Annotated in this window: 421 protein-coding genes, 4 tRNA genes, 3 rRNA genes, 1 other RNA gene, 6 pseudogenes and 1 riboswitch (2 of these 436 cut by a window edge); of the genes and pseudogenes, 258 read left to right on the top strand and 177 right to left on the bottom strand. The window is 68.4% G+C overall.

From position 1 onward, the window contains the following. The 3 genes in view from ABI214_RS12350 to ABI214_RS12340 are tightly spaced (each overlapping or abutting the next) and all read left to right on the top strand, a layout consistent with a single transcriptional unit that may run on beyond the window. Positions 1 to 667: the 3' portion of a CPBP family intramembrane glutamic endopeptidase gene (locus ABI214_RS12350; RefSeq protein ID WP_348610817.1), read on the top strand. The gene continues 206 nt to the left of window position 1, outside the view; only the last 667 of its 873 coding nucleotides appear in the window; its start codon lies beyond the left edge, outside the window; its stop codon occupies positions 665 to 667. Beyond that, positions 664 to 1,875, top strand: a complete 1,212-nt coding sequence (locus ABI214_RS12345) for a sensor histidine kinase (protein ID WP_348610814.1) — start codon at positions 664 to 666, stop codon at positions 1,873 to 1,875. Before ABI214_RS12350 ends, ABI214_RS12345 begins: the two co-directional genes overlap by 4 nt. Further along, entirely contained in the window at positions 1,872 to 2,537 is a 666-nt protein-coding gene (locus ABI214_RS12340; RefSeq protein ID WP_348610811.1) for a response regulator transcription factor, read from the top strand. Before ABI214_RS12345 ends, ABI214_RS12340 begins: the two co-directional genes overlap by 4 nt. Before the next feature lie 27 nt (positions 2,538 to 2,564). On the opposite strand, the gene ABI214_RS12335 is transcribed toward ABI214_RS12340, so the two are convergent. Beyond that, positions 2,565 to 3,395 carry an NAD-dependent epimerase/dehydratase family protein gene (locus ABI214_RS12335; RefSeq protein WP_348610808.1) on the bottom strand — a complete coding sequence of 277 codons (831 nt, stop codon included), beginning with the start codon at positions 3,393 to 3,395 and terminating at the stop codon, positions 2,565 to 2,567. 139 nt (positions 3,396 to 3,534) lie between these two features. On the opposite strand from ABI214_RS12335, the gene ABI214_RS12330 reads away from it, so the two are divergent. Then, positions 3,535 to 4,791 carry a COG4705 family protein gene (locus tag ABI214_RS12330; protein WP_348610805.1) on the top strand — a complete coding sequence of 419 codons (1,257 nt, stop codon included), beginning with the start codon at positions 3,535 to 3,537 and terminating at the stop codon, positions 4,789 to 4,791. Here the strand turns inward: ABI214_RS12330 and ABI214_RS12325 are convergent. The 4 genes from ABI214_RS12325 to ABI214_RS12310 form a co-directional block, all read right to left on the bottom strand. Next, positions 4,785 to 5,192 (bottom strand): very short patch repair endonuclease, encoded by a 408-nt coding sequence (locus ABI214_RS12325; RefSeq protein WP_348610802.1) that lies wholly within the window; start codon positions 5,190 to 5,192, stop codon positions 4,785 to 4,787. The genes ABI214_RS12330 and ABI214_RS12325 overlap by 7 nt on opposite strands. Before the next feature lie 22 nt (positions 5,193 to 5,214). Next, positions 5,215 to 6,378, bottom strand: coding sequence for a DNA cytosine methyltransferase (locus ABI214_RS12320; RefSeq protein ID WP_348610799.1), 1,164 nt, complete (start codon positions 6,376 to 6,378; stop codon positions 5,215 to 5,217). An 89-nt stretch (positions 6,379 to 6,467) separates the two neighbouring features. Beyond that, the gene (locus ABI214_RS12315) at positions 6,468 to 6,986 is read right to left on the bottom strand and encodes a hypothetical protein (RefSeq protein ID WP_348610796.1); all 519 of its coding nucleotides are present in this window, start codon (positions 6,984 to 6,986) and stop codon (positions 6,468 to 6,470) included. Positions 6,987 to 7,077: 91 nt separating this feature from the next. Next, positions 7,078 to 9,558 (bottom strand): ATP-dependent Clp protease ATP-binding subunit, encoded by a 2,481-nt coding sequence (locus ABI214_RS12310; RefSeq protein ID WP_348610793.1) that lies wholly within the window; start codon positions 9,556 to 9,558, stop codon positions 7,078 to 7,080. A gap of 165 nt (positions 9,559 to 9,723) precedes the next feature. Between ABI214_RS12310 and ABI214_RS12305 the strand changes: the two genes are divergently transcribed. Then, entirely contained in the window at positions 9,724 to 10,824 is a 1,101-nt protein-coding gene (locus tag ABI214_RS12305; RefSeq protein ID WP_348610790.1) for a hypothetical protein, read from the top strand. Between the two features lie 28 nt (positions 10,825 to 10,852). After that, entirely contained in the window at positions 10,853 to 11,437 is a 585-nt protein-coding gene (locus ABI214_RS12300) for a putative glycolipid-binding domain-containing protein (protein ID WP_348610787.1), read from the top strand. Between the two features lie 6 nt (positions 11,438 to 11,443). On the opposite strand, the gene ABI214_RS12295 is transcribed toward ABI214_RS12300, so the two are convergent. Together ABI214_RS12295 and ABI214_RS12290 are read right to left on the bottom strand one after the other, a co-directional pair. Next, a complete protein-coding gene (locus ABI214_RS12295; protein WP_348610784.1) occupies positions 11,444 to 12,781 on the bottom strand; it encodes an amidase in 1,338 nt (445 codons plus the stop codon). Further along, on the bottom strand, positions 12,778 to 13,743 hold the full coding sequence (locus ABI214_RS12290; protein WP_348610781.1) for a prephenate dehydrogenase: 966 nt from the start codon (positions 13,741 to 13,743) through the stop codon (positions 12,778 to 12,780). Before ABI214_RS12290 ends, ABI214_RS12295 begins: the two co-directional genes overlap by 4 nt. A 49-nt stretch (positions 13,744 to 13,792) precedes the next feature. Between ABI214_RS12290 and ABI214_RS12285 the strand changes: the two genes are divergently transcribed. The 12 genes from ABI214_RS12285 (at position 13,793) to ABI214_RS12230 (ending at position 21,101) form a co-directional block, all read left to right on the top strand. Then, entirely contained in the window at positions 13,793 to 14,332 is a 540-nt protein-coding gene (locus ABI214_RS12285; protein WP_348610778.1) for a tRNA adenosine deaminase-associated protein, read from the top strand. Between the two features lie 16 nt (positions 14,333 to 14,348). Beyond that, positions 14,349 to 14,807 carry a nucleoside deaminase gene (locus ABI214_RS12280; RefSeq protein ID WP_348610775.1) on the top strand — a complete coding sequence of 153 codons (459 nt, stop codon included), beginning with the start codon at positions 14,349 to 14,351 and terminating at the stop codon, positions 14,805 to 14,807. 149 nt (positions 14,808 to 14,956) lie between these two features. Continuing rightward, on the top strand, positions 14,957 to 15,154 hold the full coding sequence (locus ABI214_RS12275) for a CsbD family protein (RefSeq protein ID WP_348610772.1): 198 nt from the start codon (positions 14,957 to 14,959) through the stop codon (positions 15,152 to 15,154). Between the two features lie 51 nt (positions 15,155 to 15,205). Continuing rightward, positions 15,206 to 15,296 (top strand) — tRNA-Ser (locus ABI214_RS12270). Between the two features lie 468 nt (positions 15,297 to 15,764). Further along, the gene (locus ABI214_RS12265) at positions 15,765 to 15,902 is read left to right on the top strand and encodes a hypothetical protein (RefSeq protein WP_348610769.1); all 138 of its coding nucleotides are present in this window, start codon (positions 15,765 to 15,767) and stop codon (positions 15,900 to 15,902) included. Between the two features lie 324 nt (positions 15,903 to 16,226). Continuing rightward, entirely contained in the window at positions 16,227 to 16,634 is a 408-nt protein-coding gene (locus tag ABI214_RS12260; protein ID WP_348610767.1) for a YciI family protein, read from the top strand. Between the two features lie 170 nt (positions 16,635 to 16,804). Next, positions 16,805 to 17,350, top strand: coding sequence for a hypothetical protein (locus ABI214_RS12255; RefSeq protein WP_348610764.1), 546 nt, complete (start codon positions 16,805 to 16,807; stop codon positions 17,348 to 17,350). 80 nt (positions 17,351 to 17,430) lie between these two features. Then, positions 17,431 to 17,847 carry a GlcG/HbpS family heme-binding protein gene (locus ABI214_RS12250; RefSeq protein ID WP_348610761.1) on the top strand — a complete coding sequence of 139 codons (417 nt, stop codon included), beginning with the start codon at positions 17,431 to 17,433 and terminating at the stop codon, positions 17,845 to 17,847. Positions 17,848 to 17,991: 144 nt separating this feature from the next. Then, positions 17,992 to 18,324: a histone-like nucleoid-structuring protein Lsr2 gene (locus tag ABI214_RS12245; RefSeq protein WP_348610758.1), complete on the top strand. Its 333-nt coding sequence runs from the start codon at positions 17,992 to 17,994 to the stop codon at positions 18,322 to 18,324. 2 nt (positions 18,325 to 18,326) lie between these two features. Next, complete coding sequence (locus tag ABI214_RS12240) at positions 18,327 to 19,184, top strand: hypothetical protein (RefSeq protein ID WP_348610755.1); 858 nt, start codon at positions 18,327 to 18,329, stop codon at positions 19,182 to 19,184. A gap of 130 nt (positions 19,185 to 19,314) precedes the next feature. After that, the gene (locus ABI214_RS12235; RefSeq protein ID WP_348610753.1) at positions 19,315 to 19,773 is read left to right on the top strand and encodes a MarR family winged helix-turn-helix transcriptional regulator; all 459 of its coding nucleotides are present in this window, start codon (positions 19,315 to 19,317) and stop codon (positions 19,771 to 19,773) included. Then, the gene (locus ABI214_RS12230; RefSeq protein ID WP_348610751.1) at positions 19,770 to 21,101 is read left to right on the top strand and encodes an MFS transporter; all 1,332 of its coding nucleotides are present in this window, start codon (positions 19,770 to 19,772) and stop codon (positions 21,099 to 21,101) included. The genes ABI214_RS12235 and ABI214_RS12230 overlap by 4 nt, the downstream gene beginning before the upstream one ends. A gap of 236 nt (positions 21,102 to 21,337) precedes the next feature. Here the strand turns inward: ABI214_RS12230 and fumC are convergent, their stop codons facing one another. From fumC to mdlC, 3 genes are all read right to left on the bottom strand, one after another. Next, positions 21,338 to 22,789, bottom strand: coding sequence for a class II fumarate hydratase (gene fumC / locus ABI214_RS12225; RefSeq protein WP_348610748.1), 1,452 nt, complete (start codon positions 22,787 to 22,789; stop codon positions 21,338 to 21,340). Next, positions 22,789 to 24,441 carry an NAD-dependent malic enzyme gene (locus tag ABI214_RS12220; protein WP_348610745.1) on the bottom strand — a complete coding sequence of 551 codons (1,653 nt, stop codon included), beginning with the start codon at positions 24,439 to 24,441 and terminating at the stop codon, positions 22,789 to 22,791. The genes fumC and ABI214_RS12220 overlap by 1 nt, the downstream gene beginning before the upstream one ends. 214 nt (positions 24,442 to 24,655) lie before the next feature. Then, entirely contained in the window at positions 24,656 to 26,275 is a 1,620-nt protein-coding gene (mdlC, locus tag ABI214_RS12215; RefSeq protein ID WP_348610742.1) for a benzoylformate decarboxylase, read from the bottom strand. A 315-nt stretch (positions 26,276 to 26,590) separates the two neighbouring features. Here mdlC and ABI214_RS12210 point away from each other — a divergent pair, with 315 nt between their 5' ends. Then, positions 26,591 to 27,277, top strand: a complete 687-nt coding sequence (locus ABI214_RS12210; protein ID WP_348610739.1) for a YceI family protein — start codon at positions 26,591 to 26,593, stop codon at positions 27,275 to 27,277. A 64-nt stretch (positions 27,278 to 27,341) separates the two neighbouring features. On the opposite strand, the gene ABI214_RS12205 is transcribed toward ABI214_RS12210, so the two are convergent. Continuing rightward, positions 27,342 to 28,007 (bottom strand): TetR/AcrR family transcriptional regulator, encoded by a 666-nt coding sequence (locus ABI214_RS12205; RefSeq protein WP_348610736.1) that lies wholly within the window; start codon positions 28,005 to 28,007, stop codon positions 27,342 to 27,344. A gap of 205 nt (positions 28,008 to 28,212) precedes the next feature. On the opposite strand from ABI214_RS12205, the gene ABI214_RS12200 reads away from it, so the two are divergent. Beyond that, positions 28,213 to 29,490: a Ca2+-dependent phosphoinositide-specific phospholipase C gene (locus tag ABI214_RS12200; protein ID WP_348610733.1), complete on the top strand. Its 1,278-nt coding sequence runs from the start codon at positions 28,213 to 28,215 to the stop codon at positions 29,488 to 29,490. Between the two features lie 138 nt (positions 29,491 to 29,628). Here ABI214_RS12200 and ABI214_RS12195 read toward each other — a convergent pair whose 3' ends face one another. Next, a complete protein-coding gene (locus tag ABI214_RS12195) occupies positions 29,629 to 30,549 on the bottom strand; it encodes a sterol desaturase family protein (RefSeq protein WP_348610730.1) in 921 nt (306 codons plus the stop codon). 125 nt (positions 30,550 to 30,674) lie between these two features. Between ABI214_RS12195 and ABI214_RS12190 the strand changes: the two genes are divergently transcribed. Further along, complete coding sequence (locus ABI214_RS12190) at positions 30,675 to 31,130, top strand: RrF2 family transcriptional regulator (RefSeq protein WP_348610727.1); 456 nt, start codon at positions 30,675 to 30,677, stop codon at positions 31,128 to 31,130. Here the strand turns inward: ABI214_RS12190 and ABI214_RS12185 are convergent. Continuing rightward, positions 31,127 to 31,942: a class I SAM-dependent methyltransferase gene (locus ABI214_RS12185; RefSeq protein ID WP_348611572.1), complete on the bottom strand. Its 816-nt coding sequence runs from the start codon at positions 31,940 to 31,942 to the stop codon at positions 31,127 to 31,129. The genes ABI214_RS12190 and ABI214_RS12185 overlap by 4 nt on opposite strands. 89 nt (positions 31,943 to 32,031) lie before the next feature. Between ABI214_RS12185 and ABI214_RS12180 the strand changes: the two genes are divergently transcribed. From ABI214_RS12180 to ABI214_RS12155, 6 genes are all read left to right on the top strand, one after another. Next, positions 32,032 to 32,631, top strand: a complete 600-nt coding sequence (locus tag ABI214_RS12180) for a TetR/AcrR family transcriptional regulator (protein WP_348610724.1) — start codon at positions 32,032 to 32,034, stop codon at positions 32,629 to 32,631. A gap of 29 nt (positions 32,632 to 32,660) precedes the next feature. Further along, a complete protein-coding gene (locus ABI214_RS12175) occupies positions 32,661 to 34,988 on the top strand; it encodes an MMPL family transporter (protein ID WP_348610721.1) in 2,328 nt (775 codons plus the stop codon). A gap of 100 nt (positions 34,989 to 35,088) precedes the next feature. Then, positions 35,089 to 36,822, top strand: a complete 1,734-nt coding sequence (locus tag ABI214_RS12170) for an ABC transporter ATP-binding protein (protein WP_348610718.1) — start codon at positions 35,089 to 35,091, stop codon at positions 36,820 to 36,822. Positions 36,823 to 36,848: 26 nt separating this feature from the next. Then, the gene (locus tag ABI214_RS12165; protein ID WP_348611569.1) at positions 36,849 to 38,747 is read left to right on the top strand and encodes an ABC transporter ATP-binding protein; all 1,899 of its coding nucleotides are present in this window, start codon (positions 36,849 to 36,851) and stop codon (positions 38,745 to 38,747) included. A gap of 1 nt (position 38,748) precedes the next feature. After that, positions 38,749 to 39,924 (top strand): acyl-CoA dehydrogenase family protein, encoded by a 1,176-nt coding sequence (locus tag ABI214_RS12160; RefSeq protein WP_348610715.1) that lies wholly within the window; start codon positions 38,749 to 38,751, stop codon positions 39,922 to 39,924. A 115-nt stretch (positions 39,925 to 40,039) separates the two neighbouring features. Further along, a complete protein-coding gene (locus ABI214_RS12155) occupies positions 40,040 to 40,501 on the top strand; it encodes a PPOX class F420-dependent oxidoreductase (RefSeq protein ID WP_348610712.1) in 462 nt (153 codons plus the stop codon). Positions 40,502 to 40,540: 39 nt separating this feature from the next. Here ABI214_RS12155 and ABI214_RS12150 read toward each other — a convergent pair whose 3' ends face one another. Continuing rightward, complete coding sequence (locus tag ABI214_RS12150) at positions 40,541 to 41,719, bottom strand: hydroxylase (protein ID WP_348610709.1); 1,179 nt, start codon at positions 41,717 to 41,719, stop codon at positions 40,541 to 40,543. Positions 41,720 to 42,080: 361 nt separating this feature from the next. Between ABI214_RS12150 and ABI214_RS12145 the strand changes: the two genes are divergently transcribed. Both ABI214_RS12145 and tgt read left to right on the top strand, forming a co-directional pair. After that, complete coding sequence (locus ABI214_RS12145; RefSeq protein ID WP_348610706.1) at positions 42,081 to 42,929, top strand: class I SAM-dependent methyltransferase; 849 nt, start codon at positions 42,081 to 42,083, stop codon at positions 42,927 to 42,929. Between the two features lie 43 nt (positions 42,930 to 42,972). Then, the gene (gene tgt / locus ABI214_RS12140; protein WP_348610703.1) at positions 42,973 to 44,238 is read left to right on the top strand and encodes a tRNA guanosine(34) transglycosylase Tgt; all 1,266 of its coding nucleotides are present in this window, start codon (positions 42,973 to 42,975) and stop codon (positions 44,236 to 44,238) included. Here the strand turns inward: tgt and ABI214_RS12135 are convergent. The 3 genes from ABI214_RS12135 to gluQRS all read right to left on the bottom strand — a co-directional run bounded on the left by ABI214_RS12135 (position 44,205) and on the right by gluQRS (position 47,031). Beyond that, the gene (locus ABI214_RS12135) at positions 44,205 to 44,957 is read right to left on the bottom strand and encodes a queuosine precursor transporter (RefSeq protein ID WP_348610700.1); all 753 of its coding nucleotides are present in this window, start codon (positions 44,955 to 44,957) and stop codon (positions 44,205 to 44,207) included. The two genes, tgt and ABI214_RS12135, sit on opposite strands and share 34 nt — an antisense overlap. Before the next feature lie 137 nt (positions 44,958 to 45,094). Beyond that, complete coding sequence (locus tag ABI214_RS12130) at positions 45,095 to 46,015, bottom strand: hypothetical protein (protein ID WP_348610698.1); 921 nt, start codon at positions 46,013 to 46,015, stop codon at positions 45,095 to 45,097. Positions 46,016 to 46,116: 101 nt separating this feature from the next. Beyond that, a complete protein-coding gene (gene gluQRS / locus ABI214_RS12125; RefSeq protein ID WP_348610695.1) occupies positions 46,117 to 47,031 on the bottom strand; it encodes a tRNA glutamyl-Q(34) synthetase GluQRS in 915 nt (304 codons plus the stop codon). Positions 47,032 to 47,241: 210 nt separating this feature from the next. Here gluQRS and ctaD point away from each other — a divergent pair, with 210 nt between their 5' ends. Beyond that, complete coding sequence (gene ctaD, locus ABI214_RS12120; RefSeq protein ID WP_348610692.1) at positions 47,242 to 49,032, top strand: aa3-type cytochrome oxidase subunit I; 1,791 nt, start codon at positions 47,242 to 47,244, stop codon at positions 49,030 to 49,032. A gap of 23 nt (positions 49,033 to 49,055) precedes the next feature. On the opposite strand, the gene ABI214_RS12115 is transcribed toward ctaD, so the two are convergent. Next, entirely contained in the window at positions 49,056 to 49,613 is a 558-nt protein-coding gene (locus ABI214_RS12115; RefSeq protein ID WP_348610689.1) for a TIGR03086 family metal-binding protein, read from the bottom strand. Continuing rightward, positions 49,610 to 50,419: a helix-turn-helix domain-containing protein gene (locus ABI214_RS12110; RefSeq protein WP_348610686.1), complete on the bottom strand. Its 810-nt coding sequence runs from the start codon at positions 50,417 to 50,419 to the stop codon at positions 49,610 to 49,612. Before ABI214_RS12110 ends, ABI214_RS12115 begins: the two co-directional genes overlap by 4 nt. A gap of 78 nt (positions 50,420 to 50,497) precedes the next feature. Here ABI214_RS12110 and ABI214_RS12105 point away from each other — a divergent pair, with 78 nt between their 5' ends. Further along, positions 50,498 to 50,992 carry a COG4315 family predicted lipoprotein gene (locus ABI214_RS12105; protein ID WP_348610683.1) on the top strand — a complete coding sequence of 165 codons (495 nt, stop codon included), beginning with the start codon at positions 50,498 to 50,500 and terminating at the stop codon, positions 50,990 to 50,992. Positions 50,993 to 50,995: 3 nt separating this feature from the next. Here the strand turns inward: ABI214_RS12105 and ABI214_RS12100 are convergent, their stop codons facing one another. From ABI214_RS12100 to ABI214_RS12080, 5 genes are all read right to left on the bottom strand, one after another. Continuing rightward, complete coding sequence (locus ABI214_RS12100) at positions 50,996 to 51,391, bottom strand: DUF2510 domain-containing protein (RefSeq protein WP_348610680.1); 396 nt, start codon at positions 51,389 to 51,391, stop codon at positions 50,996 to 50,998. A 594-nt stretch (positions 51,392 to 51,985) separates the two neighbouring features. After that, complete coding sequence (locus tag ABI214_RS12095; protein WP_348610677.1) at positions 51,986 to 53,032, bottom strand: ABC transporter ATP-binding protein; 1,047 nt, start codon at positions 53,030 to 53,032, stop codon at positions 51,986 to 51,988. Beyond that, the gene (locus ABI214_RS12090; RefSeq protein ID WP_348610674.1) at positions 53,029 to 54,585 is read right to left on the bottom strand and encodes an ABC transporter permease; all 1,557 of its coding nucleotides are present in this window, start codon (positions 54,583 to 54,585) and stop codon (positions 53,029 to 53,031) included. The genes ABI214_RS12095 and ABI214_RS12090 overlap by 4 nt, the downstream gene beginning before the upstream one ends. After that, complete coding sequence (locus tag ABI214_RS12085) at positions 54,569 to 55,609, bottom strand: iron ABC transporter substrate-binding protein (RefSeq protein WP_348610671.1); 1,041 nt, start codon at positions 55,607 to 55,609, stop codon at positions 54,569 to 54,571. The genes ABI214_RS12090 and ABI214_RS12085 overlap by 17 nt, the downstream gene beginning before the upstream one ends. A 202-nt stretch (positions 55,610 to 55,811) precedes the next feature. Next, positions 55,812 to 55,899: transfer RNA gene (locus ABI214_RS12080), tRNA-Ser, on the bottom strand. Positions 55,900 to 55,994: 95 nt separating this feature from the next. On the opposite strand from ABI214_RS12080, the gene ffs reads away from it, so the two are divergent. Further along, an RNA gene (gene ffs, locus ABI214_RS12075) (signal recognition particle sRNA small type) lies at positions 55,995 to 56,089 on the top strand. 41 nt (positions 56,090 to 56,130) lie between these two features. Continuing rightward, a complete protein-coding gene (locus ABI214_RS12070; RefSeq protein WP_348610668.1) occupies positions 56,131 to 57,423 on the top strand; it encodes an aminotransferase in 1,293 nt (430 codons plus the stop codon). Between the two features lie 126 nt (positions 57,424 to 57,549). Here ABI214_RS12070 and ABI214_RS12065 read toward each other — a convergent pair whose 3' ends face one another. Beyond that, entirely contained in the window at positions 57,550 to 58,176 is a 627-nt protein-coding gene (locus ABI214_RS12065; RefSeq protein ID WP_348610665.1) for a DUF5701 family protein, read from the bottom strand. Positions 58,177 to 58,310: 134 nt separating this feature from the next. Between ABI214_RS12065 and ABI214_RS12060 the strand changes: the two genes are divergently transcribed. The 4 genes from ABI214_RS12060 (at position 58,311) to ABI214_RS12045 (ending at position 61,642) form a co-directional block, all read left to right on the top strand. Further along, positions 58,311 to 59,720: a hypothetical protein gene (locus ABI214_RS12060; protein WP_348610662.1), complete on the top strand. Its 1,410-nt coding sequence runs from the start codon at positions 58,311 to 58,313 to the stop codon at positions 59,718 to 59,720. After that, positions 59,692 to 60,276: an HhH-GPD-type base excision DNA repair protein gene (locus ABI214_RS12055; RefSeq protein ID WP_348610660.1), complete on the top strand. Its 585-nt coding sequence runs from the start codon at positions 59,692 to 59,694 to the stop codon at positions 60,274 to 60,276. The genes ABI214_RS12060 and ABI214_RS12055 overlap by 29 nt, the downstream gene beginning before the upstream one ends. 10 nt (positions 60,277 to 60,286) lie before the next feature. Next, positions 60,287 to 61,126 carry an ankyrin repeat domain-containing protein gene (locus ABI214_RS12050; RefSeq protein ID WP_348610657.1) on the top strand — a complete coding sequence of 280 codons (840 nt, stop codon included), beginning with the start codon at positions 60,287 to 60,289 and terminating at the stop codon, positions 61,124 to 61,126. Positions 61,127 to 61,201: 75 nt separating this feature from the next. Further along, the gene (locus ABI214_RS12045) at positions 61,202 to 61,642 is read left to right on the top strand and encodes a VOC family protein (protein ID WP_348610654.1); all 441 of its coding nucleotides are present in this window, start codon (positions 61,202 to 61,204) and stop codon (positions 61,640 to 61,642) included. Positions 61,643 to 61,696: 54 nt separating this feature from the next. On the opposite strand, the gene ABI214_RS12040 is transcribed toward ABI214_RS12045, so the two are convergent. Beyond that, the gene (locus ABI214_RS12040) at positions 61,697 to 62,122 is read right to left on the bottom strand and encodes a VOC family protein (protein WP_348610651.1); all 426 of its coding nucleotides are present in this window, start codon (positions 62,120 to 62,122) and stop codon (positions 61,697 to 61,699) included. Between the two features lie 409 nt (positions 62,123 to 62,531). After that, a complete protein-coding gene (locus tag ABI214_RS12035; protein WP_348610647.1) occupies positions 62,532 to 63,848 on the bottom strand; it encodes an ammonium transporter in 1,317 nt (438 codons plus the stop codon). Between the two features lie 186 nt (positions 63,849 to 64,034). Here ABI214_RS12035 and ABI214_RS12030 point away from each other — a divergent pair, with 186 nt between their 5' ends. Together ABI214_RS12030 and ABI214_RS12025 are read left to right on the top strand one after the other, a co-directional pair. Further along, a complete protein-coding gene (locus ABI214_RS12030; RefSeq protein WP_348610644.1) occupies positions 64,035 to 66,242 on the top strand; it encodes a DNA polymerase III subunit gamma and tau in 2,208 nt (735 codons plus the stop codon). After that, positions 66,243 to 67,280 (top strand): DUF6670 family protein, encoded by a 1,038-nt coding sequence (locus ABI214_RS12025; protein WP_348610641.1) that lies wholly within the window; start codon positions 66,243 to 66,245, stop codon positions 67,278 to 67,280. Here the strand turns inward: ABI214_RS12025 and ABI214_RS12020 are convergent. Then, positions 67,211 to 67,771: a catechol 1,2-dioxygenase gene (locus ABI214_RS12020; RefSeq protein WP_348610638.1), complete on the bottom strand. Its 561-nt coding sequence runs from the start codon at positions 67,769 to 67,771 to the stop codon at positions 67,211 to 67,213. The two genes, ABI214_RS12025 and ABI214_RS12020, sit on opposite strands and share 70 nt — an antisense overlap. 40 nt (positions 67,772 to 67,811) lie before the next feature. Next, a pseudogene (locus ABI214_RS12015) lies at positions 67,812 to 68,772 on the bottom strand (AraC family transcriptional regulator). Between the two features lie 229 nt (positions 68,773 to 69,001). Here ABI214_RS12015 and ABI214_RS12010 point away from each other — a divergent pair. After that, entirely contained in the window at positions 69,002 to 69,367 is a 366-nt protein-coding gene (locus tag ABI214_RS12010; RefSeq protein ID WP_348610635.1) for a YbjQ family protein, read from the top strand. Positions 69,368 to 69,834: 467 nt separating this feature from the next. Here the strand turns inward: ABI214_RS12010 and ABI214_RS12005 are convergent, their stop codons facing one another. From ABI214_RS12005 to ABI214_RS11995, 3 genes are all read right to left on the bottom strand, one after another. Then, positions 69,835 to 70,986 carry a site-2 protease family protein gene (locus tag ABI214_RS12005; protein ID WP_348610632.1) on the bottom strand — a complete coding sequence of 384 codons (1,152 nt, stop codon included), beginning with the start codon at positions 70,984 to 70,986 and terminating at the stop codon, positions 69,835 to 69,837. A 108-nt stretch (positions 70,987 to 71,094) separates the two neighbouring features. Continuing rightward, complete coding sequence (locus ABI214_RS12000; protein WP_348610629.1) at positions 71,095 to 72,798, bottom strand: amidase; 1,704 nt, start codon at positions 72,796 to 72,798, stop codon at positions 71,095 to 71,097. Between the two features lie 184 nt (positions 72,799 to 72,982). Next, positions 72,983 to 74,131: a trypsin-like serine peptidase gene (locus ABI214_RS11995; RefSeq protein WP_348610627.1), complete on the bottom strand. Its 1,149-nt coding sequence runs from the start codon at positions 74,129 to 74,131 to the stop codon at positions 72,983 to 72,985. A 429-nt stretch (positions 74,132 to 74,560) separates the two neighbouring features. On the opposite strand from ABI214_RS11995, the gene ABI214_RS11990 reads away from it, so the two are divergent. The 4 genes from ABI214_RS11990 to ABI214_RS11975 all read left to right on the top strand — a co-directional run bounded on the left by ABI214_RS11990 (position 74,561) and on the right by ABI214_RS11975 (position 79,712). Continuing rightward, a complete protein-coding gene (locus tag ABI214_RS11990) occupies positions 74,561 to 75,775 on the top strand; it encodes an acetyl-CoA C-acetyltransferase (protein WP_348610624.1) in 1,215 nt (404 codons plus the stop codon). A gap of 32 nt (positions 75,776 to 75,807) precedes the next feature. Beyond that, positions 75,808 to 77,949, top strand: a complete 2,142-nt coding sequence (locus ABI214_RS11985; protein ID WP_348610621.1) for a 3-hydroxyacyl-CoA dehydrogenase NAD-binding domain-containing protein — start codon at positions 75,808 to 75,810, stop codon at positions 77,947 to 77,949. A 196-nt stretch (positions 77,950 to 78,145) separates the two neighbouring features. Next, complete coding sequence (locus ABI214_RS11980; protein WP_348610618.1) at positions 78,146 to 78,919, top strand: SDR family NAD(P)-dependent oxidoreductase; 774 nt, start codon at positions 78,146 to 78,148, stop codon at positions 78,917 to 78,919. Between the two features lie 25 nt (positions 78,920 to 78,944). Continuing rightward, on the top strand, positions 78,945 to 79,712 hold the full coding sequence (locus ABI214_RS11975) for an IclR family transcriptional regulator (RefSeq protein ID WP_348610615.1): 768 nt from the start codon (positions 78,945 to 78,947) through the stop codon (positions 79,710 to 79,712). Positions 79,713 to 79,768: 56 nt separating this feature from the next. On the opposite strand, the gene ABI214_RS11970 is transcribed toward ABI214_RS11975, so the two are convergent. Continuing rightward, entirely contained in the window at positions 79,769 to 81,052 is a 1,284-nt protein-coding gene (locus ABI214_RS11970; protein WP_348611567.1) for a class I SAM-dependent methyltransferase, read from the bottom strand. Positions 81,053 to 81,066: 14 nt separating this feature from the next. After that, positions 81,067 to 82,497 (bottom strand): FAD-binding oxidoreductase, encoded by a 1,431-nt coding sequence (locus tag ABI214_RS11965; protein ID WP_348610612.1) that lies wholly within the window; start codon positions 82,495 to 82,497, stop codon positions 81,067 to 81,069. A 176-nt stretch (positions 82,498 to 82,673) separates the two neighbouring features. Here ABI214_RS11965 and ABI214_RS11960 point away from each other — a divergent pair, with 176 nt between their 5' ends. The 3 genes from ABI214_RS11960 to recR all read left to right on the top strand — a co-directional run bounded on the left by ABI214_RS11960 (position 82,674) and on the right by recR (position 84,101). Further along, on the top strand, positions 82,674 to 83,108 hold the full coding sequence (locus ABI214_RS11960) for an SRPBCC family protein (RefSeq protein ID WP_348610609.1): 435 nt from the start codon (positions 82,674 to 82,676) through the stop codon (positions 83,106 to 83,108). Between the two features lie 74 nt (positions 83,109 to 83,182). Next, positions 83,183 to 83,482, top strand: a complete 300-nt coding sequence (locus tag ABI214_RS11955) for a YbaB/EbfC family nucleoid-associated protein (RefSeq protein WP_342394585.1) — start codon at positions 83,183 to 83,185, stop codon at positions 83,480 to 83,482. 10 nt (positions 83,483 to 83,492) lie between these two features. Further along, the gene (gene recR, locus ABI214_RS11950) at positions 83,493 to 84,101 is read left to right on the top strand and encodes a recombination mediator RecR (protein WP_348610605.1); all 609 of its coding nucleotides are present in this window, start codon (positions 83,493 to 83,495) and stop codon (positions 84,099 to 84,101) included. A 41-nt stretch (positions 84,102 to 84,142) separates the two neighbouring features. Here the strand turns inward: recR and ABI214_RS11945 are convergent, their stop codons facing one another. Beyond that, positions 84,143 to 85,048, bottom strand: a complete 906-nt coding sequence (locus ABI214_RS11945) for a LysR family transcriptional regulator (protein WP_348610602.1) — start codon at positions 85,046 to 85,048, stop codon at positions 84,143 to 84,145. Between the two features lie 155 nt (positions 85,049 to 85,203). Here ABI214_RS11945 and ABI214_RS11940 point away from each other — a divergent pair, with 155 nt between their 5' ends. Then, a complete protein-coding gene (locus tag ABI214_RS11940) occupies positions 85,204 to 86,523 on the top strand; it encodes an NAD(P)/FAD-dependent oxidoreductase (RefSeq protein ID WP_348611564.1) in 1,320 nt (439 codons plus the stop codon). 71 nt (positions 86,524 to 86,594) lie between these two features. On the opposite strand, the gene ABI214_RS11935 is transcribed toward ABI214_RS11940, so the two are convergent. Continuing rightward, a complete protein-coding gene (locus tag ABI214_RS11935) occupies positions 86,595 to 87,419 on the bottom strand; it encodes an SDR family NAD(P)-dependent oxidoreductase (RefSeq protein WP_348610599.1) in 825 nt (274 codons plus the stop codon). Positions 87,420 to 87,643: 224 nt separating this feature from the next. Between ABI214_RS11935 and ABI214_RS11930 the strand changes: the two are divergent. Then, positions 87,644 to 88,579 (top strand): annotated as a pseudogene (locus ABI214_RS11930) (AraC family transcriptional regulator ligand-binding domain-containing protein); the annotation flags it as partial. Here ABI214_RS11930 and ABI214_RS11925 read toward each other — a convergent pair. After that, the gene (locus ABI214_RS11925; RefSeq protein ID WP_408587385.1) at positions 88,507 to 89,577 is read right to left on the bottom strand and encodes a DMT family transporter; all 1,071 of its coding nucleotides are present in this window, start codon (positions 89,575 to 89,577) and stop codon (positions 88,507 to 88,509) included. The pseudogene ABI214_RS11930 and the gene ABI214_RS11925 sit on opposite strands and share 73 nt — an antisense overlap. 83 nt (positions 89,578 to 89,660) lie before the next feature. On the opposite strand from ABI214_RS11925, the gene ABI214_RS11920 reads away from it, so the two are divergent. Then, positions 89,661 to 90,602 (top strand): LysR family transcriptional regulator, encoded by a 942-nt coding sequence (locus tag ABI214_RS11920; protein ID WP_348610593.1) that lies wholly within the window; start codon positions 89,661 to 89,663, stop codon positions 90,600 to 90,602. On the opposite strand, the gene ABI214_RS11915 is transcribed toward ABI214_RS11920, so the two are convergent. Both ABI214_RS11915 and ABI214_RS11910 read right to left on the bottom strand, forming a co-directional pair. Then, entirely contained in the window at positions 90,575 to 91,408 is an 834-nt protein-coding gene (locus ABI214_RS11915; RefSeq protein ID WP_348611561.1) for an oxygenase MpaB family protein, read from the bottom strand. The genes ABI214_RS11920 and ABI214_RS11915 overlap by 28 nt on opposite strands. A 79-nt stretch (positions 91,409 to 91,487) precedes the next feature. Then, complete coding sequence (locus tag ABI214_RS11910; RefSeq protein ID WP_348610590.1) at positions 91,488 to 93,005, bottom strand: aldehyde dehydrogenase family protein; 1,518 nt, start codon at positions 93,003 to 93,005, stop codon at positions 91,488 to 91,490. Positions 93,006 to 93,184: 179 nt separating this feature from the next. On the opposite strand from ABI214_RS11910, the gene ABI214_RS11905 reads away from it, so the two are divergent. Genes ABI214_RS11905 through ABI214_RS11895 form a run of 3 tightly spaced genes read left to right on the top strand, consistent with a single transcriptional unit; the run spans position 93,185 to position 95,825 of the window. Further along, positions 93,185 to 94,327 (top strand): acyl-CoA dehydrogenase family protein, encoded by a 1,143-nt coding sequence (locus ABI214_RS11905; RefSeq protein ID WP_348610588.1) that lies wholly within the window; start codon positions 93,185 to 93,187, stop codon positions 94,325 to 94,327. Between the two features lie 8 nt (positions 94,328 to 94,335). Next, the gene (locus ABI214_RS11900; RefSeq protein WP_348610586.1) at positions 94,336 to 95,016 is read left to right on the top strand and encodes a GntR family transcriptional regulator; all 681 of its coding nucleotides are present in this window, start codon (positions 94,336 to 94,338) and stop codon (positions 95,014 to 95,016) included. Further along, positions 95,013 to 95,825, top strand: a complete 813-nt coding sequence (locus tag ABI214_RS11895) for an oxygenase MpaB family protein (protein WP_348610583.1) — start codon at positions 95,013 to 95,015, stop codon at positions 95,823 to 95,825. Before ABI214_RS11900 ends, ABI214_RS11895 begins: the two co-directional genes overlap by 4 nt. 13 nt (positions 95,826 to 95,838) lie before the next feature. Here ABI214_RS11895 and ABI214_RS11890 read toward each other — a convergent pair whose 3' ends face one another. Together ABI214_RS11890 and ABI214_RS11885 are read right to left on the bottom strand one after the other, a co-directional pair. Beyond that, complete coding sequence (locus tag ABI214_RS11890; RefSeq protein WP_348610580.1) at positions 95,839 to 96,315, bottom strand: DUF4334 domain-containing protein; 477 nt, start codon at positions 96,313 to 96,315, stop codon at positions 95,839 to 95,841. Next, positions 96,312 to 97,577 carry a TetR/AcrR family transcriptional regulator gene (locus tag ABI214_RS11885; protein ID WP_408587330.1) on the bottom strand — a complete coding sequence of 422 codons (1,266 nt, stop codon included), beginning with the start codon at positions 97,575 to 97,577 and terminating at the stop codon, positions 96,312 to 96,314. Before ABI214_RS11885 ends, ABI214_RS11890 begins: the two co-directional genes overlap by 4 nt. 200 nt (positions 97,578 to 97,777) lie before the next feature. Between ABI214_RS11885 and ABI214_RS11880 the strand changes: the two genes are divergently transcribed. The 12 genes from ABI214_RS11880 (at position 97,778) to ABI214_RS11825 (ending at position 110,383) form a co-directional block, all read left to right on the top strand. Then, positions 97,778 to 98,557, top strand: coding sequence for an enoyl-CoA hydratase-related protein (locus ABI214_RS11880; RefSeq protein ID WP_348610574.1), 780 nt, complete (start codon positions 97,778 to 97,780; stop codon positions 98,555 to 98,557). A gap of 279 nt (positions 98,558 to 98,836) precedes the next feature. Next, positions 98,837 to 100,432 (top strand): fatty-acid--CoA ligase FadD5, encoded by a 1,596-nt coding sequence (gene fadD5, locus ABI214_RS11875; RefSeq protein WP_348610571.1) that lies wholly within the window; start codon positions 98,837 to 98,839, stop codon positions 100,430 to 100,432. A 76-nt stretch (positions 100,433 to 100,508) separates the two neighbouring features. Then, a complete protein-coding gene (locus ABI214_RS11870; RefSeq protein ID WP_348610568.1) occupies positions 100,509 to 101,318 on the top strand; it encodes an MlaE family ABC transporter permease in 810 nt (269 codons plus the stop codon). Further along, entirely contained in the window at positions 101,318 to 102,175 is an 858-nt protein-coding gene (locus tag ABI214_RS11865; RefSeq protein ID WP_348610564.1) for an MlaE family ABC transporter permease, read from the top strand. Before ABI214_RS11870 ends, ABI214_RS11865 begins: the two co-directional genes overlap by 1 nt. Position 102,176: 1 nt before the next feature. Beyond that, a complete protein-coding gene (locus tag ABI214_RS11860; protein ID WP_348610561.1) occupies positions 102,177 to 103,376 on the top strand; it encodes an MCE family protein in 1,200 nt (399 codons plus the stop codon). Continuing rightward, positions 103,373 to 104,422, top strand: a complete 1,050-nt coding sequence (locus ABI214_RS11855) for an MCE family protein (protein ID WP_348610556.1) — start codon at positions 103,373 to 103,375, stop codon at positions 104,420 to 104,422. The genes ABI214_RS11860 and ABI214_RS11855 overlap by 4 nt, the downstream gene beginning before the upstream one ends. Continuing rightward, positions 104,422 to 105,489: an MlaD family protein gene (locus ABI214_RS11850; protein ID WP_348610553.1), complete on the top strand. Its 1,068-nt coding sequence runs from the start codon at positions 104,422 to 104,424 to the stop codon at positions 105,487 to 105,489. Before ABI214_RS11855 ends, ABI214_RS11850 begins: the two co-directional genes overlap by 1 nt. Continuing rightward, entirely contained in the window at positions 105,486 to 106,607 is a 1,122-nt protein-coding gene (locus tag ABI214_RS11845; protein ID WP_348610548.1) for an MCE family protein, read from the top strand. Before ABI214_RS11850 ends, ABI214_RS11845 begins: the two co-directional genes overlap by 4 nt. Further along, positions 106,607 to 107,641, top strand: coding sequence for an MCE family protein (locus ABI214_RS11840; protein ID WP_348610543.1), 1,035 nt, complete (start codon positions 106,607 to 106,609; stop codon positions 107,639 to 107,641). The genes ABI214_RS11845 and ABI214_RS11840 overlap by 1 nt, the downstream gene beginning before the upstream one ends. Further along, positions 107,638 to 108,882, top strand: a complete 1,245-nt coding sequence (locus tag ABI214_RS11835; RefSeq protein WP_348610540.1) for an MlaD family protein — start codon at positions 107,638 to 107,640, stop codon at positions 108,880 to 108,882. Before ABI214_RS11840 ends, ABI214_RS11835 begins: the two co-directional genes overlap by 4 nt. Next, entirely contained in the window at positions 108,869 to 109,441 is a 573-nt protein-coding gene (locus ABI214_RS11830; RefSeq protein WP_348610535.1) for a mce associated protein mas1a, read from the top strand. The genes ABI214_RS11835 and ABI214_RS11830 overlap by 14 nt, the downstream gene beginning before the upstream one ends. Before the next feature lie 39 nt (positions 109,442 to 109,480). Next, complete coding sequence (locus ABI214_RS11825) at positions 109,481 to 110,383, top strand: oxygenase MpaB family protein (protein WP_348610530.1); 903 nt, start codon at positions 109,481 to 109,483, stop codon at positions 110,381 to 110,383. A 200-nt stretch (positions 110,384 to 110,583) separates the two neighbouring features. On the opposite strand, the gene ABI214_RS11820 is transcribed toward ABI214_RS11825, so the two are convergent. The 4 genes from ABI214_RS11820 to ABI214_RS11805 all read right to left on the bottom strand — a co-directional run bounded on the left by ABI214_RS11820 (position 110,584) and on the right by ABI214_RS11805 (position 114,129). After that, positions 110,584 to 111,528, bottom strand: a complete 945-nt coding sequence (locus ABI214_RS11820) for an alpha/beta hydrolase (protein WP_348610525.1) — start codon at positions 111,526 to 111,528, stop codon at positions 110,584 to 110,586. 139 nt (positions 111,529 to 111,667) lie between these two features. Further along, positions 111,668 to 112,381, bottom strand: coding sequence for a type 1 glutamine amidotransferase (locus tag ABI214_RS11815; protein WP_348610522.1), 714 nt, complete (start codon positions 112,379 to 112,381; stop codon positions 111,668 to 111,670). After that, complete coding sequence (locus tag ABI214_RS11810; protein WP_408587383.1) at positions 112,374 to 113,612, bottom strand: Mur ligase family protein; 1,239 nt, start codon at positions 113,610 to 113,612, stop codon at positions 112,374 to 112,376. Before ABI214_RS11810 ends, ABI214_RS11815 begins: the two co-directional genes overlap by 8 nt. Positions 113,613 to 113,748: 136 nt before the next feature. Beyond that, a complete protein-coding gene (locus ABI214_RS11805) occupies positions 113,749 to 114,129 on the bottom strand; it encodes an SHOCT domain-containing protein (protein ID WP_348610511.1) in 381 nt (126 codons plus the stop codon). A 173-nt stretch (positions 114,130 to 114,302) separates the two neighbouring features. On the opposite strand from ABI214_RS11805, the gene ABI214_RS11800 reads away from it, so the two are divergent. From ABI214_RS11800 to ABI214_RS11780, 5 genes are all read left to right on the top strand, one after another. Then, positions 114,303 to 116,141: an alkyl/aryl-sulfatase gene (locus tag ABI214_RS11800; RefSeq protein ID WP_348610505.1), complete on the top strand. Its 1,839-nt coding sequence runs from the start codon at positions 114,303 to 114,305 to the stop codon at positions 116,139 to 116,141. A 120-nt stretch (positions 116,142 to 116,261) separates the two neighbouring features. Continuing rightward, positions 116,262 to 116,651, top strand: coding sequence for a hypothetical protein (locus ABI214_RS11795; protein ID WP_348611558.1), 390 nt, complete (start codon positions 116,262 to 116,264; stop codon positions 116,649 to 116,651). A 183-nt stretch (positions 116,652 to 116,834) separates the two neighbouring features. Then, positions 116,835 to 118,244 carry an aldehyde dehydrogenase family protein gene (locus ABI214_RS11790; RefSeq protein WP_348610502.1) on the top strand — a complete coding sequence of 470 codons (1,410 nt, stop codon included), beginning with the start codon at positions 116,835 to 116,837 and terminating at the stop codon, positions 118,242 to 118,244. Positions 118,245 to 118,354: 110 nt separating this feature from the next. After that, positions 118,355 to 118,843 (top strand): DUF1269 domain-containing protein, encoded by a 489-nt coding sequence (locus tag ABI214_RS11785; RefSeq protein WP_348610499.1) that lies wholly within the window; start codon positions 118,355 to 118,357, stop codon positions 118,841 to 118,843. Positions 118,844 to 118,880: 37 nt separating this feature from the next. Next, positions 118,881 to 120,068: an AI-2E family transporter gene (locus ABI214_RS11780; protein WP_408587326.1), complete on the top strand. Its 1,188-nt coding sequence runs from the start codon at positions 118,881 to 118,883 to the stop codon at positions 120,066 to 120,068. A gap of 140 nt (positions 120,069 to 120,208) precedes the next feature. On the opposite strand, the gene leuA is transcribed toward ABI214_RS11780, so the two are convergent. Then, on the bottom strand, positions 120,209 to 122,017 hold the full coding sequence (gene leuA / locus ABI214_RS11775) for a 2-isopropylmalate synthase (protein WP_348610496.1): 1,809 nt from the start codon (positions 122,015 to 122,017) through the stop codon (positions 120,209 to 120,211). A gap of 226 nt (positions 122,018 to 122,243) precedes the next feature. Between leuA and ABI214_RS11770 the strand changes: the two genes are divergently transcribed. Both ABI214_RS11770 and ABI214_RS11765 read left to right on the top strand, forming a co-directional pair. Then, on the top strand, positions 122,244 to 122,621 hold the full coding sequence (locus ABI214_RS11770; protein WP_348610493.1) for a hypothetical protein: 378 nt from the start codon (positions 122,244 to 122,246) through the stop codon (positions 122,619 to 122,621). A gap of 34 nt (positions 122,622 to 122,655) precedes the next feature. Then, positions 122,656 to 124,359, top strand: coding sequence for a SulP family inorganic anion transporter (locus tag ABI214_RS11765; protein ID WP_348610490.1), 1,704 nt, complete (start codon positions 122,656 to 122,658; stop codon positions 124,357 to 124,359). A 6-nt stretch (positions 124,360 to 124,365) separates the two neighbouring features. Here the strand turns inward: ABI214_RS11765 and ABI214_RS11760 are convergent, their stop codons facing one another. The 4 genes and pseudogenes from ABI214_RS11760 to ABI214_RS11745 all read right to left on the bottom strand — a co-directional run bounded on the left by ABI214_RS11760 (position 124,366) and on the right by ABI214_RS11745 (position 129,781). Continuing rightward, complete coding sequence (locus tag ABI214_RS11760; RefSeq protein ID WP_348610487.1) at positions 124,366 to 124,599, bottom strand: hypothetical protein; 234 nt, start codon at positions 124,597 to 124,599, stop codon at positions 124,366 to 124,368. A 90-nt stretch (positions 124,600 to 124,689) separates the two neighbouring features. Next, positions 124,690 to 126,750, bottom strand: a complete 2,061-nt coding sequence (locus ABI214_RS11755; RefSeq protein ID WP_348611552.1) for a LuxR C-terminal-related transcriptional regulator — start codon at positions 126,748 to 126,750, stop codon at positions 124,690 to 124,692. 111 nt (positions 126,751 to 126,861) lie between these two features. Beyond that, positions 126,862 to 127,251, bottom strand: a pseudogene (locus tag ABI214_RS11750) (LuxR C-terminal-related transcriptional regulator); the annotation flags it as partial. Positions 127,252 to 127,429: 178 nt separating this feature from the next. After that, entirely contained in the window at positions 127,430 to 129,781 is a 2,352-nt protein-coding gene (locus ABI214_RS11745; protein ID WP_348610484.1) for an arylsulfatase, read from the bottom strand. 233 nt (positions 129,782 to 130,014) lie between these two features. Here ABI214_RS11745 and ABI214_RS11740 point away from each other — a divergent pair, with 233 nt between their 5' ends. Next, on the top strand, positions 130,015 to 131,685 hold the full coding sequence (locus tag ABI214_RS11740; protein ID WP_348611549.1) for a SulP family inorganic anion transporter: 1,671 nt from the start codon (positions 130,015 to 130,017) through the stop codon (positions 131,683 to 131,685). A 60-nt stretch (positions 131,686 to 131,745) separates the two neighbouring features. Here the strand turns inward: ABI214_RS11740 and ABI214_RS11735 are convergent, their stop codons facing one another. Both ABI214_RS11735 and ABI214_RS11730 read right to left on the bottom strand, forming a co-directional pair. Then, complete coding sequence (locus ABI214_RS11735) at positions 131,746 to 132,393, bottom strand: transglutaminase domain-containing protein (protein ID WP_348610481.1); 648 nt, start codon at positions 132,391 to 132,393, stop codon at positions 131,746 to 131,748. 171 nt (positions 132,394 to 132,564) lie between these two features. After that, positions 132,565 to 133,179 (bottom strand): DUF1877 family protein, encoded by a 615-nt coding sequence (locus ABI214_RS11730; RefSeq protein ID WP_348610478.1) that lies wholly within the window; start codon positions 133,177 to 133,179, stop codon positions 132,565 to 132,567. Positions 133,180 to 133,250: 71 nt separating this feature from the next. On the opposite strand from ABI214_RS11730, the gene ABI214_RS11725 reads away from it, so the two are divergent. Beyond that, a complete protein-coding gene (locus tag ABI214_RS11725; protein WP_348610475.1) occupies positions 133,251 to 134,933 on the top strand; it encodes a SulP family inorganic anion transporter in 1,683 nt (560 codons plus the stop codon). 114 nt (positions 134,934 to 135,047) lie between these two features. Here the strand turns inward: ABI214_RS11725 and ABI214_RS11720 are convergent, their stop codons facing one another. Next, positions 135,048 to 136,046: a LysR family transcriptional regulator gene (locus tag ABI214_RS11720; protein ID WP_348610472.1), complete on the bottom strand. Its 999-nt coding sequence runs from the start codon at positions 136,044 to 136,046 to the stop codon at positions 135,048 to 135,050. 131 nt (positions 136,047 to 136,177) lie between these two features. Here ABI214_RS11720 and ABI214_RS11715 point away from each other — a divergent pair, with 131 nt between their 5' ends. The 3 genes from ABI214_RS11715 (at position 136,178) to ABI214_RS11705 (ending at position 138,411) form a co-directional block, all read left to right on the top strand. Next, the gene (locus ABI214_RS11715) at positions 136,178 to 136,786 is read left to right on the top strand and encodes a hypothetical protein (RefSeq protein ID WP_348611546.1); all 609 of its coding nucleotides are present in this window, start codon (positions 136,178 to 136,180) and stop codon (positions 136,784 to 136,786) included. Further along, positions 136,783 to 137,559 carry an SDR family NAD(P)-dependent oxidoreductase gene (locus ABI214_RS11710; RefSeq protein ID WP_348610469.1) on the top strand — a complete coding sequence of 259 codons (777 nt, stop codon included), beginning with the start codon at positions 136,783 to 136,785 and terminating at the stop codon, positions 137,557 to 137,559. Before ABI214_RS11715 ends, ABI214_RS11710 begins: the two co-directional genes overlap by 4 nt. A gap of 156 nt (positions 137,560 to 137,715) precedes the next feature. Further along, positions 137,716 to 138,411 (top strand): GAP family protein, encoded by a 696-nt coding sequence (locus tag ABI214_RS11705; RefSeq protein WP_348610467.1) that lies wholly within the window; start codon positions 137,716 to 137,718, stop codon positions 138,409 to 138,411. 3 nt (positions 138,412 to 138,414) lie between these two features. Here the strand turns inward: ABI214_RS11705 and ABI214_RS11700 are convergent, their stop codons facing one another. After that, positions 138,415 to 139,611, bottom strand: coding sequence for a low temperature requirement protein A (locus ABI214_RS11700; RefSeq protein WP_348610464.1), 1,197 nt, complete (start codon positions 139,609 to 139,611; stop codon positions 138,415 to 138,417). Between the two features lie 136 nt (positions 139,612 to 139,747). Between ABI214_RS11700 and ABI214_RS11695 the strand changes: the two genes are divergently transcribed. From ABI214_RS11695 to ABI214_RS11675, 5 genes are all read left to right on the top strand, one after another. Beyond that, on the top strand, positions 139,748 to 141,013 hold the full coding sequence (locus tag ABI214_RS11695) for an aspartate kinase (RefSeq protein WP_348610461.1): 1,266 nt from the start codon (positions 139,748 to 139,750) through the stop codon (positions 141,011 to 141,013). Between the two features lie 6 nt (positions 141,014 to 141,019). Continuing rightward, positions 141,020 to 142,051, top strand: coding sequence for an aspartate-semialdehyde dehydrogenase (locus tag ABI214_RS11690; RefSeq protein ID WP_348610458.1), 1,032 nt, complete (start codon positions 141,020 to 141,022; stop codon positions 142,049 to 142,051). Between the two features lie 163 nt (positions 142,052 to 142,214). Then, the gene (locus ABI214_RS11685; RefSeq protein ID WP_348610455.1) at positions 142,215 to 143,141 is read left to right on the top strand and encodes an ABC transporter ATP-binding protein; all 927 of its coding nucleotides are present in this window, start codon (positions 142,215 to 142,217) and stop codon (positions 143,139 to 143,141) included. After that, complete coding sequence (locus tag ABI214_RS11680; RefSeq protein WP_348610452.1) at positions 143,131 to 143,919, top strand: ABC transporter permease subunit; 789 nt, start codon at positions 143,131 to 143,133, stop codon at positions 143,917 to 143,919. The genes ABI214_RS11685 and ABI214_RS11680 overlap by 11 nt, the downstream gene beginning before the upstream one ends. A gap of 113 nt (positions 143,920 to 144,032) precedes the next feature. Beyond that, complete coding sequence (locus ABI214_RS11675) at positions 144,033 to 145,553, top strand: acyl-CoA carboxylase subunit beta (protein WP_408587378.1); 1,521 nt, start codon at positions 144,033 to 144,035, stop codon at positions 145,551 to 145,553. A 10-nt stretch (positions 145,554 to 145,563) separates the two neighbouring features. On the opposite strand, the gene ABI214_RS11670 is transcribed toward ABI214_RS11675, so the two are convergent. The 3 genes from ABI214_RS11670 to ABI214_RS11660 all read right to left on the bottom strand — a co-directional run bounded on the left by ABI214_RS11670 (position 145,564) and on the right by ABI214_RS11660 (position 147,606). After that, on the bottom strand, positions 145,564 to 146,019 hold the full coding sequence (locus ABI214_RS11670; RefSeq protein ID WP_348610446.1) for a DUF6069 family protein: 456 nt from the start codon (positions 146,017 to 146,019) through the stop codon (positions 145,564 to 145,566). A gap of 72 nt (positions 146,020 to 146,091) precedes the next feature. Beyond that, entirely contained in the window at positions 146,092 to 146,673 is a 582-nt protein-coding gene (locus ABI214_RS11665) for a sigma-70 family RNA polymerase sigma factor (RefSeq protein ID WP_348610443.1), read from the bottom strand. Between the two features lie 36 nt (positions 146,674 to 146,709). Continuing rightward, positions 146,710 to 147,606 (bottom strand): hypothetical protein, encoded by an 897-nt coding sequence (locus tag ABI214_RS11660; protein WP_348610440.1) that lies wholly within the window; start codon positions 147,604 to 147,606, stop codon positions 146,710 to 146,712. Positions 147,607 to 147,747: 141 nt separating this feature from the next. Between ABI214_RS11660 and ABI214_RS11655 the strand changes: the two genes are divergently transcribed. The 8 genes and pseudogenes from ABI214_RS11655 (at position 147,748) to ABI214_RS11620 (ending at position 157,916) form a co-directional block, all read left to right on the top strand. Then, entirely contained in the window at positions 147,748 to 148,560 is an 813-nt protein-coding gene (locus ABI214_RS11655; RefSeq protein WP_348610437.1) for a chloride channel protein, read from the top strand. Continuing rightward, a complete protein-coding gene (locus tag ABI214_RS11650) occupies positions 148,491 to 149,042 on the top strand; it encodes a hypothetical protein (RefSeq protein ID WP_348610434.1) in 552 nt (183 codons plus the stop codon). The genes ABI214_RS11655 and ABI214_RS11650 overlap by 70 nt, the downstream gene beginning before the upstream one ends. Positions 149,043 to 149,133: 91 nt before the next feature. Next, positions 149,134 to 150,960, top strand: coding sequence for a multicopper oxidase family protein (locus ABI214_RS11645; RefSeq protein WP_348610431.1), 1,827 nt, complete (start codon positions 149,134 to 149,136; stop codon positions 150,958 to 150,960). Between the two features lie 169 nt (positions 150,961 to 151,129). Next, a pseudogene (locus ABI214_RS11640) lies at positions 151,130 to 152,233 on the top strand (carboxylate-amine ligase); the annotation flags it as partial. Between the two features lie 155 nt (positions 152,234 to 152,388). Beyond that, positions 152,389 to 154,173, top strand: coding sequence for an N-acetylglutaminylglutamine amidotransferase (locus ABI214_RS11635; RefSeq protein WP_348610428.1), 1,785 nt, complete (start codon positions 152,389 to 152,391; stop codon positions 154,171 to 154,173). Between the two features lie 14 nt (positions 154,174 to 154,187). Next, complete coding sequence (locus ABI214_RS11630) at positions 154,188 to 156,047, top strand: alpha/beta hydrolase family protein (RefSeq protein WP_348611543.1); 1,860 nt, start codon at positions 154,188 to 154,190, stop codon at positions 156,045 to 156,047. Positions 156,048 to 156,064: 17 nt separating this feature from the next. Next, positions 156,065 to 157,195, top strand: a complete 1,131-nt coding sequence (locus ABI214_RS11625) for an amidohydrolase (RefSeq protein ID WP_348610425.1) — start codon at positions 156,065 to 156,067, stop codon at positions 157,193 to 157,195. A 97-nt stretch (positions 157,196 to 157,292) separates the two neighbouring features. Next, positions 157,293 to 157,916 (top strand): class I SAM-dependent methyltransferase, encoded by a 624-nt coding sequence (locus tag ABI214_RS11620; protein ID WP_348610422.1) that lies wholly within the window; start codon positions 157,293 to 157,295, stop codon positions 157,914 to 157,916. Positions 157,917 to 157,975: 59 nt separating this feature from the next. Here the strand turns inward: ABI214_RS11620 and ABI214_RS11615 are convergent, their stop codons facing one another. Further along, positions 157,976 to 158,398, bottom strand: coding sequence for a ubiquinol-cytochrome c reductase iron-sulfur subunit (locus tag ABI214_RS11615; protein ID WP_348610419.1), 423 nt, complete (start codon positions 158,396 to 158,398; stop codon positions 157,976 to 157,978). A 260-nt stretch (positions 158,399 to 158,658) separates the two neighbouring features. Between ABI214_RS11615 and ABI214_RS11610 the strand changes: the two genes are divergently transcribed. The 3 genes from ABI214_RS11610 to ABI214_RS11600 all read left to right on the top strand — a co-directional run bounded on the left by ABI214_RS11610 (position 158,659) and on the right by ABI214_RS11600 (position 162,089). Further along, positions 158,659 to 160,197, top strand: a complete 1,539-nt coding sequence (locus tag ABI214_RS11610) for an arylsulfatase (RefSeq protein ID WP_348610416.1) — start codon at positions 158,659 to 158,661, stop codon at positions 160,195 to 160,197. Positions 160,198 to 160,202: 5 nt separating this feature from the next. Next, positions 160,203 to 161,144: an HAD family hydrolase gene (locus ABI214_RS11605; RefSeq protein WP_348610413.1), complete on the top strand. Its 942-nt coding sequence runs from the start codon at positions 160,203 to 160,205 to the stop codon at positions 161,142 to 161,144. Between the two features lie 69 nt (positions 161,145 to 161,213). After that, on the top strand, positions 161,214 to 162,089 hold the full coding sequence (locus ABI214_RS11600) for a formylglycine-generating enzyme family protein (RefSeq protein WP_348611540.1): 876 nt from the start codon (positions 161,214 to 161,216) through the stop codon (positions 162,087 to 162,089). Between the two features lie 43 nt (positions 162,090 to 162,132). Here ABI214_RS11600 and ABI214_RS11595 read toward each other — a convergent pair whose 3' ends face one another. Further along, entirely contained in the window at positions 162,133 to 162,909 is a 777-nt protein-coding gene (locus ABI214_RS11595) for an SDR family oxidoreductase (RefSeq protein WP_348610410.1), read from the bottom strand. A gap of 129 nt (positions 162,910 to 163,038) precedes the next feature. Here ABI214_RS11595 and ABI214_RS11590 point away from each other — a divergent pair, with 129 nt between their 5' ends. Both ABI214_RS11590 and ABI214_RS11585 read left to right on the top strand, forming a co-directional pair. Then, positions 163,039 to 163,668, top strand: a complete 630-nt coding sequence (locus ABI214_RS11590) for a TetR family transcriptional regulator (RefSeq protein WP_348610407.1) — start codon at positions 163,039 to 163,041, stop codon at positions 163,666 to 163,668. A gap of 47 nt (positions 163,669 to 163,715) precedes the next feature. Continuing rightward, the gene (locus ABI214_RS11585; RefSeq protein ID WP_348610404.1) at positions 163,716 to 164,141 is read left to right on the top strand and encodes an SRPBCC family protein; all 426 of its coding nucleotides are present in this window, start codon (positions 163,716 to 163,718) and stop codon (positions 164,139 to 164,141) included. A 67-nt stretch (positions 164,142 to 164,208) separates the two neighbouring features. Here ABI214_RS11585 and ABI214_RS11580 read toward each other — a convergent pair whose 3' ends face one another. Further along, on the bottom strand, positions 164,209 to 165,465 hold the full coding sequence (locus ABI214_RS11580; protein ID WP_348610401.1) for a hypothetical protein: 1,257 nt from the start codon (positions 165,463 to 165,465) through the stop codon (positions 164,209 to 164,211). 150 nt (positions 165,466 to 165,615) lie between these two features. Between ABI214_RS11580 and ABI214_RS11575 the strand changes: the two genes are divergently transcribed. Both ABI214_RS11575 and ABI214_RS11570 read left to right on the top strand, forming a co-directional pair. Then, positions 165,616 to 166,170, top strand: a complete 555-nt coding sequence (locus tag ABI214_RS11575) for a Fur family transcriptional regulator (protein WP_348610399.1) — start codon at positions 165,616 to 165,618, stop codon at positions 166,168 to 166,170. Further along, positions 166,167 to 167,633 carry a catalase gene (locus ABI214_RS11570; RefSeq protein WP_348610397.1) on the top strand — a complete coding sequence of 489 codons (1,467 nt, stop codon included), beginning with the start codon at positions 166,167 to 166,169 and terminating at the stop codon, positions 167,631 to 167,633. The genes ABI214_RS11575 and ABI214_RS11570 overlap by 4 nt, the downstream gene beginning before the upstream one ends. Positions 167,634 to 167,636: 3 nt before the next feature. On the opposite strand, the gene ABI214_RS11565 is transcribed toward ABI214_RS11570, so the two are convergent. From ABI214_RS11565 to ABI214_RS11545, 5 genes are all read right to left on the bottom strand, one after another. Further along, positions 167,637 to 168,821, bottom strand: coding sequence for an MFS transporter (locus tag ABI214_RS11565; RefSeq protein ID WP_348610394.1), 1,185 nt, complete (start codon positions 168,819 to 168,821; stop codon positions 167,637 to 167,639). Positions 168,822 to 168,914: 93 nt separating this feature from the next. After that, positions 168,915 to 169,226 (bottom strand): ArsR/SmtB family transcription factor, encoded by a 312-nt coding sequence (locus tag ABI214_RS11560; protein ID WP_348610391.1) that lies wholly within the window; start codon positions 169,224 to 169,226, stop codon positions 168,915 to 168,917. Positions 169,227 to 169,426: 200 nt separating this feature from the next. Further along, complete coding sequence (locus ABI214_RS11555; protein WP_348610389.1) at positions 169,427 to 170,431, bottom strand: ABC transporter permease; 1,005 nt, start codon at positions 170,429 to 170,431, stop codon at positions 169,427 to 169,429. 49 nt (positions 170,432 to 170,480) lie between these two features. Then, positions 170,481 to 171,947, bottom strand: coding sequence for a pyridoxal phosphate-dependent decarboxylase family protein (locus ABI214_RS11550; RefSeq protein WP_348610387.1), 1,467 nt, complete (start codon positions 171,945 to 171,947; stop codon positions 170,481 to 170,483). Further along, positions 171,947 to 173,311, bottom strand: a complete 1,365-nt coding sequence (locus ABI214_RS11545; protein ID WP_348610384.1) for an MFS transporter — start codon at positions 173,309 to 173,311, stop codon at positions 171,947 to 171,949. Before ABI214_RS11545 ends, ABI214_RS11550 begins: the two co-directional genes overlap by 1 nt. A gap of 162 nt (positions 173,312 to 173,473) precedes the next feature. Here ABI214_RS11545 and ABI214_RS11540 point away from each other — a divergent pair, with 162 nt between their 5' ends. From ABI214_RS11540 to ABI214_RS11530, 3 genes are all read left to right on the top strand, one after another. Next, entirely contained in the window at positions 173,474 to 174,286 is an 813-nt protein-coding gene (locus ABI214_RS11540; RefSeq protein ID WP_348610381.1) for a metal-dependent hydrolase, read from the top strand. Between the two features lie 178 nt (positions 174,287 to 174,464). Further along, entirely contained in the window at positions 174,465 to 176,225 is a 1,761-nt protein-coding gene (locus ABI214_RS11535; protein WP_348610378.1) for a cholesterol oxidase substrate-binding domain-containing protein, read from the top strand. A gap of 50 nt (positions 176,226 to 176,275) precedes the next feature. Further along, positions 176,276 to 176,788, top strand: coding sequence for a MepB family protein (locus ABI214_RS11530; protein ID WP_348610375.1), 513 nt, complete (start codon positions 176,276 to 176,278; stop codon positions 176,786 to 176,788). 169 nt (positions 176,789 to 176,957) lie between these two features. Here ABI214_RS11530 and ABI214_RS11525 read toward each other — a convergent pair whose 3' ends face one another. The 4 genes from ABI214_RS11525 to ABI214_RS11510 all read right to left on the bottom strand — a co-directional run bounded on the left by ABI214_RS11525 (position 176,958) and on the right by ABI214_RS11510 (position 179,794). Further along, positions 176,958 to 177,233 carry a tetratricopeptide repeat protein gene (locus ABI214_RS11525; RefSeq protein WP_348610372.1) on the bottom strand — a complete coding sequence of 92 codons (276 nt, stop codon included), beginning with the start codon at positions 177,231 to 177,233 and terminating at the stop codon, positions 176,958 to 176,960. 65 nt (positions 177,234 to 177,298) lie between these two features. Next, positions 177,299 to 178,339 carry an ABC transporter substrate-binding protein gene (locus tag ABI214_RS11520; protein ID WP_348610369.1) on the bottom strand — a complete coding sequence of 347 codons (1,041 nt, stop codon included), beginning with the start codon at positions 178,337 to 178,339 and terminating at the stop codon, positions 177,299 to 177,301. A gap of 342 nt (positions 178,340 to 178,681) precedes the next feature. Next, positions 178,682 to 178,758 (bottom strand) — tRNA-Pro (locus ABI214_RS11515). 55 nt (positions 178,759 to 178,813) lie between these two features. Beyond that, the gene (locus ABI214_RS11510) at positions 178,814 to 179,794 is read right to left on the bottom strand and encodes a metallophosphoesterase (protein WP_408587310.1); all 981 of its coding nucleotides are present in this window, start codon (positions 179,792 to 179,794) and stop codon (positions 178,814 to 178,816) included. A 64-nt stretch (positions 179,795 to 179,858) separates the two neighbouring features. Here ABI214_RS11510 and ABI214_RS11505 point away from each other — a divergent pair, with 64 nt between their 5' ends. Beyond that, on the top strand, positions 179,859 to 180,335 hold the full coding sequence (locus ABI214_RS11505; protein ID WP_348610366.1) for a GatB/YqeY domain-containing protein: 477 nt from the start codon (positions 179,859 to 179,861) through the stop codon (positions 180,333 to 180,335). A gap of 122 nt (positions 180,336 to 180,457) precedes the next feature. After that, positions 180,458 to 181,246: a hypothetical protein gene (locus ABI214_RS11500; protein WP_348610363.1), complete on the top strand. Its 789-nt coding sequence runs from the start codon at positions 180,458 to 180,460 to the stop codon at positions 181,244 to 181,246. Between the two features lie 3 nt (positions 181,247 to 181,249). Here the strand turns inward: ABI214_RS11500 and ABI214_RS11495 are convergent, their stop codons facing one another. The 3 genes from ABI214_RS11495 to ABI214_RS11485 are packed head-to-tail and all read right to left on the bottom strand — an operon-like array spanning position 181,250 to position 184,803. Further along, entirely contained in the window at positions 181,250 to 181,813 is a 564-nt protein-coding gene (locus ABI214_RS11495; RefSeq protein WP_348610360.1) for a type 1 glutamine amidotransferase domain-containing protein, read from the bottom strand. Beyond that, a complete protein-coding gene (locus tag ABI214_RS11490) occupies positions 181,810 to 182,451 on the bottom strand; it encodes a DUF2231 domain-containing protein (RefSeq protein WP_348610357.1) in 642 nt (213 codons plus the stop codon). The genes ABI214_RS11495 and ABI214_RS11490 overlap by 4 nt, the downstream gene beginning before the upstream one ends. Positions 182,452 to 182,496: 45 nt before the next feature. Next, on the bottom strand, positions 182,497 to 184,803 hold the full coding sequence (locus ABI214_RS11485; RefSeq protein ID WP_348611534.1) for a penicillin-binding protein: 2,307 nt from the start codon (positions 184,801 to 184,803) through the stop codon (positions 182,497 to 182,499). 315 nt (positions 184,804 to 185,118) lie between these two features. Between ABI214_RS11485 and ABI214_RS11480 the strand changes: the two genes are divergently transcribed. Continuing rightward, on the top strand, positions 185,119 to 185,442 hold the full coding sequence (locus tag ABI214_RS11480) for a WhiB family transcriptional regulator (protein ID WP_348610353.1): 324 nt from the start codon (positions 185,119 to 185,121) through the stop codon (positions 185,440 to 185,442). Positions 185,443 to 185,560: 118 nt separating this feature from the next. Here the strand turns inward: ABI214_RS11480 and ABI214_RS11475 are convergent, their stop codons facing one another. Further along, positions 185,561 to 186,700, bottom strand: coding sequence for an ArsA family ATPase (locus ABI214_RS11475; RefSeq protein WP_348610350.1), 1,140 nt, complete (start codon positions 186,698 to 186,700; stop codon positions 185,561 to 185,563). Continuing rightward, positions 186,697 to 187,794, bottom strand: coding sequence for an ArsA-related P-loop ATPase (locus ABI214_RS11470; protein ID WP_408587306.1), 1,098 nt, complete (start codon positions 187,792 to 187,794; stop codon positions 186,697 to 186,699). Before ABI214_RS11470 ends, ABI214_RS11475 begins: the two co-directional genes overlap by 4 nt. On the opposite strand from ABI214_RS11470, the gene ABI214_RS11465 reads away from it, so the two are divergent. Beyond that, entirely contained in the window at positions 187,793 to 187,957 is a 165-nt protein-coding gene (locus tag ABI214_RS11465; RefSeq protein WP_005515911.1) for a DUF4177 domain-containing protein, read from the top strand. The genes ABI214_RS11470 and ABI214_RS11465 overlap by 2 nt on opposite strands. A gap of 4 nt (positions 187,958 to 187,961) precedes the next feature. Continuing rightward, positions 187,962 to 188,432, top strand: coding sequence for a RidA family protein (locus tag ABI214_RS11460; RefSeq protein ID WP_348610343.1), 471 nt, complete (start codon positions 187,962 to 187,964; stop codon positions 188,430 to 188,432). A 50-nt stretch (positions 188,433 to 188,482) separates the two neighbouring features. Here the strand turns inward: ABI214_RS11460 and ABI214_RS11455 are convergent, their stop codons facing one another. Next, entirely contained in the window at positions 188,483 to 189,136 is a 654-nt protein-coding gene (locus ABI214_RS11455) for a TetR family transcriptional regulator (protein WP_348610340.1), read from the bottom strand. A 133-nt stretch (positions 189,137 to 189,269) separates the two neighbouring features. Here ABI214_RS11455 and ABI214_RS11450 point away from each other — a divergent pair, with 133 nt between their 5' ends. From ABI214_RS11450 to ABI214_RS11400, 11 genes are all read left to right on the top strand, one after another. Next, entirely contained in the window at positions 189,270 to 190,034 is a 765-nt protein-coding gene (locus ABI214_RS11450; RefSeq protein ID WP_348610337.1) for an SDR family NAD(P)-dependent oxidoreductase, read from the top strand. Between the two features lie 126 nt (positions 190,035 to 190,160). Then, entirely contained in the window at positions 190,161 to 190,946 is a 786-nt protein-coding gene (locus ABI214_RS11445; protein ID WP_348610334.1) for an MBL fold metallo-hydrolase, read from the top strand. An 83-nt stretch (positions 190,947 to 191,029) separates the two neighbouring features. Beyond that, positions 191,030 to 191,224, top strand: a complete 195-nt coding sequence (locus ABI214_RS11440; RefSeq protein ID WP_348610331.1) for a hypothetical protein — start codon at positions 191,030 to 191,032, stop codon at positions 191,222 to 191,224. A gap of 89 nt (positions 191,225 to 191,313) precedes the next feature. Further along, positions 191,314 to 191,925, top strand: a complete 612-nt coding sequence (locus ABI214_RS11435; RefSeq protein ID WP_348610328.1) for an alpha/beta fold hydrolase — start codon at positions 191,314 to 191,316, stop codon at positions 191,923 to 191,925. A 171-nt stretch (positions 191,926 to 192,096) separates the two neighbouring features. Next, a complete protein-coding gene (locus tag ABI214_RS11430) occupies positions 192,097 to 193,077 on the top strand; it encodes an SGNH/GDSL hydrolase family protein (RefSeq protein WP_348610325.1) in 981 nt (326 codons plus the stop codon). A 134-nt stretch (positions 193,078 to 193,211) separates the two neighbouring features. Then, the gene (locus ABI214_RS11425; protein ID WP_348610322.1) at positions 193,212 to 194,687 is read left to right on the top strand and encodes a 2-hydroxymuconic semialdehyde dehydrogenase; all 1,476 of its coding nucleotides are present in this window, start codon (positions 193,212 to 193,214) and stop codon (positions 194,685 to 194,687) included. Positions 194,688 to 194,721: 34 nt separating this feature from the next. Further along, positions 194,722 to 195,492, top strand: a complete 771-nt coding sequence (locus ABI214_RS11420) for a 2-keto-4-pentenoate hydratase (protein ID WP_348610320.1) — start codon at positions 194,722 to 194,724, stop codon at positions 195,490 to 195,492. Then, positions 195,489 to 195,947: a RidA family protein gene (locus ABI214_RS11415; RefSeq protein WP_348610318.1), complete on the top strand. Its 459-nt coding sequence runs from the start codon at positions 195,489 to 195,491 to the stop codon at positions 195,945 to 195,947. The genes ABI214_RS11420 and ABI214_RS11415 overlap by 4 nt, the downstream gene beginning before the upstream one ends. Further along, positions 195,944 to 196,465, top strand: a complete 522-nt coding sequence (locus tag ABI214_RS11410) for a 3-hydroxyanthranilate 3,4-dioxygenase (protein ID WP_348610315.1) — start codon at positions 195,944 to 195,946, stop codon at positions 196,463 to 196,465. The genes ABI214_RS11415 and ABI214_RS11410 overlap by 4 nt, the downstream gene beginning before the upstream one ends. Position 196,466: 1 nt before the next feature. Further along, complete coding sequence (locus ABI214_RS11405; protein WP_348610311.1) at positions 196,467 to 197,471, top strand: amidohydrolase family protein; 1,005 nt, start codon at positions 196,467 to 196,469, stop codon at positions 197,469 to 197,471. A gap of 165 nt (positions 197,472 to 197,636) precedes the next feature. Further along, positions 197,637 to 198,983 (top strand): MFS transporter, encoded by a 1,347-nt coding sequence (locus ABI214_RS11400; protein ID WP_348610308.1) that lies wholly within the window; start codon positions 197,637 to 197,639, stop codon positions 198,981 to 198,983. 63 nt (positions 198,984 to 199,046) lie between these two features. On the opposite strand, the gene ABI214_RS11395 is transcribed toward ABI214_RS11400, so the two are convergent. From ABI214_RS11395 to ABI214_RS11380, 4 genes are all read right to left on the bottom strand, one after another. Beyond that, positions 199,047 to 199,979, bottom strand: a complete 933-nt coding sequence (locus tag ABI214_RS11395; protein ID WP_348610305.1) for a LysR substrate-binding domain-containing protein — start codon at positions 199,977 to 199,979, stop codon at positions 199,047 to 199,049. A 38-nt stretch (positions 199,980 to 200,017) separates the two neighbouring features. Beyond that, positions 200,018 to 200,920 carry an alpha/beta hydrolase gene (locus tag ABI214_RS11390; RefSeq protein ID WP_348610302.1) on the bottom strand — a complete coding sequence of 301 codons (903 nt, stop codon included), beginning with the start codon at positions 200,918 to 200,920 and terminating at the stop codon, positions 200,018 to 200,020. A gap of 161 nt (positions 200,921 to 201,081) precedes the next feature. Beyond that, a complete protein-coding gene (locus ABI214_RS11385; protein ID WP_005515884.1) occupies positions 201,082 to 201,756 on the bottom strand; it encodes a Crp/Fnr family transcriptional regulator in 675 nt (224 codons plus the stop codon). Positions 201,757 to 201,982: 226 nt separating this feature from the next. Continuing rightward, positions 201,983 to 202,273 carry a hypothetical protein gene (locus tag ABI214_RS11380; RefSeq protein ID WP_348610297.1) on the bottom strand — a complete coding sequence of 97 codons (291 nt, stop codon included), beginning with the start codon at positions 202,271 to 202,273 and terminating at the stop codon, positions 201,983 to 201,985. A gap of 175 nt (positions 202,274 to 202,448) precedes the next feature. On the opposite strand from ABI214_RS11380, the gene nth reads away from it, so the two are divergent. From nth to marP, 4 genes are read left to right on the top strand one after another with little or no spacing between them, the layout of a single operon-like run. Continuing rightward, positions 202,449 to 203,129 (top strand): endonuclease III, encoded by a 681-nt coding sequence (gene nth, locus ABI214_RS11375; protein WP_348611531.1) that lies wholly within the window; start codon positions 202,449 to 202,451, stop codon positions 203,127 to 203,129. 5 nt (positions 203,130 to 203,134) lie between these two features. Then, complete coding sequence (locus tag ABI214_RS11370; protein ID WP_348610294.1) at positions 203,135 to 203,800, top strand: TlpA family protein disulfide reductase; 666 nt, start codon at positions 203,135 to 203,137, stop codon at positions 203,798 to 203,800. Continuing rightward, positions 203,797 to 204,582: an NUDIX hydrolase gene (locus ABI214_RS11365; RefSeq protein WP_348610291.1), complete on the top strand. Its 786-nt coding sequence runs from the start codon at positions 203,797 to 203,799 to the stop codon at positions 204,580 to 204,582. The genes ABI214_RS11370 and ABI214_RS11365 overlap by 4 nt, the downstream gene beginning before the upstream one ends. Next, positions 204,579 to 205,769, top strand: coding sequence for an acid resistance serine protease MarP (gene marP / locus ABI214_RS11360; protein ID WP_348610288.1), 1,191 nt, complete (start codon positions 204,579 to 204,581; stop codon positions 205,767 to 205,769). Before ABI214_RS11365 ends, marP begins: the two co-directional genes overlap by 4 nt. 24 nt (positions 205,770 to 205,793) lie before the next feature. Here the strand turns inward: marP and ABI214_RS11355 are convergent, their stop codons facing one another. The 3 genes from ABI214_RS11355 to nhaA are packed head-to-tail and all read right to left on the bottom strand — an operon-like array spanning position 205,794 to position 208,543. Continuing rightward, a complete protein-coding gene (locus ABI214_RS11355) occupies positions 205,794 to 206,729 on the bottom strand; it encodes an alpha/beta fold hydrolase (protein ID WP_348611528.1) in 936 nt (311 codons plus the stop codon). Positions 206,730 to 206,752: 23 nt separating this feature from the next. After that, complete coding sequence (locus tag ABI214_RS11350; RefSeq protein WP_348610285.1) at positions 206,753 to 207,277, bottom strand: phage holin family protein; 525 nt, start codon at positions 207,275 to 207,277, stop codon at positions 206,753 to 206,755. Positions 207,278 to 207,334: 57 nt separating this feature from the next. Continuing rightward, entirely contained in the window at positions 207,335 to 208,543 is a 1,209-nt protein-coding gene (gene nhaA / locus ABI214_RS11345; RefSeq protein ID WP_348610282.1) for a Na+/H+ antiporter NhaA, read from the bottom strand. Between the two features lie 334 nt (positions 208,544 to 208,877). On the opposite strand from nhaA, the gene ABI214_RS11340 reads away from it, so the two are divergent. Both ABI214_RS11340 and ABI214_RS11335 read left to right on the top strand, forming a co-directional pair. Continuing rightward, positions 208,878 to 210,200, top strand: coding sequence for an MFS transporter (locus tag ABI214_RS11340; protein ID WP_348611525.1), 1,323 nt, complete (start codon positions 208,878 to 208,880; stop codon positions 210,198 to 210,200). 212 nt (positions 210,201 to 210,412) lie between these two features. Then, the gene (locus ABI214_RS11335; protein ID WP_348610280.1) at positions 210,413 to 211,159 is read left to right on the top strand and encodes a DUF7507 domain-containing protein; all 747 of its coding nucleotides are present in this window, start codon (positions 210,413 to 210,415) and stop codon (positions 211,157 to 211,159) included. 153 nt (positions 211,160 to 211,312) lie between these two features. Here ABI214_RS11335 and ABI214_RS11330 read toward each other — a convergent pair whose 3' ends face one another. The 3 genes from ABI214_RS11330 to ABI214_RS11320 form a co-directional block, all read right to left on the bottom strand. Next, a complete protein-coding gene (locus ABI214_RS11330) occupies positions 211,313 to 211,642 on the bottom strand; it encodes a Zn-ribbon domain-containing OB-fold protein (protein ID WP_348610277.1) in 330 nt (109 codons plus the stop codon). Between the two features lie 169 nt (positions 211,643 to 211,811). Beyond that, a complete protein-coding gene (locus ABI214_RS11325; RefSeq protein ID WP_348610274.1) occupies positions 211,812 to 214,250 on the bottom strand; it encodes an ATP-binding protein in 2,439 nt (812 codons plus the stop codon). Further along, entirely contained in the window at positions 214,189 to 215,040 is an 852-nt protein-coding gene (locus ABI214_RS11320) for a phosphatase PAP2 family protein (protein WP_348610271.1), read from the bottom strand. Before ABI214_RS11320 ends, ABI214_RS11325 begins: the two co-directional genes overlap by 62 nt. Before the next feature lie 108 nt (positions 215,041 to 215,148). On the opposite strand from ABI214_RS11320, the gene ABI214_RS11315 reads away from it, so the two are divergent. Continuing rightward, positions 215,149 to 215,823, top strand: a complete 675-nt coding sequence (locus tag ABI214_RS11315) for a response regulator transcription factor (protein ID WP_348610269.1) — start codon at positions 215,149 to 215,151, stop codon at positions 215,821 to 215,823. Here ABI214_RS11315 and ABI214_RS11310 read toward each other — a convergent pair. The 3 genes from ABI214_RS11310 to acs all read right to left on the bottom strand — a co-directional run bounded on the left by ABI214_RS11310 (position 215,799) and on the right by acs (position 221,138). Next, positions 215,799 to 217,196: a sensor histidine kinase gene (locus ABI214_RS11310; protein WP_348610266.1), complete on the bottom strand. Its 1,398-nt coding sequence runs from the start codon at positions 217,194 to 217,196 to the stop codon at positions 215,799 to 215,801. The genes ABI214_RS11315 and ABI214_RS11310 overlap by 25 nt on opposite strands. A 169-nt stretch (positions 217,197 to 217,365) precedes the next feature. Beyond that, on the bottom strand, positions 217,366 to 219,081 hold the full coding sequence (locus ABI214_RS11305) for a 3-ketosteroid-delta-1-dehydrogenase (protein WP_348610263.1): 1,716 nt from the start codon (positions 219,079 to 219,081) through the stop codon (positions 217,366 to 217,368). Between the two features lie 128 nt (positions 219,082 to 219,209). Beyond that, the gene (acs, locus tag ABI214_RS11300; RefSeq protein WP_348610260.1) at positions 219,210 to 221,138 is read right to left on the bottom strand and encodes an acetate--CoA ligase; all 1,929 of its coding nucleotides are present in this window, start codon (positions 221,136 to 221,138) and stop codon (positions 219,210 to 219,212) included. A 316-nt stretch (positions 221,139 to 221,454) separates the two neighbouring features. Here acs and ABI214_RS11295 point away from each other — a divergent pair, with 316 nt between their 5' ends. The 5 genes from ABI214_RS11295 to ABI214_RS11275 all read left to right on the top strand — a co-directional run bounded on the left by ABI214_RS11295 (position 221,455) and on the right by ABI214_RS11275 (position 227,275). Then, the gene (locus ABI214_RS11295) at positions 221,455 to 223,062 is read left to right on the top strand and encodes a peptide ABC transporter substrate-binding protein (protein WP_348610257.1); all 1,608 of its coding nucleotides are present in this window, start codon (positions 221,455 to 221,457) and stop codon (positions 223,060 to 223,062) included. 3 nt (positions 223,063 to 223,065) lie between these two features. After that, complete coding sequence (locus tag ABI214_RS11290) at positions 223,066 to 223,992, top strand: ABC transporter permease (protein WP_348610254.1); 927 nt, start codon at positions 223,066 to 223,068, stop codon at positions 223,990 to 223,992. Between the two features lie 19 nt (positions 223,993 to 224,011). After that, the gene (locus ABI214_RS11285; protein ID WP_348611523.1) at positions 224,012 to 224,857 is read left to right on the top strand and encodes an ABC transporter permease; all 846 of its coding nucleotides are present in this window, start codon (positions 224,012 to 224,014) and stop codon (positions 224,855 to 224,857) included. Then, on the top strand, positions 224,854 to 226,464 hold the full coding sequence (locus ABI214_RS11280; RefSeq protein WP_348610251.1) for an ABC transporter ATP-binding protein: 1,611 nt from the start codon (positions 224,854 to 224,856) through the stop codon (positions 226,462 to 226,464). The genes ABI214_RS11285 and ABI214_RS11280 overlap by 4 nt, the downstream gene beginning before the upstream one ends. A 61-nt stretch (positions 226,465 to 226,525) precedes the next feature. Continuing rightward, entirely contained in the window at positions 226,526 to 227,275 is a 750-nt protein-coding gene (locus ABI214_RS11275) for an oxidoreductase (RefSeq protein WP_348611520.1), read from the top strand. A 384-nt stretch (positions 227,276 to 227,659) separates the two neighbouring features. Here the strand turns inward: ABI214_RS11275 and ABI214_RS11270 are convergent, their stop codons facing one another. Continuing rightward, positions 227,660 to 228,478 carry an HAD family hydrolase gene (locus tag ABI214_RS11270; RefSeq protein WP_348610248.1) on the bottom strand — a complete coding sequence of 273 codons (819 nt, stop codon included), beginning with the start codon at positions 228,476 to 228,478 and terminating at the stop codon, positions 227,660 to 227,662. Positions 228,479 to 228,965: 487 nt separating this feature from the next. On the opposite strand from ABI214_RS11270, the gene ssd reads away from it, so the two are divergent. From ssd to ABI214_RS11235, 7 genes are read left to right on the top strand one after another with little or no spacing between them, the layout of a single operon-like run. Next, positions 228,966 to 230,093 (top strand): septum site-determining protein Ssd, encoded by a 1,128-nt coding sequence (gene ssd, locus ABI214_RS11265; protein WP_348610245.1) that lies wholly within the window; start codon positions 228,966 to 228,968, stop codon positions 230,091 to 230,093. Further along, positions 230,090 to 231,268: a TadA family conjugal transfer-associated ATPase gene (locus tag ABI214_RS11260; protein ID WP_348610242.1), complete on the top strand. Its 1,179-nt coding sequence runs from the start codon at positions 230,090 to 230,092 to the stop codon at positions 231,266 to 231,268. The genes ssd and ABI214_RS11260 overlap by 4 nt, the downstream gene beginning before the upstream one ends. Continuing rightward, a complete protein-coding gene (locus tag ABI214_RS11255; RefSeq protein ID WP_348610239.1) occupies positions 231,265 to 232,086 on the top strand; it encodes a type II secretion system F family protein in 822 nt (273 codons plus the stop codon). Before ABI214_RS11260 ends, ABI214_RS11255 begins: the two co-directional genes overlap by 4 nt. Continuing rightward, on the top strand, positions 232,086 to 232,667 hold the full coding sequence (locus ABI214_RS11250; RefSeq protein ID WP_348610236.1) for a type II secretion system F family protein: 582 nt from the start codon (positions 232,086 to 232,088) through the stop codon (positions 232,665 to 232,667). The genes ABI214_RS11255 and ABI214_RS11250 overlap by 1 nt, the downstream gene beginning before the upstream one ends. A gap of 60 nt (positions 232,668 to 232,727) precedes the next feature. Next, positions 232,728 to 232,931 (top strand): DUF4244 domain-containing protein, encoded by a 204-nt coding sequence (locus ABI214_RS11245; RefSeq protein WP_348610233.1) that lies wholly within the window; start codon positions 232,728 to 232,730, stop codon positions 232,929 to 232,931. Beyond that, positions 232,928 to 233,281 (top strand): TadE family type IV pilus minor pilin, encoded by a 354-nt coding sequence (locus tag ABI214_RS11240; protein ID WP_348610230.1) that lies wholly within the window; start codon positions 232,928 to 232,930, stop codon positions 233,279 to 233,281. Before ABI214_RS11245 ends, ABI214_RS11240 begins: the two co-directional genes overlap by 4 nt. Next, positions 233,278 to 233,628: an Rv3654c family TadE-like protein gene (locus tag ABI214_RS11235; protein WP_348610227.1), complete on the top strand. Its 351-nt coding sequence runs from the start codon at positions 233,278 to 233,280 to the stop codon at positions 233,626 to 233,628. Before ABI214_RS11240 ends, ABI214_RS11235 begins: the two co-directional genes overlap by 4 nt. A gap of 5 nt (positions 233,629 to 233,633) precedes the next feature. Here ABI214_RS11235 and ABI214_RS11230 read toward each other — a convergent pair whose 3' ends face one another. Further along, entirely contained in the window at positions 233,634 to 235,970 is a 2,337-nt protein-coding gene (locus ABI214_RS11230; RefSeq protein WP_348610225.1) for a DEAD/DEAH box helicase, read from the bottom strand. Positions 235,971 to 236,384: 414 nt separating this feature from the next. Here ABI214_RS11230 and ABI214_RS11225 point away from each other — a divergent pair, with 414 nt between their 5' ends. From ABI214_RS11225 to rrf, 9 genes are all read left to right on the top strand, one after another. Continuing rightward, complete coding sequence (locus ABI214_RS11225) at positions 236,385 to 236,588, top strand: cold-shock protein (protein ID WP_005515803.1); 204 nt, start codon at positions 236,385 to 236,387, stop codon at positions 236,586 to 236,588. A 195-nt stretch (positions 236,589 to 236,783) separates the two neighbouring features. Then, complete coding sequence (locus tag ABI214_RS11220; protein ID WP_348610219.1) at positions 236,784 to 237,368, top strand: hypothetical protein; 585 nt, start codon at positions 236,784 to 236,786, stop codon at positions 237,366 to 237,368. A 145-nt stretch (positions 237,369 to 237,513) separates the two neighbouring features. After that, the gene (gene topA, locus ABI214_RS11215) at positions 237,514 to 240,414 is read left to right on the top strand and encodes a type I DNA topoisomerase (RefSeq protein ID WP_348610216.1); all 2,901 of its coding nucleotides are present in this window, start codon (positions 237,514 to 237,516) and stop codon (positions 240,412 to 240,414) included. A 53-nt stretch (positions 240,415 to 240,467) separates the two neighbouring features. Next, positions 240,468 to 241,655, top strand: coding sequence for a DNA polymerase III subunit delta' (locus ABI214_RS11210; RefSeq protein WP_348610212.1), 1,188 nt, complete (start codon positions 240,468 to 240,470; stop codon positions 241,653 to 241,655). Positions 241,656 to 241,718: 63 nt separating this feature from the next. Further along, a tRNA-Thr gene (locus tag ABI214_RS11205) sits at positions 241,719 to 241,791 on the top strand. 279 nt (positions 241,792 to 242,070) lie between these two features. Next, complete coding sequence (locus ABI214_RS11200; RefSeq protein WP_348610210.1) at positions 242,071 to 242,268, top strand: hypothetical protein; 198 nt, start codon at positions 242,071 to 242,073, stop codon at positions 242,266 to 242,268. 554 nt (positions 242,269 to 242,822) lie between these two features. Then, a 16S ribosomal RNA gene (locus ABI214_RS11195) occupies positions 242,823 to 244,341 on the top strand. A gap of 334 nt (positions 244,342 to 244,675) precedes the next feature. Then, a 23S ribosomal RNA gene (locus ABI214_RS11190) occupies positions 244,676 to 247,805 on the top strand. A gap of 131 nt (positions 247,806 to 247,936) precedes the next feature. Further along, positions 247,937 to 248,053 (top strand): 5S ribosomal RNA (gene rrf / locus ABI214_RS11185). Together the 16S, 23S and 5S rRNA genes form the textbook arrangement of a ribosomal RNA operon. A 59-nt stretch (positions 248,054 to 248,112) precedes the next feature. On the opposite strand, the gene ABI214_RS11180 is transcribed toward rrf, so the two are convergent. Then, the gene (locus ABI214_RS11180) at positions 248,113 to 248,241 is read right to left on the bottom strand and encodes a hypothetical protein (RefSeq protein WP_348610207.1); all 129 of its coding nucleotides are present in this window, start codon (positions 248,239 to 248,241) and stop codon (positions 248,113 to 248,115) included. 17 nt (positions 248,242 to 248,258) lie between these two features. Continuing rightward, on the bottom strand, positions 248,259 to 248,561 hold the full coding sequence (locus tag ABI214_RS11175) for a hypothetical protein (protein WP_348610204.1): 303 nt from the start codon (positions 248,559 to 248,561) through the stop codon (positions 248,259 to 248,261). Between the two features lie 77 nt (positions 248,562 to 248,638). Here ABI214_RS11175 and ABI214_RS11170 point away from each other — a divergent pair, with 77 nt between their 5' ends. Genes ABI214_RS11170 through ABI214_RS11155 form a run of 4 tightly spaced genes read left to right on the top strand, consistent with a single transcriptional unit; the run spans position 248,639 to position 252,130 of the window. Further along, entirely contained in the window at positions 248,639 to 249,337 is a 699-nt protein-coding gene (locus tag ABI214_RS11170; protein WP_348610201.1) for a FadR/GntR family transcriptional regulator, read from the top strand. Beyond that, positions 249,334 to 250,155, top strand: a complete 822-nt coding sequence (locus ABI214_RS11165) for an ABC transporter ATP-binding protein (RefSeq protein ID WP_348610198.1) — start codon at positions 249,334 to 249,336, stop codon at positions 250,153 to 250,155. Before ABI214_RS11170 ends, ABI214_RS11165 begins: the two co-directional genes overlap by 4 nt. Before the next feature lie 50 nt (positions 250,156 to 250,205). Beyond that, positions 250,206 to 250,859, top strand: a complete 654-nt coding sequence (locus ABI214_RS11160; RefSeq protein WP_348610195.1) for a GntR family transcriptional regulator — start codon at positions 250,206 to 250,208, stop codon at positions 250,857 to 250,859. Between the two features lie 56 nt (positions 250,860 to 250,915). Then, positions 250,916 to 252,130 (top strand): MFS transporter, encoded by a 1,215-nt coding sequence (locus tag ABI214_RS11155; RefSeq protein ID WP_348611517.1) that lies wholly within the window; start codon positions 250,916 to 250,918, stop codon positions 252,128 to 252,130. On the opposite strand, the gene ABI214_RS11150 is transcribed toward ABI214_RS11155, so the two are convergent. Both ABI214_RS11150 and ABI214_RS11145 read right to left on the bottom strand, forming a co-directional pair. Further along, positions 252,116 to 253,432 carry a M1 family metallopeptidase gene (locus ABI214_RS11150; RefSeq protein WP_348610192.1) on the bottom strand — a complete coding sequence of 439 codons (1,317 nt, stop codon included), beginning with the start codon at positions 253,430 to 253,432 and terminating at the stop codon, positions 252,116 to 252,118. The genes ABI214_RS11155 and ABI214_RS11150 overlap by 15 nt on opposite strands. Beyond that, entirely contained in the window at positions 253,429 to 257,412 is a 3,984-nt protein-coding gene (locus tag ABI214_RS11145) for a Pls/PosA family non-ribosomal peptide synthetase (protein WP_408585855.1), read from the bottom strand. Before ABI214_RS11145 ends, ABI214_RS11150 begins: the two co-directional genes overlap by 4 nt. 376 nt (positions 257,413 to 257,788) lie before the next feature. Between ABI214_RS11145 and ABI214_RS11140 the strand changes: the two genes are divergently transcribed. The 4 genes from ABI214_RS11140 to ABI214_RS11130 all read left to right on the top strand — a co-directional run bounded on the left by ABI214_RS11140 (position 257,789) and on the right by ABI214_RS11130 (position 260,918). Beyond that, positions 257,789 to 258,391, top strand: a complete 603-nt coding sequence (locus ABI214_RS11140; RefSeq protein ID WP_348610186.1) for a hypothetical protein — start codon at positions 257,789 to 257,791, stop codon at positions 258,389 to 258,391. A 213-nt stretch (positions 258,392 to 258,604) separates the two neighbouring features. Beyond that, a riboswitch (SAM riboswitch) is annotated at positions 258,605 to 258,719 on the top strand. 54 nt (positions 258,720 to 258,773) lie between these two features. Continuing rightward, positions 258,774 to 260,090, top strand: coding sequence for an aminotransferase class V-fold PLP-dependent enzyme (locus tag ABI214_RS11135; protein ID WP_348610183.1), 1,317 nt, complete (start codon positions 258,774 to 258,776; stop codon positions 260,088 to 260,090). Between the two features lie 65 nt (positions 260,091 to 260,155). Continuing rightward, positions 260,156 to 260,239, top strand: coding sequence for a putative leader peptide (locus ABI214_RS25495; RefSeq protein WP_408586108.1), 84 nt, complete (start codon positions 260,156 to 260,158; stop codon positions 260,237 to 260,239). A gap of 43 nt (positions 260,240 to 260,282) precedes the next feature. Next, positions 260,283 to 260,918: a hypothetical protein gene (locus ABI214_RS11130; RefSeq protein ID WP_348610180.1), complete on the top strand. Its 636-nt coding sequence runs from the start codon at positions 260,283 to 260,285 to the stop codon at positions 260,916 to 260,918. 75 nt (positions 260,919 to 260,993) lie between these two features. Here ABI214_RS11130 and ABI214_RS11125 read toward each other — a convergent pair whose 3' ends face one another. Both ABI214_RS11125 and ABI214_RS11120 read right to left on the bottom strand, forming a co-directional pair. Continuing rightward, on the bottom strand, positions 260,994 to 261,779 hold the full coding sequence (locus ABI214_RS11125) for an SDR family NAD(P)-dependent oxidoreductase (protein WP_348610177.1): 786 nt from the start codon (positions 261,777 to 261,779) through the stop codon (positions 260,994 to 260,996). Positions 261,780 to 261,869: 90 nt separating this feature from the next. Next, positions 261,870 to 263,135: an alpha/beta hydrolase family protein gene (locus ABI214_RS11120; RefSeq protein ID WP_348610174.1), complete on the bottom strand. Its 1,266-nt coding sequence runs from the start codon at positions 263,133 to 263,135 to the stop codon at positions 261,870 to 261,872. 194 nt (positions 263,136 to 263,329) lie between these two features. Between ABI214_RS11120 and ABI214_RS11115 the strand changes: the two genes are divergently transcribed. After that, complete coding sequence (locus ABI214_RS11115; protein ID WP_348610171.1) at positions 263,330 to 263,836, top strand: hypothetical protein; 507 nt, start codon at positions 263,330 to 263,332, stop codon at positions 263,834 to 263,836. A 16-nt stretch (positions 263,837 to 263,852) separates the two neighbouring features. On the opposite strand, the gene ABI214_RS11110 is transcribed toward ABI214_RS11115, so the two are convergent. From ABI214_RS11110 to ABI214_RS11100, 3 genes are all read right to left on the bottom strand, one after another. After that, positions 263,853 to 264,404: a flavin reductase family protein gene (locus ABI214_RS11110; protein ID WP_348610168.1), complete on the bottom strand. Its 552-nt coding sequence runs from the start codon at positions 264,402 to 264,404 to the stop codon at positions 263,853 to 263,855. Positions 264,405 to 264,530: 126 nt separating this feature from the next. Continuing rightward, complete coding sequence (locus ABI214_RS11105) at positions 264,531 to 265,004, bottom strand: YbaK/EbsC family protein (RefSeq protein WP_348610165.1); 474 nt, start codon at positions 265,002 to 265,004, stop codon at positions 264,531 to 264,533. 15 nt (positions 265,005 to 265,019) lie between these two features. Beyond that, positions 265,020 to 266,021: a hypothetical protein gene (locus ABI214_RS11100; protein WP_348611514.1), complete on the bottom strand. Its 1,002-nt coding sequence runs from the start codon at positions 266,019 to 266,021 to the stop codon at positions 265,020 to 265,022. 204 nt (positions 266,022 to 266,225) lie between these two features. Between ABI214_RS11100 and ABI214_RS11095 the strand changes: the two genes are divergently transcribed. Continuing rightward, on the top strand, positions 266,226 to 266,846 hold the full coding sequence (locus tag ABI214_RS11095) for a TetR/AcrR family transcriptional regulator (RefSeq protein ID WP_348611511.1): 621 nt from the start codon (positions 266,226 to 266,228) through the stop codon (positions 266,844 to 266,846). On the opposite strand, the gene ABI214_RS11090 is transcribed toward ABI214_RS11095, so the two are convergent. Continuing rightward, the gene (locus ABI214_RS11090; RefSeq protein WP_348610162.1) at positions 266,840 to 267,361 is read right to left on the bottom strand and encodes a 2-oxo-4-hydroxy-4-carboxy-5-ureidoimidazoline decarboxylase; all 522 of its coding nucleotides are present in this window, start codon (positions 267,359 to 267,361) and stop codon (positions 266,840 to 266,842) included. The two genes, ABI214_RS11095 and ABI214_RS11090, sit on opposite strands and share 7 nt — an antisense overlap. A 230-nt stretch (positions 267,362 to 267,591) precedes the next feature. Here ABI214_RS11090 and ABI214_RS11085 point away from each other — a divergent pair, with 230 nt between their 5' ends. The 5 genes from ABI214_RS11085 (at position 267,592) to ABI214_RS11065 (ending at position 271,268) form a co-directional block, all read left to right on the top strand. Then, positions 267,592 to 267,945: a VOC family protein gene (locus tag ABI214_RS11085; RefSeq protein ID WP_348611507.1), complete on the top strand. Its 354-nt coding sequence runs from the start codon at positions 267,592 to 267,594 to the stop codon at positions 267,943 to 267,945. Positions 267,946 to 267,989: 44 nt separating this feature from the next. After that, complete coding sequence (locus tag ABI214_RS11080; protein ID WP_348610159.1) at positions 267,990 to 268,427, top strand: carboxymuconolactone decarboxylase family protein; 438 nt, start codon at positions 267,990 to 267,992, stop codon at positions 268,425 to 268,427. 42 nt (positions 268,428 to 268,469) lie between these two features. Beyond that, positions 268,470 to 269,300, top strand: coding sequence for a crotonase/enoyl-CoA hydratase family protein (locus ABI214_RS11075; RefSeq protein ID WP_348610156.1), 831 nt, complete (start codon positions 268,470 to 268,472; stop codon positions 269,298 to 269,300). Positions 269,301 to 269,333: 33 nt separating this feature from the next. Further along, a complete protein-coding gene (locus ABI214_RS11070) occupies positions 269,334 to 271,022 on the top strand; it encodes an MDR family MFS transporter (RefSeq protein WP_348610153.1) in 1,689 nt (562 codons plus the stop codon). A gap of 81 nt (positions 271,023 to 271,103) precedes the next feature. Next, complete coding sequence (locus tag ABI214_RS11065) at positions 271,104 to 271,268, top strand: hypothetical protein (RefSeq protein ID WP_348610150.1); 165 nt, start codon at positions 271,104 to 271,106, stop codon at positions 271,266 to 271,268. 47 nt (positions 271,269 to 271,315) lie between these two features. Here ABI214_RS11065 and lexA read toward each other — a convergent pair whose 3' ends face one another. Next, a complete protein-coding gene (lexA, locus tag ABI214_RS11060; protein ID WP_348610147.1) occupies positions 271,316 to 271,978 on the bottom strand; it encodes a transcriptional repressor LexA in 663 nt (220 codons plus the stop codon). Between the two features lie 86 nt (positions 271,979 to 272,064). Next, positions 272,065 to 272,556, bottom strand: a complete 492-nt coding sequence (locus ABI214_RS11055) for an inorganic diphosphatase (protein WP_031939457.1) — start codon at positions 272,554 to 272,556, stop codon at positions 272,065 to 272,067. 206 nt (positions 272,557 to 272,762) lie between these two features. Here ABI214_RS11055 and dacB point away from each other — a divergent pair, with 206 nt between their 5' ends. Genes dacB through hpt form a run of 4 tightly spaced genes read left to right on the top strand, consistent with a single transcriptional unit; the run spans position 272,763 to position 276,783 of the window. Continuing rightward, positions 272,763 to 274,172 (top strand): D-alanyl-D-alanine carboxypeptidase/D-alanyl-D-alanine endopeptidase, encoded by a 1,410-nt coding sequence (gene dacB, locus ABI214_RS11050; RefSeq protein WP_348610145.1) that lies wholly within the window; start codon positions 272,763 to 272,765, stop codon positions 274,170 to 274,172. A 23-nt stretch (positions 274,173 to 274,195) separates the two neighbouring features. Further along, positions 274,196 to 275,248 carry a zinc-dependent metalloprotease gene (locus ABI214_RS11045; RefSeq protein WP_348610142.1) on the top strand — a complete coding sequence of 351 codons (1,053 nt, stop codon included), beginning with the start codon at positions 274,196 to 274,198 and terminating at the stop codon, positions 275,246 to 275,248. Next, positions 275,245 to 276,216: a tRNA lysidine(34) synthetase TilS gene (tilS, locus tag ABI214_RS11040; RefSeq protein ID WP_348610139.1), complete on the top strand. Its 972-nt coding sequence runs from the start codon at positions 275,245 to 275,247 to the stop codon at positions 276,214 to 276,216. The genes ABI214_RS11045 and tilS overlap by 4 nt, the downstream gene beginning before the upstream one ends. Positions 276,217 to 276,228: 12 nt before the next feature. After that, entirely contained in the window at positions 276,229 to 276,783 is a 555-nt protein-coding gene (gene hpt / locus ABI214_RS11035) for a hypoxanthine phosphoribosyltransferase (protein ID WP_348610136.1), read from the top strand. Here the strand turns inward: hpt and ABI214_RS11030 are convergent. Beyond that, the gene (locus ABI214_RS11030) at positions 276,744 to 279,083 is read right to left on the bottom strand and encodes a serine/threonine-protein kinase (protein WP_348610133.1); all 2,340 of its coding nucleotides are present in this window, start codon (positions 279,081 to 279,083) and stop codon (positions 276,744 to 276,746) included. The genes hpt and ABI214_RS11030 overlap by 40 nt on opposite strands. A gap of 103 nt (positions 279,084 to 279,186) precedes the next feature. Here ABI214_RS11030 and ABI214_RS11025 point away from each other — a divergent pair, with 103 nt between their 5' ends. The 21 genes from ABI214_RS11025 (at position 279,187) to ABI214_RS10925 (ending at position 299,596) form a co-directional block, all read left to right on the top strand. Next, on the top strand, positions 279,187 to 280,539 hold the full coding sequence (locus tag ABI214_RS11025; RefSeq protein WP_348610130.1) for an amidase: 1,353 nt from the start codon (positions 279,187 to 279,189) through the stop codon (positions 280,537 to 280,539). A 272-nt stretch (positions 280,540 to 280,811) separates the two neighbouring features. Continuing rightward, positions 280,812 to 283,181 carry an ATP-dependent zinc metalloprotease FtsH gene (gene ftsH / locus ABI214_RS11020; RefSeq protein ID WP_348610127.1) on the top strand — a complete coding sequence of 790 codons (2,370 nt, stop codon included), beginning with the start codon at positions 280,812 to 280,814 and terminating at the stop codon, positions 283,179 to 283,181. A gap of 84 nt (positions 283,182 to 283,265) precedes the next feature. Continuing rightward, a complete protein-coding gene (folE, locus tag ABI214_RS11015; RefSeq protein WP_348610124.1) occupies positions 283,266 to 283,883 on the top strand; it encodes a GTP cyclohydrolase I FolE in 618 nt (205 codons plus the stop codon). A gap of 32 nt (positions 283,884 to 283,915) precedes the next feature. Continuing rightward, positions 283,916 to 284,746 carry a dihydropteroate synthase gene (folP, locus tag ABI214_RS11010; protein WP_348611504.1) on the top strand — a complete coding sequence of 277 codons (831 nt, stop codon included), beginning with the start codon at positions 283,916 to 283,918 and terminating at the stop codon, positions 284,744 to 284,746. Then, positions 284,739 to 285,140 carry a dihydroneopterin aldolase gene (gene folB, locus ABI214_RS11005; protein WP_348610121.1) on the top strand — a complete coding sequence of 134 codons (402 nt, stop codon included), beginning with the start codon at positions 284,739 to 284,741 and terminating at the stop codon, positions 285,138 to 285,140. The genes folP and folB overlap by 8 nt, the downstream gene beginning before the upstream one ends. Further along, positions 285,137 to 285,643: a 2-amino-4-hydroxy-6-hydroxymethyldihydropteridine diphosphokinase gene (gene folK / locus ABI214_RS11000; RefSeq protein WP_348610118.1), complete on the top strand. Its 507-nt coding sequence runs from the start codon at positions 285,137 to 285,139 to the stop codon at positions 285,641 to 285,643. Before folB ends, folK begins: the two co-directional genes overlap by 4 nt. A 5-nt stretch (positions 285,644 to 285,648) precedes the next feature. Further along, a complete protein-coding gene (locus tag ABI214_RS10995) occupies positions 285,649 to 286,116 on the top strand; it encodes a DUF3180 domain-containing protein (RefSeq protein WP_348610114.1) in 468 nt (155 codons plus the stop codon). An 80-nt stretch (positions 286,117 to 286,196) separates the two neighbouring features. Continuing rightward, positions 286,197 to 287,294 carry a DUF6779 domain-containing protein gene (locus tag ABI214_RS10990; RefSeq protein ID WP_348610111.1) on the top strand — a complete coding sequence of 366 codons (1,098 nt, stop codon included), beginning with the start codon at positions 286,197 to 286,199 and terminating at the stop codon, positions 287,292 to 287,294. A 147-nt stretch (positions 287,295 to 287,441) separates the two neighbouring features. Next, positions 287,442 to 288,368: a Rossmann-like and DUF2520 domain-containing protein gene (locus ABI214_RS10985; protein ID WP_348610108.1), complete on the top strand. Its 927-nt coding sequence runs from the start codon at positions 287,442 to 287,444 to the stop codon at positions 288,366 to 288,368. Further along, a complete protein-coding gene (gene panC, locus ABI214_RS10980; protein ID WP_408585856.1) occupies positions 288,365 to 289,309 on the top strand; it encodes a pantoate--beta-alanine ligase in 945 nt (314 codons plus the stop codon). The genes ABI214_RS10985 and panC overlap by 4 nt, the downstream gene beginning before the upstream one ends. A 33-nt stretch (positions 289,310 to 289,342) precedes the next feature. Continuing rightward, positions 289,343 to 289,765 (top strand): aspartate 1-decarboxylase, encoded by a 423-nt coding sequence (gene panD, locus ABI214_RS10975; protein WP_280762944.1) that lies wholly within the window; start codon positions 289,343 to 289,345, stop codon positions 289,763 to 289,765. 4 nt (positions 289,766 to 289,769) lie between these two features. Continuing rightward, the gene (locus ABI214_RS10970; protein WP_348610104.1) at positions 289,770 to 290,582 is read left to right on the top strand and encodes a type III pantothenate kinase; all 813 of its coding nucleotides are present in this window, start codon (positions 289,770 to 289,772) and stop codon (positions 290,580 to 290,582) included. 189 nt (positions 290,583 to 290,771) lie between these two features. Beyond that, entirely contained in the window at positions 290,772 to 291,293 is a 522-nt protein-coding gene (locus ABI214_RS10965; protein ID WP_348610101.1) for a cysteine dioxygenase, read from the top strand. After that, entirely contained in the window at positions 291,290 to 291,712 is a 423-nt protein-coding gene (locus tag ABI214_RS10960; protein WP_348610098.1) for a rhodanese-like domain-containing protein, read from the top strand. The genes ABI214_RS10965 and ABI214_RS10960 overlap by 4 nt, the downstream gene beginning before the upstream one ends. Positions 291,713 to 291,938: 226 nt before the next feature. After that, entirely contained in the window at positions 291,939 to 293,447 is a 1,509-nt protein-coding gene (gene lysS, locus ABI214_RS10955; RefSeq protein WP_348610095.1) for a lysine--tRNA ligase, read from the top strand. Positions 293,448 to 293,576: 129 nt separating this feature from the next. Next, entirely contained in the window at positions 293,577 to 293,930 is a 354-nt protein-coding gene (locus tag ABI214_RS10950; RefSeq protein ID WP_348610092.1) for a histone-like nucleoid-structuring protein Lsr2, read from the top strand. Between the two features lie 71 nt (positions 293,931 to 294,001). Further along, positions 294,002 to 294,943: an esterase/lipase family protein gene (locus ABI214_RS10945; RefSeq protein WP_408586111.1), complete on the top strand. Its 942-nt coding sequence runs from the start codon at positions 294,002 to 294,004 to the stop codon at positions 294,941 to 294,943. 95 nt (positions 294,944 to 295,038) lie between these two features. Further along, entirely contained in the window at positions 295,039 to 296,892 is a 1,854-nt protein-coding gene (locus ABI214_RS10940; RefSeq protein ID WP_408585858.1) for a hypothetical protein, read from the top strand. Next, positions 296,889 to 298,067 carry an acyltransferase family protein gene (locus ABI214_RS10935; protein WP_348610089.1) on the top strand — a complete coding sequence of 393 codons (1,179 nt, stop codon included), beginning with the start codon at positions 296,889 to 296,891 and terminating at the stop codon, positions 298,065 to 298,067. Before ABI214_RS10940 ends, ABI214_RS10935 begins: the two co-directional genes overlap by 4 nt. A gap of 90 nt (positions 298,068 to 298,157) precedes the next feature. Beyond that, positions 298,158 to 298,736, top strand: coding sequence for a carboxymuconolactone decarboxylase family protein (locus ABI214_RS10930; RefSeq protein WP_348610086.1), 579 nt, complete (start codon positions 298,158 to 298,160; stop codon positions 298,734 to 298,736). Next, the gene (locus ABI214_RS10925) at positions 298,733 to 299,596 is read left to right on the top strand and encodes an RNA polymerase sigma-70 factor (protein ID WP_348610083.1); all 864 of its coding nucleotides are present in this window, start codon (positions 298,733 to 298,735) and stop codon (positions 299,594 to 299,596) included. The genes ABI214_RS10930 and ABI214_RS10925 overlap by 4 nt, the downstream gene beginning before the upstream one ends. 17 nt (positions 299,597 to 299,613) lie before the next feature. On the opposite strand, the gene ABI214_RS10920 is transcribed toward ABI214_RS10925, so the two are convergent. After that, positions 299,614 to 300,240 carry a DUF3558 family protein gene (locus ABI214_RS10920; protein WP_348610080.1) on the bottom strand — a complete coding sequence of 209 codons (627 nt, stop codon included), beginning with the start codon at positions 300,238 to 300,240 and terminating at the stop codon, positions 299,614 to 299,616. Positions 300,241 to 300,716: 476 nt separating this feature from the next. Beyond that, a complete protein-coding gene (locus tag ABI214_RS10915; RefSeq protein ID WP_348610076.1) occupies positions 300,717 to 301,214 on the bottom strand; it encodes a hypothetical protein in 498 nt (165 codons plus the stop codon). A gap of 594 nt (positions 301,215 to 301,808) precedes the next feature. Here ABI214_RS10915 and ABI214_RS10910 point away from each other — a divergent pair. Further along, positions 301,809 to 304,370: an ATP-dependent Clp protease ATP-binding subunit gene (locus tag ABI214_RS10910; protein WP_348610073.1), complete on the top strand. Its 2,562-nt coding sequence runs from the start codon at positions 301,809 to 301,811 to the stop codon at positions 304,368 to 304,370. A gap of 56 nt (positions 304,371 to 304,426) precedes the next feature. On the opposite strand, the gene ABI214_RS10905 is transcribed toward ABI214_RS10910, so the two are convergent. Then, positions 304,427 to 305,029, bottom strand: coding sequence for a TIGR03086 family metal-binding protein (locus ABI214_RS10905; protein ID WP_348610070.1), 603 nt, complete (start codon positions 305,027 to 305,029; stop codon positions 304,427 to 304,429). A 97-nt stretch (positions 305,030 to 305,126) separates the two neighbouring features. On the opposite strand from ABI214_RS10905, the gene ABI214_RS10900 reads away from it, so the two are divergent. Then, positions 305,127 to 306,098, top strand: a complete 972-nt coding sequence (locus ABI214_RS10900; RefSeq protein ID WP_348610067.1) for a helix-turn-helix transcriptional regulator — start codon at positions 305,127 to 305,129, stop codon at positions 306,096 to 306,098. A gap of 5 nt (positions 306,099 to 306,103) precedes the next feature. On the opposite strand, the gene ABI214_RS10895 is transcribed toward ABI214_RS10900, so the two are convergent. Both ABI214_RS10895 and ABI214_RS10890 read right to left on the bottom strand, forming a co-directional pair. Next, positions 306,104 to 306,709 (bottom strand): hypothetical protein, encoded by a 606-nt coding sequence (locus tag ABI214_RS10895; RefSeq protein WP_348610064.1) that lies wholly within the window; start codon positions 306,707 to 306,709, stop codon positions 306,104 to 306,106. 50 nt (positions 306,710 to 306,759) lie between these two features. Further along, a complete protein-coding gene (locus ABI214_RS10890; RefSeq protein ID WP_348610061.1) occupies positions 306,760 to 307,413 on the bottom strand; it encodes a hypothetical protein in 654 nt (217 codons plus the stop codon). A gap of 58 nt (positions 307,414 to 307,471) precedes the next feature. Between ABI214_RS10890 and ABI214_RS10885 the strand changes: the two genes are divergently transcribed. The 3 genes and pseudogenes from ABI214_RS10885 to ABI214_RS10875 all read left to right on the top strand — a co-directional run. Continuing rightward, entirely contained in the window at positions 307,472 to 307,906 is a 435-nt protein-coding gene (locus ABI214_RS10885; protein WP_348610058.1) for an OsmC family peroxiredoxin, read from the top strand. 92 nt (positions 307,907 to 307,998) lie between these two features. After that, entirely contained in the window at positions 307,999 to 309,591 is a 1,593-nt protein-coding gene (locus tag ABI214_RS10880) for an MFS transporter (protein ID WP_348610055.1), read from the top strand. 10 nt (positions 309,592 to 309,601) lie between these two features. After that, a pseudogene (locus ABI214_RS10875) lies at positions 309,602 to 309,746 on the top strand (peroxiredoxin); the annotation flags it as partial. 48 nt (positions 309,747 to 309,794) lie between these two features. Here ABI214_RS10875 and ABI214_RS10870 read toward each other — a convergent pair. The 7 genes from ABI214_RS10870 to ABI214_RS10840 form a co-directional block, all read right to left on the bottom strand. After that, on the bottom strand, positions 309,795 to 310,127 hold the full coding sequence (locus ABI214_RS10870) for a ScnB (protein ID WP_348610052.1): 333 nt from the start codon (positions 310,125 to 310,127) through the stop codon (positions 309,795 to 309,797). Then, complete coding sequence (scnC, locus tag ABI214_RS10865) at positions 310,124 to 310,798, bottom strand: thiocyanate hydrolase subunit gamma (protein ID WP_348610049.1); 675 nt, start codon at positions 310,796 to 310,798, stop codon at positions 310,124 to 310,126. Before scnC ends, ABI214_RS10870 begins: the two co-directional genes overlap by 4 nt. A gap of 10 nt (positions 310,799 to 310,808) precedes the next feature. Then, a complete protein-coding gene (locus tag ABI214_RS10860; RefSeq protein WP_348610046.1) occupies positions 310,809 to 311,105 on the bottom strand; it encodes an SH3-like domain-containing protein in 297 nt (98 codons plus the stop codon). Beyond that, on the bottom strand, positions 311,105 to 311,539 hold the full coding sequence (locus ABI214_RS10855) for a hypothetical protein (protein ID WP_348610043.1): 435 nt from the start codon (positions 311,537 to 311,539) through the stop codon (positions 311,105 to 311,107). The genes ABI214_RS10860 and ABI214_RS10855 overlap by 1 nt, the downstream gene beginning before the upstream one ends. A 64-nt stretch (positions 311,540 to 311,603) precedes the next feature. Then, positions 311,604 to 312,440 (bottom strand): CbtA family protein, encoded by an 837-nt coding sequence (locus ABI214_RS10850; RefSeq protein ID WP_348610040.1) that lies wholly within the window; start codon positions 312,438 to 312,440, stop codon positions 311,604 to 311,606. Next, positions 312,431 to 312,625, bottom strand: a complete 195-nt coding sequence (locus ABI214_RS10845) for a CbtB domain-containing protein (RefSeq protein ID WP_280762921.1) — start codon at positions 312,623 to 312,625, stop codon at positions 312,431 to 312,433. Before ABI214_RS10845 ends, ABI214_RS10850 begins: the two co-directional genes overlap by 10 nt. A 298-nt stretch (positions 312,626 to 312,923) precedes the next feature. Further along, positions 312,924 to 313,538, bottom strand: coding sequence for a DUF4352 domain-containing protein (locus tag ABI214_RS10840; protein ID WP_348610035.1), 615 nt, complete (start codon positions 313,536 to 313,538; stop codon positions 312,924 to 312,926). A gap of 146 nt (positions 313,539 to 313,684) precedes the next feature. Here ABI214_RS10840 and ABI214_RS10835 point away from each other — a divergent pair, with 146 nt between their 5' ends. From ABI214_RS10835 to ABI214_RS10815, 5 genes are all read left to right on the top strand, one after another. Then, a complete protein-coding gene (locus tag ABI214_RS10835; RefSeq protein ID WP_408585859.1) occupies positions 313,685 to 314,968 on the top strand; it encodes a sensor histidine kinase in 1,284 nt (427 codons plus the stop codon). 42 nt (positions 314,969 to 315,010) lie between these two features. Then, positions 315,011 to 315,661 carry a response regulator transcription factor gene (locus tag ABI214_RS10830; protein ID WP_348610029.1) on the top strand — a complete coding sequence of 217 codons (651 nt, stop codon included), beginning with the start codon at positions 315,011 to 315,013 and terminating at the stop codon, positions 315,659 to 315,661. A gap of 65 nt (positions 315,662 to 315,726) precedes the next feature. Then, a complete protein-coding gene (locus ABI214_RS10825) occupies positions 315,727 to 316,755 on the top strand; it encodes a winged helix-turn-helix transcriptional regulator (protein WP_348610026.1) in 1,029 nt (342 codons plus the stop codon). Between the two features lie 43 nt (positions 316,756 to 316,798). Beyond that, positions 316,799 to 318,472, top strand: a complete 1,674-nt coding sequence (locus tag ABI214_RS10820) for a class I adenylate-forming enzyme family protein (protein ID WP_348610023.1) — start codon at positions 316,799 to 316,801, stop codon at positions 318,470 to 318,472. A gap of 46 nt (positions 318,473 to 318,518) precedes the next feature. Further along, a complete protein-coding gene (locus ABI214_RS10815; RefSeq protein WP_348610021.1) occupies positions 318,519 to 319,274 on the top strand; it encodes a DsbA family oxidoreductase in 756 nt (251 codons plus the stop codon). A 1-nt stretch (position 319,275) separates the two neighbouring features. On the opposite strand, the gene ABI214_RS10810 is transcribed toward ABI214_RS10815, so the two are convergent. From ABI214_RS10810 to mhuD, 3 genes are all read right to left on the bottom strand, one after another. After that, the gene (locus ABI214_RS10810; protein WP_348610019.1) at positions 319,276 to 320,076 is read right to left on the bottom strand and encodes a CbtA family protein; all 801 of its coding nucleotides are present in this window, start codon (positions 320,074 to 320,076) and stop codon (positions 319,276 to 319,278) included. Beyond that, on the bottom strand, positions 320,067 to 320,261 hold the full coding sequence (locus ABI214_RS10805) for a CbtB domain-containing protein (RefSeq protein WP_348610017.1): 195 nt from the start codon (positions 320,259 to 320,261) through the stop codon (positions 320,067 to 320,069). Before ABI214_RS10805 ends, ABI214_RS10810 begins: the two co-directional genes overlap by 10 nt. A 244-nt stretch (positions 320,262 to 320,505) precedes the next feature. Then, positions 320,506 to 320,817, bottom strand: coding sequence for a mycobilin-forming heme oxygenase MhuD (gene mhuD, locus ABI214_RS10800; RefSeq protein WP_348610014.1), 312 nt, complete (start codon positions 320,815 to 320,817; stop codon positions 320,506 to 320,508). Between the two features lie 67 nt (positions 320,818 to 320,884). Between mhuD and ABI214_RS10795 the strand changes: the two genes are divergently transcribed. Then, positions 320,885 to 321,625: an alpha/beta fold hydrolase gene (locus ABI214_RS10795; RefSeq protein ID WP_348610011.1), complete on the top strand. Its 741-nt coding sequence runs from the start codon at positions 320,885 to 320,887 to the stop codon at positions 321,623 to 321,625. 6 nt (positions 321,626 to 321,631) lie between these two features. Here the strand turns inward: ABI214_RS10795 and ABI214_RS10790 are convergent, their stop codons facing one another. Continuing rightward, positions 321,632 to 322,510, bottom strand: a complete 879-nt coding sequence (locus ABI214_RS10790) for an A/G-specific adenine glycosylase (RefSeq protein WP_348610008.1) — start codon at positions 322,508 to 322,510, stop codon at positions 321,632 to 321,634. Between the two features lie 100 nt (positions 322,511 to 322,610). Between ABI214_RS10790 and ABI214_RS10785 the strand changes: the two genes are divergently transcribed. From ABI214_RS10785 to ABI214_RS10775, 4 genes are all read left to right on the top strand, one after another. After that, a complete protein-coding gene (locus ABI214_RS10785) occupies positions 322,611 to 323,237 on the top strand; it encodes a carbonic anhydrase (RefSeq protein ID WP_348610005.1) in 627 nt (208 codons plus the stop codon). 80 nt (positions 323,238 to 323,317) lie between these two features. Then, positions 323,318 to 324,019, top strand: coding sequence for a hypothetical protein (locus tag ABI214_RS10780; protein WP_348610002.1), 702 nt, complete (start codon positions 323,318 to 323,320; stop codon positions 324,017 to 324,019). Between the two features lie 50 nt (positions 324,020 to 324,069). Further along, positions 324,070 to 325,116 (top strand): FAD:protein FMN transferase, encoded by a 1,047-nt coding sequence (locus ABI214_RS25490; RefSeq protein WP_431357158.1) that lies wholly within the window; start codon positions 324,070 to 324,072, stop codon positions 325,114 to 325,116. Between the two features lie 278 nt (positions 325,117 to 325,394). Further along, positions 325,395 to 325,652, top strand: coding sequence for a hypothetical protein (locus ABI214_RS10775; protein WP_348609999.1), 258 nt, complete (start codon positions 325,395 to 325,397; stop codon positions 325,650 to 325,652). Between the two features lie 1,241 nt (positions 325,653 to 326,893). Here ABI214_RS10775 and disA read toward each other — a convergent pair. After that, on the bottom strand, positions 326,894 to 327,979 hold the full coding sequence (gene disA / locus ABI214_RS10770; RefSeq protein ID WP_348609996.1) for a DNA integrity scanning diadenylate cyclase DisA: 1,086 nt from the start codon (positions 327,977 to 327,979) through the stop codon (positions 326,894 to 326,896). Between the two features lie 116 nt (positions 327,980 to 328,095). On the opposite strand from disA, the gene ABI214_RS10765 reads away from it, so the two are divergent. Further along, on the top strand, positions 328,096 to 328,656 hold the full coding sequence (locus ABI214_RS10765) for a PaaI family thioesterase (protein WP_348609993.1): 561 nt from the start codon (positions 328,096 to 328,098) through the stop codon (positions 328,654 to 328,656). 3 nt (positions 328,657 to 328,659) lie between these two features. Here ABI214_RS10765 and radA read toward each other — a convergent pair whose 3' ends face one another. Both radA and ABI214_RS10755 read right to left on the bottom strand, forming a co-directional pair. Further along, positions 328,660 to 330,048 carry a DNA repair protein RadA gene (radA, locus tag ABI214_RS10760; RefSeq protein ID WP_348609990.1) on the bottom strand — a complete coding sequence of 463 codons (1,389 nt, stop codon included), beginning with the start codon at positions 330,046 to 330,048 and terminating at the stop codon, positions 328,660 to 328,662. 96 nt (positions 330,049 to 330,144) lie between these two features. Then, positions 330,145 to 330,744, bottom strand: coding sequence for a hypothetical protein (locus ABI214_RS10755; protein ID WP_348609987.1), 600 nt, complete (start codon positions 330,742 to 330,744; stop codon positions 330,145 to 330,147). 297 nt (positions 330,745 to 331,041) lie between these two features. Here ABI214_RS10755 and carD point away from each other — a divergent pair, with 297 nt between their 5' ends. Genes carD through rlmB form a run of 5 tightly spaced genes read left to right on the top strand, consistent with a single transcriptional unit; the run spans position 331,042 to position 335,123 of the window. Then, positions 331,042 to 331,530, top strand: a complete 489-nt coding sequence (gene carD, locus ABI214_RS10750; RefSeq protein ID WP_127917589.1) for an RNA polymerase-binding transcription factor CarD — start codon at positions 331,042 to 331,044, stop codon at positions 331,528 to 331,530. A gap of 2 nt (positions 331,531 to 331,532) precedes the next feature. Further along, positions 331,533 to 332,216 (top strand): 2-C-methyl-D-erythritol 4-phosphate cytidylyltransferase, encoded by a 684-nt coding sequence (ispD, locus tag ABI214_RS10745; protein ID WP_348609983.1) that lies wholly within the window; start codon positions 331,533 to 331,535, stop codon positions 332,214 to 332,216. A gap of 44 nt (positions 332,217 to 332,260) precedes the next feature. Continuing rightward, entirely contained in the window at positions 332,261 to 332,737 is a 477-nt protein-coding gene (gene ispF / locus ABI214_RS10740; RefSeq protein ID WP_348609980.1) for a 2-C-methyl-D-erythritol 2,4-cyclodiphosphate synthase, read from the top strand. Between the two features lie 11 nt (positions 332,738 to 332,748). Further along, a complete protein-coding gene (cysS, locus tag ABI214_RS10735; protein WP_348609977.1) occupies positions 332,749 to 334,158 on the top strand; it encodes a cysteine--tRNA ligase in 1,410 nt (469 codons plus the stop codon). Then, a complete protein-coding gene (gene rlmB / locus ABI214_RS10730) occupies positions 334,158 to 335,123 on the top strand; it encodes a 23S rRNA (guanosine(2251)-2'-O)-methyltransferase RlmB (protein WP_348609974.1) in 966 nt (321 codons plus the stop codon). Before cysS ends, rlmB begins: the two co-directional genes overlap by 1 nt. A 13-nt stretch (positions 335,124 to 335,136) precedes the next feature. On the opposite strand, the gene ABI214_RS10725 is transcribed toward rlmB, so the two are convergent. Continuing rightward, the gene (locus ABI214_RS10725; RefSeq protein ID WP_348609971.1) at positions 335,137 to 336,000 is read right to left on the bottom strand and encodes a biotin-dependent carboxyltransferase family protein; all 864 of its coding nucleotides are present in this window, start codon (positions 335,998 to 336,000) and stop codon (positions 335,137 to 335,139) included. Between the two features lie 45 nt (positions 336,001 to 336,045). Here ABI214_RS10725 and ABI214_RS10720 point away from each other — a divergent pair, with 45 nt between their 5' ends. Next, on the top strand, positions 336,046 to 336,735 hold the full coding sequence (locus ABI214_RS10720; protein ID WP_348609968.1) for a ZIP family metal transporter: 690 nt from the start codon (positions 336,046 to 336,048) through the stop codon (positions 336,733 to 336,735). A 22-nt stretch (positions 336,736 to 336,757) separates the two neighbouring features. Here the strand turns inward: ABI214_RS10720 and ABI214_RS10715 are convergent, their stop codons facing one another. The 7 genes from ABI214_RS10715 to ABI214_RS10685 form a co-directional block, all read right to left on the bottom strand. Further along, positions 336,758 to 338,242 carry a gamma-aminobutyraldehyde dehydrogenase gene (locus ABI214_RS10715; protein WP_408585860.1) on the bottom strand — a complete coding sequence of 495 codons (1,485 nt, stop codon included), beginning with the start codon at positions 338,240 to 338,242 and terminating at the stop codon, positions 336,758 to 336,760. Positions 338,243 to 338,274: 32 nt separating this feature from the next. Further along, positions 338,275 to 338,634, bottom strand: coding sequence for a cupin domain-containing protein (locus ABI214_RS10710; protein ID WP_348609965.1), 360 nt, complete (start codon positions 338,632 to 338,634; stop codon positions 338,275 to 338,277). Between the two features lie 92 nt (positions 338,635 to 338,726). Continuing rightward, positions 338,727 to 339,245, bottom strand: a complete 519-nt coding sequence (locus tag ABI214_RS10705; RefSeq protein ID WP_348609962.1) for an Lrp/AsnC family transcriptional regulator — start codon at positions 339,243 to 339,245, stop codon at positions 338,727 to 338,729. A gap of 27 nt (positions 339,246 to 339,272) precedes the next feature. Then, a complete protein-coding gene (locus ABI214_RS10700; RefSeq protein ID WP_348609959.1) occupies positions 339,273 to 340,670 on the bottom strand; it encodes an NAD(P)/FAD-dependent oxidoreductase in 1,398 nt (465 codons plus the stop codon). A gap of 38 nt (positions 340,671 to 340,708) precedes the next feature. Further along, entirely contained in the window at positions 340,709 to 342,169 is a 1,461-nt protein-coding gene (locus ABI214_RS10695; RefSeq protein WP_348609956.1) for an aldehyde dehydrogenase family protein, read from the bottom strand. A 144-nt stretch (positions 342,170 to 342,313) separates the two neighbouring features. Then, positions 342,314 to 342,457, bottom strand: a complete 144-nt coding sequence (locus tag ABI214_RS10690; protein WP_348609953.1) for a hypothetical protein — start codon at positions 342,455 to 342,457, stop codon at positions 342,314 to 342,316. 23 nt (positions 342,458 to 342,480) lie between these two features. Next, positions 342,481 to 343,884 (bottom strand): flavin monoamine oxidase family protein, encoded by a 1,404-nt coding sequence (locus tag ABI214_RS10685; RefSeq protein WP_348609950.1) that lies wholly within the window; start codon positions 343,882 to 343,884, stop codon positions 342,481 to 342,483. Positions 343,885 to 344,324: 440 nt separating this feature from the next. Here ABI214_RS10685 and ABI214_RS10680 point away from each other — a divergent pair, with 440 nt between their 5' ends. Beyond that, positions 344,325 to 345,740 carry an APC family permease gene (locus tag ABI214_RS10680; protein ID WP_348609948.1) on the top strand — a complete coding sequence of 472 codons (1,416 nt, stop codon included), beginning with the start codon at positions 344,325 to 344,327 and terminating at the stop codon, positions 345,738 to 345,740. Next, a complete protein-coding gene (locus ABI214_RS10675) occupies positions 345,740 to 346,120 on the top strand; it encodes a DMT family transporter (RefSeq protein WP_348609946.1) in 381 nt (126 codons plus the stop codon). The genes ABI214_RS10680 and ABI214_RS10675 overlap by 1 nt, the downstream gene beginning before the upstream one ends. 74 nt (positions 346,121 to 346,194) lie before the next feature. On the opposite strand, the gene ABI214_RS10670 is transcribed toward ABI214_RS10675, so the two are convergent. Then, positions 346,195 to 347,835, bottom strand: coding sequence for a PucR family transcriptional regulator (locus tag ABI214_RS10670; protein ID WP_348609943.1), 1,641 nt, complete (start codon positions 347,833 to 347,835; stop codon positions 346,195 to 346,197). 126 nt (positions 347,836 to 347,961) lie between these two features. On the opposite strand from ABI214_RS10670, the gene ABI214_RS10665 reads away from it, so the two are divergent. Next, positions 347,962 to 349,473, top strand: coding sequence for a CoA-acylating methylmalonate-semialdehyde dehydrogenase (locus ABI214_RS10665; protein WP_348609940.1), 1,512 nt, complete (start codon positions 347,962 to 347,964; stop codon positions 349,471 to 349,473). Between the two features lie 21 nt (positions 349,474 to 349,494). Beyond that, a complete protein-coding gene (locus tag ABI214_RS10660) occupies positions 349,495 to 350,886 on the top strand; it encodes an aspartate aminotransferase family protein (protein ID WP_348609937.1) in 1,392 nt (463 codons plus the stop codon). A gap of 438 nt (positions 350,887 to 351,324) precedes the next feature. Here ABI214_RS10660 and ABI214_RS10655 read toward each other — a convergent pair whose 3' ends face one another. Continuing rightward, entirely contained in the window at positions 351,325 to 352,782 is a 1,458-nt protein-coding gene (locus ABI214_RS10655) for an NAD-dependent succinate-semialdehyde dehydrogenase (RefSeq protein ID WP_348609935.1), read from the bottom strand. Between the two features lie 53 nt (positions 352,783 to 352,835). Then, positions 352,836 to 354,185, bottom strand: a complete 1,350-nt coding sequence (gene gabT / locus ABI214_RS10650; protein ID WP_348609932.1) for a 4-aminobutyrate--2-oxoglutarate transaminase — start codon at positions 354,183 to 354,185, stop codon at positions 352,836 to 352,838. A gap of 141 nt (positions 354,186 to 354,326) precedes the next feature. On the opposite strand from gabT, the gene ABI214_RS10645 reads away from it, so the two are divergent. Further along, positions 354,327 to 355,853 (top strand): PucR family transcriptional regulator, encoded by a 1,527-nt coding sequence (locus tag ABI214_RS10645; RefSeq protein ID WP_348609929.1) that lies wholly within the window; start codon positions 354,327 to 354,329, stop codon positions 355,851 to 355,853. A 57-nt stretch (positions 355,854 to 355,910) separates the two neighbouring features. Here ABI214_RS10645 and ABI214_RS10640 read toward each other — a convergent pair whose 3' ends face one another. Together ABI214_RS10640 and ABI214_RS10635 are read right to left on the bottom strand one after the other, a co-directional pair. Further along, positions 355,911 to 358,841 (bottom strand): NAD-glutamate dehydrogenase domain-containing protein, encoded by a 2,931-nt coding sequence (locus ABI214_RS10640; RefSeq protein ID WP_348609926.1) that lies wholly within the window; start codon positions 358,839 to 358,841, stop codon positions 355,911 to 355,913. A 1,108-nt stretch (positions 358,842 to 359,949) separates the two neighbouring features. After that, positions 359,950 to 360,408 (bottom strand): MarR family winged helix-turn-helix transcriptional regulator, encoded by a 459-nt coding sequence (locus tag ABI214_RS10635; protein ID WP_348609923.1) that lies wholly within the window; start codon positions 360,406 to 360,408, stop codon positions 359,950 to 359,952. A 283-nt stretch (positions 360,409 to 360,691) separates the two neighbouring features. Between ABI214_RS10635 and ABI214_RS10630 the strand changes: the two genes are divergently transcribed. Further along, entirely contained in the window at positions 360,692 to 361,606 is a 915-nt protein-coding gene (locus ABI214_RS10630; RefSeq protein ID WP_348609920.1) for a VOC family protein, read from the top strand. 313 nt (positions 361,607 to 361,919) lie between these two features. On the opposite strand, the gene ABI214_RS10625 is transcribed toward ABI214_RS10630, so the two are convergent. Together ABI214_RS10625 and ABI214_RS10620 are read right to left on the bottom strand one after the other, a co-directional pair. Then, positions 361,920 to 363,545 carry an ABC-F family ATP-binding cassette domain-containing protein gene (locus ABI214_RS10625; protein ID WP_348609917.1) on the bottom strand — a complete coding sequence of 542 codons (1,626 nt, stop codon included), beginning with the start codon at positions 363,543 to 363,545 and terminating at the stop codon, positions 361,920 to 361,922. Positions 363,546 to 364,166: 621 nt separating this feature from the next. Continuing rightward, entirely contained in the window at positions 364,167 to 364,430 is a 264-nt protein-coding gene (locus tag ABI214_RS10620) for a hypothetical protein (RefSeq protein ID WP_348609914.1), read from the bottom strand. 420 nt (positions 364,431 to 364,850) lie between these two features. Between ABI214_RS10620 and ABI214_RS10615 the strand changes: the two genes are divergently transcribed. Together ABI214_RS10615 and ABI214_RS10610 are read left to right on the top strand one after the other, a co-directional pair. Continuing rightward, positions 364,851 to 368,468 carry a hydantoinase B/oxoprolinase family protein gene (locus ABI214_RS10615; RefSeq protein WP_348609911.1) on the top strand — a complete coding sequence of 1,206 codons (3,618 nt, stop codon included), beginning with the start codon at positions 364,851 to 364,853 and terminating at the stop codon, positions 368,466 to 368,468. Between the two features lie 154 nt (positions 368,469 to 368,622). Further along, positions 368,623 to 370,227: a class I adenylate-forming enzyme family protein gene (locus tag ABI214_RS10610; protein ID WP_348609908.1), complete on the top strand. Its 1,605-nt coding sequence runs from the start codon at positions 368,623 to 368,625 to the stop codon at positions 370,225 to 370,227. Positions 370,228 to 370,229: 2 nt separating this feature from the next. On the opposite strand, the gene ABI214_RS10605 is transcribed toward ABI214_RS10610, so the two are convergent. The 3 genes from ABI214_RS10605 to ABI214_RS10595 all read right to left on the bottom strand — a co-directional run bounded on the left by ABI214_RS10605 (position 370,230) and on the right by ABI214_RS10595 (position 372,303). Next, entirely contained in the window at positions 370,230 to 370,835 is a 606-nt protein-coding gene (locus ABI214_RS10605) for a 5-oxoprolinase subunit B family protein (protein WP_348609905.1), read from the bottom strand. Further along, the gene (locus ABI214_RS10600; RefSeq protein WP_348609902.1) at positions 370,835 to 371,593 is read right to left on the bottom strand and encodes a LamB/YcsF family protein; all 759 of its coding nucleotides are present in this window, start codon (positions 371,591 to 371,593) and stop codon (positions 370,835 to 370,837) included. The genes ABI214_RS10605 and ABI214_RS10600 overlap by 1 nt, the downstream gene beginning before the upstream one ends. A gap of 161 nt (positions 371,594 to 371,754) precedes the next feature. Further along, positions 371,755 to 372,303, bottom strand: a complete 549-nt coding sequence (locus ABI214_RS10595) for a helix-turn-helix domain-containing protein (RefSeq protein ID WP_348609899.1) — start codon at positions 372,301 to 372,303, stop codon at positions 371,755 to 371,757. A gap of 160 nt (positions 372,304 to 372,463) precedes the next feature. Between ABI214_RS10595 and ABI214_RS10590 the strand changes: the two genes are divergently transcribed. From ABI214_RS10590 to ABI214_RS10580, 3 genes are read left to right on the top strand one after another with little or no spacing between them, the layout of a single operon-like run. Next, a complete protein-coding gene (locus ABI214_RS10590; RefSeq protein ID WP_348609896.1) occupies positions 372,464 to 373,252 on the top strand; it encodes an aldolase in 789 nt (262 codons plus the stop codon). Positions 373,253 to 373,291: 39 nt separating this feature from the next. Next, positions 373,292 to 374,179 (top strand): dihydrodipicolinate synthase family protein, encoded by an 888-nt coding sequence (locus ABI214_RS10585; RefSeq protein ID WP_348609893.1) that lies wholly within the window; start codon positions 373,292 to 373,294, stop codon positions 374,177 to 374,179. A gap of 53 nt (positions 374,180 to 374,232) precedes the next feature. Continuing rightward, on the top strand, positions 374,233 to 374,697 hold the full coding sequence (locus tag ABI214_RS10580) for a GNAT family N-acetyltransferase (protein WP_348609890.1): 465 nt from the start codon (positions 374,233 to 374,235) through the stop codon (positions 374,695 to 374,697). Between the two features lie 83 nt (positions 374,698 to 374,780). On the opposite strand, the gene ABI214_RS10575 is transcribed toward ABI214_RS10580, so the two are convergent. Genes ABI214_RS10575 through ABI214_RS10565 form a run of 3 tightly spaced genes read right to left on the bottom strand, consistent with a single transcriptional unit; the run spans position 374,781 to position 377,502 of the window. After that, entirely contained in the window at positions 374,781 to 375,680 is a 900-nt protein-coding gene (locus ABI214_RS10575) for a metal ABC transporter permease (RefSeq protein ID WP_280762863.1), read from the bottom strand. Next, the gene (locus ABI214_RS10570) at positions 375,677 to 376,549 is read right to left on the bottom strand and encodes a metal ABC transporter ATP-binding protein (RefSeq protein ID WP_348609886.1); all 873 of its coding nucleotides are present in this window, start codon (positions 376,547 to 376,549) and stop codon (positions 375,677 to 375,679) included. The genes ABI214_RS10575 and ABI214_RS10570 overlap by 4 nt, the downstream gene beginning before the upstream one ends. After that, on the bottom strand, positions 376,546 to 377,502 hold the full coding sequence (locus ABI214_RS10565) for a metal ABC transporter solute-binding protein, Zn/Mn family (protein ID WP_348609884.1): 957 nt from the start codon (positions 377,500 to 377,502) through the stop codon (positions 376,546 to 376,548). Before ABI214_RS10565 ends, ABI214_RS10570 begins: the two co-directional genes overlap by 4 nt. A gap of 200 nt (positions 377,503 to 377,702) precedes the next feature. On the opposite strand from ABI214_RS10565, the gene ABI214_RS10560 reads away from it, so the two are divergent. After that, a complete protein-coding gene (locus ABI214_RS10560; protein WP_348609881.1) occupies positions 377,703 to 378,794 on the top strand; it encodes a LacI family DNA-binding transcriptional regulator in 1,092 nt (363 codons plus the stop codon). A 25-nt stretch (positions 378,795 to 378,819) separates the two neighbouring features. On the opposite strand, the gene ABI214_RS10555 is transcribed toward ABI214_RS10560, so the two are convergent. From ABI214_RS10555 to kstR, 3 genes are all read right to left on the bottom strand, one after another. Further along, entirely contained in the window at positions 378,820 to 379,563 is a 744-nt protein-coding gene (locus ABI214_RS10555; RefSeq protein ID WP_348609878.1) for a class I SAM-dependent DNA methyltransferase, read from the bottom strand. Between the two features lie 271 nt (positions 379,564 to 379,834). Next, a complete protein-coding gene (gene otsB / locus ABI214_RS10550) occupies positions 379,835 to 382,396 on the bottom strand; it encodes a trehalose-phosphatase (protein ID WP_348609875.1) in 2,562 nt (853 codons plus the stop codon). 68 nt (positions 382,397 to 382,464) lie between these two features. Then, a complete protein-coding gene (kstR, locus tag ABI214_RS10545; RefSeq protein WP_348609872.1) occupies positions 382,465 to 383,103 on the bottom strand; it encodes a cholesterol catabolism transcriptional regulator KstR in 639 nt (212 codons plus the stop codon). Positions 383,104 to 383,196: 93 nt separating this feature from the next. On the opposite strand from kstR, the gene ABI214_RS10540 reads away from it, so the two are divergent. From ABI214_RS10540 to ABI214_RS10510, 7 genes are all read left to right on the top strand, one after another. Then, a complete protein-coding gene (locus tag ABI214_RS10540; protein WP_348609869.1) occupies positions 383,197 to 385,386 on the top strand; it encodes an acyl-CoA dehydrogenase in 2,190 nt (729 codons plus the stop codon). Between the two features lie 127 nt (positions 385,387 to 385,513). Further along, positions 385,514 to 386,587 (top strand): acyl-CoA dehydrogenase family protein, encoded by a 1,074-nt coding sequence (locus ABI214_RS10535; RefSeq protein ID WP_348609866.1) that lies wholly within the window; start codon positions 385,514 to 385,516, stop codon positions 386,585 to 386,587. After that, a complete protein-coding gene (locus tag ABI214_RS10530; protein ID WP_348609863.1) occupies positions 386,572 to 387,720 on the top strand; it encodes an acyl-CoA dehydrogenase family protein in 1,149 nt (382 codons plus the stop codon). The genes ABI214_RS10535 and ABI214_RS10530 overlap by 16 nt, the downstream gene beginning before the upstream one ends. Next, the gene (locus tag ABI214_RS10525; RefSeq protein ID WP_348609860.1) at positions 387,717 to 388,733 is read left to right on the top strand and encodes a bifunctional MaoC family dehydratase N-terminal/OB-fold nucleic acid binding domain-containing protein; all 1,017 of its coding nucleotides are present in this window, start codon (positions 387,717 to 387,719) and stop codon (positions 388,731 to 388,733) included. Before ABI214_RS10530 ends, ABI214_RS10525 begins: the two co-directional genes overlap by 4 nt. After that, entirely contained in the window at positions 388,734 to 389,153 is a 420-nt protein-coding gene (locus tag ABI214_RS10520; RefSeq protein ID WP_348609857.1) for a MaoC family dehydratase, read from the top strand. It abuts the gene before it with no gap. Next, the gene (locus ABI214_RS10515; RefSeq protein ID WP_348609854.1) at positions 389,150 to 390,319 is read left to right on the top strand and encodes a lipid-transfer protein; all 1,170 of its coding nucleotides are present in this window, start codon (positions 389,150 to 389,152) and stop codon (positions 390,317 to 390,319) included. The genes ABI214_RS10520 and ABI214_RS10515 overlap by 4 nt, the downstream gene beginning before the upstream one ends. Positions 390,320 to 390,535: 216 nt before the next feature. Continuing rightward, entirely contained in the window at positions 390,536 to 392,437 is a 1,902-nt protein-coding gene (locus ABI214_RS10510) for a vWA domain-containing protein (protein ID WP_348609851.1), read from the top strand. An 88-nt stretch (positions 392,438 to 392,525) separates the two neighbouring features. Here the strand turns inward: ABI214_RS10510 and ABI214_RS10505 are convergent, their stop codons facing one another. Next, positions 392,526 to 394,868 (bottom strand): arylsulfatase, encoded by a 2,343-nt coding sequence (locus ABI214_RS10505; RefSeq protein WP_348609848.1) that lies wholly within the window; start codon positions 394,866 to 394,868, stop codon positions 392,526 to 392,528. Positions 394,869 to 394,897: 29 nt separating this feature from the next. On the opposite strand from ABI214_RS10505, the gene ABI214_RS10500 reads away from it, so the two are divergent. After that, positions 394,898 to 395,584 (top strand): TetR/AcrR family transcriptional regulator, encoded by a 687-nt coding sequence (locus ABI214_RS10500; RefSeq protein WP_348609845.1) that lies wholly within the window; start codon positions 394,898 to 394,900, stop codon positions 395,582 to 395,584. Here the strand turns inward: ABI214_RS10500 and ABI214_RS10495 are convergent. Beyond that, entirely contained in the window at positions 395,527 to 397,047 is a 1,521-nt protein-coding gene (locus ABI214_RS10495; RefSeq protein ID WP_348609842.1) for an MFS transporter, read from the bottom strand. The genes ABI214_RS10500 and ABI214_RS10495 overlap by 58 nt on opposite strands. 388 nt (positions 397,048 to 397,435) lie before the next feature. On the opposite strand from ABI214_RS10495, the gene ABI214_RS10490 reads away from it, so the two are divergent. From ABI214_RS10490 to ABI214_RS10465, 6 genes are all read left to right on the top strand, one after another. Continuing rightward, positions 397,436 to 398,353 carry a TauD/TfdA dioxygenase family protein gene (locus tag ABI214_RS10490; RefSeq protein ID WP_348609839.1) on the top strand — a complete coding sequence of 306 codons (918 nt, stop codon included), beginning with the start codon at positions 397,436 to 397,438 and terminating at the stop codon, positions 398,351 to 398,353. Between the two features lie 59 nt (positions 398,354 to 398,412). After that, positions 398,413 to 398,817, top strand: coding sequence for a hypothetical protein (locus ABI214_RS10485; RefSeq protein ID WP_348609836.1), 405 nt, complete (start codon positions 398,413 to 398,415; stop codon positions 398,815 to 398,817). Between the two features lie 153 nt (positions 398,818 to 398,970). Continuing rightward, positions 398,971 to 399,327: a YidH family protein gene (locus ABI214_RS10480; protein ID WP_348611487.1), complete on the top strand. Its 357-nt coding sequence runs from the start codon at positions 398,971 to 398,973 to the stop codon at positions 399,325 to 399,327. Positions 399,328 to 399,329: 2 nt separating this feature from the next. Beyond that, positions 399,330 to 399,659, top strand: coding sequence for a DUF202 domain-containing protein (locus tag ABI214_RS10475; RefSeq protein WP_348609833.1), 330 nt, complete (start codon positions 399,330 to 399,332; stop codon positions 399,657 to 399,659). A gap of 164 nt (positions 399,660 to 399,823) precedes the next feature. Beyond that, complete coding sequence (locus ABI214_RS10470) at positions 399,824 to 400,660, top strand: mycofactocin-coupled SDR family oxidoreductase (protein WP_348609831.1); 837 nt, start codon at positions 399,824 to 399,826, stop codon at positions 400,658 to 400,660. Continuing rightward, complete coding sequence (locus tag ABI214_RS10465) at positions 400,657 to 402,123, top strand: MFS transporter (protein ID WP_348609828.1); 1,467 nt, start codon at positions 400,657 to 400,659, stop codon at positions 402,121 to 402,123. The genes ABI214_RS10470 and ABI214_RS10465 overlap by 4 nt, the downstream gene beginning before the upstream one ends. A 4-nt stretch (positions 402,124 to 402,127) precedes the next feature. Here the strand turns inward: ABI214_RS10465 and ABI214_RS10460 are convergent, their stop codons facing one another. The 4 genes from ABI214_RS10460 to kstD form a co-directional block, all read right to left on the bottom strand. Further along, positions 402,128 to 402,523 carry a CD225/dispanin family protein gene (locus tag ABI214_RS10460; RefSeq protein WP_348609826.1) on the bottom strand — a complete coding sequence of 132 codons (396 nt, stop codon included), beginning with the start codon at positions 402,521 to 402,523 and terminating at the stop codon, positions 402,128 to 402,130. 142 nt (positions 402,524 to 402,665) lie between these two features. Further along, positions 402,666 to 404,507, bottom strand: coding sequence for a cholesterol oxidase substrate-binding domain-containing protein (locus ABI214_RS10455; protein ID WP_348609824.1), 1,842 nt, complete (start codon positions 404,505 to 404,507; stop codon positions 402,666 to 402,668). A gap of 108 nt (positions 404,508 to 404,615) precedes the next feature. Further along, entirely contained in the window at positions 404,616 to 405,476 is an 861-nt protein-coding gene (locus ABI214_RS10450) for a MaoC/PaaZ C-terminal domain-containing protein (protein WP_348609821.1), read from the bottom strand. Positions 405,477 to 405,490: 14 nt separating this feature from the next. After that, complete coding sequence (kstD, locus tag ABI214_RS10445) at positions 405,491 to 407,191, bottom strand: 3-oxosteroid 1-dehydrogenase (RefSeq protein WP_408585864.1); 1,701 nt, start codon at positions 407,189 to 407,191, stop codon at positions 405,491 to 405,493. A 164-nt stretch (positions 407,192 to 407,355) separates the two neighbouring features. On the opposite strand from kstD, the gene ABI214_RS10440 reads away from it, so the two are divergent. Both ABI214_RS10440 and dmpG read left to right on the top strand, forming a co-directional pair. Further along, positions 407,356 to 408,258 carry an acetaldehyde dehydrogenase (acetylating) gene (locus ABI214_RS10440; protein ID WP_348609815.1) on the top strand — a complete coding sequence of 301 codons (903 nt, stop codon included), beginning with the start codon at positions 407,356 to 407,358 and terminating at the stop codon, positions 408,256 to 408,258. Positions 408,259 to 408,263: 5 nt separating this feature from the next. Beyond that, complete coding sequence (dmpG, locus tag ABI214_RS10435) at positions 408,264 to 409,334, top strand: 4-hydroxy-2-oxovalerate aldolase (RefSeq protein ID WP_348611483.1); 1,071 nt, start codon at positions 408,264 to 408,266, stop codon at positions 409,332 to 409,334. 78 nt (positions 409,335 to 409,412) lie between these two features. On the opposite strand, the gene ABI214_RS10430 is transcribed toward dmpG, so the two are convergent. Both ABI214_RS10430 and ABI214_RS10425 read right to left on the bottom strand, forming a co-directional pair. Beyond that, entirely contained in the window at positions 409,413 to 409,745 is a 333-nt protein-coding gene (locus ABI214_RS10430; protein ID WP_348609812.1) for a hypothetical protein, read from the bottom strand. Position 409,746: 1 nt separating this feature from the next. Beyond that, positions 409,747 to 410,904, bottom strand: coding sequence for a Rieske 2Fe-2S domain-containing protein (locus ABI214_RS10425; RefSeq protein ID WP_348609809.1), 1,158 nt, complete (start codon positions 410,902 to 410,904; stop codon positions 409,747 to 409,749). Between the two features lie 217 nt (positions 410,905 to 411,121). Between ABI214_RS10425 and hsaA the strand changes: the two genes are divergently transcribed. Genes hsaA through hsaB form a run of 4 tightly spaced genes read left to right on the top strand, consistent with a single transcriptional unit; the run spans position 411,122 to position 414,646 of the window. Then, positions 411,122 to 412,270 (top strand): 3-hydroxy-9,10-secoandrosta-1,3,5(10)-triene-9,17-dione monooxygenase oxygenase subunit, encoded by a 1,149-nt coding sequence (gene hsaA, locus ABI214_RS10420; protein ID WP_348611480.1) that lies wholly within the window; start codon positions 411,122 to 411,124, stop codon positions 412,268 to 412,270. A gap of 8 nt (positions 412,271 to 412,278) precedes the next feature. Next, entirely contained in the window at positions 412,279 to 413,163 is an 885-nt protein-coding gene (gene hsaD, locus ABI214_RS10415) for a 4,5:9,10-diseco-3-hydroxy-5,9,17-trioxoandrosta-1(10),2-diene-4-oate hydrolase (RefSeq protein ID WP_348609806.1), read from the top strand. Then, positions 413,160 to 414,059 (top strand): iron-dependent extradiol dioxygenase HsaC, encoded by a 900-nt coding sequence (gene hsaC / locus ABI214_RS10410; protein WP_348609803.1) that lies wholly within the window; start codon positions 413,160 to 413,162, stop codon positions 414,057 to 414,059. Before hsaD ends, hsaC begins: the two co-directional genes overlap by 4 nt. After that, a complete protein-coding gene (hsaB, locus tag ABI214_RS10405) occupies positions 414,059 to 414,646 on the top strand; it encodes a 3-hydroxy-9,10-secoandrosta-1,3,5(10)-triene-9,17-dione monooxygenase reductase subunit (protein WP_348609800.1) in 588 nt (195 codons plus the stop codon). Before hsaC ends, hsaB begins: the two co-directional genes overlap by 1 nt. 90 nt (positions 414,647 to 414,736) lie before the next feature. On the opposite strand, the gene ABI214_RS10400 is transcribed toward hsaB, so the two are convergent. The 9 genes from ABI214_RS10400 to ABI214_RS10360 form a co-directional block, all read right to left on the bottom strand. Then, positions 414,737 to 415,735, bottom strand: a complete 999-nt coding sequence (locus ABI214_RS10400) for a MaoC family dehydratase (protein WP_348609797.1) — start codon at positions 415,733 to 415,735, stop codon at positions 414,737 to 414,739. 4 nt (positions 415,736 to 415,739) lie between these two features. Continuing rightward, complete coding sequence (locus ABI214_RS10395) at positions 415,740 to 416,594, bottom strand: HpcH/HpaI aldolase/citrate lyase family protein (protein WP_348609792.1); 855 nt, start codon at positions 416,592 to 416,594, stop codon at positions 415,740 to 415,742. Then, positions 416,591 to 417,796 (bottom strand): CoA transferase, encoded by a 1,206-nt coding sequence (locus ABI214_RS10390; protein WP_348609787.1) that lies wholly within the window; start codon positions 417,794 to 417,796, stop codon positions 416,591 to 416,593. Before ABI214_RS10390 ends, ABI214_RS10395 begins: the two co-directional genes overlap by 4 nt. Continuing rightward, on the bottom strand, positions 417,793 to 419,025 hold the full coding sequence (locus ABI214_RS10385) for an acetyl-CoA C-acetyltransferase (RefSeq protein WP_408585865.1): 1,233 nt from the start codon (positions 419,023 to 419,025) through the stop codon (positions 417,793 to 417,795). The genes ABI214_RS10390 and ABI214_RS10385 overlap by 4 nt, the downstream gene beginning before the upstream one ends. Further along, the gene (locus tag ABI214_RS10380; protein ID WP_348609783.1) at positions 419,018 to 420,715 is read right to left on the bottom strand and encodes an AMP-binding protein; all 1,698 of its coding nucleotides are present in this window, start codon (positions 420,713 to 420,715) and stop codon (positions 419,018 to 419,020) included. The genes ABI214_RS10385 and ABI214_RS10380 overlap by 8 nt, the downstream gene beginning before the upstream one ends. Continuing rightward, complete coding sequence (locus ABI214_RS10375) at positions 420,712 to 421,563, bottom strand: alpha/beta fold hydrolase (RefSeq protein ID WP_348609779.1); 852 nt, start codon at positions 421,561 to 421,563, stop codon at positions 420,712 to 420,714. The genes ABI214_RS10380 and ABI214_RS10375 overlap by 4 nt, the downstream gene beginning before the upstream one ends. Beyond that, positions 421,560 to 422,327, bottom strand: coding sequence for a hypothetical protein (locus tag ABI214_RS10370; RefSeq protein WP_348609774.1), 768 nt, complete (start codon positions 422,325 to 422,327; stop codon positions 421,560 to 421,562). The genes ABI214_RS10375 and ABI214_RS10370 overlap by 4 nt, the downstream gene beginning before the upstream one ends. Further along, the gene (locus ABI214_RS10365) at positions 422,324 to 423,517 is read right to left on the bottom strand and encodes an acyl-CoA dehydrogenase family protein (RefSeq protein WP_348609771.1); all 1,194 of its coding nucleotides are present in this window, start codon (positions 423,515 to 423,517) and stop codon (positions 422,324 to 422,326) included. Before ABI214_RS10365 ends, ABI214_RS10370 begins: the two co-directional genes overlap by 4 nt. Before the next feature lie 107 nt (positions 423,518 to 423,624). Further along, positions 423,625 to 424,254, bottom strand: a complete 630-nt coding sequence (locus ABI214_RS10360; RefSeq protein WP_348609768.1) for a TetR/AcrR family transcriptional regulator — start codon at positions 424,252 to 424,254, stop codon at positions 423,625 to 423,627. A gap of 171 nt (positions 424,255 to 424,425) precedes the next feature. Between ABI214_RS10360 and ABI214_RS10355 the strand changes: the two genes are divergently transcribed. The 4 genes from ABI214_RS10355 (at position 424,426) to ABI214_RS10340 (ending at position 427,639) form a co-directional block, all read left to right on the top strand. Continuing rightward, positions 424,426 to 424,917 carry a nuclear transport factor 2 family protein gene (locus ABI214_RS10355; RefSeq protein WP_348609765.1) on the top strand — a complete coding sequence of 164 codons (492 nt, stop codon included), beginning with the start codon at positions 424,426 to 424,428 and terminating at the stop codon, positions 424,915 to 424,917. Positions 424,918 to 424,973: 56 nt separating this feature from the next. Next, complete coding sequence (locus ABI214_RS10350; protein WP_348611471.1) at positions 424,974 to 425,276, top strand: DUF485 domain-containing protein; 303 nt, start codon at positions 424,974 to 424,976, stop codon at positions 425,274 to 425,276. Beyond that, positions 425,273 to 426,892, top strand: a complete 1,620-nt coding sequence (locus ABI214_RS10345) for a solute symporter family protein (RefSeq protein WP_348609762.1) — start codon at positions 425,273 to 425,275, stop codon at positions 426,890 to 426,892. Before ABI214_RS10350 ends, ABI214_RS10345 begins: the two co-directional genes overlap by 4 nt. Before the next feature lie 291 nt (positions 426,893 to 427,183). After that, the gene (locus ABI214_RS10340; RefSeq protein ID WP_348609759.1) at positions 427,184 to 427,639 is read left to right on the top strand and encodes an SRPBCC family protein; all 456 of its coding nucleotides are present in this window, start codon (positions 427,184 to 427,186) and stop codon (positions 427,637 to 427,639) included. Between the two features lie 52 nt (positions 427,640 to 427,691). On the opposite strand, the gene ABI214_RS10335 is transcribed toward ABI214_RS10340, so the two are convergent. From ABI214_RS10335 to ABI214_RS10325, 3 genes are all read right to left on the bottom strand, one after another. Continuing rightward, a complete protein-coding gene (locus ABI214_RS10335) occupies positions 427,692 to 429,761 on the bottom strand; it encodes a neutral/alkaline ceramidase (protein WP_348609756.1) in 2,070 nt (689 codons plus the stop codon). A 116-nt stretch (positions 429,762 to 429,877) separates the two neighbouring features. After that, positions 429,878 to 430,609: an acetoacetate decarboxylase family protein gene (locus ABI214_RS10330; protein WP_348609753.1), complete on the bottom strand. Its 732-nt coding sequence runs from the start codon at positions 430,607 to 430,609 to the stop codon at positions 429,878 to 429,880. Further along, entirely contained in the window at positions 430,606 to 430,764 is a 159-nt protein-coding gene (locus ABI214_RS10325) for a hypothetical protein (protein WP_348609748.1), read from the bottom strand. The genes ABI214_RS10330 and ABI214_RS10325 overlap by 4 nt, the downstream gene beginning before the upstream one ends. 305 nt (positions 430,765 to 431,069) lie before the next feature. Between ABI214_RS10325 and ABI214_RS10320 the strand changes: the two genes are divergently transcribed. The 5 genes and pseudogenes from ABI214_RS10320 to ABI214_RS10295 all read left to right on the top strand — a co-directional run bounded on the left by ABI214_RS10320 (position 431,070) and on the right by ABI214_RS10295 (position 435,465). After that, complete coding sequence (locus tag ABI214_RS10320) at positions 431,070 to 431,987, top strand: alpha/beta hydrolase (protein WP_348609745.1); 918 nt, start codon at positions 431,070 to 431,072, stop codon at positions 431,985 to 431,987. 437 nt (positions 431,988 to 432,424) lie between these two features. After that, positions 432,425 to 432,904: a VOC family protein gene (locus ABI214_RS10315; RefSeq protein ID WP_348609741.1), complete on the top strand. Its 480-nt coding sequence runs from the start codon at positions 432,425 to 432,427 to the stop codon at positions 432,902 to 432,904. Between the two features lie 20 nt (positions 432,905 to 432,924). Continuing rightward, positions 432,925 to 433,802 (top strand): annotated as a pseudogene (locus ABI214_RS25485) (mycofactocin-coupled SDR family oxidoreductase). Between the two features lie 56 nt (positions 433,803 to 433,858). Continuing rightward, positions 433,859 to 434,581 (top strand): SDR family NAD(P)-dependent oxidoreductase, encoded by a 723-nt coding sequence (locus ABI214_RS10300; RefSeq protein ID WP_348609728.1) that lies wholly within the window; start codon positions 433,859 to 433,861, stop codon positions 434,579 to 434,581. Then, complete coding sequence (locus ABI214_RS10295) at positions 434,560 to 435,465, top strand: aldo/keto reductase (RefSeq protein WP_348609724.1); 906 nt, start codon at positions 434,560 to 434,562, stop codon at positions 435,463 to 435,465. Before ABI214_RS10300 ends, ABI214_RS10295 begins: the two co-directional genes overlap by 22 nt. Positions 435,466 to 435,502: 37 nt before the next feature. On the opposite strand, the gene ABI214_RS10290 is transcribed toward ABI214_RS10295, so the two are convergent. From ABI214_RS10290 to ABI214_RS10270, 5 genes are all read right to left on the bottom strand, one after another. Then, positions 435,503 to 436,102 (bottom strand): hypothetical protein, encoded by a 600-nt coding sequence (locus tag ABI214_RS10290; RefSeq protein ID WP_348609721.1) that lies wholly within the window; start codon positions 436,100 to 436,102, stop codon positions 435,503 to 435,505. Between the two features lie 97 nt (positions 436,103 to 436,199). Further along, positions 436,200 to 436,346 carry a hypothetical protein gene (locus tag ABI214_RS10285; RefSeq protein WP_348609716.1) on the bottom strand — a complete coding sequence of 49 codons (147 nt, stop codon included), beginning with the start codon at positions 436,344 to 436,346 and terminating at the stop codon, positions 436,200 to 436,202. 83 nt (positions 436,347 to 436,429) lie between these two features. Further along, entirely contained in the window at positions 436,430 to 437,305 is an 876-nt protein-coding gene (locus ABI214_RS10280) for an aldo/keto reductase (RefSeq protein ID WP_348609713.1), read from the bottom strand. Positions 437,306 to 437,314: 9 nt separating this feature from the next. Then, complete coding sequence (locus ABI214_RS10275) at positions 437,315 to 437,821, bottom strand: nuclear transport factor 2 family protein (RefSeq protein ID WP_348609710.1); 507 nt, start codon at positions 437,819 to 437,821, stop codon at positions 437,315 to 437,317. 58 nt (positions 437,822 to 437,879) lie between these two features. Next, the gene (locus tag ABI214_RS10270) at positions 437,880 to 438,746 is read right to left on the bottom strand and encodes a DeoR/GlpR family DNA-binding transcription regulator (protein WP_348609705.1); all 867 of its coding nucleotides are present in this window, start codon (positions 438,744 to 438,746) and stop codon (positions 437,880 to 437,882) included. 86 nt (positions 438,747 to 438,832) lie between these two features. Between ABI214_RS10270 and gnd the strand changes: the two genes are divergently transcribed. From gnd to ABI214_RS10250, 4 genes are read left to right on the top strand one after another with little or no spacing between them, the layout of a single operon-like run. Then, positions 438,833 to 439,726, top strand: coding sequence for a phosphogluconate dehydrogenase (NAD(+)-dependent, decarboxylating) (gene gnd, locus ABI214_RS10265; protein WP_348609701.1), 894 nt, complete (start codon positions 438,833 to 438,835; stop codon positions 439,724 to 439,726). Further along, positions 439,723 to 440,730: a glucose-6-phosphate dehydrogenase (coenzyme-F420) gene (fgd, locus tag ABI214_RS10260; RefSeq protein WP_348609698.1), complete on the top strand. Its 1,008-nt coding sequence runs from the start codon at positions 439,723 to 439,725 to the stop codon at positions 440,728 to 440,730. Before gnd ends, fgd begins: the two co-directional genes overlap by 4 nt. After that, on the top strand, positions 440,727 to 442,382 hold the full coding sequence (gene pgi, locus ABI214_RS10255; RefSeq protein ID WP_348609695.1) for a glucose-6-phosphate isomerase: 1,656 nt from the start codon (positions 440,727 to 440,729) through the stop codon (positions 442,380 to 442,382). The genes fgd and pgi overlap by 4 nt, the downstream gene beginning before the upstream one ends. After that, positions 442,370 to 442,648, top strand: coding sequence for a WhiB family transcriptional regulator (locus ABI214_RS10250; protein ID WP_348609692.1), 279 nt, complete (start codon positions 442,370 to 442,372; stop codon positions 442,646 to 442,648). Before pgi ends, ABI214_RS10250 begins: the two co-directional genes overlap by 13 nt. Before the next feature lie 96 nt (positions 442,649 to 442,744). Here ABI214_RS10250 and ABI214_RS10245 read toward each other — a convergent pair whose 3' ends face one another. From ABI214_RS10245 to ABI214_RS10220, 6 genes are read right to left on the bottom strand one after another with little or no spacing between them, the layout of a single operon-like run. Then, entirely contained in the window at positions 442,745 to 443,212 is a 468-nt protein-coding gene (locus ABI214_RS10245; protein ID WP_348609690.1) for a nuclear transport factor 2 family protein, read from the bottom strand. After that, on the bottom strand, positions 443,209 to 444,363 hold the full coding sequence (locus ABI214_RS10240) for a CaiB/BaiF CoA transferase family protein (protein ID WP_348609688.1): 1,155 nt from the start codon (positions 444,361 to 444,363) through the stop codon (positions 443,209 to 443,211). Before ABI214_RS10240 ends, ABI214_RS10245 begins: the two co-directional genes overlap by 4 nt. Next, the gene (locus ABI214_RS10235) at positions 444,360 to 444,977 is read right to left on the bottom strand and encodes an NADPH-dependent FMN reductase (protein ID WP_348609686.1); all 618 of its coding nucleotides are present in this window, start codon (positions 444,975 to 444,977) and stop codon (positions 444,360 to 444,362) included. The genes ABI214_RS10240 and ABI214_RS10235 overlap by 4 nt, the downstream gene beginning before the upstream one ends. 12 nt (positions 444,978 to 444,989) lie before the next feature. Continuing rightward, the gene (locus ABI214_RS10230) at positions 444,990 to 446,162 is read right to left on the bottom strand and encodes an acyl-CoA dehydrogenase family protein (RefSeq protein WP_348609684.1); all 1,173 of its coding nucleotides are present in this window, start codon (positions 446,160 to 446,162) and stop codon (positions 444,990 to 444,992) included. Between the two features lie 8 nt (positions 446,163 to 446,170). Beyond that, entirely contained in the window at positions 446,171 to 447,280 is a 1,110-nt protein-coding gene (locus ABI214_RS10225; RefSeq protein WP_348609682.1) for an acyl-CoA dehydrogenase family protein, read from the bottom strand. Positions 447,281 to 447,291: 11 nt separating this feature from the next. Further along, complete coding sequence (locus ABI214_RS10220) at positions 447,292 to 448,296, bottom strand: LLM class F420-dependent oxidoreductase (protein WP_348609679.1); 1,005 nt, start codon at positions 448,294 to 448,296, stop codon at positions 447,292 to 447,294. Positions 448,297 to 448,628: 332 nt separating this feature from the next. Between ABI214_RS10220 and ABI214_RS10215 the strand changes: the two genes are divergently transcribed. The 7 genes from ABI214_RS10215 to ABI214_RS10185 form a co-directional block, all read left to right on the top strand. Next, positions 448,629 to 449,441, top strand: a complete 813-nt coding sequence (locus ABI214_RS10215) for an enoyl-CoA hydratase/isomerase family protein (RefSeq protein WP_348609676.1) — start codon at positions 448,629 to 448,631, stop codon at positions 449,439 to 449,441. Positions 449,442 to 449,764: 323 nt separating this feature from the next. Then, a complete protein-coding gene (locus tag ABI214_RS10210) occupies positions 449,765 to 451,069 on the top strand; it encodes an SMP-30/gluconolactonase/LRE family protein (protein WP_348609672.1) in 1,305 nt (434 codons plus the stop codon). A gap of 20 nt (positions 451,070 to 451,089) precedes the next feature. Next, entirely contained in the window at positions 451,090 to 452,649 is a 1,560-nt protein-coding gene (locus ABI214_RS10205; RefSeq protein WP_348609669.1) for a class I adenylate-forming enzyme family protein, read from the top strand. After that, positions 452,646 to 453,560, top strand: coding sequence for a VOC family protein (locus ABI214_RS10200; protein WP_348609666.1), 915 nt, complete (start codon positions 452,646 to 452,648; stop codon positions 453,558 to 453,560). Before ABI214_RS10205 ends, ABI214_RS10200 begins: the two co-directional genes overlap by 4 nt. An 18-nt stretch (positions 453,561 to 453,578) precedes the next feature. Further along, entirely contained in the window at positions 453,579 to 454,709 is a 1,131-nt protein-coding gene (locus ABI214_RS10195; protein WP_348609663.1) for an alpha/beta hydrolase family protein, read from the top strand. Positions 454,710 to 454,803: 94 nt separating this feature from the next. Continuing rightward, the gene (locus tag ABI214_RS10190; RefSeq protein ID WP_348609660.1) at positions 454,804 to 456,384 is read left to right on the top strand and encodes an ABC transporter substrate-binding protein; all 1,581 of its coding nucleotides are present in this window, start codon (positions 454,804 to 454,806) and stop codon (positions 456,382 to 456,384) included. Positions 456,385 to 456,705: 321 nt separating this feature from the next. Continuing rightward, positions 456,706 to 457,029 carry the start of an ABC transporter ATP-binding protein gene (locus ABI214_RS10185; RefSeq protein WP_348609657.1) on the top strand. The gene runs 795 nt beyond the window's last position, so only the first 324 of its 1,119 coding nucleotides appear in the window; the start codon lies at positions 456,706 to 456,708; its stop codon lies beyond the right edge, outside the window.

Raw genomic sequence — 457,029 nt, 5'->3', positions numbered from 1 at the left:
GCGCCGCTGGATCACCCGCGAAGGGTTCGCCGACGCCGGGGCGAGGCCCCGACTGTCCGAGGCGTGGTCGTCCTACCTGATCGCCGCGCTGTTGCCCGTCGGGGTCCTCGTCATCGCGTTGGCGGTGGCCGCGATGTCGGGGATGTGGGACATCGCCGCATGGCATTTCGGCCGCGACGACCTCGTGTTCGTGGCGGTCGCGCTGGTGGTTCCGGTTGTGGCCGCGCCCCTGTTCTGGGGTGAGGAGTTCGGCTGGACGGCGTACCTACGGGATCGCCTCGTGCCGGGCAGGCCGGTCGCAACCACGGTCGCGACCGGCCTGGTCTGGGGTGTGTGGCACTGGCCGCTGCCCTGGGTGGGGTACTTCGGTTCCGGCGGTACCGCCACCGACGCGGTCGTGGCGATGTTGATGTGGCTGCCGCTGTCGGTGCTGCTCGAATGCGTGATCGGTTGGCTGTGGAGTCGCAGTGGATCCGTGTGGCCGCCCGCGATCCTGCACAGCGGCAGCAACCTCGTGGTGGCCGTCGGGATCGGGCGTTTCGTGGATCCGGGCGCCCACACGAATACCGTTACGCTCCTCATGTGCGCTGCCTACGTTCCCGTCGTCGCCTGCATCGCAGGGGCATCGATCGTGAGCCGGCGCAGGAAGATCGGGGCGGGGCAGTGACGGGCAGCGTGTCGTCGGCCCTGCGGTCCGGCCCGCGGTACCTCGGCACCCTGTGGCCGTGGCGGGCGCTCGTGTGCCTCGTCGTCGCGGGCGTCCTCTCGTGCGCCACCGTGATCGGCGTCGTCCCGGTCCTGCTGCTGGGACTGACGCGTCGACTGCGGACGGCGTTGTGGGAGCCGATGCTGCGCGCGCACTGCGCACGACTGAGGCTGATCGATCCGACGGTCGCGGAACGCGCGGACGCAGAAGTGCGGGCGTCCGCGAACGAGGAGCGACTGCCCACCGTGCGGCACGGCGCCTACGTCCTGGGCGCGGCGATCTCCGGCGGCGTCGCCGGCCTCCTCGCGGTCTTTGGCGTCACCATCGTCGGGATGCTGCTCGCCGCGCCCCTGGTCATCCGGGACGACTACTTCGACCTCGGCGGATGGACCGTCGAAACCAGTTCGGGTGCTTGGATTCTGGCACTGACCGGACTGGTGGTCGCGGTGCTGCTCCTGGTGGTCGTCGGCGGTTGGGCCGCGTTCGAGACGCAGATGGCGCAACTGCTCCTCGGGTTCGACGCCGACCCCTGGCGTCTCGAGGCAGCCCGGCTCGAGACGACCCGTTCCGGGCTGCTCGACGCCGAGGGCTCCGAGCGGGAACTGCTCGAATCGGAACTGCACGACCGGGTTCAGCATCGGTTGGTCGCCCTCTCGATGAGCCTCGGCCTCGCCGAGGCCGCCGACCCGGACGGGCGGACAGGCCGACTCGCCGCCGACGCACACCGCCAGGTGGACGAGACGCTCGCCGAGTTGCGGGCGGTGCTGCGCGGATACTCGCCGCGGGCGCTGATCGAACGAGGACTCGCGCCGGCCCTCACGGATCTGGTGGCGGACGTCCCGCTCGACGTCGACGTCATGCTCGACGGGGTGGCCGGTCCCGGGGAGCGGCTGCCGGCGCCCGTCGAGCACATGTCGTACGTACTCGTCTCGGAGACACTGACGAACGCCGTGCGGCACGCCGAAGCTGGGCACGTCACCGTGCGCGGCGACCGCGTCGGGGACGTGTGGCTGTTGAGTGTCACCGACGACGGGCGGGGCGGTGCGCACATCACTGCCGGCGGCGGACTCGACCGGCTGCGTGGTCGCGTCGGCGCCCTCGACGGAACCCTCACCGTGACAAGTCCTGTCGGGGGTCCCACGACGATCCGAATGGAGTGTCCGGTGTGACGTCGACCGAACGACCGCTGCGGATCGTGCTCGCGGAGGACAGCCCGCTGCTGCGGGCCGGGGTGGAGAGCGTGCTCGCCTCCGTCGGGCACGACGTGTGCGCCGCGGTGGGTTATGCGCCGACCCTTCTCGATGCGTGGGACGCGTACCGGCCGGACCTCGTGGTGACCGATGTCCGGATGCCGCCGACCAACACGGACGACGGGCTGCGGGCGGCGGCCGCGCTCCGGCAACGGGAGCCGAAGCTGCCCATTGTCGTGCTGTCGCAATATGTCTCGGTGGCGTATCTCGACGAGCTGCTCGGCGACGCCGCCGCGAGCGGGGTGGGATACCTGCTCAAGGAACGGGTCGGGCACGTCAAGCAGTTCCTCGAGGCCGTGGACCGGGTCGCGCGGGGCGAGACGATCATCGACCCGGACGTCGTGCGGGCGCTCGTCACCGCGACGAGGAGTCGCGGGCCGCTCGCCGCGCTCACGCCGCGCGAACGGGAGGTTCTCGCACTGGTCGCCGAGGGGTGCACCAACTCCGGCATCGCGCAGCGGTTGACGGTGTCCGAGGCCGCGGTGCGCAAGCACATCGGGTCCATCTTCTCCAAGCTGCCGCTGGAGGACGGCGATCGGCGGGTGCAGGCGACGCTCGTCTACCTGCGATCGCTCGGGTGACCGCCGCCCGCGACGATCCGACGCCTCTCAGCCGGACATCCCCGTCCGCCACGACGGGTGCTTCGGCACCCAACCGAGCTTGCGCGCCTTGGTGTTCGACGCCCCACGCCCGTGGCCGGGGCCGAGTCCGCTCGGCTCCTGCGCGCCCACCCAGCGGCAGAAGGTCGGCAGCCAGTCGGCCGGTCCGGCGGGTTCGTCGTCGACGATGTTGACGATGCCGGTGGGCCAGTCGAGTGCCGCGACGGTGGGCGGGGCGGTGTCCTCGATGTGCAGGAAGCTCTCGATTCCGTTGCCCTCGAACACCCCGTCGCGCGCGGCGCGGCCGAAGTCGCCGTCCGGCGAGTACCACGTGCCGGGGCCGTACAGCCTGCCGTAGCGCAGGATCACGTGGTTCGCGATCTCGCAGGACGTCCGTTCCATCGCGACCACGCCCTCGACGGTCCGTGCGCCCCGCCCGACGGCGTCGCGCAGGGGCACCGTCTCGTCGGCGAGACCGTCCCCGTCGGCGTACAGCCACGCGATGCTCTGGGTGACGATCCGTTCCACGCCGTACCGGTGCATCGCGTCGACGAGATTGCGGGTGCCGACGATGCGCAGTTCCGCGTTGGCCTCGAGATCGACGCCCGCCAGGTCGGTGAGCTGGTGGATCACCGCCTCGGGTCGGGCCTCCGCGATCGCGTGCTCCACCGACGCCAGGTCGAACGCGTCCATCCGGACCACCGTGGCGCCGGCGTCGCGCAGCTCGGGACGCGAGTCCGGGTTGCGCGAAGTGCCCACCACCTCGTGGCCGTGGGCGATCAGTTCCCGGGTGAGCGGTAGCCCGACGACACCCCCGGCGCCGGCGACGAGGATCCTCATGCGCACGAGCCTAGGAAACTCGAGTCGCCGCCGCGCGCATCTCAGCTGATTCGAGACCGTTCTGACGACGGCCGAGCCCCACCGGCCGACATTTCGTCCTCAGCGTCGGTTCAGCTGCGTGTCTCTATGGTCGGGCGTCGTGAGCGAGACGACGAGATCCGAGACGGTCGAGACCCGCGGCGTGCTGCTGAGCAAGGTGCCCGAGATCACGGTGTGGTTCTGGGTCATCAAGATCCTGTGCACGACGGTCGGCGAGAGCTTTGCCGACTGGATCAACATGACTTTGGGCGTCGGCCTCAACGCGACCGCCCTCATCTTCACGGCTGTACTTGCCGCGGTTCTGGGCTGCCAACTGCGCCTCGACCGCTACGTGCCGTTCGTCTACTGGCTGACGGTCATCGTGCTCAGCGTGACGGGCACGCTCTACACCGACATCCTCACGGACAGTTGGGGCGTTCCGCTCGCCGTGAGTACGACCGCCTTCGCGGCGGTCCTGGCTGTGGTCTTCGGCGTGTGGTTCGCGCGCGAGGGGACGCTCTCGATTCACAGCATCGTCACGCGGCCGCGAGAGTTGTTCTATTGGCTCGCAGTGCTGGTCACCTTCGCCCTGGGGACAGCCGCCGGCGACTGGACGCTCGAACTCACCGGCTGGGGACCCGGCACCTCGGTGCTCCTGCCGGCCGGTTTGATCGTCTCGGTCGTGATCGGCTGGCGGCTGGGCGCCAACGTGGTGCTGTCCTTCTGGCTCGCTTACATTCTGACCCGGCCGCTGGGTGCCAACCTCGGCGACTGGTTCGCGTCCCCGTCGACCGAGCACGGTCTCGGCTTGGGAACCGCCCTCACGAGCGCGATCTTCCTCATCGCGATCCTCGCTACGGTCGCGTACCTCACGCGCACCCGCGGCGACGTGATCGAACAGCACGAACGGACCCACGTGCCGACCGTGACCACGCGTCCGCATCGTGAGCGGGTCATGCTCGGGTACTACGCCGTCGTCGCTGTCGCCACCGGCGCCCTGCTCGTGTGGGCCGCCGCACAGCCCCACGCGACCGCTGCGAGCGAGGAAGAAGACAGCGCGGCGACGGTGACCACGACACTCACCCCCGGTCAGGCGGACGCGCACTTCGCGCCGGCCGAGATCGCGAAGTTCCGCACCATCGCCCAGGACACGCTCACGAGCGTGCAGGCCGGCGACCAGGCTGGAGCGCGGGCCCGAGTCAAGGACCTCGAAACCGCGTGGGACGACGACGAGGCGACCCTGCGTCCCCTGGACGAAACCACCTGGCACGTCGTCGACGGTCGGATCGACAGCGTCCTCGGGGCGGTGCGTGCCGGCAAACCTGACACCGCGACCGAGACGCAGACACTCACGGCACTGCTCACTGCGCTTCAGTGAGGAACGGACAGCGCCGCCTGCACCCGATCCGCCGCGGCGGCCGGGTCCTCGTGCTCCCACACCCGCACCACGCGCCAGCCCGCCGCCTCGAGCCGGGTGTCGGTGTCGCGGTCGCGAACGACGTTGGCGGCCAACTTGTCCGCCCACCACTGCGCGTTGTTCTTGGGGGAGGTCGCGTGCTGCGGGCAGCTGTGCCAGAAGCAGCCGTCGACGTACACCGCGACACGCTTGCGCGGGAACACCAGATCGGCCCGACGGCGCAGCCCGGGCACCGGCGCGCGGTCGACGAAGAACCGGGCCCCGCGACGGTGTAGTTCGCGGCGCAGTGCCACCTCCGGCGCGGTGTCGCGCCGGCGCTGCGCCCGCATCCGGGCGCTGGTCAGGGGATCGGTGGAGGGCATCGCCACCATCCTCGCACCGGTCTCAGGCCACCGCTTCGGGGTAGCCGCCCATCCGGTCGAGGTGGCTCTCGACGTCGTCGAGGAAGCCGGGCACGAAGCGCAGGCTTCCGGTGCGGGCCCGCTTGAGGAACCCGGCGGTGGCGCGGGCGGACAGCAGCTGCGAGTGCTCGAGGAACCCGCTGAGGTCCTCGTACGGGTGGTGGACCGGCCAGTGCGACTCGTGCACCCGGAACGCCTGCCGGTCGCGTCCCCACGCGGCGCTGGGCCAGGCGTCGCCCGGCTTCAGCGGCGTCTCGTGATCGGGGCTGTAGGCGATGCGGTCGTCGAGGCGTCCGCCCACCCATTCCGCCATCCGCACGCTCACGGCGTTCCCGACCAGGCGCCACCGGTGGCCGTTGCGGATGCCCTTGACCTCGGTGGCCGGGGCCGTCCAGTCGGGGTCGAAGCCCTGGAGACGTTCGGCGTCGATCAGGCCCGGAGTGACGATCTCGCCCGACGGCAGGCGCACCGCCGGCGGCGACGCGATGCCGACCGTGGAGCCACCCTTGAGCGTGGGCACCGCGTTGACAGCCCAGCCGAGCCCGCGGACGCCCTCGGTCCAGTAGAAGCCGCACGGGTACTGCGCCGGGTCGCCCTCCCCGGGAACACCGGCGTCCTGCCCGAACAGCACCTCGCGGGGATCGTCGGTGCGCGACGCCAGCATCAGCACGCGCTGGCGCCGCTGCGGCAGCCCGAACGCGCGCGCGTCCACCACCCGGTACGCCCACGTGTAGCCGAGGTCCTCGAGCGCGTCGGTGATGTGCCGCATCGCCGCGCCGCGGCCGAGATTGAGCATGAACGGGACGTTCTCGATCAGCAGCCAGCGCGGCCCCTTCTTGCGCTTGACGAGACGGAACACCTCGTCGACCAGGCCCGAGCGGGCGCCGGTGATACCGGCCGTCTTCCCGGCCTGCGACAGGTCCTGGCACGGGAAACCCGCGGCCACCAGTTCGGTGCGCTGCGGCAGCGACCGCAGCCGGGTCACGTCACCGTGCAGCTCGACGCCCGCGAACCGGGTGCGCAGCACCTGCTGGGCGCCGGGGTCGATCTCGCACAGCAGCTCGGTCTCCCAGCCGTGGCTGCGCAGGCCCAACTCCACCCCGCCGATGCCGGCGAACAGCCCCACCATGTTCCCGGTCGACGTCACGGCACCCTTCCTCACGCACAAATACCAGGAGCACGTTACTCGAGTCCTCCGACGTGGCCGCGTCACACCGCCGCCCGTGCGCCGGCATCTCAGTTCCGCGATCCGGTGGCCCGCGCCGGGAACAGTAGCGTCTCGACGACGGGGAGCAGCTCGGATCGGTGGGCGATGGCTTCCAACAGGTCGACGAGGCTGTCGGCGACCGTGGTCGTCGCCTCGAATTCGGGCTCCACACCGTGGACGATCTCGCCGTCGACGCCGACCGCCAGGTAGGCGTAGTCGTCGCGGACGGAGCACAGGATCGGGCAGTGCCGCCGCCAGAACTCGGCGACTGCGGCCTCATCGTCGTCGCTCACGGCTGCGTCGCGGCTGAGGGTCTCGAACTCGTTCCACGCGAACGCGGCGTCCCCCGAATCCGTGTAGTCGTCGAGAGCCAGGAACCACACCGCGTCGTCCGGGCTCGACAACCGCGCGAACGACGACGCCCAGGACCGCTGGACGTCCGGGAGCGAGGCCAGGACGTCGGGCACCGAGCGCGAATGTCGGGGAGCGGGCTCGTGAACCCAGCCCGCGGACCGCAACGCGGCGACCGCCCGAGTGAACACGTCCATCGGCGACGACGATACTCGAGTCCGAGGCGGACCCGGGGCACGCGAACGCCCCGGCCGAGCCGACCGGGGCGCTCGCGGCGACAAGCCGGGATCAGGTGTCGGACGACGCCGTCTCCGGTTCGGTCGGCAACGAACCCTCACCCTTCCCGGGATGCACCACGCCGAGTTCGAGGCCGCCGTTCGCCGACACCCGGACGATGTCGTCGGGCTCGAGCTCGCCCGACAGCAGCAGCCCGGCCAGCCGGTTGTCGAGCTCCTTCTGGACGGTCCGGCGCAGCGGCCGCGCCCCGAACTCCGGCTGGTAGCCCTTCTCGGCGAGCCAGTCGACGGCGTCGTCGGTGATGTCGAGCTCGACGTGCTGGGCGTGGAGCTGGCGGCGGGTGCCGTCGAGGATGAGCTCGATGATCTGCCGCAGCTCCGTCTGGTCGAGCCGGTGGAACACGATCGTCTCGTCGATGCGGTTGAGGAACTCGGGCCGGAAGTGTGCCCGCAGCCGCTCCATCAGCGTCGGCACCAGCTCGTCGATGTCCTCGGCCCCCGTGCCGAGGATCAGGTCGGAACCGATGTTGCTGGTGAGGATCACGATGGTGTTCTTGAAGTCGACGGTGCGGCCCTGCGCGTCGGTGACGCGGCCGTCGTCGAGGAGCTGCAGCAGGACGTTGAACACGTCCGGGTGCGCCTTCTCGACCTCGTCGAACAGCACCACCGAATAGGGCTGGCGCCGCACCTTGTCGGTGAGCTGTCCGGCCTCCTCGTAGCCGACGTAGCCGGGAGGGGCGCCGACGAGCCGCGAGACCGTGTGCTTCTCCTGGAACTCGCTCATGTCGAAGCGGATCATCCGGTCCTCGTCACCGAACACGGCCTCCGCCAACGCCTTCGCGGTTTCCGTCTTGCCGACACCGGTCGGTCCCAGGAACATGAAAGAGCCGATGGGGCGGTTCGGATCCGACAGCCCGGCCCGCGACCGGCGCACCGCCTCCGCCACCGCGGTGACGGCCTCGTTCTGGCCGATCACGCGGGCGTGCAGGACGTCCTCGAGCTTCATGAGCCGCTCGCGTTCCTCGGATGTCAACTCCGCCACCGGGATTCCGGTCTGCCGCGACACGACGTGGGCGATGTCGAGGACCGTCACCTCGGGCGTGGCTTCGTCGGGAGTCGCGCCCAACCTCTCCTGGGCCTCGGTGATCTGCCGCTTGAGATCGTTCGCGCGCTCGTAGTCCTCCTGCCCGACGGCGGAATCCTTCTCCCGCTTGAGCCGGGCGAGCTCCTCCTCCGCGGTGCGGGTGTCGAAGTCGGGGGTGCGGGTGCGCAACCGAACCCGGGCGCCGGCCTGGTCCACGAGGTCGATCGCCTTGTCGGGCATGAACCGGTCGGTGATGTACCGGTCGGAGAGTTCGGCCGCGGCGACCAGCGCCTCGTCGGTGTAGTGCACCTGGTGGTGCGCCTCGTAGCTGTCGACCAGACCGCGCAGGATCTCGATGGTGTCGTCGACCGACGGCTCGGCCACCAGCACCGGCTGGAAGCGGCGCTCGAGGGCGGCGTCCTTCTCGATGTGCTTGCGGTACTCGTCGATCGTGGTTGCCCCGATCGCGTGCAGTTCGCCGCGGGCGAGTGCCGGCTTGAGTAGGTTGCCCGCGTCCATCGCGCCCTCGCCGCCGGCCCCGGCACCCACGATGGTGTGCAGTTCGTCGATGAACAGCACGAGCTGGTCGGAGTGCGCCTTGACCTCGTCGAGGATCTTCGTCAGCCGCTCCTCGAACTCGCCGCGGTACTTGGTGCCGGCGACCAGCGAACCGACGTCCAACGCGACGACGCGGCGATCGGTGAGCGTCGACGGGACGTCGCCGTTGACGATGCGCTGCGCGAGACCCTCGACGATCGCGGTCTTGCCGACACCCGGATCACCGATGAGGACCGGGTTGTTCTTGCGGCGGCGCGAGAGGATCTCGATGGTCTGTTCGACCTCGTTGGCGCGGCCGACGACCGGATCGATGTTGCCCGCCCGGGCCTCGGAGGTGAGGTCGCGGCCGTACTCGTCGAGTGTCGGCGTGGAACTGGGCGGGGCCGCGGCCTTCTCACCCTCGATGGTGGCGCCCAACAGGGCCTTGCCCGCGGGGCTCTCGGAGTTGGCGGCGATGCCGATCAGGATGTGTTCCGGTCCGATGTAACTGCTGCCGGACTCGCTGGCCTGCTGCTGCGCGGTCCGCAGCGCGAGCTTCGCGGCCGGGCTCAGGCTCGGGGACCCGGGGGCGGTTTTCGGGGTGCCGTGCTTGTCCAGGTGGTCGGCCATCTTCGAGGCCAGTTCGTCCGGATCCAGATTGATGCTGCTGAGCACACCGCGCGTGGGATCGTTCTGCGCCGCGGCGTAGAGCAGGTGTTCGGGGGTGATCTCGGAGTTGCCCCACTCGGTGGCCGCGTCGCGTGCGGTGGCGATCAGGCGGCGGGCGCCGTCGTTGAGGAGCCGTCCGAGGTCGACGCGCTGGACCGGGGGCTGGGACGACAACCCCGATCCGAAGAACCTTGCGAAAATGTCATCGAAGGGACTGTCCATGCGACCCCAACCTTCGGTCATGTCCTAATCCTCCAAATCTCTGGTTTCAGCAATCTGGTTCGGACTCGTCCGCACTGCTCAGGCGGACCACACTCAACCTTGCGACCGCAGCGTGGGAAAGTAAAGAGTCTTCCGACCCACGTCGCCGCGCATGTCGTCGACCACCATCGAAAGGGTTTGTGCCGCATGATGACTGCGTCTGCGACCGTCGAACGTTCGGTCAGGTCCAGGAAACAGAGGCTACTGCGCGACGCGCAGGCCGGCGTCCTCGTCGAGGCGTTCGTCGTCATCGGCGTTCTCACGATCCTTGTCACCCGCGCCTACCTGCACGCCACGGGGTATCCGCAGATCGGCGGGGCGACGCTGCACATCGCACACGCGCTGTGGGGTGGGCTGGGGATGGTCGCCGCGCTGGTGGTCGTCTTCTCGTTCCTCGGTGACATGCCGCGGATCGTCGCCGTGGTCGCCGGCGGCATCGGGTTCGGCCTCTTCCTGGACGAGGTCGGTAAGTTCGTGACCCAGACGAACGACTACTTCTTCCAGCCGGCCGTGGCGATCATGTACGTCGTCGTCGTGGCGCTGCTGCTGCTCAACCGCTGGTTGAACGACACCCGGCAGCAGACGACTGCCGAGGCGCTCGTCAACGCGGCCGGCACCGCGGCCGAGGGACTGATCCACGGCCTCACCGCGCCACGACGGGCGGAGGCCCACCGGCAGTTGCGCCGGGCCGCTGACTCAGGCGTCGACCCCGCCGCGATCGGGTGCGTCGAGGAACTGCTGAACCGATGCGAGCCCCGATCCGCCGGACGGTCCGACGCCCTGCTGGCCCGGCTGCGCGGACCGCTGCCGCGGGCGCTGGACAGCACCCGCGCCGTGTGGACCGCCGCGATCGCACTGGCGCTGTTCTCCACCGCCGGGGTGGTGAACGCGGTGGCCACGCTGTCGGAGGACCTCGAGGGCGGCACCGGCAGCGACATCACCACCATCGGCCAGATGTGCGGATCGGTCGTCGCGTTCACGCTGTGCTGGGTGGCGATCGCCCGACTGCGGACCGGGAGCATCTGGCCGGTGCGCATGCTCCGGGCCGCGGCGCTGGTGACGATCCTGCTCACCGAGGTGTTCAACTTCGTCGCCGAGGAGTTCGGGGCGCTGATCAACGTCGCCGTCGGCCTGACCGCACTGGTCGTGTTCTCGCGGCGCATCACGCTGCTCGAGCGCGGCGAGGACTCGGCGAATCACCCGAACGGCGACCCGCGCGAACCGGTCCCGTCCGCACAGCCCACCTGACGGCCGTTCGTCGCATAACGTAGACACCGTGAGCATTTCGAGCACCGCGCGGTCCTGGCCTGCCGTTCTGACGTGGCGCGCCCACTCGGCGCCGCGCATGGAGTCCGTGCGCGTTCAGGTGAGCGGAAACCGGATCAAGGCGACCGGACGCATCATCGGCGGCGAGTGCCCGGACCACCCCGCGTTCAGTGCGTCCTACGACCTCGTCACCGACGAGAACGGCGTCACCCGGCGGCTGTCGCTGCGCACCGCGCTCGCGTCCGGCGAGCGGCAGATGTCGATCAGCCGCGACGAGGAGGGCGTGTGGATGGTCGAGACCGGCACCACCCACCTGCGGTCCGGGTTCGCCGGCGCGAAGGACGTCGACGTCGTGCTCAGCCCGTTCTTCAACGCGCTGCCGATCCGGCGGTTCGGCATGCAGCACGAGTCCGAGGACATCCAGGTGCCCGTCGTGTACGTCAACTTGCCTGACCTAGCCGTGCAGGAGGCGTCGCTGACCTACAGCAGCGGCGCCGACGGCATCCACGTGCTCTCGCCGGTGTCGTCGTCGTCCGTCACCGTCGACGAGGACGGCTTCGTCCTCGACTACCCCGGCCTGGCCGAGCGGATCTGAGTCGACTCAGCTCACCGCCAGGGCACAGGCGAGTGCGACCGATTCGGCCGGATGCGACCCGTGCCCGCCCGCGGTGGTCGGCAGCCCGATCACCTGGACCCCGACGGGACTGCCGTCGTCGACCGTGACGGGCACCGAGATCGCCGGGATGCCGAGCGTGTTGAACGGAATGCACATCCGCAGCAACGGGGTTCGGGCCGCCGACGGATCCGGCGAGAGCGCAGCGTCCCGGGTGACCGACCGCAGGGGAGTGGTCGCGGTGACGAGCGCGTCCAGGCCCAGATCGCCGCGCAGCCGCGAGAGTGCCTGGTGGCGAAGGCGTTCGACGGTGCGGACGGCGTGCACGTAGTCGACCGCCGGCCGGTCCCGCTGCGCCGCCAGCAACGCGGCGGTGGGTGGCTGGTAGCGCTCGGGGGTGGACTCGAACCAGTGCCGGTGCGTCTCGTAGGCCTCCGACCCCGTGATGACCGGATAGGCGGCGAGCAGTTGCTCGGTCTCGGGGAGTTCGACGTCGATCACCTCGGCGCCCGCGTCGGCGAGGGCGCGGACGGCCGCATCGACGGCGGCCGCGATCGCGGCGTCGGCGACGTCCCAGTTGTCGCCGCGCAGCCGTCCCACCCGCAGGCCCGCGACCGGGGTGCGCACGTGTGCGATGCCGGGGATCGCGCCCCACACCAACGACACGTCGACGACGTCGGCGGCCAGCAGGCCCACGTGGTCGAACGTCGTCGACAGCGGGAACACCCCCGACGTCGGCAGTGCGTCGAAGCTCGGCTTCATCCCGACGATGCCGCACAGAGACGCGGGAGTGCGCGTGCTGCAGCCGGTGTCGGTGCCCAGCGCGAGCGGCACGACGCCCTTCGCGACCAGGGCCGCGGACCCCGACGACGAGCCGCCGGTGACGAGCGTCGGATCGTGCGGGTGCGCGGCCGGGCCGGCCGCGTTGACCGCGCCCGTGGGGCCGTAGGCGAACTCGTGCAGGTGTGCCTTGGCGACGACGATCGCCCCGGCCTCCCGCAGTCGCGTGATGATGCGGGCGTCGGTGGCGGCGGGCGGGGCGTCCGCGAGGATCGCGCTGCCGCAGCGCGTCGGCATGCCGGCGACGTCGATGTTGTCCTTCACCGCCACCGCGACCCCGTGCAGCGGGCCGATCCAGTCGCCGGCGGCGAGCGCGGCGTCGGCGCGGGCCGCGGCCTCGAGTGCGCCGTCGTCGTCGCGGGCAGCCACCAGGTTCTCCCACGGCGTGCCCCGCAGGCCGTCGAGGGCGTCGAGCGTCGCGCGGACGTGCTCGGTCGCGGTCGTCTCGCGCTTGGCCAGTTGCTGGGCGATGTCGCGCAGGCTCACGGGCGCAGCACCCCGCCGCGGCGTCCGGCGTCGCGCATCCGCTCGAGCCAGTTCTCGGAGCCGGGCTCGATGCCGGTGATGGTCCAGCGTTCGCGGTTCTCGTAGCGGAGGCGGGCGTCGTAGCCGGGCCCGACGAGTCCGGCGACCGTGCCCTTCCTCGTCAGCTCGTCGCGGGCGGCGGTCAGCACAGCCAGGGTTTCGTCGAGGGCCGTCAGCAGGGCATCGCGGTTGCCCTCGCACATCGCGCGCACCAGGCCGGGCGCGCTGCCCGCGACGCGGGTGCCGTCACGGAACGACCCGGCCGCCAGGCCCAGCGCCAGGTCGCCACCCGCCGCGCCGGACAGCGCCAGCGCCTCGGCCAGCACGTGCGGCAGGTGCGAGATGCGGGCGACGGCGGCGTCGTGCTCGACCGACTCGGCCGGCACCACCACCGCGCCGCAGTCCAGCGCCAGCCGCGCCACCTGCGACCAGATCTGCGGGTCGACGCCGTCGTCGGCGCTCACCACCCACACCGCGTCGCGGAACAGGTCGGCGTCACCGGCCTCCCACCCGGACTCGGACGTCCCGGCCATCGGATGGCCACCGACGAACCGGTGCTGCAGCCCGTGCCGGGCGACGGCCGCCGCGACCTCGGCCTTGACGCTGACCACGTCGGTGATCGGACAGTCGGGGGCGTGCTCGGCGATGGCCGCGAGCGTCGCGTCGACGGCCGGCATCGGCACCGCGACCACGAGCAGGGCGCGGGCGTCGGCGGCGCGGCGCAGCACCGCGACCAGGTCGGTGTCGGCGTCGAATCCGTCCGCGCGGGCGGCGTCCGCGGTCGGTGCCGAACGGTTCCAGCCCCACCCGTCGCGGCCCGCGGCAACCGCTGCGCGGAGCAGGGATCCGCCGATCAGGCCCAGGCCGAGAACACAGACGGGAGGTGCGGAAACGGAGACAGCCACCCGAACAGGTTGGCACATTTGTCACTGGACTTCTTATGGAGGCGCTGCGCGGGCTACCGTTGCGCGCATGGGTGCACAGCGCGCGAACGACAACAGCGCCTCCGCTGGGTCGATGGAGGACCTGGACGGCTTCGGTATCGCCGTCGTCCGTGAGGAAGGCCGTTGGAAATGTACGCCGCTCACCGGTGGGTCGCTGACGAGCCTGCGGACCGCCGAGAAGGAACTGCTCGAGCTGCGTAGCTCCGGCGCCGTGTTCGGTCTGCTCGACGTCGACGAGGAGTTCTTCGTCATCGTGCGGCCCGCGCCGACGGGCACCCGCCTGCTGATCTCCGACGCGACCACGGCCATCGACTACGACATCGCAGCCGACGTCCTCGAGTCGCTCAACATCGAGATCCCCGACATCGACCCCGACGACCTCGACGACGTCGAGCCGTGGGAGGAGGGCGACCTGGGTGTCCTGTCGGATCTGGGCCTGCCCGAGGCGGTGATGGGCGTGATCCTCGCCGAGACCGACCTGTACCCGGACGAGCAGCTGACGATGATCGCGGAGCGCTGCGGCTTCGAGTCCGAGCTGTCGTCGGAGCTCGACAAGCTTCCGCGCTGATCTCGGACTGCCGAGCGTGACCCTGCAGGACGACGAGCGGATGATCCGCGCCGCTCTCCACGCCGCGGCCGCGGCGTCGGAAGCCGACGTGCCCGTCGGGGCGGTCGTGTTCGCCGCGGACGGGGTGGAGTTGGCGCGCGCCGCGAACGCCCGCGAGGCCGCGGGCGACCCCACCGCGCACGCCGAGATCCTGGCGCTGCGGGAGGCGGCCCGCGTCCACGGCGACGGCTGGCGGCTCGAGGGCGCCACGCTCGCGGTGACGCTGGAGCCGTGCACGATGTGCGCGGGCGCGCTGGTGCTCGCCCGCGTCGAACGCGTCGTGTTCGGCGCGTGGGAACCCAAGACCGGCGCGGTCGGTTCGCTGTGGGACGTCGTCCGCGACCGCCGGCTCACCCACCGGCCCGAGGTGCGCGCCGGCGTCCTCGAGCACGAGTGCGCAGCGCTGCTCGAGAAGTTTTTCGAGCAGCAGCGCTGACGCGCTGACCAGCGCGGATGTGCCGACGATCGCCCGCGTGGCCGAATGTTGCCCGGCGAAGTCCCGCGAGTCGTGCTCTGGTGGAGAGAGGTGCTCGTGTGGCACCGGAACCGCCACGGCGGTTCGAGGCAGATTCACGGAGGTGACTCGTGGGAATCGGAGACAAGGCCAAGAACAAGGCGCAGGACGTCGGCGGCAAGGCCAAGGAGGCTGCCGGCAAGGCGACCGGCGACGAGGATCTGAAGAACGAGGGCAAGGGCGATCAGGTCAAATCGGCCGCCAAGGACGTGGGCGAGAAGGTCAAGGACGCCGCCTCGACGACGAAGGACAAGCTCACCGGAAAGTAGCTCTGACCAGCCGATTTCTGGCTGAGCGCCGACTCCGGTACAGTTCTCGGCGGTGGCGTGTCCGAGCGGCCGAAGGTGCAGCACTCGAAATGCTGTGTACGGTAACCCCGTACCGAGGGTTCAAATCCCTCCGCCACCGCCAAGAGCCCCTCACCTGCGTGCAGGTGGGGGGCTTCTTTGTGTCTCGGTTCCGGTCGATCCTCGGCCGGTGGATTCCGGGCACGCTCCGCGGTGACGCCGTCGCTATGACTTCAGGGTCGCGGCCAACCCCTGAACGGGAGTTCACGGCACGTGTAGGGGCTCGGGCCGTGTCATGAGTTCCCGTTCCGGCGCTTCCGGGTGCGACGTGTGGCCGAGCATCCGCTCACGGTTTCGATTCGGTCCCCAGAAATTCGACCGATCAGAATATTGCAAGATGCGCATTTGTGCGTGAAATTCTCGAAAAACGTGGTGCGATTCTTTCATTGCAGATTCCGCATGTGTCGCAGATCACTGGACGCTGTATTGATATTCACGTTCCGTGACTTCTAAGGTGCATTCGGAAGAAATGCGACAGCGCGTTTCTTCGTAAACCGTGGCGTTGGGCCACGCTCGACCAGAAGGACATTCCATGGATTTCGATCAGATCATCTCCCTGCTCACGGCCCTGGGCGACTTCGGCAACCTGCTCACCGGTGTCGGCGACGCGCTCAATGGCATCGTTGCCTTCGGCGGCTCCGTCTCGAAGGCTGCAGGGGCCCTGTCGTAGTGGCCTGATCTTTCTGTCGCGTGTGGCGGGCACCTTGACGGTGCCCGCCACACGCGTTTATGCAGGAGTGCGCACCTAGGTTCTCGGGTATTTCGTTTCAGTGCGCGCGGAACGACATTTCGTGGCCGCATTCTTCGGCAGCATTCAGCGTCCTGCGGAGTTCGGCGACTGTCGGCATCGGGCAGGTGTGGAGTGTCCCGAGGCCCCGCTCCGTCTCGCCCCACTCGAAAAACACTTGGTCGGCGATATCGAGAACTCGTGACCGGCTCCGTCCCCGCAGTGAACGCGACCAGAATGGGTTCCATCACACCGAGGAGAAGAACGATGGCCAAGTACTTGCTGCTCAAGCACTACCGAGGCGCTCCGACTCCCGTCAACGACGTGCCCATGGACCGGTGGACGCCGGAGGAGATCACGGCGCACGTCCAGTACATGCAGGACTTCGCGGCCCGGCTCGAGGTGACCGGCGAGTTCGTCGACGCCCAGGCGCTCGCCGCCGAGGGGATGTGGGTCCGGTACGACGGCGAGGGTCGCCCGCCGGTCACCGACGGCCCGTTCGCCGAAACGAAGGACCTCATCGCCGGCTGGATCGTGATCGACGTCGACAGCCACGACCGCGCCCTCGAACTGGCCGGGGAGCTCTCGGCCGCCCCCGGGGCCGGGGGGAAGCCCATCCACGAGTGGCTCGAGGTGCGCCCGTTCCTGGCGCCGCCGCCCACCGTCGCGGAGTGACCGGATGAACGAGGTCCTCCTCCCGAGCCTCATGCCCGGTATGCTTTGGATCCTCGACGCGACCCGAGCGGACGCCGCCCGGCGCCGGCGTACCTGCACGAGCGTGACCACCTGACACGCCAGGCCGCGCGGCTCAACGCTCGGCGGTGGCGCGGATAGGCTGCGGAACCGTGCCATCTCTCTACATCGATGATCCGGAGCAGGGAATCGCTTGCGCGACGAGCCATCCCGCATTCGTCGCTCTCGCACCCGAGTCGTTCTACGACCAGGGCGAGCACTTCTCGCCGTTCGGCAACGACTCCGGAAACGACGCGCTGCGCGAGCTCGAGGACTGGTATGTCGAGGGCGGCCAGGACGACGCACTGCCCGCGTTCGCGGCGGGCCTCATCGCCTCCTGGGACTTCGGTGTGCCCGACGACGTGTGGACGGCCGGACGCGAGGACGTCCACTCCCGTCTGGGCGACGGCTCGCTCGACGAGGTCGCGCTCAGTGCCGAGGCCCAGGCCCAGCTGGCGATCGTGCTCGGCCAGTTGAAGATTCGCGGCGGCCTGACGCCCGCGGCGCGGATCCTCGGGGGAGCGGTCGTCGACGTCCTGTGGGCACTCGCCGACCACAGCCGCGTCGCATACCCGGACTGGCCCCACGCCGCCGCGAACCTCGCGGCCATCGCGTCGGCCGTCGACGTCATCGACAAGGCACCCGCCCTGCGGGCCTGACATCCCCTGTCCGACCCCCGTCGAGTAGTCATATGGGGGCTGTCCGAGACGAGGACGGCAGCAGAGGGAGGAATTTCGGGATGGCAGCGAATCAGGCACGGTTCGATCTGGCGTCGGCCAGGCGGGCGGCGGACGCGGCGCTCGAGGCCGCGCGGCGCGACGGCAACCGGGTGAGCGTGACCGTGGTGGATGCGCGGGGACACGATCTGCTCGTGGTCCGCGACGACGGCGCCACGTGGTTCACGCCCGGGGTGGCCCGGGCCAAGGCCGCGACGGCCGCCCTGATCGGGATTCCCACGACCGCCTACTCGGGGCTGGCCGACGCGCACCCCGCGCTCGTCGACCTGATCGACGGCCAGGTCCGCCAGTCCCTGACGACCCTGCCCGGTGGCCTGCCGGTGATCGTCGACGGCGAGGTCGTCGGCGGCATCGGGGTCAGCGGCGCGCAGCCGGAGCAGGATGTCGAGTACGCACAGGCGGGGATTGCCGCCCGCTGATCGGTGTCCGCGGATCGGCCCCGATCGGTGTCGTGGGGCGGTCCGTTACTCCCCGAACGGAAAAACCTCGATCCGCGTCGAATTGTGCATGGTGTTGTCCCGTAGGCTTCCGATGCAGCTGGTTGGCAAACCTGGGAGTGATACGTGGCACAGAAGGTAATTGTCGAGCTCATCGATGATCTTGATGGTGAGCCCATCGACTTCGGCGGCGAAACGATCAGCTTCGCGGTCAACGGCGTCGAGTACACGATCGACCTCAATGACAAGAACGCCACCGAGTTTCATCGCAAGCTGGACTACTACATCCGGCACGCGACCAAGGTGGGGGGCCGTCAGGTCGCCCGTGTCGCGAAGCCCGCGGCTGACGGTCCGAGCACCCCGGAGATCCGCGAGTGGGCCACCCAGAACGGCTACACCGTCTCGACGCGGGGCCGCATCGCGGCTGACATCGTCAAGGCGTACGCGGCCGCGCACTAGCCATGGCGAAGGTCAGCAAGCGCGCGGAGAGCGAGGCCGTGCCCGAACCCGTCGTCGAGGGGGCTGCCGAGGACGTCGCGTCGGACGTCGTCGACACCGAGGATCCGCCCGCTGACACGGACACGGACGCCGACGACGAGCAGGGTTCGGAGGTCTCCTTCTCGCACGGCGACCCGATCCGGGTGTTCCTCTACGACATCCCCAACGACGGCGGCGAGTGGACGGCGCGCTACGAGTACGGGATCAAGCGGATCCGCGCCAAGAAGGTGAGCCCGTCCGTCTACCTCGACCTGCTGCATCGCGTGTTCCCCAAGCACGAGGTCCTGGTCAAGGGTGAACTGCTCAGCGTCAAGAGCCGGCCGCACCCCGAAGATCCGAAGGTCCTCACCGAGGTGGCGCTGCTGGTCTACCTGGCCACCGAGGTCGCGCTGTTCAAGGCGTTCCTCGACTGGGCGGGCCGGGACATCAGCTCGATCCGGATCACGCACGAGAAGCTCGACGACGTGGCCCGCCGGATCCACAACGACCTGTACCGCATTCACCTGTTCAAGCAGCGCCTGGTGACGGCGGGCATCGACGATCCGGCCGAACTCGACGACGACGTCGTGCGGCCGATCGAGGTCATCAAGAGCGAGATCGACGCCATCCAGGACCTGCGGATCTCGGTCAAGCGCTACCGGGACCGGGTGGCGCAGGCCAAGCGGGAACGTGTCGTCAAGGAGAGCCAGAACCTCGTCGGCAACATCGAGATGGCCACGTGGGACTCGGTCCAGCGCCGCGAGGAGATGGTCGTGATGCGCGAATGGGTGGACAACCAGCAGCGTGTCCTGCCGATCGTCAAGACCGCCAAGCAGGGCTGACACCGCCGCCGCCCGAACCGAACACTGGGCCCCTCCCCGATCCGATCGGGGAGGGGCCCAGTCGTTTGTTCGGGAAACCCCGCACCGGAAGGTGTATGCTTGCCGATAAGCAAATAAATTGGAGGTGGATGTGACGAACCTCTTCGACGACGACGAGGTGTCCCGGCTGCGGGTCGCCCTCGGTCGCATTTCCCGGCAGGTCGACCGGCAGACGTCGGGCGGCGAGCTGACCAAGACGCAGTTCTCGATCCTCACCACGGCCGTCCGGCGGGGCCCGATCCGGGCCAGTGAGATGGCCGAGATCGAGACCCTCAACCCGACGATGCTCTCGCGGATGATCGGCAAGATGGAGGCCGCAGGCCTGCTCCAGCGCTCCGCGCACCCCGACGACGGCCGCGCCGTCGTCGTGGCCGCCACCCCCGAGGGGATCGCGCTACACGCCCGGTTGCGTGACAAGCGGACCCAGTTGTTCGCCGAGTACCTCACCCAGCTCCCCGAGACGAAGACCCAGGACCTGCTCGCCGCCCTGCCCGCCCTCGAGGCCCTGGGTGAACGGATGTGTCAGGCCCGGGTCGCGGCCCGCTCATGACGGCCGCGACGAAGCTCGGACGCCAGACCTTCGCTGCGCTCGCGAACCGCAACTTCCGCCGCTACATCAGCGGCCAGGCCGTCTCGCTCGTCGGCACCTGGATGCAGACCGTGGCCCAGTCGTGGCTGGTCCTCGAGCTCACCGGTTCCGGCACCGCGATCGGCGTCGTCGTCGCCCTCCAGACGTTGCCGATCCTGCTGCTCGGCCCCTACGGTGGCGTGATCGCCGACCGGTCGGACAAGCGCCGCTTGATGATCGGCCTGCAGTCGATGATGGGTGTGCAGGCGCTGATCCTCGGCGTGCTCACCATCACCGGCACCGTCGAGTTGTGGCACGTCTACGTGCTGGCGCTGCTGCTCGGGCTCAACCAGTGCTTCGAAAACCCTGCGCGCCAATCGTTCATGCTCGAGATGGTCGGCCCGGACGATCTCCGCAACGCCGTCAGCCTGCAATCGACGCTGGTGAGCGCGTCGCGCATCGTCGGCCCCGCCGTCGCCGGCGTCACGATCGCGGCGGGCGGCCTGGGCGTGTGCTTCCTGCTCAACGCCGCCAGCTTCGTCGCGGTCGTGACGTCGTTGCTGCGGCTGAATATCGATGCCCTGCATCGTTCCCCGCCGGCGGAACGTGCCCGAGGCCAGCTCCGCGAGGGGCTGCGTTACGTGCGCGGCAACCGCAACCTCGCGGTGCCGCTGCTGATGATGGCGTTCATCGGGTGCCTCGCGTTCGAGTTCCAGGTGGTACTCCCGATCGTCGCCGACCAGACGTTCGGTGCCGGCTCCGAGGCCTACGGCTTCATGACAGCCGCAATGGGTGTCGGCTCGGTGTGCGGTGGCCTGTTCGTCGCCACATGGGGACGCACCGGGACACGGGTCCTGATCGCTGCCGCAGCCGCTTTCGGTTTCGCGCTCGTCGCCGCCGCCGTGGCGCCGACACTGGCACTCGAAGTGCTCGCGCTGATGCTCGTCGGCGCGGTGAGCATCGCGTTCAACTCGACGAGCAACAGCACCCTCCAGCTGGAGGCCGATCCGCAGATGCGCGGGCGTGTCATGGCGCTGTGGTCCACCGCGTTCATGGGCTCGACCGCGATCGGGGGTCCGATCGCGGGCTGGGTCAGCCAGGAGTGGGGTGGGCGTGCCGGACTGATGATGGGCGCGGTCACGTGCATCGTCGTGGCGCTGGTGGCATGGATCGTGATCGGTCGCGGCAAGGAGGTGACCGCGCAGACCGAGCCGATCACCGAGGACCCGGAAGAGCACACCGTCGAGAATCCGGCGGTGTCGGAGGATCCCGCGGTCACCGACGCGGACGCGCGCAGCAAGGCCGCTTGACTTTCGACGTAGGTAGCAGGTGACGAGCACGAGTTGAACCGGGATGCGTTGCGGGTCAGGCATCTTCACCCGCCGTACCGGATCCACCGTTTTTCAGACAGTCCCACTCGGCAGCCAACACCGTCGGCGCGGGCGGGGCGGTGCCGATTCCGGCTCGATGCCGGTGGCGCCCCGCCCGCGCGGTATTGGCCGGATCCGGGAGGTTGATCCCTTCGTTTGGAAGAGCCGACAATGTCCTACCCGGGCATGCCGACCATCTGCCGCGGGTCCACAACCTTGTCGAACTCGGCGGCGTCGATGTAGCCGGTCGCCAGGGCCGCCTCGCGCAGCGTGGTGCCCTCGTCGTTGGCCTTGTGGGCGATCGCCGACGCCTTGTCGTAGCCGATGACCGGCGACAACGCGGTGACCAGCATCAGCGAGTTGCCGACGAACCTGTCGATCTGCTCGCGGTTCAGCTCGGCGCCCTCGATGCAGAACTCGCGGAACTTCACCGCGGCGTCGCCCAGGATCCGTGCCGAGTGCAGCACATTGTTGATGATGATCGGGCGCATGGCGTTGAGCTCGAAGTTGCCCTGCGTCCCGGCAAGGGCCACCGCCGAGTCCTCCGCCAGGACCTGGATGCAGACCATCACCAGCGCCTCGCACTGCGTCGGGTTGACCTTGCCGGGCATGATCGAGCTGCCGGGCTCGTTCGCCGGCAGCACCAGCTCGCCGATCCCGCACCGCGGTCCCGACGATAGCCAGCGGATGTCGTTGGCGATCTTCATCAGTGGCACCGCCAGTGCCCGCAGCCCGGAGCTGGCTCCGACCATCGCGTCCAACCCGCCCTGGGCCGAGAACTTGTTCTCTGCCGTCCGGAAGGCGTAGCCCGTGAGCTCGGCGATCTTCGCGGCCACCTCGGAGTCGAATCCGGGTGGAGCGTTGAGGCCGGTGCCGACGGCGGTCCCGCCCATGGCAAGCTCGTAGAGCCCATCCATGTCGTCCTTCAGGCGCTCTAGTCCCTGCCGGATCTGCATCGCGTAGCCGGACCACTCCTGTCCGACGGTCAGCGGGGTCGCGTCCTCGAGATGGGTGCGACCGATCTTCACGACCTCGCGCCACTGGTCGGCCTTCGACTCGAAAGCCTCGAGCAGTGACTCGAGCGCGGGGATGAGCCGCTCGTTGAGCTCCTTGACGACGGCGATGTGCATTGCCGTCGGGAAGGTGTCGTTGGAGGACTGTCCCATGTTGACATGGTCGTTCGGATGCACCGGCGTCTTCGCCCCCAGCTCCCCGCCCACTAATTGGATGGAGCGGTTGCTGATCACCTCGTTGACGTTCATGTTCGACTGCGTGCCGGAGCCGGTCTGCCACACGTACAGGGGGAAGCTGTCGTCAAGGCCGCCCGAGATCACCTCGTCGGCGACCTGCGCGATCAGGGTGGACTTCCACTCCGGCAGCCTTCCGGCGGCGCCGTTGACCAGTGCAGCCGCCTTCTTCACATAGCCGTAGGCGTGGTAGACCTCGTGCGGCATCCGATCGTTGCCGATGGAGAAGTGGACCAGGGAGCGCTGCGTTTGCGCGCCCCAGTACCGGTCGGCGGGGACGTCGATGCCGCCCATCGAGTCGGTCTCGTGCCGGGTGCCGCTGGCCTGCAGGCCGATCGACAGGTCGAGGATCTCGGGCGAGTTGGTCGCGGGCGCGCTCATCAGGCATCACCGTCCCGATAGACCGGCTGCCACATCGCGTCCTCGACGGCCTGGACCAAGTTGGCAACGGGTTTGGTGGCGACGCCCTCGGCGATGGCCTGCTTGGCCACCGCCACCGCGACGGTCGCCGACGAGGCGCGCAGGTTGTCGACCGGAGGCAGCAGCGAGGCGCCGCGGGCGCTGGGGTCGACCTGGCCGGCGACGGCCTCGGCGGCGGCGAGCAGCATGCCGTCGGTGACCTGGGTGGCCCCGGAGACGATGGTGCCCAGGCCCAGGCCGGGGTAGAGCAGCGCGTTGTTGGCCTCGCCGATCACGTAGTCCACGCCCTCGAAGGGGACCGGATCTACCGGGATGCCGGTCGCGACCAGGGCGTTGCCCTTCGACCACGCGATGGCGTCGACGGGCATGATCTCGATGCGCTCGGTCGGGTTCGACAGCGGAAGCAGGATCGGGCGCTCGACGCCGGCGCACAGCGCCTCCACCACGTCGCGGGTAAACGCGTTGTGCGCGGTCGAGGTCCCGATCAAAATCGTGGGCTTGGCCTTCTTCACGACGGTGAGCAGGTCGATCTTGCCGTCGATGGTGCGTGCCCAACCGGCCACCTCGGCGACCGGCCGCGCGTATGGCGCCTGGTAGTTCGGGAGGTCGGCCATGTCGTCGGTGACCAGGCCGTTGATGTCGACGAGCCACACCCGAGACCGGGCGTCTGCGAGGCTGAGGCCCTCGCGAACCATCGCCGCGGCGATCTGGTCGGCCATGCCCGTGCCGGCCGTGCCCGCCCCGAAAACCACGAGACGCTGCTCGGCGAAGCTCTGCTTGGTCACCTTCAGGCCGGAGAACACCGAGGCCATCACAATCGCACCGGTGCCCTGATTGTCGTCGTTGAAGATGCGGTACTTGCCGCGGTTCTTCTCCAGGATCCGCCGCGCGTTGGCTGGGCCGAAGTCCTCGAAGTGCAGCAGCGCGTGTGGGAACAGATCGGCGACCGTCTCCAGATAGAGGTCGACTAAGTCGTCGTAGCGATCGCCGCTCACCCGGGCGTGCCTGTTTCCCAGGTACGCCGGGCTGTTCAGCAATGTCTCGTTGTCGGTGCCGACGTCCAGGTGCACCGCCAACACGCGCGCCGGATCGATTCCGGCCGCCGCGGTGTACACCGCCAGCTTGCCGACGGAGATCTCACTGCCGTTCACCCCCCAGTCGCCGATACCGAGGATCTCCTGCGCGTCCGTGACCACTATCAAGTCGATGTCGTCCGGTCCGAAGCCCAGGGTCTCGAAGGACGGTCGGACGTCCTGGGGCCGGTCAACAGAAAGGTAGACGGCCCTCGACTGACGGTAGTCGTGGCTCCAGTTCTCGATCGCGTCGCCGACTACGGGATCGTAGATTATCGGGAGCATCTCGGCGAGGTGGTCGAGAATGACCCGGTAGTAGAGAACCTCGTTACGGTTGTGCAGCGCGTTCAGGTAGTCGTACTTCTCGAGATCGGTCTCGAAAGAATTGATCTGGGTGTAGGCGCGCGCAGCTTGCTCATCAAGAGTCTCCACCGCTGCGGGGAGTCGTCCGATCAGCGCGAGCTTCTCGCGCTGCTGATATGTGAAGGCGGTACCCCTGTTTCGCAACGGATCGGTGAGCACGTCAGGCTTCTTCGACACGATTCCTCCTCGAGGGTTCGGATGAGATGATTCGGTGGACGATCGGCACCGGCTCGGCGTGTACGAGAGTGGCCGGAACGGCCACTTGTCTGGCGAAGTCGGGTCTATCGGATCAGGCCACCTCGAATGTTGAAGTGGCTGTGGGTCGCTGCTCACGGCAGCGCGTCAGGTAGTCGATCGGCGTCTGGCAGTCGATCGAGGAGTCCAGGCCGGGCTACAGCAGCGGCGGGACGGTCGGCACGATCGGAACCTCCAGAACCGTGGGGCCGGAGCGTGCGAGCGCGGCCTTCACCGCGACCTGTACCTCGGCCACCGTCTGCGCCCGGTCGCCCGCGCATCCGTATCCCTCACCGAGGGAGACGAAGTCGAGGGACGGGATGTCGAGTCCGGGCACTCCCGGCGTCTTCTCCAGCTTGGCGAATGCCTTGAGGATGGCGTACTCCTGGTTCCGCGGAACCACGTAGAGGATCGGCAGTTCGTGGGCGGCGGCGGTCCACAACGCCTGGATGGCGTACTGGAACGATCCGTCGCCGATCATCACCACGACCGGACGGTTGCGGCCTGAATCCCGTTCCGCGAGAGCGATTCCCACGCTGGCCGGTAGGGTCCAGCCGAGGCTGCCGCTTGCTGCGGTGTAGAACGAGTCGGGCTTCTCGATCGGCCAGGCGGTGTGCAACTCCGCGATGTTCGACGGCGACTCCTCCGTCAAGACCGTCTCGTCGGGCACGACGGACCGGATGGCCTCGAACAACTCGAGCGCGGTGAGCACCTCGCCCGACTCGGTGACCAGCGGCGCCGGATGCGGGGCCATGCGGTGCGGATTCACGTCGAAGGGACCGCTCGGTGCCCTCTCCTCGACCCGCTCGATCAAACCCTCGAGGGCCAGGACCGCGTCGCACAGCAGGCTGTCGCCGACCGGAGCCTTCCCCGCCTCGGTCGGGTCGTCGGTGACATGGAGCAGCGACATCCCCTCCGGCAGATACTCACCCGGGACGTACGGGTAGTAGCGGAACACCGGTGCCCCGATGACGATTCCGACGTCGTGGCCCGCCAGTCGCTCCGACAGGGGACCGATGGCGAACGGCAGCCCGCCCCGGTACTGCGGGTGGTTCTCGGGGAACGGCGGGCGCTCCGAGGACGGCGCCGCCCACACGGGCGCGCCGAGCTTCTCCGCCAGCGCCACCGCCTGCGACCAGCCCTCCCCGCGTGCGATCGAGGAACCGTAGATGAGCACCGGGTTCTTCGCGCCGGACAAGCGACGGGCAAACTCCGCGAGGCGATCGGGGTCCGGTCCGATCCGCGTCGCAACGGTGCGAACCACCGGGGTGCTCGTCGCGGGTCGGTCCCAGTCGTCCAGCGGGATCGACAGGAAGACCGGACCGGCCGGCGGCTGCATCGCCATCGCATATGCGCGCATGAACGCCGCGGGCACGTCGTCGGCCCGCACCGGCTGGTAGCTCCACTTGGACCAGGGCTTGGTCAGCATTTCGGGCTCGACGTTGGTCAGCCACGGTTCCATCAGGAGCATTTCCCGCGTCTGGTTTCCGGCGGTCACGATGAGGGGCGTGTGATTCAGCGCCGCAGTCATGATGTTGCTCATCGCATTCGAAATGCCCGCCGATGTGTGCACATTGACCAGCGCCGGCGAACGGGTGGCCTGGGCGTAGCCGTCGGCGATGGCGATGGCCGAGGCCTCCTGCAACGCCAGGACGTACCTGAAGTCGCTCGGGAGGTTCTTCAGGAATGTCTCCTCGGTCGATCCGGGATTTCCGAACACCGTGGTAATTCCGAGTTTTCGCAGAAGGTCGAACGTGACGTCGCGAATCGTTTCCATTGAGATCCATCCTCCCCGTGACCGCCCCGTAGCGGGGTTCGGTGATGTCCGGCTTGGTCTTGATGGGTTTCGATCTGCAGTGCTTGTCAGCCTTGTCGAGTGAAGCATGTCCGGAGTGTTCCGATTCGGAAGTCGACGGATGAACTGACGGATGAATTCGATGCGGCGAAGATGCGGGATTCTGGTCACGAATTCGACCGGGCGGGTCGGTTTCGAGGCGGATGTGCGGAGCAAAGCGGCGCGACGGTTGTCGAGACCTCGCCGGACGGCAACGAGGGTGTGGCGCATCCACCGGCGCGCTCATAGTCTGTGCACGTGAAGAAGTGGTGGCTCATCGGTGGTGCGGTCGTCGTGGTGCTGCTCGCGGGCGTGCTCGCGGGGCCGTGGATCTACGGCAAGTTCATCGCCGAGGACTCCGCCCCGGCCGCGTCGGTGTCGACGCAAGGCGCGCAGGCGGCGTCCGGGTCCGTGGACGGACAGTGGGTCGTGTCCGCGGGGGAGGGCGCCAACAAGACCGCCGCCGGATACACCGTCTCCGAAGTCCTCAACGGCGCGCGGGTGACCGTCGTCGGGACCACCGGCCAGGTCAGCGGTGCCGTCAGCATCTCGGAACGGAAGATGACCGCCGCCGAGGTGGTGGTGCAGGTCGCGGGGATCGCCACCGACAACTCGCGCCGCGACGGCCAGTTCCGCGGCAACGTCATGGACGCCGCCGCGTATCCCACCGCGACGTTCACGCTCGCCGCCCCGGTCGACCTCGCCTCGCTGCCCACCGACGGCACCGCCGCGACCGTGCCGGTGACGGGAACGCTCACGCTGAAGGACCAGGCGCGTCCGGTGAGTGTGGACGTGGAGGTGCTGCACTCTGGTGACACGCTGGTCGCGTCGGGCCATGTTCCCGTCACGTGGTCCGACTACGGAATCACTCCGCCGTCACTGGGATTCGTGACCGTCGACGACCACGGCACCGTCGACTTCCTGGTGAGCCTCGCGCGCGCGTAACGGTGACGGCGTGCGCGGCGGGTTGTTGCGGCTGTGATTACTTGCTGCGCTGACGTTTCCTGCGTTACCGCAGGCCTGACCCGTCGGCGGTGATCCGCGCCAGCAGACCGTCGGCCGCCGTCTCGAAGACTCGGGGGAGGTCGATCTCGTCGGGCATGGTCGCCCACTGCGATCGCACCCCGTCGTTGAGCGCCAGGAGTTCGAGAATCACCTGCCGCGCATCGACATCCGGTTTGAGCTCTCCGGTCGCGACGCCTCGTTCGACGACGGGAACGAGGGCTTCCAGGATGGCGACCAGGTTCTCCCGCAGGCGCATGCTCGCCGGGTTCGACTCGAGCAGGGCCTCACCGCTCAGCATGGCTCGGAATCGCACGAGTTCCGGGCGCCGCACGCTCTCTCGGACCGACGACACGAACTGCCCGAACAGTTCGCGCACCGACTCGACCTGAGTCACGACGGGGACGTATGGCTGTTCGCGCAGGTCGACCGCGGTCAGGAACAGTTCCTGCTTGCTCCCGAAGTGGTGGATGATCGCGGCATCGCTGATGCCGACGTCCGCGGCGATTCGAGCGATGGACGTACTGGCGTAGCCGTAGCGGGAGAAGTGATCGACCGCCGCGGCCAGGATTCGCTCGTGGGTGTCCTCGCCCGGTGCGTAGCGCCGACGCGGCCGAGGCCTGCGCCGTGGCGAGGATGTGTCGTCCGCGGAGTTCGTCCGTTCGGGCGCCATCGCAGACGCTCCCTTCCATACGCGTGTGACCACCGGCCGTCGAGCATATTGGCTCACTGCGCGGACCGGTCGACGCCACCACTTCACAGACTATTCACAAATGCTTAGTGATCACTTAGCATTTGCGCTCACGAGGCGGCGGACACTCACACCGGCCCGCCTTGACCTGCGGTTCCTCGTCCCGATTCGAAACGGAGAGTTGTCCATGAGAACGCGTGAACACCGATCACGGCTGCGTTGCGTCGCGCGCGCCGCGGTCCTCGCAACCCTGTCCACGGTCGTCGCATCCGTTGCGGTCCCCTCGTCGAGCGCCAGCGTCCCGTACCCGCTCGACGACACGCTGCGCCTGAACCAGATCCAGACGATGGGTACGCACAACAGCTATCACCCAGGGCTGATCCCGGAGGGGCTTCCTCCGTCGCTCGGCACCAAGTACCCGCTCGAGCAGATCAAGATGGGTCTCGACTACCAGCACAAGCCGCTGACCGAGCAGCTGAACAGGCTCGGGGTGCGGCACGTCGAACTCGACGTCAACGCCGACCCGGAGGGCGGCCGTTTCGCGGAGGTGCCGATGCTGGCCGAGGTGGGTGCCCCGACGCACATGGCCGACCCAGCGTGGGCCGAACCCGGTCTCAAGGTCTTCCACGTCCCGCAGGCCGACCAGCAGACCACTTGCGTGAAGTTCACCGCCTGCCTAGGCGAGCTGAAGCAGTGGTCGGCCCAGAACCCTGGGCACGTGCCGATCATGGTGTTCGTCGAGTTCAAGGACATCGACATTCTGGGGACCTATCCGAATCCTCCGATGCCGCAGTGGGGGCCCGCCGACTATGACCGCGTGGACGCGGAGGTTCGATCCGTCCTCTCCGACGACCAGCTCATCACTCCGGACGACGTCAAGGGCGCCTACCCCACGCTCGAGGCGGCGGTCCTGGGCAATCACTGGCCGACCCTCGCCGAGTCGCGCGGGAAGTTCATGTTCGTGAACTGCAATTGCCTTGCCGGCGACCGGCATCGCCGCGACTACCTCCGCCAGGACGGCAGCCTGACCGGCCGCGTCATGTTCGCCACCTCGCAGCCGGGCAACCCGGACGCCGCGGTGATTCTGGCCGATGAGTCGGTGCAGAACGCTGACCGGATCCGCGATCTGGTGAAGGCGGGCTACATTGTCCGCACCCGCTCCGACATCAACACCGTCGAGGCCCGCACCAACAACACCACGGCCCGTGACGCGGCCTTCGCGTCCGGCGCGCAGTTCGTCAGCACCGACTACCCCGAGCCGGATCCGAGGCTGCACAACGACTACTCGGTCCAGGTTCCGGGCGGCACGCCGGCGCGGTGCAATCCGGTGAACGCGCCCGCGAACTGCAAGCCCGAGGACATCGAAAATCCTGCCTTCCTGCAGATCCCACCGGTCGGGGGATCGAGCAGCGCGAGCTCGAGCGGCTGGGGTTCGCTCGCCGGCGGTTCACTGTTCGGCAGCTGACCGGCCAATACCGCTTTCGTTCGGACGGTGGGATGGCTCGGGCGTGCCGGGCCATCCCACCCTGGAGCGGTATCGGACTACGGAATCACACCGCCGTCAAGGGGATTCGTGACCGTCGACGACCACGGCACCGTCGACTTACTGGTGAGCCCGGCCCACGCCTGACGGCGCCCAGCCCGGTGGGCCGAACACGTAGCCGAGCCGTTCCCGCCACGTCGACGCGGCGCGGACGTCGCGTCCGATCGCGGCATACTCGTGGGTCTGCAGTGCCCAGATGTCGTAGGTGCCCACCGGTTTGGTCAAACCGTAGGTGGGGCGCTGATTCTCGGGCTGGAACGTGCCGAACAGCCGGTCCCACACGATGAGGATGCCGCCGTAGTTGCGGTCCAGGTACTCGGGATCGCACCCGTGGTGCACGCGGTGGTGCGACGGGGTGTTGAACACGAACTCGACCGGGCGCGGGAGCTTCCCGACCCGTTCGGTGTGCACGAAGAACTGGTACACCAGGCTCACCGAGAATCCGACGAACACCATCCACGGTGGAATGCCGATCAGCGGCAACGGAATCCACATCAGGATCTCGCCGCTGTTGTTCCACTTCTGGCGCAGGGCGGTCGCGAAGTTGAAGTACTCGCTCGAATGGTGCGCCTGATGCGTGGCCCAGATCAGTCGGATCCGGTGCGCCATGCGGTGATACGTGTAGTACAGCAGGTCGATGCCGACCAGCAGGATCACCCACGTGTACCAGGCGTCCGGAGGCAGGTGCCACGGCGCCAGGTACACCCAGATCGCGGAGTAGCCGATCAGCGCGAGGAACTTCCAGAACGCGGTGGTCGCGATCGACACCAGGCCCATCGAGATCGACGCGCGCGCGTCCCGGAACTCGTAACCGGCGGTGGGCGGGTGCGCGCGCCCGCCGCGGATGTCGGCCTCCTCGAGCTTGCGGGCGGCGAACCACTCGAGCCCGAGGAACACGACGAACGCCGGTATCGCCAGGGTGACCGGATCACCGAGCGGCGCGAGCAGCGATCCCCACGCTGCGGTGAGGGTCTCCCACATGTCTCCTCCAGGCCTTCGAGGCACCTGACCGAGAATCTACTCGGTGGAGTGACCCGGGTCACCATCGATCGCCTGATGGGTAACGTCGTCGACGAGACTCGGACGGATTCGGTGAGGAGGTCGGCGTGCACATCACGGCGCGGGTCGATTGTGCGGTGCGTGCGCTGGTGGAACTGGCGGCCGCGGGCCCCGACCTCGTGAAGGCGGACGCGCTGTCCACCGCGCAGGCGATTCCGTCCAAGTTCCTCGAGGCCGTCCTCGCCGACCTGCGCCGTGGCGGTCTCGTGAGCAGCCGACGCGGACCCGACGGCGGCTACTGGCTCACCCGGCCCGCCTCCGAGATCACCGTCGCCGACGTCATCCGCACCCTGGAGGGTCCGCTGGCGTCGGTGCGCGGGGAGCGGCCCGAGGACGTCACCTACGACGGGCCCGCCGAATCCCTGCAGCGGGTGTGGATCGCCGTCCGCGTCAACCTGCGCTCCGTCCTCGAAGGTGTCACCATCGCCGACATCGCGAACGGTGCGCTGCCGGAGTTCGTCGCAGGCCTGACCGCCGACCCGGGGGCGTGGAGCCGGCGCTAGCCACCGGTCGGGGTGAGCGACGCCCGCATCTGCATGTACCGGAAGAGTCCCGCCCGTCCCGAGACGTCCTCGTACGCGCGCACCCAGTCGTCGACGAACCGCGGCCGGTCGGCGGGGGAGAGGTGTCCGGTCCAGGCGCCGGATCCGGCGGTGCACCAGGCCGCGAAGGCGTCGCGGCTCCCGAAGTCCCAGTTCTCGTCCTGGACGGACAGGTCGGTGACCGTCAGTCCCGCCGACGCCGCGAGGGCGCGGTAGCCGCCCGGGTCGACGTGGACGAAGGGTGCGTCGAATCCGGCGAACCGATCGGCCCAGCGCGGCGAGCGGGCGACGTCCATCGCGACGGACTCGAGGCTCGGGCGTTCGCCCGCGCACACCACCTGGACGAGCACCCGTCCACCGGGCCGGGTCACGTCGGCGATCGAGGCAAGCGTCTGCCGCTGCTCGGGCACCCAGTGCAGGGCGTTGAAGGAGACGACGACGTCGAACCGGCTCCGTAGCGGCAGGTGGCGGGCGTCGGCGATCAGGAACCAGGCCCGCCCGCCGGCTCCGGAGGTCGCGGCCTTCGTGATCATCCGCGGTGACGCGTCGACGCCGACGGCGTACCCGGCGGTCAGTCGCGCGGCGAGCAGGCGCGTCACGTAACCGTCGCCGCAGCCGACGTCGAGCAGGTGGTCGTCCGGGTGCAGGTCCAGTCCCTCGATCGCGCGGGTGGCCATCGCTCGCTGCAGATCGCTCACCTGCGCGTAGCGCTCGCCGTCCCAGTCGGCCATCGCATCAGCGTAGGCCCGCGACCGGGCTCGGGTGACGCTTATCACGCAGCTGTCTTTTGTGTGCTCGATTCCACAACATTGCGCTCACCTGCAACATTGCAGAGCTCTGCAAATTCGGTACCTTCGATGAAGTGAGTGAAGAACTCGGTCTGCGGGACCGGAAGAAGGTGGCGACGCGCATCGCGCTCAGTGAGGCCGCCGCCCGCCTCGCCAAGGAGCGGGGCATCGAGCTCGTCACTGCCGACATGATCGCCGCCGAGGCCGGTGTGTCCACCCGCACGTTCCACAACTACTTCTCCTGCAAGGAGGAGGCCGTCCTGCACCACCTCGAGGCGCAGGTGCTCGAGTGGGCCGACTGGTTGCGTGAGCGTCCGGCCGACGAGCCGATACTCGATTCGCTCGAGTGCATCGTCGTGCGGGCAACCACCGAGTCGGAGGACCAACTCGACAAGATGAAGGCGCTCGCCGACCTGATCAACTCGAGTCCCACGCTGCTGGCCAAGAAAATGGAGATGCACGTGCGGCTCACGCCGATGCTCGACGAGGTCATCGCCGAGCGGACCGGCGCGTCCGGCCTCTACCCGAGCCTGCTGCAGATGGTGGTCGGCGCGGCCTGCCAGGCATCCCTCGATCTGTGGATGAGCGGTCGATCGACGGCCGCGAATCCCGAGCAAGTCGTCCACGAGGCGTTCGACCACTTGCGGTCCGGCCTCGCCGTACCCCCGCGCTAGACCCCCACCCGATCACGAAGGAGCCGCGAATGGCCACCTATCTCTACCGGATCGGTCGATTCGCCTACCGGCGAAAAGGCACGGTCCTGTCCATCTGGCTGGCCATCCTGGTCCTGATGGGCGTCGGCGCGGCCACGCTGTCGGGTCCCACCAAGGATTCGTTCTCCATTCCGGGCACCCCCGCCCAGCAGGCGCAGGACCTGATGGCCGAGCGGTTCGCCGACCAGAAGAGCCCGATGGATTCGCTGTCGGCGCGCTTCGTCTTCGCGGCACCCGAGGGGCAGACGCTCGACACCCCGGAGAACCAGGCCGCGATGGATGCCGTCATCGCCGAGTTGCGCGGTATCGACAAGGTCAGCGCGAGCGCCAAAGCGGAGCCGGGCACACCGGGCGCGCTCACCGATCCGGTCGTCGCTGACGCCGGGCTGCAGCAGATGGCCGTCGCGTCGGCCGCGCAGCAGGGCATCCCCGAGGACGTCGCCGCGGCGAACGCGAAGGCGCTGTCGCCGCTGAGCGCCGACCGCACCGTCGGCTACATCGAGGTCCCGTTCGACGGCCAGTTCGGCGACATCGACCAGTCGGTGCGCGATCAGATCAAGGCCGCCGCCGACACCGGCCGGGACGCGGGCCTCAACGTCCAGATCAGCGGCTCGGCCGCGACCGAGGCCGAGATGCCGGGCGGTATCACCGAACTCATCGGCATCGCCGTCGCCGCGATCGTCCTCGTGATCACCTTCGGCTCGCTCGTCGCCGCGGGCCTGCCGCTCATCACGGCGATCATCGGCATCATGATCGGCAGCCTCGGCATCACCGTCGCGACCGGCTTCATGGATCTGAGCTCCATGACCCCGACGCTCGCGGTCATGATCGGCCTGGCCGTCGCGATCGACTACTCGCTGTTCATCGTCTCGCGCTTCAAGCACGAACTGTCCCTCACGGACGACCGGTCCGAGGCTGCGGGCCGCGCGGTCGGCACCGCGGGTTCGGCGGTCGTGTTCGCCGGCCTGACGGTCATCATCGCGCTCGTCGCGCTGCGCGTCGTCGGCATCCCATTCCTCTCGGACATGGGCGCGGCGGCGGCATCGACGGTGTTCATCGCCGTCCTCATCGCGCTCACGCTGCTGCCGGCCATCCTCGGCCTGTTCGGCCGCAAGGCGTTCGCCGGTCGCATCCCGGGCCTGAGCCAGCGCGACGCCGAGGGCGACGACGGCAAGGTGACCTTCGCCCGCCGCTACGCCGGTGCGGTGGTCCGCCGTCCTGCGGTCGGCCTGATCGCCGGTGTGCTGCTGCTCGGTCTGCTCGCGATCCCCGCCACCAAGCTGGAACTGGCGCTGCCCAACGAGGGCAGCGGCGACCCGACGACCAGCGCCCGTCAGGCGTACGACCTGGTGAACGAGGGCTTCGGGCCCGGCAAGAACGGTCCGTTGCTGGTCGTGGTGGACGCACAGGACGCCACCGTGCCGAAGGACGAGGCGTTCGGCGCCGTCGTCGCGAAGATCTCCGAGCAGCCCGACGTCCTGAACGCGCAGGTCGTCGGCGCGAACGACGCGGGCGACACCGCGCAGATCCTGGTGACCCCGCGCAGCGGCCCGAGCGATCCGTCGACGATGGATCTGGTCGCCGACATCCGCGGCGCCGAATCGGGCCTGCACGACAGCATCGGCGTCAACTACGGCGTGACCGGCCAGACCGCGCTCGAGGGCGACGTCTCCGAGCGGCTGCAGGACGCGCTGGTGCCCTACCTGGCGGTGGTCGTCGGACTCGCGTTCGTGCTGCTGATGCTGGTGTTCCGCTCGCTGCTGGTGCCGCTGACCGCGACCCTGGGCTTCCTGCTCAGCGTCCTCGCCACCTTCGGCGCCACCGTCGCGGTGTTCCAGGAGGGCTGGGGGGGACTGGCCGCCAATCCGCAGCCGATCGTCAGCTTCATGCCGATCTTCCTGATCGGTGTGGTGTTCGGCCTCGCGATGGACTACCAGGTGTTCCTGGTGACCCGCATGCGCGAGGAGTACGTCCACGGGGCGTCCGCGAAGGATGCGGTGACGCTCGGGTTCAACCACGGTGCCCGCGTCGTGACGGCGGCAGCGATCATCATGATCTCCGTGTTCGCGGCGTTCATCGCGGAACCGAACTCGTTCATCAAGTCGATGGGCTTCGCGCTCGCGGCCGCCGTGTTCTTCGACGCATTCGTCGTCCGCATGCTCGTCATCCCGTCGGTGATGGCGCTCATGGGCGACAAGGCGTGGTGGCTGCCGAAGTGGCTCGACAAGATCCTGCCGAACGTCGACATCGAGGGAGAGAAGCTGGCCCGCGCGCTGCCGCGGGAGAAGCGCGAACTCGAGGACGCCACGGTCTCCTGAAAGACACTGTGAACATTCGATGAAGAGGGAGGGATCGGCCCCCAAGACGCGGGGCCGATCCCTCCTTTTTCGCCCTCTGGATTGGTAACCTTCGCAAACCATGCTGATCAGACTCCTCGGCACCTATCTGGGGCCATACAAGCGCGAACTAGCCGGCGTCGTCCTCCTCCAACTCGTCGCCACTGGCGCCGCGCTGTATCTCCCCAGCGTCAACGCCGACCTGATCGACAACGGCGTGGCCGCCGGCGACACCGGCTACATCATGTCGGCGGGCGCGAAGATGCTCCTCGTGACGGTGGTGCAGATCATCTGCTCCATCGGCTCGGTCTACTTCGGTGCGCGGGCCGCGATGGGCTTCGGCCGGGACGTGCGCCGCGCCGTCGTGAGCCGGGCGCGGAACTTCTCGTCCCGCGAGTTCGGCCGCTTCGGGGCGCCGTCGCTCATCACCCGCAGCACCAACGACGTCCAGCAGGTGCAGATGATGGTGGTGCTCAGCGCCACCATCCTGGTGATGGCCCCGATCATGTGCATCGGCGGCGTCATCATGTCGATCCGCCAGGACGCCGGGCTGTCGTGGATCCTCGCGGTCAGCGTCCCGCTCCTCGCGCTGACGATGATCGTGATGATCACCAAGCTGGTGCCGGCGTTCCGGACGATGCAGACCCGCATCGACGCCGTGAACCGGGTCCTGCGCGAGCAGATCACCGGTATCCGGGTGGTGCGCGCGTTCGTGCGGGAGCGCTCCGAGGCCGAGCGGTTCGACGAGGCCAACGGCGCCCTGACCGACACCGCGCTGCGCGTCGGCCGCATGACCGCGCTGATGATCCCGGTCGTGATGATGATCGCGAACCTCACCAGCGTCGCGGTCATCTGGTTCGGCGGCCACGAGATCGACAACGGCGGCATGGGTATCGGTTCGCTGACCGCGCTGCTCAGCTACATCATGCAGATCCTCATGTCGGTGATGATGGCGTCGATGATCGCCATGCTCGCCCCGCGCGCCGCGGTGTGTGCCGAGCGCATCACCGAGGTCCTCGACACCGAGCCGTCCGTCCTGCCGCCGGCCGCGCCGGTGACCACGATGGACCGCCCCGCGCTCGTCGAACTGCGCGACGCGGAGTTCCAGTACCCGGGTGCCGACGAGCCCGTGCTGCGCGGCATCAGCTTCACCGCCGAACCCGGCAAGACCACCGCGATCATCGGTGCCACCGGATCCGGCAAGACCACGCTGCTCGGTCTGATCCCGCGGCTGATCGACGTCACGTCCGGCGCGGTGACCGTGTCCGGAACCGACGTCCGCGACCTCGATCCGGAACTGCTGCGCTCGCGCATCGGGCTGGTTCCGCAGAAGCCGTTCCTGTTCTCCGGCACCGTCGCCAGCAACCTGCGCTACGGCAAGCCCGACGCCACCGACGACGAACTGTGGCGCGCGCTCGAGATCGCGCAGGCCGCGGACTTCGTCCGCGCGATGCCCGAGGGGATCGAGACCGCGGTCGCGCAGGGCGGCACGACGGTGTCCGGCGGCCAGCGGCAGCGTCTCGCGATCGCGCGGGCGCTCGTGCGCCGCCCGTCCGTCTACCTGTTCGACGACTCGTTCTCGGCGCTCGACCTGACCACCGACGCCCGGCTGCGTGCGGCGCTGCGGCCCGAGACCAAGGATGCCTGCGTGATCATCGTGGCCCAGCGCGTGTCGACGATCGTCGACGCCGACCAGATCATCGTCCTCGAGGAGGGCACGACGGTCGGTATCGGCACGCACGAGCAGCTGCTCGAGACGTGCTCGACGTACGTCGAGATCGTCGAGTCCCAGCGTTCGGTCCAGGAGGCGCTGTGAGCACCGCGACCCAGTCCTCGCCCCCGATGCCGGGTGCCCCCGGGGCGCCGGCCGCCAAGGCGGAGAACTTCGGCGCGTCCATGAAGCGCCTGCTCGGACGGCTGCGCCCGCACCGGGTGGCCGTCTCGTTCGTCCTCGTGCTCGCGGTGATCAGCGTCGTGCTGTCGGTCATCGGCCCGAAGCTGCTCGGCCACGCCACCAACCTCATCTTCGACGGTGTCGTCGGCCGGCAGCTGCCCGAGGGACTCACCAAGGACCAGGCCGTCGAGGGCCTGCGCGCGGCCGGTCAGGATCAGTTCGCCGACATGGTCTCGGGCATGGACCTCGTGCCCGGCCTCGGTATCGACTTCTCCGCCGTCGGCCGGGTGCTGGCGCTGGTGCTGGCGCTGTACATCGCGTCGTCGCTGGTCTCGTGGGCGGCGGCGTACCTGCTCAACAACATCGTGCAGGGTGTGGTGCGGGCACTGCGCAACGACGTGGAGCGCAAGCTCAACCGGCTCCCGCTCCGCTACTTCGACGCGACCTCGCGCGGCGACCTGCTCAGCCGCGTCACCAACGACATCGACAACGTCTCGCAGAGCCTGCAGCAGACGCTGAGTCAGCTGCTGATCTCGACGCTCACGGTGTTCGGCATCCTCGCGATGATGATCTCCATCTCGCCGCTGCTGGCGCTCATCGCGGTGCTCACGGTGCCGCTGTCCGCGATCGTCGCGGCCAAGATCGCCAAGCGGTCCAAGCCGCACTTCGCGGCGGTGTGGAAGACCACCGGTGAGCTCAACGGCCAGATCGAGGAGTCGCTCACCGGCCACGAACTGGTCACCGCCTACGGGCGTCACCGCGAGGTCGACGCCGAGTTCCAGGAGAAGAACGAGCAGCTGTACCAGTCGGGGTTCAAGGCGCAGTTCATCTCCGGCATGGTGATGCCGGCGATCATGTTCCTCGGCAACCTGAACTACGTCGCCATCGCCGTCATCGGCGGCATGCGGGTCGCGTCGGGCACCATGAGCCTGGGCGACGTGCAGGCGTTCATCCAGTACTCGCGCCAGTTCACGCAGCCGCTCACCCAGATCGGCTCGATGGTGAACCTGCTGCAGTCGGGCATCGCGTCGGCCGAGCGTGTGTTCGCGGTCCTCGATGAGGAGGAGGAGTCCGCGGATCCGGATCCCGCCGCCAGCCCGGTGGTTTCGCGCGGGCGCGTCGAGTTCGAGGACGTCCGGTTCAGCTACGACAAGGAGACCCCGCTCATCGAGGACCTGTCGCTGACGGCCGAGCCGGGGCAGATGGTCGCGATCGTGGGCCCCACGGGCGCAGGCAAGACGACGCTGGTGAACCTGATCATGCGGTTCTACGAGGTCGACGGCGGGCGCATCGTGCTCGACGGCACCGACACCTCGCTGATGACGCGCGACGACCTGCGCTCGCGGATCGGCATGGTGCTGCAGGACACGTGGCTGTTCGGCGGCAGCATCCGCGACAACATCGCGTACGGCCACCCGAACGCCACCGAGGAGCAGATCCTCGAGGCCGCCCGGATGAGCTACGTCGACCGGTTCGTGCACATGCTGCCCGACGGCTACGACACGGTCATCGACGAAGAGGGCAGCAACATCAGCGCCGGTGAGAAGCAGCTGATCACGATTGCCCGCGCGTTCATCTCGCAGCCGTCGATCCTGATCCTCGACGAGGCCACCAGCTCCGTCGACACCCGCACCGAGCTGCTGGTGCAGCAGGCAACGGCGGTGCTGCGCAGCGACCGCACGAGCTTCGTGATCGCACACCGGCTGTCCACGATCCGCGACGCCGACCTGATCGTCGTCATGGCCGACGGCCGGATCGTCGAGCAGGGCAGCCACGACGAGCTGCTCGAGCGGCGTGGCGCGTACTTCGACCTGTACAACAGCCAATTCGCGGGGGCGGTGGACTGACATGACCATGGAGCCGTTGGACCTGTTCGGGATCGACGCCCTGCTCGACGAGCAGGAACGCGACATCCAGGGCACGGTCCGACGGCTCGTGGACGAGCGGTTGCGGCCGCGCCTGCCGGAGTGGTTCGAGTCGGGCACGCTGCAGCCGGAGGCACTACAGGAGATCGCCCGCGACCTCGGCGCACTCGGCCTGTTCGGGATGCACCTGAAGGGCTACGGCTGCGCGGGAACCAACGCCGTCAGCTACGGCCTCGCGTGCCTCGAGCTCGAGGCCGGCGACAGCGGCCTGCGCAGCTTCGTGTCGGTGCAGGGCTCGCTGTCGATGTTCTCGATCCACCGGTACGGCTCGGAGGAGCAGAAGCAGGAGTGGCTTCCCCGCCTGGCGACCGGTGAGGCGCTGGGCTGCTTCGGGCTCACCGAACCGGACTTCGGCTCCAACCCGGCCGGTATGCGCACCCGTGCCCGCCGCGACGGCGGCGACTGGATCCTCGACGGCACCAAGATGTGGATCACCAACGGCAGCCTCGCCGACGTCGCGACCGTGTGGGCGCAGACCGACGACGGGGTTCGCGGCTTCCTCGTCCCCACGGACACACCGGGATTCACGGCCAACACCGTGCACAAGAAGCTGTCGATGCGGGCGTCGGTGACGTCGGAACTGGTGCTCGACGGCGTCCGGGTGCCGGCGTCGGCACAGCTGCCGGAGGCCCGCGGGCTGGGTGCGCCGCTGTCGTGCCTGAACGAGGCCCGGTTCGGGATCGTGTTCGGTGCCCTCGGCGCGGCCCGCGACAGCCTCGAGACGGCGATCGAATACGCCGGTACCCGTGAGGTTTTCGACCGACCGCTGGCCGGATACCAGCTCACGCAGGAGAAGCTCGCCGACATGACGCTGGAGCTGGGCAAGGGCATGCTGCTGGCGATCCAGCTGGGCCGCATCAAGGACCGCGGCGAGATCACGCCCGACCAGATCAGCGTCGGCAAACTCAACAACGTCCGCGAGGCCATCAAGATCGCGCGGGAGTGCCGTACCATCCTGGGCGCCAACGGGATCACGCTCGAGTACTCGCCGCTGCGGCACGCCAACAACCTCGAGTCGGTGCTCACCTACGAGGGCACCAGCGAGATGCACCTGCTGTCGATCGGTCGGGCGCTGACCGGACACGCGGCGTTCCGCTGACGGTCACAGCGCACGGCAGGGCGCAGCTGGGCGCGGTGTGCGGCCGCGTAGTCCTCGAGTGTCGCGCCGATAGGCTGGAAAAGTACACGGACCGAGCCGATCAGGAGAGTGTGCCATGGCCGTCGCCACCGCCGAATACGTCAGTCGCGAGCAGTTGCTCGACTTCATCCGTCCCCGCCATCGCAGTGTCCTCATAACTCGCAAAAGGTCGGGCGGACTTCAGATTTCGCCGGTCACATCGGGCCTCGACGCGGAGGGACGGATCGTCGTCTCGACATATCCGCAGAGGGCCAAGGCCGTCAACCTCCGTCACGACCCGCACGTGAGCGTGTGCGTGCTCTCCGACGAGTTCAACGGGGCGTACGTGCAGGTCGACGGCACCGCGGAGGTCCTCGACATGCCCGACGCACTCGAACCGCTCGTCGAGTACTTCCGTTGCATCTCGGGCGAACACCCCGACTGGGACGAGTACCGCGAGGCGATGCGCAAGCAGGACAAGAGCCTCATCCGGATCACGATCGACGAGTGGGGCCCGGTCGCGACCGGGGGCTTCCCGCCGAACCTCGCGCGCGACTAGACGGTCGCCCGGCCCGCGGGGCGGGCCGGGCGAGATCCGTCAGATCATCGCGCGGTGGATGCCCTGCGGCTCCCCGCCGAGTTCGGTCAGCGCGGAGGCGTAGAAGATCGACCCGGGAACGTGGATCGCATGCGTCAGGCCGGCGTGGGCGTCCCGCCAGAACCGCTGCATCGGTGTCTTCATCTGCAGCGCGCCGCCACCGGAGCGCGCGAAGACCTCGTCCACGGCGCGCACGGCGCGCCATGCGGCCGCGGTCTGGGTTCGCCGCCCGACGGCCCGCTGTTCGAAGGTCACCTCCTCGCCCCGTTCGGTCATGTCCCAGAACCGGTCCACGGTCGACAGGAGTGCCGCCCGTGACGCGGCGATCTCCGCGGCCGCGTCGCCGATCGCGAACAGCACGTGCGGATCCTCCCTGGTGGCCGTGCCCGCGACCGTGATTCGGGTCCGCTGCGCCGCCATGTGGCACGCCAGCGCGCCCTCGGCCATACCGAGCAGGGACGAGGTGATGCCGAGCGGGAAGATGCACGAGAACGGGAAGTTGTACAGCGTCTCGCTCCGGCCGGCCTCCTTCGGCGCGGTGCCGTCGAACACCTTCGCCGCGTCCAGCGTGCGGTGCGTCGGGACGAAGGCGTCCTTGACGATGAGGTCCTTGCTGCCGGTGCCGCGCAGGCCGACGACGTCCCAGCTGTCGTGGTCGATCTCGTAGTCGCTGCGGGGCAGCAGCACGTGCAGGATCTGTGGCGGCATCAACCGATTGCCGTCCCGATCGCCGACGGCCGCCCCGATCATGACCCACTGGCAGTGGTCGGTGCCCGACGAGAACGACCAGCGCCCGTTGAGGATGTAGCCGCCGTCGGTCGGCACCGCGACACCCATCGGCGCGTACGGCGAGGCCATCCAGGTGTCGGGGTCCTTGCCCCAGACCTCGTCCTGGGCCTTCGGGTCGAAGAACGCGAGCTCCCAGGAATGGACGCCCACGACGCCGCCGACCCAGCCGGTAGCGCCGTCCATCGCGCCGATCGCCATGGCGGTCTCCGCGAACTCTCGGGGGTGCACCTCGAATCCGCCGTGGCCCTTCGGCTGCAGCATGCGGACGACACCGGCTTCCCGAAGCCTCTTGGCGTTGGCGTCGGGCAGGCGCATCAGCTTGTCGCCCTCGACGCCGTCGGCGCGAATCTCGTCGGCGTACTGCTCGATCCGATCCAGGACGTGTCCCATGGCTTCCCTCGTCTCCGTATGTGGTTGATTCTCGCAACTACATGCCGATACTAGAACGCGTTCACTCAGTGTGCGCGGAAAACCGGCTGATTGGAATCCGGTGCCGAAAGCCGTGTGGTGGGCGCGCGGTATTTGGTCGATACATGTCTGTTACCAGTTTGTTTGCTGAAGTATCGGGCCTCGGCGATTCCCGGTGCGGGGCGAGTGGGCGCCCTCCCTCTTTGGGGTGGATGGACGGCGCAATTGTAACGTGTTCTAGTTTAGGACTGGCGGGTGTGAGGCGGCGCGGGCTGCGGTGGGTGGTCGCCGGCAACCCCTCGGGGGTCTTTCGATCGTTATGGCCTCGGCGCACGCTCGAACCATGAGCGAATCACTTGTTGCGAAGGAAGCCGACCGCGCGCTCAAGGCCAAGCACCGTGCGGTGTGGGCGTCCGGCGACTACGCGGCCGTCGCGGCGGACGTCATTCCGGACCTGGGTGCGGTCCTCGTCCGAGCATCGGGAGTGCACAGCGGACAACGGGTGCTCGACGTGGGCGCTGGAACCGGCAACGCGGCGATCCCGGCCGCGCTGACCGGTGCCGATGTCGTCGCGTCGGATCTCACGCCCGAACTGTTCGACGCAGGACGGCGGCTCGCCGCCAAGCGCGGCGCCGAACTCGCATGGCAGGCCGCCGACGCGGAGGCACTGCCGTTCGGTGACGCCGAGTTCGACGCCGTGCTGTCCTGCTTGGGTGTGATGTTCGCGCCGCATCACCAGGCCGGCGCCGACGAACTGGTCCGCGTGTGTAAGCCGGGCGGCACCATCGGGCTGCTCAGCTGGACGCCGGACAGCTTCATCGGTCGGATGTTCGCGGCCATGAAGCCGTACGCGCCGGCGCCCCCGCCCGGTGCGCAGCCGCCGCCGCTGTGGGGCGACGAAGCTCACGTCCGCGAACTGCTCGGGGGCCGGGTCACCGACGTCGTCGCGCAGCGCGACACCGTCCGGGTGGATCATTTCGACAGTCCCGAGGCGTTCCGCGACTACTTCAAGGCCAACTACGGGCCGACGATCGCGGTGTACAAGGCGATATCCGGCGACGAGGACGGTGCCGCCAAGGGCGCGGCGCTCGACGCGGCACTCGCCGACCTGGCCCGACAGTTCGGCGTCGGCGGGGATCGGTTCGCGATGGACTGGGAGTACCTGCTGCTCACCGCCCACAGGCGGGCGTAGCCGGAGTCGAGGTCGCCGACCCTCGCTGTGACACTATGGCCAGGTGAGTGATGTAGTGCCGACCCCGCCCGACCCGTTCTTCACGGTGGGCACCCGCCTGCCCGACCGCCTGGGCCGCACCGGCACCATCCACACCCCGCACGGCGACATCCAGACCCCGGCGTTTATCGCGGTCGGCACCAAGGCCACCGTCAAGGCGGTGCTGCCCGAGGCGATGAAGGATCTCGGCGCGCAGGCGGTGCTCGCCAACGCGTACCACCTGTACCTGCAGCCGGGACCGGACATCGTCGACGAGGCCGGCGGGCTCGGCACGTTCATGAACTGGGACGGCCCCGCCTTCACCGACAGCGGGGGCTTCCAGGTGATGTCGCTCGGTGTCGGGTTCAAGAAGGTTCTCGCGATGGAGGCCGTCGGCGTCCAGTCCGACGACGTCATCGCCGAGGGCAAGCAGCGACTCGCGCACGTCGACGACGACGGCGTCACGTTCAAGTCGCACCTCGACGGTTCGCCGCACCGGTTCACCCCCGAGGTGTCGATGCAGATCCAGCACCAGCTGGGCGCCGACATCATGTTCGCGTTCGACGAGCTGACGACGCTGCTCAACACCCGCGGCTACCAGGAGCAGTCGGTCGAGCGGACGCAGGCGTGGGCGGTGCGCTGCATCGCCGAGCACGAGAAGCTCACCGCCGAGCGCGCGCACCGGCCGTACCAGGCGCTGTTCGGTGTCGTGCAGGGCGCGCAGTACGAGGACCTGCGCCGGCAGGCCGCCCGCGGGCTCGAGTCAATCCAGGGCGTGAGCGGCCGCGGCTTCGACGGCTACGGCATCGGCGGTGCGCTCGAGAAGCAGAACCTCGGCACCATCGTGCGTTGGGTCAATGAGGAGTTGCCCGAGCACAAGCCGCGGCACATGCTCGGCATCAGCGAGCCCGACGACATGTTCGTCGCGATCGAGAACGGCGCCGACACCTTCGACTGCGTCAACCCGTCCCGGGTCGCCCGCAACGCCGCGATCTACCACCCGGACGGCCGCTTCAACATCAACACCGCGCGGTTCCGTCGGGACTTCACCCCGATCGACGACGAGTGCGACTGCTACACGTGCGCCAACTACACGCGCGCGTACATCCACCACCTGTTCAAGGCGAAGGAGATGCTCGCCTCGACGCTCTGCACCATCCACAACGAGCGGTTCACCGTGCGTCTGGTGGACCGGATCCGGGAGAGCATCGAGGGCGGGTACTTCGACGAGTACAAGGCCGAGATGCTCGGCCGCTTCTACGGCAGCAAGCCGTCCTCGACGGGCGCGTAGCTGGGCTCGCGCTTCTTCACGTACGCGATCACCCGGTACGTCACCGGCATCACGAGGATCTCGACGAGGGTCTTCCACACGAAGCCCACGATCACGTAGTTGACGAAGTCCGACCACGTGGAGATGCCGATCGCACCGGCGGCGATGGAGCAGAAGATCACGGTGTCGGCGAGCTCGCCGACGACGGTCGAGCCGATGAGCCGCGCCCACAGGTGCTTCTCCCGGGTGCGCTCCTTGATGAGCACGAGGACGGCCGAGTTGAGCAGCTGGCCGACGAGGTAGCCGGCGAGCCCGGCGATCAGCAGCCGCGGTACGACGCCGACGACGGCGTCGAATGCGACCTCGTTGTCGTAGAAGTCGGCCGAGGGGAGCTGCTGGGTGATCCAGAAGCTGATCGCCGCCAGCAGCAGCGAGCCGAAGCCGATATAGATCGCGCGGCGGGTGGCCTTGAAGCCGTACACCTCGCTGAGGACGTCACCGACGACGTACGCGAGCGGGAACAGGAAGAATCCGCCGTCGGTGATGATCGGAAGGACCTGGAACGGGCCGACCGAGACGTCCTGGTCGACGAAGAACGCCACCCCCTTGGTGGCGCAGATATTGGAGATCAGCAGTGTCGCCGTGAACAGCGCCACCATGGTGGCGTAGTAGCCGCGGGTGACGGGCGCAAAGGACGCCGGATCGGACGCGTGGGGCGGGGACTGTACTGACTCTGTCACCGCGCCATCCAAGCATTCGACGAAGTGTGACGCCGATCCGCACCCCACCCACGCCCGTTTTGCGCACTTGCCGCAGGTCCGGAGCCCGGCCCGGGCGGCAAGCGCGCAAAACGTGGGTCAGTGGTGGATGAACACCGCTAGCGGTGGACGGGCCCGCCGACGGTGACCCGGTACGCATATGTCGACGCGATGATCGTCATCGGCACGGTGATGAACAGGCCCAATCCGAACGGGATGAGGCCCAGGATGTTCAGGCCGATCAGAGCGAGTGCGAGCAGCAGCAGGGTGCCCCAGTTCGAGGCGATCGCGCCGAAGCTGGACTTGATCGCAGTGAGCGGGTCCTGGTTCTGGTCGATGACGAACTGCAGGGTCCACCAGGTCAGGAACATCACGATCAGACCGGGGATGATCAACAGGATGAGACCGACCGTCGTGAACACCGCTACGAGGAAGCAGGCCACGATGACGGCGCCGATGTTCCGGAGTTGGAAGAACGAGCCGATCGACGGCTTGGTGCCATCCGTCTCCTGTAACGCGCCCATCACGAACGCGGCCTGGAGCAGGTAACCGACGATCGTGATGACCAGGGTTCCGATCACGCTGGTGACGAACGATGCGCGATCGTTGAACGCCCAGTTGAGCAGACCCTCGATGATCCCGGCGATCAGCATCAGCACCACCCAGGACAGGGCGTTGCCCGCGAACTTGCTCCACGCGTACGAGATGGCGTCACCGACTCGGAGCGCGCCTCCGGGGCCGGCCTGACCGTAACCGGCATCGAACGCCGGAGGAGGGGGGTAGCTCCCCGGCGGGGGCGGGTAGCCGCCGGGTGGCGGGAAGCCGCCGGGCGGAGGCGGCGGGTAGTTCCCCGGAGGCGGCGGGGGATACCCGCCCTGCGACGGAGGAGGGGGAGGGTAGCTGCCGGGCGGCGGCGGGTATCCCCCCTGCGGGGGCGGGTAGCTGCCGGGCGGAGGGGGTGGGGTGCCACCACCGGGCTGCGACGGAGTGTCGTTTCCGCCTTCCGGGCTCTGGTTCGGGTCGTGTCCACCAGTTGTCATGTGTGCACCTGGGTCTCGTCGGGGTATTCGGTGAAGTTCGAAACTTCTGGTACGAAACCCTACGTGGCGAGTGGTCGGTTTGCGCGCTCTCTATGGTCGCGTCAGCCGTGGAATATCCACGGGTCCGCGGGAACACTCTCAGGATCCCACCGATCGAGAAGCTGAGTGAGAGTAACGATCTCGCCGTCAGCGGCCATGCCGAGCGACCGGGCGAGCGCCGCCAGGACGTCGGCGGGGGTCTGTCCCAACTCGGCCTGGTCGGCGAGGGTGACCGCGCCGTCGCGTTTGGCCAGACGTTTCCCTTCGGCGTTGAGGGCGAGGGGCACGTGCGCGTACGTCGGCGCGGGCAGGCCCAGCAGCCCGGCGAGGTAGGCCTGGCGGGGTGCCGACGACAGCAGGTCGTCGCCGCGGACCACCTGGTCGATGCCCTGCGCGGCGTCGTCGACCACCACCGCGAGGTTGTAGGCGGGTGTCCCGTCGCCGCGTCGGAGCACCAGGTCGTCGACGGTGCCGGTGTAGCGGCCGTGCAACTCGTCCTCGACCGTGAACTTGTCCGTGCCCGCCCGCAGTCGCAGCGCCGGCGGCCGGCCGCTCGCCCGGCGCTCGTCGCGCTCGGCGTCGGTCAGATTGCGGCATGTGCCCGGATACGCACCGGCCGGTGCGTGCGGAGCGGAGGCCGCCTGCAGGATTTCCTTACGCGTGCAGAAACATTCGTACGTGAGTCCGGCGCGCTGCAGTCGCGCGATCGCGGCGTCGTACAGCGGCAGCCGCGCCGACTGATGCACCACGTCGCCGTCCCAGTCCAGTCCGATCGTGGCGAGGTCGGCGAGTTGCCGCTCCTCGGCACCGGGCCGGACGCGGTCCAGATCCTCGACGCGCACGAGGAACCGGCGCCCGGTGGAGCGGGCGAACAGCCAGGCGAGCAGAGCCGTGCGCAGGTTGCCCAGATGCAGGTCGCCGGACGGGCTGGGAGCGAATCGTCCCGCATGGGTGGTTCCGTCGACCTGTTTCGGCATTGGTGCAGCTTATCGAGGTCGCAGCCGGCGTCCGGGGCCTGGTCGGCTCTGTGGAATCCGTAGCCAAACGGCCCTCGGGAGGCGTAGCGTCCTCAGTGCTGAGTCTGCGCCGGCCGCCGCTCTCCCGCTGGACACTTCGGGAGACCGCGACCGGCGACGCCTTCAAGGGAGCGCGCGCCCGCCGCCGGCACGTGCGGTCAGGAGGTTCCGGTGGCGACCGTAGCATCCAAACCTGTTGCTGTTCGGCCATTTCCGAGCCGATGGGCCCGCAAAGGCGAGTTCATCTATCGCGTGATCACGACGACCGATCCCAAGATGCTCGGGATCATGTACCTGATCACGTCGTTCGCGTTCTTCATGATCGGCGGTCTGCTGGCGCTGCTGATGCGCGCGGAGCTTGCGCGGCCGGGGCTGCAGTTCCTGTCGAACGAGCAGTACAACCAGCTGTTCACGATGCACGGCACGATCATGCTGCTGCTGTATGCGACGCCGATTGTGTTCGGGTTCGCCAACTACATCCTGCCGCTGCAGATCGGTGCCCCGGACGTGGCGTTCCCGCGACTCAATGCCTTCAGCTACTGGGCATTCCTGTTCGGCGGCATCATCGCGACCGCCGGCTTCGTCACCCCGGGTGGTGCGGCCGACTTCGGGTGGACGGCATACTCGCCGTTGACGAGTGACCTGCATGCGCCCGGGATGGGGGCCAACCTGTGGATCATGGGGCTCGCGCTCAGCGGCCTCGGCACGATCCTGGGCGCGGTCAACATGATCACCACCGTGATCTGCCTGCGTGCGCCCGGCATGACCATGTTCCGGATGCCGATCTTCACGTGGAACGTCTTCATCACCAGCATCCTGATCCTGGTGGCGTTCCCGATCCTCACGTCGGCGCTGATGGGCCTGTTCGCCGAACGGGTGGCCGGCGCCAACGTCTACGCACCCGCGACGGGCGGCGTGTTGCTGTGGCAGCACCTGTTCTGGTTCTTCGGCCATCCCGAGGTGTACATCGTCGCGCTGCCGTTCTTCGGTATCGTCTCGGAGATCTTCCCGGTCTTCTCGCGTAAGCCGATCTTCGGTTACACGGGGCTCGTGTACGCCACGATCGCGATCTCCGCGCTGTCCATCGCGGTGTGGGCGCACCACATGTATGCGACGGGTGCGGTTCTGCTGCCGTTCTTCTCGTTCATGACGTTCCTCATCGCGGTCCCGACGGGCGTGAAGTTCTTCAACTGGATCGGCACCATGTGGCGTGGGCAGCTCACATTCGAGACCGCGATGCTGTTCGCGGTCGGGTTCCTGGTGACGTTCCTCTTCGGTGGCCTGTCCGGTGTGCTGCTGGCGAGCCCGCCGATCGACTTCCACGTCACCGACTCGTATTTCGTGGTCGCACACTTCCACTACGTGCTGTTCGGCACCATCGTGTTCGCGACCTACGCGGGCATCTACTTCTGGTTCCCGAAGATGACCGGCCGCATGCTCGACGAGCGCCTCGGCAAGTGGCACTTCTGGATGACGTTCATCGGTTTCCACACGACGTTCCTCGTGCAGCACTGGCTGGGCGCCGAGGGCATGCCGCGCCGCTACGCGGACTACCTGCCGTCCGACGGCTTCACCGGGCTCAACGAGATCTCCACGATCGGCTCGTTCATCCTGGGCGCCTCGACGCTGCCGTTCCTGTGGAACGTCTTCAAGAGCTACCGCTTCGGGCAGGTCGTGACCGTCGACGACCCGTGGGGGTACGGCAACTCGCTCGAGTGGGCGACGACGTGCCCGCCGCCGCGGCATAACTTCACCGAGCTACCCCGGATCCGTTCGGAGCGACCGGCATTCGAGCTGCACTACCCGCACATGGTGGACCGGCTGCGGGCGGAGGCCCACGTGGGCCCGGGCAGCGCGGGCCGTAAGGTGACGGCGGTCATCGAGAGCAGCGACCGCGAGGCGGACACCGACCGCACGCCGTTGCCGGAGGAGGAGCATTACAAACCCGGCGACGAGAAATGACGTCGCCGCCGGGCGCGGTGCGATCAGGCGCGGCGACCGAGCGTCGCGAGGACCCGGGTGTGGCGGTCGGCGTGCGGGGACACGTCGACCGCCGGCCCGCACACGCCGTCCATGCGGATGGAGTCGCCGAGTTGCGCGATGACCGCGTCGAGCATGTCCATGTCGCGGTCCGGGATCGTCGTCTCGAGACCGGCGGCGCGCGCGATGTCCCAGCCGTGGACGATCAGGTCGAAGCAGTAGAAGGTGCGCATCGTCGACGCCAGGTCGGTGCGCCCGAAATGCCCGTCGTACTCGATGCCGGCTTTCGCGGGGTCGTCGAGGATCGCCTGGACCGCGTCCCGCGTGTGCCGCCAGGCGCCGGTGGGATCGTCCGCCGCCGACGGGCCTTCCGGAATCGACAGACCGACGACGCCCACGATCTGCGCCTGCGTGTCGACGATGTGCGCGACCACGTCGCGGGTGGTCCACCCCTCGCACGGGGAGGGGCTCTCCCAGCGCTCGGCGGGGACGGCGTCGACGATCTCGGTGAGGCTCGCGGCGAGGCGTCGGTACAGGTCTGGGGTGGTCTCGGTGGTCATCATGCCGCTGATTCTCCGTGGCCGGGCACGACGCGGGCTTGCATCGATCGGACATCGAGAACCGACGCGGCGCCGTGCCAGTCCGGCGCCTCCCCGGCGAGCAACTCGGTGGGGGTGAGCGTCGCGATGCGCCGACACTCGCGGGACAGGTGCGCCTGGTCGCTGTACCCGGCGTCGGCGGCGAGCGCGGCGAGTCCCCGGTCCCGGTCCGCCCGGGCCAGGTGCATGAACCGCTGCAGCCGCAGGATCGAGCGCAGCGTCGACGGCCCGTACCCGAACGCGTCGTTGCAGCGGCGCTGCAGCTGGCGTCCGGTCATCGACGACGCGTCCGCCAGCGCGTCGACGCTCCACGAGTGGGCGGACAACGCCGAGGTGATCCGGGCCGCGAGCGGATCGGGGTCGGGGCGAGCGTCCAGCCAGCGGCGTCCCGCGGCCTGGAGCACCGCCAGTCGGGCGGCGTCGCCGTCGGTGTGCTCGAGCCGGTCGACGAGGGTGCGTTCGGCCGCCGCCCCCAGGACGTCGGCGAGGTCGACTCGGGTGTCGCGGATCTGGGCCGCCGCCGTGCGCAGTACGTGCGGGGCGGTGCCCGGACGGAAGCGGATTCCGAACGACTCGGTGCCGGGTGGCAGCGCGAACGACCACGCGGTGGTCTCCGGTCCGCAGACCCGCACGCCCACACCGGGAATCCACAGCACGTCGATGCAGCCGTCGGGCACCAGCAGGTGCCGTCCCTGCGCGCGGGCCGACCACGCGCACACGAGCGTTCCGGCCAGATCCGGCGTCACCGATGTCGGCGTGTACCACCCCATGCGGCCCAGAGTAGGTGTGGGCGCCGACAATCCGGGGCCGGAGCGGGACGGTCCGAAGGTCAGGAGAGGAGCCCACGCATGAGAAGAACTCTGGCGGTCCCGCTCACCGTGCTCGCCGCGGGCGCGGTGTTGGTCGGCTGTTCCGACAACGGCGATTCCGGGCCGGCCCCGTCCACGACGTCGATGCCGTCCACTGTGCCGGCGGCCGGTCCGGCACTGTCCACGGCCCGGACGAGCATCGGCGAGGTGGTCGTCGACGTGAACGGGATGACCGTCTACGCGTACGACCGGGACCAGCCCGGCACCAACGCCAGCGCGTGCGACTCCGCCTGCCTCCAGATGTGGCCGCCCGTCACGAGCGGCACCACACACCCCGACGTCACCGGTGTCGGCGGCGTCATCGGCACGATTCCCGGACCGCTCGGCGGCCACCAGGTCACCGTCAACGGCATGCCGCTGTACCTGTTCGCGGGCGACACGCGCCCCGGTTCGCTGGCCGGTCAGGGCATGGACAACCTGTGGTGGGCGGTGAACCCGGCGGGGGAGAAGATCACGAACGCGCCGGGTGGGTGAGCGCTATCGCCGGGCGATGGCGACGATGATCCACACGATGAGCCACAGCCCGCCCGTGAGGATCGTCAGGATGAAGTGCAGCAGATGGTTGACGGGCTTCCGGCCGGCGACCACCACGGTTGCCGCTGCCGCTGCCGACGAGGAGTTGTTGATGATGATCGGAGCGGGCGGCGCGGCGACGGCCGGAGCATGTGCCTGAGGTGCGGTGTGTTCCGTCCACCGAATACCGTCCCAGTACCGCTGAACCGGCTTTCCGTCCGGATCCGCGTACCAACCGGCAGGCGTCGTGGGAGGCGGCGGAGTCGGGGCCGGTGCCGAAGGAACAACCTTCGGAAGGACAAGAGTGTCGGGGTTCGACGAAACCGGCGCGGGAACGAGCGGATTTTCGGGCGTGGTCATGGGTTCCTCCGTTGGGATTGGATTCGGTGGGTCGAAGCTCCGTGCCAGTTGCGCGGAGTCGAGTCGTTCGAGGCGTGCGGGATCCGTGTGTCCGAGGCTTGGACGGCACGGGGACAGTCGGAGGTTGCGACGCAGGGGCATGTGAACCGCCGCGACTTCCATCGCATCGGATGATTACGGACGGCGGTGGTGCGGGCGGCTACCGTCCGGCTGACCTCATTTGCCCGTTCGGTGCGCGCATCGAGGCGTCGGCCGGCCGCAGTCGGCGTCTCGAGAAGAGCGACGCCGGTCGATCGATCCAGTGAGATGTGGTCGTTCGCCGCGGACACGCGAACGTACTCGTCGCTGGACGCAATGATCCCCCCGGATTCGTCGTGCACTGTGCTTCACCTACCAGCACTCCCCCCCCAGCGAGCGCCGACGTGAGTACCCGTCGATTGCGGGAACTCGGCGAGGCAACGATACAAGTTACATTCGCGTCCCGACACGAAACGATCGCTGTCCGGTCAGGGCATGGACAACCTGTGGTGGGCGGTGAACCCGGCGGGGGAGAAGATCACGAACGCGCCGGGTGGGTGAGCGCTCGGCCGCGGGTCAGTGCGCGGGCGGGAACACCTCGGCCTCGGAGATGACGTCGACGGTCACCCGGGTGCCGACGTCGGGGGTGCGGGTGCTGGCCTGGCGCACCAGGATCTCGGTGCCGGAGTCGAGGGTGATGTCGAGCAGGGCGGGGGCGCCCAGGAACTCGGTGCGGGTCACGGTGCCGGTGCCGCCCTCGGTCACCGCGGTCGCGACGATCTGCTCGGGCCGCAGCATCAGCCGACCCGGGCCGCGGAAGTCGCTGTTGCGGACCGGGATCCGGCCCAGTGCGCACGACGCGACACCGTCGGCGACGTCGGCGGGCAGCAGCACGCACTCGCCGAGGAAGCGGGCGGTGAAGTCGTCCACGGGGGAGTGGTACAGCTGCTCCGGGGTGCCCACCTGGGTGAACTGTCCGGCGCGCATCACCGCGACCTGGCCGGCGAAGGTCAGCGCCTCCTCCTGGTCGTGCGTGACCAGCAGCGTCGTCACCCCCGCCGCGCCCAGGGTCTGTGCCACCGATTTGCGGGTCGTCACGCGGAGTCCCGCGTCGAGGGCGCTGAACGGCTCGTCGAGCAGCATCACCTCGGGATCGCGGGCGAGCGCGCGGGCGAGGGCGACGCGCTGCTGCTGACCGCCGGACAGCTCGTGGGGTCGTCGACGTGCGTAGGAGCTGTCGAGCGAGACCATCTCCAGCAGTTCGGCGACGCGCGCCTCGGACGCCTTGCGGCCGCGCCACCGGGAGCCGGGCAGCCCGTACGCGATGTTCGCGCCGACGGTCAGGTGCGGGAACAGGGCGCCGTCCTGCGCGACGTACCCGACGCGCCGCCGGTGCGCAGGCACCATCTGCCCGTCGCCGGCGACGACGGTGCCGCCGATCGACACCGTGCCGCCGTCGGGCCGCTCGAAGCCGGCGATGATCCGCAGCAGCGTGGTCTTGCCGCAGCCCGACGACCCGACCACCGCGGTGATGGAGCCGCGCTCGACCTCGATGCCGACGCCGCGCAGCACGTCCGTCGGACCGAACGACTTCGACACCTTGTCGATCACGATCTCGCTCATGCGCCGGCCGCCTTCCGGGATTGGCTGAACAACAGGTAGGTCATCGGCAGCGACAGCACGATCATCAGCAGCGCGTACGGCGCCGCCGCCGCGTAGTCGAGGTCGCCGGTGAGGGCCCAGAAACGCGTGGACAGCGTGCTGGTGCCGGTGGGTGCGAGCAGCAGGGTCGCGGTCAGTTCGGTCGCGACGGCCATGAACACCAGCGCCGCGCCGACCGCGGCGGACGGCGCCGTCAGCCGCAGCGTCACTCGCCAGAACGTCGCCGCGGGGGGTTTACCGAGCGCGGCCGAGGCCTCCTCGAGGCCGACCGGCACCTGGGCGAGGCCCGAGCGGAGCGACACCAGCGACCGCGGCAGGAACATCAGCACGTACGCGACGATCACCATCGTCGTCGTCTGGTAGAGCGGGTTGGCGTAGCGGATCGTGACGGTGATCAGCGCCAGCGCGGTGACGATGCCGGGCAGCGAACTGGTGACGTAGTTGGTGCCTTCGACGATCTTGCTGATCACGCCGGGCCAGCGGACCGCCAGCCAGGCGACGGGGAACGCGAGCGCGGTCGCGACCAGTGCGCCGGCGATCCCGAAGGTCAGGGTCTGCGACAGTGCGGACCATATCCGCGGTGACTGCCACACCTCGGATCCGCCGATCCGCAGCCACCGCACGATGGTCCACACCGGCACGCCGAGCGCGAGTGCCGTGAGCGCGGTCAGCGACAGGGCCGCCGGGAGCGCGCTCCACCGCAGCCGCACGCGCGTGGCCTGACGCGGGGCACCGGAACCGATGCGGGCGTAGCGGGCGGAGCCGCGGGCGCCGGACTCGGCGATGAGGAGGACCAGGCAGCACGCGACCAGCACACTCGCCAGCATGCTGCCGGCGGCGCCGTTGAACGTGGACTGGAACTGTTCGAGGATCGCGGTGGTGAAGGTGTCGAACCGGAGCATCGCGAAGGCGCCGTACTCGGCGAGCAGGTGCAGGCTGATCAGCAGGCTGCCGCCGAGGATGGGCAGGCGCAGCTGCGGGATGATCACGCGGAAGAACACCGCCCACGGTCCGGATCCGAGGGCGCGGGCGGATTCCTCGACGGCGGGATCGAGCCGCCGCAGCGCGGCCGCGACGGGCAGCGCGACCAACGGGAAGTAGGAGAGGGTGGCGACGAGGACGCCGGACCACAGTCCGTGCAGGGACGGGATGACGGTCACCCAGGCGTAGCTGTTCACGAACGCCGGGACGGCCAGCGGTGCCGCGAGAACCGGACCCCACCAACGGAATCCCGCGACGGTGGTGCGTTCGACGAGCCAGGCCGCGCCGACGCCGAGCACCGCGCAGATCGGGAGGGTGACGACCACCAGCGAGACGGTGTTGACCATCAGCTCGCCGACGCGGGGGCGGAAGATCAGGGCCGACGCCGTCTCCCACCCGGTCGAGATGGTGGTGGTGACGACGTAGCCGAGTGGAATCAGTGTGACGGCGACCAGCGCCGCCACGATCACGACCAGAGCAAGCGGGGGGCGGGGCTTGGTCCGCCCCCCGATTCGCTCAGAGAAGACCGGCATCCGTCATCAGTTGGGTGACCTTGGCGCTGTTGAGCTTCGACGGGTCGACGTTGGGGGCCTGCAGGTCCGCGAGCGGCACGAGCGCGGGGTTGGCGGCGACACCGCTGCCGACCGGGTACTCGTACGAGGTGCCGGTCTGCAGGATCTCCTGACCGGCCTTGCCGGTGATGTACTTCAGGAACTGCTGTGCGGCCGCCTGGTTCTTGCTCGACTTCAGGACGCCACCACCGGAGACGCTCACGAACGCGCCCGGATCCTCGTTCTTGAAGTACTGCAGGTCGGTGTTCTTGCTGTTCTCGCCGGTCTTCGCCTGATCGCCGAACCAGTAGTAGTGGTAGATGACGCCGCCGTCGATCTCACCGGCGTTGACGGCCTTCATCACCGTGCTGTTGCCCTTGTAGGGGACCGCGTTCGTCTTCATGCCGGCCAGCCACTGCTTGGTGGCGTCCTCGCCCTTCAGCTCGAGCAGCGCGCTGACGATCGCCTGGAAGTCGGCGCCCGACGGCGATGCACCCCAGCGGCCCTTCCATTCGGGGTTCTGCAGGTCCAGCAGCGACTTGGGCAGCTGGTCGGCGGTGAGCTTGTCCTTGTTGTAGACGAACACCGTCGAGCGGGCCGCGATGCCGGTCCACTTGCCGGTCGACGGGCGGAACTGGGTGGGAACCTGGTCGAGGGTGGCGGCGTCGACGTCGGCGAACTGTCCGGCGTTCTCCACGAGCGCCATCGCCGGCGAGTTCTCGGTGAGGAAGACGTCCGCGGGCGACGCGGACCCCTCGGCGACGATCTGGTTCGCGAGCTCGGTGTCCGATCCGTTGCGCAGAGTGACCTCGATGCCGGTCTCCTCGGTGAAACCGTCGACCCACTCCTGGGTCAGCGACTCGTGCTGCGCGTTGTAGACGGTGATCTTGCCGGCGGGAGCGCCGGAGCCGCCGGAATCGGTGTTGTCGTTCGAGCATGCCGCGACGCCGATCAGCGTCGTGGCTGCGAACGCTGCGCCGAGGATCTTCTTCCACCGTGCTGCCATCTCGGACCTCTCATCGCCCTCACCGGCGCCTCCGGTGAGGTATGGCTAAGCAACTTACACCGCATGTGGTGTCCTCGAATCACGCCCACCTCAGGTCGGGACCTTCGACCCTGCGGGCGTCGGGGCAGCTCCGCGGTGCCGGGCGAGGCCTGGGAACAGGAAAGCCCCCGATCTGCGATGTCGCAGATCGGGGGCTTCCCGTTGGCGGAGGATAGGGGATTTGAACCCCTGAGGGCGTTAACCCAACCCGCGTTCCAGGCGAGCGCCATAGGCCACTAGGCGAATCCTCCGTTGGGCAGCATACCGGGTCGGGGGCGCAGAATGCCAAACGGGCCCGATGGAGGGGTGCGTCACGGCGATCCCCGATAGTCCGGTTACACTCGTAGACGGATCCCGCGCGGCGCGCATCCTGTGAACTCCCCCAGGGCCGGAAGGCAGCAAGGGTCAACGGGCTCTGCCGGGTGCGCGGGGTCCCCTATCTCTTCCCGTCCCCGACCGGTCGCGTCGGTGAAAGGCCGCCCATGCCTGTGCAGACCCAAATCGGGTTGATGAGCCACGAGGAACTTCGCTCCGAACTCGAGCGCCAGACAGCGAAGTACGAGCAGCTCAAGGCGGAGAAGCTGAAGCTCGACCTCACGCGCGGCAAGCCTGCACCGGAACAGCTGGACCTGTCGGCGGGACTGCTCTCCCTGCCCGGCGACGGTGACTTCCGGGACAGCGACGGCACCGACTGCCGCAACTATGGCGGCCTTACGGGCCTGCCGGAACTGCGCGCGATCTTCGGTGAGCTCCTGGGCATCCCGACGGCGAACCTGCTGGCCGGCAACAACGCGAGCCTCGAGATCATGCACGACACGATCGTGTTCTCGCTGCTGCACGGCGCCCCGGACTCCCCGCGGCCGTGGTCGCAGGAGTCGGTGGTGAAGTTCCTGTGCCCGGCTCCCGGCTACGACCGCCACTTCGCGATCACCGAGTCGTTCGGCATCGAGATGATCGCGATCCCGATGCGCGACGACGGCCCGGACCTGACCCGGGTCGCCGAACTGGTCGCGTCCGATCCGCAGATCAAGGGCATGTGGTGCGTTCCTACGTACTCCAACCCGACCGGCGCGGTGTACTCCGAGGACATTGCGCGCGCCCTCGCGTCGATGCCTGCCGCGGCCCCGGACTTCCGTCTGTACTGGGACAACGCATACGCCGTGCACCCGCTGGTCGAGGAGTGCGCCCCGGCGCTCGACATCCTCGGCATGGCCGCGGAGGCCGGTAACCCGAACCGTCCGCTGGTGTTCGCGTCGACCTCGAAGATCACGTTCGCCGGCTCGGGTGTGAGCTTCTTCGGCGGCTCCGAGCAGAACCTGGCCTGGTACCAGCAGCATCTGGGCAAGAAGACGATCGGCCCGGACAAGATCAACCAGCTCCGTCACCTGCGCTTCTTCGAGAACGCCGACGGCGTCCGTGCGCACATGGACAAGCACCGCGAGATCCTGGCCCCGAAGTTCGCCAAGGTGCTCGAGATCCTCGAGGATCGTCTCGGTGCGTCGAAGGTTGCGTCGTGGACCGAGCCGAAGGGCGGCTACTTCATCAGCCTCGACGTCGTCGACGGCACCGCCAAGCGGGTCATCGAGCTCGCGAAGGAGGCCGGCATCGCGCTCACCGCGGCCGGTTCCGCCTTCCCGTACAAGCAGGATCCCGAGGACAAGAACATCCGCCTCGCCCCCAGCTTCCCGTCGATGGACGAGCTGACGAAGGCGATGGACGGCGTCGCCACCTGCGTCCTGCTGGCGGCCGCGGAGCACGCGCTCACCAAGGGCTGATCCCTCCGAACATCACAGTGGCCGGGCACCGAAAAGGTGCCCGGCCGCTCGTGTTCCTATGGCCTGAACGGGAATTCATGGCACTGTTCGGCGGCGCGAGCGTGTCGTGAGTTCCCGTTCGACGGGTCAGAGGGTGACGCGCTCCCCGGCGTGCGCCGAACCCAGCCACGTGTGCGGGTTGCCGTTCCAGCACCAGCCCAGCTTCGGCTTGCGGTCGCTGATCCACAGCGCCGGAACCCGCTTGTCGCCGCAACGCGACGCGAGCAGTGAGAAGCACTTGTTCTTCCGCAGCATGTCGGGGCGCGCGGTGACGAGCGCGATGCCCTCGTCGATGGTCAGCGGGCTGCGGCCGTCGGCGGTGATCTTCACCAGCGCGTTCTGCGGGGTGACGTTGAGGAACTCGGTACCGGTGTCGATGTCGAACAGCAGGTAGCCGGCACCGGCGGGGACGTCGACGCCCTCGATCGGACGGAATGTGGTGAGCTCACCGGCCTCGAGGACGGTGAATCCCTGTCGGCTGCCGAGTGCGGTGCGGGCGATCGTCTCCTCGCGGGGAAGCCCGGTCGGCACGACGATGAACGGGATGTGGTCCTCACCGCGTTCCACATCGGCGTCGGGGCGGGCGGCGACGACGTCGCGGAGTGGGGCGAGTCGTTCTCGGAAGCCGGCCTCGGTCGACCCGGCGAGGGCGGGATAGCCGAGGGCGACGAGGTGGTCGAGCTGACGGTCGAATTCTGCGGGCGCATCGGTCACGGGGGTCCTTTCGACGGCGGTGCAAGGTCCAACGCGCACGGGACGTCGTTGGTTCCCCGCTCGACCGGAAAAGCTGCCATACTCCGGCCAGGGTCGCCGCGCCGGACGCGGCGGGTTCGAAAGTGGTGAGTGCCATGGCCACCCCGGCCGCTGTCGACGGACACGGATCGCCGACGGTCTCGACGCGTCGACCAGCGATCCTCGACGTCTTCCTCCTGGCCCTGAACATCCCAGGCGCCCTGGGTGACTCGGCGGACGGATCGGAGCAGCGCACCGGCCCGCGACCCGATCTAGCCCCGTTCCTGCCGGCGTCGAGCGCCGATCCGGTGAGCACACCGCTGCCGCTGCGATTGTGCGCCGTGCGGGGAACGGTCGATCGCGCCGGGAACGAACTTGTGCTCGGAAGGGATTCTGCGGCAATCCATGTCGGGAGTGCGGCCGGATGCCTGTCGCTGTGGATCGTGCCGGGACAGGGGGCGGTGCTCGCGTGCGAGGCGCTGGTCGCCTCTCCGAGTGAGGGATTCGTCGACTGGCGCGCCGGCGAAATCGGCGCCACGGTCGACCGGTTTCTCGCCCCGTTCGGCCTCACCGCCGACGCCCGGTTGCGCGACGTGTTCCCGGAAGTCGACGCCGCGGTCCCGAACCTCCAGCTGTCCGAACTCGTTGCCGGTTCCGGGCACGAACGTGCGTCGGCGGCCCTGGCGATCGAGGTGCGCGGCGATGGCGGTGACCGTGTTCGGCAGCGGGTCGACGGCGGTGGAACGGACGCCGCCGGATGGAGTTGGGGGCGCATCGCACTCGTCGAACGGCCCCTGCGGGCGGGTGCGGCCATCGCCGTCCGCGAGGACGCCGGAGCGATCCTGTTCGATCTCGACGCGACCGCCGCCGACCACGACCACGGCGTTTTCGGGGTGGGCGAGATGATCCGTGCCCTCGTGCCGTGGGTCGCGGTCCGGGCGCGGCACGCGGCGGACTACCGGTTGGTGCTCGACCATCTGCACGACCACGACGCACTCGAGGACGGTCGCCTGCTCGCCGCGCTCGACGACGTCGCCGCGGTGCAGGCGCGGCGCATGGAGCGTGTCCTGCTGGTCACCGAGGCGCGGCACGACGGTGTGTCACTGCCGCGGATGGCACCCGCGCAACTGCGGACGGTGCTGGTGCGCCGGCTGTCGGCGGAGATGACGGTGCTCGACGCCGAACTGGGGGAGGCGACCCGGGTGATCGAGCGCGCGATGCTGCGCAGCGCCGAGCGTCGCGGACGCCGGCATTCGCGGATCGCCCAGGCGTGGTCGGTGGCGGCCGGCGTCATCGGGGTGGTCGCGGTGTTCGCCGCGCTGGCGGCGGTGCCCGCGGTGGACCAACCGACCCTGTTCGGTCACTGGCTCGAAGCCCTGGCGGCGACGATCGCGATCACCGCCGGCGTCGTCGTGATCGTGGTCCTCTGGCGCCGCCCCTCGCGACCCCGACCTGCGGATGCGCCTGCGGCGTCCGGCCGGATGGCAGGATCGGGGCATGGCCCTCACGCTGAACCTCGTCGGTGACCCGGAAGCGGACGCCCTGCTGGCGTCGGACCCGCTCGCGCTGCTGATCGGCATGCTCCTCGACCAGCAGGTGCCGATGGAGACGGCCTTCGCCGGCCCGAAGAAGCTCGACGACCGCCTTGGCGGCCTCGACGTCCACAAGATCGCGGAGATGAACCCGGACGACTTCATCGCGGTGTGCGCGCAGCCGCCGGCGGTGCACCGGTTCCCGAAGTCGATGGGCGAGCGCATCCAGTCGCTGTGCGTGTACATCGTGGAGCACTACGACGGCGACACCGCCGCGATCTGGACGTCGGGCGACCCGGACGGCAAGGAGGTCCTGAAGCGGCTGAAGGCGCTGCCCGGCTACGGCGACCAGAAGGCGCGGATCTTCCTGGCGCTCTTGGGAAAGCAGATCGGCGTCCAGCCGGCCGGGTGGCGCGCGGCGGCCGGGTCGTACGGCGACGAGGGCTCGCGCCGGTCGATCGCCGACGTGGTCGACCGGCAGACGCTGCTCGAGGTGCGAGAGTTCAAGCAGGCCGCCAAGGCTGCGGCGAAGGCGGCGAAGGGAAAGTAGGGACGCCTGCATGCACGATGACGGGTCGCTGCTGTACGCGTGCGTTGCGGACGACACTGATCTGGTGCGGGAACGCCTCGTGGGTGCGACTCCCGCCCAGCTGAAGAAGTCCACGCAGGAGCACGGAACACCGCTGCACGCGGCCGCGCTGTGCGGCACCACTGACGTGGTTGATCTGCTGATCGCTGCCGGCGCGGATCTGGAGGCGGGCAACTTCGTCCGCAACAACCCGATGCTGGCCTGCATCGAGGCGGGCAAGCTCGATATGGCGCGCTACCTGCTCCAGCGGGGTTCGTCGCCGACCCGGAAGGGGCTGCAGAATCGCGGCGCGCTGAGCCTGCTGATCCTGCATTCCTGGGATCGCGACTTCGCGGAACACCTGCTGTCGCTCGGCGTCGACGTGAACGCGACCGCTCTGGACAAGCAGAACCTGCTCGGCGATGCGGCCGGCATCAACAACGGCTACGCCATCGACTGGCTCCTCGGACGCGGGATCGACGAGGCGTTCCTCAACGAGGCCCTGCGCGGGGCCGTCTGGTACAACGCGATTGATGCCGTCACTGTGCTGCTCGACAAAGGCGCGGATCTCGACGAGATGTTCATGACGGCCAAGGGTCTCGGCAAGAGCGTGTACCACTGGACGGCTACCGGCGATGGGCGGAAGCCCCTCCTGCGCCTCCTGCTGGCGCGCGGCGTCGACTTCACCCAGGCCCCGGCGCGGCAGATCTCGGTCACCACGGGGAAGACGAAGCTCAGCCCCTTGGACTACGCGCGAGAGCGCCTCGAAATGTTCCCCGACGCCACGGAGATCGCCGAGAACATCGCCCTCATCGAGGGCAACGGCCGGTAGCGTCGACCATTCCCGGGATCTGTTGGTGGGGAACTCTGCATCGAATCGGCAAGACGGCATTGCAGGATGGATTCCATGGCACACGTGCAACGTTTCGACCACGTCGGCATCACCGTCGCGGACCTCGACGCGGCAACGGCGTTCTTCGTCGGGCTGGGGTTCGACGTGGAGGGCACAGGGTCCGTGGAGGGTGAGTTCGTGGAGACCGTGTGCGGCATCCCCGGCGCGCACTGCAACATCGTGATGCTGCGGCCGCCCGGCGGCGGGTCCCGGCTGGAACTCTCGGCCTTCGTCACGCCCGACCACGTGCCCGGGTCGCCGACAGCGATGGCCAACGAACTCGGGCTGCGCAACGTGTCCTTCGAGGTCGGCGATCTCCAGGCGGCCGTCGACGCGGTGGCCGCGGACGGGTACGGGCTCGTCGGCGGCATCGGCGAGTACGAGAACAGCGTGCGCATGGCCTACGTGCGTGGGCCCGAAGGGATCATCGTGTCCCTGTTCGAGCAGCTCGGCTGACGCGCCGGCGGCCGCAGCCCCATCGGCGTGATTCGAGTTGTGTTGCCCTGCAGGTCATTGCGATTCGGGAGCGGCCAGGGTTCGGCCGGGTGGTGCGAAGAACTCGAGCGCGATGTTGTCGGGGTCGCGGAAGGACAGCCCGGAACCGTAGGCGGCCGTCTTGATGCCGCCGTGCGCGATGCCGAGCTCGTCGAGACGGCCGCGCCAGAATTCGAGTTCCCCGGTGGTGCAGGCGAATGCGACGTGGTCGAGGCCGATGCGTCGTTCGTCGAACTCGGCGTCCGGGCGCTCGCCGGTGTGGGTGTGCAGGCCGAACATCGTCCCGCCGCCGAGCACGAAGACTGCGTGGTGGAACGCCCCGGATTCTTCGTCCTCGTCGAGGACCGGGGGACTGCCGAACAGGCGGGTGTACCACTCGGTGCTGGCGACCATGTCGGACACCGTCACGGCGATATGGGTGAGAGCAGGGAACGGTGCCACAGCGGACCTCTTCCTCCGGGACGGCAATACAGACCACGGTAGCGCCGTTCGCTGGTCCGGAGGGAGAGTTGTGAGACTTCGTCGGCGGCACGCGCTCTGCCCACGGCGTCGACGTTCTGAGACGGAGTCGCGGCCGACCACACTGGCACAGCGTCGTCGGGCGTGGCCTTCCGGATGGTCGTCCGGCTAGGGGCAGTGGCCACCCCAGTCGCACCCCAATGTGTTGTACAGGATCCGCTGCCACAACTCGGGTATGGGCAGCGTCCACATCCAGCCCTGCCCAAGCCAGTCGCGTGGATACACGAGGGAACACCTCCGCGTCTGCGTCCCGACCGTCAGGCCAGATTGACCCTTTCTCTTCCCGGCTCGGCCCGAGTCCGGGGGATGGGCGCGCCTGGACGAGTGACCGTCAGACCCCGTCGGCCTCCGACTCCGGACGCTGCCGTGGCCGCTCGTGCTCCCGGCCGAACAGCCCGGTCGGCGCGCCGTGCGCGAGGACGGCGTGCTCGTAGGCGGACTCGGCGTGCAGCGCGAGGTCGATGCCCGACGTCTCCTGTTCGGCGGTGACGCGGAATCCGATCCAGCGGTCGATGAGCTTGCCGAGACCGTAGGTGATGCCGAACGCGTAGAGGCCGACGACGACGACCGCCAACGCCTGCTTGCCGAGCTGGACGAACCCGCCGCCGTAGAGCAGACCCTCGACGCCGCCGGTCATGACCTGCGCGGCGAGCAGGCCGATCAGCAGGGTGCCGACGATGCCGCCGACGAGATGGACGCCCACGACGTCGAGGGCGTCGTCGTAGCCGAAGCGGAACTTCCAGCCCACCGCGAACGAGCACACGGCGCCCGCGACGATACCGATGACGGCGGCACCGACCATGCTGACCCACCCGCACGACGGGGTGATCGCGACCAGCCCTGCGACGACGCCCGACGCGGCACCGAACGTGGTGGGGTGGCCGTCGCGCTTCTGCTCCACGAACAGCCAGCCGAGCAGGCCGGTGCAGCCGGCGACGAGGGTATTGAGGAACACAGCGGCGGCCTTGCCGTCGGCGGCCATGGCGGAGCCGGCGTTGAAACCGAACCAACCGAACCACAGCAAGCCGACACCCAGCAGGACCATGGGTAGGTTGTGCGGCCGCATTGGCTCGTTGCGGAACCCGATCCGCGGGCCGAGGACGAGAGCCAGGGCCAGGGCAGACGCGCCGGAGACGATCTCGACGACCAGACCGCCCGCGAAATCGAGCGCGCCGAGCTTCGCGATCCAGCCGTCCGGACCCCACACCCAGTGCGCGACGGGCACGTAGACCAGCAGCGCCCACACCGGGACGAAGACCATCCACGACGAGAACTTGGCGCGGTCGGCGATCGCCCCGCTGATCAGCGCGGCGGTGAGGATCGCGAACGTCAACTGGAACGTCGCGAACAGGAACTCGGGCACCCCGGACCGTGCGGTGTCCGGCGTGATGCCGGCCATGCCGAAGTGCTCGAGCCCGCCGATCAGGCCGCCGCCGACGTCGTCGCCGAAGGCGAGGCTGTAGCCGACGAACAGCCACACCACCGTGACCAGCGCGATCGAGACGAAACTCATCATGATCATGTTGAGTACGCCCTTGGAGCGGACCATGCCGCCGTAGAACAGGGCGAGGCCGGGCGTCATCAGCAGGACCAGCGCGGTACTGATCAGCAGCCACGCGGTCGTCGCGGGATCGATCGTCTCGAGCATGTGAACTTCTCCTCACCGGCGGGGTGTCACCGCACGCGAGAAACGACGATCGCCTCCCGCAGTTTCGGGGGCGGGGCAAGCGTGTTGCGTCTGTGTTTCGGAAATCTCTCCCCGGCCGCTGGGTGGAATTCGAGGGGGGAGTCACTCCTGCGACGAACTGTCGCCGGTCGCCGGTAGTCTTTCGCCGTGGCCCTGTACCGGAAATATCGACCAGCTTCGTTCGCGGAGGTGGTGGGTCAGGAGCACGTCACCGAGCCCCTGAGCACCGCACTCGACGCCGGACGCATCAACCACGCCTACCTGTTCTCGGGTCCGCGCGGCTGCGGCAAGACGTCGTCGGCCCGCATCCTGGCGCGCTCGCTCAACTGCGTGCAGGGGCCCACGTCCACGCCGTGTGGGGAGTGCTCGTCGTGCATCGCGCTCGGCCCCGGCGGCCCGGGCAACCTCGACGTCATCGAACTCGACGCCGCTAGCCACGGCGGTGTCGAGGACACCCGCGAGCTGCGCGACCGCGCGTTCTACGCGCCCGCCGAGTCGCGGTACCGGGTGTTCATCGTCGACGAGGCCCACATGGTCACCACCGCGGGCTTCAACGCGCTGCTCAAGATCGTCGAGGAGCCGCCGGAGCATCTGATCTTCATCTTCGCGACCACCGAGCCGGAGAAGGTGCTGCCGACCATCCGGTCCCGCACGCACCACTACCCGTTCCGGCTGCTCGCGCCGTCGACCATGCGCGGGCTGCTCGAGAAGATCTGCGCGCAGGAGAGCGTGCCCGTCGAGGACGCGGTGTACCCGCTGGTCATCCGCGCCGGTGGCGGCTCGCCCCGCGACTCGCTCAGCGTGCTCGACCAGCTCCTCGCCGGCGCCGGCGACGAGGGCGTCCGGTATTCGCGGGCGCTTGCGCTGCTCGGCGTCACCGACGTAGCGCTCATCGACGAGGCCGTCGACGCGCTGGCCGCCAACGACGGCGCCGGGCTGTTCGGCACCGTCGACAAGGTGATGGACGCCGGGCACGACCCGCGCCGCTTCGCCGTCGACCTGCTCGAGCGCCTGCGCGACCTCATCCTCATGCGCGCCGTCCCCGACGCCGCCGAACGCGGGCTCGTCGACGCCCCCGGCGACGTCCTCGACCGGATGCGGGAGGAGGCCGAGCGGATCGGCCCCGCCACCCTGGCCCGCTACGCCGACCTGGTGCACGCAGGTCTCGGCGAGATGCGCGGTGCGACGGCGCCGCGCCTGCTGCTCGAGGTGATGTGCGCGCGGATGCTGCTGCCGTCCGCGTCGGACGCGGAATCCGCTGTCCTGCAACGGCTCGAGCGGATCGAGCAGGGCGTGGTCGTTCCCGCCTCGTCCGGCGCCGCGCCGGCTGCCCCCGCGCAGGCGGCCCCGAGGCCCGCCGCCGAGTCGCCCGCGTCGGGCCCGGTCTATCAGCGTCCGTCGCAGCGTCGTGCGGTCGAGGAGACCGTGGCGGCCCCGGAAGCGGCGCGACCCGAGCCTGTGCCCGAGCCCGTACCGACGCCCGCCCCGGAGCCGACACCCGCTCCGGTGCCGGAACCGGCCCCCGCACCACAGGCGGAGGCGCCGCGACCGCCCGAGCCGGTGGCCGCCACGCGCCCCGTCGAGACGCCGCCGCCCGCTCCCGAGCCTGTGCCGCAACCGGTCGAGCGCGCGCCGGAGCCTGCGCCGGTCCCGCAGCCCGAGCCGGTCCGTGAGCCCGAGCCTGTCCGGCAGATGGAGCCGGAACCGGCTCCGGTGCAGCAGAATTCGTCGGAACGACCCGACGCCGCCGCGATCCGTGCGGTGTGGTCGGAGGTGCGCACGAAGGTGCGCGAGCGCAGCCGCACGGTCGAGGTGATGCTGTCGGGCGCGACAGTACGGTCCGTCGACGGCGCGCGCGTGGTGCTCGGCCACGACTCCGCGCCGCTCGCGAAGCGGCTGGTGGAGCCCCGCAACAGCGACGTCATCCGGGCGGCGCTGCACGACGTGTTCGGTGGCGACTGGGAGGTCACGTGCGAGCACGGTGCCGCGGCGCCATCCGCCGCGCCCGCGCGCGCTCCGCAGCCGCAGGCGAAAGCGCCTGCCGCGCCGCGCTTCTCCCGCCCGAGTCAGGGTCGCGCCGCTGCCGCGCCGCCCCCGCAGGCCGCGCCGCGCCCGTCCTCGTCGGACCTCGACGACATCCCGCCGCCGGAGGCCCCCGACTACCCGGACGACCCGGGGCCGCCGCCCGCCGACTACTACGACGACGCTCCGCCGCCGCCCACCACCCGGGAGGACGAGGAGGAGATGATGGCGGAGGCCGCGGTACCCGTCGATCAGGCGAGCCGACGCGATCCCGAGGACATCGCGAACGAGCTGCTCGCCGAGGTGCTCGGCGCGCGCAAGATCGACGGCTAGATGACGGGGCGGTCGCTCGCCGAGCGGCTCGTCGGTGTCGTCAACCGTGTCGGCTCCGGTCCGGAACGGCCGCTGTCGGTGCCGCCGTCGATGCGGCCTCCCGCGGGTCGGTGGTTCAACTGGGCGCACTACGGCGTGATGGTGCCGAATCTTCCTGAACCGCATCGGTATTTCGGGATCATGGCGATCGTCGGCACGCCCGAGGTCACCGTGTTCGCGAATGATCACGTCGTCGCGACGACGCCCCGGGACACCACGACGGTGGTGTCGTCGACGGCCGCGATGACGCACGGCCAGTTCCTGCACTACAGCACCGCCCGCGACTGCGACTTCGCCGCCGACGGTTCCCGGCTGTGGTTCGGCGACGACATCGCGATCGACGGCCGGTACCCGACGTTCACCGTCGCGCGGCACCACCCCGAGGTGGGTGTGGAGTTGAGCCTGCGAGCGACCGGCACCATCACCCGCTTCTTCGACATTCCGGGGCTCTACCGGCACTGGAGTCTGCTGTGCGAGTACGACGGCGTGGTCGGAGAAGCCCCGGTGTCGGGGCTGTGCGCGCTCGAATACGCCTGTGGCGCAGGACCGCACAGTCTGCTGCCGCCCGCCATCGCAACGCGGGCAAAGCTGCCCGCCCAGGTCTTCACCTACCAGATCGTCGACATCGACGACCGGACCCAGGTGCTGCTCACCCATGTGAGCGGTCCGTTCGGGACCCCGCTGATCCGCACCGCGTACGTCCGGACGGTCGACGGCGGCAGCCACGGCTACACGACGGGCTGCACGTTCACGGTCGATCGCTCTGCAGATCGGCGACTGCGGACCCCGGACGGTCGGACGATGGCCGTGCCGGATCGGTACCGCTGGCGGCTCGTCGACCAGGCGGGGAGCGAGGTGCTGTTCCTCGAATGCGAGGCGGCGGGCGACTGGACCTACGGCCTCGGGGCCGGTTTCGTCGGCAGCTTCCGCTACACCGGCCAGTTCGGTGGCGCCGCGATCGAGGGTGTGGGGTACGCGGAGTACGTCGACGCCGGCTGAGTCGCGGACTCGAGCGTGAAGTCGTACACGGCCCGTTCGATGCCGCCGGCCCCGGGGCGCGGGTCGAGGATCGACGAGGTCGGCGCGCCGTGCCGGATCCAGTCGTCGCGTCGGAAGTACAGCCGTGCACTGACCGAACGCATGCCCGGTGCCCGGACGATCACGTGCAGGTGTGCGGGTCGCCACGGATGCCAACCCTCGTTCTCGATGAACCAACCGGTCGCACCGTCCCGCGGGATCCGGTAGGCCGCCGGCTGAACGGTCGTGACGACGAATCGTCCGCGCTCGTCCGCGACGCCAGTGGCGGCCAGGCGGGTGCCGGACCGGACGGTCCCAGCTCCGTCACTGTGCCGGACGAGTACGGTCGCGCCGGGCACGGCCCGACCGGCTCCGTCCTCGACGCGGCCCTCAAGGACGAGCGGGCTGCTCGTCGGTGTCTCATCGATCGGCGCTGGGGCGGCGGTCCAGCTCAAGCGGACTGGGAAGAACACGGCAGTTCCTTTCGACGGAGAGCGTTGGGGGACAGCAGGATCAGGCGCTTCGGAGCGCAGCGGAGGGGGCGGTGCCGAATCGGTCGCGGTAGGTGGCCGCGAATCGGCCGGTGTGCGCGAACCCCCATCGCAGCGCGATCGAGCGGACCGTGTCGCCCGGTCCGGCCGCGGCGAGGTCTTGGCGGACTCTTCCGAGTCGAACGTCGGCGAGGTATTCGGTCGGGCTCCGGCCCACGTACCGGCGGAAGCCGTCCTGGATTCGTCGGACGCCGACTCCGGCTCGTTCCGCCATTTCCAGCACGGTCCAGTCGTGTGCCGGGTCGTCGTGGATCGCGTCGATGACCCGCTTGACGATTCGTGGGCGCCTCAGCCGTGGCGGGTACGTCTTCGGGAACGGCGGCGAGAACGAAACCGGTTGTGGCGGCGCTGAGTAGCTGTGCGGAGACGAGGTCGTTCCGAACCACGGAGGTCGGGTCGCGCATCTGTTCTGACAGTGAGCGGACGAACCGGAGCCAGCTGGCGCCGACCGGGGTGCAGAGGTCGACCTGCATCGGTAGTCGGGCGCCGGGGCGGCCGAGTGCCCGGCTCATCTCGTGCTCGAGGTGGGCTCGGTCGAAGCGCACTCCCAGGATCGCGCACGAGGCACCCCAGTGGGGAAAGTCCGTGAGAACGTCCGGTGGGCAGATCGTCGCGGTGCCCGGAGCCGACGAGATTTCGTGCCGGCCGGTCCGCGACTCGAGCCGACCGGACAGAGGAATGTTCACCGCGTACGCGCCGGGATGCTCGGAATGGACGGATACGTCTGCACCCCAATCGATCCGGGCGATTCGCACCGGGCCGATTCCGATGTTCTCCAGCGTGACGGACTCGGCACCCGCCGAGGTGAGTGGGGTGAGTCGATGCGGGAAGTAGGCCGCGGCGGTGTGTGAGACCTCTTCCCAGTCGTCGGGGTAGGGGTGATCGCCGGTCTGCTCCCGACCTGTGTCCGTTGGGCTGGACATGCGTTCGCTACCTTCTTTCCACCGCGCGTCTGCCTCGCGGGGTGTACGAAGTCATTGAACCCTTGCCTTGGTGCCTGCACCAGAGTCCTACCGGTACGTATTCGTCGGGGGTGCGGAATCCGGATGACGACTGCGTTCTCCGGATAGCGAGGGCCGGATCGCGGTGCCTGCTCGGCGCGGGGGACGATCGATGAGGCAAACGCGTCGAACCTCAAATAGGCTCGCCCTCATGCTTGTTGTGACAACGAACGACATTCCCGGGTGGGAGATCCAGCGCGTGATCGGCGAGGTCTTCGGACTGACCGTCCGGTCCCGGAACATCGGATCGCAGATCGGCGCAGGCCTCAAGTCCCTGGTCGGAGGCGAACTGCAGGGAATGACCAAGAATCTCACCGAGAGCCGCAACGAGGCGATGGGGCGGCTGATCAACGAGGCCGCACAGCGTGGCGGAAACGTCATCGTCGCAATGCGATTCGAGACATCGGACCTCGGCGGCAACTGGTCGGAGATCTGCGCGTACGGCACGGCGGCCTACGCGGTGCCGGTCACGGACGCCGCGAGGCAGACGGCTGCTGAGTTGGGCTATCGGAGCTGACGCGGGCCGTCGGCCGAACCGGCTGCCCGTCCAGTCCTGGGGCGGCCGGTTACCTCCGCTTCGTTCCTTCCGGCGCTGACGGCGGACGGACCCTTTCCGTTCGCCCCGGAAAGCTGGAGCATGTATGTATGGCGCAGTTCGATGTCTGTGTGAACATCGACCCCATGTGCACGGTCCTCACGATTCGTGACGCGACAGGGCGGGTCGTCCACCGCGAGCGGAGACCCCCGAGATGGGGCCTCACCCGTGCGGGCGACGACTTCGACTTCAACGCAATGGATTCTGCTCTCGCCAGTGCCGGATTCCGGCGACCAACCTCGGCAGAATGGGTGATCGGGCACTGGTCGGCGCACACCGTGGTCGACGAGACTGCGAGGTCTGGCGCGGACGCTGGAGCTCGGTGATCAATCGTTCCGCCGCAACGTCGCCACCGAACGAATGGCCGACAACGGTGATCGAAGTCTGGCTCACTCGGTCTCGTCCGGTGGCGGTGCCAGCGGGAGCCCCAGGGACGTGCGCTCGCACACCCGCCGGAGATCGGTTGCCGTGACGATACCGACCAGGCGACCGCCGGCATCGACCACCGCCAGCAGGTCGAGTCCCGGCCGGAGCACGGCGGTCGATAGCACCGTCTCGACGCGGGCGTCGGGATGAACCCGGGCGGTGTCGGGAAGCGGGCGGGCGAGGTCGGCGACCGGCCCGGTCCTGTCGCCCGCCCGGGTGAGGTCGCGCAGGGAAAGCACTCCGACGGGTCGGTAGGAGCCGTCGACCACCGGGAACGTGTGGTGCCGCAGTCGGGGCAGCACGTCGCTGACGAACGTGCCGACGTCCTCGTCGGCGCGGGCGGCGACCGGCGACCGGGTCATGATCCGATGAATCTGCAGGTCTCCCAACTGGTGTCGCATCGAGGCGGTCATCAGTTCGACGTTGGCGGCGTTGCGCAGGAACCAGCCGAGCAGCATCAACCACAATCCGCCGAGGCTCTGCGCGAACAGCGCCTGGACCGCGCCGAGCGCGATCAGTATCAGGCCCAGGACCCGGCCGCTGCGGGCGGCGCCGGCAGCCGCGGACAGGCGGTCGCCGCGACGTCGCCACAGCACGGCGTGCAGCACACGGCCGCCGTCGAGCGGTGCGCCGGGCAGCAGATTGAACACGGCCAGAACGATGTTCGCGATCCCGAGCCAGCTCAGCGACGCGGCCACCACCGGGTCGGTGGTATCGGGCAGGGCGACGACGAGTAGCAGCGAGCCGACACCGATCGCGAGGCTGGTGAGTGGGCCGGCCAGGGTGATCCTGAGTTCGGTGCGCGGATCCGCGGGCTCGCCCTGCAGTTCCGACATGCCGCCGAGCAGCCACAGCGTGATCCGCCGGACCGGCACGCCGTCGTGGACGGCGACGACGGAGTGCGCCACCTCGTGCGCAGCCAACGACAGCACGAACACCACCGCGGCCAGCGCTCCGACGGACCAGTACTCCACCGGCGACCGCCCCGCGTACTCGGCGGGGAGGACCGAGTCGGCCAGCAGGGTGGTGATCAATCCGAGCGTCACCAGCAGCGACCAGTGCACATACAGCCGGATCCCGAACACCCGGCCGATCGGTATCGACCATCTCAGCATCGGCCACCTCGACCCGCGCTCCCAGTGCTGCTACCTCATTTTGCACCGCTGTCGAGGGCCGCGTGCAAAGGTCGGTGCCGCCGGGACGGCAGGCTCGGCTCCTGACGGTCAGATGTCCGCCGTCGAGATCGTCGGCAGGAACGTGAAGCCGAAGCCGACGTTCGTCGTGTTGGTCGGGTCCGGCCCCGCGCCGGGCGTGGTGACCTGGACCCGCGGGATGTCCCGCGGGGCGGGCGGCAGCGTCGGGGCCTCCTGCCAGTCCGGCTGGGCGGCTTGCAGTTCCAGTGCGATCTCGATGAGCCCGACCTCGTCCCACGGCCGTCCGCCGATCTGGACGCCGAACGGCAGACCCGTGGCCGCCGACCGGCCTGCGGGCGTGCAGATCACCGGGGCCCCGGTGAGGTTGGCCCAATCGACGTTTCCGGTCACCCCCTCGAACACGGAGACGCCCGCGATCGCGACTCGCTCGCAGCCGTCGACCTTGGACCCGGGCACCAGGATCGCGTCGAGGTCGTCGTCGGCGAACATGCGGTTGTACTCGTGCTGGTAGATCAACCGGTTGCGGGCGGCGGTCATGTAGTCGATCGACGGCACCGCCAGCGCGGCCAGGGAACCGGTGACGATTGCGCCGTACTTGAGGCGGTAGGCGCCCAGTCGGGCCTGGAACTGGCTGTGATAGCTGCCCATCTCCGCCATGTCCCCGGTCGGCAGGCCCGGCCGGGGGACCGGCAGCGCGACGTCGACGGTGGTGCCGCCGAGGCGGCGGACGAGGTCGAGGTGACTGTCGAACAGCACGCGGAGCGGGTGGGGCAGCGCGTCGACGCTGGACCGCACCACGCCGAAACGCTTGCCGGACAGCGGTGCCGGTCCGCCCTTCGCGGCCAGGGGATAGCCGCCGTCCGGCACCGCGGGGCCGGTCGAGGTGGTCGGGTCCTCCGGGTCGGCGCCCGCCATGTAGCCGAGCAGCAGGGCCGCGTCGGCGACGCCGCGTCCCATCGGCCCGACGTGATCGCGGGTCCACGTCAACGGAATGACGCCGCGTGTGCTGCAGCGTCCGAACGTCGGCTTGATCGACGTGATTCCGCACGCGCTGGCCGGCAGACGCAGCGAGCCGCCGGTGTCGGTTCCGGTTGCGAGGGGGGCGAATCGCGCCGCGAGGACGGCTGCGCTGCCGCCCGACGAGCCTCCGGGTGAGAACCTGGTGTTCCACGGGTTGCCGACCTGCTCGGTGGCGACGCCGATTGCGAACTCGTCGGTGTGGGCGTGGCCGAGCAGCACCATGCCCGCGTCGCGCAACCGCCGCCACACGGTGGAGTCGCCGGCTGCGATGTTGCCCTCGAGGACGCGACTCGACGCCGTCAGCGGCAGGCCGGACACCGCGAACAGGTCCTTGAGCGCGAGCGGGATCCCGCACACCAGCGGGGCGGGTCCGGCGGCGCGGCCCTTCCCGGACAGGCGTTGCGCCGCGGCGTCGGCGGCCTCGTAGGCCATCTCCGGGTAGATCCGGATCCAGCCTCCGATCTCGCCGTCGAACCCGGCGCTGCGCTCGATGCAGGCGTCGAGCAGCTCGCGCGGGTGCAGGGCGCCGGACTGCAGCAGGCTCGCGGCCTCCACCGCGCTCAGCAGCGCGGGATCGGTCACGGTGATCGAGTCGGGCGCGGGCAGGGCGCGGGAAGCGCCCGTGCGGCGGGTGCGGGCTCCGGCGGGGCTGTTGGTCGCGAGGGTCGCGGCCCCCGCGGCGCCCAAGGCGGCGGCGCCCAGAAATCCTCGTCGTGTCACTCCGAGCCTGCGCTCGCTCACCGCGTCCCCCATCGAGTTCGATCCTCCCAGTCGATTCCCCACCCAGGGGTATCGGTTCGACGGGCCCGGACGTTTCGGACAGGGGTGGTCGCGGTAGTCGGTGATGGTCTCGGCCATACACAGGGATCGATGCGACAGGGCCGCTCCCCTCGCAGGAAGCGGCCCTGTCGGGTGTGGATCGGTGACCCGATCACAGTCAGTTGGTGGCGGCTGCCTGGGCCTTTGTGTACATCTCCTGGGTGGCCGGACCGAAGCCCTGGCTGACCGAGGCGGGACCCTGCATCCAGACCGTGGGTACCAAGGTGCCGGATGCGTTCGTGAAACGGGAGGTGACGCCGATCTGGACGCCGGTGCCGGTGGCCGGGTCGAAGTCCCTGAGCCAGGGGCCACCGCTAGAGCCTGGGGACATCGCGGACATGAGGTCGTTCCCGTAGTAGTAGTCGTCACTGAAGCTGGTGCCGTGGGCGTACATCATGGTGCGGCCGTCGTAATCACGCCAGTCCGAGGGGTTGGCACCGTTCGAGGCATTGGTGCCGTCATTGTTCTTGGATCCGTACCAGTTACGGGAGTTGTCGGTGGGATAGCCGAACTGGTAGACGGTCTGGGGATTGCTGACCTGGTTGAAGCCGATGCGCTGCCCGCCGGTCACGTCGGCGATCGGGCGACTGTCATGGGGATTGTCGACCACCGCCATGGCGACGTCCGAGCCGAGAACCCAGCTGGCGTTGTAGTACCAGATATTGGGCACCCAGGCCCGTGTCACGGTCCAGACACCGTACGGGGCGATGTCGGTTCCGGCCGGCTGGACGCTGTTGTAGTCGCGCGTCAGATTCGCGCCGTTGAAGCCGGGGATGAAGGCGACGTTCGTGGCTACCCAGTCGCCGTTGTTGGACGGGCTCGTTCCGATGCCGGTGAACTTGAAGCAGTGGCCGGCCGACGTGATGACACTCTTGTTCGAGCTGGTCACGACATTGGCGGAACAAGCGCTGAGCATCTTCGCGCCGGTGACCGAGTGGGTGTATTCAGTCAGGAGCTTTCCGACGGTCTTGGCGACCAGGCCCTGATCCGTCCAGGGGGCGCTGAGGTCGTCCCAGCCTCCAGTGGGAGCGACCTGGTCAGTGTCGCTGAGCGCCGCGGCGGCTATGCGCCCGAGGGTCCAGAAGTCGGCCTCGGCGGCGAGGTTCGCCTCGTAGTTGCTGCCCGAGGAGACCAGCCGGGGAAGCTCGACCGGCCCGTTGATTCCGGCGTTCGCCTGGGTTGCGGTGGCGACGGTGACCCCGGTCAGTCCGAGTGCGCAGATCGCAAAGGACGCGGCTGGCTTGACCAGCCATTTCCTGATTTCCATTGAGTTCGTTTCTCCGGTCGTTTGTGGATGTGACTGATACGGCGGCAATGCATTTCATGGCTGTGCGGTCGTTCGGTATCCATGGGTGACGCGGCTGAGCAGGGTTGCAAGGTAGCAATGATCATCTTCGCGCTCGGCGGTAGTGATAGTGATATGAGTCACAGGTAGCCGAGGGGTTGCGGGCAGCGTTCTGATTCCGCGTCGGTCTCCGCATCCGCGGGCGGCCGTGGCGGGTATCCGGCCACCGGGCAGCGTGACCGGACGTTTCGGGCGGGGTAGACGTGGGAAGCCGGTGATCGTCTCGGTCACACAGCGGGATCGCTTCGGTCCTTCCCGCCAACTGAAACACGTTCTAAGGTGAGTCGGGCCGAGGTCTGTGCCGGTACGGGTAGCTGTAGCGGTACGGAGACGAGAACAGGAAGGAACACCGTGACCACAGAGGCGTTCATTTATGAAGCCATTCGAACCCCGCGCGGACGTGGGAAGAGCAGCGGCTCGCTGCACTCGGTGAAGCCGATCGACCTGGTCACCGGGCTGATCGGTGAGCTGCGCACCCGGTTCCCGAACCTCGACGAGGACCGCATCTCCGACATGATCCTCGGCGTCGTCTCCCCGCTCGGCGACCAGGGCGCCGACATCGCGCGCACCGCGGTCACCGTCGCCGGCCTGCCCGAGACCGTCGGCGGTGTGCAGATCAACCGCTTCTGTGCCTCCGGCCTCGAGGCCGTGAACATGGCTGCGCAGAAGGTCCGTTCCGGCTGGGACGAGCTGGTCATCGCGGGCGGTGTCGAGTCGATGTCCCGCGTGAAGATGGGCTCCGACGGCGGCGCCTGGATGCAGGACCCGGCCACCAACTTCGACACCTACCTCGTGCCGCAGGGCATCGGTGCCGACCTGATCGCCACCATGGAGGGCTTCTCCCGCGAGGACGTCGACGCCTACGCGGTCCGCTCGCAGGACCTGGCCGCGAAGGCGTGGGCCGGCGGGTACTTCGCCAAGTCCGTCGTCCCGGTCAAGGACATCAACGGCGTCACCGTCCTCGACACCGACGAGCACATGCGTCCCGGCACCACCGTCGAGTCGCTGGCCGGGCTGGCGCCCGCGTTCGCCGGCATCGGCGAGATGGGCGGCTTCGACGCCGTCGCGCTGCAGAAGTACCACTGGGTCGAGAAGATCAACCACGTCCACCACGGCGGCAACAGCTCCGGCATCGTCGACGGCGCCGCGCTGGTGCTCATCGGTAGCGAAGGCGCAGGGCAGGCGATGGGCCTGACGCCGCGTGCGCGCGTCGTCGCGACCGCCACCTCCGGTGCCGATTCGACGATCATGCTCACCGGCCCCACCCCGGCCGCGCACAAGGTGCTCGCCCAGGCCGGTCTGACCGTCGACGACATCGATCTTTTCGAGATCAACGAGGCGTTCGCGTCCGTCGCGATGAAGTTCCAGAAGGACCTGAAGATCCCCGACGAGAAGCTCAACGTCAACGGTGGCGCCATCGCGATGGGCCACCCGCTCGGCGCCACCGGCGCCATGATCACCGGAACCATGGTCGACGAGCTCGAGCGCCGCGGCGCCCGACGGGCCCTGGTGACGCTGTGCATCGGCGGCGGCATGGGCGTGGCCACCATCATCGAGCGCGTCTGACGCTCACGGACCCGATCAGGAGAGACGAAACAGTGAGCGAACAGAACATCATCGGCTGGGAGCAGGACGCCGACGGCATCGTCGTGCTGACCATCGACGACCCCAACCAGGGCGCGAACACCATGAACGACCGGTACATCTCCTCGATGAAGGAGACCGTCGACCGGCTGCACGCGGAGAAGGACGCCATCACCGGTGTCGTGCTCACCTCCGGCAAGAAGACCTTCTTCGCCGGTGGCGATCTGAAGAACATGATCAAGGCGGGCCCCGAGGACGCCGAGCACATCTACAACCACAGCCTCACCCTCAAGGCCGACCTGCGTCGCCTCGAGACCCTCGGCAAGCCGGTCGTCACCTGCATCAACGGTGCCGCGCTCGGCGGCGGCCTGGAGATCGCCCTGGCCACCCACCACCGCATCGCCGCGGACGTCAAGGGCGTCAAGATCGGCCTGCCGGAGGTCACCCTCGGCCTGCTCCCCGGTGGCGGCGGCATCGTCCGCACCGTCCGCAAGTTCGGCCTGATGACGGCACTGACCCAGATGCTGCTGCAAGGTCAGCAGCGCGGGCCGCAGCAGGCCCTCGAGGTCGGTCTGATCGACGAGGTCGTGTCCTCGGTCGAGGAGCTCGTCCCCGCCGCCAAGGCGTGGATCAAGGCCAACCCCGAGTCCGGCGTGCAGCCCTGGGATGTCAAGGGCTACAAGATCCCCGGTGGGACCCCGTCCACCCCGGCGTTCGCGGCGAATCTGCCGGCCATCCCCGCGAACCTGCGCAAGCAGCTCAAGGGCGCGCCGATGCCGGCGCCGCGTGCGATTCTCGCCGCCGCCGTCGAGGGCAGCCAGGTCGACATCGACAACGCGCTGAAGATCGAGTCGCGTTACTTCACGTCGCTCGTGACCGGCCACGTCGCGAAGAACATGATCCAGGCGTTCTTCTTCGACATGCAGGCCATCGGCTCCGGTGCCTCGCGTCCGAAGGACATCCCCAAGCGCGAGATCAAGAAGGTCGGCGTCCTCGGTGCCGGCATGATGGGCGCCGGCATCGCGTACGTGTGCGCCAAGGCCGGAATCCCGGTGGTGCTCAAGGACGTCACGATCGAGGCGGCGGAGAAGGGCAAGGGCTACGCCGAGAAGCTCGAGGCGAAGGCACTCTCGCGGGGCAAGACCACCGAGGAGAAGTCGCAGGCGCTGCTGTCCCTGATCACCCCGTCCGCCGACCCCGCCGACTTCGCGGGCGTCGACTTCGTCGTCGAGGCCGTCTTCGAGTCGCCCGACCTGAAGAAGAAGGTGTTCCAGGAGATCGAGGACATCGTCGAGCCGGACGCGCTGCTCGGTTCGAACACCTCGACGCTGCCGATCACCGACCTCGCGACCGGCGTCAAGCGGTCCGAGGACTTCATCGGCATCCACTTCTTCTCGCCGGTCGACAAGATGCCGCTGGTCGAGATCATCCGCGGCGAGAAGACCTCGGACGAGACGCTGGCTCGCGTGTTCGACTTCGTGCAGGCGATCCGCAAGACCCCGATCGTCGTCAACGACTCCCGCGGATTCTTCACCTCGCGCGTCATCGGCACGTTCGTCAACGAGGCCATCGGCATGGTCGCCGAGGGCATCGAGCCCGCCACCATCGAGCAGGCGGGCATGCAGGCCGGCTACCCGGCGGCGCCGCTGCAGCTGTCGGACGAGCTGAACCTCACGCTGATGCAGAAGATCCGCGCCGAGTCGAAGGCCGCCGCGCTGGCCGAGGGCAAGGAACTCCCGGCCGACCCGGCCGGCGACGTCATCAACTACCTCGTCGAGGGCAACGACCGCAAGGGCCGCCTCGGCGGTGCGGGCTTCTACAACTACGAGGACGGCAAGCGCGCCGGCCTGTGGCAGGGCCTGCGCGATCACTTCAAGTCCGGCTCGGCCACCCCGCCGCTCCAGGACCTGATCGACCGCATGCTGTTCATCGAGGCCATCGAGACGCAGAAGTGCTTCGACGAGGGCGTCATCACGTCCACCGCCGACGCCAACATCGGCTCGATCATGGGCATCGGTTACCCGGCCTGGACCGGCGGCGTCAGCCAGTTCGTCGCCGGCTACCCGGGTGGTAAGGCCGGATTCGTCGCTCGCGCCGAGGAACTCGCCGCGAAGTACGGCGAGCGCTTCACTCCGCCGGCGTCGCTGAAGGGCTAGCGGAAACCGCGTAGTCGAAGGCGGATCCCGATCGGAACCTACCGGTCGGGATCCGCCTTTCGCGTTCGCGGGGGACGACCTGCGTTTTTCCGCGAGGCGGGAAGGACCCTGGGCGCGAAGCCCGGGCATCGTTACGTTCTCCCCAGCGTGGTCCGGGACACAGGGTCGCGGACTTCCGAGCGAACGGAGAATCACCATGCTGGCGTTGAGTTTTCCCGAGGGAGCGGCCCTGGTCTTCGGTGGCAGCGGCGGAATCGGCCGCGGCGTCGCTCGCGAGTTCGCACACGCCGGAACGGCCGTCGCGGTCTGCTACAACTCCAAGCGCGACGTCGCCGAGGAGACCGTCGCCGAGCTGCGCGCGCTGGGGGTGAAGGCGAGCGCGCACCAGGTCGACGTGCGCGACGAGGCGGCAGTCACCGGCGTGCTCGGGGACGTCGTCGCCGAGCACGGCCGGATCCACACGCTGGTGTGGGGTGCCGGACCGGTCGTCGAGCAGCTCACCGTCGCCGAGACCACGCCGGCGCAGTACCGCCGATCGGTGGAGATCGAGACGCTCGGGATGTACACCGCCGTCCACGCCGTCCTGCCGCACTTCCGCGAGCACGGCGGGGGCTCGATCGTCCACCTCGGTTCGGCCGGCGACCACTGGTTCCCGGAACTCGACGGGCTGTCGGTGATCCCCAAGGCCGCCAACGAGGCGCTCGTGCGCGGAATCGCGAAGGAGGAGGGTGTTCACAACGTCCGCGCCAACTCGGTGCTGGTCGGCGTGATCGAGGCCGGTATGTTCCTCGAACTACAGGCGCAGGGAGTGTTCGACGAGGAGTGGACACGGGAGGTGCAGAAGCTCGTTCCGCTCAAGCGTTGGGGCCAGCCGGCCGACATCGGTGCGGCGGCCGTCTTCCTCGCCTCGGAGCAGGCGACCTATATTACGGGGCAGCAGATTTCGGTGTCAGGCGGTTTCGGTGTCTAGCCTGGCGTAGTGAGAGGACGTGGCCGTGCCGCGAATTAGCGAAGATGCCCCGGCCACGTCGATGCTCGACCGGATCGAGTTGGTGCTCGAGGCGCTGGACGACAACGGGTACCTGACCCTGAGCCAGACCACCCGGCTCACGGGAATCCCCAGTTCGTCGGCGCACCGACTGCTCGAGAAGATGGTCTCGATGCGCTGGCTCAATCGGGTCGGTTCCCGCTACGAGCTGGGAGTTCGCCTGTTCGAGTTGGGTTCGCGGGCGATCCGGAACCACTGGTTCCACCGGGTCTCGCTGCCGATCATGCAGGAACTGCACCGCTCGACCGGCGCGGTCGTCCACCTCGCGTTCCTCGACGGCGCCGACGGGATCTACTGGGAGAAGCTGTCGGGGTCGTTCGGGGCCAACGTGCCGTCCCGGATCGGTGGACGCTACCCGGCGCACCGGTCCGCGGTCGGCAAGGCGCTGTTGACGCAGATCCCGTCCGAGGCGCTGGACGATCCGATGTTCGATCACGTCGAGACCGGAGTCGTCGGCGGACGCAAGGCGCTGCGCGCGGAACTCGAGCGGGCCGTGTCCGAGGGCGTGACGTACGACCGGGGCACGTTGTCGTCGTCGCTGGGCTGCGTCGGTGCGCCGGTTTCCAAGGGGATTCCCAAGCCGGCCGCGATCTCGATCTGCGGCCCGGTCGACCGGGTCACGAAGGACCGTCGCATGATCGAGGCCGTGCAGCGCGCCGCCGCCGCGATCGAGCGAGCGGCCCGCCAGGTCGACGCCGGCTCCCGCACCACGTGAAAAAGGTGCCCGTCGTCCGCACGGACGACGGGCACCTTGTCGAGTCGATGCTGCGATCAGCCCTTCCACCACGGGCGCAGCGGGACGTTCGCCGCCCCGTTGGGGTCGAGCTTGACGGCCAGCACCTGGTGCAGCTGAACGACGTTGCGCTCGAAGCCCAGTCGGGAGCCGGCCATGTACAGGCCCCACACCTTCGCGGTGCCCTCGCCGACCTCGGCGACACACTTGTCCCAGTTGTCCACCAGGTTGCGGCACCAGCCCGCGAGGGTCAGCGCGTAGTGTTCGCGCAGGTTCTCCTCGTGGCGCACCTCGAGGCCCACGTTCTGGATCTCGCTGATGATGCGGCCCGAGCCGGTGAGCTCGCCGTCCGGGAAGATGTAGCGGTCGATGAAGTAGCCCGCCTTGGCGCCGCTGCGGTTGCCCGGGCGGGTGATGCAGTGGTTGAGCATTCGGCCGCCGTCGCGCAGCTTGTCCTTCATGAACCCGAAGTACGACGGGTAGTTGTGGACACCGATATGTTCGGTGAGACCGATCGAGGAGATGGCGTCGAACCCGGTTTCGGGGACATCGCGGTAGTCGGAGAACCGCACCTCGGCCAGATCGCTCAGCCCCTCCTCGGCGATCGCGTTCTGTGCCCATTCGGCCTGCTCGCGGGACAGCGTGGCGCCGATGACCTTGACGCCGCGCCGGGCCGCGTAGCGGACCATGCCGCCCCAGCCGCAGCCGATGTCGAGGAGGCGGTCGCCCTCCTTCAAGCCGAGCTTGTCGAAGACCAGCCGGTACTTGTTCTCCTGGGCGTCCTCGAGGCTCTGGTCCTCGGACTCGTACGCGGCACACGTGTAGGTCATGGACGGGCCGAGTACGTACTCGTAGAAGGTGTTCGAGACGTCGTAGTGGTGGTGGATCACCTCGGCGTCGCGGGTCTTGGAGTGCCGCAGGCCTTCTGCGAACCGGCGCCAGCGGGGCAGATGCTCCTGTGGCGGGGGTGCGATGGGGCGCAGCTTGTCCCAGCCGATCGACCGCGTGATGGCCGCGATCTCCTTCGCCGACGGGCGATGGAAGTGCAGGTCGGTCATCGCCTTCAGGATCTCGTACGGATCGCCGGGGTGCACGCCGACGGCCTCGAGGTCGCCCGAGACGTAGGCACGCGCCATGCCGAGGTCGCCGGGCGCGGTGGCCAGGTAGGTGGTGCCCCGTGTCGAGTTCAGGTGAAGACCGTAGGGCGAGTTCTCAGGTCCGGTCGCACTGCCGTCGTACGCGGTGAACCGCAGCGGAATCCCACCGTCGGAGACGGTTTCGAGGATCTGCGCGAGGCTGAGCTTCTGCGCCGGGTCGGACATCGTTCTGAGAGTCGTCACTTTCGTTGCACCGCCTTCGAATAGAGGTCCAGGAGTCGTGAACCGGGGTCGTAACGCTTCTTGATCTGTGGGTAGTGAATGCCGCCGTAGAGCAGCGCGAATTCGTCCTCGTCGTAGAACGACTCGGAGTAGAGAGACTTGTGGCCGTCGAGTTCGCTGACCTTCTTCTCGATCAGCCGATTCGCCGCGCCGACGGGTGCGCCCCGCTCGATCGGCGCCGACGACCAGAAGCCGACGTTGACGTAGGTGCGGTGCGGGTCGAGCGGGTACAGCGGCCACGGTCGGGTTGTGTCGGCGGCCGGATGTGCGGGGTCTCGAAGGCGCAACGGGCACAACCAGAGTGGTTCGATCGGGATCTCGTCGAGGAACCAGTGGAGGAAGTTCGCCGTGTTCTCGATCGGGACCTCGATGTCCTGCACGACGCGCTCGCGCGGCGGCAGTCCCTTGCGGGCCTCGAGACGGTCGGCGATGTCGTACTTCTGGTCGAGGCCGATGAGCTTCCAGTAGAAGCTGCTGCGGCGGTAGCGCTTCGGCCAGAAACGCCGGATCCGGGGGTTCTGCGTCCCGAATGCGCGCGAGCACCAGAACCAGTCGGTGTCCCAGCGCCACAGGTAGTCGTTGATCGTCAGCCGGTCGGTCTTGGGATGGTTGATCGACTCGTGCTGGATGGACCGGTAGTAGATGTCCATGTCGGTGTAGTCGCTGACCGGTCCGGGCTCGTCGGTCTGCACACCCAGGGTCAGGTACGCCTCGGTCGGGGTGAAGACCGTGCCGTCGAGGTAGTCCACCGCGACGCCGTCCCACGATCGTTCCAGGACGATCCGGTCCATCGTCTCCTCGAGCTGCTTCAGGTCGGTGAAGCGCACGTGCCGCAGGGCGACGTACTTCTTCACCGGTTCGAGCTCGATCCGGATGCGCGTCGAATACCCGAGGGTGCCATACGAATTGGGGAAGGCCCAGAAGAGGTCTGCGTGTTCGCCGCCGGGGCTCGCGGTGATGATGTCCCCGCTGCCGGTGAGGATGTCGATCTCGAGCACGGACTCGTGTGGGAGCCCGTTGCGGAACGACGTGGACTCGATGCCGAGCCCGGTGACCGCGCCGCCGAGGGTGATGGTCTTCAGCTGCGGCACCACCAATGGGGCGAGCCCGTAGGGAAGTGTCGCGGCAACCAGGTTCTCGTACGTGCACATCCCCTGCACGTCGGCGGTGCGGGCCTCGGGATCGACGGAGATGACGCCGTCGAGGCCGGAGACGTCGAGCCCCGGCGCGGTGCTCTTGGCGCGCGCCCGGAACAGGTTGGACGTCTTCTTCGCCAGGCGCACGTTCGCGTCGGGCGGGATCGCCCAGTAGCTGGACAGCAGGCGCTGGACCCCCGCACGATGCGCGGCAAGCCCGATTTCGCGGATACCACTCTTGGAGTTCCCCACACCCTGACGCTATCGCTAGTCCGAACGGTCGGCTATCGATATCCCGGTGAGTCGCATCTCTGTAGCTATGCTAACGACTTGGTTGGTTGGGTGGCCGGGTCGGCGGCTTGATCGCGATCATCGCAGATCGGCGGGCAGGATGGGGGAGTACACCCACGAGCAAGGAGGCTCACCCAGTGGCACAGGTCAGCGCCAGCAGTTCCATCACCACCACGGCCGCTCCCGAGCAGGCGGTCGCCGCCCTGTCGGACTACGAGACCGTTCGCCCACGGATCCTTCCGCAGCAGTACCGGGACTACCGGGTACTCGAGGGCGGCCAGGGCGACGGGACGGTCGCGCAGTGGACGCTGCAGGCCACCGAGAAGCGGTCGCGCGACGTCAAGGCGACGGTGAGCGTCTCCGGCAACACCGTCACCGAGCGCGACGCGAACTCGTCCCTCGTCACGACGTGGGAGGTCGCGCCGTCGGGGGCCGGGTCGACGATCACCACGACGACGGAGTGGAAGGGCGCCGGCGGCATCGGCGGCTTCTTCGAGCGCACCTTCGCCCCGATCGGGCTGCGCAAGATCCAGGAGCAGACGCTCACGAACCTGGTTCGCGAACTGGGCTGACGCCCGCGACGGACTACGCTGACGAAGCGACTTCAGAAAGGACAAGTCCAGTGCAACCAGGTGGACAGCCCGATATGCAGCAGCTCCTCGCGCAGGCGCAGCAGATGCAGCAACAGTTGATGGCGGCGCAGGCGGAGATGGCCCAGGCCGAGGTGACCGGTCAGGCCGGCGGCGGTCTGGTGACCGCGACGGTCAAGGGCACCGGCGAGGTCGTCGGCCTCGCGATCGACCCCAAGGTGGTCGATCCGGACGACATCGAAACGCTGCAGGACCTCGTGATCGGCGCGATCGCCGACGCGTCGAACAAGGCCCAGGAGCTCGCGGCGGCCAAGCTCGGCCCGCTGGCCGGCGGCCTGCCCGGACTCCCCTTCTAGAGGCCCCGCCTTGTACGAAGGTCCCGTCCAGGACTTGATCGACGAGCTGGGCAAGCTGCCCGGTATCGGACCCAAGAGCGCCCAGCGCATCGCGTTCCACCTGTTGTCGGTCGAACCCCCGGAGATCGACCGCCTCCAGGCGGTCCTGCAGAAGGTGCGCGACGGCGTCCAGTTCTGCGTCGTGTGCGGCACGGTTTCCGAGGAGGAGAAGTGCCGCATCTGTTCCGACCCGCGCCGGGACCGGACCATGGTGTGCGTCGTCGAGGAACCCAAGGACGTCCAGGCGATCGAGCGGACCCGTGAGTTCAAGGGGCGCTATCACGTGCTCGGCGGGGCGCTCGATCCGCTGAGCGGCGTCGGCCCCGATCAGCTGCGGATCCGGGAGTTGTTGACGCGCATCGGAAATCAGGAGGACGGTGTCGACGTCACCGAGGTGATCATCGCGACCGACCCCAACACCGAGGGCGAGGCGACCGCGACCTATCTGGTGCGGATGCTGCGCGACTTCCCGGGGCTGACGGTGTCGCGGCTGGCGTCGGGGCTGCCGATGGGTGGCGACCTCGAGTTCGCCGACGAGCTCACCCTCGGGCGGGCCCTCTCGGGGCGGCGCACGCTGTAGGGCAGACCGGCGACCGTCCGCTCGGCGCGCCCCCGACCCCGCTACTGCGGGGTCGGGGGCGCGCCGTTCTCTGCGGTCACCGTCTGCTGCAGCGAACGGACGAGGCTCGCCATGCCGGGTGCCTCGGCCGCGCCGGTCCGGACGATCCCGCTGACCGGTACCCGCAGTCGGTTGTTCCGCTCGCGCATGAGGGACAGCCCGGTCCGGGGCACCTCGGCGACGCTGCTCGCGTAGAGCACCGTCCAGGCGCGAGGGTTGGTGATGACGTCGAGGATCGCGGTGTGATCGCGGGCGATCGGCGGGCCGAGCCGCAGACGCCGGCCGACGTCGACGAAGGCGTTCTCCACGACGGTGTGGATCAGGACCTGGCTCTGTCGCGGCGGGAGCAGCAGGGGGTAGGGCGCGAGTTCGCTCAGCTCGACGCTCGAGAAGGCCGACACCGGGTGCTGGTTGGATGTCGCGATCATGAGGTCCTCGACGCCGAGCTCCACGGTCTCGAGCCCGGGTCGGTCCACCTCGCCGCGGATCAGCGCGATGTCGGCGTCGCCCGACGACACCGCGTCGATGCGGTCGGTGAAGTTCTTGATCACGAACTCGATGTCGAGATCCGGGTGCTTCTCGCGGACGTGGGCGATCGCGGCCAGGCTCTGCGGCGCGAAACTCATGCTTGCGGTGATCCGGATACGGTCGCGTGGCTCCTTCACGACGGAGAACGCCTTGGCCTCGAGGCTCAGCACCTCCTGCGCGATCGGGACCAGACGCGATCCGGCCGACGTGAGCCGGACGACCCGGGTGGAGCGTTCGAACAGGGAAGCTCCCAGTTCCTGCTCGAGCTTGGTGACCTGGTGGCTGATCGCGGACTGCGAGATGAAGCACCGTTTGGCGGCATTGCTGAAGCTCAGCTCCTCGCTCACGGCGAGGAAGTACCGCAGCTGCCGGAAGTCCATGCCGACATACTACTTATGAGCGATCGAGATAACTGTTCGCCGAATATCCCTGACTACTGGCGCTAGGGTCCTTAGCGCTCCTACGGTGTCTCTCATACATCTCGACCAGGTCTCTCGAATATCTCGAGAAGGAGGCAACCGTGAGCGAAACTGCAATCGACCGGACCGAAGTTGTGATCGTCGGGTCCGGATTCGGTGCCCTCGCCACGGCGAAGAAGCTGGCCAAGGCCGGCAAGCCGTTCGTCCTCATCTCGGAGACCACCGAGCACCTGTTCCAGCCGCTGCTGTACCAGGTCGCGACCGGTGTCCTCGCGGCCGGCGAGATCGCCCCGTCGGTGCGCGCGATCCTCGCCAAGTACCCCAACGCGGACGTCCGCCTCGGCCGGGTCGTCGACGTGCACCCCGATGCGAAGGAACTCGTCTACGAGGCCGCCGGGGAGCGCCACACGCTCGGCTACGACTCGCTCGTCGCCGCCACCGGCGCGCGGCAGAGTTACTTCGGGCGCGACGAGTTCGCCAAGGTCACCTTCGCGCTCAAGACCGTCGACGACGCCGAGCGCCTGCGCGCGCAGATCGTGCGCTGCTTCGAGGAGGCGCACACCACCACCGACCTCGAGCGTCGCAAGAACCTGCTGAGCTTCATCGTCATCGGTGCCGGTGCCACCGGCGTCGAACTGGCCGGCCAGATCAAGGAACTCGCGGGCCGCTACTTCGAGCAGTCGATCCGCGGCGTCACCGCCGACGACGTCACCGTCACCCTCGTCGAGGGCGCGGGTGTCGCGATGCCGGCGTACGGCGGCAAGCTCAGCGAGTACACCAAGGAGTCGCTCGAGAAGTCGGGCGTCGAGGTGGTTCTCAACACGCTGGTGACCGACATCGACGAGCACGGCGCCACCCTCAAGGCGCACGGCAGCGAGACCGGGGAGCGCCGCACCGCCGAGACCATCATCTGGTCGGCGGGCGTGCAGGCCAACGACTTCGCGGCGGCGCTCGCCGAGCGCACCGGCTGCGAGACGGACCGCGCCGGACGCCTGCTCGTCAACCCCGACCTCACCGTCGGTGGCCGCGCCGACATCTTCGCGGTCGGCGACATGACGTCGCTGAACAACCTGCCCGGCCAGTCGCCCGTCGCGATGCAGGGCGGACGCCACGTCGCGGCCACCATCCTCGGAAAGACCAAGCGCGGCACGCCGTTCAAGTTCCGTGACAAGGGCTCGATGGCGATCATCAACCGCTTCCGCGCCGTCACCAAGGTCAAGAGCATCGAGCTCACCGGCTTCGTCGCCTGGGTGCTGTGGCTCGCGGTGCACATGGTGTACCTGGTGGGTTTCCGCAACCGCTACGTCGCGGTGATGTCGTGGTTCGGCTCGTTCCTCGGCCACCGTCGCCCGCACTTCCACTACGCGCAGGAGATCGGCCCGATCGAGGCGCCGGAGGCGCGGATCCCCGACGACGAGACCGCCAAGGCGGCATAGCTCGGATCGAACGACAGAGGGCGGAACGGCAAGTACTTCTTGCTGTTCCGCCCTCTGTCGTCATGCGGGGCTCAGATGATGACGCCCCCGTTGGGGCTGATGACCTGGCCGACGAGATAGTGGTTTTCGCCGGCGAGGTAGACGGCGAGCGAGGCATACTCCTCGGGTTTGCCCAGGCGGCCGACAGGGACGATCTGGTACAGGTTGGCCTTCTCCTCCTCGGTGGCCTTGTCGAGGTACGCCTGGAAGGGAGGGGTGAGTACCCCGCCGCACGCGATCGCATTGACGTACACGCCGGCGCCGGCGACGTCGAGGGCGACGGTCTTGGTCAGGTTCGCGACAGCGGCTTTCGCGGCCGAGTACCCGGGGCTGTGCGCGCTCGCGGCCGAGGTGCCGGCGATCGATGCGATGTTGATGATCCGCCCGTAGCCCTGCGGCTCCATGAACTTCAATGCCTCACGGGTGCAGTAGAAGACGCCGTGGACGTTGACGTCCCACCACTTGAGCCAGTCCTCGTCGGTGAGGCTGCTGGTGATGCCCATGGACTGCCGCTCCACGGGGGTGGTGATGTGCGCATAGTGGCGACTGCGGCGGACCTCGTCCTCCGGTGAATTCGGCACCCGCGCAGCGTTGTTGACCAGGATGTGAACGGTGCCGAACTGGTCGGCGGCCCGGGCGAACAGTTCGACGACCTGCTCCTTGGAAGAGACGTCGCAACGCAGGGCCAGGCTCTTGCGTCCCAGGGCCTCGATCTCGGTGGAGACCTCCGCGAGCTTGTCCTCCTGCAGGTCACACAGGACGAGGTCCGCGCCCTCCTGCGCCATCGCGAGGGCGATCGACCGGCCCAGGCCCTGTGCGGCTCCGGTCACGACGGCGACTTTGTCGAGTAGCTGCATTGCACTGCTCCTAGTCTGGATATGCGAGATCTGCACCGGCACCGAAGTAGCGGTGCATGTTCCTGCCCTTGGAGTTGCCTTGGGGGGCAACGCGACTCCGAATCGGCTCGGTCGTCGGAGGGTGTGACAAGTGAGGTGACGCATGTCACGCTATACCGAATGGGTCGTTCGCTCTTGGCCCGTTGGGACAGATTCCTTGGCATTCTGAGACGATTGGGGAGACGGTGAGAGCTTTGAGGGTCCGGATTTCGGTTCTCAACGAGTACGTCGAGTTGGCGCAGTCGCTCGGGCTGGATCCACATCCGGTGATGCGGGAGGCCGGTATCGATCCGGCGACCTTCGCGACGCCCGACGCGTGGATCGCGGCGCAGGCAGTGAACGACCTCCTCGAGCACACGGCCGGGGCGACGTCGTGCGACGACTTCGGGGTGCGGATGGCGGCGGGCCGGCGGATCTCCAACCTCGGCCCGGTGGGCATGGTCGCGCGGGAGGAACCGGACGTGCGGAGCGCGCTCGAGATCGTCCTTCGGTACATGCGGCTGTACAACGAGGCCATCCTGACTCGACTGGTCGAGATGAACGGTCTCGCGACGCTCCACGTCGAGCCCGCGCAGGGGTTGCAGCTGGGGCGTCAGTCGATCGAGCTGACCGTCGCATCGATCGCGCGGATCCTCGGTAGCTTCCTTCAGGACGACTGGCGCCCGCTGTCCACCTGCTTCGCCCACGACGTGCCGGCCGACCTCGACGTCTATCACCGCGTGCTGGGCCCGCACGTCGCGTTCGGCCGCGACTTCAACGGTCTGGTGCTCTACTCGAGTGATCTCGACTCGGTGAATCCGCTGTCGGATCCGCTCCTGCGGCCGTATGCGCGGCAGTACCTCGACCTGCTCACCCCGCCGGAGGACACCTCGACCGTCGACCGCGTCCGGGACATGATCGAGGCGTTGCTGCCCGGCGGGAACTGCTCCGCGACGCGGATCGCGCGCAGCCTCGGCATGGACAGGCGCACGCTGCACCGGCACCTGGCGCAGTCGGAGGAGACCTACACGTCGGTGGTCGACGCGGTCCGCGCCGATCTCGCGGTGCGCTACATAGCCCGCGACGGCCGCACCTTGACCGACATCGCCGGCGAGCTGGGCTTCTCGGACCTGAGCGCCTTCTCACGCTGGTTCCGGCGCCGGTTCGGCCAGAGCCCCACCGCGTGGGCGGCGACCGAACGTGAACTCGGATCGCTGTGACGGGGCGGGACCGTTGCCGGCCGGGACGCCACGAACCACGCGGTCGCGACGACGGTCGCGCAGCCGACCAGTTGCAGCGCCGTGGGGCGCTCGCCGAGCCAGGCCGTCGCGGCCCCGATGGCGATGACCGGTTGCAGCAGCAGGAGCGTGGCGCCGACCTCGGGTGCGAGCCGGGGCAGGGAGCGGCCGAGGACTACCCAGCCCACCACCTGCGCCGAGAGGGCCAGCGCTGCAAGCCAACCGAACGCCTCCCAGCCGGGCGTCAGGTCCACCGGGCCCCAGAGTGACCCGAGGGCGGATCCGACGATTCCGGCCGCCGTCGTCGAGATCAGGACCTGGGACGACGCGGTGGTCGCCGATCCACGCCCGCCGACGACGAAGATGTACGCCGCGTACGCGACGCCCGACAGCAGCGCCAGGAAGCTACCCCAGTACAGCTCCGGTCCGGCCGACATCCCGCCCGCCGCCCCGCTCGTGAGTGCGACCCCGGCGAACAGGACCGGGACCGCCAGGACGAATCGCGTCGGGACCTTGGTCCCCAGGACGAGAAACGAGAGCAGCGGGACGACGACTACTTGCACGTTCACGAGAACCGTCGAGATGCCGGCCCCGATCAGCCCGATCGCCTGCGACCACAGAGCGAAGTCGACGCCGAGCATGGCGCCCGCGACGGTGTACCGCACCACGTCTTGCCGGGCGAGACGACATCCACGGCGCCGCTCCCGCCACGCGAGCACGGCCAGCGGCGGCAGTGCCGGCAGGCACCGGTAGAACACCGCGGTCGCGGCGGAGACGTCGGCCAGCCGGATGAACACTGCGGTCAGGGAGATCGCGAAGGCGCCTGCAACCGCGAGCGCGCGGGGGTCGACGAACCGGTCGGGTGCGTACGCGGCGGCCGCTCGGGCGCGGCCTGATTCCATGGTCGACACGGGCACAATTCTTGTATCTACCAGCAGAAACAACAAGTAAGAAATGTTTCTGAACATTCGGTAGTGTTGCGTGCGTGTTGAGCCTCGAACGCATCCGCGCGCTCTGCGCGGTGGCCGAGACCGGATCGGTTGCCGCAGCGGCGAAGCTCCTGCACGTGACGCCGTCCGGGGTCTCCCAGCAGTTGGCGAAGCTCGAACGCGAGGTGGGGGCGAGGCTGCTCGAGCCGTCCGGCCGCGGCGTGAGTCTCACGCCCGCGGGACGGCTGCTCGCCGAACGTGGTTCGGACCTGTTGGCTCGAGCGGCCGCCGTCGAGGCCGAGATCGGCTCCATGCGGGACGAAGTCGTCGGCCCGATTCGTTTCGGTGCGTTCGTCGCCGCGTCGCGCGTGGTCCTGCCGTCCGTGGTCGCCGCGCTGTCGGCACGGTATCCGGTCCAGGTGTCGGTGGTGGAGGCGGAGACCGAGGTGACGCTGGAGTCGCTCGCCCGCAAGCGCGTCGACGTCGGGGTGGTCGACAGCTGGGAATCGGCGCCCGTGCGCATCCCGATCGGAATGGAATCGAAGCTGATACATCGGGATTCGGCAGCCGTGGCCTTGCCCGCGGACCATCCGCTCGCGGGACTGGGAACCGTTCCGCTCCGCAAACTCGCCGACACGGCGTGGGTGGCGTGGGGTGCCGGCACGGGCTTTCGGGAATGGCTCGTGAAGACGCTGCGCGGGGAGGGCTTCGAGCCCCGCGTCGACTTCGAGGCGTCGGATGTCTCGACGCATCTCGCGTTCGTCGCCGCGGGACTCGCGGCTGCCCTAGTTCCGCGCCTGGCGGTCGACGACCTCCCTGCAGGCGTCGCGCTGCTGCCGACCGATCCGCCGCTGCTGCGGGACATCCACGTGGTCTGGCGGTCGGACAACGCCGGTCCCGCCGTCCGCGCCGGCATCGCCGCGGTGGAAGAGGCGTTCGGCGGCAGTCGATCTCGAGAATCGAGGACCCCCTACACCCCGAGATCTCGCGGGCAGTAGCCGACCGGGTAGCCGGGGTAGGTGCGGTTCCGGGGGTCGCCGGATCCCGCGGACACCCGCCGCTTCGGTAGCAGGCGCACGACACCCGACCGGGCCCGCAGTCCGGCCTCCACGGCGGCCCGCACCCGCGCCGAGCCCTTCGGGAACCCGAACGCGGTGGACATGCGATCGTCGATCAGTGCGTACACGGCTGCGGCGACGGGACGTTCGAGAACCGTCGGGTACCACGACTGGAACAGGCGCAGGGTGTAGGTGCCTATGCGGTGGTTGTCGTCGCTGTAGACGAAGTGCTCCCGTTCGTAGTCCGTCTTGAACCGGTGGAACTCCTGGTACGAGTCGGGAATGTCCTTGATGCCCATGCGGATCCCGACCTGGCGGTAGAAGTGGTACGACGCGAGACGTTCGTGCGGATGCAGGCGGCGCCACCCGTAGCGGTCGATCCAGTCGATCGGGTCGTACACGAACGTAGACAGCACGTAGCGCATGTCGTCGTTCGAGATGGTGTACCGCCCGTGCATCCGGTTGATGTTGCGCAGCGACTCTCGCCCGCGTTCGGAGTCGTAGCCGTGCTCCACCAGCTCGCCCATCAGCAGGGCGGTGTCGTCGTAGCGCTTCTGCGGGCGGTGCTCGAACTCCCCTGTGCGGGCCAGCAGTTCGGATATCGACGGCACACAGTAGGTCCGGAACAGGGCGAACTCGAGCGAACGTTGGTAGTCCCACGGGAACTCGTAGCCGGCCGTGATACGGAGGATGTCCTGGTGGTGTGTCTCCGGATCGAGTCCCTCGAGTACCTTCACCCACCCCATCCGCCCCCGGTCCGGGTGCGGATCCCGGTCGGGGGCGGGGAAGCTGTGGACGCGTCGCGAACTGGTCAGCGTCACGGCGTCACCGACCGTGCCGGGCCTTGAGCATCCACGCCGAGATCTTCATGTCCCGGGCGGACCGCTCGAGGGTGAGCAGATTCAATGGGGCCGAGAACCTCTGGACGGTGACGGCCTTGGGGTGACTGAATTCGCGGAGGCCGTCGGCGCCGTGGATACGACCGAAACCGGACTCGCCGATACCGCCGAACGGCAGCGACGGGATCCCGGCGAAGCCGAGCACGGAGTTCACCGACACCATCCCGGCGCGCAGTCGGCCGGCTATGTCCCGGCCGCGGGACCGGTTGCGGGTGAACACCGATGCGCCAAGGCCGTACGACGTCGCATTGGCCCGCTCCACGCCCTCTTCGACGTCGCGGACCTTGTTGACGACAACGGTCGGCCCGAACGTCTCCTCGCACACCGCCGACGAGCCCTCCGGGACATCGGTGAGGATCACCGGATCGACGAATCGATCATGGACGGAGTCGATTCCGCCGATCACCGCACGGGCGCCCTTCCCGAGCGCGTCGGCGATGTGGCTGCGGACGACGTCGACCTGCCGCGGCAACGTCATCGGTCCGTAGGTGTCCTCGTCCGACCCGCCGGGGGTGACCCGTTCGACCGCGTCGGTGAGCTTGTCGAGGAACTGTCGGTACACCGGTTCGGCCACGTAGATGCGCTCCACGCCGGCGCACGTCTGGCCGGCATTGCCGAAGGCCCCGAACGCGGCGAACTCGACGGCCTTGTCCAGGTCGGCGTCCTCGGCGACCAGCATCGCGTCCTTGCCGCCGCACTCGGCGACGATCGGGGTGAGGGTCTCGGCGCAGGCCGCCATGACCTTCCGCGCGGTGGGTCCGGAACCGGTGAACGCGATCTTGTCGACACCGGCCCGGCACAGGGCCGCTCCCGTCGGTCCGAGGCCCGTGATCACCTGCAGCACAGGCTGGGTCGGCGCGAGCGAGTTCCACTTGGCCTCGAGCCACTTTCCGACGCCCGGGGTGAGTTCGCTGGGCTTGAAGACGATCGCGTTCCCGGCGGCGAGTGCGTACGAGATCGATCCCATCGGCGTGTACACCGGGTAGTTCCACGGGCCGATGACGCCGACGACACCGAACGGCTGATAGCCGAGCGTGGCGGCCTGGTTGGCGCTGACGAGGCCCGACGGCACCCGTCGGGGCCGGAGCACCTTCTTCGCATTGCGGGCGGCCCAGTCGAGGTGCTCGATCGCGAGCATCACCTCGAGCAGCGCGTCGTCGTGGGGCTTGCCGGTCTCGGCGGAGACGACCCGGGCGAGGTCGTCGGCGTCCGTCGCGATCGCCTTCTTGAACTCGAGCAACCAGTCGCGGCGACCGCGGAATCCCTGTGCGGCCCACCAGTTCGCCGCGCCGCGGGCTCGATCGACCGCGACCGCGACGTCGGACTCGGTCATGACGGGGTACTCGGCGAGAAGGGTTCCGGTCCGCGGGTCCAGGCTCGCGAACGTCGAGGGGGCGTGATCGTGGGACGAGTCGGGGGCCGTGCCGCGCAGTTCTCGGGTCATGTCGAACTACCTCCGGATCTCCAGTGGGATCGCATCACATATATTTGATGTGATTTACTGTGGTGACGCTCACACTATTCGGCCCGGCGGGCACGGACAACCCCTTCGCGCGGCGCCCCGCCGCGCACCGGGCCACAGGGAACTCGGTCACTCGATTCTTTGCAGGCAGGAGCACGCCAATGACGATCGACTTCACCCCCGAGCAGCACGATTTCGCGCAGGCGGTGGCCGCGTTGTGCCGCCGCGAGTGCGGCACCCGCGAACAGCGGGACGCACTCACCGGCCGCGGCGAGCACAGCCACAACCAGGAGCTGTACCTGAAGATGGCCGACCTCGGCTGGCTCGGAATCACGGTGCCCGAGGAGTACGGCGGATCGGGCGGCACCGCGGTCGACATGTGCGTCCTCCTCGAGCAGTGCGCGCGGGGGATGGCGCCGATCGGAGGTATCGGCCCGACGCTCATCACCGGTGCTGCATACGGGAAGTTCGGCACCGAGGAACAGAAGCGGACCGTGCTCGGCGGCATCGTCCGCGGCGCGTCCGAGTCGATTTCGATGTCCGAGCCCGAAGCCGGCTCCGACGTCGGCAACCTCAGCTGCCGTGCCGAGAAGGTGTCCGACGGCTGGCTGATCAACGGTCAGAAGACGTGGTGTTCCAACGCGCACTTCGCCGAGAACATCCTGCTCGTGGCGCGCACCGACCGCACCGGATCCAAGCATGAGGGTCTGACGATGTTCCACCTGCCGGCGGACACTCCGGGACTCAAGATCAGCGGCATCGACACAATGGGCGGCAAGGAGGTCAACGACCTTTACCTCACCGACGTCCACCTGCCGGACGACGCCGTCGTCGGCGCGGTCGGCAACGGTTGGGCGCAGCTGATGACCGGGCTCAACATCGAACGGCTCATCCTCGGCGCGATGATGCTCGGCACCGCGCAGCGGGCGTTCGACGACACACTCGAATTCGTCACGCAGCGAAAGCAGTTCGGCCGACCGGTCGGAACATTCCAGGTGCTGCGGCACCGCATCGCGGACCTGGCCACCGAGATCGAGTGCACCCGGCTGCTCGTGTACAACACCGCACGGCTGGTCGATGCGAACCCGGCGAAGCTGTTCCCGCGGGAGGCGTCGATGGTCAAGCTCAAGGCGACCGAGACCGCGAAGAAGGTGGCGCTCGAGGGCATGCAGATGATGGGCGGATACGGGTACGCCACCGAGTTCGACATGGAAGGCCACGTCCGCAGGACGCTCGTGTCGTCGATCTACGGCGGTACCAACGAGATCCAGCGCGACATCATCGGCAAGACGTTCGGACTGTAGGGGTCGACATGGTTGCTCCGGCGCGTCCGACACGTCCACTGCGCAAGACGCAGTTGTCCGACTCGGTGGCGACACACCTGCGCGGTGCGGTCATGTCGGGTCGCCTGCGGCCCGGTGAGTTCGTGCGACTCGACGAGACCGCGGCCGAACTCGGTGTCAGTGTCACCCCGGTGCGGGAGGCGCTGCTGACCCTGCGGGGCGAGGGCATGATCGAGTCGGTGCCCAACCGGGGGTACGTCGTCTCGCCGCTCGAGCGCGACGACGTGCACGACATCTTCTGGTTGCAGGGGCAGATCACGGTGGAGCTCGCGGTGCGCGCCTCGCAGGCCGCGTCCGCCGAGGACCTCGCGCGACTGACCGCGCTCAACGACGTTCTGGGCGAGGCCGTCGAGGTGGCGGATCCCGAGCGGATCGCGGACGCGGAGTACGAGTTCCACCGCGAACTGTGTCGGATCGGCGGCGGGCCGAAGCTCGCGTGGTTCCTGCTCAACGCCGCCCGCTACACGCCCTACCAGCTGTACGCGACCGATCCGGCGTGGGGAGCGCTGGCGGTGGCGTCGCACACGAGCCTGATCGACGCACTCCGCGCCGGCGACCGGGCCGCCGTCGTGCGGCACACGCGCATCCAGTTCGACGACGCCGCACAGCGGCTCGTCGCGCACCTCGAACGAGTCGGGATCTGGGCATGACGAATCAAGTTGTCGCAGTGGGCACCGAGGGCCGGCTCGACCTCGCGGACTTCGTGGGGGAGTCGATGCTGCTGATCGGCGCCGGCGCCACCGTCCTGCTGCAGCTCGCGGTGCCCGGGGTCGGGCGCGGCGTCGCCGAGCACAGCACCACGCTCGAGCGACCGCTGGACCGCCTGCGGACCACCATGACGTTCGTGTACGCCGTCACCCTCGGCACCGCCGAGGAGAAGCAGGCGGTGGTGCGCCTGGTGAACCGTGCGCACGTCCCGGTGCGGTCGGAGCGGTACAACGCGTTCGATCCCGAACTGCAGCTGTGGGTCGCAGCCACCCTGTACCGCAACGGTTTCGACATGTACCAGCGGTTCTTCGGGCCGATGTCGGACGCCGACGCCGAGCGGCTGTACCGGCAGTCGGCGGTGTACGGGACGGCGTTGCAGGTCAGGGAGGACATATGGCCGGCGACCCGCACCGAGTTCGACGCGTACTGGGATCGGATGATCGAGACCGCCGCGGTGGACGCCCAGGTGCGCGCGTACGTGCGCGGACTACTCGCCGGCGGCAGGGCGCCGCTGCCGGTGCGGATGACGATGCCGTTGCAGCGCTTCCTCACGATCGGCCTGCTGCCGCCGCGGATCCGGGACCAGTTCGCGCTGCCGTGGAGCCCGCGCGACCAGCGCCGCTTCGACCGACTGATGACGGTGTTGCCGGTCGTCTACCGCCGCGTCCCGCGTCCGCTGCGCCAGGTGACAGCCACCTACTACCTGCGGGACATGCGCCGACGCCTGGCGAAGCATGCGCACCTGATCTGACGACCCGTGGCGGTCAGAGCGCCACGTCGCGTTCGAGGCCGAACCAGAAGTGCTCGCCGCCGTCGAACACCAGCTTGCCCTTGCCGTTCATGACGCCGATGACGGTGTCGTCGTCGACCTTCTTGAAGTGATCGAACACCGGCATGCCGTCGTAGACCATGGTCGCGGTCACTTCACCGCGGAAGACCACCTCCCACAGCGTGGCCTCGCCGTGCCCGGTTCCGATGTCGGAGAACAGCTTTCCCGAGTCGTCGCGGCACAGCAGTGGCTGGACGTCGGATTCGCCGGTAAACGCCTTGCCGTACCAGTGGATACGCTCGAGTAGCGCGCCCGTGCGATGTCCCGTATCGAAAGCGAAGCCGCGCCAGCGGTATCCGATGAGGTTGTTCGGTCGGCACGGCTCGAGTCGGTCCCACAGGGCGTCGAGCTCACGTGGATCGATCCGGTCGGTTCGGGCGCGAAGATCTGCGACGTCGTCCTGGATGCTCATGCCGTACCTCCGGTGTCGTCGGTCGAATCGCCGAACAGTGTCGTGAGCATCATCGCCTGGACGCGCGCCTCGTTGACCCGGGTGGGGTCGAAGCGCATCACCCGGCCCACGTCGAGGACGAGGCTCAGCGCTGCGTGCACCAGGAAACGGCACTCGGCCGCGGACAGGTCGGACCGCGTCTCGCCGAGGAGGTGTGCCCACTCCTCGACGTTGAGCCGCTGCACGTTTCGCAGTTCGGTGCGTTGCGCGTCGGGCAGGCTGCCGATCTCGGCGAAGTACACGCTCATCAGCTCGCTCTGGGCGAATGACAGCCGGACGTACACGTCCACCAGGGACCGCAGCGCCTCGCGTGGGGTCGTGGAGCCGCCCAGCGCGGTCCAGACCGCTGCCGCGAGGCGATCCGCGGCACGGTGGAAGGCTGCCGCCAGCAGATCCGACTTGCTCGCGAAATGCCGGTACACCCCCGACGCGTTGATCCCGGCCGCGGTCCCGATGTCCTCGATGCTCACCTCGTGGTAGCCGCGGGCATGGAAGAGCACGATCGACTCGTTCAGGAGCACTTCCCGCTTGTTGGACAGCGGGATTCCCGCTGTTACCGCCGGGGTGACGTCCGGCTCGGTGGGAATGGGCAGGTCGATCCGGGCGAGGGCTCGACAGGTGTCGAGCAAGAGCTTCTCGAGGCGTCGCCGCGGCAGGTTCGCGCGATGGACGGTGATGCTGCCGACGACGCTGAGCATGGCGACGCAGATCAGGAAGTTGTCGCGCTCCGGCAGTTCGGGCCGCAGCTGGGCCAGCGTCGCCCCCATGCGCCGATTGACCGCGCCGATCGCGCCGCGGATGCAGGCTCGGTCGGTGGCCTCGAGATATCGGCTCTCCCAGCGGTACAGGCCGGCGGACTTGCGGTTGGCGACGGTGGTGCGGATCGCGGTCAGGATCTGTCCGTCGAGACGCTGGGCGGCGTCCGGCGCCTCCCGCTCGGCGTCCGCTGCGATCGCGCTCTCGAGTGATGTCACGAGACCCGTTGCGGCGTCGAGGAACAGTGCGTACTTGTTGGGGTAGTGGCGGTAGAGGGCCGGCCCGGAGATGCCCACGGTCGCGGCGATGTCGTCGACGCTGACGCTGTGGTACCCGCGCTCGCTGAACGCCTCGGCGGCCACCGCGGCGATCTGCGCCTTCCGGTTCTTGGGGCGGCGCCGTGGCTCGGTCTCCGTTCGCTGCGCCACCGAACCTCCTGACGTGTGGGCTATTGGTGGCGGAAGCATAACGCACAGGTGAGTGCCGGTAATTCGGGTATGTCTGCGCAATTCCCCAGACACTCGGGCGAATTCGCCTGAACACGGATGCTTGACAAAAGGTTCGGGTGCCACGAAAGTTAGCGACGATTCTCGGGAACCCGGTTCGTGCGCACCGACTCGATCGTCCGTGAAGGTCTCGTGTGCTCGATGGACGAGGGGACGCGCGCATGACGACCGCGACAGGGGAGGGGCTGCGCCGCGAACTGCGCGACGCCGTACTCGAGCTGACGATCTCGCGTACCGAGCGGATGAACGCGGTCGACATGGCGACGATGCGGGCGCTCGGCGACGCGATCCGCGGGGCGGGTCGCGACCCGGCGGTGCGCGCGATCCTCGTCACCGGTGCCGGGTCGGCCTTCTGTACCGGCGCGGATCTGGCTGCCACGGCTGCGAACCCGGTCGACCCTGCGGTCGTCATGGACGTCGCGAACGACGTGATCCGCGCGATCGTCGAGGTGCCGGTTCCGGTGGTGGCGGCCGTGAACGGGCCCGCCGCGGGGGTCGGGGTGTCCCTCGCGCTCGCGGCCGATCTCACGTACGCCGCCGAGAGCGCGTACTTCCTGCTCGCGTTCGTCCGGATCGGCCTCATGCCCGACGGTGGTTCGAGCCTGCTGGTGCCGGCGGCGATCGGACGGGCCAAGGCGGCCGAGATGGCGCTGCTCGGCGAGCGGGTGTCGGCGGTCGATGCCGACCGGATCGGGCTGGTGGCGAGGACGGTCCCCGACGCCGATCTCGCGGCGCACGCCCGGGCCGCCGCGGTCCGGCTCGCGTCCGGGCCACGTCGTGCACTGGAACTGACGAAACGGTCGCTCAACGCGGCCACGCTGGCCGCGCTGGACGGTGCACTGGCGATGGAGAAGGCGGGGCAGGCGGAACTGCTCGCCTCCGCGGACTTCGCGGAGGGTGCCGCGGCGATGTTGCAGAAGCGGCCGCCCCGGTTCCCCTGAGACGGTCGAATCTCCGTCAACTTGTGCGGTCGGTCCGCCGAACCCGGTGGGTCCGGGCAGTCGCGTACCGCGTCCGATTCGTGACGTAAGAGCGTTGTGTCCAAACATGTTTCGTCCGCACTTCGGCGCGCATCGACGGGTCCGATTGATCGGCCGAGGCTGGAGAATCGCGATTAACAAAATGCATGCCGAAACCGCGCATAACATGTAATCTGCCTCACATCGAACCACGGGTCCGGTCAGGTCGGGAGGACCCGCACCGCACGAGAGGAACCCTCGATGGTCACTTCCGCTGCAGTCCCCGCGGCCTCGTTCGAAGCCCAGCGGTCCCGTCGCAACAACTGGAACAACCAGGTCGCTCGGCACGCGCGGATGATCCCGGACCGCGTCGCGCTGCGGTTCCAGGGGGTGTCGCTGACGTGGTCCACGCTCCACGCCCGGGTCGAGAAGCTCGCGGACGCGCTGTCGCGGCGCGGCGTCGGCTTCGGTGACCGGGTCCTGATCCTGATGCTCAACCGCCCCGAGTACCTCGAAGCGGTCCTCGCCACCAACGCGCTCGGCGCGATCGCCGTCCCCGTGAACTTCCGGATGACCGTGCCCGAAGTGTCATTCCTGTTGCGTGACAGCGGTGCTCGAGCCGCTATCGCGGACACGACGCTGGCGCCGCTCGCCGGCGCGGTTCGCGCCGAGGTGGGGGGACTGGATCTCGCGATCGTCGTCGGCGGCCCGACCGAAGGAGATGTGCTGGGGTACGAGGACCTGATCGCCGAGGAGGGTGCAGCCCACCCCGCGATCGACATCCCGGACGACACCCCGGCGCTCATCATGTACACGTCCGGCACCACCGGCCGCCCCAAGGGTGCGGTGTTGACGCACAGCAACATGGACGCGCAGGCGCTCACGTGCATCCGGGCGTTCCAGCTGGACCGATCCGACGACATCGGGTTCTGCGCGTCGCCGATGTTCCACATCGCCGCGCTGGGATCGATGGCGCCGAGCCTGATGCTCGGGCTCACCACGGTGATCTACCCGGTCGGGGCGTTCGATCCGAACGTGCTGCTCGACGTCCTCGAGGAGGAGCAGGTCACCACGCTGTTCCTGGTCCCGGTCCAGTGGCAGGCGGTGTGCGCGGCGCAACAGGCGAGACCTCGGAAGTTGAAGCTGCGCGGCATTTCCTGGGGCGCGGCACCCGCGTCGGACACGGTGCTCCGGGCGATGGCCGAGACCTTCCCGGACGCGTCGAACGTGGCCGTGTTCGGCCAGACCGAGATGTCGCCGATCACGTGCGTCCTCGACGGCGCGGACGCGCTCCGCAAGCTCGGATCGGTGGGACGGGTGATCCCGACCGTGCAGGCCCGGGTCGTCGACGACGACATGAACGACGTCGCGCCCGGCGAGGTGGGCGAGATCGTCTACCGGGGTCCGACGATGATGCTCGAGTACTGGCAGAACCCGACCGCAACCGCGGAGGCGTTCCACGGCGGGTGGTTCCACTCGGGTGACCTGGTCCGCACGGACGACGAGGGGTTCGTCTACGTCGTCGATCGCAAGAAGGACATGATCATCTCGGGCGGCGAGAACATCTACTGCGCCGAGGTCGAGAACGCGCTCTTCGCGCACCCGAAGATCCTCGAGGCCGCGGTGATCGGCCGCCCCGAACCGCGGTGGGGCGAGGTCCCGGTCGCGGTCGTGGCCCTGCGGCCCGAGGCCGGCGGGGAACTCAGCCTGGCCGAGCTGCAACCGTTCCTCGACGCGCAACTCGCGCGGTACAAGCACCCCAAGGTGCTGGTGTGTGTGGATGCGTTGCCGCGCAACGCCAGTGGCAAGGTCGTCAAGGGCGAGCTACGGGGAAACACCGCCGTCGTTCAGGGTTGACGCCGCGCGGGTGGGCCCCGGCAGCGTGAGGGCCGGGCGACAGCAGGTTCGGGACGGAACTGGGGAGGGCCGGCGAATGACCTACGAGTTGCCCACCGCCAAGGGGCCGGTGCAGGCCGTCGCGCTCCAGGGTGGGTACCTCATCGGCTTCTCCGTGCAGGTCCTCGTCACGCTGGCGCGGGCGACACTGCGCGGGCGGCTGTCGCTGCAGGAGACGGTGACCCAGACCCTGTTCATCGGTCGGGTGAGCACCGGACCGTCGTTGCTGTTGATGCTCCCGATCGGCGTGTTCGTCGCCGTGTCGGTGGGTGAGCTGGCCGGGCGCATCGGGGCGGGCGGGTACTCCGGAGCGGTCGTGGCGTTCATCGTCGTCGGACAGGCGTCGGCGCTCGTCTGCGCGCTGATGATGGCCGGCGTCGCCGGATCGGCGATCTGTACGGATCTGGGCTCGAGGAAGATTCGTGAAGAGATCGACGCCATGGAGGTCATGGGCATCGACGTGCTCGAGCGACTGGTCGCGCCCCGACTGGTCGCCGCCGTCATCGTGTCGCTCGCCCTGTGCGCGATGGTGACCTTCGGTGGCGTGATGGCGTGCTACCTGTACCACATCTACGTCCAGCACCTGCCCGCCGGAACCTTCCTGGCGACGTTCAGCCAGTACGGACGCCTCTCGGACTTCGTGATGGCACTGGTGAAGGCCGCGACCTTCGCGCTCATCTCGACACTGATCGCGGCGTTCGAGGGCCTGCACGCCAGGGGCGGACCGCGCGGTGTCGCGGACGCCGTCAACGAGGCCGTCGTGATCGCGTTCGCGCTGGTGTTCATCGTCAACACCGCGCTGTCCGCCCTGTACACGGTGATCGTGCCGGCGGTCGGAGCCTACTGATGATGGGCTTCGACACCCGAGTGCGTCTGCGCCGCGCGGCCCGGCCCGTGGCGGCGGTGTACCGGGGCCTCGCCGACGTGGGCCGTCACGTCACGCTCTTCGGGCGCACCGTCGTCTCGCTGCCGTACGCGGCCACGCGGTACCGCAGGCACGTCCTCGCGCAGATCAGCGAGGTCAGCTTCGGCACCAACTCGTTGCTGTCGGGTGGGGGCACCATCGGGATCGTCTTCGCGATGTCGCTCGCCGCGGCGATGATGCTCGGCGTCGAAACCCAGCGGGGTCTCGAACTGATCGGTATGACAACACTTTCCGGGATGCTGTCCGCGATCGCGAACACCCGGGAGCTGGCCCCCGTCGTGGTCGCGATCGCGCTGGCCGCGAAGGTGGGCACAGGATTCACCGCGCAGTTGGGCGCCATGCGGATCTCCGACGAGATCGACGCGCTCGATGCGATGGCGGTGCGCTCGATCCCGTTCCTCGCCGGGACGCGGGTGCTGGCGGCGATGGTGTGCGTGCTGCCGATCTTCATGATCGGTTTGCTGGCCAGCTACCTGTCGACCCGGCTGGTGATCGTGTTCTGGGGCGGGGCCTCCGCCGGCACCTACGACTACTTCTTCCATCTCGCGCTCTCGCCCGAGGACCTCGTCTACGCCGCGATCAAGGCGATCGTGTTCGCGGGCGTCGTCGCGCTGGTGCACTGCTCGTACGGGTACCTCGCCTCGGGCGGACCGGCCGGTGTGGGGCAGGCGGCGGGGCGGGCGCTGCGGACCGCGATCCTCGCGATCGGCGTGCTGGACGTCCTCATGACGTTCGCGTTGTGGGGCCTCGTGCCCACGATCCCCGGAATGGGGGTGTGACGTGGCCGGCCGCACCGGCACCGGGCAGGCGGCGTTCGCCGTGCGCGGGGCGATCGCGGTGCTGGTGGCCGTCGTCGCCGGTGCCGCGATGGTGATGCGGGGCACCGGGCAGCTGCAGCGTGACCCCGAGGTGGTCGTCGGTATCCCCGCCGCGGCGGGCCTGGTCAACGGCGAGGCGCCCGTTCGGTACCACGGCGTCGACGTGGGCCGCATCTCCGGAATCGACTCGGGCATCGAGTCGTCCCGGGTGCGGCTGCAGATCGACTCCTATGCCATCAGCGCGATCCCGGCGTCGGTCGTGGTCCGGGTGGTGCCGCGAACGTTCTTCGGCGACATCTACATCCAGCTCGTCGACGCCGACCCCGACCCCGACCCCGGCGGGACCCTGTCGGGCGGCGATGTACTGCGCATGGACGAGAGCCCCGACGCCGTGGCGCTGTATGCGGTCTACACCCGGCTCGTGGCGGTACTCGACCGGATGCAGCCGCAGAAGATGCAGGTGGCGCTCTCGGCGTTGGCGCAGGCGCTGGGCGGACGCGGTGCGACGGTCGGGCGGATCATCGACCGGATGGACGCAGCGGCGCCGACGCTGACTCCGGCCGTGCGCTCGCTGCTCGGGGCCACCCCCGACTTCCGGACCGTTCTGCAGACCCTGGACACGGCCACCCCGGACGTGGTCGCCACGCTGGCCTCCACCGCCGACGTGTCACGGACCGTGGTCGAGAACCGCGATCAGGTCGCCGACACGATCGACGCCGCAGCCGGTTTCGTCTCGGTGCTCACCGGATTCGTGGGTGAGCAGCGGGATCGGATCATCACCGTGCTCGACGCGTCCGGCACCGTCCTCGCCACCACCGCCGCCGATCCCGAGGGTCTGACCGGCACCCTCGACCGGGCGCGGACGTTCGGTGCCGCCGGGGCCCGCGTGTTCGCGACCGGACACTTCGACATCGTCGCGGTGCCCACCTTCGCCGAGCTGCTGCCGTACACCGCCGCGGACTGCCCCGGCTACGGCAATCTCCCCGGAGCGTGCGGCCCGAGCACCGTCGACGGGGGTCCGCGCGAGCAACCGGCGCTGGACGTGATCCGGGACCGACTACGCTGGGACACAACGGGTTCGGATGAGCGTGCCGCGGCAAATCCGTTGGCGCCGGTGCTGCTCGGACCGTTGGTGCGCGGGACGGAGGTGCGGGTGCGATGACGATCGGATGGGTGCCGTTCGCGAAGGCCGCCGGGTTCTGCGTCGCCGGCGTGGTGTGCGGGTTGCTGGTCGCCAACACGTTGTCCGTCCCGGTGCGCGGCGCCACGGACACCTACACCGTCGAGTTCACCGATGTCGAGGGGCTCGACCCCGGGAACCCGGTGACGATGTCGGGGGTGCGGATCGGGCGCGTCGACGCGATCGACTTCGCCGACGCGGGCGGTGGGACCAGCAAGGCCGTCGTGCAGATCGAGGTGTCGTCCGATCACACCCTCGACCGCGACGTCACCGCCGCCATCCGCTACGGCGACATGCTCGGTGCGCGGTATCTCGCGCTCGAGCCACCCGCGGGAGCGGCCGCCGCACCGGCTGCGGTGGGGGAGAACGGGAACGCCCTACCGCCCGGGAGCGTGATCCCGCTCGACCGCACCACCCCGCCGGTCGATCTCACCGCCCTCATGAACGGCTTCGCGCCGCTGTTCGACGCTCTCGAGCCCGGCCGGGTCAACACGCTCACCCGCGCCTTCGTGGAGACGTTCGACGGACGCGGCGCGGCCGTGTCCACGCTCGTCGACCGGATCGGCACGCTCACCGCCGATCTGGCCGACCGTCGCGGGGTGTTCGAGCAACTGGTGGCGAACATGACCACGCTGCTCGGCTCGGTGAACCAGCGCCGGCCTCAGCTCGAGGAGCTGATCGGCGGACTCCGGGACCTGACGTCGTCCGTGGTCGACAGCAACGACGCGTTGGCGACCGTGGTGGACAGCGGTGACCGTGCCATCGCGTCGCTCGCAGCCTCGTTCACACGGTCCCAGGGCGCCTTCGGCAACTCGGTGACCGACCTGAAGGCGGTGACCGACCAGTGGATCGCGGACACCGGCGCGTTCGACCGGTTCGTCGCCGGGATGCCGCAGTTCGCGGACGGGATCAACCGCATCAGCAGCTACGGCGGTTTCGTGAATCTGTACCTGTGCAACTTCGTGCTGAAGGTCGGTGACGTCGAGGCGAACATCTTCGGGACCACCCACTCGGAGGTGTGCCGCTGATGCTCCTCGTCAAGTTCGTCGACAGCATGGTCGGCATGTGGCTGTTCGTGTTTCGCGGTGAGCGTCGGCCCGGATCGGCCACACCGCTGGCGCTGGGGACGCTGGGGATCGTGGCCCTCGTGCTCGGCCTCGCCGCGGCGATCGGCATCCCTAAGGTGTGGTACCTGGCGCGGACCGACCCGTACACCGCCGAACTCGCCAACGCGAGCGGGCTGTCCGGCGGCGATCCCGTATACGTCGCCGGTGTCCCGGCCGGGCGGGTCGAGGGCATCGAGCTCGCGGGTGACCATGTGCGCGTGGCATTCCGGTTGGACGACGGTCAACCACTCGGCAACCGGACCACCGCGACCGTGCGACTGAAGACCGTGCTGGGCAAGCGATACCTCGAGGTGGTGCCCGCCGGGGTGGTCGAGGAGGACCCGTCGGACGGATCACCGCCCGACGTCATCCCGCTGTCGCGCACCACCGTTCCCTACAGCCTCGACGACGTGAGCCGGGACGCGACAGACGCCGCGCAACAGATCGACGCAACATCGCTGGAAGCGATGATGACGACGCTGTCGGAGATGATGCCCGACGACCCCGAGCAGCTCGCGAAGGCCCTCGCCGGCATCAGCGGTGCGTCGGCCGCCGTCGCACGGAACGGCGAACAGATCGACCAGCTGCTGACGCTGTCGCGTTCACTGTCCGATCTGGCTGTCCGGCAGCAGGAATCGCTGACCGCGACACTGTCGAACGCGCAGACGATCGTCCACACCCTCGCGGTCCGCAAGCGGGTGCTCACCCGACTGGTCGAGAACCTGCGGACGCTGCTGGCGACGACGGCGACGTCGTTCACCGACCACGAACAGGAGTTTTCACAGCTCACGAGCAACCTCGTGGCCGTCACGGACACGCTGCAGCAGAACGCGGACAACGTCGATCGCATCCTGACGCGCCTGCCACCGGCACTGCGTTCCGCGACCGACGCGACCGGCAACGGGAACTGGACCGACGTGACCGCACCTGCGGCGGTCGTGCCCGACAACATGCTGTGCGTGCTCGGCGTGATGCAGGGGTGCCGATGAGCGCGCGGCCGGCGGCCCGGCGCCGGCGTCTCGGCCGGGTCGCGGTCGCGACCGTCCTGGTCGTCGTGCTCGCGACCGGCGCCTGGTACGTGTTCGGGCGCACCGACCGCACGACCACCGTCCACGTCGACTTCGCCTACGTCAACGGTCTGTACCCGGGCAGCAAGGTCACGGTGCTCGGGGTGCCGGTCGGTACGGTCACCGCGGTGGAACCGCTCGGTACCCGCGTGCGGGTCACGGCATCCGTTCCCGACGATGTCGAGTTGCCTGCGGACGTCAGTGCGTACGTACTCAATCCGTCGGTCATCAGCGACCGCCACCTCGAGTTCGGTCCCGCGTACCGGGGCGGGCCGAAACTCGAGGACGGGGACGAGATTCCACTCGAGCGCAGCCACGCACCGATCGACTTCGACGGGCTGATGGGCAGCCTCGACACACTCACCGAGGCACTGGGACCGGACGGCGGGGACGCAGGTGGGTTGCTCACGCAGGCCGCATCGGGGCTCGCCGGACAGGGGGCGGAACTGAACCGGGCCGTCCGGAACCTCAGCGCCGCAACGGGTGTGGTCGGTGCACGCACCGAGGACATCGGTGCGATCGTCGACAACCTGAGCTCGCTGATGGCCGCACTCGACGCGCGCCAGGTGAGTATCGACCAGCTGGTCTCGGATCTCGGTGAACTCGGCGACGAATGGTCGACGCAGGACCTCGACATCGCGCAACCGCTGCAGGACCTGAAGACGGTGTTCGATCAGATCGACCGGTTCGCGACCGCCCACGGCGACGACGTCGGCGCGATCACCGGCAACCTGCGCACCGTCGGTGACACCCTGGCCGCGAACCAGCCCGGCCTCGCCGAGTTCATGGATCTCGTACCGCTGCTGATGCAGAACCTGTCCCGGACCGTCGGCCCCGACGACCGGGGACGGATCCGGCTGAACGTCTCCACCGCCCTCACCCAATTCGCGGTGGCGAAGCCGCTGTGCGCGCGGTACCCGATGCCGTTGTGTACGGGAGCCGGATTCACCAACCCGATCTCCTTCCCGATCAGCGCCTCCGACCCGATGGGCCTCGCGACGCTTCTCTCGGGTGGCGCCGCGGCGGCGGGAGGCAACTGATGCGGAGAAGGGTGCTCGCGGCCGCGACCGCCGCCGGCGGTGCGCTGCTGCTCACCGGTTGCGGCGTCGGCATCCAGGATCTCCCCCTCGGCCGTTCCGTGCCCGGCGAGAGCTACACGGTGACGGTGCAATTGGCGCACGCCGACGGGATCCTGACGGGGGCCGAAGTGCGCACCGGGCAGCGAGTGATCGGCAGGGTGTCCGGGCTGTCGACCGACACGGTCGGTGCGGCCGTGGATCTGAGCCTGTCGTCGACGGTGGAACTGCCCGACAACGTCGAGGCCGCGATCGAGTTGCCGTCGGCGCTCGGCAACCCGTTCGTGCGGCTGAAGATCCCGCAGGAGCCGTCGGGCACGGCGCTGGTCGACGGAGACGTGATCGTCCAGTCCCGCACCGAGATCGGCCCGCAGATCGAGAGCGCACTGGCCACGCTCGGGACGATCCTCACCGGAAGCGGATTCGACCAGCTGCGGACCGTGATCGACGAACTGAACACCGCATTCGCGGGCCGATCGCAGAAGGTGCGCGGCCTCCTCGACGCGATGACCGAGCTGACCGGCACGGCGATGGAGCACCGAGACGACTTCGGCGCGGCGATCGACCTGGCGCGCAGTATCTCGGCGCAACTCGTCGAACAGCAGGGCGTGCTCGACGGATTCCTCGACACCGTCCCGGAAGCCACGACCGTCCTCGCGCAGCAGCGGGATCGGCTCGCGTCGCTGCTGGAATCGAGCGCACGGCTCGCGGAGCACGCCGACGTCGTGCTGTCGTCGACCAGCCCCGACGGCATGGTCGCGGACGGCGCGACCGTGGTGGAGACGTTGCGCTCGTACAACTCCCGCATCGGGGAGACGCTCACCAACATGAACATCTTCCTCGGGAACTTCGATCGCGCGGTGAAGGGCGACTACCTGGTGTTCGACGGGACCCTCGACATCCCGGCGGGCATCGAGAACCTCCTGACCGGTGGCCTGACCGCCCGACCGGCCGAGGTCGGTTCGCTCCGGACGCTGCTGTCGGGAGGGGCCCGATGAGACGAGTCGTGCTGGTCCAGCTGATCCTGTTCGCGCTCACCGCCGCGGTCGTCGTCCCGTTCGGCATCGCCTACGTGCTGGGCTCACGGGCGTTCGGCGATCCGATCCGATTGCATGCGAGCATGTCCGACGCGCTCGGCCTGACCGCGGGCACGAGCGTCACCTACCGCGGCGTCAACGTGGGACGGGTCGCGTCGGTCGCGCTCGACGGTGAACGGGGCGGGGCACGGATCGAATTCGACCTCGACCCCGGCACCCGCATCCCGCGAGACAGCATCGCGAAGGTGGCGATGAGCACCGCCGCCGGCATCCAGAGCGTCGACATCTATCCGGCCACCGACTCCGGTCCCTACCTCGAGGACGGCGACACCCTCGCGGCGCCGCAGGATCGGCAGCCGGTCCAGATGGAGCAGCTCATGGGGGACGCCGCGAAGCTGCTCGGCGGCATCGATCCCGAGCGTGTCACCGCTCTCGGCACCGAACTCGGGGCCTCGCTCGACGGCCTCGGCCCCAGCCTGGCGAGCATGGTCGACGACGGCGACATGCTGTCGGCTCTGCTCGAGCGACAGGCGCCGCAGCTGCGGTCGCTGCTCACCCACACGGCGAGCCTGGTCGGGACGATGGCGGACGGGGCCGACTCGTTCGGCCGGGGGATGGCGGCGGCGCGCACCTTCACCGGTCAGCTCGACGACAACTCGCCCGTCCTGGTGTACCTGGTGGACCGGTCGCCGGCCGCCCTCGCCCGCACACAGGAGCTGTTCGACCGGTACCACGACACGTTCGGGGCCCTACTCGCGAATCTGGCCACCGTCACCCCGATCATCTCCGACCGGCGTAACGCTCTGGCGGCGGGACTCGACGAGATCCCCGAGGGACTCGGCAAGCTCGAGTCGATCGTCAGGGGGGACCGGGCCGAGTTCGCACTCGTCGGCACGCAGGGGCCGGTGTGCAACTACGCCACGCCGCGCCGCGCCGTCGGTGACACTGGACGGCTCGCCGTCGGTGACCTGAATCCCACCCAGCCGAACCTCACCCTGTACTGCCCACCGGGCCCGAACATCGAGCAGCGTGGATCACGAACGGCACCGCGCCCCAACGATCTCGGGCTGCAGAACGCGAACACCCCGGGCACGGTCATCGGTCCGCCGATGGTCCCGGATCCGGTTCTCGTCCCCACCGGGGCCGAGATGCTCGACCAATGGAACCAACTGCTGGAGGAGCTCGGAGATGGCGAACGATGAGACCGGGATCGACACGACGGACGCGGCGGTCGCTACGGCGACCGCGGAGCCCGATCCCGGCCAGGACGACTCGTCGTCGGCGCCGCGGGGGACACGCGGGCGTGTCACCGTCACGATCCTCGGTGCCTTGATCGTCGTGTTGGCCGCGGCACTCGGGTGGCAGATGTGGCAGCAGCACCGAGCGGACATGTTGCGCACCGAGGCAGTCGACACCACCCGCGACTACGCGCAGACGATCGCCACGTTCGATTACCAGAACCTCGACGCCAATCGCGGCAAGATCGCGGCGATGTCGACCCCGGAGTTCGCCGGCAAGTACAACGAGATGGTCGACGCACTGAGCAAACTCGTCACCGACGGCCAGGGGCGGGCGACCGCGACCGTCACGAACATCGGTGTCGAGAGCATCGACGGCTCGAATGCCGTGGTACTGGCGTTCGTGGACCAGGAGGCGAAGAATGTGATTGCCCCCGAGGGTAAGTCGCAGAACTACCGCATGGTCGTCACGCTCACCCGTGACGGCGACCGTTGGATCGTCGACAACGTCGAGACGAAGTAGCCTTTCGAAACGACATCCGCCCGACCGGGAGGAGCCCCCGTGCCGACCCGATACCTCGATCTCGCCGGATCCGAACCGCGATTGACCAACGAGCTCACACGCATTCGGATCGACCGCTCCCCACGGCGCGCCGGTCGCCCGACGCGAATCACCGACGCCCTCGACTTCTGGGCGTTCGCCGGCGGCGCCGCGAACGTCGTCATGCAACTGTCGTGGCCCGAGGTGGGCCGCGGCGTCGTCGAGAGCAAGGTCGAGTCCGGCAGTCTCTTCCGGCACCCCTGGAAGCGCGCCCGCACCACGTTCACGTACCTGTCGGTGGCGATCCTGGGAACCGACGACGAGCGTCGCGCCTACCGGGCGGCGGTGAACGGCGCACACCGGCACGTGCGGTCGGACGAGAACAGCCCGGTGGCGTACAACGCGTTCGACCGGGAACTGCAGCTGTGGGTGGCCGCATGCCTGTTCGTCGGCTTCGAGGACACGCACCAGTTGCTGCATGGCAAGCTCACACCCGAACAGGCCGAGGAGTTCTACCGGTCGTCGTCGACGCTCGGCACCACGCTGCAGGTCACCGAGGAGATGTGGCCGGCCACCCGCGCCGACTTCGACCGGTACTGGAACATCGCGTGTGAGCGGGTCGCAATGGACGACACCGTGCGGGACTACCTGACCGAGCTGATCGGGCTACGCATGGTGGCGTGGCCGCTGCGGTTCGCGTTCGGGGACCTGCTGAAGTTCCTCACGGCCGGGTTCCTGCCGCCGCTGTTCCGGCAACAGCTGGGCATCGAATGGGGCGACGACGACCGTCGCCGTTTCGAGCATCTGTTCGTCTTCGTCGCATTCGTGAACCGCTTCATACCCGGCTTCGTCCGGCATCTCCCCAGTCGCTTGTTCATGCGCGATCTGCGGTGGCGGATCCGCTCGGGACGAAGCCTCGTGTAACGCATCGGCCACATCCGCCCGACTACGGTCACAACTCGGAAAACTGCTGCTCGAGGCATTGCGGGGCCCACTTCTGCGCGTACTATCAGTAGTGCGGATCGAGTGAGTAGTCGGTAACGGTGAAAGGCTCGTGAAACAGAGATGCGGCCGAGGGTGTGAAAGCATTCCCGGCCACACCCCTGTTTGGGGGAGTTTCGAGCTCAGGCCGTCTTCGTCAGCGCCCGCTGCAGGCCGAGGTGCATGTCCTCACGCGTTCGGTCCGAGACCGATACCCCGGGAAACGCGTTGGATCCGTGGAAGGTTCCAGGCCGGTGGTGCAGTTCGACGGGGACATCCGCCCGCATCAAACGGAGCGCGTATTCGATGGCTTCGTCGCGCAACGGATCCAGCTCGTTGGCGGCGATCCACGCCGGCGGGAGCTCGGAGACGTCGTCCGCGCGAGCCGCTGCGGCATGGGGCGGCGTGTCCATGGATCGGTCACCGAGATAGAAGTTCCAGCCCAGCACCGCCTGGCCGTGGGACCACAACGGCGTGTCGGTGAATTCGTTGACCGATGCCGTCTCCAGACGGTCGTCGAGCATCGGGTTGTCCAACAGCTGGTAGACGAGCCGCGGTCCCTGTTCGTCGCGTACCCGCAGCGCCAGTGCCGCGGCGAGTCCTGCACCCGCGCTGACACCACCGATGGCCAGGCGCTCCGAATCCACGCCGAGTTCGTCGGCATGCGCCGCGACCCAGGTGAGAGCCGCGAAGCAGTCGTCCAACCCGGCCGGATAGGGGTGTTCGGGTGCGAGGCGGTACTCGACGCTGACGACGACGCACCCCACGGTGCTCGCGATCTCGACGCACGTGCGCTCCGACGCCGCGATATCGCCGAAGACGTAGCCGCCGCCGTGGAACCAGACCAGGGCGCCGAGGGCAGAGAAGCTGCCGGCGGGGGTGTAGATGCGGACGGGCACCTCCGGTGCGCCCGCCGGCCCCGGGACGAGGCGGTCGACGACGGTCAGGTCGTGAGGGCGGACGACGTTCGCCGCGAGTTCGGCTGCACGGATCCGCTGCCGCTCGCGGAACGCCACGGGGTCGGTGATGTCCACCTGGGGGAGCGTCGGCAGCAGGGGCCGCAGCTCGGGATGGATGCGATCGATCAAGGCGCCTCCTGGGTCTCGGCGACAGCACAATCGGGGAAGTTGTGTGCTGCAACGAGATCCAGGCTAGGAAGGGCACGGACCGGACGGACCGTACCCTCCCGCCTGGCGGGACGATGCGCAGTCTGCCGGGACCGGCGTCTCAGCGCACCCGCAGCCGCTCGCGGCGCAGCAGGTCCACCTCGGGCAGATCCAGCGGCGGCAGCTCGTCGACGCCGAGGGCGCGCTTCAGCAGCAGGTCGGCGAACTCCGGGTTCCGGGCCAGGACGGGACCGTGCATGTAGGTGCCGATCACCGAACCCTGTGTGACGCCCTCGAGCCCGTCGCCGACACCGTTGCCCACGCCGTGCGTCACGCGGCCGACTGGTTTGGCGTCGGCGCCGAGAGTCGTTCCACCGCGGTGGTTCTCGAAGCCCGACAGGGGAGCGGTGAGACCGTCGATCAGGGGCGTCGTGATGACCTCGCCGATCGAGCGCGTCTCCTGCGGGGACGTGGTGGCGTCGAGCATCGACACGCCCTCCACGCGTTCGCCGGCCGAGGTCTCGTACCAGTGGCCGAGGACCTGGATCGCCGCGCAGATCGCCAGCACCGGGGCGCCCCGCTCGGCCGCCTTCTGCAGCCCCGGGTAGGTCTTGAGGTGCCGCGTCGCGAGCCGCTGCGCCGAGTCCTCGGCGCCGCCCAGGGTGTACAGATCGAGCGACTCGGGCACCGGATCGCTGAGGGTGATGTCGACGATCTCGGCGTCGTAGCCGCGCATGCGCAGGCGCTGCCGCAGGATCAGGGCGTTGCCGCCGTCGCCGTAGGTGCCCATGACGTCGGGCAGGACGAGGCCGATACGGACCGTGGACTCAGACATCGCGGCTGTTCTCCTTGGCGATTGCGGTGTTCAGGTCACGGAAGGCCGTGTAGTTCGCGAGCACCTCGACCCGTCCGGGCGGACACGAAGCGATCGCCCGCATGGGATCGTGCTCGAGGGTGTGCTCGACGCCCGCGTACGTCAATCGGACCGCGAGATCGGTGCCACGTTCGCCGGCCGCCACCACCTTGACGCCCTCGAAGTGCTCGAAGCGCACGTCCCACAGCCAAGACAGGTCCTCGCCGTCGGGCACCTGCCCGTTGACGGCAATGACGAGGCCGTCGACGCTGTGGTCGATCATCGACAGCGCCTCCTGCCAGCCGGCCGGATTCTTCGCCAGCAGCATATGCACCGAGTGCGAACCCACCTGCACGGTGCTGTACCGGCCGGCGACCTCCTCGACGATCGACGCGGCGGCGACGGCGTCCTCCGCCTTCGCGCCCATCGCGACCGCCGCGGCCACGGCCTGCGCCGCGTTGCCGCGGTTCGCCTTGCCCGGAAGGGTCAGCTTCATCGGGATCACGAGACCGTCCGGCCCGTACAGATTGTCGTCGTCGAGCCACCAGTCGGGCGTCGGGCGCGCGAAATCCGAGCCGGTGCTGCGCCAGTGCGGCCCGTCCCACACGATCGGCTCGCCGGTGCGCGGGCAGCTGACGGAGTCGCTGGCCCAGCCGCCGCCGGCGGCCACCCAGATCACGTTCTTGCAGTCGTAGGCGACGGATGTGACCAGGACGTCGTCGCAGTTCGCGACGACGATCGCGTCCGGATGGCGCTCGAGTCCCGCGCGCAGCTTGCGCTCGATCATGTTGATCTCGCCGACCCGGTCGAGCTGGTCGCGGCTCAGGTTCAGCAGCACCACGACCTCGGGGTTCACGGCGTCACACACGTGCGGGACGTGCAGTTCGTCCACCTCGAGCGCGGCCAGCGGCGCGTCGACGCGGGCAGAGAGCGCGGCCACGATACCGGCGTCCATGTTCGCGCCGTCGGCCTGCGTCGCGACCTCGTCGACGGTCGCCAGCGCCGCCGCGGTCATGCGGGTGGTGGTGGACTTGCCGTTGGTGCCGGTCACGACGACGGTGCGGCGTCCGCGGCCGAGCTGCTGCATCAGCGTCGGATCGATCTTGAGGGCGATCAGGCCGCCGATCATCGAGCCCTTGCCGCGGCCGGCCTTCTGCGACGCCCACGCCGCAGCAGCCGCCGCGCGTAGTGCCAGACGGCCCCGCAGTGTCATCCGAGTGCTAGTTCCCACGTGCCGAGTTTTCCACAGGCGGGAAAGGGACGCGTTGCGGTGTCGCGGCCGCCACGTCCGGAAACGGCGATGCCGCGCCCCACAGTGGGACGCGGCATCGCGACGTGGAATCGCAGCGTCAGCTCGCCAGTGCCTTGGCCTTGAGCGACTGGAACTCCTCCGGCGTGATGGTTCCGGCGTCGAGCAGGGCCTTCGCGTCGGCAATCTGGTCGGCGCTGGACTTGCCCGCGACCTGACGGATGTAGGAGTCCTGCGCGTCCTGCATCTGCTGGGCGGCCCGGACGGAGCGCTTCGTCATGTCGTCGCCCTTGACGATCAGGTAGATCAGCGCCGTGATGAACGGGAGAATGATCAGGAAGACCACCCAGATCGCCTTGACCCAGCCGGAGCTCTTGTGATCCCGGAACAGGTCCGTGATGATCGAGAACAGCAGCATCAGGTACGCGATGAACGCGAAGCTGACGAGAATCACCCAGAGAAAATCCCAGAAAGAGTCCATGAGGACAGCTCCATTCACATGATCGGTCGAGAGTGCATCTGACTGTGACACAGACGACGGCTCAATCGCGTCATTCGGGGCGGGTGAAATCCAAGTCGCGGCGAATAATCGACGAACGGGTGATGATTGACGGGAACCGATCCACGAATGTGACTTCCGATTGGGGCTTCGCGATGACGGTTCCGGCAGATGCGACACCCGAGATCGCCGCGGCCGACGCGCCGTCCGTGGCATCCCTGCCCGACGCGGACACTGCAGACGTCGAGCGGGGCTTCGTCGCGGCCATGGCTCCCAGCGCGATCCGGGACGACGACGGGACCGTCGTGTGGGACAACGACTCCTACTCGTACCTCCACGCCGAGCGGGGACTCTTCGAGGTGTGCGGCGGTATCTACCAGATTCGCGGTCTGGGCATTTCGAACATGACGATCGTCGAGGGCGACACCGGTGTCGTCGTCATCGATCCCCTCGGCTGCACCGAGACCGCCGCGGCGGCGGTGGCGCTGTACCGGGAGCATCGCGGAGACCGCCCCGTTGTCGGGGTGATCTACACCCATTCGCACGTCGATCATTTCGGAGGCGTCAAGGGCGTCACCGACATCGAATCGGTCGAGGGCGGTCACTGCCCGGTGATCGCGCCGGCCGGCCTGGTCGAACACGCGGTCTCCCAGAACGTGTACGTCGGCACGGCGACGTCCCGCCGCGCCGTGTACGCGAACGGGGCGGCGCTGCCGCGGAACCCACGCGGGTCGGTCCGGTCCGGCCTCGGCCGGCCCCAGTCGACCGGAACCGTCACGCTGATCGCGCCCACGGTCCTCGTCGAACACACAGGCCACACCGAGACGCTCGACGGCGTGCGGTTCGAGTTCCAGCCGACGCCGGGCACCGAGGCTCCGGCGGAGATGAACGTCCACCTGCCGGACCGACGGGCGCTGTGCATGGCGGAGAACGCAACTCACACCCCGCACAACCCCCTCACTCTGGGTGGCGCACAGGTGCGGGATCCGCATGTGCGGGCCAAGCATCTCACCGACACGATCCATCGGTACGCGGCCGACTCGGACGTGCTGTTCGCGTCCCACCACTGGCCCACATGGGGGACCGAGCGGCTCACCGAGATCCTCGCCCGGCAGCGGGACCGGTACGCCTACCTGCACGATCAGACCGTTCGACGAATGAACCAGGGCGCCACCGGTATCGAGATCGCCGAGGAGATCGAGCTGCCGCCCGCGCTCGGGAAGTCGTGGCACGCACGGGGCCACTACGGTTCGGACAGCCACACCGTCAAGGCGATCTACCAGCGTTACGCGGGATGGTTCGACGGCAATCCCGCACACCTGTGGGAGTATCCGCCCGTCGAGTCGGCGAAGCGGCACGTTGAGTTCATGGGCGGTTCCGCAGAGGTGCTGCGCAAGGCGCGGAAGTCGTTCGCGGACGGTGATTTCCGATGGGTCGCGCAGGTCGTCGACTACGTCGTGTTCGCCGATCCCGACAACGACGACGCCCGCGAGCTGCAGGCCGCCACACTCGAACAACTCGGGTACCGTGCCGAGAACGCCACCTGGCGCAACTTCTACCTCACGGGAGCGATGGAACTGCGCGGTGGCCCGATCAGTTCCACGACCCAGGTCGCGGCGCCCGACCTGGCTCGGACCCTGTCGGTGGAGCAACTGTTCGACGCGATCTCGCTGCGCGTCGACGGACCCAAGGCGTGGCACGCCCGCATCGTGATCGACTGGGACATCAGCGACGACGAACGCGTGCACCGGATGGAACTGCGCAACGGCGTGCTCGTGCACTGGGACCTCGATGACGCCCGGCCCGCCCCCGATCCGGACGCCCGGTTCATCATCACGCGTTCCCTGCTGTTCGGGGTCCTGCTCGGCCTGGTCGACCTGCCCGAAGCCATCGCCGACGGGCGTGTCGACGCGGTGGGCGATGTCCGCAGACTGAGCGAGTTCGCGAACTATCTGGACGACCCGGATCCGGGCTTCGCCATCGTGACGCCGTGAGGAGGTGTGCCCGCCGAGGTGTCGTAGCCGACCGATAGGTTCGTCGGGGACGGGTCGCTGACCGAGGGAGGGAGAACGGTGGCCGACTATGCGCGATCGTCGGGGGTTTCGTGGGCAGGAATGGTCGACTGGCTGGTCGACTCGCTGACCGACCAACCCGTGGCGTTCATGCTCGAGATGGGGCCGAGTGGGTATCGCAGTTACGACGAGGGCGACGAAGTCGTGTGCGCGCAGATCCAGGTGCTCGACGACGGTGTGCTGCTGCTCCGGAGGTCGCGCAACGTGCTCGACCCGCTCACGCTCGCCGACTACTCGGTCGACGGACTGCCGCTGGACCACTGGTTCTTCGACGACCACTTCGCCGACTGCACCGACGGCTACCTGTTCACCCGCGACGTCCGACTCGTCGCCGACGCGTGCGTCGCGTGGTTCCGCGACGAGTGGGGGACGCGGTCCACCGACGAACTCGGCTGCGACTACCGGTTTCCGGACGAATTGCCGCGTCATTGATCGGACTGTAACCGGGCGCGGGGTCTTGACGGGCACGCGATCGACGACGACAGTCGAAGACATGTACGCGGGGCGCTCGGCCCCGATCGAACGGTTGTGAGGACGGACGCGAAGACGCACGCGCCCCTGTCCAATATCGTTGTGCGCCAGGCGCTCCTCACTCGACATCGAGGCGGGTCCGCCATGACGAACGAGTTGACCACGAATCCCGACACCACCGCTGCGGGTGCCCACGTCGCAGAGGTCGTCGACAGCCTTCGCCGGGTGTACGCCACCGGCCGGACACGGAGCGCGCGTTGGCGAATCGAACAGTTGCGCGGCATCGAGCGCATGATGGTCGAGCGTGAGAACGAGATCGTCCGGGCGCTCGCCGCGGATCTCGACCGTGCCCCCGTCGAAGCCTTTCTCACCGACATCTCCACCGTCAGAAACGAAGCGGCATACGCGCGTAGACGGGTTCGCTGGTGGATGCGTCGACGGCCGCAACCCGTGCCGCTCAATCGGATGCCCGCTGTGGGCTGGGTGCAGTACGAGCCACTCGGGGTGGTGCTCGTCATCGGGGCGTGGAACTACCCGGTCGCGGTCACTCTCAATCCGCTCGTCGCCGCGGTGGCGGCCGGGAACTGCGCGGTGGTCAAACCATCCGAGATCGCCCCGGAGTCGTCGCGTCTGCTGGCCCGACTGCTTCCCGAATACGTCGACTCCGACGCCATTGCCGTGACCGAGGGTGATGCGAGCGTCACGCAGGAACTCCTGGCGCAGGGGTTCGACCACGTGTTCTTCACCGGCGGCACCGAGATCGGCAGGAAGGTCATGGCCGGCGCGGCCCAACGGCTCTCGCCCGTGACCCTCGAACTCGGTGGCAAGTGTCCGGCGATCGTCACCCGGGACGCGGACCTCGAGGTTACGGCGCGCCGCATCGCGTGGACGAAGCTCGTCAACTCGGGTCAGACCTGTCTCGCACCCGACTATGTGCTGGTCGATCGAGCCGTTCGAGACGCTCTGGTGGATCGCCTCGTTCGAATCATCACCGAATTCCGTTCCAGCGCTATGTCTCTCGGACTGCGGATCGTCGACGAGAGGCACTTCGCCCGCCTCACCGGATATTTGACGCGCACCAGCGGCCAGGTAGTGTTCGGCGGCGGAGCGGATCGGACCACGCTGACGATGGAGCCGACCGTGCTGGTGGACCCCGATCCCGACGATTCGGTCCTGCGCGAAGAGATCTTCGGGCCGATTCTGCCTGTGCTGACGGTCGATTCGCTGGACGAGGCCATCGACTTCGTGCACGCCCGACCGAAGCCCCTCGCGGCCTACTTCTTCACCAGGTCACCCGCCGTCCGACGTCGACTGCTGTCCGAGATCAGTTCGGGCGGCGCCGTCGTCAACCATGCCGCGGTGCACTATGCGGTGCCGGGACTGCCGTTCGGCGGGGTCGGCGGTAGCGGTATCGGCGTCTACAACGGCAAGTGGGGCTTCGAGACGTTCAGCCATCGAAAGGGCGTACTGGTGCAGCCCTTCAAGCCGGACCCCAGCCTGGTCTACCCGCCCTATACGGACCGGAAGATCAAGATCCTGCGCAGGATCGTCTAGCTGCTCTCCTGTCGAGCGTTCACCCGAAATGTGTGAGGTGTCTAGGTGACGCTGCTCGTACGGTGCTGGTGAGGCCGACCGGCCAGACCCCACTGTGCGAGGAGAGCCCCATGGCTGGAACATTGACTGTCTGGAAGTTCGCATCCCCGACCGGAGCGGACACCGCGATCACGACGCTGGACGACCTCCAGAAGCAGGCGCTGATCTCCGTTCACGATGCTGCAGTGGTGAGTTGGCCGGAGGGGCGGAAGAAGCCGAAGACCCGCCAACTCACGAACCTCGCGGGTGTCGGCGCATTGGGGGGCACGTTCTGGGGCTTGTTGTTCGGCATCCTGTTCTTCATCCCGCTGATCGGGGCCGTAGTGGGCGCCGCGGTCGGCGCGGTGAGCGGGGCGTTGAGCGACGTCGGGATCGACGACGACTTCATCAAGCGCCTCAAGGACCAGATCACCCCGGGGACGTCGGCCTTGTTCGTCCTGACCTCGGACGAGACGCTCGACCGCGTGCACGAGGAATTCCATGGCCAGCACGCCGAATTGATCTCCACGAACCTGTCGCATGAGCAGGAAGCGCACCTGCGCGAGGTCTTCGCCGACTGACCCTGTCGATCGCTTCTCCGTTCGGGAGGGAATGCTGATGCTCTCACGCAGATCGACGTCCATGCGGACAGGGTCCACCGTGCCGGCGCCGTCTCTGGCGCCGGCACCGTGGGCGATCCCACGGGGCCTGATCGTGCTGCTGGCGGGCGCGGGCGTGGTCGTCTCGATCGCCGGGATCAAGATGTTCGCCGGGATCCTCGGCCCCGTGTTCCTGGCGTTGATGCTCACCATCGCTGTGCAACCGATCCAGTCGTGGGCGCAACGTAGAGGGCTCCCCAGGTGGGTCGGCATGGTGGGCGCGCTGATCGTGGTGAACCTGATTCTCCTGGGACTCATCGGCGCGTTGGTGGTGTCGACCGCGCAGCTTGCCACCGAGTTGCCGCAGTACACGGACACCGTCGACGACCTCCTCGATGGTCTGCGTTCGACGCTGGCGAACGCCGGTGTGAATGCCGACCAGATCCACAACGTCCTGAGCGGCATCGACGTCGGCAAGGTCGTCGGCCTCCTGGAATCGGTCCTGCAGAGTCTGCTCGGAGTGTTCTCGAACCTCTTCTTCGTTCTCGCGTTGCTGCTCTTCATGGCCGTCGACGGCATGGTGATGGACGACAAGATGCGGATCGTCGCACGCACTCGGCCCGAAATCGCCTACGCCCTGTCGACTTTCGTTCGCGGAACGCGCAAGTATCTCGTCGTCTCCACCGTGTTCGGTCTCATCGTCGCCGTGCTCGACGGTGGGGCCCTCTGGCTGATGGGCGTCCCGTTGCCGATCCTGTGGGGCCTGCTGTCGTTCATCACGAACTACATCCCCAATATCGGATTCGTCATCGGGCTCGTCCCGCCGGCACTGCTGGCGCTGCTCGAGGGCGGACCGCGCCTGATGGTGTGGGTGATCGTCGTCTACTGCGTGATCAACTTCGTCATCCAGTCGATCATCCAGCCGAAGTTCGTCGGCGACGCCGTCGGCATCAGCGTGACGATGACGTTCCTGTCGCTGGTGTTCTGGACCTGGGTGCTCGGCGCGCTCGGCGCCCTGCTCGCGATTCCGCTGACGCTCCTGGTCAAGGCGATGCTGCTCGACATCGACCCGTCCACTCGCTGGGTCAACGTCCTGATCGGGGAGAAGGCCCCGGACGAGCCGATACCGCCGGGCGACGAATCGCCGCCCGCCGAAGACCGGGCACACTCCGAACCGCCGGTGCCCGTCGCTGCAGCCGACACCTGAGCGCGTCGGCCTGAGCACCCACTCCTCGAGAGTTCGCGCGGGATTCCGCGTCGGGGGTGAAGGAATGGGCGCTCAGGCCGAACCCCGGAACGGCGAAGGGGCCGCACCCTGACGGGTGCGGCCCCTTCTCGCTACGAAACTCAGTGCGCCCGGTTGACCGCCGAGACGACGGCGCGCAGCGACGCAGTGGTGATGGAGGTGGCGATGCCGACACCCCACACGACCTTGCTGGTGCCGTCGGGCAGCGTCACCGCGCACTCGACGTACGCCGCAGCCTGTGCGTCGTCACCGGCGGACATCGCGTGCTCGGAGTAGTCCAGGACGCGGACGTCGAAGCCGATGGTGCCCAGCGCGTCGACGAACGCGGCCAGCGGGCCGTTGCCGGAACCGGAGATCTCCTGCTCGGCGCCGCCCACCTTGACCACTGCCGTGATCGAGTCGACGCCGCCGTCCTCCTCGGCCGCCGTCACCTTCTGGCGCATGCGCTCCAGCGGGTTGACCGGGGCCAGGTACTCCTCGGAGAAGACGTCCCACATCTCCTTCGGCGAGACCTCGCCGCCCTCGCCGTCGGTGATCTTCTGGACGGCCTGCGAGAACTCGATCTGCAGGCGGCGCGGCAGCTGCAGGCCGTGGTCGGCCTTCATGATGTACGCGACGCCGCCCTTGCCGGACTGCGAGTTGACGCGGATGACGGCCTCGTACGTGCGGCCCACGTCCTTGGGATCGATCGGCAGGTAGGGGACCTCCCACACGATGTCGTCGACGTCGGCGTCCCCGCCGTCCGCCGCGACCTTCATCGCGTCCAGGCCCTTGTTGATCGCGTCCTGGTGGCTGCCCGAGAACGCGGTGTAGACCAGGTCGCCGCCGTACGGGTGGCGCTCGTGGACCGGCAGCTGGTTGCAGTACTCGACCGTGCGACGGATCTCGTCGATGTTCGAGAAGTCGATCTGCGGGTCGACGCCGCGCGTGAACATGTTCAGACCCAGCGTCACCAGGCACACGTTGCCGGTGCGCTCACCGTTGCCGAACAGGCAGCCCTCGATGCGGTCGGCACCGGCCTGGTAGCCCAGCTCCGCGGCCGCGACACCGGTGCCGCGGTCGTTGTGCGGGTGCAGCGACAGGATGATGCTGTCGCGCTTGGCCAGGTTGCGGTGCATCCACTCGATCGAGTCGGCGTACACGTTGGGGGTTGCCATCTCGACGGTGGCCGGCAGGTTGACGATCACCGGGTTCTCGGGGGTGGCACCCAGGGTCTCGACGACCGCGTCGCACACCTCCTTGGCGTACGACAGCTCGGTGCCGGTGTACGACTCCGGCGAGTACTCCCAGCGCCAGTTGGTGTCGGGGTGCTTCTTCGCCTCCTCCAGCACCAGTGCGGCGGCGTCGGTGGCGATCTTCTTGACCGTCTCCTTGTCGGCGCGGAACACGACCCGACGCTGCAGGATCGACGTCGAGTTGTAGAAGTGCACGATCACGTTCTTCGCGCCGGCGCAGGCGTCGAAGGTGCGCTTGATCAGCTCGGGGCGCGACTGCGTCAGCACCTGGATGGTGACGTCGTCCGGGATCGCGTTGTCCTCGATGATCTCGCGGACGAAGTCGAAGTCGGTCTGGCTCGCGGACGGGAAGCCGACCTCGATCTCCTTGTAACCCATCCGCACCAGCAGCTCGAACATGCGGCGCTTGCGGGCCGGGCTCATCGGGTCGATCAGGGCCTGGTTGCCGTCACGCAGGTCCACGGCGCACCACTGCGGGGCGCGGTCGATGACCTTGTCGGGCCAGGTGCGGTCGGGCAGCGAGACGGGCTCGACCTCCTCACCGAACGAGCGGTAGCGGAACGTCGGCATCGACGAGTTCTTCTGGGTGTTCCACACCGGCTGATCAGCGGGTGCAGGCTTGGACGGCGGCGTGATGGTTCGCGATCCGGAAGTAAAGGCGTCAGCGGGGGACATGGGATTGATCTCCAGGTTCGAGTGAGGACGTACGAGTCCTACAGCTGAGGCGACCGGCGCACGAGAGGACCCGCGACGGGTGGCCAGTCTGGTCAGAACCCGCCGCGGCACCCAAGAAGGAGCGCGCGCTGCATAGAAGGCACTGTACCCCTGTGCCCCGATAGCACGTGAGCGGTGGGGATCAAATTCACACTCGAAGTGGGGTCGACGTGGTCGACTGTGACCCATGACTGCACAGCTCGAAGCGGCCCGGACGTACGTCGCCGCCCTGCTCAGCCACGACGGAGATTCAGTGCCCTACGCGCCGAACGCGGTGCGCTACGAGGTCGGTCTGAAAACCGGCTTTTCGGGGAACCATTTGCGCCGCAGCCTTTCCCGAGGCCCGCAGTTCCGCGTGATTCGAGCGATTCGCCAGGAGCGCTACCGGGTCGAGGGCGACGACGTGATCGCCGACTACCTGATCGACGCCGGCCTGTTCGGTCGCACACTGGTCACCGCGCACGTCCACGAGACGTTCCGCATCCCGGCAGACGACCCGCGCATCCACCGCATCGACGCCAAGATCCGTCTCGTCGGCAGGGAGAACCTCATCCCCCGGGAGTGAGGACGCGGCCGCCGCGGTTCCGCACACTGCACGCATGGCTGGTGTGGTCGGTGCCGTGCGGCGATGGGTGCGCTCACGTCTTCCGGAGCGGGGTTCGTTCAAGAACGACCTGATCGCGGGCATTCCCGGGGCGATCAGCAGCGTGCCGGACGGGATGGCGTCCGGCGTGCTCGCCGGTGTCAACCCGGTCCACGGGCTGTACGCGAGCTTCGCGGGTCCGCTCTTCGGCGGGTTGCAGACCAGCACGAAACTGATGGTGATCACCACGACCAGCGCCGCCGCCCTGGCGGCCGGATCGGCGGTCGCGGACCTCCCGGAGGAGGACCGATCGGGCGCGGTGGTGCTGCTCACGCTGATCGCGGGCCTGATCATGGCCGCGGCAGCGTTGCTGCGCCTGGGTCGTTACACCCGCTTCGTGTCGCACTCGGTGATGACCGGCTTCCTGACCGGCATCGCGGTGAACATCGTCCTCGGGCAGGTTCCTGACCTGCTCGGGGCCGACGCGAGTGGATCGGTCGCGGCGGCGAAGTTCTTCGACGTGATCTCCAACCCGTCGGGCATCGACTGGCGCGCGCTGGTCACCGGAGCGACGGCACTGCTCCTCATGGTGGTCCTCGCCCGCACACGACTGGCGTTGTTCAGTTCGCTGTTGGCGCTCGTGGTCCCCAGCGTCGTCGTGATCGCGCTCGGGTGGGACACCGTCGACCGGGTCTCGGACGTCGGGACGATCCCGACCGGGCTGCCGCTGCCGGTGCTGCCCGACTTCGGCGCGTTCTCGTTCGAACTGCTGGGCGGAGCGCTCGCGGTCGCGGTGATCGTGTTGGTTCAGGGCGCCGGCGTGGCCGAGTCCGCGCCCAATCGGGACGGCAGCCGATCCGACGCGAACACCGACTTCTCGGCGCAGGGCGTCGGCAACATCGGCGCGGCGCTGTTCGGGGGCATGCCCGTGGGCGGGTCCGTGGGCCAGACGGCGCTGAACGCGACCGCGGGGGCGCGCGGCCGGTGGGGCGCCGTGTGGTCGGGCGTATGGATGCTCGTGATCCTGGTCGTCTTCTCGGGGCTCGTCGGCAAGGTGCCGATGCCGACGTTGGCCGCGGTGCTGATCTTCGCCGCCGTCGGCTCCATTCGGCCCGGCGTGATCCGGGTGATCCTGCAGACCGGGCCCAGCTCCCAAATCGCGCTCGTGACGACTTTCGTTGCGACGCTGCTGCTTCCCGTTGCCGCCGCGGTGGGGATCGGTGTCGCGCTGTCGCTTCTGCTGCAGCTCAACCAGGAGGCGATGGACCTGTCGGTGGTGGAACTGGTTCCGGCCGATGACGGCACGCTGCGGGAGCAGCCCGCGCCGCGGACCCTCGCCGACGGGCAGATAGTCGTCCTCGACGTCTACGGCAGTCTCTTCTACGCGGGCGCCCGCACCCTTCAGGCTCGCCTGCCCGATCCGTCCGGTGCGGCGAACCCGGAAGTGATTCTGCGACTTCGGGGCCGCACCACGTTCGGGGCGACGTTCCTGTCCGTCCTCCGTGACTACGCGCAACGTCTCGACGCGGCAGGCGGGCGCCTGTACCTGAGCGGCATCGCTGAGCCGGTCTCCCGCGACTGGGACGACGACCGCCTCGCCGGCCAAGGCCTTGCGCTGGAAGTCTATTCGGCCACCGGCACGATCGGGGAGTCGACGCGACGGGCGTTCGACGCCGCCGAGCACCGACTGGTGCGGGTGACCGAGCGAACCGACGACTGATCCGCCTCAGTCGGGCAGACGGCGCATCTCGATGATCGTGAGGCCCAGGGCGTCGAAGCGGGCGAGCATGCCGCGCAGTTCGGTGGGATTGCGGACGGGGCCGTACAGGGTGGTGTGCGCGTGCGCAGTCTCCGACACCTGGAGTTCCGGGAAGGCCGCGAGTACTCGCTCGGACAGTTCACCGCCGACGAGGAAGGCGTAGCGCACGGTGGCCGGCCATCCCGAGTCGGAAGTGCCCATGACGCCTCCTCTGTTCATTGCTTTCCGGTCCACCGAGGATGCCTCGACCGCCGGGCTCGCACCTCACCCGCCGATGGTGAATCCGAGCCCTCAGAGCAGCCCGTGGTCGTGGGCGGCGGCGACGGCGTCGCGTCGCGTGGTGACGCCGAGCTTGCGGTAGATGCCCCGCAGATGCGTCTTGACGGTATTGACCGATACGCACAGGTCGGACGCGATCTCCTCGGCGGTGCGCCACGTGGGAAGCTCCGCGAGCAGTTCCAGCTCGCGTCGGGTGAGCTGTTCGGCCGTCGTGACGGTCGTCCGGGGGAACGACGCCCACACCAGATCGGCGAAGGAGTCTCGCGCGCCGAATCGACCACGGCTGGCGGACAACAACTCCCGGGCTGCGGTTGCCATGTCGTGGAAGGGACGCAGAACACCCTCGGGTTCGGCGAGGCGTAGGGCCTCGACGAGTGCATCGTGGGCGCGCGACTCGTGGGCGCGGCGTCGGGCGATCTCGGCCTCGAGGAGCCACGCCGTCACCATGTTGGTGGCGGCCCTGCACGACAGTTCACCGTCGAGAACGGGGTGCAGCAGGGTTCGTGCCCGCTCGAGTTGATTGGCGCACAGGTGCAGGACCGCCTCGAGCAGTGCGATGTCTCCGGTTCGGCCGAGCATCTCCGATGCGACCCCGAAAAGCTCACGAGCCCAAGTTGATTCACCGATGTGCAGGTAAGCGAACTGGATCGACGGAAGGACTGCCGCGAGTAGTCCGGGGGGTTGTGGTGCCGCACGGCCGGTGACGCTGGCCGTGTGCAAGGCCGAGACCGCGGCACGCCGGTCCTCGGCGAGATCGACACCGAACAGCGCCGTGGCGATGGCACTCTCGCGGGCCATCGGTGCGGTGGTGTCGTCCGTGCCCGGTGCTACCGCGCTCGCGAGTTCGACGGCCCGCGTGGTGTCGTTCCGCAGGTAGTGGCACATCGCTTCGAGGAGGATCGCCCGGCGCGTGTCCGCCGACGTGTGCGGGTCGGCATCCACTGTCGCGGCACGACTGTGGGCCGCCAAGCTCTGAGCCTCGCCGAGCGAGCCGCGACTCAGGGCCGCGGCGCCGAGCGCCGCCGACGCCTGTGCGTCGATGAGCGCGGCATCGACCTCACGCGCGTGGGCGCGCGCTCGACGAAGGTCGTCCTCGGCGAGGCTGAGATGGCCCAGATGCAGCTGCCCGCGACCGCGCTGGAGGGCCACGAAGGAGTCCAGGCGCGGATCGACCGGCGTCATCGCGTCCGCGCTCGCCGAACGCTCCAGAGCGCCGGCGATGTCGCCGGTGTGGATGGATGCCTGGATTCGCAGAGCCTGCTCGAAGAGTGTTGCGTAGATGTCTGTTCCGTTGTGGTTGCCCGGCTGGACCGCGCCGAGTATCGACGCCGCGGGCGCCGGGTTGTCGGAGTGCAGCTGGGACGCTGCGCGCACGAGGCCGACGATCGTCCGGTCGCGGATCGGGCGGGGAGCGTCGGCGACGAGACGCTCGACCGCCTCGCCGTGACCGTCGAGGACCAGGGCGAGGCCCGATTCGGTGAGGACGGACTCGACATCGGATACGTCTCCGGCGGTGATGCCGTGCTCGAGTGAGAGCAGTGCGTCGCCGAACTCCGCGTACCACCGGGCCGTGACGTGTTCGAGGTCCATCACCGCTCGGTGGCCGAGCCTACTGATCTCGGCACGCAGGTAGCTGCGCAGCAGTGGGTGGTAGCGGAACTGAGTGGGGGAACTCTCGATTCGGCTGATGAGGAAGTTTCGACGCTCGAGTTGGTCGATGATCGAATGGGCATCGGTGCACCCCGTGAGTTCCTCGGCCAGTGCAGCCGTGAACGTCGACGGCACCGACGTTTTGATCAGGAACTGGCGGATCTCTTCGCTCTGGCCCGCAAGGACCTGCTCGATGAGGTAGTCGGCGACGGCGCGGCGGCATCCGGTGAAGTTCTCGATCAGCGACGTCGGATCCGGATGTCCGGCAAGGGACATGCCGGCGAGTCGGATACCTGCTGCCCAGCCCTCCGTTCGGGCCATCAGTGCCGACAGATCGTCCGGCTCGAGTGCGACGTCGTGTTCGCCGAGCATGGCCGATGCTTCCTCGGGGGTGAAGGCGAGATCGTCGAACGTCACGTCCATGACGCGACTCTCGAGTCGCAGCTTCTGGAAGGCGAGCGGTGGTTCGAAACGCCCGCACACGATGACGCGTAGGTGCTGCGATGGAATTCGGAGGAGTTCCTCCAAATCGGCGAGTGCATCCGGGTCGTGAAGGAGATGGGCGTCGTCGAGAACGAGCCAGACCGGTTCGCCGAGATCGAGTAGCGGTCGCACGATGGGAAGGCGCTGTGCAGCGGTAGGTTTCGGAAGACCCCGGCAAATTCGACGGATCTCCGGATGGTCCGTGTTCTCGAACGCTCGAACGAGCTCCGTATGTAGAGAGTGCGAAACGCCGTCGCTGTCGTTGATGGTCGTCCACGCGACCATCGGTCTCTCGGGCTTCGCGCGTGTTCGGTGTGCCCAGTCCGAGAGGAATGTGGTCTTTCCGGATCCCGCTGGCGCACAGACGAGTACGACGGATGTCGAGTCTTCGGGCCTGGTGAGGGCCGTATCGAGCGCGTCGAGCAGACGCGACCGAGGCACGACCCGATCACTGCGGAACACCGGAATATCGGCACTCGCAGCGTAACTCCCGTCTTGCGTGATCGACACCCGACATGCCTCCCCACATAACGAGTACCCGGACCGGATGGAACGGACGAACCGCCTGCAGCGGAGGAATTCTAACCCGCGCAGGCGGTTCGCGCCGTGTAAATACCGATCAGTCTCTTGACATTGCTGCCGCGAGGTGACTTTCGACGTCGATGTAAGCGTCGTCGGCGACGTCGAACACGACCTTCTGGATCTCACCGCCCCGGAACTCGAAGCGCGGCTCGGGATACGCACTCGATACGGGATCGGCGCTGTCGTAGCCGATGCACAATCCCTCGCCGCAGAGCGAAAAATGGCCCAGAACGGTTCGGATCTTCTGCTCGCCGACCTGCTTGTCGTCGATGTACAACCTGAGCGGGCCGAGACCCTCGCGGTTCGGTCCCATGCCTTCCTTGACGAACTCGACGCCGATGATGTGCTTGCCCGACGTCGGCACGGGCGCGGAGATGCGGTCTTCCGGCGGAATACCGAGGAAGTTGTACGCGTAGGTGACGACACCGTCCTTGATGAAGAGCGAGTGGCCGCCGAACCGGGAACCGTGCGCGAAGATCACGCCCTGCGAATCGGGTGTGAGGTCGACCTCGGCGAGGATCTTGTACGACACGCCGTGCACGTTCGCCGCCGACCGCTCGGGCACCTCGGACGTGCCGGGGTAGTAGACATACTGTCCGCTCGGCGGCACCGGCTGGTGGAACTCCATCGATACGAAGGTCTCGAAGTCCTTGGGGTTGCCGATGATCTGCAGGTCGTTCAGCGGCAGCACGTTGTTCACCTTCGCCTCCGCCATCCAGAGCGCTTTGAGCTCCTCGAGCTTGTCCGGGTGCTCGGCCGCCAGGTTGTGGGCCTCGGCACGGTCGACATCCGCGTGGAACAGTTCCCACTCGTCCTTGTCGAAGTTGCTGATGCCCGAGACCGGGCCGTGCACGGATACGGCCTTCCAACCCTTGTGCCACAGACCGCGCTGGCCGAACATCTCGTAGTACTGCGTTTCCTTGGCGGTGGGCCCGTCGGCCGGTCCGTCGAACGAGTACTTCATCGACACGCCCGACAGCGGGGCCTGCTCGACACCGTTGTAGGTGTCCGGGAATTCGACACCGCAGGCCTGGAGGATCGTGGGCACGATGTCGGTGCTGTGGTGGTACTGGTGGCGGATCTCGCCGCGCGCCTTCATGCCGGCCGGCCAGTGGATGACCAGCGGGTCGCAGACCCCGCCCTGGTAGGTGTAGCGCTTGAACATCTTGTACGGCGTGGAGAACGCGGCCGCCCAGCCCGTGGGGTAGTGGTTGTAGGTGTCCGGGCTGCCGAGCTTGTCGACCATCGTCAGATTCTGCTCGAGATCGTCGGGGTAGCCGCCGAAGATCTTGCCCTCGTTCACCGATCCGTTCGGGCTGCCCTCGCCGGAGGCGCCGTTGTCGGCGCAGTAGATGATCAGCGTGTTGTCTAGCTGGCCCGACTCCTCGAGGTAGTCGACGATCCGGCCCACCTGCGCGTCGGTGTACTCGGAGAAGCCGGCGAACACCTCGGCCATGCGGCTGAACATGGCCTTCTCCTCGTCGTCCAGCTCGGCCCACGGACGGACCTCGTCGGTGGGGGAGAACGTGCCGTCGGGCATCGGGTTCAGCGGTGTGAGGTCGGTGTCCTCCGGCAGGATGCCGCGTTCGATCATCCGACCGAGCACCCACTCGCGGTAGGCCTCGTAGCCGTCGTCGAACATGCCCTTGTACTTGGCGATGTACTCCTCGGGAGCGTGGTGTGGGGCGTGGTTCGCGCCGGGGCAGAACCACAGGTACCAGGGCTTCTCCGGCTCGGTCTGCTTGACGTCGCGGATCATCTTCAACGCCTGGTCTGCGAGGTCCTTGGAGAGGTGGTACCCCTCCTCCGGGGAGTACGGCTGCTCGATGTAGTGGTTGTCCTCGGCGAGCGAGGGGTACCAGTTGTTGGTCTCGCCGCCGATGAACCCGTAGAACCGGTCGTAGCCCTGCGCGAGCGGCCAGTTCTTCTTCGACGCGCCGGCCGTCCATTCGTCGATCGGCACGTTGTGGTTCTTGCCGACCCAGAACGTCGACCATCCGGCGTCCCGCAGCACGTTCGCCATCGTGGCGTTGGACGGCGGGATGTGCGAGTTGTAACCGGGGAAGCCGGTGGACGACTCCGAGATGGAGGCGAAGCCGTTGAGGTGGTGGTTGCGTCCCGTCAGGAACGTCGAGCGGGTCGGCGAACACAGCGCCGTGGTGTGCCACTGCGTGTACGTCAGCCCGTTCTCGGCGAGACGGTCCATCGTCGGCATGTTGATCCGGCCACCGTAGGGGGACCACGCGGCCATTCCGGTGTCGTCGTAGAGGACTACCAGCACATTGGGCGCGCCCTCGGGTGCCCTGTCCGGCAGGAATGCATCCCAATCCGACGTCGAGTCCCGGACGTCCAGGTTGATGACACCCTTGAATTTCTTGCTCCCGGTCATGAATTATCCCCTCCGACATCGAGATCCAGTCCGGGCAGCGCGTCCGCGGACGTATGGGCGGTCTCATCGTGGCCCGCGCGCTCGACTTCCGGCTTCACCCGCAGCGTGTGAGTCCGGATGATCCCGTGAGTGACAGACTCGACGGCGTCATCGGGTGCGAGGCCGACGCGTGACGTCGATGCGATGAGGGGAGAGACGAATTGGCAGACGTGCGTGCTCGATTCGTCAGCTGGATGCCGTTCGCGTCCCTCGGTGGGTACCAGTGGTCGTGGCTGCGGCCCGACGTGATCGCGGGCCTGACGGTATGGGCGGTATTGGTTCCGGAGGCCCTCGCATATGCGACCATCGCGGGGGTCACGCCGGTGGTGGGCCTCTATGCCGCGGTGCCCGCTCTCGTCTTGTATGCGGCGGCCGGGAGTTCACGGCACCTGATCGTGGGTCCGATGTCGGCGACCGCGGCGCTGTCCGCCGCCATCATCGCGCCGATCGCGGGTGCCGACGGCGGCCGGTACCTCGCGCTGTCGGCGGTTCTCGCCATCATGACCGGCGTCGTCGGGCTGATCGCCGGACTCTGCCGTCTCGGATTCGTGGCGACGTTCATCTCCGAACCGGTGCTCAAGGGGTTCATCGTCGGACTGGCGCTGACCATCATCGTGGGCCAGGTGCCCAAACTGTTCGGGATCGAGAAGTCGGACGGGGACTTCTTCGAACAGGTATGGGGTGTGATCCGGCATCTGGGCGACACACAGTGGCGCCCGTTCGTCATCGGTGGGATCAGCCTCGTCGTGGTGCTCGGGCTCAAACGGTGGCTGCCGCTGGTCCCGGGTTCGCTCGTGGCGGTCCTGTTCGGAATCGCGGCGGTGAGCGTGTTCTCGCTCGACGAACACGGGGTCGACATCGTGGGCCACATCGATTCCGGACTGCCGTCGCTCGGCTTTCCGGACGGCCCGACCTGGCGTGATTACTACGACCTGGCCGGACCCGCGGTGGGTGTGCTGCTGATCGGATTCGCGGAGGGCCTCGGCGCCGCGAAGACATACGCAGCCAAGGCGGGATACGAGGTGGATGCCAACCGCGAACTCGCCGGGCTCGGGGCCGCGAACCTGGGCTCCGGGCTGTGCTCCGGGATGGTGGTGAACGGCAGCCTCTCCAAGACCGCGGTGAACGGTGGAGCGGGAGCCAAGTCGCAGGTCAGCGGGCTGGTGGTCGCGGTCTTGACCGTCCTGACGTTGCTGTTCCTCACTGGCCTGTTCGAGAAGCTGCCGGAAGCGACCCTCGCGGCCGTGGTGATAGCCGCGGTGATCGAGCTCGTCGACATCTCAGCGCTACGCAGGCTGTACCGGGTGTGGACCGCCCGGCTCGGGAGCATCTACGGGCCCGCCGCGCGCGCCGATTTCGCGGCGGCGATCGCGGCGATGATGGGCGTACTGCTCTTCGACACCCTGCCCGGCCTCGTGATCGGCATCGGGGTGTCGATGCTGCTACTGCTCTACCGTTCCTCGCGCCCACACGTCGCCGAGCTTGCGCGGCAGGGGAACCTGTGGGTGGACATCGAACGGCATCCGGACCTCGAGACCCGCCCGGACGCGATCGTGGTGCGGGTCGAGGCGGGCTTGTACTTCGCGAACGCAGATTTCGTCAAGGACCGAATCGAAGCTCTCTGCACCGACGAGACGCGGGTCGTCGTCCTCGATGCCGAGACGTCCCCGTTCGTCGACGTCAGCGCGGCCGAGATGCTGGTTCAGCTACGGGACACTCTGGCTCGGAAGAACATCGAGCTGCGGATCGCACGCGACATCGGGCAGTTCCGGGACACCTTCCGGCAGGCGTCCGAAGGGGGCCGTCCCGTCTCCGTGTACGCATCGGTGACGCAGGCGATCTCGGATACCGACAAGGCTCGGTGACGTCGGCTTCGACGATCGAATAGGGACGGACTGCACAGGCAGGTTTTGTCGAGCGGATGCTCAGCGTGCTCCCCAGCGGCTGAATACCGGTTCCAAGGCCATGCGCACGGCCCACGGGAGAGTTTGCCCATACGAGCGGAACAGGTCGTCCCGCGAGTCGAAGGTTCCCAGGGACCGGATCACAAACCGGGATAGATCGAGGCAACCTGCCGAGGCTTCGTTGCCCCACGTGATGGTGCTGCGTGCGGCGACGTCGAAGAGCGTTTCCTCACCACGATTCGAGAAGTCCTTCGGCGATACGTCGCATCCGGACGTGAACGCGTGGGAAGCGTCGATCCACTCGCCGTCGATGCGAAAGCTGGGCCATGCCAACAGGACACGATCTGGAATGGCGTGACGCAGATACCGAAAGCGTGGGTACCAGAACTCGCCACGGAGGACGAGTCCCTCGACCTTGGTCGGGATTCCGTTCTGTCGCGCAAGTGCTACGACAACAGCGAGTCGCTGGCTGCACGATCCGCGGGACTTCGCAAGGGTTACCGATGTTGGTTGTGTGTCGTCGAGTGCGTAAACGGGACGAATGTTGTGTTGGACCCATCGGTGAGTCTGTTGCAGATACTCGACGCCTGGGCTACCGGTCTCGGTGCGGAGTACTTCGAACCGGTGGAACCCTGGATCATCCCAGTTGAGGATCGTGGTTTGCTCCACACTGCCACGAGCGACGGCCCGCCGAGTGGTTGCAGGACCTGCTTCCGCCAAGTTGTGATCAGGGAGCAGCTCATTCAGCCATGTTAGCCCTCGACCGCAGCGATCTCCTTCGTCCTCCGATGGAAGAGTGGCCAGCGCAAGCGAATCGCGGCGACGGTGAGCAGCGGACAGTCAGAACCGCACGGTGAACACGACATGCCGATCGTCGTGGGCCGCGCGCTGGAAGAACTCCGTCACTTCCTCCAGCCAACCCCAGGCGTACGCGCGCTCGTCCGCGCCGTACTCGGGGTTGCGATCATCGAGCGGCATCGCGTCGTAGCCTGCGCTGAACTCGGATTCGGTGATGCCGGCCAGATACGCGGCGACTTCGGCGACCCGGTCGGGCGTCAGGTAGGTGATCAGTTGGTCGTCGGTGTCCGTGTTGAGGTCCTCGTCCCCCAGGATCACGCCGTATGCCGGCCAGTTCTCGGGCGCGCGCTCGTACCCGGCGCTGGAGAGGGAGCACAGGATCGGGTCCCACGCCTTGGCCGTGTCGCACGAGAACTCGGAGCGCCCCGTCTCCTCGATGTCCTCGACCACCGCGCCGAGCCTGCCGTTGTCGCCCCGCGCATCGAGAAGCTCCGCCGTCACGTGGTCGGAAAGCGCGAAATGCACCCCAAGTTCCATTGTGTCACGGTAACGGTTGATCCTGGGATCCGGATACGCCGCGCGGCCGGCCCGACGGCCCGGTGCTTGCACGTAAGTGATCATCGCAACGCGTGCGAAATCGCGCTCGACCAGCTTCACCCGACGAGGGTGATCCAGTCGCCGGGAGACGACTGGTTTGCTCGTCGGTACCCGTATCCGATGGAGGAGTGATGGCGCGCAACGAGGGGGAGTCGACGGCCGTTCTCGCGCCTACGCTCGTCGGCTATCGGAAGCCCTGGCTGCGAGCGGATCTCGTCGCCGGACTGAGTGCCGGTGCGGTGGTGATACCGCAGGCCATGGCGTACGCGACGATCGCGGACATGCCGGTTCAGATCGGTCTGTACACGTGCATGGTGCCGATGATCGTGTATGCGCTGCTGGGTGGTTCGCGCACCGCGAGCGTCAGCACGACGTCGACGATCGCGACGCTCACCGCCTCGACTCTGATCGGTGCGGGCATCGCGGCCGGGTCCGAGGACGCGCAGACGTCGCTCATGACACTGACCCTCATGGTCGGCGTGATCCTGGTCGCCGCGCGGGTCCTCAAGCTCGGCGCGGTCATCGAGAACATCAGCGAGGCAACACTGTCCGGGATCAAGGCCGGTGTCGGTCTGACTGTTGCGGCCAGTCAGCTGCCCAAGCTGCTCGGCGTGCCCGGTGATCCGGACGCGACCGGGTTCCTGCGCGTGATCGGCGGTGTACTGGGTCAACTGGGCGATGCGAACGGGGCGACCGTCGCGTTGTCGGTGGCGTCGATCGCGGGCCTCGTCGCGATGAGCAGGTTCGTGCCCCGGGTGCCCGGACCGCTCATCGTTGTCGCGATCGGCATTGCGCTCATCGCGTTCACCGGACTGCATGACCGTGGGGTCGAGCTCATCGCGGAAGTGCCGCGCGGGATTCCGCTGCCCGGGATCCCGTCCCTGCACGACGTCGGTGCGTTGCTGCCCGGTGCGCTCGCGATCTCGGTGATGGCGTTCCTCGAGACCGTCGCGGTGGCGCGCGGGGTGCGGCGGCCGGAGGAGCCGCAGATCGACAGCGACCGCGAGCTTCTCGCCAACGGGGTCGCGTCGCTGGCGGGCTCGTTCTTCCACACGCTGCCGCCCGCGGGCGGCTTCTCCCAGACGGCGGTCGCGTTGCGGTCCGGCGCGCGCACCCAGCTGAGCGGGATCGTCACCGCGGTGCTCGCGGTGCTGGTCGCACTGTTCCTGGCCCCGGTGCTCAGCGACCTGCCGCAGGCGACGCTCGGCGCGATGGTGGTGGTCGCGACGCTCGGGCTCGTCGACCTCGGATCGTTCGCCCGGTACTGGCGGGTGAACCGGATCGAGTTCTGGATCGCGACCGTGACAGCGGTGATCGGGCTGACGGCCGGGCTGCTGCCGGCCGTTTTGGTCGGGGTGCTGCTGACGCTGTATCTCGTTCTGCGTGAGCTCAATCGGCCGCACGTGTCGCAGATGACACGAAGCGTCGACGGTGGATGGCGTGCGCTCGACCCGGACGCGCCACTCGTCGCGTCGGATCCCATGGTGCTGCGCATCGATTCAGGCCTGTACACGGCCAACGTTCGGGCGAACACCCGCGAGATCAGCCGTCGAGTGCGGGAGTTGCAGCCGGCGACGCTGGTGATCGACTGCTCACTGATTTCACAGGTGACGACGACGGTGATGCGTAGCTTCCTGGACCTGAACAAGGAACTGTCCGACGCCGGTACCGAGGTGTACTACGCGTCGGTGCCCCGAAAGAACCTGGCGACGGTTCGACGTACCACCTTCGGCCGCGAATTCGAGTCCGAGGGAGGGGTGTTCGCGACTGTCGAGGAAGCAGCGCGGGCGTTGAGTCGATCTTCGGGTCGGTAGCACGGTCGCAACGGTATCTACGATGTCACTGTCACCGACATGTCATGATCACAGTTGCGGAGTTCCACGGCGACAGCAGAGTGCTGCCCGATCATCGGTGAGCTGTTCCGATGGTCAGGGGCTCAACTGCGTACGTACAGTGCGCCGTAGATCGCTCACGCCGGGGTGCGGGTCGTCGATCCGCGTGCACAACTCGATTGCACACGGCTCGATGTCGCTGATCGGCACGAAAGCGATGTCGTTCCGCATGTAGTACTCGGAAATCGTTGCGGCCGTGATGGCGACGGCCGCGCCGTTGGCGACGACTTCGAGGAGTTCGTCCATCGTCCGGATCGCCGGTCCGTATCGGACCGGTTTTCCACTCGGACGCGGGTCGACCGACCACCAGTGCAGCCACTCGTCGCTCACGGCTTCACTTCGCACATGTACCTCGGTGTCGAGGTCGGCTATCGCGATGGCAGTGCTTTCTGCGAGACGGTGCCCACGTGGCAGTACCGCCACCCGCGGCTCCTCGCCGATCAGTTCCAGTGCCAGCCCCTCCTCCGGCGGCAGCGGCGGGCGTACGAATGCTGCATCCACCTTGCCGGAGGCGACCGCTGATTGCTGTTCCGACCAGTCGAGATGCACCAGTTCGAACGGTGAGTGGAGGGCATCGAGCACGGCGCGTCCCACGCGGCCCGCAGCGCCGTTGATGAACCCGATGCGTAGGTGACGAGATTCCCGGCGCTGCAGAGCGACCAGCAGGCTCACCGTCTCATCGGCAGTGTCGAGGATCTCGCGGGCACGCGGGAGGAGGATTCTCCCGGCCTCGGTCAGCTCGATGGGGTGCGCGTTGCGCTCGAGGAGTCGTACGCCGAGTTGGGTCTCGAGTCGGCGAATCTGTTGGCTCAGCGCGGGTGTCGTGATGTACAGCTTCTCGGCTGCACGGCCGAAATGTCCCTCGTCCGCCACCACGGACAATGCCTGCAGCGCCCGGAGGCTGAGGTCGCTTCCGCGCACTGTGTGGGGGCTGATCATCGCGGCCGGGGGCGTGTCCGAACGAGGCACCGCACCATCGAACCATAAGAAGTGACGCCTGTCACGCGGCCTGAACTGGAGCGTTAACTCCAACATTATCGTCCGGCACGGAATTGCACATGTACACGACGCGTACGTTCCCGCAGGGTTGGAGACACCACGGCGCATTCGTGGATTCCGACTTTCAGGAGCACCCAGTGAGCAAGTACGAGCATGAATTCGTCCACATGATGGACGGGGTCGAGAAGCAGATCGACAGCCTCGAGAACCCGCATCATCGCAAGATTCTGAAGAATTACCGGCGCCACGCCTTGCTCGAGGTCTCCGGGCGGTACCGGGAAATTCTGTCCCCGGACATGACCGTCGAAGAGCCCGTCTACCGCCTGTTCGAGAACGGGCAGTCGATCGTTCTCGACGGCATGCAGCAGGTGGAAGCCTTCTACCAGGCTCTGGCCGAGACCGACACCCTCGTCATGTGGACCGGCGATTCGAAGTTCGCGGTCTCCGATCACGGTTTCTCGGGCGAGACCCTCTTCAGCCAGTTCGTTCCTGGACGCATTCTCGGTGACGGTGTCTTCGGGGCGGTGCACGCGGGCGAGTCGAGCACGAACGCCGACTCGGATTCCGCGGCCGCGATCGATCCCGACGGCTGGTATCTCGTCCGTCGGACCCTCGCCTTCGTGTGGCCGTACGACGAGACGGGGCGTCTCGTAGGGGAGCACGTTTACGAGGACTCTGCCTCGAAGGTCGTCACTCGGGTCGATCCGAGCGAGGTCATCAGCGCCGAACGTGCCGCCGAACTCCTGGCGCCGCTGCTCGAGGACTACCTCCCGTGACCGCGCGGGTAGCGGTCGTCACCGGAGCGGCACGGGGTCTCGGAGAGGCAATTGCCCTGCGACTCGCCGCCGACTACGACGCGCTGGTCCTCGCCGACCTCACCGACCGCGCGTCGGGTGAGTGTGCGCAACAGTGGGAGGACGTCACTTCGGAGGTCTCGCGGGTCCGATGTGATGTCAGGGACGCGGGCTCGGTCCGTGAATTGTTCGACCGCGCCGAAGAATTCGGAGACCCAGTTGCCCTTGTCAATGCGGCCGGCGTCGGCATCTTCACCCCACTGCTGGAGATCGACGAGGCCATGTGGGACAACACGTTCGCGGTCAACACCCGCGGCACCTTCCTGACCTGCCAGGAGTTTCTGCGCCGGACCGAGAGTGCATCCGCCATCGTCAACATTGCCTCGATCGGGGCGCGTCTCGGTGGGGACATGCTGGCGCACTACGGTGCATCCAAGGCGGCCGTCATCGAGCTGAGTCACAGCGTCGCCCGGGTGGGAGCCTCCCGCGGAATTCGCTGCAACACAGTAATGCCCGGACTCATCCTGACGGATATGTGGCGGCAGACGATCGCCTTCCTGCGGGAGCGTGATCCGGGCCTCGCGTCGCTTTCCGACGATCAGGTGTTCCAGGGGTTCGTCGAGCAGATGGTGCCCATGGGGCGTCCCCAGGAGGCCAGGGACATCGCGGAGATGGTCGCCTTCCTGCTCGGCGATGGCGCTCGCAACGTCACGGGCCAGACGGTGTCGGTCGACGGTGGGGCAGTGATGACGTGATTCGCCGGTCCGGGGCTTGCCCGATCATGTCGAGAGACGGGCTCGATCGCGGATAGTCGGAGCCGTCGGTGAGGTCGAGACCCTCCAGTGAAGCGGGGGTCTCGACCGGGGCGCCGGTACGGCGAACCGAATGTCTCGTCACCTACTTCATGCTCCGTGGGTGAGGATTTCGCCGTGCGGTGCGGGTTGGCTCCGGACATGGGCGATCTGATCCTGCAACTACTTCCCGAACTGGCGGGCATGGCCGTCACGCCTGCGGCGATCGCCGGCTGTGTGCTGCTGCTGCAGACCAAACGGGCACTCGCCAACGCCTTCGCGTTCTTCGCCGCGTTCATGATCGCGTACACCGCGATCGGTGTCGCGGCACTGCTCGGTGGCGCCACCCACGACACCCGATCTGGCACCGCCAGTCACTGGGCGGGTCTGGCCGTCGGTCTGATCTTCGTCGCCTTCGGCGTGGCGCAACTGATCCGTCGACGAGTGCCGTCGGACACCGGGCCGGAGTGGATGCAGCAATTGGCGAACGCGAAGCCGCGAGGCGCGTTCGTCATGGGGGCCGCGCTGTCGATCGTGAACCCCAACCTCGCGATCATGATCTCCGGTATGACGATCATCGCGGCCTCCGACACCTCGGTCGGGGCCTCGGTGTTCGGGACCGTGCTGTTGCTTCTCGCGGCGGCGCTCGACTTCCTGGTGCCGATCGGGGTGTACCTGGCCTTCGGGGATCGGGCGAAGGCCATCCTCGCGAAGGTCAAGGAGTGGATGCTCGCGCACGAGCGGCCGCTCACGCTGACCGTCTTCTTCGGGTTCGGTGCGCTGTTCGTGATCCGGAACGTGATCGCGCTCGCCTGACCGTCACGCCCGGATGTGGCGCCGACGCTCCGCGAACACGATCGTCTCGTACGTGATCAGTGTCAGCAGGACCGCGGTGAGGAGCCCCAGAGTCGCGAGGGCCGGCAGGTGCCACGCGAGCGGAATCAGGGCCAGCAACGCCACCGCGGTCACCGTGCGGGGGACGCTGAACCCGCCGACGCCGAACCACTTGAAGTAGACCAGCGCCGCGAGATAGAGAGCGGCCCCGCTGTACAGCGCCACCAGTGGCCACCCCTGGAGCGGATCGGTCAGCCGGTGGTGGTTGCCGTCGGCCACGTAGTACAGGATCTTCTTGAGCCCCAGGGAGAGCAGCACGATGCCGATCACCATCGGCAGGTGGGCGTAGCTGTAGCACCGCTGCGCGATCTGGATCCGGCGTCGCCCGTGGGATTCCTCGAACGCGTGCTCCACCATCAGCGATGTCATGTCGAAGTACGCCCACCACAGCAGCGATGACACCGCCAGCCCGAGCAGCGACGCGACGATGATCGGCCACGAGATCGGCACGGCGGCGACGCCGATACCGATCGACGCGATGGACTCGCCGAGCGCGATGATCACGAACGAGCTGTGTCGCTCGGCGAAGTGGCTCACCGACCGCAGCCGCCAGCCGGTGCCGCCGACCAAGGTGCCCAGGTAGTCGCCGGCGAGGGCGAGGAACCACATGGCCGTCTGCCACGGCCCGGTCAGCTGCGATGCGATCAGCAGGAGCGTCGTGCCCGTGAGCATCGACGGCACGAACCGCTTCACCTGCCCGCGCAGCTGCGGATCCTCCCTGCTGATCATCAGGAACATCAGGATGTGCAGCAGGCGGACCACGAAGTACCCGAGCGCGAAGATGACCGGGCCGTCGAGCCCGCCGGGCAGGTTGTCGAATGCCTCCGGGATGGTGAGCGCCACGACGAACACCGCGGACATCGCCGTGAGCATCACGACCCGCACGACGCCCTCGTCGGCGCGCACCAGGTTCGCCAGCCACGCGTAGCAGACCCAACACCACCACAGCACGGCCATCACGAGCAGGCCGTGCAGCAGGTTGATGGTGCTCGGGTCGTTTCCCCACAGCTCGGTGACCCGCGTGATCGCGAAGACGAACACCAGGTCGAAGAACAGCTCGAGCGCCGAAACCGACGCCCGCTCCTCCGTGGGTCGTGTGGTCAACCGTCGGGACAGGTCCATTTCGCCGATGCTGCCATCGACGGACCTCGAGTGCCCCCGTATCCATTGGTCAGGACGGAGTGCACTCCTGGTGACGCACCTCGGTAAGCTCGACAGCTGGACTTGCATCAATCCATCTATCCGGAGGTACACACGCGTGGCTCTCGTCGTCCAGAAGTACGGGGGATCCTCGGTCTCGAGCGCCGAGCGCATCCGGCGCGTCGCTGAACGGATCGTCGAGACCAAGAAGGCGGGCAACGACGTCGTCGTGGTCGTCTCGGCGATGGGCGACACCACTGACGAGCTGCTCGATCTCGCGCAGCAGGTGTGCCCGGTGCCGCCGGCCCGCGAGATGGACATGCTGCTCACCTCGGGTGAGCGCATCTCCAACGCGCTCGTCGCGATGGCGATCCATTCGCTCGGCGCGCAGGCGCGGTCCTTCACCGGATCGCAGGCCGGCGTCATCACGACCGGAAGCCACGGCAACGCCAAGATCATCGACGTCACCCCGGGCCGCGTCCGCACCGCGCTCGACGAGGGCTCGATCGTGCTGGTCGCCGGCTTCCAGGGCGTGAGCCAGGACAGCAAGGACGTCACCACGCTCGGCCGCGGTGGCTCTGACACGACGGCCGTCGCGCTTGCCGCGGCGCTGAAGGCCGACGTCTGCGAGATCTACACCGACGTCGACGGTGTCTTCACCGCCGACCCGCGCATCGTGCCCGACGCGCAGCGCCTCGACACCGTCTCCTTCGAGGAGATGCTCGAGATGGCCGCGTGCGGCGCCAAGGTTCTGATGCTGCGCTGCGTCGAGTACGCCCGCCGCTACAACGTGCCCGTGCACGTCCGCTCGTCATACACGACCAAGCCCGGAACGATCGTGTCCGGATCGATGGAGGACATTCCCGTGGAAGAAGCCCTGATCACCGGTGTTGCCCACGACCGTGGCGAGGCCAAGGTCACCGTCGTCGGCCTGCCCGATACGCCGGGCCACGCCGCCAAGGTCTTCCGTGCCGTCGCCGAGGCCGAGATCAACATCGACATGGTGCTGCAGAACATCTCCAAGGTCGAGACCGGCAAGACCGACATCACCTTCACGCTGCCCAAGGCCGACGGCCCGCGCGCGGTGGAGAAGCTGACGGCCCTGCAGTCGGAGATCGGCTTCACACAGCTCCTGTTCGACGACCTCATCGGCAAGGTGTCGCTCGTCGGCGCCGGCATGAAGAGCCACCCGGGCGTCACCGCCAAGTTCTGCGAGGCCCTCGCCGAGGCGGACGTCAACATCGACCTGATCTCGACGTCGGAGATCCGCATCTCGGTGCTGGTCAAGGACACCGATCTGGACGACGCCGTGCGCGCGATCCACGCAGCTTTCGAACTCGGCGGCGAGGAAGCGGCCGTCGTACACGCAGGAACGGGACGGTAATTCGAGATGACCACCATCGCTGTCGTCGGTGCCACCGGCCAGGTCGGCATCGTCATGCGCACCCTGCTCGAGGAGCGCAACTTTCCGGCCGACAAGGTCCGGTTCTTCGCGTCCGCGCGCTCGGCCGGCAAGACGCTGCCGTTCCGCGGTGAGGACATCGTGGTCGAGGACGCATCCGCGACCTCCGACGAGGACCTGAAGGGCATCGACATCGCGCTGTTCTCGGCCGGTGCGACGCTGTCGCGCGCGCAGGCCCCGCGCTTCGCCGCCGCCGGTGCGATCGTCGTCGACAACTCGTCGGCGTGGCGCAAGGATCCCGAGGTTCCCCTCGTCGTCAGCGAGGTCAACCCGGAGGAGACCAAGAACCCGCCGAAGGGCATCATCGCCAACCCGAACTGCACCACGATGGCCGCGATGCCGGTCCTCAAGGTGCTGCACGACGAGGCGGGCCTGCAGCGCCTGATCGTCAGCAGCTACCAGGCGGTCTCGGGCAGCGGCATCGCCGGTGTCGAGGAGCTCGTCGGCCAGGTGCGCGCCGTCGCCGACGACGCCGAGAAGCTGGTGCACTCCGGTGCGGCCGCCGACTTCCCGGCCCCGAACAAGTACGTCGCGCCCATCGCGTTCAACGTCGTGCCGCTCGCCGGTGCGCTCGTCGACGACGGCAGCGGCGAGACCGACGAGGACCAGAAGCTTCGCAACGAGAGCCGCAAGATCCTCGGCCTGCCGGACCTGCTGGTGTCGGGCACGTGCGTGCGCGTCCCGGTCGTCACCGGCCACTCGCTCGCGATCAACGCCGAGTTCGAGCGTCCGCTGTCGGTGGAGCGCGCCAAGGAACTGCTCGCCGACGCTCCGGGCGTCGAGCTGGTGGACGTGCCGAACCCGCTCGCGGCCGCCGGCGGCGACGTGTCCCTCGTCGGCCGGATCCGTCAGGACCCGGGTGCCCCCGAGGGGCGTGGCCTGGCGCTGTTCGTGTCGGGCGACAACCTGCGCAAGGGTGCGGCGCTCAACACCATCCAGATCGCAGAGCTGCTCGTCTAGCTCCCGCTCTCACCGCGTGCGCGGTCACCGGGCCTTCGGGCCCAGGTGGCCGCGCGCGCGTCTTTTCCGGGCCATTCCGGCGGCCGGGACGGACCTTCCCACCGACGTTTTCCGCGGTCCCGATCGCCCGCAGGTGGCGGCGCGCGGGAACTATCATCCGAGGGTGCCCCCACCGACGACGTCGCTGGTCCGGGTCGAGCACCTCACCCGACGGTTCGGAGCTCGGCGAGGGATCACCGATGTCGATTTCCGGATCGACGAGGGGGAAGTATTCGGGTTCCTCGGGCCGAACGGTGCAGGCAAGACCACGACGATCCGGATTCTCCTCGGCCTGTATCGGCCGACGTCGGGATCGGTGCGGGTGTTCGGCCTCGATCCGGGACGCGAGGCCGAACGGATCCTGCAGCGGGTCGGATACCTGCCCGGCGAGTTGGCACTGCACCCCGGACTCACCGGCGCCCAACACCTCGACCGGTTCGCGCGCATCCGGGGACTGACGGACCGGCGATATCGCGACCAGCTCGTGGAGCGGTTCGGGGCGGAGCTCGACACGCCGGCCCGCGCTCTCTCGAAGGGGAATCGCCAGAAGATCGGTCTCGTCATGGCGTTCATGCACCGGCCCGATCTGCTGGTCCTGGACGAGCCGACGATCGGGCTCGACCCGCTCGTGCAGGACGAGTTCGCAGACCTGGTACGCGAAACGGTGGCGGACGGGCGGACCATCCTGTTCTCGTCGCACGACCTGGACGAGGTGCAGCGGCTCGTCGAGCGCGTCTGCATCCTGCGCGACGGTCGGGTGGTGGTGACCGCGGGCGTCGAGAGTCTGCGCCGGACGTCACCGCGCACGATCGAGCTTCGATTCGAGCAGCCCCCGCAACCGGACGTGTTCGAACGACTCGACGGGGTCCAGGTTCGATCGAGTGACGGCGGGCGGATCGAACTGTCGGTGACCGGGGAGGTCGCACCGATGCTGCGCGCGGCGGCCGACCAGGGCGCCGTCGACATCACCGCGCGGCGGGCCGACCTCGACGAATTGTTCCGCGGCTACTACCGCGGCGAGCAGGGCGCGGAGGCATCCGATGGCGACTGATCTCGTCCGACTCGACCTCCTGCTGCGCCGTCGCTCCCTGATCGGCTTCTCGCTGGGAATGGCCGCCTACACCTTCGTGATCGTCGCGCTGTACCCGGCGTTTCGGCACGAGACGGGGCTCGACAAGCTGATGTCCGAGAACTCCACCTTCGCGGCGCTGCTCGGCATCAGGGGATCGCTGACGTCGGCGTCCGGATGGCTGAACGCGAACCTGTACACCAACTTCCTGCCGCTGGTCGTCCTGCTCCTCACCGTTGGATACGGGGCGTCGTGCATCGCCGGCCAGAACGAGGACGGCACGCTCGGGCTGGTCGCGTCGTTGCCGCTGACCCGAACGCGGATCGCGCTCCAGAAGGTCGGCGCCATGTGCTTGGTCGCGGTGCCGGTGTCGGCGGTGACGGCGATCAGCGTGTTCCTCGGGCGCGGGTTCGGGCTGCGAGTCGACGCGGCCGCCCTCGTCGGCGTCACGATTGCGGTTCTCTTGCTGGGCATCGACTTCGGAGCACTGGCGATGTTGATCGGATCGCTCACCGGAAGCCGGAGCGTCGCGCTGGGGGTGGCCTCGTCAGTGACCGCGGCCGCATACCTCGTCAATTCGCTCGCACCGGTTGTCAGTTGGATCCGGCCCGCGCGGCTCGCCTCCCCGTTCTTCTACGCGGTCGGCGACGGCCAACTCGTCGAGGGCGTGTCCGTCACCGCCTTCGTCGTCCTGTCCGCCGTCGCGGTGGCCCTGTCCGCCGCCACCGTGGTGGCGTTCCGTCGGCTCGACGTCGACTGATCGGTCGCCGGACGGGAGCTCCTGTTGCTGCCGAGTCGATCAGCCTCGTACTGTCACGGACAGTCGTCGGGCGTCGGCCCGCCGCGTCCTTTGCAGGTGAGGAGACGGTGACGGTGGATGCCGGGAACAGCGCCGAGTGGGGGCCGCTTCTCGAACGACTCGCCGAGCGGAAGGAATCCGCCCGCGCGATGGGCGGCGCCGCGAAGGTCGCCCGCTACCGGGTGCCCGGGCGGCTGGACGCCCGCGGCCGCGTCGCCGGCTTGCTGGACCCCGGGACGTTCGTCGAATTGGGCCCGCTCGCAGGCGATCCGGCGATACCGGCCGACGCGTTCGTCGCCGGATCCGGGGCGGTCGACGGCCGCCCGGTGATGGTCGGGGCCGAGGACTTCACCGTCGCGGGCGGCTCGATCGGCACCGCGGCCGCGTCCAAGCGGACCCGGGTGGCCCAGCTCGCGCTGCGGAACCGGACGCCGCTCGTGGTGTTGCTCGAGGGCGCCGGGCATCGCGCGACCAACGCGCTGGAACGGAACCGACCGGCGCCCAACGATCTTCAGGCGATGGCCGACCTGTCGGGACTGGTGCCCACCGTCACGATCGTCACGGGGCCGTCGGCCGGACACGGGGCGCTGGCCGCGCCGCTATCGGATTTCGTGATCATGGTGGACGGACACGGGGCGCTGTTCACCGCCGGCCCGCCGCTCGTCGCGGCGTCCACGGGTGAGCAGGTCGACAAACAAGCACTCGGAGGACCGCAGGTCGCGATCGACACGTCCGGCGTCGCGCACAATCTCGCCGAGTCGGACGAGGCCGCGCTGGCGCTGGCCCGTCGCTATCTGTCGTACTTCCCGAGCAGCGCGTGGCAGCCCCCGCCGTGGGTGGGGCCGGACGGCGGCAACCACGACGTGGGGGAACGGCACCTACCCGAGTTGCTCGATCTGATTCCGGTGAACCAGAAGCGCCCGTACGACATGCGGGTGATGCTCGGCGCGTTGGCCGATGCCGGCACCGTCACCGAGATCCAGCCGAGCTACGGGACGTCGATCATCACCGCACTGACTCGGATAGGTGGGCATTCGGTCGCCGTCGTCGCGAACCAGCCGACGGTGATGGCGGGCGCCGTGACGGTGGCGGCCGCCGACAAGGCCGCGGCCTTCCTCCAGTTGGCGGGCGCCTTCCATCTGCCGGTGCTGTTCCTCGCGGACAACCCGGGTGTGATGGCGGGCAGTGGATCCGAGAAGGCGGGCATCCTCAAGGCCAGCGCGCGGATGTTCGCGGCGCAGCACCGGCTGCGGACCCCCAAGTTCCATGTGACGGTGCGCAAGGCGTTCGGGTTCGGCAGTTCGGTGATGGGCATGAACCCCTACGACAACCAGACGATGACGCTCGCGTTCCCCGCCGTCACCCTCGGTGGCATCCCCGCGGACGTCGGAGGGCGCACCGCGAAGGAGGACGACGAGACCCGGCGCGCGCTGGTCGAGAACGAGGCGTCCGGCCCGTGGGCGCTGGCGCAGACGCTGTTCTACGACGACATCATCGACCCGCGGGAGCTGCGGAACATCCTGATCCACGGGCTGAACACGAGTGTGCGGGACGATGCCGTCGAGCCCGTTGCGCACCACGGTTATCTGCGTTGAGGTGGGCAGCTCAGGATCCGACCGGGCGCGTGATGCGCGCAGTGCCCGCCACCCCGGACAGCAGCGTCACGATCGCGATCCCGACGACGAGGTAGATGAGCGAACTGCCGATCTTCGAGTCGGTCGACGCGTAGACGGTGTACGGCCACAACGCCACGGCGACGGTCGCGAGTATGCCGATCCAACCGAAGAACGACGTCGCGCGGGGCGTCGAGACCATGAGTAGGTGCAGCAGTGCCGTGGCGAGCAGTGCGGCGACGATCGCGTATCCGGCGATCGTCGTCACCTGGGATTCCCCGAAGGTCGTGTCGGGAGTGATGACCGCGATGTCGAGCAAGCCTCGGACGACCAGCAGACCCACCACCGCGGCGAGGGCCGCGACGAGAGCGGTGGCCACGCCGCCGGACCACAGTCGTTTCGCGTCGACCGCGGCTGCGGCCTGCGGGCCGGGGGGATACGCGCTCATCGAGTGCTCCTTCCGGGTGCCGAACGGGAACCTGTCCTGTCGACACGGTAGGGCGTCGTCGAGCGCGGGCCGTCACCCTCCGCGGGTGAACGCGAACTCCTCGCGCAGTCGCGTCAGCGCGCGGTGCTGGGCGACGCGGACCGCGCCCGGGGTCGTGCGCAGCTCGTCCGCGGTCTCGGCCGCCGTCTTCTCTTCGATGATGCGCAGGCGGAGGATGTGACGCTGCTGCGGTGTCAGGATGGCGAGCATCGACTCGACGCGGCGCAGGTCGTCCGACCGGACCGCGTGGTCTTCCGGGGTGTCGGTGTCCGCGCCGATCTCGGGGAGGTCACCGACCGGACAGCACCGGTCGCGTTGCGCCGCACGCAGCGCGTCGGTGACCTTGTGGCTGGCGATGCCGAACACGAACGCCGTGAAACGGCCCCGGTGCTCGTACCGCGGAAGTGCGTTGACCACGGCGATACACACCTCCTGGGTCACGTCTTCGACGGAGACCCGCCGTGCCCCGTGCAGTCGTGACCGGCAGAAGCCCAGCACCATCGGGCGGACGCGGGCCATGAGGTCGGCCAGCGCGCCGTCGGTCCCGACGGCCGCCGCGACCGCCATGCTGTCGACGTCGGTGCCCGTGGGCGACAGGGCGTAGCAGGTACTCACGATGCCCAGGTAACTCGCGTTTCCTGGACCTTTCCTTCAGCGAACCATGGAGGTTTCTGTGAGTGGCTCCACCGGTCCGCGCAGGTACCGGCCGACGGGCCCCTCGTCCAGCGCGAGCGCCTTGGTGATCACGGTGGCGCTGACGATGATGACGCACGCGACGAACATCCACCCGATCGCGGTGAACACCAGGCCGAGCTCGCCGAACTTGGTCTCGGCGGCGGCCGCCGTCCGCGGCAGGACGATGTCGCCGGCAACGCCGAGCGCGGACAGGCCGACGGCGGTGATCACGCCGGTGGTCCACAGCACGCGGGGCGACAGGCGTCGTTCGGTGAGTAGGTACGGCACCAGGGACCACAGGCCCGTCCACACCGCGAACTGCGCGACGAGGGCGAGGCACCCGCCCAGGTACGGAACGTCGCGCAGGATCTCGGTGAACCCGACCAGTGCGGCGGACGATGCCACCGACAGCAGGACCGCGACCCACCGCCACCAACTGGACATCTTCAGCGTCGGCACGTGCCACACCCGGCCGTACATCCGGCCCAGCGCCCGGGCGAAGGACGTGCCACTGAGCACCACCATGAGCAGGCCGATGATGCCGAACGCGGCGAACGTCGGTTCGGTGGGTTCGAAACTTCCCGGTGGCACGTCGACGGAATCGAGGTTGATGCCGAACTGGGAGAAGAATCCCGCCGTGAATGTGTCGCGGCTGCCGACGGTCGACGCCACGATCACGACGGGCAGCACCGACGTGAACGACTGCGCCGCCAACGTCATCGACCGGTCCGCCCAGTCGATATCGACGATCCCCGACAGCATGCGCTGCACGGTCCGGCCGGGCGCGGTGCCGCGCAGCCAGCCTTGCGCGGTCTCCGACCGAGCGGCGAGCGCCTCGCGTGCCAACGCGACGTTGAACTTGGACGACCGCACGGCACCCCTCCGGTTCGGCGGGGCCCGACGCGTCGGGCCCCGATGGACTGCAGACAGCGTAGGCGAACCGGACGATCGTGCCGGACAGGAGAATCGGGTGATCCCGCCGAGTCCGGCACAAGCACAGTACGGTGACGTTGCGTGCTGTCGAGACCGCCGGAGGCGCCCTTGAAGGACGTGGAGCACCCCGACGCCCGTGCGATGGCGCGCGAGGCGGTCCTGGCGGTGCTCGTGGGCGTGGCTGCCGCCGCGATCCCGATCGCGGTGTTCGAGGCCGTCCGCTTCGTCGCCGAGGTTCTGTACGTGCGTGTCCCGCACGCCTTCGGGTTCGGCGGCGATGACCGGTGGTGGATCCTGGCCGTCCTGACGACGGCCGGCGTCGTCGTCGGATCGATCGTGTGGCTGGCGCCCGGGCACGGTGGCCGCGACTCGGCGACGGCCGGCCTGATCGGGCCCCCGATCCCGTTGTCGGCGTTGCCGAGTCTGCTGGCGGCGATGGTGCTCGCGCTGGGTGCGGGAGTGAGCCTCAGCCCCGAGAACGTGCTGATCTCCGTCAATGCCGCGCTCGCGGTGTGGATCGTCGCCCGGCTGCGGCCCGCGTTCGCCTCGGAGCGCGTAATCGTGCTCGCGACGGCGGCGACGATCGGTGTCCAGTTCGGGACCCCGATCGCCGCGCCGCTCGCGTACCTCGAACTGACGGGGCGGCGGGTGCGGGGCAACCTGTGGGACGTCGTCTTCACGCCGCTGGTGGCGGCCGGCGCCGGCGCCGTCACGATGGCGGTCCTCCGCCGGCCGGTGCTGACGATCGACGTGCCCGGATCATGGTCGACGACGCTGCCCGACGTGCTCGGCGGCGCCGCATCGCCGCGGCCACCGCGGTGGTCGTGCTCGGCGCGGTGTACGGGTACCGGGCCCTGCACGGGCTGTTCCACCGCGTCCGCAACCCGGTGCTGATGACCGGTCTGGGTGGCGTCGTGCTGGGCGTCCTCGGCGCGCTCGGTGGTCCGCAGGCCATGTTCAAGGACGTCGTGACGATGCGGTCGCTGGTGTCGACGGCGCCGGAGACGTCGGTTCCGCATCTCGCGGTGGTGGGGTTGTGCAGCCTCGCCGCCTTCGCCGTCGCGGCCGCGAGCGGCTTCCGGGGCGGGCGTGTCATCGCGTCGGCCGTGCTCGGCGTGAACGCCGGCCTGATCGCGCACGCCCTCGTCCCGTCGGTGCCGGTGACACTCGCGGTCGCGTGCGCCGTCCTCGGCGCGGTGGTGGCGGCGGTGCGCAGCTGCTGGCTCGGGATCTTCATCCCGGCCGCGATGGTCGGCTCGGTGACGGTGCTGCCGGTGCTGTGCGTCGCGGTGCTGCCGGTATGGCTTCTGGTCGTGCGCCGCCCGGGCATGACAATTCGTCCGGCTCGCCCGGAACCGCCCGGAGTGTCCGGGTAGATCCGGCGAAAGCGTCAGGGCGGCAGCCTGTTCCGGCGTAGCGTCGGGCGGACGTGCTCCGGTAGGGCGACCACGGGGAGTGTGACGTGTCATGAGCGGACGGATGTCGAGGCGCGCGTTCAACTGCGGGCTCGCGTGGACCGCGGGGGCGCTCGGTGTCGGGGCGGCCGGGATCGCCTCGGTGCGGGCGCAGGATCTCGGCGGCTTCGGCAACATCGATCCGGCGCGCCCGCTGCTGTTCGAGTCGCCGAAGCTCGAGCCGTTCGTCGACGAACTGCCACGGCTGCCGGTGCTCACCGGCCCACAACTCGAACTGCGGGCCGCGAGCACCACCCACCGCTTCCACCGCGACCTGGATCCGTCGCCGGCCCTCGCGTACGGCGGCATGGACTACCTCGGACCCACGGTCGAAGCGCACAGCGGCGATCCGCTGATCGTCGCCTACCGCAACGAGATCGGTGTCCACCCGCTGGCCGCGGACTTCGACACCACACTGCACGGTGTCACCGAGCAGGACCGGACGTCGGTGCCGACGTCGATGCACCTGCACGGCGCGGAGACGCCGCCCGAGCACGACGGACACCCTGCGTTCCTGCAGCGACCGGGTCAGGGGCACGTCCATCGGTATCCGAACAGCCACGAGGGCACCCAGCTGTGGTACCACGACCACGCGATGGGTATCACCCGTCTCAACGTCTACGCCGGGCTCGCAGGCATGTTCCTGCTGCGCGACCAGTTCGACACGGGCACAGGTGGCAATGCGTGGGGCCTGCCCTCGGGGGAGTTCGAGATACCGCTTCTCCTGCAGGAGAAGATCTTCACCCCCGACGGGCGGCAGAGCATCCGCGCAACCCCGATGGTGCCGCAAGGCCGGTGGGACGGCGGCACCCCCGGTGACGTCGGAGTGGTGAACGGCAAGATCTGGCCCGAACTCGAGGTGGCGCGGGGGATGTACCGGCTGCGGCTCGTCAACGCCGCGTCGTTCAGTGTGTGGAATCTGTTCTTCGGCAACCGGATGCGGTTCTGGATCCTCGGCATGGAGGGCGGCATGCTGCCGGCGCCGGTGCCGTCGGCCCGGGTGCGGCTTTCACCAGGGGAGCGGGTCGACCTGCTGGTCGACTTCGCCGCGCTGGAGCCCGGTTCGACGGTGGAACTGTGCAACGACGAGCCGCCGCCACTCACCGCGTCCCAGCGCGGGGCTCGGGCGATGCCGCTGTTCTGCCGCTTCAAGGTTGCGGACGGCCGGGGCTTCACGGGTGCAGTGCCGGAGACACTGCGCGGTGGCCCGCGACAGCCCGCGGGCCTCGAGCCCATCCCGCCGCCGCAGGTGCAGCGGACCGTCACCGTTATGCAGCTGATCGATCCGTCGACCGGCGGAACGGTGATGTCGCTCAACAATCTTCTCTTCGGCGACCCCGACATCGAGATGCCGCGGCAGGGCGCGGTCGAACTGTGGAACATCGTCAACGTCGCGCCCGAGCCGCATCCGATTCACCTGCACCTGGTCAACTTTCGGGTCCTCGGCCGCCAGAGCATCGACGTGTCGCGCTACACGCAGCGGTACCCGCAGCCGTCGATCGGAACCAAGTGGGCGCCACCCGCCGACGAGTTCGCTACCTCGCCGCTGGTGCCGCCCGAGCCGTGGGAGACCGGACTCAAGGACACCGTGGTGGCCGATCCGGAGTCGATCACCCGCATCGTCGTCGCCTTCCCGACGGCGGAACGGCTCGGGTTCGACCCCGACGCGACATTCGGCGGCCAGAGTGCGGCACCGGCCCCGCCGCCGGCAGACCACGCCGGGCACGCGATGAGCGCGCCGGACCCGTCCGGTCCGCTGCAGGGCTACGTGTGGCACTGCCACATGCTCGACCACGAGGACCACGACATGATGCTCGGTTTCCGCACCGTCGCGCAGTGACCGAACGACCACGGACGTCGTCGGGGCGATGGCCACCGATCGGGCGGCGCGGTTGAAATCCTGACCGCCGGGGTAACCGAAGAGGCCAGATCACGAACCGACCGGACAGAAGGGACCCTGGATGAGCCCGACGCATGCCACACCTTCGCGGCGCGCGAGGTAGACCGCCGTGCCGACCGATGAAGGACGCAAGCTGGGCGTCGAAGAGGAGTTCCATCTCATCGACGCGACGACCCGGCGACTTGTCACACGCGCACCGGAACTGCTCGAGCGACTGCCCGGGGACGTTTACGTCGAGGAATTGCAGCGCTGCGTCGTGGAGGTCAACAGCGGGGTGTTCTCGGACCTCGCCGATCTCCGCGCCGACCTGACCCACCTGCGGCGAGTCCTCGTCGACACCGCCGCCGAACTCGGCGTAGGAGTAGTGGCCGCGGGGGCGGTGCCCCTCTCGGTGCCCGCCGAGATGGCGGTGACCGAGACCCCACGGTATCGGCGCATGCTCGCTGACTATCAGCTCCTCGCCCGCGAGCAGCTGATCTGCGGTACGCAGGTCCACGTGGACGTGGCGGACCGCGACGAGGCCGTGCAGATTGCCAACCGAGCCGCCCCGTACCTGCCGATCTTCCTCGCCCTCAGCGCGAGTTCACCGTTCTGGGCCGACGGCACCGACACCGGATACGCGAGTATGCGATCCCTGGTGTGGACCCGCTGGCCCACCACCGGCCCCGCGGCGCCCGTGAATTCTGCCGCGGAATACGACCAGCTGATCGACGACCTGGTCGGGACCGGTGTGATCAACGGCCCCGGGATGGTCTACTTCGACCTGCGGCCGTCCGATCGGTATCCGACGCTCGAGCTGCGGGTGTGCGACAGTTGCCCGTCGGTGGACACGATCGCGCTCGTCGCAGGGTTGTTCCGCGCCCTCGTCGACCGCGAGGCCGTCGCTCTTCACGAGGGAAGTCCGGCGCTGCAGGTCTCGCCCACGCTCGTTCGCGCGGCTATGTGGCGGGCAGCGCGTTCGGGTCTCGAGGGCGACCTGGTCGACGTGGAGACCGCGGCGCCGCGCCCTGCACCGCAGGTGGTCGACGGTCTTATCCGGTCGCTGCGACCCCACCTCGAGTCCGCCGGCGACTGGGACGTGGTCTCCGAGCTGGCAGACGTCACCCTGCGGGTTGGTAGCTCGTCGGCACGGCAGCGCCGGGTCCTGAGTCGGCGCGGGCGCCTGACCGACGTCGTGGACCTGCTGGCGGCGGAGACCGCCGGCCGCCTGGATCCCGAGGACTGTATCGACGACGCGGCGCCGGCCGGAAGCGCGATCACGAACTCGTTGCGGGGCGGCGGCGGTAAGGACACCTGGACCGTGACCGGGCCGCACGACGCGGCCACCACGGGCGACCGGCGCTGACAGCCCAGGAGGAGTTATCGAACATGTGTGGCATATGCGGTGAAGTTCGTTTCGACGGCGCGACGCCCGACGTGGCCGCGGTGGCCCGGATGACCGACGCGATGGTGACACGCGGGCCGGATTCGGCCGGCGCGTACGCCCAGCAGTCGGTGGCGTTCGGTCATCGCCGGTTGTGCATCATCGACCTGTCGGCGCGGGGCGGCCAGCCGATGGTCGACAGCGAACTGCGGTTGTCGCTGGTGTTCAACGGCTGCATCTACAACTACAAGGAGTTGCGCGCGGAGCTGCAGCGGGCGGGATACCGGTTCTTCTCGACGGCGGACAGCGAGGTCGTGCTCAAGAGCTTCCATCGCTGGGGCGCGGACTGTGTCCACCGGTTCAAGGGCATGTTCGCGTTCGCGATACACGAGATCGATTCGGGTGTAGTGACTTTCGCTCGCGATCGGCTGGGGATCAAACCCCTGTACTTCGCCGAGCAGCCGGGGCGGCTGCGGTTCGCCTCGACGGTGCAGGCGCTGCTGCGCGGCGGTGGCATCGACACCACGATCGATCGCGTGGCCCTGCACCACTATCTGAGCTTCGCCGCGGCCGTACCGGCGCCGCACACCATGTTCGAGGGCGTCCGCAAGCTGCCACCGGCGACGATCCGGGTGGTGCAGCCGGACGGAACGGCCACCGAAAGACAATACTGGGAACCGCGATTCGAGCCGTCGCCCGAACGGGCGTCGTGGACGCCGGCGCAATGGCAGCGCGCGCTGATGGACTCGCTGCGCACGGCGGTGTCACGACGGATGGTTGCCGACGTTCCCGTGGGGGTGCTGCTCTCGGGTGGCATCGATTCCAGCCTGCTCGTGGCCCTGCTGGCCGAACAGGGGCAGCGGGACCTGGCCACGTTCAGTATCGGATTCGACTCGGCCGGAGGCGAATCCGGAAACGAGTACTTCTACTCCGACCTGGTGGCGCGGACGTTCGGCACCGATCACCGGCAGATCCACATCGATCCGTCGCGACTGCCGGCGGCGGTGCCGAGGACGGTCGAGGCGATGAGCGAGCCGATGCTCAGTCACGACTGCGTGGCGTTCTTTCTGCTGTCGGAAGAGGTCAGCAGGTCCGTCAAGGTGGTGCAGTCCGGCCAGGGCGCCGACGAGATCCTCGGCGGCTACCACTGGTATCCCCCTCTGGTCGGGGTGGCGCGGGAACAGTCCGCCGAGGCCTACGCCAAGGTGTACCTAGACCGCACGCACGACGACATCGCCGCCCTGCTCGACCCCGACTACTGCCTCGATCACGACGTCAGCTGGGAATTCATCGTGCGGAACCACAGCGCGCCGGGTGCCGACACCTCCGTCGACGCCGCGCTGAGGCTCGACACGACGGTGATGCTCGTGGAGGATCCGGTCAAGCGGGTGGACACGATGACCATGGCGTGGGGGCTCGAGGCCCGGGTGCCGTTCCTCGACCACGAGTTCGTGGAGCTGGCGGCCAGCTGCCCGTCGGAGCTCAAACTGGCGGGCGACGGCAAGGGCGTGCTGAAGGAGGCCAGTCGTGGCCTGCTCCCGAACGCGGTGATCGACCGGACCAAGGGGTACTTCCCGGTGCCCGGCATACGGCACCTCGAGGGCGACGTCCTCGACCTCGTCAGGGACTCGCTGCGCAGCCGCAGCGCCCGCGAGCGACGGATGTACCGGCCGGAGGCACTCGACGCGCTGTTCTCCGCGCCCAACGACATCCGCACCGCCCGCGGCGTGAACACCCTGTGGCAGGTGGGCCTGCTGGAGATGTGGCTGCAGGCGATGGAGCGGTTGTGACTGCCGAGGGGCCGATGGAACAGGAAGGCCGACAACACATCCGCTTCACATCCGGTGCGTCGGTGTCGCCGGACGCGACCGGATTCGCGCACATCGTAGACGACGGGGGTTACCCCTGGGCGGTACAGCGGTTCCTGTCGGGCCGGCACGGCAGCACGGACCGTCGTGTGGAGCTACCCGTGCCCGGTCCGGTCACGCGGATCGTGCATTCGGCGGACAGTCGGTGGCTCGCGTGCCAGGTCGCTCCCCACGGCGGTAACCGCACCCAGGTGTGGGTCGTGCGAACCGACCCACTGGACCGTTCGGCCCGCCTCGTCGGGTCGCGGCACGCGGTCTCGACCGAGCTGATCGGATGGGACGGGAACCGGGTGGCGCTCACCGCAACCGACGAGGACGGAGTGGCGGAGGCGCGGTTGGTCGATCCACGCACGCAGGACACCGTCGTGCTGGACCGTCGTGTCGGCAGCTTCCTCGTCGACGCGTGGGCCGGATCGGCGCTGCTGCGGGTGGGCCCCCGCGGGCACCGCGAACTGCTGCTGCACCGCGACGACGGCAGCCGGATTCCGCTGCTGCCGTCCGACTTCGGGTCGACCACCGACGCGGGAGTCATCCTCGACGACCATCGCATCCTCGGCGTGCTCGGCCAGCACCGGTCGCCGTGGGCGTCGAGCGAGGGCGAGCCGGACAAGTACGTCCGCGCGCTCGTGCGTAGCGACAACGGTGCGGAGTTCCCGCGGCTGCTGGGAGTTGCCGCCTCCGAGCGAGGCGTCTCCTACCGGGTTCTGGCCGAGCGGGACAACTGCGGACTCGACGAGTTCATCGTCAGCGACGATCACAGCACCGTTGCCCTGCTGTGGAATTACAAGGGGCTCAGCGAATTGCAGATCCTGCATCTCGCAGACGGCACGCTCGATTCGCCGATCCGGCTGCCGGGACTGGTCGCGTCGGAGCTGAGTATCAGTGCCGACGGTTCGTTGCTGGCGGTCACCGTGCAGGGCCCCGGGATGCCGCCGTCGGTGGAGATCGTCGACCCGCGGACGGGGGAGTGGGGTCCGGTGGAACCGGCGCGGACCCGGATCGCCCGCGCCGACGCCCCGATGCTCGCCGAGCTCACCGCGCGCGACGGGTTACCTCTGACCGGGTGGCTGTACCGTGCGGCCGGGGACGGTCCCGGTCCGGTGATGCTCTGGTTCCACGGCGGACCGGAGCTTCAGGAACGCCCGGGGTACAGCGACTACTTTCCCGCCCTCGTCGAGGCCGGCATCACGGTCTTCGCGCCGAATGTGCGCGGCTCGGGCGGATTCGGCCGCACCTTTCTGCACGCCGACGAGCGGTACGGCCGATTCGCCGGCATCGACGACGTGGCGGACTGCGTGCGCTACGTCGTCGACAACGGACTCGCCGACTCCGGACGGATCGCGTGCGCCGGGCACTCGTACGGCGGGTACCTCACGTTGGCTGCACTCACGTTCCATCCCGACCTGTTCGCCACCGGCATCGCCATCTGCGGTATGAGCAACCTCGAGACCTTCTACGCCAACACCGAGCCGTGGATCGCGGCCGCCGCCTATCCCAAGTACGGGCATCCGGAGCACGACCGGGAACTGCTGTCCGAACTGTCTCCGATCCATCGCGTCGACGCCCTCGAAGCATCCGTCCTCGTGGTGCACGGCGCCAACGACACCAACGTGCCGGTCAGCGAGTCCGAACAGGTGGTGGCGTCCGTACAGGCCCGAGGCGGCGTCGCCGAACTCCTGTTGTTCGACGACGAGGGTCACGACATCGTCAAGCGGGAGAACCGGCACACCCTCGCGAAGACCATGGTGAACTGGCTGACCAGCCGGCTGGCCCCGGCCCCGGTGTCGGCGATCTGACGGGGGTGTCCGGAAGGATGATTGTCGACCACGACAGGCTCGTCGCTTGGCGACGGGATCTGCACGCCCACCCCGAACTGTCCTTCGCGGAGTTCCGGACGACCGCGCTCGTGCGCGATCACCTGCACGCGCTGGGACTCGACCCGGTGGTCCTGCCCGAGGGGACCGGACTGTGGTGCGACGTCGGCCCGGACACCCCGGCGTGCGTCGCGTTGCGGGCCGACCTCGACGCGCTCCCGCTGACGGAGACCACCGGGCTGCCGTACGCCTCGCGGGTCGAGGGGGTGTGCCATGCGTGCGGACACGACGCGCACACCGCGATGCTTCTCGAGGCCGCGACCGTGCTCGCGGCCGATCCGCCCGCACGGCGGGTGCGGTTGATCTTCCAGCCGGGTGAGGAGACCACCCCGGGAGGCTCCCTCGGGGTCGTCGCCGCCGGCGCGCTCGAGGGCGTCTCGCGGATCTTCGCCCTGCACTGCGCGCCGCAACTCGAGGTCGGCAAACTTGCCACGCGGGCCGGCCCGATCACCTCGTCCGGTGCCATGCTCACGGTGCGGCTGTCGTCCCCGGGCGGCCATTCGGCGCGTCCGCACCTGACGGGCGATCTGATCCACGCCGCGGCCGTGCTGATCACCGGGCTGGCGTCGGTGCTCGATCGCCGGCTCGATGCACGCACCGCCACCGTGCTGACCTGGGGCCGGATCCAGGCCGGCCGGGTCGGCAACGCCATACCGGAATCGGGGGAACTGGTGGGCACCCTGCGCAGCGCGTCGCACCGGACATGGGCCACGGTGGAGCCGCTGGTGCGGCGCGCCGTCGCAGACCTGCTCGCGCCCTACGGCGTCGAACACCAACTGGACTATGTGCAGGGCGTGCCGCCGGTGGTCAACGACCCCGAGGCAACCGGCGAGATGATCTCCGCGATCCAGTCCGTGGTGGGTCTCGAGAACCTGGCCGAGGCGGGACAGTCGAGCGGCGGTGAGGACTTCGCCTGGTACCTCGAGCACGTCCCGGGTGCCATGGCGCGCCTGGGAGTCTGGGACGGGCGCAGTCCGCGACACGACCTGCACACCCCGGACTTCAACCTGGACGAGCGAGCCCTCGTCCACGGGGTGCGCACCCTGCTCGCCCTCGCCTACGGTGGGTAGTCCGACACTTGATCCGTTCGGTCCGGAAACCACCGATTCCAGCGATTCGGCATGCCATGCTGGGTCGCGTCAACGCAGCGCGAGCAGGGGGTCGACTTTGGGGTTCTACACGGATCGGATCGTTCCGCACCTGGTGGACGTCTCGTGTGGGAACTCGCTGACCGAAGCGTCGAGGAAGCGGGTATGCGCGGGCCTTCACGGTCGCGTGATCGAGATCGGGTTCGGTTCGGGCCTCAACGTCCCCTTCTACCCGGAGGCCGTCGATTCCGTCAGCGCCGTCGAACCGGCCGACGAAGCGTGGAAGTTGGCGCGTGAACGTCTCGCTCACGCCGGAGTCCCCGTCGAGCGATCGGGGCTCGACGGTCAGTCACTTCCGTTCTCCGACAACATCTTCGACACCGCCCTGTCCACGTGGACGATGTGCACCATCCCCGACGTCCATGCCGCGTTGAACGAGGTGCGGCGAGTCCTGAAACCCGGCGGAACCCTCCACTTCGTCGAGCACGGACTCGCGCCACACGAGAAGGTTCAGCGCTGGCAGCGCCGGTTCGAGCCGATCCAGAAAGTCGTCGCCGGCGGTTGCCACATCACGCGCGAGATTCCCGACCTCATCCGAGCCGCAGGCTTCGAGATCCGTGACCTGGACACGTTCTACGAGAAGGGTGCGCCGAAGATCATGGGCGCCCTCTCACTCGGGGTCGCAGAGCCCATTGCTGGTTGAGCGTCGATACCGTCCGGGACCGATGATGGTCGCGCCGCACCGGGAGGTGCGCCGGCCGATCACGTGATGGTCAGAGTGTCGGCGGATGCTGTGACCGTTCGAGGCTGAAGTGGCTGCCGCGCCGGACCTCGGACGACGGAGCCGTCCGCTGCGGAGAAACGGCTGTTGTGGCACGGGCACTCGACAGCACCGTTCCGAACTCCCACCACCAGGCAACCCTGGTGCGTGCAGACCGCGGAGAAGGCCTTGAAAACGCCGCTCTCGGGTTGCGTGACGACGACTTTGCTCGCAGTCAGGACAATCCCGCCCCCGAGGGGGACGTCGGAGGCGGGTACCTCGATCGGATCACTGATGGTCGTGCTCGCGTCGCCCCCACTCGTTCCTGAACTGCAGGCAGTAGCGGCGAGGCCGCAGGCCGCGCAAGCGGTGATCAGGAAGGCGCGCCTCGGAACCTCTGTCCGGGTATCACTCACGGACTTCATCCTCACTTCGACACTCGGCCGCCGACGAGCTGTGTAACGATCATCCAGCGCCCCCCAACGTCGCCGGACACTACCAGCGCGGCGGATCATTCCGAATCCCTGGATGCGAGAAAGAGTCAGAGCGCACAGCTGCGCCGTTCATCCGATACGGGTGATGTGACGCCGGGTATTGCCGGGAATCCTGACCCGAGGACGATTTTCACGCCACATGCGGGCCTCGGGAACGGTCACGCAGTGCCGAACGGACGAGGAGACTGGTGATGCCGGATTCGAAGCCGAACATCGTGGTGATCTGGGGAGACGACATCGGGATCACCAACCTCAGCTGCTACAGCGACGGGATCATGGGATACCGGACGCCGAACATCGACCGCCTCGCCGACGAGGGCATGAAGTTCACCGACTCCTACGGGGAACAGAGCTGCACCGCGGGCCGCGCGTCGTTCATCACGGGTCAGAGCGTGTACCGGACGGGGATGAGCAAGGTCGGGATGCCCGGTGCCGACATCGGCCTGTCCGCGGAGGACCCGACCATCGCGGAGCTGATCAAGCCGCTCGGGTACGCGACCGGACAGTTCGGCAAGAACCATCTCGGTGACCTGAACAAGTACCTGCCGACCGTGCACGGGTTCGACGAGTTCTTCGGCAACCTCTACCACCTCAACGCCGAGGAAGAGCCGGAACTCCCGGACTATCCCGACGCGAAGCTGTACCCCCGCCTGTACAACCTCCAGAGGCCCCGCGGGGTCATTCGCTCCTGGGCCACCGAAGAGGACGATCCCACCGAGGACCCGAAGTTCGGCCGCGTGGGACGGCAGAAGATCGAGGACACCGGTCCGCTGACCAAGAAGCGGATGGAGACCATCGACGACGAGATCGCCGATGCGGCTGTCGACTTCGTCCGCCGCCAGCACGCAGCGGACACACCGTTCTTCATGTGGGTGAATTTCACCCACATGCACCTGCGCACGCACACCAAGCCGGAAAGCCTGGGGCAGTCGGGCATCTGGCAGTCGCCGTACCACGACACGATGATCGACCACGACAAGAACGTCGGCCAGGTCCTCGACGTCCTCGACGAACTGGGCCTCGCCGAGGACACGATCGTCATCTACAGCACCGACAACGGCCCGCACGCCAACACGTGGCCGGACGGCGCGACCACACCCTTCCGCAGTGAGAAGGACACCAACTGGGAAGGCGCATTCCGGGTTCCGCAGGTGATCCGGTGGCCCGGCAGGATCCCCGCGGGGGCAATCTCCAACGACATCGTCCAACATCACGACTGGCTGCCCACGTTCCTCGCGGCGGCCGGTGACACGGACGTCGTCGACAAGCTGAAGCAAGGACATGCCGTCGGGGACAAGACGTTCAAGGTCCACATCGACGGCTACAACCTGCTGCCGTACCTCACCGGGGAGGTGGACAGGAGTCCGCGCCGCGGCATGGTCTATTTCTCCGACGACTGCGATGTGCTGGGCGTGCGGTTCGAGAACTGGAAGATCGTCTTCATGGAGCAGCGGGCGACGGGCACGCTGGGGATCTGGGCGGAGCCGTTCACGGAACTGCGGGTCCCGAAGCTGTTCAACCTTCGCACCGACCCGTACGAGCGGGCCGATTCGACGTCGAACACGTACTGGGACTGGTTCCTCGACCACGACTACATCGTCTTCTACGGCACGGCGATCGGTACCGCCTTCCTCGACACGTTCAAGGAGTTCCCGCCGCGGCAGGAGCCGGCCACCTTCACGATCGACCATGCAGTGAAGAAGCTGCACGCCTTCCTCGCTCGGGACTGATCGCCGTGTCCGACACACTGGAGTCGTGGGTGGACGGGGAAACCAGATCCGCCATAGTCGATTTCGTCGACAGAGTGACCGGGGAGGGTGGACCCGACTACGTCGAACCCGCGGCGCGAGTCGCGGTGTTCGACAACGACGGCACGCTGTGGTGCGAGCAGCCGATGCCCATCCAGCTGGATTTCACGATCCGACGGCTGGGCGACATGGCGAGGCGCGATCCGTCGCTGAGGTCGCAGCAGCCGTGGAAGGCGGCGTACGAGAACGACACGCACTGGCTCGGCGCCGCCATGGTGAAGCACTATCACGGCGACGACGGGGATCTGAAGCTGTTGATGGGGGCGATCACTCGGGCCTTCGGCGAGGTGACCGTCGAGGAGTACGACGCCCGTGTGACCGGCTTCTTCGGCGCTGCGGATCATCCGACACTGGCCCGACCGTACCGGGGCTGCGGGTACACGCCGATGGTCGAGTTGCTGCGCTATCTGGAGGCGAACGGGTTCACCACCTACATCGCCTCGGGCGGCGATCGGGACTTCATGCGCCCGATCGCCGGGGAACTGTACGGGGTGCCGCCGGAACGCATCATCGGCAGCGCCCTCGGTCTCTCCTACCGGGAGGGTGAGGGCACGACCGACCTGCTCTACAAGGCCGCGATGGACTTCTTCGACGACGGCCCGGAGAAGCCGGTGCGGATCTGGAGCCGGATCGGTCGGCGCCCGATCCTGTCGGTCGGCAACTCCAACGGCGACCTTCCGATGCTCGCGTTCTCCGAACTGGCCGGCGCGCCGGCACTGCGGTTGTTGATCCACCACGACGACGGCGACCGGGAGTTCGACTACGTCGCCGGGGCGGAGGACGCGCTCGATCACGCGCGTCGCAACGACTGGACGGTGGTGAGCATGAAGAATGACTGGCACGAGGTGTTCGGTCCCGACACCGCCTGAGTAGGAAGGGGTCCTGTGGACACCGTCGTCGCCACCGAGATCAGCCAGGTCCCCGCCCAGACCTTCACGATGGGCTCGGACCGTCACTACGCGGAGGAGGGTCCGGCGCACCGCGTGGCGGTCGACGCGTTCGCCATCGAGACTCGACAGGTGACCAACGCGCAGTACGCGCGCTTCGTCGCCGACACCGGATACGTGACCGTGGCCGAGCGCCCGCTCGATCCCGCGGAGTATCCGGGGGCGCCCGCCGAGAACCTCGTTCCCGGATCGATGGTGTTCGTCAGAACCAGTGGGCCGGTGGATCTTCGACATCTCAGCCAATGGTGGCGGTGGACGCCCGGGGCGTCGTGGCGGCGTCCGGACGGACCCGCGTCCACGCTCGACGGCCGCGAAGACCATCCCGTGGTCCATGTCGCGCACGAGGACGCCCAGGCGTACGCCGTGTGGGCCGGCCGGGCGCTGCCCACCGAGGCGCAGTGGGAAGCGGCGGCGCGAGGCGGCCTCGACCAGGCCGAGTTCACCTGGGGTGACCGTGCGGAATCGGCCGGTCAGCGACTCGCGAACTTCTGGCACGGGGACTTCCCCTGGCGCGCCGACCGCGGATACGGCACCACCGCTGCGGTGGCGTCCTACCCGCCGAACCCGTACGGCCTGTACGACATGGCGGGCAACGTGTGGGAATGGACCGACGACTGGTACGCCGAAGGCCACAGCGGTGGGCAGTCGTCGTGCTGCGTACCGCGGAACCCGCGCGGTCCGGGGATCGCGGACAGCTTCGACCCCCGGCAACCGCAGTTCCGGGTGCCCCGCAAGGTCATCAAGGGCGGCTCGTTCCTCTGTGCCGACAGCTACTGCCGCCGCTACCGCCCGGCCGCGCGGAGGCCGCAGATGATCGACACCGGCATGAGCCACATCGGTTTTCGCTGCGTCACCGACTCTGTGTAACCCGGGCGCGGATCGTCGGGCCGGTCGGTGCGGTGTCGCCGCGCTACCAGGTCCGGTCGCCGCGCAGGACGGCGTCGGCGCCGCCGTCGACGAACACCACCTGTCCGGTGACGTGTGTGTTCTCGGGCGAGGTGAGCCAGGCCAGTAGCGGGGCGACCTGGTCGGGGCGGGCGTGGCCGTGCAGCGGCATCGGGACGGCGCCGTCGATGGCCTGACGTCCGGCGTCGGTGTCCAGCATCGCCTGGATCATCGGCGTGACGATGGTGCCGGGGGCGATGGCGTTGAGCGGGATTCCGGCACCGGCCCACTCGGGCGTGATCGCGGCGCGGCGAACCCATCGCGCGATCGCGACCTTCGACGAGGCATAGACCTGCGCGCCGTCTCCCTGCGCCACCGCCGCGGCCGCCGCGTCCACGGCGGCCGCCTCGTCGCCGGCCAGTGCGGCGTCGACGATCGCCGGATCGGACGGGTGCAGTGACGCGACGGACGAGATGACCACGGCCCGCGGATCGGTCCCGGCCGCGAGGAGCGGACGCAGACCCTCGAGGGTGGCGACCGCGCCGAAGTAGTTGACCTTGATCGTCAGCGGATCGAACAGGGCGACACCGGCGCACGCGACGACGCCGTCGAGTCGTCCGTCGGTGAGGTCGCGGGCCTGGTCGACGAGCGCCGTGCGGCCCGCCTCGGTGGCGAGGTCCGCGGTGATGTCGGCGTCGCGCAGATCGGCGCCGACGACGCGGACGCCCTGGTTGCGCAGGTACGTGGCGGTCGCGGCGCCGATTCCCGAGGCGCTGCCGGTGACGAGGAATGTACGGGTCATGTCCTGCCCTTTCGTCTCGGGGAAGGCCGGGCGTGAGCGGCCTCCTCGGCGCTTGGGTGCCAATCTGTGCCAGGTTGCCAGTTTGTGACACGCTGCTAGTGTGCGTCAAGACACATTCGGAGGTGATTCGTGGAGCGCGACCAGCGTGGATTGGCCGAGCGTCGGCGCGACGCGGTGCGCATGGACATCGCGGCGGCCGCCGCGAAACTGTTCATCGCCGACGGCTTCGACGCGACGTCGGTCGAGGACATCGCGGCGGGCGCCGGGATCTCGGTGCGCACGTTCTACCGGCACTGCGAGGCCAAGGAGGACACCCTCACGCCGGTGCTCACCTCCGGCATCCGGGACTTCGCGGAGTACCTCGCCGGCCGACCCGTCGACGAGTCCGTGGCCACCTCGGTGCACGAGGCGTTCGTCGAGTGCCTACGCCAGGACCGATACGCCGAATTCGTCTCCACCCGCGATCTCTTCGTCATCATGACGTCGGTGCCCGGCATCCGGGCCCGGTGGATGGTGGCGGCGCACGACCTCGCCGACGATGTGCGGCCTCACCTCGCCGAGCGGGCGGGCCTGGATCCGGCGGATATCGAGGCTCGGCTGTTGTCGCACATGTTGCTCGGCGCGCTCACCGTCGCGCTCGAGTACTGGGTGACCTGTGACCCGGATGACCCCGCCGGTCCGGTCGATGTCGGCGAACTGGCGGCGTCCGCGCTGTCCGTCCTGCGCCTGGACATCGACCGGTCGCCCCGAAACGTTTGACCCCCAACCCCATCGGAAGAAGCTCGACAGCAGAAACGGAGATTCACATGGCTCGGTCACTCGTACGCAGCATCGTCGTCGCGGCCGACGCGGACAGCGTCTGGTCCCACATCGGCGACTTCGATGGCCTCGGTGCGTGGCATCCCAGCGTCCCGCCGGCCGAACTCGAGGGCGATCCGACGCAGGTCGGCTCGATCCGCACGTTCTCGGTGGACGGGCGCGTCGTCGCCCGTGAACTCCTCGTCGCCCGCGATCCCGAGGCGCGCAGCTACAGCTACGAGGTGCTCGATCCGATGCTGCCCATCAGCGACTACGTCGCCACACTCGCCGTGATCCCGCAGGGCGGCAAGTCCGAGATCCGTTGGAGCGCAGAGTACAAGTCCGAGGATGACGCGGTCGCCACCGTGGAGCAGATCTTCGGTGACGGCGTCTACGTCGCGGGACTGCAGGCGGTGCAGGCGCACTTCGCCTGATCTACCCCGGCAAAGAGTTGAAGGGTCCCCTCGCGCGTTGACAGCGCACGAAGGGACCCTTCAGCTGTCACTCGGGGGTTGTGTCGGAAGCGGGCGTCGGCATCCGCAGATACGGGACGAGCCCCGCGTTGGCAGGGTCTGCGAACGGATCGGGCCGGATCCACCGGACCCGGCCCCGGGTGCGGGCGTCGAGATTTACCGATTCGACTGTGCCACTCGGGGATCGGGCTGTGAGCCTACCGTGAGCGATCCACTCCGTACCGTCGGTGCCGCGGGCGACGTCGGCCCGACGGGCGGCGGCCCGCACCCGCGCGACGGTGGCCGGATCGTCGACCGCGCTCAGCCGGCGCGCGTCGTCGAGCACCCGGACGGGATGGGGCGGTGGGTCGACGCGCACCGTCCCGTACCGACGATCGTCGAGCATGATCGGTTCGGTGGGGCCGAAGAGGTAGAGGCGTCCCTCGGCGACGACGCTTCGCCCGCCTTCGGTGCACACGCGCTCGACGGTCAACGACCCGTCTTCGTCGCGATCGCAGCGGAACACGTCGTGGCGGGACGTGATCCAGCACCCGTCCGCGTCGGCGTGGACGGTCCTGGTCCAGTGCTCGTGCGTCGGTTCGACGGTGAGGGGCAGCAGGTATTCGACGACACTGGGCGGCGTTACCGCCGTATCGACGTGCAGCAGAACAGGATCGGACCGGTCCATCACCCACACGTCGCTTCCGGAAATCGACACCGCACCCGCCACGAACTCGGAGTCGGTTGCGGGGACGTCGTCGAGGTCCAGGTCGACAAGAACGCCCGTCAAGACGTACGGGTCATCCTCCGATCTGGGCTCCTGACTCGACCAGAAGATGTGCGGCGTCGACTCGACCTCGGTCAGGCGCTCGGTACCGCCGACGAGTCGGGTGCCGGTCGACGACCGTTCGAGTAGCTGACTCACCAATCGCACCCGCCGTACGCGCCCGCGCACCGGCACGGGATTGTCCGATCCCACTGCGAGGTCGGCGACGAGGGTTCCGTGGACCTCGACCCGGCCGGTCGTCGGCCGGTTCGCCCACCACTTGGCGGCCCAGCCGTCGCCGGACACCTCGTGTAGCCAGCAGAGGTCGGTCTCTGGATCGTTTCCGGGCATGCGTCCGTACGCCGGACGGGCGGTGGCCCGGAAGGTCTGCGCATACGACGCGGGTGGAGATTGTGCCGGGTCGAACGCGAGGACCGTTTCGACGAGGTCACCCACCGTGGGCGGGGCGAGGGAACGGTCGTCGAGGATCCATCCGGGCACGAACACGGCGAGCGTGCGATCGGCCGATGTGGTTGTCATCGTCGAACCCCACGCACTCGGGAAAACCGACGGGCGACGCCGTCGGGCGCGGGGCTACCTCGAGCGAGCGTACCGCGGGCCCCCGATGCCGGGTTTATCTGGATCTAGTCGTTCTTTTGACTTATTCCAGAAAAGCGGCATACTGGGGTCATGCAACAAGGAGAGCACGACTTCGACCCCCGCGCCCGGCTCCGGGACGCGGGTCTGCGGGTCACGGCTCCCCGCGTTGCGGTTCTGAACACGGTTGCCGCCAACCCGCATTCGGACGCGGACACGATCGCCACCGAGGTACGTCGCCGGCTCGGGTCGGTCTCGACCCAGGCGATCTACGACGTGCTCGGGGCCTGCATCCGGGTGGGGTTGTTGCGCCGGATCGAGCCCGCGGGCTCACCGGCGCGGTACGAGACCCGCACCGCGGACAACCATCACCACCTGGTGTGCCGCTCGTGCGGCACGGTCGTCGACGTCGACTGCGTCGTCGGCCACGCTCCCTGCCTGGAGCCCTCGGACAACCACGGTTTCGAGATCGACGAAGCCGAGGTCGTGTTCTGGGGTCTGTGTGCCGATTGCCGAAATGATTCGGCGAAAACCGGGGCACAGGCCGATACCAGCTCACAGAATCAAGACGATGTGCCCGGATCGGGTGGGTCGATCACTTCGAAGACAGCCACAGCCCATCAGCGCCAAGGAGGCTTCGCAAAATGACGTCCGCACAATCACGTCCGACGACGAACAACTTCGGTATCCCCGTCAGCAGCGACGACGAGTCGCTGACCGCGGGGACGCAGGGCCCGATTCTTCTGCACGACCACTACCTGATCGAGAAGCTCGCGCAGTTCAACCGCGAGCGCGTTCCCGAGCGCATCGTGCACGCCAAGGGTGGCGGCGCTTTCGGTGAGTTGGTCATCACCGGCGACGTCAGCAAGTACACCAAGGCGAAGTTCCTGCAGCCCGGCAAGAAGACGGAGTCGCTGGTGCGGTTCTCCACCGTCGCCGGCGAGCAGGGCAGCCCCGACACGTGGCGCGACCCGCGCGGTTTCGCGATGAAGTTCTACACCGAGGAAGGCAACTACGACCTCGTCGGCAACAACACGCCGATCTTCTTCATCAAGGATCCGATCAAGTTCCCCGACTTCATCCGCTCGCAGAAGCGCATGCCGGGATCGGGTCTGCGCGACCACAACATGCAGTGGGACTTCTGGACCCTGCGTCCGGAGACCGCGCACCAGGTGACGTGGCTGATGGGTGACCGCGGCATCCCGAAGTCGTGGCGGCACATGGACGGGTTCGGATCGCACACCTACCAGTGGGTGAACGCGGCCGGTGAGCGCTTCTGGGTCAAGTACCACTTCAAGACCGACCAGGGCATCGAGTTCCTCACCCAGGCCGAAGCCGACACACTCGCCGGCTCGGATCCCGACTACCACCGGGCCGATCTGTACAACGCGATCGAGCGCGGCGAGTTCCCCAGCTGGACGATGAACGTGCAGATCATGCCGGTCGCCGACGCGGAGGGCTACCGCTTCAACCCGTTCGACCTGACGAAGGTGTGGTCGCAGAAGGACTACCCGCTGATCGAGGTCGGCAAGTGGACGCTCAATCGCAACCCGGAGAACTTCTTCGCGCAGATCGAGCAGGCGTCGTTCGAGCCGTCGAACGTGGTGCCCGGCATCGGATTCAGCCCCGACAAGATGCTGCTGGGCCGCGTCTTCTCGTACGCGGACGCGCACCGCTACCGGATCGGCACCAACTACGCGGACCTGCCGGTGAACGCGCCCAAGGCGCCCGTGAACTCCTACTCCAAGGAGGGCGCGATGCGGTACACGTTCAACACCGCCGACACCCCGGTGTACGCGCCCAACTCGTTCGGCGGGCCGCACGCCGACCCGTCGGCCGCCGGTGACGAGGGCCTGTGGGCGTTCGACGGTCAGGCGGTGCGCGCCGGGTACATCCAGCACCCGGAGGACGGCGACTTCACACAGGCCGGAACCCTGGTCCGCGAGGTGCTCGACGACGCCGCCCGCGAGCGTCTGGTGAGCAACATCGTCGGCCACGTCCTCGGCGGCGTGCGCGAGCCGGTGCTCGGCCGCGTCTTCGAGTACTGGAAGAACGTGGACGCCGAACTCGGCAAGAAGATCGAGGAAGGCGTGCGCGCGGCATCGAAGTGAGATTCACGCCGACGCCCGGCTGGGTTCGCCCGGTCGGGCGTCGCGCGTTCCCGCTGCCAGACGCGCCCCGACGAGCACGAGCGCGACCACTGCGAACACCACACCCGTCCACGGCAGCGCGTGGGTGCCGGCCGTCGCAAGTGTCCAGCCACCGACGGTGGTGCCCAAGGTGATTCCCAGGTTCGAGAACGAGACGAACAGGGCGTTGCCGAATTCGGGAGCGTCGTGGGCGTCGCGACCCAGCCACGTCTGGCCCACGATGAGGCCGCCGGAGTGGACCGCCGCCCAGATCGCGACGACCACGACCATCGGTGCGAACTGCCCGCCGACCGCGAAGGCCGCGGCGAACACCACCGCCAGCAGGACGGGGAACGCTACCACCGTGCGGACGACACTGGCACGCAGCAGCGCCGCGAACCCGAAATTGCCGAAGATCATCACGACACCGAAAACGAGAAGCATTGCACTGAGCCATGTTTCGTTCATGCCGGTGACATCGCTCAGGTACTCGGCGAAGAAGCCGTAGACGGAGAACATCGCGGCGAACAGAAACACGACGGACGCGATCGACAGCCACAGGTCGCGGCTGCGCAACACGCTCAGCTGGTCCCGGTAGGAGAGCCGTTCGTCGGCGGGCATCCGGGGCACGACGGACACGATGCCGACGAGCGCGACCACGTCGATGGCGGCGGCGATCCAGAACGCGGCGGCGAGATCGAGATGCCCGCCGACGTACGACGTCAGCGGCACGCCGAATGCGAAACCAGCTGTGACACCGGCGAACACGCGTGCCGCGGCCCGGGCCGGATCGGTGCCCGGGTTCAACCGGACGGCCGCTGTCAGGGCGACCGAGAAGAAGACCGGATGGAAGAGCGCCGGAAGGATGCGGAACACCAGCATCACCGGGAAGCTCGTGGTCACCGCGTACACCGCGTTCGAGATCGCGAAGACGCCCATGGTCGCTGCGAGGACGGTCCGGCGGTCGATCCGGGACGCGGCGAGCGTCATGAACGGCCCGCAGGCCGCCACGACGAGCGCGAACACGCCGACGAGCAGACCCGCCGTCGACGTGCTCACGCCCAGCCGGTCCGCGACCTGCGGCAGCACGCCGACTACACCCATCTCCGTCGTGATGATGCTGAACACGCCCAAGGCGAGCAGCGACAGGGACACTGAACTTCTTGTCATGACCAGCTTTCGTGCGTAGGACCGGTATACCGATCCACATATCGCGTTTTGTAGATGTAATAGGACGTGGCGAACCCGGGCGGGGACGCGCGCTCAGAGCGTGTCGCGCACGTATGCCGCGTACTCGGCGATGGCCCGCTCGTTGCGGCGGTAGTACGTCCACTTGCCGATTCGCTCGGACTCGAGCAGTCCCGCGTCCCGCAACGTCTGCAGGTAGCTGGAGACGACGGACTGGGACAATCCGCACCGGGACTGGATGTCGCCGACGCAGACGCCGATGTGAAACCCCAGGCCCTGTTCGAGGTAGGTGCTCTCGTCGAAGAATCGTGCCGGATCCTTCAGCCAGCGCAGAAACTCGAGGCGTGCGGGGTTCGCGAGTGCCTTGTGCACGGTGAGCGGGTCCACGGTTTCCTTGCTTCGGCGGGTTCTCGATGACGACAAATCTATATTTTTAGATTTGTCGTAATATGTCAAACCGATGTGTCGGGCGCTCGCACGCAGCGGCGGTGCGATCAGGGAATCAAGCCCCACCAGTAGATGAGGGTCGCAGCCAGCCACAGAAGCAGAGTGTCCATAACCGCCTCCCGTGTCGGGTCCTGCCTCTATCATGCTCCCCGCCGTCGGCGTTGAACAACGGAGGCGATCCCGTACACGATCACAGCGCCGAAGATCCAGGCTTCGAGGATGGCGATGCCGGCCGCGACGCCGTCGTTGTCGAAGTACGCGGCGCCGCGCAGGGCGCGAACAGTGACGCCGACAGGCAGGATGCCGGTGAGAGGCTCCAACCATCCCGGAAGGAACTGCGCAGGCAGGATGCCGGTGCTGGTCGCGTTTCCGAACACGAGCAGGACCACGGCGGCGACGAAAATCCCGGCAGGCCCTAACAATTTGAGCAAGGCCGCCGTCGTGACACCGACGGCCAGAGCGAGCAGGCCGACGAGCGTGCCGGTCATGAGGAACGACGCGGGCAAGGCCCCGAAGACCGGCCCGACCAGCCAGGCGACGACGATGCTCACCAGGAACGCGAAGACCACCGCGCTGAGGGCACGCCAGCCCGCGGGCAGGCGCGGGCCGGCCAGCATGCTCGTCAGGCCGAAGAGGAACCCGGCGAGCACCACGCCGAACGCGGCGTAGAACACCGACAATCCGCGCGAGTCACCCGCCGCCAACGGGGCGACGTCGGTCACCGTCAGCGTCGCGCCGGTCGCCCCGGCTGTCGCGCCGAACGCACGCGTGAGCAGTTCGGTGACCGGTGGCCCGTTCGCGCCGGCGAGGATCAGCTCCGCCGTCGGGGTCCCGGCCACGAAGGCCCCGAACACCTCGTGCGTCCTGACCGCGTCGCGCGCCACCTCGGCGGAGTCGTACGGGCGTACGTCGAAGGCGTCGCCGCCCGCCGCCGACTGCGCCGCGACCGCGGCCACGACCGGTGGCGGGCCCACGACCGCCACCGGTAGTTCGTGTGGTTTCGGATCGTGGAACGCCGCGAGGAACACCGCGGCGAAGATCGCGCCGATCAGCAGCCCGACCACCGCGGGGACGACGGTGCCGCGTGCGATCGAACCATTGTCCGGTTCCGAGGCATTCGTTGACTGCGTCGACGTCGCTGCCATAGTTCGAGTGTGACCACGTCGAGCCGTCCGTGGTGGCGGTTCCGCAGCTTCAGGGCTCGAGGAACCGCGCGAGGAACTCGATCAGCAGGCGTTCGGCGACGGGCGCCGGCAGCTCCTCGACGAGGGCGAGGATGTCGGCCTTCGGCCCGGCGAGCCCCGCCTTCGGGTCCAGCCCGGCCAGCGCCAGGACACCCGCGCTGATCTCGCTCGTCAGGTCCGCCGGGTCGATGTGGGCGGCGGCCGCGACGAACTCGGCCGGTGCGCTCGCCCCGGGGACACCCCGGGTGCGGTCGGCGGCCTTCGTGAGCGCGGCCACCAGGTCGTCGACCACGCTCTCGGTGACCGGCGTGATCGTCAGGTGCGTGGTCCGCGGCAGCACGGTGCCGTCGGACTGCACGTGCCGCGGCTGCGGCTGCAGTGCCCACCCGTCGGCGTCGGCGGCGTCGGACCAGCGGTGCGGATCGACCTGGCGGTCGGCCGGCACCGTGTCGTCCGCCGCGACCGCGAGCAGCGGACCCACCGGGTCGCCGACCACACGCAGGCCCTCGATGCGCTCGATCGCCTCTCGGATCCGGGCCGTCGCACGCGCCATCGGCTCTACCAACTCCCCGAACCCCTTCGGGCCCAGTGCCTGCGTCACCGCCCACCCAGCCGCGATCGGCATCGCGCTCCGCGACCCGAGCAGGGTCGGGTTCACCACGGCGTAGCCGGGCCAGCGGGTGGTCGCGAACCAGTGCGCGCGGTGCCGGTCACGGTCGCGGAACAGCAGCAGCGAGACACCCTTGGGGGCGTACCCGTACTTGTGCAGATCCACAGACAGGCTGGTCACCCCGGGGACGGTCAGATCCCAGCGGCGCTCCTCCGCGCCGGGCCACCACGGCAGCACCCAGCCACCGATGCACCCGTCGACGTGCAGCGCGACGTCCTGTGCCGCACAGACTTCCGCGATGGCGGCGATCGGATCGAGCGCCCCGTGCGGGTACGACGGCGCGCTCGCGACCACCAGCGCGACGTCGGGGGACAGCGCGTCGGCGACGTCCTGCGGGCGCAGCCGTCCGGTCACCGGGTCGACGGGCAGCACCTCGAGTCGCAGGTCCAGGTGCTGGGCGGCCTTGTGGAACGCGGCGTGCGCGGTCGCGCCGATCAGCAGCGTCGCACGATGCTCGGCGCCGGTGCGGGACCGCCACCTGTCGCGCGCCGACTTCACCGCGAGCATGCAACTCTCGGTGCCACCGCTGGTGACGCTGCCGACGACGTCCGGATCGCCGCCCGCGAGGACCTCGCGCCCGAGCGCGACCAGGTCGCGTTCCATCGCCCCGATCGACGGAAACGCCGTGGGATCCAACCCGTTCAGCGGCTGCGCCCGCAGCGCGGCCGCGCCCGCGAGGTCGGACAGTTCGGCGACGCCCGGGTCGTACACGTACGACAGCAGGCGTCCGCCGGACGTCGGGGCGTCCGTGGCGCGCAGCGCCTCCAGGCGCGCGAGGATGTCGGCGGGGTCGTGGCGGAACTGCATCAGTGGCTTCCGTTCTGTGCGTGGGCGTCCTCGGCGGCGAGTCGGTATCGCGACAGCGCGACGATGCTGAGGGCGGTGAGGATGGCGGGGGCCGCGGAGATGGCGAGGACGATGCCGTCGATCGCGGTCTGGGACTGGACGGCGTGCTGGTCGTCGGTGGACGAGACGAACCCGGTGATCGCGAGGATTGCGAGGACCAGCGCCGGACCGAGCGCCAGGCCGATGGTCTCCATCGCCGTCCACACGCCGCTGAACGCCCCGGCCCGCACCGTGCCGCCCTCGCTGCGCTCGTGGTCGGAGATGACGTCGGGCAGCATCGACATGCCCAGCATCTGCATGCCCGCGTAGCCGACGCCGGCGACCGCGACCACCGCGTACACCCACCATCCGACGCCCACCAGCAGTCCCAGCAGCGCGATGTTCGCGGCGAGGAACAGGCTCGACGCCAGCAGGTAGGCGCGACGCTTGCCCCACGAGCGGACCAGCCGCGACCACAGCGGCATCACCGCGACCGCGGGGCCCACGAGCGCGGCGAACAGGAACGACACCGACCGCTCGTTGCCGAGCACGTACGTGGCGGCGTACTGCGCGGCGGCGAGCATCGTGCCGGTCGCGAACGCCTGCAGCGCGGACGCCGTCAACAGCGTTCGGAACGGCCGGCTGGACCGGACGACACGCAGCGATGCCGCGAACGACGCGCCCTCGCCGAGCACCTCTTCCGTCGGGGGACGACGCGGTGCCACGCGCGACGCCGCAAACATGCCGAGCCCCAGCACCGCTCCGGCCACGATGCCCATGACGAGGTAGCCCCAGCGCCCGCCCCCGCCGAGTTCGCGCAGTTCCGGACCGCCGGCACCGAACAGCAGGATCGCGACGCCGAGGACGGCGACGCGCCACGCCATCAGCCGGGCCCGCTCGTGGTAGTCGTCGGTGAGTTCGGCCGGCATCGCGATGTAGGGGACCTGGAAGAGGCTGAACGCCACCGCCGACGCGATGAACGCGACCGCGACCCACACCGCGCCAGCCGTCGCGTCCACGCCGTCCGGCACCGCGAAGGTGAGGGCGAAGAACACCGGCAGCAGCGCGGCGCCGATCGTGAGGAACAGCCGTCGGCTGCCGGTCCGGCGCGCCCACGAGTCGCTGAGCGAGCCGATCGCGGGATTGAGCACCACGTCGAGCGCCTTGGGCGCGAACACCACGAAGGTGGCGACGGCGGCCGCCACCCCCAGCGTGTCGGTGAGGTAGTACGCCAGTACCAGTCCCGGAAGCGTCGAGAAGCCGCCGGTGCCGACCGATCCCAGGGCGTAGCCGCGGATCGTCGCCGGGCTCAGCCGTGTCGCCGCGGGTGCGGAGGTGCTCGTCATGGCGACAATCTAGGCCGCAACACCGCGACAGCCCGGCGTGGCCGTCGAACGGGCGTGTCGGTGGTCGTTGCTAGCGTCTGCGCGGAGGGGTCCGGGGCTGCCGCGCCGGATCCCTCCGCCGTTGGTGTCCTGTCGTTGGTGCTCGAAAGGTGCTGTCCCCCTATGGTGATGGGTGCTACCCATGCAATGTCCGGTGCTGTCGTCGGCCTCGCCGTCGCAGACCTGCTCCCGACGGACTGGGGCGGGCCCACCTCGACCGCCGAGACGTTCGCGTTCGCGGGTGTCTGTGCGGGCGCCGCGCTCCTGCCGGATCTCGACACCACCCAGTCCACGGTCGCGCGCTCGTTCGGGCCGATCTCCAGGACGTTGGCGGCGGGCGTCGACTCGGTGTCGCTGGGCGTGTACCGGGTGACGAAGGGCCGCAAGGACCCCAATCGGCGCGGTGGGCACCGCACCCTCACGCACACGGCGTTGTTCGCGGTCGGGCTCGGCGCCGGGATCTCGGCGCTGGTCGGTCAGTTCGGCCGCGCCGCTATCATCGTCACGCTCTTCTTCACGCTCGGCCTGGCCTTGCGCGGCCTCGCCGGGGACTGGGCGCGGGACAAGGGGTGGCTCGTCGTCACCGTGGCCTCGGCATTCCTGTCGATCCTCACGTGGCAGTGGTTCCCCGACCAGGTGGGGTCGACGGGACTCGGCGTCGCGGTCGCGTTGGGGTGTGCGACGCACTGCGTCGGCGACATGATCACCAAGGAGGGAGTGCCGTTCCTGGCGCCGTTCGTCCCGCTCGGCGGACGCCGATGGTGGGAGCTTCGGTTGCCCTCGTTCCTCGCGATCCGGGCCGGTGGCGGCTTCGAGCGGGCCGTGCTGGGACCGCTGCTGACGATCGCGGCCGTCGGCCTCGCGGTGTGGGCGGTGGACGGTGCGCCCGAGGCGATCACCGACGCGCTGCGCAACTCGGTCCCGGTTGATCGGTAGTTCGCAAAGTCGCTCCGACGAGAATTACGGAACCACTGGCATCGAAAGCGAACTTGTTCTAGTTTGACTCGAAGATCACGCGGCGAGGCTCGGTGCGCCGCTTCCCGGCGAGAGGATCGGAGTCGAATCGGTGGATGCCGACGAGAACACGTTGTCAACGAGTGACGCGCGTATCGGTATGTCCCGCAGGGGGTTCCTCGGCCGCGCCGCCGGCGCCGCCGCGGGTGCCGCCGCCCTGACCGGCATGGGCTGGACCCCGGCGTTCGCCCTCCCGGCCGCCGGCTCCAGCGGTTCCACCGGTTCGGGCGGCCCGGTGTCCAACCTCCCGGTCCCGCCGGCGTTCCCCGACGACATCCCCCTCGCCCAGCAGGCGTACGTGAACTGGGCCAAGGACATCGCGTTCGATGCCGCGTGGACCGCGACCGCGCGCACCCCGGACGACGTCGTCCGGATCGCGAACTGGGCCAAGGACAACGGCTACCGGGTTCGCGCCAAGGGCACGATGCACGGCTGGAGTCCGTTCACGGTGGTGCCCGGTGAGAGCGTCGAGAAGGTCGTCCTCGTCGACACCATGACGAACCTGAACTCGGTCACCGTGAATGCCAGCGGCACCCCGGCGAGCGTGACGGCCGGGGCGGGCGCCACGATCGAAGAGGTTCTCACCGCTCTCGAGAAGGTGGGTCTCGGTTGGGCGAACGCGCCCGCCATCGGTGAACTGTCGATCGCCGGTGCCCTCGCCATCGGTGCCCACGGCGCCACCTATCCGGCACCGGGGGAGAAGGCGACCCCCGGTCAGTCGTTCGGTTCCCTGTCGAACCTGATCCTGGCCATGACCGTCGTGGTGTGGGACGACGCCGCGGGCCGCTACGTGCTGCGCGAGTTCACCCGCAAGCAGCCCGAGATCACCGCGCTCCTGACGCATCTGGGCCGCACCTTCGTCGCCTCGGTGACCCTGCAGGCCGGTGCGAACGCGCGCGTCCGCTGCGAGACGTTCCTCGATGTTCCGTGGCAGGAGATGTTCGCGCCCGCGGGATCGCCGGGCCGCACCTACGAGAGCTACGTCGAGAAGTCGGGGCGCGTCGAGGCCATCTGGTTCCCGTTCACCGACAAGCCGTGGCTCAAGGTCTGGACCCCGACGCCGGTCAAACCGGCGCAGTCACGGGAAGTGTTCGGCCCCTACAACTACTTCTTCACCGACGCCATTCCCGAGTACGTCACCACACCGCTCGGCCAGGTCATGGAAGGCATGCAGTCGGCGACCCCCGCGTTCGGCGCGGCGCAGCTCGCCGCGGTCCAGGCCGGTATCCCGCTCACCAACACCGGTGACCTGTGGGGCTGGTCCAAGGACGTGCTGTTCTATCTGCGCCACACCACGCTCCGGGTGGTCGCCGGTGGTGGCGTGGTGCTGACCAGGCGATCGAACATCCAGCGGGCGATCAACGAGGTCACGACGTGGCACAACAATCGGATGACCGAGCTTGCGGCACAGGGTAAGTACCCCGTCAACTGCGCGTTCGAGGTGCGCATGTGCAGCGTCGACGACCAGTCCGAGGTTCTCGTCGAATCGGCCGGCCCGCCGAACCTGTCTGCGGTGCGTCCGCGCCCGGATCACCCGGAGTGGGACACCTGCATCTGGATGAACGTCACCACGCTGCCCGGGACCGTCGGTGCGGCCGAGTACCTCCGGGAACTGGAACGCTTCATGGTCCAGACCTTCTCGGGCGACTACGCGACGTTCCGGTCCGAGTGGGCAAAGGGCTGGGCCTTCACGAGCGCGGGCGGCTATCGTGACGACGAGTGGCTGAGCCAGATCATCCCGGCCGCCTTCACCACCGGGATCCCGGCGTCCGGCAACTGGGCGGCGGCGCGGGCGTCGCTGAACGCCCACGACCCGCACCGCATCTTCGCCAACAGCTTCCACGACCGGCTGCTGCCGTAGAGGGCGACGGCGGGTAGTTTCAGGCGGGGCCGAATTCGCTTGGAGTTGTCGTGGTTTCTGGTGCGGTCCACCCCGATGTGGTCCTGTTGACGGGGCTCTTCGCTGGTCTCGGCGTCGAGTGCTCACCGGCTGTGTCGGAGCCCGACAACGCCGAGTACGGGGCCGCGGTTTCCGACCTCGGCCAGTCGACCATCCGGTTCCGGGTCGGCAAGCTGACGCCGACGAAGGTGGGGCTGTTTGTCTCCGTGTGGCGTCGCGGGGCCGGTGGGTCGACGGAACCGTTCCCGGCCGAGGACGACATGGACGCGCTGGTGGTCGTCGCCCGGGAGGGCGACCGTTTCGGTGCGTTCGTGTTCCCGAACGAGGTACTGGCCACCCGCGGCGTCGTGTCGGTATGTGGTGCCGGCGGGAAGCGGGGGTTCCGGGTGTATCCGCCGTGGTCGGCGACCAGCAGCCCGCAGGCGAAGCGTTCCCAGGGGTGGCAGTGCGACTGGTTCCTCGACCTGAGTGACGGAGCGGCCGTCGACCTGCAGCGGGCCGGTTGTCTCTTCGCCGCGGTCTGAGCGGCGGAGCGGAAAGAAGGTGGACCGGCGGCTCGGTCGCCTCACGGCGAAAGGCGCAACGCAGCTCCAGCCGAACGGAACTCTGCGGAGGCGGTGAAATTGAGCCCGGGGGACACGGAACCGCCGATCCGAACCATTCAACCACGACCCCGCCGAGGTTATTCCAGGGTCATTCCAAGAGCTCCCGGGCCCGTTCCAGCTCCACGTCGAGCAGGTCGTCGACATCGAGAGCCGCGGCTTCCCGCACTGCGGACTCGAGGAGCGCGGCCGCCTCGTCCGCCCGTCCCAGCTGGTGCAGCAGGTCGCCGTAGACGACGAGCGCGCGGACCCGGATCACACCGGGCTGCTCGTGGTCGAGGAGTTCGCGCAGAGTGGCCTCGCCCCGCTGCACCCGACCGTGATCGAGTTGGAGCAGAGCCTTCTGGAATCGCAGCGATCCGTCCATGGGATCACGATAACGACGAGGCCCGGCACCGAATCCGGTGCCGGGCCTCGTCGTGCCGGGTGGGGTTACTGCTTGCCGCCCAACAGGTTCTGCAGGTCGTCGAGCACGATCATCGCGCCCGTCGGGCCCAGGGCCAGGAACCAGGTCTCGTCCGACACCTGGACGGCCTTGCCGTTCTTCACGGCGTTCATGCCGGCCCACAGCGGCCCGGCCAGCACCTCGGTCTGAGCGGTGGTATCGGGCTTGCCGTAGGTGGAGTAGAAGATCCAGTCACCGTCGGCCTGCGTGATGGTCTCCGGGCTCACCTCGACCGCGAGTTCCTCGATGTTCTGGACGTCCGGGCGGCGCAGGCCCACGTCCTGCAGGATCACACCGATGAACGACAGGTTGCCGTACAGGCGGGTCTTGCCGGTCATGAAGCGCACCAACGAGATCGACGGATCACCCTGGATGCTGTCGCGGACCTCGTTCGCGCGGGACTGGTAGTCGTTGAGCACCGCCTCGGCCTTGGTCTCCTCGCCGACCGTGTCGGCGACGAGCAGGAAGTTCTCCTTCCACGGGAAGCCCGGGCGGATGCTGAACACCGTCGGCGCGATCTGCGACAGCTGCGGGTACAGCTTGTCGGCGCGCAGCTTGCTGCCCAGGATCAGGTCGGGCTGCAGCGCGGTGATCGCCTCGAGGTTGAGGTTGTTGGTGGTGCCCACGTCCGGCACGCCCGCCAGCTTGTCGGCCAGGTACGACGGCTGACCCGACGCGCCCTCCGGGCTCGCGATGCCGACCGGGGTGATGCCGAGCGACAGGACGTCGTCGAGTTCGCCGCCGTCGAGCACGACCACGCGCTCCGGCCTCTTCTCGATGACGGTCTCGCCCAGCGCGTGCTTGACGGTGCGCGGGAACTGGCCGGGCTGTGCGTCGCTGCCGAGAGCCGCGGTCGCGGTGTCGGCGGTCGCGAACAGGCGGCCGCCGGTCGCGACGTCGGTGTTGCCGGCCGGGGCGTCGGCCGCGTTGTCGGAGGAGCCGCACGCGGTGGCGGCGAACACGGTCGCGAGGGCGAGCATCGCAACGCGAACAGAGGCCCGCCTGCGGAACGAGGATCGAACAAACATTAGGTCAGGCTAGCCTGTGTTGATCGGGGGTCGTCCGGCGGGAGTTCGGTCGAGTAGTCGACGGTGACGCAACAGCGCTGACGTCCGCTTCCGGCCCCGATGCCGCGCCCGACTTGACCTGTCGCGCCCACGATCGTGTCCGCGGGAGGTCAAGTTGTCCGCGGGAGTTGGTCGATCCGGCAACGAGAGGTCCGCCAGTCGTTGGATAACCGCCGCCGCACAGAACGACGAGGTGAGGCCTCCGCATAAGTGCACGAGGGTGTGCGGTGCGGGCGTAGATGCGTATGCAAATAGAGAAAGACCCCGTCCGAACGAGTCGGACGGGGTCTTTCTGTTCTTCACTGGTCGGGGTGGCGGGATTTGAACCCACGACCTCTTCGTCCCGAACGAAGCGCGCTACCAAGCTGCGCCACACCCCGGTGTTGAACCTTGGATAGCTTACAACACGGTTTCACCGGGGATTAAATCGGCTGGTCAGCGGCCCAAAACGGCGCCTTCCACAGCCGCCGAGCCGCGCGCGGTGGCGGTGTCCTCGCGGGGTGCGGGGACCAGAGTGAGTAGCGTCGCCTCGGGGCGGCAGCAGAACCGGGCCGGCGCGTACGGCGACGTGCCGACACCCGCGGACACGTGAAGCCGCATGTGCGCGCCCCAGCGCGACGGCCCCTTGACGCGGGAGCGGTCCAGCTGGCAGTTCGTCACCAGCGCGCCGTAGAACGGCAGGCACAGCTGGCCGCCGTGCGTGTGCCCGGCCAGCACCAGGTCGTAGCCGTCGTCGGCGAACCGATCGAGGACCCGCGGCTCGGGGGAGTGCGTGATGCCCAGCTTGAGCTGCGCGAGCGGATTCGGCGGGCCCGCGATGGTGTCGTAGCGGTCCCGCTTGAGGTGTGGGTCGTCGACGCCGGCCGACGCGATGCGCACACCCGCCACCTCGAGGTCGCGGTGCACGTGGGTGACGTCGAGCCAGCCGCGCTCGGTGAAGGCGGCCCGCAGGTCCGCCCACGGCAGCGGCGCGCCCAGCACCCGGCGGTGCTCCTTCTTGAAGTACTTGAACGGGTTCTTCGGCTTCGGGGCGAAGTAGTCGTTGCTGCCGAACACGAACAGGCCCGGGCGCGCCAGCAGGCCGCCCATCGACTGCACCACCGCCGGCACGGACCTGGGGTGCGACAGGTTGTCGCCGGTGTTCACGACGAGGTCCGGCTCGAGCCGATCGAGCTCGCGCAGCCAGTTCTGCTTGAGCTTCTGGTTCGGCATCATGTGCAGATCGCTGATGTGCAGCACCCGCAGGGTCGCCGAGCCTGGAGCCAGGACCGGCATGGTCGCCTCTCGCAGTGCGAACGCGTTGCGTTCGATCAACGAGGCGTAGCCGATGCCCAGAGCGGCGGCGCCCGCGGTGGCGAGCGCGGCCCGGTTCAGGGCGCTGCGGTTCGGGGTACGGGAAGACAGATCAGGCACCACCTCAGAATACGGGTGTCGGCAATGAAGGTGCAGGACACCGCACCGGGCGCGTACCGTTCGGCGCATGGCCGACACCGCTCCCACGCTCAAGTCCACGCTCCGCGCCGACCTCACCGCCGCGATGAAGGACAAGGATCAGCTGCGCCTGTCGACACTGCGCATGATCCTCGCCGCGGTGCAGAAGGAGGAGACCTCCGGTAAGGAGGCCCGCGAACTCAGCGACGACGAGGTCCTCAAGATTCTCACCAAGGAGTCGAAGAAGCGTGGCGAGGCCGCGGAGATCTACACCGAAGCCGGCCGCGGTGAACTGGCCGCCACCGAGCGCGCCGAGGCGCAGGTCATCGACTCCTACCTGCCCTCCCCGCTCACCGACGCCGAACTGGCCGACGTCGCGGACACCGCCATCGCGCAGGTCGCAGAGGAGCTCGGCGAGCGCCCCGGCCCGCGGCAGATGGGACAGGTCATGAAGGCTGCCACCGCCCTTGCCGCGGGCAAGGCCGACGGATCGCGAATCTCCAAGGCGGTCAAGGACCGTCTCTAGATCCGGCGAACGCCACCGCCGCGTCCCGTCCGATCGTTCCTGTTCGTAACGATCGCATCTCCGCACAAGATCATCACCATGATCGAGGGCGCTACCGCGCCCTCCACGGGGAGGAGATCGGCATGGGGTGGATCGGTTCGAGGGCGGCGCGGGCACTGGTGGCTTCCGCGGGGGCGGCCGCTGCGCTCGCGGTGGCCGCACCGCCGGCCGCGACGGCTGCGGTGGTCCCCGGTGAGTTGGTGCAGATCGACTGGCTGGCGACCAACGGGGGCTCGAAGGGGGTCTCCGAGTTCGCGTTTCCGGTCACGATCGACGAGATCGGCGTGACCGGGCCGGGGCAAACCCTGTCCGTCGGTCAGCATTTCGGCTTCCAGAACTGGCAGAGCGGCTACATCGGCCTCGAGATCGAGCGCCCCACCGCCGACGGTCCTCTCGTCGCCCGCACCGTCTTCAGCTATTTCGGCCCCGACATCCAGAGCCCCGGGTGCGGCCCCGTCGGGCCGACGACCGGCGGGATGACGTGTCGGGGTGACTTCTTCGACTTCGTGCTGGGCAAGAGCTACACCCTGAAGGTCGAGCAGATGGGGTCCAACTATTGGCAGGCGTCCCTGGATGACGGCGCGATGCGCTACCCACGTGCGCTCAGCGGGGTTCAGATCACCAACGAACTCCGCCGCATGATGCCCGTCGGGTATCAGTCCGTCGGCTACTACGGTTCGTCCGGATCGTGTGCCGAGATCCCGCACGCGCGTGTGCGTCTGGGCACGCCGACGGCATTTGCGACGCCGATCGACTACTCCGGCGCGGCGGTCCTGGTCGGCCCCCGACGCCCGAACCTCACGTGTTTCGGGGCGGTCGCGAACGACGTCGTCCCGGTCGACGGCGGCGTCCAGGTGACGCTCGGGCGCTAGCGGTCAGACCTGCGTGGTCGTGGCCGCGAAGACATCGACGATCGCGTCGCAGAACGCGGGCAGGTCGTGCGGATTGCGGCTCGACACCAGAGCGCCGTCGATCACGACCTCACGTTCGACGACGTTGCCGCCCGCGTTGCGGATGTCGGTTCGAATGCTCGGGTACGACGTCAATGTGCGGCCACGGACGACGTCGGCCTCCACCAGGGTCCACGGACCGTGGCAGATCGCGCCGACAGGCTTCCCTGCCTCGACGAAATCGTGAACGAACGCAACGGCTTTCTTGTTCTGCCGGAGGTGATCGGGATTGGTCGTTCCGCCGGGCAGGATCAGGGCATCGAAGTCCTCGATCGTCACGTCCGCCACGACGGCGTCGACGTCGTAGAGGCCGGCGGTGTGGACGTCGCCCTTCATCGCCTGGATCCGTCCGATCGACAGCGACAGCAGTTGGGTGGCGGCGCCCGCCTGCTCGACAGCCTTGCGTGGCTCGACGAGTTCGGACTCCTCGACACCGTTCGTGGCGAGGATCGCGACGGTCCGTCCCCGCAGCGCCGTCCCGGCGGTCATCGGTGTCGCCCCATCGACACGTGGTGGCGGTGGCCGTTCGTGGTCTTCTCCTCCACGGCCCTCTCCTCGGCGGCGGAGTCGACCTCGGCGAGCACCGGATCGAAGGCGGGACCGTGGCTCTCGGAGGCCATCTCGAGCCCGGCGCCCTGGCCGAAGACGAGGTGTCCGCCGAGGGCGCCGCCCACGCCGACGGCCGTCAGGGCGAGTGCACTCAGTGCCGTGGCGGAGCGCCCGGGCGCGTTCTTGTGCCGGCGGAACGAGGCGATCATCAGACCGATGCCGGTGGCGTTGGCCCCGGCGTGCAGCAGCCCCACGCGGCGTTGACGGGTGTCGCGCTCGCTCCAGTCCGCCCAGCCGGTCGCCAGCGTCGGCGGTGTCGCGGCCAACCCGATGCCGATCAGCCGCCGCGCGCCCCGCGGATCGCGGAGGACGACGTCGAAGACGAGGGAGCTCGTCCACGCCCCGATGGGGATCGCGACGAGGCCCGGATGCACGGGATGTCCGAGCCAGTCGCCGCGCAGTCGATCACCGATCGGCGTGCGGCCCAGCCCCGCCTGGATGCGGTGCTGGATCGTCGCGCTGATCCCGTCGAGGAACGACGCCGACTCGGCCCGGTTGTACAGGTGACGAAGGTTCATGTCCCGCGACTACCCGGGACCGGGCCGGACGAAACGCGGGAAGGGTCAGCCGCCGGGTGACGGTGTCGGACCCGGCGACGCGGAACCCGACGGCGTCGCCTTCACCGAGCCGTCGCTGACGTAGATCGTCACCGCGGAGCCCGGCACCGCCAAGCCCGCCGGTGCGCTGCCCGTGACGTTGCCCTTGGGGACGTCCGACTTGGTGTTCACCGGGTTCACCGTGAAACCGGCGGCCTTGAGGGCGGCCGTCGCCGCGTCCTGCGTCATGCCGACGACGTCGGGCACCTGGGCGTTCTGTGAGCCCTTCACGTACTTCTCGTCGACCGGCGGCAGCGCGGTGGGGCCGAAGTTGCCGACGATCGGCGTCATCGCCTGGTACCACGTGCGGGCCGGTTCGGTGCCGCCGTACAGGTTGCCGTCACCGCACGGACGCAGCGGCGCCGAGCAGATCTCGCCGGGGGTCGTCGAGTCGCCGTACACCAGCACGCTCGCGGCCAGGTTGTTGGTGAACCCGAGGAATCCCGACGACATGTGCGACTCGGTGGTGCCCGTCTTGCCCGACATCGGGAGCTTCCAGCCGGCCGAGCTGGCGGCCGCGTACGACGTGCCGCTCGGTTGGTCGTCCTTGCTCAGCGCCACCGACAGCGTGTCGGCCAGACCCGGGTCGACCACCTGCTCGCACGCTTCCTGCGTGATGGAGACCGGCTTGCCCTCGCGGTCGGTGATCGAGTCGATCGGCGTCGGCGGGCACCACTTGCCGTGGGACGCCAGCGTTGCCGCGACGTTGGCCAGCTCGAGCGGATTGACCCACGTGGGGCCGAGCGTGAACGAGCCCAGGTTCTGCTGCTTCTGCATGTCCGCCATGCTCTGGTCGCCGAAGCCCGACGAGCCGGCGACCGTGTACGAGCGCAGACCCAGTCGGACGGCCATGTCGACCGTCGGCGTGACGCCCGTGGACTCGATCAGCTTCACGAACGCGGTGTTCGGTGACTGCGCGAGCGCGTCCGTGACCGACAGCTTGGCCGCGTAGTTGGGGGTGGCGTTCTCGACGCAGTACGTCGCCGCGGGACAGCCGCGCGCGCCGCCGTTACCCATGCCGCGGGCCTCGAAGCGTCGGGGCACGTCGAGCACCGCGCTGGTGCCGAGGCCCTTCTCCATCGCGGCCGCCGTGGTGAAGATCTTGAAGATCGATCCGGCGCCGTGGCCGACCAGCGTGTACGGCTGCGGCTGCACGGTCTGCTCCGCGGCGGTGTCGAGGCCGTACGCGCGGCTCGATGCCATCGCCAGCACCCGATGCTGGTCCTGGCCCGGCTGGACCACGTTCATCACGTTCGCGATGCCGTCGAGCTTGGGGTCGGCGTTGGCGACGAGCGCCGACTTCACCGACTTCTGCACCGACGGGTCGAGGGTGGTCTTGATCGTGTAGCCGCCACGGTTGATCTGTTCCTTGCTCAGGCCCGCCGCCGCGAGGTACTGCAGCGCGTAGTCGCAGAAGAAGCCCTGATCGCCGGCGGCGATGCAGCCGCGCGGCAGTGCGTTCGGTTCCGGCAGCACACCGAGCGGCTCGGTCTTGGCGGCCCGGATCTCGGTGGCCCGGTCCGGGATGTTCGTGATCATCGTGTCGAGGACCGTGTTGCGGCGCTCGAGCACGCCTTCCGGGTTGGTGTACGGGTTCAGCGCCGAGCTGGACTGCACCATGCCGGCCAGCATCGCCGACTGCGTCAGATTCAGGTCCTTGGCGTCGATACCGAAGTACGTCTGCGCGGCGTCCTGGATGCCGAACGAGCCGTTGCCGAACGGAACGAGGTTGAGATACCGGGTGAGGATCTCGTCCTTGCTCAGCTTCTTGTCGAGCGTCAACGCCATCCGGATCTCGCGGATCTTGCGCGCGGGCGTGGTCTCGATGGCGGCGCGCCGTTCGGCGTCGTTCCGGGCCACCACCAGCAATTGGTAGTTCTTGACGTACTGCTGGTCGATGGTGGAGGCGCCCTGCTGGACCTCGCCGCTGGTCGTGTTCGTCATGAACGCGCGCAGTGTGCCCTGCCAGTCGACGCCCTGATGGTCGGCGAAGCGCTTGTCCTCGATCGAGACGAGCGACAACTTCATGTCGTTGGAAATCTTGTCGCTCGGGACCTCGAAGCGGCGTTGCTCGTAGAGCCACGCGATCGGGTTGCCGGCGACGTCCGTCATCGTCGTCACTGCGGGAACGGTGCCCTCGACGAGTTCCGCCGAGACGTTGTCGACGGCGTCGGTGGCGCGGTTGGAGGCGAAGCCGAAGCCTCCTGCCAGCGGAAACATCACTCCGGCGAGGAGGACGCCGGCGAGTGCGGAACATCCCGCGAGCTTGGCGATCGTTTTGGCTCTCGACACGAGCTACAGAGTACGTCGAACGGACCGACTGTCCCGGTGGACGACTCAAACTGGACGCTTGTTTGACGACGAAGACCGCATTTGACCCGGGCAAATGCGACGAAGAATGCACGGGCGTACCAGAATCTACGCTCTCGATCTTGCGCAGCGGGCGATCTTTACCTAAGTTAGCTCTCGTCAGTGTGATACAGCTAACACTGGATTAGGAATGTGGTGCAGTCGTCACGTGATAGCCGGGGGACTGCGTGAACATCCTGAGCGCCGTGGGGAACGGCGTTTGGACCGAAGGGGAACCGAATGCACATGACCAGCCCCGCCGCGCGGCTTGACTACGAGGAAGCGGAAGCCCGCATCCAGTGGGTCGCGCAGGCACGATGCCGTGAAGTCGACCCCGATCAACTCTTCGTCCGCGGCGCGGCGCAGCGCAAGGCGGCAACCATCTGCCGGCACTGCCCGGTCCTCATGCAGTGTGGTGCCGACGCGCTGGACAACAAGGTCGAGTTCGGCGTGTGGGGTGGCATGACCGAACGTCAGCGTCGTGCACTGCTCAAGCAGCACCCGGAGGTCGAGTCCTGGGCCGACTTCTTCGACGCTCAGCGTCAGCACCAGTCCGCAGTCTGATCAATTTCCGAATCGGTCCTCGTCGGGGAGTAGGTCCGGATCGGTCGAACGGAACAACGTCGTGGAGGCAGCGGCGCCGCGGGCGCCGCTGCGGCCGCGTCTCGCCGGGGATCGGCGGTCAGCCCTGACGGGTGAGCTGGTCGCCCACCGCACGCAGCGCCTCGAGGTCCGACACCTCGAAGGGCAGCGACGGCACCCCGATGATCGGTACGTGCTGGTGTGACGCGGTGAACCGGCTCAGCAGTCGCAGCTCCCGCTTCGCGGTCACCGCCCGATGCGCGTGCACCCGCAGAACCGCAGAGGTCAGCTCGTTCGCCGCGTCCGCGGGCTCGCTCTCCTCCAGCAGATCGGCGCCGGTGAGGGCGTGGTCGGCGGACACCGAGCACAGCGTCGGGTGGGTCCGGTTGAGCACCAGGCCCGCCAGCGGCATCCGGTCTCCGGACAGCCGGTCGACGAAGAACGCGGCCTCGCGCAGCGCGTCGGGTTCGGCGGCCGCGATCACCACGAACTGCGTGCCCTCCTGGCGGAGCAGCTCGTACGTGCGCGTCGCACGCTCCCGGAAGCCGCCGAACATCGAGTCCAGCGACTGTACGAACGCCGACGCGTCGGACAGCATCTGGCTGCCCACCACCGTCGAGACACCCTTGAGGGCCAGCCCCATCGCACCCGTCACGAGCCGGCCGATGCCGCGTCCCGGCGCGGTCAGCAGGCGGATCATCCGGCCGTCGAGGAAGGCTCCCAGGCGTTGTGGCGCGTCGAGGAAGTCGAGCGCGTTGCGCGACGGCGGCGTGTCCACGATCACCAGGTCCCACCGGTCGTCGGCCGCGAGCTGACCGAGCTTCTCCATCGCCATGTACTCCTGCGTGCCGGAGAACGACGTGGCGACCGTTTGGTAGAAGGGATTCGCGAGGATCTGCTCGGCCTTGCCGGGTGCCGAGTGCTCGAGCACCATCTCGTCGAACGTGCGGCGCATGTTCAGCATCATCGCGTGCAGCTCGCCGGTCGACCCGGGGGCCAGCTCCACCAGTTGCGGCTCGTTGTCGAGGTCCTGCACCCCGAGCGCCTGCGCGAGCCGTCGGGCCGGATCGATCGTCAGGACGGCGACGCGCCGGCCCTGCTCGGCCGCGCGCAGGGCCATCGACGCGGCGGTGGTCGTCTTGCCGACGCCACCGGCGCCGCAGCACACGACGATGCGGGTGTTCGGGTCGGCGAGGAGGCCGCCGAGGTCGAGGGCCGGCGCGGTCCGGGGTGGGTTCATCGCACACCCTGCTCGGTCAGGCACTCGGCGAGCTCGTAGAGCCCGCCGAGGTCGACGCCGTCCACCAGCGCGGGCAGATGCATGCGGGCCACCTTCACGTCGTCGAGTTGCGCGGCGCTCTCGTCCTGCGCGGCCAGCGTCGCCGCGTGTTCGATCGTCTCGGTCAGCAGCCCGGCGAAGTCGTCGTCGGACAGCGTGATGCCCGCCCGCGCCAGGCCCTTGCGGACCGCGTCGGCATCGACGCGGCCCTTCGCGGCGTCGGCGAGCGCGTCCTGCGGCAGGAACGCCGTGTTGGTGCGGTTGACGATCACCGTGCCCAGGTGCAGGTCGGCGGCCGCGAGCTCGGCGACGGCGTCCGCGGTCTCCTGCACCGGCAGCGCCTCGAGCAGCGTCACCAGATGCACGACCGTCTCGTCCGAGTGCAGCAGCCGCACGACGCCCTGGCTCTGCGAGTGGATCGGCCCGCCCTTCGCCAGCTCCGACATCGCGCGGGTCACGTCGAGGAACTTGCCGATCCGGCCGGTCGGCGGCGCGTCCACCACGACGGCGTCGTACGCGCGGCGGCCGGACTTGTCGGTGCGCACCGCGCACTCCTTGATCTTGCCGGTGAGCAGGACGTCGCGCAGGCCCGGCGCGAGCGTGGTCGCGAACTCGACCGCGCCGATCTTCTTCATCGCGCGGCCCGCGAAGCCCAGGTTGTAGAACATGTCGAGGTACTCGAGGAACGCGGTCTCGAGGTCGACCGCGAGCGCGAACACCTCACCGCCGCCCTCGGCGGTCGCGATCTTGGTCTCCTGTGGCGGGAGGGGCGGCACGTCGAACAGCTGCGCGATGCCCTGCCGGCCCTCGACCTCGATCAGGAGCACGCGTCGTCCGCCGGCGGCGAGCGCGAGCGCCAGTGCGGCGGCCACGGTCGACTTGCCGGTGCCGCCCTTGCCGGAGACGAAGTGCAGGCGCGCCGCGCCTGCGCTGGGAGGCCATGCCGGCTCGTCGGGGTGCGGACGCCCGTGTGCGGCCGTGTCTGTCGGTGCTGCCACGGGCACGAGCCTATAAGTCGAGGAGCGCGCACGTGCGGGGGATAGGCTCCACGGCATGAGCGAATTGACTACCTGGGAGTACGCGACCGTGCCGCTGCTGACGCACGCCACCAAGGCGATCCTCGACCAGTGGGGCGGGGACGGTTGGGAACTGGTGACCGTGCTCCCCGGCCCGACGGGCGAGCAGCACGTGGCCTACCTCAAGCGTCCGAAGGGCTGAGACCGTGGCAGACACCACACAGTCCTGGACCGCGCGCCTGGCCGAACTGGGCATCGACCTGCCGCCGGTGGCCGCGCCCGTCGCCGCGTACGTGCCGGCCGTCCGCACCGGAAACCACGTCCACACCTCGGGTCAGCTGCCGTTCGTCGACGGCAAGCTGCCGATCGTCGGCAAGCTCGGCGCGGACGTCTCGGAGGCCGACGCGAAGGCCGCCGCCCGCCAGTGCGCGCTGAACGCGCTCGCCGCCGTGGACGCCCTGGTCGGCCTGGATTCGATCGTGCGCATCGTCAAGGTCGTCGGCTTCGTGGCCTCGGCCGAGGGCTTCACCGGTCAGCCCGGCGTGATCAACGGCGCGTCCGAGTTCCTCGGTGAGGTGTTCGGGGACGCCGGGATCCACGCGCGGTCGGCGGTCGGCGTCGCCGAGCTGCCGCTCGGGTCGCCCGTCGAGGTCGAACTCATCGCCGAGGTGCGCTGAGCGCCACCCGCGTCCTCTGCTGAGCCGCATTCCCGGAAAGGGGATGCGGCTCAGTTGTTTTCGGTGCTGCGCGCGTTTGCGTGATCGACGAGGCGGCGCATGCAGTCGACCGCGAGTTCCGCGGGTCCGTCCGGGCCGGTGGTGGGGGCGTCGGTTGCGGCCCACGTCTCGACCGCGATCCGCATCGCGGCGTTCGCGGCGGCCGCGAGGAGTCGGACGGTCAGCGGATCGGCATCCGGGCCGACCAGCGGTGTCAGCGCCGCGACCAGACCCTCCTCCGAATCGTGTTGCACGCGAAGCCACACCGCGTGCAGAGCGGGTTCGTCGTTCACCGTCCGCAGCAGGCCCCGGGTCCACTGCAGCATCTCCTCGGTGACGTCCTCCGACGGCGTCAGGGCCCGCCGCGTCGCGCGCTCGAGGGCCTGGCCGACGGATGTGGCCCCGGACGCATCCGCCTCTTCGGTGAGGTACGTGATCCAGTTGGTCACCCCGCCCGCGAGGAGCGGCGAGACGGCGTCCTCCTTGGTGCGGAAGTAGCGGTAGAAGGTGCGCAGGCCGATTCCCGCCGCCGCGGCGATCTCCTCTGCGGTCACCGACGACGCCCCGCGCGCGGAGAACAGCTCGGCCGCGCGTCGGGAGATCTCGAGTTGTGTCTGCGCCTTGCGTCGCGCTGTCAGCGACGTCACGGGCTGCGCGCCGGGCATGTTCTGGACTCCTCCGCTGGTGTCGGATCGCAGACTACCGGTCCTGTTCCGAAGAAATGCGTGACACAACGTGCCAAGTCGGCCTACTGTGCCATTAGGTCCACAAAACGACTCTAGTTGATCAGGAGAGACCATGAAGCGATTCGAAGGCCGTCGAGTACTCATCACCGGCGCCGGATCCGGAATCGGGCAGGCCACCGTCGCCCGCATCCTCGAGGAGGGCGGCATCGTCGCCGCCGCCGACGTGTCCGAGGCCGGGCTCGAGGTGACCCGCGAGCGGGCCGCCGCGGCCGGCACCGCCGATCGGCTGGCCACCGCGGTCGTGGACATCTCGAACGAGGACTCGGTCCGGGAGAACATCGGTGGCGCGATCAAGGGCCTCGGTGGCCTCGACGTGCTGGTCAACGCCGCAGGCATCCTCCGGGCGTCGCACACCGACAAGACCACTCTGGAGTTCTGGAACACCGTGGTCGGGGTCAACCTGACCGGTACGTTCCTGGTCACCCGCGAGGCGCTGCCCGCGCTGCTCGAGTCGGGCAAGGGCGTCGTGGTGAACTTCAGCTCCACCTCCGCTCACTTCGCACACCCCTACATGGCCGCGTACGCCGCCACCAAGGGCGGCATTCGCTCGTTCACCCACGCGATCGCGCTCGAGTACGCCAAGCAGGGCCTGCGTGCCGTCGCTGTCGAGCCGGGCAGCATCGCCTCCGGCATGACCAGCGCCCCGGGCTTCCCGGAGGACGTCGACCCGAGCCTGATCGGCAAGCTCTACCCGTGGATCGGCGACGGCTTCGCGCCGCCGGAGGACGTGGCCGGTGTGATCGCGATGCTCGCGTCCGACGACGGCAAGTTCGTCACCGGCACCGAGATTCGGATCGACGGCGGCACCCACATGTGAGTGCGATTGCGCCGCACCAGGTGTCGGGCTGATCGGACGCACGTTCGGTGGAGTCGTACAGTGAGGACCGGTTTCGGTTCCGGATTCCACCGAACACGCCGTCGGTCCGTCAGGAAAGGTGCGTCGATGACGCTTCAGCACCCCGCGTACGCCCAGTTGCGCCAGGTCACGCCTAGTGCGGCGGTGATGCTCGAGAACAACCCGAGCATGTACTCGCTGGAGGGCACCAACACCTGGATCCTGCGGGCCCCGGGCAGTGACGAGTGCGTCGTGGTCGACCCGGGCGACGACGACGCGGAGCACCTGGCGCGGGTCGCGGGCGTCGGGACCGTGGTGCTCACCCTGATCTCGCACCGCCACCACGACCACACCGGCGGCATCGATCGGTTCTTCGAACTGACCGGTGCCCCGGTGCGCGCGGTGCGGGAGGAGTTCCGGCGCGGCGGAGGCGGAGACCTCGTGCATGGTGAGGTCATCGAGGCCGCCGGCCTGACGCTGCGGGTGCTGCGCACGCCCGGGCACACCGCAGACTCGGTGTCGTTCGTCATCGAGGGGGAGGGCTCGGTGCTCACCGCCGACACCATCCTCGGCCGCGGCACCACCGTCCTCGACGCGTCGGACGGCAATCTGCGCGACTACCTCGAATCGATGCGGGTTCTCATCGAACTGGGCCCGGGCCGGACGGTCCTGCCCGGACACGGCCCGGAACTGCCCGACCTCGAGGCGGTCGCCAAGTACTACCTCGCGCACCGCGAGGAACGGCTCGCGCAGGTCCGGGGCGCGCTCGATGTCCTCGGCGCCGACGCCGACGTGCGGTCCGTGGTCGAGCACGTCTACACCGACATCGACGAGACCTTGTGGCCCGCCGCCGAGCAGTCGGTGCGGGTGCAGTTGGAGTATCTGCGGGGCTGAGCCCCGGCTTTCGGGAGTTGCTCGGATTTCCCGGAGCGGCGCAACGGTATTCGCCCGGCGATGGCGGGGGGACGGCGGTATCGATGTCCGACGAACCGATGACGCGGGAGCGCCGCGAGGCCGCGGCCGTCATGGCGGGGGCCGGGGCCTCGGGAGAGCACGAGTATCGGGCTCAGGTGCTCGACGTGCTGCGGGTCGAGGACGGCAGGATCGTCGAGATCACCGCCTTCGAGCTGCACCTGTTCCCTACGTTCGATCTGCCGATGACACTGTCCTAGCGTCTTTGCGGCGATTCCTTTTCGGCCTCCCCACCGCCTCAACAGTGGACGACTTCGATACGCGAGGTCGACGACAGTGAGGACTGCTGATGGGGATCGAGAATCGTGACGATGTGACGGCGACGTATGTCCTGATTCATGGCGCCGGGGCCGACTCCTGGTGCTGGCACCGCGTCCGACCGCTGCTCGAAGCTGCCGGGCACACCGCGATCACGCCCGACCTGCCCGTCTCAGACGACACCGCGGGTCTGACCGAGTACGTCGACGCCGTACGGCGGGCCGTCGGCACCCGAGAGCACGTGACCGTGGTCGCGCACTCCTTCGGCGGCTTCATCGGCCCGATCGTTGCCGAGCATCTCCGGGTCGACCTGCTCGTCCTGTTGCACGCCATGATTCCCCTGCCCGGGGAAGCCCCCGGCCAGTGGTGGAGCGCGACCGGCCGTGAACAGGCGCGTCGACGCGACGACGACCTGCACGGCACGGCGGCCGGCGAGGACGAGTTCTGGGCGCACGACACACCCCCGGCATCGCCGCCGACACCATGCCCGGCGACCACCTCCCGATGCTGGGCCACCCCGAATGCCTCGCCGAACGGCTCGAGGCCTACCACAGGGCCGTGCGCGACGGCGGAACGAGCCACCCGTGACGGCCGGCAACACCGGGTCGCGCCGCGGCTGACATTTCCGACCGTTCACCGTTAACGCCCGTCCGGGCCGTTTCTCTCTTTCCGGACTTAGCGGGGCGATGTTCCTTGCGGCTGTTACAGTTTCGTCTGCCGACCGTTATGGAGGTCGACGCTGTCGGGGAATTGCCCAATGCCACTGGGGAGTTCGGCCCCGGAGGCCCAATCGGTTCGCGATGAGGGGGTCGACATGCGTGTGAAGGTTCTACGATCCGTGGTGGTTGCTGCGGCGGTAGCGATCGGAGTGGTCGGACTGCCGGCCGTGGCTTCGGCGGATCCCGGTGGAGGGCCGACCTACTATCTGGCACTGGGCGATTCGTTGGCGGCGGGATATCAACCGAACACCGGCCACGACGAGCCGGTGTCCTACACCCACGACATCTACAACGCACTGAAGGCGTCGGATCCGAATCTGGAGTTCGTCAACCTGGGATGTGACGGCGAGACAACGGCGACGATGATCAATGGCGGCAGATGCACCTATCCGGGTGCGACGTCGCAGCTCGACGCCGCGACGAAGTTCCTCGCGGCGCACAAGGGCAAGGTCGAGTACGTGACCGAGGACATCGGCGCGAACGACGTGTATCACTGCCTGTCGGGCGGCTCCGGATCGCTCGGCTCGTCCGGTGTTCCGGATGTGGGCTGCATCGCGCAGTCCCTGGCCACGGTGGAGCAGAATCTCACCAAGATCAACAGTCAGCTGCGTGACGCCGGCGGCGACGGGCCGCGATACGTCGGTATGAATTACTACGACCCGGCGTTGGCGGGCTGGCTCCAGGGCGGGCTGACCCGTGTGGTCGCGGCCGGGACCGCCGCGTTGAACAATCTGTTCGCTGCCACGATCGAGAAGGCCAATTCGTCGGCCGGTTGGAAGACGGCGGATGTGTCTACTGCGTTCTCGAACAACGACTTCACCCCGGTCGATGTCCCCGGCTTCGGCACGCTGCCGAAGAACGTGGGGCGGATCTGCGAGTGGACGTGGATGTGCACGCAGTACCGAGACATCCACGCCAACCCGACAGGGCATCAGGTGATCGCCGACACCTTCCTGCCCCTGCTGGAGGCGGGCGGGCCCGGTTCCTTGGCGTCGTCCGGGTCCAGCGGCTCGAGTGGCTCCAGTGGCTCGCTCGGTTCCAGCGGCTCGAGTGGGTCGACCGGATCAGGGTCGTAGGCGCGGCCGACCACGGCGAAAGAAGGCGGAGCCCGGTGCGGGCTCCGCCTTCTGCGGCACGTATGCCGATAAGGGCATGAGAGGAAGCTGTTTTGGTATTTGTTCGGTATGGATCGGGGCTCGACCATTGATCCATGACTTCATCCCTCGACGGCTGGATCCGTAACTTCGTCGACGGCGCATTCGTCGATCCCGACCCGCAGCGGGGCTTCGACCAGACCGACCCCGCGACCGGGCGGGTGCTCGCCCAGGTCCACGAGGCCGACCAGGCGCTCGTCGACCGCGCCGTGACCTCGGCCCGGCGTGCCCTCGCGGACGGCTGGGCCGACACCCCGGTCCGGGAACGCGCCGCACTGCTGCGCCGCGCTGCGGACCGGATCGAGGAACGCTTCGAGGAGTTCGTCGCCGCCGAGATGGCGGACACCGGCAAGCCGATCACCCAGGCGCGCGAGCTCGACGTGGCCCGTGCGCTCACCAATTTCCGGACCTTCGCCGATATCGTCTCCGCGGCCGGTCAGGAATCGTTCATGACCGACCTGGCCGGGGGACGGCAGGCGCTCAACTACGCGGTCCGCAAGCCGCTCGGCGTCGTCGCGGTCATCGTCCCGTGGAATCTGCCGCTGCTGCTGCTCACGTGGAAGGTCGCGCCCGCCCTCGCGTGCGGCAACGCGGTGGTGGTCAAGCCCAGCGAGGAGACCCCGGCGACGGCGACCCTGCTCGCCGAGGTGCTCGCCGAGGTCGGTCTGCCCGCCGGCGTCTACAACGTCGTGCACGGCTTCGGCGGCAACTCCGCCGGCGAGTACCTCACGACGCATCCCGGCATCGACGGCGTCACCTTCACAGGCTCGTCCGCGACCGGCTCGCACGTGATGAAAACCGTTGCGCCGCGCGTCCGCCCGGTCTCCTTCGAGCTCGGCGGCAAGAACGCGGCCGTCGTGTTCGACGACGTCGACCTCGACGAGGCGCTGACCGGACTGACCAAGTCGGTGTTCACCAACACCGGCCAGGTGTGTCTGTGCACCGAGCGCGTGTACGTGCAGCGGGCGATCTTCGACGACGTCGTCACCGGTCTGGCGGAGCGCGCCGAGCAGCTGCGCCTGGGTGACCCGACCGACGCCGACACCACCACCGGACCGCTCATCTCGCAGGCCCACCGCGACAAGGTGCTGCGCTACTTCCGGATGGCCGAACAGTCCGGCGCGAAGGTCGTCACCGGTGGCGGCGTTCCGGACCTCGGTGAGAGGCTCGCGTACGGGTCGTGGATCCAGCCCACGCTGTGGACGGGTCTGACGAACGAGGACGCCGTGCTCCGCGAGGAAATCTTCGGACCGGTCGCAGCACTGGTGCCCTTCGACACCGAAGAGGAGGCGATCGCGCTGGCCAACGACACCAAGTACGGCCTCGCCGCATCGGTGTGGACCAACGACCTGCGGCGCGGACACCGCGTCGCGCAGAAGATGAACGTCGGAATCTCGTGGGTCAACACGTGGTTCACGCGTGAACTGCGCTCCCCGTTCGGCGGTGTCGGGCTCTCCGGCATCGGCCGCGAGGGTGGCGAGTCGTCGTTGCACTTCTACACCGAGCCCACGAACGTGTGCGTGGCGCTGTGATCGAAAAGGACATGACCGTGGGAGTTGAAGGCTGATGTCACTGAACAGCAGGGAAATCGCGGCCCTGGCCGAACGCCTCGACGAGGCACAGACCGAAATCCACGACACGACGAGCCTCGCCGACGACACCGACGTCGACATCGACGACGCGTACCGCATCCAGGCGGGCGTCGTCGAACGTCGACTCGGGCGCGGTGAGGAGCTCGTCGGCGTCAAGCTCGGGTTCACCAGCAAGGCGAAGATGGCGCAGATGGGAGTCTCCGACGTGATCGTCGGCAGGCTCACCGACGCGATGCGGGCCGACGACGGCGGGGAGGTGGCACTGCGCCGCTTCATCCACCCGAAGATCGAGCCCGAGATCGCGTACCGACTGTGCCGCGACGTCGACCTGGACGACCCGGTCGTGGACATCGCCTCCTGCGTCGACGCCGTCGCGCCGGCCATGGAGATCATCGACTCCCGCTACCGGGACTTCCGTTTCACGTACACCGACGTCGTCGCGGACAACACGTCGGCGGCGGCGTACGTGATCGGGCCGTGGTCCGACCTGCAGGACGTCGCCGACCGCGCGGTGCGGATGACGGTCGGCGACGAGACCGTCGCCGGGACCACCGCGGCCATCCTCGACGACCCCGTCAACGCGCTGCACGCGTTGCTCGACATGTGCCGGCGCCGCCGGATTCCGCTGCGCGCCGGCGACGTCGTGCTCGCGGGGGCGGCGACCGCCGCGGTGCCGCTGACCGCGACTGTCGCCCGGTGCGAGATCGCCGGACTGGGCGCCGTGACCGTGAAGGGAATCGCATGAGCGACAACGCCGCCAAGGTCATCGAACGCCTCGCCAGGCCACGCGGACGCTTCCCGCACGTGAAGGTGGCCGGAGACTTCGTGTACGTCTCCGGCACCAGTTCGCGTCGCCCGGACAACACGTTCGTCGGCGTCGAGGTCGACGAGATGGGGACCACGAACCTCGACATCCGTGCCCAGACCCGCGCGGTGATCGAGAACATCCGCTCGATCCTCGCCGAGGTGGGCGCCGACCTGAGCGACCTCGTGCAGGTGACGTCGTACCTGGTGTCGATGAACGACTTCGGCGGCTACAACGAGGTCTACGCCGAGATGTTCGACGAGACCGGACCCACCCGCACCACCGTTGCGGTGCACCAGCTTCCGCACCCACACCTGCTCATCGAGATCCAGGGTGTCGCCTACCTGCCCGCGCACCGCCGCACGAACGCCCCCGACACGGAGGACCGCTCATGACCGTCATCCCGCCCGTCATCGACTTCCAGAAGTGGATCGCCGAGAACCGGCACCTGCTCGCGCCGCCGGTCAACAACCAGACGATGGCGCTCGGCGACGACTTCATCGTCCAGGTGGTCGGCGGCCCCAACCAGCGCACCGACTACCACCTCGACCCGTACGAGGAGTGGTTCTACCAGATCGAGGGCGACATCCACGTCGACGTCATGACCGAGGACGGACCCCAGCGGGTCCACATCCGCGAGGGCGAGACCTGGCTGCTCCCCGGCAATCTGCCGCATTCGCCGCAGCGCCCGACCGCCGGCTCGATCGGTCTGGTCATCGAGCGCGTGCGCCGTGAGGGCACCCTCGAGAAGTTCCAGTGGTACTGCCTCGAGTGCAACAACCTGATCCACGAGATCGAACTCCAGGTGCGCGACATCGTCGCCGACCTGCCGCCAGTGTTCGTGCAGTTCTACGAGGACGAGCAGGCCCGCACGTGCGGCAACTGCGGTGCCCTCCATCCCGGAAAGGGCTGACGTGAGCGGCATCATCGACGTCCACACCCACTACGTTCCCAAGGGGTGGCCGGACCTGACCGCCGACGCCGGACCCGACGCCCCCTGGCTGCGCGTCGAGAGCGAGTCCGAGGCTGTCATCATGATGGGCTCCAAGGAGTTCCGTCGAATCCAGGCCGACGCCTGGGACGCGGAAACTCGACTGCGGGACATGGACGCCGACGGCGTCCGGACCCAGGTGGTGTCCCCGACGCCGGCGTTCTTCAACTACGGGCGCACCGGCGAGCAGGCCGAGCGGATCTCGCGGATCTTCAACGACCTCGCGCTCGAGATCGTCGCCCCGGCGCCCGACCGGCTGATCCCGTTCTGCCAGGTGCCGCTGCAGGACGCCGACGCGGCCTGCCGCGAGGTGGAGCGCTGCGTGGCCAACGGGCACCGCGGCGTCGAGATCGGCAACCACGTCGGCGACCGGGACCTCGACAGCGAGGGCGTGGTGACGTTCCTGCAGCACTGTGCGTCGCTCGACGTCCCGGTGTTCGTGCATCCCTGGGACATGGACTCGTCACCGCGCCTGAACCGGTGGATGGCGCAATGGCTCACCGCGATGCCCGCCGAGACGCACCTGTCGATCCTCGCGCTGATCCTGGGCGGCGTCTTCGACCGCATCGACGAGCGACTGAAGATCGGATTCGCCCACGGCGGCGGCTCGTTCGCGTTCTGGCTCGGCCGGATGGAGAACGCGTGGCACCGGCGCAACGACATCATCGGTACGTCGGAGATGCCGCCGTCGCACTACCTCGGCCGGTTCTACGTGGACTCCGTGGTGTTCGACGACCGCGCCCTGCGCCTGCTGGTCGACACCGTCGGCGTCGAGCGCGTGATGGTGGGCAGCGACTACCCGTACCCGCTGGGCGAGCGTCCGGTGGGCGAGGTGGTGCGCAAGAGCGAGTTCCTCGACGAGGCCTCGCGTGGGCTGATCCAGCGCGGCAACGCCGAACGCTTCCTGGGGATCTCCGATATCCCCTGAGGCATAGCCGAATTGAGATATCCAGCGGCCGATTCGGCATTTGTGAGTCATGTCTCACGTAGGCAGAATCTCTCCCACGATCCACACACGGCCGCTGGATTCTCTTGGCAAATAACGGATCTCGACTCTCCGGCAGCCTCCCCCGACTCCCGATAGGTATCTGCGATGACCGACAGCACGACACGAGGTAGGGGCGCCGCCCCCGCCGCGGCCGCGCGCAGCCGCGTCGCCCTGGCGACCCTGGCCGGCACCACGCTCGAGTGGTACGACTTCTTCCTCTACGGCACGGCCGCTGCACTGATCTTCAACAAGCAGTTCTTCCCCAGCCTGAGCCCCACCGCCGGGACCCTCGCCGCGTTCAGTACGTTCGCGGTCGGGTTCATCGCCCGGCCCCTCGGCGGCCTGGTGTTCGGCCACTTCGGTGACCGGATCGGGCGCAAGGCGACGCTCGTCGTCTCGCTTCTGATGATGGGTATCGGATCGACGCTGATCGGCCTGATCCCGAACTACGACGCGATCGGCGTGTGGGCGCCGATCCTGCTGGTCGCCATGCGGGTGGTGCAGGGCATCGGGCTGGGAGGTGAGGGTGCCGGCGCGACCCTCATGTCGATGGAGCACGCACCCGCCGGGAAGAAGAATCTCTACGCCGGCTTCCCACAGATGGGCACCCCGGCCGGACTCGTTCTCGCGAACGGCATCTTCCTCACGACCAGTTCGGTGATGTCGGACAGCGCGTTCACCTCCTGGGGTTGGCGTATCCCGTTCCTGCTCAGCATCGTGCTCGTCGCGATCGGACTGATCATCCGCCTGCGTGTCACCGAGTCCCCGTCCTTCACCGGCATCGTCGAGAACAACGAGGTGTCCCGGTTCCCGCTCCGCGAGGCACTCGACGTCGGATTCACCCGCCTCATCCTGACGCTGCTCGCGGTCCTCGCGAATTCTGCTGTCGCATACGCGTTCATGGTGTTCTCGCTCGCGTACGGTACGCGGCACCTCGGCTACGACAAGCAGTTCCTGATCCTCAGCGTCACGGCGGCCGCGGTGCTGTGGTTCGCGTCGATCCCCGTGTGGACCAGGGTCGCCGACAAACACGGCCGCCGCACGATGTTCATCGCCGGCTCCGCCGCCATCCTGGTGTGGTGCGTGGTGTTCTTCCCGCTGCTCAACACGGAGAACACAGTCGTCGCCGTGATCGCCTTCCTCGGAATGGGTCTCATCGTTCCGGTGACCCACTGCGTGCAGGGCAGCATCATCGCCGACACGTTCCCCGCCAAGGTGCGGTACTCCGGATCGTCGCTGATCCTGCAGAGCGGCGCCATCCTCGGCGGCGGGCTGGCGCCGCTGATCGCAACCGCGCTGCTCGACGCCACCGGATCGTCCACCGGTGTCACGTGGTACCTCGCGATCATCTGCACCATCAGCCTGTTCGGCGCAATCGCACTGTTCCGCGTGGTTCCGGACTCGTCACGCGGACTGCAGCACGACGAGGAGCCGGCGGCCGTCTCCGCCTGATCCTCCCGCGCGGCGACCGGAGCCGTCCACCGTCTCGGTGGGCGGCTCCGGTCTGTTTCCGCGTCAGGACCGAGCGGGTGCGATCTCGGCGGCGAACTCCGCGAGGAAGTCCACCAGCGCCGCCGCCGACGGGCTCAGGGTGCGTCCGGCCGACAGCGTGATGCCGACACTGTGACCGATCGGATCGAGTGTGATCGGCAGCGTGGTGAGCCGTGCGTCGTCGCGCGGGATCAGGCTGGGCAGGGCCGCAACCATGTCGGTCTCGAGGAGTAGTTGCCGCACCGTCAGGAACGACGTGGCCTCCACCCGGTTCTCCGGGAGCGGCAGGCTGTTGCGGGCGAAGAACTCCTCGAGCTCGCGGCGTAGTGCGGTCTCGACGCCGGGCAGGATCCACGGGTATTCGGCGAGATCGCTCAACTGCACGTCCGACCGGCCCGCGAGCGGGTGCCCGAGCCGCGTCACGAGTTCCACCGATTCGGCGTACAACGTGCGCCGCACGGCCATCTCGTCGGTGGGGGAGGTGAGCCGGCCGACGATGAGATCGATTCGACCGGACTGCAGTTCGGTCAGCAGCATCTCCGGTGTGCCCTCACGGACCATGACGGTCAACAGGGGCCGCTCGGACTTCAGCCGGGCGATGGCGCCGGGGAGCAGGACGTTGGAGCCGGCGAGATGCGTTCCCACGACGACGGTTCCGCGATCGGCGTCCGCGAGTTCGACCACGTGCCGCCCCGCCTGGGTGAGTTGCGCGATGACCGCGCGAGCGTGCGCGGTGAACGCCTCCCCGAAGATCGTCGGGGTGATACCCCGTGGGCCCCGGTCATACAGCGAGACACCGAGAATCGCCTCGAGATCGTGCAGGCTGCGCGTCGCGACCGGTTGGGTGACGTGGAGTGCGGCGGCTGCCGCGACGACACTTCCCCGGCTGGTCAACGCGTCGACGAGGAGCAGGTGGCGGAGCTTGAGGCGCCCGTCCAGCAGTTTGGGCATGTCCATGGGGGGATCCTAGCGATGGTCGCACCGCACTCGTACCGTCAGCGATTGGGTGGTTGCAGTGCGCAACTGTCCTGCGGTGCCGCAGGTTTCGCACCGTCGAGACCGGCGAACAGCCCGAGCAGTGCGGTGCTCAGGGCCGAGCCGGGATCGGCGAGGTCGAGGAAGACGTCGTAGTGGTTGCGATCCGGGACGACGAGAAGTTCGCTCTCGGACCGACGGCTCCACGCATCGTGGAACATCCGGCTCTGTTCGAGGAATCCGACGCCGTCGTGCTCGGCGACCGCGACCACCGCCCGCGGGCCCGGCTGGTCGGTCTGCAGCATGGGGCTCAGCGCAGCGGCCCGCGGGGCGTCGAGGCCGAGCCACTCGTTCGCGAACGAGTGCACCAGCGGCCGGATGTCGAACAGCCCGCTGATCGGCATCGCTGCCCGAACGACGTCCGGCGGCAGGCCGAGCTGATCCTGCCAGCCGGGCACCATCGTCGTGGCCGTCAGATGACCGCCGGCCGAACTGCCGCCGACGACGATGCGATTCGGGTCCAGTCCGTGGTTGGCTCCGTGGTGGTACACCCACGCGACCGCGGCCCGCACCTGCCGGACGATCTCCTCGAGCGGCGTGTCCGGTGCCAGTCCGTAGTCGACCGAGACGGTGGCGATGCCTGCGGCGTCGAGCATGCGCGCCATGAAGGCCGTGTGATGGCGCGACAGCGCGCGCCAGTAGCCGCCGTGGACCGCGACGAACGCCGGCCGCAGTCCCGTTCCCGTGCCCCAGACGTCGAGGCGTTCGAGGCTGTGCGGGTCGTATCGCAGATCCGCGAACCCGGTGAGGCCATGGACGACCTCGCGTGAGCGCTGCCGGTACTCCTCGATCGTCGTGTCGAACAGTTCGGCGGAGACGGTGTTGCGGACGTTGTAGTCCGCATCGATCTGCGGGTCGGTCATCCCTTCATCCTCTTGCGCGGATCGAATGCCTGTCGAATGCGAAATCCGGGCCGAGGTATGACCGCACGGCTATGGCGCTCCGGTTCGTCGAACGACGAAGCCGCCCGTCCCTGGTGCGGGACGGGCGGCTTCGGTTCGTTCGGTGCTGCCGCAATCAGCGGTCAGCGGGCGCGACGCGCCAGACGCTCCGAGTCGGAGATCAGGACGCTCTTGCCCTCGAGGCGCAGCCAGCCGCGGTGCGCGAAGTCGGCCAGCGCCTTGTTCACGGTCTCGCGGGACGCGCCGACCAGCTGGGCGATCTCTTCCTGCGTGAGGTCGTGCGTCACGCGGAGGGAACCGGCCTCCTGGGTGCCGAAGCGCTGCGCGAGCTGCAGCAGCGCCTTGGCGACACGACCCGGGACGTCGGTGAAGATCAGGTCGGCAAGGTTGTTGTTGGTGCGGCGCAGGCGACGCGCGAGGACGCGCAGCAGCTGCTCGGCGATCTCCGGGCGCTGGTCGATCCACGACTTGAGGGCGTCGCGATCCATGCTCACGGCGCGGACCTCGGTGACCGTGGTGGCCGTCGACGTGCGCGGGCCCGGGTCGAAGATCGACAGCTCGCCGAACATGTCCGACGGACCCATGATCGTCAGCAGGTTCTCACGACCGTCCGGCGAGCGGCGGCCGAGCTTCACCTTGCCGGAGACGATGATGTACAGCCGATCACCGGGCTCGCCCTCGTTGAAGATGACGTGCCCGCGGGGGAAATCGACGGGCTGAAGCTGCTTGACCAGCGCAGCCACCGCCGAGGGCTCGACTCCTTGGAAGATGCCGGCTCTGGCCAGGACCTCGTCCACGTGCGCTCCTTTGGAAAAAACTGTTCATCAATGCAAGTTGCTGCACGGCGACTGAGGTCTCATGCAACGAGTACGCGAACAAAGTCTACTTGCCGCGGCTGTGCGACGAGTCACTGACACCGCGTAGAGTTCTACGACTTTACGAAGAATCCTTCTCGGGTTTACCGACCAAACGCACGATCGGGATCGCCGGTCTCCTCGATCGCAGGCTCGCTACCAGCGCAGATCAGCTCGCGCGGCGGGCGCTCTCAGTGTCCTGGGCGGCGCCGTCGGAATCGCGGGAATCCTCGGTTTCGGACCGGCTGCCCCGCTTGCGGCGGCGATGGAACCGGGCGAGGGCGTGCGGGAAGCCCTCGTTCGCGAGCGTCGCGACCTCGTCCTGGCTTGCCTGGTCCAGGAACTCGGCGACCTCCTGCTCGCGGACCGTCAGCCGCCGGAGCCGGAACTCGACACGCTCCATGGCCAGTGCGAACAGCATCAGCAGCACAGGAAACAGCACGACAGCCAGACCTTGCATAACGGGAAGTAAACACTGCGAAGGTCTCAGAAGCGACACAGTCCGGAATCCGATCGGCACGGCAGTCCGTAGAGTTGTCGAGGTGCAGGCGACCTCAGGAGACGACCGGAATTCGAGTGCGGTGCCCGTGGCCGCGGGCGAGTCCCGGCTCGCGCTCGTGCGCCGCGCGCGGCGGATGAACCGCCGTTTGAAGGAGGCCTTCCCGCACGTCTACTGCGAGCTCGACTTCACCACTCCGCTCGAGCTCACGGTCGCGACGATCCTGTCTGCACAGTGCACGGATGTGCGGGTCAACCAGGTAACTCCCGCGCTGTTCGCGCGCTACCGCGACGCCCGCGCCTACGCCGAGGCGGACCGGACGGAGCTCGAGGAGTACATCCGGACGACCGGCTTCTTTCGGAACAAGGCGAACTCGATCATCGGTCTCGGGCAGGCGCTCCTCGAGCGCTACGACGGTGAAGTTCCGAACAAGCTGAAGGACCTCGTGACACTTCCCGGCATCGGTCGCAAGACTGCGAACGTCGTCCTCGGTAACGCGTTCGGCGTGCCTGGAATCACAGTCGACACGCACTTCGGCCGGCTCGTGCGGCGGTGGCAGTGGACCGAGGAGACCGACCCGGTCAAGGTCGAGCACGCGGTCGGGGCGCTCATCGAGCGCAAGGAGTGGACCGACCTGTCGCATCGCGTGATCTTCCACGGCCGTCGGGTGTGTCACGCGCGCAAGCCGGCGTGCGGCGTGTGCGTCCTGGCGAAGGACTGCCCGTCGTACGGCACCGGGCCCACCGACAAGGTGGCCGCGGCAGCATTGGTCAAGGGGCCGGAGACCGAGCATCTCCTCGATCTGGCAGGTATGTGAGAGGTATGCGTGTTTCCAGTGCAGCGCGGTGGAGTCTGGCCGCGCTCGTCGTGGTGGTGGCGCTGATCGTCGCCATCTGGCCGCGCGGCGGTCAGGACACCGCCGACATCACCGACTACCCCGGCGCGAACCGGTCGACGTCGCAGGAACGCCGGGGCGCCGACACCCCCGAGGCGCTCGCCCCGCTGCGCGCCGACGCCGGACTGGAGCCGTGCCCGGCACCGACCGGACCCGCACCGGACGGTTCGGTGCTGGCGGGCATCAATCTCGAATGCCTCGGCGACGGCAGCCGCGTCGACCTCGGGGCCGCGCTCACCGGCAAGCCGGTGCTGCTCAACATCTGGGCCTACTGGTGCGGACCGTGCCGCGAGGAACTGCCGTACCTGCAGCAATACTCGGATCGTGTCGGCGACGCGGTTACCGTCATGACGGTGCACACCGATTCCAACGAGTCCAACGGGCTCGCGCGCCTCGCCGAGTACGACGTCCACCTGCCCGGCGTCCAGGACGGCTCCGCGCGGGTGCAGGCGGCCGTCGGCTCCCCGCCGGTGCTGCCGGTGTCGGTGTTGATCCGCCCGGACGGCACGGTCGCGAAGATCCTTCCCCAGCAGTTCCGCAGTGTCGACGAGATCGCGGGCGCCGTCCAGCAGTACCTCGGCGTCGCCGCATGAGCTTCCACCTGCAGCACCCGCTGAACCCCGAGGCCGCACCCGAATGGCTTCGCGCGGTGACGCGCACCCTCCCCGCCGACCCCAACCGCGTCAACCCGGTCCTGAACCGTCGTTCCCCGCAGGGGTCGAAGGTCCGTCCCGCCGCGGTGCTCGTGCTCTTCGGCGGGTCCGCTGATTCCGATCCGCTCGCTGTCGGAGGGCTCCCGGCCGACGCCGACGTCCTGCTCACCCAGCGGGCGTCGACGATGCGTCAGCACAGCGGCCAGGTCGCCTTCCCCGGCGGCGCCGCCGACCCCGAGGACGACGGGCCCGTCGACACCGCGCTCCGCGAGGCGGTGGAGGAGACCGGGCTCGTGCGCAGCGGCGTCCAACCGCTCGCGACGCTCCCCGAGATCTTCATCCCGCCGTCCGGGTTCGACGTCACCCCTGTGCTCGCGTACTGGCATGACCCCAGCCCGGTCGGCGTCGTCGACGCCGCCGAGGCCGAGCGTGTCGTGCGGGTGCCGCTGCGGGACCTGATCGACCCGGACAACCGTTTCCAGGTGCGGCACCGCGCCGGCTACCAGGGCCCTGCCTTCGAGGTCGACGGGATGCTGGTGTGGGGATTCACCGCGGGCGTGCTCGCGGGTCTGCTGGCCGTGTCCGGCTGGGAAATCGAGTGGGACCACCACGACGTCCGCGACCTCGACGTAACGCTCACGCGGGTCGCGACCGGTGTGGAGAACGACGGCATGATCGAATTCGGGCAGCACCGTCCGTCACGGGAAATGGGGGAGCGTTGAGCGGATCCGCATGGATCGACCTGGCCGTGATTCTCGTGGCGTTGCTTGCGGCGTCGTCGGGATGGCGGCACGGCGCGGTCGCGTCGGCACTCGCCTTCCTCGGCGTCGTGCTCGGTGCCGTCGCCGGCATCCTCATCGCGCCGCACGTGCTCGTCCACGTCGACGAGGGCCGGATGCGGGTGCTCGTCGGCATCGCCCTGATCGTCGTGCTCGTGGTGATCGGTGAGGTCGCGGGCATGGTGCTGGGCCGGGCGGCCCGCAGCGTCATGCACAGCCCCGTGGCGCGGGGTGTGGACAGCTTTATCGGCGCGGGCCTGCAGCTCGTCGCGGTTCTGGTCGCGGCGTGGCTCCTCGCGATCCCGCTCACCACGTCCACACAGGCCAACGTCGCGTCCGCGGTGCGCGGGTCCAAGGTGCTCAGCGCCGTCGACGACGTCGCGCCCGACTGGCTGCGCCAGGTGCCCAGCGAGTTCTCGGCCCTGCTCGACACGTCGGGCCTGCCGGACGTCATCGGTCCGTTCGGACGCACGCCCATCACGAACGTCGACCCGCCGGACGCCAGTGTGCTCGCGAGCCCGGTCGCGCAGCAGCTGCAGACCAGCGTGCTGCGGGTCCGCGGGGCGGCCCCGAGCTGCCAGAAGGCGCTCGAAGGCTCAGGGTTCGTCGTGGGGCCCGAACGCGTCATGACCAACGCGCACGTCGTCGCGGGCACGTCCACCGTCGCTGTCGACACCGTCGACGGGCCGCTCGACGCCCGTGTCGTGGTGTTCGATCCGGCCGTCGACGTCGCCATCCTCGACGTGCCCGGCCTGCGCGCCGCACCGCTGACCTTCGCGCCCAAGCAGGCGCGCACCGGCGACGACGCGATCGTCCTCGGCTACCCGGGTGGCGGCCCCTACACCGCCAGCGCCGCCCGTATCCGTGAGGTCCTCGACCTCCGCGGCCCGGACATCTACCGGTCCGGCACGGTCGAGCGCGAGGTGTACACGGTGCGCGGCTCGATCCGTCAGGGCAACTCGGGCGGTCCGCTCGTCGACGAGCAGGGGCGCGTCCTCGGGGTCGTCTTCGGCGCCGCGGTCGACGACAGCGACACCGGCTTCGTGCTCACCGCGAACGAGGTGTCCAAGCAGCTCGAGCAGGCCAACGGGTCGACGGCCGCGGTCGGCACCGGGGTGTGCATCGTCTGATCCCCGCCGCCGTGCCGGCGGCGGTCAGCGCGAGGCGAGCGCGAAACGCGTCAGTTCCGCGGTGACCTCGTCGGGCGATTCCTGGTGCGCGAAGTGCCCCGCGCCGGCGACCCGGTAGAGCTGCTGGCCGGGCGCGTGCGCGGTCGAGCGTTCGATGGTGGTGGCCAGCACGTACGGATCGAGTTCGCCGTGGACCTGGAACACCGGGATGTCCAACCGGTGATCCATCGCGGTCATGAACCGGCGACCGTCCGGGCGGAACTGGCTGCGGAACGCCCACCGCTGGTACTCCAGGGCGGAGTGTGCGACGCGCGGGATCTGCATCGCCGACCGCAGCCGCCGCGCGACCTCAGGGAACTCGTCGGACTGCGGCCAAGCAGGCCCGGACCGGGCCCGCAGCAGACGCTCGACCTCGGCGCCGTCGTCGCGGACGAGCCGGCGCTCCGGGCGCCACGGCACCTGGTAGTCCAGGAACGTCGGCAGCAGGGCTGCTCGCTGCTGGCGGTCGTGCAGGACGGCGTGCTTGAGCGCGATCGGATGCGGCGAGCTGACCAGCCCGATCGACTTCACCAGCCGGGGATGCAGCAGCGCCGTCGCCCAGCACACCAGGCCGCCGTCGGCGTGCCCGATCAGGGTGGCACTCGAGTGGCCCATCGCGCGGATCAGGCCCGCGATGTCACCGGCGAGGGTCCAGCCGTCGTAGCCGCGGGGTGGGGTGTCGGTGTCGCCGTACCCGCGCAGGTCGACGGCGACGGTGCGGAAGCCGGCGTCGGCGAGGGCGGTCAGCTGGTGCCGCCACGACCACCAGATGTCGGCGAAGCCGTGCAGCAGGACCACGAGCGGAGCGTCGGGACGCGACGGACCCGCCTCCGCGATGTGGATGCGGATGCCGTTCGCATGGATGTCACGATGCGTCCACGGCCCGTCGAAACGGACCGTGGACGGGTCTGGTTGGGTCACTTGTGTGGTCACGGCTGGCTGAATCAGCCGGCGGTGCCCGTTCCCGTGCCCAGCGGCGAAGCGCCGTCGGGACGCTGCCCCGGCAGCACGGTGGCGGCCTGCTTGAGCGAGTCGATCGTCTTGTTCGGTGCGCGGAGCTTACGGACCCGCATGTAGCCGAGCAGCGCGAGGACGCCGGTGACGACGAGCATCAGCGCGAAGACGATCAGGAACGCTGCCCAGCGATCGAGCCACACACTGATCAGTTCGGCGAGGAAGAAAAAGAAGAAGAAGGCGCTGAACACCAGCACGGACAGCGCGAGGATGAAGAACAGGCTGCCCTGCAGGCCCTTCTTGACCTCGCTGGTGACCTCGGCCTTCGCGAGCTCGACCTCGGCGCGGAACAGCGTCGAGACCTGGGCGGTCGCGTCACGGACGAGGGTGCCGATCGATGCCGTCTGCGGGTCGTGGAGATCGGTGAGGGGAATCGAGGACACCGTCGTCGGAACCCCGTCGCCGGTGAACCGGCCGCCGTCTCCCGTGACACCATTGCCGTTGGTGAAGCTCACTTCTCGACCCCTCCAGGTTCTTCTGACGCGCTGGTAGCTCCGACTCGCGAGTGGTTCTCACGTGTCGGTGACAGCGGCGCGGGCCTGATGGACCCGTCCGCGTCGCAACAGTAACGCCGATCCGATCAGTGACGCAGCCAACGATGTCAAGAGCACCGCGGCCTTCGCAATGTCCGCTTCGCTGCCGTCGCCGATACCCGCGAGCGCAAGATCGGCCACCAGAAGGCTAACCGTGAACCCGATCGCGCCGAGCACCGACAGGGCGAACATGTCGCGGAATCCGAGCTGACGCGGCTTGGTGGCGATGCCGAGACGGACCGCGATCCACGAGACCCCGAAGATGCCGACGGTCTTGCCGACGAGCAACCCGAGGATGATCGCGAGCGAGATCCTGTTGGTGAACATCTGACTCAAGACGTCCCCGTTGATGGGGACGCCGGACGCGAACAGCGCGAACAGGGGCACACAGACCGCCGCGGACCACGGCTGCAGGCGGTGTTCGAGCCGCGCCGCGGGGGAGTACGCCTCGCCCGGGTCGGTGCGGACGCGGGTGAGCAGTCCCAGCGCGACTCCGGCGAGTGTCGCGTGGATGCCGGCCTCGTGAACGCTGTACCAGGTGAGCAGCGCCAGCGGGACGTAGAGGAACGGGGTGGTGATCCGGCGGCGCTGGGCGTACCAGTAGGCGACCATGCACGCGACCGCGGACAGGATCCACAGCATCGCGATCGAACCGGTGAAGAGCACCGCGATGAGGATGATCGCCAGCAGGTCGTCGACGACGGCGAGGCTGAGCAGGAAGACGCGTGCGCTCGCGGGGATCCGTGACCCGGTGAGGGCCAGGACACCCAGCGCGAAGGCGATGTCGGTGGCGACGGGGATGGCCCAGCCGCGGTCCATGCCGGGGGTGCCGGCTCCGACGACGGCCGCGATGATCGCCGGCAGGATGACGCCTCCGCACGCCGCGATGATCGGCAGCAGCGCCTTCTTCCGGTCGGCGAGTTCGCCGACGACGAGTTCGCGTTTGAGTTCGAGCCCGGCCACGAAGAAGAAGATGGCGAGCAGCCCGTCCTGCGCCCACGTTCCGAGAGTGAGGTGCAGGTGCAGCGCGCTCGGGCCCACCTGCCAGTCGCGAAGCGCCGTGTAGGCGTCGACGAAGGGAGAGTTTGCCCACAGCACGGCGAGGGCCGCGGCGATCAGGAGTATGGAACCGCCGACCGTCTCGGTGCGGAGGTAGCGGGCCAGTTCGGAGCGTGCGGCGACTATCAATGAAAGCCTTTCACCTGGGGTTTCCTTGGGTACGGCAAAGCGTCGCCGACCAGACTTCCCGGCACTCCTCAGAGAATCTTAACGCGTTCTTTGCAACCGATCAGTCGGAAAGTGTCGTTTGCAACACCGATCGGGTGGAGTGTTCAATTCCTACGGTTTGGGACGAAATTCCACTCAGTGGAACATGTCGGGAACGCGGGTCCGGTCGTCCGATCGCCGGATTCCGCAGGGATCTGTGCAGGAGCATTTTCAGGTGAGCAAGGGTGTCGAGTCCGCCACGCGCGGTCCGGATCAGTTATCGAGGGACGCCGACTCGGCGGACACGGTCGCGGGAGTGCCCCGCAGTCGGATCGTCGTCGCCAGCATGGTCGGTACCTCGATCGAGTTCTACGACTTCTACATCTATGCCACGGCGGCGGTGTCGGTATTCCCGCACCTGTTCTTCCCCAAGGGCAACGACACGACGGCGCTGCTGGCCTCGTTCGCAACGTTCGGTCTGGCGTTCGTCGCCCGCCCGCTCGGTTCCATCGTGTTCGGTCACTTCGGTGACCGCATCGGCCGCAAGGCCACGCTCGTCGGATCGCTGCTCACGATGGGCATCGCGACGTTCCTGATCGGCCTGCTGCCCACCTATCACGCGGTCGGGCTGTGGGCGCCGGCGCTGCTGGCGCTGATGCGTTTCTGTCAGGGTCTCGGCCTGGGCGGTGAGTGGTCCGGCGCGGCACTGCTGGCGACGGAGACCGCGAAGAGCGGCAAGCGGGCGTGGGCCGCGATGTGGCCGCAGTTGGGCGCACCGATCGGCTTCTTCTTCGCGAACGGCCTGTTCCTGCTGATCACGCTGACTCTCGGGTACACGAGCAGTTCGTCGCCCGATCTGGACAGCGCCTTCCTGTCGTGGGGCTGGCGCATCCCGTTCCTGCTCAGTGCAGTGATGGTGATGATCGGCCTGTACGTCCGGCTCAAGCTCGAGGAGACGCCGGTGTTCGCGCGCGCCGTCGCGAACGGCGAGAAGGTCAAGACCCCGCTCAAGGAGGTGTTCAAGACCAGCTGGCGTCAGCTGATCATCGGCACCTTCGTGATGCTGGCGACGTACACGCTCTTCTACATCATGACGACGTGGGTCCTCAGCTACGGAACGGGCAAGACCCCCGCCGCCGGCGGTCACGGCGCCGGTTTCCAGTACCGGGACTTCCTCGTGCTGCAGCTGGTGGCGGTGCTGTTCTTCGCGGCCGCGATTCCGGTTGCGGGTTGGCTCGCCGACCGGTTCGGTCGCCGCATCACCCTGCTCGTCGTCACCGCCGTCATGATGGTGTTCGGCCTGACGTTCGGCGTGATCCTCGACCCCGTCGGTATGGGCGACGCCCGGATGCTGACCTTCCTGATCATCGGCATGGTGTTGATGGGCCTGACGTTCGGTCCGATGAGTGCGGTGCTGCCCGAGCTGTTCCCCACCAACGTCCGCTACACCGGATCGGGAATCGCGTACAACACGTCGAGCATCCTCGGTGCGGCGGTGGCGCCGTTCATCGCGACGTGGCTGGCCGAGACCTACGGTGTCGGCTGGGTCGGGGTCTACCTGCTGGTGGCGTCGGCGCTGACGTTCGTCTCGCTGCTGATCATGCGCGAGACCAAGGACGACTCGCTCGACAACGTCTGACGCCAGTTCTCTCCGCCCGGGTTCGTCCTCGCATCGAGGGCGAACCCGGGTTTTCGTCGTGCGGTGGTGTGCGATTCAGCGGAAAACGCACCTGCCGGTTTCATTCGCACTCATTCATCGCGGAAATCCAGTAACTTCCGAAACGCTTGTAATGCGCGGCACCTGAGTTCGAACCCGATTTGTCCTGTATGTGACGAAAAGGAGTCTCCAGAGTGCGTAATTTCGGTGCAGCTTTCCGGATTCTGGTCATCGCAGTGCTCACCAGCCTGGTTGCGCTGACGACGGTGGCCTTCGGGCCGACCAGCATCGCTCAGCCGACTGCAAGCGGCCTCTCGCTGGTGAAGTCGGCCACCCCGAGCTTCGGCCTACGGTCGGGAGACACGGTCACCTACTCGTTCCTGGTGTCCAACACCGGTGCAACTCCGATCTCCCAGGTCGGCGTGGACGAAACCGCATTCACGGGTTCCGGTTCGGCGCCACAGGCCACCTGCCCGTCGGGAACGCTCCAGCCAGGGCAGTCGGTGAACTGCACCGCCACCTACGGCGTGACCGACGCCGACCAGGCTGCCTGCTTCATCGGCAACACGGCGACCGCGACCGGCCAGGATCCACAGGGGAACCCCGTCACGTCGGCGCCGTCGGCGGCGAGGGTCGTCACAAACTGCGGCAACGCCGTTGCCGGAAGCGCGATCCTGCCGGCGGTGGGATCGCCGGTGTTCGGATCGCCGCTGCTGGGATCGCTGGCCGCGGGATCGCTGGGTGCTGGTTTGGGATCCTTGGGGCTGGGGTCGTTGGGTGTGCTGGGTGCACTCGGCGCCTGGACGCTCAGTACTCCGTACCAGCCCCCGGCCGCTTCGTGCCCGAACCCCGTGTTCCCGAATGTGCCGTTCCTGAACGTGCCATGCCCGCCGAACCAGAACGCGCCGGACCAGAACGCGCCGGGCCCCGGAGCGCCCTGACCGGAAGCGCGGATCCGGAGGCGTCGGATCCGGGGGCGCCCGCACCGCAGACGCCGAGACAGACGAGTGGCCCGGGACATCACGTCCCGGGCCACTCGTCCGAATCGAGGCTCGTCGGACCGACCGTCGCCACCTGGCGCGTCTGTTTCGCTCCTACTGGCGCACGAACAGCGGATACGGATGGCCGGGGGTCATCCGGTCGTAGTGCACACGGACCTTGCCGCGCCGCTCGGGAACCGCCCCTTCGATCCACGCGTACATCCACGGGCCCTCGTCGAGTGCGACGATCGCGATCGTGTACGGGGTGAGGTCGGCGCACGTCCGGTCGGGGGAGACCTCCACGACAGTCCAGGAGACGATCGTCCCGTTGCCGGAGGACGGTGCCCGGCTGATCTCGGTGCCGCGGCACGAGGAGCAGACAGAGGCGTCGGGTCCGAGCAGCGCGCCGCAGGCGTCGCACCGGCCGATTGTGAAGACGTCCACGTCGGTTGTGGTCGATCGTTGATCGTGCATGGGAGACCTCGACTTAGGAAAGCTTGGGTTTGTCCGCCTCCCACAGTTCCAACCGGGGCGCCACCCCACGAGGGCAGAACTACCCGGGCGCATACCTGTTTCGAGGGAGGCTACGTACCCGCCGGATCGAAATCCCTGGTCAGTCGGCGTCGTTCTCGGGTTTCCGGCCGTGTTCGACCACCCACGCGGCGATCTGCGTCCGCGAGTTGAATCCGAGTTTCGCGAGGACATGTTCGACGTGGCCCTGGACGGTGCGTTGCGAGATGACCAGTTGGTCGGCGATGGCCTTGTTCGTCAGGCCCTGTGCCACCAGGCCGGCGACCTCCTCCTCACGCGGGGTCAGGTCGGTCGCGGAACGCTCGGAGGTTGCTTCCTGGGGGAGGCGGTCGTCGATGGCGAACGTGACCGCCTCGTCGAGTGCCAACGCGGACCCCTGGCGCACGGCGGCGTCGAAGCCTCGGTCCCCGAGCGCCCGCCGCACGCGGTCCTCGGTGTCGTCGTGGTTCTCGCGGAGCGCCGGGATGGTGACCCCCTGGTTCCCGACCGCCAGCCATAGCGTTCGGGCCGACCCGAGGAGTATCCCTGCGCGCTGGTACGAGGCCTTCATGGCTGCCTTCCACGCGAGCGCTTCGACACAGATCGCGGCGCCGAGCAGATCGTCGACGCCGGCGCTCAGTTGCAGCGCTTGTTCGAACAGCGGCCGCGCTGCGTCGGGATCGTGCTGCCAGATCGCGAGGCCGCGCGAGCACAACGCGTAGGCCCGGTAGATCGATTCCCCGTGGGATTCCGTGATGGCGAGCACCTCGTCGGTGTACTCGGACGCCTTCGTCGGCTCGCCGAGCGCCGCGGACGCCATCGCGAGTCCGAGCAGCGTGGTGATGTGACGCAGGCGATCGTCCCTGGCTCGGACGGTGTCGAGGATGCCGCCGAGTATCAGCATCGCTTCGGGCAGATCGCCGGCGTAGATCTCGAGGTGTCCGGCGGCGTGTGCGACCTGGATGTCGGTCTCCGGGTCGTCGAGCTGGGCTGCGATGTCGTAGGCCTCCCCGATGAGCGACGAGCCGGCCTCGATGTCGCCCTGGTTGGCAGCCAGGAGAGTCGCCGCCGCGAGGGCCTTCGCGCGTTCGGGGGTGGGCTGCCCTCCGTGCGCGGCGAGTGCGCGATCGATCCAGAGCCGGCCCTCGGTGAGGAGGCCGCGCGAGATCCAGAACAGGAACAGTGCGTTCGCGATGCGCAGCCCGTTCTCGGCCTCGCCGGGATTTGTGACGCAGTACTCGAGTGCGTCGCGCAGATTGGATCGTTCGCGTCCGATCCGGGCGAACCACACTGGCTGGTTGGGACCGATCCATTCCGATTCGGCACGGTGCACCAGCTCCTGGTACCAGTCCCGGTGCCGCCTGTGGAGACCGGTGTATTCGTCCGCTTCACGCAGGCGCTCGAGCCCGTAGTCCCGCAGTGTCTCCAGGAGCCGGTACCGCACGATGCCCGCATGTTCCTCACAGATCAGGATCGACTTGTCGACGAGGGAGGTGACGAGGTCCAGCAGGTCGGGCGGAGTGAGGCCGTCGGCCACGATCGCCTCGGCGGCGTCGAGTTCGAATCCGTGCGGGAAGACCGACAGCCGGCGCCACAGTTCCTGCTCGGTCGCCGTGCACAGATCGTGGCTCCAGTCGATGCTCATCCGCAGGGTCTGCTGGCGGTCGGGGCCTCCGCGGGTGCCCCCCGTGAGCAGGCGAAACCGGTCGGTGAGCCGAGCGAGCACCTGGTCGACCGACATGGCGCGCAACCGTGCTGCCGCGAGTTCGATGGGGAGGGGGAGTCCGTCGAGTTTCGTGCAGATCGCGACCACCGACTCCCGGTTGTCGTCCGTGATCTCGAATCCGGGGGTCGCGGCGGCGGCGCGCTCGGCGAACAGGTTCACCGCCTCGTACTGCGCCAGTGATTTCACCGACGTCGAACCGTCGGGGACCGGGAAGGTGAGCGGGGGCACCCGCATCACGGTTTCCCCGCTGATCGCGAGGGGTTCGCGGCTCGTCGCCAGGATTCGCAGATCCGGACTCGTGCGCAGCAGCGTCTCCGCGAGTTTGGCGACGTCGTCGATCAGGTGTTCGCAGTTGTCGAGGACGAGCAGCAGGTTCCGCGGACCGAGGAATTCGGTCAGGATCTGCATGGTCGGGACGGCCGCCCGCTCACGTAGCCCGAGCGTCGCGGCCACGGTTTCGGCGACCAGTCTCGGGTCGCGCCGCTCCCCGAACTCGACCAACCAGACGCCGTCGTTGAAGGCGCGTCGGGACTCGGCGGCCACCCGCAGTGCGAGGCGGGTCTTGCCGACGCCGCCGATGCCCGTCAGGGTCACCAGCCGCGATGCAGCCAGAAGCCGTCTCGTCTCGGTCACCTCCCGGCGCCGACCGACGAAGCTGGTCAGATCGAGAGGCAGGTTGCCGACCTTGCCTCGCACGGCGGACGCCATCCGTGACCTTCTTTCGGTCCCCTGCCGGTCACGGTACGCCTGTGCTTCACCGGGCCGTGCCAGCTCGGCTGGACGGTGCCGCGGCCACTGCGGCTTCCTGAACGACACCCTGGGGGTGCTGACGCGACCTCGCCCGTTCGGTCAGTTCGTGCAGCGCCGCGGACCCGAGCGTCGCGAAGAACGCCGCGAGGAGGGCACCGCCGATGACGTCGGTGAGCCAGTGCACGCCGAGGTAGACCCGGGTGGCGGCGACGAGGACGACGACGAGAGCGACGACGACGGCCAGCACGGCGCGCACCCGGCGGCTGCATCCAGCTGCCGCGATGACGACGATCATGGCGAGCAGCGTCGCGGTTCCGGTCACGTGACCCGACGGGAAGGAGTGGTCGGTTTCCACGATCGTCTGGACCGCGGCCGACGGCCGGTCCCGCCCGATCAGGACCTTGAGGACCGTGCTCGCCGCGGACGCGGCGCCCACCGTGCCGATCAGGACCACCGCCGGAATCGGTGAGCGCGCCCGCCACGCCAGCAGCCCGGCGACGGCGACGGCGAGTGCGACCGTGGCCGCGGGGCTCCCGAGGTTCGTGACCGCGACGGCGACACCGTCGAGCGTCGACGTGCGGTGGGCCACGAACCACGACGTGACGGGCCCGTCCTGACCGGTCAGCCAGCCGGCGTCGTCGACCTGCACGGCCAACACCGAGAAGGCGAGTGCCAGCCCACCGGCGCGCAGAGCCACGGACAGACGGGCGCGGCCCCTCAGCACGATTCCGGCGGCGAACATCGCCGCGGCGATGCCGAGGACGGTGATCGCGACCTCGGCCGAGCCGGTTTCCGTGGCGAACTCGGTCGTGGCGTCGGTGGTGACGGTGTGCGCGAGGTCGAGAATGCGAGACATTCCACGAGGCTTCCAAGAGCGCGCTGTGCAAACACTGAGAGCGGGTGGTCGGCGCTTTCGTTGTCTGCTCTACTGAACCCTGCGGCCGACCAGATCGACGGAGGAGCGGTGCGAATTCTGCTGGTGGAGGACGAGGTGCGCCTCGCCGAGACGGTCCGTCGTGGTCTGGTCGCCGAGGGGTTCGTCGTCGAGTTGGCGCACGACGGGCTCGACGGCTACGCCGCCGCGGTCGGAGGCGAGTTCGACGTGGTGGTCCTCGACATCATGCTGCCGGGCATGAACGGCTACGACATCGTCCGAGAGCTCCGGCGGCGTGAGGTGTGGACGCCGGTGCTGATGCTGTCCGCGAAGGACGGTGAGTACGACCTCGCCGACGCCTTCGACCTGGGCGCCGACGACTACCTCGTCAAACCGTTCTCGCTCGTCGTGCTGACGGCCCGGCTGCGGGCGCTGGTGCGGCGCGGTGCGCCGGCGCGGCCGGCCGTCCTGAGTGCCGGGAACCTGGAGTTGGACCCGGCGCGGCGGCGTGTGAGCCGTGGCGGGACGGTGTTGACGCTGACACCTCGGGAGTACAGCGTCCTCGAATTCCTGATGCGTCGCGCGGGGTCCGTGGTGTCGAAGCTCGAGATCCTGCAGTCGGTGTGGGACAGCCACTACGAAGGCGACGACAACATCGTCGAGGTCTACATCGGGTACCTCAGGCGAAAGGTGGACGCGCCGTTCGGCACTCACACGATCGCGACTGTTCGCGGGGTCGGCTACTGCCTGGAGTCCGAAGTCTGATCCGCGCTGTCGGCGGGCAGGGTCACGACGAATCGTGCTCCGCCGCCCTCGGGTTCGGTGACCAGGACGGTCCCGCGGTGCACCGCCACGATCTCCGCGACGATGGCCAGGCCGAGTCCCGTTCCGCCGCCGTCCCGGGTCCGGGGGCTGTCCAGCCGGACGAACCGTTCGAAGATCCGCGCCCGCTGCGCTTCCGGCACGCCGGGCCCGTCGTCCTGGACCGTGATCACGGCGGACCCCTCGTGGATCCGGCACTCGAGTCGAATCTCGTTGTGGGCATGTCGAACCGCGTTGTCCACGAGGTTGCGGACCATGCGGGCCAGTTGTCGTGGATCGCCGTGCACCCGGGCGGGGGCGATCTGTGTGCGCGCGCGGATGTCGGGCAACGCGCGGCACCGGGCGGCCTCGGCAAACAGGATGTCGTCGAGGTCGACGTCCGTGGCGGTTGCGGTCAGGCCCTGCTCGTCGGCCCTGGCCAGGATCAGCAGATCCTCGAGGAGGTCGCGCATTCGGCGGGCTTCGGGAAGGAGGGTGTCGTCGACGAGCGCCGTGTCGATCAATTCGGGCTTGCTGTGGGCCAGTTCGAGGGCGGCGGTGATGGTGGCGAGCGGACTGCGCAGTTCGTGCGACGCGTCGCTGACGAAGCGACGCTGCGTGACGCTGCCGTGTTCGAGCCGGGCCAGCATGTCGTTCATGGTCTCCGCCAGGCGGGCGATCTCGTCGTGCGTTCCCGGCACGGGCACTCGCTCGTCCAGCTTCCCGGACGAGATCGACGACACCCGGGTGCGGATCTGCTCGACGGGTTCGAGCGCCGCGCCGACGAGACGGTAGGTCGCCAGGGCGACCAGGGCCACGACGATCGGCCCGCCTGCGGCGAGGAGCAGCGCGACGGTCGTGACGACCCGCTCGACCGGTTCCCGGTCCGCCCCGACCAACACCGTCCATGGGGCGGCCGTCGGCCCCGCGCTGTGGGCCACGATCCAGTAGTCGCCTCCTTGGCGGTCCTTCACCCGCCCAACGGATTCCACTTTCCAGGGCTCCGACAGTGGTGCCGCCAGAGGGGACTGGGCTGCGCCCGCCGACTCCACGACGATCGATCGGTCGGGGCCCAGCACCTGGATCACGCCGACCTGGTCGTCGGTCGCGAGCAGACCTGGATCGAGACTCGCGGGCGACGCGTTCTGCAGTTGCGTGGCGATCTGCTGGGCGCGGGCCTCGGCCGCGTCGCGGGCCGACTGCCCCAGCGCGCGATAGAGAACGAACACCATCGCACCGCCGGCGAGGACCAGGCAGAAGATCACGACCAGTGCGGCCGCGACCGCGGAACGCGCACGGACATTCCATCGGCGCGGATCCAGCGGACCAACTCTCACCTTCGTCTGCCTCCCAGAGCTCCTTGCGCTGCGACCGTCAGGCCTGCCAGAGACGACGGTACGGGCGCGCGTCGTCGAGTGGCGGTGTTCCTCAGCCGATCCTCAGCCTCCGCGCAGCAGAGAACCCGGGCGCACGGTGCGTGCGCCCGGGTTCTCGGAGAGGACTTGCCTACCGCGCGACGGCCTTGGCCGCGCCGCGGCGAGCCGCATCGTGGGCGGCGATGTAGCCGTACACCAGGCCCTGGCCGATCGTCGCGCCGGCGCCCGGGTACGACTTGCCGAACGCGTTGGCGGCGGTGTTGCCGATCGCGTAGAGCCCGTCGATGACGCTGCCGTCCTCACGCAGGACGCGGGCGTTCTCGTCGGCGAGGACGCCGCCGCAGGTGCCGAGGTCGCTGAGCACCATCTCGATCGCGTACAGCTGGGTCGTGTCGAGCGAACGCAGGTTCGGGTTCGGGCTCTGGGTCGGGTCGCCGTAGTAGCGGTCGTACGCGCTCTGACCGCGCTTGAAGTCGGGGTCGTTGCCGACGGCGGCGAAGCCGTTGAACCGGTCGAGCGTGGCGCGCAGCTTCTCGGCCGAAACCCCCATCGACTCGGCCAGCTTCTCGGGCGAGGTCGCCGAGTGGGCGATGCCCGCCTTGTACCACCCACCGGGCAGGGGCTGACGCGGGAAGATGCCGCCGCCGAGGATGTAGCTGTTGCGGTACCGCTGGTCGAAGACGAGCCACATCTTCTCGATCGGCTTGCCTTCCTGCTCGCGCTTCAGGACGCCCTGGCCGAAGGACATGTAGTCCTTGGCCTCGTTGGCGAAACGCTCGGCGTCCTGGTCGACGATGAGCGAACCGGGCAGCGAGCGCTCGGCGAGCATGACGACGGGCTGACGGCCGGGTCCGGCCGAGAAGGCGGGGAACCACCACGACTGGTCCATCAGACCGATGCCGGCACCGACTTCCTGAGCGATCTTGATCGCGTCGCCGGTGTTGCCCTCGGCGCCCAGGCTGGCCTTCTCGCCCAGCGCGGGCGACTGGAACTTGTGACGCCACTCCATGTCGTGGTCGAAGCCGCCGGCCGCGAGGACGACGCCGCGGGTGGCGGTGACGGTGACCTCGGTGCCGCCGTACGCGAGCACCGCGCCGGTCACTCGGTCACCCTCGGTAACCAGGCGCACCAGCGACGTTTCCGTCCACACCGGGATGCCGGCGTTCACGACGCCCGCGAACATGCCGGCCGCGAGTGCCTGGCCGCCCGCCATGTATTCGCGCTTGATCGCCAGGCCGCCGATGCCCTGCGCGAGGCGGCGGATCGCCCGCGGGAAGCCCTTGAGCGGCTTGCGTGCGATGAGGTTGAGCCACTTGTAGTCGGCGCCGGTGATCGGCATCGGCAGCGGCGAGGCCATCAACCCGGGACGCAGGCGCTTGCGCTCCGCGCCGAGCACCGATGCGTCGAACGGCCGGCACTCGCACGTGCGGCCGAGGGACGATCCGCCCGGGTTCTCCGGGTGGTAGTCGGAGTAGCCCTTGGCCCAGAAGAACTTCATGGGGGTGGTGCGCTCGAGCATCTCGATCGCCTCGGCGCCGTGGTCGAGGAAGGCCTCGCCGCGCTCCGCCGGGGCCGCGTCGCCGACGACGGCGCGCACATAGGCGCGGGCGGCGTCGAGGGAATCGTTCGCCGCGTCCTTGGCGAGAACCGGGTTACCGGGGACCCAGAAGGCACCGCCGGAGCGCGCGGTCGAGCCGCCGACGTACTGGGTCTTCTCGACGATCAGGGTGGACAGACCGGCTTCGTGGCCGGCAAGCGCTGCGGCCATGCCGGTCCCGGAGCCGATGACGAGCAGGTCGACCGTGGTGTCGGACGGTTGTGAGGCGGGTCCCCGGTTGGCGGCCATCTGTGGTTCTCCTTTTGCCGGAAGGGTGGGACGTTGCCGGGCCGGCGGCGTGCGGCGGCCCGGCATCTCCCGACGAGGGTAGGGCGATCCGCCGGATCTCAGTCCGGGTTGTCCCGCCCAGTGGACGGCTACTTGCCTCGGATCGCGTCGAACACCTTGGGGTCGACGAGGGTCGAGGTGTCGCCCAGGTCGCGGCCCTCGGCGACGTCGCGGAGCAGGCGGCGCATGATCTTGCCGGAGCGGGTCTTCGGCAGTTCCGGCACGACGGTGATCTGTCGGGGCTTGGCGATCGGGGAGATCTCGGTGGAGACCTGTGCGCGCAGTTCCGCGATCAGCACCTCGCCGGTGTTGTCGGCGCCCTCCCGCAGGATCACGAACGCGACGATGCCCTGACCGGTGGTCTCGTCGGCGGCGCCGACGACGGCGGCCTCCGCGATCGACGGATGCCCGACGAGGGCGGACTCCACCTCGGAGGTGGAGATGCGGTGACCGGAGACGTTCATGACGTCGTCGACGCGGCCGAGCACCCAGAGGGCGCCGTCCTCGTCGTACTTGGCGCCGTCGCCGGCGAAGTACCAGCCCTCCTCGGCGTAGCGCGACCAGTAGGTGTCCTTGTAGCGCTCCATGTCGCCCCAGATGCCGCGCAGCATCGACGGCCACGGCTGGTCGAGGACCAGGTAGCCGCTCCCGCCGGCGCCGAGCTCGTGGGCCTCGTCGTCGACGATCTTCGCGGAGATGCCGGGCAGCGGCGCCATCGCGGAGCCGGGCTTGGTCGCGGTGATGCCGGGCAGCGGCGAGATCATGATCGCGCCGGTCTCGGTCTGCCACCACGTGTCGACGATCGGGGCGGTGCCGCCGCCGATCACGTCACGGAACCAGCGCCACGCCTCCGGGTTGATGGGCTCGCCCACCGAGCCGAGCAACCGGATCGACGACAGGTCGTGCGCGTCGGGGATCTCGCGGCCCCACTTCATGAACGTGCGGACCAGGGTCGGCGCGGTGTAGTAGATGGAGACGCCGTACTTCTCGATGATCTGGAAGTGCCGGTGCTCGTCGGGGGAGTTCGGGGTGCCCTCGTAGACGACCTGGGTGGCGCCGTTGCTCAGCGGGCCGTAGACGATGTAGCTGTGCCCGGTGACCCAGCCGATGTCGGCGGTGCACCAGTAGACGTCCTGCCCGGCCTTGTGGTCGAACACGTTGTGGTGCGTGTACGACGCCTGGGTCAGGTAGCCGCCGGAGGTATGGATGATGCCCTTGGGCTTACCCGTCGTGCCGGACGTGTAGAGGATGAACAGCGGGTGCTCGGCGTCGAACGGCTGCGCCTCGTGCACGGGCGACGCCTTCTCGACGGTGTCGTGCCACCACAGGTCCCGCCCCTCGACGATGTCGACGTCGATGCCGGTCCGCTTGACCACCAACACGTTCTGCACCGATGCCGCGCCGTCGACCGCCTCGTCGACGGCCGGCTTGAGCGGGGCCGCCTGGCCACGGCGCCACTGCCCGTCGACGGTGACGACGAGCTTGGCCTCGGCGTCGTCGATGCGCGAGCGCAGCGCGGTCGCCGAGAACCCGGCGAACACGACCGAGTGGGTCAGACCGAGCCGGGCGCACGCGAGCATCGTCACGATCGCCTCGGGGATCATCGGCATGTAGATCGCGACGCGATCGCCCGAGACCAGACCAAGGTCGGTGAAAGTGTTTGCCGCGCGGCTTACTTCGGCCAGCAGGTCGCTGTAGGTGATGTCACGGTGATCGCCCGGCTCGCCCTCGAAGTGGATCGCGACGCGGTCGCCGTTGCCGGCGAGGACGTGCCGGTCGACGCAGTTGTACGCGACGTTGAGGCTGCCACCGACGAACCACTTCGCTACCGGGGCGTCCGACCAGTCCAGGACCTCGGTCCACGGCGTCGCCCAGTCCAGGCGCCGGGCCTGGGCGTCCCAGAAGGCGAGCCGGTCGCGATCGGCCTCGGCCTGCAGCTCGGGGCCCGCGTTCGCCGTGGCCGCGAACTCCGCGCTGGGCGGGTACACCTCGGGGGCGTCGGTAGCACTGCTCGTCATCTCGGCTTGCCTTCTTTCCGATCGAGCTCTCGGGCGGAGCCTCGGGGAGTGTCACTGCGACGGTTATCGCACGTGTGAGGGTAGTCACACGTGACTGGCGTCGCATGATTCGCTCCCGTGGAGCGGTCACGGTGTGCGGCGATCGGTCGATTTCGAGCGACGGGCGGTCGACGGGCCTCGCTCGGCGGGTTCGTTGCGATCGGGCCTCGAACGGGTGCCGATCCGGTGGGTGCCCGGTCGACCGCCCGCGCCGACGTCCACCGCTCGCTATCGTCGCAGCACCAACCGTGCGTGCCCCGCCGGCGGGAGGAGTGCCTTGCGTATCGCGCGCGCCGCCGCGGCGGCGCTGGTGGTGGGACTGGCCGCGTCGGTGCTCGCAGCGTGCACCGGCGGGACGACGTCGGGCACCGGCATCGTCTACGCGTGGAGTGGTGAGCCGCAGAACCCGCTGATCCCCACCGACACCAGCGAGAACACCGGTGGGCGGGTGCTCGACGCCCTCTTCGCCGGCCTCGTCTCCTACACCGCCGACGGCGGCACCGAGAACGAGGTGGCCGAGTCTATCGAGAGCGCCGACGCGCAGCACTACACCGTGACGCTCGCGCAGGGCTGGACGTTCACCGACGGCACCCCGGTCACCGCGCGGTCGTTCGTCGACGCATGGAACTACGGGTCGCTGTCGACCAATGCGCAGCTGCAGTCGTCGTTCTTCGACCCGATCGAGGGCTACGACGAGGTCGCGGCGGCGAACCCGACGGCGCGGACGATGTCGGGGCTGCGGGTGGTCGACGACCGCACGTTCACGATCACGCTGAAACAACCGGAGTCGGCGTTCCCGAGACGGTTGGGATTCGCCGCGTACTACCCGCTACCGCAGTCGGCGTACGCGGACATGGCGGCCTTCGGCCGGCACCCGATCGGCAACGGACCGTACCGCTTCGCGAACGACGGTGCGTGGCAACACAATGTGCGGATCGATCTGGTCGCGAATCCGGGCTATCGGGGCAACCGGGTGGCGCACAACGCGGGCGTGACGTTCGTGCTCTACAGCAACCTCGACACCGCCTACACCGATCTGCTGTCGAACAACCTCGATGTGCTCGACGGCGTCCCGGCCAGTGCGCTCGAGACGTACGAGGAGGATCTACCGGGGCGCACCGTCAACCAACCGTCCGCCACGATCGAGACGTTCACGATCCCGGAGCGGTTGCCGCACTTCGGTGGTGAGGAGGGGCGGCTGCGCCGGCAGGCGATCTCGCAGGCGATCGACCGGGGGCGGATCACCGAGCGGCTGTTCGCGAGCACCCGGACACCGGCCCGGGATTTCACCAGCCCCGCGGTCGAGGGGTGGGCCCCAGATCTGCCCGGGTCCGAGCATCTCGACTTCGCGCCCGACCGGGCGCGGGCGCTGTGGGCGCAGGCCGACGCCATCGCTCCCTGGTCCGGGTCGTTCCAGATCGCCTACAACTCCGATGGCGGACACCAGGACTGGGTGGACGCGGTCTGCAACAGCATCCGCAACACGCTCGGAATCGACGCGCACGGTGCCCCGTATCCGACGTTCGCGCAACTGCGGACCGAGGTGACCGAACGGACGATCGAGACGGCCTTCCGCTCCGGATGGCAGGCCGACTACCCGCAGCAGTACGGCTTTCTGGCCCAGAACTACCAGACGGGAGGCAGCTCCAACGACGGCGAGTACTCGAACCCCGAGTTCGACCACCTGCTGCGGGCGTCGGCGGGCGCGACGGATCCGGTCGAGTCGCAGCAGTTGATCGACCGCGCGCAGGAGATCCTGCTGCGCGACCTGCCGGCGGTGCCGAACTGGAACCGCAACGCCACCGGGGCCTGGTCCGAGTACGTGACGAACGTCCGGATCGGCTGGGACGGGGTGCCGGTGTACTACCTGATCGAGAAGAAGTGAATCATGCTCCGATACACCGGCCGCCGTGTGCTGCAGATGATTCCGGTCTTCCTCGGGGCGACGTTCCTGATCTACGCGCTCGTGTTCCTGTTGCCGGGCGACCCGGTCGCGGCACTCGCGGGGGACCGGGCGCTCACCCCGGCCGTCACCGAGGAGCTGCGGGCCCGCTACCACCTCGACCAGCCGTTCCTGGTGCAGTACCTCGAGTATCTGAAGGGCATCGTCACGCTGGACTTCGGGACGTCGTACTCGGGACGTCCGGTCGGAGAGGTTCTGGCACAGGCATTTCCGATCACGCTGAAACTCGCGGTCATGGCCGTCGCGATCGAGACCGTGTTCGGGGTGGGTGCGGGACTGATCGCCGGCCTGCGGCAGGGCGGGGTGTTCGACTCCACCGTGCTGGTTGTGAGCCTGGTGCTGATCGCGGTGCCGGTGTTCGTACTCGGGTTCCTGGCGCAGTTCTTCGTCGCCATCCGGTGGGGGCTGGCGCCGCCCACCGTCGGCGCGGACACCAGCTTCTCCCGGATGCTCCTGCCCGCGTGCGTGCTCGCCGCGGTGTCGTTCGCGTACGTGCTGCGCCTCACCCGCACGTCCGTCGCCGCGACGCTGACCGCCGACCACGTGCGCACCGCGACCGCGAAGGGGCTGTCGAGGCCGCGGGTGGTCGGTGTCCACGTGCTGCGCAACTCGCTCATCCCGGTCGTCACGTTCCTCGGCGTCGACCTCGCGACTCTGATGGGCGGCGCGGTGGTCACCGAGGGAATCTTCAACATCAACGGGGTGGGCGGCACGATCTACCAGGCCGTCATCCGCGGCGAGGCGCCCACCGTCGTCTCGTTCGTCAGCGTCCTCGTCGTCGTCTACCTGGTGGCCAACCTGCTGGTGGACCTGCTGTACGCGGTCCTCGACCCCAGGATCCGCTATGTCTGACGAGCCGCGGGCAGAAGGGATGTGGGGGTCGGCGTGGCGGCGTCTGCGCCGCCGCCCGATGTTCCTCGTCGCGTGCGTGATCCTGCTCGTGGTGGCCGCCGTGGTGCTGTTCCCGTCGCTGTTCACCGATCTGGATCCGCGCTACTGCGACATCGCGGACAGCCTGGCACCGCCGCGGTCGGGGCACTGGTTCGGGTTCGATCGGCAGGGCTGTGACGTCTACGCCCGGACGGTGTACGGAGCACGCCCGTCGGTCACGGTGGGTGTGTGCGTCACCGCGGCGGTGCTGCTGATCGGGGTGGTGTTCGGTGCGTTGTCCGGCTACTACGGGGGTTGGGCCGATTCGCTGCTCTCGCGCGTCGCCGACATCTTCTTCGGCATCCCGCTGATCCTCGCCGCCATCGTGCTGATGCAACTGTTCGCGCAGCGCACCATCTGGACGGTGGTCGCGGTGCTGGCGCTGTTCGGGTGGCCGCAGATGGCGAGAATCGCGCGTGGAGCGGTCATCTCGGCCAAGTCCAACGACTACGTTCTCGCCGCCCGCGCGGTGGGCATGTCGCACCCGTCGATCCTGCTGCGACACGTGCTGCCGAACTCGTTGGCGCCCATCATCGTCCTGGCGACGATGCTGCTCGGCACGTTCATCGTCGCCGAGGCGACGCTGTCGTTCCTCGGGATCGGGCTGCCACCGACCACCGTCTCGTGGGGCGGCGACATCAGTACCGCGCAGGTCACCCTGCGGCGCGGCTCGACGATCCTGTTCTACCCGGCGGGCGCGCTCGCGATCACGGTGCTCGGCTTCGTGCTGCTCGGCGACGCCCTCCGTGACGCCCTCGACCCGACCACCGCGAGGCACCGACGATGACGGACCCGCTGCTCGTCGTCGAAGGGCTCGACGTCACGTTCGGGTCGGGTCCGACCCGGGTGTCCGCCCTGCGCGGGGTGGACCTGACGGTGCACCCGGGTCGGACGGTCGCGGTCGTCGGGGAATCCGGCTCCGGCAAATCGACACTCGCGCACGCGATCATCGGGCTGCTACCGGGCACCGGCCGGATCGCCGGCGGCCGGATCACGTTCGGCGGCGCCAACCTCGTCGGCGCCCCGGAGCGGGAGTTCGTCCGGATCCGCGGCAACGGCATCGGGTTCGTGCCGCAGGATCCCGCCACCAACCTCAACCCGGTCTGGAAGGTGGGCTTCCAGGTTCGGGAGGCGCTGGAGGCCAACGGGATCGCGAAGGGCCGCGCGGCGCGCAGGCGCGCCGAACATCTGCTCGCCGAGGCCGGACTGGACGACGCCGCGGCCCGGTCCGGGCACTACCCGCACGAGTTCTCCGGGGGCATGCGGCAGCGGGTCCTCATCGCGATCGGGCTCGCCGCGCGGCCCCGGCTGCTCATCGCGGACGAGCCGACCTCGGCGCTCGACGTGACCGTCCAACAGCGGGTCCTCGATCACCTTGCCGGGCTCACAAGCGAATTGGGCACCGCGGTCCTGCTCGTCACCCACGACCTGGGAGTCGCGGCCGAACGTGCTGAGCATGTCGTCGTGATGCACCGGGGGCGGGTCGTCGAATCCGGTCCGGCCGAGCGAATCCTCACCGACCCGGAGGACGAGTACACCCGCCGACTCGTGGCCGCCGCGCCGTCCCTGTCCGTGGCCCGGACCCGGCCGCCCGTGGAGCCGGGAGCGCCCCCGCTGCTCGTCGTCGACAACCTGCGGAAGGTGTTCCGCCGGCGCGCGGCGAAGCTCGGACACCACACCGAGGTCACCGCCGTCGACGGCGTCTCCTTCTCCGTCGCTCGCGGCACGACGACGGCGATCGTCGGGGAGTCCGGCTCGGGTAAGTCGACCGTCGCCCGCATGGTGCTGGGGCTGCTGCCGCTGGACGCCGGATCGGTGATGTTCGACGGCGCCGACGTCGCGGCGCTGGGCCGTCGGGAGCGGCAGTTCCGCCGCCGCGTCCAGCCCGTGTTCCAGGACCCCTACGGCAGCCTGGACCCGACGTACTCGGTGCAGCGGATCGTCGAGGAGCCGCTGCGGGTGCACGCGATCGGCGACCGCGGCGAGCGCGCCGCACGGGTGCGTGAGCTGCTCGACCGCGTCGCCCTGCCGACCGACCTGGCGCGCAGGTTCCCGGCGGAACTGTCCGGTGGGCAACGGCAGCGCGTCGCGCTCGCGCGGGCCCTCGCGCTCGGACCCGATTTGGTGGTGTGCGACGAGGCGGTGTCGGCGCTCGACGTCGTCGTGCAGGACCAGATCCTGCGCCTGCTCGACGACCTGCAGCGCGACCTCGGGCTGACGTACGTCTTCATCAGCCACGACCTGGCGGTCGTGCGCCGGATCGCGGACCGGGTAGTGGTCATGCACGGAGGCCGGGTGGTCGAGGCGTCCGACGCCGGGGAGGTCTTCGAGAACCCCCGCCACGAGTACACGCGCAGCCTGCTCGACGCGATCCCACACGGTCGGCGGCGCTGACAGGTCACGGGCGATCGGGCCGGCGCGGGCAGCGGGTAGCGTCTGGGCCGTGAGTGTTCCCGTGACTGATCCCCTGCGGCCGCTGTTGGACCTGCCCGGTGTGGTCGAGGCAGCGGATCGCGCGCGCGACGCGCTCGGCGAGGTGCATCGGCACAAGACGAACCGCCGGGGCTGGCCGCAGACGGCGACCGAGGCGTCGGTGCGCGCAGCCCGGGCGTCGGCGGCCATCGACGGCGGCTCGATGGAACTGCCCGTCCCCGGCACGGTGGGCGATCCGGTGCTCTCGGGCGCGCTGCGTGTCGCGCAAGCCCTCGACGGGGAGTCGCTGACGGTCATCCTCCCCACCTGGCAGCGGGCCCCGCTGCAGGCGCTCGCCCGCCTGCACCTGCTCGCCGCGGCCGACCTCGTCACCGACCCGGAAACGCTGGGACGCCCGCGAGCCGAGCGGGGCGTCGGGGAACGACTCGACATGCTCGCGCAGTTGATCACGGGCGGCACGAAGGCGCCGGCGCCGGTGCTCGCCGCGGTCGTGCACGGAGAACTGCTCGCGCTGCGTCCGTTCGGGGTGGCCGACGGGATCGTGGCCCGCGCCGCATCCCGACTGGTTGCCACGTCGACGGGACTGGATCCGCACAATCTCGGTGTGCCGGAGGTGAGCTGGATGCGCCGGGTCCCGGCCTACCGGGACGGGATCGAAGGATTCGTGTCGGGAACGCCCGAGGGCGTGGGCAGTTGGGTGATCCTGTGCTGCGGCGCCCTCGAGGCCGGCGCCCGCGAGGCGATGTCGATCGCCGATGCCGCTGCGGGCTGACCGCCCCCGAACATGCGAAGCGGGTGGTGTCACCGACCTGGGTCGGATCGCCACCCGCTAGCACGGACTGCCGGGTTACCATGCGTGCAAAATGGGTTGTGTGTCAACGGCCTCGGCGTAGGCTCGGTCGGTGGCGGGTCGTCCCTGCAACTCGTGCGGGGTCCTTGCCGTCAGGCGGCCGAGTCACGCAAGCCCACAACGCTTCTGCCCTTATAGTGGCTTGCTGCTCCGCGTGGGTGCCTGGTGCCCGTGCTGGGAAGTCCGTGTGGGGAATCGGCCCTTCTCTTCCGGGTCGATCCTGGCCTTCAGGCCTTCCGTAACTCCTTTGTACCCCGTGCTCCAACCCACTTCAAGTGGCAATTTTCCTTTGTGGCAGACGCCGGTTCAGTGTTTGCGGCGTCGCATGCCGTACATGAACGCCCCCGCGACGGCAGCGCTCGACAGCACCGCCGCGGCTGTCGCGGCCGTCGTCCGTGACGGCGTCTGCAGCCGGGCGCGGAGCGACACGGGGTTGTAGAAAGACAATACGGGCCAACCATTTTCGGACGCCGCGCGGCGAAGGGCGCGATCCGGATTGACGGCGGTGGGGTGGCCGACGGCCTCCAGCATCGGCAGGTCCGTGACCGAATCCGAGTAGGCGTAGCACTGCGTCAGGTCGTAGCCGTGGGCCTCGGCCAACTCGCGCATGGCCTCGACCTTGCCGTCCCCGTAGCAGTAGAACTCGAGCTCGCCGGTGTACCGGCCGTCCGCGACCACCATGCGGGTCGCGGCGCTGTACGTGGCACCGACGGCGGCAGCGATGGGAGCCACCACCTCCTCACCGGACGCGGACACGATCACGACGTCGTGGCCACGTGCCTTGTGATCAGCGATGAGGTCGGCGGCCTCGGCATAGATCAGCGGGTCGACGATGTCGTGCAGCGTCTCGGCGACGATGGTGCGGATCTGCTCGACGTCCCAGCCGGCGGTCATGTTCGTCAGGTGGGCGCGCATCCGCTCCATCTGGTCGTGATCGGCGCCGGAGAGGAGGAAGAGGAATTGGGCATAGCTGCCCTGTAATACCGACCGGCGGGTGATGAGTCCCTGTGCGAAAAACGGTCTGCTGAAAGCGAGGGCGCTCGATTTCGCAATGACGGTCTTGTCCAGATCGAAGAACGCGGCCACACGGCCGCGTTGGGTGAGTGCGCTCGGGAGGGCCGTCACGTGACCAAGAATAGGGGAGGAATGGGGTGTTTCGGCCCGTGTCGCGGGTCGCGGTGGGGGATCCGTGTCCGATTCCGGGCGGTACCGGCACGTCGGAGGGGATACATGAAGTTGCGAACAATCCTGGATCTGGGTGTAGTATTGCTGTACCTGGACGCGATCCAGGCGTGTTCAGCCCGACCCCCCGGGGCTGAACTCTGACGACCCCCGCCTCCTCCCCCCCTGGCGGGGGTCGTCCCCTTTTCTGCCCCAATTCTCGGGCGCATTCACCGGACTGCCGTCATCGGTGGCCACTCCATTTGTGCTCGTCCGCCGGACGATTCGTCGACGACCGCTCGAATCCCTCGGGCCCGGGGTCGGGCGCTGTGCTGGGCGGAAGAATGAAAAAATGGTACGCAAGTACCGAAATTCATCCACAGGGTTCGATTCTGTGCACATTTCCCGCCGGCATGTTTCGGGCCGTCGCCGGAGGCTGCACGCTGGGCGCATGGATATCGATCGCATCGGGCCCGACGCGGCCGGCAGGCCCGGAGTGCTGGGAATGGTGACCGCACGGGCGGTGGTGCAGTGCCTGCGATCGATCGCGGCCGTCACTGATCAAACATTCGTTGAGTCCTCGGCGTCGGTCGGGCGGATCGAATGGGAATCGGCGGATCTGGTCGTCGTCGATGCCGAGGCCGCGCTCGCCTGCGCGGCCCGGCTGCCGCGGAGAAGCCGCGTGGTCGTGGTGAGCGACGGCGCACCGACCCTGGCCGACTGGCAGGCGGCGACGGCGGTGGGGGCGGACCGGGTTCTCGGCGTCCCCGACGACGAGGCGGTCCTCGTGACGGTATTCGGCGAGCGCGGCACCCGAAGTGTCGCCGACGGCGCCGTGGTCGTGGTGACGGGCGGTGCCGGGGGTGCGGGGGCGTCGAGCCTGGCGGCCGCGGTGGCCCTCGAAGCGGGACGTCCGCGCGGCGGTCGAGCCTTCGCCCCGTGGACGCTGCTCGTGGACGCCGATCCCCTCGGCGGCGGACTCGACCTGCTCCTCGGCGTCGAGGGCGACCCGGGCCTGCGGTGGTCGGGCCTGGCGGTGGAGGGCGGACGGGTCTCCGCCGACGCACTGCGCGCGGCGTTACCGGCGCGGGGGAGCGGGGTGAGTGTGCTCGCGTGCGGCCGTGGCCGCGCCGGCGACGACCGGCCCACCCCGGCTGCGGCCACCGCGGTCGTGGAGGCCGGTCGCAGTGCCGGCGGTCTGGTGGTCTGCGACGTGCCGCGACACCCGTCGGCAGTCGGCGACGTTCTCCTCGACGCCGCGGACCTTGTCGTCGTCGTGGTACCCGCCACCGTGCGCGGCGGACTGGCGGCCGAACGGGTGCTGGCCCGGGTTTCCGAACGAAACCCCAACCAGGGAATCGTGATTCGCGGTCCCGCGCCGGGTGGGCTGCGCGGTACCGACCTGGCCGACAGGCTCGGTGCCCCGCTGCTCGCGGCGGTGCGCCCGGAACCGCGGATCGACGCGATGCTCGAGCGGGGTGGACTCGACCTCGGGAGACGGTCGCCGCTGGCCGCCGCAGCCCGGTCCGTCCTCGACATTCTCGCGGCCCGGCCGCGGCGTGGACGGTGGGCGGCATGAGCGCGATCGCGTCCCCCGATCTCCTCGACCGGGTGCGGGAGCGTCTCGCCCTCGCCGAGAGCGACCTCACCCCGGCGACGGTCGCGGCAGCGATCCGCGCCGAATCGGGCGGGGTCCTGGGCGACACGGATCTGCTTGCCGCCCTGCGGATGCTGCAGACCGAACTCACCGGCGCCGGTCCGCTCGAGGCTCTGCTCGAGGTCCCCGGTGTAGCCGATGTCCTCGTCACGGCCCCGGATGCGGTGTGGGTCGACCGTGGTGCCGGTCTCGAACCGACGTCGGTGTCGTTCCCCGACGAGGCCGCCGTCCGGCGACTCGCGCAGCGGCTGGCACTGTCCGCAGGGCGCCGCCTGGACGACGCGCAACCGTGGGTGGACGGGCGACTCGAGCGAATCGGATACGGAGACTTCGGGGTTCGCCTGCACGCGATTCTCGCGCCGGTGGCGCAAGGTGGGACGTGTGTGTCGCTGCGTGTGCTCCGGCCCGCGACACAGGGACTCGACGAGCTGGCCGCCGGCGGGGCGGTGGCTCCGGACGCCCGGGACCTTCTCGAGGAGATCGTGCGGGCGCGGCTGGCCTTCCTCGTCACCGGCGGCACCGGGGCCGGGAAGACGACCATGCTCGCCGCGATGCTCGGCCGCGTCGAACCGACCGAGCGGATCGTGTGCGTCGAGGACGCAGCCGAGCTTGCGCCGTCCCATCCGCACGTCGTCCGGTTGGTGGCGCGTGCCCCGAACGTCGAGGGGGTGGGCGAGGTGACCGTCCGCGACCTGGTCCGGCAGTCGCTGCGGATGCGCCCGGACCGCATCGTGGTCGGCGAGGTCCGCGGGGCCGAGGTGGTGGATCTGCTCACCGCCCTCAACACCGGCCACGACGGCGGCGCCGGCACGGTGCACGCCAACTCGCCGGGTGAGGTCCCGGCCCGTCTGGAGGCGCTCGCCGCGCTCGGCGGCATGGACCGCCGGGCGCTCCACAGTCAGCTCGCTGCCGCGGTCCAGGCCGTCCTGCACGTGCGCCGTGATTCGTCGGGTGCCCGCGGGCTCGTGGAAATCGGTGTGCTCGAGCGGGACTCGTCCGGAGATGTGCGGGTGACGGCCGCCTGGACGAGCGAGTCTGGCGCCGGGCCGGCGTCCGGAACGCTGCGCAGGTTGCTCGACGCCAGGAGCGTGCGATGACCGCCGTCCTGCTCTGCCTGTCCACGGCGATCGTGCTGGTGCCCGCCCGGGGTGCGCGCACGCGACTGCGGGCGACCGGCGCGGCGTCGACGGCCCCGGGCGGGGCGGTTTCCCGCGTCCGGGCGTGGGTGGTGCGCCGCGGGCTGTCGCCGTTCGACCTCGTGGTCCTCGCGTGCGTGCCGCTCGCGGCCGTCGGGATGGTGGGACCGGCCATCGCGACCGCGGTCGCGGCACTCACCGCGGGCCGGCGCCATCGCCGACGGCGGGAGTCGGAGCGTCGGGAGTGTGAACGTCGCGGTGTGCTCGCCGGGCTCGACGTCGTGATCGGGGAACTCCGCGTGGGCGCGCACCCGGCGGTTGCCTGCGAGACCGCGGCGACCGAGTGCGACGGGGCCGCCGCCGAGGCGTTCCGGTGCGCGGCCGCCCGCGCCCGCCTCGGCGGTTCGGCGGCGAGCGGCCTCGCGGCCGGTGACGGTGTCGTCGCCGACGACCTGCACAGGATCGCCCGCGCCTGGGCGGTGGCCGAGACACACGGACTGGCGCTCGCCGAGTTGCTACAGGCGGCACGCGCCGACCTGGTGGGCCGCACCCGATTCCGCACCCGGGCGGAGGCCGGCCTGGCCGGTGCGCGGGCGACGGCGGCCGTCCTGGCGGGGCTCCCGGTCCTCGGGGTCGGCCTGGGGCAGCTCATGGGTGCCGCACCTGTCCGGATCCTCCTCGGTGGCGGTCTCGGTGCGGTGCTGCTGGTCGTCGGCGCGGTACTGGTCGCGGCGGGACTGCTGTGGACCGACCGGATCACCGCCCGGGTGGTGCAGTGATGTGGGCGCCGCTGGCGGCGGTGGCGCTGGCCGTGCTCGTGACACCGGGCGGAACGGTCGTGCGACGCAGGCTCCGTGGATCGGCGCCGACCGTCGACGCGCCGTCGGACGCCCCGACAGCACCGGACACCCCGGACCCGTTGGCGGTGGCCGGAACCTTCGACCTGCTGGCTGCGTGCCTCGAGGCGGGACTGCCCGCGTCGGCGGCGGCCGCGGCGGTCGCGCCGTCCGCACCGCGGCCGCTGTCGGAGTCGTTGCGCCGCACCGCAGATCTGCTGGCGCTCGGCGCCGACCCCGCGACTGCGTGGGATGTCGTGGCGACCGAACCCGCGACCGAGGCGCTCGCGAGGATGGCACGGCGCTCCGCGCGCTCCGGGGCTGCGCTGTCGAGCGCGATCGGAGAGTTGGCGGGTCAGCAGCGTGCCGACGCCGAGGATCGCGCGGTGGCCGCGGCGGAGCGGGCCGGCGTGCTCATCAGCGGCCCGTTGGGCCTGTGCTTCCTGCCCGCATTCGTCTGCCTGGGGATCGTCCCGGTGGTGATCGGGCTCGCCGGTCGGGTGCTCGACGGAGGGCTCCTGTGACCGGCAGGGGGAATCCCGGCGCGGAACGGCCGCGCCGGACTCGAATGAAGGGGGAAACCAATGTGGACCAAGAAGTTCCACGAACTCCAGGCCCGAATCGTGCTCGCCGCGACCGCGGACGACGGGATGTCGACGGCGGAATACGCGATCGGGACCATCGCTGCCGCGGCATTCGGCGCGATCCTGTACACGGTGGTCACCGGCGATTCGATCGTGTCCGCGCTCACCGGGATCATCGACAAGGCGCTGAAGACGTCGGTGTGAGCGCGCGGTCCGCGATCCGGCGCGACGACGGCGCGGTCACGGTGGAGGCGGCGATCGCGATCGCGTCCATCGTGACCGTCGTGGTGCTGAGCGTCGGGGCGATCGCGGCGGTGTCCGCGCAGGTGCGGTGCATCGACGCGGCGCGCGAGGCGGCTCGGCTGGCGGCCCGCGGCGATCGCGACGCTGTCGCCGCGTCCGTCCGCGTCGCACCCGCCGGTGCGGACATCGCGGTGCGGGAGGACGGCGCATTCGTCGTCGCGACGGTCCGCGCGGGTGTGCCTTTGCTGCCGCTCGTCGAACTGTCCGCGGAGGCCGTCGCCGCGCGCGAGCCGGAAACGAGTGACGGGTGAGGCGTTTCGTCCGGGACGAGTCCGGCGGCGCGACGGTGTTCGCATGCTTCGCGTTGGCCGGGCTCGTCGCGGTGACCGCCGTCCTGATCCAGGTGGGTGGGGCGGTCGCGGCACGGCATCGGGCCCAGGGCGCGGCCGACCTGGCCGCCCTCGCGGCCGCGCAGGCCCTCACCGGCGGAGGCGAATCAGCCTGCACCGCAGCGGCGTCGCTCGCACAGCGGATGTGGGCCGAGGTGACCGAGTGCACCGTCGACGGGTGGGACGTCGTGGTGTCGACCGAGACGGCGGGCCCGGTGTTCGTCCTGGGTCCGGCGCGGGCGATCGCCCGCGCCGGACCCGTCGAATGATTCCGTCAGACGGCCGATTCCGGATCCACCGCGGCGAGCACCGCCGACAGCACCCGGAGCGCGCCGTCCTTGTCCAACGGGTGGTTTCCGTTGCCGCACTTGGGGGAGTGCACGCACGACGGGCAGCCGGCGACGCATTCGCACGAGTCGATCGCCGCGCGGGTCGCGCCGAGCCAGCGGGCCAACTCGGAGTGCCCGCGATCGGCGAACCCGGCGCCGCCGGGGTGGCCGTCGTAGACGAACACCGTCGGCAGTCCCGTGTCGGGGTGCAGTGCGGTCGACACCCCGCCGATGTCGCCGCGGTCGCAGGTCGCGACCAACGGGAGCAGCCCGATCGCCGCGTGCTCGGCGGCGTGCAGCGCGCCGGGGATGCGGTCGGCCCCGATCCCGGCCTCCTCGAGCAGTTCCGGGGTGATCGTGTACATCACGGCCCGCGTGTGCAGGGACTGGGCCGGCATGTCGAGTTCCACCGAGTCGAGCACCTCGCCCGACGGCAGTCGGCGCAGATACCCGACCACCTGGTGCGTCACCTCGACCCGGACCAGCGCGACGCCCACGTCGCCGTACGGCTTGTGCTCCGCGATCTCGCCGATCGCGATGTCGGTGATCTCGCGCGCGGAGGTGGTCCACTCCGGTTCCTCGGGGTGCACGAGCGCGATTCCGTCGTCGAGATCGAGGTGGTCGACGACGAACGACTCGCCCTGGTGGATGTGGACGGCGCCCGGGTGCACCGTGGCCGGTGCGCGGCCCGCGTCGACGGTCCCCAGGAGCCGCCCCGACTCGCCGTCGACGATGGCGACCTGGCCACCGATGCCCCCACGGATATCGAGTGAGGCGTGTGGGTCGATGTCGGAGGTGACGAACCAGCCGTGTGCGCGTCTGCGGATCAGACCCTGCGCGGCGAGGTCGGTGAGCACCTCCACCGCCCCCAGGTCGTCGACCTCCGAGTCGGACAGCGGCATCTCCCGCGCGGCACACAGCAGCTGCGGGCCCAGCACGTAGGGGTTGGTCGGGTCGGTGACGGTGGCCTCGATCGGCCGGTCGAGCAGCGCGGACGGGTGGTGCACGAGATACGTGTCGAGCGGGTCGTCGCGTGCGACGAGAACCACGAGCGAGCCCTCGCCTCGTCGTCCCGACCGGCCGGCCTGCTGCCAGAACGACGCGACGGTTCCCGGAAAGCCGGCGACCACGACGGCGTCGAGACCCGCGATGTCCACCCCCAGCTCGAGCGCGTTCGTCGTCGCGACGCCGAGCAGTCGGCCGTCGGAGAGGGCGGCCTCGAGGTCGCGCCGGTCCTCGGCGAGGTATCCGGCGCGGTACGCGGCCACGCGGTCGGCCAGGTCGGGATCGATCTCCGACAGGATGCGACGGGCACCGATCGCGGTCAGTTCGGCGCCGCGGCGGGACCGGACGAACGTCAGCGTCCGGGCACCCTCGACCAGCAGGTCCGCCATGATCCGCGCCGCCTCCGATCCGGCCGCCCGTCGGACCGGGGCGCCGTTCTCCCCGGTCACCGACTCGAGTAGCGGTGGCTCCCACAGCGCGATCGTGCGCGGCCCGTGAGGCGAGCCGTCCTCGGTGACCTCCGCGCACGGGGCCCCGATCAACCGCGATGCGGCGGCGCCCGGCTGCGACGTGGTCGCGCTCGCCAGCACGAACACCGGGTCGGCGCCGTAGCGTGCGGCGATCCGGCGCAGTCGACGCAGCACCAGCGCCACGTTCGACCCGAAGACCCCCCGATAGGAGTGGCATTCGTCGACGACGACGTACCGGAGATGGCGCAGCAGATGCGCCCACCGTTGGTGCGAGCGCAGGATCCCGATGTGCAGCATGTCCGGGTTGGTGAAGATCCACCGCGAGTTCGCGCGGGCCCACTGCCGGATCTCGGTCGGGGTGTCGCCGTCGAAGCCGCACGGATGGATCGACGCCAGGTCCGGCTCCGACTCGGTGAGCGAGATCGCCGACCGCAGCTGATCGGCGCCGAGTGCCTTGGTGGGGGACAGGTACAGCGCCGTGCCGCGAGACTCGCCGGCGAGATCCGTCAGCACGGGAAGCTGATACGCCAACGACTTGCCCGACGCCGTCCCCGTCGCGACGACGACGTGCTCGCCCGCCGCGGCGATCGACGCCGCCTCGGCCTGGTGGCTCCACGGCCGGGGAATCCCGGCCGCCTCGAGGGCCCGCACCGCGGCCGGTCCTGCCCACTCGGGCCATTCGGAGAAGTGCGACACGCGGGGTGGGAGTTCGGCGCTGAACGTGAGGGGTTGCTCGCCCGGCGCGGTGCCGGCGAGTACGCGATCGAGAAGTGTGCGTCCGAAGGAGTCGTCGCTGTTTTTTCCCATGTATCGGGAGTGGGGCGAGGGATTCACGGGCGCCTCTTCCGGAATTGTCACGATCGAGTGTCCTGGGTTGTCCTGGGCGCGTCGCATGCGTCGGACCTGCGGTTTTGATCCTATCCGCGGGTCCCGGGACCGGGCGCCGGGGGGTGTACTCGACAGTTGCTGGGGTGGCACTCCGTGCAAGATCATCTATTTGCAGTTTTTGTTCGTCTTTCGACTGTTGCGGGGGCGTCGGACGTGGTTGACTATGACCTGGTCGCAGCTTCTGTGTTCGTTTAAACGCCCGCAGGATCGATGTTGCGAGCGCGGTGCTTATGCGTTCCTGAGGGGGAATCGAGAAAGTACAGCGGTCGGAACCGGCCCGATGGACCAGAAGTGCTGTCCATCGAATCCGGTGTAAGAAAGAGAAGGAAAAGCATGGCACAGGGCACTGTGAAGTGGTTCAACGCGGAAAAGGGCTTCGGCTTCATCGCTCCCGAGGACGGCTCCGCTGACGTCTTCGTCCACTACTCGGAGATCCAGGGCAGCGGCTTCCGCACCCTGGAGGAGAACCAGCGCGTCGAGTTCGAGGTCGGCCAGGGCACCAAGGGCCCGCAGGCCACCGGCGTTCGCGCTATCTGATCTGTTCATCAACTGAACAAGTGATTCAAGGCCGGTCGCACTGACCGCTGCCTGACTCGTCCCCTGCTGCCGGCAACGGTGGTGGGGGACGCGTTCGTTGTGGCGTACTCCTGGTTACCCGCGTCGACCGATCCGCCCGCGTGGCAGATTCGCGATCCCGACGACCGACGCCCGCTGGTGGCCTACTGTCCACTTGTGGCTCAGCTTTCCTTTTTCTCCGCCGAATCGGTGCCGCCCGCGGTGACCGACCTCGGTGGGCTGCTGGCCGCGCAGGGCCAGGTGGTCACCTCCAAGGATGGGGCACGCGTATCGGTCGTGGTCGACAGCCTCTGGCGGGCGGAGGCGATCGCCGAACTGATGCGCGAGGCCGACCTCGACGCCGAGATTGGCAGGTCCGAGGAGGGCCGTCCGCTCGTACGGACCGCCACCGTTCCGCAGTTGACCGCCCTCGCCGGGCGGTGGACACGAGGTGCGGTGAAGGCGGTGCCGGAAGGATGGATTCCCGGCGCGCGTGAACAGCGCGCCTGGGTGCTCGCGTCCGGGCGAGTCGAGGCGGACGGCCAGCGATACGTCCTCGGGCTCGATCCACACGCCCCGGATACCCACGTGGTGTTGGCGCAGTCACTCATGCGGGCCGGAGTTGCGCCCACCATCGTCGGCATTCGCGGGTCGTCACCGGGATTGCGCATTTCGGGTCGCCGACGTCTCATGCACCTCGCGGAGAACATCGGTCTACCGCCGGAGGATCCAGACGCGCGACGCAACTGGCCGCACATTTGAGCGAATGGAGAGGGACGGATATACGCGCCCGTCCTTACGGTGTGACACCCTGTAACTGACCGGACCCGGTATAACGGGGGCGGCGACGAGAGTCGCATCAGGTGCGCAGCAGCACTGATCGAGCAGGAAAGGTGCGGACAGACTGGTGGCATCACGGGATAAGAGCACGGCGGACGGAGCGTCTGCCACGCGCCGCCTCGTCATTGTCGAGTCACCGACGAAGGCCAAGAAGATCGCGCCCTACCTCGGCAAGAACTACGTCGTGGAGGCATCGGTCGGCCACATTCGTGACCTGCCGCGCGGCGCCGCCGACGTCCCTGCCAAGTACAAGGGTGAGCCGTGGGCCCGCCTCGGCGTGAATGTCGACCACGACTTCGAGCCGCTGTACGTCGTCAGCCCCGAGAAGAAGTCCAAGGTCACCGAGCTCAAGAGCCTGCTGAAGGATGCCGACGAGCTCTACCTCGCCACCGACCCCGACCGCGAGGGCGAGGCCATCGCGTGGCATCTCCTCGAGACGCTCAAGCCCAAGATTCCGGTTCGCCGGATGGTGTTCCACGAGATCACCGAGCCCGCGATCCGCGCCGCCGCCGAGGACACCCGCGACCTCGACAACGACCTGGTCGACGCGCAGGAGACCCGCCGCATCCTCGACCGCCTCTACGGCTACGAGGTCAGCCCGGTGCTGTGGAAGAAGGTCATGCCGAAGCTGTCGGCGGGCCGCGTGCAGTCGGTCGCGACGCGCGTGATCGTCCAGCGCGAGCGCGAGCGGATGGCGTTCCGCTCGGCGGAGTACTGGGACATCTCGGCCACGCTCGACGCCGGCGCCGACGCCAGCCCCCGGGCCTTCGGGGCGCGCCTGGTCTCGGTCGACGGTTCCCGCGTCGCCGCCGGCCGCGACTTCGGACCCGACGGGAAGCTGAAGTCCAGCGGCGTCACGGTGATCGACGAGGCGTACGCGCGGCGGCTCGCGGAGGCGCTCGAGGGCGTCGACCTGGTCGTCTCCTCGGCCGAGAGCAAGCCTTACACGCGTAAGCCGTACGCGCCGTTCATGACGTCGACTCTGCAGCAGGAAGCCGCGCGCAAGCTGCGGTTCTCGTCGGAGCGGACCATGCGCGTCGCGCAGCGTCTGTACGAGAACGGCTACATCACCTACATGCGAACCGACTCGACCACGCTGTCGCAGTCGGCGATCGCGGCGGCCCGCGCGCAGGCCACCGAGCTGTACGGCGCCGAGTACGTCCACTCGAGCCCGCGCCAGTACACCCGCAAGGTCAAGAACGCGCAGGAGGCGCACGAGGCGATCCGTCCCGCGGGCGATGTCTTCCAGACCCCCGGACAGCTGCACTCGCGCCTCGAGAACGACGAGTTCCGGCTGTACGAGCTCATCTGGCAGCGCACGGTCGCGTCGCAGATGGCCGACGCCCGCGGCACCACGCTGACGCTGCGGATCACCGGCACCGCCGGTACCGGCGAGGAGTGCACGCTCTCCTCGTCCGGCCGCACTATCACGTTCCCCGGCTTCCTCAAGGCGTACGTGGAGAGCGTCGACGAGGAGGCCGGCGGCCAGTCCGACGACGCCGAGTCGCGCCTGCCGGTGCTGACCCAGGGCCAGGGCGTGACCGCCACCAAGCTCGACCCGGACGGCCACACCACCAACCCGCCGGCCCGCTTCACCGAAGCCAGCCTGATCAAGGCGCTCGAAGACCTCGGCATCGGCCGTCCGTCGACGTACTCGTCGATCATCAAGACCATCCTCGACCGCGGCTATGTCTACAAGCGCGGCAGCGCGCTGGTCCCGTCCTGGGTGGCGTTCGCGGTGATCGGTCTGCTCGAGGCGCACTTCGGTCGGCTCGTCGACTTCGACTTCACCGCAGCGATGGAGGACGACCTCGACGAGATCGCCGGTGGCCGCGAGCAGCGCGGGAACTGGCTGTCGAGCTTCTACTTCGGTGACGACAAGGCGGCCGACGACACGATCGCGCGCGCCGGCGGCCTGAAGAAGATGGTCGGCGAGAACCTCGAGGACATCGACGCCCGCGAGATCAACTCGATCCGCCTGTTCGACGACGCCGAGGGCCGTGAGGTCCGCGTGCGGGTCGGCCGCTTCGGTCCTTATCTCGAGCGGATGGTCCAGAATCCCGACGACCCGGACGGCGACCTGGTCTCGCAGCGCGCGAACCTGCCCGACGATCTGCCGCCGGACGAGCTCACTCCCGAGTACACGGAGAAGCTGTTCGCGACGCCGCAGGAGGGTCGCAAGCTGGGCGTCGACCCGCTGACCGGGCACGAGATCGTCGCGAAGGAGGGCCGCTTCGGCCCGTACGTCACCGAGATCCTGCCCGAGCCGGCAGCCGAGCCCGAGCCGGACATCGTTCCTGTCGAGGCGGCCGCCGACGGCACCGTCAAGACGAAGGCCGTCAAGAAGGCTCCGGCTAAGAAGGCCGCGAAGAAGGCTGCCGGCCCGAAGCCGCGCACCAGCTCGCTGCTCAAGTCGATGGACCTGGCGACCGTCACGCTCGAGGACGCGTTGAGGCTGCTGTCGCTGCCGCGTGTCGTCGGCATCGACCCCGAGTCGAAGGAAGAGATCACCGCGCAGAACGGCCGGTACGGGCCGTATCTGAAGAAGGGCACCGACTCCCGTTCGCTGGAGAACGAGGAGCAGATGTTCACGGTGACGCTCGAGGACGCACTCAAGATCTACGCCGAGCCCAAGCGGCGCGGACGTCAGGCCTCGGCGGCGGCCCCGCTTCGTGAGCTCGGCAACGACTCGGCGACGGGTAAGCCGATGGTGATCAAGGACGGCCGTTTCGGTCCGTACGTCACCGACGGTGAAACCAACGCCAGCCTGCGCAAGGGCGACGAGGTCGAGACCATCACCGACGAGCGCGCGTCCGAGTTGCTGGCCGATCGCCGTGCCCGCGGACCGGTGAAGAAGAAGGCCGCGGCCAAGAAGGCTCCCGCAAAGAAGGCGGCGGCGAAGAAGACCGCAGCCAAGAAGGCGCCGGTCAAGAAGGCCGCCGCGAAGAAGTCGACGGCCGAGAAGTAGTCGTGACCTCGGTTGTCGGCAGGGTCGTCGGCGCGGCTCGGTAGGGTCGGCTCGTGGCGGGTGTATTCGATCGGCTGGTCGGGCAGGAGCATGTCGAGGCGGAGCTGACGGCTGCCGCAACCGCCGCCCGTGGCGGTGAGGCCGGATCGCGGATGACGCACTCGTGGCTGTTCACCGGGCCGCCCGGATCCGGTCGTTCCGTCGCCGCGGTGTGTTTTGCGGCGGCCCTGCAGTGCACGTCCGACGGCGTCCCCGGCTGCGGTGAGTGCCAGGCGTGCACGACGACGATGGCCGGCACACACGGTGATGTCCGGCGCATCGTGCCCGAGGGACTGAGCATCAGCGTCAGCGAGATGCGAGGCATCGTGCAGACGGCGTCCCGGCGCCCGAGCACGGGCCGCTGGCAGATCGTGGTCGTCGAGGACGCGGACCGACTCACCGAGGGCGCGGCCAACGCACTGCTCAAGGTCGTCGAAGAGCCGCCGGACCGCACGGTCTTCCTGCTGTGCGCGCCGTCGGTCGATCCGCAGGACATCTCCGTGACGCTGCGCTCGCGGTGCCGGCACATCCCGTTGGTGACGCCGTCGGTCGACGCCATCGCCCAGGTGCTGGGGGAGCGCGACGGGCTCGACGCCGAAACTGCCCACTGGGCCGCGTCGATCTGTGGTGGCCATGTGGGGCGGGCACGCCGACTGGCCACCGACGAGGACGCCCGGGCTCGGCGCAAGCGCGCGCTGTCGCTGGCGCGAGCGGCAACGCGGCCCGGCACGGCCTACGCGGCGGCGGAGGAACTGGTCCAAGCCGCCGACCTCGAGGCCAAGGAGCTCACGGCCGAGCGCGACGAGCGCGAGACCGAGGAACTGCGGACGGCGCTCGGCGCCGGCGGCACCGGTAAGGGTGCGGCGGGAGCGCTGCGCGGATCGGCCGGTGTGCTCAAGGACCTCGAACGACGACAGAAGTCCCGTGCCACTCGCACCGGTCGGGACGCGCTCGACCGGGCGCTGATGGATCTCGCCGGCCTCTACCGCGACGCGCTCGCGTGTTCGTTCGGCTCCACCGCGACGTCGAACCACCCGGACATGGCCGAGCAGGCCGCCGACCTCGCCGCCGGCACCTCCCGTGAGGGACTGCTGCGCTGCATCGAGGCGATCCTGGACTGCCGCGAAGCGCTCGACATGAACGTCAAACCCAAGTTCGCGCTCGACGCCCTGGTGGCTCGGATCGGAGCCGAGTACAGGTAGTTCGACGCCCGATTTGCATTAGGGGCGGGGGTTCGGGCTAGACTCGCACGCGCCGAAAGGCACGCTGCCTTAGCTCAGTCGGTAGAGCATTTCACTCGTAATGAAAAGGTCGCGAGTTCGATTCTCGCAGGCAGCTCTGGGAGACCCCAGGTGGACACAGTCCACCTGGGGTCTTTCTCGTTTCCGGCAGGTCGCTCGACACCGTGCGGTGCGCCGCGACAATGGAGTCGGGCGGGGCAACGGTTCCGACGGTAGGAGGCGAGCGCCGTGTGGATGCAGATCTTCTGGCTGATCCTCGCGATCGGCGCACTGGTGACGTTGATCCCGGTGGCGAGGCAGGTGTTCAAGCGTTCCGGCGACGACTGACTTCCCCGAACCCTCGACAAGGTCCGTTCGGAGCGGCCATGCTCTGAAGGTGAGCGATTCACTCAAGGCCCGGGTTCGCGAGAAGCTGCTGCGTCAGCTCGCCGAAAACGGTGGCCACCCGGTCGAGGAGTTCGAGGGGGACGATCCGCGCCTCGTCGCGATCGACAGTGATCTCGCAGCCCTCGACGAGGTGGCCGACGATGACCCCTTGGTCGAGGAGTTGGCAGCCAAGTACTGGGTCCCGTAGTGGCTCACGGGCCGGCCGAACACCGGTCGACGCCCATTTCCGCCGCGTTCTCACGCCGTTTACCTCCCTGACCTGGCGATTTGGTGTTCTGTGCCGGGTTCGCGTAACTTATTCCAGGTCAGAGCGACACGGACACCGACCCGGCCGCGATCTTCACAGGTCAGCGAGGGAAAACGAGGTTGTACGGGGAGCGCCTGAAAATCTGGTTCGTTTCACCCTCTTATGGGGTGGTGGGGCGTGTCCGGGTAGCCCGGAAGGGAGCCGAGTTTGCACTCGGATCCCGGGTGGGATAAGCTGGAACGGTTGCCCCGGAACGAGGAACTGCAAAGTTTCGAGTGATGGTGTGCGCGTGTTCTTTGAGAACTCAACAGTGTGTCGATGAATGTCAGTGCCAATTTTGGTACTCCACCACTTTTTGTGGTGGGTATTTGCTGATCGTCTCATTCTTCCGTCTGGGATGGTCAGCGCAAACAGCTAGTTTGAGTTTATTTTGCTAGTGATTTGACTCGATGTCTATGACTGATTAGTGGCTTCGGCTGCGAAATCTAGAGTCTTCAACGGAGAGTTTGATCCTGGCTCAGGACGAACGCTGGCGGCGTGCTTAACACATGCAAGTCGAGCGGTAAGGCCCCTTCGGGGGTACACGAGCGGCGAACGGGTGAGTAACACGTGGGTGATCTGCCCTGCACTCTGGGATAAGCCTGGGAAACTGGGTCTAATACCGGATATGAGCTCCTGTCGCATGGCGGGGGTTGGAAAGGTTTACTGGTGCAGGATGGGCCCGCGGCCTATCAGCTTGTTGGTGGGGTAATGGCCTACCAAGGCGACGACGGGTAGCCGGCCTGAGAGGGCGACCGGCCACACTGGGACTGAGACACGGCCCAGACTCCTACGGGAGGCAGCAGTGGGGAATATTGCACAATGGGCGAAAGCCTGATGCAGCGACGCCGCGTGAGGGATGACGGCCTTCGGGTTGTAAACCTCTTTCAGCAGGGACGAAGCGAAAGTGACGGTACCTGCAGAAGAAGCACCGGCCAACTACGTGCCAGCAGCCGCGGTAATACGTAGGGTGCGAGCGTTGTCCGGAATTACTGGGCGTAAAGAGCTCGTAGGCGGTTTGTCGCGTCGTCCGTGAAAACTTGGGGCTCAACCCCAAGCTTGCGGGCGATACGGGCAGACTTGAGTACTGCAGGGGAGACTGGAATTCCTGGTGTAGCGGTGAAATGCGCAGATATCAGGAGGAACACCGGTGGCGAAGGCGGGTCTCTGGGCAGTAACTGACGCTGAGGAGCGAAAGCGTGGGTAGCGAACAGGATTAGATACCCTGGTAGTCCACGCCGTAAACGGTGGGCGCTAGGTGTGGGTTTCCTTCCACGGGATCCGTGCCGTAGCTAACGCATTAAGCGCCCCGCCTGGGGAGTACGGCCGCAAGGCTAAAACTCAAAGGAATTGACGGGGGCCCGCACAAGCGGCGGAGCATGTGGATTAATTCGATGCAACGCGAAGAACCTTACCTGGGTTTGACATATACCGGAAACACCTAGAGATAGGTGCCCCCTTGTGGTCGGTATACAGGTGGTGCATGGCTGTCGTCAGCTCGTGTCGTGAGATGTTGGGTTAAGTCCCGCAACGAGCGCAACCCTTGTCCTGTGTTGCCAGCGCGTAATGGCGGGGACTCGCAGGAGACTGCCGGGGTCAACTCGGAGGAAGGTGGGGACGACGTCAAGTCATCATGCCCCTTATGTCCAGGGCTTCACACATGCTACAATGGCCGGTACAGAGGGCTGCGATACCGTGAGGTGGAGCGAATCCCTTAAAGCCGGTCTCAGTTCGGATCGGGGTCTGCAACTCGACCCCGTGAAGTCGGAGTCGCTAGTAATCGCAGATCAGCAACGCTGCGGTGAATACGTTCCCGGGCCTTGTACACACCGCCCGTCACGTCATGAAAGTCGGTAACACCCGAAGCCGGTGGCCTAACCCTTGTGGAGGGAGCCGTCGAAGGTGGGATCGGCGATTGGGACGAAGTCGTAACAAGGTAGCCGTACCGGAAGGTGCGGCTGGATCACCTCCTTTCTAAGGAGCATTCTCCAGTCGAGGGCCGACACAGGTTGTGTCCTCGCTGGCAGAGGCCGTTTAGTCCCCACATGTGGGACTGCGGTTGCTCATGGGTGGAACACTGACTACCTCATCCGCGTATCGGATGGTCACATGACCGCCGGCGGACGATATATCGGCGCACTGTTGGGTCCTGAGAGAACACGCAAGTGTTTCCTCGAAGGAAGAAACGACAAGCGGGAAACGCAGGTCATACCGCAGCGGGAACGGGAGTTCCGGTTGGTCCGGTGTCTGCACGAGTTTTCTGCTTGTGTGTTGTTTGAGAACTGCACAGTGGACGCGAGCATCTTTGTTGTAAGTAATTAAGAGCGTACGGTGGATGTCTTGGCACCAGGAGCCGATGAAGGACGTAGGAGGCTGCGATAAGCCTCGGGGAGCTGTCAACCGAGCTGAGATCCGAGGATGTCCGAATGGGGAAACCCAGCCACAGTGATGTGTGGTTACCCGCGCCTGAATATATAGGGCGTGTGGAGGGAACGTGGGGAAGTGAAACATCTCAGTACCCACAGGAAGAGAAAACAACATGTGATTCCGTGAGTAGTGGCGAGCGAAAGCGGATGAGGCTAAACCATGGGTGTGTGATAGCCGGCGGGCGTTGCATTCGTGGGGTTGTGGGATCCGTCTTGTCAATTCTGCCGGATTGGCCGACAGTAAGAAATCATCGTGTTAGTCGAAGTGGTCTGGAACGGCCCGTCGTAGAGGGTGAAAATCCCGTAGACGAAAACATGGTGACTGTCGTGACGGACACCCGAGTAGCAGCGGGCCCGTGAAATCTGCTGTGAATCTGTCGGGACCACCCGATAAGCCTGAATACTCCCTGGTGACCGATAGCGGACTAGTACCGTGAGGGAAAGATGAAAAGTACCCCGGGAGGGGAGTGAAATAGTACCTGAAACCGTGCGCTTACAATCCGTCAGAGCCTTCGCACCTTCGGGTGGGGGGTGATGGCGTGCCTTTTGAAGAATGAGCCTGCGAGTTAGCGGCATGTCGCGAGGTTAACCCGTGTGGGGTAGCCGTAGCGAAAGCGAGTCCGAATAGGGCGAGTCAGTGGCATGTTCTAGACCCGAAGCGGAGTGATCTACCCATGGCCAGGGTGAAGCGACGGTAAGACGTCGTGGAGGCCCGAACCCACTTAGGTTGAAAACTGAGGGGATGAGCTGTGGGTAGGGGTGAAAGGCCAATCAAACTCCGTGATAGCTGGTTCTCCCCGAAATGCATTTAGGTGCAGCGTCGCGTGTTTCACTCTGGAGGTAGAGCTACTGGATGGCCGATGGGCCCCACAAGGTTACTGACGTCAGCCAAACTCCGAATGCCAGAGTGTGAGAGCGCGGCAGTGAGACTGCGGGGGATAAGCTTCGTAGTCGAGAGGGAAACAGCCCAGATCGCCGGCTAAGGCCCCTAAGCGTGTACTAAGTGGAAAAGGATGTGGGGTCGCGAAGACAACCAGGAGGTTGGCTTAGAAGCAGCCACCCTTGAAAGAGTGCGTAATAGCTCACTGGTCAAGTGATCCTGCGCCGACAATGTAGCGGGGCTCAAGTACACCGCCGAAGCCGCGGCATTCACATAACACCCACTTCCTCCTGCGGGGGGTTGTGCAGTGGTGTGGATGGGTAGGGGAGCGTCGTGCAGCCATGGAAGCGCCGGAGTGATCCAGGTGTGGAGGCTGCACGAGTGAGAATGCAGGCATGAGTAGCGAAAGACGAGTGAGAAACTCGTCCGCCGAATGACCAAGGGTTCCTGGGCCAGGTTAATCCGCCCAGGGTGAGTCGGGACCTAAGGCGAGGCCGACAGGCGTAGTCGATGGACAACGGGTTGATATTCCCGTACCCGTGTGAACGCGCCCCTGGTGAATCAGTGATGCTAAGCGCCCTGAAGCCACTTTCGAACCTTCGGGTTCTCCGGTGTGTGGATGCGCGTGAACCGATCTGGTAGTAGCCAAGCGATGGGGTGACGCAGGAAGGTAGCTGAGCCAGTCAGTGGTAATACTGGTGTAAGCGTGTAGGGCGTGGCCTAGGCAAATCCGGGTCACATATAGCCTGAGACGTGATGCGTAGCCGATTGAGGCGAATTCAGTGATCCTATGCTGCCGAGAAAAGCCTCTAGCGAGCTTTCACACGGCCCGTACCCCAAACCGACACAGGTGGTCAGGTAGAGAATACTAAGGCGATCGAGATAACTGTGGTTAAGGAACTCGGCAAAATGCCCCCGTAACTTCGGGAGAAGGGGGGCCTCGTCTGGTGATCCAACTTGCTTGGTGAGCTGGGTGGGGCCGCAGAGACCAGAGAGAAGCGACTGTTTACTAAAAACACAGGTCCGTGCGAAGTCGTAAGACGATGTATACGGACTGACGCCTGCCCGGTGCTGGAAGGTTAAGAGGACCGGTTAGCCAGTAATGGCGAAGCTGAGAATTTAAGCCCCAGTAAACGGCGGTGGTAACTATAACCATCCTAAGGTAGCGAAATTCCTTGTCGGGTAAGTTCCGACCTGCACGAATGGCGTAACGACTTCTCTGCTGTCTCAACCACAGACTCGGCGAAATTGCATTACGAGTAAAGATGCTCGTTACGCGCGGCAGGACGAAAAGACCCCGGGACCTTCACTATAGCTTGGTATTGGTGTTCGGTTCGGTTTGTGTAGGATAGGTGGGAGACTGTGAAGCATGCACGCCAGTGTGTGTGGAGTCGTTGTTGAAATACCACTCTGATCGTATTGGACATCTAACCTCGGACCATGATCTGGTTCAGGGACAGTGCCTGGTGGGTAGTTTAACTGGGGCGGTTGCCTCCCAAAATGTAACGGAGGCGCCCAAAGGTTCCCTCAGCCTGGTTGGCAATCAGGTGTCGAGTGCAAGTGCACAAGGGAGCTTGACTGTGAGACTGACAGGTCGAGCAGGGACGAAAGTCGGGACTAGTGATCCGGCACCGGCAAGTGGAAGCGGTGTCGCTCAACGGATAAAAGGTACCCCGGGGATAACAGGCTGATCTTCCCCAAGAGTCCATATCGACGGGATGGTTTGGCACCTCGATGTCGGCTCGTCGCATCCTGGGGCTGGAGTAGGTCCCAAGGGTTGGGCTGTTCGCCCATTAAAGCGGCACGCGAGCTGGGTTTAGAACGTCGTGAGACAGTTCGGTCTCTATCCGCCGCGCGCGTTAGAAACTTGAGGAAGGCTGTCCCTAGTACGAGAGGACCGGGACGGACGAACCTCTGGTGTGCCAGTTGTTCCGCCAGGAGCACTGCTGGTTAGCTACGTTCGGAAGGGATAACCGCTGAAAGCATCTAAGCGGGAAGCCTGTTCCAAGATGAGGTTTCTCACCCCCTCGAGGGGGTAAGGCCCCCGGCAGACCACCGGGTTGATAGGCCAGAACTGGAAGTCCGGTAACGGATGGAGGTGACTGGTACTAATAGGCCGAGGACTTACCACAAAGAAGCTACGCGTCCACTGTGCGGTATCTGAAACAACACACAGATATCATTCACCCCCAACACCCCGGAGCCCTCGTGGCCGGCGGGTGGTTCGGGCGGGGGAATTGAATGTGTGACAGTTTCATAGAGTTACGGCGGCCATAGCGGAGGGGAAACGCCCGGTCCCATTCCGAACCCGGAAGCTAAGCCCTCCAGCGCCGATGGTACTGCACTCGACAGGGTGTGGGAGAGTAGGACACCGCCGAACATCCTTTCCCGAAGGCCCCCACCATTACTGGTGGGGGCCTTCGGCGTTTCCGCATATGGTCAGAAATCGAGGAATCCGGCCACGATCTCGCCGGCCCGCCCGGTTTCGTCGAACTTTCCGTAGAAGTAAACCGACCGGTAGCCGAACAGGTACTCCTCGACGAACTCGGCCTCCGGATTCTTCGCCATCGGCCATCCCTCCTCGTTCATCTGGAACAGGAAGCGATAGCCGTCGGCTTCCACCCGCCACGCGCGGAAGGACCGTGGAGAACCGCGCGCACTCCGATTTCGGGGTATTCCAGATCGTCGCCTCCGATCGTGAATCCCCGCCGGACGAACACCGACACCTCCCGCTCGCCGAGCCATTCCACCGTTGCCGCGCCGAGCGTGAGCAGGTAGTCGTGCGTGTCGAGGATCGGATCCGAGTCGAAGCATGCCGGCGGGTTGCCGCCGACGCGGGAGCCGGTATCCATGTCGCCGGATCCGATGTCGAGGTGCGCTGTCTCCATCCCGTGAATATAGGCAAACCGGCCTAGAGACATCAGACGTCTGAGGTCTGTAGACTCCTGGATTGGAGGTGATTGCGGTGACAGCACGCGCATTGCGGAGCGGCCCGCTTGTGCCGCAGCTGGAAGAGCTGTTCCGGCGGCGGATCGAGACCGGCGAGTGGGCGGTGGGGCAACGCCTGCCCAGTGAGACGGAACTGGCGGCGGAGGTGGGCGTGGGACGCTCGTCGGTCCGAGAAGCTGTGAAGTTGCTGGCGCGGGACGGTCTGCTCGACGTCCGGCACGGCGTCGGCACGTTCGTCGCCGAACCCCCCGCCGAGCCGGCGCTCGAAACATTGCTGCGTCGATCCCGCGTGCTCGAGGTGTTGGAGGTTCGGCGCGCGCTCGAGGTCGAGGCCGCTCGTCTGGCTGCGGATCGTGCGGGGCCGGAGGATCTTGCCGAGATCCGGCGGCAACTCGTCGACCGGCACGATCATCACGAACAGCATGCGGTCGACGCCCGCGCGTTCGTCACAGCCGACCTCGACTTCCACCGTTCGGTCGTCGCGTTGGCCGGCAATTCGGTGCTGACGGCACTGTTCGACTCGGTGCGCCCTGTGCTGCACGCCGCGCTCGTCGACATGGTGGAGAACGAACCGCAGGTTCCGGACACCGGCGACGCCCACGACGCACTCGTCGACGCGCTCGAGGCCGGTGACAGTGCGGCGGCGGTGGCGGCGACGGCCGGGAACCTGGATCCGATGATGGCCAAGCTGCGCGAAGGAGGGCACGGCGAGTGAGTACCCGTATCCACGGCGAGGTGGTGCTGAGCACCGAGTACGTCGACCTGGTCCGCGACGGTCGGACGATCCTGGGCGGCATCGACGTTCAGATCGAGCAGGGCCAGCACTGGGTGCTGCTCGGGGCCAACGGCGCGGGCAAGAGCACGCTGCTGAGCCTGCTGGGCGCCGTCGCCCATCCGACCCGCGGCACCGTCCACGTGCTCGGACATCGCCTCGGTCGGGTGGACATGCGTGAGCTGCGCTCGCACATCGGTCACGTCAATCCGCGCCACGCGATCGAACGCCCGCTCACCGTGCGTGAGGTCGTCCTCACGGGGCTGACGAACACCCCCGAGTTTGCGCAGCGGTGGCAGCCCACCGACGCCGACCGGGAGCGTGCGGAGGAACTGATCGCGATGATGGGGATGTCGGCGCGCATCGAGGCTCGTTGGCCCGTCCTGTCGCAGGGGGAGCGGGGGCGCGCCCTGATCGCACGCGCGTTGATGCCCGAGCCTCCGGTACTCCTGCTCGACGAGCCCGCGACGGGCCTCGACCTCGCCGCGCGCGAACAGTTGCTGACCGCGCTCGACGAGATGCGCGCGCAGCACCCGGCCATGGCGAGCATCCTCGTCACTCATCACATCGAGGAGATCCCGACGACCACGACGCATGCGCTGCTCATTCGCGACGGCCGGGTGACGGCGCAGGGTTCGGCGGAAGCAGTGATCACGACCGAGCGCATCAGCGAGTGCTTCGACCATCCCATCACCATCGTCCGCAACGGCGGGAGGTACTCGGCGCAGTCGCGCACGCCCGGCCTGGGTTCGACGGCCTGACCGGACCCCGCGCGCATCGAGACCGTCCGCAAGGCGTATAAATACATCTTGTGTCTAAGTTGTATTCAGCGGCTGAGCTCGCGTACCGCGAGGTCAAGGAGCTCATCCTGTCTGGGGAGCTTCCGGGCGGGGAGCTGATCAGCGAGGGCGAGATCGCGACGCGGATGGGGTCCAGTCGGACGCCCGTGCGGGAGGCGTTTCTCAGGCTCGAGGCCGAGGGCTGGATGCGGCTGTACCCGAAGCGGGGTGCGTTGATCGTGCCGGTCGCCGCCGGCGAGGCCGAGCACGTCGTCGATGCGCGTCTGCTGGTCGAGGTGCACGCCGCCGAGGCCGTCACCGCGAATCCCCGGGTCCGGGACGCGCTGGTGGCCGCACTGCGGGAGAACCTGGCGCGGCAGCGTGAACTGGTCGCATCGAGCGGTGACGCCGTGCAGTTCAGTGTGCTCGACGCCGACTTCCACCGGGCCTTGGTGCGTGCTGGCGGCAATCCGCTGCTCGAGACCTTCTACGACGGGCTTCGGGAGCGTCAGCGCCGGATGACGGCGCACTCGCTGGCCCGCGACCCGGAACAGATCACCAAGATCATCGAGGATCACACCCGCCTGGCGGACCTGATCGCGGCCGGGGATGCAGAGGGGTTCGCCGCGGCCGTGCACCGGCACATGCGGGAGGTCCACGCGCTCGGCGAGGGAGGACGGCGATGACGGCTGTCGACGAGACTGCCACGATCACCACCACCACCACAGAGCCCCGGACGTGGATGCGGCCGTGGATGCTCGTCGCGGCGGGCATGTTCGCGGTGGCGTGGGGTGGGAACGAGTTCACCCCGCTGCTGGTGATGTACAAACTCGACCACGGCTTCACCCAGGTGGTGGTCGACACCTTCCTGTTCGCGTACGTGCTCGGGATCGTGCCGGCGCTGCTCATCGGTGGACCGCTGTCGGACCGGCTGGGGCGGCGGCCTCTGATGCTTCCTGCCCCGTTCATCGCGGTGGCGGGGTCGCTGGTGCTGGCCGCCGGGCCGGACTCGGCGGCGTGGCTGATCGTCGGGCGTGTCCTGTCTGGTGTCGCACTGGGGCTGGGCATGGCCGTCGGCGGCAGTTGGCTCAAGGAACTCTCGACGCCCGACCGGGACCCGTCGGCGCGGCCGGGGGCCGGTGCCCGCCGCGCCGCGATGAGCCTGACCGCCGGCTTCGGTATCGGCGCCGGCGTCGCCGGGATCCTCGCGCAGTGGGCGCCGTGGCCGAGTGCGCTTGCGTACGTTGTTCATTCGACGCTCGCGTTGGCGGCCGGTGTCGCACTGCTGCGGGTGCCGGAGACGCGGCCCGCGGTCGCGAAGGCCGAGCGCCGTTCACTCGCACAGGATCTGAAGATCCCGGCAGCCGGGCACCGGCGATTCCTCTACGTCGTCGCCCCGGTGGCCCCGTGGGTGTTCGGTGCCGCCGCGTCGGCCTACGCGGTGATACCGGCGCTCATGACCGGTCGCAGCGGCAGTGCGCCCGTGGCGTTCTCGGCGCTGCTGTGCATGATCGGTCTCGGCTCGGGGTTCGCGATCCAGGCGGTCGGACGCAAAATTGACACCCCGTCGAACGCCCGGGCCGTCGCGGTGGCCCTCGCGGTGCTCGTGGTGGGCATGTCCGTCGCGGCCGTCGCGTCGCACGTCCTCACCGTGCCGGTGTCGATGATCGCGGCGGCGATCCTCGGCTGCGGCTACGGGCTCGCGCTGGTGTCGGGGTTGCAGGAGATCCAGCGGATCGCCGGCCCGGACGATCTGGCCGGTCTGACCGCGGTCTTCTACTCGCTCAGCTACCTCGGCTTCGCAGTGCCTGCGGTGATGGCGATGATCGCGGAGACGAACCCGGCGCTGACCTATCCCATGATGTTCGTGTTCGGGACGATCGTCGCCGCGGCGAGTCTGGCGCTCGTCCTCGTCAAGTGGCGCAGACACCTGCCGGAGGCGTCAGAGCGCGGGTAGCGCCTTCTCGCCGAGCCACGCCTCCCACAGGCGGCGCAGGGGTTTGTCGGTGAAATGCGCTGCCAGATCGGTGAACTGCTCGGTGGAGACCGTCGCATGCCGGTACTTGGCGGTCCACCTGTTCAGCAGTGCGAAGAAGGCGTCGTCGCCGATCTCCTGCCGCAGCACGTGCAGGGTGAGGGCGCCGCGCTTGTAGATGCGGTCGTCGAACATCAGTTGCGGTCCGGGGTCGCCGACGAGGAGGTCCTGCGGTTTGCCGACGAGCCCACGGTGCGCCTGCAGGGCGTGGGTGTGGGCGTCGGGTCCGCCGGAGTTCTCGGACCACAGCCACTCCGCGTAGCACGCGAAGCCCTCGTGCAGCCAGATGTCCCTCCACGCCCCGAGGGTGAGGCTGTTGCCGAACCACTGGTGCGCGAGTTCGTGTGCGACAAGGCGTTCCGAGCCGCGCCGGCCGTCGCACTGGTTGGCGCCGAAGATCGAAAGGCCCTGCGCCTCGATCGGGATCTCGAGATCGTCGCCGGTGACGACGACCGAGTAGTCCGCGAACGGGTAGGGGCCGAACAGCTTTTCGAAGACCTCCATCATCTGCGGCTGGCGGCCGAAGTCGTGGTCGAACCGGGCCCGCAGATCCGTGGGGTGCAGCGCGTACATGGGGACGCGTCCCCCGTCGACGCGTCGGCGCTCGTACGGGCCGATCTGGATGGTCGCCAGGTAGCTCGCCATCGGCTCGGTCTGCTCGTACACCCACGTGGTCTGGCTCGCCTTGGTCTGCTTGCGGACCAGCGTGCCGTTCGCGACCGCGTGGTACGGCGAGTCGGTGGTGATCGAGATGCGGTAGCTGGCTTTGCAACTCGGGTGGTCGTCGCACGGGAACCACGACGCCGCCCCGTTGGGCTGGCTCGCGACGAGCGATCCCTCGGTGAGTTCCTCCCAGCCGACGTCGCCCCACATGGTCACGATCGGCAGCGGGTTGCCGGCGTACTGGACGGTGACCGACAGGGCGCCGCCCGCGGGGATCTTCTGCGCCGGGGTGATCGTCAGCTTGCCGTCGCGGTGGGTGTACTTCGCGACGCGTCGCCCGTTCACCGACAGCTTCGACACCAGCATCGTCTGCGCGAGATCCAGCGAGAAGCGCGGCCGGACATCGGTGGTCGTCGCCGTGATCGACGCCTTGCCGGACAGGCGGTTGCTGTGCACCTTGTAGGTGAGGTCCAATTCGTACCGGGACACGCGGTAGCCGCGATTGCCGTTCTGCGGCAGGTACGGGTCGAGCGGTTCCTCGGAGACCTTGCCGGGCTTCATCGGGTGCCCTCGTCGGCCGTCGAATCCGTCCACGGTGCAATCGGATTGCCCTGCCAGCGCGTGGACGGCGGGACGACGTCGCCGCGCATGACGAGCGAGGCGGGGCCGACGGTGGCGCCGTCGCCGAGTCCGGCGGCGGGCAGCGCGACGCAGTGCGGGCCGAGGGTGGCGCCCGCGCCCAACGTGACGGTGTCCATGGACATGATCCGATCATGGAACAGGTGGGTCTGCACGACGCACCCCCGCTCGACGGTGGCGCCGTCACCGAGCGTCACCAGGTCGGCCTCGGGCAGCCAGTACGTCTCGCACCACACGCCGCGGCCGATGGTCGCGCCGAGGCCGCGCAGCCACACGTTCATCACGGCGGTGCCATTGGCGGCGCGGGCGAACCACGGCGCGGCAACGGTCTCGACGAACGCGTCGGACACCTCGTTGCGCCACACGAACGAGCTCCACAGCGGGTGCTCGACGGTGCCGATCCGGCCGACGACGAGCCACTTCGCGGCCACCGACACGGCGCCGGCGACGGCGCCCGCGAGCATCAGGACGACGCCGCCGCACAGCGCGGCCAGCCAGAAACCGCCGACCGGCACCAGCCACGCCAGCGTGAACAGCACCCCGACGCCGATCCCGAACGTCACCACGACCGGGATCAGCCGGCACGTCTCGACGAACGCGCGGGCGATCTTCAGCCGCAGCGGCGGCTCGAACGTGCGGGACGCGTCGGACTCCGTCGCGGCCCGGCGCAACCGGACCGGCGGGCTGCCCAGCCACGACGATCCCGACTTCGCCTTGCTCGGGGCCGCCGACAGCACCGCGACCAGGCCGTTCTTGGGGACGCGCCGGCCGGGTCCGGCCATGCCGGAGTTACCCAGGAACGCGCGCTTGCCGACCTTGGCCGGTTCGATGCGCATCCAGCCGCCGCCGAGTTCGTAGCTCGCGACCATCGTGTCGTCGGCGAGGAATGCGCCGTCGGCGACCGTCGTGAACTTGGGGAGCACGAGCGCCGTCGAGATCTCGGTGTCGCGGCCCACCTTGGCGCCCAGCAGCTTCAGCCAGAGCGGCGTCAGCAGACTCGCGTACAGCGGGAACAGGAACGTGCGGGCCGAGTCCATGAGGCGCTCGGTGGCCCACGCCTGCCAGCCGACGCGGCTGCGCACCGGGTGGTATCCCTCGGTGAGCCCGATTGACAGCAGTCGCACGGCGATCACGGTCAGGGCCGCGAAGACGAACAGGCTCAGCAGGGACGCGACGGGCAGGATCGCCAGCGCCCGCCGGAACGCGTCGCCGAGGTCGGCGGCGTCACGAACCCACCACCCGATCAGGATCAGGCCGGCGGCCAGGCCGAAGATCGGCATGCCCGCGAGCACGACGGAGGTGACGCCGAAGATCGGGACCCAGCGCGTGGCGCGCCGCGGCGTGTGATCGGGCCACGGGTGCGTCGCCTTGCCGACCTTGACGGCGGGCGAGCCGGCCCAGTGCTGGCCGGCCTTGACCTTCCCGAACACCGCCGAACCCGGGGCGACCTCGGCACCGCGGCCGATCCGGGCGCCGGGCAGCAGCGTCGAGCGGGCGCCGATGGCGGCACCGGCCCCGATGCGGATCTCGCCGATGTGTACGACGTCGCCGTCGATCCAGTGGCCGGACAGGTCCACCTCGGGTTCGACGGAGCAGCCGTCGCCGAGCACGAGCATGCCGGTGACCGGCGGGAGGGTGTGCAGGTCGACGCCGTGGCCCACCCGTGCACCCAGGGCGCGGGCGAAGTACAGCATCCACGGCGCGCCGGACAGGTTGTCGGCGCCGCTGGCCTCGACCAGGCGCAGCGCCACCCACAGACGCAGGTGCTCGGGTCCGCCGCGCCGGTACGTGCCCGGTTTCAGCCCGCGCAGCAGCAGCCGGGTGCCGGCGACCGCGATCGTCATGCGTCCGACCGGCGTGATGAAGAGGACGAACGCGAGCGCCACCCACCACCACGACAGCGTCGGGGCCCACGCGACGTCGAACCACGCCAGCACGTTGCCGGCGATCGCCAGCCAGGTCACCCACTGCAGGCCGGTGAGCGTCATCAGCGGCACGGTGGCCGCGATCTGCGCGGCCTGGGCGCGTAGGGGCAGGGGCTCGACGTGGCGCGGTGCGACGGTCTCGGTGGGGGAGAGCGCGTCGAGGAACTCGGCGAGCGACCCCAGGCGTGGGTGGTCGTACAGCTGCGCGACGGTCACCTCCGGGAAGCGCTCGCGCAGGGCCGTCACCAGCTGGGCCGCGGACAGCGAGCCGCCGCCCAGTTCGAAGAAGTCGTCGTCGGGCCCGGCGATGCTCGCCCCGAGGATCGACGCCCAGAGTCTGGCGACCCACGCGGCGGTGCCGTCGAGGCTGAGGGCCGGATCGACCGTGTCTTCGCGGGCACCGGGCAGCGGCCACGGCAACGCGTTGCGGTCGACCTTGCCGGACGTGCGGGTCGGCAGCTCGTCGACCAGCGCCAGCCGGGGCACGAGGGCGGCGGGCAGCCGCTCGGCGAGCTGGTCGCGCGCGGCCTTCAGGTCGAAGTGCGGGTCGGTGCTGGCGAGGTAGCCGACGAGGATCGACGTCCCGGCCGCGGTCTTGCGGACCGCGGCGGCCGCCCCACTCACCCCGGGCAGGTGCTGGAGCGCGTTGTCGACCTCGCCGAGTTCGATGCGGCGTCCGCCCAGCTTGACCTGGTCGTCGGCGCGGCCCTGGAAGAGCAGGCCGGCGGTGTCGAGGCGGACCAGGTCGCCGCTGCGGTAGGCGCGGTCCCAGCCGAGCGTGGGCATCGGCGCGTACTTCTCGGCGTCCTTCGCCGGATCGAGATACCGCGCAAGCCCGACACCGCCGATGACGAGTTCGCCGACCTCGCCTTCGGCGACCGGCGCATCGGACGCGTCGACCACCGCGAGGTCCCAGCCGTCGAGCGGCAGACCGATCCGCACCGGGCCGGTGCCGTCCATCAGTGCGCCGCACGCGACGACGGTGGCCTCGGTGGGGCCGTACGTGTTCCACACCTCGCGGCCGGGGACCGCGAGGCGCTCGGCGAGATCCGGTGGGCAGGCCTCGCCGCCGAAGATCAACAGTCGCACCGCCTCGAGCGCCTCGGCCGGCCAGAGCGCCGCGAGCGTGGGGACGGTGGAGACGACGGTGACGTCGCGGGAGACCAGCCACGGTCCGAGGTCCATGCCACTGCGCACCAGCGAACGGGGCGCGGGGACCAGTGCGGCGCCGTGCCGCCACGCGAGCCACATCTCCTCGCACGACGCGTCGAACGCCACCGACAGCCCCGCGAGCACCCGATCCTCGGGGCCGATCGGGTTGGCCTGCAGGAACATCCGGGCCTCGGCGTCGACGAAGGCGGCCGCGTTGCGGTGGGTGACCGCGACGCCCTTCGGGGTGCCGGTGGAGCCCGACGTGAAGATGATCCAGGCGTCGTCGTCGGGAGTCGGCGGGCGGACGTCCGGAGCGACGGCGCGGTGCGGTGCGGTGCCGGGCTGGACGCCGTCGGCGGTGAGGATCGCCGCCACCTGCGCCTCCCCGAACACAAGTTCGGCGCGCTCGTCGGGGTCGTCGGCGTCGACCGGCACGTACGCCGCGCCGGCCGCCAGCACCGACAGGATCGCGACGTACAGGTCGCGCGAGCCCGAGGGCATCCGCACCCCGACCCGGTCGCCCGCGCCCACCCCGGCGTCGGCGAGCCAGCGGGCGCCGGTCGCGATCTCTTCGAGCAGTTCGCGGTAGGTCAGGGGCGCGGTGCCGTCGTCGATCGCCGTCGCATCCGGATAGGCCGCAGCGGTGGCCTCGAGGATGTCGACAAGCGTGCGGGGTGCGGGCGCCAGGGACGACCTGAGGAACTGGGCCGGTACCCGTTCCATCAGGTCGTGAGCCTGCTGATCCGTCTGGTCTGTTGCTGGCTGGGCAGACAATCCGGGCTGTCCCTCTCTGTGCCTGGTCGGACGGGCACCTGGTTCTCTCACGGCAAGGTGTCCGGTGGATGAACACCCCGTCGCCGGGTACCCGTCGGCCAGGCTGTCGGTTCTTTCGAACGATTCTCCCCCGGATGCGGCGAAATCCGCGCCCCCGGCAGGTCGTGTTCACGAAAGTGGGGTAACCGGCCCCGCGTCGATTCCCGGCACCGACGAGTACGCGCTGGTGACGGACGGCCCGTTCGCAGTGGCGCTGGCGTCGCGGATTCCGCTGAGGTGCGTCGAGCTCCGGCAGATCGTTGCCGGCTGAGTCCACCGACGGCTGCAGCGGGCGTGCCTCCCGCGGCTCGGGCCTCCAGTACAGTCACCTGCCGTCCGGCGGCTCGTTTCCCCGAGCCCGAACGAACGGAGAGCTGGTCGTGGAACGATGACGAATGCCGTTGTGCGGGAACGGCGCAACGCGGTCGACGTGGCTGCCCGAGTGCTGACCGAGGCCGGCGCGCCGTGGGTCGTCAACATCGTTTCGTCGATGGTGATCGGCATCTCGGTGGGTGCGCCCGGCTGGGGTGCTTTCGTCGCAGTGTGCGCGGGCGTCGTGCCGATGGCCATCATCCTGGCCGGCATTCGGCGGGCGAAGATCGGCGATCATCATGTCACCAAGATCGACGAGCGGCACCTGTTGATCGTCGCGCTGCTGGTCGTCGTGGTCGCGGGGCTGGTGGTGCAGATTGTCGCGCATGCACCGATCGAGATGATCGCGTTCATGGCGGCGGGCCTGGTCGCACTGGCGGCAGCCGCCGTCATCACGAGCATCTTCCGCTGGAAGGTCAGCGTCCACACCGGCGTTTCGGCCGGCGTGGCAGTGGTGCTGGCCCTGGCGGTGTCGCCGTGGTGGCTGCTCGCACTGGTCCTCACGCCGTTGATCGGCTGGTCCCGGGTTCATCTCGGGGACCACACGAGGGGTCAGGTGGTCGTCGGTGCGCTCACCGGCGCTGTCGCCGCCGGCCTGACCTACGCCCTGATTGCCTAGCGCGGGATCGCTGCTCCGCATCAATCATGTTGCAGTAGTGAGATTTCGGACCACGATTGAAGCTGGTTTCGGAAGTCGACGCGGGCTGGTCCGCGGCCCGATGCTGGACGCCTGCCCGACTCGCGGCGCCCCGCGGATGTGACCGCCATCTCATTCGAAACTGGGCGGGTTCGGGTTGACACCGCTCGAATCGCTCTGTCATTCTCGTTGCCAGGTCACGAGTACCAGCGTCAAGCCCCGGCTAGCTGGTCGGCAACCCTCCAACCGCGGTGGGGTGCTCCGGGTGACGACCAGGTCATGGTCCACAAGGACATGGCAAGCGCGGACTCCGACGGCGTCAACTCTCATCGCTGACGGGTCCCAAGACCCGAAGGATGTTGTGATGACCGCTGTACTGACCGCCGACGCTTGTGCCACCTCTCCGCTCGCCCGCGTGTCGGGCTGTGACTTGCAGGTTCCACTCGTCGGGGGTGGAACCTGCACCTACGCGAACTTTGACTACGCGGCCAGCGCACCCGCATTGGCGCAGGTCACCGATCGGGTTCAGGAACTGCTGCCGTTCTACGCCAGCGTGCACCGCGGCGCCGGCTACGCCTCCCGCGTGAGCACCGAGGCCTACGAGAACGCCCGCGGATCCGTCGAGCGTTTCGTCGGCGCGGACGCCGACCAGGTGGTGGTCTTCACCCGCAACACCACCGATTCGCTCAACCTCCTCGCAAACTGCGTCCCCGGTGACGTCGTGGTCCTCGACATCGAGCATCACGCAAACCTGTTGCCGTGGAAGAACTCCCGCAAGGTCGAGGCTGCCGACACGGTTGCCGAGACCATCCGTCGTATCGTCGCCGAGCTGTGTGCCAAGCCTGCCGCGCTGCTCGCGATCACCGGTGCCTCCAACGTCACCGGCGAGGTGCTGCCGATCGCCGAGCTGGTCGAGGCCGCGCACCGCTGCGGTGCACGCGTCCTGATCGACGGCGCCCAGCTCACCCCGCATCGTCGCGTGGACCTCGCCGAGACGGGCATCGACTACCTGGCGTTCTCCGGTCACAAGCTGTACGCGCCGTTCGGTGCCGGCGTGCTGGTCGGCCGCCGTGACTGGCTCGACGAGGCCGAGCCCTACCTCGCCGGCGGCGGCGCCGTGCGCGAGGTGAAGATCGACGAGACCTGCTGGGCGCCCGCCCCCGCCCGCCACGAGGCCGGCAGCCCCAACGTCCTCGGCGTGGCCGCCCTCGCCGCTGCATGTGATGCGCTGTCCGCGTTGGACTTCGAGAAGGTCGTCGAGCACGAGCGCGTGCTGTCGACGCGCCTCGCGCAGGGCCTCGGCGAGATCGACGGCGTGGAGCTGCTGCGCCTGTGGTCGGACGCCCCGGACAGCGTCGGCATCGTCACGTTCACGATCGACGGCTTCGAGCCCGGCGAGATCGCCGCGTACCTCTCGGCCGAGCACGGGATCGGCGTCCGCGACGGCCGCTTCTGCGCCCACCCCATCCTCAACCGCATCGGCCACGGCGACGGTGCCGTCCGTGCGAGCCTCGGTCTGGGCACCACCGCCGACGACGTCGAGCGTCTCATCGCGGCCGTCCGCCAGCTCGTCGCCGGCGAGGCCACCTGGAACTACGGCAAGACCGACGGCCTGTGGAACCCGGTTCCCGAGACCCGTGGCTTCTCGACGGAGGCCGCCGGCGCCTCCGAGTGCGTGTAACAGACTCGGAATCAGAGTGATTCGAACTGTCGTGGGGGAGATGATCGGGGGATAGCGTGACGCGCATGGAGTCGAGGTACGTGGGCAGCCAGTGGTCCCGCCGCCACGTCGACCTGTGCCGCACCTCCTCGGGCATGTGTACGCGCTGACGTCCCGCGCCGTCCACCACCTGCCTTCTCCTGAGGAATCGCCATGTCCCAGTCCGTCTTTGCCTCCGTCCACTCCTCCGTCCCACGCCGCGCGCTGCGCGTCGCCGTCGAACTGAGCGGCTCCGGACATCATCCCGCCGCCGCCCGTGTCGCCGGGAACACCCCGTTGACCGGCCCCGACTACTGGGTCGACCTGACCGTCGGCCCCGACACCCTCGACCTCGCCGCCCAGCCGCCGGTCGTCCACCGCATCCGGGCCGTCGACCTGCGTGAGGCCCAGCAGGCTCGCAGTCGAATCCGTGCGCAGGTGGCCGCCGAGGGGCGCGACCCCGACACCGTCGCCGTCCTCGTCGACGTCGAAACCCTGATCTCGGTCGACTCCCGCAGCGCCCGTGGCGAGCTCGCGCTTCTCGACGAGACGCTCGGGGTGCCGTACCAGCCGTCGTCGCTGTCGTACGTCGGCACCGCCCAGGGGCTGGCGAGTCTCGTCGCCGACATCCATGCAGCCGACGTCGCCGACGGTGTGACCCTGCTTCCGCTCGCACTGCCGAAGGTTCTCGGGCACGTCGTCGACGGAACCCTGCCCTGGCTCGAACGCCGTGGTCTGGTCACCGTGTCCGGCACGGTCGACGAGGCGCTCGCGCGGTTCGGGCTGGTCCGCCACCCCCGCGCGTCCTGAACGGCCCGACTTCACCCCCATGGCGGGCGCTGAGGTCGTCGAATGTGCGATCCATGGCCGTGAGGGTCCCTGCAGTCAGAGGGTTTTGATCAGACCGCCGTCGATGACGAAGTCGGCGCCGGTGATGTTGCCGGCTCGGTCGCTCGCCAGGAACAGCACCAGGTCCGCGACCTCGTCCGGTCGGGTGAACCTCCCGGTCTCGGATCCCGCGGCGGCCGCGTCCCTGACCGCCTGTGGAGTGGTGCCGCCGGCGCTCGCGACGACGCTCGCCACGCCCTGCTCGCCGAGCCACAGGGCGGTCGAGACCGGGCCGGGGCTGACTGTATTGATCCGAATATCGTGTCGAGCAACCTCTTTGGACAGCGCCTTGCAGAAGTTCGTGAGCGCGGCCTTCGATGCGGAGTAGTCGACCACCGCGGGGTCCGGCAGGAACGCGTTGACGGAGCTGACCGTGACGACGGAGCCGCCGCCGCGGCGCCGCAACTGGGGGAGCGCCGCGCGGGTGGTGCGCACCGCGGACATGAAGTTGACGGTGAGCGTCGCGAGCCAGTCGTCGTCGGTCACGCTCGCGAAGCCGCCGAGTCGCGGCGTCGCCGAGCCGGCGTTGTTGACCAGGACATCGACACCGCCCAGGTCGGCGGCGACCGCGATCAGTGCTTCGGGTCCCGCCGGGGTGGCGAGATCACACGGCACGAACGTGACCGACCCGTCCGGTATCAGCGATTCGAGTTCGGTTGTGAGGGTTCGTGACCCGGCCACCACGTGGGCGCCCTCGACCGCCAGCGCGGTTGTCACCGCCAGCCCGATGCCTCTGCTCGCACCCGTGACGACTGCGGTCTTCCCGGCAAGGTGAAGGTCCATGACGCCTCGATCCGTGGATCGGACAGTGCAACAGCCGAGTCTACCGATGTGTCGGTGGTAGCTCAGGGGAATCGAGTGGCCGCTGCCGCGTCATCGGACGTAGCGCACGTCCGGGAAGCGTCCGTCGGCGCCGTCGAGGATGTCGGCCCTCCGGTTGCGGAGGAATCGGTCGAACGCCGCGGCCACGTACTCGCGGACGGCGGGAATCGCGTTCTCGGGCGGGATCGTTCCGATGTAGTACCCGGTCGCCTCGGGGGCGACCTCCGCGGCGATGGGCGGGATGAGGGTCTGGAGGTCGGTGAAGCTGTGGTGACCGGCTCGCGTCAGCTCGAGCTCCCGCGTCCAGCCGGGTGTGTTGTCCCGGAAGGCCTTCCACGAGCGCGCGAACGCGCCTGTGTCTGCGACCTGTTGGCTCGACATCAGCAGCATCGGTCGGTCGAGACCGTGCGTCGCCGCGAGGCCCAGGTCGTCGTCGAAACCCAGCGAGCCGTCGAGGTTCACTCCCGCATCGATGCGCGGGTCGCGGGCCATCGCCTCGGCCGTGGTGAAGCCGCCGAGCGAGTGCCCGAACATCCCGATCCGCGAGGGATCGACGGCCTGGCTCAAGCCGTTCGGCAGGGCGCGCTGTTCGACGTCGGGATTGTGTCCGTCTGCCAGTGCGGTGATCTCGTCGAGGACGAACTCGGTATCGGCGACCCTGGCGTCGAGGGCGGTCCGGAGCCACTCCGCCGATTGCGCGGATTCCTCGGGAGGTGCAATGCCTTCGACGATTCGGAGGCCGGGAAACTCGACAGCCTGCGAGTCGAAGGTGTGATCGATCGACACCACCACGTACCCACGACTGGCCAGGTCTTCGGCCTCACCGGTTCCGAAGATGCGAGGTACGACGGCGCCGGGCGAGAACAGGACGACGGGAAGGCTGCGCTCGGCGGTCGACTGGACGGGCGCACCGCTGTGGGCGTTCGAGTGGAGGCCGAGCAGGCCCTGAACCTCGATCGGAAGGTTCAGCGCAGCAGCGAGATCCCGCGTCGCACCGGTCGCGAATTCGGTCGAGACGTAGTGCGCCAGGGGATAGTTCTCGGCGTGCGCGGCCGGGTAGGTCACCGTGACCATCAGTTCGCGCCGCTGATCGGGCTTCCACGGGTCAGCCCGCTCCGAATCCACCAGGTGGAGGGTGGTGCTTCCGACGGCGCTCGGTCCCGACGGCGCGGGCACAACGATCGTCGGGTTCCAGGCACCCGGCTCCGCGGAGGCCGGGGCGGCAATCGCCGCCGAAGACGTGACCAGCGCAAGGGCCAGTGCGCACACCGCCCCGATGCGGTGACCGTTCATGTTTGCCCCCTGTTCGTCGGCCACGCGTCGTCCGCATGTACCGGCTGACCGGATCACTCCTACATGTACCAGCCGTCGACGGCCGGCACAGCGCTCGACTCGGCGCGGCTGAGACGCGGTAACGAACCGCGGATCCGGAGCGAGAAGGCTGATGTACGCAATTCGCGGGTACGCGGGCGTCACAGTGGTTCGAATGACTCGGAGCCAGAGGGGGATCCATGTCGTTACGGAAGAAGCTTGCCGGTGGGGTGGCCGTTGCCGCGGTCGCGCTGGTGGGAACCGGGGCGGCTACTGCGCCGACCGCAGCAGCGAATCCGCCGCCGACGTCGTCGTCCTGGTCGTCGGATTGGACGTCGTCCGGGGGCAGCAGCTCCACCGGATCCCTCTCCGCGGGAGCACTCGCCGCGGCGTTCGACGCCGGACTCCCGGTCGTCGAGGCCTTCGGGACTCAGAAGCCGCCGTGGTACTCCGCCCCGACGGTCTTCTATCGGATCGTCGGCGACCGCGCCGAGCTGTCCTCGCCGTCCACCAAGTTCGTGGTACTCGGACAGCGACCCCCGGAGACGTTCGCGGTTGCCCCCGGGCCCTTCGGCATGCCAGGTCTCGCCGGACCGATCGCCACGTGGGACCCGCGCGGGGTGGACCCGAACGTGCGGTGGTCGTTCGTCGCCACCACGTGCACAGGGGACTGCGCGGGGGCCGCGTTCTTCACCTACACGGGATAGTCCGCGCCCGAGCCGACTACTGGTCGAGTGGCGTCGGCCGGTGGTAGCGGCCCTCGTGGTACAGCAGCGGGGCGGAGGCCGCCTCGTCGTCGTTCTCGTTGTGGAGGCGCGTGATCAGACCGATCACCAGCGTGTGGTCGCCGGCGGGAATCAACTGGTGCACCGTGGTGCGCATCCAGATCGGAGTGCCGTGCAGGACGGGCTCACCCGTCTCGAGGCGGCCCCACAGCGACTCGTCGCTGAACCGCTGATCGGCGCTGCGGGAGAAGCGCTGCGACAGGTGCTGCTGATGCTCCCCGAGCAGGTGCACGACGAGCGAGTCCGCCGCGCGCAGTGCATCGATGCTCGACGAGTTCAGCGCGATGTTGAACGAGATCAGCGGCGGGTTCATCGACAGCGACGCGAACGACGTCGCGGTGAAGCCGACCGGACCGTTCCCCGAATCGAGGGTCACGATGGTGACGCCTGCCGGGTGGCGGCGCATCGCGGCCTTGTACTCGTCGTTGCTGACCCCCGGCTCGGCGGGGACGACAGCAAGTTCGGGCGCATTCTCGACAGACTGTGACAAGGCATTCTCCGATTCGAACCTGGTGGACTGTCGCCACTATAAGTCCAGGCTCACCTGTCAACCAGGGTTCCGTTCACTCAGCGGGCAACTACTTTCACCGGGCGCGATTTCGCGGATCGGTCGTTGTCAGTCCATGTCGACGGCCAGCCCCGCCGTGACCCGCAGCAGTTCCGAGAACGTGGTGCGGAAGACGGTGTCGGGATGGCCGGCGGCGGCCCACAGCTCCGGATAACCGGCGAGCGTGCTGTCGAGATAGGTCGGCAGGTTGGTGGGATGCCCCAGCGGTGCGATCCCGCCGATCGGCTGACCGGTCACTTCGGTCACGAGGTCCAGCGGTGCCGGCGTCAGGGTGCCCTGCAGGCGGGCGCCGGTCGCCGCCACGTTCACCTCGTGCGCTCCGGACAGCAGCAGCAACACCGGGTCGTCGTCGAGCAGGAACACGAGCGACTTGACGATCGCACCCAGATCCACGCCCAGGGCCGCCGCGGCCTCACCCGCGCTGTGCGTCGGCGCCGGCTGACTCACGATCACCCCGTGATGACCGCGCGCGATCAAGGTGTCGGCGACGTGCGCCGCATTGGGATGCAGCAGCCTGGGCATGAATTCAGCGTAGGACTACTTCGCGGCGTGGGCAGCCGTATGCGCGACTGAACTACCGGCTCGGCGTGCACGCCACGCGGTGAACCCGAGCATCAGGGCCGCGCCGACCACGGAGTACAGCACCAGCGTCACCACAGGCTGGGCCAGCCCCACGTTGTCGAAGTACACGATGCTGCGCACGCCCTCGGTGCCGGCGCCGGGCGTGATCCACTGGCCGATCGCGGCGTAGAAACCGGGAATCACGTTGGCACCGAACGCGCCACCGGCACTCGGATTGCCCAGCACGACGAACACCGCGATCGCGAGCGGCACCGCCAGGATGCCGACCGCGGCCCGCAGTCCCAGCGTGAACAGTCCCGTACCGAACACCACGCCGGTGCCCAGCAGCCACAGCGCGAACCAGTGCCCGGCGAAGGTCCCCAGCACATGCGTCGTGATGAGCGCGCCCAACGCGCCCGAGACCACCGCGTAGCCGAACATCACCGCGATCTGAGCCCAGACCTGCCGCAGCGTCGACGGCGCGCCGATGATCAGGCCGATCGCCGCGGCCAGCAGGTACCCGCCGACGACCCATCCGATCGACAGGTAGAACCCGGACAGGCCGCGATTGTCGTGCATGCCGACCGGGATCTCGTCGCGCACCGTCACCTGGCGGTGCTGGTCGGCGGCCACCCGATCGAAGATCGACTCGAGCGCGGTCGCGATCGAGCTGCCGCCGGCGCTCGCGGTGATCAGCGTGTCCGTACCGCTCGGCTCGATCACGTACGCGCCCTGAATCTCGCGATCGCGCAGCAGCCGCCGGACCTCGGCGGTGTCGGTCGCGGTCCGGGCGTCGAGCGGATGCCCGTCGAGCGCGTTGAGCTTGTCGGCCGACTGCTGGGCGATGCCGTCGGGCAGCCCGGGACCCGCGACGACCGCGATCGTGATGTCGCGAGGCGTCGGCTGATGGAACGCCGCGACGTAACTGAGGATGAAGCCGAGTTGCAGCGCCAGGACGCCGACGACGAGCGCGGCCATCACCTTGCCCCGGCCGAAGCGGGCGATCGGATCGCTGTGCGAATGGCGCGGCGCGGTGCGTCCGGCGTCGGCTTCCGGGGCAGTGGTGCTCGGTGCAGTCACGGGCAGTCCTCGATGTCTGGGGTCGAGGCGGCACCGAACGTCTTGTCGATACCGCGGGTATTGAATACCGTAGGTATCGTGACTGGTAGTCGTCAAGACGAGATGCTCGCGACCACTCGCCCGGGCCGCGACGTGGTGCGTGCGCGCATCCTGGAGGCGGCCGCCGAGGAATTCGCCGAACGGGGATTCGCGGCCGCTCGGCTCGCCGAGATCGCCCGCCGCGCCGGATTCACCAAGGGCGCGGTGTACTCGAACTTCGAGTCCAAACAGGACCTGTTCGCGGAACTGTTCGCGCAGCGCTCCCTGGATCTCGCCGGCCGGGTGCTCGCCGAGGTCGCAGGGCTCGACCTCGCCGACGCGTTGGGCAAGGGTGGGGCCGCGGTCGCGTCAGCCCTCATCGCCGACTCCGAGTGGTCCCTGCTCGTTCTCGAGTTCGGGGTCCAGGCCGTGCGCGACCCCAGCGTCAAGCAGGCATACATCCGCGAACGGCGTTATCTGCGAAGCAAACTCGTGGAGCTGATCGCCGACCGCGCCCGCGAGTGGGGAGTGGACATCGACGTCCGCACCACCGCGCTGTCGCTGACGGCGTTGATCTCCGGCCTGGTGCTCGAGCACACCGTCGACCCCGAGGACGTCAACCACCAGGCGATCGGGACCGCCGTCACGGCGCTGTTCGCGGGCGCCGTCGCGCGCGCCCAAATGGGCGCCGCCGACGCTCAGTAGTCGGGGAAACCGTCCTCCGGCCCCAGCATTCGCTCGAGCCGGGTGCGCGTGATCTTCGCGAGCTCCGTCGTTCGGACCCGACGTTCGCTCTCGGGATCGTGGCCCAACCGGGCGGTGAGGTCCGCGAGCAGTGCCCGGCCGTCGCGACCGTCCGAGCACCACACGTAGCGGAATCCGAAGCGTTCCTCGTACACGGCGGAGGCCTCGTCGAGGGTGCGCATGACGGCGGCGTCGTCGACCCACACCGCGCACTGCTCCCGGGACGACGACGGGCTCTGCTTCCGCGCACCGATCCGGGGATGACCCTGCAGGACCTGCTCGATCTCGGATTCCGGCAGCGCGCCGAACTCCTCCTCTGCGCGGGCCAGCAGCTCCGCATGCGTCGCGTACGCGCGCCCGTCGGCGAGCCGTGCCGACCACGCCAGGCAGCTACAGCACTCGAAGAGGGCGTGCACCGCGCGTCGGCGCGGCAACTCGTTGAACCGGTCCAAGCCGATTCCCTGATGCATCAGCATGGTGCGTCCTCCGCTCGTCGATGCGGACCCGCCCGGCCGAGGATCCGGGCGGGCAGCTCGATCATCCGGCGTCCCGGCATCGAGAAACGGCCGGTCGGCGCGGATTTAGCGCACATTTAACGAGCGGCGCCCGAAGGCAGGCTGAACTTCTTCACCGGTCCGGGCCCCTGATCCACCTCGGACTGGGAGGATTTCGAGTGTCCGTCGAACCCTTGGGGCAGGAGGGCGATATGCGCGTCATGCGCGTCACGGCCAACCTTCGCGTCGCCGACGTCGGGGCGGCCAAACGCTTCTACACGGACTACCTCGGGTTGAGCACCGAGGAGTTCGACATGGGTTGGGTGGCCCGCTACACCTCGCCGGACTCCGGGGCGAACGTCCAGCTCGTGACCCGCGATGCGTCCGCGCCCGAGGATTCGGTCGTGTCGGTGCACGCCGACGATGTCGACGCCGCCTACACGGAGGCCCGGAAGCTCGGTTACGAGATCGTGTATCCGTTGACCACCGAACCGTGGGGCGTGCGCCGGTTCTTCGTCCGAGCGCCGGACGGCAACATCCTGAACATCGTGCAACATCGGGAATGACGCTTCGAGCAAGTGAGCGCCGTCGAACGTCGGAAGGAATGCACATGAGCTCGGTGAACCTCAGCAAGCAGCACCCCGACATCTACAAGCAACTGATGGCCTTCAGCGCCCAGGGCGACGCGGCGATCGGCGAGGCCGGACTGGACCCGCTCCTGGGCGAGCTGGTCAAGATCCGGATCTCGCAGATCAACGGGTGCGCCTTCTGCCTTCGCCTGCACACCCGCGACGCCATCGCGAAGGGCGAGACCAGCGACCGACTGGCAGTCGTTGCCGCCTGGTGGGAGTCGCAGTACTTCACCGCGCAGGAGCGTGCGGCCCTGGCGTTGGCGGAGCAGGTCACCAAGCTGTCGGTGCCGGAATCACGCGCCTGGGACGACGGATCCCTGACAGATCGGCAGGCGTCGGCGGTCAGCTGGCTCGCGGTCGTGATGAACGCATGGAACCGGGTCGCGATCACCAGCCACTATCCGGTTGCTCCCTGACCAGGTCTTCTCTTGTCGTAGGCGCAAGGTTACTCTCCAGTAATGACGGAACAGCAGAGCTGGAAGGCGTTCACAGTCGAGCGCAAGGAACACGTCGCCCAGGTCACCCTGATCGGCCCGGGCAAGGGCAACGCGATGGGGCCGGACTTCTGGGACGAACTTCCCGGCGTCTTCGCCGCACTCGACGCCGACCCGGAGGTCCGAGCGGTGGTGCTCGCCGGCTCCGGCAAGCACTTCTCCTTCGGGCTGGACCTGCCGGCGATGAGCAGCGGGTTCGGGGCGGTCCTCGCCGACAAGGCGCAGGCCGGCCCACGCACCGACTTCCACGAACTGATCAAGCGCATGCAGTCCGGCATCAACGCCGTCGCGGACTGCCGCAAGCCCGTCGTCGCGGCGATCCAGGGCTGGTGCATCGGCGGCGGCGTCGACCTGATCTCCGCCGCGGACATCCGGTACGCGAGCGCCGACGCGAAGTTCAGCATCCGCGAGGTCAAGGTTGCTATCGTCGCCGACATGGGCAGCTTCGCCCGCCTGCCTGCGATCATCGGCGACGGGCATCTGCGCGAACTCGCGCTGACCGGCAAGGACATCGACGCCGCACGCGCGGAGAAGATCGGACTGGTCAATGACGTGTTCGAGGACGCCGACGCGGTGCTCGCCGCGGCCCACGCGACCGCCGCCGAGATCGCGGCGAACCCGCCGCTCGTGGTGCACGGCATCAAGGACGTGCTCGACCACGGCCGTTCCGCGGCGGTCAACGACAGCCTGCGTTACGTCGCCGCGTGGAACGCGGCCTTCCTGCCGTCGGAAGACCTCACCGAGGCCATCACCGCGGTGTTCCAGAAGCGCCCGCCCGAGTTCAAGGGGCGCTGACCGACGACCCGAGGGCGACGGTGAGGGGTCGAGATGACCGAGGAAGCGCGAGACGCCGACCGGGACTACGCCTCCGCCGTCGCGCCCGGGCCGCAGGCCACGTTCACGCATCGCCAGATCCTGGCGATCCTCAGCGGCCTGCTGCTCGGGATGTTCCTCGCGGCACTCGACCAGACCGTGGTCGCGACCGCGATGCGCACCATCGCCGACGACCTCAACGGGTACGCGCTGCAGGCGTGGGTGACCACCGCGTACCTGATCACCGCGACGCTCGTCACCCCGCTCTACGGCAAGCTGTCCGACATCTACGGCCGCAAGTCGTTCTTCATGGCCGCGATCGTGCTGTTCGTCTTCGGCTCGATCCTGTGCACCTTCGCGCAGTCGATGTACATGCTGGCCGTGTTCCGGGCCATCCAGGGCCTCGGCGCCGGCGGCCTGTTCTCGCTGGCGCTCGCGATCATCGGCGACATCGTCCCGCCCCGCGAACGCGCCCGCTACCAGGGCTACTTCCTCGCCGTGTTCGGCACGTCGAGCGTGCTCGGTCCCGTCATCGGCGGCGTGCTGTCCGGGCAGGAGTCGATCCTCGGGATCGCCGGCTGGCGGTGGGTGTTCCTGGTGAACGTGCCGATCGGGCTGGCGGCGCTGGCCGTGGTGGGGCGGGTGCTGCACCTGCCGCCGGTGCACCGGCCCATGCGGATCGACTGGTGGGGCGCGGTCGTCCTCGCCGTCGGGCTGGTGCCGTTGCTGGTGGTCGCCGAGCAGGGGCGCGATTGGGGATGGAGCAGTCCGCCGGCGTTGGCCTGCTACGCGATCGGTGTTGTGGGCATCCTCGGCTTCGTCGCCGTCGAGCACGTCATGCGCGATTCCGCGCTGTTCCCGCTGCACTTCTTCCGCAACCAGACGTTCGCGCTGGGCGTGCTCATCAGCTTCCTCGTCGGCGCGGTCATGTTCGGCGCCATCACGGTGATCCCGCAGTACCTGCAGGTCGTGAAGGGATCGAGCCCGACGACGGCCGGCTTCCAGATGCTGCCGGCGGTGCTGGGCATCGCGATCGCGTCGGTGCTGTCGGGGCAGTTGATCGCCAAGACCGGTCGCTACCGGATCTTCACGGTCGCCGGTGCGGTACTGATCGCGCTCGCGGCGCTGCTGTTGCACTCGGTGGCCGCCGAGACCAGCCTGCCGGTCTTCATGCTGTACATCTTCGTGCTCGGCCTGGGCCTCGGAAACCTGCTCCAGCCGCTGACCCTGGCGATCCAGAACGCGCTGCCGCCCAAGGACATGGGCGTCTCGACCGCCGCCGCGACGTTCTTCAGGCAGATCGGCGGCACGATGGGCGTGGCACTGTTCCTGTCGATCCTGTTCGCGAAGCTCACCCCGGCGATCAGCACCCAACTCGAGGACGCCGCGCAGTCGCCGGAGTTCCGGCAGGCCGTCGCCGCCGGCGTGAACAGCCCCAACCCGGCCGAGGCCGGAATCTCCCGAGCGCTCGCGAGCGGCGACCCGAGCGCCGCGCGAGCGGCGCTGGAGGACACGTCGTTCATCCAGCAGCTCGACGCGACGCTGGCGGCACCGTTCAAGAACGGTTTCGCGACCGCGTTCGAGGCCGTCTACCCGCCGATCGTGATCCTCGCCGTCGCGGCGCTGGTGCTGATCCTGATCTGGCGGGAGGTGCCGCTGCGGACGAAGTCGGGCATCGACGACGCCGGGGCCGGCCTCGGCTGACGAGCGCCCGCGGCCGATCGTCCGCCGCCACGCCCACGGATGTCCGGAGCGCCAACAGCTTTCAGCGAGTAGAACGGCAGGATGGGAAGACAGGGAACAGTGCTCTACGTGGTCGCGCTGGTAGCCGTCATCGTTGCGGTGGACGTCCTGTTCTTCAGGGACCAATTCTGGGCGCGGCTGATGGTGAACATCGGAATTGTCCTGGTGTTCACAGCCTTCTACATGAGGTTCCTGAAGGGCTCGTGAGCGAAGCCGCGGGCCGGTGAACCCCGCCGTGTCCGTGGGAGCGGAGCTCAGATCCGCCGCATCACCGACACCACCTTGCCGAGCACGACGGCCTCGTCGCCGTCGATGACCTCGTAGGCGGGATTGCGGGGTTCGAGGTAGACGTGGCCGTTCCGGCGGCGCAGCACCTTCACGGTGGCCTCGCCGTCGATCATCGCGGCGACGATCTCACCCGAATGGGCCTCGTCCTGGCGACGCACCACGACGGTGTCGCCGTCGCAGATCGCGGCGTCGACCATCGACTCACCGCGCACCCGCAGCGCGAAGACGGTGCCCGAGCCGACCAGTTCGCGCGGCAGCGAGAGCATCTCGTCGGCGTGCTCCTCCGCAAGGATCGGGGCGCCGGCTGCGATGTCGCCAACCACCGGCACCGTCACCGTGTTCTCCGCCGAACGCCCCGGCGCCGACCCGACCAGGAACGGGCGCACGTCGAGCTGCCGGGTCATCGATCCGCCGCGGCGGAGGAAGCCCTTGTCCTCCAGGCTCTTCAGATGCTTCGACACCGACGACGTTGAACGCAGACCCACCGCGTCCCCGATCTCGCGGGTGCTCGGCGGGCACCCGTGCGCGGACACCCAATCGCGGATCGCCACCAGGATCCGCTGCTGGCGGGGCGGCAGGGTGGAGGCGTCGAGGCCACCGAACATGTCGAGATCGTCGTAACCGGTCACCCGGCGAATCGTAGTGGGGGCGTCGGACTGCCTTGGAAACAGCGAAGGGGTGGGACCAGTGGTCCCACCCCTTCACCGGGAAAGCGTCAGTGTCCGCCGTTGGCCTTCAGGCGCTCGACGGCCTCCGTGATGACCTTCTCGGCCTCGGCGCGGCCGACCCAGTCGGCGCCGGTGACGTGCTTGTTGGGCTCGAGGTCCTTGTAGTGCACGAAGAAGTGCTTGATCGCGTCCAGCTCGAACTGCGAGACGTCCGCGAGATCCTGGATGTGATCCCAGCGCGGGTCGCCCGCCGGCACGCACAGCACCTTGTCGTCGCCGCCGGCCTCGTCGACCATCTTGAACATGCCGACCGGGCGGGCCTCGACGATGACGCCGGGGAACACCGACTCGGGCAGCAGGACCATCGCGTCCAGCGGATCGCCGTCCTCACCGAGGGTGTTCTCGATGTAGCCGTAGTCGGCCGGGTACCCGAAGGACGTGTAGAGGTAGCGGTCCAGCTTCACGCGGCCGGTCTCGTGATCGACCTCGTACTTGTTGCGCTGGCCCTTGGGGATTTCGATGGTGACGTCGAACTCCACGTCTTGTCCTCACTGTCTGGGTCTCTGGCTGTCTGTCTTGCCCGCCTGGGTAGACGGCCCGTCTGGGTAGACGGTTCGGGGAAAGGGTAGCGGGTCGGCGATACTGTGTGATGCGGGTGCCGGGCACTTCCCCGGCCCTCGCGCGAAACTGTCTGGGCGGTCCGCGAACCCCGCGGATCGACGACGATGTGCGATTCGGAGGGAAGTTGGCGGGCGAGGGAAAGAAGAAGATCGGCATTCTGGCCGGACGCCGACGCCGCAACGTCCGGATCCTGATGTCGGTCGCCGCCGTCCTCGTCCTGGCCGCCGCGGGCACCACCGTCGTGCTGGTGCAGCGGGGGACCGCGACCGCCGCGCAGGACGTCGCCGCCACGTCGCCGGAACCGTCCCCGATCACCGCCACACCCCAGGTCGCGCCGGTTCGCGACGACGCCCCGGTACCGACGCCGCAGGCCCTCTCCGCGGCCCTGGCACCGGTCGTGGCGAACCCCGACCTCGGTGCGTTCACCGGCTCGGTGGCCGACGCTGTGACCGGCACCGTGCTGTGGAGCCAGAACCCCGAAGCGCCGATGACCCCGGCCTCGACGACCAAGATCCTCACCGCCGCCGCCGCGCTGCTGACCCTGCCCGCCGACCATCGCGTCGCCACCCAGGTGGTGCAGGGGTCGCGGCCCGGCGAGCTGGTGCTGGTCGGTGACGGCGATCCGACGCTCACCGCGCAGCCGGTGGGTCAGCCGAGCTACTACCCGGGCTCGCCGCGCGTCGCCGACCTCGTCGAACAGATCCGTCGCGCGGGCGCCCAGGTGGACAGCATCGTCGTCGACACCAGCGCGTACACGGGCCCGACGATGGCGGAGGGGTGGATGCCCGCCGACGTCGCCGGCGGCTTCATCGCGCCCACTGAGCCGGTCATGATCGACGGCGCCCGGATCGACCCGTTCGGCGACGACTCGCCGCGCAGCGCCACCCCCGCACTCGACGCCGGACGCGTCCTCGCCGACGCACTCGGCGTCGACCCGGCCCGGGTGACGCTCGGCAAGGCGGAATCCGGTGCCGCGCCGGTCGCGAGCGTGCTGTCCGCGCCGCTGCGCGACCGGCTCGGCCAGATGATGCGCAAGTCCGACAACGTCCTCGCCGAGGCGATCGCGCGCGAGATCGCCGCCGCGAAGAACACCGAACGGTCCTTCACCGGCGCCACCCAGTCCGTCACGCGGGCGCTCTACGACGCCGGATTCAAGACCGACGGGCTGACCCTGCACGACGGCAGCGGCCTCTCCGTCGACGACCGCATCCCGGCCCGCCTGCTCACCGACGTCCTCACCGCGGCGGCCGGCGACTCGAAGCCGCAGCTGCGGCCGATGCTCGACGACCTGCCCGTCGCCGGCGCCACCGGCACCCTGTCCGACCGGTACGCGTCGGGCGACCGGACCGGCGCCGGATGGGTGCGGGCCAAGACGGGAACGCTGTCGGTCGCCAGCGTGTTGACCGGATATGTCGTCGACGTGGACGGTCGTGTGCTGACGTTCACACTGATGTCCAACGATCGCCCGCCGGAGGTGAGCCGGCCCGCGCTCGACGCGGTCGCCGCCACGCTGCGGCTGTGCGGGTGCAGGTGAGTTGAAGGGGAAGTGAGCCGTAGGTGACGGAGTCGGAGAGCGGATTCGCCGGCGCGGTGGACTGGGATCTGGCCGCGCGCACCGGCGCGCGTCTGGCTCCGGCCGGACCACCGACGTCGCGATACACCGCGCAGGGCGTCGTCGCCGAACTCGAGAGCGCGTCGATCCGCGCCGAAGGGCCCGTCCGGGACGTCACCGGGCTCGCCGACGGGCTGCCGATCCCGTCCGCGCAGGTGGTGGACCGGGCCGGCTGGATCCGCGCGGCCGCCCGCTCGATGGCGCAGCTCACCGGATCCGACATCGATGCCGCGCAGCGTTCCCTGATCTCCGGCAAACCCGGCGGGGTGCAGGCCGGCGCGATGCTCGCCTACCTGTCGTCCGCGATCCTCGGCCAGTACGACCCGTTCACCGGCGAACACGGCACGCTGCTGCTCGTCGCGCCGAACGTCCTGCAGGTGGAGCGGACGCTGAACGTGCCGCCCGCCGACTTCCGGCTGTGGGTGTGCCTGCACGAGGTCACCCACCGCGTCCAGTTCTCGTCGGCCCCGTGGATGGCCGACTACATGCGCGACGCCGTCACGACCCTCGGCGAGGCGTCGGACGAACCGATGTCCGAGTTCGTCGCACGGCTGTCCACCGCGCTGCGCGAACGCCGCCGCACCGAGGACCTGCCCGCCGACCAGCGCGGCATCGTCGGACTCGTCCGGGCCACCCAGGCCGAACCGCAGCGCCTGGCGCTCGACCGCATGCTCGTGCTCGGCACGGTGCTCGAGGGCCACGCCGACCACGTGATGGACGCCGTCGGACCGGACGTCGTGCCGTCGGTCGTGCGCATCCGCAATGCGTTCGACGCGCGACGGCGGCGCCGGACCAACCCCGTGCAGCGGCTGGTGCGCGCGCTGCTCGGCATGGACGCCAAGATGGCGCAGTACGTGCGCGGCAAGCGCTTCGTCGACGCCGTCGTCGACCGGGTCGGGATGGAACGGTTCAACACCGTCTGGAGCGGGCCCGACACCATGCCCACCCTCGACGAGATCGAGAACCCCGACGCCTGGATCGCCCGGGTGCTGGGGTGACGCTCCTGCCCGAAGCGCCGGCGATCCTCGAGGTGCGGCACGCGGTCCGGGCGTGGCTCGCACGGCACGAGCCGGCCGGCGGGGTGGTCGTCGCCCTGTCCGGCGGAGCCGACTCCCTCGCCCTCACCGCGGCCACGGCCGCGGAGGCGCCGTCGGTGCGTGCGCTCGTCGTCGACCACCGGTTGCAGGACGGTTCGGGGGACGTGGCCGCCGTCGCCGCGGCCCGCGCCCTGGACCTCGGGTGCGCCCGCGCCGACGTCGTCCCGGTCGACGTCACCGGACCCGGCGGCCTCGAGGCGGCCGCCCGCGCCGCCCGGTACGCGGCCCTCGACGCCGGTCGCGGCGGGTATCCCGTCCTGCTCGGCCACACCCTCGACGACCAGGCCGAGACCGTGCTGCTGGGGCTGGCCCGCGGATCGGGCGGCCGGTCGATCCGCGGCATGGCCGAGTACGACGCCCCGTGGGGCCGGCCGCTGCTCGGGCTGCGACGGGACACGACCCGGCGCGCCTGCGCCGAACTGGGACTGCGACCCCACGAGGACCCGCACAACGCCGACCCCGGTTTCACCCGGGTGCGGCTGCGCACCGAGGTGCTCCCGCTGCTCGAGGACGCCCTCGGCGGCGGCGTCGCCGGCGCGCTCGCCCGCACCGCCGAACAGCTCCGCGAGGACGGTGAGGTGCTCGACACACTTGCCGGGCAGACGCTGGCGACCGCGCGGGACGGCGCCGACCTCGTCGTCGAGCGACTCGCCCCCGTCCCCGTCGCGGTGCGGCGCCGGGTCCTGCGGCTCTGGCTGCTCGAGCGCGGCGCGAAGGCGTTGACCGACAGACAGTTACGGGCCGTCGACGAACTGATCGGGCGGTGGCGCGGGCAGGGCGGGGTCGCCGTCGGCGGCGGTAGACCGGGAGTCAGGTTGGTTGCATCTCGACGGCGTGGCAGGCTGTCGGCGGGGTTCGTGAACGACTGAAGGGAATGCTCCGTGTACGAGGGCGACATCGCATCGGTACTGATCTCCGAGGAGCAGATCAAGGAGCGGACGGCCGAACTGGCCGCGGCCGTCGCCGAGCGCTATCCGGTCGGTGCGCCCGAGGGCGACCTGCTGCTGGTCGGTGTCCTCAAGGGCGCGATCTTCTTCATGACCGACTTCGCGCGGGCCCTGCCGATCCCCACCCAGATGGAGTTCATGGCCGTCAGCTCGTACGGCTCGTCGACGTCGTCGTCCGGTGTCGTGCGGATCCTCAAGGACCTCGACAAGGACATCGCCGGCCGCCACGTGCTGATCGTCGAGGACATCATCGACTCCGGTCTGACGCTGTCGTGGCTGATGCGCAACCTCAAGACCCGCAACCCGGCGTCGCTCGAGGTCGTCACGCTGCTGCGCAAGCCCGAGGCGGTCAAGGTGGACGTCGAGGTGGCACACGTCGGCTTCGACATCCCCAACGAGTTCGTCGTCGGCTACGGCCTCGACTACGCCGAGCGCTACCGCGACCTGCCCTACATCGGCACCCTCGACCCCGAGGTGTACGGGGGATAGTTCCCCCGCGACACGACGCGTTCGAGCGCCAGCAGATCCGCCTCGAGGAGGCGGAACAGCCAGTACACCAACACGAACGCGATCACCCCGCCGACGCACAGCACCCGCACCGCGTAGACGACGACCGAGATCTCGTCGGGGGACAGGAACGTCACCCCGGCGACCCCGATCAGCGGTACCGACGCCGCCACCGCGAGGTAGAGGGTGCTGCGGCGGTCCAGCCTGCGTAGCCGCCGCTCGTCGCTGCTGCTGGTGATGCCGTGCGGCAGCAGCGACGGGTACAGGCAGCGCACCGCATAGAACGTCACCAGGAAGAACGGGTACGCGACGGCCACCGCGCCGCACACGATCTGCGATCCCAGGAAGTGCACGTAGGCGCCGTGCGGGAGGCCGCCCGCGGCGATCTGCAGGGAGACCGGGAACGCGATGCCGGCGACGAGCCACAGCGCGAACACCACCGCGACGATCCGGTCGCCCATCCGCAGGGTGTCCGCGCGCGCCCGCGCGAGGGCCGCCGCGTTGTAGCTCCGGCCCTTGCGCAGACCTCGGGGTACCGAGATGACGTGGCGGCAGAGGTACACGATCATCACGAATCCGAGCGGAAACAGAACGCCGTTGATCACCTGTGAGATGTCGACGAACCGCTCCTGAGCGTGTGGGGACAACTGATCGATGATGAGCGTCTGGTTGTGGTGGTAGTTGTAGACCGCCGCCAGCGCGTTCGGCACGCCCACGCCGAGCGCGACGATCGGGACCATCCACGGCCGCAGCCGGTACCGCCAACTGTTCGGCGGCGGGTCGACGAGGTCGCGGGCGCGCGCATCGAGGCACAGGTCGAACTGCTGTGCCAGCTCTGCTCCGGTCAACCAGCGGTCCTCGGGATCCGGCTCCAGGCACGTCAGCAGGACGCGACGGAGTGCGGCGGGGCAGTCGTCGGGCAGCTCGTCCTGGAACCGTGGGTCGATCTCGCGTCGCCGCAGTTCCAGCATCCGCTCGAGCGACGTCGCCGACTCGCCGGCGTCGCGCTCGTCCGCGAACGGACGCCGACCCGTCAACAGCTCCCACAGCATCACCCCGAGCGCGTAGATGTCGCTGCGGACGTCCAGGTCGGCGGCCGTGCCGGGCAGGTCCGGGTGGCAGGCCTCGAGCTGCTCGGGCGACATGTACGCCAGCGATCCCCCGAAGTACGCGACCGGGCTGGTCCCGGACACCCGGTCGCTGAAACTGATGTTGAAGTCCGCCAGCTTGGGGACGCCCTCCGACGTCAACAGCACGTTCGCGGGTTTGATGTCGCGGTGCAGGACCCCGTGCTGGTCCGCGTAATCGAGGGCGTCGGCGAGACGTCGGCCCAGCCAGGCGACCGTCTCGGGCCAGGTGAGCGCCGCGATCTCGTCGCGGACGCTCGAATCGCTCGGCCGGATCTCACCCTTGCGTTCGAGGACCGCGTCGATCGATTCGAGCAGCAGCAGCCCGGACCGCGGACGTTCCGGATCGGGCGGGGTCTCCCGAACCCGGCGCAGGACGTCGAGCAGGGTGCCGCCCGGCACGTACTGCATGTACAGCAGCTTGAGCTCACGGTCGTCCAGGAGCCGCTGATCGAACACCCGCACGATGTAGTCGTGGTCGAGCTGGGCCAGCGTCTCCGGCTCCGTGCCGTGATCGTGCGACACCTTCACCGCCACGATCCGATGCATCGACCGCTGCCGGGCGAGGAACACGCGGGCGAACGACCCGCGGCCCAGCGGGGCGAGCAGATCGAAGTCGTCGATGTGGTCACCGACATCGACCTGCTCGAGCGCGCGCTGCGCACCGGGCTGCGCAATCAGGGTGCTGCGGTAGTCGTCTGGGCCGTCGAGCAGCGCCGCTACCTGTCCCGCGTTCTCGGGGAACTCGCGCACGTACGCGTCCGCGTCCACGGCGTGACCGCTCCGGCGGCGCAGGTGGAAGTCCTCGTAGATGAGATCGACGGGCAGCGGCTTCGACTGCAGTTCGGGGAACTCCTCGCGGTACGCCGACAGCGGTTTGGGCAGGTCGGCGTGCAGCAGGCGGTACTCGAGATCGACCTTCACGAGTTCGACGATCGCGGCGCGGCGCAGCGCGTCACCGACCGGGAGGCCGCCGGGCAGGAACGACTCGATGTCGGGGGGCGCGTCGGTGGCCTCCCATTCGGCGGCGAACCGGGCGACCACGTCGGCGAGGAACGACACCGTCCGCGAGCCCGGATTCGGCGCAGGTCCGCCGTCGATGGTCGTAGCAGTAGCGGCCGGATCGGCATCTGTCGATCGAATTGGACCGTCCATCACTCGTCACCGTCCGAAGATGGGGGAGTGCTCGGGGTGGGTAGCTGAAACTCACCCCTCGGGGTACTCGAAATGATATCGCCGACCGACGCATACTCGGCAGGTGCGAGATCCCTTGACCGTGGAGTTCACTGCCGTTTCCATCGCCGCCCGGGTGCGCTCCGGCGTGCTGTCGCCGGTGGCCGCCGTCGACGATGCGCTGAGCCGGATCGAGCAGCGTGACCCGCGGATCCGTGCCTTCGTGCGGGTCCTGGGCGAGCGGGCCCGCGCCGAGGCCGAGGCGCTCGCGCAGCGCCCGGATCTCGCTGACCTGCCCCTCGCCGGGGTCCCGGTCGCGATCAAGGACAACGTCCGGGTCCGGGGCGAACCGATGCGCGACGGCTCGGCGGCGACGGATCCCACCCCGTCGGCGCACGACCACCCGGCGGTGGCGCGGCTGCGGGCGGCCGGGGCGATCCCGATCGGGCTGACCGCGGTGCCGGAACTGTGCGTGTGGGGTGCCGTCGACTCACCGGGCGTGATCACCCGCAACCCGTGGAACCCGGACCGGGTCCCGGGCGGCTCGTCCGGTGGTTCCGCTGCAGCCGTCGCCGACGGGATGGTGCCGATCGCGTTGGCGGCCGACGGCATGGGCTCGATCCGGATCCCGTCGGCCGCGTGCGGCGTCTTCGGCGTCAAGCCGGGTCGCGGGGTGGTGCCGTCCGAGTTGGGCGCACACTCTTGGTTCGGGATGGCGGAGAACGGGCCGATCGCGTCGACCGTCGAGGACGCGGCACTGATGCTGTCGGTGCTGGCCGACGACCCCGATCTCGGCCGGATCCCGCAGCCGCGGCCGCTGCGAATCGGTGTCGCCGTCAATCCGCCGTCGCCGATTCTGCGGGTCGACCGCGAGTGGCTGGCCGGGCTCGAGAAGACCGTGGCGCTGCTCGCGGAATCCGGTCACCGGACGGACGCGACGCGGGTGCCGTACCCACCGAACATGACGGCGGCCTTCGCACGCTGGCTGGCCGGCACCGCCGACGACGCCGCCGATCTCGATCCGGCGTTGCTGCAGCGTCGCACCCGTCGGCACGTTGCTCTCGGCCGGGCGATCAAGCGTGCGGGTCTGGTGCGGCAGTCACAGGTGGATCGCATCGAGCAGCGGATGCTCTGCTTCTTCTCCGCGTTCGACGTCGTGGTGATGCCGTCGCTCGCCCAGCCGCCGATCGAGGCGCTCGCGTGGAGCGAGAAGTCGTGGGCGTCCAACGTTGTCGCAAATGTACGATATGCACCGTTCAGCGCTATGTGGAACGTGCTCGGCTGGCCCGCCGCGAGCGTGCCGGTCGGTATGCACTCCACGTCGAGGACACCGCTCGCTGTGCAGATCGTCGCGCCGCCGGGCGGGGAACGGACCGTCCTCGCGGTCGCCGCGGAACTCGAGCGCCGACAGGGCTGGCCCCGTCACGCTCCTGTGTGAGATGCGGCACGATCGGTCCCGCAGGGGGCCGCTTCGTCCCTGAACGGGAACCGGAGCGGGGGTGGCGTGCGTTGAAACCCATGACGCCACTTCTCGGAGACTTCTCCGGCGTGGCTGGCTGCTACCAGGCATCGAGCAACGTCGTCGCGGTAATCTGAGGTGTCCGGACCGCCGGAACGACCATTTGTCGGCCCAGCCGGACCGGTGACTCACGTACCTGCACGAGCGTTGCCCGCACTACCGAAAGGACCGGCCTCCGTGGCCGAACCTGTATGAACCGCAAGACAGTGTTCCGCAACCTGGCGATAGTCGCCGGAGTCCTGTTGGTGATCTACGCCTTCACCTACTTCGGCAACGACACGCGCGGGTTCAAGTCGGTCGACACCTCGGTGGCGATCTCGCAGCTCGACGCCAAGAACGTCGACAAGGCGCAGATCGACGACCGCGAACAGCAGGTCCGTCTGTGGCTCAAGAGCGGCAACGACGGCACCGACGGCAAGACCGAGATCATCGCCAAGTACCCGAGCGCGGCGTCCGAGCAGATCTTCAACAAGGTCTCCGGTTCCGGGGCGCAGGAGTTCAACACCAACGTCACCCAGGAGAGCTGGCTGACGTCGCTGTTGCTGTTCGTGCTGCCGATGGTGCTGCTGCTCGGCATCTTCTTCTTCGTGATGAACCGCATGCAGGGCGGCGGTCGCGGCGGAATGATGGGCTTCTCCAAGTCCAAGGCCAAGCAGCTGTCGAAGGACATGCCCCGGACGACGTTCGCGGACGTCGCCGGCGCCGACGAGGCGGTCGAGGAGCTCTACGAGATCAAGGACTTCCTGCAGAACCCGGCGCGGTACCAGGCGTTGGGCGCGAAGATCCCCAAGGGCGTGCTGCTCTACGGACCTCCCGGCACCGGCAAGACGCTGCTCGCGCGCGCTGTCGCGGGCGAGGCCGGCGTCCCGTTCTTCACGATCTCCGGTTCGGACTTCGTCGAGATGTTCGTCGGTGTCGGCGCCTCGCGTGTGCGTGACCTGTTCGAGCAGGCCAAGCAGAACAGCCCGTGCATCATCTTCGTCGACGAGATCGACGCCGTCGGCCGCCAGCGTGGTGCGGGCCTCGGCGGCGGCCACGACGAGCGCGAGCAGACCCTCAACCAGCTGCTCGTCGAGATGGACGGCTTCGGCGACCGCACCGGCATCATCCTGATCGCCGCGACCAACCGCCCCGACATCCTCGATCCCGCGCTGCTGCGCCCGGGTCGCTTCGACCGTCAGATCCCGGTCGGCAACCCCGACCTCGCGGGACGGCGCGCCATCCTGCGGGTCCACTCGCAGGGCAAGCCGCTCGACCAGAACGCTGATCTCGAGGGCCTCGCCAAGCGCACGGTCGGCATGTCCGGTGCGGACCTCGCGAACGTCATCAACGAGGCCGCGCTGCTCACGGCCCGCGAGAACGGCACCGTGATCACCGAGGCGGCACTCGAGGAGTCCGTCGACCGCGTGATCGGCGGCCCGCGCCGCAAGAGCCGGATCATCTCCGAGCACGAGAAGAAGATCACCGCGTACCACGAGGGCGGCCACACGCTCGCGGCGTGGGCGATGCCGGACATCGAACCGATCTACAAGGTCACGATCCTGGCGCGCGGACGCACCGGCGGTCACGCGATGACCGTCCCCGAGGACGACAAGGGCCTGATGACGCGGTCGGAGATGATCGCGCGCCTGGTGATGGCGATGGGCGGCCGTGCCGCCGAGGAACTGGTGTTCCACGAGCCCACGACGGGTGCGTCGTCGGACATCGACCAGGCCACCAAGATCGCTCGCGCGATGGTGACCGAGTACGGCATGAGCGCCAAGCTCGGCGCCGTCCGGTACGGCCAGGAGCAGGGCGACCCGTTCCTGGGTCGTTCGATGGGGATGAACTCCGACTACTCGCACGAGGTCGCCCGCGAGATCGACGAGGAGGTGCGCAACCTCATCGAGGCCGCACACACCGAGGCGTGGTCCATCCTCAACGAGTACCGCGACGTCCTCGACGAGCTGGCGCGTCAGCTGCTCGAGCGCGAGACGCTGACCCGCAAGGATCTCGAGGAGATCTTCACGACGGTCGAGAAGCGTCCGCGGATCACCGAGTTCAACGTGTTCGGCGAGCGCACGCCGTCCGACAAGCCGCCGATCAAGACTCCGCGTGAGCTCGCGATCGAGCGGGGCGAGACGTGGCCGCCGGAGACCGAGCCCGCACAGGCGGCGCCGCGGGCGCCGCAGCCCGCGTTCGCGCAGCGCGAGACCGCGCCGCCGGTGAACGGTCATACGGCACCCGAGCCCTCGTTCGGCCATCCCGCCCACCCGGCGGGCCCGCCGCAGTCGTCGGCGCCGGCGCCGGGCACCCGACCCGACTACGGCGCCCCCGCCGGCTGGTCCGCGCCGGGCTGGCCGCCGCGGGAGCCGCTGGACCACGGCACCGGCCAGCAGGGCCAGCAGGGCCAGCAGGGTCAGCAGGGCGGATGGCAGCCGTACCCGCAGTGGGAGCCCCCGCAGCAGCAGCGGCCGATGGGCCCCGAAAACGGCTCGGGTCGTCCCGGAGACAAGGGGACCGGGCGGTCTGACGGTGACTCTCCGACACAGGTCTGGGAGGGGCCGAGCGGCCCGCAGTAGTTCGCTCGCAACTAGGCTTGGCCCAGGCCCACCCGTGCTGGTGTGGGTCTGGGCGTTCAGCCCCGAAACTGGAGGTGCGGTCGGTTGTCGGTGAATCAGTTGGGGAGTGAGTCGGTCGCTCTCATGACGGGGAGGCCGTTCGATCAAGCGCGTGCTGAGGCCGCCGTTCGTGAGTTGCTGATCGCGGTCGGCGAGGATCCCGACCGCCCTGGACTCCTCGACACCCCGGCTCGCGTGGCACGGGCGTACCGCGAGGTGTTCGCGGGCCTGTACACCGAGCCGGACGACGTGCTGAACACGACGTTCGACGAGGGTCACCAGGAGATGGTCCTCGTCCGTGACATCCCGATGTACTCGACCTGCGAGCACCACCTGGTCTCGTTCCACGGCGTCGCGCACGTCGGCTACATCCCCGGCCCGACGGGTCGGGTCACCGGGCTGTCGAAGCTCGCGCGGCTGGTCGACCTGTACGCCAAGCGCCCGCAAGTGCAGGAGCGCCTGACGAGCCAGATCGCCGACGCGCTGGTGCGCAAGCTCGATCCGCGCGGCGCGATCGTCGTCATCGAGGCCGAGCACCTCTGCATGGCAATGCGCGGAATCCGCAAGCCCGGCGCGAGCACCACGACGTCGGCGGTGCGCGGACTGTTCCAGTCGAACTCCGCGTCCCGTGCCGAGGCTCTGGATCTGATTCTCCGCAAGTGATCGCGTTACCGAACCCCGGCCGGCCCATCGTGATGGGCGTCCTCAACGTGACCGTCGATTCGTTCTCGGACGGCGGTCGATTCCTGGACCGGGACGTGGCCGTCGAGCACGGCCTGAACCTGCACCGGCTCGGGGTCGACATCGTCGACGTCGGCGGCGAGTCCACGCGGCCGGGCGCTGCCCGGGTCGATCCCGAGGTCGAGGCGGCCCGCGTCGCGCCCGTGATCGCGGCACTCGCCGCGGAGGGCGTCACGGTCAGCGTCGACACGATGCGCGCGTCGGTGGCGCAGGCGGCGATCGAGGCCGGCGTCTCGATCGTCAACGACGTCTCGGGTGGCCGCGCGGACGCCGACATGGCCCGGGTGGTCGCCGACGCGGGGGTCCCGTGGATCCTGATGCACTGGCGTCCCGCGGGCGAGTTCGTGCACGCCGGTGGATCGACGCACTACGACGACGTGGTCCGCGACGTGCGCGACGAGCTGATGGTCCAGGTGGACGCGGCGGTGGCGGCCGGGGTCGATCCCAAGGCGCTGGTGCTGGATCCGGGGCTCGGGTTCGTCAAGGAGCCGGACCACAACTGGCAGTTGCTGCACCGCCTGCCCGAGCTGGTCGAGCTGGGGTTCCCGGTCCTGATCGGGGCGTCGCGCAAGCGGTTCCTCGGGTCGCTGCTCGCGGACGTGGACGGCACTGTCCGGCCGCCGGCGGGCCGCGAGGTTGCGACCGCTGTCATCTCGGCGCTCGCGGCGACGCACGGCGCGTGGGGTGTGCGCGTCCACGACGCGCAGGCCTCGCTCGACGCGATCGCGGTCGCGGGGGCCTGGGCGAGTGGTAGTCAGAGATCCCAGGAGGTGACGGGTGAGTGATGGCAGTGCTGTCTCGGACGACCGAATCGAGTTGCGGGGGCTGAAGGTCCGCGGCAACCACGGAGTGTTCGATCACGAGAAGCGTGACGGGCAGGACTTCTTCGTCGACGTGACCCTGTGGATGGACCTGGCGCCGGCCGCGGCGTCGGACGATCTGAAGGACACGTTCGACTACGGCGAGCTGGCGCAGCGCGCCGCCGCGATCATCGGGGGCCCGGCGCGGGACCTGATCGAGACGGTGGCCGCGGAGATCGCGGACGACGTGATGCGCGACGCGCGGGTGAGACAGGTCGAGGTGGTGCTGCACAAGCCGTCCGCGCCGATCCCGTTGACGTTCCGGGATGTCGCGGTGGTCGCGACGCGGTCGCGGACCGCGGTCGGGGCCGCCCGGTGAGCCGGGCGGTGCTGTCGATCGGCTCCAACATCGGGGACAGCCTCGCGCACCTGCAGGGCGTCGTCGACGGGTTGCGCGAGTGGATCGTCGCGGTGTCGCCCGTCTACGCGACGGCGCCGTGGGGCGGTGTCGAGCAGCAGGACTTCCTGAACGCGACCCTGATCGTCGACGACCCCGGCACCGACTGCCGGGGATGGTTGCGGCGCGGGCAGCAGCTCGAGGCCGACGCCGACCGCGTGCGTGAGCAGCGGTGGGGGCCACGCACGCTGGACGTCGACGTCGTGACGTGCGACGGGATCCGCAGTGACGATCCGGAGCTGACGCTGCCGCATCCGCGCGCCCACGAGCGCGCGTTCGTGCTGGTGCCGTGGCTCGACGTCGAACCCGACGCGACGCTCGTGGTCGGAGGGGCCGAGGAGCGGGTGGACGCACTGCTGGCGCGCCTCGACGCGGACGAACTGGCCGGAGTTCGGCGGACGCCGCTGCAGCTGGAACTACGGTAACTGTGATGAAGCCGACGCGAATCTGGGACTTGTTGTCGCTGGCACTCGTGGCCGGGGTAGCCACCTGGTTGCTGGTTCGCGTCTCGTACGGTTCGCTGCCTCCGATCCCGGTCTATGCCGGGGCCTCGTTGTACCCGGTCGCGCTGATCGAGGTGGTGCTGGCGTTCGTGATCCGGGCGCGGGTGCGGGACCACGCGATCGGTCCCGGTCCGCGGCAGCTGCATCCGATCACGGCCGCCCGCGCGGCGGCCCTGGCGAAGGCGTCGGCGCTGGTCGGCGCCGCGAGTGCGGGGGTGTGGGCGGGCTTTCTCGTCTTCCTGTGGCCGCAGCGCTCGCAGCTGTCGGCGGCCGTGTCGGACAGTCCGGGCGTGATCATCGGACTGATCGCCGCGGTTCTCTTGGTGGGGGCCGCGCTGTGGCTCGAACACTGTTGCCGGACGCCCGACGAGCCGCCGGACCAACCCACCCACTGACCTGTGCAAACGGGCAAACCGGACCAAGGCCGCTTTCGCGTCCGCTGAGTTCCCCCTGGAGTGCCGCTACCCTGATCTGCATGACGGTTCCGGGTCGCACCAAGTCTGTACGCCGCAACCGCCGCAGTGCTAGCCAGATGATCGTGGCCGGGCTCGTGGTGCTGGCCGTTGCCGCTTCTCTCCTTCTGATCTTCAGCGAGAGCGTCCAACTGCTCCGCGTGGGATTGGTGATCGCGTTGTGGGCGGCGACGTTGGGCGCCATCGCGATGACGAAGTACCGCCGCGAGTCCGCTCTGGACAAGGCGAAGGTTCGTGACCTGCAGAAGGTGTACGAATTGCAGCTCGAGCGCGAGATCAGCGCTCGCCGCGAGTACGAGCTGGGCGTCGAGGCGCGGGTGCGCGGCGAACTCGGAGCCGAGGCCGAGACCATCAAGGCGCTGCGCGAGGAACTCGCCGCGCTGCGCAGGAACCTCGAGGTGCTGTTCGACGGCCGCCTCCCGGAGGACCGGGTGGCGCTGCGGGCAGAGTCGACGCGGGTCCAGGAGCTGGCGGGCAGCTACCAGCCGGCCGCGTCGGGCCTGTTCGTGCCGGGCGCCAAGGCCCCCGCCCGCGATCAGTCGCGGCAGCCCGCGCCGCAGGGCCCGGGCTTCGCGAATCCGTACGACGACCCGGTCACGGCGGAGACGACGGTGATTCCGCCGATCGACGTCGAGGCCATCGACGACGCGGTGGCCGAGGCGCCGGCGCCGGTCAAGCCGCCACAGCCCGCGAAGGCGCCGGCTCGTGCACAGGCACCGGCGCCCGCGAGGGCACCGGCCAAGGCGCCGGCACCGGCGAAAGCGCCGGTCAAGGCACCGGAACCCGTGAAGGAAGCGGCTGCGGCGAAGGTGCCCGTCCCGGCGGCCAGGGCTGCTGCCCCGGCCAAAGACGGGGCGCCCGTCGCCGCACCCGAGCCGGATGCGCAGCCCGAGGATGCGCAGCCCGAGGATGCGCAGCTCGACGATGCGCAGACCGACGAGTCGCGGCCGGCATCGCGGCGCTCGCGCCGGCGTGTGGAGGATCCCGAGGACGCCGGGGGCGCGCACTCGAACGGGCTCTCGGTCGCCGAGATCATGGCGAACCTCAAGTCCGGCGACGCAGGCGACGGAGAGCGGCGCCGGCGTCGTCGCGCCGAGTAGAACCACCGGGCCTCGGCCCGGTCACGGCGTCGAGTGAGTGGTAGATCACGTCGTCGGCCCGTGGCGGCGCGTCTTCGCGCGGCGCTATCCTCTCCGCAGGACGTCTGGTACCCGCCGAGCGGGACTGGAACGAACGAGAGGACGAAAGTGACCTCCTTCGGGATCACTAACGGCCCCGCGCCTGCACGATTGACGGTTGGACTCGTCTCGGCGGGACGGGTCGGAACAGCAATCGGTGCCGCGCTCGAGCGGGTCGGACATGTCGTTGTCGCATGTGCCGCGGTCTCCGACGCATCAATCCACCGCGCCGAGACGCGGCTTCCGGACACCGAGATCCTGCCGGTGCCCGACGTCGCGGCCCGTGCCGAGCTGTTGATCCTCGCCGTTCCCGACGACGAGCTCGCCGGCCTGATCAAGGGTTTGGCCGCGACCGAAGCGGTCCGTCCCGGCACGATCGTCGTCCACACCTCCGGCGCCAACGGCATCGGCATCCTCGAACCCCTCACCGTGCAGGGCGTCGTCCCGCTCGCGATCCATCCCGCGATGACCTTCACCGGTCACGCCGAGGACACCGCCCGGCTGTCCGACGCCTGCTTCGGGATCACGGCCGCCGACGACATCGGCTACGCGATCGGCCAGTCGCTCGTGCTGGAGATCGGTGGCGAACCGGTGCGGGTCCGCGAGGACGTCCGCCCGCTGTACCACGCGGCCCTCGCGCACGGCAGCAATCACCTGGTGACGCTGGTCGTCGACGCGGTCGAGGCGCTGCGGGTGGCGCTCGAGGGCCAGGAACTGATGGGGCAGGAACTCGTCGGCGAGGACCCCAACGGGCTGCCGGAGCGGGTGCTGCGCCCGCTGCTGTCCGCGGCGCTCGACAACGCCCTGCGGCGCGGGCAGTCCGCGCTGACCGGGCCGGTCGCACGTGGCGATGCCGCTGCGGTCGCCAAGCACCTCGAGGTTCTCGAGGGCGTGGACCCGCAGCTGGCCGCCGGATACCGGGCACTGTCGTTGCGGACCGCGCAGCGCACGGGTTCCAAGCCTGAACTGATGGAAGTACTCGAGGACCGAAGGTGAGCACTGTGACCGAAGCTTCTGCACTGCAGGGCGGATTCAAGCGCGGCGAACTGACCGTGCACCACGATCCCGCGATCCTGACGCGGGTGTCGAAGGCGCTCCGCGGCGTCGGCCGCCAGGTCGCGCTCGTGCCCACGATGGGCGCCCTGCACACCGGTCACCTGGAGCTGGTCCGGCAGGCGAAGCTGACGGGCGCGACCGTGATCGTGTCGATCTTCGTCAATCCGCTGCAGTTCGGCGCGGGCGAGGACCTCGACGCGTACCCGCGCACCCTGGACGCCGACCTCGAGCTGCTGCGCGCCGAGGGTGTCGAGCTGGTGTTCGCGCCGACGGCGTCCGCGATGTACCCGAACGGGCCGCGCACCACCGTGCAGCCCGGCCCGCTCGGTGCCGAGCTCGAGGGCGGGAGCCGTCCGACGCACTTCGCGGGCATGCTCACCGTCGTCGCCAAGCTGCTGCAGATCGCCGCGCCCAACGCCGCGTACTTCGGCGAGAAGGACTACCAGCAGCTCGCGCTCATACGTCAGATGGTGCGCGACCTCAACTTCGACGTGCGGATCGTCGGCGTGCCGACGGTTCGTGAACAGGACGGACTGGCGCTGTCCTCCCGGAACCGTTACCTCGATCCGGAGCAGCGACAGCTGGCCACCACGCTGTCGGCGGCGCTCGTCGCCGGGGCCCACGCCGCTGCCGGTGGCGCGGAGGCGATCCTCGCGACCGCCCGCGAGGTGCTCGCCGCCATGCCGGAGATCGAGGTGGACTACCTCGAGGTCCGCGGTGTGGATCTCGGCCCGGCGCCCGAGCGCGGCGACGGCCGGCTCCTCGTCGCCGCCCGGATCGGCACCACCCGACTGATCGACAACGTCGGCGTCGCCGTCGGCACCGGATTCCTCGAACGTGACGCGCAGGCAGGCGATCCCGCCGTCGCAGACATCTACTGACCTCCCGAACCACCGAGAACCGAAGGGCCGAACATGCTGCGCACCATGATGAAGTCGAAGATCCACCGTGCCACGGTCACCCACGCCGACCTGCACTACGTGGGTTCGGTGACCGTCGACCAGGATCTGATGGAGGCGGCCGACCTGCTCGAGGGCGAGCAGGTGACGATCGTCGACATCGACAACGGCGCCCGCCTCGAGACGTACGTGATCACCGGTGAGCGCGGCTCGGGCGTCATCGGGATCAACGGTGCCGCAGCGCATCTGGTCAAGCCGGGTGACCTCGTGATCCTCATCGCCTACGGGGTGATGAACGAGCAGGAGATCCGCGAGTACGCGCCGCGCGTCGTGTTCGTCGACGGCGACAACAAGCCGGTCGAGCTCGGCTCGGACCCGGCGCACGCGCCCGAGGGTTCCGGCCTGATCACGCCGCGGATGCTCTCCAGCCTGGTGTAGGGCAGTGCTGCTCACCGTCGACGTCCGGAACACCAACATCGTTCTGGGACTCTTCAAAGGCACCGGTTCGCACTCGAAGTTGGTGCAGGACTGGCGGATGCGTACCGACCCGCGGATGACCGCCGACGAGTTGGCACTGAAGTTCCGCGGGCTCCTCGGTCCCCACCTCGAGCAGATCACCGGTGTCTCGGCGCTGTCGACGGTCCCGTCGGTCCTGCGTGAGATCCGCGTGATGCTCACCCGCTACTGGGGTCATGTCCCGCATGTAGTGGTGGAGCCCGGTGTGCGTACCGGGGTGCCGCTGCTGGTCGACAACCCCAAGGAAGTGGGCGCGGACCGTATCGTCAACAGCCTTGCGGCGCACCACTTCTACGACGGCGCATGCATCGTCGTGGACTTCGGTACCTCGACGTGTGTCGACGTGGTGTCCGCGAAGGGGGAATTCCTCGGCGGCGCAATCGCTCCCGGTCTCGAAATCTCCACAGACGCGCTGGCGTCGCAGTCGGCGGCGCTGCGCAAGGTCGAACTGGTCCGACCGCGTTCGGTCGTCGGCAAGAACACCGTCGAGTGCATGCAGTCCGGTGCCGTATTCGGATTCGCCGGCCTCGTCGACGGGTTGGTCAGGCGAGTTCGCCAGGAGCTCACGGCATTCGGTGGCTCGGACGTCGCGGTGATCGCGACGGGCGACAGTGCGCCGCTGATCATGCCCGAGTGCGAGACCGTCGAGCACCACGAACCGGACCTCACGCTCGAGGGGCTGCGGTTGGTGTACGAGCGCAATATGGCCCGTCGCGGAGCGCGTCACACCGAGATCTGAGACCGGCATCACCGGGGCTGCGGGGATCCGCGGGGTTCCGTCCGCGCCGATGTTGTGTCACACTGATCGACATGTTCCGTTGCATGAGCGCCCAGGAGTGTTGTCGAGGCTGAACGCCGCCTCGACCAATTTCACTTTCCTGGAGCTTTGCTCATGCTTTCTGCATATTCTCTCGACGTTTCCACGTCTATGCCCGACCTCGGCTCGCTGCCGACCCGACTGCGCCCCGCGGACCTGCTGCGTCTCACCGACCAGGCCGCCGCGGAGGTCCTCGAGGGCCGGCACGACCACCTGCTGCCGTCGGCCTTCCCGACTCGCGAGCGCTGGTCGACCCGACTCCATTCCGACGACGACGTCGACCTCTGGCTGATCAGCTGGGTCCCGGACCGGTCGACCGAATTACATGACCACGCAGGATCTTTGGGCGCGCTGACGGTGCTCAGCGGCACTCTCGCGGAGTACCGCTGGACCGGCGGCGAGCTCCGGCGTCGGACGCTCGAGGCCGGCGACCAGGCCGCCTTCCCGCTCGGGTGGGTGCACGACGTGATGCGTGCGCCCGGACCCGTCACCGACACCACCGAACCCACTCTGAGCGTGCACGCGTACTCGCCGCCGCTCAGCGCAATGTCCTACTACGAGGTCACCGGGCAGAGCGCGTTGCGCCGTACCCGCACCGAGCTGACCGACCTGCCCGAAGGGGGCCACAAGTGACCATCGACGAAATGCTCGAAGACGCCCGCGCCGGACTCGACCGCATGTACGTGTTCGAGATCGTCGAGGCCGTCCGCCGTGGCGCGATCTTCGTCGACATCCGCCCGCAGGCCCAGCGCGCGCTCGAGGGCACGCTGCCCGGGGCGTTGGCGATCGAGCGCAACGTCCTCGAGTGGCGGCTCGACCCCACCAGCAGCGCGCACCTGGCGCTCGCCGTCGACCACGACGTCGAGTGGGTGATCGTGTGCTCCGAGGGCTACACGTCGAGCCTGGCGGCGGCGTCGCTGCGGCAGCTGGGTCTGAGCAATGTCACCGATCTGGTCGGCGGCTACAAGGCGATCAAGGCGGCCGGTCTGCTCGGTGCCCTGATCGGGCAGACGCACTGCGTCCGCGAGCTGGCGACGGTCTCCGCGCACTGACCGCCGCCGTGGCCGAATGTCACATCGGTTCAGTTCGACTGAACGCGTGTGACATTCGGTCGGAGGGGGAAGGCGTCGACGGCCCGGCCGGCCCGGGAACAGAACCGTCCGGACGCTCCGGACGGGCGCTCGCCGCGGCCCGTGCCGGCATCCCGTGCGGCGGCCGCGGGCGTCGCCGTGCTACCGGCGCCACCTCGACTGATGCCGCCCTATAGTCTTGTACCCCGTGAGTGAAGCACCAGCCCAGCCCGTCGACGACACCCCCGAGCAGCTCCGGATCCGCCGCGAGAAGCGGGAGCGTCTGCTCGCACAGGGTCAGGAGCCGTACCCGGTGTCGGTTCCGCGCACTCATTCGCTCGCGGAGATCCGCGCCAAGTACCCCGACCTGGAGCCGGACGCGAGCACCGGTGACACCGTCGGCGTGGTCGGCCGCGTCATCTTCGTCCGCAACACCGGCAAGCTGTGCTTCGCGACCCTGCAGGAGGGCGACGGCACCCAGCTGCAGGCGATGCTGAGCCTCGCGAACGTCGGCGAGGACGCCCTGGCAGCGTGGAAGTCCGACGTCGACCTCGGCGACTTCGTCTTCGTGCACGGCGAGGTGATCAGCTCGCGCCGGGGTGAGCTGAGCGTCATGGCCGACGCGTGGCAGATGGCGGCGAAGGCACTGCGCCCGCTGCCCGTCGCGCACAAGGAGATGAGCGAGGAGTCCCGCGTGCGGCAGCGCTACGCGGACCTCATCATCCGCCCCGAGGCCCGGGAGACGGCCCGCAAGCGCGTCGCGGTGGTGCGTGAGCTGCGCAACGCACTCGAGCGCCGCGGCTTCCTCGAGGTCGAGACGCCGATGCTGCAGACGCTGCACGGTGGCGCGGCCGCCCGCCCGTTCGTGACTCACTCGAACGCCCTCGACATCGACCTGTTCCTGCGGATCGCGCCGGAGCTCTTCCTCAAGCGTTGCGTGGTCGGCGGCATCGAGAAGGTCTTCGAGATCAACCGCAATTTCCGCAACGAGGGTGTGGACTCGACGCATTCGCCGGAGTTCGCGATGCTCGAGACGTACGAGGCCTACGGCACCTACGACGACTCCGCGAAGATGATTCGCGAGCTCGTCCAGGAGGTCGCGCAGGGTGCGTTCGGCACCCAGGTGGTCACCCTCGCCGACGGCTCCGAGTACGACCTGAGCGGTGAGTGGAAGACGATGGAGATGTACCCGTCGTTGTCCGCGGCCATCGGTGTCGAGGTCACGCCGGCGACGTCGGTCGACGAGCTGCTGGCCCTCGCGGCCAAGGTCGGCCTCGAAGTCCCGAAGGACAAGGGGTACGGCCACGGCAAGCTCGTCGAGGAGCTGTGGGAGCACCAGTGCGGCGACCAGCTGTACGGGCCCACGTTCGTCCGGAACTTCCCGGTCGAGACGTCGCCGCTGACTCGTCAGCACCGGAGCCTGCCGGGTGTGACGGAGAAGTGGGATCTCTATGTTCGCGGATTCGAACTCGCGACGGGGTATTCCGAGTTGGTCGATCCGATCGTCCAGCGCGAGCGTTTCATGGATCAGGCGCGCCTCGCCTCGGCCGGTGACGACGAGGCCATGGTTCTCGACGAGGAGTTCCTGGCTGCGATGGAACAGGGCATGCCCCCGACCACCGGTACCGGTATGGGAATCGATCGCCTGCTGATGGCTCTCACGGGATTGGGAATCCGGGAAACCATCTTGTTCCCAATTGTCCGACCCAGCCGCTGACCGGGTGTTTTCAATTCGCTTTTGACGAGTCTTCGATATCGGTGATTCGGGGGTACTATTGCTTTCGAGTTACCAGCTGGGGCGCATCGTGCCCGGGCACCGACGCGTCATTCGGAAGGAATTGACCCCATGGCAAAGAAGGTCACTGTAACGCTCATCGACGACGTCGATCAGGATGCCACCGCCGATGAAACGGTCGAGTTCGGACTGGATGGGGTTCTGTACGAGATCGATCTGTCATCCGATAATGCCGCGAAGCTTCGCGAGCAGCTCGACGTGTGGGTTTCCCATGCTCGCAAGGTGACGAATCGTCGTCGTGGCGGTAAGGCGACCTCGGGTGCCTCGACGGCGTCGACGCGCGCGTCGGTGGATCGCGAGCAGAGTGCGGCGATTCGCGAATGGGCACGTCGCAATGGCTTCACGGTGTCCTCTCGCGGTCGAATCTCCGCGGAAATCACCGAGGCGTACAACAAGGCGCACTGATTGCGATCGGAGCACGTCTGACGATTCGGATCCCGGCGTAAAGATCGACTGCTAGGGTCCGCGATGTGCAGCTGAGGCGATTCATAACGGGCGCGGTGCTTTCGGTATTGTCGCTGGCCTGTATGGCCGGGCCGGCAGCGGCGCAGGCGACCCTCCCGGTGTCCTACAACTTCCTTGCGGGAATCCCCTTGGAATTGGGCAATCCGGGCGGGTCCGCGCCGGGATCGAACGACTGGTCGTGTAAACCGTCCGACCGGCACCCGAATCCCGTTGTGTTGGTTCACGGAACCGGCGGTAACCGACAGGACAATTGGGGTACCTACGCCCCGCTCCTGGCGAACGAAGGCTATTGCGTGTTCGCGCTCACCTACGGTGCATTCGAAGATCTGCCCTGGCCTATTTCGGCAATCGGCGGAATGAAGCCGATGGAGCAGAGTGCTCAGCAGTTGAGCGATTTCGTCGACAGGGTCCTGCAGTCGACCGGTGCGCGGAAGGTCGATCTGATCGGCCATTCGCAGGGCACGCTGATGCCGACGTTCTACGTCAAGCGTCTCGGCGGAGCCGACAAGGTCGACAAGTACGTGTCGCTCGCGCCGCTGTGGAACGGGACTGACGCCTTCGCCGCCGCACAGATGGTCGCGGCGGTACGGTCGGCCGGCGCCGGGGCGCTCGTCGACGACAGCATCGGGGCGCTGTGTCAGGCGTGCACGCAGATGGTGTCGGGCTCGGACTTCATGAAGGCCCTGCAGTCCGACGGGATCTACGCCCCGCAGGTCACCTACACCAACATCATGACCCGCTACGACGAACTGGTCGTGCCCTACACGAGCGGGTTCCTCGCGGCACCCAACGCGACCAACGTCGTCGTGCAGGACAGGTGCGGCACGAACTACGGTGAGCACGCGGCGATCGCGGCGGAACCGGTGGCGGCGACGTATGTGCTCAATGCGCTGGACCCGGCTCATCCGCGCCCGGTGCCGTGCCAGTTCGTCGCGCCGATCACGGGAGGCTGACCCTCCGCCAGCCTCCTCGCGGACCCTCGGAGACGCGTTAATTTGCGTGGGTAAGGTTCCGCTCCGGCGATCCGGCCGGAGGAAGGAGAGTGCGCGTGCGAGCGGTTCCGGAGGCAGACGCCGCGGGCGACATCGTCGAGTCTCGCGTGTCGCCGCGATGGGGCCGATGGTGGCCGATGACGTCCCGGCAGGTCCTCGCCGCCGCGGGGGCCCTCGTCGGGCTGCAACTCGTCGTCCGTGCCGTCGTCGCGTTCACGGGAGACTTCTACTGGGACGATCTGATTCTGATCAGCCGATCGGGTCAGTTTCCCGCGCTGTCGGGTCAGTTCCTGTTCTACGACCACGACGGTCACTTCATGCCCGCGGCGTTCCTGGTCGCGTGGATCTCGACGGCGGTGGCCCCGCTGAACTGGACGGTGCCGGCCCTGACGCTGATCGCGCTGCAGGCGCTCGCGTCGCTCGCAGTGCTGCGGGTGCTCCGGTTGCTGCTGGGCACCCGGCCGGTGGTGCTGCTGCCGCTGACGTTCTATCTCTTCTCGCCGCTGACGCTGCCGTCGTTCGCGTGGTGGGCCGCGGGCCTGAACTCGTTGCCCATGCAGATCGGTCTGGCGTGGGTGGCGGGTGACGCGATCCGGTTGTGCCGCACCGGACGAATCCGGTTCGCGGTGTCGGGGACTGTCGTGGCGGCGCTGTCGCTGGCGTTCTTCGAGAAGTCGGTGCTCGTGCCGTTCGTCGCGTTCGCGGTCGTCGCGCTGATGTACCGGGTCGACGGGATCGAGCGTCCGCTCCGGTCGGCCCTGGTGCGGGGGCGGGCGTTGTGGATTCCGCTCGCGGTCGTGGTGGCCGGGTGGGCCGTCGGGTACATGCACTACACCCACTCCCGACTGGTGGTGCCGTCGGCGACGCAGACCGTCGGGCTGGTGCATCACGGCACGTCGCTCGGGCTGGTGCCGACCCTGCTCGGCGGGCCGTGGGCGTGGGATCGGTGGCCGCCGAGCCCGCCGTGGGCGACACCGCCGACGGTGTTGGCGGTGCTCGGATGGATGGCCGTGGCGGCCGCCCTGGCGTGGTCGCTGCGGTATCGGCAGCGCACCGCGGGCATCTGGGTGGCGATGGTCGCCTACGTCGCGGTGTCCGAGGCGGCGATGGTCCTCACCCGGTCCGGCCCCGACACGGCGTACGAACTGGCGCAGACCCTCCGCTACGTCGCCGACAGTGCGGTCGTCATCGCGATCGGCTGGGCGCTGATGGTGCGCGCGCCCCGACGGCCTGCGGTGCGCCCACTGCCGAGGCCCCGCCCGGCGCTCGTGGTCGGGTTGGTGGCGCTGTTCGTCGCGAGCAGCCTGTGGTCGACAGTGGCGTTCGTGCAGAGGTGGCGCGACAACCCGACCGTCGCCTACCTCGCCAACGGGCGGGCGGCGCTGGCGGCGAATCGGGAAACCCCGCTGCTGGACCAGCCGGTGTCGATCTACGTGCTGCTGCCCGTCGCCTACCCGCACAACACGACCAGTCACATCTTCGGGCCGCTGCGGGAGCGTCCCGAGTTCGCGCGGTCCACCAACTTCCTGCAGTTGCTCGACGACTCTGGACGGCTGATCCCCGCCGAGGTCACCACAGCCCGCACCATCGGGCAGGGCCCGGTGCCGGGCTGCGGCTACCGCGTCGAGGGCGCGCCCGTCGAGTTGCCGCTGGACGGCCCGCTCATCGACTGGGAATGGACGGCGCAACTGAACTACTTCGCGACCGCCGACGGGACTGCCGAGGTGGGGCTCAACCGCAGCGACGACACGGTGACGGTGCCGGTCGAGGCCGGGCTCAACCAGGTGTACGTGCGCCTGCTCGGCGCGGGGGACGCGCTGCGGGTCCGGACCTCGACGCCCGGTCTCGCGTTGTGCGTGGGGGCCGGCCCGGTCGGTTCCGTCGCGCCGGCGCCGGGGGCGGGGAAGTGAGCGGGCAGGGCTACGTCCGGTCTCTGACGGGACTGCGCGCGATCGCGGCACTGCTGGTGGTCGGCGCGCATGCCGCGTTCTGGACGGGGCGGTACACGCCCGACGTCGCCGGTGGCGCGTACTCCCGGCTCGAGATCGGCGTCGCGCTGTTCTTCGTGCTGTCCGGGTTCCTGCTGTTCCGGCCGTGGCTGCGGGCCGCGTCCGGGCAGGGGGAACTGCCGTCGACCACGACCTACCTGTGGCATCGCGCGCGGCGGATCCTTCCGGCCTACTGGATCACCGTCGTCGCGACGTATGCGATCTACCTGTTCCGCGACGACGCGGGGGAGACGGGTCTGGGCTGGTCCGGTTTCGTGCGGAACATGACGCTGACCCAGATCTACGGGCCCGGCCACCTGCACAACGGGCTCACCCAGATGTGGAGTCTCGCCGTCGAGGCCACGTTCTACCTGCTGCTGCCCGCGCTCGGATGGTTCCTGGTGGTGGTGGTCTGCCGGCGGGCGTGGCATCCGGTGCGGCTGGCGGCCGCGCTGCTCGGGGTCGTCGCGATCACGCCGCTGTGGACCTTGATCACCCACAACACCGACATCTCGTTCACGGCCCGGCTGTGGCTGCCGGGGTTCATCGCGTGGTTCGCCGGCGGCATGCTGCTCGCGCTGGCGTCGGTGACGTTGAAACGGTGCAACCCGTACGGCGCGGGACTGTTGGCGCTGTACTTCCTGCTGCTCGCGTTGACGCCGCTCGCGGGCGAGGCGACGATCGTCCCGACAGACGCCACACAGGCCATTACCAAGTCGATGCTGTTCCTGCTGTTCGCGACGACGTTGATGGCGCCGCTCGTGATCGGTGACCGGCCCGGACCGCTCGGGCGCCTGTGCTCGTCGGCGCCGATGGTGTGGCTGGGGGAGATCTCCTACGAGATCTTCCTGGTGCATCTCGTCGTGATGGAGTTCGTCGTCGACATGCTCGGCTACCGGACGTTCCAGGGTTCGACGGTCGGCGTCTTCGTCGTCACCGTCGCGTTCACCATCCCGATCGCGTGGGCACTGCACCGGACGCTGTTGCGGTTCATCCCCAGCGGTCCGCGGCCCGAGCGCCGGCCGACGGCGGTCGCCCGCCGCGAAGCCCCCGAGCCGGACGGTGGTGTCGCCCTCACCCCTGCTCCGGTCGACTGACGGCGCCCCTCCGGGCAATGCGCCTCGGGTGTCACGTTTCCTCCCCGGCCGGTGTCTCCATGTCGAGAGCACGCAACCGGAGGAGGAATCATGACCAGCAATACCCGGATCCCGAAGGCCGAGCTGACCGGCGTGTACGGCGCGGTGGTCAAGCGGATGTCCCGCAAGATGCTCGGCGAGGTGGCCGAACCGGTCGAGGTGACGTGGCACAACCGGAAGGTGTTGAACTTCAGCTTCACCGTCGGCCGGAAGGTGCGGAAGTGGGACAAGTGCGACGAGAACCTGAAGTCGTTCGCCCACATGGCGGTGGCCAGTCTGGTCGGCTGCAGCTTCTGCCTGGACTTCGGCTATTTCCAGGCCCACAACGAGGGACTCGATCTGACCAAGGCCCGCGAGGTGCCTCGCTGGCGCGAGTCGGACGTGTTCACGCCGTTGGAGCGGGACGTCATGGAGTACGCGGAGGCGATGACCCAGACCCCGCCGACGGTCACCGACGAACTGTCGGACCGGCTGCTCGAGGCGCTCGGCCCGGCCGCGTTGGTGGAGTTGGCCGCGTTCGTCGCGGTGGCGAACTTCATGACCCGCACCAACACCGCGTTCGGCATAGAATCGCAGGGCTTCGCGGCGTCGTGTGGGCTGAAGCCGCTCGCCGTACGCTCGACGACATGACCGGCGACCCGTTCGTCACCCACCGCAGCCTGCTCTTCACCGTCGCCTACGAGATGCTCGGCTCCGCCGCCGACGCCGAGGACGTGGTGCAGGAGACCTGGCTGCGGTGGGCGGACGTCGACCAGGCCGAGGTGCACAACCCCCGTGCCTACCTGGTTCGCACAGTCACCCGGCAGGCACTGAACCGGCTCCGAACCGAGTCCCGCCGCCGGGAGGAGTACGTCGGGGAGTGGCTGCCCGAGCCGCTGCTGACCAACCCGGACGTGGCCGACGACGTCGAGCTCGCCGAGAACGTGTCGATCGCGATGCTCACCGTGCTCGAGACCCTAGGTCCGGTCGAGCGGGCGGTGTTCGTGCTGCACGAGGTGTTCGAGACGCCGTACCAGGAGATCGCCGAGGTGGTGGGCAAGACACCGGCCGCGGTCCGGCAGATCGCGCACCGTGCACGTGAGCATGTCGGCGCGCGCCGGCCGCGGATGCGTGTCGACCGGGACCAGCAGCAGGTGGTCGTCGAGAAGTTCCTCGACGCCGTCTCCACCGGCGATGTCGGGGCATTGGTGGAGGTGCTCGCCCCGGACGTTGTGGCGATCGCCGACGGCGGCGGCCTCGCGGCGGCTGCGCGCAAGCCGATCGTCGGGGCCGAGCGGGTGGCGGCGTTCCTGTCCCGTGTTGCAACGCTCCCGGAGTTCGTGACGACCACGACGTGGCTCAACGGCATGCCGGGCATTCGGATCGATGTCGGTGGCGAGGCCACCGCCGTGAGCCTGGCAGTCGAGGACGGCCGCATCGTCCGCATCTACGCGATCCGCAACCCGCACAAGCTGGGATCGCTCGACAAGGTGGCGGATCTGCGGCGTTGACGACGCTGCCGTCGCGCCTACTCCCAGCCCAATCGACCGACCGCGGTGGTCAGCAGGCCCAACGACTGGTTGCACAGGTCGTCGGGGCTGCGGCCGTCGCCCACTTGCGCTTTGACGTCCATCGAGACCAATCGGTTGTCGGAGAAGTAGGTGTACATCAGGCAGCGCGCCTGATTGCCGAACATCAGAAACACTTCGCGGCCGCCGATGTCAGCGACGACGGCGGCCTCGCCGCCGTGGGACTCCGCATCGAACTGTGCCAACGAGACTGCAGTGGAGCCCTCCTCGACTCCCCAGTTGCAACCGGTCGGCCCCTCGCCGGTTTCATGGGCGACCACACCGGGTACCAGCGGTTCCCGCGTGGTCGCCGCGACCTCTTCGGACGTCAGCAATCCGCACGGGTCGAAGTCCAAGGTGACCGGCGTCGGGGATCCTGCATACGTCCTGGGTGCAATCCTGCGTGTGTTCAGCGTCGATGGCTTCACCTGGGGTGCATTTTCATCGAACGTCGGCTTGGCGGGCGCCTCTGATGTGACTGTGACCTGTGGCCCGGATTCTGGTGCTTCGTTTGAGGCGCTGCACGAAGCCACGGTGAGTGTCGCCAGGACGGCGCAGGCCGATATCGTGGCGGGCAGGATGCGCATGTTGCTCGTTTCGTAAGGCCGGCGTCGAATTCGGTTGGCGGGTGCGGTCATTCCCTTCGGAATCGAAATGGGCTTCCTACTTCTCTCATGCACGCAGCACGGTTCAGTTCGACGCCGATCCGGGGGCAGGTCGAGGCAAGGTCGTCATAGCGGCGATGTATGAAGTCCGTCGCGAGCGAGAATCGGACTCAGCAGCATCTGCGTGATCCCCCGCTGGTAACACCGGACGCCCGGTTGTGTTCGTAGAGGAAGCGAGTGGCTGTCCACGCGTCACATCCGATCGAGTCGGCTAGAACCCCCCCGAAGGGTAATTTCCGCGGCGTTCGCCTCGAATACTTCACCCATGCCACGTCCCCCTGTGATTGCGTCTTGAGACCGGTCGGTCCGAACCGGTGTGTCCCCTAGCTAGCGCGTACCGAGCTGATGATTGTGTCCAACGTCGAAGGGGCAAGTGCTCCGGAAACCCCTGGTGGGCTTCAGCAACCAAAACCATCACTTCTGCGGTCGCGTATGCCGGGGTTGCTAGGACATCCACTAGCGCCGACGGGTGGTGTGCAGCGATTGTTCGGGGGTATGTCCGTGATTTTCGCGGTGTACTTCACTGCGGGCCGCCCGGAAATCTCGACCGACACTGGGCCAGTGATGTCGACTGTCGGCTCGACACCCTGATCGTTGGTGAAGATCTCCTTGGCAAGACCCACCTGTTCCCGGTCCGCGGAATCGATGTCCGTCCCATTGCGGCCGGTGACCCCGCTCATCGCCATTCGTGACCCGTCGATGTCGGGGCAGTAGTCATACCCGAAACGCCCGATGGCGCCGAGGGTGACGATCGGGCCTTCGTGGTTCGACCATCCCGCGACGGCACCCCAGCGGTTGTCCCAGTCCGGCGGAATGTCGTATGTGAGCCCGAACTTGGTCGCGATGGGTTGCGGCTTCCCCCGTTCGACATCGATCTTGGGCGGCGGGAACTGCATCGACGGGAATCCCGGAGGGAGCGGCGGCGGCGGCGGTGTCGTCGGTTTCGATGCGGCCCTGGTCGGCTGTGCGAGCGCCGAACGTAGGTCGGTCGAGTCGGGTGCCTCCGGCCCCAACGCGGCCAGCCGGGGGATTAGAAGAATCACGCCGTACGAGACGGCGACCGTGACGGCGAGTCTGAGCAGTGAGCAGAGGAAACGCCGTCGTGCAGGTATTTCGGACACAGTCCCCCCCGAGCCGAGTCATCTATACCGTGACGTCCCCCCGCCCGGCGGGGCCAGCGTAGCCGGGCCTGGTCTGGGCCCCGATCCGCGAGGCCGGGCGGGAATGTTCGCTCCAGGCGTACAGCCCGCGGGAAACGATTCCGCGACCTGCGGCGTTGAGAACTTTATGCAGGTCGGCTCCGCGTGTTTGACGGGTGGAGAAGCGGCAGTCGGAAAGGCAGCCCACTAGAGTGTGAAGTGGGGTCGTGGAACCTTCGGTTCCGGAGGCCGTCAGCCTGTTGTACCGGAGCGAGACGCGGCGGGAAGGCGCGAGGCAACGTGACATGCGGGGCCTCGGACCTGTACCGCCGGAAAATGTGAGGGAGAGCGATGTTCGAGAGGTTCACCGATCGCGCGCGGCGCGTCGTCGTCCTGGCTCAAGAAGAAGCCAGGATGCTCAACCACAACTACATCGGCACGGAACACATCCTTCTCGGCCTTATTCACGAGGGCGAGGGTGTGGCGGCGAAGTCGCTGGAGTCCTTGGGCATCTCCCTCGAAGGCGTCCGCAGCCAGGTCGAGGAGATCATCGGCCAGGGCCAGCAGGCCCCGTCCGGCCACATCCCCTTCACCCCCCGTGCCAAGAAGGTCCTCGAGCTGAGCCTGCGTGAGGCACTGCAGCTCGGACACAACTACATCGGCACCGAGCACATCCTGCTCGGTCTGATCCGCGAGGGCGAGGGTGTCGCGGCCCAGGTGCTCGTCAAGCTGGGCGCCGACCTCAACCGCGTCCGCCAGCAGGTCATCCAGCTGCTGTCGGGCTACCAGGGCAAGGAGCCGGCCGAGGCCGGCAGCAGCCGCGGCGAGGCGGGCACTCCGTCGACGTCGCTGGTCCTCGACCAGTTCGGCCGCAACCTCACCCAGGCCGCCCTCGAAGGCAAGCTCGACCCGGTCATCGGCCGCTCGAAGGAGATCGAGCGCGTCATGCAGGTCCTGAGCCGCCGCACCAAGAACAACCCTGTCCTCATCGGCGAGCCCGGTGTCGGCAAGACCGCCGTCGTCGAGGGCCTCGCGCAGGCCATCGTCAACGGTGAGGTGCCGGAGACCCTCAAGGACAAGCAGCTGTACACGCTGGACCTGGGCTCCCTGGTCGCCGGCAGCCGCTACCGCGGTGACTTCGAGGAACGCCTGAAGAAGGTCCTCAAGGAGATCAACACCCGCGGCGACATCATCCTGTTCATCGACGAGCTGCACACGCTGGTGGGTGCGGGCGCGGCCGAGGGCGCGATCGACGCGGCCTCGATCCTCAAGCCGAAGCTGGCCCGCGGCGAGCTGCAGACCATCGGCGCCACCACCCTCGACGAGTACCGCAAGTACATCGAGAAGGACGCCGCCCTCGAACGCCGGTTCCAGCCGGTGCAGGTCGGTGAGCCCACGGTCGAGCACACCATCGAGATCCTCAAGGGTCTGCGCGACCGCTACGAGGCGCACCACCGCGTGTCGATCACCGACAGCGCGCTGGTCGCGGCGGCCACCCTGGCCGACCGCTACATCAACGACCGCTTCCTGCCGGACAAGGCCATCGACCTCATCGACGAGGCCGGCGCCCGGATGCGCATCCGCCGGATGACCGCACCGCCGGACCTGCGCGAGTTCGACGACAAGATCGCCGACGCGCGCCGCGAGAAGGAGTCCGCGATCGACGCGCAGGACTTCGAGAAGGCCGCGAACCTGCGCGACAAGGAGAAGCAGCTGGTCGCGCAGCGCGCCGAGCGGGAGAAGCAGTGGCGCTCCGGTGACCTGGACGTCATCGCCGAGGTCGACGACGAGCAGATCGCCGAGGTGCTGGGCAACTGGACCGGCATCCCGGTCTTCAAGCTCACCGAGGAGGAGACCACGCGTCTGCTCCGCATGGAGGAGGAGCTGCACAAGCGGATCATCGGCCAGGAGGACGCCGTCAAGGCCGTCTCGAAGGCGATCCGCCGCACCCGCGCCGGCCTGAAGGACCCGAAGCGCCCGTCCGGCTCGTTCATCTTCGCCGGCCCGTCCGGTGTCGGTAAGACCGAGCTGTCCAAGGCGCTCGCGAACTTCCTGTTCGGCGACGACGACGCGCTCATCCAGATCGACATGGGCGAGTTCCACGACCGGTTCACCGCGTCGCGCCTGTTCGGTGCCCCTCCCGGCTACGTCGGCTACGAAGAGGGCGGCCAGCTCACCGAGAAGGTGCGCCGCAAGCCGTTCTCGGTGGTGCTGTTCGACGAGATCGAGAAGGCGCACCAGGAGATCTACAACACCCTCCTGCAGGTCCTCGAGGACGGCCGTCTCACCGACGGTCAGGGTCGCACGGTCGACTTCAAGAACACCGTGCTGATCTTCACCTCGAACCTGGGTACCTCCGACATCTCGAAGGCCGTGGGACTGGGCTTCTCGGCCGGAACGGGCAGCGAGTCGAACTACGAGCGCATGAAGCTCAAGGTCCACGACGAGCTCAAGAAGCACTTCCGTCCCGAGTTCCTCAACCGCATCGACGACATCATCGTCTTCCACCAGCTGACTCAGACCGAGATCATCCAGATGGTGGACCTGATGATCGGCCGCGTCGAGGCGCAGCTGAAGAACAAGGACATGGACATCGAGCTGACCGAGCAGGCGAAGTCGCTGCTCGCGAAGCGCGGCTTCGATCCGGTCCTGGGTGCGCGGCCGCTGCGCCGCACCATCCAGCGCGAGATCGAGGACCAGCTCTCGGAGAAGATCCTCTTCAACGAGCTGGGCCCGGGCCAGATCGTCCTGGTCGACGTCGAGGGCTGGGACGGCGAGGGCGCCGGCGAGAACGCGAAGTTCACGTTCCGCGGGGCACCGAAGCCGGTCACGGTTCCGGATTCGCCCGCCGAGGCGCTCGCGAGCACCGCCGGTGAAGGATCGGGCCCGACCGAGCCCGGATCTTCCGAGTAGTCGATACCGAAACGCCGACGCCCCGCACGCAATTGCGTGCGGGGCGTCGGCGTGTGTCAGGCGGAGATCGCCGGCCGGCCGATGCCGGCCCGGCCGGACCAGTTGGCAAGGCGTTCCGTGGGTCCCGCTCCCTCGGCCGGCTCGACCACCGCGCCGAACGGCACGTGCCCGCCGCGGGGGCTCGCGGGGATCGCGCGGCGGGCCACCTCGAGTGCCGATTCGGCGAGTGCGGAATCGGCCTCGGTGGGCTGTCCGGTCGCGGCGGCCAGATCCCAGCCGTGCACCAGCGTCTCGTTCAGATATCCCCAGATCGCGGCGCGCCCGGGTACGCGGCCCCACGGTGCGGTGACGATGAGGTCGAGCAGCGCGTCGTCGCCCCATACGATCCACATCTTCTCGCAGGCGATCCGGTATGCGCCGGACGGATCGCCGTCGACGGCGCCGTCCGCGACCAGCGGCACTGTGGCGGGGTCGCCGCCCTCCCCGATGACGCGCGCCCGGTCGACGGTGGCGACCAGGTGGCCCATCAGCATCGCGACGTCGAACTCGTCGCACGGCGTCGGATCCGTCAGCTGGTCCGGCCGCACCTCGGCCATCAAGGCCGTCACCCAGACCAGGGCTTCGCGATACAGAGGGCGGGGATCGGTGATGTCGGTCATCAGTGGGCCTTTCGATCGAGTGCACGTGTGCGGACCGTGCTCACTCTCGTCCCTAATCACGACATCTCCTGTCATGTATTCCTGGGAGGATGGGGAAATGCGCGCCGACCGTCTGCTGTCACTGGTCCTGCTGTTGCGGAACAGGGGACGGATGTCCGCACCGGCCCTCGCACGGGAGCTCGAGGTGTCCACACGCACCGTGTTGCGGGACGTCGAGGCACTGTCGGCGGCCGGGATCCCTGTCTACGCGGAACGCGGCCGGGACGGCGGGTTCGCCCTGCTGCCGGGGTTCACCACCGATCTCACCGGTCTGACGGTGGAGGAGGCGAAGGCGCTGCTCGCGGCCGGCGCCGCCGCCACCCCGGCGGCGCTGGGGATGGCGCCCGCATTCGCGTCCGCGATGCGGAAGGTGCTGGCCGCCATGCCCGACGCACATCGCACGGCTGCCGCCCGCGTTGCGGAACGGGTGCTCGTGCGGCAGGGCGGTTGGTTCACCGATCCGACGCACGAGGAGCATCTCGGCCTGATCCAGCAGGTGGTGTTCGCTGGACGCCGGATTCGGCTCCGATACGCCGCCCGCGACGGCGAATCACGCTGGCGCACTGTCGATCCGATCGGGTTGGTCAACGCCGGCGGTCGGTGGTATCTGGTGGCGACCCATCGCGGTTCGGAGCGCACGTACCGGCTCTCCCGCGTCCAGGAGGTCCGAGAGCTCGACGAGCCGGCGCGGCGTGACCCCGTCGTCGACCTGGCCGGGATCTGGGACCGGCGGCGGTCCGAGTTCCGCGCGCTGCACGAGTCCGTCGCGGCCACCGTTCGGGTGCGGGCCGAGCGGCGCGAGGACCTCCTCGGCGCGGTGCTCTCCACTGCCTCGGAGACTCGGGCGGACGGTTGGATCACTGTCGAGGTCGAGTTCGGCGACGCAGCACACGCCGGGAGCGTCTTGTGGATGCTCGGCGACGATGCCGAACTTCTCGGGCCCGAGAAGCTACGTGAAGGGATCCGGCTCCGGGCGTCCGGGATGGCAGAGCGGCACCGGGCCGGCCGCCGGGTGCCCGGGTCGGGTTGACCCGCTCATGCGCGGGGGCCGGCCGACCCCGTCATCACCACGATGTGGGCGGCGCGGCGCGTCCGGTCCGGCCCGAACAGTGCCGCCTCTTGTCGGGCCCAGCGGTCCCAATGCGGCCGGAACATGTCGCCGTCGCGCTGCAGGGCGCGTCGCATCCGCTCGTCGGGTGCGGCGTCGACGAACACTCGGACCGCGAAGTACCCGCGTGCGGTGCCGCAGGTCGATCCGGCGCCCTCGACGATCAGGTAGCGGTGGCGGCGGACCGCGCGCCACTCCGCGTATGCGGCGCGATGCCAGTCGTAGCGCCGATAGCGCGGGATCCGGCCGTGCCGGGCGGGGGAGAGGACACACCGGACGAGGAGCGGCACCGACGCGGCAAGGCCGTCCCAGCCGGGGTACAGGTCGTCCATCCGGACGATCGGCGCGTCGTCCAGTGCCGCCGCGACCCGATCGGCCAGGGTCGATTTTCCGCCGCCCGCGGGACCGTCGATGCCGACCAGAATCGGCCCTCGTCCGCGACGCCGGCGGCGGTGGGCGGTGCGCGCGGCGGTCGCGGTCCGGGCTGCCGCCTCGGCCGGCGCCGGGCTGCTCTGATCGTTGTCGGTGGTCACGACCAGCACGCTATGCCGATGGTCGCCGGGGTCGGTAGTCGCCGCGGCGGTCAGCGGCCCGGCCCCGGCATCTTCTCCGTCCGGGGCGCGGGTGGTTTCATCAGCAGCGCGGCGGCCAGGAAGCACAGTGCCCCGACGAGTGTCCCGGCGTTCGCGGCCGCCGCGTCCTCGGGTCGGTGGGTTCCCGGCACGAACACGGCACCGGCCGCCGAGACACCGAACGCGACCGATCCGATCATGTTCAGCCAGGTGCTGCCCCAGTTCCGGGCGTGCGGATCCCACAGGCCGTTGATCTCGGTGGTGGCGACCACCGCGAGCGCGCTGGACGCGAGGAAGCAGACGGAGCCGAACAGGTCCGGCTTCCAGACGAACTCGTGGTGCTCGTGGAGCGACAGGCTGCGTACCAGCGCGACACCGGTGCTGATGTTGAACAGGAGGGTGCCGACGAACTGGACGAGCGCGGACCACCAGTCGTACCGGTCGGCGCGGGACGTCGTCGCGTCGGGCACGGCCCGCCCGCTCAGGCGCAGTTGGACGAAGGCCGCGGCCGTGAAGAAAAGCGAGCCGACGAAGAAGGTGAGGTTGTCGGCCTCGCTGCCGACCGCGGTCGCGTAACCCGGGGCGGCGCCGAGCGCGAAGAGCGCCGATCCCAGCGCGAAGCCGAGCGATTCTCTCCGGAGTCGAGCCTTCCCGAGCTGCCCCATGGGTTCCCACGATAGGGGTAGCTTGCGGGAGAGACCGATCGACGAGAGAGGATCTGCAATGCCCACACGCACAGCGCGCACAGCTTGGAACGGAACTCTCGAAAAGGGTTCGGGCCAGGTCGAACTCACCAGTTCGGGAAGGGGGACGTTCGAGGTGTCCTTCCCGAAGCGGGCCGCCGAGGACGCCGGCGGGTTCACCAGCCCCGAGGAACTGATCGCGGCGGCGCACTCGTCCTGCTACGCGATGCAACTGTCGGCGCTGATCGGTGAGGCGGGCGGGGTCCCGCAGAGCCTCGACGTCCGCGCCGACGTCTCGCTCGGGCCGGACACGGTGGGCTTCAAGCTCACCGGCATCACGCTCACCGTGCGGGGCGAGGTCGACGGCATGGACGCGGCGGGGTTCGCGCGTGTCGCCCAGGCCGCCAAGGAGTCCTGCCCGGTGAGCAAGGCCCTCACCGGCGTCGACATCACCCTCGACGCCGCGCTCGAGTAGCCACTCCCGGGAGGTAGCCACACCGCTTCGGGTGCCCGGTCGGGTCGGCGTTTCGGCGCGCGTGACGAACCTCGATGGTGTGGACTGGCCGCATGACATCCACAGCGGTCGGGACCCGTCCGGTCCGGGCCGGGTTCGTCCTCGCGGCCCTGGTCCTCGTCGCCGCCGTCGCGAATCTGAATCTGGCGGTGGCCAATGTCGCGCTGCCCGACATCGGTCGGGCCTTCGACGCAAGCCAGACGCAGCTGAACCTGATCGCGGTCGGCTACTCGGTGGGCCTCGCAAGCTCGGTGCTGTATCTCGGCGCACTCGGTGATCGGTTCGGGCGCAAGATGATGCTGGTGCTCGGCATGGTGTTGTCCCTGCCGGCGTGCATCATCGCCGCCGTCGCGCCGAGCATCGAGGTGCTGATCCTCGCACGCCTGCTCGGCGGCGTGGCGGCCGGGATGGCGTTCCCGACCACCCTCGCGTTGATCACCGCGCTCTGGTCGGGGCCGGCCCGGACCAAGGCGATCGCCCTGTGGTCCGCGATCGGCGGCGGCATCTCCTCGCTCGGTCCGCTCGTGTCCGGGGCCCTGTTGCAGTCGTTCGAGTGGGGCTCGGTGTTCCTGGTGACCGTGCCGCTGGCGCTGGTCGCTCTGGGGTTCGCCGTGTACTTCGTGCCGGGACACGTGAACGAGTCGACGGATCCGGTGGATCATCTCGGTGGAATCGTGTCGGTGGTCCTGGTGGCGGCGCTGGTGCTGGGCATCAACTTCGCGCCTGTCGCCGGGATGCGCGCGACCGCGCTGTCGATGCTGCTGATCGCGGCAGCCGCGGGGGTGGCATTCGCCATCCGGCAGTTGCGGGCGAAGTACCCCCTGTACGACCTGCGGGTGGCGCGCCGGCGAATCTTCTGGGTGGCGGCGGTCGCCGGCATCGTGGTGTTCGGGACGCTGATGGGGACGATGTACATCGGTCAGCAGTTCATGCAGAACGTGCTCGGGTACTCCACGCTGGCCGCGGGCTCTGCCGGTCTGCCCGCGGCGGCCGTCATGGTCGTGGTGGCGCCGCAGTCGGCCAAGCTGGTCGAGTCGCACGGGGCGCGGTTCACGCTGTTGCTCGGATACGCGGCGATCGTCCTGGGTCTGCTGGTGGCGTTGCTGCTGTGGAAGGAGGACGCGCAGTACTGGAAGATCGCGCTCGGCTACATGTTCCTCGGCGCGGGCGTCGGACTGGCCGGCACTCCCGCGTCGCACTCGCTGACCGGGTCGGTGCCGGTGTGGCGGGCGGGAATGGCGTCGGGTACCGCGGACCTGCAGCGCGATCTCGGCGGCGCCATCGTGCAGTCGATACTCGGCGCGCTGCTCACCGCCGGGTACTCGGCCTCCTTCGCTGCCGCGATCGCGGCCGATCCGCAGGCGAGCGGTGTCGGCGACCAGACCCAGGCCGCGTTGGAGAAGTCGTTCGCCGGTGCCGAGAACGTCGCGGAGCGGTACCCGCAGTACGCGAGCGTGATCGAGAATGCCGCCCGTGCGGCGTTCCTCGACGGCGACACCCGCGCGTACGGCGCGGCGATCGCGATCGTCCTGGTCGGGGCGGCGCTCGTCTTCTTCGCCTACCCGCACCGCGACGGGGAACGGGAACTGCTCGCGCGGTACCGGGACACCGACGAGGCGGCCGCGCGCGCCGCGCAACGGTCCTGAGCACCCGGCTGGCACGACGGCGACGGTCCGCGCAGAGGCCGGCGGCCTGGACGCAGCGGGGATCGCCCGTGTCGCCCAGGCCGCCGAGGAGTCCTGCCCGGTGAGCAAGGCCCCTCACCGGCGTCGACATCACAATCGACGCCGCGCTCGAGTCGCCCGTGCAACGAGCACTCGAACGTGCTGGGGGCGAGGACCTTCCGGTCTCAGTTGCCTTCCAGTCTCGCCCGCACCTGTTCCATCTTCGCCCGCAGTTCGTCCTGGGTGACGATGCCGCGATCGAGGAACGTGTGCGCGGCGGTGATCGCGGACCGCGAATGGACGGGGAACTCGCGGTAGATGGTTTCGCCCAGTTCGTCCTCCGTGTGCCGGCGCTCGAGGTTGTCCCAGGAGCCGCGCCACGACAGGCACTCGCACGTCGCCTGCATCGCCGACTCCCACGGGTCCGGCCTGCGATCGGTGTCGGGGAGGGCTCCCGCACGCTCGGAGTCCTGGGGGAGCGTGTGGAGGATGACGTCGTAGCCCTGTGCCGTGGTCACTTGCCACCTCCTGCCGACGGTGCCTCGGACGCATCCCAGTCGGCGGAGGGCAGTGCCACGCCGATCATGGTGTCGCGGGTGACGATCTTCTCGAGCTGCTCCTCGGTCCAACCCTCGGTGCCTTCGGGGCGCATCGGCATCACCATGAACCGCGACTTCTGATTCGAATCATGCACTCGTACTTCGACATCGGACGGGAAGTGGAGGCCGAACTCGGCGAGGACCTCGCGTGGACGACGGACCATCCGCCGCCGGTAGTTCGGGGTCCGATACCAGTCGGGCGACATGCCGAGCACGGGCCGTGGGTAGCACGAGCACAGCGTGCACACGATCACGTTGTGGACCTCGGGGGTGTTCTCGAGGACGTAGAAGAAGGTGTAGTCGCTGGGGGTGCCGGTGCCCGTCGGGTCGGTCCAGTCGATGCCCACCTCCTTGCTGGCCTCGGTGCCGTTCTCGAGCAGACGCTTCTTGAACTCGGGGTCGGTCCAGGCTTTGGCGACCATCTTCGACCCGCCGGGCGGCCCGATCGATTCGGCCCACTCGGAGAAACGGCGATGGTCCTCGGCCGAGAACAGGCCCTTCTCGATCGCGAGTTCCCGCAGCGCGAGTTCGAGTACCTCGAACTCGCTGATCTCCTCGGAAGCCTGGATGGGGGCGTGTGGATCGCTCACCTTCTCCTCCTCACTCGTTCGTCCCGGCGGGCCGGAGCCAGCCCTCGGCGCACTCGGTCTCGAGCGTGTCGATGTCGTATCCCGTGTAGCGCGGCCACAGATCGGTCTGCTTGAAACGGACGACGTAGAACGGCTCCTTGCGCCCGGTCTCCAGCTTGTCGAACGCCTCGTCCTCGGGGATCACCCACTCGGGGCGGTGCTCGACGACGATGCCCTCCTGATTGCGTACGAAAGCCTGTGTGCGGGTGTGGAAAATGCTCGTCTGGTCCTTGACGACCACTCGGTCGCCGACCTTGAACCTGGGCATTACTTCCTCGCCTCCTCGAGACGGGCGCGCACCTCGTCGATCTTGTCGCAGAGTTCGTCGAGGGGAATGAGGCCCTTGTCGACCATCACCTTGGCGGCCACGGTGATCCAGCGGGCATAGTAGGGGTAGCCGAAGTACTGCGTCTCGCCCATGTCTACTTCGGCGCGACGACGCATCTCCGAATTCCAGGCCCCTCGCCAGCCGAGGCATTCGCAGGTGACGTACGTGTTCATCTCCCAGGCCTCCTCCTCCTTCTCGAGGTAGGGGACCGCGAGCGCCGGTTGTCCTCCGACGTCGTGCAGGACATGTCGCAGAATGTCGTACTGCGCGTTGGTGATCGTGTACGGCGAATCCTGGACGTCGTGTTCGGCGGGGGTGATCTTCGCCAGACCGTCGGTGAGGGTCTGGAATCGAGCCTGATTTGCGGTGGTCATGGAGGTCTCCCTTCCATGGGGTTCGGTGATTCCTGGTGTTTCCGAATCCTCGCCAGTGCCCCTCCTATGATCGCGCGGTTCCGCTTCTCGTCGCCTGATCCGGTGCGGTGAGAGGGGTTGTCGGCCCGGATGTTCCGCCGCGCTGGGCCCGTTCGGTGAGGAAGGCGAAGGCGAGGCCGAGGCCGAGCCACAGGGTCGCCTGCGTGGCCATCGACGAGACCCGGAACTGCCACAGCAGCGTGGCCGGGAAGTTTTCCCCCACCTCGTTCACGGTGGGCAGCAGCAGGTAGCCGACGGTGACGACGACGAGGAACGTGACCACCGAGGATGCCACGCGTAGCGTCCAATAGGGCTGTGAGGCAAGTATCTTCGACACGTAGGCACCGGCGGCCACGGCGGCGAGTCCGAGAACCAGTGCGGCCAGCCACAACCAGGTGCGCTGGTTGATCGTGTCCGGATCTCCCACCGCGGGCGGATTGGCCGGGTACTTGAAGAACGGTACGGCCTCGACGGCCAGCCATCCCGCGCCGGCCAGTCCCAGTGCCAGTAGCGGACCCGACATCCCGGTGTGCTGTCGGGCGTAGTGGGCCACCACGCCGAAGATCGCACCGAGGGCGACGCCGGCCAGTGCCGTCGCCAGGATCAGGCCGACCCGTTGCCCGTCCCGCGAGACGAGGGGTTCGCCACTGTCGGAGTGGGAGTGGCCGGTGGTCGCGTTCGGGTCGGCGTGTTCGTGTGCGGCGGTCGCGTCGCTCGCAGGGGCCGATTCCTCGATCGCGATGGCCGCCGCGACGTGCGGTTCCCCGAGAGCGAAAGCGACTGCACCGGTCAGGAGTCCGGCGATCAGTCCGGCGAGGATTCCCCGCAGCAGCAGCGTCTTCAGCGAACCGGTCAGTGGCACGGGAGCCCCAGCAGGTGTCGCCCGTCGTGCATCAGTTCGTGCATGTACATCCCGGTGCGGGAGACGGCGCCCTGGTCGAAGCCGACGAGGTAGAGCGTCAGCAGGGCGAGGAGAACCACTCCGACCGCGACCAGGGCGATTCCGAGTGATTCGATTGCACGATTAGGGCTGTGGACGAGGGTCATCGATTCCTCCTGGAGTTCGTCCCGACACGGCCGCTCCGGAGGGCGCCGACGAGCGGCGGAGGTAGGTCGCGGCCGGACTCGGATATGACCGGTCATCGGGGCGGCGAACAGCCGTGGTCTGCGGTCCGACCGGTGCGGGGTGGCCGACCCCGCCTCCACCGGAACGCACATCAGACGCTACGCGGTGGGTCTCCTCGAAACCTGCGGTTGTGCACTTCACACAACTGCGAAGGCGCGTGTGGGGTCCGGCAACCCCTCGATGCCGAACCCCACACGTGCAACTGCTCCGGACCCGCCCCTACTGCAGCAGGATCGACTCGCCACCGGAGAACACGGAGTCGTGAACCTCGAGGACCGCGGGAACGGTGCCCGGCGGAACGTCGAAGACGATGGTGGCCTCGACGGAGTTGCCCGGATTGACCTGTTCGAACGCAACGCCTTGGTCGAGTGTGATCGTGGCCATGCTGTCGACCGAGTACTGGCGGTCCTGTGCGTCCACGAGCTTCTGCGCGGACGTCGTGAAGCTCTGCGCGCGGTCCCCGATATTGCGCACGGTCATGCGGACGAGGACGAACTGGCCCTGAGCCTTCTCTGTGAGGTACTCGTTGACGCCGACGCTCGGAACCCCGGCCTCGACGCCGTTCACGACGAACTCGAACTTGCCGTCACGGACGGGGGTGCCGATCCGCGCGTCCGTGGGGGACTCCGCGGTGCCGGTGGTGGCGCCGGCCGCCCGGGCGGCGTCCGACGGCTTGTCGCCCGACCCGCCGCTGACAGCGGTGATCGCGACGATCGCGACGATCACGGCGCCGAGCCCGGTGAGGATCTTGTGGCGGGCGAACCAGTTCTTCTGGGCCGGCGGCTGAGGCTGAGGCTGGGGCTGAGGGGGCGCGGGCTGCTGGGGAGTGCTCACGGACAGTTCCTTTCGACGTCGACGACACGGCCCGTGGTGGGGCCGAGTCGGGCTCTGCGATAAGCACACCGCGCGTGAGGGCTCGTCGTCTTCCTCCGGAAGTCGGACACCGCTCCTCATTTCGGACGGTCTTCGCCGGTCCGATCATGCGGTCGGGCACCGCCGCCCGACGTTCGGGGGATGTCGGGCTGTCGGCGCCGCTGCGTACGGTTCTGTCCGTGAAATCCGAGACTGCCGGCAGGATCCGGCGCCGCCTGTGGACGGTCGGCGCCGTCACGCTCAGCGTCTTCTGCTCGCTGATGACGGTGGGCCTCGCGTCCAGCTCCGCGAACACGCCGGCCTGGAACCACGGGCTCGGGCTCGTCCTCGCCCTGGTCGCGGCGGCAGCGCTGACCCGCCGGCACCAGCACCCGTGGCAGGTCCTCGCCATATGTCTCGCTGCCCCGCTCGTGTTCGAGACGGACGCGACGGCGGCGCTCATCGCGCTGTTCGCGGTCGCCCGCGTTGCGCGGGGATTCCAGTTGGCGGGCGCCGCTCTGGCCGTGTTCGTGGCGTGCGGGGTCTCGCTCACTTACGACGCGTACAGATTGCGGGAGTATTCGGTCCTCACGATCGGCGCCGAGAAGCCCGAGGACGGCGTGATGGAACAGTACGTCGTGGCGCTGTGGATTCCGTGGCTCGTCGCGGCGATCCTGGTGGGGCTGGTCCTGGTGCTGGCGCTGTGGGCGCGCACCCGGGGCCAGCTCGCCCTGGCCGAGCAGAGCCGTGATGCGGCCACCGAACAGACGGACGCGATCCGTGACGAGATGATCCGGACGGAGGAGCGCACCCGGATCGCCCGCGACATGCACGACACGCTGGCCGCCAGTCTCAGCCGGATCTCGTTGTTCGCGGGCGCATTGCAGGTCAACGCCGCTGAGTCGCCGGAGAAGGTCGCGAACTCCGCGGCACAGATCCGGGCGACGGCGCACGAGGCGCTCGACGACCTCAAGGGCATCGTCGGGGTCCTGCGAGGCACGGCCGGGCCGCGGGAACGGGTCGGACACCAGGGGATCGACGCGGTGCCCGGGCTCGTGCAGGCGGCCCGGGCGGCCGGAATGCACTGCACACTCAGCACCGATCTCGCTCCGGGAGACGTCGGCATGTTGGCGGGGCACGTCTGTTTCCGGGTGGTGCAGGAGGCGCTCACCAATGCGCAGAAGTACGCCAGTGACCAGGTGGTGGCCATCTCGGTGACGGGTGCGCCGGAGACCGGCATCGACATCACGGTTCGGAATCTGCTGAGCACCAAGCCCGCTCAGGTCGACGTCGGATCCCGGACCGGGCTGCGCGGGCTCGCCGAGCAGGCTCGGGACATCGGCGGGAAGCTCGAAGCCGGACGCATCGATTCGGAGTTCGTCGTGAACTGCTGGGTTCCCTGGTCCGGCTGATCTGCCGGATTTGTCGGTGGCGGAGCATATTCTGGCCGCACTATGACAGATGCCGGACCGATTACCGTCCTGATCGTCGACGACGACCCGTTCGTGCGGCGAGGCGTCGCCGACATCTTCAAGCCCGTCCCGGACATCGCGGTCGTCGGGGACGCGAGTGACGGCGACGAGGTCCTGGGCGCCGTCCGGACGTTCCGCCCGCACGTCGTGCTGATGGATCTCAAGATGAAGCGGGTCGGCGGGCTCGAGGCCACACGGATGCTGATGGGGCTGTCGAATCCTCCCAAGGTCGTGGCGATGACGTCGATGGACGTCGACGACCTCGTCGTCAAGTCCGTCGCGGCCGGAGCCCACAGCTTCCTCAGCAAGGACGAGCCCCCGCACACGTTCCATCAGTCGGTCCGCGTGGTTGCGGCCGGAAACACGTTGTTCAGCCCGGAGTCGTTGCGCCGCATCGTCGCTGCGGGCGGTGCGATCCGGGAGAACGGCCCGGACCTGAGCCGGCTCACCGACCGCGAGCGAGACGTGCTCGCCGTGCTCGCCGAGGGGGAGTCGAACGCCGACATCGGTAAGCGGTTGTACATGAGCGAGACGACGGTCAAGTCGCACGTGTCGGCGATCCTCGGCAAGCTCGGCGCGCGCAATCGCGTCGAGGCCGCCCTGGGTGCGTTCCGGGCCGGTCTCGTCGTCTGATCGGCCCTGTCGGTCGACCGGGCTGTGCCATACTCCCCGCCAGTGGCGAGGGGGGAGATCCGGTCGTGCGTGGGGGCGGTGGTGCACTCGAACCCGGGGGCGACAACGCGCTGGCGATGGCCTTCGGTGTCCTGGGTGACGAATGGAACCTGTGGATCCTGGGCAAGGCGCTGCAGGGAACTCGGCGGTACCGGGATTGGGTGGGCACCGGCGAGATCTCGAATTCGGTGCTGACGGGCCGGCTCGCCCGCCTCGTCGAGGTCGGTCTGCTCGAGAAGGTGGCCTTTCCGCGAGAGTCGATGCGGGCGGAGTACCTGCTGACGGACTGCGGGCGGGCGGTGTGGTCCGTCCTGGCGACGATGTGGTCGTGGGAGCGCCGCTGGGCCCCGGACGGCCGGGCCGGGCTGCTGCGGATGCGGCACGTCGCCTGCGGAGCGGAGTTCACCCCGATCATGGCGTGTGCGCGGTGTCGTGAACCGGCCGGGTTCGAGGACGTGGCCACTCGGGTCGGCCCGAGTGGTGGTTCCCGGCGCAGCATCCCTGCGGCGTCGAGTCGTCGGCGTTCCGGTGGCACACGCAGGCCGTCCCACCTGCCGCACACGATGGAGTTGCTCGGCAACAGGTGGTCGGTCTCGTTGCTGGGGGCGGCGTCGTTCGGCGCGACGCGGTTCGGGGAATTCTGTGAATGGACAGGGGCCTCGTCGGCGATCGTGGCGGATCGACTCCGCAGTTTCACCGAACTCGGCGTGATGAGCGAGTCACCGGTGCCGGAGCGCGCGGACCGCGTCACGTACCACCTCACCGGCAAGGGGCGGGACTTCTTCCCGGTCGTGATGCACATGATCGAGTGGGGCCAGTGGTGGTTCCGGGCGCCGGAGGGCGGGGCCGTGCTGGCCGACCACGGGCCGTGCGCGGGATCCTTCACGCCGCGCTTGGTGTGCGGCGAGTGCGCCGGGGTACTGCAGGCCAGGGAGATTTCCGTCGAATCTCCCGGGCTCTCTTCGGAGGCCGACGACGACTGGTTGTCGGGACCAGGTCGCGCGCGGGTAACAGTTCATGGTAAATCTAGTGATCTAGATCACACCGCTAACTGAAGTGACGACGGTCGGGGCGTCGGATCGACCCAAGGGAGGGCACATGGGGAGCCTGAAGCTTCACCCTCAGATCCGCATCGACGAGTACACGGGCTCGGGGGAGTGGACTCGGGAAACCGTTCAACAACTGTTCGCCGATCGGGTCCGGGAGCGGGGATCGCAGCTCGCCGTGGTGGATCCCGCCAACAAGGCCGAATACGTCGACGGGTTGCCGCGCAGGGGCACCTGGGTCGAACTCGCCGCCGAGGTCGATCGGCTCGCGGCGGTGCTCCTCGATGCCGGGGTGCGGGCGGGTGACGTCGTCGGCGTCCAGTTGCCGAACACCGTCGAGCAGGTCGTCGTCTTCCTCGCGTCGTGGCGGATCGGTGCGATCGTCTCGCCCCTGCCGGTGCATTCGGTGGAGTCCGAGATCGTGGACGTGTGCAACGAGGCGTGCGTGAGCGCCTTCGTGACCGCGGGCCGTGTCGGATCGAATTCTGTTGCAGCAAGGGTGATGTCGGTGCGGACGCAGATCCCCACGCTCCGAACGGTGCTCAGCTACGGCGTCAGCGTGCCCGACGGCGTCGTGCGCATCGGTCACGCGGTACCCAGCTCGGCCGACCGCGAGCGGGTGGCCGCCCATGCCGCGGCTCACGTCGCCGATCCCAACGACTGCATCGCGATCTGCTGGACGGCGGGCACGGGGGGCGCTCCGAAGGGGGTGCCACATGCCCACTACGAATCGCTCAGCCTGGCAAGGGGAGTCGTCGATGCGGCATGGCTGACTGCCGCGGACGTCATGCTCAATCCCTTCCCGATGATGACCGCCGCCGGAATCACCGGGACCCTGCTTCCCTGGCTGTCGGTCGGATGCGTGTTGGTGCAGCATCAACCTTTCGACCTCGGCGTGTTCCTGAATCAGATCGCCGAGGAAAAGGTCACCTACACGGCCGGGCGGCCGGCCGTGCTCGCCGCGATCGACCGGCGCGACGCACCCGCGGTCGACCTGTCGACGGTGACCCGCATCGGGGTGGGGTCGGCGCCGTTGGCGCCCGAAACCGTGCAGGCGTGGAAGGACCGCTACGGCGTCGAACTGGTCGGCTACTTCGGCACCATCGAGGGCGTGAGCCTGCGGGCGGAACCGGTGTCCACGGCGGAGCCGGGACAGCGGACGCTGCTGTACCCGCGGATCGGACACTCGGACGCCCTGCAGATCAAGCTCGTTCACCCCGCGACCGGCGCGGAGATCGTGGACCGGGGTGTCGTGGGCGAGCTGCGGGTCAAGGGGCCGACGGTGTTCGCCGGCTACCTCAATCCGTCCCGTGATCGAGACCCGTTCGATGCGGACGGCTACCTCGCGACCGGGGAGCTGTTCGTGATCGACGGACCGTGGGACCGCTACCTGCGGTACGTCGACCGGGCGGCGGATCTGATCGTGCACGACGGTGTGCCCATCGGATCGCTGGAACTCGAGATGTTGATCGCCGAGCATCCGTCCGTCGTGGAGGCGGCGGTGGTCGGCTGTCCGGACAACCGGTCCGGTGAGCGTGTCGTGGCCGTCGTGTCGTGTCGCCCCGGTGCGGTGCTGAGCCTCGAGGAGCTCGCGGAGTTTCTCGCGGCCCGGGGCGTCGCCCCGGTCGAGATGCCGCAGCGCCTCGTGATCTCCCGGGGGCTGCCCCGTAACCACGCCTGCAACGTCGTCAAGCGGCTGCTGCGTGAGGAGCTCAGCCGCGGTTGACGGCGGCCCGGAACGAGCGCTGGGTCGGCGTGTGTTCGAATGCCTTGTGACCATCGAGAGCAACGCAAGCGCCCAGTCCCGAACCGCCCTGCCCGCCGTCCTGATCGAGGTGTGGTCGGACATCGCCTGCCCATGGTGCTACGTCGGCAAGCGTCGGTTCGCGTCGGCGCTGGCAGAATTCCCTCAGCGCGAACGGGTTTCGGTGGTCTGGCGTTCGTACCAGCTGGCTCCCGAGACCCCGGTCGGGGCGCGACGGAGCCAGCTCGAGCTCGTCGGCGAGCGTCGGGGCGTCCCGGTCGAGCAGGCGCGGGAGCTCTACCAGCACGTCGCCCGCGTTGCCGCGGAGGACGGTGTGACCATGGACGTCGACGCCATCATCGCGGCCAACACGTTCGACGCCCACCGCTTGCTGCACCTGGCGGGAGAGCGTCGGGACGAGCTGCTCGAGGGGTTGTTCCGGGGATACTTCACCGACGGCAAGGCGCTCGACGACCGTGCCGTCCTGGTCGAGATCGCGACGAGCGCCGGTCTGGACCCTGCCGAGACGGCCGCGGCACTGGACAGCGATGCCGGCTCCGACCTGGTGCGCGCGGACATCGAGACTGCCCGGCAGCTCCAGGTGTCGGGTGTGCCGTTCTTCGTCGCGAACCGGCGCCTCGCGGTGTCCGGTGCGCAGCCGCAGGACGTGTTCACGGAGTTGCTGCGTCAGGCGGTCGAGCACGCCGACAGCGAATACGCAGAAAGCGGTGCAGCCCTCGGCCAGGAGGCCGAGGGCTGCACCGACGATTCGTGCGCGATCTGAGCTAACGGATCGCGCGACGCTGGGCGCGTTCGGTCAGGAACGCGAACGCCAGCCCGAGCGCGAGCCACAGGCTCGCCTGGGTGGCGAGTGACGAGATGCGGAACTGCCACAGCAGCGTGGCGGGGAAGTCCTCGCCCACCTCGTTGATTCCGGGCAGTGCGATGTAGCCCACCGCGACCACCACGAGGAACGCGGCGATCTGGCCGATCACGCGGGCGGACACCAGTTCCTGGCTCTTCAGTAGTCGGCCCGCGTACACGGCCGCCGCGACAGCGACCAGGCCGAGGATCACCGCTGCGAGCCACAGCAGGGTCCGCTCGTTGATCGTCTCCGGGTCGCCGACCGCGGGCGGGTTGGCCGGGTACTTGAAGAACGGCACGGCTTCGATTGCGAGCCAACCGCATCCGGCCACCCCCGCGGCGAGCAGCGGTCCGGGCAGTGCGGTGAATCGGCGTGCGTAGTGCACGACGACGGCGACGATCGCGCCGAGCGCCAGGCCGGCGAACCCGGTTGCGAGGAACAGGCCGAAGCGCTGTCCGGTGCGACTGACGAGGGCGTCGTCGCCGTGCGAATGCCCTTCCGGCTCCGCCGCTTCGGAACCGTGTTCGTGCGGGGCGGCCTCGCCGGCGTGGTGGTCCGCCTCCGGTGCGGCAGCGGACTCCTCGATCTCGATCGCCGCCTGCACGTGGGGTTCACCCACTACGAAGGCGACGGCTCCGCCCAGCAGGCCGGCGATCAGGCCGGCCAGCAGGCCGCGGAGGAGGAGGGTCTTGAGGCTTTCGGTGATCGTGGTCAGTGGCACGGCAGGCCCAGCAGGTGCCGACCGTCATGCATCAGTTCGTGCATGTACATGCCACTGCGGGAGATTGCGCCCTGGTCGAATCCGACCAGGTAGAGCGCGAGCATTGCGAGCAGTACCACTGCCGCGGCGATGAGTGCGACTGCGACCGAGTCGGCCGAGCGGTCGGGTGAATAGGCAATTGCCATCGGTGCCTCCTGGGATTTCGCGTCCCGGTTGGGTCCTTGCGATGGCTCGAGATGTCTGGCTGACGAGGCAAGGCCTCCATCACAGTGGCGCGACCGCTCCGGAATGACACCGGATTACCGTCGATCCATCGCTCTGTCGAGCGAACTTTGGCACCATGCCGGTCACGGTGTCAATCACACGATTGACACCGTGACCGATATGTCTGAAATTTGCGATTCGTTCGATCGAACCGCGGGTTGCGGATCAGGACTTGGGCGCTGCCACGTCGAGTACGACCTCGAACTCGAGCAGCGACGCGCCGCTGGCCACCGGCTTCGCACGCTCGCCGGCGTGAGCCTCGCGGGCCGGCCCGCTCGCCCACGCCTGGAACGCCTCGTCGGATTCCCACTGCGTCACCACGAAGTAGCGGTTGTCGCCCTTTACCGGACGCAGGAGCTGGAACCCCAGGAATCCCGGGGAGTTCTCGACCGCGTGCGCACGGTTCGCGAACCGCTTCTCCAGTTCGGGACCCGCACCCTCGGGGACATCGATTGCATTGATCTTCACGACTGCCATGGACGCGAGGGTACTCCGGCTGCGCAGGTCCTCCCCGGGATCGAGGGCGTCGGCTAACGTCGATCTCGTGTTGCACGACGAGGGTGGGACCGGGCGGCCGATACTGCTGCTGCACGGGTTGATGGGCAGTGCGCGGACGTGGTCGCGCCACGTGACGTGGCTGCGCGAACACGGCCACGTCTACACGTTCGACGCGGCCGGGCACGGCCGGCCGATCGACGGCGACCCGACGACGGAATTGTTCGTCGAGGACCTGGCCACGGCGCTGTCCGAACTCGACGAACCCCTCACCGTGATCGGCCACTCGATGGGCGCGCTGCACGCGTGGTGCTTCGCCGCCGCCCACCCGGAGCGCGTGCGAGCACTTGTCCTCGAGGACATGGCACCGGACTTCCGCGGACGCACTGCAAAGGACTGGGCGGCAATGGTTTCCGCATGGCCGCAGCCGTTCCCGACGGAAGAGTCGGTGCTGGACTACTTCGGGGAGGTCGCCGGCCGCTACTTCCTCGCTTCGTTCGAGCGTCGCGCCGACGGCTGGTACCTGCACGGCGACGTCGAGATGTTCCGTGACATCTCGGAGGAGTGGGGCACCCGGGACTTCTGGGGTCAGTGGGAAGCCGTGCGCGCCCCCGCGCTGCTGATCGAGGGGGAGTTCACGATCACCCCGGAGGGGCAGATGCGGCGCATGCTCGAGGGCCACGCCGGCGCCCGCTACGTGTGGGTGGCCCAGGCCGGGCACCTCGTCCACGACGACCAGCCCGAGCGGTACCGGGACGCCGTCGAGGAGTTCCTGAAATCGCTCGTGTGAGCGAGGTCAGCTGCCCTCGCCGGCCAGCGCGAACAGGCCGTCGTCGGTCTGCTCGATCAGTCCGTCCACCAGCAACGAGTCCAGGGCGCGGTCCCGCTGACCGGGGTCGCTGAGCCACACGAGGTCGAGCTGTGCGCGTTCGACCGGGTGCGCGCTCCCGCGCAGCACGTCCATCAGCTTCCCGCGCACCTGACGGTCGGTTCCCGCGAACTTCTGCACCTTGCGGGGTTCGCCCACCAGCGCCGGTCGTCCCGCCGCCACCCAGGCACACCGCGGCAGCGGGCACCTCGCGCAGTCCGGGGTCCGTGCGGTGCACACCGTGGCGCCCAGTTCCATCAGCGCCGCAGAGAACTGCGCGGCGCGTTCCCGGGTGCGCGGCAGCATCACGTCGACGTCGGCCATATCGCGTTTGGCCGACGGGTTGCCCTGGTCGGCCCGGCCGTGGACGGCGCGGGCCACGACGCGGCGGACATTGGTGTCCACCACGGGAACCCGCTGTCCGTACGCGAAGCACGCGACCGCCCGGGCGGTGTAGTCACCGATGCCCGGCAGGCTCAGCAGGACGTCGACGTCGGCGGGCACCTCGTCGCCGTGCTCGGCGGCCAGGACGCCCGCGCACTCGTGCAGGCGCAGCGCCCGCCGCGGGTAGCCGAGCTTGCCCCACGCCCGCAGGACGTCTGCCTGACTCGACGCCGCCATCAGCGACGGCACCGGCCAGCGGCGCACCCATTCCTCCCAGATCGGGGCGACGCGGACGACCGGGGTCTGCTGCAGCATGATCTCGCTCATCAGGATCTGCCATGCCGTCACGCCCTCGCGCCGCCACGGCAGGTCCCGGGCCTGTTCGCTGTACCACCGCAGCAGCGCCGAACTGTCCACCGACATCTGATTTCTCACCCTTCTCCGTCAACCGCTGCGGCATTCGTCGCCGGATTCTCGGCGATCCCGCTGACACGACGGGTGGCCGAGGGTGCACAATTGCGGCATGCCCAATTCCAACCCGATCTCAGCTTGGAAAGCCCTCAAGCAGGGTAACGAGCGCTTCGTCAGCGGCACCCCGCTGCACCCGAGTCAGGGTATTGCCGACCGCGCGAAACTGGTCGACGCCCAGCATCCGACCGCTGTGATCTTCGGCTGCGGTGACTCCCGTGTGGCCGCCGAGATCATCTTCGATCAGGGCCTGGGCGACACGTTCGTCGTCCGCACCGCCGGTCACGTGATCGACAGCGCGGTGCTCGGCTCGATCGAGTACGCCGTCGAGGTCCTCCGGGTCCCGCTGGTCGTCGTGTTCGGTCACGACAACTGCGGCGCGGTCAAGGCGTCCCTCGACGCACTCGACAACGGTGCCATCCCCAACGGCTTCATCCGGGACGTCGTCGAGCGGGTCACGCCGTCGATCCTGATGGGCCGCCGCGAGGGCCTGACCACCGTCGACGAACTCGAGGGCCGGCACGTCGTGGAGACCGGCTCGCTGCTGATGCAGCGGTCGCGGATCATCTCCGAGGCCGTCGACGCCGGCAGGTGCGCCATCGTCGGCGTCACCTACAAGCTGTCCGACGGGGACATCAAGCTGCAGAGCGTCGTCGGCGATGTCGGCGAGTCGGTCGACTGAGACGAACTCGACCCGAGGCACCGGGCGACACGCCGGGACTGCTGAGGCGGCGGTAGGCCGCATGGACTTACGGTTGACTCGTGCTTGAACCGAACGGACCGTTGCCCCCCGAGATCTACTGGCGCCGGCGTGCCGTCGCCGCGGGCGTGGTCGTCGTGGTCGTCGCGTTGATCGTGTGGATCGTCGCGTCGATCGGTGGTGGCGACGACTCTCCCGAGTCGGCGGCCGCGGCCGCGACGTCGGAGTTGTCGGGCTCGAGCACCACGAGCCCGCCGCCGTCCGATTCGAGCACCGAGTCGGAGTCGGGCCCGGGCTCGGCGGCGTCGGGGGGTGGATCCTCGGCCACGGGCACGTCGGCAGCATCGGCCACGAGCGCCGGTGCGGCGACCGCGCAGTGCGCCGACCAGTCGCTCGCGATCAAGGCGACGCCGGACCAGCCGCAGTACAAGATCGGCGACGAGCCCAGCTTCACCATCGCGATCACCAACATCGGCACCAGCAAGTGCGAACGCGACCTGGGTTCGGCCATGCAGCAGGCGTTCGTCTACTCCCTCGACGGGAACAAGCGGCTGTGGTCCAACGTCGACTGCTACCCGAGTGCCGACCCTGCGGTGCAGGTCCTCGAGCCGGGTGGCCAGGCACGATTCACCGTCAAGTGGTCGGGTAAGACGTCGGAGCCCGGGTGCGCGGCACCGCGGAACCAGGTTCCGCCCGGCGCCTACACGGTGATCGCCCAGCTCGGTGGGCTGCGCAGCGCGCCGGAGCCGTTCAACTTCGCCTGATCTTTCTGCGTTTCGGCGTCGGTGCCGTACGCCCGGACTTCTCCGCCTCGATGCCCGGCGACGAGATCTTGCTCGTAGAGAGCCATCTGACACCGTCCGTGACCTTCCGTCCCGCGCAACGACGTGCGTCGGGCGCGCATCTCGCCCGACACCGGGTTCTGAGAACTCTCCAAGATTGTGTCGGCACGATGGATATCGAAGAGCTGCTGCCCGCGTCTGATCGGGAGCCACAGCAACTTCACAGCACGTGTGCAGTCGCGTTTCAGCAGCGCCCGGAACTGTCGAGTCGGACAGACCGATCGGCGCACGGAAGGGCTACTCGATGCCCACGCCTCAGAGGGTTCCGTAAGGCCCGTCGCCGGGACGGCCGCAGGGTCCGCGCTGGCCTACGCGGACTCCCACCAAGCGGCCTGGGACCCGGGCGTCTCCACATCGGCCACGGAATCGGGGCCAGTGGCTTCGGCCCCCAGTGCCACGCCCCGGGCTGCCCCGCCGCTGACCGGTGGGTCGGGGCGGGTCCACAGCCGATCCGCCGGGTCGTGATGACCATGCCCTCGGATTCTCCGGTGACGCGGGCGCCCGACACCGCCGTGTCGGACTGTCGGGTGTGGGGACTCGACGCCTCCGTCGTCTGCGAGCCCGATCGACTCGGCATCGCCGGAACCAACGTCGACGGGAAGCTGCGCCGAATCAAGCTTGCCTGCAGTAGATTTCGAGACGATTCGGAGATGTGCGCCGTCGAAACCGCTCCCGGGCCGTCGGTCGTCGGCCCTCGGCTGGCTCGGCTGGTGTCAGCGGCGTTGAAAGCAGCCGAAGTGACGGGCGGAGACGTGGACCCGACCGTCGGTGCCGCGATGATGCGACTCGGGTGGGGATGGACCACATCAGCGACGGGATCAGTCCGGCGGTCCGGTCGCGTGTATGACAGGCCTCTTCGGGGCCGGAATCGACGGCGAGGTTCTCGAATCAAACTCCTTCGGAACATATTCCGTTCATGGCGTGGCGTGGGCGTCCCCGGGACGGATGACCGACGATCCGGACAAGTCGTCCAACGCCGTGTCACCTCCGGGCTGGAACAGCGTCCAGCCAGGGGGTAGCTCTCGTTGGGTAGTCGAAGCTCTCCGCCATGACTTTTCCGCCGAACCTACTGCCTACCTGCAATTCTGGGAGTTCGATTGCCCGTGGGGGCAGCAGACCGGCACGCCTCAGTTGCGACTTGCCAGGACCCTTGACGCCAGTTAAGCCGAAGAGCCGCTGAAGGCTTTGGAAGACAACGAATCTTGGAATTCTTCTGTGGGCTGCACAGTGCTGCGATAGCGTCCGCGGATCGAGAGTCGATGTCGACTGTCGGTATCCAACGCGACTACACAGGAGCATGATGAAGAATCGCCGTTTTGCTGCGAGCCTGATGTTCGTCACCGCCGGAATCTTGATGGTGCCCGCTGCCGGCGCCGCCTCGGCAGCTACGCAGACCGGGGTCGGGTCCGTGTACTGCGGCTCCGGTGAGAAGAAGTCCGAAAACGGTCTGTCCTGCGCGACGGACGTGAATGGGGAAGTGGGCAGCGGCTCCAGCATCTTTGGCTTTGATCTCGTTGACCTCGCGTCGCTGTTCGGGTCGATCGCGCAGAGCTGAGCGCGGCAGGCAGTGCGATTCGCACCGCGGCACGCCCCGGCGCGGGCGCGGATCCGCAAGGATCCGTGCCCGCACCGAGGTGCGCCGGACCGAGGCAGGGCCTCGGCAGAGTCGTGAAATTGTGTTCCAGACGGCCGAGGACCACCCCGGCGGTGTGAGCGACCGAGCGGACGGCCTGCCGAGCCGGCTGCACCCCGCGCACATGCGACCGGGCGCGAACGCCACCAATCGTGCCGAGTACGGCCTGCGCCGTCGCAACCTCCGTTAGCCGGTTTTCGTGCGGGTGGCACCGTCGCGGAACGTGTACCGCCCGCGCATCTCCCAGCTACGTTTGTGGGCATCGGCGCGGGGCAGACAGCCGACGCTCACGATGTCGCCGTCCTCGACCAACTAGGGCAGCATCCGGATGTCGTCCACTCGGTGATCGAACTCCGCAGAGGTGTCGTCGACTGTGTCCTCGATGCGGCCGAACTTATCGGGGTGCACGAAGATTGTCTTCAGTCCTTCAATCCTTCAGCGCGAGCCGCGCGAAGATCGTACGGATGCGATGCCGCCATGGCGGTCCGCTCCGGCCGGGTTCCCGTCAGGCGCGTCAGTCCACGGGACGAGTTTCTTCCATGCTTCCGCCGATCGGGAGTGGTCCGACTCCGGGATCGTGATTCCGAATTCGGCACAGACCGATTGCAGACCGGCAGCGTAGGCGTCCTGGACCGGATGCCAGTTCTGTTCTGGCGGGTCGGTTTTCGCGATTCTTCGGAAGTAGTTTCGCCGCCAAGCCCTCGTGATATCCCCAGGAGGCTCGGCATCCGGCGGGCATCCGAGCTAGATGTACCCAGTCAGGCCGGTGACTCGCCGATTGTCCCGATCCTGATGGGCGCATTTGTCGGTACTGCGGATCGGGCCTGGCCGGCCCTGAACCCGACCGGACGCCGTTCTCGGCGACAAGGCCTACTCGTCGAGAGCGACCCGCGCCCACCTGCAGGCGAGGGGAACCGAAGCGGTCATCGCTGAACCGGACGACCGGAAGCGAACCCGACGGGGCAGCCGTGGCGGCCGCCCCGTCGGGTTCGATGCCGAGAAGTACAAGGGCCGCAACGTCGTCGAACGATCCTTCGCCACCCCTCGAGCAGTGGCGCGCGCTTGCCACGCGCTACGACAAACGCGCCCTCACCTACCGCGCGGGCGTGGTCCCTCAGCGGTCTGCATCTGCCTGAGGTCCGTCACCGAACAGGAGACATGCCCTAGTCGTAGGGTCCGCTGATCGAGGCTTCGGCGAGCCGCGAGAGACCTTCGCGGATGTGTCGTGCCCACAGTCCGCCGATGCCGTCCACGGACTGCAGATCCCCGGCCGTGGCGGCGAGTAGGCCCTGCAGTGTGCCGAACGAGCTGACCAGCCGATGGATCTGCAGGAACTGCAGCCGGGGAACTCGGGTGAGGACGCGGTAGCCGCGCGGGCTCATCGGCGCGTCGAGGGCCTCGATGGTGCCGGGATACCCGAAGGCGCGGGCCAGTGTCGTCAGGTCGAGCAGGTCGACGTCGGTGAGCTTGTCGACGGCGGCGAGGGTGCTGTCGACCGCCGCCGACGACGCCGGCTCGGACCCGGCCAAGTAGTCCCGGACCACCAGCTGGCGCATGGTGTCGTTGTCGCCGACGAGCTCCTCGAGCTGCAGTGCGAGCTGTCGGCCGTCGGTGCCCAGCTCGAGCACGTCCTGCTCGATCTCGACCGATACGCGGCGCACCATTTCGAGCCGCTGCACCACGGTGAGCGCGTCGCGCAGCGTGACGAAGTCCTCGATCTCGACGACGGACAGCTGCCGGGTGACCTCGTCCAGCCGGGACTTGTAACGCTCGAGCGTCGCGACGGCCTGGTTCGCCCGCGACAGGATGGTCGCCGACCCGTCGACGACGTGCCGGATCCCGCCGACGTACACGCTGACGATGCTCATCGACTGGCTCACCGACACGACCGGGAATCCGGTCTGGATCGCGGTGCGCTCGGCGGCGCGGTGCCGGGTGCCGGACTCGACGGTGGGGATCTTGTGGTCGGGCACCAGTTGCACGTTGGCGCGCACGATCCGGGTGCCGTCGGTGGACAGCACCACGGCACCGTCCATCTTCGACAGCTCGCGCAGCCGGGTGGGTGCGAACTCGACGTCGAGTTCGAATCCGCCGTCGCACAGCTCCTCGACCTGTTCGTCGTACCCGAGGACGATCAGCCCGCCGGTCCGACCGCGGAGGATGCGCTCGAGCGCATCGCGCAGGGCCGTCCCCGGGGCGAGGCGAGCGATCGTTTCACGGAGCACGGTCGTAGACGCAGCGTCGTTCATCGCGAAATCCCCCCTCGTGCGGTTGGTCTCTCCCGTCGGAATCCGAGTGAGTCCGAGGTCACATCTGGCCGAGCCGCATTCGGGCCACGGTCGGGCCGTCTCTACATTACCTAGTTGTGAGCAGTACTTGGACCTTGCCCGATGACCTCGTTCTTCCGGAGGTGCCGGAGTGGTACCCCTCTCCCGGGGAACCGCTCCCGCAGCACTGGTCCAAGTGCTTCGGCTGTGGCGACGATCAGCCTGCCGGTATGGCGATGAGTTTCCAGGCCGGCGAGAAGCTGGCCGTCACGGGCCGGCTCGAGGTGGCCAACCGCTACCAGGGCGGTCCCGGCGTGATCCACGGCGGCATCCTGTCGACCGCGTTCGACGAGGTCCAGGGCATGGCGTGCATGGTGCTCGGCGGTCCCGTCGTCACGGCGCACCTCGAGATCGACTTCGCGCGGCCCATCCCGCTCAGCTCGGTCCTCGAGTTCCGTGCGCGTATCGAGGGCACGGTCCGCCGCAAGGTGTACACGACGTCGGAGGCGTTCATCGTCGAGGGCCCGGGCACGGACCCGGAGACTCCGGTCGCGACGTCCCGGGGCCTGTTCCTGACGGTCAACCCGGAGCACTTCGCGCCGACGGCGGCGTTCGTCGACGGCGACCCGAGGTCCCCGTTCGGCACGTCGGCGGTCTGACGCTCAGCGAAGATTCAACGCCCGCAAGGCATCTCCGACGTTCGATACCTCGAGGGGGCGGATTCCCTTCGGGAGGTCCCCGGAGTCGACCGGCACCACAGCGCGGGTGAATCCCAGTCGCGCGGCCTCGGCGACCCTCCGGGCGACGCCGGACACCCGCCGGACCTCGCCGGCCAGTCCTACCTCGCCGAGCACGACGGTTCCGGTCGGGATGGGGCGGTCCTTGCCGGCCGACGCGACCGCGACGGCCAGCGCCAGATCGCACGACGGGTCGGTCATCCGCATTCCGCCGACCGTCGCGGCGTAGACCTCGCGGTCGGACAGCTTGATGCCGTGGCGTCGCTCGAGAACCGCCAGCACCATCGACACCCGCGCCGAGTCGAGTCCGCTGACCGCTCGCCGCGGCGACGGGTTGTGGGTGGGCGCGACGAGCGCCTGGACCTCGCCCAGCAGCGGCCGTTTGCCGTCCATCGTGACCGTGACGGCGGTGCCCGACACCTCGTCGGTCCGGTGGTGCAGGAACAGCCCCGACGGGTCGCTGACGCCGACGATGCCGTCCTCGCGCAGTTCGAAGCAGCCCACCTCGTCGGCCGCGCCGAACCGGTTCTTGATGCCGCGGATCATCCGGAGCGACGAGTGCTTGTCGCCCTCGAAGTGCAGCACCACGTCCACGAGGTGTTCGAGAGAGCGGGGTCCGGCGACCGCGCCGTCCTTGGTGACGTGTCCGATCAGCAGGACCGGCACGCCGCTCGCCTTCGCGAGCGACGTCAGCGCGCTGGTGATGGCCCGCACCTGCGTCACGCCGCCGACGACGCCGTCGACGTCCGCGGCGAGCATGGTCTGAACGGAGTCGACGATCAGCAGCGTGGGCCGGACCTGCTCGATGTGCCCGAGGACCGTCGCGAGATCCGACTCGGCGGCGAGGTAGACCCGCTCGTGCACCGCACCGGTCCGATCGGCGCGCAGCCGGACCTGGCCCGCCGATTCCTCGCCGGTGACGTACAGCGCGCGGTCGTCGGCGCTGCGGCACGCCCACCGGTGCACGACCTCGAGCAGCAGGGTGGACTTGCCCACGCCGGGCTCACCGGCCAGCAGCACCACCGACCCGGGCACGACGCCGCCGCCGAGCACCCGATCGAGTTCGTCGACGCCCGTGGCCTTGGCGCGGGTGGCCGTGCCGTCGATCTGGGTGATCGGGGACGCCGGGGTGGTCGGCAGCAGCGCCGCTGCGCCGCTGCGGGCCAATGAGGCGCCGGGGCGGGCGGCGACAGCGGTGAGGGCGGGTGCCTCGTCCATCGAGCCCCACGTGCCGCACTCGGGGCAGCGGCCCACCCATTTGGCCACCGTGTGCTGACACGACGAACACCGGAAGCTCGATTTAGGTTTTGCCACGCGGGCAGCCTAGTGACCCCGACCGACAGAAGAGCCCGGGCGACGGTGTCGCCCGGGCTCTTCCGGAGGAACTGCGGATCGCTGTGATCCGAAGGATCAGTGGTGCCCCTCGGTGACGTCGGGGGACTTCTCCGACTGGTGACGCTCGGTGGCGTGGCCCGCGTCGACCGGGACCTGCACGACGACGTCGCCCGCGTTCTGGAACGTGAAGGTGACTGGGAAGGTCAGGCCCGGACGGACGTCGGCGCGGATGTCGTCGAGGGTGACGTCGATCAGGCTGAGCGTCTCGGGAGCCTCCTCGGGCACCGTCACGTCGGGGTTGCCTGCGCCGAGCGCGGCCTGCGGCTTGATCTCGCGGGTGCCCGCCTTGTCGTCGATGGTGACGGAGCCGGCGTAGTCGGTCTTGATGCCCGTCAGCTTGTCCGTCGCATGCTCGCTGAGGTTGACAGCGGTGAACGCGAGCTGCACGGTGCCGCCCGGCTCGATGCTGTACTCCTCGGAGTTCGGGTAGACGACGTGCACGTTGCGCAGCGCGATGTTGCCGCTCGTCGCCTGGTTGCCGTTCACCGCGGCGACCTGAGTGGCCGTCTGCGAGACCTGACCTGCGCCGCATGCGGACAGCATCAGCGTCGCGCCGGCAGCGAGGGCGACAGCGGTGGCGACTCGGCGAGTCGGCGACGCAGTGAGAGCAGTCACGGGTTGTCCTCCATGGGTCAGGTTCACAATCCACTAGGCAGAGTAGTAGTCAGCCTCGAGCGGTCGCGCGCTGGGTACTCGTAACGAGGTCGTGTCGGGTGCACAACGGTTGTCGGAGTGCGGGTTCGGGCGTCTTCCGGGGCCCGTCGAACGGGCGCCCGAGGCGGTCCGAAATGCACGGTTGACGCGTCCTGTCAAGCCCTGAGGTCAGGCAAGGACGCCCCTGACCTGCGCCGTTGATGGGACGATCGTTTGGTCACGTGTTAAACTCGGAAGATCGAAAGGGGCACGGGACAGATGATTTTTAAGGTCGGAGACACCGTCGTATACCCCCATCACGGAGCGGCGCTGATCGAGGCGATCGAAACCCGCACCATCAAGGGTGAACAGAAGGAATACCTCGTTCTGAAGGTCGCTCAGGGCGATCTCACCGTCCGCGTTCCCGCGGAGAACGCCGAGTACGTCGGCGTGCGTGACGTGGTCGGCCAGGAGGGTCTCGACAAGGTGTTCCAGGTGCTTCGTGCGCCGCACACCGAGGAACCGACGAACTGGTCTCGCCGCTACAAGGCGAACCTCGAGAAGTTGGCCTCGGGTGACGTGAACAAGGTCGCCGAGGTCGTGCGTGACCTCTGGCGGCGTGAGCAGGACCGCGGCCTGTCCGCGGGTGAGAAGCGGATGCTGGCCAAGGCCCGGCAGATCCTCGTGGGTGAGCTCGCACTGGCGGAAGGCACCGACGACGCCAAGGCCGAGACGATCCTCGACGAGGTCCTGGCCGCCGCTTCCTGACGGTGAGTGAGAGTCGAGGGCCGGTTGTCGCGCTGGTCCCTGCTGCCGGACGTGGCGTCCGGCTGGGCGAGTCCGTTCCGAAGGCGTTCGTCGAACTCGCCGGTCGCAGCATGCTGCGCAGGTCCGTCGACGGACTTCTCGAGTCCGGTGTGGTCGACACGGTCGTCGTGATCGTGCCCGAGGATCTCGTCGACGTCGCGCGGGCGGATCTGCCCGACGGTGTCGTCGTGGTCGTCGGCGGCGCGGAGCGGGCCGATTCGGTTCGGGCCGGACTCGCCGCCGCGACCGGCGCCGAGCTGGTCCTCGTGCACGACGCGGCCCGCGCACTGACCACGCCGACGCTCATCGCGCGGGTCGTCGCGGAATTGCACGCCGGACGCACCGCGGTCATCCCGGTGCTGCCGGTCAGCGACACCATCAAGACCGTCGACGTGCTCGGCGCCGTCACCGGTACCCCGCCGCGTTCGGAGCTGCGTGCGGTCCAGACGCCGCAGGGCTTCGACGCCAACCTCCTCCGCCGCGCGTACCAGGACGTCGACGGCGATGCGACCGACGACGCCGGACTGGTCGAGCGGCTCGGGGAGCAGGTGCGCACCATCGTCGGCGAACCCGAAGCATTCAAGATCACGACACCGTGGGATCTTGCCCTGGCCCGAATTCTGCTCGGGCGGGCGGAAACCGAGTAGTCCCGGGTAGTCCCGGGCGAATCCGAGGATAGGGAGTTCCGAGCGTGCGAGTCGGCATCGGCACCGACGTCCATCCCATCGAGCCCGGTCGTCCATGCTGGATGGCGGGCCTGTTGTTCGAGGACGCAGACGGCTGCGCCGGGCATTCCGACGGCGACGTCGCGTCCCACGCGCTGTGCGATGCGCTGCTGTCCGCGGCGGGACTCGGTGACCTCGGCTCGGTGTTCGGCACCGGCCGCCCGGAGTGGGACGGCGTGAGCGGTGTGCGGATGCTCACCGAGGTCCGACGGTTGCTGGACGACGCCGGATACGTCGTCGGTAATGCGTCGGTGCAGGTCATCGGCAATCGGCCGAAGATCGGTCCGCGTCGCGAGGAAGCCCAGCAGGTGCTGTCCGGCGTGCTCGGCGCCCCGGTCTCGGTGTCGGCCACCACAACGGACGGACTGGGGCTCACCGGCCGCGGTGAGGGGATCGCCGCCGTCGCGACCGCGCTGATCATCCCCGCTGATAGCGCCCGGTAGAATCGCTCGTCGTGACCCTGCGCCTATACGACACCGTGACACGGGCTCCGCGTGACTTCGTTCCGCTGACCCCCGGACATGCCTCGGTGTACCTGTGTGGCGCCACCGTCCAGGGCGAACCCCACATCGGCCACGTGCGCAGCGGCGTCGCGTTCGACGTGCTGCGCCGCTGGTTGCTCGCGCACGACTACGACGTCGCGTTCGTGCGGAACGTCACCGACATCGACGACAAGATCCTGAACAAGGCCGCCGAGGCGGGCCGCCCGTGGTGGGAGTGGGCCGCGACGTTCGAGCGGTCGTTCGACTGGGCGTACCAGCAGCTCGGTGTGCTGCCGCCGTCGGTGGAGCCGCGCGCGACCGGGCACGTCACGCAGATGGTCGAGATGATGCAGCAGCTCATCGACAATGGCCATGCGTACGCGGCAGGTGGCGACGTGTACTTCGACGTCCGGAGCTTCCCCGAGTACGGCCACCTGTCCGGGCACAAGCTCGACGACGTCCACCAGGGCGAGAGTGTCGGTGCCGGCAAGCGGGATCCGCGGGACTTCACGCTGTGGAAGGCCGCGAAGCCGGGTGAGCCGTCGTGGCCCACCCCGTGGGGCCCGGGTCGACCCGGTTGGCATCTCGAGTGCTCCGCGATGGCGGTGTTCTACCTGGGGCAGGCGTTCGACATCCATTGCGGTGGACTGGATCTGGTCTTCCCGCACCACGAGAACGAGATCGCGCAGGCCAAGTGCGCGGGCGACGACTTCGCGCAGTACTGGCTGCACAACGGCTGGGTCACCAAGTCCGGCGAGAAGATGTCGAAGTCGCTCGGCAACGTGCTCTCGGTGCCGAACGTGCTCAAACTCGTTCGCCCGCAAGAACTTCGGTACTACCTCGGCAGTGCGCACTACCGGTCGATGCTCGAGTACTCCGAGGAGGCCCTGCAGGAGGCCGCAGCCGGATACCGGCGGTGCGAGTCGTTCGTCATGCGGACGGTCGAGCGGGCCGGTGAGGTCCAGGTCGGCAAGTGGACCGAGGAGTTCGCCGCCGCGCTCGACGACGACTTGAACGTGCCTGCGGCGCTTGCGGAGATCCACGGGCGGGTGCGCGAGGGCAACATCGCGCTCGAGTCCGGCGACGCCGATGGGGCGCGGGCTCTCGCGGGACAGGTCCGGGCGATGCTCGGGATTCTGGGGGTGGATCCGCTGGACGAGCAGTGGACCGCCGCATCGGACAACACGGCGGCCATGGGCGCGCTCGACGTGCTGGTGCAGGCCGAACTCGACCGGCGCCAGCAGGCGCGGGCCGACAAGAACTGGGCGGTGGCCGACGAGGTCCGCGACCGGTTGGCGGCGGCGGGGATCGCCGTGACCGACACTCCGAGCGGACCCGAGTGGTCGCTCGAGCAAGCTTCTTCCAACGAATCGGGTAAGTGATGGCTGGTAATTCGAGTAGGCGTGGCGCGATCCGCAAGGGCGGCACCAAGAAGGGCCAGGTCGTCGGATCGGGCGGCAAGCGCAGCAAGGGCCTCGAGGGCCGCGGTGCCACGCCGCCCGCCGAGGCGCGGACCAAGCATCCCGCGGCGAAGAAGGCGCGGGCTGCCGCACGGGCGGCGGATCAGCGGCAGATGCAGCGCGCGGCCGCGATCCGCCGTGCGGACGACTCACCCGAGATGGTGCTCGGGCGCAACCCCGTCGTCGAGTGCCTGCGCGCGGGCGTGCCCGCGACGGCGCTGTACGTCGCGGTGGGTGCGGAGACCGACGACCGTCTCAAGGAATCCGTGCAGCGGGCCGCGGACGAGGGCATCTCGATCCTCGAGGTGCCGCGCACCGATCTGGATCGGATGAGCGCCAACGGCATGCACCAGGGCATCGCGCTCCAGGTCCCGCCGTACCGGTACGCGCACCCGGACGACCTGCTCACGGCGGCCCGTACCCGCCAGGAGCCGGCGCTGCTGGTGGCGCTCGACAACATCACCGATCCGCGCAACCTCGGCGCCGTGGTGCGTTCGGTGGCGGCGTTCGGTGGCCACGGGGTGGTGATCCCGCAGCGCCGTAGCGCCAGCGTCACGGCGGTCGCGTGGCGCACCAGCGCCGGTGCCGCCGCCCGGCTGCCCGTCGCGCGCGCCACGAATCTGACTCGCACGCTGAAGGATTGGCAGGCGAAGGGCGTCCAGGTGGTGGGCCTCGACGCGGGCGGGGACGCGAGCCTCGACACCTACGAGGGCACCGGTCCCGTCGTGATCGTCGTCGGTTCCGAGGGCAAGGGCCTGTCCCGCCTGGTCCGCGAGACCTGCGACTCGATCCTGAGCATCCCGATGGCCGGCGAGGTGGAGTCGCTCAACGCGTCGGTCGCCGCGGGCGTCGTGCTGTCGGAGATCGCGCGCCAGCGGCGCGGCTGACGATCCGTCGAGGTCACTGCACCCGGCGAAACCTGATTCGAGATCCCGGTCGTAGCTGAGCTGCGGCCGGGATGTCGTCTTCCAGGACGACGGCGATCACCGGGTAGCCGCCCGTCACCGGGTGGTCGGCGAGGAACAGCACCGGCATGCCGTTCGGCGGGACCTGCAGGGCCCCCGTCACCATGCCCTCGCTGGCCAGCTCACCGCGGTGCGCGCGGTGCAGCGGACCCGGGCCCGCGAGGCGCGCGCCCACCCGGTCGGTGTCGGTGGTGACCGTCCACGTCCGCTGCACCAGGGCGGTCCGGGAGGCCGGGGTGAACCAGTCGTCGCGCGGGCCCATCCGGATACGCAGCTCGACGGGGTCGCCGGCCGGTGCCGGCGGGGGGATGAGCTCCTCGATCGGCAACTCGCCGTGCAGGTCTCCGATCGGCAGCCGATCGCCCTCGCGGAGCGGTTCGGGTCCGATCCCCGACAGGGTGTCGGTGGCGCGGCTGCCGAGGACGGCGGGGACGTCGATACCGCCGCGGACCGCGAGATAGGTCCGCAGTCCCGTGGGCGCGATCCCCAGGGCAATCTCGTCGCCGTCCCGGACGTGCAGCGTCGAGTAGAGCGGGCGCGGTTCGCCGTTCACGGTGAGGGGCATCGGGGCGCCGGTCACCGCGATCGTCGCCGGGCCGATCGCGCGTGTCCGGAGTCCGCCCAGTGTCACCTCGAGGCCGGCCGCCGCGGGATCGTTGCCGACGAGGCGATTGGCGCTGTCGTGCGCGACGACGTCGGCGGCGCCCGAGACCCCGACCCCGAGCGCCGCGTGTCCGGCCCGCCCGCGGTCCTGGACGGTGGTGCGTGCGCCGACACGCAGGACTTCGAGCCATGCCATGTGTCGATTGTGTCCGATCGGGTCGGCGGTGACTACGATCGGCCGATGCTGACGGCTGCGCTGTACGGTCTGGGGACGGCTCTGCCGCTTTTGTTCGGTGCGTGGGTGGGACTGCGCTTCGACCTGCCGCGCCCATTGCTGGCGGCGCTCATGGCATTCGGCGCCGGCACGATGGTGGCGGCGGTGTCGTCGGAGCTGTTCGCGCCCGCGTTCGCGATCGAGGGGGTGTGGGTCGCGGGGTCGGCGCTGCTCGCGGGTGCGGTGGTGTACGTCGTGGCCGACCACCTGATCGAGAACAAGCTCGGTCCCGCCGCACTGGGGTGGGCGTTGATGCTCGGCGCGCTGCTCGACGGCATCCCCGAGAACACCGCGCTGGGCGTCTCGCTGACGGCTGGCGGGGGAGTGGTCCTGCTGGTGGCGGTCGCCGTCGGCAACGTCCCCGAGGCCGTCGCCGGGGCGGCGTCGATGCGCAAGCAGCCGGGTTTCGACGCGCGTCGGGCGTTCGGGGTGTGGTCGATCACGGCCGCGGTGCTGGTGCTGGTCGTGATCGGCGCCAACGCCGTCTCCGACACCATCCCGGACAGCCGCATCGCGGTGATCCAGGCCTTCGCGGGCGGCGCGACCATTGCGGTGCTTGCCGATTCGCTCATGCCGGAGGCCTACCGCGAGGGCGGCTGGTGGGTGGGGATCTCCACGGCGCTGGGCTTCCTCGTCGCCTTTGCCCTGGGCGCGTAGGAACGCGCCCGCCACCCCGGCGTCAGTTCGTGCGGAAGACGGTCCGGTGCCACTCCTTCCGCGCGTCGCGCGAGAGATCGAACATCACGTGCTTGACCGTGGTGTATTCCTCGAACGAGTAGGACGACATGTCCTTGCCGAATCCGGACTGCTTGACCCCACCGTGCGGCATCTCGCTCACGATCGGGATGTGGTCGTTGACCCACACGCAGCCGGCCGCGATCTCGCGCGTCGCGCGCAGTGCGCGGTGCAGGTCGCTGGTCCACGCCGACGCGGCGAGCCCGTAGGGAGTGTCGTTGGCGAGGGCGATGGCCTCGTCGTCGTCGCGGAACGGCGTCACCGTCAGCACCGGGCCGAACACCTCGTCCCGGTAGATCTCGCTGTCGACCGGGGCGCCGGTGACGAGCGTCGGACGGTAGTAGGCGCCTGCGGCGAGTGGTCCGTCGCCGGCGGTGCCGCCGGTGACGATCGTCGCGTAATCGCGTGCGCGGTCGACCATTGCGGCGACTCGGTCGCGGTGCGCGTAGGAGCTCAGAGGGCCCAGATCCGTCGCCTCATCGGCGGTCGGACCCAGCGTCACCGATTCGTACAGCTCGGCCACACCCGCGACGAACGCGTCGACGACCGACTCGTGCACGATCGCGCGAGTGGCGGCCGTGCAGTCCTGTCCGCCGTTGATCAGGCTCGCGGCCACCGCTCCGTGGATCGCGGCCTCCAGGTCGGCGTCGTCGAACACGACGAAGGGCGCCTTGCCGCCCAGTTCGAGGTGGACGCGCTTGGCGTTGGTCGCGGCGGCCTCGAGGATCGAGCGTCCCACCGCGGTCGATCCGGTGAACGAGATCATGTCGACGCCGACGTGGCGTGCCAGGGCCGCGCCGGCTTCCTGGCCGCTGCCGACGACGATGTTGACCACACCGTCGGGGATACCGGCCTCGGTGATCGCCTCGGCCAGCAGCAGCGCGGTCAGCGGCGTGATCTCGGCGGGCTTGAGAACGACGGTGTTGCCGGCGGCGATCGCGGGGAAGATCTTCCACACCGCCATCTGCAGCGGGTAGTTCCACGGCGCGACCGCGCCCACGACCCCGAGCGGCTCGCGGCGGACGCTCGAGGTGTGGGTGGGGGAGTACTCGCCCGTCGCCTTGCCCTCGAGGATGCGAGCGGCCCCGGCGAAGAACTCGATGTTGTCGATCGAGCCCGGGACGTCGAACTCGCGCGCCAGCCGGATCGGCTTGCCGCACTGACGGCTTTCGAGCGCCGCGAGTTCGTCCGTGCGACCGCGCAGGATGTCGGCGACGCGGAGCAGGAGCGCCGAGCGCTCCGCCGGGGTGGTCCGCGACCACGATCCGAATGCGCGCCGGGCGGCGGCGACCGCGCGGTCGACATCGGCGCGGCTCGCGAGGGTGACGGTGACGATCGTCTCGCCGGTCGAGGGGTCGATCACGTCCTGGGTGCAACCGGAGGACCCGTCGCACCGGATCCCGTCGATGTACTGGTGCATCGTGTCCATGCTTTCGTCGTCGGAGCCTGGGCGCCGGGTCGTCAGGAGATGTAGATCTTGCGGAGCGTCTCGCGCACCGTCCACACGGTGCGCTGTCCGGCACGCAGGCGGACGAGGATGCCGGGGCGGAGCTCGACTGCGGGAGAACCGTCCTCGAATTCGAGCAGGCCCTGACCGTCGACGACGAAGAACACCTCGTCCACCTCGACGTCGCGCGAGGTTCCGGGAGAGTGCTCCCAGACGCCGACCGTCGTCCCCGGCAGTGAGGTCAGGGCCCGGTGGGCGGTCGTGGGTGATCCGTGGACGACGAGGTCGTCCGGTAGCGCACGGTGATCGAGGGTCGCTGCGGTGACGTCGACGCTGTTCTCGTCCGCTCCGGGCAGGGGATGTGTGGAAGTCATTGCTGGGCCTGTCGAGTCGATGTTTCGATGGTTGAGGTCGGACCCGATCACGGCGCTGCGCCGGCGCGGGGAAGGTGCGCCGGCGCCGCTGGTCACTCGTCGGGCTCGACCGATGCGTTCTCCGCAGAGACGACCTCGTGGAGCATCGGCGGGTTGCCGACTCCCCAGCCGTACGCCAACTTCCCCACTTCGAGGACGAAGAACGACTCCGTGGAGAGCACGCCGTCGATGGCGTGCAGCTGGTCGTGCATCAGGCGGGTGAAGTCCTCGGTGTCCTTGCAGATCACCTCGACGATGACGTCGTACCGCCCGGACGTGACGATCACGTAGCTGGTCTGGGGCAGTGCCGCCACCGCCTGGCACACCGAGCGTGCGGTGCCCGCGCGGGTGTGGATGCCGACGATCGCCATGCGGTCGAAGCCGATTCGCATCGGGTTGGCGATCCCGACGATCTGCAGGATCCCGGCGTCCTCGAGTCGCTGCACGCGGTATCGCGCCGACGACGGGGGAATGTCGAGCTCCTCTGCGATCTGCCGGTACGGGAGTCGACCGTCCTTCTGCAGGAGCTCGATGATCCGTGCGTCGATCGCGTCGATGCTCGGTGTGTTCAAGGTGTCCTCCGAACCGGTTCGGTGCGACTAGGAATCGAATCCCAGTCCGATGCTGTCGAGGAGTCGCAACCACAGGTTGCGGCGACCGTGGTCGTCCTCCCGGGCCAGCGACCATCTGGTTGCCTGGACACCAAAGTAACGCACCGGTTCCGGGGGAAACGGCACCGCCGGCCGCCGAATCATCGCCAGTTCCGTGCGCTCCGTCCGGCGTCCCGCCAGACGGTCGAGCATCACCTGTGCGCCGAAGCGGGTCGCGGTGACGCCCAGGCCGGTGAAACCCGTGGCGTACGCGACGCGTCCGCCGTACGCCGAGCCGGCGGTGAGGCAGAACCGCGTCGACGAGTCGATCATGCCGCCCCACCCGTGGGTGAACCGCACGTGGGCCAGCTGGGGATACGTCGCGGCGAAGTTCGCCGCGAGCCGCGCGTAGGTCTCCGGTCGGTCGAGCAGTTCTTCGTCGCGTCGGGAGCCGTAGTGGTAGATCGCGTCGTAGCCGCCCCACAGGATCCGGTTGTCCGCGGTCTTGCGGTAGTAGTGGAACTGGTTGCCGGCGTCGGTGAGACCGAAGTCCTGCGTCCACCCGATGGACTCGAGGTCGGCGTCGCTCAGCGGCTCGGTGACGAGCGCGTAGTCGTAGACCGGGATGGTCGTGTTCGTGAGGCGGCGCAGTAGTGGCTCGAAGGCGTTGGTGGCCAGTGCAACTCGCTTCGCCTCGACCCGGCCGCGCGGTGTGGTCGCGGCGATGCGCTCGCCGGACGTCTTGCCGATCGACGTGACCGCGGTGTTCTCGTGGATCTCGATGCCGAGGTCGAGGCATGCCTGCCGCAGGCCGAGCACGAGCTTGTACGGATCGACCAGCGCGTAGTCGGGCAGGTACAGGCCGCCGACGTAGACGGGCGACGCGGTCCAGTCGCCGACCTCCGACGGCGGGATGAACCGCGACGTCTCGCCGTAGCGCCCACTCATCTCGGAGTAGGCGCGCAGACCCTCGAGTTCCCAGGTGGTCCGGGCGAAGCTGACCTTGCCCGGCCGTCGGTAGTCGGCGTCGATGGCGTAGCGCTCGAGGGACTCCTCGATTCCGGCGAGATTGTCGAGCCCCATCCGGTGCATGGCCGCGGCCTCGTTCGGCCAGCGGTTCACGCCGTTCATGAGGCCGTGAGTGATGCTCGGGGAGCAGAAGCCGCCGTTGCGGCCGCTTGCGGCGTGCCCGATGGTGTGGCCCTCGAGGAGCACCACGCGCAGATCGGGTTCCGATTCCTTGGCCATGAGCGCGGTCCACAGGCCGGTATAGCCTCCGCCCACCACCAGCAGGTCGGCGGACAGCGTCGTCGCGAGCGCCGGGCGCGGCGTCGGGGCCGGCGTCACGTCGAACCAGTACGGGGAGCGGTGCACCCCGTCGATCGTCGACGGGCTGGTGGTGGGCATGCGGAGACCTTTCATTGGAAGAGCGTGTTCGTCGCGAGTCAGCGGCCCAGGTGCATGACACCGGTGCGCAGGTCGGACATGTCGATCAGCGTGTGCTTGCCGCCGATCCGGCCCCACCCGGTGCCCTTGCCGCCCGCGCCGCCGAACGGCATGTTGATGTCCCAGAATCCGGTGCTGTCGTTGACGATCACCTGTCCGGTCTCCACCTCCTCGACGAATCGGTAAGCCTTGGTGAGGCTTTCGGTGAAGACCGCAGCCTGGAGGCCGAGCGCGTCGCTGTTGGCCAGGCGGAGAAGTTCGTCGTCGTCGCGGCCCGTGATGATCGGCACGACCGGGCCGAACGACTCCTCCTTGCTGAGGAGGCTGTCGGGGGTGACGCCGTCGACGACCGTGAAGTCGTAGTACAGGTCGGTCGGGAATCCCTCGCGGCGGCCGCCGCCGACCAGGACGTCGAAGCCGCGCTCGCGGGCGTCGGCCAGGTGCCGGTCCATCTTCGCGGCGACACCCTCGTTGTTGAGCGGACCGAGGTTGACCGCGGAGTCGAACGGATCGCCGAGCTTGACCGAGCCGGAGTACGCGACGAGTGCCTCGACGAATGCGTCGTGCACGTCGGCGTGCACCAGTGCGCGCTCGGTGGCGCAGCAGACCTGACCCGCGCAGTAGTACGCGGCGTCGGCGGCCGCCTTGGCCGCGGCCTCGACGTTGGCGTCGGCGAGCACGATGAGCGGGCCGTTGCCCGAGCACTCCATGATGGACCGCTTCAGGCCGGCGGTCGCCTGGATCTTCGCGCCGGTCTGCGACGAACCGATGAAGCCGATGGCGTCGATGCCCGGATGCGAGACCAGGTCGGCACCGAAGTTGCCCTCTCCCGGAAGGATGTTCACGAGACCGGCCGGCAGGCCTGCCGCCTCGAACGCCTCCATCGCGGCCAGCACGGTCAGCGAGGTGTGGGTCGGCGGCTTGACGACGTGGGCGTTGCCGGTCGCCAGGCCCGGAGCGACGAACTCGGTGAGCATCAGCAGCGGGAAGTTCCAGGGCGTGATGATGCCCCAGACGCCGACCGGCCGGTAGAAGGTCCACATCCGCTTCTGCGGATCGTTCGAGGGCAGGGTTTCGCCGTGCAGGCGGACCGCGTCCTCGGCGTGCAGGTGGAACAGCTGCGCGGCCTCGGTCACGTCGGCGATGGACTCGGCGAGGGGCTTGCCCTGCTCGAGGGTCTGCAGGCGGGCCAGGAAGTCGATCCGCTTCTCGAGTTCGTCGCCGATGCGGTGGCAGATCTCGGCGCGCTGCCACACGCCCACCTTGCGCCACTCGGCCTGGGCCCGATGGGCGGCGTCGACGGCCTTGTCGAGGTCCGCGGTGGAGGGGACCGGGATGGTGCCGATGTGGCCACCGGTGACCGGGCTGATCACCTCGACGGACTCGCCGGTGCTGCCGTCGGTGTACGCGCCGTCCACGTAGAGCTGCTGGCGCGGGGCGGTCGGGATGGATGTCGTCATGAGAAACCCTCTTGGTGTGGGTAGGGCTGCCGATGCCCTCGGTGGCTGTGCTGGGGATCACTCGTTCCGTGCGAGTGTGGCCACGATAACGGCAATCGTGGCCCATGTCACCCCCTATGGGCAGAATTTGAGCTTAGAAACTGTTCAATGAGCAGAAGTTGTGTCAGATTTTGGCTCAAGTCGTTCGCCGGTCAACGCTTCGATCACCAGCGCGAGATCGTGCGACGACAGGTCGTCCCCGGATCGATCGGAGTGCCGGGCTGCCGGTGGATGGCGCTGCATCGCCATGGCGCGCGGTCCTTTCCGGGGGCTCACAGCGCCCCCAGGGCTGCGGTACCGGCGGTGCGGCCCGAGTCGAGGGACGAGCTGACGGTGCTGGTGACCATGCCCGCCCAGAACACGGTCCGCTGAATGGGGTCGTACAACCCCTCGCGGCGCGAGGTCGGCCCCGGGTAGGCGCCCCGCGCGAACTCGTCGAGGGACCAGTCGTAGGTCGACGTGGCCACAGTTGTCAGCCCCGCGTCGCCGGCCATCGATCGGACCGCCTCCAGCGACTGGGCGAGGCGCTCGGCCTCCGTCGCCGCCAGCAGTTCCCGGGCCTCGTCTCCGGTCGCCCAGGCGACGACGACCTGCCCCGCGTAGCCGGGCGCCGCGGCCGACCCGTTCCACAACGTCGGCGGGTTGACCAGGTAATCCTCTGCGAGGTCCCATCCGTCCGGCAGAACCGGAGCGGAGAACTCCAGCAGGCCCTTGTAGACGGGAAGGTAGACCACCTCGGAGATCCGGGAACGCTGCGTCGAAGGTAGCGGCGGGTCGAACGCGATCGACTCCTGTTGCAGCACGCCTGCGGGCAGTGCGATCACGAGCTTGCGGGCGGTGAACCGGGTGCCGTTCGCCAGCACCTCCACGCCGTGACGAGAGTGAGCGACGCGGGCGACCTCGTGATTCGTCCGCACGTCGATTCCCTCGGCGAGAATCCGGACGACCTGGTCGTAGCCGCCGATCACGCGGAAATCCCCGTACCCGTCACTCGGGATCGGCCCGCTGTCCGGGGCCGTCAGCGCGGTCTCGAGTGCCTCGACCACGTCCTCGGCGGGAAGCTTGTCGGACTGCTCGCTGTCCACCTCGATGACCAGGAAGGCGAGCGGGTAGTTCGCCCGAGAGATGCCCAGCCGCCCGAGGTACTGCTCTGCGGTCTCGCCGGGGTTCGGGGCCGGGAGCGGTGTCGGTACGCCCGGCTTTCCCTGCGGGAAGTTGTAGAACTGCCAGGTGTCCTGGTCGACCCACGGCGTGGACGGATCGAATCGGGACATCTTGGTCCCCCACCGATGTGTCGAGATGTTCGCCGGGCCGACGATGTCCCAGGTGGACACGTCGGCACCGTGGATGAGTTCGGCGCCCCGCTCGACCGGGATGCCCATGGTCGTGCGGTCCGTCCAGAGCCGGCCGCCGATCCGATCGCGGGCCTCGAGGACGATCACCGATCTGCCTGCGTCGGCGACCGTGCGCGCCGCGCCCAGGCCGGACACGCCGGCGCCGAGGACGATCACGTCCGCGTGATTCGAGTCGGGGGATCCGAGCGATCCGACCGATCCCGTCTGTGCCCGGGCCTGCGGGGTGCCGGCGAAGAGGAGCGCCGAGAGGCCGACGGCGCCGCCGTAGCCGAGCAGGCGGCGCCGCGTCAGTTGGATGTCTGGACCGTTGACTGGATTCACCTGGGTTTCTCCTGCGACGCGTGTCGTGTGATGTGGCGCTGCCAACGCCGTGGATGTGGTGCAGGTCACTCGTTCCGTCGAGTGCGGTCACGATATCGACTCGGCGAGCCCCTGTCACGCCGATGAGCAGAAATCACCGCCGATGTTTGTCATTTGAGCAACATCCTGAGCGGTTTCGTTTCTGCATCGTCAATGTTGGCGAGATGGTTCCGCGCAACCTCACGCGGCGCGGGCAGGTCTCCTCCGGCACCCGTCGGGGCTTGTCATCGCTCGCGGCGTGATCCATACTTCGTCCGCCGCATCGACGTCGTCGGGGTCCGCATTCCGGGGTCGATGGGTTCGATCCCCTTGCCGCGGGGGTCGATTCCGCACTGTTCCGTCCGAGTCACCGTCATATCCGGGTGCCCCCGTGGCGCCCCCCAACGGGACTTAGGAATGCCATGGCCGAAACAACGTCCACCGAACAGACCTCCACCGAACTGCACAAGACGATGCGCTGGTACGACGGCTTCGCGATGTCGCTGACGATGCCGGCCGCGCTGATCGCCTCGCTCGGCGCCTCGATCGTCGGCCTCGGCGGATGGGGCGCAGTGCTCCTGTGGAGCGTCTCGATGCTCCTCGCGACCGGGGCGAACTGGATCTACACCGAACTCGCCGCGATGTTCCCGGAGTCGTCGGGCGGTATCGCGGCTTACGCCGCCGAGGCGTGGAAGAAGCGTGCGCCGATCGTCGGACCGCTCGCCGCCGTCGGGTACTGGTTCCCGTGGACCACATCGTTGTCCGTCTACGCCGGCATCATCGGCGCCCTCGTCCAATCGCAGTGGTTCCCGGATCAGGACTGGTCGTGGGAGCTGGGACCGATCGAGCTGAACTTCCCGATCGTGGTCGGCCTCAGTGTGATCGGAATTCTCTACCTGCTCAACGTCGTCGGCGTCCGCATCACCATGACGTTCGTGTACATCACGGGCGGCATCCTGCTCATCCCGCTCGCGGTGTTCATCGTCGGACCGCTGCTGGCCAACGGCTTCGACGTCTCCGCGCTCACCTGGAACCTGCACGGCGTCGAAGGGCTGCGCACCGCGCTGGTGTGGCTGTACGTGATGGCGTGGACGTCGTTCGGCGTCGAGGTCTGCGCGACGTTCGCACCGGAGTACCGCAACACCGTCTCCGACACGGCCAAGGCCCTCAAGGCGGGCGTCCTGTTCTCGCTCGGCGTCTTCGTGCTGCTGCCGCTCATCCTGACGGGGTACGTCGGCGAGGGCGTGATTGCCGACGCGCCCACCACGTTCTACGTCGAGGCCTTCCAGAACCTGGTCGGCGGCGCGGCCGACGTCATGGTGCTGTTCCTGATCTGCTCGCTGCTGCTGATCATGGTGACCGGTCTCGCCGACGGCTCGCGCGTTCTCTACAACATGGGCAAGGAGGGGACGAGTCTGCGGCAGTTCGGTGTGCTGAACAAGAGGGGCGTTCCCGTCCGGGCGCTCACCGTGGCGCTGGTGGTCAACGTCCTGGTCCTGACCGTGCTCAAGACGCCGCTCGCGATCATCGTCACGGGCAACCTGGGCTACATCCTGACCCACATCTTCGCGCTGTCGGGCTTCTTCCTGCTGCGCAAGGACCGCCCCGACCTGGCCCGTCCGATTCGTCTGCCGGCGATGTTCGTTCCGCTGTCGCTGGTGCTCTCGGCAGTGCTCGCCGTCATTCTCGTCGTGGGCGCCACGGGATTCGAGGTCACGGGGTACGGCGGCTTCAAGGAGCTGTCGGTGGCGTTCGGCGTACTGGCGGCTGCGGTCGTGCTGTGGCTCTACCGGCGTAAGGTTCAGGACCGTCGATCCGTTCCCGAACAGGTGGGGTGATGAGCGCTTACGGACTCCTGGCCGGCGCAATCGCGTGTGAGATCGTTGCGACGCTGTCCCTCAAGGCCGCCGACGGTTTCAGCCGGCTGCTGCCGTCGGTGATCGTCGTGATCGGCTACGCCACGGCGTTCGCTCTGCTCGGCTTCGCTCTCCAGCGCGGTCTGGATGTCGGCGTCGGCTACGCCATCTGGTCCGCGGTCGGAACGACGGCGGTGGCGGTCCTGGGAGTTCTGCTGTTCCGGGAGTCGTTGTCCGTCACGGCAATCGGGGGTATCGCACTGATCATCGCCGGTGTCGTGCTGATCGAACTGGGCAACCGTGCGACGACGGGATCGCCGGAGCAACCGGATCCCGCGGCCGCGGTCGTGCACGACCACTGACGGCCGGAAGACGACAGGCCCCCGGTACCCGAACGATCGGGTGCCGGGGGCCTCGTCGTGTCCCCGTCGGTCACTCAGGTCCCGGGCGCTGCCCCCGCCTCCTCCGCGGGCGCGCTCGAATGACTGTCGAGGATCAGCACGGCCGTGTGCAGCGACGTCCGGGACTCGGCGTCGTCCAGGTCCACTCCGAGGAGACGTTCGACGGTCGCGAGCTTGGCGTACAGCGTGGGGCGCGAGATCCGCATCCGCTTGGCGAGTTCGGCCTTGTTGCCGCCGAGTTCGAGGTAGGCGCGCAGGAGGTCCAGCAGGTCGTCGCCGTGCCGTGCCCGGTGCTCGAGCAGGCCGCGCAGTTCGGCTTCGGCGAAGGCCTGCACACGCTGATCCGTGCGGATGAGCGCGATCAGCCCGCGCAACCGGATGTCCGCGGAGCGGTGGCAGAACCTGCCGTCCCGCGGCAACGACTGTGCCACGTCGGCGATGTGGGCCGATTCGGTGAGACCGCGCGCGGCGTCCAGCAGCCGGGTCGAGTCCGGGCCGACGCCGACGGTGCAGCGCACGACGCCGTCGATCCGCCCGAGCGCGGCGTGGATCTCGGCGCACAGCGGCTGCAGGGCGTCGGGTCCGGAACCGCCCGGGGGCTGTGAGATCAGCAGGTCGAACCAGCCGGCCCGCGGATTGGTGGTGAGCGCCGTCAACCGCGACGTCCGCACGGCGTGACGGATGGCGTCGAGCATGCGGACCCGTCGCCGCTGCGTGAAAACCTGGTCGGCGCTGGGGGTCTCAGCAACGCGAATGGTGAGCGGCAGGTATGTCAGCGCGGGTCGCAACCCGAGGGCGTGTGCGCGGGCGGTCGCCTCGGCCTCGTCCTGGATGCGACCGCGGCGCAGCTCGTCGATGAGGCCGCTCTGGGCCTGCTGTTGGAGGGCGGTGCCCTCACGCTCCGCCATGCGCCCCAGCGCGAGTGCCTGGGCGGCGCGTTCGATGGTCATGCGGGTTCGGGTGTCGTTGCCGGTCGGGCGGGGGACGACGAGCCGGCCCCATTCCTGCCGGTGGGCGCCCACCGGTGTGGTGATCCAGGATTCCGGTCCGCCGATCCCCGTCTCGCGCGCGACCGGCGTCAGCCGCGACCGGCGTTCCCAGTCCGACAGCAGTTCCGCGGTCTCGAGGCCCTGCGATGCGAAGGCGAGGACCTGCCGCGCCAGATCCTCGAGGACGATCGGTGCTCCGAGTATCGCCGCTGCGGCTTCGACGATCTCGCCGGGCGACGCCCGCTTCATGCTCAGGTCGGTGAACGCCTCGTGGGTGTTGCGGGCGAACGCCACCTCGGCATACTGGTCGGCCACGATCGAGCGGTGCACCTCCTCGGTGACCTCGACGAACCGGACCTCCCGGTGGAGGGCCACCACCGGCAGCCCGAGCCGGTCCGCGGCCTCGGCCGCCTCCGGCGGGATCGCGTCGACGTGCAGTCCGAGTTCGACGACGAGGCCGGTCGCCCCGGCGGCGGCCAGGCCCTCCAGGTAACCCACAGGATCATCGGTGAGGGCGTGTCCCGTCGTCAGGACGAGCTCGCCGCCCTGGAGCAGGTTCGACAGGTCCCGCAGATCGCTCACGTGCACCCACCGGACCCGGCGGTCGAGGGTGCCGCCGCCGATCACCTCCGGCTCGCCGTGCTGGAGGACCGGGAGGGCGAGGATCTCGCGGACGGTCGGCTGCATTTGACGAAGTGTAAATCAGAAGTCCGATCCTTTTACACAGTGCAGCCCTGCGGTGGTGGGGCGGACGGCCAGAGTTGAGGCACTACGCGTGATCGCGCGTGTCGATCGACTCAGTTAAGGACTCCCATGACCCACAGTGACGGCGCGGCACGGACGATCGCGCACTGGTCCGACGGCAAGGGCTTTGCCGGAACGAGCGGCAACACCGCCCCCGTCACCAACCCGGCGACCGGCGCGGTCACCGGCCAGGTCGCACTGGCGAGTGTCGAGGACGCCCGGACGGTGATCGCGGCGGCGTCGGCGGCGTTCCCGGCGTGGCGGGACAGCTCGCTGGCCAAGCGCACCGCTGTGCTGTTCAAGTTCCGCGAACTGCTCAACGAGCGCAAGCAGGAACTGGCCGATATCATCACGGCCGAGCACGGCAAGGTGCTCTCCGACGCGCTCGGTGAAGTGTCGCGCGGTCAGGAGGTCGTCGAATTCGCCTGCGGCATCGCGCATCTGCTCAAGGGCGGCATGACCGAGAACGCGTCGACGTCCGTCGACGTCGCCTCGATCCGGCAGCCGGTCGGCCCGGTCGCGATCATCTCCCCGTTCAACTTCCCGGCCATGGTCCCGATGTGGTTCTTCCCGGTCGCCGTCGCGACCGGCAACACGGTCGTCCTCAAGCCGTCCGAGAAGGATCCGACGGCGTCGATCTGGATGGCGGAGCTGTGGGCCGAGGCCGGCCTGCCCGCAGGCGTGTTCAACGTGCTGCAGGGCGACAAGACCGCGGTCGACGAGTTGCTCACCTCCCCGGACATCAAGGCGATCTCGTTCGTCGGTTCGACGCCGATCGCCCAGTACGTGTACGCCACCGGCACCGCCCACGGCAAGCGGGTCCAGGCGCTGGGCGGCGCGAAGAACCACGCCATCGTGCTCCCCGACGCGGACCTCGATCTGGCCGCGGACGCCATGGTGAACGCCGGTTTCGGGTCCGCAGGTGAGCGCTGCATGGCGATCTCCGTGATGGTTGCGGTCGGCGACATCGCGGACGAGTTGGTCGACAAGATCGCCGAGCGCACCCGGGCGCTCAAGACCGGCGACGGGACGCGCGACGCGGACATGGGCCCGCTGGTGACCAAGGCCCACCGAGACCGTGTCGCGTCGTACGTCGACGCGGGCGAGGCCGCCGGCGCCACCGTCGTGGTGGACGGGCGCGGCATCGAGGCGGACGGGGGAGCGGACGGCTTCTGGCTCGGGCCCACCATGCTCGACCACGTCACCCCGGACATGAGTGTCTACACCGACGAGATCTTCGGCCCCGTGCTGTCGGTCGTCCGCGTGGAGTCCTACGACGAGGCGCTCGCGCTGGTGAACTCGAACCCGTTCGGCAACGGCACCGCGATCTTCACCAACGACGGTGGGGCGGCGCGCCGCTTCCAGAACGAGGTGGAGGTCGGCATGGTCGGCATCAACGTCCCGATCCCGGTTCCGATGGCCTACTACAGCTTCGGTGGGTGGAAGAGCTCGCTGTTCGGTGACACCCACGCCCACGGCACCGAGGGCGTCCACTTCTTCACCCGCGGCAAGGTCGTCACGACCCGCTGGCTCGACCCCAGCCACGGCGGCATCAACCTCGGCTTCCCCCAGAACAACTGAGTCGGACAAGGAGCACCGGACATGACGACGACAACCGACCGGGCCGTCATCCTGCCGACCGGGCAGGATCTCGACGCCGCCCGCGCCGACGGTGAGCGCGCCTACACCCTCGATCGGGCGCACGTGTTCCACTCGTGGTCCGCGCAGGCGCAGATCACGCCGATGACGATCCTTGCCGCCGAGGGCTCGTACGTGTGGGACGGCGCGGGAAATCGCCTGCTGGACTTCTCGTCCCAGCTGGTCAACACCAACATCGGGCATCAGCATCCGAGGGTCGTCGAGGCGGTGCAGCGACAGGCGGCGAAGCTGTGCACCATCGCCCCGCAGCACGTCAACGACGCGCGCTCGGAGGCCGCCCGGTTGATCGCCGGGCGCACCCCGGGCGACCTGGACAAGGTGTTCTTCACCAACGGCGGCGCCGACGCCAACGAGCACGCGGTGCGGATGGCACGCCTGCATACCGGTCGCTACAAGGTGCTGTCGCGGTACCGCTCGTATCACGGCGGTACCGACACGGCCATCAACCTCACCGGCGATCCCCGTCGGTGGCCCAACGACCACGGCAACAGCGGCGTCGTGCATTTCGACGGTCCGTTCCTCTACCGTTCGGCGTTCCACTCGGAGAACGAGGAGCAGGAGACCGAGCGCGCCCTCGAGCACCTCGACCGACTCGTCCGGCTCGAGGGTCCGGGCACGATCGCGGCGATCGTCCTCGAGTCGGTCCCCGGTACGGCCGGCATCATGGTCCCGCCGCCCGGGTACATGGCCGGGGTCCGGGAGATCTGCGACCGCTACGGGATCGTCTTCATCGCGGACGAGGTGATGGCCGGGTTCGGTCGTACCGGAAAGTGGTTCGCCATCGATCATTTCGACGTGGTGCCGGACCTGATCACCTTCGCCAAGGGCGTCAACTCGGGATACGTCCCGCTCGGTGGCGTCGCGATCAGTGCAAAGATCGCCGCCACGTTCGACGACCGCGCCTACCCCGGCGGCCTCACCTACTCGGGCCACCCGCTGGCGACGGCCGCCGCGGTCGCCACGATCGAGGCGATGGAGGACGAAGGCATCGTCGACAACGCCGCGCGGATCGGCGCCGAGGTCCTCGGCCCCGGCCTGCGGGCGCTCGCGGAGCGGCATCCGTCGATCGGGCAGGTGCGCGGGCTCGGTGTGTTCTGGGCGATCGAACTGGTCGCCGACCGCGCCACGAGGGAGCCCCTCGCACCGTACGGCGGGTCGAGCCCGGCGATGAACGAGGTGATCGCCGCGTGCAAGTCCGGTGGGCTGCTGCCGTTCGCGAACTTCAACCGGATCCACGCCGTGCCGCCGTGCACCGTCACCGAGGCCGAGGCGCGCGAGGGCCTGGCGATCCTCGATGCGGCGTTCGAGGTGGCAGACAGTCACACCGGCCGGTGATGCGACCGATCCGCCCCAGGGAGCCTGGCGTTCCCCGGGGCGGATCGACGTCTCCGGGTCCTCGAACATCGGACCCGTTGCGAGCTAGTCGAACTCGTCACCGGCCTTCGTGGTCTCCCGGCGTCACCGGACGCCCGGGCCGTTCGTGGGAGGGAGGGACTGGACACGGGACGGTCGTGAACGAACAGCCCGTCGGGCTGTCGCAGGAGAAGTTCTACACCAATCGATGACTAAGGAGTATTTCCATGGGTTCCACTGCTACTGAGCTCGGTCAGGTCGGCGCTGTCGCCGGACTCATCTCGGCCATTGCCGCTGTCGTCGGCGCTGTCGCCGGCGCGGCGACGCTGTTCCTGTAGTCCAGCCACTGCACGACGAAGCCGGTGGCTCCGCTCACCCCTTTCGGGGATCGCGGGGCCACCGGCTTTCGTTGTTCTGGGGTCAGGCCGTGAACCCGATGTACTTGGTGTCGAGGTACTCGTCGATGCCCTCGACGCCGCCCTCGCTGCCGAGCCCGGACTGCTTGACGCCGCCGAAAGGAGCGGCGACGTCGGAGACGACGCCGCGGTTGACGCCCACCATGCCCGACTCGAGCGCGTCGGCCACCCGCAGCGCCCGGTCGAGGTTCTGCGTGAAAATGTATGCAGCGAGACCATATTCGGTGTCATTGGCCGCGGCGATCGCCTCCTCTTCGGTGTCGAACCCGGTGATCGCGGCGACCGGGCCGAAGATCTCGTCGCGGACGATGCGCGAGTCGGCCGGCACCTGGTCGAGGACGGTCGGCTCGAAGAAGAAGCCGGGGCCGTCCACGGTCCGGCCGCCGGTGCGCACCCGGGCGCCCGCCGCGACCGCCTCGTCGACGAGTGCCGCCACGCTCGCGCGCTGCTTGGCGCTCACGAGCGGCCCGACGTCGACGCCGGGCTCGTGTCCGGGGCCGAGCTTCAGCGCGGCGATCCGCTCGGTGAGCCTCGCGGTGAACTCCTCACGGACCGAGTTGGCCACCATGATTCGGTTCGCGGCGGTGCACGCCTCGCCGCCGTTGCGCATCTTGGCGGCCATCGCCCCGTCGAGCGCCGCGTCCAGATCCGCGTCGTCGAACACGACGAACGGTGCGTTGCCGCCCAGCTCCATCGACGTGCGCAGGACGTTGCGGGCGGCCTGCTCGATGAGGATGCGGCCAACGGGGGTGGAACCGGTGAAGGTGACCTTGCGCAGGCGGGGATCGGCGAGCAGCGGCCCGGACACCGCGGCGGCGTCCGACGTCGGCAGCACCGAGACGACTCCGGCCGGCAGGCCCGCCTCGGCGAGGATCTGCGCGAACGCGAGCATCGTCAGCGGCGTCTCCGCGGCGGGTTTGACGATCATGGTGCAGCCCGCGGCGAGTGCGGGGCCGATCTTGCGGGTTCCCATGGCCAGGGGGAAGTTCCACGGGGTGATCGCGAGGCACGGGCCCACCGGCACCTTGTTCACGAGGATGCGCCCGGCGCCGCCCGGAGACCTCGTCGAGCGGCCCTGGATGCGGACGGCCTCCTCGCTGAACCAGCGCAGGAACTCGGCGCCGTACGCGACTTCGCTGCGGCTCTCCGGCAGGGCCTTGCCCATCTCGGCCGTCATCAGCAGCGCCAGGTCCTCGGTCCGTTCGACCACGAGCTCCCACGCCCTGCGGAGGATGATCGAGCGTTCGCGGGGCGAGGTGGCGGCCCACTCCGCCTGCACGCGGCATGCCGCGTCGAGCGCCCGGATCGCGTCGTCGGCACCGGCGTCGGCCACCGTGGTCAGGACCTCACCGGTCGCGGGATCGAGCACCGGGAACGTCCCGCCGCCGACCGGCGCGGTGGACTCGCCGTCGATCCACAGCCCGGTCGGGATGCGGGAGACGAGGGTGGAGACATCAATCATCGTTCTGCTTCCAGTAGATTCCGGATGTGTTGATCGTCAATGGCTTTCGGTGATCACGAGGCGGCGCGGACGGCGCCCTCGATCACGTCGAGCGCATCGGCGAGGAGATCGTCTCCGATGACGAGCGGCGGCAGCAGGCGCACCACGTTGCCGTAGGTTCCGCAGGTCAGCAGGATGACGCCCTGCTCGAGCGCGCGGGCGACAACCGCGCGGGTCAGCTCGGCGTCCGGCTCGGTCGTGCCCGGGACCACGAACTCCATCGCGAGCATCGCGCCGCGGCCGCGGACGTCGCCGATCGCCGGAATCTCCTCTGCCAGAGCGCGGAGACGGGTCGTCACGACCTCCTCGATGTGACGCGCCCGCGCGGGAAGGTCGAGCTCGCGCATGGTCTCGATCGTGGCGAGCGCGGCAGCGCACGCGATCGGATTGCCACCGTAGGTGCCGCCGAGGCCGCCGGCGTGCACCTTGTCGAGCAGCTCTGCCCGGCCGGTGATCGCGGACAGCGGGAGGCCGCCGGCGATGCCCTTGGCCATCGCGATGATGTCGGGCACCACCAGTTCGTGGTCGCACGCGAACCACGAGCCCGTGCGCGCGAAGCCGGTCTGGACCTCGTCGGCGATGAAGACGACGCCGTTGGCGCGTGCCCACGACGCGAGGGTCGGGAGGAATCCCGGTGCGGGGACGATGAACCCGCCTTCGCCCTGGATCGGCTCGATGATGATCGCGGCCAGCGAGTCCGCACCGATCTGCTTCTCGATCTGGGTGATCGCGCGCTGCGCCGCCTCCTTGCCCGTCAGGCCGCTGTCGTCGCGGAACGGGTACGACATCGGCATCCGGTACACCTCGGGGGCGAACGGGCCGAAGTTGGTCTTGTACGGCATCGACTTGGCCGTGAGCGCCATCGTCAGGTTGGTGCGGCCGTGGTAGGCGTGGTCGAACGCGACGACGGCGGTGCGGCCGGTCGCCAGGCGCGCGACCTTGATCGCGTTCTCCACTGCCTCGGCGCCGGAGTTGAACAGCACGGTGCGCTTGTCGTGGTCGCCCGGCGTCAGCGCCGCAAGTTCCTCGGCGACCTGCACGTATCCCTCGTACGGGGTGACCATGAAGCACGTGTGGGTGAAGCGTCCGGCCTGGTCGCGCACCGCATCGACGACGGCGGGATGCGACGCGCCCACGTTGGTGACCGCGATGCCCGCGCCGAGGTCGATCAGCGAGTTCCCGTCGACGTCGACGATCACGCCGCCGTCGGCGTCGGCCGCGTAGACGGGCACGCTGGACCCGACCCCGGCCGCGACACTGGCGCGGCGACGCTCGGTGAGGGCCCGCGAGTTCGGGCCGGGCAGTTCGGTGACCAGGTTGCGCTTCTGCGGAAGCCGGAAGGCGGTGTTTTCGCTGGCGTTCATATCGTGGAGGACCCCTGTCGTGAAGAGCTGTCACGTCCAGTCTGGTTCGCCGTGGTGCGCGGGGCACCTGCCAGAATGGAGCGGGGTGCCGTAGTTGATTCGCCGTTTCGGCCCGCATGGCGGGCCAGGTCAGGAGTTGAGATGGGCGTGACCGTCCGGTGGGTGCTGGCGCAGCCGGAGCTGGCCCTCCGTCTGCGCGGTGGGGCCTTGGGCCTCGACCGGGACATCGAGTTCGCCATCACCACCGAGCTGTCGGACCCGTCGCCGTGGCTCTCGGGTGGCGAACTGCTGCTGACCACGGGTCTGGGGGTGCCGACGGCCGCGGTCGGGTACCGGGACTACCTGAGTCGCCTGTTCGACGCCGGGGTCGCGGCGGTCGGATTCGGAGTCGGCCTCACCCACGCCGAGATCCCCGCGGAGCTCGTCGCGGCGGCCGACGAGACCGGGCTGCCGCTGCTGGAGGTGCCGCTGCCCACCCCGTTCGCCGCGGTCACGAAGCGGGTGATGGACAGCCTGGCCGAGCAGCGGTACGACGAGCTGCTGCGTGCCTCCCGCGCGCAGCCGCGGATGACGCGGGCCGTGGTCCAGGGCGGCGCGCGTGCGATCGTGCGTGAACTGGCGACCGCAACCGGTGCCACGGTGCTGCTGCTCGACCGCCGCGGTCGGCTCCTCGAGCGGCACCCTGCGGACGTCGACAGCGACACCGTCGCGGAGGTGTCGGGCCTGATCGACTCGGTGTCGGAGGCGGCGTCGAGCATTGTCGCCCAGGCGCATTCGGGCCAGTCGATGACGGTGCAGCGGATCGGGCTGGGAAACAGTCTCCACGGCTGCCTCGCGGTGGTGAGTCCGAAACCGCTCGGCTCCGTCGATCAGGTTCTGCTGGGCCATGCCAACTCGCTGCTGGCGCTGGACTTCGAGAAGCCGGTGCGACTGCGGGCTGCGCAGAACCAGCTGAACACCCAGATCCTGGGGCTGTTGCTGTCGGAGGACATCGATCTCGAGCCGGCCCGTGAGCAACTCGCCCCGGCCGCCGACGACCGCGGCGTCATCCGCGCCCTGGCCGCGGTCTGCGCGTCACCGGCGGACGCCGAGGCGGTCGCGGCGGCCATCGAGTCGGCCATGAACGAGGTCGGCCGGCCGCTCTTCCTGCGCCGGACGGAGGGCCGGGTGACGGTCCTCCTCCGTGGAACCGACGACGGCACGTTCGCGCGCACACTGCTCGCCGGTGCAGCAGAGAGCGTCCGGCGGTCCACCCGCGTCGGACTGAGCGGGCGCCTGCCGGTCGCGCGCTTCGTCGACGCGATCGACCAGGCTCGCCTGGCGGCATCGGCGGCCGGGGCGGGAACGGCAGCCCTCGAGTTCTCGGCACTGACCGGTAGTGCCCTGCTCACGTTCGACTCCACCCGCCAGGTGCTCTGCAGCATCGCCGACACGACGATCACGCCGCTCGCCGACCACGATCGCGACCAGGGCACGGACCTGGTCGCGTCGCTGCGGGCATTCCTCGAGGCGAACGGTCACTGGGAGTCGGCGGCGAATGCGCTTGGCGTGCACCGCCACACCCTCAGGAGCAGGATCGCCAAGATCGAGTCGCTGCTGGACTGCAGGCTCGACGTCGCCCGGGTGCGCGCGGAACTGCTCCTCGCGATCATCGCCTCGCAGGCGTAGTGCCCGGAACGGGTCGTTCCGGGCACTACGCGGGGGAGCGTGCGGACGGGTGCGGTGCTACCGCGTCACCGCGGCCAGTGTCGTCGCCAGTTCCGCGTTGATCGTGCAGGCCCGCGCGAGGTCGACGCCGCCGTCGGCCTGCGCCTCGACAACGATCCGGTGCAGCCTGGTCAGCACCGGATCGTGGTGTGCGCGCCACCGTCCCAGCCGCGCGTCGGTCGGGTCGTCGTCACCCGCGTGCGCCACGGCGGACCCGACCAGTGCGTGCAGTCGCGCGCACATCTCGTCGCGCAGCGCCGCTGCGGCCAGGGCATCCCAGTAGGACGCGCGCGGCCACTGCTCCAGACGGTCGACGGCGCGGAACACGCCCAGTTCGTCTCCCAGGTCCAGGTACGTCTCGGCCACCTCGGCGACTGGAATCCCCAGTGCCAGAGCAGTGTCCGCGAACGGAAGGGCCTCGCCGAGGAGCGTCGACGAGGTTCCGGCGATCGTCCCGTCGGCATGCATGGGCGAGTCGTCGTCGAGCAGGTGACGAACCGCCTCCCGGTACCGTCGGACCTCCGACTGGGGATCGAGCGGCAGCGGGCGGTTGCGCAGCAGCCAGGCGCAGGCGCGCTCGATCAGCGTCTGGACCGCGTGCAGTGGACCCCACGAGCGGCGGTCGGCCGGGTCGACGACGGCGAGCGCCCGATCCCACATCGCATCCACGTCGAACAGTTCTGCAATCACCGCGTACGCCAGCGCGACCTGCGGCGTGCTCACGCCGAGCCGCTCCTCGAGCCGGTAGATCAGGCCCGGCCCGACGTGGTTGATCAGCTGGTCCGCGATCTGCGTGGCGATGATCTCCCTGCTCAGCCGGTGCTCGCGGACATGTCCGGGGAACCGGTCGCGCAGCGACGGCGGGAAGTAGTCGACCAGGAGGTGAGCGTAGATCGGCTCGTCCGGAACGCTGGAGCCGAGCAGGTCGTCGCGCACCGCGTTCTTCGAATGTGCCAGCAGCGTGGCGATTTCGGGTCGCGTCAGTCCTAGACCGGCCTCGGTCCGCAGCACCAGTTCCTGCTTGCTCGGCAGGACGGCGCGAGTGCGGTCCAGCCCGCTGACCGTCTCGAGGTTGACGATCAGTCGCTCGTGTCGCCCGAGCAGCGACGCCGCGTGAGACTCCGCGAGGCTGATGGCCAGTGTCTGGCTCGCGCAGTCGCCCAGCACCGCGGCTGCGACGTGGTCGGTGCACTCGGCCAGCAGCGCGTTGCGGGCGTCCCGGGTGAGCTCGCCCGCGGCCACCGCGCCGTCCAGCGCGATCTTGAGGTTGACCTCCCGGTCGGACGTCGCCACCCCGGCAGCGTTGTCGATGAAGTCCGCATTGATGCGACCGCCGCCGAGGGCGAACTCGATCCGCGCCCGCTGGGTGAAGCCCAGGTTGCCGCCTTCACCCACCACTCGGCACCGCATGTCGGCGGCATCGACGCGGACCGCGTCGTTCGCGGGATCGGCTGCATCCGTGTCCGTTTCGGCCGACGCCTTCACATAGGTACCGACGCCGCCGTTCCACAGCAGATCCACCGGTGCACGGAGGATCGCGCGGATCAGCTCGCCCGGCGCGAGCGCCTCGACGTCCACGCCGAGCCGTTCCCGCACGGCCGGGGACAGCGGCACCTGCTTGGCCGAGCGGGGCCAGACGCCGCCGCCCTCGGAGATGGCGTCGCGCGGGTAGTCGTCCCAACTCGACCCCGGGGCGTCGAACAGGGTGCGGCGGTGCCCGAACGAGGCGTCGGGATCGGGGTCGGGGTCCAGGAAGATGTGGCGGTGGTCGAAGGCCGCCACCAGCCTGATGGTGCGCGAGAGCAGCATCCCGTTGCCGAACACGTCGCCGGACATGTCGCCGATGCCGACGACGCTCACGGCGTCGGCCTGGCTGTCCACGCCCAGCTCGGCGAAGTGCCGACGAACCGACAGCCACGCCCCACGGGCCGTGATGCCCATCGCCTTGTGGTCGTAGCCCCGCGACCCGCCCGACGCGAAGGCGTCACCGAGCCAGAAGTCGTACTCGGCGGCAACGGCATTCGCGACGTCGGAGAATCGCGCGGTGCCCTTGTCGGCGGCGACCACCAGGTAGGGGTCGGCGTCGTCGTGCACGACGGTGTCCGCCGGCGCGACGACGACGCCGTCGACCAGGTTGTCGGTGACGTCCAGTAGTCCGCGGATGAACGTCGCGTACCCGGCGGCGGGTTCGACGCCGTCGAGCAGGACGTAGGCACCCTTGGCCCCGGTCGGGACGATCGGCGAGTTCTTCACGGTTTGCGTGGTCATCAGCCCCAGCACCTCGGTGCGGTAGCTCTCGGGGCGGTCCGACCAGCGCAGTCCGCCGCGCGCCACCGCGCCCGCCCGGACGTGGACGCCCTCGACACCCCCGCCGCGGACGAAGATCTCGCGGTGCGGAACGATGCCGCCCGGCTGCGCCAGCCGTGACGGGTCCAGCTTGAACGAGGCGTAGGCCTTAGCGGTGCCGTCCGCCGCGCGCTGGTACCAGTTGGTGCGCAGGACGGCCGTCACGAAACTCGACAGCGCGCGCAGGATCCGGTCCTCGTCGAGGGTCGCGGCGTCCTCGACGAGCGTGCTCAGGCGGGTCTGGAGCTCGGCGGTCCGGCCATCGCGATCGGGGAGCGCCGGGTCGAACCGGGCGTGGAAGAGCGACACCACAGTGTTGGTGAAGGTGTTGTGCCGCAACAGGGTATCGATGAGGAAGGCGTCGGAGAATCCGAGGCCCACCTGCTGGAGGTAGCGGACCATGCATCGGACCAGCGCGACGTCGCGCCACGAGAGGCCGGCGACGGGGGTGAGCATGCAGAACCGGTCGATCTCGAGACCCTCGGCGACCGCGGTCTCGAACGCGTCGACGAGCAGGGCGCCGGCGTCCTCCGCCCACGCCCGCGCGGGTGGGCCGAAGCGGAATCGATCGGCTCGTGTTCTTCGATGCGCAGGCCGAAGCACTCGAAGTCCCTGGCGACGTCGGCCAGCGGGGGACGGGCGCCGGGCCACACCACGACCGCGTCCAGCGTGTCGGTGTGATGGGCGGTGTCAGCGGGGGAGACGAACTCCATCCGGGGCCTGGCCCGGGGATCGGCGTCGTCGGCGTCTGTGGTCGAGGGGAGCGTCATTGATCCCAAGCGGTTGGTCATTGAACACCTGTTCGGTCAGCGGCTGTTGGATTCGTCGGATCCGACCGGTCTGAGTGTTCCTTGCCCACCGGCTTCCTCGGCTGGACACTTCGGCGTATCCGTCGCGGCGGAAACGCCGAAATGCACATGGGCGCATGGGCCGAACGAGGGTTATGCCGACAGCTGAGAGCGATGACGTCACCTCGACGGTGCGGGACGTCGGGTCAGCGGGTGAGCGCCTCGAACGACCAACGCGTGGTCATACCGAGGGGATGACGTTGTTGATCCCGCAGGGGTTGTTCTCGCTTGTCTGGAACGTCGCCACTGGCGTTCCAGACTGATCGAGCACGGTGAACTCGTCGAAGGTGAAGACGAACAACTAGTCGCCTCCCGGCCCACAGCGATGGCCGGGATCGGTTGAACCGGGGAGTGAAAGGATGGTCGTCCGGACATCAACGTCAACGGTGACAACCGATGATGGCGGTACTGGTTCGATACCCTTCTCTGTGCTCGAGTAGTGACAGCGCCGAAGGGTCACACCCGGGGACGGATCCTGCTTGTAAGCCCGGAGCCATTCGTTTCCGTACAGCTCATCAGCCTGCTTCGCCACTGCATCGCATTCGTCTGTGCCTGCGGTCGCGGTGACCGGTGCCACCGATTCGACTCCGCTCGCGGAGGGTTCAGCGTTTGAGTCCCCTGAAGTGCAACCGGCGAGGATCAACGGGGAAAGCCCGGCCATGATGATCTGACAAAGTAGGCACTTTAATCCGTTGCGGCGCAGTGCTATCAGACTTCCGCTGTCTTACCCACCTGGCGGTCAGAGCTGATAGGGGCGCTGCTGCTTTCGAGGTCCTCCACCGTGCCATGGGGCGCAGCCTAGCCAGCTGAAGACTCGTGTCTGGGCGTTTCGCATGATCATCAGTCCGCTGAGCTGAATCTACCTATTGCTCCGGAGAGCCGGAGTGTGCTGCCGTGTACAGGCTGGCCGCGATTCTGGTGAGATGGTCGCGATCCTTTGCGCTTATGGCCGAGAACATTTGGGCTTCGACGCGGTCAAGTGCGTGATCGCCTTCGGCGAGCTTGCCTCGGCCGGTATCGGTGATCGTGACGATCTGACGGCGCCTGTCGTTCGGGTCCCGCTCGCGGATGACGTGTCCGTTGTTCTGGAGCCCGTCGAGGTACGCGACGATATCGCCTTGGTCCACGACGACCCTGCTCGCAAGCTCCTTCTGGTGGCATGGCCCGAGCTCTTCGAGCGTGCTCAGTATTGCGTGATGGTTCGGGAGAAGGCCGACGTCCGCGAGTGCGTCTGCGTAAACCTGCCGGACCCTCAGCGCTGCACGGACGAAGACGAAACCGGGCCGGCGCGACAGACTGGGAGCGTAGTCGGGCGAACTCATGGACCAACTATAGGGCTCCCTAATGATTGCATTTTCCAACGATCGGGTGAGTGCTGCCGGCATTGGTGGCGCCGAGCGGATGCGTAGCCGTGAGCGGCCCGAGCCCTAACCTCAGGCCGGCCTCTGTGCGGAGTGAACGGGCAGGGGCACCTCAAAGAGTCAATACATGGCATTGCCAATGGTTGGTATTGCCATGTATCTTCGCTCGTGTCGGACTACGGACGGTGGTGGGGGACTTGTCAAACGACACCGCCCAGATCGTCCCGATCGAAGGGGGAACGTAATGATTCAAGAACTGTCGTACATCGGAATCGGCTCGCCACGAGCCGAGGACTGGCGCAACTACGGCACCAAACTCCTCGGTGCGATGCTCGCTTCGGATGGCCCGGGTGGCGCCGTGCGCCTCGCTGTCGACGACATCAACTATCGCATCGCCATCCACCCGGCTCCTGAGGACGAGTTTCTCTACGCCGGTTGGGGACTCGCAAACGAGACCGATCTCCACGCATTCACTCGTCATCTCGAATCCCACGGCGTGACAGTGCACTGGGGAGACGCTGAACTCACTCGCGAACGCCAGGTGGCAGAACTGGCGTGGTTCGCGGACCCTTGGGGCATCCGCCACGAACTCAGCTGGGGAAAGGCGGCAACGCCGTTGTCGTTCACGCCCGGACGAACGATGCGTGGCGGGTTTGTCACCGGCGACCAGGGGCTCGGACACATCGTCTTCCAAGTGCCGAACATCGAAGAGGCCAACGAGTTCTACGTCGACATCCTCGGATTTCGCCTGTCCGATCGCATAACCACGAAGTACTTCAACGTCCGCTTCTATCACGTCAACGGACGCCACCATTCACTCGCGCTGTCCGAACTTCCGGGCCACGTCGGCTTCAACCACCTGATGCTCGAGGTCGAGCAGATGGATGACCTCGGGCGGCTGATCGACCTACTTGACGAGCACGACGTCGAGATCATGCAGTCCCTCGGCCGACACACGAACGACATGGTGACCTCCGTATACATCGGAAGCCCATCGGGGCTCCAAATCGAATACGGGTATGGGGGATTGACGGTCGACGATCTGAGCTGGGTCGCGCGCACCTACACCCGCCCAAGCTATTGGGGGCACAAGCTCTCCGAGACCGCCAAGACACAGCTACCGGGCATCGTCAAACCACTCGTTCCCGCCGAAGCCTGACTTTGTCCTGCAACTACGGGCACGTCAGTTCCGGGCACCGCCGGTACTTCGCTGCCTTCCCAGCGCCGAGGTCGTTACCGTTCGGGACGCCCGCCCGCGGCTGCAGACGATCGTTGTGTGCGCAGCGGGCGGGCGATCCCCCCTTCCGAGTTAGCGAGTATCCGAACTGATCTGTATTTCGTTCGGACGATCGAAGCCGGACGGGCGTACTTCCCGAGTGGCAGTTTCGTGTACATGCCCAGGATGTCCGGCGTCGTACGCACACCAGTCTCGCTGCCCTCCCGACCGCGAACCATCAGGTCGGGAAGTCATGTCACGCCCCGACATCATCCCCAGCGCTCAGTGTGCCGCGACGGTGGATCCGTCCGTTCTCGTCGAGTTCCAAGACGATGTCGATCCCGACCCGACGCAGGAACTCGTAGTCGTGGCTGACGATCAGGATCGCCCCGCGGTAGCCGTCGAGTGCCTCGGCGAGTTGCTCGACGCTGGAGATGTCGAGATTGTTCGTCGGCTCGTCGAGGATCAGCAGTTGCGCGGGTGGGTCTGCCAGGAGCAGCTTGGCAAGCGAGACACGGAAGCGTTCTCCGCCGGAGAGGGTGGCGACTGGCCGGTCGACGCTGCTCCCACGCAGCAGCAGACGGGCGAGCTGATTGCGGATCGTGCCCGCGGATGTGCCGGGCGCGACCTTCTGCACGTTCTCCAGTGCGCTCGCGGCTCCGTCGAGGTTGTCGAGCCGCTGCGGGAGGTACCCGACTCGTTCGGTCAGCAACACACCGCTCACCCGGTCCGGGTCTCCGGCGGTGCCGTGGACGAGATGCTGGAGGAGTGTGGACTTTCCGGCACCGTTGGGGCCGACGAGCGCGACGCGCTCGGGACCCTGGACCACGACCGTGCCACCCGCGTCGTGGAACTCGACGAGGCGCCGACTCCGGGGGACGTCCGGGTCGGGGAGCACGAGGTGGATGTGTTCGTCCTCCCGCACGCGCAGATCTGCGGCATCGACGGCGGCCTGCGCCGCCTCGACCTTGGCATCGAGCGTCGAACGCATCGACCCTGCGGACGCCTGAGCCTTGCTGGCTCGGTTGCCGGCCAGGATCTTGGGGATCCCGCCGTCCTTCTGGGTCTTCTTCGCCGTGCGTTCGCGGCGGGCCAGCTTGGTCTCGGCCTCGATCCTCTGACGCTTCTCCACCTTGAGCGCCTGCTGGGCCGAGCGGGCGGCCTGGACGGCCGCAGCCTGTTCCTGCTCGAGATGCTCCTTCCATGCGCTGTAGGGCCCGCCGAAAACGTCGAGACGCCCGGCGTGCAATTCCGCGGTGTGATCCATGTGTTCGAGCAGTTCCAGGTCGTGGCTGACCACGATGAGCGTGCCCGGCCAGGCATCGACGAACTGGGCGAGCTTCGCGCGGGTGGCGCGGTCGAGGTTGTTCGTGGGCTCGTCGAGCAGGGTGATCGGGGTGCGGCGGATCCGCAGGCCGGTGATGGCGATGAGCATCGCCTCGCCGCCGGAGACCTCGTCGACCCGGCGATCGAGGTCGGCGGCCGAGAAGCCGATCTCGTGCAGGGCCTCGTCGGCGCGGGCCTCGATGTCCCAGTCGTCGCCGACGGTGTCGAAGTGATGCCCGGCGACGTCTCCGGACTCGATTGCCCGGAGCGCGGCGAGGATTCGGTCGATGCCGAGGAGCCCGGCGACCGTCGAGTCCTTCCCGAGAGTGAGCGTTTGGGGAAGGTATCCGACGTCGCCGACGGTGTCGATCTGTCCCGATGTGGGACGCAGCAGGCCGGCGATCAGGCGCAGCAGCGTGGACTTGCCGGCGCCGTTGCGGCCGACGAGTCCGGTGCGGCCCGCCGTGAACGTTCCGCTGAGGTGGTCGAGCGCAACAGTGCCGTCAGGCCATTCGAAGGTGAGGTCTCTGAGGGTGACGGCGGAGGTCGTGGACATGGCTGGATTCTCCTTCGACCGCTCGCAGCGAACGGTCAGTGTGATCAGACGGGTTCTGTGTTTTTGTTGTCGGCGCCGGCCACGGGCATACGTGGGGCAGAGGAAGCTCGAATTCCAAGTGCCGAACCGCATCCCAGACAAATCAGCCTGGGGCTGACATGGCGGGACGGGCGAGGACAGCTGGCATCGCTCCGTGCACAGAACATGACCGGTGATCGGTGCGGCGCGAACGTGCCGGAGTGGGCGCAGTCAGAAGTCGCGACAAGATGGCGCAGGTGTGGGCCAGGCCACAATCTTCGACGAAACGGGAGAGGTCAATCACCGGGGCGCGATCCGCGCCCTACTCGGTAAAAGCCACCGGCAGTTCGGTGGCTAGATTCTGTCGACCTCGATGTCCATGGAATGGAGACTATCAGTCGGTTTCGAGCTGGGCTTGCGGGGTTGGAGCCTCTGGGGGCGAAGTCGGGATCCGCGGCGGCGGATACGACCCGGGTATCTGCGCCTCGTGTGGGAAGGACTCCGAAATCGACTTCACCGCTCACACTTCGGAGAATGTCAGTCAGTCGACAGCCACGTGGGGGCACTACAGCTGCGGATACGCCGACGCCGCGGAACGATGCGCTACAAGGCGACGGCTTCGACACTTGAGACAAGCCCCACGACAGCGGCCGGCGAAGCCGCATCCGTGGCTAGGCTCTTTGCGGCGCAACCAGAATGATGACAGTCCGGAGGATCGGTGAGGAACATCAACGCGGTGGCGCTGTCGCCGATTGCCACCACGATTCGCGCCGCCAGCATGGTTGTCTCCGCGAGAACATCGTCGGGGAGTGCGAAGGGGACATCCGCAGCAGCACGGTCGAGACTGCGGACGGCAAGCTCGAACATTGGCTCGGGCTCGAGAGAGGCATCCGATCGGGATCGAGATCGGGCCGCCCGACCACGGAGGCGTCTGCGCGCTGCAAGCGCAATCGGCCCGTCGCGGACCACACCGTTCGCATCGCTGCCGCGGAGAATCGCGAGAAAATCCGAGACTGGGAGATCGAGCGGGGCTACGCCGACTCGTCCCGCGGGCCGGATTCCCGCCGACGCCCGCCAACCACCGATCCCCTCGGCCATATCCGCGACAGTTCACCGGCGACCGCGCCGCCGACCTTCGAAGACCGCTGGCGCGATCCCATCCTCACCGATCACGAACAAGTCGGGGCGCCCGTTGTCTCGATCCCCGGCCCGCGCCAGGAATCGTACGAGGTCAGGACCGCGGTGAACTCCTAGGATTGATGCCAAGCACTCGCGTAGGGAGAGCCGGTGGCTGCAGACGGTTGGGAATTCTGGGTTGACCGCGGGGGCACGTTCACCGACATCGTCGGCCGTCGTCCGGACGGCTCTCTGGTCACTCACAAGTTGCTGTCCGAGAATCCGGCCCGGTACTCCGACGCGGCTGTGGCCGGTATCCGGGCGCTACTCAGTATCTCCACGAACGATGCGGTCACCGCCGACCAGGTCGAGCAGGTGCGGATGGGCACTACGGTGGCCACCAACGCACTGCTCGAACGCGCCGGAGCGCGCACGGCCCTGGTCATAACGAAGGGATTCGGTGACGCACTGCGCATCGGCTACCAGAATCGGCCACGGATCTTCGACCGGCACATCGTCTTGCCGGAACTGCTGTACGAGCGGGTGATCGAGGTCGACGAGCGGATCACGGCCGACGGCACCGTTCTGCGTGAACCCGATCTGGACCGGCTGTCCGGCGACCTGCAGCGAACGCACGACGACGGCTTCGACGCGCTCGCGGTCGTGTGCATGCACAGCCATCTGTACCCGGCGCACGAAACCGCGATCGGCGAACTGGCGAGGAGGGTCGGGTTCTCGCAGATCTCCCTGTCGAGTGTGGCGAGCCCGCTGATGAAGCTGATACCGCGGGGAGACACGGCCGTCGTGGACGCATACCTTTCGCCCGTGTTGCGGCGCTACGTCGATCGGGTGGCGCAGCAGCTGCCGGGCGTGCGCCTGATGTTCATGCAGTCCAACGGCGGGCTCGCCGAGGCCGGACACTTCCGGGGCAAGGACGCGATTCTGTCAGGCCCGGCGGGGGGCATTGTCGGCATGGTGAGGATGTCGCGGCTGGCGGGCTTCGACAAGGTGATCGGCTTCGACATGGGCGGCACCTCCACCGACGTCTCACACTTCGCCGGCGAGTTCGAGCGGGTGTTCGACACCCAGGTGGCCGGGGTCCGGTTGCGGGCACCGATGCTCGACATCCACACCGTCGCCGCCGGTGGCGGGTCGATCCTCCACTTCGACGGCGGCCGGTACCGGGTGGGTCCGGACTCGGCCGGCGCCGACCCCGGACCCGCCTGTTACCGCGGCGACGGACCGCTGGCCGTCACGGACGCCAACGTGATGCTCGGCCGCATCCAGCCCGAACATTTCCCTCATGTGTTCGGCCCGGACAACGATCAGCCGCTCGACCGCGACGTCGTGCGGCGTCGTTTCGCCGAGTTGGCCGCCGAGATCCGCACGGCGACCGGTGACGACCGCTCGCCGGAGCAGGTGGCCGAGGGCTTCCTGCGCATCGCGGTGGCGAACATGGCGAATGCGGTCAAGCACATCTCGGTGCAGAAGGGACACGACATCACCGGGTACGTGCTGACCACCTTCGGCGGCGCCGGCGGACAGCACGCCTGCGCGGTGGCCGATTCGCTCGGCATTCGCACGGTGCTGGTCCCGCCGATGGCCGGTGTTTTGTCGGCGCTCGGCATGGGACTGGCCGACACCACCGCCATGCGCGAGCAATCGGTGGTCACCACACTCGAACCGGACGCCATGGCGCGGCTGAGCGAGGTGGCGGAAACCCTGGAATCACGTGCCAGCGCAGAACTGCTCGACGAGGGCGTCCCGCCGGAGCGGATCCGAACGACCCGTCATGCGCATCTGCGGTATGACGGCACGGACACGACGGTGCCGGTCCCACTGGCCGATCTCGAGGCCATGGTTGCGGAGTTCGAGAAGATTCACCTCAGGACGTACTCGTTCCTGATGGACCGTCCGCTGATCGTCGATGCGGTCGCGGTCGAGGCGACCGGCCTGACCAGTCAGCCGGACCTGTCCGGCGTCGGTGCGCCGGCGGACGGCGCGCCGACGGAGGCACTCGAGGCCGTGCGGATGTACGAGCGCGGATCCTGGTGCGACGCACCACTGTACGAGAGGGAGCGGATGCGGCCCGGGGACGCGGTGAATGGTCCGGCGATCCTGGCCGAGGCCAACTCGACCACCGTGGTGGACCACGGCTGGCGGGGCACTCTCACGGCATCCGGGCACCTCGTGCTCGAGCGGGTCGTCGCCCCCGGCGAAGCGAAGGTCTGCACCCACGCCGACCCGGTCATGCTGGAAATCTTCAACAACCTGTTCATGTCGATCGCCGAACAGATGGGTGCCGCACTGGAGTCGACCGCGCAGTCGGTCAACATCAAGGAACGGCTCGACTTCTCGTGTGCGTTGTTCGATCCGGACGGCAATCTCATCGCAAACGCCCCGCACATTCCCGTCCACCTCGGTTCGATGGGCAGCAGCGTCAAGGAAGTCGCCCGTCGCCGCGCCGGACAGATACGGCGGGGCGACGTCTACGCCGTCAACGACCCCTACCACGGTGGCACACACCTCCCCGACATCACCGTGATAACACCCGTTTTCGATGACGCAGGCGCGCAGATCCTCTTCTACGTCGCCTCTCGCGGCCACCACGCGGAGATCGGCGGACTCACCCCGGGCTCGATGCCCGCCACGAGTCGCACGATCGATGAGGAAGGCGTGCTGTTCGACAACTGGCTGCTGACCCGCGACGGCCGCCTCCGCGAGGCCGAGACGCTGCACTTGCTGACGAGCGCGCCGTACCCGTCACGGAATGCGGACACAAATCTCGCTGATCTGCGCGCACAGATCGCCGCCAACGCCAAGGGGGTCGAGGAGGTCGCGAAGATGATCGACCATTTCGGCCTCGATGTCGTCCAGGCATACATGCGGCACGTGCAGGACAACGCCGAGGAGTCCGTCCGCCTGGTAATCGATGCCCTCGACGAGGGATCGTATCGGTACGAAACCAACTCCGGCGCGGTGATCGCTGTGCGTGTGACCGTGGATCGGCAGCAACGCTCGGCGACAATCGACTTCACCGGAACCTCGCCGCAACTCGATTCGAACTTCAATGCGCCGTCGTCCGTCGTGACAGCCGCCGTGTTGTATGTGTTCCGGACCCTCGTCGCAGACGACATCCCGCTCAACGACGGCTGCCTGCGGCCACTGCGGATCATCATCCCCGAGGGGTCGATGCTCTCTCCGAGCCATCCGGCTGCGGTCGTCGCCGGCAACGTCGAGACCTCGCAAGCGGTGACCGGCGCGCTCTACGGTGCCCTCGGTGTGCAGGCCGAAGGATCCGGGACGATGAACAACGTCACGTTCGGCAACGAGAGGTACCAGTACTACGAGACCCTCGGCTCGGGGTCCGGCGCGGGCGACGGGTTCGACGGAGCATCTGTGGTGCAGACGCACATGACGAACTCCAGGTTGACCGATCCGGAAGTACTCGAATGGCGCCTTCCCGTTGTCCTGGAGGACTTCTCGATCCGACGCGGCAGCGGCGGGGACGGACGCTGGCGCGGCGGCGACGGAGCCGTCCGCCGACTACGGTTTCAGGAACCGATGACGGTGAGCACCCTGTCCGGCCATCGGCGGGTACCGCCGTACGGAATGGCCGGCGGCTCCCCCGGCGGGCTGGGCAGCAACCGTGTCGAGCGCGCCGACGGCACCGCCCTCCACATGAAGGCCTGCGACTCGGTCGACGTGCAGCCCGGTGACGTACTCGTCGTCGAGACGCCGGGCGGCGGCGGGTACGGCTCCCCGTCGTCGACCGGGACGTGCAAATAACAAGCACGCATGCTTGCTTTCTTTGGTGTCGGATGAAATGCTGGCCGCGGCCCGGTCGAAACGTGATCTACCTCACGCCCCGTGTGGTCGTGGAGCCGTCCGGGTCGCTTGTGTTTCGCTTCGGTCCGCTTCTGCAGAAGGAAGGTCAGCGCCTGTGAAATCCGATCTGTCCGGTGTTGATTCGCTGGAGGTGAATCTCGCCACCCGTGTGAGTGTGGGGGACGCGTTGACTCGGGTCGCGCGCGTATTCGGAGACCGTGAAGCGATCGTCGACCGCGGGGCGTCGATCAGCTATGCCCGACTCGACGCGGCGGCGGAGGCCCTGGGGCGGGCCTTTCTCGACGCGGGGATCGAGCGGCAGCAGCCGGTGGCGATGCTCATGTTCGACGGGTGGAAACTGATCTCCACCTACTTCGCCTGCGCCAAGTCGGCTCTCGTCGCGATGCCGGTGAGCATCGCCCTCACTGCCGACGACATCGAATGGATTCTGCGTGATTCCGATGCCGCTGTCGTGGTCGCGGATGCTCCCTTCGTGCCCTTGCTCGAATCCTTTCTGCCGAAACTGGATTCGGTGAAGATGGTGGTCGTCGTCGACGCCGATGTCGACGAGATCGCGGGCCGGCCCGTCGAGCGGTGGGAGGCGCTGGCCTCCAAGGCGCAGGTCAGCCGTATCGAGGTCGCGGTCGAGGACCGGGACTGCGTTCAGTGCCTGTACACGTCGGGCACCACATCGAGGCCGAAAGGTGTTCTCACCAGCCATGTCTCGGTGATGATCGGTGGCCTGACCAACGCCCTGCTGCAGGGCGGTTCGTGGGGTGCCGAGCCCGCGACGCTGCTGAACGTACTGCCGCTCTTCCACACGACCGGACTCAATGCCCTCGTCCTGCCGACCCTCCTGACCGGGGGCCGGGTGGTGCTGCCCGGGCGCTTCGACCCCGCGGAGATGCTCGACGCGATCGAACGCCACGATGTCACGCACGCGATGCTGCTGCCGATCATGTGGAAGGCGCTCGTCGACGTCAACGACGCCGCGCCGCGGGACGTCGGATCGGTTCGGCTGTGCATCTACGCGATGGCTCAGATGCCCGCGGACGTCCTGGACCGTGTCGACACAGCGTTCCCCAACGCCGCAGTGGTTCTCGGATCCGGGCAGACCGAGGTGGTGCCCGCGACCGTGCTGCAGTGGCCCGAGCACCGCCACACCAAGGCCGGCTCGTGGGGTCCGCCGGTCCCCACCGTCGAGGTCGCGATCATGGATCCCGACGGGCGCCTCCTGTCGCCGGGAGAGACGGGGGAGATCGTCTACCGGGGCCCGCACGTGTGCAGCGGCTACTGGAACAACACCGACGCGAACACGAAGGCCTTCGCGCACGGGTGGTTCCACAGCGGCGACATCGGCCATCTCGACGACGAAGGTGTCGTCTGGTTCACGGACCGGCTCAAGGACATCATCAAGACCGGTGGCGAGAACGTCTCCTCGATCGAGGTCGAGCGTGTGGTGGCGAACGTCCCCGGCGTGCTCGAGTGTTCGGTGATCGGGGTGCCGGACGAGCGGTGGGGCGAGGCCGTGTGTGTCGCGGTCGTGCCGGCGCCGGATGCGGACGAGGGGCTGGCGGACCGGATCGTCGAACATGCCCGGGCGACCCTCGCGGGCTTCCGGGTTCCGAAGCGGGTGGTACTGCTCGACGCCCTGCCCAAGACCGCGACCGGCAAGACCCGCAAACACGAACTGCGGGCCGCGGTGCAGTCCCGGGTGTGACGTCAGACCGCGACGAACCGGACCGCGGCCCCCGGCTGCAGCAGCGCCGGCGGGTCGCGGTCGACGTCCCACATGCGCTCGGCGGCGGTGCCGATCAACTGCCAGCCGCCGGGGGAACTGCGGGGGTAGATGCCCGAGAAGTCTCCAGCCAGCCCGACGGCGCCGACCGGGACACTCGTGCGGGGCGACGAGCGGCGGGGAACGTGCAGGCCGGTGTCCCCGCCGACGAGGTAGCCGAACCCGGGGCTGAAGCCGACGAATGCCACCGTCCAGGTCCGTGTGGTGTGGGCGGTGATCACGCCGTCGACGCCGAGTCCGGTGAGCTCGGCGACTTCGGTCAGGTCGGGTCCGTCGTACCGGACCGGGATCTCGACCGGATCGAGCGCGGACAGCGCGTCGGCGGCCAGCGGGGCGGTCGAGCGCACCCATGCCGCGATCCGGTCCGGGCGGGTGCCACCGAACCGCACGAGGATCGTGCGGGCCGCGGGTACGAGGTCGGTGACGGCCGGGTGCCGGTTCGACGCGAGCCCGCGGTAGTGGGCGAGTGTGGTGTCGAGGCCGTCGAATTCGACCAGGAGTGCCCGGTCGCCCATGTCGAGGATGCGCATCACACGAACGGATTCACGTGGATCTTCTCGTCGTCGAGCAGCTTGCGGATGGCCGTGGCCATCTCGACGGCGGCGGGTGTGTCCCCGTGCACGCAGATCGTCTCCGCCGGGACCGCGATCCGGGTGCCGTCGATCGCCTCGATCGTCCCGGTGGTGACGAGCTGCAGCACTCGTGCCGCGACGGTGTCGGGGTCGTGCACGACCGCGCCCGGTTCGGTGCGCGGGACCAGCGTGCCCGCGGGCGTGTAGGCGCGGTCGGCGAACGCCTCGGTGACGGTGCGCAATCCGGCCGCCTCGGCCTCCTCGAGGAAGACCGATCCGGGGAGGCCCAGCACCGGCAGCGACGGGTTCACCGCCCGCACGGCCGCGACCACGGCGCGGGCCTGGACGCGGTGGTGGACGATCGCGTTGTACAGCGCGCCGTGCGGCTTGACGTAGGTGACGGACGAGCCGGCGGTGCGGGCCAACGCGTCGAGCGCACCGATCTGGTAGATCACGTCGGCGGTCAGGTCCGCCTGCGCCACGTCGATGAACCGGCGCCCGAACCCGGCGAGGTCGCGGTAGCCGACCTGCGCACCGATCCGCACACTCCGCTCGGCCGCATCGTGGCACGTGCGCAGCAGGGTGGCCGGGTCGCCGGCGTGGAACCCGCCCGCGACGTTCGCGCTCGTGACGAGGTCGAGCATCGCCGCGTCGTCGCCGAGGGTCCACGCGCCGAAGCTCTCGCCGAGGTCGCTGTTGAGATCGATCACCGACATAATGTAGATCCTGGGCCGCTGTCAGGCGTGGACGTGCTGCCCGGCAGGGGCGACGACGCGCCCCGCTACCGTGCGGCGGGCCGCCCCGTGAGGATCTGCCGCGACGTTCCCCCGGGCCACGGACGCCAGTGATGGTGCTGTGGGTCAGGCCGAGCGTGTGTCTACGGCGCGGAACAGCCGTTCCGGTCGTGGACGACCACCACCAGGACGGCCCGCGCCGGCGACACCGATCGGACTCGATGCGGTGTGTTGGCGTCGAAGTAGAGGCTGTCGCCTGCGTCGAGGGTGATGACCTGATTGGGAATGGTCACCTCGACGGTTCCCTCCTTGACGAAGATGAACTCCTCACCGGGGTGCTCCATGTAGTCGGAGCGGATCTGCGTCGTCGGATGAACGATGAACGGCTGCATGGCTTTACCGATCATGCGGGTCGCGATCGCATCGTAGACGGCGCTGTCGTCGCTGTCGTCGACCTGTGCGCGTTCGCCGCGGCGCTCGATCGCCATCACGCTGTTGTCGGGGGTGTCGGAGAACAGCTGGCTGACGTCGGCGTCCAGGGCCCGCGCGATCTTCAGCGCCACCGCGATCGAGGGCGTGCTGATTCCGCGCTCGATCTTCGACAGGTAGCTCTTGGTCAGCCCGGTGTCCTCGGCGAGGGACTCCAGGGTCAGGCCTGCCCGGCGTCGATGCGACCTCAGTAGCGCCGCCATCCGTCGAAACCTCTCTCTCGCTCGTGCTCTGCGTAGACAGGCGTCTCCGCGCGCCCTCCCACCCTAACGATCGATCTACTCGGTTGCACTATAGGACACCTTGTGTCCTATAGTGCTTCTTGTGTCACCTATTCGTTCCGGTTGAAAGGGAGTCCCGAGAATGGCGACGACGAAGAGGCTCGGCAAGGCCGAGCTGATGGAGACCGCCAAGGCGGCAATGCTCACCGAGGTCCCGACCGAGCACTGGACGGACCGGCAGAAGATCGCCCTCACGTGTCGTGCGCTCTTCGATGCCGGGCACGACTCCGGTCTGGCGGGGCAGATTTCCGCGCGCGGCACGGAGCCGGGGACGTTCCTGACGCAGCGACTGGGTCTCGGTTTCGACGAGATCACCGAAGGGAACCTGCTACTCGTCGACGAGGACCTCGAGGTTCTCGAGGGCGGTGGAATGGCCAACCCGGCCAACAGGTTCCATAGCTGGATCTACCGGGCGCGGCCGGACGTGAACTGCATCGTCCACACGCATCCGCTGCACGCGGCGGCGTTGTCGATGCTCGAGATCCCACTGCAGGTTTCGCAGATGGACACAGCGCCCCTCTACGACGACTGCGCGTTCCTCCCCGACTGGCCGGGTGTGCCCGTGGGCAACGAGGAGGGCGAGATCATCGCTGCCGCACTGGGCGACAAGCGCGCGATCCTGCTCGCGCACCACGGGCAGCTCGTCGTCGGAGACACCATCGAGGAGGCCTGCTCGTTGGCGCACCTGATCGAACGTGCGGCCCGACTGCAGTTGCTCGCCATGGCGGCCGGCGAGATCAAGCCGCTTCCTCGGCGGCTGGCCAAGGAAGCTCACGACTGGACCCTGACGCCCCGACGCAGCGAAGCCAACTTCGGCTACTACGCGCGCAAGGCCCTGCGCTCGCACCCGGACGCTATCGACCGCCACTGACCCGCCGACCCCCAACCTCGAACCAGCTTGGAGTGCACTTTGACCACGATCAGCGGAATCGTCGCGTATCCCGTGACACCGTTCGACAATCGCGACCCCGGCAGGATCGACGTCGCCGTCCTGCACCTGCTGCTCGATCGCATGATCGATGCGGGTGTGGACGCGATCGCGCCCCTCGGAAGCACCGGGGAGAGCGCCTACCTCGACCGCAACGAGTGGATCACAGTCGCGGCCGAAACCATCCAGCACGTCGACGGTCGGGTGCCGACCGTCGTGGGAGTCTCCGACCTCACGACCGCCGGCACGGTCCGTCGAGCGCAGATCGCCGAGCGTCTCGGCGCCACGGCAGTGATGGCGCTGCCCATCTCGTACTGGCGCCTCACCGAGCAGGAGATCCGGCAGCACTTCACCACCCTCGCCGGCGCGGTCGGCATCCCGGTGATGGTCTACAACAATCCGGCCACCACGGGCATCGACATGTCCGCGGAGTTTCTGTTCGACCTGGTCGCGACCGTCGAGAACGTCACGATGGTCAAGGAGTCCAGCGGAGACATCACGCGCATGCGCCGACTCGACGACCTCAGCGGTGGCACGCTCCCGTTCTTCAACGGCAGTAACCCGCTCGCGCAGGAGGCTTTTCGAGCGGGCGCCGCCGGGTGGTGCACGGCGGCGCCGTGCCTGATCCCGGACCGGATCGTCGAGTTCCATCGCGCGATCACCGCCGGGAAGGACGACGAGGCCGCCGATCTCTTCCGCCGGATCCGTCCCTTCCTCGACATGATCGTCAGCCGTGGGCTCCCGACCACGATCAAGTCCGGGCTCCGCAGCATCGGCGTCGAGGCGGGGCCTCCGCGTCTGCCCCAGCTCCCCCTCGGGGAGCCCGAAGCCGCCCACCTCCGAGAGCTGATCGCTGCCGCCTGCCGGTAGCGGGACACCCCTGCCCATATCGCACGACCCTCGAACACGACAGGAGCGCCACCATGGCAACCACCACCCCGACGATCCGGCCCCTCCTCCCCGCCGACGAGCAACGCTGGCGCGTCCTCTTCCGCGAGTACCGCGAGTTCTACGAACTGCCCGAGTCGGAGGAGGTCGTCTCCCGCGCCTGGGGCTGGTTCATGGATCCCCGGCACGAATGCAAGGCCCTCGTCGCGGAATCGGACGGCTCGATCCTCGGGTTCGCGCACCACCGCCGCTTCTCCTCGCCGTACACCGGCACCACCGGAATCTTCCTCGACGACCTGTTCACCGACCCTGCCGCTCGAGGCCGGGGCGTCGGACGGGCCCTGATCGGGCGTCTCACCGAAATGGCCACCGCGGAAGGGCGCTCGCTGGTGCAGTGGGTGACCGCCGAGGACAACCACCAGGCTCAGGCGCTCTACGACACCCTCGCGAAGCGTACGAACTGGGTCACCTACGAGGCCCAGCCGTCCGTGCAGGAGTAGCCGGTCGGCCGGGAACGACACAGGGCGGCGGGCGATGGACAGTCGATCCATCAACCCGCCGCCCTGCGGCGTCGGTGAAACTGTCACGCGTGGACGTGCTCCCCGGCCGGGACGACGACGCGCCCCGCCGACCGGCGCCGGGCCGACCCGATCGCGCGGCACACCAGGTAGATCACGAACGAGATCGTGGTGACGAACGTCGACACCGGCACCCCCGGTGCGAGGGAGAGCAGGATGCCTCCGACGGCGGCGAGTTCGGCGAACACGACCGCGAGCACGGTCGCGCGCAGCGGGCTCGCGGTGACCTGCGCGGCCGCGGCGGCCGGGGTGATCAGCAGCGCCATCACGAGCAGTGCGCCGACGATCTGGACGCCCATCGCGGCGGTGATACCGACCAGGACCGCGAACACGATCGACAGGCCCCGCACCGGGACGCCGCGGGCGGCGGCCACCTCGGGGTCGGTGCTGGCGAACAGCAACGGGCGGTAGATCACCGACAGCGTGCCGAGCACGACGACGGCGCACAGCAGCAGCAGCGCCAGGCCCGAATTGCCGGGCGCGACGATCTGTCCCACCAGCAGCGAGAAGCTGGTGCCGGCACGGCCGTCGTAGGCCCATAGGAACAGCACGGACAGCCCCAGGCCGAACGCCATGATCACGCCGATCACCGAATCGCGTTCCCGCGCCTTGGTTCCCAGCAAGCCGAACAACACGGCCGCGATCACGGATCCGACGACTGCGCCGATCCCGACACCGACGCCGATCAGCAGCGCCGCCGACGCACCGGTCAGCGACAGCTCCGACGTCCCGTGGACCGCGAACGACATCTGCCGGCTGACGATCAGCGGGCCGATCACGCCGGCGAGCAGTCCCAGGATCGCGCCGGCGATCAGCGCCTGCTGCACGAAGTCGTACCGCAGCAGATCGGCGGTCGCGGAGAAGTCGAGCAGGTGCGACATCGCCTCGGTGAACTTGTTGCTCATGCGTGGTCCTCGGTGTGGTGGACGCCCTCGCCGGGGCGCGGCCCGCCGCCGCTGCCGAGCGCATCGATGGTGTCGCCGGTGCCGACGACGACGAGCCGGCCGCGCACGTGCAGCACCTCGACGTCGGTGCGGTACAGCTCGGACAGCACCTCGGAGGTCATGACCTCCTCGGGGGTGCCGATCTTGAACTGGCCGTCGACGAGGTAGAGCACGCGGTCGACGAGCGGCAGGATCGGGTTGATCTCGTGGGTGACGAACAGGACGGCGGTGTCGTGTTCGCGGCGCCGCCGGTCGATCAGCTCGGAGACGCGGTGCTGGTTCGCGAGGTCGAGGCTGAGCAACGGCTCGTCGCAGAGCAGCACCTTGGGGTCGCCGACGAGGGCCTGCGCGATCCGCAGCCGCTGCTGCTCGCCGCCGGACATCGACCCGATCGGGGCATCGGCGTAGGCCTGCGCGCCCACCTGGGCGATGGCGGAGTCGACGATCGCGCGCCGCTTGGCCCGGCCCGACAGCCCGATGCCCCAGCGGTGTCCGTCGACGCCGAGTCCGACGAGGTCGCGCCCGCGCAACGGCAGGCCGTCGTCGAGCGACTTCTGCTGCGGCACGTACCCGACGTTCGCGTTCCCGGCCCGTGCCGGGGTGCCGGCGATCCGCACCGTGCCCGACGTCGGCGCGAGCTGCCCGAGCAGGACCTTGAGCAGCGACGTCTTGCCCGACCCGTTGGGGCCGAGGACCGCGATGAACTCGCCCTGCTGCACGGACAGGTTCAGGTTCGACCACAGGGTGCGGTCACCGAAGGACAGGCGCGCGTCGCGCAGTTCGACGGCGGGCGGCGTGGTGTCGGTCGTGATTGTGCTCGCTGTGCTCATGATGCGGAGTTCAGGGCGTCGGCGAGCGACTGCGCGGCCCGGGTCTGCCACTGCACGAAGTCCATGCCCTCGGGCAGGGTTTCGGTGACCTCGACGACGGGGATGCCGGCGGCCTGCGCGGTCTCGCGCATGTTCCGGGTGACCTTGTCCTCGGTCTGCGTGTTGTAGACGAGGGCGCGGACCTTCTTGTCGGAGAACAGCTGCCGGGTCTCGGCGATCGACGCGGGCGACGGGTCGGTGCCGTTCTCGACCGCGTTGGTGAACGCGGCGGGCGTGAGGTCGGTCAGCGACGCGGCCTGCACCAGGTAGTGCGCGATCGGCTCGGTCTGCGCGATCGGGGCGTCGCGGTGCGCGGACGCGACCCCGGCCGTCGTGGCCGACACCTCGCGCAGCTGCGCGCGGAACGCCTCGGCGTTGCGGGTGTAGGTGTCGGCGCCCTCGGGATCGAGCTTGCCGAGCTGCTCGGCGATCGCGGTCGCGGTCGCGTCGACGGTGGGCATGTCATACCAGACGTGCTCGTTGACGGCACCATGATCGTGACCGTCGTGGCTGGGGGACTCCGTCGTGTCGGTGTGCGTGCCGGTCTGCGCCTCGTGCAGCTCGAACGCGTCGACGGTGGGCTTGGCGCCGGCCGTGCCGAGGATGTCCTCGACGAACTGGTCGTAGCCGCCGCCGTTGAGGACGACGAGCGACGCGTCGGTGATCTTCGCGGCGTCCGCGGGGCTGGCCTCGTACGAGTGCGGGTCGGCCGACGGCGCGTCGATGATCGAGGTGACCTCGAGACGGTCGCCCGCGACGGCCTGCGCGACGCTGCCCCACACGTTGGTGGAGGCGACGACGCGGATCTTGCCGTCGGAGCCGGGAGAACTGCCGCACGCGGTCAGCGTCACCGCGGCGAGGGCCACCCCGATGGCCGCCGCGGCCGAACGCAAAGTGCGGGTTTCGCGGGACATGCGCACAACTTTCTCCTGGTCACAACTTCGAGACGACACGGGCCGGAACCGGCCCTAAACGCTATTGGTAACCGTTTCCGTTTACACTTTAGCGGAAGTCTGCAGGTCGTGAACGCGCAGGTCTCGTCACATCTTCATCAGTTCGTGTCAAGCGCGCGTCCCAGTTCGCCCAGCGGCCCCCGAACCGCTACCGTCCCGTTATGCCAAGGTCTCGTCAGCCACGCCGCCAAGCCACCCTGGCGTCGCTCGCCGCCGAACTCAAGGTCTCGCGGACGACCGTCTCCAACGCGTACAACCGCCCCGACCAGCTGTCGGCGGAGTTGCGCGAACGGGTGCTGCTCGCCGCCAAACGGCGCGGCTATCCCGGGCCCGACCCGGTGGCCCGCTCGCTGCGCACCCGGCGCGCGGGCGCCGTCGGCCTGTTGCTCACCGAGGCGCTCAGTTACTCGTTCCGCGATCCGGCCGCGATGAGCTTCCTCGCAGGACTCACCGAATCGTGCGAGGCGGCGGGGCAGGGGCTGCTCCTCATTCCCGCGGGGCCCGGCCGCGACGACGTCGAGGCCGCCGCGGTGGTTCAACAGGCCGGTGTCGACGGCTTCGTCGTGTACTCCGTCGCTGACGACGATCCGTACCTGGCGGCGGTGCGTGAACGGCACCTGCCGACCGTCATCTGCGACCAGCCGCGCGGGATGTCGGGGGCCTCGCTCGTCGGCATCGACGACCGCGGTGCGATGCGCAAGATTGCCGACTATCTGATCTCGTTGGGGCACAGGGAGATCGGTGTGCTGTGCATGCGACTCGGTCGCGACCGCTCCGACGGCGTGGCCAAGGGTGAGCGCCTGCACGCCCCGAACTTCCACGTCCAGCGCGAGCGTATCGCCGGCGTCCGGGACGCCTTGGAGGACGCGGGCCTGGATCCCGCGTCGCTCACCGTCGTCGAACGCTACGAGCACACCGCGCAGGCCGGGCACTCCGCCGCGGCGCAGGCGCTCGCCGTCAATCCCCGCATCACGGCGCTCGTGTGCACCACCGACGTCCTCGCGCTCGGCGCCCTGGACTGGGCGCGGTGCGAGGGCGTCGACGTCCCGGGGCGGCTGTCGATCACGGGTTTCGACGGCATCGAGGAGGCGCTGCGCGAGGGCCTGACCACCGTGCGCCAGCCGCAGGAGGACAAGGGCCGACGGGCCGGCGCGATGTTGATGTCGGGCTCGGACTCCGGCGTCACGACCATCGAGGTGCTCGAGACCGAACTGGTGCGCGGCCACACCGCGGCCGCCCCGCCCGAGCCCTAGCACGGGCGGGGTGACCGTACCCGCGTCAGCTCACTCGGCAGTTCACGATCGCGGCATGCGGGCGCTCCCAGTACCCGCGCAGTAGTTCCTCCTGGGCGTCTGCCTCGGCCGAACGGAACCGGCCGTAGTCGATCCACTGTGTAATGGCGAACCCAGCGGCGTGCATCGCCTCGTCGATACTTTCCTTCGTCCACACATACGCAGTTACCGTGTCCTCGTCGGGCCCGGTGCCGTCAGGGCCGAACAGGTCGAGTTGCACCTCTCCGCCGTCGATGTCCGGGCCGATAGGCGTCAAGCGGAATCCGAACCGCTCGTAGTAGGCCGGATCGCGCACGTAGTCGGGATGGATCGGCAGGGTGACGAGGCGCCCTCCCGGGCGCAGCGGCTTGGCCATCTGTTCACACATCACCCGCAATTCGTCCCTGGTCGTGGCGTACGGCAGCACATAGACGGCGAGGACGAGATCGAACTGGCCGGCCAGGTCGTCCCCGAGATCGGAAGTGAAGTCGATGCCCAGTGGCTGCTCGGACTCGCGCGCCCGGGCGAACGCGAGCATGCCGTCCGAGACGTCGTAGCCGACGACCCGGCGAGCGCCCTTCTCCTTCAGTAATCGCGAGTACATGCCGTTCCCACAACCGAAATCCAGTACGTCTCGGTCGGACAGGTCGCCCAGTGCGGCGAGGAAGTTGGGGATCTCGAGGAATCGGCGGAAGGGCCAATCGGCCATGTCCTCGTACAGATCCGGGAGCTGATCGAACTGACTCTGCATCTACGCACCTCATAAGCTCGAACAAACAGTGGCAATCGCGATTCTGGTGGATTACCGGCGGGTAGGTGGCGTGAATTTCGGCCCCGCTCGTGTCGGGTGTTCGATCCGACCCGATCCGGTCCCAGCGCCCCGGGTTCCACGCAGCGAAGGCCCCTACCGGAGCTGACATCCCGGTAGGGGCCTTCGAGTTCTGTTGGGGCACTAGAGGTTCAATGATCCGCGCCCGGGCGCGTCGCCGAGGACCCGGGCGGGATCTCAGTGGGGGTGGACCCTACCGTTTCGCGTCGGCGCTCAGCAGCTGCGCGCACCGCAGCAGACCGAGGTGGCTGTACGCCTGCGGGTGATTACCCAGGGACCGCTCGGCCACCGGGTCGTACTCCTCGGCCAGCAGGCCGGTCGGGCCCGCCGCGTTCACCAACTGCTTGAACAATGCCTCGGCATCCGACCGCTGACCGATCAGCAGGTACGCCTCCACCAGCCACGCTGCGCACAGGTGGAAGCCGCCCTCGGTGCCGGGCAGGCCGTCGTCGTGGTGGTACCGGTACACGGTGGAACCGCTGCGCAGCTCGGCCTCCGTCGCGACCACCGTCGCGGCGAACCGCTCGTCCTTGGGGTCGATCAACCCGGACAGCCCGATGTGCAGCGTCGCGGCATCGAGGTCGGTGCCGTCGTAGGCGGCCGTGTACGACTCGACGTCCGCGTTCCAGCCCTTCTCGGTCACCTCCTCGGCGATCTCGTCGCGCAACGCCGCCCACGTCTCCCGCGCCGGACGGCCGAAGCTCTCGGCCAGCGTGAGGGCGCGGTCGACGGTGACCCACCCCATCACCTTCGAGTACACGTGGTGCCGGGGGTTGTCGCGGATCTCCCAGATGCCGTGGTCGGGCTCGCTCCAGCGCCGCTCGACCGCCTCGACCATTGCGGACACGAGTTCCCAGTCGCGGTCGGTGAGTGCGTCGGATCCGGTGATGCCCTTCTTCTGCCGGGCCAGGGCCAGGTTCGAGATCAGGTCGACGATGGGGCCGAACACGTCCAGCTGGACCTGCTGGTTCGCGGCGTTGCCGACGCGCACCGGACGGGATCCCGCATATCCGGGCAGCGAATCGATCACCGCCTCCGGCGGCAGGCCGGTTCCGTACAGCGTGTAGAGCGGGTGCAGCCGCTCCGGGCCGTGGAGCGTCTCGAGCACGCCGTGCACCCACTCGAGGTAGTTCTCAGCCTCCTCGAGGGAGCCGAGGCTCACGAGGGCCGCGGCCGTCAGTGCCGCGTCGCGCAGCCAGCAGTAGCGGTAGTCCCAGTTGCGGACGCCGCCGATCTCCTCGGGCAGCGACGTCGTGGCCGCCGCGAGGATCGATCCGCTGGGCGCGTGCACCAGCCCGCGCAGCGTGAGAGCCGACCGCTTCATCAGATCCGGCTTGAGCGGCGGAAGCTCGAGCGTGTTCACCCAGTCTCGCCAGTACGATTCGGCGATCTCCCGGCGTTCCGGCTCCGAAATCTGCGAAGGGCCCAGATCCTCGGTGCCGCAACGCAGTTCGAGAACCACCGGGCCCCGTGACGGGTCGACGACCGCGTGCGCGGTCTGCTGGGTGCCGTCGGTGGTGATGTCCCAGTGCACGCCGGGGGAGCGCAGCACCATCGGCTCACTCGTGCCGGAGACCCGGAGCCCGTCGGTGTCCGACTCCAGCTGCACCTGGACCTGGCCGAACTCCGGTCGCGGCGCGAAGCTGACGACCGCCTTCGCGCGGCCCGTGATGACGCGAGTGAGGTCGGTGCGGTTCGGTTGGACGTCGTGCGGCAGGTAGTCGGTGACCGTGAGACTGGCCCAGCGGGTCTGCACCGTCATGGTGCCGTCGAGGTACTGCTGGCTCAGCGGCAGCGCCTCGCGCTGCGGGCCCACGCTGAAGTGGCCGGCCTCGGTGCCGCCGAGCAGGTGGGCGAACACGGCCGCCGAGTCCGGCTCGGGATGACACAGCCACGTCATGTTCGCGTCGGGCGTGATGAGCGCGACGGAGCGAGGACTGGCAAGCATGGTCAGACGTTCGATGGGCGGGGCGTCGGCCCCGGAGAGCCATGTACGCCGTTCCTCGAGGAGGAACGCAAGCGCGGCGGCGACGTCCTCGGTGGAGTCGACGCGGTACGCGGCCACCGTGTCGCCCTCGCCGACCTTGATGCCGAGATCCGGGCCCTGGAGCCGGCTGAAGGCCTTCTCGTCGGTGACGTCGTCGCCGAAGAAGACAGCGGCCGTCGACGCCTCCTGGTGCCGGAGGATGTCGAGCGCGTTGCCCTTGTCGGTGGCGATGACGGCGAGTTCGACGACGGACTTGCCCTCGGTGACCTGCACGCCTGTCCACAGTGCGGCCTCGGCGTGCACCGCGGCGAGTGCCTTCGCGCCCACCTCGGGACTGGCGTTGCGCACGTGCAGCGCCGCGCTCGCCGGCTTGGTCTCGACGGTCACGCCGGGGTGCAGGTCCGCGATCCGGGACAGCTCCGAGGTGACCTCGCGCAGCAACTTGCGGGCGTTCGCGTCGATCGCGTGGATGAATCCCACGTCGAACTCCGAGCCGTGGCTGCCGACCAACTGCACCTCGACCGGCAGTCGCGACAGCGTCGCGAGGTCCTTGAGGGCGCGGCCGGAAATGACCGCCGCGGTCGTCGCGGCGAGTCCGGCGAGGGCGCGCAGGGCGCGCACCGACTCGGCGTGGGGATACGCCTTCTCCGGATCGTTGACGATGGGCGCCATCGTGCCGTCGTAGTCGGACGCCACCAGTAGGCGCGGGGTCCGGGCCACGGTGGACAGGGCCCGGCGGAGTTCGATCGGCAGATCCAGAGCGCTCACAGTGTCAAACCTAAGCGATCAGCGCCGCGCTGGCGCGTCGCGATGGTCACGAGAGCGTCGTCGGTCGCTCAGACGGGGGTCTTGGACCCGTCGCCGAGGAGCAGTTCGACGGTGAGTTCCAGGCGCTTTGCGACATCGGTCGCCGACGAGCGGCGAGTGAGCCAGGCCACCAGATTGGACAGCCACACGTCGCTGATGACGCGTGCGATGGCCAGCTCTTCCTCGGTGGGGATGCCGTCGGTCATGGCGCGCGCGAACAGCGTGTCCATGAGCTTGCCGACCTGATCGACCTCCGCGGCCGCCGATGCGTCGGCGAACATGAACGCCCGGGTCATGGCCTCGGTGAGGAGCGGATCGCGCTGCATCGCCTTGGTGATCTGGCCCAGGATCAGCTGCATCCGCTCGAGCGGGCTGCGACCCGGCGGGATCTTGCCCTTCGACTCGATCCGCTCGAACTCGCGCGCGAGGGCCGACACCAGCAGGTGCACCTTCGACGGGAAGTAGCGGTACAGGGTGCCCACGGCGACGTCCGCACGCTCGGCCACGGCGCGCATCTGCACGGCCTCGTAGCCGCCCTTGGAGGCCAGCGCGAGGGTGGCGTCGAGGATCCTCTTGCGACGCTCGCGCTGAGCGTTGGAGCTGAGATCGTCGTCGCTGAGGGTCGAGACCGGGCCCCCTGCGGAACGGGATCGAGATGAGGTGGTCATCGACAGTTTCCTTCACGCCTTGACTCTTGACGGCCGAACATATTAGAACACGTTCTAGATGAAAATGTCATCCATGAGAGGCTGGTAGCCGTTGTGACAATCGCCACGACCGACGAACAGAAGGCCGTCCAAGAGTCGATTCAGGCGTGGGCTCGCTCGGCGACCCCGGTTGCTATTTTACGCGAGGGACCTGCTGATTTCTGGCGCCAGTCGTGGCCGTCGATGGCCGAACTGGGGCTGTTCGCGGTGGGCGTTCCCGAGTCGGTCGGTGGCGTCGGCGGGCAGATCGTCGACCTCGCCGCCATGTTGGAACAGGCCGCAACCGAACTTGTGGGTGGCCCAATTCTCCCGACCGCGCTCGCCGGCCTGGTGCTCGGGCGCAGCTCGGGTGCCGCCGCGAAGCAGTGGGCGGAACGGATCGCGGAGGGCGAGCTGCCGATCTCCGTCGTGCTCGACGCGCCGGCGCTGTCGGCCACCCCGGACGCGGACGGCGGGCTGGTCCTCACCGGCGACGCGGGCAACGCCCTGGGCGGTGAGCCGGGCGTCTCGGTGCTCGTGCCGGTTCGCGCCGGCGACTCCGCCGGTGACACGGTGTGGTGCCTGATCGACGGTGGCGCACCGGGACTGACGACCTCGCCGCTCGACATCCTCGACAAGAGCCGCGCCACCGCGCGGGTGCGCTGCGAGGGCGTCGTCGTGTCCCCGGACCGCGTCGTCACGGGCGTCGCACCGGAGCTCGTCCGTGATCTCGCGGCGACGCTCGCGGCCGCGGAGGCTGCCGGTGTCGCGGGCTGGACCCTGCGCACCGCGGTCGAGTACGCCAAGATCCGCGAGCAGTTCGGCAAGCCGATCGGCTCGTTCCAGGCGATCAAGCACCTGTGCGCGGAGATGCTCTGCCGGGTCGAGCAGGCCCGCGCAGTCGCGTGGGACGCGGCCGTCGCGGCCGAGGACGCGCTGCCGGATCCGGACGCCGACCGGTCGGCGGAATCGGAACTGCCGATCGCCGCCGCGGTCGCCGCGGCGGTCGCCCTCGACGCCGCGGTGCAGAACGCCAAGGACTGCATCCAGGTCCTCGGCGGCATCGGGTTCACGTGGGAGCACGACGCGCACTTCTACCTGCGCCGCGCAGTCTCGCTCAAGCAGTTCCTCGGTGGCAGCAACGTCTGGCGCGCACGGGTGACCGAACTGACGCGCGCCGGCGCTCGCCGACACCTGACGATCGACCTGTCGGAGCTCGAGTCCGAGCGGGCCGCGATCCGCGACGACGTGGCCGCTCTCGCGGCGGTGCCCGAGTCCGAGCGTCGTGTCGCGGTAGCCGAGTCGGGTTACGCGGCACCGCACTGGCCGACCCCGTACGGCCGCGGCGCGAGCGCTGCCGAGCAGATCCTCATCGCCGAGGAGATGGCCGCGGCCGGCGTCGACCGTCCGGACCTCGTCATCGGCTGGTGGGCCGTGCCGACCGTCCTCGAGCACGGCAGCCCCGAGCAGATCGAGCGTTTCGCGATGCAGACGCTGCGCGGCGAGATCACCTGGTGCCAGCTGTTCAGCGAGCCCGGCGCGGGCTCGGACCTGGCGTCGCTGCGGACCACTGCCGAGAAGGTCGACGGCGGCTGGAAGCTGAACGGGCAGAAGGTGTGGACGTCGCTCGCCCGCGAGGCCGACTGGGGCATCTGCCTGGCCCGCACCGACAAGGACGCGCCGAAGCACAAGGGCATCACGTACTTCCTGCTCGACATGCGCACCGCGGGCATCCGGATCTCCCCGCTGCGGGAGATCACGGGCGACGCGCTGTTCAACGAGGTGTTTCTCGACGACGTCTTCGTCCCGGACGAGTGCGTCGTCGGGCAGGTGAACGGCGGCTGGAAGCTCGCCCGCACGACCCTGGCGAACGAACGGGTGGCGATGAGCGGCGGGTCGTCGCTCGGCAAGGCCGTCGAGGAACTGCTCGAGCTCGCGGGCGAGCCCGACGTCGTGACGGCCGACCACCTGGGCGCGCTGATCGCCGAGGCGCTCGTCGGGTCGCTGCTCGAGCTGCGCACGACGCTGCGTCAGCTCGACGGGCAGGACCCCGGTCCGGCGTCGAGCGTGCGCAAGCTCGTCGGCGTCCGCAACCGCCAGGGCGTCGCGGAGTTCGCCGTCGAGCTCGCGGGCGAGGCCGGCTGGGTGGAGGGTCCGCTCACGCGGGAGTTCCTCAACACGCGGTGCCTGTCGATCGCGGGTGGCACCACGCAGATCCTGCTCACGGTCGCGGCCGAGCAACTTCTGGGGCTGCCGCGCGGCTGACTCCGGTGACGGGCCTGGCGCCACGAGAACTGCGGTGAACGTGTTCTCGTGGAGCCGGGCCCTTTCTTCGCTAAGCTGCAGGTGATACAACAAGAACACGTTCTAAATCGTAGGCGGGATTGGCAGCGTGGATTTCACTCTGGATCAGACTCAAGAAACGGTGGCGGAGATCGTCGTGGGCCTGTTGGCCCGCGAGCACACCGATCCCGCCGACACCGGTGGCTTCAGCCCCGAGCTGTGGCAGGCCCTCGCGAAAGCGGACCTGCTCTCGCTCGCGGTGCCCGAGCGGCTCGACGGCGACGGACTGGGCGTGCTGGAGGTGACGACGATGCTCACCGAGATCGGACGCGGTGCCGCGCCGGTTCCGGCGCTCGCGACCCTCGGCTTCGGCGTCCTCCCGGTGCTCGCCCTCGGCTCCACGGAGCAGCAGGACGCGCTGCTCGAGGGTGTGGCGGCCGGTCGGGTGCTCACCGCAGCGCTCGCCGAGCAGGGCGCCGCGTTCCCGGCGCTGCCGTCGACCACCGCCGTCGCGGACGGCGCCGACGTCGTCGTGACCGGTCTCAAGATCGCGGTGCCGTTCGCGGACATCGCGCACCGCATCCTGGTGCCCACCGACGCCGGCGTGGTGCCGGTGGCCCCGGACGCGCCGGGCGTCACGCTCACCAAGAGCGCGACTTCGGCCGGGGGACCGGAGTTCTCGGTTCGGCTGGACGCGGTGCGCGTCCCCGCCGCCGACGTCCTCGGTGGCGGACTCGATGGTGTCGCGACGCTGTACCGGATCGCGCTCGCCGGCATCGGCGCGTACGCCGACGGGCTGCTCGCCGGGGCCACCGGCCTGGCCGCCGACCACCTCACCACGCGTGAGCAGTTCGGCAAGCCGCTCGCCGCCTTCCAGGCGGTGGCCCAGCAGATCGCGGACGTCTACGTCACGTCCCGGACGCTGCACGTTTCGGCGCTCGCGTCGGCGTGGCGGGTGTCCGAAGGTCTCGATGCCGCAGACGATCTCGACGTGCTGGCCTACTGGATCGCGACGGAGGTGCCGGCCGCGATGCGGACGCTGCACCACCTGCACGGCGGTATCGGCGTCGACGTCACGTACCCGATGCACCGCTACTTCTCCATTGCCAAAGACCTGGCTCGCCTCGTCGGCGGTGCCTCGTACCGACTCGACCTCGTGGGGGCCCGGTGTTCATCGATCTGACGCCCGAGCAGCGTGAGCTGCAGGCGGAACTGCGCCGCTACTTCTCCGGACTGATCTCGCCGGCCGAGGCCGAGATCATGCTGACCGAACGGCACGGACCCACCTATCGCGAGGTCATCCGTCGGATGGGCAAGGACGGCTGGCTCGGCGTCGGCTGGCCGGTCGAGTTCGGCGGCCGCGGTTTCGGGGAGATCGAACAGCAGATCTTCGTCAACGAGGCTGTGCGCGCGGATGTTCCGCTGCCGTCGGTCACGCTGCAGACCGTCGGTCCGACGCTGCAGGTCTACGGAACCGAGGAGCAGAAGCGCAAGTTCCTGCCGGCGATCCTCGCCGGCGAGGTGCACTTCGCGATCGGCTACTCCGAGCCCGACGCCGGTACCGACCTCGCGGCGCTGCGCACCACCGCGGTCCGCGACGGTGACGAGTACGTCGTCAACGGCCAGAAGATCTTCACCACCGGCGGCCACGACGCCGACTACATCTGGCTCGCGGTCCGCACGGGCGACGCCGAGTCGCGGCACCGGGGCATCTCGATCCTGATCGTCGACACGAAGGACCCCGGGTTCTCGTGGACCCCGATCATCACCGCCGACGGCGCGCACCACGTCAACGCGACCTACTACACGGACGTCCGGGTTCCGGCGAGCATGCTCGTCGGTGAGGAGAACAAGGGCTGGAGGCTCATCACGACGCAGCTCAACCACGAGCGCGTCATGCTGGGCCCCGCCGGACGTGTCGCGGGCCTGTACGAGAAGGTCCACGACTGGGCCGCGAAGCGGGACCTGCTGGACCTGCCCGACGTCCGTCGCGGACTCGGCGAGATCCACGCCACCTACCGTCTCAACGAACTGCTCAACTGGCAGGTCGCGGCCGCCACCGGCGACGTCGACATCGCCGACGCGTCGGCCACCAAGGTCTTTGCGACCGAACGCATTCAGCGAGTGGGTCGGATCGCGGACGAGATCGTCGGCGCCCACGGCGACCCGGGCGACCCCGAGACCGCGGCGCTCATGCGGTGGCTCGACGTCCAGGTGAAGCGAAACGTGGTCATCACCTTCGGTGGTGGCGTCAACGAGGTCATGCGCGAACTCATCGCCGTGGCCGGACTGGGATTGCCGAAGGTGCCGCGATGACTGACAACACCGTGTCCGACGGAAACAGCACGACCGCGCAGATTCTGGCCGGGGCCGAACAGGTCAAGGCCGGCGGGTCGAGCAAGCCGCGCGCCGGCCGCGACCCGATCAACATGCCGATGATCCGGAACTGGCTCGAGGCGATCGGCGACGAGAACCCGATCTACGTGGACGACGACGCAGCAGCTGCGGCGGGCCACGGCGGCCTCGTGGCGCCGCCGGCGATGGCGCAGGTGTGGACCATGCGCGGTCTCGGCGCGGTCCGCGAGGAGGACGATCCGCTGGGCCGGATGACGCAGATCCTCGACGACGCCGGGTACACGTCGGTGGTCGCGACGAACTGCGACCAGATCTATCACCGCTACCTCCGTCCCGGCGAGGAGGTGACCATCGAGTCGACCCTCGAGGACGTCGTCGGCCCCAAGAAGACCGGGCTGGGCGAGGGCTGGTTCTTCACGACCCGCAACCTGTGGAAGGTCGGCGACGAGGTCGTCGCCGAGATGCTGTTCCGCATCCTCAAGTTCGCGCCTCCCGCAAAGGTGGAGCAGGCGCAGGCTTCCGGGAACGCCTCGGTCCCCGAGGATCTCGATTCGTCGCGCATGCTGCGACCGACCCCGTCTCGGGACACCCAGTTCTTCTGGGACGGCGTGGCCGCGCACGAGCTGCGGATCCAGCAGCGGCCCGACGGGTCGCTCCAGCACCCGCCGGTGCCGGCGCTGTGGAAGGACAAGACCGAGACCACCGACTACGTCGTCGCGTCCGGGCGGGGCACGGTCTTCAGTTTCGTCGTCCACCACGCACCCAAGGTGCCGGGGCGGTCGCTGCCGTTCGTGGTGGCGCTCGTCGAACTCGAGGAGGGCGTGCGCATGCTCGGCGAGCTGCGCGACGTCGACCCGTCCGAGGTCGCGGTGGGGATGCCGGTGCAGGCGCTCTACCTGGACTTCCCGGGCGATGACGAGACCGGTAACGAGCCCTGGACGCTGTACGCGTGGCGTCCGGTGAAGGAGTCGTAGATGACCAGCGCACTCGACATCGCCGTCGGCGACAAGCTGCCGGGCCTGTCGATCTACGGGGATCCCACGTTCATCGTCTCGACGGCGTTGGCCACCAGGGACTTCCAGGACGTACACCACGATCGGGACAAGGCGCAGCAGCGCGGGTCGAAGGACATCTTCGTCAACATCCTCACCGACACCGGACTGGTGCAGCGTTTCGTCACCGACTGGGCCGGCCCGCGGGCGCGGATCACGTCGATCAAGCTGCGCCTCGGTGTGCCGTGGTACGCGTACGACACGCTCAACCTCTCCGGTGAGGTCGTCGCCGCCGAGGACGGCCTGGTGACCGTCAAGGTCGTCGGTGCCGACAGCCTCGGCGACCACATCACGTCCACGGTGACCCTCGTATTCAATGACACTGACGGAGTTGAGAAATGAGCGGGCTGTCCGGCAAGGCAGCGATCGTCGGCATCGGCGCCACCGACTTCTCGAAGGACTCGGGCCGCAGCGAGCTGCGGCTCGCCGCCGAGGCGGTTCAGGCCGCGCTCGACGACGCGGGACTGAAGCCGTCGGACGTCGACGGTCTCACGTCGTTCACGATGGACACCAACACCGAAGCGGCCGTTGCCCGTTCGGTGGGGATCCCGAACCTGAAGTTCTTCAGCCGCATCCACTACGGCGGCGGCGCGGCGTGTGCCACCATCCAGCAGGCCGCGATGGCCGTCGCGACCGGTGTGGCCGACGTCGTGGTGGCGTACCGGGCGTTCAACGAGCGTTCGGGTGCCCGCTTCGGTCAGGTCAACGCCGGGCTGGTGCAGCAGGTCAACTCGTCGGGCACCGACAACGCGTTCTCCTACCCGCACGGTCTGGGGACGCCGGCGTCGTTCGTCGCGATGATCGCGCAGCGGTACATGCACGTGTACGGCGCCACGAGTGAGGATTTCGGCCGCGTCGCGGTCGCCGACCGCAAGCACGCCGCCACCAACCCCAAGGCGTTCTTCTACGGCAAGCCGATCACCCTCGAGGACCACCAGAACTCGCGGTTCATCGCCGAGCCGCTGCATCTGCTGGACTGCTGCCAGGAGTCCGACGGCGGCATCGCGATCGTCGTGACGTCGCCCGAGCGGGCCAAGGATCTGCCGAACAAGCCGGCGATCATCGCGGCGGCTGCGCAGGGCAGCGGGGCGGACCAGTACATCATGACCAGCTACTACCGGGACGGCCTGACCGGTCTGCCCGAGATGGGTCTGGTCGGGGATCAGCTGTGGGAGCAGTCCGGGCTGCGGCCGTCGGACATGCAGACGGCGGTGCTGTACGACCACTTCACGCCGTACGTGCTGATGCAGCTCGAGGAGCTGGGCTTCTGCGGCCGTGGCGAGGCCCGCGACTTCATCGCCGGCGGCGCCATCGAGCAGGGTGGACGGTTGCCGATCAACACCCACGGCGGCCAGCTCGGCGAGGCGTACATCCACGGCATGAACGGCATCGCCGAGGGCGTCCGCCAGATCCGCGGCACCTCGGTCAACCAGGTGCCGAACGTCGAGAACGTCCTCGTCACCGCCGGAACCGGTGTTCCCACTTCGGGACTCGTGCTGTCCGTGTAGGACGAGTTCGTCTGAACGCGTGCACCTTTCGAGGTCCCCGTCAGCGGCCGATCACGCATCGGCTGTCGGCGGGGACTTCGCAGTTTCGGGCGACGTCCAAGGAGGCGAGGAAAACCGGCTGACATGTATGGTCGTGCCCGGAAGCGAACGGAGACACGAATCAGGCGGGGGACGATGCCGAAGATTGCTGAGCGACTTACGAAATTGACCGCGGGGATGGCCGCAGCACTGATCGGTCTGACGATGGCTGCATCGTCGGCCGCGGCACAGGGGAGTGAAGAATCGGGTTCGCGGTACGCGCCGACGATGCTCATTCTCGATGCGTCCGGGTCCATGCAGCGTCCCGATCCGGCGGGCACGATGATGGATGCCGCCAAGAAGGCGGTCCACACATTCGTCGACGCGGCACCGGTCGACTCGAAGGTGGGACTGACGGTGTACGGCACCGGCACCGGCAGTGACGAGGCCGAGAAGACTGCGGGCTGTCGTGACATTCAGGTGCTGCACAAGGCGGACACCCTCGACAGGGCCGCACTCGGCAGTGCGGTCGACGGCGTCAAAGCGAGCGGCTGGACGCCGATGGGCAACGCTCTGCGGGAGGCCGCCGCGGCCATGCCGAGTTCGGGACCGCGCTCGATCGTGCTGGTCTCCGATGGCGAGGACACCTGTTCGCCACCCGAACCCTGTGAAGTTGCGCGGGAATTGAAGGCGCAGGGCGTCGATCTGGTGATGCACGCGATCGGCTTCGCGGTCGACAGCGCGGCCCGCGCCCAGCTCACGTGCATGGCGCAGGCGACCGGGGGCACCTACACCGATGCCGCAGACGGACCGGCTCTGGAACGAATTCTGCCGAGAGTCACCGCAGCCGCGCTGCGCAACTACGAATCGGCCGGTACCCAGATCGTCGGGGCTGCAAAGTACGACAGCGCCCCGGTGGCACGGCCGGGGCAGTACCTGGACACGATCGGGCAGAAGGTATCTCGCTACTACGCCGTCGACGTCCCGGACGGGGCCACCGCCTACTTCAGCGGAACCATCTCCTTTCCCCGCGTACCCGACGTTCCCAGTGTCGAAGACATGAATGTTCTGAGCCTGCGGGTGTACGGCAGGGACGGCCGAGCCTGCAACAAGTACGAATTCGAGCAGGTGACGAATTCGAGCGACGGCGCGGCGCTGACGGTCGCCACGCAATTCGACGGGGCGACGAAGAAGGGCAGCAGCGCCGACCCATGCAAGGGCGGTGGACGCTACTACTTCGCGCCGACCTGGGACAGGGTCTCCCGCGGGGTGCCGGAACGGTTGCCGATCGAGCTGCTCGTCGGAATCGAACCCGCCGCAACCGATCCCGGTCCTGCGGCGGCCGCGGCGCCGACTGTCTTCACCGAACCCGTCGGCGCCGGTACCCCTGCCGTCGGAGGCGGATCCTTCAACGTCGCCACCGAACTCGACGGGAGTGGCCGCTACACCGACACCCTCCAGACCGGCGAATTCGTGTTCTACAAGGTCGAACTGGACTGGGGCCAGGGACTGGCGTACCGCGTGCATTACGACGCGAACGGTGGCCGCGGCGTGGAGAACGTCTCGAACATCCAGACCGTGCTGTATGCCCCGACCCGTGAGGAGATCGACCGGGACTTCGGGGCATACACCGGTGCCGACGCCGTGTTGCCGGCCAACGAACCGGCTTTCGCCACGGTGCCGATCCGCTACGGCAACCGAACGTCCGACGTCCTCGAGACCCGCCGGCAGGGCGTGCCGGGGTGGTACTACATCGCCGTGAAGGTGGGTTCCACCGAGGCCGAGGGCGACAAGCGGCCGGTGCCGATCCGACTGGACCTGACCGTGAACGGGACACCCGAAGCCGGTCCCGCCTACTCGACTGCGTTCGCGGACGGGATCTTCGGAGAGAACGCAGCGACCGCGACCGCCGACGACGCGGCCGCCAGCGATGCTGCCGGCGGCAGTGCGCCAGCCGATGCTGCCGACGACGTCGCGGCAGCGGCAGACACGTCCGATTCGGCATCCTCGACCACGGGTGTCGCGATCGCCCTCGCAGCAGCGGTGATCGCTCTGTGCGGTATCGGCGGCTGGCTCGTGGTCCGAACGCGCCGCAGGTAGTCCGCCGCGGCTAGGCCAATTGGCACAGAGCCGGGTGAGCCGGGTCGGCAAGCACATTGCCTGCCGACCCGGCTCCCTGCTCGTGTTCCTAGTGCGTAGCCAGCGCGACCCGCTGCCGCTCGGCCGCGGTCTCCGGACGGTCGTCGCCCGGCAGGTCGACGCGCACGTGGTGCAGGCGTCCGCTGAACGCGAAGCGGCCCACGATGTCGTCGCAGACCGGGCTGCCGCGGTTGACGCCGATGTCGAGCTGCTCGTTCATGCTGAAGATCGCGCGGGTGGTGTGTTCGATGCGCGCACTGCCCACCTCGTCCCCGTCGACCGACAGCCGGGCCGTGCCGCCGAGACCGATACCGCCTCCGTCGTAGTCGAATTCGAGGCGCACCTCGCGGGTGTCCGCGGTCAGTTCCACGTCCGGCCGCACGAACGTCTGCCCGCCGCCGCTGAAGTTGTAGCAGAACACCGGCTTCGAGTCGGCGACGTACAGCGCGAGGCCGCCGAAACGCCCACCCAGACTCGCCAGGATTCCCGCGCACGGACCGCCGCCGGTCTCGAGCGACGCCGTGATCACGTACGAACGGTTGAAGAGCGGCGGCGCCGCCTTCTCCGGCAGCCCGTGCATGTGCGGGTACAGCGTGATGCTCGTCCGACCCCGCAGCGGGTGCGGCGGGCGGTCCTGGGGTGCAGCATTTCTCGTCACGGTGCGGTCGTCGAGCGGCAGCACCTGGTACCGGGCGGCCTCGACGAGGAACTTCTGCTTCAGCTCCTCGAGCTTCTCGGGGAACTCGGCGGCGAGGTCGCGCGCCTGCGACCAGTCGACGCTCGTGTCGTACAGCTCCCACCGATCCTCGTCGAACGTCGGCAGCTTCAGGCCGTACGTCGCCATCAGCCACGGCGCCCGGTGCAACGTCACCGCCGTCCAGCCGTGGTCGTAGATGCCGCGGTTGCCGTAGATCTCGAAGTACTGCGTGGTGCGCCGGTCCGCCGCGTCGGCATCGGTGAACGTGTAGTTCATCGCGACACCCTCCATCGGCTTCTGCGGCACACCGTCCACGGTGTCGGGCGCCGGGACGCCCACCGCCTCGAGGATCGTCGGGGTGATGTCCACGCAGTGATGCCACTGGTGGCGCAGGGTTCCGGTATCGGTGATTCCCTTGGGCCAGTGCGCGATCAGGCCGTTGCGGGTGCCGCCGTAGTGCGATGCCGCCTGCTTGGTCCACTGGTAGGGGGTGTCGAGCGCCATCGCCCACGACGCCGGGTAGTGCGGATAGCTCGTCGGCGTGCCCAGCTCGTCGAACCGCTCGAGCACCTCCGCGGTGGTCTGCTTGTAGCCGTTGAGCCCGGCCAGGTAGTTGAACGAGCCCTCCATGCCGCCCTCGGCGGACGCGCCGTTGTCGCCGAGCATGTACAGCACCAGCGTGTTGTCCAGCGCGCCGAGTTCCTGCAGCCGGTCGACGAGACGGCCGACCTGATCGTCGGTGTGCTCGAGGAACGCCGCGTACAGCTCCATCAGGCGGGCCGAGGCCGTCTTCCGGTCGTCGTCGAGATCGTCCCAGTGGGGCAGGTCGGGGGCCCACCTCGCGAGCTCGGTCTCCGGTGGGACGACTCCCAACTGCTTCTGTCGCTCGAGTGTGATCTCCCGCTGGCGGTCCCAGCCGTGGTCGAACTCGCCGCGGTACTTGTCGAGGTAGCTGTCGGGAACCTGCAGCGGGGCATGGCAGGCCCCGAACGGCAGGTAGCAGAACCACGGCTTGTCCGGGTCCATGGTGCCGACCGACTCGATCCACTCGATCGCGCGGTCCACCAGGTCCTCCGACATGTGGTAGCCGTCTTCGGGCGTTCGCGGCGGATCGACGACGGTGAAATCCTGGTACAGGACGGGGGAGAACTGGTCCGACTCGGCGCCGAGGAAGCCGTAGAAGCGGTCGAACCCCTCGCGGGTGGGCCAGCGGTCGAACGGTCCGGCCTCGCTGATCTCCCACGTGGGCGTCTGGTGCATCTTGCCGAACGCGCCCGTCGCGTACCCGTTGCCCTGCAGGATCCGCGCCACGGTTGCCGCCGAGTCCGGGCGGGTTCCGTTGTAACCCGGTGCCGCCGTGGCCTGTTCGGCGATCACGCCGAAGCCCACGCTGTGGTGGTTGCGTCCGGTGAGGGTCGCGGCCCGCGTCGGCGAGCACAGCGCGGTGGTGTGGAAGCGGGTGTACTTGACGCCGTCGGCGGCCAATCGCTCCGCGGTGGGGGTTCGGCACGGGCCGCCGAACGCGGACGGCGCGCCGAAGCCGACGTCGTCGAGCATCACCAGCAGGACGTTCGGTGCGCCGGACGGCGGCCGGACCGGTTCCGGCCGGGTGAATGGTTCCTTCTGGTTGCGGTAGTCGACTGCGGTCGAGACCGATGGTTCGGTGCGGACGACGGGGATCGTATGACGGTTCACGGTGCACCTCTCTGGGCGGTGGGACAGGGGTGGGTACAGGCTGCGCCTTGACCCTTAAAGCGCTGCCTTACTACTCTCTCGGCGTGTCGAACCCTGGAAACGCGAAAAGCGCCATGATCGAAGTCGCCGAGCGGATGTTTGCCGAGCGCGGCATCGACGGCGTGTCGATGCGCGACGTCGCGGCGGCGGCCGGCCAGAAGAACAACTCGGCCGTGCAATACCACTTCGGTGGGCGGGATGGTCTCGTGCTCGAGGTGTTCCGGCGACGTATGCAGGAGATCAACCGCAACCGTGCGGCGTTCCTCGCGGCGTTGGACGAGGAGGGTCGCGGCGGCGACGTGCGCGCCCTCGTAGAGGCCGTCGTCGTGCCCCTCGCGGACTACCTCCGGACCTCGGGAACCGGCTCCTATTACGCGCAGTTCATCGCCCGGGTCTCCCCGTCGGTCGACATCCTGAACCCCGATCTGTCCGAGGTCACCGAGGCCAGTCGCGAGGTGTCCGGTCGGCTGATGCGCGCGCTCGACCATCTGCCACGCCGCGTCGCCGTGATCCGGGTGGACCTGATGCTGAACATGGCGGTGTCGGCACTCGCGGTGTTCGAGCAGCGACGCAACAGCGGGAATCCGGTTGTGGACGCGGACTTCGACGAGACCGTGCGTCATCTGGTCGACATGTCGGTGGGAGCGTTGGAGGCGCCCGACTCGAGCTCGGACTGATCGGCGTCCGAGATCGAGGGCGCCAGTCCGCCTGTGGCGGGCCGGCGGCCGTGCTTCATCACGATCGCGACTGCGAGGCCGACGAGTCCAACCGCTCCGGCGTAGAGGAAGCCGCGCGAGATCGCCTCGTCGGCATAGAGGACAGCGTGCGTCTTCGGGTTGACCGCCTGGACGTGATGTGACATCACCACGCCGGTGACGGTCACCGCGATCGCCGAGCACAGCTGCATCGTCACGCCGGCGATCGCGGTGCCCACACCGCTGGTCTCGGGCGGCAGCGAGTCCTGCACGAGGTTGGCGTTGGACGAGTGCAGGAAGCCCACCGAGAAGCCGGCGATCATGCTCAGCGCGGCCACCTGCCACTGCACCGTGAGCATGTCGCTGCCGAGGAACATCGTGATCAGGAACAGGACTCCGGAGGCGAGCAGGACCTGACGTGCCCCGATCCGCTTGGCAAGGTAGCCGCCGAGTGGCCCCGCGAACATGGCGGTGATGCCGAGTGGGCAGGTCCACAGTGCGTACTGGGTAGCGGAAAGTCCTGCACCGTAGGAGATCCCGGGCAATCCGGCGGGAGTCTGCAGGAGAGTGGGCATGAGCATCGAGTGAGCGTTCATCATGTAGGCGAGTCCGCTGACCGCGAGCACCGTGGGACCGAACTTGCGGCCGAAGAGGATCTTCAGGTCGATGAGCGGATGCGCTGCCAGGCGCTGCCACGCGACGAATGCCACGAGCATCGCCGCGCCCAGCAGCAGCAGGCCGCGAGTGCTCGCTGCCGTCCAGCCCCACGAGCTGCCCTTCGTGATGCCCAGGAGCAGAACCGCGACGCCAGGGCCGAGAAGCGCGGTACCGAGGTAGTCCACCGGGCGGTCGGTGCGCACCGGACTCTCCGGCACCACCGCCCAGTACAGGGGGATCAGTACGGCGAGATAGATCGCCATGAACCAGAAGATCCCGTGGAAGCCGAAGCCGTCGATCAGCCAGCCGGCGATGAACGGGCCGGCGACCGCCGACATGCCGATACCGGTCGCGACCATGCCGAGTGCGACGGGTACGAAGTCGCGCGGCATGATGTCGCGCACGAGGCTGTACGAGAGCGCGACGATCCCGACCAGTACGCCCTGCATCGCGCGACCCGCGAGCAGGACGGCGAACGAGGTCGCCGTCGCGCACACGATGCTGCCGAGCACGAAGACGACGGCAAGGCCGAGGATCACCCGCTTCTTGCCCAGCTTGTCCGACGCCTTTCCGATGAGCGGCATGAGCGTCGCGCCGGTGAGCGTGACGATCGAGACCACCCACGCGATGTTCAGCGTCTGGAAGGCCGATGCCATGTGCGGCATGGCCGGGTACACCATGAGGATCTCGAACGTCGCGATCTCGGAGAAGAAGATGATCACGGCGAGTACGGCGAAGATTCGGGCTCGTGGAACCTTGCCTCGAACCGGGGTGAGGGCGAGCGCCATCGTTGTCCTTTGTTTCGTGTGGCGATCGACGAGGACTGCGGGAGCCTGTGTCCCAGCGTGTTTCGTCGGCGAATGAGGAATGCCTGGCGGTGGCGGTCGACGACGTTCGGGGAGGGCGGGTAGTCCGCCCCGACGACGAGACGGTAGTCACGGTCCCGGAAGCGATGTGACACAGGTCCCACTCAGTGGAATGTGTCGAGGTCTCGACCCGGAGGTCCTTCCTCTCAAACGCTGCATCGGGCAGTGCTTTTCGTGATTTAAGTCAGTGTCTTGACGGTTTAAGTCACTGACTGATACTTTTCCGGGGACGTTCTCGCCGGCCCGATCGGTCGCGGGCGTCGGGCGGTGGTGTGTCCGGAGCGGGATCCCTCGAGAGCAGGAGGCTTGCATGACAACGCTGACCAACAGTCGAACGGTCGACATCGGTGGCCACTCGATCGAGTTCGGTCCTCGTGGAATGCGCAGGTGCGCAGACGGATTCGAGTCGATTCCGTACACGCAGTTCGAGGTGCGGCCGGTGACGCCCTACATCGGGGCGGAGATCCACGGCGTGGACCTGCGGGATCCGAGCGCCGAGGTCGTCGAGGAGCTCCGTGGGGCACTGCTCGAGTGGAAGGTCGTGTTCTTTCGCGACCAGCGGATCACCGGCGCCCAGCACCGCGACTTCGCCCGGCACTGGGGCGAACTCGAGGTCCACCCGCTGCTGCCGCAGGGGGAGGTGCCCGAGGTGGTCCACTTCGAGCGCGGCGAGGACAATCCGGGCACCGAGAACATCTGGCACGTGGATGTGACGTGGCAGAAGCGCCCGCCGCTCGGATCGGTGCTCCGCGCCCTGGATGTTCCCCCGGCCGGCGGCGACACGCTGTGGGCCGACATGGGCAACGCCTACGACTGCCTGTCCGACGAGGTCAAGGAGCGGATCGAGGGTCGCGTCGCGATTCACGACTTCGTGCCGTCGTTCGGCCGCTCGATGGGGCCCGAGAAGCTGGCCGCGATGAAGGAGCAGTATCCGCCAGTCGAGCATCCGATCGTCCGGATCCATCCCGAGACCGGTCGGCGGACGTTGTTCGTCAACAGCCTGTTCACCACCCACATCCCCGACATGGACCCCACCGAGGGCGAGGCGCTGCTGCGCCACCTCTTCGATCAGGCCAAGGTGCCGGACTTCCAGTGCCGGTTCCGGTGGCAGCCGAACTCGATCGCGTTCTGGGACAACCGCGCCACGCAGCACTACGCCGCCAGCGACTACTTCCCGCACCGGCGTGTGATGGAGCGGGTGGCCGTTCTCGGCGACGTCCCGGCCTGATTCGGCCTCGAACGACCACGGAGAGTGAGTTTTTCATGGCCTAGTCCACGCCGGCCTCGATGTACTGCCTGCGCGACGGCGAACGAAACGTGCTGCGAACCCAGCCCACCGTCAGCGCGTCGTACGCGAGCGATGGTGGACACATCGCCTACGGCGGAGGGACTTTCGAGATCGGGACCAACGAGGCATTGATCCTCGAGGTGACGCCGCCGGAATGCCACTTCTGGAACATTCATCTCGGCGACTACTGGGGGCAATCACTCGACTACACCTATCGACAGACCTCGCTGAACGGCCACCAGGCAGTCCTGGACTACGACGGCGTGTTCCGCGCGGTCGTCGCGCATCGCGATCCCGGTGTCGCGAACTGGTTGGACACCGCCGGGAACGCTTCACTCGGTGCGTCTGCCGCTGGTGGCTCGCGACGGCTGTCGATCTGCCGACGCCGACCGTGCGTAAGGTGAGGGTCGCTGATGTACTGGCCGAGTTGCCCGCCGCCACGAGGCGGGTGGGCGCGGACGAGCGGCGTGCGACGCTCGGTCGCCGACGCGCCGCAGTGCTGAAGCGTTACGTCCGTTGAGCGGATCGATGAGCAAGGAGGACCGGGCGCGGTGACGATGCGAGGGTGGCGACCCAGGGCGTTCCGGGAAGGCGACGATCCGGACCCGCGGTTCACGCTCGCGAACGAGCGGACCTTCCTCGCCTGGGTCCGCACCGCGCTGGGGTTGATCGCGGCGGCCGTCGGCCTCGAAGCGTTCGGGTCCGACGTCGTCGGACCCGCGATCCACACCGTCCTCGTGGTGGGTCTGCTCGTTGGTGCGGTCCTACTCGTCATATTCGCGTTCGCGCGCTGGATGGCCGTCGAGGCGGCGATGCGCACCGGGCGGAGCCTGCCCGTGCCCGCGATCGCGGCACTGCTGGCGTGTTTGATTGCCGGTGCCGGCGTCACCCTCCTCATCGTGGTGGTGCGCTGACCGTGGCGGCCGCGGCCCACCAGGATCCGGGCCTGCAGCCCGAGCGGACGGCGCTCGCGTGGGTGCGCACCGCCGCGAGCCTGGCGGCGGTCGCCTTCCTGTGTCTGCGGTACGTGCCGGGATCGTCGGTTGTGGTGCAGGTGATCGGTATATGGGCGATAGCGGCGGCGTCCGTGGTCGTGGTGACTGCGCGCCGTCGGTACGAACGCGCGAGTGAGCACTTCGGGGCCGGTCGCGTCGTGTATCCGTTCGCGATCATGCTCGGCCTGGCCGTCACTGTCGTGGCCCTGGCGACGGTGTCGGCCGTCGTCATTCTCGTCGTAGGTCGGTGACGATCGCGCCGCATTCCCCAACCGCGGCGTCGATTGTGATTCCGTGGGGGTGCACGAACTTCCCGCTGGCCGGGACTTGTGTCCGGTGTCACATCCTGGGCGGGTAGTGATAGTTGCGGACCCCGTGTGTCGTCACGGTCCCCGATCTCGAGGAGAACAGCAGCATGGAGGAGTTCGAAGGCAAGGTCGCACTGATCACCGGCGCAGCCCGGGGGCAGGGCCGGTCGCACGCCGTGGCGTTTGCCGAGCGCGGTGCCGACATCGTCATCTGTGACCGGTGTGAGAACAGCGATTCGGTGTTCTACCCGCTCGGCACCGAGGAGGACATGGCCGAGACCGTGCGTCTCGTGGAGGCGACCGGGCGCAAGTGCATCGCGGTCAAGGCGGACACCGCCGATCGCGCGGCCATGGACGACCTCGTCAGGCGCGCCGAGTCCGAGTTCGGCCGCGTCGACATCGCGGTCGCGAACGCGGGTGTCTCGGTGGCCGCCCCGGTGCAGTCGATGACGTCGGCGCAGTGGAACGAGGCGATCGGCAGCAACCTCACCGGTGTCTTCAACACGATCGCCGCGGTGTCGCCCGGGATGATCGAGCGCGGCTACGGCCGGATCGTCACGATCTCCTCGATGCTCGGCCGGGCCGGAAACACCAACATGGTCGCCTACGCCGCGTCCAAGTGGGGCGTCATCGGCATGACGAAGAGCGCGGCGCTGGACCTCGCCCAGAACGGCATCACCGTCAACGCCATTGCGCCGGGCAACATCTCGACCGGCATGATCCACAACAAGGCGCTCTACTCGATGATGCGTCCCGACCTGGAAGAACCGACGATGGACGACGTCGCCCCGGTCTTCCAGTCCCTGCACGCGCAGCCGGTTCCGTGGCTCGATCCGTTCGAGATCACCCGCGCCGTGCTCTTCTTCGCCGCCGAGGCCAGCTCCCACATCAGCGGCACCGTGCTCCCGATCGACGCTGGTAACGCCGCCCGCGTGACTGGGTGATCGCCGCCCTGTCGCCCGCTCCGCGCACTGCGCGGAGCGGGCTCGTCATCGGTGTCCTCAGCCTGAGCGGGATCCTGGTCGCTCTCCTGCAGACGCTCGTGGTGCCGGTCTTACCGGCGTTCGCGGTCGATCTCGACGTTCCGCCGACCAGCGCTTCGTGGCTGGTGACCGTCACGTTGCTCACCGGTGCCGTCGGCACACCGCTGATCGGCAGGCTCGCCGACATGTTCGGCAAGCGCGCGATGATGCTGGTGTGTCTCGGACTGATGGTGGCGGGTTCGGTACTCGCTGCCGTGGGACCGGGATTCGCCACGGTGGTCACCGGTCGCGGGCTGCAAGGTTTCGCGATGGCTCTGATGCCGGTCGGGATCAGCATGATGCGCGACGTCCTCCCACCCGAACGGCTCGGCGGCGGTGTCGCGTTGATGAGCGCGACGATCGGCATCGGCAGCGTGTTCGGGATGCCGCTGTCCGGTGTTCTCCACGAGCACCTCGGCTGGCAGTCGCTGTTCTGGGTGCCCGCCGGGTTCGCCGTCGCGATGGCGGCGCTGTTGCCGTTCGTGGTTCCCGAGTCGAACACCCGCGCCGCCGGACGGTTCGACTATCGGGGCGCAGTGGTGCTGACGTCGGCGTTGACCGCGGTGCTGCTCGCGATCTCGAAGGGCGGCGTGTGGGGGTGGGGGAGCGCACCCACCGTCGGGCTCGCAGTTGCCGGAACGATCGGCCTGATGTCGTGGATCCCGATGGAGCTGAGGACGTCACATCCGCTCGTCGACCTGCGCACGTCGATGCTGCGTCCGGTGCTGGTCGCCAACCTGTGTGCACTGCTCCTCGGCTTCGCGATGTTCCTCAGCTCCTACGCGTCCACACAGGAACTCCAGGTTCCGACGTGGACCGGACACGGCCTCGGCCTGAGCGCGACGGCCGCCGGTCTGGTGATGCTGCCCGGCGGTGCCGTGATGATCCTGCTGGCACCGGTGTCGGCGGCCATGATCCGTGATTGGGGTGCCCGGGTGACGCTGGCTGTCGGCGCGGGCGCGATCGCCGTCGGATTCGCCGAACGCGGCGTGTTCGGCACCAGTGTGCTCTGCGTCGGAATCAGCGCGTTCGTCGTCTCGGTGGGCGTCGCGTTCGCGCTCGCCGCGATGCCGGTGCTGATCACGCACGCTGTCCCGCTCGACCAGACCGCGTCGGCCAACAGCGTCAACAGTCTGGTGCGGGCCGTCGGAACCTCGACCGCGAGTGCGGTGGGTGCGGCGATCCTCGCCGCGTCGGCCGTGACGGTCGGCGCCGTGGCCGTACCCGCGGCGGCCGGATTGGACCGACTCTTCTGGCTCGGGGCGGCGGTGTCGGCCGTGGCGCTCGTGGTGATCCTGTGCGTGCCACTCGCGCAGGCCCGAACCGTCGGCGGTTCGACGGCACGCGACGACGCCGACACGGCCGACGTGCTCCCGACGCGGTGAGCGACTACCAGCCCCTCCCGTGGTGGTGCCAGTTCTCGTCGTAGCCGCCGTGCGAGATCCACACCGCGGCCATCACGATGTAGGCGATCGCGACCAGCACGAGGATGCCGCCGAGGATCCACAGCGACAGCTGACCGAGCTTGCGGACCCGGTCGGACGCGTACTGGGCCCCCGCATAGTCGCCGCGGGCCCACCGCGGATACACCTCGAACGCGTTGCTGAATGCCGCGAAGGCGAGCGGCCAGAAGGCGACCAGCGTGGCGACCGCCCATCCGGCGTTGCTCGGCGGCGGGCCCGACGCCTGCTGCGGGGCGGCCGGTGGCGGGGGAGGAGGCGGAGCGGGTTCCGTCGGGCCGGAAGGCGACTGGGGAGGAACCGGGTCCGGATTGCTCGATGTCATGACAGCACTCCCTCGTTCGCGTCTGTCACCGATCACTTCCGACGGTACGCCGACGCCGAGTCGCGCGTGGATACGACGACGCCGGTGGCGCCACGCGTTTTGGGCGCGGCACCACCGGCGTCGGTGCGTGGATCGGCCCGGGTTACGGGAGTAGCTGATCCATGAAGTTGTTCGAGTAGATCCGGTGCGGGTCGAGCAGGTTGTACCGCGTCCGTGCCGTGTCCCAGTTGTCCGACGTGGGAACGCCCGCACGGTAGGTGGCGGGCATCTTGTTCGTGATGATGTCGGCGTCGGTGTACGGGTTGGGGCCGAACGCCCAGCCCTTCGACCACTCGGGGCGGAACGTGGCGGTGTCGTTGTTGTAGTGCTCCCGCATCCACTGCTCCATCTCCTGATAGAACTCGAACATGCCGGGGGTGCCCGGAACGCCGAGGACATTCAGCCAGATGGCGACGTCCCAGTCGGAATGATCTGGACGCGGACGGGTCGCTGCGATGGTCGGCGAACCGGCCGATGGAACCTTGACGTCCGACGCCTGATCGAGGCCGCAGCAGCGGATCTCGACCGGGCCGTTCAGCGGGTACTGCCCCTTGGCGCGGTAGTACTCGATGCGGCCGTGGAACCACTGCGTGAAGTCGTGGATCACGGTCGCGATGTTGGCGCGGCTGGTGACGACGGCGCCGCCGCCCTCGGTGAGGCGCAGAGTGGTCGCCTTGATGTAGAACTGGACGTCCTTCGACCAGCCCCAGATGTCACTGGAGTTCGTCGCGGCCAGACCGAGCTTGGTGATCTCGTACATCTGCGGACCGAACTGCTGTGCGATCGCGGGGTTCCCGGAAATCATCGCGCCGATCATGTCGGTGATCGACTCCGGCAGGTTGTCGGAGAACACGTAGTTGTACGGGCCGGTGACCTCACGCGACTGAGCCGGCTTGCCCGCGAGCGAGCCCAGCGAACCCAGCGATCCGGACGAGCCGGAGCTGCCGTTCCCCTCCGGCTTGTCCGCTGTGACCGTCCACGCCTTCATCCACGGCTTGTCGGTGAAGGGGTACCAGATCGCCTCGGCGCCACCGCACTCGGCGACGAACTTCTCGAACGTCCGGCCCGAGGCGCCCTTCGCTGCGAACAGTTCCTCCCAGTGGATGTCGGTGTAGCTCTGGCACCGCATGCGCACGTTGGGACCGGCCTGCATCGTGACCGAGGTCAGGAAGCAGCGACCCAGGTTGGTGAGCATCGGGAGAATGCCGGGATCGTTCCGGCTGTAGGTCTTCAGCGCGTACTTGCTGCCGTCCCACACGACGGCGGTGAGTTCGGTGACGAGGTTGCTCAGCGAGCCGTAGGTATGGCCCGGCAACGTGTCTGCACCCTCGGCAGGCAGCGCCGCACCGTGTGCGTTGACGGCGAGCGCGCCGCCGATCGACAGCACGCCCGGAGCCGGTAGGTTGGCCCAGCCCAGGTTGAACTTCTGCAGCTCGGTGACGATCGCGTCGAGCGTCGCGCCGGCACCCGCGGTGACGGTGGCCGGCGAGCCGTTCGCGTTGACGCTGACGCTGTTCAGGTGCGTCAGGGTGTCGGCGAGGATCACCTTTTCGACGTTCGACCCGTTGACGACCGTCAGCGGCGTCCAACCGTGCATCGCGCCGCGGGGGCGGAGCTTGTAGTCGTTCTCGTGTGCCCAGTTGGCGAGGCGCACGACGTCCTCCGGCGTCTTCGGCGAGCACACCCACGTCGCGTCCAGCATGATCTCCTTGGACCAGTTCTGGTACGCCTGCTGGAACAGGGAGATGTCCGAGGGGAAGTTCGGCGGCGTGGGGAGCGGTGCGGCCGGTCCCGAGGAACCGAGCGAACCGAGGGAGCCGGAGGATCCGGCGGGAACCGCGAACGCGGGGGTCCATCCGCCGACCACGGCTCCGGCCGCCAGTGCGCCGGCGCCCGCAGCGAGGAATCCTCGCCGCGACAGCCGGGGCTCGTCGATTGACGTCATTCGTGTACTCCAAGGTGTCGAGGGGGAAAGAGAAACGGGTGCAGTTATGCCCGGTCGGGTCGACGAGCACGTCGACCCGACCGGTACAGCTATTCGACTGGGCGTCCGCTACGCGACGGTGAGCACGACGTCCGCCAGGGCGGGCGAGTCGTCGCGCTCGGGAACCGTTGCCGAGAGCAGCAGTCGGTCGCCCTCGCGCCAGATCCGAGTCCGGAGCGTCTCACCGGGATAGACCACACCGGCGAATCGGGCCCGAAATCCCTTGACCCGATCGGCATCACCGTCGAGGACGGTGTCGGTCGCCGCCTTGCACACGATTCCGTATGTGCACAGCCCATGAAGGATAGGCGCAGGGAAGCCCGCCGCGGAGGCGAATTCGGGATCCGAATGGAGAGGATTGCGATCTCCGCACATGCGGTACAGGAGCGCCTGCTGCGGGAGGACGGGTGAGAGCACCTCCGCGTCGGGCTGACGGTCGGGGAGCGCGACGGACTCCGACGGCCCGCGTTCGCCTCCGAACCCGCCCTCGCCGCGCGCGAAGATCGACGACCGCGCCGTCCACAGCGGCGATCCGTCGAGCGCCACCGTCGAGGACTCCTGCACGATCACCGCGGCCTTGCCCTTGTCCCACACCTCGACGATCCGGGTGGTGGTCCGTGCCGACCCGCTGGCCGGAATCGGCTGGTGCACGGTCACTTCCTGGCTGCCGTGGACGACCTTGGCCAGGTCGATCTCGACGCCCGGGAACGACACACGCGGAGCCTCGGTCGCGTGGATGTTGGCCACAACCGTCGCGAACGTCGGCAGCACCTGCGGCTTGGAGTCGTCGAGGTAGCGCAGCTCGCGCGGATCGAGCGGACGGGAACCCGCCCCGATGCCGAGGTGGTAGAGCTGCACGTCGGACGGTGTCCAGGAGAACTCCTGGGCGGGGAGCTCGGCTCCGATCGCGATCGAGGGATCGATGGGCACTGGTGTATCTCCTGTCAGTTCGTCACGGATTCCGCAGCGGCACGGGCGCGGTCGGCGATGTCGAGCACGGCGAGGTACGCGAACGTCATCGCGGGACCGATCGTCGCGCCGGGGCCGGCGTAGGTGTGTCCCATGACCGGGGAGCTGCAGTTGCCCGCGGCGTAGAGCCCGGCGATCACGGAGCCGTCCTCGCGGAGCGCGCGGCCGTCGACGTCGGTGACGATGCCGCCCTTGGTGCCGAGGTCGCCCGGGACCATCTTGATCGCGTAGAACGGCGCCTTGGTGATCTCGGCGAGGCTGGGGTTCTTCAGGCGCGGATCGCCGTAGTAGTGGTCGTATCCGCTGTCGCCGCGACCGAAGTCGTCGTCCTTGCCGTTGCGGGCGAAGCCGTTGAACCGCTCCACCGTCTCGGTGAGGGCGTCGACGGGCAGCCCGGTCTTCTCGGCGAGCTCGGCGATCGTGCCGGCCTTGACGATGATTCCGGCCTTGAGCCAGCGGCCCGGGAACGGCGAGCGCGGGGTGATGCCGGCGAAGGTGTACCGGTTGCGGTAGCGCTGGTCGAGGATCATCCAGGTGGGGACGTTCTCGCCCGGACCCTCGCCCTGGCCGTACTCGCCGCCGTACATCGTGTGGACGGCCTCGACGTACGGAGCGGCCTCGTTGCCGAATCGCTTGCCACGGGTGTTGACCATGATGCAGCCCGGCAGCGTGCGCTCGGACAGCGCGAACCACGGTCCGCCGGTGAGCGGGATAGACGGACCCCACCACGCGTCGTCCATGAAGTCGACTGCCGCGCCGAGCTTCTGGCCGGCGACGATTCCCTCGCCGGTGTTGGCCTTGGCGCCCACGGTCCACTCCGTGCCGATCGGTGCGCGCTGGTACTTCTTGCGCATCTCGTCGTTGTGCTCGAAGCCTCCCGAGCCCAGGACCACACCGTGGCGGGCGTGGATGATCTGCTCCTCGCCGTCGACGAGCACCTTCACGCCGCGCACGACGTCGCCCTCCGTGTAGAGATCGGTGAGCGGGGTGTTCAGCAGGATGGGGACGCCGGCGTCACGGAGGCCGATCCGCAGACCGGCCATCAGGGCCTGGCCGCGCACGAGCAGATCCTTGCCGCGTGCCTTCGCGGCCAGGAAGCGCATGCCGACCTTCATCGCGCGCAGCGGGCCACGACGGTTGCGCATCAGCAGGTTCAGCCAGCGGTAGTCGGCCTGCGTGATGACGAAGTTCTTGGGAGCCTTCACGTAGTCCGGCTCGAGGTTCTTGCGGTCGTCGCCGAGACGGTTGCCGTCGAACGGGGTCGGCTCGACGGAGCGACCGCCGAGACGTCCACCGGGCGCCTCCGGGTAGTAGTCCGAGTAGTTCGGCACCCACTGCAGTTCCAGTGCACTGTTCTTCAGCACGAACGAGAGCATCTCCGGGCCGCGATCGATGTAGGTGTCGATCTTCTCGGGGTCGACGACGTCGCCGATGATGCTGTGCAGATAGGTGCGGGCCGCATCGGGGGTGTCGGTGACGCCGTCACGCTGGAGCACCTCGTTGTTCGGGATCCAGACACCTCCGCCCGACCGTGCGGACGAGCCGCCGTAGTGGGCCGCCTTCTCGACGACGACCACGCTCAGGCCCTGGTGTGCGGCGGTCAGGGCGGCCGTCATACCGGCAGCACCGCTACCGACGACGACGATGTCGTATTCCTGCTTGCTCATGTAGAACACGTTATAGAATGGTGGGGCTGCCAGTCCATGCTTTCTGCCAGTAAGTATGGCTGGAGGCATCCGACCGTGACGTTGACAAACGAACACGCGTTGCAGTTCTCTTCGTGGAGTCGGTGTTCGTCTGTGCTCGTCGCGGAAATCCTGCGATTCGAGTAGGAGTTCGCATGACGAAGGCAAGTGTCGCGATCGTGGGTTCCGGCAACATCAGCACGGACCTGCTCTACAAGTTGCAGCGATCCCAGTGGCTCGAGCCTCGCTGGATGATCGGCATCGATCCCGCCAGCGAGGGACTCGCACGGGCCCGGAAGATGGGGCTCGAGACCACCGCCGAGGGTGTCGACTGGCTGCTGAACCAGACCGAGAAGCCCGACATGATCTTCGAGGCGACGTCCGCGCACGTGCACCGCGCCGCCGCCCCCAAGTACGCCGAACACGGGATCCGCGCAATCGATCTCACCCCCGCCGCGGTCGGCCCGGCCGTCGTCCCGCCGGCGAACCTGCGCGAGCATCTCGAGGCGCCGAACGTCAACATGATCACGTGCGGCGGCCAGGCGACGATCCCGATCGTGCACGCGGTCTCCCGTGTCGTCGACGTGCCGTACGCGGAGATCGTCGCGTCGGTCGCGTCGGTCTCGGCCGGACCCGGTACGCGCGCGAACATCGACGAGTTCACCAAGACCACCAGCCGCGGCGTCGAGGTGATAGGCGGCGCCGACCGGGGCAAGGCCATCATCATCCTGAACCCGGCGGATCCGCCGATGATCATGCGCGACACCATCTTCTGTGCCATCCCGGAGGATGCCGACCGCGATGCGATCACCGAGTCGATCCATCAGGTGGTCGCGGACATTCAGCAGTACGTGCCCGGCTATCGGTTGCTCAACGAGCCGCAGTTCAGTGACCCGACCGTCGTATCGGGCGGGCACGCCACTGTCACCACCTTCGTCGAGGTCGAGGGTGCGGGCGACTTCCTGCCGCCCTACGCAGGCAACCTCGACATCATGACCGCGGCGGCAACCAAGGTGGGCGAGGAGATCGCCCGACAGCTTCTGAGTGTGGAGGCGTGAGCGACATGAGCAACAGCGGCAAGACGGCGAACCGGACCGACGGCATCCACTTCGACGGCGCCTGGGACATCCGAATCACCGATACCTCGCTCCGCGACGGATCGCACCACAAGCGGCACCAGTTCACCGGTGCGGAGGTGCGTGACATCGTCACCGCCCTCGACGGGGCCGGCGTGCCGGTCATCGAGGTCACTCACGGCGACGGTCTCGGTGGCTCGTCGTTCAACTACGGATTCTCGAAGACCCCGGAGCAGGAACTGATCAAGATCGCCGTCGACACGGCGAAGCGGGCGAAGATCGCGTTCCTCATGCTGCCCGGCGTCGGCGTCAAGGAGGACATTGTCGAGGCGCAGGACAACGGCGCGTCGATCTGCCGTATCGCCACCCACTGCACCGAGGCCGACGTCTCCATCCAGCACTTCGGGCTGGCCCGCGACCGCGGGCTCGAGACCGTCGGCTTCCTGATGATGGCGCACACCGTCTCGCCGGAGAAGCTGGCCGAGCAGGGCCGCATCATGGCCGATGCCGGCTGCCAGTGCGTGTACGTCGTCGACTCGGCCGGGGCGCTGGTTCTCGAGCAGGTCGCCGAGCGCGTGGAGGCGCTCGTCCAGGAACTGGGCCGGGATGCCCAGGTCGGCTTCCACGGGCACGAGAACCTGGGCCTGGGGGTGGCGAACTCGATCGCAGCCGTCCGGGCGGGCGCCAAGCAGATCGACGGCAGCACCCGACGTTTCGGGGCCGGGGCCGGTAACGCTCCGGTCGAGGCACTCGTCGGCGTGTGCGACAAGATCGGGGTGAAGACCGGGATCGACTTCTTCGCGATCGCCGAGGCCGCGGAGGACGTCGTGCGTCCCACGATGCCGGCCGAGTGCCTGCTCGACCGGCAGGCCCTGATGATGGGCTACGCGGGCGTGTACTCGAGCTTCCTCAAGCACGCCGAACTGCAGGCCGAGCGCTACGGCGTCTCCACCGCGGAGATGCTCGTGCGTGCCGGCAAGCGCAAGCTCGTCGGCGGCCAGGAGGATCAGCTCATCGACATCGCGCTCGAGCTGCAGCACGAGGCGGCGTCCCGCTAGTTTCCGCACCCGAACGACGAAGAAGGGGCGCGCATCCTGCCGGATGCGCGCCCCTTCTCCTGCCTCCCCCCACACCAACTACGACTGTGGGTCGCGCACCTCGAGGATGCCCTCCATCACTGCGTGGTTGATGCTGTTCAGCAGCCGCGGGCAGGTCTGCCGCGACCCGGTCCGGCCGCCGGATCCGGTGAATTCCGGACACACCTTCGCCGGGTCGTCCTGCCACTGAATGCTTGTGTGCTTGTAGCTGTTCTTCCGAACGAGCACGCAGGTTCCGCACGTACGGCACTGCACCTCGTGGAGCCCCTCCTCGAGGTACGAGTGCAGATCGGCTGCGGTCTGTGCGCGGACGGCCTCGACCCGGGCCGGGCTGTCTGCGTAGTTCGGGGCCTTGGCCCAGGTCGAGGTCATGTCACACCCCCGTCTTGTGATCGGCGGCCTCGGCGGCGGCCTTCTCCTCCGCCTGACGCGCCAGGTTCGCGTCGACCTCACGCTGCCAGGCCTCGACGGCCTTGGTGGTGTCGATCTCGAACTCGAAGCGCTGCGTCGCCTTCTCGTCGATGTCGGCGACGTCGACGTAGAACTGGTCGTACCAGCGGCGCAGCTGGTAGACCGGGCCGTCCTCCTCGCACAGGAGCGGGTTCTCGATCTTGGTCTTGTTCTTCCAGATCGCGACGTCCTGCTCGAAGCCCATCGCCACGCCCTCGGTGAACTTGCGGGCGAGCTTGTTGCTGGTGGCGTCGTCGAGGCCCTTCGGCTTCTCCACGCTCACGCCGTACATGAGCATGAACGAGTCCTGGGTGACCGGGTAGTGGCAGTTGATCAGGACGCTCTCGACCTTGTACCCGCTGTAGTTGTTGTGCAGCCAGTTGACCATGTACGACGGGCCGAAGTACGACGCCTCGGAGTCCAGCACCGAATCGCCGTACTGCGTGCCCATGCTGCCGACGTCCGGCCGGCCGTGGTTCTGCAGGTACTGGGTCGCGACGTGGCCCTCGAAGACGTTCTTGAAGTACTTCGGGAACCCGAAGTGGACGTAGAAGAAGTGCGCCATGTCCACGACGTTGTCGACGATCTCGCGGCAGTTGGAGCCCTCGACGAGTATCCGGTTCCACTGCCAGTCGGTCCACTCGTCGGTCATGACCTGCGGCAGCTCCGGGATCGTGACGTCGTCCGGCGGCGGGTTGCCCTCGGGGTCGTTCCAGATGAACAGCTGCTTGTTGCGCTGCAACGTGGTCCACGAACGGGTCCGCGCGATCGGCGGCACGCGCCGGGCATACGGGATGTCCGTGCACTTGCCGTTGCCGCCCCAGCGCCAGTCGTGGAACGGGCACGCGACGGAGTCGCCCTTGACCTCGCCCTGGCTCAGGTCGCCGCCCATGTGCCGGCAGTATGCGTCGAGCACGTGCAGCTTGTTCTGGCTGTCGGCGAAGACCACCAGCTTGGTGCCGAACGCCTCGACCGCGTGCGGCTTGCCGTCGAGGAATTCGCTCTCCAGGCCGATGCAGTGCCAACCGCGTGCGAAACGCGTCTGCGGAGCTCCCACATCGATCTCACGAATCTGCGCCATCAGTACCTCACATCCCTTCTAGCTGTTGGTAGAACACGTTATAGAACTTCGCTCGATTCCGCTAGATTTCGCGCGCTTGGTATCGCCACCGACTACCGATTACCAGTGGAATTCACGTTCCCTCGACATGGAAGAGAACGTGTTCTAGTCTCAGGGACAAGTGAACATCGATTACAGACGGGAGCGTCCAGTGGGTGACCATGACAGCCGCGAGGTGATGCAGCGGATCGACGCGCTACTGCCGGTGCTGCGTGAACGCGCGCAGGAGACCGAGGATCTTCGCCGCATCCCCGACGAGTCCATCAAGGCTCTGCAGGAGACCGGTTTCTTCCGGCTGGTGCAGCCCAAGCAGTGGGGTGGCATCGAGGCCGATCCCGTCACCTTCTACACCGCGGTGCGCAACATCGCGAGCGCCTGTGGCTCCACCGGTTGGGTCGCCGGCATCCTCGGCATCCACAACTGGCACCTGGCGCTGTTCGACCAGCAGGCCCAGGCGGACGTCTGGGGTAACGACACCGACGTCCGGATCTCGTCGTCGTACGCGCCGATGGGTGCCGGCGAGGTCGTCGACGGCGGATACAAGGTCAACGGCGCGTGGGCCTGGTCGTCGGGCTGTGACCACGCCTCGTGGGTCGTCGTCGGCGGTCCGGTCATCAAGGACGGCCGCCCGGTCGACTTCGGCAGCTTCCTGATCCCGCGTGAGGACTACGAGATCGACGACGTGTGGAACGTCGTCGGGCTCAAGGGCACCGGCAGCAACACGGTCGTCGTCAAGGACGTGTTCGTGCCGCGGCACCGCTTCCTGAGCTTCAAGGCGATGAGCGACCTCACCGCCCCGGGTCTGCAGCAGAACACTGCTCCGCTCTACAAGATGCCGTGGGGCACGATCCATCCCACGACCATCTCGACCCCGATCGTCGGCATGGCGTACGGCGCGTACGACGCGCACGTCGAGCACCAGGGCAAGCGCGTGCGCGCGGCCTACGCAGGCGAGAAGGCCAAGGACGACCCGTTCGCCAAGATCCGCATCGCCGAGGCGTCCAGCGACATCGACGCCGCGTGGCGTCAGCTGTCCGGCAACGTCGCCGACGAGTACGCGAAGCTTCTTGCCGGCGAGGAGATCCCGATCGAGCTCCGCCTGCGTGCTCGCCGTGACCAGGTTCGTGCCACCGGTCGTGCGATCGCATCGATCGACCTGCTGTTCGAGAACTCGGGTGCCACGGCCCTCGCGAACGGCACGCCGATCCAGCGCTTCTGGCGCGACGCACACGCGGGCCGGGTCCACGCGGCCAACGACGCCGAGCGCGCCTACGTGATGTTCGGTGGCGCCGAGTTCGGTCTGCCGCTCACGGACACGATGGTCTAGGAGATTCGATGACGGCAACCGAATCCGCTGAGCTGACGTACGAGTCGACGTCACGCTTCGCGCAGGTCCGGCCGGACCTGAAGCTGCACTACCACGAGGCAGGCGTCGGCAACGGCCCGACGATCGTGCTGCTGCACGGCGGTGGGCCGGGCGCGTCGTCGTGGTCGAACTTCGCGAAGAACATTCCCGTTCTGGCGCAGCAGTTCCACGTGATCGCGGTCGACCAGCCCGGCTACGGCCAGTCCGACAAACCGACCGAGCACCCGCAGTACTTCCGGCACAGTGCGTCTGCGCTGAAGGATCTGCTCGACACGATCGGTATCACCGAACGCGTTCACCTGCTGGGCAATTCGCTCGGTGGCGGCGCGGCCGTGCGGTTCGCGCTGGACTACCCGGACCGGGCCGGCCGGCTCGTGCTCATGGGGCCGGGCGGGCTGAGCGTCAACCTGTTCGCGCCGGACCCGACCGAGGGTGTCAAGAACCTCGGCAAGTTCAGCTACCAGCCGACGCGTGAGAACCTCGAGGCGTTCCTGCGCATCATGGTGTTCGACCAGAAGCTCATCACCGACCAGTTGATCGACGAGCGCTTCGCTGCGGCCAGCACCCCGGAGTCGCTCGCGGCGGCGAAGGCGATGGGCAAGTCGTTCTCGAGCTCCGAGTTCGAGCTGGGCATGCTGTGGCGCGACGCCTACAAGCTGCGCCAGCCGGTGCTGCTGATCTGGGGCCGCGAGGACCGGGTCAACCCGATCGACGGTGCGCTGGTGGCGCTCAAGATGATTCCGCGGGTGCAGCTGCACGTGTTCGGCGGCTGCGGACACTGGGCACAGCTCGAGAAGTTCGACGAGTTCAACCGGCTCGCAAGCGACTTCCTGCTCGATGGAGGAAAGCGATGAGTATCCGTTCACTGGCCTACCTGCGTATCGAGGCGACCGACATGGCCGCCTGGCGCGAGTACGGGCTCAAGGTTCTCGGCATGATCGAGGGCAAGGGCGCGAACCCCGACAACCTGTACCTGCGCATGGACGACTATCCGGCGCGCCTCGTGATCGTCCCCGGTGAGCGCGACGGTCTCTACGCCACCGGCTGGGAGTGCGCGAACGCCGAAGGCCTGCAGGAGATCCGCGAGCGTCTGGCCAAGGCGGACTGGGAGTTCGAGGAGGGCACCAAGGAGGAGGCGGCCGAGCGTAACGTCGTCGAGTTCATCAAGTGCCGCGACGCCTCCGGTTCCCGCCTGGAGATCTTCCACACCGTCGCCCTGCAGCACCGCCGCATCGTGAGCCCGTACGGGCACAAGTTCGTCACCGGCGAGCAGGGTCTCGGGCACGTGGTGCTCGCGACCAAGGACGACGAGGCGGATCTCGAGTTCTACCGCGACGTGCTCGGGTTCAAGCTGCGCGACTCGATGCGCCTGCCTCCGCAGGTCGTCGGGCGTCCGGCGGACGGTGACCCGGCGTGGCTGCGTTTCCTCGGCTGCAACCCGCGTCACCACAGCCTCGCGTTCGCGCCGCTGCCGAACCCGTCGGGGATCGTGCACCTGATGGTCGAGGTCGAGAACTCCGACGACGTCGGACTGTGCCTCGACCGCGCGCTCCGCAAGAACGTGAAGATGTCGGCGACGCTGGGCCGCCACGTCAACGACCTGATGCTGTCGTTCTACATGAAGACTCCGGGCGGATTCGACGTCGAATTCGGTTGTGAGGGTCTCGAGGTCGAGGACGAGAAGTGGATCGCGAAGGAGAGCACCGCTGTGAGCTTGTGGGGACACGACTTCACGGTGGGGTTCAAGTAGTGTCCGCGCCCGACGCGTCCAGCGTGGGAACCGGCACGGAGATCGATCCGCGCCAGTTCCGTAACGTCCTCGGACAGTTCTGCACCGGCGTCACGATCATCACGACGGTCGACGACGGCGCCCCGGTGGGGTTCGCGTGCCAGTCCTTCGCGGCACTGTCGCTCGAGCCGCCGCTCGTGCTGTTCTGCCCCACGAAGGCATCCCGGTCGTGGGCGTCGATCGAGCGGTCGGGCCGGTTCTGCGTCAACGTCCTCGCCGAGGAGCAGCAGGACACGTGTGCGCGGTTCGGTTCTCGCGAGCCCGACAAGTTCGCCGGAATCGACTGGACGCCTTCGCCGTTGGGATCTCCGATCCTCGACGGCTCGCTCGCGCACATGGATTGCACGGTGGAGACCGTGCACGACGGCGGCGACCACTTCGTGGTGTTCGGCCGGGTCCGCTCGATGAGTGAGATCAAGACCGAGCGGCCACTGCTGTTCTACCGCGGCCAGTACACCGGCATCGAGCCGGACAAGACCGTGCCGGCGAAGTGGCGGGACGACCTCGAAGCGTTCCTCACCACGGCCAGCGAGGACACCTGGCTGTAGAAGACCTGCCCCGGGGGAGGGGAAGGCTGAAGGGTCCCTTCATGCGCTACCAGCGTATGAAGGGACCCTTCATCTGTTGTGGGGAACGATTCAGGTCATCAGTGCGGTGAACTCCCAATCCAGTACCGGGCGGTCGGCCCCCGCCATGCCGTGAGCGTGCACCACGGAGCGCAATTGCACAGCCCACGCGTCACCGACAGGGTCGGCGTGCACAACCCGCAGCGTGCTCGTGAGGGTGTCGCCTTCCTGCACCGGTCCGGTGTGATCGCATGACCGCCAACCGAGTACGGTCACCAGGTTCGGAAGGGCCCGAGTCGCCTGCGCGAGTGCGATTCCGATCGTGTGCCCGCCGTACACCAGACGGCATCCGGCAATTCGCTCGTCATGGTGGACGGCGGCGATGTTCAGGCTCAGCCGCGCCAGTTCGGGCGCACTGGTGACGACATCACCGCTGCCGGCGAACTCCGTGCCCACGAGGTCGGGGGAGAAGTGCTGACCGGCGACTCTTTCCCGATAGGCGGTCAGGTCCCAGCCCTTCGGGACCGACCACGCGGGAGCGTCGGACGGCCCGATCGACGACAGGTCGTCCGCGTGAACGACACGTGCCGGGTCGGGAGCGTCGCTCAGCGGCAACATCGCGCACCGATAGAAGTCGAGGACGGTCCGCCCTTCCTGGTCGGTCGTCGTCATCCGGAGCGCTGCGAGACCGGTGGGCCGGCGACCTGGACGCGCTGAGTTCTCGCGTAGACCGACCACTTCCGTGCGTGTGTACAGGGTGTCGGCCAGGTGCGGGAACCGGTGGAAGCGGAGCCCTCGGTAGAAGAGGTTGGCCTTCACGTGGTGCGTGGCCAGCGTCGACTGCCCGATTGCGATGTCGCACACCAGGCCCGGGTTCGCGACCGCGGTCGGGGCTCCGGTGACCGCCCGCGACAGGTGGGCGTCGAGAGCAAGTCGGATCCGGTCGCCGAGAATGGCCTGATGCGTGGCGGAGAGTCCGTCGGTGAGGGTGACGCCGGGCGAGGTGTCGAACACCGTGCCGACGGTCAACTCGTCGAAGTAGGGTCCCCCGACGAAGCGTGGTCCGGTCATGTCGTCAGCCTCCGATCTGTGCCAGTACGCGTCGAGCGGCCACGGCGACGGCCTCGTCGAGCATCTGCCCGTCGAGTTGCGCGGCCCCGGCCCCGGTGGTCTCGGCCTTGACCATTGCATCGAGCGCGCGGCGGGCGCGTTCGACGGAATCCCGTGTGGGCGTGAAGATCTCGGTAGTCGCTTCGACCTGTCCGGGGTGGATGACCCACTTTCCGTCGAATCCGAGATCGCGGGTCCACTGCGCGGCCGCCCGGAAGCCGGCGTCGTCGGCTATGGACAGGTGCGGTCCGTCGATGGCCTGGATACCGGCGGCGCGGGCGGCGATCAGGACACGATCCTGGACGTGGAGCCAACGTTCGGGCGCGTACCCGTCACCTCGACCGAGGGCGGCTCCCAGGTCGGCGTATCCGATCACGACGGTCTCGAGTCGGTCAGTGGCGCTGCAGATCGCGTCGATCGAGCGAATTCCCTGCGGAGTCTCGATCAGTGCCTGGAGTCGGGCCGTCGAGTCGAGTTCGGTGAGCAGTCGGTCGGCGGTGATCAGGTCGTCGGCGGTGTCGACCTTCGGCAGCACGATTCCGACGCCGTCGAGCGCACCGACAGCCCTGAGGTCGTCCAGCGCCCACGCAGTGCCGAGACCGTTGACGCGGATGGTGACCGTTCGATCGGGCCGATGCTCCCTGATGATCCGGCACACGAGGGCACGCGCCTCGTCCTTACGTGCGGTCGTGACGGCGTCTTCCAGGTCGAGCACCACCTCGTCGGCGGTCGATTCGAGGGCCTTGGCGATCTTGCGTTCGTCCGAGCCCGGGGCGACCAGGGCGCATCGGCGTCGGACGGGTGTCGTGGGGTTGCTCATGTCGTCTCCGGCTTCCCGAGAACGCCCGCGGCGACGAGGGCGTCGATGGCGCTGTCGTCCAGTCCGGCAGCCGCGGCGACCTCCCTGGTGTGTGCTCCGGACACCGGTGCCGGCGCGGCATCGGTGTACGCACCGGACCAGCGGAGCGGGGAACGCGAGGTCAGCATGGCTCCGATGCCCGGATGGTCGACCTCTTGCACGACGACGTCGCCGGCGACGTGGCGGATGTCGGCGGCAACCTCGGCGAGCGTGCGGTACGCGCTCCACAGGACGCGAGTCCCGGCGAAGTCGGTCGTGATCTGTTCGAGCGTGCGGGATTCGAACCAGGGGCGCAGGACTGCAGTGATCGCGTCCCGGGCCGCGTACCGATCGGCCTCCACACTCAGATCGAGTCCGCGGTGGCGTTCGAGTGCGCTGAAGATGTCGGCGGTGTCGGTGACGTCGATCAGCGCGCGCCACTGACCGGAGGTCAGACCCACAACCATGACGGCGTGGCCGTCGGCGGTGGGAAAGTCGGCGCCGTAGCTACCGAACAGGGCGTTGCCCTGACGTGGGCGCCCGGTGCCGCAACGGTCGGCCTCCGCGACCCAGCCCATGCTGGCCACCGCGGACAGCGCGACATCACTCAGTGCCAGTTGCAGATACGCGCCCTCACCGGTCTGCTCGCGACGCCGCAGCGCCGTCACCAGCCCGAGAGCGGCGTACAGCCCGGTCAGCAGATCCCACGCGGGCAGAACATGATTGACAGGCGTGTCGGAACCCTGCGGTCCCGTCATGAGTGGCAACCCGACCTCGGCGTTGACGGTGTAATCGACGGCGGGGGCACCGTCGGCGTAGCCCTCGATGTGCAGGTGGATCAGACCGGGACAGCGCTGGGCGAGGACGTCGTTGTCCAGCCACCGCGCGTGAGCTGCGTTCTCCAGCAGGATCCCGGCCTCGGCGACGAGATCGGTGACGAAACCGCGACCGGCCTCGCTCCGCAGGTCCACGGTCACCGACTTCTTCGCCTGGTTGAGGCCGGCCCAGTAGAGGCTGACACCGTCGTCGGTGACGGGCCAGCGGGCGCCGTCGACGGCGCCGGAGATCGGATCGACCCGGATCACCTCGGCGCCGAGCTCGGCGAGGACGCGTCCGGCGGTGGGTCCGGCGACGAACGACGACATGTCGACGACGCGAACTCCGTCCAGTGGCCGTGCGGTCATGACACCCTCTCGAAGATCGCCGTCAGTCCCTGCCCGCCGCCGATGCACATCGTCTCGAGGCCGTAGCGCGCATCGCGGCGCTGCATCTCACGCAACAGTGTGGTGAGGATTCGCACGCCGGTGGCACCGACCGGGTGACCCAGTGAGATGCCCGATCCGTTGACGTTGGTGCGCTCGTGATCGGCGGCACCGAAGTTCCACTCCCGCATGCACGCGAGGGCCTGTGCCGCGAAGGCCTCGTTCAGTTCGATCAGATCGATTCGGGACAGGTCCAATCCGGCGCGCTCGAGTGCACGCGCCGTCGACGGAACCGGACCGATGCCCATGATCGACGGCTGCACACCGGCGACGGCCCACGTGACCAGGCGAGCAAGTGGATTCAGCCCCAGCCGCTCCGCAGTGGCACGCGTCGTCACGAGACAGGCTGCGGCGCCGTCGTTCTGGCCGCTGGAGTTGCCCGCGGTGACTGTCGATTCCGGGTCGGTCCTCTCCATGACCGGACGCAGGCGGGCGAGTGATTCGACGGTAGTGTCGGCGCGGGGGTGCTCGTCCCGCGTGACGGTGATGGTGCCGCCGCCCTTGACCGGGACGTCGACGGGCACGATCTCCTCCGCGAACACCCCCGACTCGATTGCCGCGACCGCGCGTTGATGGGACGTCACGGCGAGCTCGTCCTGCTCCTGCCGGCCGATGCCGTAGGTGCGACGTAGGTTCTCGGCGGTCTCGAGCATGCCCCCGGGAACCGGATGGTTCCGGCCGCCGGCCGTGACGCGCCCGCGGGCCAGACGGTCGTGCAGAGCCGCTGGGGCGCCCTTCGCTCCCCAGCGCATCGACTCGGTGTAGTACTCGGCGCGGCTCATGGATTCGACGCCGCCCGCGATGATCAGCTCGGCGACACCAGTCTGGACGCGCATGGCCGCGTCGAGTACCGCCTGCAGACCTGAGCCACAGCGTCGGTCCAACTGTTGGCCAGGCACGGTGACGGGCAGCCCGGCGTCGAGCGCGGCCACCCGGCCGATCGCAGGGGCCTCGCCGTTGGGGTAACACTGGCCGAAGATGACGTCGTCGATCGACTCGGGGGCAATCCCTGTGCGTCGCACCAGCTCCGAGATCACCCGGGCACCGAGGTCGGCGGCGGGAACGTCGCGGAAGACCCCGCCATACCGCCCAACGGGGGTTCGCAGGGGCTCACAGACGACGATATCGGTTGCTGACGGTGAGTTACTCACTGCGGAAATCCCTTTCACGATCGGTCCACTGCTGCGCCCACTCGCGCAGTTCGACGGCTCGGATCTTGGTGCCGTTTCCGCCTACGGTGGTGGGCATCTTCTCGATGACGTGTACGGCCGACGGCACCTTGAATGCCGCCAATGTGTCCGCACACCACTGCCTGAGGCCGGCTGCCGTGACCGCCGCATTCGCGACGGGGACGACGAACCCGACTGCCTGGGTGTAGCCGCCGGGCCCGGTGATCCCGACGACCTTCGCGGTCTGCACTCCGGTGTGTGCCGCGAGGCGGGTCTCGATCTCGGCGGGGTCGACGAGGAATCCGCGCAACCGCAGGGCATCGCCGGCGCGGCACACGTAGGTGAACCCACCGTCTCCGGTCGCGACCGCGAGGTCGCCGCTGCGGAACCATCCGTCCGCCGTGAACGCTTGCGCTGCCGCCTCGGGATTGCCCAGATATGCGTCCGCGACGTTCGGTCCGCGGACCTGGAGTTCGCCCTGGTCGCCATCCGGCATTGCGGAGTCATCGTAGGGGTCGGCGATGCGCACCGAGATCTCGGCGCTCACGGGTCGGCCGCCGCCGTTCCACCGCACCGATTCCGAATCGTCGGAACTCCAGAAGAGCATGAGCGCGAACACCTCCGACGACCCGAACACGCCCGTGGTGAGGGCGTCGAACTCGTCCCGTGCCCAGCGCGCGATCTCGTGCGAGCGCCCGAGGAAGTCCGCGATACCGAGCCACTTCAGCGACGACAGATCCCCGCGGACCTCCCGCCATGTGTCGTGAAGCCTGCCGTAGAGATCGTCGCCGCCGACGACGTGCGACACCCGTTCCGACTCCATGACGCGCAGGGTCACGACGGGGTCGAACACCGGAATCATGAGGACCGCGCCGCCGCCCGCGAGGGTCGCCATCGCGGTGTTGAAGCCGAACACTCCGGACAGCGGCAGCACGCACAGCGTCACGTCGCCGGGCACGATGCCCATCCCGGCAGCGTCGGCCCGGGCATGCCCCACCACCGCGGACTCCCGGTGGGCGGCCAGCTTCGGGGTTCCCGTCGAGCCCGAGGTGGTGAAGGCGACAGCCAACGGATCGCCGGGGTCCCCGAGGGCACCTGCCGCGGTCGCAGTCGCGGTCGCGGGCGTGCGAGGCGCTGACGCCCCGCGCGTGTCGCCGCTACCGGCATGCCATGAGCCGGAGCCGAGATCGAATGCCGCGGAGTCGAAATCGGTGGCCGACGGGAGCGGGTCACCGGGTGCCCGCACCACCGCGACGGCCGGGGGATCGACGTCGCCGTCGGTGGCCGACATAGCCTCGCCGAGCATGCCGAACAGGTCGAGACCGTGGAAGTCCTCGGCAACCGCCACCACGGCGGGCCGCGCGGCGCGGAGGACGTGCTCGACCTCGCCGATGTTGTAGCGGGTATTGATGCCGATGACATGGGCTCCGAGCGCCGACGCCGCGAACTGCCAGGCCACGGTGTCGGACCAGTTCGGCAGGAACACCGCGACGCACTGCCCGCGCCGGAGTCCGACCTCTGCCAGTTCGGCCTCGAGGAGTCGGACACGGTCCCGCAGCCGGGTCCGGGTGATGGTGACGGTGTCCGTGCCGATCACGTCGATCCCCGCGGTCGCCTCCGGGGCCGCGGCGACGAACTCGTCGAGGAACGACGCGAGAGTCGCACCGGTCATGAGGCGGCCTCCACTCGTTCGACCGAAGCCAGTTCGTCCAGCCACCCGGCAGCGACGTCGGCGAAGTCCTCGACCTCCTCCATCGGATAGTGGCCGATTCCGGTCAACAGCGTGAAACGAGCGCCGCGGATGCGGGCCGCGTCGACCTTGACCGTGTCGGGCGCGATCCACGGATCCTGCTCTCCCGCAACCATGTGCACCGGGCAGGTCGTCAGGCACAGACGGTCCCGGACGTCGTGGTCACCCCAGCCGATGAGATCGGACGACGAGATCACCGGATCCTCGCGACGGTGCATGGTGGCGATCAGCTGGGCCCTCTCGGCGGAAACGGTGTCGCCCACCGACGCCAGGGTGCCGAGGTACGTGCGTTCGCCGCGGGACGGCCCGGCGACGTCCTCGAGTTCGCGTCGCAGGCCGGCCACGTTCACCCGGCCCGGTCCGGCTTCGGCGGCCATCGCGATGGCACCAGCCAGCGGGCGCTCCGGTCGCGTGGCGAGTTCGAGTGTCAGCTTGCCGCCGATCGAGCAGCCGATCACGTACGGACGCTCGACGTCGAGGGCGTCGAGCAGTTTCGACAGCCAGTCGCCGTACACCGTGAGGTCGACGACCGGGCCCTTGACTGCAGGCTCGGATCGGCCATGGCCGGGCAGGTCGGGCACGATCACCCGGTATCCCTTGTCCGCGAGCGTGGAAGCGACGTGGCGCCACTGCACGCCGCTCTGGCCGGCCGTGTGTATACACAGCACAGTCCGCGTATCAGCGTCGGCCGCGTCGGTCCGGACTGTCGGATGAACGATCTCGACGAAGCTCAGCGCAGAGTCGATCGTCAGGTAGCGGGCTTCGATCACGACTGTGCCTCCTGAGCGATCGCGCGAGCGTGCGCGATGACGATGTTGAGTGGCTTGGTCAGCCGCAGATACTCGTATCCATCTCCAGCGGAGGAGAATTCGCCTGTGATGGCGCGGCGCATGAAGTCGTTGCGCTCACCGAGCATCAGGTCCACCCAGGTGTGCCCGGGCGCGATGAAAGTGAACGTCGCGCCGCCGGGGGTCCGCCGGGTGACATCGATGATCCTGCCGCGGTAGACGCGCAGGTGGATCTCACGGTCGTCGCAGCGCAGTCCGATCGTCCCGTCCCACGTCGCGAGTGACGACGCGAAGTCGGGGTCTGCCGCGAGGGAGTCGCGCACGAGCACACCCCATCGTTCGGCACAGAAGTCGGTGGCGGGCACGGCGGGCGCGGTGCCACCATCGCGAACCCGCCACGTCTCCACGGCATCTTCGCGCAACGTGTTCGCGTTGTCCCGCAGGATAACCCGACGTGTCACCAACGTCGTGTCGCCTTCTGCCACCACCCGGGTGATCACGGACTCGGTGCGGACGCTGTCGTCGGGATCGACGGGATCGTGTGTGCGCCACGACAGGCACTCGCGCACCGCCGACGCGGTCCCGGGAAGCGGCGTCAGTAGTTCGGCGACCGTCGGACCCAGGAGCGAAGTGCCTGCGGGCAGTGCAATGCCGGACTCGGCGAGTAGCGCGTTGACCCGGGCGTGCCGGCTCTGCGTCCGCTCACCGACGCGGAGCGTGGGGCGTGAGGTTGTGCCGACGCTCATGACGTGGCCCGACCGAGCAGCTCGTCGGAGATGATCCGCATCTGGATCTCGCTGGTGCCTTCGAAGATCTTCGTCAGGCGAGCGTCACGCCAGTGCCGCTCGACCTGGAAGTCGGTGGTGTAGCCGGCGCCGCCGTGGATCTGCACGGCCTCGCTGGTGACCTGTTCGGCCATCTCGGTGGCGACGAGCTTGGCCATCGACGCCTCGAGCGAGCAGCGGCGGCCGGTGTCGATGTCGGTGGCGACGGAGTACATCAGCTGGCGGGCCGCCTCGATGTCGGCGGCCATCTTGGCGATCTTGAACCGCAGATGCTGGAAGTCGCCGATCGGCTTGCCGAACTGGCGCCGGGTGTGGACGTACTCGATCGAGTCCTCGAGGGCGGCCCGGGCCAGTCCGATCGCGCGAGCCGCGGTGTGCGCGCGGCCCACCTCGAGACCGCTGACGGCGAGGTAGAAGCCCTTGCCTTCCTCGCCGAGCATCTTGTCGGCCGGAACCCGGAAGTTGTCGAATGCCAACTCCCATGTGCTCCAGCCGAAGTAGCCGATCTTCCGGACTTTGTTCCCCGAAATGCCGTCGGGGAACGAGCCGCGCTCCTTCTCGATCAGGAAGGCGCTGATGCCGCGGTGCGGCTTGGCGGGATCCTTGTTCGGATCCGTGCGGGCGAACAGCACGAGGTAGTCGGCGTCGTCGGCGTACGTACACCACATCTTGGTGCCGTTCACGACCCACTCGTCACCGTCGCGAACCGCGCGGCACGAGATGTTCGCGACGTCTGATCCGGCCTCGGCCTCGGACAATGCGTACGCGCCGAGGTACTCGCCGCGGGCGACCCTTGGTAGCAGCGCCGCCTCCTGCTCGGCGGTGAAGCCACCGCCCATTCCATTGCCGCGGGCGAGCAGGCCCGACACGCTCATCCAGGCGCGCGAAAGTTCCTCGGCGACCAGGCAGTACTCGAACACGCCCAGGCCCAGGCCGCCATGCTCCTCGGGGATCATGATTCCGAAGAAGCCGATGTCGGCCATTGCCTGCTTCAGTGAGTCGGGGATCGTGCCCTGTACCGGGTCGAGCTCGTTGGCGACCGGCAGTACCTGCTTCATGGCGAACTCGCGCGCCAGGTCCCGGATAGCGAGGCGTTCTTCGGTGAGGTACCGCGGGGAATCGACACGCGGCTGTGAAGGTCGGTGAGTCATGCGCTCTCCCTAGTAAAGATTAACGCTTGTTAACCAAGTAGAGCATGCAATCGCGCGGCGCGTCAACGGATCCGGTGTCAGGCGTGGCAGGGGGAGTGTGCCCTCCCTCAGCGGGGTCGGTATCCGACCAGGTTGAGGGCGTAAACGCCGTGTGTGTCAGCGACTTCCTGGGCCGACAGTGCACCCTCTGGACGGAACCACAGTGCGATTCCCGCGCACATCGTCAAGACGGCGGTGACTGCCTGGTGAACGTGTGGAACTTCGAAGATGCCCTGCGCGATGCCTTCCTCGGCGATCGTGACGAACAGGTGTTCCTGCGCGTCCCGGGATCCGACCACGCGTTTGCGGTCGAGCTCCTCGAGGTAGCGCAGCTCGGTGTTCGCGACGAGGCAGGACTTCTGGTTGCGGGCGGTGTAGAGCGCGTGGGCGGTCACCGCCGCACGCCACTGGTCAGCCGGCCCGGAACCGGCTTTGCGCAGCGCATTGCGCGTGGCGGTGAACTGCTCGTCGCTCGCGGCCCGCAGGATCTCGACCAGCAGTTCAGCCTTGTTCTCGAAGTGGTTGTAGACGTTGGCGGCGCTGCAGCCCGCGTTGGTCGCGATGTTCCGCATCGTTGCACCGTGGAAACCGGCCGCATAGAACTCGTCGAGCGCGGTCTCGAGGATGCGTTCGCGTACACCCTCGTTTGCCGCTCCTCGCGTCCTGGTCAGTGCCTTCGCGCCCGATCGAGTGTTCATGTCTCGGAGGGTAGAGCGACGCAGCCCTGCTGATCAAGGACGCACCCGGCGGCCTTGACCAAATCGGGGCGAGGGTCTTATGGTCTGCATCACATGAACGCACGTTAACCAATGTGTCGTCGAATCTTCCCCGCATTCACTGCTCGTACCCCTCACGAGGAGCCTTACCCCATGAGCACTTCCGAAGACCGACTCGAAGACCGGATCCGCCGATTGGAGGACATCGAAGCCATCCGCCAACTCGACGCCCGGTACTGCCGCTACCTGGACGACGGCAACTGGGACGAACTGATGGCCTTGTTCACCGAGGACGGAGAGTTCGACGGACTCTCACACCCGAAGGGTCGCGCCGCCATGCGGGAGTTCTTCGCCGGGCTGGCAGAGGGGGGTCTCACGTCGTTCTGGCACTTCATCACCAACATGGAGATCGAACTCGACGGCGACCGCGCCACCGTCCGGTCGTTCCTGTGGCAGCCGTGCGTCACCGACGGTGCACCGTCGATCGCGGCCGGTCGATATGAGGATCACGTGGTCAGGATCGAAGGCCGCTGGCTCTATCGCGTCAAGCAGGTCCGTTTCCACTTCTTCGGCCCCCTCGCCGACGGTTGGGACGAGAACCTGTTCGCGCTGGACACTGCGCGGCGTGCGGCGGTCAACCCGTGAGCGCGCCGGTCCATGGGGACCGTCCGGGCTCGGCCACGCACGTGCGGTGGTCGGACATGCTCACCGTCGCCGAATTCATCGAACTCCGCCGGCGCCGGCGGGTGGTGACCAACAGTCTCGGTACCGCTGCGATCGTGCTTCTCGCAGTCTTCCTGCTGGGATTCGCGTACTTCCCTGACCAGCTCGGCGGCACCTCGGTGGCGGGCGTCCCGCTGTCTCTGTGGCTGATGTTCTCGCAGTTCGCCGGAACATGGGTGCTGGTGTACCTGTACTTCCGTCTCACCCGTACCTACATCCAGCCCGCGGCCGACGCAGCGCTCACGGCCATCGACAACTACCGACAGGAGCACGTGGCATGACCGGCGAACCCGACTTCCTCGCCATCGCCATCTGCGCGGCGGTGATCTCCCTGACGCTGTGGGTAACCTTCGCGGCCTCACGTCGCAGCCGCAGCGCAGACGGCTTCTTTGCCGCAGGACGCTCGATCACAGGCTGGCAGAACGGTTTCGCGATCGCCGGCGAGTTCATCTCTGCTGGAAGCTTTCTCGGAACAACTGGCCTGATCTTCTACAAGGGTGTCGACGGGACGGTGATCCTGTGCGCGTCGGTCGTCTCGTTCCTGCCCGTGCTGTTCCTGCTCGCGGAGAAGATGCGCAACGTCGGCAAGTACACGCTCGCCGACGTGCTGGTGTTCCGCACCCAAGCACGGCGGGTGCGGGTGGTCGTCGCGTTCAGCACCATCGCGACAGGCATGTTCGTCCTGCTGGCACAGCTCGTGGCGGCCGGCGTGCTGCTCGAGTCCGTATCGGGGATTCCGTTCTGGCTGTCGGTAATTGTCGCCGGAAGTCTCATGGGCATTTATGTTTTCGTCGGAGGCATGCTCGCCACCACATGGGTGCAGGTGATCAAGTCGTCGATCCTGTCGGTGCTGGCACTGATCGTAGGACTGGGCATCCTGTCGAAGTTCGGCTTCAGCTTCCCGAAGGTGTTGTCGAACGCCACCGAGCACGCGGTTGCAGGCGACGCGGTCCTGTCGCCCGGGCTGATCTTCGCGTCGGGTGGCGCTGTCAACCTCATCTCGTACGGCCTCACCTTCGCGCTCGGCACGGCCGGCATGGCGCACATCCTGATTCGATTCTTCACCGTGCCCGAGGCTGCCACGGCTCGACGCTCTCTGGGGTGGACCGTCGCGCTGTGCAGTGGCTTCTACCTCATCGTCGTGCTGATGGGGTTCGGAGCCGCCGCTCTACTCGGTGACGGTGGCGCCGAACGTGTCGGTGCCGGAGGCAATCTCACCGCACCGGTGCTGGTGACCGAACTCGGTGGAGGCATCGGAACAGTCGGTGGTTCCATCGCGTTGGCCCTGGTCTCCGCCGTGGCGTTCGCCAGCATCGTGGCAGTGGTCGCCGGTGTGGTCATCTCGGCCGCCGGTACCTTCGCACACGACGTGTGGCCGACACTGATCCGCCGCGACCGTGGACACAACGCGGATGTCGCCGCGGATACCGCCGTCGACGACGTGCAGGAGGCGAAGGTCGCGCGATTCGGCGCAGTCGGGTTCAGCGTGATCGCGATCCTGCTGACCATGGCAATTGGCGACAGCACCAACATCACGTACTTCATGGGCATGGCGTTCATGGTCGCGGCCAGTGCCCACCTGCCGAGCCTGCTGTTGAGCCTGAACTGGCGACGGTTCAACAGCACCGGTGCGGTGTGGGGCATCGTCGTCGGACTGGTGTCGACGATCGTGAGTTTGATGTTCACCGAAGCGCTGTGGATGGGAAGTGGCCCGGCGCCGCTGCACATCCAGCTGCCGGTGATCATCACCTTGCCCCTCGGCCTCGTGGCCTGTGTCGTCGGTTCGCTGCTGGGGGAGCGGCGGATCGAGGTACGGGAGGACTCCGAGGAGAAGTTCGCGGAGATGTTGGTCCGCGCGGAGACCGGGATCGGCGCCGAGGTGGCGGTCTCGCACTGAGCTGATTCACCGAAGGCACGGAGGGTCCCTTCATGCGCTGCCGGCGTGTGAAGGGACCCTTCAACTCTTTGGGCATCGGCTCGAGTCTTCAGTTGTGGGCGCGGCCGGGCTACGCTAATGAGTGGCACGTGTCGGGTCCTGCGGCTTTGCAGCGCGCATCGGGCGTGCGGCCGAATCGGTTGTCCGAGTGCCGGGTTGGTGCCCTCTTTTCTCTTCGATCCCGTATCCGGCTGTGGTGGAACGGGAGTCGTGTGGCACCGTCGCGACGATTCAGCTGAGGATGTGAGATCCATGGCCAAGACAATCAAGACGAACGAGTCCATCGTCATCAACAGTCCGGTCGGCGAGGTGTTCGCCTACTTCACCGATCCCGAAAACGTTTCCGATTGGGGAAGCAGTATCGACGAGTACAAGATGGTGTCGGGATCGCCGGAGGAAGTCGGATCCCTGGCATCGGTGACCACGAAGGTCGCCGGTCTGCGTCTTCATGCGACCGAGGAGGTCACCGCGTACGAGAAGAACAAGCGGGTAGGCTACGAATCCAAGGAATCGCGGATCGGGTACGAGCGTGAAATCGACTTCGACACCGACGGCGACGGGGCTACCAGGGTGACGTTCCGACTGGATGCCGAGGGCGGTACCGGGCTGTTCAAGTTCGGCGACACCATCGTCCAGAAGCTGTACTCCCGCGACGTGCGCGCCAATCTCGAGAACGCCAAGACGATTCTCGAGTCCCAGAACGGCTGAAGGGTCCCTTCACGCGCGGACAGCGCATGAAGGGACCCTTCAGCTCCAGCGGTTAGCGGCGGACCGTGAACTCCGCCGATGTACCGGTGAGGGGGAAAACCGCACCGGCGGGGTTCTTCCAGTTGCCGAAGTGCTGGACTCGGTAGGTGCCCGACGGGGTGCCCGCCGGGACGTCCCACGTGATGCGCGCGATCGACGCGTTGACGCCGTCACGGCGCCACCGGTACTTGGTGGCCCAGTCGCCGTCGTCCGCATGCCGGACCCAGCGGTCGCCGTCGCGCCGCTGCACCTCGAAATACGTTCCGCGGCGGTGCAGGTCGTTCTTGGGGTGTCCGGTGACGAACTCGGCCGCCACCTGCTCGCCCGCGCCGACGCTGTCGGCGGGCTGGACGACGACGTCGCCGAAGTTGCGACCTGGCGGTGGGGCATCGAACGGGAAGTCCTGCCCGAACCCGGGCTGGAAGCCGGACAGGTCGCGGGGTGCCGGTCCACGGGGGATGTCCGCGCCGACCTTCATCGCGGCCGCGAGTGCTGCGAAGCCCTGTTGGTAGGCGGGAAGAGTATTGCGACCGAACAGCGTGGAGCCGCCCTCGTACTGCTGCGCGTCGTACTCCTCGGGCGTCGCGCAGTAGCTCGAGTAGGCGTTGGCGTAGCCCTGGAAGATGACGTTCTCGAGCGGAACGCCGAGTTCCTCGGCGACCGTGCGCCGGATGCGCAGACCCGAGACGATGGTGAATTCGGCCGGTCCGCCCACGACGTAGATGTCGCCGATGCGGATGATCTGGATCTTGAGCACGTGCGGCACCCAGCCGTCCGGGGGCAGCAGGCCGACCGGCACCAGTACGAGCTTGGGAGCCTGTGCGTCGGCGAGCCACTGCGGGGTCGGGGTGTCGACGCCGCCGAGCGCGTCGATCATCGGATTGTGCATGCCCTCGGTGAAGAGCTCGATCGCCGGCCCGTCCTCGGTGCTGCCCGCGGCCATTCCGGCGCCGATGCAGGCCGGTGCGGTGCGACGCGGCTGACCGTCGGAGGTGTATTTGCCGTCGACCAGCTGATTCGCCATGTCCAGGTACATGATTCGGCTGTCGATCGTCGTCGACTTCAGCGGCGCCGCCTGCTTGAACGCCTCGCGTGCGGCGGCCACCTGGCGTTCGCCGATGATGCGGGTGTTCTCGAATTCGTCGGCCGTGGGTCCGTGACCCGGCTGCAGGTCGAGATTGGGGGACATGTCGCCGGTGTTGGTCTGCGGGAAGCACGCGACGAATGCGGGCTTGCCGTCGAGGTAGCGCACCCCGGCGACGTCGTGCTCCCAGAAGTACGCGGCGGCGCCCTTGTTGTCACCGGAGATCAGGTGGTTCTTGTTGGTGAGTGACGCGCCGTGGGTGGGGAACCAGCCGATGCCGCCGACGTTGTCGCCGCCCTGGCTGATCCTGAGCACCCGCATCGAGGTGTCGATGCCGAGCGGGTAGTAGTCCTTGTCGCGCTGCGGGTTCCGGTCGAACGCTACGCGGGATCGGTTGACGCTGGCATCCTTCAGTTCGCTGCGTCCGTAGGCCACGGTGCCCGCTGCGAGGTTGTCGTGGGCGGCGCTGATGGCCTCGACCACGCCGTCGACCTCGGCGTCGAACACCTGCGGCTGGAAGCCCAGCGTCGCGAGGCTGTACGCGTAGTCCTGCGACGCGCCGCCGCACGCCGCGTGCGAGTGCACGGCCGTGAGCATCACGTTCTTCTCGGTGTACAGGTCGCCGTACTTGGCCGCCAGCCGGGCGAGGACGGCATCGTGGACGGCCTGGAAGACCATGCAGGTGTCGGCGCACGTGTACACGACGCGGTTGTCGTCGGCGTCGGCGAAGACATACGCGCGCACGCGGGTCCGCTGATGCAGGCCCTCCGCCCTCTGGTCGAACTGCGAGTACCCCATCATGCCGTTCTCGGCGACGGGCCCGGTCATGTCCGAGAGGCCGACGCCGACCCGGAATCCCTGCTCGGACGCGGTGCGGTGGGCGGGGGCGGAGGCGGAGCGGGGCTGAGCTGAAGCGGTGGAACCGGCTGCGTTGGCTATGGCTGCGAGCGCCGGTGCGGCCGCGGCTCCGGCCAGCACACTGCGTCGACTGATCGTCAAGACGTAATCCTTTGCGCGAGGTGGATAACCGAAGTTGATCAAATGTCCAAGTCTTCAGCACACACCAGATGGTCTGGATTCGCAAGAGGTGGCGCGCCGAATATTCCCGGAGTCGATCAGACGACCGCCGCGTCGCCGAACGTCATCCGCAGGTCCGGGATCGTGGTCGTCATCAGGGCCCGGCGGGGCAGACCGAGTGAGCGCAGCTCGTCGGCGATGGGATGGCTGCCGAGTCGCAGTTCGGCGCCGCCGATCCGAGTGCGGACCCCGGTCGGATTCATGTCCCACGCGGTGTGACGGGTGACGCCGTCGAGGTGCGAGTACGCCTCCACGGAGGCGTTGGCGCCGCCGCCGGGGGTGTGGATGCCCTGCTTGACGGTCAGTTCAGCGATGAGTCGGCCGTCCTGGCTGACCGCGCCGCGTCGGACCGGGCTGACGTGGTCGGCCTCGAAGTCGGCCAGGATCTTCGGGAAGCCCCAGATGCCGCGCCCGGCGGCCAGGGTGAACTCGCCGTCGACCGGGAGTTGATGGATCAGTGCTCCCGCGCTGCCGCCGGCCAGCGACCGCAGGTCGCCGAGCACTGACGTCCGTCCACGCCGTCGGTGGTTGCGGACCATGAACGTGACGCCGAATTCGTTGTACGGCCCGAGATCGCCGTCGACGTAGTCGACGAAGACCAGCCCGCACAGTCCGCGGCCGGGCCGGTACTGCAGGATCTCGAGCCCGGTGTGGCTGATGAGCCGCTGGGCAGCCTTCGTAGGGACGGAGTGCATGGCCATGAACGCCGACGCCGCCCGGACCTCGACCGGCATGTCGACCTGCTTGCCGAGCACCAGGTGCGAGCTCACCGCGACACCACCCCGCGCAGACCGTCGGCGCCGTAGACCTGCTCGAGCATGTCGGCGACGAGGGCCCACGCGATGCCGAGACCGATGCCACTGCCGCCGCCCGTCACCAGGATCGATCTGCCCGCAAACGCTCCGGAGTTGGTATCCGAAGTCATCACGTCTCCCATCGTGCGTCCGATACCCGCAGATAGTAGGAACTAGTTCTATTCCCGGGGACGGTTTGGGAGATTCTCGAGGCTTCCGGGCGAGCGCTGCGCAGCGAACCTTCCCATTCGCCGGGACACCGGTCTTGTAGCGGTGAGCAGGTGCTGTGAACCTGGGTGATCGGACCCGAGAGAGGCGCCTGTTCCCTCCAGGACGGCGGCCTGTTTGCCTTCCGGATTCGAGATGCCGAACGCAAGAGAGGAAAAGTCACTTGGGAGAGGTCCGCCGAGCCGATTTGCATCCTGAGGTGGAAGCCATGCTGGACGTGCTCGAGTCCAGCTTCCCGGACGTCACGAAGTACTCGGCTCACGAGCTTCGTGAAATCATCGCCTCGCGTCGAGCGCCGCTTACCCGCACGCCCGACATGCAGGTCGCGCGCGACGTCGTCATCGACGGTCCGGGCGGAGACTTGCCGTTGCGCGTGTATGTCCCCCACACCGAGGCAAACGATCCGCTACCGGTGATCGTGTTCGCCCACGGTGGCGGATTCGTCTTCTGCGGCCTGGATTCCCACGACGAGCTCTGTCGTTCGATGGCGGACGCGGTGGATTCGGTGGTCGTCTCGGTCGACTACCGGCTCGCGCCGGAGCACAGCGCGCCCGCAGCGATGGAGGATGTCTACGCAGCGCTGCTGTGGACCGCAGAGAATGTCGGTGAGTACGGCGGGGACCCGGGTCGTATCGCGGTCGCCGGCGACAGCGCCGGCGGGAATCTCGCGGCGACGGTGTCGCTGGCGGCGCGGGAGCGAGGTGCTCCGCGCATCGCAGCCCAGATCCTCATCTATCCGGTCATCGACGACGACTTCACGACCGAGTCGTACCAGCAGTACGGCGTGGGTTACTACAACACGACGAAGGCGATGCGCTGGTACTGGGAGCAGTACGCGCCCGGTGACAGGACTAGCGAGTTCGTTGTCCCCACCCGAGCCGCATCGCTGGCGGGGCTCCCCCCGGCGCTCGTCGTCACGGCCGAGCTGGACCCGCCCTGCACGGCCGGCGACCAGTACGCCGAGCGTCTCGCGGCCGACGGCGTACCCGTGATCGCGCATCGCTTCGACGGCCTGTTCCACGGGTTTCTCACCTTCCCCAAGCTCTCGCTCACGGGTCCGGCTCGTCTCGAGCTGTGGCAGCTGATTCGGCGCGTGCTGAAGCTGGGTGAATCCTCAGCGAGCTGACGTCCATCTCGTTCCGCGGCCCTCTGGACCTCTTCGGTCCAGGGGGCCGCGGTCGCTTCTTTGCCGATGTCGTTGTAGCCCTTTCCTTCGCGTAGCCGGCGATGCCACGCGCATTGCCTGAAACCCCTCCGCAGGCGGCAGCGGATGCCGCTCTTCCTTCGTGGTCTGGGGGGGAGAGGTGGTCTCGGGCGGTTCGGGTCAGGCGGCCGACGGACCAGGCCGTCACTGCGTCGAGGATGTCCGATCTGCGCCCTCGGAACTCGGAAAAATGGCTGGTTGAACCTTCATTCAGCAGTGTTTTCAACGGTTGGTGGGCCGGTCAAGGGCCCGTACCGAAGGAATGTCGCTTGAATATATTCAGGTTTTGAACGATCATTCTGCTTCGGGACTCGGATCTGACTCCGACGTCCGTTCCGCGCCTACGAGGAGGGTTCTGGATGACACCGTTCGCCGTGCCCGGTGTCGACTTCGGTCTTGGACGCTTGCACCATGTCGGCATCGTGGTGAAGGACGTCGATGCCGCGGTGCGGCACTTCGAGGAGATCTACGGCGTCTCGATACGCCTGTTCTCCGAGTCGCACTACCAATGCCAGATCGATGGTGTCGAACACTCGACGGTGCAACGCCTCGGGCTGACCGCGGATGGCCCCCCGTATCTGGAGCTGTTGCGTGAAGTCCCGGGTTCTCCCGTGTGGCAGAGCGGTTCGGGCATCCATCATCTCGGATTCGTGGTCGAGGACCTGGCCCGAGCGTCGAACGAGCTCGAACGGCGAGGCGCACCACTGTGGATGGGCGGTGTTCGCGACGGCGAGTGCCCTGCCGGTACCGCCTACCACCGGGATGCCCTGGGCCTGACGATCGAGCTGCTCGATCGCGCCACCGAGGTGCGGTTGGCCAACCGATCGAAACGGGCGTAGGTACGTCTGGGCCGCGTCGGATGCCGGGTCGGAAAACCGACCCGAAACGGGAGTGCTCACCCCGCGAAAAATTGGAAATTCGGGATCGTGAGGTCAATGTGAGAATGCAAGGAAAAGTTGTGCTGGTTACCGGCGCGGCGCAAAGCCAGGGCCGTAATCACGCGGTAGCCATGGCGACCGAAGGCGCCGACGTCATCGCAATCGATGTCTGCCGGCAGGAGGATCTCGTCCCGTACACGATGGGGACCAGCGAGGGGCTTGCGGAGACGGCGCGCATGGTCGAGGCGACCGGACGCCGCGCTCACGTCGCGGCGGTCGATGTCCGCGACCGCAATGGGTTGCAGCGAGCCGTCGCCGAAGGCGTCGAGAACCTGGGACGGTTGGACGTCGTCGTCGCCAATGCATCGATCTGTACCGTCCAACCCACGAGGAGGTTACCGAGGAGCTCTGGCAGGTGACCCTCGACGTCAACCTCACCGGGGTGTGGAACACCTGCGCGGTGTCCATCCCGCACCTGGAAGCTGCCGGTGGCGGAAGCATCGTGATCACCGGGTCGACGGCGAGCACGGTCGGGCTCCCCTTCTACCTGCCGTACGTCGCGTCCAAGCACGCACTCACCGGGCTGTGCAGGTCACTCGCTCTCGAGCTCGCCAACCGGAACATCCGAGTGAACATGATCAACCCCACGGGAGTCGATACGCCGCAAGGGCATTCGCAGGTTCTTCCGGGACTGCTGGAACAGCGACCCGATCTCGCGCCCATCTTCGTCAACTCGTTGCCGGTCGAACGAATCGATGTCTCCGACGTCACTGGTGCGTTGATGTATCTCACCTCGACCGACGCTCGATACGTCACCGGCGTCTCGCTTCCGGTCGACGCCGGTTCGACCATCCGGTGACACGACCCGCACAGAATCGCCGAGGGCGTGGAGAGTTCACACAAGGAGGATTTTCGATGGGCGCGGAACATGCTGTCGTCACGGGCGGGTCGAGCGGGATCGGCGCCGCGGTCGTCGACCGGCTTCTCGCCAGAGACCTGAGGGTGAGTGTCTTCGACCTGAACGAACCCAGCTCCCCGCTGCCGGGCGTCGACTACTACCGGGTGGAAGTAACCGATCGCGACGAGGTGGAAGCGGCGATGGTGCGTGCGGGCGCGCACGTGTCGGCTCCCGACGTGTTGGTGACATGTCATGGGATCCGCGGATCCTACGTTCCCGCGCTCGAGCTCGAACCCGAAAGAGTCAGGCGGGTTTTCGACGTGCACGTGGTGGGAACGCTGATGGTCGCGTCGGCGTTCGCCCGTCCCCTGATCGGCGCAGGGAAGCCAGGATCGATCGTGACGATATCGTCGACGACCGCGTACGGCGGCTGGCAGCGACAGGCCGACTACGGACCGGCGAAAGCCGCAGTGCAACAACTGAGCAAGAACCTCGCGATCGAATGGGCGCCGCTGATCCGAGTCAACAGCATTGCCCCCGGCCATACCCTGACGCCGATGGTTCAGGAGATGATCGATCAAGGCTACGACGTGTCGGCCACGAAGGAACGCACGCCGCTGGGGCGGCTGTGCACGCCCGACGAGATGGCACGATCGATCGAACACCTCGCACTCGACGCCGGTTTCGTGACCGGAGTGTGCATGCCCGTCGACGGCGGATGGACGGCCGTAGGAAAATGAGCCGCACAAGTCTTCCCCGTCGGCGACTCGGCAACCGCAGTGTGCCGGCGATCGGATTCGGATCCATGACGATCACCCAGATCGCCGGCTATGACGTCGCGCGCGGACGTCGGGCGGTGCATGCCGCCCTCGACGCCGGCATCCGATTGTTCGACACCGCAGACGTGTACGGCCCCGCAGGTGGAGGTGACGGGGTCAACGAGTTGGCGCTGATCGATGCGCTGCGGACGTGGTCGGGACCAGTGGACGACGTCGTCGTGGCCACGAAAGGTGGCCACCTCCGCTTCCCCGAGACCGACACGTGGTGGATCGACGGAAGTCACCGACACCTCCGGAAGGCATGCATAGCGTCGATCCGGCGACTCGCTCTCGATTCGCTACCGCTGTACCAGCATCACCGACCCGACCCCCAACTTCCTTACGAGGAATCGATGCTCGCGCTCCGCGCCCTCCACGAGGAGGGACTGGTCGAGCGCGTCGGCATCTCCAACGCCGACGTCGACCGGATCGACGTCGCGCAGCGGATCCTCGGCGACGCCCTGGTGTCGGTGCAGAACGAGTACTCGCCTGCGGTCCGCTCCGCCGAAGCGGAGATACGGGCATGCGAGGAGCGTGGCCTGGCCTTCCTGTCGTGGGGCCCCTTCGGCGGCATGCGGCAGGCCAAGAGCCTCGGCGAGGACGGGTCGCCGTTCGCTGCGGTTGCACGAGCACGTGGGGTGAGCAGTCACCGGGTCGCCCTGGCCTGGCAGCTGCATCAGTCCCCGGTGGTGATCCCCATCCCGGGCGCCTCCCGGCCGGAATCCGTGATCGATTCGGTCGCTGCAGCAACGCTCGACCTGACATCCGACGAACTCGCCTTGCTCAACGCGTCGCCCGGGGCATGACCATCCCCGCCGCGCAAAAGGCCAGTCTCACCGTCGATTACGCGGGCGCCGCGGATTCAGCCGGTTCGCCCCGAAAGCGGGCTTCCATCGTCGGAGACACCGGGATGCGATGCACGATTCGTTCGGTGAGGGGAAGCGCCCGGATCGCGGTGATCGCGTCCCACTTGAACACTCCGCACTCACCGGTCGGAAGCCCGGGTGCTCGAAGACCGAGTCCTCGCTCGTCGACCAGCCAGACCTCGGGTGGGGTCAGCTGGTCGGCGCGACACGTCTGCTCTTCGATCGGTTCCGACGGCAGTGCGTACCCGGCGAGGACGGTGGTCATGTCGCCCTGGCGGTGTTCCTCGACCCAGGACACGGTGTGGTCGGCGACCCCGGCATCCCAGTCTCCTTCGCACGTGACGACACGTACCGGCGCGAACCCGTGCGGAATCGGCATCGGGTCGGGTACCGGTGGTGCAGTCTGCGGTTGGTCCGAGAAGCTCAGCAGATTGCCTGCGAGGCAAGTCGGTTCGACGAGCACCGACGCCCTCTGTTGCGGCAACGGCGCGTCCGATTCAGCGTCGGAACCGCCCGAACCGCAGCCCGCGGCCAGCGCGACCGCCAGCATCCCCATACACAGTTTCGAAGCCCCCATATCCGACAGGCTACGGATCGAGTGGTGGATCGTGGGCGAATCGCGGCGGTCAGCGGACGACCACATGCAGCCCGGCGCCTTCCCGCTGGGCTCGGCGTTAGTGCCTCCGGCGCTGTAGACGATCGTCGATCGTGCAGCCCGACTTGTAGTGAGTCAGCGAGCCCTGAGCGACCATTTCGTAGAGCATGCCGTCGTTGAAGTGCGAGCCCGTCGTGCCACCTGGCGCGATCGTGATGCGGCGCATGGCGATCCTCTCCCGACAGGGTGGGTGCGATCAACATCCTGCGGCAAGGGAACGGTGGGACGAGGGATTTTCGTGAATCGCGCCTACGCCGGTGCGCCCATGTTCATCTCGTCCGGATGGAAGCCGACCCGGGCGCCGTCGTCGAGGGTCGCGATGTCGGCCATGTCCTCGTCTGTGAGCTCGAAGTCGAACACGTCGATGTTCTGGGCGATCCGATTGTCGTGCACCGACTTCGGGATCACGATCAGACCGTTCTGCAGATGCCAGCGGACGAGAACCTGCGCCGGCGATTTGCCGTGCCGCTCGCCGACACTGGTGATGACGGGGTCGTCGAGCAGGGTGTTGGGCTTGGACGCGTCACCCCACCCGGAGTTGCTGGTGCCGCCGAGCGGGCTCCACGACTCCACGGCGATGCCGTGCAACGCGGCGAAGTCCCGAATCGCGTGCTGGGGGAGACGGGGGTGCAGCTCCACCTGGTCGACGGCCGGCAGCATGCCGCCGCGGTCGACGAGTTCCTGCAGGTGATGCGGCTCGAAGTTGCAGACCCCGATCGCCTTCGCGCGCCCGGATTCGGCGATCTGCTCGAGCGCGTCCCACGTGCGCAGGCGGGTCTCGTGGTTCTGCAGCGGCCAGTGGACGAGGTACAGGTCGACGTAGTCGAGGCCGAGCTGCGACAGGCTCGCGTCGAACGCCGAGAGCGTGGGCTCGTACCCCTGGTCGGAGTTCCACAACTTGGTGGTGACGAAGATGTCCTCGCGCGGGACCGACGAACTTCGGACGCCGCGGCCGACGCCCTCCTCGTTGCCGTATGCGGCGGCCGTGTCGATGTGCCGATACCCGGCTTCGTCGAGTGCGAAGCGGACGGCGTGCTCGGTCTCGTCGTTGGTGGCCTGCCACACGCCCAGGCCGAGCTGCGGGATGACTGTTCCGGAATTCAGGGCGATCTCTGGAGTGGTCATGAATCCAGGCTAGGCGCCTTTCACCGGCGGTTCGGACCACATGTGCGAGAGGAACTCGAAGCTGGGGATGTCGTCGAGCGAGATGATCGACTCGTAGATGCGGTCGTACGACGTCCGGGCGATGCGCCACCGGCCGTCGTCGTCGCGGCGGTAGCTGTCCCGGTAGTAACCGGCGCCCCGGATGAGGCGGCGGGCCGCGGGGACGATGACCGTGTCCTCGAACGCCCACGAGCCCTCAGCGGTGGAGCCGTCGACGGTGATCTCGGGATGGTTGGCGATGTGCACCGACGTGACCGCCGGTCCGAGGGCCTTCTGCATGAACCCGGCCAGCGCGTCGCGCCCCTCGAAGACGAGCGGCTCACGAAGCGCGTGCGTCCCGTACTCGGCGACGACGTCCTGCGCGAGCGTGTCCGCGAATTCGTCCCACCGCTTGAGGTCCAGGGTCCGGAAGTAGCGGTACTTGAGCTGACGGAGTTCTTCGAGGTCGTCGAGATCTCCCGAGGATCGATGCTCCACGTGTGGAGCATCGCACAAGCGCCCTGCGCTGTTGCCGTTTCGTTGATTCCCGAATGCCTCAGCGGTGATTGTCGGTGCTGACCCGCATGAGCTTCTCGCCGTACGGATCGAGATGATCGTCGGCCAGCCCTGAGTCGGTGATGATCAGGTCGACTTCGGCGAGCGTGGCCACCCGGGCCAGCGCTCTGTTCCCGAACTTCGAACTGTCCGCGACGACAGCCGAGTGGGCGGCGGCCGAGATCATCGCCCGTTTGATGGGGACTTCGAGTGTGTTCGTGTTGGTGATGCCGGCGGCAGGGTCGATGGCGTCCGCTCCGAGGAACGCCCAGTCGACGGAGTAGTCGGCGAGAAACTCCACGGACCGCTCGCCGACCAGCGTGAAGACCGACCCGAGGAGCTCTCCGCCGGTCACCAGGAGTCGTACGTCCGGGAAGGAGGCGACGTACTTTCCGATCCGTAGGTCGTTCGTGAGAATCGTCAGGTCGGACCGGTGTCGTAGTGCTGCCGCGATTTGGTAAGTGGTGGAGCCACTGTCGAGGATGACGCTCTGACCGTCGCTCACAAGATTCGCGGCCGCGTGAGCAATCGCGACCTTCTCGGCCCGGTAGCCGCCCTCTTTCACCACATACGGGACCTCGGACGTCGCGCCGACGACGGGGCGTGCCCCACCGTGTGTTCGTTCGGCCTTGCCCAGTCGAGCGAGGGCATCGAGATCCCGTCGGATGGTCGATGCGTCCACGCCCAGCTCTTGCGACAGCGCCTTCGCCTCCACGTAGCCGTCTGCAACGAGCCTGCGAAGTATGTCCTCGCGACGCTGCGCACTCCCGGACAAGCCACTTCCTCCTTGCGCGATGTCTCGGTTGGCGGCCGGACGGCCCGGCTGAGTATAGCCGTAGCCCTGCGCGGATATTGACAGATCGCGCACCTGTTTGCATGATTACGTGCAAAGCATGCGCGAATTCGCGCAAGTCGATCTCGGGCTGGATGCCACGCTGATTCCGAGGAGCTCCAATGCAAATAGGTCTGATCGGCCTGGGCCGGATGGGTGCGAACATGCGCGAGCGCATACACCGCGCCGGGCACGACGTGCTCGGGTTCGATCCTGCGAACGCCTCGAGAGACGTGGAATCGCTCGAGGATCTGGTCGCCCGACTGGCGGCCCCGAGACTGGTGTGGGTGATGGTTCCGGCGGGCGACGCGACTCGGTCCGTGATCGACCGGTTGAGCCGCCTGCTCGAGCCCGGCGACCTCGTCATCGAGGGGGGAAACTCCCGCTTCACCGACGACGAGGATCATGCCGAGTTGCTCGGAGGCCGGGGAATCGGTTACGTCGATTGCGGTGTGTCCGGAGGTGTTTGGGGTCTGCGAGAAGGCTTCGGTCTGATGGTCGGGGGCGCGGCAGACGACGTTTCACGCGCCATGCCGATCTTCGACGCGCTCAGGCCCACCGGCGAGCGCACGGACGGCTTCGTCCATGCCGGACCTGTCGGTGCGGGCCACTACGCGAAGATGGTGCACAACGCCATCGAGTACGGACTCATGCAGGCCTACGCGGAGGGCTACGAACTGCTCGCCGCCACTCCGCTCATCACCGACGCCGGCTCGGTCCTGAAAGCGTGGCAGCGCGGCACGGTCGTGCGGTCGTGGCTCCTGGAGTTGATGGTGACCGCAGCCTTGGACGATCCGGGCTTCGAACGAATCACCGGCTACACCGAGGACTCCGGCGAGGGGAGATGGGCAGTCGAGGAGGCGATCGCGCGCGCGGTCCCTGCGCCCGTCATATCTGCGGCGTTGTTCGCCAGATTCTCCTCCCGCCAATCGGATTCCCCTGCGATGAAGGCGGTCTCCGCGTTGCGCAATCAGTTCGGTGGTCACGGAGTTCGTCTGAAGGAGTTGCGCGCATGAATCTGCGGTTGGGGTACAAGGCGTCGGCCGAGCAGTTCGGCCCGCGGGAGTTGGTCGAGTTGGGCGTCCTCGCGGAGGCCCGTGGGATGGATTCGGCAACGGTCTCGGACCATTTCCAGCCGTGGCGGCACAACGGCGGCCACGCGCCGTTCTCGATCGCGTGGATGACGGCGGTCGGTGAGCGCACGGAGCGTCTGCAGTTGGGCACGTCGGTGATGACCCCGACGTTCCGCTACAACCCGGCGGTGGTGGCGCAGGCGTTCGCGACGATGGGGTGCCTGTACCCGGGGCGTGTGATGCTCGGTGTCGGTACCGGTGAGGCGCTCAACGAGATCGCGACCGGTTTCAAGGGCGAGTGGCCGGAGTTCAAGGAGCGGTTCGCGCGGTTGCGGGAGTCGGTGCAGTTGATGCGCGATCTGTGGACCGGCGACCGTGTGGACTTCGAGGGCGAGTATTACAGCACCAAGGGTGCCTCGATCTACGACGTCCCCGAGGGCGGTATCCCCGTCTATGTCGCGGCCGGCGGTCCCGTCGTCGCGCGCTACGCGGGCCGCGCGGGCGAGGGCTTCATCTGCACGTCGGGCAAGGGGATGGACCTGTACACCGAGAAGCTGATCCCGGCGGTGAAGGAGGGCTGCGAAAAGTCCGGGCGAAGGCTGTCCGATGTGGACCGGATGATCGAGATCAAGATCTCGTACGACACCGATCCGGCGGCCGCGCTCGAGAACACCCGGTTCTGGGCGCCGTTGTCGCTGACGGCCGAGCAGAAGCACAGCATCGAGGATCCGATCGAGATGGAGGCCGCGGCGGACGCGTTGCCGATCGAGCAGGTGGCCAAGCGGTGGATCGTCTCGTCCGATCCGGACGAGGCGGTCGAGATGATCAAGCCGTACCTGGACGCGGGCCTCAACCACCTGGTGTTCCACGCGCCCGGCCATGACCAGAAGCGGTTCCTGGACCTGTTCGAGCGCGACCTCGCACCGCGTCTGCGCGCGCTGGCATGAACACCGTCGATGTCACGAAATCCGCGTTGTGGCAGAAGCTTGCGGCGCATCAGGCCACCGTTTCGTCGACCGACCTGCGCACCCTGTTCGCGTCGGATCCGAGCCGCAGCCGCGACCTCGCCGTCACGGCGGGCGATCTCTACATCGATTTCAGCAAGCACCTTGTGACGCGGGAAACGCTCGACCTGCTGACAACGCTCGCGCGCTCGGCCGGTGTGGAAGAGCGGCGTGACGCGATGTTCGCCGGCGAGCACATCAACAGCACCGAGGGACGGGCGGTGATGCACACGGCTCTCCGTGCGCCGCGGGATGCCCGCCGCGTCGTCGACGGAGTCGACGTCGTCGGCGACGTGCACGACGTTCTCGACCGGATGTCGGTCCTCGCCGACCGCGTCCGCTCCGGCCTGTGGCGCGGCGCGACGGGCCGTCGAATCCGGACCGTCGTCAACATCGGGATCGGCGGATCCGACCTCGGACCCGCAATGGCCTACCGCGCACTGAGGCCGTACGTCGACGGTCCCGAGGTTCGGTTCGTCTCGAACATCGATCCGTCGGACCTGGCCTCGGCGCTGGCGGGACTCTCACCGGAGTCCACCCTGTTCGTCGTGGTGTCCAAGACGTTTGCCACGCTGGAGACGCTGACCAACGCGCACGCGGCCCGCAGGTGGTTGACGAGTGCCCTCGGCGAGGACGCAGTTCGACTCCACTTCGTGGCCGTGTCCACCGATCTCGCACGGGTCGACGCCTTCGGCATCGATCCGGCGAACATGTACGGCTTCTGGGACTGGGTAGGCGGTCGCTACTCGGTGGGATCGGCGGTCGGGCTCAGTCTGATGATCGCGATCGGGCCCGAACGGTTCCGCGAGTTCCTCCGTGGTTTCGACACGGTGGATGAACACTTTCGGGCGGAGCCGTCGGAGTCGAACGCTCCGGTACTGCTCGGGCTCCTGGGGATTTGGTACGCGAGTTTCTTCGAGGCCGATACGCATGCGGTACTGCCGTACGCGAACGACCTGTCGAGGTTCCCGGCCTATCTCCAGCAGTTGGTGATGGAGTCGAACGGTAAGTCGGTCCGAGCCGACGGCGACGCGGTGGGCGTCCAGACGGGTGAGATCTACTGGGGTGAGCCCGGGACCAACGGACAGCATGCCTTCCATCAGCTTCTCCATCAGGGCACACGCCTGGTCCCCGTCGATTTCATCGGGTTCGCGAACCCGTCGGAGGATGCCGCGACGATCGATCCCGAGGGAACGATGCACGAGGTGTTGGTCGCGAACATGTTCGCCCAGTCGAAGGTTCTTGCCTTCGGTCGGTCGGCGGAGGAGGTCGCGGCCGAAGGCGTGGCGCCGGAGATGGTCCCGCACAAGATCATGCCCGGAAACCGGCCGTCCACCACAATTCTCGCGCCCGCCTTGACGCCATCCGTGCTCGGCCAGTTGATCGCTCTCTACGAGCATGTGGTTTTCGTGCAGGGAACCGTCTGGGGCATGAATTCTTTCGATCAATGGGGAGTCGAACTCGGAAAGGCGACTGCCATCGAATTGGCGCCGACATTGTCGGGCATCGGCGAATCCCATTTAGACGTGGACACATCCACGGCGGAATTGTCGGCCGTTTACCGGAAGAAGAGGGTTGCGCGGTGCCCGCGCTGACCGTGCGCCTGCCGCCGGCACTGGCGGAGTCCTGGGATTGGCAGCTCGAGGCCGCCTGCCGAGGCACCGACCCGGGGGCATTCTTCTACCTGGACAACGAACGCGGCGAGGCGCGGGGAACCAGGGTTCGAGCCGCGAAGCTGATCTGTCGAAGCTGCCCGGTCAGGTCCGAATGCCTCGAGCACGCCCTCGATTCGCACGAGCATCACGGAGTCTGGGGTGGCCTGACCGAGGAAGAGCGCCGAGTTCTACGGTCGAGCGGGTAACCCGAACCCGGTTCCGGACACGGAAACGCCCGGTGGTCGCGACGAGGGACCACCGGGCGCTGCCGTCCTGGGCGACGAGATGCCGACCCGCTCCGTCTACACGCCGAGCTTGCCCAGTCGCAGTACCTCGCGATTGCCCGTGCACCAGCGCTGGATCGCGCGCACCGCGCTGATCCGCCAACCGTCCTCGCACCGACGCAGACGCATGTCGTACTGGCCGCCGGAGGTCCACATCGAATCACCGGAAGTGTTGGGTTTCACGTGGATTGCCACCACCTGGGAGATGCATCGGGCGTCGTCACCGGAACCACTCACCAGGTGTCCGGATACCAGATGCTGCGTCGCATCGAGGTTTCCGAGCAGACGCTCGGCGTTCTTGACGTAGACCGCGCGCGGCGTATCGGTCGGCGCACTGCCGAACAGGTCGCCGTAGTCCAGGGTGATCGTCTCGGCGAACACCTCGTGGAGGTCGGCCCACCGGCGCTCGTCGATGTAGTAGGTCATCTTCGTGCAGGTCTCGACGATCGCTGCACGGTCGTCGGCGTCGAAGCGCTCCTCGGTCATTGCGCTGTCTCCTTTTCGTTGGACGGGTGGGCGCGGCCCTCGCTGACGGCTCCGCTCGCGAGGAGGCCGTCGATCTCCGCGGTGTCGAGGCCCCACTCACCGAGAACCTCACGGGTGTTGGTGCCGGGCGTGACCGCCGGCTCGGGGATACGGGCGGGTGTGCGCGAGAACCTGGGGGCCGGTGCGGGTTGGACGACGCCACCGACCTCGACGAAGACATGGCGCGCGCGGTTCGCGGGATGTCGGGCCGCCTCCGTGGGACTGAGCACCGGCGCGAAGCAGGCATCGGTGCCTTCGAGCAGGTCGCACCACTCCTGTTGGGTTCGGCCGGCAAACAATTCGGTGAACACGGAGCGGACCGACGCCTCGTCGGTGCGGTCGACTTCGACGCCCAGACGGGCACACAGATCGTCGTAGAACCGCGACTCCAGAGCGCCGATCGCGACGAATCTGCGGTCGGCCGTCTCGTACACGTCGTAGTGCCCGGCGCCGCCGTCCAAGACGTTGTTGCCCCGCTGCTCGGACCATTCTCCGGCGGCGATGAGTTCGTGCATCGCGGTGGTGAGTAGCGCCGCTCCGTCGACGATGGCAGCATCGACCACCTGGCCCCGCCCGGACGACTTCGCCTCGAGCAGCGCACTGACCACGCCGAAGGCGAGCAGCATGCCGCCGCCGGCGAAGTCGCCGACGACGTTGCCCGGCGGCACCGGCCGCTCGCGCGGACCGATGCCGTGGAGCGCGCCCGCGAGCGCGATGTAGTTGATGTCGTGCCCCGCAGACTCGGCGAGGGGGCCGGTCTGGCCCCAGCCGGTCATGCGCCCGTAGACCAGACGCGGGTTGCGCGTCAGGCAGGGCTCCGGGCCGATCCCCAGGCGTTCGGCGACGCCGGGGCGGAAGCCCTCGATCAACGCATCCGCGTTCTCGCAGAGACGTAGAAGGGTTTCCACGCCGGCGGGGTCCTTGAGATCGAGGGCCACCGAGCGGCGACCTCGGCCGACCGGCTCGCGCTGGACGAGCGCCTCGCCGCGCGGTCCGACTCGGTCGATCCGGACCACGTCGGCGCCGAGATCGGCGAGCAGCATGCCGGCGAAGGGCAACGGACCCATACCCTGGAGTTCCAGCACGCGTAAACCGGTGAGGGGACCGTTCATCGAACGGCTCCCGGAACGGGGGCGTTCCCGTCTGCCGACCGGAGGGTGCGCACCAACTTCACTGTGTTGTTCAGCAGTTGTCCGATGAGTTTCGTGGCTCCGGGATCGGTGAGCGTGCCGTTCTCGAAGCGGGTGTGCGCCTTGGTGACGAAGACCTCCGGATGGTTCACCACATGGGACTGGGTGAACACGAAGGACTGGCGTAGCTGGGACTGTGCACGCGCGGTGCCCAGGATGCTCGGCGACGCGCCCATGAGCGCGACCACCTTGCCCTCGAGCCCGGAGTTGCCCGGTGGGATCGAGATCCAGTCGAGTGCGTTCTTGAGCACCCCGGGGACACCGTAGTTGTACTCCGGCGTCGCAATGATCAGGGCGTCCGCGGCGCGTACGGCATCTCGCAACTCGACCACGACGGCGGGTCCGCCCTGGCGTGCATCGTCCTCGTTGAACGGTGGAATCTCCGCCAGCCGGGTGAACGGCTCGATCTCCAGTTCGTCCGGGCTCAGCCGGATGACGTTGTCGAGCAACAACTGGTTGTAGGAACCCGCGCGGAGGCTTCCCGCGATCCCGACCGCGCGGAGGGTGCGGGGGACGGTCAGGTCATCGGTCATCATCAGGTACCTCTCTCAGTGCTGTCCGACACGTGGTTCGCGCGGGAGTCCCAGGACGCGTTCGGCGATCACGTTCTTCATGATCTCGTCGGTTCCGCCTCCGATCCGCAGTCCCAGTGCGCCGGTGAGTAGTTCGGTCCACGAGTTCTCGAGGACGCCGTCCGGGCCGAGGGCACGAATTGCGGTGTCCGCGGCGAGGTACTGTCCGTCCGTCGAGAGCAGCTTCGTTATCGATCCCTCGGGCCCGGGTGGGCGTCCCTCGTTGGCTGCGGTGCGCAGCCGCAGCTTCAGGATGCCGAGGATGTGCTGGATCGTGTGCACGTCTGCGAGCTGCCGTCGGATCGTCGGGTCGGTGACGTGCGTGCTGGTGCCGAGCATCTCCAGCAGTGGCTGCGCGCAGACGATTTCGGGCTCGAGCGAGTAACGCTCGGCCATCAGGGTGGTCATCGCGACCTCCCACCCCTGGCCGGGCTCACCGAGAACAGCGTCGGCCGCGACCACCGCGTCGTCGAAGAAGACCTCGTTGAAGGTGTGCGCTCCGGTTGCCTGCTTCAGTGGCCGTACGGTGACGCCCGGCTGCTTCAAATCGACGAGGAACGCGGTCAGGCCGTGATGTCGGGGCGCATCCTCGCTGCGGGCGAGGAGATAGCCGAACGAAGCGTACTGAGCGTACGACGTCCAGATCTTCTGCCCGTTGATCCGCCACCCGTCCGCAGTCCTCCGCGCCGTCGTCCGGATGGCGGCGAGGTCGGATCCGGCGTCCGGTTCGGAGAACAGCTGGCACGACAGTTGCTTGCCGGCCAGGAGCGGCGTCAGGTACCGCTCGCGCTGCTCGGCGGTGCCCCACCTGGACAGGGTCGGCACGATCATCCCCATCGTGACGGACTGGGCATCGAGCGGTAGGCGGTGGCGACCCTCCTCCTCGGCGAACAGAAGTTTCTGGGGGACGTCGCCGCCCGCGCCGCCGTACTCCTCGGGGATGCCGATACCCGCCCAGCCGTCCGCGTACTTACGGGCCTGCCAAGCAAGTGCCTGCTCGACGTGCCGGACTGATTCCTTGGTGGTGCGTGCTCCGAAGACGCTCAGTCTCCCCGTGTCCGGCTCCTCGAAGGCCGGGGCATTCGCGGCGAGCCATGCCGCAGCTCGCTCCCGGTAGGCGAGGTCAGCGGGCGAATCAGCGAAATCCATGGTTGCTCCTAGCGGGTCTCGGCGAGCAGAAGACGGGCGGCGACGGCGTCGCGGTGATCGTCGGCACTGCCGAGCGTCAGTGCGCGGCTACGGGCACGGCGCACGTGCAGATGCGCGTCGTGTTCCCAGGTGAATCCGATTCCCCCGTGGGTCAGTAGATTCGCCTCGGCCGCCTGTACGTAGGCATCCGAGCACCAGGCCTTGGTCATCGCTGCCACGAGGACGAGCTCCTCGGTCGACCCCTGGTCGGCGAGCCATGCTGCGTGGTACACGAGGGAGCGTGCGCCCTCGACCTTGATCAACACGTCGGCGCACCGATGCTTGATCGCCTGGAAGGATCCGATCGCCCGTCCGAACTGGGTTCTGGTCTTCGCGTATTCGACGCACTCGTCCAGGCAGGCCTGAGCGCCACCCAGCTGCTCGGCCGCCAACGCTATGCTCGCGAGCGCGAAGGCGCGCTCGACCTTGTCCGGCGCCGGGGCGCCGAGCCGGACTGCGGGGGTGTCTTCGAGGCGGATCCGGCTCGATCGGGTGACCAGGTCGTAGGGGGTTGCCGCATCGTCCTCGGGCACGGCGACGGCGGTCCGGTGAACTGCGAACAGGTCGGTTCCGTCGGACGTTCGCGCCGGCACGATCAGCAGATCCGCGGACTCTGCATCGATGACCGCTTCGGCGACGCCGGTCAGTCGTGCGCTGTCTCCGGCGTGGATCGGGAGAGATGCCATCGATCCGATCCCGACCGGGAGCGCGAACGTGGCGATCAGCTTGCCGTTCGCGATCTGGGGCAGGAAGTCGGCGCAGGCCGCGTCGTCACCGGTCGCGAGCAGCGCGGTGGCAGCAAGTCCGACGCTCGCGAGGAACGGTGACCTGACGAGATGGCGGCCGAACTCCTCGAGGATGATCGCCAGCTCGACCATCCCGCCACCGGCCCCGCCGTACTCGACGGGAATCGGCACGGAAGTCAGGCCGAGCTCATCGGCCCCTCGGCGCCAGGCCGCTTCGTCGTACGGGAGGCCAGCATCCACGAGGTCTCGTAGCTGCTGGCGATCGGAGGTGCCGAGGAACCGGCGTACGCCGTCGCGGAGCGCGGCTTGCTCAGGATTGAAACCGAATTGCACGGTCGTTCCGCCTAACTGAGGAGATCGGCCATGAGGCGAACCGCCTCCGGCTGCCGGGTCATGAGGGACATGGACGTGATCGGTGCCGACGTCCAGAAGTCGAGTAGTTCCTTGATCCGTTCGGGTGGGCCACAGAGTGCGACCTCGTCGACCAGGTCGTCCGGTACTGCGGCGATCGCCTCCTCCTTGCGCCCGGCGAGATACAGGTCCTGGATCTTCTCCGCTGCGTCCGCGTAGCCGTAACGGCATGCCACGTCGTTGTAGAAGTTCTTTCCGCGGGCGCCCATCCCGCCGACGTACAGCGCGATGCTCGGTTTGACCTGGTCACGGCAGGCGGCGGCGTCGTCTCCGACGACAACGTCGAGGCTCGGGCACAGGTCGAAATCGGGTCGCGGCGTGAAGCCGGCGGGGAGGATCGCGTCGTAACGGCGGGGAGAGAAGAAGACCGGAAACCAGCCGTCCCCGATCTCGCAGGCGAGTTCGATGTTTCGTGGGCCGATCGCGGCAAGGTAGATCGGAAGATCTGCCCGGCGCGGATGCAGAATCAGCTTCAGTGGTTTGCCCAGGCCGGTGCCGTCGTCACCCGTGTACGGGATGTCGTAGTAGGCGCCGTGGTGCTCGAGGGGTGCCTCGCGACGAAGTGCCTGCCGGACCACGTCGACGTACTCGCGGGTTCGCTGGAGCGGCTTGCCGTAGGGGATGCCGTGCCAGCCTTCGACGACCTGGGGTCCCGACATGCCGAGTCCGAGGCGGAATCGGCCGTTCGAGAGGTGGTCCATCGTGGCGGCGGTCTGCGCCGTGAGCGCGGGGGAGCGGCCGGCCATCCCCAGCACGGCGGTGCCGAGACCGATCCGGGATGTCCTCGCGGCAAGCCAGGCAAGGGGAGTGACACCGTCGGACCCGTAGGCCTCGCCGGACCACACGCAGTCGAACCCGACGTCCTCCGCGAGTTGCACCAGTCCCAGAGTGTCGTCTTGTCCAGAGCCCCAGTAGCCGAGATTCAGGCCGAGCTTCATGGCGTCCTCCAAATACGGATTCGGGCGGCCGAAGACACCGCCGGAGAGAGGCGGTCGATGGTGCCGCCGGAGGGAAGTGGGCTCGTCAAGGAGGTCGTCCTTGATGTCGCGTTTGCACCAGGGAGATTAGCAGATTCTGATGTGCAGAGGGATTTTCTGAAAACTCTTGTGCCCTCCACGAACTCGTGCAATGCTCTGTTCGCGCCGAAAGTGAAAGCGCGGTTCATCTGGAATGGGTGGCCGCGCAATCGGTATCGAAAATGTTCCGACCAGGTAGTGGGCCGCCGTCCGAGACGGTTTCGTGCCCGTAGTCGTTGAATGGAGTCCTAATCATGGCCGTGGATGACCCGATTCTCGTTTCGAGGCCCGCCCCCGGAGTTCAGCAGATCACGCTGAACCGGCCCAGTAGGCTCAATGCCCTCAATCCCGGCCTGATCATCGAACTCACCAAGCAACTCGATGAACTCGTGCGAGCCGACGATGTCAAGGTCGTCGTGCTCACCGGCGCCGGCCGTGGCTTCTGCTCCGGTGCAGACCTGTCCGGTGAGGTGTTTCCGACCGGCGTCGAGGGTGACCGGAACCGGCATTGGACGGCCGTCCAGTCCTGGTACTCCGGCGTGATCGCCAAGCTGCGCCGGATCCCCCAGCCGGTCATCTCGGCAGTCAACGGGCCCTGCGTCGGTGGCGGCTTCTCGATCGCAATGGCGAGTGACATCAGGTTGGCCGCTCCTGAAGCGTATTTCGCTGCGGCCCAGATCAATATCGGCCAGTCGGTCTCGGAGATGGGTGCCAGCTACCTGCTTCCCCGGATCATCGGCGGCCGTGCGACCGAGATCCTGATGACCGGACGTCGGGTGCAGGCGGACGAGGCCGAACGCATCGGCTTCGTGAGCCGCGTGTGCCCCGACGTCGTCGATGCTGCCCTGGAGGTGGCCGAGGTTCTCGCCGCAAAGGCGCCGCTGGCCCTGCGGATGTCGAAGGAAGCGCTCAATGCCTCACAGGAGATCGGCAGCCTCGAAGCCGCACTGGCCATGGAGGATCGGACTCAGGTCGTGTGTGTCCTGAGTCAGGACCTCGCCGAGGGGGAGCTCGCCTTCCGTGAGAAGCGTAAGGCCGTTTTCTCCGATACCGCCGCCGCAATCTAGGAGGATCGATGAGTAAGTCGTCGAGCAACCCCACGGTGTCTCGCTACGACCTCTACCTGGACACATCGCCGAGTGCAGCCCCCGGATGGTCGATGAAGACCGTCCGGGAGCCTGCCCGGCTGTTCGGGGCGAACGGGGTCCGGCTTCATGCGGATGGCCGATTGTGGGTCTCGGAGCTAGTGGGAGAACATGTTTCGGCGTGGGATGCGGACAGTGACACCCTGTCCACGGCCTCGCCGATGGGCTCGGAACTCCGAGGGCCCGACGACATCGCCTTCGATTCCGAAGGAACCGTCTATGCCACAGAGACGATGAACGGGCGAGTGAGCGGTCGACGCGCCGACGGTTCGTACTTCGTACTGGTCGACGATTGTCCCGCGGTCAACGGCATCACCGTCGACCCCGAGACCGACACGTTGTACGTCGACGAGATGCGCGAGGGTGGCCGGGTCCTGGAAGTCGACCGGCACCAGCGAAACCGGGTGCGGGTGATCGCCGAGGGCTTGGATTGGCTCAATGCCCTGGAGATGGGCCCGGACCGGCGGCTGTACATGCCACAGGTATTCGCCGGGACGGTGTTGGCTGTGGATCCGGAGTCGGGCGCGGTCGAGACCGTGGTCGACGGCCTGGCGCATCCGACGGCGGTCAAGTTCGCATCCGACGGCCGGCTCGTGGTCACCCAGTCGAGTCTCGGTGAGGTCACCGCGGTGGACCTGACCACCGGTGAGCGGCAGCGGCTGGTGCGTCTTGCTCCGGGCGTCGACAATTTCGACATCGATGAGCGCGGCTACATCTATGTCTCCAACTTCGTGGAGGCGAGCGTGGCGCGATACTCGATGGAGACCGGCGAACTCGACAAGGCGCTCTCGACGGGCTCGTTCCTGGGCCCGTACCAGATCGCGAGTGCAGCCGACGGTTACGTCGTCGCCGACCACGGGAGTGTGTGCCGGCTGGACGACACCGGCAACGTCGAAAGGTTGAGCCGGTTGCTCCTCGACCAACCGTTCGTCGCCGTCGGCGTCGCCGAGGTCGACGGAGTCCTGGTGGCTCTGACTCAGGCCGGTGAGGTGTTCCGCCTCGACGATTCGGGGGAGTGGGTCAAGATCTACGGTTCGCTCGACGGCGCGAACTCCGAGTACTTCGGGCAGGACGCCGACGGGGTGAACGCGATCGGCGTCGGTGACGGCCAGTTGCTGGTGGGAATGCTGCGCGGCGACGTCGTCGTCCTGGATCTGGAGGGCAACGTGAAGTCCCGGCAGGCGTCGGGGCTCTCGACCGTCACTGCGATCTCCGGTGGCCACGGCGCGATCGTCGTCAGTGACGAGACCGCCGGATCGGTTCTCGTTCTCGGCGAAGGTGAACCGCTCGCGCTCAAAGGTTTCGAACGACCCCAGGGCGTGGCGCTCACCGAGGACGGTGTGGTGGTCGCCGACCAAGGCTCGAGACAGGTCGTATACGCGAGCCTCGACGGGGAGCGGCGTGAGGTCGTGGCCGCGGATCTCCCCTTCGGACTGCCTCGGCTGCAGGCTGATGACGGTCGCCGGTCGTCGGTGACCATCGCGAAGGACGGGTCGATCGTCATCGGATGCGACGGTGACGGGAGCGTCCGCCGCCTCGTTCGCAGCTGAATTCCGCCGGGAGGGCACACATGAATCTTGCTGGACCACTGCGATACTGGGCGCAACGCGACCCGGATCGCATGGCGATCGCGATGGGCGATCGCGAACTCACCTGGGCAGAACTGGACGACCGTACCTCGAGGCTGGCGCAGGGACTGCGCGGCCTCGGGGTCGGGCTCGGTGATCGAGTGGCGGCGCTGGTACCCAACTGCATCGAGTTCTGCGAAACCGTGTTGGCGTGTTTCAAACTGGGTGCGACGTTCGTGCCGCTGAACTACCGGCTCGCGCCGGCGGAACTGGCCGAGATCATCGAGCGGTGCGGTGCGACGGCGATCGTCGCGGACCGAGCGATGCTGGACGGACTCCTCGAGTACGACGAGCAGTCGGTCGGTGAGCTTCGATGCATCGTGACCGCCTCGCCCCGAGACGGCGAGAACCTGTTCGAAGAGATGGTCGCCGCATCCTCTCCGGAGGATCCGCGGACGCATTTCGACGCGGACCATCCCGCGTTCATCTGCTACACGTCGGGAACGACGGGCGCACCCAAGGGCGCGGTGCTCAGTCACCGCAACGTCCTCGCGGTGTGTGCCGAGCGGATCGCGATCGACGCCTGGAACGCGACCGACAGCACCTACTTCCCCTACGCGCTCGCGTTCACTGGCGGACTGATCGCAATGTGGATGCCGCTGTACTCGGTGGGCGGTCAGACAGTGCTCGACGACGACTTCGATCCGGACCGGACGCTCGCGGTCTTCGCCGAGCGAGGTATCACCCAGTTCATCGCGGTCGGATCGATCCTGGAAGCACTCACGCAGGCCCCCACTTTCGAGAAGACCGACCTTTCGAGCCTACGGATGCTCGGAACCGGCGGCCAGGCCATCTCGGTGACGATGCTGCAGGCGTTCGGGCGCAGGGGGCTGTACGTCTGCCAGGGCTACGGTCTGACCGAGAGCGGAGGACTGTCCCTGGCGCTGCCCGGCGAGATGGCCGAGGCGAAGCTGGGTTCGACCGGCATCCCGACTCCGCAGACCTCGGCACGGGTCGTGGACGCCTTCGGCGAGGAGGTCGCCCCGGGCGAGGTCGGCGAACTGCTGTTGCGCGGGCCCCAGATCATGGAGTGCTACTGGGACGATCCCACCGCAACCAAGGCGGCGTTCATCGACGGTTGGCTGCGCACCGGCGACCTCGTCAAGCAGGACGAGGAAGGGTACTTCTACGTCGTCGATCGCGCCAAGGACATGCTGATCTCGGGAGGTGTCAACATCTACCCCGCCGAGATCGAGCGTGTGCTCGCAGGCTATCCCGGGCTCCTCGAGCTTGTGGTCGTCGCCGCCCCTGACGAGAAATGGGGAGAGGTGCCGGCGCTGATCGCCCGGCGCGATCGGAACGCCTCCGACTCGCCGAGCGCGGACGAACTGATCGAGTACTGCCGACAGCGCCTGGCGCGTTACAAGGCGCCCAAATACGTCCTGTTCCAGGACGACCCGCTGCCTCGCGGCATGTCCAACAAGGTTCACAAGAGCGAGGTCCGTGAGCAGGCACTGCAAATCCTCGGTCTCACCGGGGACAGCACGCGGACCACGGCATGACAGCGGGTTCGACGATCGGACGGTACGTCGGGGTGGCGATCGCCGTGCCCGACCTCACCGCCGCTGTCGGGCAGTACTCGCGTCTGGGATTTGTGCTCTCCGACCTGTCGTATCGCCCCGAATGGGGGGCAGAGGTAGCCACATTCGGTTTCGCCGACGGAAGCTATCTCGAACTGGTCCGTGGGGTGGACACGAGCAAACGCAACGGTGCCGCAATCGCGGCGTTCGTCGAACGCTTCGGTGCACGCACCTATCTCTCGTGTTACGAAGTGGCCGACATGGCGGCCGCCTACGACCGCGTCCGAGAAGCCGGAATCGATGTCGTGGGTCCGCCGAGGTTCGCCCCTGCCTCGGTCGGCGAACGAGCCGAGATGCTGTGGTTCAAACCGGCGGCGATGGGCGGTGCCTTCACTCAACTTCTCCGACTGCACGACGGGCCGCGGCAATTCTCGGCCACGACACCCGGAACCAGACTCTTCACCCAGGTTCTGGTCGGGCGCGACGACGAGTCGATCGTCGCGACGCTGTCGGGGCTCGGCGCAATCCCGAACCCGTCGTACGACGTTCCGCAATGGGGCCTGCGCGCGACGGTGTTCGGACTGCCCGGTGATACCAATGTCGAGATCACCGTCCCGACCGACACCACGAGGCCTCAGGGTGCGGCACTTCAACGTGCCCTCGATACCGGGCGGTCCGGCCACTACATGACCACGTTCGAGGTCGACGATGTCGATTTGTTGGCGCAGCGCTTCGACGATGCCGGCGTGGTCACGTTGGGGCCGCCCACCGACTCGCCGATGCAGTCTCCCTGGGGGCCGTGCCGTCAACTCTGGGTGCATCCGACCCAGTCGCCCGGAACATTCGTCCAATTCCTCACCCGGATCACAGACTCGACAGATCCGAATTCCTGATGGAGGCATGAGCAGCTCGTGACGCAGCTATCCGAGATCGAGACCACGTTCGTCGGCCTGTCCGCGCCGGGGCAGTCCCGAGCGGGGGCGGGTGGCTGGCCCTGCCAGGGTGTCTACCACCGCCCCCGCGGAACTCGGCCCAAGGTTGCCGTAATCGCAACCCACTACAACGTCGACTTCTCCCAGCACTACATCGCCGACCACTTGGCGGCACGCGGATTCGGATTCCTGGGTTGGAACACCCGGTTCCGCAACGACCCACTGCACTTCCTCCTCGATCGTGCGCTCGTCGATATCGGTGTCGGAGTGCGGTGGCTACGCGAACAGATGGGCGTCGAGTCGGTGATCATCCTCGGAAACTCCGGGGGATGCTCGCTGATGGCGGCGTACCAGTCGCATGCGACCACGCCGAATGTCGTTGCCCTGCCGGGGATGCGGCCCGCACCCGGACTCGACGACCTGGTGCCCGGTGATGCGTTCATCGCTCTCGCGGCGCATCAGGGGCGTCCTGACGTGCTGACCAGTCAGCTCGATCCCGCGGTGATCGACGAGAACGACCCGACTCTCACCGATCCTGAACTCGACCTGTGGAATCCGGAGCGGGAGCGGCCTTTCACGGCCGAATTCCTGACCCGGTACCGGGCCGCGCAGCGTGACCGCAACGCACGGATCACCGACTGGGCGAAGTCGGAACTGCGACGCCTCGCCGCGGCCGGCCAGCGCGATCGTGTCTTCACCGTGCCGCGGACGTGGGCGGACCCGCGTTTCGTCGACCCCACCATCGACGCCAACGATCGCAAACCGAACTGGTGCTACCACGGGGAGCCCAAGCAGTCGAACGGCTCGACGTGGGGCTTGGTGACCTCGTGCACGCTGCGGACGTGGCTCTCGATGTGGAGTCAGGAGACGTCGCAGTGCAACGCCGGCCCGCACCTGGCGAACATTTCGGTGCCGAGTTTTGTCGTCAACGGCGCGGCGGACACCGGGGTGTTCCCCAGTGACGCCAAGGCACTCCTCGACGGTCTCGCCTCGGCCGACAAGGCCGGCGTGGAGCTGCCGGGTGACCACTACTTCGACCGGCCGACAGACACCCGCCCGCAGGTCGCCGACGTGATCGCCGAGTGGATCGGGCAGCGATTCCAGCTGTAGCGCCGACCTCATCGGGCATCTGTAGAGCGTTTCCCACCGGCCCCGGTCGCCCGGGGTACCGGCTTCGAAAGCACTTCTGCGAGAGGAACAATCCATGAGATTTCCAGGACTGAAGGTTTGCGGCGCCGCTGTGATGCTTGCCCTGGCGGTGACTGGATGTGGCGGTCAGCCCGCCGCACAGAACGGTGCACCCGCGACCCTCGATGCTTCGGACGCCGATCCGTCCGGCCATTTGCGGGTGGGGTACTTCCTGCCCCCTCGACCGGTCGACCCCTACACGGTCCCCTCGACCGTCGCCGCTTACCCGTACCTGACGCCGCTCTACGATCGTCTCACCCAGATCGTGAACGGTGAGAACGGCGCGGTGCTTGCCCCCATGGTTGCCACCGGATGGGAGTTCGGGCCGGACGGTAGGTCCGTGACCTTCACTCTCCGCGACGATGTCACTTTCTCCGATGGCGCGAAACTCGATTCGGCCGCTGTGAAGGCGTCGCTGGAGCGGGCAATGCGTCTCCCGGGCTCGACGGTCTCGAGCTACTACTCGATGGTCGAGGGAATCGACGCCGTCGATCCATCGACGGTCACGATACGAACGAACCGGCCGGCGTCGGACCTTCCCTATGTGCTGTCCGGCGTCGAGGGGATGCTCATCAGCCCGAACGCCGTCGCCAACCCGGACCTCGACGTGCGTCCGGTCGGGTCCGGGCCCTATGTCCTCGAGACCCTGCGCGTCGGTGATTCGGTCTCGTATGTGCGCAGGGAAGGCTACTGGGACAAATCCGCTCAGCTCCCGGAGCGCATCACGATCACGGGCTACGCGGACGGCAACGCGCGCATGAACGCATTGCGTTCGCGGCAGATCGACCTTGCATACGTCATGCCTGTCGACTACGCCCAGGCGTCGAACCTGGGTCGTGGATTCGGGTTCTACTCGTACCCGCCGTCCACCGCGTACGCAGTCAACGTGAACACCAACTCTGCCGACATGGCTCGACCGGATGTGCGCCAGGCGTTGAACTTCGCGATCGATCGGGACGGGATCAACAAGTCGATCCTGCACGGGCAGTGCACACCCAACCCGCAGGCCGCCACGCCAGGAATGGTCGGCTACCTCGACCAGCCGCCGATCCGGTACGACTTCGACCCCGAGCGTGCCCGGCAGATTCTGGCATCGGCGGGGATTACCGATCTCCAGCTCGACATCATGGCTCCTGCAAGGGTTTCGCCGGTGGTCGAGATCGCGACTGCGGTGCGCTCGCAGTTCGAGAACATCGGGATCAAGGTGAACTTCCAAGAAGTCGATCAGGCGGAGATGAACGCACGATTCAGTCGAGGCGATGCCTACGACGCGGTCATCAACGGCCGTGTGCCGCGGCCGAGTTCGCTCCAGTCGTTCCAGTACTGGTACCGGTCGCCGGCGCTGTTCCCCGGACCCCGCCCGGCAGGCTTCGACGAGACCCTCGACCGCGCGTTCGACCCGAACCTATCCGAGGATCAACAGAACCAAGCACTCGAAGACACGGCGGCGATCGCAACCGAGCAGGCGATGAACGTATTCATCTGCGCTACGCCGACTCAGTTCGCGTACTCCGACAAGGTCATCGGGGCCACCGATATGGCGATGTCCCGTATTCAAGGTGTCCCCGACCTGCGTCACGTCGGTGTAGCGAAGTAGCCCGCACCGAAGGGCGAGAGGGATAGGTTCGTCGCCGGGGCTGCTGCCCCGCCGTGCAGCAGCGTCGGCGATGAACCGCGTCCGGCCACTGACGTGCATCTCGCGTCCACCCCAACGCTGCGCTGGAATCCGACTCCAGCGCAGCGTTTCTCACTTCTGCAGCACGGGTATCCGAGCAGGTCGATCCCGTTGTGCGCGAGCGGCTATCGTCCACGGCTGCCGACGCGCACCCGCCGTCCTTATGGCACCGCGAGCTGACCGATTCTGTTGTGCGGAATGTGTTGCGCTCTATGCAGAGAATGGTTAGCGTGATTCTGAGATATGAACTGCCTCATATTTTCTCGGCACTGCGAGTTGCTTGTTCGCCGCGGGCCAACGGAGTTCGGGAGTTGCTGCATGAGTATCGATGTCGTTGACCAATCGACGTCGGCGCGCTCCGGCGCGGAACCGGTGTTGCGAATCGAGGACCTGTCGGTGGACTTCGTCACCGACAACGGGTGGACCAGAGTGGTCGACGGGATCGGTCTGTCGATCCCGGCGGGGTCGGTGGTCGGCGTCGTGGGTGAATCCGGGTCCGGGAAGACGGTGACATCACTCGCGGTGATGGGCTTGCTACCCGGTGCGACATCGAAGGTATCGGGTTCG

This window comes from Prescottella soli (assembly GCF_040024445.1).
Classification (GTDB): domain Bacteria; phylum Actinomycetota; class Actinomycetes; order Mycobacteriales; family Mycobacteriaceae; genus Prescottella; species Prescottella soli.
The sequence above is the reverse complement of the archived record's forward strand: the minus strand, read 5'-3'. Positions and strand labels throughout refer to the sequence as shown.

Excerpts from the sequence above, each read along its gene's own strand:
- ABI214_RS12335 (WP_348610808.1), bottom strand. The coding sequence starts at position 3,395 with ATGAGGATCCTCGTCGCCGGCGCCGGGGGTGTCGTCGGGCTACCGCTC.
- ABI214_RS12325 (WP_348610802.1), bottom strand. The coding sequence starts at position 5,192 with ATGCCCTCCACCGATCCCCTGACCAGCGCCCGGATGCGGGCGCAGCGC.
- ABI214_RS12315 (WP_348610796.1), bottom strand. The coding sequence starts at position 6,986 with ATGGACGTGTTCACTCGGGCGGTCGCCGCGTTGCGGTCCGCGGGCTGG.
- ABI214_RS12310 (WP_348610793.1), bottom strand. The coding sequence starts at position 9,558 with ATGACCGAAGGTTGGGGTCGCATGGACAGTCCCTTCGATGACATTTTC.
- ABI214_RS12305 (WP_348610790.1), top strand. The coding sequence starts at position 9,724 with ATGATGACTGCGTCTGCGACCGTCGAACGTTCGGTCAGGTCCAGGAAA.
- ABI214_RS12290 (WP_348610781.1), bottom strand. The coding sequence starts at position 13,743 with ATGTGCCAACCTGTTCGGGTGGCTGTCTCCGTTTCCGCACCTCCCGTC.
- ABI214_RS12285 (WP_348610778.1), top strand. The coding sequence starts at position 13,793 with ATGGGTGCACAGCGCGCGAACGACAACAGCGCCTCCGCTGGGTCGATG.
- ABI214_RS12265 (WP_348610769.1), top strand. The coding sequence starts at position 15,765 with ATGGATTTCGATCAGATCATCTCCCTGCTCACGGCCCTGGGCGACTTC.
- ABI214_RS12260 (WP_348610767.1), top strand. The coding sequence starts at position 16,227 with ATGGCCAAGTACTTGCTGCTCAAGCACTACCGAGGCGCTCCGACTCCC.
- ABI214_RS12250 (WP_348610761.1), top strand. The coding sequence starts at position 17,431 with ATGGCAGCGAATCAGGCACGGTTCGATCTGGCGTCGGCCAGGCGGGCG.
- ABI214_RS12240 (WP_348610755.1), top strand. The coding sequence starts at position 18,327 with ATGGCGAAGGTCAGCAAGCGCGCGGAGAGCGAGGCCGTGCCCGAACCC.
- ABI214_RS12230 (WP_348610751.1), top strand. The coding sequence starts at position 19,770 with ATGACGGCCGCGACGAAGCTCGGACGCCAGACCTTCGCTGCGCTCGCG.
- fumC (WP_348610748.1), bottom strand. The coding sequence starts at position 22,789 with ATGAGCGCGCCCGCGACCAACTCGCCCGAGATCCTCGACCTGTCGATC.
- mdlC (WP_348610742.1), bottom strand. The coding sequence starts at position 26,275 with ATGGAAACGATTCGCGACGTCACGTTCGACCTTCTGCGAAAACTCGGA.
- ABI214_RS12205 (WP_348610736.1), bottom strand. The coding sequence starts at position 28,007 with ATGGCGCCCGAACGGACGAACTCCGCGGACGACACATCCTCGCCACGG.
- ABI214_RS12200 (WP_348610733.1), top strand. The coding sequence starts at position 28,213 with ATGAGAACGCGTGAACACCGATCACGGCTGCGTTGCGTCGCGCGCGCC.
- ABI214_RS12195 (WP_348610730.1), bottom strand. The coding sequence starts at position 30,549 with ATGTGGGAGACCCTCACCGCAGCGTGGGGATCGCTGCTCGCGCCGCTC.
- ABI214_RS12175 (WP_348610721.1), top strand. The coding sequence starts at position 32,661 with ATGGCCACCTATCTCTACCGGATCGGTCGATTCGCCTACCGGCGAAAA.
- ABI214_RS12170 (WP_348610718.1), top strand. The coding sequence starts at position 35,089 with ATGCTGATCAGACTCCTCGGCACCTATCTGGGGCCATACAAGCGCGAA.
- ABI214_RS12165 (WP_348611569.1), top strand. The coding sequence starts at position 36,849 with ATGCCGGGTGCCCCCGGGGCGCCGGCCGCCAAGGCGGAGAACTTCGGC.
- ABI214_RS12160 (WP_348610715.1), top strand. The coding sequence starts at position 38,749 with ATGACCATGGAGCCGTTGGACCTGTTCGGGATCGACGCCCTGCTCGAC.
- ABI214_RS12155 (WP_348610712.1), top strand. The coding sequence starts at position 40,040 with ATGGCCGTCGCCACCGCCGAATACGTCAGTCGCGAGCAGTTGCTCGAC.
- ABI214_RS12150 (WP_348610709.1), bottom strand. The coding sequence starts at position 41,719 with ATGGGACACGTCCTGGATCGGATCGAGCAGTACGCCGACGAGATTCGC.
- ABI214_RS12145 (WP_348610706.1), top strand. The coding sequence starts at position 42,081 with ATGAGCGAATCACTTGTTGCGAAGGAAGCCGACCGCGCGCTCAAGGCC.
- ABI214_RS12130 (WP_348610698.1), bottom strand. The coding sequence starts at position 46,015 with ATGACAACTGGTGGACACGACCCGAACCAGAGCCCGGAAGGCGGAAAC.
- gluQRS (WP_348610695.1), bottom strand. The coding sequence starts at position 47,031 with ATGCCGAAACAGGTCGACGGAACCACCCATGCGGGACGATTCGCTCCC.
- ABI214_RS12115 (WP_348610689.1), bottom strand. The coding sequence starts at position 49,613 with ATGATGACCACCGAGACCACCCCAGACCTGTACCGACGCCTCGCCGCG.
- ABI214_RS12110 (WP_348610686.1), bottom strand. The coding sequence starts at position 50,419 with ATGGGGTGGTACACGCCGACATCGGTGACGCCGGATCTGGCCGGAACG.
- ABI214_RS12105 (WP_348610683.1), top strand. The coding sequence starts at position 50,498 with ATGAGAAGAACTCTGGCGGTCCCGCTCACCGTGCTCGCCGCGGGCGCG.
- ABI214_RS12100 (WP_348610680.1), bottom strand. The coding sequence starts at position 51,391 with ATGACCACGCCCGAAAATCCGCTCGTTCCCGCGCCGGTTTCGTCGAAC.
- ABI214_RS12095 (WP_348610677.1), bottom strand. The coding sequence starts at position 53,032 with ATGAGCGAGATCGTGATCGACAAGGTGTCGAAGTCGTTCGGTCCGACG.
- ABI214_RS12090 (WP_348610674.1), bottom strand. The coding sequence starts at position 54,585 with ATGCCGGTCTTCTCTGAGCGAATCGGGGGGCGGACCAAGCCCCGCCCC.
- ABI214_RS12085 (WP_348610671.1), bottom strand. The coding sequence starts at position 55,609 with ATGGCAGCACGGTGGAAGAAGATCCTCGGCGCAGCGTTCGCAGCCACG.
- ABI214_RS12070 (WP_348610668.1), top strand. The coding sequence starts at position 56,131 with ATGCCTGTGCAGACCCAAATCGGGTTGATGAGCCACGAGGAACTTCGC.
- ABI214_RS12060 (WP_348610662.1), top strand. The coding sequence starts at position 58,311 with ATGGCCACCCCGGCCGCTGTCGACGGACACGGATCGCCGACGGTCTCG.
- ABI214_RS12055 (WP_348610660.1), top strand. The coding sequence starts at position 59,692 with ATGGCCCTCACGCTGAACCTCGTCGGTGACCCGGAAGCGGACGCCCTG.
- ABI214_RS12050 (WP_348610657.1), top strand. The coding sequence starts at position 60,287 with ATGCACGATGACGGGTCGCTGCTGTACGCGTGCGTTGCGGACGACACT.
- ABI214_RS12045 (WP_348610654.1), top strand. The coding sequence starts at position 61,202 with ATGGCACACGTGCAACGTTTCGACCACGTCGGCATCACCGTCGCGGAC.
- ABI214_RS12035 (WP_348610647.1), bottom strand. The coding sequence starts at position 63,848 with ATGCTCGAGACGATCGATCCCGCGACGACCGCGTGGCTGCTGATCAGT.
- ABI214_RS12025 (WP_348610641.1), top strand. The coding sequence starts at position 66,243 with ATGACGGGGCGGTCGCTCGCCGAGCGGCTCGTCGGTGTCGTCAACCGT.
- ABI214_RS12010 (WP_348610635.1), top strand. The coding sequence starts at position 69,002 with ATGCTTGTTGTGACAACGAACGACATTCCCGGGTGGGAGATCCAGCGC.
- ABI214_RS12005 (WP_348610632.1), bottom strand. The coding sequence starts at position 70,986 with ATGCTGAGATGGTCGATACCGATCGGCCGGGTGTTCGGGATCCGGCTG.
- ABI214_RS12000 (WP_348610629.1), bottom strand. The coding sequence starts at position 72,798 with ATGGGGGACGCGGTGAGCGAGCGCAGGCTCGGAGTGACACGACGAGGA.
- ABI214_RS11995 (WP_348610627.1), bottom strand. The coding sequence starts at position 74,131 with ATGGAAATCAGGAAATGGCTGGTCAAGCCAGCCGCGTCCTTTGCGATC.
- ABI214_RS11980 (WP_348610618.1), top strand. The coding sequence starts at position 78,146 with ATGCTGGCGTTGAGTTTTCCCGAGGGAGCGGCCCTGGTCTTCGGTGGC.
- ABI214_RS11970 (WP_348611567.1), bottom strand. The coding sequence starts at position 81,052 with ATGTCCGACCCGGCGCAGAAGCTCAGCCTCGCGCAGATCCTCGAAACC.
- ABI214_RS11955 (WP_342394585.1), top strand. The coding sequence starts at position 83,183 with ATGCAGCAGCTCCTCGCGCAGGCGCAGCAGATGCAGCAACAGTTGATG.
- ABI214_RS11945 (WP_348610602.1), bottom strand. The coding sequence starts at position 85,048 with ATGGACTTCCGGCAGCTGCGGTACTTCCTCGCCGTGAGCGAGGAGCTG.
- ABI214_RS11935 (WP_348610599.1), bottom strand. The coding sequence starts at position 87,419 with ATGCAGCTACTCGACAAAGTCGCCGTCGTGACCGGAGCCGCACAGGGC.
- ABI214_RS11925 (WP_408587385.1), bottom strand. The coding sequence starts at position 89,577 with ATGGAATCAGGCCGCGCCCGAGCGGCCGCCGCGTACGCACCCGACCGG.
- ABI214_RS11915 (WP_348611561.1), bottom strand. The coding sequence starts at position 91,408 with ATGGGGTGGGTGAAGGTACTCGAGGGACTCGATCCGGAGACACACCAC.
- ABI214_RS11910 (WP_348610590.1), bottom strand. The coding sequence starts at position 93,005 with ATGACCCGAGAACTGCGCGGCACGGCCCCCGACTCGTCCCACGATCAC.
- ABI214_RS11905 (WP_348610588.1), top strand. The coding sequence starts at position 93,185 with ATGACGATCGACTTCACCCCCGAGCAGCACGATTTCGCGCAGGCGGTG.
- ABI214_RS11900 (WP_348610586.1), top strand. The coding sequence starts at position 94,336 with ATGGTTGCTCCGGCGCGTCCGACACGTCCACTGCGCAAGACGCAGTTG.
- ABI214_RS11895 (WP_348610583.1), top strand. The coding sequence starts at position 95,013 with ATGACGAATCAAGTTGTCGCAGTGGGCACCGAGGGCCGGCTCGACCTC.
- ABI214_RS11890 (WP_348610580.1), bottom strand. The coding sequence starts at position 96,315 with ATGAGCATCCAGGACGACGTCGCAGATCTTCGCGCCCGAACCGACCGG.
- ABI214_RS11885 (WP_408587330.1), bottom strand. The coding sequence starts at position 97,577 with ATGCTTCCGCCACCAATAGCCCACACGTCAGGAGGTTCGGTGGCGCAG.
- ABI214_RS11880 (WP_348610574.1), top strand. The coding sequence starts at position 97,778 with ATGACGACCGCGACAGGGGAGGGGCTGCGCCGCGAACTGCGCGACGCC.
- fadD5 (WP_348610571.1), top strand. The coding sequence starts at position 98,837 with ATGGTCACTTCCGCTGCAGTCCCCGCGGCCTCGTTCGAAGCCCAGCGG.
- ABI214_RS11870 (WP_348610568.1), top strand. The coding sequence starts at position 100,509 with ATGACCTACGAGTTGCCCACCGCCAAGGGGCCGGTGCAGGCCGTCGCG.
- ABI214_RS11865 (WP_348610564.1), top strand. The coding sequence starts at position 101,318 with ATGATGGGCTTCGACACCCGAGTGCGTCTGCGCCGCGCGGCCCGGCCC.
- ABI214_RS11855 (WP_348610556.1), top strand. The coding sequence starts at position 103,373 with ATGACGATCGGATGGGTGCCGTTCGCGAAGGCCGCCGGGTTCTGCGTC.
- ABI214_RS11850 (WP_348610553.1), top strand. The coding sequence starts at position 104,422 with ATGCTCCTCGTCAAGTTCGTCGACAGCATGGTCGGCATGTGGCTGTTC.
- ABI214_RS11845 (WP_348610548.1), top strand. The coding sequence starts at position 105,486 with ATGAGCGCGCGGCCGGCGGCCCGGCGCCGGCGTCTCGGCCGGGTCGCG.
- ABI214_RS11840 (WP_348610543.1), top strand. The coding sequence starts at position 106,607 with ATGCGGAGAAGGGTGCTCGCGGCCGCGACCGCCGCCGGCGGTGCGCTG.
- ABI214_RS11835 (WP_348610540.1), top strand. The coding sequence starts at position 107,638 with ATGAGACGAGTCGTGCTGGTCCAGCTGATCCTGTTCGCGCTCACCGCC.
- ABI214_RS11830 (WP_348610535.1), top strand. The coding sequence starts at position 108,869 with ATGGCGAACGATGAGACCGGGATCGACACGACGGACGCGGCGGTCGCT.
- ABI214_RS11815 (WP_348610522.1), bottom strand. The coding sequence starts at position 112,381 with ATGTCTGAGTCCACGGTCCGTATCGGCCTCGTCCTGCCCGACGTCATG.
- ABI214_RS11810 (WP_408587383.1), bottom strand. The coding sequence starts at position 113,612 with ATGACACTGCGGGGCCGTCTGGCACTACGCGCGGCGGCTGCTGCGGCG.
- ABI214_RS11805 (WP_348610511.1), bottom strand. The coding sequence starts at position 114,129 with ATGGACTCTTTCTGGGATTTTCTCTGGGTGATTCTCGTCAGCTTCGCG.
- ABI214_RS11800 (WP_348610505.1), top strand. The coding sequence starts at position 114,303 with ATGACGGTTCCGGCAGATGCGACACCCGAGATCGCCGCGGCCGACGCG.
- ABI214_RS11795 (WP_348611558.1), top strand. The coding sequence starts at position 116,262 with ATGGTCGACTGGCTGGTCGACTCGCTGACCGACCAACCCGTGGCGTTC.
- ABI214_RS11790 (WP_348610502.1), top strand. The coding sequence starts at position 116,835 with ATGACGAACGAGTTGACCACGAATCCCGACACCACCGCTGCGGGTGCC.
- ABI214_RS11785 (WP_348610499.1), top strand. The coding sequence starts at position 118,355 with ATGGCTGGAACATTGACTGTCTGGAAGTTCGCATCCCCGACCGGAGCG.
- ABI214_RS11780 (WP_408587326.1), top strand. The coding sequence starts at position 118,881 with ATGCTCTCACGCAGATCGACGTCCATGCGGACAGGGTCCACCGTGCCG.
- leuA (WP_348610496.1), bottom strand. The coding sequence starts at position 122,017 with ATGTCCCCCGCTGACGCCTTTACTTCCGGATCGCGAACCATCACGCCG.
- ABI214_RS11770 (WP_348610493.1), top strand. The coding sequence starts at position 122,244 with ATGACTGCACAGCTCGAAGCGGCCCGGACGTACGTCGCCGCCCTGCTC.
- ABI214_RS11765 (WP_348610490.1), top strand. The coding sequence starts at position 122,656 with ATGGCTGGTGTGGTCGGTGCCGTGCGGCGATGGGTGCGCTCACGTCTT.
- ABI214_RS11760 (WP_348610487.1), bottom strand. The coding sequence starts at position 124,599 with ATGGGCACTTCCGACTCGGGATGGCCGGCCACCGTGCGCTACGCCTTC.
- ABI214_RS11755 (WP_348611552.1), bottom strand. The coding sequence starts at position 126,750 with ATGGACGTGACGTTCGACGATCTCGCCTTCACCCCCGAGGAAGCATCG.
- ABI214_RS11745 (WP_348610484.1), bottom strand. The coding sequence starts at position 129,781 with ATGACCGGGAGCAAGAAATTCAAGGGTGTCATCAACCTGGACGTCCGG.
- ABI214_RS11740 (WP_348611549.1), top strand. The coding sequence starts at position 130,015 with ATGCCGTTCGCGTCCCTCGGTGGGTACCAGTGGTCGTGGCTGCGGCCC.
- ABI214_RS11725 (WP_348610475.1), top strand. The coding sequence starts at position 133,251 with ATGGCGCGCAACGAGGGGGAGTCGACGGCCGTTCTCGCGCCTACGCTC.
- ABI214_RS11720 (WP_348610472.1), bottom strand. The coding sequence starts at position 136,046 with ATGTTGGAGTTAACGCTCCAGTTCAGGCCGCGTGACAGGCGTCACTTC.
- ABI214_RS11715 (WP_348611546.1), top strand. The coding sequence starts at position 136,178 with ATGATGGACGGGGTCGAGAAGCAGATCGACAGCCTCGAGAACCCGCAT.
- ABI214_RS11700 (WP_348610464.1), bottom strand. The coding sequence starts at position 139,611 with ATGGACCTGTCCCGACGGTTGACCACACGACCCACGGAGGAGCGGGCG.
- ABI214_RS11690 (WP_348610458.1), top strand. The coding sequence starts at position 141,020 with ATGACCACCATCGCTGTCGTCGGTGCCACCGGCCAGGTCGGCATCGTC.
- ABI214_RS11680 (WP_348610452.1), top strand. The coding sequence starts at position 143,131 with ATGGCGACTGATCTCGTCCGACTCGACCTCCTGCTGCGCCGTCGCTCC.
- ABI214_RS11670 (WP_348610446.1), bottom strand. The coding sequence starts at position 146,019 with ATGAGCGCGTATCCCCCCGGCCCGCAGGCCGCAGCCGCGGTCGACGCG.
- ABI214_RS11645 (WP_348610431.1), top strand. The coding sequence starts at position 149,134 with ATGAGCGGACGGATGTCGAGGCGCGCGTTCAACTGCGGGCTCGCGTGG.
- ABI214_RS11635 (WP_348610428.1), top strand. The coding sequence starts at position 152,389 with ATGTGTGGCATATGCGGTGAAGTTCGTTTCGACGGCGCGACGCCCGAC.
- ABI214_RS11630 (WP_348611543.1), top strand. The coding sequence starts at position 154,188 with ATGGAACAGGAAGGCCGACAACACATCCGCTTCACATCCGGTGCGTCG.
- ABI214_RS11625 (WP_348610425.1), top strand. The coding sequence starts at position 156,065 with ATGATTGTCGACCACGACAGGCTCGTCGCTTGGCGACGGGATCTGCAC.
- ABI214_RS11615 (WP_348610419.1), bottom strand. The coding sequence starts at position 158,398 with ATGAAGTCCGTGAGTGATACCCGGACAGAGGTTCCGAGGCGCGCCTTC.
- ABI214_RS11610 (WP_348610416.1), top strand. The coding sequence starts at position 158,659 with ATGCCGGATTCGAAGCCGAACATCGTGGTGATCTGGGGAGACGACATC.
- ABI214_RS11600 (WP_348611540.1), top strand. The coding sequence starts at position 161,214 with ATGGGCTCGGACCGTCACTACGCGGAGGAGGGTCCGGCGCACCGCGTG.
- ABI214_RS11595 (WP_348610410.1), bottom strand. The coding sequence starts at position 162,909 with ATGACCCGTACATTCCTCGTCACCGGCAGCGCCTCGGGAATCGGCGCC.
- ABI214_RS11585 (WP_348610404.1), top strand. The coding sequence starts at position 163,716 with ATGGCTCGGTCACTCGTACGCAGCATCGTCGTCGCGGCCGACGCGGAC.
- ABI214_RS11580 (WP_348610401.1), bottom strand. The coding sequence starts at position 165,465 with ATGACAACCACATCGGCCGATCGCACGCTCGCCGTGTTCGTGCCCGGA.
- ABI214_RS11575 (WP_348610399.1), top strand. The coding sequence starts at position 165,616 with ATGCAACAAGGAGAGCACGACTTCGACCCCCGCGCCCGGCTCCGGGAC.
- ABI214_RS11570 (WP_348610397.1), top strand. The coding sequence starts at position 166,167 with ATGACGTCCGCACAATCACGTCCGACGACGAACAACTTCGGTATCCCC.
- ABI214_RS11565 (WP_348610394.1), bottom strand. The coding sequence starts at position 168,821 with ATGACAAGAAGTTCAGTGTCCCTGTCGCTGCTCGCCTTGGGCGTGTTC.
- ABI214_RS11555 (WP_348610389.1), bottom strand. The coding sequence starts at position 170,431 with ATGGCAGCGACGTCGACGCAGTCAACGAATGCCTCGGAACCGGACAAT.
- ABI214_RS11550 (WP_348610387.1), bottom strand. The coding sequence starts at position 171,947 with ATGCAGTTCCGCCACGACCCCGCCGACATCCTCGCGCGCCTGGAGGCG.
- ABI214_RS11545 (WP_348610384.1), bottom strand. The coding sequence starts at position 173,311 with ATGACGAGCACCTCCGCACCCGCGGCGACACGGCTGAGCCCGGCGACG.
- ABI214_RS11540 (WP_348610381.1), top strand. The coding sequence starts at position 173,474 with ATGGTGATGGGTGCTACCCATGCAATGTCCGGTGCTGTCGTCGGCCTC.
- ABI214_RS11535 (WP_348610378.1), top strand. The coding sequence starts at position 174,465 with ATGTCCCGCAGGGGGTTCCTCGGCCGCGCCGCCGGCGCCGCCGCGGGT.
- ABI214_RS11525 (WP_348610372.1), bottom strand. The coding sequence starts at position 177,233 with ATGGACGGATCGCTGCGATTCCAGAAGGCTCTGCTCCAACTCGATCAC.
- ABI214_RS11520 (WP_348610369.1), bottom strand. The coding sequence starts at position 178,339 with ATGTTTGTTCGATCCTCGTTCCGCAGGCGGGCCTCTGTTCGCGTTGCG.
- ABI214_RS11505 (WP_348610366.1), top strand. The coding sequence starts at position 179,859 with ATGGCCGACACCGCTCCCACGCTCAAGTCCACGCTCCGCGCCGACCTC.
- ABI214_RS11500 (WP_348610363.1), top strand. The coding sequence starts at position 180,458 with ATGGGGTGGATCGGTTCGAGGGCGGCGCGGGCACTGGTGGCTTCCGCG.
- ABI214_RS11495 (WP_348610360.1), bottom strand. The coding sequence starts at position 181,813 with ATGACCGCCGGGACGGCGCTGCGGGGACGGACCGTCGCGATCCTCGCC.
- ABI214_RS11490 (WP_348610357.1), bottom strand. The coding sequence starts at position 182,451 with ATGAACCTTCGTCACCTGTACAACCGGGCCGAGTCGGCGTCGTTCCTC.
- ABI214_RS11480 (WP_348610353.1), top strand. The coding sequence starts at position 185,119 with ATGCACATGACCAGCCCCGCCGCGCGGCTTGACTACGAGGAAGCGGAA.
- ABI214_RS11475 (WP_348610350.1), bottom strand. The coding sequence starts at position 186,700 with ATGAACCCACCCCGGACCGCGCCGGCCCTCGACCTCGGCGGCCTCCTC.
- ABI214_RS11465 (WP_005515911.1), top strand. The coding sequence starts at position 187,793 with ATGAGCGAATTGACTACCTGGGAGTACGCGACCGTGCCGCTGCTGACG.
- ABI214_RS11470 (WP_408587306.1), bottom strand. The coding sequence starts at position 187,794 with ATGCCGTGGAGCCTATCCCCCGCACGTGCGCGCTCCTCGACTTATAGG.
- ABI214_RS11455 (WP_348610340.1), bottom strand. The coding sequence starts at position 189,136 with ATGCCCGGCGCGCAGCCCGTGACGTCGCTGACAGCGCGACGCAAGGCG.
- ABI214_RS11450 (WP_348610337.1), top strand. The coding sequence starts at position 189,270 with ATGAAGCGATTCGAAGGCCGTCGAGTACTCATCACCGGCGCCGGATCC.
- ABI214_RS11445 (WP_348610334.1), top strand. The coding sequence starts at position 190,161 with ATGACGCTTCAGCACCCCGCGTACGCCCAGTTGCGCCAGGTCACGCCT.
- ABI214_RS11440 (WP_348610331.1), top strand. The coding sequence starts at position 191,030 with ATGTCCGACGAACCGATGACGCGGGAGCGCCGCGAGGCCGCGGCCGTC.
- ABI214_RS11435 (WP_348610328.1), top strand. The coding sequence starts at position 191,314 with ATGGGGATCGAGAATCGTGACGATGTGACGGCGACGTATGTCCTGATT.
- ABI214_RS11430 (WP_348610325.1), top strand. The coding sequence starts at position 192,097 with ATGCGTGTGAAGGTTCTACGATCCGTGGTGGTTGCTGCGGCGGTAGCG.
- ABI214_RS11425 (WP_348610322.1), top strand. The coding sequence starts at position 193,212 with ATGACTTCATCCCTCGACGGCTGGATCCGTAACTTCGTCGACGGCGCA.
- ABI214_RS11420 (WP_348610320.1), top strand. The coding sequence starts at position 194,722 with ATGTCACTGAACAGCAGGGAAATCGCGGCCCTGGCCGAACGCCTCGAC.
- ABI214_RS11415 (WP_348610318.1), top strand. The coding sequence starts at position 195,489 with ATGAGCGACAACGCCGCCAAGGTCATCGAACGCCTCGCCAGGCCACGC.
- ABI214_RS11410 (WP_348610315.1), top strand. The coding sequence starts at position 195,944 with ATGACCGTCATCCCGCCCGTCATCGACTTCCAGAAGTGGATCGCCGAG.
- ABI214_RS11400 (WP_348610308.1), top strand. The coding sequence starts at position 197,637 with ATGACCGACAGCACGACACGAGGTAGGGGCGCCGCCCCCGCCGCGGCC.
- ABI214_RS11395 (WP_348610305.1), bottom strand. The coding sequence starts at position 199,979 with ATGGACATGCCCAAACTGCTGGACGGGCGCCTCAAGCTCCGCCACCTG.
- ABI214_RS11390 (WP_348610302.1), bottom strand. The coding sequence starts at position 200,920 with ATGACCGACCCGCAGATCGATGCGGACTACAACGTCCGCAACACCGTC.
- ABI214_RS11380 (WP_348610297.1), bottom strand. The coding sequence starts at position 202,273 with ATGCAAGGTCTGGCTGTCGTGCTGTTTCCTGTGCTGCTGATGCTGTTC.
- nth (WP_348611531.1), top strand. The coding sequence starts at position 202,449 with ATGAACCGCCGTTTGAAGGAGGCCTTCCCGCACGTCTACTGCGAGCTC.
- ABI214_RS11370 (WP_348610294.1), top strand. The coding sequence starts at position 203,135 with ATGCGTGTTTCCAGTGCAGCGCGGTGGAGTCTGGCCGCGCTCGTCGTG.
- ABI214_RS11365 (WP_348610291.1), top strand. The coding sequence starts at position 203,797 with ATGAGCTTCCACCTGCAGCACCCGCTGAACCCCGAGGCCGCACCCGAA.
- ABI214_RS11320 (WP_348610271.1), bottom strand. The coding sequence starts at position 215,040 with ATGTCTCGCATTCTCGACCTCGCGCACACCGTCACCACCGACGCCACG.
- ABI214_RS11305 (WP_348610263.1), bottom strand. The coding sequence starts at position 219,081 with ATGGCCGCCAACCGGGGACCCGCCTCACAACCGTCCGACACCACGGTC.
- acs (WP_348610260.1), bottom strand. The coding sequence starts at position 221,138 with ATGACGAGCAGTGCTACCGACGCCCCCGAGGTGTACCCGCCCAGCGCG.
- ABI214_RS11290 (WP_348610254.1), top strand. The coding sequence starts at position 223,066 with ATGCTCCGATACACCGGCCGCCGTGTGCTGCAGATGATTCCGGTCTTC.
- ABI214_RS11285 (WP_348611523.1), top strand. The coding sequence starts at position 224,012 with ATGTGGGGGTCGGCGTGGCGGCGTCTGCGCCGCCGCCCGATGTTCCTC.
- ABI214_RS11280 (WP_348610251.1), top strand. The coding sequence starts at position 224,854 with ATGACGGACCCGCTGCTCGTCGTCGAAGGGCTCGACGTCACGTTCGGG.
- ssd (WP_348610245.1), top strand. The coding sequence starts at position 228,966 with ATGGATATCGATCGCATCGGGCCCGACGCGGCCGGCAGGCCCGGAGTG.
- ABI214_RS11260 (WP_348610242.1), top strand. The coding sequence starts at position 230,090 with ATGAGCGCGATCGCGTCCCCCGATCTCCTCGACCGGGTGCGGGAGCGT.
- ABI214_RS11255 (WP_348610239.1), top strand. The coding sequence starts at position 231,265 with ATGACCGCCGTCCTGCTCTGCCTGTCCACGGCGATCGTGCTGGTGCCC.
- ABI214_RS11250 (WP_348610236.1), top strand. The coding sequence starts at position 232,086 with ATGTGGGCGCCGCTGGCGGCGGTGGCGCTGGCCGTGCTCGTGACACCG.
- ABI214_RS11245 (WP_348610233.1), top strand. The coding sequence starts at position 232,728 with ATGTGGACCAAGAAGTTCCACGAACTCCAGGCCCGAATCGTGCTCGCC.
- ABI214_RS11230 (WP_348610225.1), bottom strand. The coding sequence starts at position 235,970 with ATGGGAAAAAACAGCGACGACTCCTTCGGACGCACACTTCTCGATCGC.
- ABI214_RS11225 (WP_005515803.1), top strand. The coding sequence starts at position 236,385 with ATGGCACAGGGCACTGTGAAGTGGTTCAACGCGGAAAAGGGCTTCGGC.
- ABI214_RS11180 (WP_348610207.1), bottom strand. The coding sequence starts at position 248,241 with ATGGCGAAGAATCCGGAGGCCGAGTTCGTCGAGGAGTACCTGTTCGGC.
- ABI214_RS11175 (WP_348610204.1), bottom strand. The coding sequence starts at position 248,561 with ATGGAGACAGCGCACCTCGACATCGGATCCGGCGACATGGATACCGGC.
- ABI214_RS11155 (WP_348611517.1), top strand. The coding sequence starts at position 250,916 with ATGCGGCCGTGGATGCTCGTCGCGGCGGGCATGTTCGCGGTGGCGTGG.
- ABI214_RS11150 (WP_348610192.1), bottom strand. The coding sequence starts at position 253,432 with ATGAAGCCCGGCAAGGTCTCCGAGGAACCGCTCGACCCGTACCTGCCG.
- ABI214_RS11140 (WP_348610186.1), top strand. The coding sequence starts at position 257,789 with ATGACGAATGCCGTTGTGCGGGAACGGCGCAACGCGGTCGACGTGGCT.
- ABI214_RS11135 (WP_348610183.1), top strand. The coding sequence starts at position 258,774 with ATGACCGCTGTACTGACCGCCGACGCTTGTGCCACCTCTCCGCTCGCC.
- ABI214_RS25495 (WP_408586108.1), top strand. The coding sequence starts at position 260,156 with ATGGAGTCGAGGTACGTGGGCAGCCAGTGGTCCCGCCGCCACGTCGAC.
- ABI214_RS11130 (WP_348610180.1), top strand. The coding sequence starts at position 260,283 with ATGTCCCAGTCCGTCTTTGCCTCCGTCCACTCCTCCGTCCCACGCCGC.
- ABI214_RS11125 (WP_348610177.1), bottom strand. The coding sequence starts at position 261,779 with ATGGACCTTCACCTTGCCGGGAAGACCGCAGTCGTCACGGGTGCGAGC.
- ABI214_RS11115 (WP_348610171.1), top strand. The coding sequence starts at position 263,330 with ATGTCGTTACGGAAGAAGCTTGCCGGTGGGGTGGCCGTTGCCGCGGTC.
- ABI214_RS11105 (WP_348610165.1), bottom strand. The coding sequence starts at position 265,004 with ATGCCCAGGCTGCTGCATCCCAATGCGGCGCACGTCGCCGACACCTTG.
- ABI214_RS11100 (WP_348611514.1), bottom strand. The coding sequence starts at position 266,021 with ATGGCCGCGCTCGTCGTCGGCGTCCTGGCGCTGCAACTCGGCTTCATC.
- ABI214_RS11095 (WP_348611511.1), top strand. The coding sequence starts at position 266,226 with ATGCTCGCGACCACTCGCCCGGGCCGCGACGTGGTGCGTGCGCGCATC.
- ABI214_RS11090 (WP_348610162.1), bottom strand. The coding sequence starts at position 267,361 with ATGCTGATGCATCAGGGAATCGGCTTGGACCGGTTCAACGAGTTGCCG.
- ABI214_RS11085 (WP_348611507.1), top strand. The coding sequence starts at position 267,592 with ATGCGCGTCATGCGCGTCACGGCCAACCTTCGCGTCGCCGACGTCGGG.
- ABI214_RS11080 (WP_348610159.1), top strand. The coding sequence starts at position 267,990 with ATGAGCTCGGTGAACCTCAGCAAGCAGCACCCCGACATCTACAAGCAA.
- ABI214_RS11075 (WP_348610156.1), top strand. The coding sequence starts at position 268,470 with ATGACGGAACAGCAGAGCTGGAAGGCGTTCACAGTCGAGCGCAAGGAA.
- ABI214_RS11070 (WP_348610153.1), top strand. The coding sequence starts at position 269,334 with ATGACCGAGGAAGCGCGAGACGCCGACCGGGACTACGCCTCCGCCGTC.
- ABI214_RS11065 (WP_348610150.1), top strand. The coding sequence starts at position 271,104 with ATGGGAAGACAGGGAACAGTGCTCTACGTGGTCGCGCTGGTAGCCGTC.
- ABI214_RS11030 (WP_348610133.1), bottom strand. The coding sequence starts at position 279,083 with ATGGACGGTCCAATTCGATCGACAGATGCCGATCCGGCCGCTACTGCT.
- ftsH (WP_348610127.1), top strand. The coding sequence starts at position 280,812 with ATGAACCGCAAGACAGTGTTCCGCAACCTGGCGATAGTCGCCGGAGTC.
- folP (WP_348611504.1), top strand. The coding sequence starts at position 283,916 with ATGGGCGTCCTCAACGTGACCGTCGATTCGTTCTCGGACGGCGGTCGA.
- ABI214_RS10995 (WP_348610114.1), top strand. The coding sequence starts at position 285,649 with ATGAAGCCGACGCGAATCTGGGACTTGTTGTCGCTGGCACTCGTGGCC.
- ABI214_RS10990 (WP_348610111.1), top strand. The coding sequence starts at position 286,197 with ATGACGGTTCCGGGTCGCACCAAGTCTGTACGCCGCAACCGCCGCAGT.
- panD (WP_280762944.1), top strand. The coding sequence starts at position 289,343 with ATGCTGCGCACCATGATGAAGTCGAAGATCCACCGTGCCACGGTCACC.
- ABI214_RS10965 (WP_348610101.1), top strand. The coding sequence starts at position 290,772 with ATGCCCGACCTCGGCTCGCTGCCGACCCGACTGCGCCCCGCGGACCTG.
- ABI214_RS10950 (WP_348610092.1), top strand. The coding sequence starts at position 293,577 with ATGGCAAAGAAGGTCACTGTAACGCTCATCGACGACGTCGATCAGGAT.
- ABI214_RS10930 (WP_348610086.1), top strand. The coding sequence starts at position 298,158 with ATGACCAGCAATACCCGGATCCCGAAGGCCGAGCTGACCGGCGTGTAC.
- ABI214_RS10925 (WP_348610083.1), top strand. The coding sequence starts at position 298,733 with ATGACCGGCGACCCGTTCGTCACCCACCGCAGCCTGCTCTTCACCGTC.
- ABI214_RS10920 (WP_348610080.1), bottom strand. The coding sequence starts at position 300,240 with ATGCGCATCCTGCCCGCCACGATATCGGCCTGCGCCGTCCTGGCGACA.
- ABI214_RS10915 (WP_348610076.1), bottom strand. The coding sequence starts at position 301,214 with ATGCAGTTCCCGCCGCCCAAGATCGATGTCGAACGGGGGAAGCCGCAA.
- ABI214_RS10910 (WP_348610073.1), top strand. The coding sequence starts at position 301,809 with ATGTTCGAGAGGTTCACCGATCGCGCGCGGCGCGTCGTCGTCCTGGCT.
- ABI214_RS10905 (WP_348610070.1), bottom strand. The coding sequence starts at position 305,029 with ATGACCGACATCACCGATCCCCGCCCTCTGTATCGCGAAGCCCTGGTC.
- ABI214_RS10900 (WP_348610067.1), top strand. The coding sequence starts at position 305,127 with ATGCGCGCCGACCGTCTGCTGTCACTGGTCCTGCTGTTGCGGAACAGG.
- ABI214_RS10890 (WP_348610061.1), bottom strand. The coding sequence starts at position 307,413 with ATGGGGCAGCTCGGGAAGGCTCGACTCCGGAGAGAATCGCTCGGCTTC.
- ABI214_RS10885 (WP_348610058.1), top strand. The coding sequence starts at position 307,472 with ATGCCCACACGCACAGCGCGCACAGCTTGGAACGGAACTCTCGAAAAG.
- ABI214_RS10880 (WP_348610055.1), top strand. The coding sequence starts at position 307,999 with ATGACATCCACAGCGGTCGGGACCCGTCCGGTCCGGGCCGGGTTCGTC.
- ABI214_RS10860 (WP_348610046.1), bottom strand. The coding sequence starts at position 311,105 with ATGCCCAGGTTCAAGGTCGGCGACCGAGTGGTCGTCAAGGACCAGACG.
- ABI214_RS10855 (WP_348610043.1), bottom strand. The coding sequence starts at position 311,539 with ATGACCACCGCAAATCAGGCTCGATTCCAGACCCTCACCGACGGTCTG.
- ABI214_RS10845 (WP_280762921.1), bottom strand. The coding sequence starts at position 312,625 with ATGACCCTCGTCCACAGCCCTAATCGTGCAATCGAATCACTCGGAATC.
- ABI214_RS10835 (WP_408585859.1), top strand. The coding sequence starts at position 313,685 with ATGCGGTCGGGCACCGCCGCCCGACGTTCGGGGGATGTCGGGCTGTCG.
- ABI214_RS10830 (WP_348610029.1), top strand. The coding sequence starts at position 315,011 with ATGACAGATGCCGGACCGATTACCGTCCTGATCGTCGACGACGACCCG.
- ABI214_RS10820 (WP_348610023.1), top strand. The coding sequence starts at position 316,799 with ATGGGGAGCCTGAAGCTTCACCCTCAGATCCGCATCGACGAGTACACG.
- ABI214_RS10805 (WP_348610017.1), bottom strand. The coding sequence starts at position 320,261 with ATGGCAATTGCCTATTCACCCGACCGCTCGGCCGACTCGGTCGCAGTC.
- mhuD (WP_348610014.1), bottom strand. The coding sequence starts at position 320,817 with ATGGCAGTCGTGAAGATCAATGCAATCGATGTCCCCGAGGGTGCGGGT.
- ABI214_RS10790 (WP_348610008.1), bottom strand. The coding sequence starts at position 322,510 with ATGTCGGTGGACAGTTCGGCGCTGCTGCGGTGGTACAGCGAACAGGCC.
- ABI214_RS10785 (WP_348610005.1), top strand. The coding sequence starts at position 322,611 with ATGCCCAATTCCAACCCGATCTCAGCTTGGAAAGCCCTCAAGCAGGGT.
- ABI214_RS25490 (WP_431357158.1), top strand. The coding sequence starts at position 324,070 with ATGCCCGGCGACGAGATCTTGCTCGTAGAGAGCCATCTGACACCGTCC.
- ABI214_RS10775 (WP_348609999.1), top strand. The coding sequence starts at position 325,395 with ATGATGAAGAATCGCCGTTTTGCTGCGAGCCTGATGTTCGTCACCGCC.
- disA (WP_348609996.1), bottom strand. The coding sequence starts at position 327,979 with ATGAACGACGCTGCGTCTACGACCGTGCTCCGTGAAACGATCGCTCGC.
- carD (WP_127917589.1), top strand. The coding sequence starts at position 331,042 with ATGATTTTTAAGGTCGGAGACACCGTCGTATACCCCCATCACGGAGCG.
- rlmB (WP_348609974.1), top strand. The coding sequence starts at position 334,158 with ATGGCTGGTAATTCGAGTAGGCGTGGCGCGATCCGCAAGGGCGGCACC.
- ABI214_RS10725 (WP_348609971.1), bottom strand. The coding sequence starts at position 336,000 with ATGGCATGGCTCGAAGTCCTGCGTGTCGGCGCACGCACCACCGTCCAG.
- ABI214_RS10720 (WP_348609968.1), top strand. The coding sequence starts at position 336,046 with ATGCTGACGGCTGCGCTGTACGGTCTGGGGACGGCTCTGCCGCTTTTG.
- ABI214_RS10715 (WP_408585860.1), bottom strand. The coding sequence starts at position 338,242 with ATGGACACGATGCACCAGTACATCGACGGGATCCGGTGCGACGGGTCC.
- ABI214_RS10710 (WP_348609965.1), bottom strand. The coding sequence starts at position 338,634 with ATGACTTCCACACATCCCCTGCCCGGAGCGGACGAGAACAGCGTCGAC.
- ABI214_RS10700 (WP_348609959.1), bottom strand. The coding sequence starts at position 340,670 with ATGCCCACCACCAGCCCGTCGACGATCGACGGGGTGCACCGCTCCCCG.
- ABI214_RS10695 (WP_348609956.1), bottom strand. The coding sequence starts at position 342,169 with ATGACGACATCCATCCCGACCGCCCCGCGCCAGCAGCTCTACGTGGAC.
- ABI214_RS10690 (WP_348609953.1), bottom strand. The coding sequence starts at position 342,457 with ATGGCGATGCAGCGCCATCCACCGGCAGCCCGGCACTCCGATCGATCC.
- ABI214_RS10680 (WP_348609948.1), top strand. The coding sequence starts at position 344,325 with ATGGCCGAAACAACGTCCACCGAACAGACCTCCACCGAACTGCACAAG.
- ABI214_RS10675 (WP_348609946.1), top strand. The coding sequence starts at position 345,740 with ATGAGCGCTTACGGACTCCTGGCCGGCGCAATCGCGTGTGAGATCGTT.
- ABI214_RS10670 (WP_348609943.1), bottom strand. The coding sequence starts at position 347,835 with ATGCAGCCGACCGTCCGCGAGATCCTCGCCCTCCCGGTCCTCCAGCAC.
- ABI214_RS10665 (WP_348609940.1), top strand. The coding sequence starts at position 347,962 with ATGACCCACAGTGACGGCGCGGCACGGACGATCGCGCACTGGTCCGAC.
- ABI214_RS10660 (WP_348609937.1), top strand. The coding sequence starts at position 349,495 with ATGACGACGACAACCGACCGGGCCGTCATCCTGCCGACCGGGCAGGAT.
- ABI214_RS10655 (WP_348609935.1), bottom strand. The coding sequence starts at position 352,782 with ATGATTGATGTCTCCACCCTCGTCTCCCGCATCCCGACCGGGCTGTGG.
- gabT (WP_348609932.1), bottom strand. The coding sequence starts at position 354,185 with ATGAACGCCAGCGAAAACACCGCCTTCCGGCTTCCGCAGAAGCGCAAC.
- ABI214_RS10645 (WP_348609929.1), top strand. The coding sequence starts at position 354,327 with ATGGGCGTGACCGTCCGGTGGGTGCTGGCGCAGCCGGAGCTGGCCCTC.
- ABI214_RS10635 (WP_348609923.1), bottom strand. The coding sequence starts at position 360,408 with ATGAGTTCGCCCGACTACGCTCCCAGTCTGTCGCGCCGGCCCGGTTTC.
- ABI214_RS10630 (WP_348609920.1), top strand. The coding sequence starts at position 360,692 with ATGATTCAAGAACTGTCGTACATCGGAATCGGCTCGCCACGAGCCGAG.
- ABI214_RS10625 (WP_348609917.1), bottom strand. The coding sequence starts at position 363,545 with ATGTCCACGACCTCCGCCGTCACCCTCAGAGACCTCACCTTCGAATGG.
- ABI214_RS10620 (WP_348609914.1), bottom strand. The coding sequence starts at position 364,430 with ATGTTCGAGCTTGCCGTCCGCAGTCTCGACCGTGCTGCTGCGGATGTC.
- ABI214_RS10605 (WP_348609905.1), bottom strand. The coding sequence starts at position 370,835 with ATGCGCATCCTCGACATGGGCGACCGGGCACTCCTGGTCGAATTCGAC.
- ABI214_RS10600 (WP_348609902.1), bottom strand. The coding sequence starts at position 371,593 with ATGTCGGTGATCGATCTCAACAGCGACCTCGGCGAGAGCTTCGGCGCG.
- ABI214_RS10595 (WP_348609899.1), bottom strand. The coding sequence starts at position 372,303 with ATGGCGGCGCTACTGAGGTCGCATCGACGCCGGGCAGGCCTGACCCTG.
- ABI214_RS10590 (WP_348609896.1), top strand. The coding sequence starts at position 372,464 with ATGGCGACGACGAAGAGGCTCGGCAAGGCCGAGCTGATGGAGACCGCC.
- ABI214_RS10580 (WP_348609890.1), top strand. The coding sequence starts at position 374,233 with ATGGCAACCACCACCCCGACGATCCGGCCCCTCCTCCCCGCCGACGAG.
- ABI214_RS10575 (WP_280762863.1), bottom strand. The coding sequence starts at position 375,680 with ATGAGCAACAAGTTCACCGAGGCGATGTCGCACCTGCTCGACTTCTCC.
- ABI214_RS10570 (WP_348609886.1), bottom strand. The coding sequence starts at position 376,549 with ATGAGCACAGCGAGCACAATCACGACCGACACCACGCCGCCCGCCGTC.
- ABI214_RS10565 (WP_348609884.1), bottom strand. The coding sequence starts at position 377,502 with ATGTCCCGCGAAACCCGCACTTTGCGTTCGGCCGCGGCGGCCATCGGG.
- ABI214_RS10560 (WP_348609881.1), top strand. The coding sequence starts at position 377,703 with ATGCCAAGGTCTCGTCAGCCACGCCGCCAAGCCACCCTGGCGTCGCTC.
- ABI214_RS10555 (WP_348609878.1), bottom strand. The coding sequence starts at position 379,563 with ATGCAGAGTCAGTTCGATCAGCTCCCGGATCTGTACGAGGACATGGCC.
- kstR (WP_348609872.1), bottom strand. The coding sequence starts at position 383,103 with ATGACCACCTCATCTCGATCCCGTTCCGCAGGGGGCCCGGTCTCGACC.
- ABI214_RS10525 (WP_348609860.1), top strand. The coding sequence starts at position 387,717 with ATGACTGACAACACCGTGTCCGACGGAAACAGCACGACCGCGCAGATT.
- ABI214_RS10520 (WP_348609857.1), top strand. The coding sequence starts at position 388,734 with ATGACCAGCGCACTCGACATCGCCGTCGGCGACAAGCTGCCGGGCCTG.
- ABI214_RS10515 (WP_348609854.1), top strand. The coding sequence starts at position 389,150 with ATGAGCGGGCTGTCCGGCAAGGCAGCGATCGTCGGCATCGGCGCCACC.
- ABI214_RS10510 (WP_348609851.1), top strand. The coding sequence starts at position 390,536 with ATGGCCGCAGCACTGATCGGTCTGACGATGGCTGCATCGTCGGCCGCG.
- ABI214_RS10495 (WP_348609842.1), bottom strand. The coding sequence starts at position 397,047 with ATGGCGCTCGCCCTCACCCCGGTTCGAGGCAAGGTTCCACGAGCCCGA.
- ABI214_RS10490 (WP_348609839.1), top strand. The coding sequence starts at position 397,436 with ATGACAACGCTGACCAACAGTCGAACGGTCGACATCGGTGGCCACTCG.
- ABI214_RS10485 (WP_348609836.1), top strand. The coding sequence starts at position 398,413 with ATGTACTGCCTGCGCGACGGCGAACGAAACGTGCTGCGAACCCAGCCC.
- ABI214_RS10480 (WP_348611487.1), top strand. The coding sequence starts at position 398,971 with ATGCGAGGGTGGCGACCCAGGGCGTTCCGGGAAGGCGACGATCCGGAC.
- ABI214_RS10470 (WP_348609831.1), top strand. The coding sequence starts at position 399,824 with ATGGAGGAGTTCGAAGGCAAGGTCGCACTGATCACCGGCGCAGCCCGG.
- ABI214_RS10460 (WP_348609826.1), bottom strand. The coding sequence starts at position 402,523 with ATGACATCGAGCAATCCGGACCCGGTTCCTCCCCAGTCGCCTTCCGGC.
- ABI214_RS10455 (WP_348609824.1), bottom strand. The coding sequence starts at position 404,507 with ATGACGTCAATCGACGAGCCCCGGCTGTCGCGGCGAGGATTCCTCGCT.
- ABI214_RS10440 (WP_348609815.1), top strand. The coding sequence starts at position 407,356 with ATGACGAAGGCAAGTGTCGCGATCGTGGGTTCCGGCAACATCAGCACG.
- dmpG (WP_348611483.1), top strand. The coding sequence starts at position 408,264 with ATGAGCAACAGCGGCAAGACGGCGAACCGGACCGACGGCATCCACTTC.
- ABI214_RS10430 (WP_348609812.1), bottom strand. The coding sequence starts at position 409,745 with ATGACCTCGACCTGGGCCAAGGCCCCGAACTACGCAGACAGCCCGGCC.
- ABI214_RS10425 (WP_348609809.1), bottom strand. The coding sequence starts at position 410,904 with ATGGCGCAGATTCGTGAGATCGATGTGGGAGCTCCGCAGACGCGTTTC.
- hsaA (WP_348611480.1), top strand. The coding sequence starts at position 411,122 with ATGCAGCGGATCGACGCGCTACTGCCGGTGCTGCGTGAACGCGCGCAG.
- hsaD (WP_348609806.1), top strand. The coding sequence starts at position 412,279 with ATGACGGCAACCGAATCCGCTGAGCTGACGTACGAGTCGACGTCACGC.
- hsaC (WP_348609803.1), top strand. The coding sequence starts at position 413,160 with ATGAGTATCCGTTCACTGGCCTACCTGCGTATCGAGGCGACCGACATG.
- ABI214_RS10400 (WP_348609797.1), bottom strand. The coding sequence starts at position 415,735 with ATGACCGGACCACGCTTCGTCGGGGGACCCTACTTCGACGAGTTGACC.
- ABI214_RS10395 (WP_348609792.1), bottom strand. The coding sequence starts at position 416,594 with ATGAGCAACCCCACGACACCCGTCCGACGCCGATGCGCCCTGGTCGCC.
- ABI214_RS10390 (WP_348609787.1), bottom strand. The coding sequence starts at position 417,796 with ATGACCGCACGGCCACTGGACGGAGTTCGCGTCGTCGACATGTCGTCG.
- ABI214_RS10380 (WP_348609783.1), bottom strand. The coding sequence starts at position 420,715 with ATGACCGGTGCGACTCTCGCGTCGTTCCTCGACGAGTTCGTCGCCGCG.
- ABI214_RS10370 (WP_348609774.1), bottom strand. The coding sequence starts at position 422,327 with ATGAGCGTCGGCACAACCTCACGCCCCACGCTCCGCGTCGGTGAGCGG.
- ABI214_RS10365 (WP_348609771.1), bottom strand. The coding sequence starts at position 423,517 with ATGACTCACCGACCTTCACAGCCGCGTGTCGATTCCCCGCGGTACCTC.
- ABI214_RS10360 (WP_348609768.1), bottom strand. The coding sequence starts at position 424,254 with ATGAACACTCGATCGGGCGCGAAGGCACTGACCAGGACGCGAGGAGCG.
- ABI214_RS10355 (WP_348609765.1), top strand. The coding sequence starts at position 424,426 with ATGAGCACTTCCGAAGACCGACTCGAAGACCGGATCCGCCGATTGGAG.
- ABI214_RS10350 (WP_348611471.1), top strand. The coding sequence starts at position 424,974 with ATGCTCACCGTCGCCGAATTCATCGAACTCCGCCGGCGCCGGCGGGTG.
- ABI214_RS10345 (WP_348609762.1), top strand. The coding sequence starts at position 425,273 with ATGACCGGCGAACCCGACTTCCTCGCCATCGCCATCTGCGCGGCGGTG.
- ABI214_RS10340 (WP_348609759.1), top strand. The coding sequence starts at position 427,184 with ATGGCCAAGACAATCAAGACGAACGAGTCCATCGTCATCAACAGTCCG.
- ABI214_RS10325 (WP_348609748.1), bottom strand. The coding sequence starts at position 430,764 with ATGACTTCGGATACCAACTCCGGAGCGTTTGCGGGCAGATCGATCCTG.
- ABI214_RS10320 (WP_348609745.1), top strand. The coding sequence starts at position 431,070 with ATGCTGGACGTGCTCGAGTCCAGCTTCCCGGACGTCACGAAGTACTCG.
- ABI214_RS10315 (WP_348609741.1), top strand. The coding sequence starts at position 432,425 with ATGACACCGTTCGCCGTGCCCGGTGTCGACTTCGGTCTTGGACGCTTG.
- ABI214_RS10300 (WP_348609728.1), top strand. The coding sequence starts at position 433,859 with ATGGGCGCGGAACATGCTGTCGTCACGGGCGGGTCGAGCGGGATCGGC.
- ABI214_RS10295 (WP_348609724.1), top strand. The coding sequence starts at position 434,560 with ATGGACGGCCGTAGGAAAATGAGCCGCACAAGTCTTCCCCGTCGGCGA.
- ABI214_RS10290 (WP_348609721.1), bottom strand. The coding sequence starts at position 436,102 with ATGGGGGCTTCGAAACTGTGTATGGGGATGCTGGCGGTCGCGCTGGCC.
- ABI214_RS10285 (WP_348609716.1), bottom strand. The coding sequence starts at position 436,346 with ATGCGCCGCATCACGATCGCGCCAGGTGGCACGACGGGCTCGCACTTC.
- ABI214_RS10280 (WP_348609713.1), bottom strand. The coding sequence starts at position 437,305 with ATGACCACTCCAGAGATCGCCCTGAATTCCGGAACAGTCATCCCGCAG.
- gnd (WP_348609701.1), top strand. The coding sequence starts at position 438,833 with ATGCAAATAGGTCTGATCGGCCTGGGCCGGATGGGTGCGAACATGCGC.
- fgd (WP_348609698.1), top strand. The coding sequence starts at position 439,723 with ATGAATCTGCGGTTGGGGTACAAGGCGTCGGCCGAGCAGTTCGGCCCG.
- pgi (WP_348609695.1), top strand. The coding sequence starts at position 440,727 with ATGAACACCGTCGATGTCACGAAATCCGCGTTGTGGCAGAAGCTTGCG.
- ABI214_RS10245 (WP_348609690.1), bottom strand. The coding sequence starts at position 443,212 with ATGACCGAGGAGCGCTTCGACGCCGACGACCGTGCAGCGATCGTCGAG.
- ABI214_RS10240 (WP_348609688.1), bottom strand. The coding sequence starts at position 444,363 with ATGAACGGTCCCCTCACCGGTTTACGCGTGCTGGAACTCCAGGGTATG.
- ABI214_RS10235 (WP_348609686.1), bottom strand. The coding sequence starts at position 444,977 with ATGATGACCGATGACCTGACCGTCCCCCGCACCCTCCGCGCGGTCGGG.
- ABI214_RS10230 (WP_348609684.1), bottom strand. The coding sequence starts at position 446,162 with ATGGATTTCGCTGATTCGCCCGCTGACCTCGCCTACCGGGAGCGAGCT.
- ABI214_RS10220 (WP_348609679.1), bottom strand. The coding sequence starts at position 448,296 with ATGAAGCTCGGCCTGAATCTCGGCTACTGGGGCTCTGGACAAGACGAC.
- ABI214_RS10215 (WP_348609676.1), top strand. The coding sequence starts at position 448,629 with ATGGCCGTGGATGACCCGATTCTCGTTTCGAGGCCCGCCCCCGGAGTT.
- ABI214_RS10205 (WP_348609669.1), top strand. The coding sequence starts at position 451,090 with ATGAATCTTGCTGGACCACTGCGATACTGGGCGCAACGCGACCCGGAT.
- ABI214_RS10200 (WP_348609666.1), top strand. The coding sequence starts at position 452,646 with ATGACAGCGGGTTCGACGATCGGACGGTACGTCGGGGTGGCGATCGCC.
- ABI214_RS10190 (WP_348609660.1), top strand. The coding sequence starts at position 454,804 with ATGAGATTTCCAGGACTGAAGGTTTGCGGCGCCGCTGTGATGCTTGCC.